This is a genomic window from Bradyrhizobium sp. 26S5 (genome assembly GCF_036923295.1).
Taxonomy (GTDB): Bacteria; Pseudomonadota; Alphaproteobacteria; order Rhizobiales; family Xanthobacteraceae; genus Bradyrhizobium; species Bradyrhizobium septentrionale.
Genome location: NZ_CP145948.1, coordinates 3947133 through 4404517 on the forward strand (window position 1 = coordinate 3947133; position 457385 = coordinate 4404517).

Consider the following 457385-nt stretch of genomic DNA (forward strand, 5'->3'; position numbering starts at 1 on the left):
CAGCTGTTTTCCGAATTTGCAAACGGCAAGATGCGAATGCGCCTGCCGGTCGCCTTGAACATCGCATTGGCCACCGCTGGTCCGATCGGCGGAACGCCGGGTTCGCCAACGCCGGTTGGCGGAGCCGACGAATTGACGATGTGAACTTCGACCGCTGGCATTTCGTTGATTCTCAATACGTCGTAGCCGTCGAAATTGCCTTGGACGACTTGGCCCTTGTCGAGCGTAATCTGTGATTTCAGGATCGCACCAAGCCCGAATCCGATGCCTCCCTCCATCTGTGCGCGAACCTGATCGGGGTTCACGGCTATGCCGCAATCGACGGCGCAGACGACGCGGTGGACCTTGGGCAGTCCCTTGTTGTCGACCGAAATCTCTGCCACTTGCGCGACATAGGAGTGGAACGACTCGGCGACGGCGACGCCGCGAAAGCGTCCCGCAGGGGGCGGCGTGTTCCAACCGGCTTTTTCGGCGGCAAGCTGCAGGACCGCCGCGTGCCGCGGCTTGTCCTTCAATATGGCCAGCCGAAACTCCACCGGATCCTTGCCGACTGCATGCGCGATCTCGTCGATGAAGGCCTCGAGCGCGTACGCTGTGTGCGTGGATCCCACCGCGCGCCACCACAGCACGGACACCGGGGAAGTTGTTGTTGTCAGGTCGACGCGCAGATTTGGAATGGCATAAGGCTGGTTGGCCATCCCCTCCACCGATAGCACGTCCACTCCGTTCTTGACGAGACCCGCCTCCATCACCGTGCCTTTGGAGATGGACTGGCCAACGAGTGTGTCGCGAAGAGCGATCAGATTGCCGTTCTCGTCGAGCCCCGCCCTCATTTTGTGGATGAAAGCTGGACGATAGCGACCGGCGCGCATGTCATCTTCGCGGGTCCACTGGACCTTGACGGGCGCCTTCCATCCGATCGCTTTCGCCGTCGCGACCGCCTCGACAATGATGTCGGAATCGACGGAAGCGCGTCGACCGAAACCGCCCCCGGTCTTCATCACGCGCAAAATCACCTTATCCGGTGCAATGCCGGCAACCTTGGCTGCAACCGCCTGATAAAGGTCGGGCATCTGATGGCCGCCCCATACTTCGAGCGTCCCATCAGGATTCATTCTTGCGGCAGCGTTGATCGGCTCCAACGGAGCATGCGCCAAGTATGGGAATTCATACTGCGATTCGATCACCTTCGTTGCTTTCATAAACGCCGCATCGACGTCGCCGACATTGGCTGCAACGACTTCGCCCCCTTTCTGGGCGGCAGCGCGATATTCTGCGGTGATCTCGCTAGAACCTCGCTTCTCGGCGTTGGTATCCTCCCACTCAACGGTGACGACCTCGCGGGCTTTCATGGCCTCCCACATTCCCGTCGCAACGACCGCCACGCCCCGCGGGATTTCGACAACGTCGACAACGCCCTTCATCGCCTTGGCTTTCGATCCCTCGAAGGATTTCAACGTCGCGCCAAAGAGCGGCGGATGGATCACCACCGCCGTGAGGATGCCAGGCTCGCGCAGGTCGATCGTGTACCGCTGCGTGCCGTTGGATTTTGGCCGGGAGTCGTATCGCGGTAGCGCCGCATTGCCGATGTATTTCCATTCGTTCGGCTGCTTCAAGGCGACGCTCGTCGGAACCGGACCACTCGCGGCACTCGCGGCCAGCGCACCATAGGTCGCCGACTTGCCGGACGCGTGGCTCACAACGCCGTTCTCCGCCTTGATCTCGGCGACCGGCACATTCCAGTGTTCCGCGGCAGCCGCGATCAGCATCGTGCGCGCGGTCGCGCCAGCCCGGCGATAACGCTCCCAGGACGAGGCGGTCCCGCTGGATCCGCCGGTCATCTGAATCTTCCCGCCAAAGGGAATGTTGCCGTACAGCGCTGTATTCCCGGCCCCGCCGACCACGGTCACTTTCGACCAGTCGGCATCGAGCTCTTCCTGAACCAGAGTGGCAATGCCGTGATAGATACCTTGGCCCATGTCCATTTGCGACGAGTGGATCGTCACAGTGTCGTCTGGCGCGATCTGCACATATCCGACAAATGGGTTCGCGCCCGGCTTGGCGGCATCCGGTACTGCATCAGACTTCGCCGAGAAACCGACGACGAGGCTCGAACCGAGCGCTGTCGCTCCGATGAGAAACGAACGACGAGATGGCTCCGAGTGGGGAGGGAGCGAAGCAAGAGATGAGTCGTGCATGTCAGGCCTCCAGCAGCTTGGCGGCTTCGTGGACGGCAGCTCTAATGCGATGATAGGTGCTGCAGCGGCAGAGATTGCCACTGAGCGCGTCATCGATGTCGGTGTCGGTCGGCTTCCGGTTTGCTGTCAGCAGGGCGATCGTAGCGACCACCTGACCCGACTGACAGTAACCGCACTGCGGGACGTCGAGTCTAGTCCAGGTCGTCTGAACGACCTCAGCCACCTTTCCGGAGACGCCCTCGATGGTGACGATGCTTCGGCCTTCAGCATCAGCGATCGTCGTCTGGCAGGCGCGCGCGGGTTGTCCGTCGATGAGAACGGTGCAGGCCCCGCAAAGAGCCTGGCCGCAACCGTATTTGGTGCCAACCAGACCGAGATCATCTCGCAAGACCCAGAGCAGCGGCTTGCCGGCGTCGACGTCAATATCTGTCGTCTGCCCGTTCAAGGTCATTCGCATGCTGGCTCCTCCCATTAAACTTGCCGCTGCTGTCGGGCACGCGCGCTGTCTTTAGGCGGAAGCTGCGACTCGGTGATCTTCTCGACCGCGTTCGACACCAACGGCCAAAAATCTCACCTCGAAGACATTCTCCCGGTGCCCGAGCCGGATCGGCCGCCTCTGATATGCGCGACGGCGGCGTGCGAGATGGCCGAGAGCGCGGCGGCATCCGCCGCTAGTAGTTGAAAGAAGTTGCAGCGCGAAAATTGCATGACGGACCCCGAAGCGTGACCGCACGATCGCGTATTTGCAATTGTAAAGAATAGAGCTGGAACGCCTGCCGACAGCACCAGCGGCTGCCTATTGCAATCCTCGGGGATTTCGGCACGCCCCGGTGGCAGCTGTTACGGAAAAGACTACATCGATTGCCGGAAAGCTTGCAAGGGGTGTGACGTCTCTGGTTGGCCCCTGAGGGCGCGCTCCATCATGGCGGAGTATCCGACCACGTCGGCCGCCGGGATGGCTGCTAATCGCCTCTCAAAAGGACCTTCCACGGAACGTCCCTCCACAAGTGGCATCAAAGCACAACCGGGAGCCTAACCGCTAGCGGGCGCAGTCTGCCAAGTAAAGGGTGAAGAAGTCGTTCTGAGCTGCAAGCCACTCCGCAGCGATGTCGCCTTTAGCCGATTCCGTTGAAACAGACCGGCAGCATTCCATCGTAATGGCTGTTCCGATGTGGCTGCGCTAGCGGCCCGCCATTAGTCGGCCGCCTTGATTGTCGTTGCGGTGGCGCCGAGTCTATTTCTGGCCCTTCGCGGACCTCGTGCAATGTTCGTTTCTGTGCCGCTGTCGGGGGACAAACGGACATCGCGGATTTCTGAGCCATGCCCTAGCTGGCTTCGCCCTCTTTGCGGGCCGCGGCAATGGCCTTCTCGACTTCGGCAGCAAGGCTCGCAAGATCCTCGGCAAGCTTGGCAAACAGTTCACGCTTCTGGATGTCCGTGGCCAGGTCGCGGATCAGGGCGCACTCCGCAGCGTCGGTGCGAAGTTTCTCGAGATGCGTCAGCATGTCCTGCATTTTTCTGTCCCGCTGCCGTTTTCGGCAAACGGTAGGCGGCACGGAACCCGGCGACAATAACGTGTGATAGTGCCGGGCATGGGGCCGCGCGCCGGCTGATGCGTCCGCGAGCGGCCTCGACGACAGGCAACTCGGCATAACCCGGCAATGTCCAGTGATAGAGCGATTTTGTTTTTTCGGAAATTCCTCTTGACGCGGCCCCCAACTCAGCAGTCTAATGCCGCCGTCTCACCCGATCGAGGGGCGCTTCGCGATCGTCACGAACGCGGTGTGAGATGCGGTGGACGCCGAGCGCGCAGTCGACGAATGCGTGTGAAGCGGACGGTGAAGTCGTGTGGTCCTGACGCCCTAGCGGCCGGTGTCCCCTTGTAAGACGCAATTGCGTGTTGCGAAGGCGGTGACAAACAAGCCCAGTCTGCCGGGGAGAGCACGTATAAGCCGTAGGTGGTGTGGACTCTAAGGATTCCCTTTTAGGAGCAAATCAGATTCAAGGCTGCTTTTGGGGAGGCCGCCTTGGGTGTGATGGACCGTTTGGTATTGAGCGACGCGGCGTGGGAGCGGATAGCGCCGCTGATCATAGGGCGCCCCGATCAGAAGGGCTCCACCGGGCGCGACAACCGGATGTTCGTGGAAGGTGTGCTGTGGATCGTGCGTACGGGGTCTCCCTGGCGCGATCTTCCGGAGGTGTTTGGGGACTGGAACAGCGTGTTCCGGCGCTTCAGTCGATGGAGCATCAAGGGTGTTTGGTGGCGGATCTTCGAGGCGATGTCCGATGATCCGGACTTCGAATATCTGATCGTCGATTCCACCATCGTTCGGGCGCATCAGCACGCCGCCGGCGCCAAAAAGGGGGGTCTGAAGATCAAGCGGAAGATCAAGCGATCGGCCGCTCGCGCGGCGGCCTGAGCACCAAGATACATATGGCCGTTCGAGGCTTGGGATGTCCGGTGCGGTTCAAGCTCACCGCAGGTCAGAAGGGCGATGCACCGCAAGCCGCCGCATTGATCGAAGGCTTATCCGCCGAGGTCATCATGGCCGATACGGCCTATGACGCCGATCACTTGCGCCAAGCCATCGCCGCCAAAGGCGCGCTCGCCGTGATCCCCAACAACCCGTCACGTGCGCTCAAATATCCACTCGACAAGCATTTCTATGCCCAGCGTCATCTCGTCGAATGCTGCTTCTCAAAGCTCAAGCAGTTCCGCCGCGTTGCAACCCGCTTCGAAAAGACCGCCCGAAATTACCTGGCCGTCGTCACTCTCGCAGCCATCGTCTTATGGATGCGATAAGTGTCCACACCACCTAGCCCATCGCGCAGGGAAAGCCGGATTGCTCCGGTTACACCTGTGGTCCTACCCCCGAGCTTTCCACCTTTCGCTCGGGGCCCATGGGTGCGATCGGCACCCGGCTTTCCCTGCGCCCTCTTCAAGAGAGAGGGCAAACGAGATGCAAGACTCGGACGATTCATGTCGCGAGAATACCGATGCGTGGGTCACGTCACAAACGCTGCGACAATTTCAGTGTCGTCCCGGGCAAGCGAAGCGCGACCCGGGACCCATAACCACGAATGGCAATTATGCGAGCGACGCTGGGGCCACAGCGTGTTCAACAACAGAACCCTGTGGTTATGGGTCCCGGCTTTCGCCGGGACGACAGTGAGTATGACGTGACGGCGGTGTCCCTCCCGCTACCCGATCCGCACCACCATCTTGCCCAGCGCCGCGCGGGTCTGCATCGTTGTGAACGCATCGCGAAAATCCTCGAACGCGAACACCTTGCCGACCACCGGCGTCAGTCGGCCGTCGTTCAGCCATGCCGACAATTGCGCCATCACGCGCGCCTGCGCCTCGGGCTCGCGGCGCGCGATCTGGGCGGCGTCGACGCCGATCAGAAGTCCGCCTTTCAGGAGCGGCAGATTGAACGGCAGCGCGGGGATGCTGCCTGCTGCAAAGCCGACCACGACATGGCGGCCGTTCCAGGCGATCGAGCGGAACGCCTGCAGCGAGACCTCGCCGCCGACCGGATCGAAGATCACGTCGGGGCCATGGCCGCCGGTCGCGTCCTTCAGCGCGTCGCGCCAATCGGGCCTCGTGTAGTCGACGACAGCATCGGTGCCGAAGCTTGCGGCGAAGTTGCGCTTCTCCTCGGTCGAGGCCGCGGCGACGACCCGCGCGCCGAGCAGCTTGCCGATCTGGATCGCGGCAATCCCGGTGCCGCCGGCGGCACCGAGCACGAGCAACTGCTCGCCGGATTGCAGCCGGCCGCGCTCGCCGAGTGCATAGAGCGCGGTGAGGTAGTTGGTGCGGAAGGCGGCTGCGGCCTCCATCGAGAGGCCGTCGGGCATGATCTCGACGGCGGCAGGCGGCACCACGATCTGCTCGGCCAGCGCGCCCGAGCGCGCCGCGCCCATCACCCGCATGCCCGGCGTGATGCCGGTGACGTCGCTCGCGACCTGATCGACCACGCCGGCGAATTCCGCGCCGGGCGTAAAGGGCAGGGGATCCTTGGTCTGGTAGCGGCCCTCGACTTTCAGCCCGTCGACAAAGCCGATGCTCGCGGCGTGGACCCGGACGCGGATTTGTCCGGGGCCAGGTTCGGGAGTGGCGATCTCTTTCAACCCGATCTGATCGATGGGCGCATATTGCTCGACGACGACCGCCTTCATCCTGTCCTGCTCGCTGGTTCGTTTCCTCTAGAGCCGTTTCCGTTCCGATGGAATCGGAACGGAGCTCTAGATTCTTGTTTTGACGCGTTTTCTTCACGCGAACCGGTAGCCACTTCGCTCGAAAACGCTCTGAGCCAACCTATCTCATGTCCGTTGTTCTACGGGGAGGCCTTTTCCGCATGCAGCGACAGCGTCGCATGCGGAAAGCCAGCATCTTCAACGACATCGCGAAAAGACCGGCGTTTACCCGTTGTTATCCCTACCAAATTCGGTAACGCGTCCTTAATGGCATTAACGCTAGGGTTTTTCCACGCGGCCCGCCTTGGGCTGCGCGCCGTCCAGGACAGGCGGGTTGCGTTCGCGTTGGAGTTTTTCATGGATATCATGACAGGCGCCGGGCTGTTGGCCGGCATCATCGTCATCGCGGTGATGATGTTCATGGGCGGCGACCTGCACATGTTCATCTCCGAACACGCCATGATCATCATCTTCGGCGGTTCGATCGCGGCGACGATGATCCGCTTTCCGCTCGGCGTGATGCTGCACGGCCTGCCGCTCGGCGCCAAATTTGCCTTCACCATGAGCCGGCTCTCGGCCCGCGACCTCGTCGACGAGCTCGCCCGCATCGCCGAGATCGCCCGCAAGCAGGGCCCGGTCGGCCTCGAGAAGGTCGAGACCGACGAGCCGTTCCTCGCCAAGGGCATCCGCTACGTCGCCGACGGCTACGACCTCGAATTCATCCGCGACAACATGGAACGCGACCGCGACAATTTCCTGATGCACCTCGACGAGGGCAGCAAGATCTATCGCGCGATCGGCGACTGCGCGCCCGCGTTCGGCATGATCGGCACGCTGATCGGCATGGTGCAGATGTTCGCCAACATGACCGACCCCTCCAAGCTCGGCCCGTTCATGGCGACCGCGCTGCTCGCGACGCTGTACGGCGCGCTGGTCGCCAATTTGTTCTGCCTGCCGATCGCCGACAAGCTGCACGGCAAGCTGCTCGACGAGGAGACCAACCGCACGCTGATCATCGACGGCATCCTGATGATCCGCGACTCCAAGAGCCCGGCACTGGTGCGCGAGATGCTGCTCGCCTATTTGCCGGAGAAGCATCGCAACGAGGAAGGCGAGCCGGTCCCGGCCTGACGGATCGGCGCTTTCGGGAAACGCAGCGATGGCCAAGAAAAAGCGCGGCGACGCTCACGGTGGAGGTCACGGCTGGTTCGTGACCTTCGCCGACCTGATGGGCCTGATGATGAGCTTCTTCGTGATGCTCGTCGCGTTCTCCACCATGGACAACAACAAGCTGAAGATCGTCGCCGGCTCGATGCGCGACGCCTTCGGCGTGCAGACCGACGTGCGCTATTCCGGCATCGTCGAGTCGACGGCCTGCCGACCCGGCCGAAGCTGAAGAATGTCGAACACATCTCGCCGGAGGAGTCCTCGGCCAATCCGACGCCGGACGAGAAGGAGCGCAGCCAGATCAACGGCGCGCGGCTGAAGATCGACCGCGAATTCGCGCTCGCCTCCGCCTCGCTGCGCCAGGCGCTGCAGGACATGCCGGAATTGACCGAGATCTCCAAGAACATCATGTTCGAGGAGACCAAGGAGGGGTTAAACCTCGAGATCGTCGACCAGGACGGCCGCTCGATGTTCGCCGACGGGTCCAGGGAGCCCTATGAGCGCACCCGCCGGCTGATCCAGAGGCTCGCAGCTCCCTTGAAGGCGACGCCGCTGCGGGTCGCGATCGTGGGGCATACAGCCGCAGGCTTCGTGCCGGCGCGCAGCGACTACGACGCCTTCGACCTGTCCGCGGACCGCGCCAATGCGGTGCGGCAGATCCTGGAGCGGGAAGGGCTGCCGCCGTCCCATATCTTCGCGGTTTCCGGCAAAGCTGACGGCCAGCCGCTGTTTCCCGACGATCCGACCTTGCCGGCCAACCGTCGCGTGACGATCACGTTGATGCGGGAAAATCCGCCGCTGCCGCCGGATCTGAAGCCGTAGCTCCGGGTTACATGCTACCGTCAAGCTCGTAATGTTGCGCGGTTGACACGCGGAGCGGAAGCGTCGATAGCCGCGCGGATCAAAATCAACCGATCGGGCGTTCCAATCTCGCCATGGCTGCCAGCGTCTCATCCACCGAAGCCCAGGAGGGTCAAGGCTCGGGCCAAGGCACAGGCCAAGGAACGGGCCAAGGTACCTCCGGCTTCTGGGCCCTGACACTGGGCAGCATCGGGGTGGTGTTCGGCGATATCGGAACGTCGCCGCTCTACGCATTCCGCGAGGCGGTCGGCGGCGCCGCGCATGGCCAGCCGGTCACCCGCATCATGGTGCTCGGGGTGCTCAGCCTGATCCTGTGGGCGCTGTTCACCGTCGTCACCGCCAAATACGTGCTGCTGCTGCTGCGCGCCGACAACAATGGCGAGGGCGGCACGCTGTCGCTGATGGCGCTCGGCCAGCGCGCGATCGGACGGCGCAGCTGGCCGCTGCTTGCGCTCGGCGTGGTCGGCGCCTCGATGTTCATCGGCGATTCCATGATCACGCCGGCGATCTCGGTGCTGTCGGCGGTCGAAGGTCTCAAGCTCGCCACGCCGCATCTCGAGCACTATGTGGTACCGCTGACGATCTTGATCCTCGTCGCACTGTTCTCGGTGCAGAGCTCCGGCACCGCCCGCGTCGCCTCCGCCTTCGGGCCGGTGATGGTGCTGTGGTTCGCTGTGCTGGCGGTGATGGGGCTGGTCCACATCACGGACGATCCGTCGGTGCTGGCGGCGATCAATCCGTATTACGCGCTCCAGTTCATGCTGACCCACGGCACCATCGGCCTCGTGACCTTGGGCGCGGTGTTCCTCGCGGTGACCGGCGGCGAGGCGCTGTATGCCGATCTCGGGCATTTCGGCCGCAAGCCGATCCAGTCAGGCTGGCTGTTCTTCGTGCTGCCCTCGCTGCTCCTCAACTATTTCGGGCAGGGTGCGCTGGTGCTGTCCGATCCCTCGGCGATCGAGAACTCGTTCTACCGCATGGTGCCCGACGTGCTGTTGCTGCCGCTGGTCGGGCTCGCCACGGCCGCGACCGTGATCGCGAGCCAGGCCGTCATCACCGGCGCCTATTCGCTGATCAGCCAGGCGGTGCAGCTCGGGCTGTTGCCGCGCTTCGAGGTTCGCTACACCTCGGAGACCCATGCCGGCCAGATCTATTTGCCGCGCGTCAACCGGCTGCTGCTGGTCGGCGTGCTGCTGCTGGTGTTGCTATTTCGCACCTCGAGCGGGCTCGCCTCGGCCTATGGCATCGCGGTCTCCACCACCATGGTGGCCGACGGCATCATGGGCTTCATCGTGATCTGGAAGCTGTGGAACTGGCGCGTGGCGTCGGCCGCGGCACTGATCCTGCCGTTCGTGATCGTCGACATGACCTTCTTCAGCGCCAATCTGCTGAAGCTGTTCGAGGGCGCCTGGGTGCCGCTGTTGTTCGGCGCCGTCATGGCGACGATGATCTGGACCTGGCGCCGCGGCGCCGCGATCTTGATCGCCAAGACCCGCCGCATCGAGGTGCCGCTGCGCGACCTGATCCACAGCTTGGAGAAGCGGCCGCCGCACATCGTCAAGGGCACCGCGGTGTTCCTGACCAGCGATCCCAGTTTCGTACCGACCGCGCTGTTGCACAATCTCAAGCACAACAAGGTGCTGCACGAGCACAACGTGATCCTGACCATCGAGACCGCACCGACGCCGCGCGTCGATCTGTCGGAGCGCGTCAACATGGAGAAGGTCAGCGACAAGTTCACCGCGGTGCGGCTGCGCTTCGGCTACATGGAATCGCCGAACGTGCCGAAGGCGCTGGCGGTCGCACGCAAGCTCGGCTGGCAATTCGACATCATGGCGACGTCGTTCTTCGTATCGCGCCGCTCGCTCAAGCCCTCGGCCCAGTCCGGTATGCCGCAATGGCAGGACCATCTGTTCATCGCGATGAGCCGCTCCGCCAACGATGCCACCGACTATTTCCAGATCCCGACCGGCCGGGTGGTTGAAGTGGGTACCCAGGTAACTATTTGATTCGGCAACGAATTCTACAGTTGAAAAGCCGTGATCTATGCGTGATATGCATGGCGGAGGCCTGAATCCGGGCTAACCTATGCATTCCTGCCGGGAGTATAGCCCTGCGACCCGGCATTGTGCGGTGCGGCAGAAGACAGAGGCGCAGCTTCCCATGTCATCCGAGAGTGCGATCACCGCGGCGGAAGCGCCGGCGGCAAATGGCCATGGCGAGGCGCATTCCACCGCCACCTTCAAGGCGCTGATGCTCGGCAGCATCGGTGTCGTCTACGGCGACATCGGCACCAGCCCGCTCTACGCGCTGCGCGAAGCCATTGTCGCGGCCAGCGGCGGTGAGGGCGGCGTGACGGCGCATGCGGTGCTCGGCGTGCTCTCGCTGATCCTGTGGGCGCTGGTCGTGGTCGTGACGCTGAAATACGTCGTGATCCTGCTCCGCGCCGACAACAATGGCGAGGGCGGGACGCTGGCGCTAATGGCGCTGGCGCAGCGCGCCGTGACCAAGGGCGCCGGCGCGATCGTACTGCTCGGCATCATCAGCGGCGCGCTGTTCTATGGCGACGCCGTCATCACGCCGGCGCTGACGGTGCTGTCGGCGATCGAAGGCATCAAGCTCGCGACCGCGACGTTCGATCCGTATGTCGTCCCGATCACCGTGGTCATCCTGCTGTTCCTGTTCTCGGTGCAGTCGCGGGGCACCGCGCGCGTCGCCGCTTTCTTCGGACCCGTGATGTGCGTGTGGTTCGCCGTGATCGCGATCGCAGCGCTGCCGCACATCGCGCGGCATCCCGAGGTGCTGTACGCACTCAATCCGCTCCTTGCGGTGTCGTTCATGCTGCATCACGGCGTGATCGGCTTCATCACGCTCGGTGCGGTCTTCCTCGCGGTGACCGGCGCGGAGGCGCTCTATGCCGATCTCGGTCATTTCGGCAAACGCCCGATCCAGGCCGCCTGGCTGTCCATCGTGCTGCCGTCACTGGCGCTGAACTATCTCGGGCAGGGCGCGCTGCTGATCGCCGATCCCAAGGCCGTCGAGAACCCGTTCTTCCTGATGTTCCCGGACTGGGCGCTGATCCCGATGGTCGCGCTTGCCACCGCGGCGAGCGTGATCGCCAGCCAGGCCGTCATCACCGGTGCCTATTCGCTGACCCGGCAGGCGATCCAGCTCGGCCTGATGCCGCGGTTCGAGATCCGCCACACTTCGGAAGCGCATTCCGGGCAGATCTACATGCCGCGCATCAACCGCTTCCTGTTCATTGCGGTGATCGTGCTGGTGCTGATGTTCCGTTCGTCGAGCGCGCTGGCATCGGCCTACGGCATCTCCGTGACCGGCACCATGGTGGTGACGGCGATGATGGGCTTTGTGGTGATCTGGCGGGTCTGGAAATGGTCACCGATCGCCGCCGCCGCGCTGGTTGCGCCGTTCCTGTTCCTCGACATCACCTTCCTTGCCGCCAACCTGCTCAAGGTGTTCGAGGGCGGCTGGGTGCCGCTCGCGCTTGGTGGGGCCATGATCCTGGTGATGTACACCTGGCGGCGCGGCAGCCGGCTGCTGTTCGAGAAATCGCGCAAGCTGGAATTCCCGCTCGACGATCTCGTCAAAATGCTGGAGAAGCGGCCGCCGCAGCGGGTCTCCGGCACCGCGGTGTTCCTGACCAGCGACCCTGTCAGCGCGCCGACCGCGCTGATGCACAGCCTCAAGCACTACAAGGTGCTGCACGAGAAGAACGTCATCCTGACCATCGAGACCGCGCCGACGCCGCGGATCGATCCGTCCGAGCGGGTGCGGATGGAGCAGCTGAGCGAGACCTTCTCCAAGGTGACGCTGAAGTTCGGCTTCATGGAACAGCCGAACGTGCCGAAGACGCTGGCGATCGCCCGCAAGCTCGGCTGGCAGTTCGACATCATGTCGACCTCGTTCTTCCTGTCCCGCCGTGCGCTGAAGCCGGCGGCGCATTCGGGCATGCCGAGCTGGCAGGATCATCTGTTCATTGCACTGAGCCGTTCGTCGAACGACGCCACCGACTATTTCCAGATCCCGACCGGGCGGGTGGTCGAGGTCGGCACACAAGTCACGATCTAGGGTCCACGATCCAGCGTTTCTGCGCAGCATCTAACCCGTTTCGGACGCTTGATTTTCTCCGCGCAAGAGGCGACTTTGCGGCCCGGACCGGCGAGCCGCGCGACGCTCGCCAACTGATGTCGGGAGGATATTTCCGTGGCGGACCACAAGGTGGAAGATTTGTTTCCGGACGAGGTGTCAAAGGGCATAGCGGAAGGCCGCTATCTCCTGGTCGACGTCCGCGAGCCCAATGAGGTTGCTGTCGAGGCCTATCCCGATGGCGTCGTGGTGGCGCTGTCGACCTTCGATCCGGCAGCGATTCCCGATCCGCAGGGCAAGCAGGTGGTGTTCGCCTGCCGCTCCGGCAAGCGCTCGGTGACGGCCTCGCTGGCCGCCCAGGCCGCGGGCTTGCCTTACGACAAGCATCTGGCGGGCGGCATCATCGGCTGGAAGGCGGCGGGACTGCCGACCAAGACGGGCGGCTGATCCCTGACATGACCTCCATGAACAAGGTCTTCGCAGACCTTCCCGTCACGATCTTCGAGGCGATGTCGCAGGCTGCGCGCGACAACAACGCCATCAATCTCGGCCAGGGCTTTCCCGACGATCCCGGACCGGAGGACATCCGCCGCGCCGCCGCGGATGCTTCCGTCAACGGCTACAACCAGTATCCGTCGATGATGGGCATCCCGGAGCTTCGTCAGGCGATCGCATCGCATTACGGTCATTGGCACGGGCTCAAGCTCGATCCGATGACCGAGGTGATGGTCACCTCCGGCGGCACCGAGGCGCTGACATCCTCGATCCTCGCGGTGGTCGAGCCGGGCGACGAAGTGGTCTGCTTCCAGCCGGTCTATGATTCCTATTTGCCGATCATCCGCCAGGCCGGCGGCATTCCGCGGCTGTTGCGGCTCGAGCCGCCGGAATGGCGGCTCAACGAGGAGATGCTGCGCAGCGTCTTCAACCACAAGACCAAGGCGGTGCTGTTCAACAATCCGCTCAACCCGGCCGCCGTGGTCTATCCGCGCGAGGACCTCGAGCTGCTGGCGCGGTTCTGCCAGGAGTTCGACGTGGTCGCGATCTGCGACGAGGTCTGGGAGCATGTCGTGTTCGACGGCCGCGAGCATATCCCGTTGATCACGATCCCGGGCATGCGCGACCGCACCATCAAGGTCGGCAGCGCCGGCAAGATCTTCTCGCTGACCGGATGGAAGATCGGCTTTGTCTGCGCCGCGCCGCCGCTGCTACGGGTTGCCGCCAAGGTGCACCAGTTCCTCACCTTCACGACAGCGCCCAACCTGCAAGCGGCTGTTGCGTATGGCCTCGGCAAGCCGGACGATTACTTCCTCGACATGCGCAAGGACATGGCGCGGAGTCGTGACCGCCTCACCAAGGGGTTGGAGAGCATCGGCTTTCCGGTGCTGAAGTCGCAGGGGACCTACTTCCTCACCGTCGATCTGTCGCCGCTTGGGCTCAACGAGACCGACGCCGAGTTCTGCTGGCGAATTGTGCAGGATTACAAGGTCGCGGCTATTCCAGTGTCGGCGTTTTACGAACAGGATGCGGTGACGTCGGTCGTGCGTTTCTGTTTCGCCAAGAAGGACTCGACGCTCGACACCGCGCTGGAGCGGTTGTCCGACGCGGTGCATCGTCGCAAGAGGTAGACCAGAATGCACAAGCAGAACCGTCGTCTCGTCAGCCTCGTCGGTACGGTCGCCGCGGTTCTGTTGTTCGCTGCCTCTGCAAGTGCGGAGGAGCGCACGGTCAACTTCTACAACTGGTCGAACTACATGGCGCCGGGAGTCCTTGAGGACTTCACCAAGGAAACCGGCATCAAGGTCGTCTACGATACGTTCGACGCCAATGAGACGCTGGAGACGCGGCTGCTCGCCGGCAAGTCGGGCTACGACGTCGTGGTGCCGACCGGGTATTTCCTGCAGCGCCAGATCACCGCAAAAGTGTTCCTGAAGCTCGAGAAGTCGAAGCTGCCGAACCTCGCCAATGCGTGGCCGGTGGTGACCGGTGAGCTCGCCACCTACGATCCCGGCAACAATTACGGTGCCAACTACATGTGGGGCACCACCGGCATCGGCTACAACGTCAAGATGGCGGAGAAGATTCTCGGGCCTAATGCGAAGATCGACAGCTGGGACATGGTGTTCAAGCCGGAGAACCTCGCCAAGTTCAAGGATTGCGGCATCCACATGCTGGATTCCGCCGACGATATCCTGCCGGCGGCGTTGAGCTATCTTGGCCTCGATCCGAACTCGACCAAGCAGGCCGACCTCGACAAGGCCGCCGATCTCGTCATCAAGATCCGGCCCTATGTTCGCAAATTCCATTCGTCCGAATATCTCAGCGCGCTGGCCTCGGGCGAGATCTGCTTCGTGGTTGGATGGTCGGGCGACATCATGCAGGCGCGCAGCCGGGCGGCGGAAGCCAACACCGGCGTCGAGATCGGCTACACGATCCCGAAGGAGGGCGCGCAGATGTTCTTCGACAATCTCGCGATCCCCGCCGATGCCAAGAATGTCACTGAGGCCTATGAGCTGATCAACTACCTCTACCGACCCGAGGTCGCGGCGAAGAACTCGAACTTCCTGTCCTACGCCAACGGCAATCTGGCGAGCCAGAAGCTGATCGATCCGAAGATCTTCAACGACAAGAACATCTATCCCGACGAGGCGATGCAGAAGAAGCTGTTCGTGATCACGGCGCGCGATCCGGCGACGCAGCGGATCATCAACCGGCTGTGGACCCGGGTGAAGACCGGACGCTAGGGCCGGGTGCGCGCGCCAAGGCAATCATGTGCTATGCGCCCGACGTACTGAGATATTTCAGACGTTCACAAGTTAAATCGAGCAGTTACAACAGCTGATTGGACACCAGTGTACGTGTGTGTCCGATAGCCATCGATGTTCGTTGCGATTCCCGCAGAAGCAAAGATGCCCAGTCAGCTGATTCATTTTGTCCGTGACGATCTCGAGTTTATTGCGGGCCGAGCGCTGGAGACTCCGATACGATCTTGCGCCGCGTTGGACGCGGCGACTGGGCGAACAATCTTCATCAAAGACGAGACCGTTCAGTATGGCGGTTCGTTCAAGTTTCGAGGAGCAATTCTCGGAACGAGAAACGCTGCGCGAGGAGTTGTCGCCGCAGGATCTGGAAATTTTCCGATTGCAGTTGGCCTGGCCGCTCAGGCTCTGGACAAGCCTGCTTGTTTGATCATGCCCGCGGACGTAGCGGCCTTCAAAAGGAGCAGGCTCGAGAAACCGGAGCTGAGATAAAAATCGTCGAGCGATCGGAGTTGGTCGATTGTGCGCGAATGGACGCCCGTCAACGCGGTTGGCGTAACCTGCACGCTTTCGAAGACGTCGAGATGATTGCCGGAAGCTATACCGTGGGTTCGGAGATCGCAGCTGCCATTCAAGCAAATGGCCCAGCGTCCGATGCAGTGATCGTTGCCTGTGGCGGTGGCGGGCTGGCCGCCGGTGTTGCCCTTGCTTTGCGTTCTTGGTCCATTCCGGCAGCAATCTATGTTGCCGAACCGGAGACCCACCAACGCTACGCGCGCGCCCGCGAGATTGGAATGCCGGTCCGGATTGATCCTCCCGGAGAGACGCTATGTGACGCCCTGCGCTCCCGCCAGATCGGAGCGCGGGCCTTCGAAATTCTGCAACGATCGAATGTTCAGGTGTGCGCCGTGAACGACGAATCTGTGCAACGCGCTGCCGGGCTGCTTCTTGGAACATGCGGTATCCGGGTCGAGCCCAGCGGCGCCTTGGCGATGGCGGCAGTCTTGGGAGGCGTCGTCGACAGCGAGTTATCGCGTGTATGGGTAGTCGCTTGCGGAGGGAACGTACCGTCGCCTGGACGCGAAGGTCTGTCACGCCAATAGCGGACCGCTACCGCCAGCGCCGGTGCAGCCAGAGCCACTGATCCGGATACTCGCGGACCCAGCCCTCGACGACGTCGGTGATCGCCTGCATCGTGCCCTGGATATCGATCTCGCCGGATGCGTCGAACACCGGCTTCACTTCCTCGGAGACTTCGCCGCGGAAACGGCCGTCGGGCAGGCGAATGATCCGCGTGCCGTGGATCGGGCAGTCGATCTGCCGGCGCAGGCGCGCCAGCAGCGGGTTCGCCGTGGTCTTGCGGCCGAAGAAAGTGACGGGGACGCCGTTGGTCAAATACTGGTCGACCAGCATCGCAACGTGCTGGCCGTCTTGCAGGGCCTTTGCCAGCTTGAGCGGCGCGTCCCGGCCGGCCGGGACCAGCGTGCCCAAATTGACGGCTCGGATCCGTTCGATGGCGCGGTCGGCGGCTTCGATGTTCGGTCGCCGGAACAAGACGACGGCTTCGAGCCCGTGCGCCGCGGCAGCGAGCGGAGACAGCTCCCAGTTGCCGAGATGCGCGGCAAAGAACAGCGCCGGTTTGCCGTCGTCCCGCAGCTGATCGAACAATTGCTTGCTGCGTCCGGAGAATTCGACCCGGCCGGGCTTGTCGGGATGCGCGGGGTCGTGGTCCCAGATGCGATCGAGATGCGCAAATTCGGCACCGATGCGGCCGAGATTGTGCCAGACCCCCGTGAGAATTGTCTCGATCTCTTCCGGTGACTTCTCGGGGAAGGCCGCCTTGAGGTTCTCGCGGCCGATGCGATCCTCGCGCAGCCGGCGGCCGATGAAATGCGCGGCCTGACCGAAGAAATTTGCGGTCTTGTCCGGATCGAAATAGCGGGTGGTTCGCAACAGGCCGGTCGTCAGCGCGCCGATCGCAACGCCGGCCACGGGCTTGGCGGCATCGCGGAGGCGCGCCCTGGTACGAAGGAGCAGGCGTTTCATCTGATGAGGCGAGGGCGCTAAGCCGGCTCGCGCGTCAGGATCAGCGAGGCGTTCTGCCCGCCAAACCCGAACGAGTTCGACATCACGGCGGTCACCTTGGCGTCGCGCGCCTTGTTGCCGACCACGTCGAACGGGATCGCGGGGTCGGGCACCTCGTAATTGATCGTCGGCGGAATCCGCTGATGCTCGAGCGTCAGCAGCGAGAAGATCGCCTCGACCGCGCCGGCGGCCGAGATGGTGTGGCCAACCATGGATTTGTTCGACGACACCGGAATGTTCGGCGTGTGCTCGCCGAACACGGCTGCGGTCGCCAGATATTCCATCTTGTCGTTTTCCGGCGTCGAGGTGCCGTGCGCATTGATGTGGTCGATCTGGTGCGGCTCCATGCCCGCATCAGCAAGCGTCTTGCGCACGCAGCCGATCGCCGGCTTGCCGTCGGGGGCCGAGCGGGTGCGGTGGAAGGAGTCGGTCAGCTCGCCGCAGCCGGCGACGACGCCCAGGATGCGCGCGCCGCGCGCCATCGCGGCCTCATAGCTCTCCAGCACCAGGGCGCCGGCGCCTTCGGCCATCACGAAGCCGTCGCGGTTCTTCGAGAACGGTTTTGAGGCGCCCTGGGGCGGATCGTTCTGGGTCGAGAGCGCCGAGAGCAGCGAGAAACGCACCATGGCTTCCGGATTCACCGAGCCGTCGGTCGCAATGCACAGCGTCGCATCGGCTTCGCCGCGGCGGATCGCCTCGACGCCGAGCTGGATCGCGGTCGCGCCGGACGCGCAAGCCGTCGAGAGCGAGATCGGCGAGCCCTTGGTGCCGAAGGTCTCGGCGAGGTTGAGCGCGACGGAGCCGAAGGTGAACCGGCGATGGAAATGCGCAAACTTGCCGCCGCTGCAGGTCGCCAGATAGTCGATGATTCCAAAGTCTTTGGTCGGGACGGAGCGCGCGACCTCGAGCCGCTGCGGCCACTCGGTCTCGATCGGCGCGACTGCCAGAAACAGCGGGCCGGGGAAGTCGCCCTTGCTGCCGATGCCGGATTGCTCCAGCGCTTCCTCGGTCGCAACCTCGGCCAGACGCTGCGACAGGCTGGTCGAGGAGAACGGGTCGACGGTGACGAAATCGACGGCGCCGGCCATCGTCGTCTTCAGGCTGTCGATCGGGAAGCGCGTCACGGTCCTGATGCCGGACTCGCCCGCGGTGAGACGCTTCCAATTGTCGGTCTTGCCGCCGCCGAGCGACGTCACGATTCCCATGCCGGTCACGACAACGATCGGTCGGCCGAATTTATCGCGTGGTGCTGTCATGGTTTCCCCGTCGGTACTTGCGCCGGACTTAAAGCGCGATGAGCCTCATCGCGCTTTAGCTATTTGTTTGAGCATGATCTCCGCGCAAACGCTACGCGTTTGTCGCGAGGGAAAACCGCTTCACACTTTTCCGGACCATGCCCTAACTGACGGCCTCGACCAGTGCCATGCCTTCGCCCTGCCAGTGGCCGACCCCCAACACGACAATCTGGGTTGGCGCTTCGGTCTTTTCAACCTCCAGCCCGGTCGGATCGTTGGCCGGATAGAGCGCGCCGCGCGAGATCGACAACGCTGCCAGCGCCAGCCCGAGCGGGAACTGCGCCTCCATGGTGTGCCCAAAGGTCGTTCCGGTGGCGCGCACGGCGAGACCGGGGTGCTGACCGAGGAATGCGCGCTCCTCAGTGGTCGCGGGCTCGGCGCCGGTCGCGCCCGTGATCAGCATGGCGTTGTCGTCGCTGACGCCGAGCTTCGGCCACATCGCTTGTAGCGATTTCGTCACGGCGCCGGGCTCCTTGCGCTTGGCAAGATCGGCGACCACCCTGGTCAGCCTGGCGTAGGGCTTGGCGCCGCGGGCCTCGGCGTGCTCGCGCGACTCCATCACCAGGAAAGCGCCGGCAGAGCCGATCGCGAAGCCCGGGTTGTTCCTGCGGGCCCATACCGCGCTATGCCGATCCTTGAGGGCGAAGTCGCCAAACGTGTAGAGCATCAAGAGGTCGCCGCGATCGCCATTATGCGCCGCGCCGACCAGCGCGATGTCGCTCTGTCCGGCGCCGATGCGCGCGACTGCGATCCGCGCAGCGTCGATGCTTGAGGCTTCCTCGCCCATGAAGGTGCGCGATGTCCCGCACACGCCGTGAACGATCGCGATGTTGCCGGCAAGCAGATTGGAGAGCTGCGCAAGGAACAGCGTCGGGCGCAGTTCGTTCATCAGCTTTTCGTTGAGGAGGGCAGGCGGCAGCTTGCCCTGCGCATCGGCGTTCATGATCGCCAGGTCGACATTGAGGTCACGCTCGCCGCCACCGGCTGCGATGATCATGTCCATCCGCGACAGGATTTCCTGATTGCCTTTGACGCCGGCGGAATCGAGCGCCAGCCCGGCGGCATAGGTGCCGATGCGCTGCCACATCTCCATCTGGCGCTGGTCGCCCTTCTTCGGGATCTGGGCGTCGAAGCTGACCGGGGCGATCGGATGGATCACGTAGGGCGCGAGACGCTTCTCGTCGGCATTGACGCGCCGTTCGCCAAGCGCCTGCCAATGCGCGTCCAGCCCTTCGCCGAGCGAGGAGAGCAGGCCGACGCCGGTGATCCAGACTTCCTTCTCAGCCATTGGTCATTGCCTGCATCGGAAAGCCGATCTTGTTGGCCATCGCATCCATGTGCACACGCAAGTCCGGGTGAGGGAAGGGGATGTGGCGGAAGGTCAGCTCGGCATTGCACTTGAGCTCTTTGCCGACGCGAACCTTCGCCGAGGTCACGGCGAAGCCTGAACCTTCGTGTTCGATCTTGGCTTCGATCCTCAGGACCGAGCCGGGGCTGACGAAGCCGCGCATCTTGGCTTCCTTGACCATGGCGAGGAAAGGCATGCGCTCGAACTTGGTCAGACCGAGGATCAGCCAGCCCGAGCTCTGGGCCATTGCCTCGGTCAGCAACACGCCGGGCATGATCGGGTACCCCGGGAAGTGCCCCGCGAACACCGAGTGGCTCTCGGGCGGCACATCCGCCTCGACGACAATGGTTCTTGCGTCGAGGTCGAGGTCGACGATCCGGTCGATCAGCTGAAAAATTTCGAGCTGCATGATGGGCGATTACGAGCCCGTGCCCGTGCCCGCATTCTTGGCCGCAACCAACTCGTCGATGCGGTCGGCGAGATTCTTCAGCACGAAGTACTGCTCCGTCGTTGCCTTGCCGTCGTTGACCTCCTGGGTCCACTTCTCGAGCGGCATCTTGATGCCAAAGGCCTTGTCGATGGCAAAGGCGATGTCGAGGAAGTCGAGGCTGTCGATTCCCAGATCGTCGATCGCGTGGCTCTCCGGCTTGATCGTGTCGCGCGGGATGTCGCAGGTCTCCGCGATAATGTTGGCGATCTGCTCGAATGTGGAGGACATCATTAAGCCTTTGATATATTGAAGGTAATTCCGGGACTCTCGGAGGAGGCGGGCGCGTTGCCCCGGAATGCCCTTATTGCTGCTGCCGGAGTCGTGTGCCCGTATATCGGAGCAGGGCCGTTAGTTCAATGGAGCTTGGCCGGCCTGGCAAGGGCGGTTTTTGGGCAGGGTTCCGGCCAGCCTAGTTGCGCGGCATCACCGTAATCTTCGCGCAATCGCGGCGGCCCATCAGCACGCAGTCCTGGGTCTTGCGCAAATCGGCGATGCTCATGGCCAGCCAGATACCGATTGCGGTGAGCGCCACGGTGAAGGCGAAGGCGGCGATATTGGCGAGCATGCGCTGGCGGAAATCGTCCGGCTCCTCGCGCGGCTTCTCATAGCGAGAGAGATCGTTGGCAACGGAAGCGGGACGGGGCGATCGGATCGGCTGCTCGCGCTTGCCGGGCGGCTGCGCCGAGGTGCGCGGCCGGAATTTGAGCACCACGTGCTCGTCATCCGAGGAAATTGGCCGCTGCGTCTTCACTGTTGTCAGTCCGGTCGCGTCGCCGCTTATCTCTAGCATGTTCGCCGCGCTTCACATCTAAAATCTTGGTGCGCGCAGAGGTGGTATTCATCCTTCGATCGTCTCGTGGAACCGACTGTAATCGATCCTGAGACGGCCGTCGTCGGTCGCGCGCAAAATTTCCGCATAGCGATGGCCGAAGCGGATGTCGGAATGTTCGTACGATTTTCGCGCATGCACAGTTTGCGCTGCAACGTCGTCATAGCCGGATACGATGAGGCCGAGCCCGGCATTGACGGCTTCCAGGTCCGCGGCGCCGAGGCCGTGGAGCGGGCTGTCCTGGTCGATGACATGAAACAGGGTCCAGCTCAGCGCCAGCGCCGGGCTTTCGCTGCGCACCAATGGCAGCTCGTAGAACCGGCGATAGGCCATGCCTTCCTTGCTGACGCCGCTCTTGAACAGCCACAGCCGCGCGGTGGCATTGGCGATGATGTTGTGCCGCTCATTGGCGAGACGGATCATCAGCGTCAGCTGTCCCTCATGGTTTGAGATCACGGGACTGTCGGCGAACAGCAGCCGCGCGCTCGGCCGCGAGAAGCGGGCGAAGATCAGCCCGGTCATCAGCGACATCGAGAAGATGCCGGTGAAGAGTTCGATGGTGGCGATGAAGTGCCCGTAATGCGTCTGCGGGTGCATGTCGCCGTAGCCGGCGGTCGAAAGCGTTTCGATGCTGAAATAGAGGTAGTCGATGTATTGGCCGTTGGGCACGTTAGCGATCGGATGATCGCCGAGCCAATAGAACAAGGCGAACACGGCGTTGAATACGACGAACACCAATGCTGCACCGCCGATAAAGGCGGGCCAGGATGCCGTCATGCAGCGATGACTTATGTCTGCCCAGAAACTGAGCTCCAACCCCTCGGTCACGACCTCGCGGTTGCCGAAGCGGACCGTGCGGGCCTTCACGCGATCGTTTGCTCTCAAAGCCATCCGCCGAACCGGCTCTTTCACCTGTCTGCGACATCATGACATAATGGAACCTATTCCGGAGTGCCGGTCAAACGGGAGCACACATCATGGCCCATACGCGCGAGCCCTACGTCAAACCGGTCCCGATCATGTCGCTGCGACCGACCCAGATGACGGTCGGCATGCATGAGGTAAAGGAGAAGCGGAAGCGCTGGCGCGAGCACAAGTCCGACAAGAAGCGTGCCGAGCTTCTGGGCAAGCACATGATCCCGGTCGTCCATGGTCCCGACGATCGCTATTACGTGGTCGATCACCATCACATGGCGCGGGCGCTGCACGAGGAGGGCGTCAAGGACATCCTGGTCACCGTGATCGGCGATCTCACGATGGTCGAGCGTGACGTGTTCTGGGGCGTGATGGACAACAAGCGCTGGGTCTACCCTTACGACTCCAGGGGCGAGCGCCGGCACTTCAGGGACATTCCGAAATCGATCAAGGATCTCAAGGACGATCCGTTCCGCAGCCTTGCCGGCGAGATGCGCCGGGCCGGCGGTTTCGCCAAGGACACGACGCCGTTCAGCGAATTCCTGTGGGCCGATTTCCTGCGCCGTCACATCCCGCGCAAGACGGTGGAGAACAATTTCGCCAAGGCGCTGGAGAAGGGGCTGGCGCTCGGCCGCAGCGGGGGAGCGGTCTATCTGCCCGGCTGGTGCGGCCCGGCGTCTGACGACTGACCGGGCGCGGCCTCCGGCTTGTGCTGGTCCTCCTTGCCGCCGAGCGCGTGGTGCAGCCAGCGCTCGGTGCGCTTGCCGAAGGTGAGCAGCAGGAATGCCAGCACGAGTGCGGTTGCAACGATCGGCCAATGTCCGGCGCCGCAGACGATCCCGATGCATGCGGCAAAGAATGCACATGCGGCGCTGGTCAGGCCGCGGACCTGAAAGCGGTCGCCCTGCCGCACGATGACGCCGGCGCCGAGAAACCCAATTCCCGTCAGCACGCCCTGGATCACGCGGCTCACCGCATCGGTGAACTGGCCGGGCGCGGCGGCTTGCAAGGCCAGCAGCACGACCGTGGCGGTCGAGAGGCTGACGAGACCCAGCGTCTTCAGGCCGATCGGCTTGCCGCGCAGGTCGCGGTCGAGCCCGATCGCGCTGCCGGCAAGGGTCGCCACGCCGAGGCGCAGGATGATCTCGCTCCAGTCCGTCACCGCGCCCTCTATTTCGGCTGCCGGCCGAGCATGTAGAATTCGGCGTTCGGCCGCATGCCGGTGACGTTCGCGAGCCGGTTCGACAGCGCGAAGAAGGCCGCAACCGCGGCGATGTCCCAGACGTCGTCGTCGCTGAAGCCGTGGGCGGCGAGCGCCGCGAAGTCGGTCTCCGCGACCTCCTCGGCCGTGCGGCTCACCTTCATGGCAAAGTCGAGCATCGCGCGCTGCCGCGGCGTGATGTCGGACTTGCGGTAGTTGACCGCGATCTGGTCGGCGATCTCAGGATTCTTGGCGCGGATGCGCAGGATCGCGCCGTGGGCGATCACGCAATACTGGCACTGGTTGGCGGCGCTGGTCGCCACCACGATCATCTCGCGCTCGGCCTTGGAGAGGCCGGAGTCCTTCTCCATCAGCGCGTCGTGATAAGCAAAGAACGCGCGAAACTCGTCGGGGCGATAGGCCAGGGTGAGGAATACGTTCGGCACGAAGCCGGACTTCTCCTGCACCGCCAGGATGCGGGTGCGGATATCCTCGGGGAGCTTGTCGAGAGCGGGCGTCGGGAAGCGCTTTGCGGTCGGCTGCGTCATGAGATGGTTCCGGCATGCCGCGGGAACGCGGCGTCAGGCGAAACCATAGTGGATGACGGGTCCGGCGCAAGGCGCATCGGCGCCTTGCGCGATCCCGCTAGCGCAGCGGCTTCTTCAGCAGCGAGAAGCGATCCGGATCGAGGCCCAGCGAAGGCTGCAGCATCGGCGCCTCGGCCGGCGCCATCGTGCGCGGCGGCGCAGGCGAGGTGAGGCTGGAGTTGAGGCCGGGGTCGTTCGGCGCGGTATCGCGATGCGAGGTGGCGCCGCGCCAGCGTTCCAGCACGGCGCTGACGAAATGCAAATCATGCCCGGCGGTGACCGACGGCACGGTTGCGATGGTGGCCTCGCCGCGCGGCAGCTGGTGCGGCGGCACCTCCTTGAAGCGCAGCCGGGTCGGCAACGCCACGCCTTCGCCGAACGCCAGCACTTCGCGGGTGCCGAGCGAGGGCACGAACGACAGCAGATTGGCGGCCGCGTCCGAGACCGCGGAGCGCAGCAGCGCCTGGTCGCGGTCGTTGGCAAGGCGCATCGTGAACAGCGTGTTGCACTGGGAGATGATGGTCGCGTCGAGCTCGGCCGGACGCTGCGTGATCAGGCCGAGATAGACGCCGTACTTGCGGCCTTCCTTGGCGATGCGCGACACCGCCTTGCGGGTCGGCCCGAACCCGATATTGCGGTCGGCGGAGGCGTAGCGGTGCGCTTCCTCGCAGACGAACAGCATCGGCGACACGCCGTCGCTCCACAGCCCGAAATCGAACGCCATGCGGCACAACACCGACACCACGGAATCGACGACCTCGGCGGGGAAGCCCGCGAGCTGCATGATGGTCATCGGCTTGCCGTTGGCGGGCAGGCGGAACAGATGGCTGATCACCTCGGCCATGGTGTCGCCGCCGACGTTGGCATTGTCGAACATGAAGGCGTAGCGCGGATCGTTGCGCACCGCGTCGATGCGCGAGATCAGCTTGTGATAGATGATGCGCGAGGAGCGGTTCTCCAGCTTGCCCATGCGCTCGTCGATCAGCGAGATCAGGTCGACCAGGCGATAGGGCACCGGCGTATCGACGGTGTAGCCGACCTGCTTGGGGTCGACGCGCTTCAGCCCGAGACCGACCCGGTCGGAGTTCTGGTACTGGGTGTAGAGGCCCTTCGCCATCGGAATCACTTCGGCGAGGATGTCGAGCTCTTCAGCCACGCCGGGGCGGCCGCCGAACAACACGTCGACGATCTCCTCGAAGTTGAACAGCCAGAACGGCAGCTTGAGGTTTCGCGGGTTCAGCACCTGGGCGCGCTCGCCGAAGCAGCGGCCGTATTCATTGTGCACGTCGAGCAGGAAGATGCGCAGGTTCGGCCGCGATTTCAGGATCTCGTTGAGCAGCAGCGAGACGCCGGTGGATTTGCCGACGCCGGTCGAGCCGAGCACCGCGAAGTGCTTCGAGAGCATTTCCTCGACGTCGACATAGGCGATGACCGAACGATCCTGCTGCAGCGTGCCGACATTGATCTGGTCCGAGCCGCTCGGCGCATAGACCGTGCGCAGCTCCTGGTTCGTGATCAGGTCGGTGCTGTCGCCGATGGTCGGATAGTGGGTGACGCCGCGCTGGAATTTCGGGCGGTCGCCGCCAAGGATTTCGCCGAGCAGGTCGACGGAAGCGGTCGCCATGTACTGGTCGGACGGCGGCAGGTGCTCGCACGACACTTCGGTGATCATGGCGACGATGACCGAGCTCGCGCAGCGGATGCTGACGAACCGGCCGACGGTCGCGCGCATTTCTGAAAGTTGCATCTGGCCGCCGGCCAAAAGCCCAACCCGGGCCTGCGAGCCGCGCACAGAGATCACACGTCCGAAGGATGTCACAGTTCTCGCCTGGCTCGTTCTCGAAATCTAAATGTCCGGACCAATATGCCAGCCCGGGGCTGGAAAAACCGTTAAGTCGCCGGGGGTTCGTATCGGCTAAATCTACACCTTCCCGGTGACGATTTGTTTCTGTCGTGTCGTGAGATCGCGCCCTGTTGCGCGCTCCGGCGGCGAAATCGTCGCTTTCCGGCACAGCCGCGATTGTTTCGCGGTTTTGCCGTTAACGCCGCATTCACCATCTCCGAGGAGTGAGCGGCGGCTCCGTAGGTTTACGGAGACTGCGGTGCGATTGGCCGCGCGCCGTGTCATGGTATCGTGTAACCGATTGCTAACTGCGACTTGTAACGTCCTTTCCATTTGTGCCGCGTAACGATGCCGCGCTCGGGGAGAGATCAGCGTGCGCATCGAACACCGCAATTCATCGTCAGGGAATGTCGACGACGGCTCGACCAAGGGGCTGGCGTTCTGTGCCGGCATGCTCGTGGGCAGCCTGCTCGGAAGCGCGACCGCGCAGTGGAGCGAGCGCGAAGGCCTGTTGATGGCGGCATTTGCGATCATGGCCGTGATCGTCTTCCTGTTGCTGAAGCGGCACCAGGTCTCGGACGACCGGCTCGCCGCGGAACGGCGCAATCTCACGACCGCCGTGAACAACATTCCGCAGGGGCTCGTGCTCTACGATGCGTCGGCGCGCATCATCATCTGCAACCGTCCCTATATCGAGATGTTCGGGCTCTCGCCCGATATCGCGAAGCCGGGCTGCACCATGCAGCGGCTGATCGCGCACCGTCAGGAGACCGGCTCGTTCGATGGCGACGTCGAGGATTTCTGCGATACCATCATCGGCAACGTGAAGCTTGGCCGGGCCACGCGTCAGCTCACGCGCGCGCCGGGCGGGCGCGCGATCGAGATCGTCAACAAGCCGCTGCCGGAAGGCGGTTGGGTGGCGACCATCGAGGATGTCACGGAGCGCACGCGCACCGAGAACAGGATCGCCTACATGGCGCATTATGATGCGCTGACCGATCTGCCGAACCGTGTGCTGTTCCGCGAGCGCCTGGAGCGGGCGCTGAAAGCGCTCCGGCCCGACGAGCAGCTCGCGGTCATGTACATCGACGTCGACGAGTTCAAGAGCGTCAACGACGCGCTCGGCCATCAGATCGGCGACGAACTGCTCAGGGCGATCGCCGATCGCCTGCGTTCCTGTCTCGCGGAGGGCGATGTCGCGGCGCGGCTCGGCGGCGACGAGTTTGCCGTCATCCAGACCGCCATCCGCGACCAGACCCAGACCATGCAGCTGCTGGCCGCCATCTATCAGGCGATCCGCCAGCCGGTCGACTGCAGCGGGCATCTGATCACCACCGATGCGAGCATCGGCATCGCGGTCGCGCCCGCCGATGGCCTCGACCTCGATCAATTGCTGCGCAACGCCGACCTCGCGCTCTATGGCGCGAAGAGCGACGGCCGCCGCACCTACCGGTTCTTCGAGACCGGCATGGATGCGCGCGCCAAGGCGCGGCGCAGTCTTGAGCTCGAGCTGCGCCAGGCGATCGCCGACGGCAACTTCGAGCTGCATTATCAGCCGCTGCTCCATCTCGAGGACAGCCGGGTCAGCTGCTGCGAGGCGCTGCTGCGCTGGCGTCATCCCGAACGCGGCATGATCTCGCCGGCGGATTTCATCCCGGTCGCCGAGGATACCGGTCTGATCAACGACATTGGCCACTGGGTGCTCAACACCGCGTGCCGGGAAGCGGTGAACTGGCCGGAACATATCCACGTCGCCGTCAACGTGTCTCCGATCCAGTTCAAGAGCCAGACGCTGGCGCTGAACGTCGCCGCCGCGCTGGCGGCGTCCGGGCTCGCGCCCTCGCGGCTCGAACTCGAAATCACCGAGGCCGTGCTGATCCGCGACGACGAGGCCGCGCTCGATATCCTGCATCAGCTGCGTGAGCTCGGCGTCCGCATCGCGCTCGACGATTTCGGCACCGGCTATTCGTCGCTGAGCTACCTGCAGCGCTTCCCCTTCGACAAGATCAAGATCGATCGTGCGTTCATCAAGGATCTCGCCGGGGCCGGCGCGTCGTCCACGATCGTCCAGGCCGTCGTGAACATTGCCGCCGCCAGCGACATGACCACGACCGCGGAGGGCGTCGAGACCGAGCAGCAGCGCAACATGCTGCGCATCCTCGGCTGCACCGAGATGCAGGGCTATCTGTTCAGCCGGCCGGTGCCGGCCGCTGACGTCCGCAAGCTGCTGTCGTCGCATCGCGAGAAGGCCGTTTCGGTCGCCTGACCGCCGGCCTCGATCGCTTTCACTGGTGTGATTCCGGCCGCGGACTGCCGCGCGGGCGCCGGCCATCGCGTCGATATGCACGCCGAATAATTTGTTGACGAGACCTAATCCTTTGTACACTAGTACAAATCGACGCGCCGCCGCCCGCCCGAGCGAAAAGACGTCGATCCGGCCGTCGCGGAAGGAGACCGCCCCATGCAGCCGGAACCGATCTTCGATCTCGCTCATCTCGGGCACATGGAGCTGCTGACGCCGAAGCCAGACGAGAGCCTGAAATTCTTCGTCGACGTGATGGGCATGACGGTCAGCGGCCGCAACGGCGAGTCGGTCTATCTGCGCGGCTGGGATGACTATGAGCGCTATTCGCTGAAGCTCACCGCGTCGAACAATTCGGGGATGGAGCACATGGCGCTGCGGGCCCGCAGTCCGCAGGCGTTGGAGCGCCGCGTCGCCGCGCTGAAAGGCTCGGGCTTCGATATCGGCTGGATCGATGGCGACATGGGGCAGGGACCGGCGTTCCGCTGCCGCGATCCCGACGGCCACGTCATCGAGATCTATTACGAGACCGAGTGGTACGAGGCGCCGGCCGAGCTGAAGCCCGCGTTGAAGAACCAGGCGCAGCGCTTTCCGGCGCGCGGCGTCAATGTCCGCCGGCTCGACCATCTCAATTGTCTTGCGGTCGATATCAAGGCCAACCGCCTGTTCTTCGAGAACTACCTGGGATGCCGCACCACCGAGCAGATCGTGCTCAACGACGGCACCGAAGCCGCGATGTGGATGACGATGTCGAACAAGAGCTACGACTTCGCCTACACGCGCGACCACTACGGCAAGCGCGGCCGGTTCCACCATGTCACCTACGCGCTCGACAGCCGCGAGGAGATCCTGCGCGCTGCCGACATCTTCCTCGAACACGGCGTGCATATCGAGACCGGGCCGCACAAGCACGCGATCCAGCAGACCTTCTTCCTCTATGTCTATGAACCCGGCGGCAACCGCGTCGAAGTCGCCAACGCCGGAGCGCGCCTGATCCTCGCGCCGGACTGGAAGCCGATCGTGTGGACCGAGGAGGAGCGCAAGAAGGGACAGGCGTGGGGGTTGAAGACGATCGAGTCGTTCCACACCCACGGCACACCACCGGTGAAAGATTAGAGCGCGCGTTCGCCCGGCCGCCGCGCAATCGGCACGCTTGGCACAGTGCATCTCATTGCGGAATGCAGCACTGCGCATTGCAGCCTTGCCTCGCCTCGGCCGTTTGGTGTTAGGCTGCACCTCGTAACGTCAGAGGAAAACGTCGATGAGCGAACACACGACGGACAAGCGCGCGCGAGAGGCGTCTCGCAGGCAATTCCTTCAGGCGGGTGCAGCACTGGCCGGTGGCTCCGCGATGGCGGGAGTTGCCGGTTCTACCGCGCTTGCCGAACAGGGGAATAATCTTCCGCCCAATGTGCCGGAATGGATGAAAGCGCCCGGCGAGGCGATGGGAAGCCAGCCCTATGGCACGCCGTCGGTTCACGAGAAGGGCGTCGTCAAGAACATCTCGAAGACGCTGCCGCAATATATCTCCGCCTCGGGCCGCACGCCGTTGCAGGAGCTCGACGGCATCATCACGCCGAACGGCCTGTTCTACGAACGCCACCATGGCGGCGTGCCGACGATCGATCCGGCCGAGCACCGGCTGATGCTGCACGGTATGGTCGACCGCCCGCTGCTGTTCACGATGGAGGACATCCGCCGCTTTCCGTCGCAGTCGCGCATCCACTTCATCGAATGCTCCGGCAATCCGGTCTACACCAAGCCCTACGGCAAGACGGCCTCTGACCTTGTCGGCCTCGTGAGCTGCGCGGAATGGACCGGCGTGCCGCTCAAGACGGTGCTCGACGAAGCGGGGCTGCAGGCCGGCGCCAAATGGATCGTGGCTGAAGGCGCCGACGCGGCCGCATTGACGCGCTCGATCCCGATCGAGAAATGCCTCGACGACGCCATGCTGGTCTACAGCCAGAACGGCGAGCGACTGCGCCCGCAGCAGGGCTATCCGTTGCGGCTGTTGCTGCCCGGCTTCGAAGGCAACATGAACGTGAAATGGTTGCGCCGGCTCAAGGTGGTCGCCGAGCCGGCTTATTCGCGTGAGGAGACCTCGAAATACACCGACCCGATGCCGGACGGCACGTCGCGCGAATTCACCTTCTATATGGAAGCCAAATCGATCATCACGCGGCCGTCCGGCGGCCAGAAGCTGACCACGCAAGGCTTTCACGAGATCACCGGGCTTGCCTGGAGCGGTCACGGCAAGATCAAAAGCGTGGAGGTCTCGCTCGACGAGGGCAAGAGTTGGCAGCAGGCCGAACTCCAGGAGCCGGTGCTGACGCGCGCGCTCACGCGCTTCCGGCTGCCCTGGCACTGGGACGGCAGCCCCGCGGTGATCCAAAGCCGCGCCATCGATGAGACCGGCTACGCGCAGCCGACGTTGGCCGAATTGGTTGCGGTGCGTGGTCTCAACTCCTTCTACCACAACAACGCGATCTGGCCCTGGCGCATCGCTGCAAATGGCGAGGTGAGCAATGGCCAGGCGTAATGTAAAGGTCGCCGCTTGGGTGAGCGCGATCGCGATGTTCGGCATCGCCGCGCATGCCGAGGAGCGCTACGGCATCGGCCGGGCGGCGACGCCGGCGGAGATCGCCGGCTGGAACATCGATATCGGCCGCGACGGCGCGGCGTTGCCGCCAGGCAGCGGCAGCGTCGAGCGCGGCCGCATCGTGTTCAGCGAGCAATGCGCGGCCTGCCATGGCGACAACGGGCAGGGCGGCGTCGGCGATCGCCTGGTCGGCGGGCAGGGCACGCTGGCGAGCCCCAAGCCGATCCGCACGGTCGGCAGCTATTGGCCCTATGCCTCGACCTTGTTCGACTACATCCGCCGCGCGATGCCGCAGAACGCGCCGCAGTCGCTGAGCAATGAGGACGTCTACGCGGTGTCCGCCTACATCCTCAGCCTCAACGGCGTCGTCCCCGCTAACGCCGTGCTCGACGCGAAATCGCTCGCCGCCGTCAAGATGCCGAACCGCGACGGGTTCGTCTCCGACCCGCGGCCTGACGTGCATAACCGCTGAAGCGCGGGGCGGACGTCCCTCGCGAACCGCGGTTGGCGTGCCGCGCAGACGGCTGCCTCGCGGCATCGTGACTTGCTGGTCCCTGTGCCCGGACGGTGGTCGTCACCACATCGATCGCGGGCACAGGGACGGCGCTGCCGTCCTTGCACAGTCTCTTGGACTATTTTCAATCGATGCATCGGAGAGATCGTATGGCCGGACTCAAGGCCGTTGCAGCCGCTGTGCTGCTGGTGGGAATGACGTTCACGCCGGTCTTGGCCCAGATGTCGGAGCCGGCACTTTTCGACGCGCAGAATCCTGGGCGTAGCGCGATCAACGGCGGCGCCCTGACGCCGTGGGGCGAGGCTCAGCTGGCGGCGCAACAGGGCGGCAACCCGGCCAACGCCTATGGAGCGATACCGGCGGCGCCGTCCGCCTCCTGCGCCCGCTACCGTTCGTTCGACCCTGCGTCCGGCACCTTCCTTGGCCGGGACGGCCGCCGCCATCCCTGCCAATAAGGCCCCGCACACGCTTGGCGTAGTTCTTGGCCGTCGTTCTTGGCGGTGGATAAGCGCGCCGGCTGTCGCCTGGCGCCCGAACGACTGCGGGTCGGGCGCGTTATAGTCTGCCGATCGTGTCGGGTCCGCCGGACCCGAGCGGCGGAGGCACCTGACGTGACCGACACCCTGGCCGGTTTCTGGGACCGAAAGTCGACCTCGGACCTGTTGCGCGAGGCGGCGCGCGCGGACGGCGACGCCGAGACGCCGATCTTCAAGCGCTCGCTCTCGGCGCTGCAGCTGGTCACGCTCGGCATCGGCGGCATCATCGGCGCCGGCATCTTCGTGCTGACGGGCCACGCGGCCGCCGCCAATGCCGGTCCCGCGGTCACGCTCTCCTTCATGCTTGGCGCCGTCGCCTGCGCGTTCGCCGGCCTGTGCTATGCGGAGATGTCGTCGACCGTGCCGATCTGCGGCAGCGCGTACACCTATGCTTACGCGACGCTCGGCGAACTGATCGCCTGGATCATCGGCTGGGACCTGATCCTCGAATACGCGGTCGGTGCGATCGCGGTCTCGGTCGGATGGTCCGGCTATTTCGTCAGCTTCATGCGCGATTTCGGCATCAACCTGCCGCAGCAATTCACCTCGGCGCCGCTCGCCTACGACGTCAACAGCGGTGCGTGGTCGGCGACCGGCGCGGTCATCAACATCCCGGCGATGGCGATCATCGCCTTCGTCACCGCGCTGCTGGTGGTCGGCATTCGCGAGTCCGCGCGCTTCACCGGCTTCGTCGTGGTGGTGAAGCTCGTCGTGATCGCGTTGTTTCTCGCGACCGCCGCATCCTCGGTGTCGCTGGCGAACTGGGTGACGGCGGGCAATCCGGACGGCGCGCTGATCCCGCCGAATGCCGGCCCTGGCGCATTCGGCTGGTCCGGTGTGATCCGCGGCGCGGCGGTGGTGTTCTTCGCCTATATCGGCTTCGACGCGGTCTCGACTGCGGCGCAGGAGGCGAAGACGCCGGAGCGCGACATGCCGATTGGCATTCTCGGCTCGCTTGTGATCTGCGCCGCGCTCTATGTCGCGGTCGGCTTCGTGCTGACCGGCATCGTGCCATACGACAAGCTCAGCGTGCCCGATCCGATCGCGGTCGGCATCGATGCGATCGGCATCGGCTGGCTCGGTCCGTTCATCAAGCTCGGCATCCTGTTCGGGCTGACATCGGTGATCCTGATCATGCTGCTGGCGCAGCCGCGGATCTTTCGTGCCATGGCGCATGACGGGTTGCTGCCGGGCTTTGCCGCCAAGATCCATCCGCGCTTCCGGACCCCCTATGTCTCGACCATCTTCTCCGGCACCGTCGCCGCTGTTCTCGGTGGGCTGCTGCCGATCGGGCTGGTCGGCGAACTCGTCTCGATCGGCACGCTGTTCGCATTCACCGTGGTTTCGATCGGCACGCTGGTGCTGCGGCTGCGCGATCCGGAATTGCCACGCCCATTCAGGGCGCCGGCGATCTGGCTGGTGGCCCCGGCTGCCGCTGGGACGTCGCTGTTCCTGATGTTCGGCCTGCCGCTCGACACCTGGATCAGGCTCGCAGTGTGGCTCGTGATCGGGCTGCTGATCTATGCCGCCTATGGTCGTCGCCATAGCCGGCTGCGGGCGAGGGGTGGGGTGTAGATTGGCCGCAGCGAGGATTCGCTTTGTTCGCGACTTTGCGAGCCCGTTTCCGCGAAGAGATAGTCGTCCCTGCGAAAGCACTTGCCCCGTCATCCTGAGGTGCGAGCCTCTTCGGCGAGCCTCGAAGGATCGACGGCCACCAGCCGGGCCGTGCATCCTTCGAGGCTCGCTCCGCTCGCACCTCAGGATGACGGGTAAGTCTCGCGCACTGTCAAAGAGCATTGAGGACGTGGATCCGCATTCTCGCGACACGATCTGCCCGAGCTTTGCATCGCTTCGCCGACTGCCCGAACTGGCCACGCGAGCGAGGCGCAAGTTGCGTCCGATCCGTGGCCGGTCGAGTTCGGCCGGGGCTCAGCCGATCGCGTGCAGCGCGCGGCGGATCGCTGCGAAGATCGCCTCGATCTGGTCCTCGGTGATGATCAGGGGCGGTGAGATCATCAATGTATCGGCGGCGGCGCGGATCAAGATGCCGTCGTCATCGTAGCATCGCCTAGCGCATTCGGTGCCGCGCGCGCCGGCCGCGCCGTCGCGCGGCTTCAGATCGATCGCAGCCAGCAGGCCGATGTTCCTGACATCGATGACGTGGGGCACATCCTGCAATGCGTGCGCCGCCGCCTCCCAGGCCGGCGCGATGCGCCTGGCGCGGTCGAACAGGCCGAGGTCCTGATAGACGTCGAGCGCGGCCAACCCTGCCGCGCAGGCAAGCGGATGCGCCGAGTAGGTGTAGCCGTGGAACAGCTCGACGGTATTTTCCGGTCCGTTCATCAAAGCGGAATAGACTTTGTCGCTGACGATGACGCCGCCCATCGGCACGGCGGCATTGGTCATGCCCTTGGCGCAGGTGATGAGGTCAGGCGTCACGCCGAGCGCGTTGGCCGCGAACGGCGCGCCGAGCCGCCCGAAGCCGGTGATCACCTCGTCGAAGATCAGCAGGATGCCGTGCTGGTCGCAGATCTTGCGTAGCCGCTCGAGATAGCCTGATGGAGGCGGGTAGACGCCGCCCGAACCGGTCACGGGTTCGACGATCACGGCCGCGACGGTCGAGGGATCGTGGATCAGCAAGAGCTTGTCCAGCTCATCGGCGAAATGCGCGCCCCATGCCGGTTGCCCGCGCGAGAATGCGGTGTGCTCGGGATCATGGGGGAGCGACAGATGGTCGACCTCGGGCAGCAGCGGGCCGAAATCGCGACGGTGACGGTAGAGGCCGCTCACCGACAATCCGCCCCAGCCCATGCCGTGATAGGCCTTGGCGCGCGAGATGAAGCGGATGCGGCTGGCTTCGCCGCGGGCGCGGTGATAGCCGCGGGCGATCTTGAGCGCGGTATCGACCGACTCTGAGCCCGAATTGGTGAAGAATACGTGGTCGAGGCCTTCAGGCGTGATCTCGGTGATGCGTCCGGCGAGCTCGAATGCGGCCGGGTGGCTCATCTGGAACGAGGACACGAAATCGAGCTTCGCGGCCTGCGCCTGGATCGCCTCGACGATCCGCTTCTGGCCGTGCCCGGCGTTGACGCACCAGAGCCCCGCCATGCCGTCGAGAATGCGCCGGCCGTCCTGCGTGATGTAGTGCATGCCCTCGGCGCCGGTGAACAGCCGCGGGTTGGATTTGAACTGGCGATTGGGCGTCATCGGCATCCAGAACGGCTCCATCGCCTCGCGGGTGAGGGGCGTGTTCGTTGCCGCGGCGTGCGGTGAATGCATGGAGGCCTCCTGTTACTTGCTGTTGTTGATGCGGCGGCCGTTGGCCGGATCGTCGGTGACGCGTTTGACCTTTGAGGCGCCTTCGAGATGGCTGCGCATCAGCGCGGCCGCGGCCTCGCGCTCGCCGGCCTCGAGCCGGTCGAGGATCGCAAGATGCTCGCGGCAGTTCACCAGCACGCGCTGATAGCCAAAGGTCCAGTCGTAGTTCGCGAAGCTGCGCAGCCGGTTCTGCTGCTGCACGGCGACCAGCAGGAAGCGGTTGCCGGACGCGGCCGCCAGTCCTTCGTGGAAGGCTGCGTTCATCTCGAAGAAGGCGATGCTCGCGGTCTCATTCCAGGTTTGCCTGGTCGCGTCCTGATGACGCCGGCGCATCTCGGCGGCCCAGCCTGGGTCGAGCTGAAAGCCCGGCTCCAGCAGGGCGGCCGGCTCGATCAGCATCCGGTAGCGATAGCTTTCGGCGCGCGCCTGCGCGTCGGCGATGATCGGCTGAAATCGCCAGCCATGCCCGGGCTTGCGCTGCACCGCCGCGACCTCTGCAAGCTTGGCCAGCACCCGCTGCACCACCGGACGCGACGCGCCGTAGCGCTGCATCAGGTCGCGCTCGGAGACGTCGACCGGAAGACGGCCGCTGCGCCGGTCGCGCGCGATCGCAACGAACAGCCGGTCGGTATCTGCTGGCGCGGGCTTGCCTGGTGTCTTCGGCGCTGGCGGTGCCGTGTCCGTCACGAAGTAGCCGCGGCTTGCACCGACCCGTACGAGGCGGCGGCCTGCCAATAATTTCAGCGCCGCGCGCACCGGCGTGCGTGAAACCTGCAGCCGCTCCGCCAGCGCCACCTCGGCAAGTCGCGTGCCGGGCGCGAGTTTTTCCGCCCGGATCAGCTCCAGGATGCCCGCGGACAGTTCGCGCTGCAGGCGGCTCGGGGCTGCCTTCGCAATAGGCGCAGATTTTTGTTTCATGTACTCACAAAATACATTAGCCTTTGTGGAAACGCAAAAGGAAGTTGGCGCAAACGATGGTCGAACCCTTTCCCCTGATCGAGATTTCCGGTCCGCCTCATGAGCGTGGCAAGCAGTACGGCCGCCAGGCGGCCGATCGCATCCGCAAGGGCACCTCGCACTACTTCTCCCAACTCAAGGAGCTTTCGCTCGACGCCGCCGGCGTGGCCGAGCTGGTGCGCGACTATCTTCCGGTGATCGAGGCGTTCGAGCCTGATTATATCGAGGAGATGCACGGCATCGCCGAGGGCGCCGGCGTTCCGTTCGAGGATATCGTGCTGCTCAATGCCCGCACCGAGATCCTCAAGCTCGCCGAGCCCTCGGTTCGGGCGCGGCTGAAGACGCCCGACGAGCCCGACGGCTGCACCGGCGTCGTCGTGCTGCCGCAGGCGAGCGCGTCGGGGCGGCTGATCCACGCCCAGAACTGGGACTGGAAGCGCGAATGCGCAGAGACCGCCGTCGTGCTGAAGGTGCGCCGCGACGATGGTCCTGATCTGATGACCTTCACCGAGGCCGGCGCGCTCGGCCGCTGCGGCTTCAACGCGGTTGGTATCGCCATCACCGCGAATTATCTGCAGTGCGACCGCGACTATCGTCAAATCGGCGCGCCGCTGGCGCTGATCCGGCGCAAGGTGCTGGAGAGCGAGCATGTCGCGCTGTCGATGCGCACGGTCTATTGCACCAAGAAATCCGCCGCCAACAACATGATTGTCAGTCACCGCGACGGTGTTGCGATCGACTTCGAATGTGCGCCGGACGAGACCTTCCAGGTGCATCCCGATCGCGGGCTGCTGGTGCATGCCAACCATTTCGTCAGCCCGGTCGCGCTCGGCAAGCTCAAGGACACCGGCATCGCCAGCACGCCGGACAGCCTCTATCGCGACATCCGGGTCCGCGATTTGTTGCAGCCGCATCTCGGCGCCATCAGCTTCGAGACCGTGAAGTCGGCGCTGTTCGACGATTTCGCCTATCCATGGTCGGTGTGCCGGCCGCCGCGCCGCAACCTCGGCAACAATCTCAGCGCCACGGTCGCGATGATCCTGATGGAGCCGGCCAGCGGGCTGATGGAGGTCGCGCCGCTGCCGGCGCTGAACCGGCAGTTCACCAGCTACCGGCTCGAGGTGGCGGCCAGCCCGCGCAATGAGGCGGAGCCATCAGCGATCGCGAGGGCGTCCTGATGAACCTGTGTCGGCCATCGCGTGCGATGATGGTCGGCCTGATGGCGCTCGCCGCGGTGGTCGCGGCGCAGCCGTCGCGCGCCGGCGCCGAGACCCTGTTGCGGGCGCGGCTCAACGCCGACATCCGCTCCACCGATCCCGGCACCAACCGCGACGCCAACACCGACGGCGTGATGGCGCATATCGTCGAGGGCCTGGTCGCGTTTCGCGACGATACCTCGATCGGTCCGATGCTGGCGGATAGCTGGACCACCTCGAACGACGGCAAGACCTACACGTTCCATCTGCGCCAGGGCGTCAAATTCCAAAACGGCGCGATCATGACGGCCGCCGACGTGGTGTGGTCGTTGAAACGCTGGCTCGATCCCGCCACGCAATGGCGCTGCCTGTCCGAGTTCAGCGCAACCGGCATCGCCCGGATCGAGGCCATCGAGACGCCTGATACGCAGACCGTCGCGATCAACCTCGACCGTCCGACGGCGCTGTTCCTGTCGACATTGGCGCGGCCCGATTGCGGGCAGACCGCCATCATCCATCGCGACTCGGTCGGGGCGGACGGCAAGTGGATCGCGCCTGTCGGCACCGGGCCGTTCAAGCTCGGCGAATGGAAGCGCGGCCAGTACGTCGATCTGGTGCGCTTCGACGGCTACGCCGCGCGCAGCGAGCCGCGCACCGGCTATACCGGCGCCAAGATCGCGGAAGTCGACCGGATCAGGTTCAACGTCGTTCCCGACGGCTCGGCGGCCAAGGCGGGCCTGTTGTCCGGCTCGCTCGATGCAATCGGCAATCTTGCGATCCCTGATGTCGAGGACCTCAAGGGGCGGCCGGACGTGCAGCTCAGCATCACGCCCGCGCTCGGTCTCACCGGCATCCTGTTCCAGACCCGCGATCCGCTGCTCAAGGACGTGCGGATCCGGCGGGCGATCGCGCTCAGTCTCGACACGCCGCAGATCATCGACGCGGTGATGGAGGGCATCGCGCGCGCCAACAATTCGGCGCTGCCGATCGGAAGCCCGTTCTACGGCGAGGTGGAGACCCACGGCTACACCCAGGACATCGCCGAGGCCAAGAAGCTGCTGGCGCAGGCCGGCTATCACGGCCAGCCGATCAGGATGATCGCCAACAAGCGCTACAGCTATGTGTTCGATTCCGCCGTGCTGGTGCAGGCGATGGCGCAGGCCGCCGGCATCAATATCGAGATCGAGGTGCTGGATTGGGCCGCGCAGCTCGACCGCTACAACCGCGGCGATTATCAGTCGATGGCCTTCGTCTACTCGCCGCGGCTCGACCCGTCGCTCTCTTTCGAGATGCTGATGGGTCCGAAGGCGACCCAGCCGCGCAAGGTCTGGGACAATCCGGAGGCGCAGCGGATGCTGCAGGAGTCGATGATGATCGACGACAAGGCGAAACGCCAGCTTCTGTTCGACGAGCTGCACCGCCGCTTCATCGACGATGTGCCGATGATCGTCCTGTTCAACGGCGCCGAGATCGCCGCCCTGCGCAACAACGTCAAGGGATTTTCCGGCTGGCTGTTCGGGCAACCGCGCTTCTGGGGCGTGAGCGTGCAGTAGGGGGGATCGCGGCGATGCTGGGCTACCTCGCACGACGGCTGGCCATGACGATCCCGACGCTGCTCCTGGAGGCGGTCGCGGTGTTCACGCTGGTGCGTCTGATCCCGGGTGATCCGGTTCAGGTGATGCTCGGCGACAACGCCGATCCGGCGCAGGCCGCGCAATTGCGCGCGCAGCTCGGCCTCGATCAGCCGGTGCCGCTGCAATTCCTGTACTGGCTCGGCAAGCTTGCGACCGGCGACCTCGGTCATTCCATCACCAACAATCTTCCGGTGCTGCCGCTGATCCTGGAGCGCTTCCAGGTCTCGGCCGTGATCGTGCTGGTGGCGGTCGGCCTTGCCGCCTGCATCGCGGTGGTGGCGGGCCTGATCGCGGCCTGGAAGCAGAACAGCGCACTTGATCTTGCGATCGTCGGCGGTGCCACGCTGTTGCTGTCGATCCCGAGCTTCTGGCTCGGCCTTCTGCTGCTTTTGCTGTTCGGTTTGAAGCTGAAATGGCTGCCGGTGATCGGCTACGTGCCGTTCTCGGAGAATGTCTGGCAGGCGACGATGTTCATGGTGCTGCCGATCGTGACGCTGACCGCCGTCGAGATCGGCGTGCTGACGCGGATGGCGCGTGCGGCCTCGATCGAGGTGCTGCGGCTCGAATATGTCACGCATGCGCGCGCCAAGGGCGTTCCGGAATGGCTGGTGCTCGGCCGCCATGTGCTGCCGAACGCCTTCGCGCCGACCTGGACGCTGATCGGGCTGGTGCTCGGCCATCTGCTCGGCGGCATCGCCGTGATCGAAACCGTGTTCACGCTGCCGGGGCTTGGTCGGCTGCTGGTCGATTCGATCTTCGCGCGCGACTATCCGGTGGTGCAGGGCTGCTTGCTGTTCACGGCGGTGATCTATGTCGTCGTCAATTTGATCGTCGATCTCTGTTATCCGCTGTTCGACCCAAGGGTGGCGGTGGCATGAAATGGGTGGCCGTGGCATGAAATGGCGCGTCAACACCATGATCGGCGGCATGCTGATCGCGCTGCTGCTTGGCACCGCCGTAACAGCCGCAATCTGGACGCCGTTCGATCCGCTGCGGATCAATTTGAAGGCGCGGCTGCAGGCGCCCTCCGCGCTGCACTGGTTCGGCACCGATGAATTCGGCCGCGACGTGCTGAGCCGGCTGATGACGGGAGCCGCCGCCAGCGTGGTGGTGGCGCTCGCCACCGTCCTGATCGCCGTCAGCATCGGCGTGCTGGTCGGCGGCGTCGCGGGCTATCTGCGCGGCTGGACCGACCGCGTCATCATGGCGGTCAACGACGCGCTGCTGGCGTTTCCCGGCATCCTGCTGGCGCTTGCGGTGATGATCGTGATCGGCGCCAACAAGTCCGGCCTCGTGCTGGCGCTGGGGCTTGCCTATATCCCCTCGGTCGCGCGCGTGGTCCGCGGCACCGTGCTGTCGATCCGCGAGAAGGAATACATCGAGGCCTCGCGCGTGATCGGCAACTCCGAACTCTATTCGATGCTCCGCCACGTCTTGCCCAATGCGATCGCGCCGGTGGCGGTGCTCGCGACCAGCATGTTCGGCTGGGTGCTGCTGGCCGAGAGCGCGTTGAGCTTCCTCGGTCTCGGCGTACCGCCGCCGGCGCCGACCTGGGGCAACATGCTGGCGGCGAGCCGTCCCTATATGGAAACCGCGGCCTGGCTCAGCGTTGCACCGGGGCTGTGCATCGCGCTGACGCTGCTCGGGATCAATCTGCTCGGCGATTCCCTGCGCGATCGCCTCGATCCCCGGATGGCGCACGGATGACCGCGCCGCTGCTCACCGTCGATCATCTGCGCATCGAAGCCGCCAGGACCGGCGCTGTCGTCGTCGATGATGTGTCGTTTGCGATCGAGCGCGGCGAATTCCTCGCCGTGGTCGGCGAGTCCGGCAGCGGCAAGACCGCGGCGGCGCGTGCCATTCTCGGCCTGCTGCCGCCGGGCCTGCGGCGGGTCGGCGGCGCGATCCGGCTCGATGGCGAGGATCTCGCTGATATCGCGCCACAGCGCATGCGCGCCCTGCGCGGCCGCTCGGTCGGCATGGTGTTCCAGGAGCCGATGGTGTCGCTCAATCCGGCGATCAGCGTCGGCGCGCAGATGGCCGAGGGCCTCGCCCTGCATGAGAAGCTCACGCGGGGCGAGATCAGGCAGCGCTGTCTTGACATGCTGGCGCGGGTGCAGATCCGCGATCCCGAGCGGACCTTCGATGCCTATCCGCATGAATTCTCCGGCGGGATGCGGCAGCGGATCATGCTGGCCTCGGTGATGCTGTTGAAGCCGAAGCTGCTGTTGGCCGACGAACCGACCACCGCGCTCGACACGCTGAGCCAGCGCGAGGTGCTCGACCTGATGGTCGAACTGGCGCGCGATCACGGCACCTCGGTGATGCTGATCACCCACAATCTCGGCCTGGTGTCGCGCTATGCGCAGCGCGCGGTCGTGCTGCGGCAGGGCAAGCTGGTGGAGACCGGCAGCGTCCGGCAGATCCTCTCTGCGCCGCGCGAGGCCTACACACGTCAACTGGTCGATGCGCTGCCGCGGCGGCGCGCCGCGACCGGGCGCCGCGCGGCCGGCGAGCCGCTGATCAGCGTGCGCGGCTTGAAGGTCTCGTTCGGCGGGCGGCAGCGCCTGTTCCGCAGGGATGCCGATGTTGCGGCGGTCAATGGTGTCGATCTCGAGATCGGCGCCGGCGAAACCGTCGCCGTGGTCGGCGGCAGCGGCTCGGGCAAGACCACGCTTGGCCGCGCCATGCTGCGGCTGATCCCGGCCGCAGGCGGCGAGATCCGCTTTCAGGGCAGGGACGTGATCGCGACGCGCGACCGCACGTTTCGCCTGGCCTCGCAGCTCGTGTTCCAGGATCCGTATTCGTCGCTCGACCCGCGCATGCGGGTCGGCGAGATTGTCGCCGAGCCGCTGCGGCATGTCCCGGCGCTTTCGTCCGCCGAGCGCGATCGGCGCGTCGCTGATATGCTCGACGAGGTCGGGCTAGGTCGGGCTTGCCGGCTTCGCGCAGCGCTGGCCGCATGAACTCTCAGGCGGTCAGCGCCAGCGCATCGCGATCGCACGCGCAATCGTGCGACATCCGTCCTTCGTGGTCGCCGACGAGCCCGTCTCCGCGCTCGACATGACGATCCAGGCCCAGGTGCTGAAGCTGTTCGAACGGCTGCAGGCGCAATACGGCTTTGCCTGTCTCTTCATCAGCCATGACCTCGCCGCAGTCGAGCAGGTCGCCGACCGCGTGGTGGTGATGCAGGGCGGCCGTATCGTCGAGCAGGGTTCGCGCGACGACGTGTTCGACCGTCCGCAGCATGCGTACACAAAGGCGCTGCTCGCCGCGACGCCGGTGTTGGATTTTTCCGGGCAAGCCGCGGCGCGCGCGTCGGGCTGATGGAACTCCAACGCTGACGCTGCGCGCGACGACCCCATAGTCCGCGGGCGCGCGGCCTGCTACACTTGCTCGCTCCGATAGAAGGAACACACGCCGCACCCAGACGGCGGCAATCGGGGGAACTCCCAATGCGGAATCCACGAACGGGCACGCGATGGATGATCGCGGCCATTGTCGCGATCGGCCTCACAGCTTCAGTCCCTGGCCGCGCCGCGTCGGTTGCGCCGGTCGCTGCCGAGAACGGCATGGTGGTCTCGGCGCAGCATCTCGCGACCCAGGTCGGCATCGAGGTGCTGAAGCGGGGCGGCAATGCGGTCGATGCCGCGGTCGCGGTCGGCTACGCGCTTGCGGTGGTCTATCCCGCCGCCGGCAATCTTGGCGGCGGCGGCTTCATGACCATCCAGTTCGCCGACGGCCGCAAGACCTTCCTGGATTTCCGCGAGACCGCGCCGAAGGGCGCCACCGCCAACATGTATCGCGACAAGGACGGCAAGGTCGTCAACGGCCTCTCCACCAAGGGGCATCTTGCCGTCGGCGTGCCGGGCTCGGTGTCAGGCATGGAATATGCGCGCGAGAAATACGGCACCATGAAGCGCGCGGACGTGATCGCGCCGGCGCTGCAACTCGCCGAGGACGGGTTTGTGCTCGACCGTGGCGACATCGATATGTTGAACTCCGCGGTCGACGATCTTCTCGAGGATCCGGCTTCGGCCGCGATCTTTCTCAACAACGGAAAGCCGTTCCAGGTCGGTGAGCGGCTGGCGCAGCACGAACTCGCCGAGACGCTGCGTGAGATCAGCAAGCGCGGCACCGACGGCTTCTACAAGGGCTGGGTCGGGGCCGCGATCGTGGCCGCGAGCCAGGCCGGCAAGGGCCTGCTCACGCAGGAGGATCTCGACAATTACAGGGTTCGTGAGCTCGCGCCGGTCGAATGCGACTATCGCGGTTACCACGTGGTCTCCGCGCCGCCGCCAAGCTCGGGTGGCGTGGTGATCTGCGAGATCCTGAACATTCTGGAAGGCTATCCGCTCAAGGAGCTAGGCTACCATTCCGCGCAGGCGGTGCACTACCAGATCGAGGCGATGCGTCACGCCTATGTCGATCGCAACAGCTATCTCGGCGACCCCGACTTCGTGAAGAATCCGCTCGCGCGTCTGCTCGACAAGGATTACGCGGCGAAGATCCGCGCCGTGATCGATTCGGCCAGGGCGGGCGTGTCCAAGGACATCAAGCCTGGCGTTCCGCCGCATGAGGGCAGCAACACCACGCATTATTCGATCGCCGACAAGGACGGCAACGCGGTGTCGGTCACCTATACGCTGAACGATTGGTTCGGCGCCAAGGTGACGGCGGCCAAGACCGGCGTGCTGCTGAACGACGAGATGGACGACTTCACGGCCAAGGTCGGCGTGCCGAACCTCTATGGCCTAGTGCAGGGGGAGGCCAATGCGATCGCCCCCGGCAAGCGTCCGCTATCATCGATGAGCCCGACCATCGTTTCCAAGGACGGCAAGCCGGTCATGGTGGTGGGCACGCCGGGTGGCAGCCGCATCATCACGGCCGTGCTGCTGACGATGATCAACGCCATCGACTATGACATGAACGCGCAGGAGGCCGTGGACATGCCGCGCTTCCACCAGCAATGGCTACCGGAGGCGACCAATGTCGAGGATTTTGCGCTGTCGCCGGACACGCGGAAAATCCTGGAAGGCATGGGCCACAAATTCGGCCCGCCGCAGCCGGCCAACCATCTCGCGGTCATCATCGTCGGCGCGCCGTCGCTCGGCGGCAAGCCGGTCGGCAACAACCGCTTCTATGGCGCGAACGATCCGCGCCGCAATTCGGGGCTCGCCGCCGGCTATTGATTGTCGCTGTGCGATTGCGTGGTGGCGGCCGGGCAGGGCCCCGGCGCTTGCGAGATGGATCTCGCGTCAGGCGACCGCCGTCGACCTGCCGTCGCCGTCCTGGCCGCCGATAAGCAGCAAGCGCCGGCGGATCGCGTCCTCGACCAGCGCCAGCGATTGCCGGGCTTCACGCGCCTCGGCCTCGGCGGCCTGAGCGCGGAATTCGGCGGCGTCGATCTGCTCCTGCTGGGACTCGATGCGCCGTCGGGCCTCCTCGAGCGCCCGGGAGGCGTCCCCCAGCTTGCGCTCTGTGGCAGCGATGATTTCGAGCTGCGCCTGTTCGGCGGCCTCGGCGCGCGCCTCGCCGGCGCGGGCCCGGTCCTCGATGCTGCGGAACAAATCCGCCGCCTGATAGACGAGGTCCAGGGCTTCCGTGCCCACAGCCGATGTGGGTGGTCTTGGAAATCCAAGAACGGTTGAATCGGTTGTAAAAGGCCGTCTAAGTCCGCGCAGTGCCATCGGAAATCAGCCCGCCGCGAGTAACGTGAATGGCAGCAGCTTGCGGTAGTTATAGTTAACAAATCTTTAATCCAGCCGACCCGGCGGTACTGTCCACCGATTTCTGATATCGCACCACCCTCAACGGCAGCGGGGTAGTGCAAGCGATGGGGCGGGCCCGCGTTTTTTTCGCAACGCGCGCTCTGCGCAAGCGCAGCGGTTGGAGAACGGCGGGCAATTCGGTGAGGTGCGCGCGAATCGCAGTGCCGTGTATCGGAGATCGATGCAGCACCGTGGCGCATCGCCCGGTCGGGACGTCCGCTGATTTGGCTTGAGCGCGCGAGCCGGGCTCTATGGCATAAGTTTGACGCCTGGCCTGGTTTAATTCTCCAGCGTCGAATTGCAGGTCGTTGGGGCGACCGATATACCGGGCAACCTATGTGGCACGCAGCGCGCTCAGAACGAGCGACGCACTCGCCACGGAAAATCTGGTCGATGAAATTTCTGTTGCGGTTCTTCGGGTTCCTGTTCACTGCAGGAACCATCCTGTTCCTGGCTGGTCTGGCCGCGGTCGCAGGGCTGTTCTGGCATTTTTCCAAGGACCTGCCCGACTATTCGCAGCTGCAGAACTACGAGCCGCCGGTGATGACCCGCGTGCACGCGGCCGATGGCTCGCTGCTCGGTGAGTTTGCCAAGGAGCGCCGGCTTTATCTGCCGATCCAGGCGGTGCCGAAGCTCGTGATCAACGCGTTCCTCGCCGCCGAGGACAAGAATTTCTATGAGCACGGCGGCATCGACTATACCGGCATGGCACGTGCCGGCGTCTCCTATGTCCAGAACTTCGGTTCCAACCGCCGTCCGCAGGGCGCCTCCACGATCACCCAGCAGGTCGCCAAGAACTTCCTTCTGACCAACGAGGTCTCGTTCAGCCGCAAGATCAAGGAAGCCCTGCTGGCGATGCGAATCGAGCGGGCCTATTCCAAGGACAAGATCCTCGAGCTGTATCTCAACGAGATCTATCTCGGGCTCGGCGCCTATGGCATCGCGGCGGCCTCGCTGGTCTATTTCGACAAGTCGGTGAACGAGCTCACGGTCGCCGAAGCGGCCTATCTGGCGGCGCTGCCGAAAATGCCGGCCAGCCTGCATCCGGTGCGCAACCGCGCGCGCGCCATCGAGCGGCGCAACTACGTGATCGACCGCCTGCAGGAGAACGGCTGGATCACCACCGCCGACGCCGACAAGGCGCGCAAGGACCCGCTCGTCGTCACCAGCCGTTCCAATGGCGCGCACACCTTCGCCGGCGAATATTTCTCGGAAGAGGTCCGCCGCGACATCTTCGAGCGCTACGGCGAGAAGAAGCTCTATGAGGGCGGCCTGTCGGTGCGCACCACGCTCGACCCCAAGGTCCAGGTGATGGCGCGCAAGGCCATGGTGGCGGGGCTCGTGAACTATGACGAGCAGCAGGGCTATCGCGGCGCGATTCAGAAGCTCGATCTGACCAGCGACTGGGGCGTGCCGCTCGCCGAAATCAAATCGCTCTCCGACATCTCGCCGTGGCGGATGGCCGTGGTGCTGGAGAGCAACGACCAGTCGGCGCGGATCGGCTTCCAGCCGGGCCGTGAGCTCGGCGGCGCCGTCAGCAAGCAGCGTGAGACCGGCATCGTCACGATGGACGGCGTGCGCTGGGCCAAGAGCAAGGGCAAGACGCCGACCTCGGTGGCGCAGGTGCTGCAGCCCGGCGACGTGATCTACGCCGACCCGCTGTTCAAGGACGGCCGCGCCGTCGAAGGCCAGTACCGGCTGCGCCAGATCCCCGAACTGTCGGGCGCGATGGTGGCGATGGACCCGCACACCGGGCGCGTGCTCGCGATGGTCGGCGGCTTCTCGTTCGACCAGAGCCAGTTCAACCGCGCGACCCAAGCCTATCGGCAGCCCGGCTCGACCTTCAAGCCGATCGTTTATTCGACGGCGCTCGACAATGGCTATACCGGGTCGACCGTGATGATCGACGCGCCGATCGAGATCGATCAGGGGCAGGGCAATGTCTGGCGGCCGGAGAACTTCTCCACCGGCAAGTATCAGGGCCAGGTGACGCTACGCAACGCGCTCCGGCTGTCGCTCAACACCGTGACGGTGCGGCTGGCGCAGGAGATCGGCATGCCTGTGATCGGCGAGTATGCCAAGCGCTTCGGTGTCTATGACGAGCTGCCGAACTATCTCGCCTATGCGCTCGGCGCCGGCGAGACCACGGTGATGCGGATGGCCACGGCCTATTCGATGATCGCCAATGGCGGCGTCCGCGTGAAGCCGACCCTGATCGACCGCATCCAGGACCGCTACGGCCACACCATCTTCAGGCACGACCAGCGTGAATGCCGCGGCTGCGACGCCCCGGAGGGCTGGAAGAACCAGGCGGAGCCGCAGCTCGTCGACCGCCGCGAGCGGGTGCTCGACGCGATGACCGCCTACCAGATCACCTCGCTGATGGAGGGCGTGATTCAGGCCGGTACCGGCACCGCGCTGAAGGAGGTCGGCAAGCCGATCGCCGGCAAGACCGGCACCTCCAACGAGGCCAAGGACCTCTGGTTCGTCGGCTTCTCGCCGGACCTCGTGGTCGGCCTCTATGTCGGCTACGACAAGCCGCGCTCGCTCGGCCGCAACGCGCAGGCCGGCCACACCGCGGCGCCGATCGCGCGCGACTTCATGAAGCTCGCGCTGGCCGACAAGCCCGCCACGCCGTTCAAGCAGCCGGTCGGCATCAGGCTGGTGCTGGTCGATTCCAAGACCGGCCTGCGCGCCTCGTCCGGTCAGAACAGGGGCGTGGTGCTCGAAGCCTTCAAGCCGGGCCAGGCGCCGCCGTTCTATGATCCGACGATGGTCGCCGGTACCGATGTGATCGACGGGACCCAGCAGCCGATCTCACCTGACGCGGGCCGTGCGGTGATGCAGTCCAGCCCGAGCGGGCTGTATTGAGGGCGATTTTCACGCCCATTCCCCGCCAACAATGCTTGCCAAGCGTGGGACCAAGCAGGTAGAAGGTCGCACTCGCGCGGGCGCTGATTTGGCAAGCGAAGGCGCTGCACCGAGATGTCCAGTCATCCAGCTAAGCTGTTGATACCACGGACAATTCTTGGGGAATGGTGTAACGGTAGCACAACAGACTCTGACTCTGTTTGTCTTGGTTCGAATCCAGGTTCCCCAGCCAATCTGCCTTGATGGCGCGAGCAACCCTCAAAATCCCGACACGACTGCGCGGCGCAGCCTGCTCCTGATGCAGGACCGGTCGTCACCCAGCGTGCCCTCACGGCATCGAGGGTGGATTAGCCCGGCGCAATCCACCATGGTCGCGCGCGGCTCCGGCCGCTGCAATGTTGCGACAGAGGTATAGGTGATGGACGAAATTCTTTATGCCCGCGAGCCGTCGATCGGCATCGACGAGTTCATCGAGGTGCTGCGCCAGTCGAGCCTCGGCGAGCGGCGTCCGCTGACGGATACCGAGCGGATGGAGCGCATGATCGCCAATGCCAATCTGATCGTGACTGCGCGGAAGGGGCACACGCTGATCGGCGTCTCGCGCGCGCTGACAGATTTCGCCTATTGCTGCTACCTGGCCGATCTTGCGGTCGATCGTCGGCACCAGGGGCACGGCATCGGCAAGCGGCTGATCGCGGAAACGCGACGCTACGCCGGACCTGAATCGATGTGCCTGCTGTTGTCGGCGCCTGACTCGATCGGGTTCTACAAGTCGATCGGCATGCCGCAACCGGACAACGCGTTTCTCTACAAGCGGGAGCGATAGAGCGGGCGGCTGCCTGCGCTGCCCTACTTGATCTTCTCGTACACCGTCGCGAAGTCTGCGAGCGGCATCGGGATGCTGATGGTTTCCTTGGCGAGATTCTGGAACGACACCTTGAGCTGCTTGCCCGATTTCAGCTGGCTCAGCACATCGGCCGCGATCGGCGCGTTGATGTAGCAGCCGCGCGCTTCGCAGGTCTGGATCGGCACGTCGACGGCCTTGCCGTCGTCGACCTGCAGCTTGGCGCCGACGGGCAGGTTCAGCCCGAGCGGAAGCTGGATCAGCGCGGCCGGCGTGCGGGTGTCGCCGGGAACGCGGATGTTGACCAGCACGATGAGCTGGCCGGTCTTGGTGAGCACCGCGGTCTGCTCCATCGCGCATTCGAGCGGGGCGTCGCGGCTTGCGCTGGTGCAGCGCGCGACCCAGCCGGTGTTATTGCCCGATGCGGCGTCGCCTTGCGGAGCTGCGGGAGCGGCTGCCTGAGCCGGCGTGGGGGCATTCTTGGCCTTGGGCGTCTGAGCGTGGCCGAGGCCGGCCATGCCGAACGCGGTCAACAGGACGACAAGCGACTTTGCGACAATCTGCACGGTACCGGCTCCGAAACGAACATCTTTCGGATGTGCCGGTATGAGGGCAAAGTCAAGTCACTCGGCGGCCTGCTTGACCGATCCGTCCTCGCCGTCGTCGGCGTCGTGATCGGCGCGCGGCGAGCGGCCCCAATTCGCGAACGCGTTGGAGAGCTTGTCGAGATAGAGATAGACGACGGGCGTCGTGAACAGCGTCAGCGCCTGGCTGACGATCAGTCCGCCGACCATGGCATAGCCGAGCGGCTGGCGGATTTCCGAGCCGGTGCCGGTACCGAGCATCAGCGGCACGCCGCCGAGCAATGCCGCCATCGTCGTCATCATGATCGGGCGGAAGCGGAGCAGGGCGGCCTGACGGATCGCCGCCTCCGGCTCCATATGCTGGTCGCGTTCGGCGGCGATCGCGAAGTCGACCATCATGATGCCGTTCTTCTTCACGATGCCGATCAGCAGGATGATGCCGATCAGTGCGATCAGCGAGAAGTCGAAACCGGCCGCCATCAGGATCGCCAGCGCGCCGACGCCAGCCGAAGGCAGCGTCGACAGAATGGTGATCGGGTGGATGTAGCTCTCGTAGAGAATGCCGAGGATCAGGTAGACCACCACGAGCGCGGCCAGGATCAGCAGCGGCACGGTCGACAGTGATTGCTGGAACGCCTGCGCGGTGCCCTGGAAGCTCGAGCTCAGGGTCGCTGGCGCGCCGAGGTCGACCATCGACTTCTGCACCGCCTCTGTCGCCTGGCCGAGTGCTGTACCCTGCGCCAGGTTGAAGGAGATCGTGATCGCCGGGAACTGGCCCTGATGGCTGATCGAGAGCGGTCGCACCGGCACGCTGGTCCATTTCGCAATGGTCGAGATAGGCACCTGCTCGCCGGTCAGCGGCGACTTGATGTAGATGTTGTTCAGCGTGTCGATCGCGCCCTGCAGCTCGGGCAGGACCTCGAGGATCACGTGGTAGCTGTTGAGCTGGGTGAAGTACTGCGTCACCTGGCGCTGGCCGAACGCGTCATAGAGCGTGTCGTCGATCAGCTGCGGCTGGATGCCATAGCGCGAGGCGGTGTCGCGGTTGATCTTCAGCTCGACCGTGGTGCCGTTGGTCTGCTGGTCGGTGGCGACGTCGCGCAGCTGCGGCAGCGTCTGCATCTTGCTGAGGATCTTCGGCGCCCACTGGTTCAGTTCGCTGAGGTCGGCATCCTGCAGCGTGAATTCGAACTGGGTGCGGGTCGGGCGGCCGCCGAGGCGGACGTCCTGCGCTGCCTGCATGAACAGCCGGGCACCCTCGATCTTCTCCAGCTTCGGACGCAGCCGGGCGATCACCTGCTGCGCGTTGGCGTCGCGATCCCTGAGCGGCTTGAGCGTGATGTACATCGCGCCGTTGTTGCCGGCGCGGCCGCTGCCGCCGATCGCCATCGCCACCGTCGCGACGGCCGGATCAGTCATCACGATCTTGCCGAGCTCCTCCTGCCTCCGCTTCATATCCGCGAAGGAGATGTCCTGGCTGGCTTCCGACGTTGCCGTGATCAGGCCGACGTCCTGCTGCGGGAAGAAGCCCTTCGGAATGACGACGAACAGGTAGACCGACAGCGCCAGCGTCCCGAAGAAGATCATCAGCGTCGTGAACTTCCAGCGCAGCGCGAGATCGAGCCCGGACTGATAGCCGCGCAGCATTGCGTCGAAGCCGCGCTCGCTGAGCTGATAGAAGCGGCCGTGCCGCTCCTCATTATGGGCGCGCAGGAAGCGCGAGGCCATCATCGGGGTCAGCGTCAGCGACACGAACATCGAGACGAAGATCGTCATCGCCAGCACGACCGCGAATTCGCGGAACAGGCGGCCGATGATGCCGCCCATCAACAGCAGCGGGATCAGCACCGCGACCAGCGAGATGCTGATCGAAACGATGGTGAAGCCGATTTCCTGCGAACCCTTGAAGGCGGCCGCCATCGGCTTTTCGCCCTCTTCGATGTAGCGGCTGATGTTCTCCAGCATCACGATGGCGTCGTCGACCACGAAGCCGACCGCGATCGTGAGCGCCATCAGCGACAGATTGTCGAGCGTGTAGCCGAACACCCACATCAGCGCGCAGGCGCCGAGCAGCGCCAATGGCACCGTGACGGTCGGGATCACGGTGGCCCAGAAACTGCGCAGGAAGACGAAGATCACCATCACGACCAGGAAGATGGTCAGGAGCAGGGTGAACTGGACGTCCTCCACCGCGGCGCGGATCGTGGTGGTGCGGTCGGAGATGACATCGATCTTGATCGCCGGCGGGATCGCGGCGACCAACCGGGGCAGCGTCGCCTTGATCTTGTCGACGGTGTCGATGACGTTGGCGCCGGGCTGCTTGAAGATGACGAGGAACACGCCGCGCTTGCCGTTGGCCCAGGCGGCCTGCTTGGCGTCCTCCGGGCCGGTGACCGCCCGGCCGATGTCGCGAATGCGCAGCGGCCCGCCATTGCGGTAGGCGATGATGACGTCGTTCCACGGATCGGCCGTGAGCAGCTGGTCGTTGGCATAGATGGTGTAGGCGCGGGTGGCGCCGTCGATATTGCCCTTCGGGCTGTCGACAGTGGCGATGTTGATCGCGGCGCGGACGTCTTCCAGCGACAGGCCCTTGGCGACCAGCTTGGCCGGATCGATCTGGACGCGAACCGACGGCTTCTGCTGACCGCCGATGATGACCTGCGCGACGCCGGAGATCTGGCTGATCTGCTGGGCAAGTTGCGCATCGACGGCATCGCTGACCGTGGTCAGCGGCAGCGTGTCTGACGTCGCCGACAGCAGCATGATCGGCGAGTCGGCCGGGTTGACCTTGCGATAGGTCGGCGGCGAGGGAAGGGTCTTCGGCAGCTGGCCGCTTGCCGCGTTGATGGCGGCCTGCACGTCGTTGGCGGCGCCGTCGATTGAGCGGTTGAGATCGAACTGGATGGTGACCGCCGCGGTGCCCAGATAGCTCGTCGAGGTCATCTGCGCGATGCCGGGGATCTGCGCGAACTGGCGTTCCAGCGGCTGAGCGACCGAAGTCGCCATCGTCTCCGGGCTTCCGCCCGGCAGCGTCGCGGTGATCTGGATGGTCGGAAAGTCGACCTGCGGCAGCGGCGCCACCGGCAGCAGCGGATAGGCGACGAGACCTATGAACAGGATGCCCGCCATCAGCAGCGAGGTGCCGATGGGGAAGCGGATGAATGGTGCGGAAATTCCGGCGCTCATTCCTGCGTGACCTTCGACTGGGATTGATCCGAGCTCGCCACCGCCGTCGTCACCAGGGTCCCCGGCGAGACCTTGTACTGGCCCGCGGTGATCACCTGCTGTCCCGGCGACAGGCCTTCCTCGATCACCGACTTGCCGTCGATCGACTGGCTGACCTTGATCTTGCGAAGCTCGGCCTTGTTCTCCTGATTGACTGAATACGCGTAGAGGCCTTCGGTGCCATGCTGCACCGCGTCATCCGGGACGACGGTGGCATCCTTCAAGGTCCTGACCAAGAGCCGGGTCGAGACCGACTGGCCTGGCCACAGCGCATGGTCCTTGTTGTCAAACACCGCCTTCAGCCGGACAGTCCCGCTTGACGTGTCGACCTGATTGTTGATCAGCGCCAGGGTTCCGGTGGACAGCACCCGCTTGCCGTCGGTGGTCAGGGCAATGGTCTTGGGCGGCGCCACGGCCAGCGCCGCCTTGATGTCGGGCAGCTGGTCTTCGGGTGCGGTGAAGATCACCGTGATCGGCTCGATTTGGGTGATCGTCACAATGCCGGTCTGGGCCGAGGCGTTGACGATGTTGCCGATATCGACCAGTCGCAGGCCGACGATGCCGTCGATCGGCGACTTCACGGTGGTGTAGTCGACCTGGGTCTGGGCGTTGAAGATGGCGGCCTCGTCGGCGGCGATCTGGGCCGTGAGCTGGGCCACGGTGGAACGCTGGGTGTCGAGCTGCTGGCGCGTCGCGAACTCGCCGAGCTTGGTGTAGCGCTGCAGGTCGAGATTGGCGTTGGCGATATTGGCCTCGTCCTGCGCCTTCTTGGCCTTGGCCTGGTCGAGCGTTGCCTGATAGGGCCGCGGATCGATCTCGACCAGCGTGTCGCCGGCCTTGACGAACTGGCCTTCCTTGAAGGCGATCCTGGTGATCTGGCCGTCGACCCGGGTGCGGACCTGGACGGTGTTGAAGGCCTGCACCGTGCCGAGACCGGTGAGATAGACCGGGAAGTCAGCCTTCTCGACCGGAGAGATCTTGACCGGAACGGCCGGGCGCTGGGCAGCCCGCTTCTGCGCAGCCGCGATCGCCTGCTGGTTGTCGGTGTATTTCTGCCAGCCGAAATAGCCGGCCGCGCCGACCGCCGCGATCACTAAAACCCAACCGATGGTGCGTGACTTTGACATGCGGACTCTTGGGCTCGACGTAACAATAAAGGGTGATCGAAACGCTTCACAGAGCTTGCGGATATAATATGCGTGCACTTAATGTGTAAACACACCAAGGCTTGAGAATCCTAAACATTTGGAAAGGTTTAGGTCAGAAACGAGCAGAAACATTCCGTCTGGGAAACGCACCGAGGACCCCTATGTCGCTCGATCTCAAACGCCAGTTCATTGCGCAACTCGTGGAGAGTTCCAGGCTGCTGCGCAATTATATCGATCATCGCGCCAAGGCGCGAGGCACCACGCGTGCACAATGGATTGTGCTGTTCCGCCTGCGCGAGCAGGAGGGACTGTCCCAGGTCGATCTCGCCGACGTGCTCGAACTGCAGCCGATCTCGCTGGTGCGGCTGCTTGATCGCCTTGTTGAGCACGGCCTGCTCGAACGCCGGCCTGACCCCAGGGATCGCCGCGCCAATCGCCTGTTCCTGACCAGGACCGGGCGCCGCCTCGTCGACGACCTCGACAGTCTGCGCGATGCGATCGCCGGCGACGTGCTGCGCGACGTGTCGGACAGGCATGTCGAAAGCGGCCTCAACACGCTTCGCGAGGTCAAGGATCGCATCAAGGCGCTCGGCGAGGAGGCCGAGCACATCGCCGCGAAATAGCGCGCATCTCGTCGCGCGCAGATCTGCTTTCTTGTCCGTTCACCTGCTGCAGCTTGCGCGACGTGGTTGAAACGCCGCGTGATGTCGTTCATACGCGAGCGACGATGCGAGCGGATGAGGGCAGCGATGGATGAGTTGAACGGGCGCATGATGGCATGCCAGATTCTGGTCACCGGATTGATCGCGCGCGTCGCCAACGAGCAGCGCGACCCGCTGCGCTTCCTCACCGACTTCCGCGACGAGATCAAAGCTGTCGTCAACGGCGTCAATATCACGGGCCTGGAGAACAGCGACAGCGTGCGGCAGGTCGCGCAGCGAACCATCGACGAGCTGTTTTCGCTGATGAAGCCACCGAGCGCCGAGTGATCGGGACGACGTACAGACCAGCGCCTTGCAGGGCGGTGGCCGCTGACGCTTGGGTGTCACTTTAGAACAGTTATTAGAACGCTTAAAAACTAGAGTTTAGAACGATTTCAAAGCGCAGATTAGAATCGCTTTGAATTGGGGCGATTCAAGCCGATTGTGGCGCTGATCGCATTGATAAAAAAACTCACGCTCGATAACCGATGAAGACAGTTCGTCGCAGCTTCATTTCGCGAACGAACTGGATTTATCTGGGGCACGCAAAAAATGAGCAATGTGAAGGCGCCGAGATCGTTGCGCTTCGATGCAGCGAACGGTTCGGCTGATGATACGGGCTATTCCGCCACGAAGGTTTCCGCGGTCGCTGGTCTGATCGCGGTGGCGTCGTTTTCGGGGGCGGAAGCGCAGCAAACCAACCTTCCGCCGGTGAATATCGATGCGCCGGTCGCGCGGCCCAAGCCCGTCACATCAAAGCCGACCTCGGACCAGGTGCGCGCCCGCAATGCGCTACGTCGTGCCGCGCGCCGCAACAACCAGCAGGCGCAGCAGGCACCGGTGCCGTTTCCCAACGCCGGCGGTCTTGCCGCCGACCGCGACCCCTACGCGGATCCGGCCGCGCCGTACAAGGGCGACCGCTTGCAAGCATCCGGCAAGTATCCCGAGCCGATCCTGAACACGCCGAGGTCAGTTACCGTGCTGACCAAGGACGTGCTCGAAGACAAGAATGCGACCTCGCTGAAATCGGCGATCCTGTCGACGGCCGGCGTCACGCTCGGCACGGGCGAGGGCGGCAACGCCTTCGGCGACCGCTTCTTCATCCGCGGCTTCGATGCGCGCAATGACATCTTCATCGACGGCGTCCGCGACGCCGGCGTCAGCGTCCGCGAGAACTTCTTCACCGAGCAGGTCGAGATCCTGCGCGGTCCGGGCTCGTCCTTTGCGGGACGCGGCACCACCGGCGGTGCGATCAACATCGTCACCAAGCAGGCGACGACGGAGAAGAGCTTCTACAACATGGACACGACGTTCGGCACCGACCGCACCAAGCGGGTGACGCTCGATGTCAACCAGGTGATCAGCCCGACGCTGGCGATCCGCGCCGGCGGCCTGTTCCAGGATGCCGGCGTTGCCGGCCGCGGCTATGTCACCGACAATCGCGATGGCGGCTTCGTCGCAGCGACCTGGAAACCGGTCGACGCGGTCAAGATCACCGGCAACTACATCCATACCGAACTCACCGGTATCCCGGATTTCGGCGTGCCGTACTACCGGCCGAGCACGGCGAGCACGGCCGGTGGCCCGTTCCCGGACTTCGGCGTCAACCGCAACAATTTCTACGGCTTCGTCAACCGCGACTTCTTCAGGACCGGGCAGGACATCGGCACGATCAATGCCGAGGTCCAGATCACGCCGGACCTCATGATCAGCAACAAGATCCGGGAATCGCGTTCGACCCAGAAATACATCGGCACGCTCCCTGAATCGCCGACGCTCGCCGCTGGCGCGCCGTTCACGGCGTATACGCTGAGCGCCAATCCGCAGAGCCGTTTCCAGGTCACCGACGTGTTCGCCAACCAGACCGAGGCGACCTACAAGTCGGTCGACGGGCTCGGCTTCAAGCACACGACGACGGCCGGCGTCGAATACGACAACGAGCGGTCTTCGATTGACAGCTTCACCGGCCTGAGCTCCGAAATCACCACCGGCACATCGTCGTTCACGGGGAGCGGTTCGCTCTCCGGCGTCAGCGTCTTCAACCCGCAATTCACAAATCAGCCGTTCGGGATACCGTCGCTCCTGGGAAGGCCGACCAAGATCGGTATCGACACCGTGAGCGGATACGTCATGGATTCCGCCAACTACAACGACTTCGTCATCCTCAATGGCGGCGTCCGTTACGACGACTACAAGATCAACACGTCCGCATTCGCGACCAACGGCACCCTCGGCCAGCAGTCGGCCGAGTTCGGGATGCCGAACTTCAACCTTGGCCTCACCTTGAAGCCGCTGCCGAACGGCAGCGTCTATGCAGCCTACGCGACCTCGTCCAACCCTGTCGGCGCCGAGTTCGACGGCACCAGCACCGCCTATGGCGGCATCAATCCCAACCTTCCCGGCGGCAACACCCAGATCTTCGGGCCGGAAAAGAACAAGGCCATCGAGGTCGGCACCAAGTGGGAGCTGTTTGATCGCCACTTGCTGGTGACGGCGGCGCTGTTCCAGACCGAGAAGGAAAACGCGCGCGAAGCGCAGAATGTCAACAACGCAACCGCGGCTTCAGCGCTTGGATGCACCTACCCAGCCGGAACGACCGGCAACATCTCCTGTATCACGGCGGGCGCCGCCTACCGTATCCGCGGTATCGATCTCGGCGTCGGCGGCAAGATCACCGACAAGTGGAGCGTGTTCGGCGGACTGGTGCTGATGCAGTCGGTCGTGACGAAGTCGCTGGCGCCGCCGGCCAACACGATCCTGTACTCCAGCAACGTTGGATTGCCGCTCGCCAACGTCGCGCCTCAGTCGTTCAGCATGCTGACGAAGTACCAACTCACCGACATGTGGGAGCTCGGCGGGCAGGCGGTGTACCGCTCGAAGGTGTATGGCGGCACGTTGCTCGCGGCGAACCAGGGCACGTCGATCCCGAGCTACTGGCGCTTCGACGCCTTCGCCGAGGCGAAGATCGACAAGAACTGGACCATGAAGCTGTTCGTCAACAACATCTTCGACAAGCGCTACTACGACGCGTTGTACCAGAGCGCAGCGCCGTTCGTGCTCGAAGCACCCGGACGCGCCGCGTATCTGGTTGTTTCTGCGCGTTACTGACGGAGGCTTCGCGGCGGACGATGCTGGTCTGTGTTCCCAACGTATTGAGCAAGGCTGATGTGGCGGACTTCCGCCGCATCATGGATGCCAGCGGATGGGAGGACGGCCGCTCGACCGCCGGTGCTGCTTCCGCGCTGGTCAAGCGCAACGAGCAGCTGCCGCCCGACAGCGAGGTCGCGCGGCAGCTTGGCAACCGGATCCTGAGCGCGCTGTCGGCAAGCCCGCGCTTCATCTCGGCGGCGATTCCGCTTAGAATCTTTCCACCCTTGTTCAACCGCTATGCCGCAAGCGACGGGCACCATTTCGGCCTGCATGTCGACAATGCGGTGCGCGGCGACAAGCTGACGGGCCTGCGGATCCGCACCGATCTCTCGGTCACGCTGTTTTTATCGGAGCCGGAGGACTACGATGGCGGCGAGCTTGTGATCGAGGATCTCTACGGATCCCATGAAATCAAGCTGCCGGCGGGCGATCTGGTAGTTTATCCTGCTTCCAGCTTGCATCTGGTCACGCCGGTCACCCGGGGCACCCGGGTTGCGTCTTTTTTCTGGCTGCAGAGCATGGTACGGGATGCACACGCGCGCAGCCTGATCTTTGATCTCGATACGGCGATCCAGGCTCTGGTGGAGCGGCTGGGGCGCGATGACCCTGAAACGGTCAAATTGACCGGCATCTATCACAACCTGATCCGTCACTGGGCTGAAGTGTAACTGATGATGACATTCAAGTTCCCCGCTGCATCCGCCGTGATCGCCTCGCTGGCGATGCTGATGCTGGCCGCGCCGTCTTCGGCGCAGCAGCAAACGGCGCCTGCCGCGAAACCAGCGCCCGTGACCCAGTCTCAATTGCCGACGGCCCAACAGGCGCCGGCGGCCCCATCCCCAGTCGCTGCGCCGGTGGCCCCGGCGGCACCGCAAGCCCAGGCCGCCCCGGTACCTGCCGCGGCGGCTCCGGCACCGACCGCGATCGATGCGTCGTCGGCCGCGCCCGCAGGCGGCGATGGCAAGTCGCTGAAGTCGACCGGCACCGGGCTGCGCGAATTGTCGCCGTGGAATATGTTCCTGAACGCCGACATCATCGTGAAGGCGGTGATGCTCGGCCTTGCCTTCGCGTCGCTCGTCACCTGGACGGTGTTCATCGCCAAGATGGTCGAGCTGACCGTGGCGCAGAGCAGGCTGCGTGGCGCGCTGGCCAAGATCGCTGAATCGCGCTCGCTGGCGGAAGCCCAATTCGCGCTCGGCGCCAAGGGCAGCGTGCTGTCGTCGTTTATCGCGGCCGCGATGCGCGAGGGACGTCTGTCGGCGGGGATCTCCAGCGACAGCGGCATCAAGGAGCGCGCCGCGTCGAGCTTTGCCGAGATCGTGCGCGCCGAAGCCCGCAAGATCCGCATCGGCATGGGCCTGCTCGCGACCATCGGCGCAACGTCGCCCTTCGTCGGCCTGTTCGGCACCGTCTGGGGCATCATGAACAGCTTCATCGGCATTTCGAAGTCGCAGACCACGAATCTTGCCGTGGTGGCGCCGGGCATCGCGGAGGCGCTGCTGGCAACCGCGATCGGCCTCGTCGCGGCGATCCCCGCCGTGATCATCTACAACCATTTCTCGCGCGTCACGAAGGTCTACCTCGAACTCGTCAACCGCGCCTCGGGTGCGGCCGGACGTCTGTTGTCGCGCGATCTCGATCGCACCCATGGCAGCGTTCCGCTCGGCACGCATGCGCGCGCCGCGGCGGCGGAGTAGGCGATGGCAGTCTCGATCTCCGAGAACGATGGCGACGACGATTTCGCGGAATCCCACGAGATCAACGTCACGCCGTTCATCGACGTGATGCTGGTGCTGCTGATTATCTTCATGGTGGCGGCGCCGCTCTCGACCGTCGACCTGCCGATCGATCTGCCGACCTCCAGCGCGACGCCGCAGAAGAAGCCGGACAAGCCGACCTATGTCAGCATCAAGCCGGACTTGACGTTGGCGATCGGGGAGAATTCGGTGAAGCGCGCCGACCTGGCCAATGCGCTGGATGCGGTGCCGGAGATGAGCCGGGACAAGTATGTGTTCCTGCGCGCCGACCGCGTCGTGCCCTACGGCGAATTGATGGGCGTGATGGAGTTGCTGCGCGCCGGCGGCTACACGCGGGTCAAGCTGGTCACGCTCGAGGGCGTTCCGGGAGCGCCCGCGGCACCGCAGGCCGAGCCGGCCAAACCCTGACGGCGAACAACGATGTCCATCAACCCCGATCTCGATCTGCGGGCGTCCAAGCGGCTCTGGGTGATCGCCGCGGTGACGGCGGTCGGGCTGCATCTGGGCGGCGCGGCGCTGGCGCTGACCAATTTGCGCGGCGACGACGGCGACGAGGGCCTTGGCGCTGCCGGCGCGGAATATGCCGTCGAGCTCGCCTCTCCGGATGTGCCTGAGGAAGCCGCACCGCCCGGAGCGCCGGCCGATGAGCAGCAGGCCGTGCAGGAGATGACCCAGCAGAAAGCGGAGGTCAAGGATACCGACCTGCCGCAGGCCCAGCCGATGGAGGCCGACGACCCCGATCGCATCGTCACCGAGGACAACAGCAAGAAGCAGAAGGAGGAGGAGGCCAAGGTCGCCAAGGTCGAGACCAACGCGCAGGAGGCTCAGCAGGCTTCGGAGGCGGCGGCGCCGACCAAGCTGGAAGACGCTTCGCGCCAGTCGGAGACCACCAAGGCCCCCAATCCCGGCATCGGCAAGGACAAGCTCGCGCTGACCGCCAAATGGGGCAAGAAGATCAGCGCCTATCTCGACCTGCACAAGAAATTCCCGGAGAACAAGATCAAGGATGCCAAGGTCAAGGTGGCCCTTGTGCTCAACCGCGTCGGCAAGGTGCTGTCGGTCGCTGTGATGGAATCGTCGGGTGACGCCGCCTATGACGACGCGGCGGTCTCGATGGTGCACCGTTCCGATCCGGTGCCGGCGCCCCCGGCCGACCTGACCGACGATCAGTTCTCCTTCAGCCTCGACGTCAAGTTCAACAAGCCGAAGAAGTAGGCGGAAAGACTCGCGATACGATCGCAAGTCTTCGTCATTCCGGGGCGCGACGAAGTCGCGAGCCCGGAATCCATTTCACCATTGAATACGCTGCCAAGTCGCGTAGGGCGGGTTAGCGAACAGCGTAACCCGCCATTCTTTTTCGACGAGCGGTGGATTACGCTCCCGCCTTCGCTCGTCGAGCTACGGCGGACGAGTCGCTAATCCCCCTACACAGCTGCAGCGCTCAGCTTTTCTTCACCAATGGGCAGACGCTCTTCTCGAGCGGCAAAAAGGCTTCATCGGCGGGGATGGTGGCGACCAGCTTGTAATAGTCCCACGGATACTTTGACTCCTGTGGCTTCTTCACCTCGAACAGATAAGCGGGGTGGATCTTGCGGCCGTCGATGCGGATCGAACCCTTGCCGAACAGCGGATCGTCGGTCGGCAATTCCTTCATCTTGGCGACCACGGCGCGGCCGTCATGCGGATTGCCGCCGAGCGCCTCCAGCGCCTTGAAATAATGGATCAGCGACGAATACACGCCGGCCTGCACCATGGTCGGCGGGTTCTTCTTGAAGCGCTCCATGAACCGCTTGGTGAAGGCGCGGGTTTGGTCGTTCAGGTCCCAGTAGAACGTCTCGGTGAAGTTCAGGCCCTGCGCGACGTTGAGGCCGAGCGCGTTGACGTCGGTCAGGAACATCAGCATGCCCGCCAGCTTCTGGCCGCCGGCGACGATGCCGAACTCGGCCGCCTGCTTGATCGCATTGGTGGTGTCGCCGCCGGCATTGGCCAGGCCGACGATCTTGGCCTTCGAGCTCTGCGCCTGCAGCAGGAAGGACGAGAAGTCGGCGTTGTTGAGCGGATGCTTGACGCTGCCGAGCACTTTGCCGCCATTCGCGGTGACGACCGCCGCGGTGTCGCGCTCGAGCGCCTGGCCGAACGCGTAGTCCGCGGTGAGGAAGAACCATGTGTCGCCGCCGGACTTCACCAGCGCCTTGCCGGTGCCGTTGGCCAGCATGTAGGTATCGTAGACCCAGTGCACCGTGTTCGGCGAGCATTGCGCGCCGGTGAGGTCGGAGGATGCCGAGCCCGAGTTCAGGTTGACGACGTTCTTCTCCTTGGCGAGGTTGGCAATCGCGAGCCCGACGCCCGAGCTTGCGAGGTCGACGAACACGTCGACCTTCTCGACGTCGATCCACTGCTTGCCGATGTTGACGCCGACGTCGGGCTTGTTCTGGTGATCGGCCGAGATCACATCGATCTTCCAGCCCTTGGCGAGCAGCCCGGAATCCTCGATCGCCATCTGCGCCGCAACCGTCGAGCCGGGTCCGCCGATATCCTGATAAAGACCGGACTGATCGCCGAGGCTGCCGACCCGGACAACCTTGTCCATCGTCTGCGCCGACACGCTGCCTGCGAGCACGAGGCTCGTGGTCATGACCAGGGCTGCAATGGAACGCTTCATCTTCCCTCCAGTATGATTTTGTTTTTTGAGTTCCACATTATGCCCGGCATCAGGCGTATCGCCTAGGGCACTGGCGCGATCGGTCGCACGCGTTATTCCACGCTGCGGCGATATGAGTGGCCGGTGACGCGACGGGATGCCGCGGCGTCCGCGCGTCGACATCAAAACAGGGAAGGGTTGAAGCGCGGACTGCGCTATTTGAAGTAGTAGCGGATCGCGACGTAGACCACGACAAGACAGGCGAAGATCAGCGCCACCGGCATCGGGCGCTTCGCGTTCGCGTCGGAGGCGTTCGCCTTCTTCGCAGGCAGGCGGCGGAACGTGGTGACGTTGCCGGTGTCGGCGACCGGTTCGCGCGAGCGCGCTGGGACCTCCGGTGCCTTGCCGGCGCCGCCCATCTCCGCATAGTAGGTGCGGTACATCTGCTGGATGGTTGCCTCGCCGGCATCGGCTTCGCTCATCTGGTCCACAAGCTTCTTGTAGATGGCGAGGAAATTCTGCGCCTCGGGCGGCAACGCGGAGGCGCCGTTCAGCTTGGCCATCATCTTCCAGGTCGCAAAGTCAGCCCGCGCGCGGGTGTCGGCGCGTCGTGCAATCAGCATATCGGCAGCTTTGATCACCATGGCCTCGAAGCGTTCCCGTTCCCGCGCATGACCCGGACAAATGGACGCCGGTTTTCCGATCAGGTCATGCCTAAAGCAAGGCTATGTGTTTCCGGTAATGAGGAGAAGGGCATTGATCACATAGCCGGTCAGAGTTCGCAGTATCGTTGAAATAACATCAAGATTTAGGCCGATCTGCCGGCCGACCACCGGCAGCAGGATCAACAGCCCGATCAGGATCAGCATGCCGTAGGGCTCGAGCCTGGAGAGCGGGATCGCCAGCGGCCGCGGCAACAGCCCGACCGCGACCCGGCCGCCGTCCAGCGGCGGAATCGGCATCATGTTGAAGATTGCGAGCACGATATTGATCAGGAAGGCGTTTTTCAGGTTGTCCGCGGTCCATTTTGCGGCATCGGCCGGCACCAAGGGCAGCGCGTGGAATGCCAGCGCTGCCGCGGTCGCCAGGATGATGTTGGTCACCGGGCCGGCCAGCGCCACCCACACCATGTCGAGCTTGGGATGGTTGAGCTTGCGGAAGTTCACCGGAACCGGCTTGGCGTAGCCGAACAGAAACGGCGAATGCGCGAACAGCAGCATGGCCGGCAGGATCAGCGTGCCGAACGGGTCGATGTGCTTCAGCGGGTTGAAGCTGACACGGCCGAGCTGCCAGGCGGTGTCGTCGCCGAGCCGGTGCGCGACGAAGCCGTGCGCGGCTTCGTGGAAGGTGATGGCGATGACCAGCGGCAGCACCCAGACGGAGACGTCGTAGAGGGAAATATTCAAATGCGTGCCGCCTCGGGTTTGCTTGTCGGGTTTGCTTGGACCGGACCGTTAGGCTAGCACGGATTCGCCAAAGACCTGGCTGGCGGGGCGTTTGCCGCAGGTCAGCGCGCGTCAGGTGCGACGGCGGGCCCGATTGCGTGCGCCTGTTGCGTCTGGGTGGTGGCGATCCAGATGCCGGCGAACACGGTGACGATGCCGGCGATCAGATTCCAACTCAGCGGCTCGCCGAGCAGGACTGCGCCGACCAGCGAGGCCGCGATCGGGTTGACGGTGACTGATATCGCGACCCGGGTCGGCGTCGTCCGCTCCAGCGCAAAGGCCCAGAGATAGAAGGTGAGCGCTGCGCCGAAGGCGCCGAGATAGATCGCGCCGAACCATTGCGGTGCGCCGAAATCGGTAACCGGCGCAAAGCTGCCACGCACAAGGGAGGCCGTTATGAGGACCGCGGCTCCGGCCGCCATGGCGAGCGTGGTGAAGGGGATCGGGCCGGAACGGCGGATGAAGGGTTTCGACCAGATGCTGTAGAGCGCCATGCACAGCGCGGCCGCGACCATCAACAGGTCGCCGCGCCAGGCGCCCACGGGCGCCGTGGCGAGGCCGGAGAGCAGCGCCAGCGAGACGCCCAGGATCGTGACCAGCACGCCTGTGGTCTTGCGCGCGGTCAGCGGCTCGGCACCGAGGGCAGCGCCGACCAGCATCGTCAGCAGCGGCAGCGTCGAGAGCGCGAGTGCGCCGCGCGCGGCGGTCGTGAAGATCAGCGAAGCGTTGAACAGGATCGGAAACGCCGCAAAGAACAACAGGCCGAGGCCAGCGACGCCGGGCCAGTCACGCCGCGGCGGCCAGCTTCGACGCTGCAACAGCGCCAGCGGCAGCAACGGCAAGACGCCGATGCCGAAGCGGAATGAGCCGATGGCCAGCGGATCGATGGCGCCGACCAGATACCGCGTCGCCCCGATCGAGGTGCCGCCCAGCGCACTCGACAGCACCGCCGCCAACACCCCAGAGATCTCGCCCATGCCGTTCGCCCCCGGTTTCGCTTGCGCAATCTAGGAAAGAGGCGATAATCAGGAAATGGAATAGATTTGATCAATCAAATCACGATTCGTTATGACTGTTCCTGTCTTGGACCCGGATCTGCTCCAAGCCTTCGTCGCGGTGGCCGACCATCGCTCCTTCACCCGCGCCGCCTCGGCGCTGAACCGGACCCAATCGGCCGTCAGCATGCAGGTGAAGCGGCTGGAAGAGCGGTTGCAGGCCGAGCTGTTCCACCGCAGCACGACCAATGTCGATCTGAGCGCCGCCGGCGAAGGGCTGCTTGGTTACGCCCGCCGCATTCTGAGCCTCAATGCGGAAGCAGTCGGCCGGGTGCGCGAGCGTGGCACGGATGGGCGGGTGCGCCTTGGCGTGATGGACGACTACGGCACGTTGATCGTGCCGCCGCTGCTCAAGGACTTCATCGCCAACTATCCGCTGATCCATATCGAGATGGAGACCGGACTGACCTCGTCGATGACGGACCGGCTCGGCGAAGCCTATGACCTCGTGATCGCGATGCACCCCGAGGGACGCGGCGAGGGCGAGCTGCTGCGCACCGAGCAGGCGGTGTGGGCCGCGAGCGCCGCGCATCGCGTCGAGCAGCTCGATCCGCTGCCGGTCGCGCTCTATCCGCAGGGATGCCTGTTCCGGAGCTGGGCGATGCAGGCGCTCGACGAGGCCAACCGGCCGTGGCGGCTCGCCTTTGTCAGCCACAGCCTGTCCGCCGTCGAGGCGATCGCGGCGCAGGGCCTTGCCGTGACCGTCGTCAAGTCGGGCACCTTTCCGCCAACCTTGCGGCGCCTGACCGCGCGTGACGGCATGCCGCGACTGCCGCGTGCGGAGATCCGCCTGCACCGCGCGCAAAATCTTTCGCGCGCCGCGGCATTGCTGGCCGATCATCTCGTCACGGCGCTGCGGCAGCCAGCCAGACGAGGCGCAGCTTAATACGTCGCCCGGCCGCCGGAGATGTCGAATACCGCGCCGGTCGAGAAGGCGCAGTCCTCCGACGCCAGCCACGCCACCATCGAAGCGAGCTCCTCGACCTGCACGAAGCGGGCCTTCGGAATCTTCGACAGCATGAAGTCGATATGCGCTTTCGTCATCTGGTCGAAGATCGCGGTCTTCGCCGCGGCCGGCGTCACCGCGTTGACCAGGATGTCGTGCTGGGCGAGCTCCTTGCCCAGCGATTTCGTCAGCGCGATCAGGCCGGCCTTCGACGACGAATAATGCGCGGCGTTCGGGTTGCCTTCCTTGCCGGCGATCGAGGCGATGTTGACGATGCGGCCGTACTTCTGGCCGATCATGGTCGGCACGATCGCCTTGCAGCAGATGAAGGGACCCTCGAGATTGATGCGCATCACCCTGCGCCAGTCGTCGAGATCGGTTTCCCACACAGGCTTGTTGGCCCCGGTGATGCCGGCGTTATTGACGAGGATGTCGATCTTGCCGAACGCCCGCAGCGTCTGATCGCGCGCGGCGTCGACCGCGGCGGGGTCGGTGACATCGGTCTTGATCGCGATGACGTTCTCGCCGATCGCCCGCGCGGTCTTCTCGGCCAGCGGCTGGTCGAAATCCCAGATCGCGACCTTGGCGCCGGACGCGACAAAGCGCTCGGTGATGGCGCGGCCGAAGCCTTGCGCGCCGCCGGTGACGACGGCACAGCGGCCGTTGAGATCGATCTTGTTCATGCAAAATGCCTTTGATCGCGTGGAGGTCAGAGCATGAAGCCGCCGTCGACGACCATGTCGACGCCGGTGGTGAATGCGGCCTCGTCGCTCGCAAGATAGACCGCCATGGCCGCGATCTCCTCTGCGGTGCCGAGCCGGCCCATCTTCTGGCGAGCGACGAATTTCTCGCGTCCATCCGGGCCGGCGGCGGCCGCGCGATCGAGCATCGAGGGCGTCTCCACGGTGCCCGGGCAGATCGCATTGCAGCGGATGCCCTGGGTGATGAAGTCGAGCGCGACCGCGCGCGTCAGCAGCGAAACCGCTGCTTTCGACGCGCTGTAGACATAGCGATTGGCCGGCGGCCGCAATGCCGCGCAAGACGAAATGTTGACGATGCTGCCGCCTCCGCCCGCCAGCATCGCAGGCAGGAACGCCTTGATGGTCCGGTGCATGGATTTGACGTTGAGGTCGAACGAGAAGTCGAAATCCTCGTCCGAGCACTCCAGAATCGTGCCGTGATGCACGAAGCCCGCCGCATTGAGCAGGATGTCGATCTTGCCAACGCGCTTGGCGAAGCTGTTGACCTCAGCGCTGCTGCGAACGTCGAGCCGGGCGGTCTCGGCGACGCCTTCCTTGCCCAGCGTGGCGATGCCGCTCTCATTGATGTCGGTGGCGATCACGGTTGCGCCTTCACGCGCGAATGCGATGGCGCATGCACGCCCGATGCCTGCCGCGGCAGCGGTGACAATTGCGCGCTTTCCCTTCAGTCGGTCTGACATGACTTTCTCTCCCGGTTTCCTCGGGTCATTCCGGGACGCGCGCAGCGCGGGCCCGGAAACCATACTCCCGATGGTGGTTATGGATTCCGGGCTCGGCCCTGCGGGCCGTCCCGGAATGACGGTGATGGTCTAGTGATTATCCCGCGCCACGCCGACCTTGCCGGCGATGTCGTGGTAACGGGTCGCGAGCTCGAGGCAGGCGCCGGTCGCGTGCTGGCCGACGGTCTGGCGGTAGAGCTCCTGCCACGGCGTCTGGTTGGCCGGGTGCGGGAAGCCGCCCTTTGCCTTCAGCTCGGCGCGGCGGGTGCGCAGCTCATCCTCCGAGATCAGGATGTTGGCGCTGCCCTTGTTGAGGTCGATGCGGACCTTGTCGCCGGTCTTCAGGACCGCGAGCCCGCCATCGGCGGCGGCTTCCGGCGAGGCGTTGAGGATCGACGGCGAGCCCGAGGTGCCCGACTGCCTTCCGTCGCCGATGCAGGGCAGGGACAGGATGCCGCGCTTGATCAGCGCCGCCGGCGGCTGCATGTTCACCACTTCGGCGCCGCCGGGATAGCCGATCGGGCCGGTGCCGCGGACGAACAGCACGCAGTGCTCGTCGATCTCGAGCGCCGGGTCCTCGATCCGGGCGTGATAGTCCTCCGGGCCCTCGAACACGATGGCGCGGCCCTCGAAGGCGTTGAGGTCTTTCGGGTTGGACAGATAGCGGTCTCGGAACTCCTTCGAGATCACGCTGGTCTTCATGATCGCGGAATCGAACAGATTGCCGCGCAGCACGAGGAAGCCGGCATCCTTCACCAGCGGCTTGTCGTAGCCCCAGATCACGTCGCCGTCCGGCTTCGGCGCTTCCTTGCAATTCTCGCCCATGGTGCGGCCGTTGACGGTGAGGGCGCCTTCATGGATGCGCTTGTGCTTGATGAGCTCGCGCACCACCGAGGGTACGCCGCCGGCGCGGTGATATTCCTCGCCGAGATAGAATCCGGCCGGCTGCATGTTCACCAAGAGGGGCACGTCATGGCCGTATTTCTGCCAGTCGTCGATCGAGAGCTCGACGCCGACATGGCGGGCCAGCGCGTTGATGTGGATCGGCGCATTGGTCGAGCCGCCGATCGCGGAGTTGACCACGATGCAGTTCTCGAACGCCTCGCGGGTCAGGAAGTCCGACGGTTTCAGATCCTCCCAGACCATGTCGACGATGCGCTTTCCGGTCTCGTAAGCGATCTGGCCGCGCTCGCGATAGGGCGCCGGGATCGCCGCGCAGCCCGGCAGCGAGAAGCCGAGCGCTTCCGCAAGCGAGTTCATCGTCGAAGCGGTGCCCATGGTGTTGCAGTGGCCGACCGAAGGCGCCGAGGAGGCGACGATCTCGATGAACTGCTCATAGTCGATCTCGCCGGCGGCGAGCCGCTCGCGCGCCTTCCACACCACGGTGCCGGAGCCGGTGCGCTGCCCCTCGTGCCAGCCGTTCAGCATCGGGCCGCCCGACAGCACGATCGCCGGCAGGTTGACGGTCGCCGCCGCCATCATGCAGGCCGGCGTGGTCTTGTCGCAGCCGGTGGTCAGCACCACGCCATCGAGCGGATAGCCGAACAGGATCTCGACCAGGCCGAGATAGGCGAGGTTGCGGTCGAGCGCCGCGGTCGGGCGCTTGCCGGTCTCCTGGATCGGATGGGTCGGAAATTCCATCGCGATGCCGCCGGCGGCACGGATGCCCTCGCGGACGCGGTGCGCAAGCTCCAGGTGGTGCCGGTTGCAGGGCGACAGATCGTTGCCGGTCTGGGCGATGCCGATGATCGGCTTGCCCGACTGCAATTCCTCGCGGGTCAGGCCGTAATTGAGGTAGCGCTCGAGATAGAGCGCGGTCATGCCCGGATTGTGCGGGTTGTCGAACCATTCCTGGGAGCGGAGCCGGCGGCCCTTGCCCTGCTTGGTCTCGCCTGCGGCGCTGTGCCCGTTGGTGGGGGGTTTTGTCATTGGTTTCTCCCGCAATGCAAACTCTTGATGGGCCCATTCAAGGGCTCTGGTTCAACGTTGTTCTACCTTGCGCAAATCGTGGCGCATTACAAACCTCGACGATCACGCACAGGTGTTTCACTGGATGGATTGGACCTTAGTTGAAGGGACTTGGTTGCGCTACCATTTTGTCATTTTTGCTTCCCTTGTGACAGGCTGTTGACGGGCGGATGTCAGGTGCGTCGCGCCGAGCTTTGCCGTTCCACGACACTGAAGCCGAGATCGACGACCGGCTCGGCGGGGCGGCGTCCTTCCAGCGTCTCGATCACCATCATGGCAGCGGTTCTGCCCATTTCGTAGCGATTGGTGCGCACGCTGCTCAGCGTCGGCTCGCTCGACGCCATGAATTCGAGGTCGTTGAAGCCGACGATGGCCATCTGCTCCGGCACCGCCACGTGACGGCGCTTGCATTCGAACAGCGCGCCCAGCGCAAGATCGTCATTGACGCAGAACACCGCGTCGACATCGGGCGCCTTGGCGAGCAGGTCGGCAAACAACGTGCCGCCGAGCGTGACCGAGGTCGGTATAGCCGTGGTGACGATGAGCTGTGGATCGAACAGCCCAGCCTCGGTCATCGCGGCGCGATAGCCGTCGAGCCGGCGCTGCACCCGTGGATCCATTCGCGCGCCGAGGAAGCCGATCCGCCGGTAGCCCTGGGCGAGAAGATGGGCAATCGCGCCTTTTGCCGCATCAAAATGCGAGAATCCGATCATCATGTCGATCGGGGCGGGGCCGACCTCCATGATCTGCACGATCGGGCAATCGACCGTTTCCATGATGCTGCGGGAATCGGCGGTCTGATTGATGCCGGTGATGATGAGGCCCGCCGGCCTCTGTGCCAGAAAAAGACGCAGCAGGCGCTCCTCCTGGAGGATGCTGTAGCGGGTGTTGGCGAGCTGGATGCTGTAGCGGCTGCCATCGAGCGCGTCATAGATGCCGCGCAGCACGTCGGAGAACACATTGTTGGTCAACGACGGGATCAGGACACCGATCACCTCGGTGCGCTGCGATGCGAGCGCGCGTGCCGCGAGATTGGGCACATAACCGAGTTCTTTTGCCGCACTCTCGACCCGGGCGCGCTTGCCGAGTGAAAGCGCTTCCGGATTCCTGAAGAAGCGCGACGCCGTAATCGGGCTCACTCCAGCGAGCTTTGCGACCTCAGTGAGCCGGATCTTGCCTGGCGTGATGCGCTTTCGGGCCATTTGCCGCTCATATCACGACGTTCGTCGCAGACAAACTGATATTGACAGCGCTACCAAGCGATTGCTAATCGAACGATTGCCAAAACCGGATAAACTGCTGACAATAAGTTCAGTCCAACAGAGCCGCGCACCCAGCGCGGCCGGAACAAAACAGAGCGGTGGCGGCACTCGTCGTACGTCGTCGGGAACTTGAGGGAGGGAAGTGGATGTCGTCGGTCCAGATTCGCGACGTGCGGAAATCGTTCGGCAATTTTGAAGTCCTGCACGGCGTGTCGATCCCGATCGAGGACGGCGAGTTCGTCGTTCTGGTCGGCCCTTCCGGCTGCGGCAAGTCGACCCTGCTGCGCATGCTGGCCGGGCTTGAGAACATCACCTCAGGCACGATCTCGATCGGCGACCGCGTCGTCAACAATGTCCAGCCCAAAGAGCGCGACATTGCGATGGTATTCCAGAACTATGCGCTCTATCCGCACATGACGGTCGCCGACAACATGGGCTTCTCGCTGAAGCTGCGCGGCGCCAAGCCCGAGGAAATCTCGAGCGGGGTCAAGCGCGCCGCCGAGATCCTCGCGCTGACGCCGCTGCTCGAGCGTTATCCCCGCCAGCTGTCAGGCGGCCAGCGGCAGCGCGTCGCCATGGGCCGCGCCATCGTGCGCGATCCGCAGGTGTTCCTGTTCGACGAACCGCTGTCGAACCTCGACGCCAAGCTGCGCGTCGCGATGCGCACCGAGATCAAGGAGCTGCATCAGCGGCTGAAGACCACGACGGTCTACGTCACCCACGACCAGATCGAGGCCATGACCATGGCCGACAAGATCGTGGTGATGCATGACGGCATCGTCGAGCAGATGGGCTCGCCGCTCGAGCTCTATGACAAGCCGGAGAACCAGTTCGTGGCCGGCTTCATCGGCTCGCCCGCGATGAATTTCCTGAAGGGCAAGGTCAAGGTGAACGGCGCCGCGTATTTCGAGGGACCGAACGGCGTCAAGCTGCCGCTGAAATCGGCGCCGGCCAATTCCGACGGCCAGCCCGCGGTCTACGGCGTGCGGCCGGAGCATTTCACCATCGCCGATGATGGCGCCGAGGCCGAGATCGTGGTGGTCGAGCCGACCGGCTCGGAGACCCAGGTGTTCGCCAAGCTCGGCGGCGAGCAGGTCGTCGCCGTGTTCCGCGAGCGCCATCAGTTCAATCCCGGCGACAAGGTTCGGCTCAAGCCGGACCCGGCGCTGGTTCATCTGTTCGACGATTCGACGGGGAAACGACTGAATAGCTGACGGATCGATTGATCTGAATGGCCGACCAACAGGCCAGATCAAAAACAAGAAAAACACAAATCATTTGGAGGAAGGACCATGCACGATTTGACTCGCCGCTCGCTACTTCAGGGCGGCACCGCGCTGGCCGCAACCGGCATGCTCACCGGGCCGGCGCTGTTTGACTTCGCCAAGGCCTGGGCGCAGAGCGCGCCCTGGAAGGCGGAGCCCGGCGCCAAGCTCACCGTGATGCGCTGGAAGCGCTTCGTGCCCGCGGAAGATGACGCGTTCAACGCCATGGTCGCGGCGTTCAAGGCGGCGACCGGCACCGAGATGAACGTGTTCAGCGAGTCCTTCGAGGACGTGCAGCCGAAGGCCTCGGTCGCCGCCAACACCGGCTCGGGCCTCGACCTCGCCTGGGGCCTGCACACGCTGCCGCAGCTGTTCCCGACCAAAGTGCTGAAGATGAACGACGTTGCCGACTATCTCGGCAAGAAATACGGCGGCTGGACCGACGCCGCCGCGAAAACCTGCAAGCAGGGCGATGACTGGCTCGGCATTCCCGTCGCGACCATCGGCGGTTACCTGACCTATCGCAAGTCGGCGGTGGAGAAGGCGGGCTTCAAGCAGGTGCCGTCCGACTTCCCGGCCTATCTCGAACTGTGCAAGGCACTGAAGGCGAACAACACGCCGGCCGGCTTCGCGCTTGGCCACGCCACCGGCGACGCCAATGCCTGGGTGCACAACATCCTCTGGGGCCACAATGGCTGGACCGTCGACAAGGACGACAAGGTCATCATCAACTCGCCGGAGACGATGAAGGCGCTGGAATATGCTAAGGCGTTGTCGGACACCTTCATTCCGGGCGTGGCGTCCTGGAACGACTCCTCCAACAACAAGGCGTTCCTGTCCGGCGAGCTGTATCTGACCTCGAACGGCATCTCGATCTATGTCGCGGCCAAGGACGATCCGAGCAAGAAGGAGCTCGCCGAGGACATCGACCACGCGCTGTGGCCGGTCGGGTCGCTCGGCAAGCCGACCGAGCTGCAGCTTGCGGTTCCGATCCTCGCCTTCAACTTCTGCAAATATCCGAACGCGGCGAAGGCCTTTATCGCCTTCATGCTGGAGAAGGAGAATTTCGAGAAGTGGCTGTCCGGCGCGCGGGGCTATCTCACCCACACGCTCAATGCCTACGACTCGGCTCCGGTGTGGACTGCCGATCCGAAGAATGCCGTGTTCGGCCAGGCCTCCAAGCGCGCGCTGCCGGCCTCCGGCATCGGCACGCCCGGCGAGAAGGCGGCGACGGCGATCGCCGACTTCATCGTGGTCGACATGTTCGCGAACTACTGCACCGGCGCCAAGGACGGCAAGACTGCGATGGCGGAAGCCGAGCGGCAGTTGAAGCGCATCTATCGCTGATGTGATGCCCGCGGGCGGCGGACAGCCGCCGCTCGCGCCATCACTGGAATGCCATCATTGGAAGTTTGCGTGGTCATGCTCAATCGTTTGAGCAATCGGGACATCGCCTATGGCTGACATTGCCCTCGCGCCGCGACGTGCGAAGACGGAAATCCGCGAAGCGACCACGTGGGATCAGCTTCGCCACAACAAGAACTGGCTCGGCTTCTGGTTCATGTTGCCGGCGCTGGCCTTCCTGATCTTCTTCCTAGCCTATCCGCTGGGGCTCGGCATCTGGCTGTCGTTTACCGACACGCGGATCGGCCGCGTCGGTCATTTCATCGGCACCGAGAACTATGAGTGGCTGTGGGACGATTCCATCTTCTGGCTGTCGGTGTTCAACACGCTGCTCTACACCTTCGTCGCCAGCGCCATTAAGTTCGCGGTCGGGCTCTATCTGGCGCTGCTGCTCAATGAGCGGATGCCGTTCAAGGCGCTGCTGCGCGCTGCCGTCTTGATTCCCTTCATCGTGCCGACCGTGCTGTCGGCGCTGGCGTTCTGGTGGATCTTCGATTCCCAGTTCTCGATCATCTCCTGGTCGCTGAAGCATCTCGGCGTGATCACGCAAAACATCAATTTCCTCGGCGACACCACCTGGGCCCGCATCTGCGTGATCTTTGCCAATATCTGGCGCGGCGTTCCGTTCGTCGCGATCACGCTGCTGGCCGGCCTGCAGACCGTGCAGCCCTCGCTCTACGAGGCCGCGACGCTCGACGGCGCGTCGCGCTGGCAGATGTTCCGTTTCATCACCTATCCCTTGCTGACGCCGATCATCGCGGTCGTGATGACGTTCTCGGTGCTGTTCACTTTCACCGATTTCCAGCTGATCTGGGCGATGACCCGCGGCGGCCCGGTCAACGCCACCCATCTGATGGCGACGCTGTCCTACCAGCGCGCGATCATCGCGGGACAATTGGGCGAGGGCGCTGCGATCTCGAGCGCGATGATCCCGTTCTTGCTCGCCGCGATCATGGTGTCCTGGTTCGGCCTGCAGCGTCGCAAGTGGCAGCAGGGAGAGAACAATGATTGACCTCTGCCGCCTTGCTTATTTCTTTGCGCGAACGGGGCAGGCCCCGCGCGCGCTGGGAGAGAACAATGACTGACCTGCCCACCAGATCCATCGATCTCAAGGCCGTGTTGTCGGGCTCGACACCAACGGCCGATCACAGCGAGGGCATGAGCTACCTGCAGTCGGTGCCGCGGCGGATCGTGACGCTCTACATCCCGCTCTCGATCATCGTCATCATCCTGCTGTTCCCGTTCTATTGGATGGGCCTGACCGCCATCAAGCCGGACGACCAGCTGCTCGACCTCGACAAGTACAATCCGTTCTGGACCTGGAATCCGACCTTCAAGCACATCCACAAGCTGCTGTTCGAGAGCTACTACCCGCACTGGCTCTGGAACACGATGTATGTGGCGATCGGCGCCACCGTGCTGTCGATCGTCGCGAGCGTGCTCGCGGCCTATGCGATCGTGCGGCTGCGCTACAAGGGCGCCAACCTCGTCGGTGGTCTGATCTTCCTGGCCTATCTGGTGCCGCCCTCGATCCTGTTCATTCCACTTGCCACCGTCGTGTTCCAGTACGGCCTGTTCGACTCGCCGATGGCGCTGATCCTCACCTATCCGACGATCCTGATCCCGTTCTCGACCTGGCTGTTGATGGGCTATTTCAAGACCATCCCGTTCGAGCTCGAGGAATGCGCGCTGATCGACGGTGCCAGCCGCTGGCAGATCCTGATCAAGATCGTGCTGCCGCTTGCGATCCCCGGCCTGATCTCGGCCTTCATCTTCTGCTTTACGCTGTGCTGGAACGAGTTCATCTACGCGCTGACGTTCCTGCAATCGACCCCGAACAAGACGGTGCCGGTCGCCATCGTCAACGAATTCGTTGACGGCGACATCTATCGCTGGGGTTCCCTGATGGCAGGGGCGCTATGCGGCTCGCTACCGCTGGTTATTCTTTACGCCTTCTTCGTTGAGCATTATGTCTCGGCGATGACGGGCGCCGTGAAGGAATGAGCGCGCAAGGCCCGCATCCGAATTCGAAGAACCAGCCAAGAAGACGAGACAAGAAAAGGAGAGCAGGGTCGTGCACATTCTGATTCTGGGCGCCGCCGGCATGGTCGGCCGCAAGCTGACCGAGCGACTGCTGCGCGAGGGCCGCCTCGGCAAGCAGGACATCACCAGGATGACGCTGCAGGACGTGGTCGCGCCGGCCAAGCCCGCGAATGCCGCGATCCCGGTCAATGTCGTCGCCTCCGATTTCGCCGACGCCGGCGCTGCGGCGCCGCTGATCGCCGAGCGGCCCGACGTGATCTTCCACCTCGCCGCGATCGTTTCGGGCGAGGCGGAGGCCGAGTTCGACAAGGGCTACCGGATCAATCTCGACGGCACCCGCTATCTGATCGACGCGATCCGCGCGGTCGGCGGCGGCTACAAGCCGCGGCTGGTGTTCACGTCCTCGATCGCGGTATTCGGCGCGCCGTTCCCTGAGAAGATCGGCGACGAGTTCTTCCACACGCCACTGACGAGCTACGGCACGCAGAAGTCGATCTGCGAGCTCCTGATCAACGACTACACCCGCAAGGGCCTGCTCGACGGCATCTCGATCCGTCTGCCGACGATCTGTGTGCGGCCGGGCAAGCCGAACAAGGCGGCGTCCGGCTTCTTCTCCAACATCATCCGCGAGCCGCTGGCGGGCGAGGAGGCGGTCCTGCCGGTCTCCGAGGATGTGCGGCACTGGCACGCCTCGCCGAAATCGGCGGTCGGCTTCCTGGTCCATGCCGGCACCATGGACCTGAATGCGATCGGGCCGCGGCGCAATCTCAGCATGCCCGGGATGTCCGTGGCCGTCGGCGAGCAGATCGCGTCGCTGGAGCGCGTCGCCGGCAAGAACGTCACCGCGCGCATCAAGCGGGTGCCCGATCCGACCATCATCGGCATCGTTTCCGGCTGGCCGCGCGATTTCGTCACCGACCGCGCACTGAAGCTCGGCTTCACCACCGCCGAGAAGACGTTCGACGATATCATCCGTATCCACATCGAGGACGAGCTCGGCGGCAAGTTCGCCGCCTGAGCGACGTCCGGGCGAGCGCGGCTCTCGAGATGACCAGGGTTGCCAGCATCGGCGAATGCATGATCGAGCTGCGTCAGGCCCCGGGCGGCCAGATCGGCGGTCTGTATTCGCGCTTCTACGGCGGTGACACGCTCAACACCGCCGTCTATCTGTCGCGGCTCGGCGTCCACATCGATTACATCACGGCGCTCGGCGATGACGCGCTGAGCGATGAGATGATCGCCGGCTGGGCGAGCGAAGGCATCGGCACCAAGCATGTCGCGCGATTGGCAGGCAAGCTGCCGGGGCTCTATCTCATCCAGACCGACGACAAGGGCGAGCGGCGCTTCTTCCACTGGCGCGACAGCGCCGCCGCGCGCGAGCTGATGGATCTTCCCGAAACGGACGACCTGCTGAACTCGCTCGCGACCTATGACGTCGTCTATCTCTCGGCGATCACGCTCTCGATCCTGCGCGAGGACGGGCGGGAGCGGCTGATCGCGGCGCTCAAGCGCGCGCGGCTGCTGGGGACGCGCTTTGCGTTCGACACCAACTTCCGCGCCCGTGGCTGGCCGGATCTGAACGTCGCGCGAAAAGTCTTCAGCAGCGCGTTCGAGACCGCCGATATCGTGCTCGCCTCGACGGAAGATCTGGCGCCGCTTTATCCCGGCGAGAGCAACACGGCGCTACTGGCGGGCATCTCGAGCCCGGAGGTCGTGCTGAAGCTCGCCGAACCTGCCTGCATTGTGCGCTCTGCCGGTGGCACGCGCGAGGTGAGGGCGGAGCCGCTGCCAAAGCCGGTGGTCGATACCACCGCGGCCGGCGACAGTTTTGCCGCGGCCTATCTCGCCGCGCGGCTCGGCGGCGCCGAGCCCGAGGAGGCGGCGCGCGCCGGCCATCGGCTGGCCGGCGTCGTGGTGTGCTATCCCGGTGCGATCATTCCACGCTACGCCATGCCGCCGAAGAAGGCGCCTCGTCCCCCACCATCCCGCAAGGCCTCGCAATGACAACGACATCAAAGCAGGACCGGATCGCCGAACTGATCCGCCAGGCCACCGTGATCCCGGTGCTGACCATCGAGCGGCTCGCAGACGCAGTGCCGCTCGCCAGGGCGTTGGTCGCCGGCGGCGTGCGGACGCTCGAGGTGACGCTGCGCACGCCGGTCGCGGTCGATGCGGCCAGGGCCATCATCGCCGAGGTGCCCGACGCGATCGTCGGGATCGGCACGATCCTCAATGGCGACGATCTGGCGCGCGCCGAAGCGCTCGGCGCCAAATTCGGCATCAGCCCCGGCGCGACGCCCGAGCTGCTGAAGGCGGCCGCTACCAGCCGGCTGCCTTTCGCGCCGGGGATCGCGACCGCGTCCGAGCTGATGCAGGCGCTGGCGCAAGGCTTCGACGTTGTCAAATTCTTCCCCGCCGAGCAGGCCGGCGGTATCAAGGCACTGCGGGCTCTGGCTGGTCCTTTTCCGCACGTCAGAGTGTGCCCGACCGGCGGTATTGGCGAGGCCAATGCGGCGACCTGGCTCGCCGAGCCCAATGTGCTGGCCGTCGGCGGCTCCTGGCTGTGCCCGGCCTCCGATATCCGCGCCGGCAATTGGGCAGGCATAACCGCCATGTGCGCGCAGGCGATGAAAACGCTGAAAGCGGCCTGAAGATACGCTACATAACTCCCTGAACAGGAACAGGGAGATACGGCCATGACAGCCAGCATCGTGGGTTGGGCGCATACGCCATTCGGAAAGTTCGACGCCGAGACCGTCGAGGGCCTCGTCGTCAAGGTCGCCAACGAGGCGCTCGCCGATGCCGGTATTGCTGCGTCCGACGTCGACGAGATCATGCTCGGCCATTTCAACGCCGGCTTCTCGCCGCAGGATTTCACGGCCTCGCTGGTGCTGCAGGCCAATCCGGCGCTGCGCTTCAAGCCGACCACGCGTGTCGAGAACGCCTGCGCCACGGGATCGGCCGCTGTGCATCAGGGCATCCGCGCCATCGAAGCGGGCGCTGCGAAGATCGTGCTGGTGGTCGGCGTCGAGCAGATGACGCGGACGCCGGGCCCCGAGATCGGCAAGAACCTCTTGAAGGCGTCGTATCTGCCCGAGGACGGCGACACGGTCGGCGGCTTCGCCGGCGTGTTCGGCAAGATCGCGCAGGCCTATTTCCAGAAGTATGGCGACCAGTCGGACGCGCTGGCGATGATCGCCGCCAAGAACCACAAGAACGGCGTCGCCAATCCCTATGCGCAGATGCGCAAGGATTTCGGCTTCGAGTTCTGCCGCGCCGAGAGCGACAAGAACCCGTTCGTCGCGGGGCCGTTGAAGCGCACCGACTGCTCGCTGGTCTCCGACGGCGCCGCCGCGCTGGTGCTGACCGATGCCGAGACCGCCAAGACCATGGGCAAGGCGGTGAACATCCGCGCCACCGCGCATGCGCAGGATTTCCTGCCGATGTCCAAGCGCGACATCCTGCAGTTCGAAGGCTGCACCGTCGCCTGGCAGCGCGCGCTGCAGAAGGCCGGCCTGCAGCTCGCCGATCTCTCCTTCGTCGAGACCCATGACTGCTTCACAGTCGCCGAGCTGATCGAATATGAAGCGATGGGCCTGACGCCGAAGGGGCAGGGCGCGCGCGCGATCATGGAGGGTTGGACCCAGAAGGACGGCAAGCTGCCGGTCAATCCGTCCGGCGGCCTCAAGGCCAAGGGCCATCCGATCGGCGCCACCGGCGTCTCCATGCATGTCATGAGCGCAATGCAGCTCACGGGGCAGGCGCCTGAGGGCATGCAGCTCAAGAACCCGCAGATCGGCGGCATCTTCAACATGGGCGGCGCCGCAGTCGCCAACTACGTCTCGATCCTCGAGCCGGCCAAGTAGCTTGAACGTTGCCGAATGGCTGGCGGCGACGGCGCGGGCGCGTCCCGACGCGCCGGCGCTGCTGACCGGCTTCGACCTCGACGCCGACTATGCAACCTTTGCCCGCCGCGCCGCCTCGATCGGGGCGACGCTGGCGCGCGATCACGGCATTGCCGCCGGCGACCGCGTCGCGCTGTTTGCGACGAACTGCACGCAATATCTCGAATGCCTCTACGGCATCTGGTGGATCGGCGCCGCCGCGATCCCGATCAACGCAAAACTGCATGGCCGCGAGGCGGCGTGGATCTGCGGCAATGGCGGCGCGAAGCTCGCCTTCGTGTCCGATGATACGGTCGGCGCCCTGAGCGAGGCGAAGGACGACTGTCCCGCCGGCATGACCATGCTGTCGGTCGACAACGCTGCCTACAAGGCGATGCGAAGCGGCGAGGGCGCGCCCGCGCCGCTACCGCGCGAAGTCAACGACCTCGCCTGGCTGTTCTACACCTCAGGCACGACAGGCCGTCCCAAGGGCGTGATGCTGAGCCACGGCAATCTGGTCGCGATGTCGCTGTGCTATCTCGCCGACGTCGATGCGGCGACGCCGCACGATGCCTCGCTCTACGCCGCGCCGATCTCGCATGGCGCCGGCCTCTACAATTTCCCGCATGTCCGCATGGGCGGCCGTCACGTCGTGCCGGAATCCGGCGGCTTCGATCCGGATGAGGTGCTCAACCTCGGCCGCCAGCTCGACAATGTCGTGATGTTCGCCGCGCCCACCATGGTGCGCCGCCTCGTCGATGCCGCGAAGACGCGCGGCGAGAATGGCGAGGGGCTGCGCACCATCATCTATGGCGGCGGGCCGATGTACACCGCCGACATCCTGGACGCGATGGCGACGATGGGCCAGCGCTTCGTGCAGATCTATGGCCAGGGCGAGTCGCCGATGACCATCACGGCGCTGTCGCGCGACTGGCACCATCAGAGCGATCATCCGCGCTATCTCGAACGGCTGGCCTCGGTTGGGTCAGCCCAAAGCGTCGTCACCGTGCGCATCACCGACAAGGACGGCAAGCCGCTGCCCGCGGGCGAGACCGGCGAGATCGAGGTCAAGGGCGCAACCGTGATGCTCGGCTACTGGAACAACCCGAAGGCCAATGCCGAGACGCTGAAGGACGGCTGGCTGCGCACCGGCGATGTCGGCCGGCTCGATGCCGACGGCTTCCTGACGCTGTCGGACCGCTCCAAGGACGTCATCATCTCCGGCGGCACCAACATCTATCCGCGCGAGGTCGAGGAAGCCCTGCTGACCCATCCCGACGTCCGCGAGGTCTCGGCCATCGGTGTGCCGGATGCTGAATGGGGCGAGATCGTCGTCGCCTGCGTTGTGCTGGAGGACGGCGCCGCGGCCGACGACGGCAAGCTCGACGCGCATTGCCTGGCCTCGATCGCCCGGTTCAAGCGGCCGAAGCGCTACGTCTATCTCGATGCCCTGCCGAAGAATAATTATGGCAAGGTGCTGAAGACCTCGCTGCGGGAGATGATGGCCAAAGGGATAGGCCAAGGGATAGGCTAAGGGATAGGCTAAGGGATAGGCTAAGGGATAGGCCGCCGGCTCCCGCCGCGCTAAGCTGTCTGCGCCTGTCACCGGGAGAACGGACCATGGGAATCGAGACGTCTCTGTCACTGTCGGAAGTGAACAATCGCATCGCAATCCTCCGGGACAACATCAGGCAGCTGATCGAGCAGGCCGCAGGCGCTGCGGGCGCCGAAGTCGAGGAGCGCATCGCCGACCGCCTCGAGCAGCAGAATGCGGAACTAGAAAAGCTCCTGAAAGCACGCGAGGCGATGACGGGGCAGTAACCGACGTTGGGGGCGGTGGACACGCTTCGGTTTTCCCGCCGTTCCGCCGCGTGGAAACCGTCCGGCCGCCGCCGCGCATACGCCCATACGCCTGGCGCCGGTTGATCTCGGCAAAGACCTCCCGTTACTAGCTCCGTAACCAGAACATCCGGGAGCGAACAGGACGATGGGACCATTGCAGGGTATCAAGGTCGTCGACATGACGACCGTGCTGATGGGACCCTATGCCACGCAGATGCTTGGCGACTACGGCGCCGACGTTATCAAGGTGGAATCGCCTGACGGCGACGTCACGCGGCAGATCGGTCCGACGCGGCACCCCGGCATGGGGCCGGTGTTCCTCAATACCAACCGCAGCAAGCGCTCGGTCTGTCTCGATCTGAAGAAGCCGGCGGGGCGTGAGGCCGTGCTGCGGCTGATCGCGAAAGCCGATGTGCTGGTCTACAATGTGCGCCCGCAGGCGATGACGCGGCTGCAGCTCGGCTACGACGTCGTCGCCAAGGTCAATCCGCGGCTGGTCTATGCCGGCGTGTTCGGCTTCGGCCAGGAAGGGCCGTATGCCGCAAAGCCTGCCTATGACGATCTGATCCAGGGCGCCACCGCATTGCCGGCGCTGATGGCGCAGACCTCGGACGGCGTGCCGCGCTACGTGCCGAACGCGCTGGTCGATCGCATCGTCGGCCTCACCGCGGTCGGTGCGATCTGCGCGAGCCTCGTGCATCGCGACCGCACCGGGCAGGGCCAGCGCGTCGACATTCCGATGTTCGAGACCATGGCCGGCTTCGTCATGGGCGACCACATGGGCGGCCTGACCTACGATCCGCCGCTCGACAAGGGCGGCTATGCCCGCCATCTGTCGCCGGACCGGCGGCCGTACAAGACGCTCGACGGCTATATCTGCGTGATCGTCTATAACGACAAGCAGTGGGAGAACTTCTTCAAGGCGACCGGCCGCGACGATCTGCGCAGCGATCCGAAGTTCGCGACCTTCGCCGGCCGCGCCAGCAACATCGATGTCGTCTACGCCGAGCTCGCGCGCATCCTGCTGACCAAAGCGACTGCCGAGTGGAACGAGATCCTCGAGAAGGCCGACGTGCCTGTGATGCCGATGCACGATCTCGAGAGCCTGCTGCAGGACCCGCATATGGTCGCGACCGGCGTCTTTCCCGTCATCGATCATCCGACCGAAGGCCGCATCCGCAGCATGACGCCGTCGGCGCGCTGGTCGGAGACCAAGGTTGAGCCGAGCCGGCTCGCACCGCGGCTTGGCGAGCACAGCGCGGAGATCTTGCGGGAGGCGGGTTACTCCATCGATGAGATCGCGGCGATGGTGCGCGACGGCGCCGCCAAAGCGGTGCAGGCATAGGAGCAAGACAGATGGATTTCGCACTCTCCGCCAACCAGGAATCGATCCGCGATGCCGTCGGAAAAATCTGTACGCGCTTTGATGAAGCCTATTGGCTGAAGAAGGACAAGGAGGGCGGCTATCCCTCTGACTTCCACCGCGCGCTGGCCGATGCCGGCTGGCTCGGCATCTGCATCCCCGAGGAATATGGCGGCTCAGGTCTCGGCATCACCGATGCAGCGATCATGATGCGCACGATCTCCGAATCCGGTGCCGGCATGTCCGGCGCTTCGGCCGTGCACATGAACGTGTTCGGGCTCAATCCTGTGGTGGTGTTCGGCACCAAGGAGCAGTGCCAGCGCATGCTGCCGCCGATCATCGACGGCCGCGACAAGTCCTGCTTCGCGGTGACCGAGCCGAACACCGGCCTCAACACCACGCAGCTCAAGACCCGCGCGGTGCGCCAGGGCGAGAAGTACATCGTCAACGGCCAGAAGGTGTGGATATCGACCGCGCAGGTCGCCAACAAGATCCTGCTGCTCGCGCGCACGACGCCGCTGGAGGAGGTGCGCAGTCCGACCCATGGCTTGAGCCTGTTCTACACCGATTTCGACCGCAAGCGTGTCACCGTGCACGAGATCGAGAAGATGGGCCGCAAACCCGTCGACTCCAACGAGCTGTTCTTCGAGAATTTCGAGATTCCGGTCGAGGATCGCATCGGCGAAGAGGGCCGCGGCTTCGAATACATCCTGCACGGCATGAATCCCGAGCGCATCCTGATCGCGGCCGAAGCCGTCGGGCTCGGCCAGATCGCGCTGAAGCGGGCGTCGGAGTACGCAAGGGCCGCATCGTGTTCAACCGCCCGATCGGTATGAACCAGGGGATCCAGCATCCGCTGGCGAAGTGCTGGATGGAGCTGGAGGCCGCCTGGCTGATGGTGCTGCGTGCCGGCTGGCAGTATGACCAGAACCTGCCGTGCGGCCCCGCCGCGAATTCGGCAAAATATCTCGCCGCGGAGGCCGGCTTCCACGCCTGCGAGCAGGCGGTGATGACCCATGGCGGTTTCGGCTATGCCAAGGAATATCACGTCGAGCGTTACTTGCGGGAATCGCTGATCCCGCGCATCGCGCCGATCAGCCCGCAGCTAATCCTCAGCTTCATCGGCGAGAAGGTGCTCGGCCTTCCGAAGTCGTATTGAGATGATGCGCTCGCGCAGACACATCGCGCTCTTCTCCCTCCCCCTGAAAGGGGGAGGGCAGGGTGGGGGTCGGTCAGCCACAGGCGACAGCGCATGGTGCGGAGACAGATCCCCACCCGGCTTGCTTGCGCAAGCCGACCTCCCCTTTGCAAGGGGAGGTTAAAAGATGAGCTTCGTCACCGGCGTCGGCCTCACGTCCTACGGCAAGCATGAGGGCTCATCCTCGCTCGATTTGATGAGCAAGGCGGCCGAGCTTGCGATATCAGATGCCGGGCTCAAGCGCGCCGAGATCGACGGCATCCTTTGCGGCTATTCCACCGTCTCGCCGCACATCATGCTGGCGACCGTGTTTGCCGAGCATTTCGGCATCCGGCCGTCCTACGCCCACGCCGTGCAGGTCGGCGGCGCCACCGGGCTTGCGATGACCATGCTGGCGCATCACCTCGTCGACGCCGGCGTTGCAAAACACGTGCTGGTGGTCGGCGGCGAGAACCGGCTGACCGGGCAGAGCCGCGACGCCTCGATCCAGGCGCTGGCCCAGGTCGGGCATCCCGACTACGAGGTGACGCTTGGGCCGACCATCCCGGCCTATTACGGCCTGGTCGCGACCCGCTACATGCATGAATACGGCCTCACGCAAGAAGACCTCGCCGAGTTCGCGGTGCTGATGCGCAAGCACGCGCTGACGCATCCCGGTGCGCAATTCCACGAGCCGATCAGCGTTGCCGACGTGATGGCCTCGAAGCCGGTGGCGATGCCGCTGAAACTGCTCGACTGCTGTCCGGTGTCCGACGGCGGTGCGGCCTGCGTGATCAGCCGCGAGCCGACCGGCGAACGGCGGGTCCGCGTCCGCGGCTGCGCCCAGGCGCACACCCATCAGCACGTCACCGCCGCGCCGGCGCTGAGCGAGCTTGGCGCGGAGATTTCGATCGCGAAGGCGAAGCAGGCGTCGGGCATCGCGATCTCCGATGTCCGTTATGCGGCGGTCTACGACAGCTTCACGATCACGCTCGCGATGCTGCTGGAGGACCTCGGCCTCGCCGGGCGCGGCGAGGCGGCGGCGCGGGTGCGCGCCGGCTATTTCAATCAGGATGGCGAGATGCCGCTCAACACCCATGGCGGGCTGCTCAGCTACGGCCATTGCGGCGTCGGCGGCGCGATGGCGCATCTGGTCGAAACCCAGCTGCAGATGACCGGCCGCGCCGAAAACCGTCAGGTGCGCGACGCCTCGGTCGCGCTGCTGCACGGCGACGGCGGCGTGCTGTCGTCGCATGTCAGCATGTTCCTGGAGCGCGTGCGATGAGCGGACTGATCGCGGACTGGACCAAGGGCGCGGAAGCCATCGTCTATCAGAGCTGCAGCGGCTGTGGCGCGCGGCAATACTTCCGCCGCAGCTTCTGCGCGGCGTGCGGCTCGTCTCATCTCGTCGAGCATCGCGCGAGCGGGGCAGGGACGGTGTATGCGACCTCGCTGGTCTGCCGCGCCGCGACGCCGGCGACGCGGGCGCATGTGCCCTATAACATCCTGCTTGTCGACGCCGACGAGGGCTTTCGCATGATGGCCCATGGCGACCACGACCTCGCCATCGGCGACAAGGTTTCCGCGCGCTTCACGCAATTCGCGGGACGGCTGGTTCCATATTTCGCGAAGACGAAATGAGGGGCTGAACGATCCGATCAGAACGCGAGACCAGGCTGAATTGGTTCGCTCGCGCCCCTCCAGTCGCGGATACTATGTTTGGGCATGATCTTTCGGAAAACCGCTACACACTTTTCCGGATCATGCCTCAGTGCCAATAAAAGACAAAGCTGGCGATGACGAGCATCGCCGTCACCGCCAGCATTTGCGCAAGCGCTTCCGAGGCCGCCCTCTTGGTGGCTTCCTTCATGCGTTTCCCCTAGACTTGGGCGTGACTCATCGTTGCGCCGAGAGAGCGCAAGACGGCCAGATTTTTGTACTCGGAACACCCCGCGTCGAGCATCCGCTTTTGATGAGTCCCCACTCAGCGAATATCGACTGTGACAAGGTTGTCTCGGAATGCGGCGGCAATTTGACTCGCGCGTGTTGCTCCTGCGACGGCCGCCTGTACAGAGCGTTTTCGAGCGAAGTGGGTGCCGGTTCGTGTGAAGAAAACGCGTCAAAACAAGGATCTAGAGCCCCGTTCCGATTTCATCGGAACGGAAAAGGCTCTAGTGTTTCGGAACCCGACAGAAACAACGGCAAGATCAAGGTTAGGAAATGGCCCGCATCGACTACTCCGATCCTGCGAAGGCAAACCCGCGCACCCGCGAGATCCTCGACAAGAACCGCAACGCCAACATCTTCCGCATGATGGCGCATTCGCCGAGCTACTTTGAACAATACTGCCGGCTCGGCGGTGCGATCCGCCACAAGGGCGAACTCGATCCGATCGTGCGCGAGCTTGCGATCACGCGCACCGGCATTCTCTGCGAGGCGCCCTACGAGATCGTTGCGCACAAACGCATCGGCAAGAATATCGGCGTCACCGACGAGCAGAACGCGGCGCTGGACAACTGGCAGTCCGCGACCTGCTTCAACGAGGTGCAGCGCGCGGCGCTCACCTTCACCGACGAGATCGTCAAGCTGAGGAAACCGACCGACGCGACCTTCAAGGCGATCGCGGCGATGCTGACGCCGGCCGCGCTGATCGAGCTGCAGCTCTCGGTCGGCTTCTACATCATGACGTCGAAATTTCTCGAAACGTTCGAGGTCGACATGCAGCCGGTGACGGAAGTGGTGAGCTAAGGCGTCGCGCGGAGAGGCCGGAGCGCATGCACCCTCCGACGTTATGGCCGGGCTTGACCCGGCCATCCACGTCTTTCTTCACGGTTAGCAGCAAGACGTGGATGCCCGGGTCAAGCCCGGGCATGACGGAGTTGTACAAGTCCTCGCGCTGCATGATTGGAATCTACCCCGACGTCAGCAGATCCACCTTCGCATTCGCCAGGATCAGCCGCTCGGCGAGAATCTGCGCGAGGTTGCGCATGATCCGCTCGCCGGCCCGCGGATGCTGCTCGCGGAAGCGCTCGAAATCCTTGATCGTCACTTCGTACGTGGTCGCCGACATGTCGGCGACCACGTCCGCGATCCGCTTCGGCTCCAGCAGTCCCATCTCGCCGAACGCCATGCCTGCGGTCAGCGTCGCCAGCCGGATGCCGTCGGGCAGGGTGACGTGGACCACGCCGCTGCGCAGGAAGAACAGCGAGGTCGCCTCGCTGCCCGCGGCGATGATCTGCTCATTCGGCTGGTAGGTCCTGACCGTGCAGAGCGGGATAAGATCGGCAATCTCCTGCTCACTTAGTCCGGCGAGCAGCGGCTGCTCGGCAAGCTCCGTCGTCTCGAGGAAGTCGATCGAGCCGCCATAGCGGTAGACGATTTGGTCCTCCGCCCACTCGATCGCGGTGTCGAGCAGATAGAAATCCCTGATATTGCCGAGCCGGTTGGTCCACTCGCTGATCGTGGTCCATTCGCGCGAAGTCCGCTTGATGCCTGAGAGGATCACGGTGACGCCGAGCTCGGCCAGTTCCTGGAAGGCTTCGGCGACCAGCCGGGCGCCGGCGCGGGTCGTCGCGGTGACGCGGCGCAGATCGAAGATCACGAACTCTGGCCGCGGCCCGCCACCGAGGCGGCGCGCGACATAGTCGACATTGGAGAGCGACAGCGTGCCGACCAGCTCGATCACGCGCACCTCCTGGAAGTGCTTCGCCAGGATCTCCTGCTCCTGCGGTCGGCGCACCCGCCGCGACGGGTTCTTACCAATATTGTAGTCAGCGATGATGCTGTGGCGGGCGTCGTCGCTGCGGTTCAGCATGTGTAGGTCGTAATGCGACGACAGCGCCTCGCACACCTTGATGCCGCGCACGCTGTTGCCGTGCTTGTCTAGCTTCGGCGAGTAGCTGCCGAGCCCGAGCCGGGCCGGCAGCGCCGCCAGAATGCCACCGCCGACGCCGCTCTTGGCGGGGATGCCGACCCGGTAGATCCATTCGCCGGCGTAGTCGTACATGCCCGACGACGTCATCACCGAGAGCGTGCGCGCGATCGCGTAGGGCGTCACCACTTGCTCTTCGGTCAGTGGATTGATGCCGCGGTTGGCAAGCGTCGCCGCCATCACGGCGGTGTCGCGCGCGGTGACCAGGATGGCGCATTGCCGGAAATAGACGTCGAGCACCGCAGGCACGTTGTCGGTGATCACGCTGTTGGTGCGCAAGAGATAGCCGATCGCCCGGTTGCGGTCGCCGGTGGCGCTCTCGGAGGCGTACACCGCCTCGTCGACGCCGAGCTCGCGGCCGGCGAAGCGGCCGAGCGCCTGGCGGATGAAGTCGAACGCGCCGTCGCCCTTGTCGGCGTGGAGCAGGCCGGAGCAGGCGATCGCGCCGGCATTGACCATCGCATTGAACGGGTGGTTGTCGGCATTGAGCCGGATCGAGTTGAAGGGGTCGCCCGACGGCTCGACGCCGATCACGCTCTCCACCCGCTCGGCGCCCAGCGTGTCCAGCGCCAGAGCGAACACAAACGGTTTTGACATCGACTGGATGGTGAAGGGCACCCTGGTATCGCCGACTTCGTAGACATGGCCGTCGAGCGTCGCGAGGCTGATGCCAAAATGGGCAGGGTCGGCCTTGCCGAGCTCGGGGATGTAGTCGGCCACCGCGCCGGCGGCCTCCGGAAGGAAGTTTGCGTAACACGTGTGCAGAAACCGCAGCAGCGGCGGCTGCGAGCTGGACCAGTTGACGGTGCTGGCGGTGACAGGCGGAGGCGATTGTTTCATCGCCTCCTGTTGTGCAACGCAATCAGGGCGCGCGCAACTGGTTCGCAACCAGCGGCTGGCGGCGCACCAGCAGCAGCGCGATCAGGGTGGTCGGGGCGAGGATCGCAAGCCCCAGCAGGGTGATCTGGAGCTGCGACAGGGGCATGATGCCGCCGCCGGGCGTCGCCACCACGAAGCCGCCGATCACCAGCAGCACCCGCAATGGCCATTCCACGATGCCGGCCCTGCGCAGGTCGCCGACATAGGCCTGGTAGCCCTGAATGCCTCCGCAGATGAAGACGATGCCGAAACAGGCAAGGCCGGTCAACCCGAGCGCCTCAAGATAGGGGTTGCTGCCCTGGAGCAGCAGGGCCGGGTTCAGCACGAAGAAGAACGGGATGAAATAGATGATGCTGCCGACCCACATCGATTCCCATCCGGTCTTCATCGCCGGCGCGCCGGCGATGCCGGCCGCCGCGAAGGAGGCGATCGCGACCGGCGGTGTGATCGAGGACAGCATGCCCCAGTAGAAGATGAACATGTGCACGGCCATCTTGTTCAGCCCGAGCTTCTCCAGCGCAGGCGCGACAAGAATGGCGAGGAAGATGTAGCAGGACGTCGTCGTCAGCCCGAGCCCGAGGATCAGGCTGGTGATCGCGCACATGATCAGCAGCAGGAAGGCATCTCCGGCGGCGATGCTGAGCAGATCGTTGGCGAGGCTCGAGATCACGCCGGTCAGCGAGAACGCGCCGATCAGGAGGCCGCAGCCGGCGAGGATCGCGATCAACTCGACGAAGGTCTTGCCGTTCAGCTCGAGGAATTGCAGCCAGCGGCCGCCGCCCCAATTCTTGCCGGGGAAGAACTCATTGAGCGCTACAAGCAGGCACATTCCCCACAGCACGGCGTTGAGCACGCCGAACCAGAGCATCAGCGCCGTCACCGCGACCGACAAGGCGAGGACCGCCGTGTTGCCGGCCTTCCACGGCGCCGGGCCCGACCATTGGTGCAGGATCACGAGCAGGGCGGAGGCATAGAACGGCGCGTGGCTCTCGCGCTTGAAGTAGAGCAGCATCACTACCAGCACGACGATGACGAACAGATAATACCAGCCCTCCATAAAGGCATCGCGGAACCGCGGCAGCTCGGCGCGCGGAATGCCTTCCAGTTTGTGGCGGGCGGCGTACGCATCGACCTGAGCGAACAGGCCGACATAGTAGAGCACCGACGGAATGGTCGCGGCGAGCGCGACGTCGGCGTAGCTCGTGTTCATGAACTGCGCCATCACGAACGCCGTGGCGCCGAGCACCGGAGGCGCCAGCACCGCGCCGGTCGAGGCGCAGGCCTCGATGGCACCGGCATAGGACGGCGTGAAACCGGTCTTCTTCATCGCAGGGATCGTCATGGTGCCTGCGGTAAGCACGTTGGACACGATGCTGCCGCCGACGGTGCCGAGCAGTCCCGAGGCGAACACGCAGACCTTGGCTGCGCCGCCGCGGAAGGTGCCGCACATCGCGAACGCGATATTGATGAAGAACTTTCCGGCGCCCGTCATCATCAACGCGGTGCCAAACACCAGGAAGCCGATCACCGTGTCGGCAAAGGCCTGGATCGGAATGCCGAGCAGGCTCTCGCCGGAGAGCATGTGATAGGCCGTGGTTTGCTGCAGCGTCGACTGCGTGCCGCGGAATGGGCCGAGCCAGCTGGCGTCGGCAAACAACGGATAGAGCGTGAACGGCAACACGCTCAGCAGCAGGCTCCAGCCACCGGTGCGGCGCAACGCCTCCATCAGCACGAACCACATGATCAGTCCGGCTACGATGACATTGGTCGGCGCGCCATCGAACTCCCATCCGGCCTGCGCCGCCTTGCGGATGTTGGCCATCAGCCAGATCGCCGAGCCGAATGTCAGCGCGAACAGCAGCAGGTCGTACCAAGGAATCCGGTTAAGCGGCGCTTTCTCGCTTCCCGGGAAGATCAGGAAGGTGAACGGCAGCATCAGCGCGATCAGGACGTAGAAATATTCGGTGTTGAGCTGGGTGTAATCGATGAAGAAGCGCAGCGAGAATTGCTGGTTGACGCACAGAAGGATGGTCGCAGCCGTGGCCACCAGCAGGGCCCAGCGCCAGGCGCCGCGCAAGGTGCGGATGCGCGTGACCTCGGACTCCTGCAGGTCGGCCGCCGCGGAGAGATGCGGATCGTCGAACTCGACCTTCTTCGCCGTCGCGGCCGCGCCGTCGGACATCGCGCTCCCTCTCGATGATCTTGTTTTCGCGGCAGCCAAACAGCTTTCAGTCGAAGCCATTAGGCATGTTGGCCTTCGCGAGCGCTGCGGCGCGCGCCTTCATCCAGCCGTCGAGGAAGGCTTTCTCATCGGAGGGCGGGCTGGACTTGCCGTAATCCGTCCAGGCCGCGCCGAGCACTTCCTGGCGCTTGTACAGCGCATTGTTATGCGCGTCCTGTTCGTCGCTCCAGTAGCCTGCTTCCTTGAGCGCCTTCACCGCGCCGGGATGCACCGGGACGACCCAGTTCTTGGTCTGGCGGTCGGCGCTGAGGCCGCCGGCACCGGGGGCCGAATCCTTGTAGGCATCGTAGTTGATGATCATCGCCTTGGTGATCGCATAGATCTGGTCGGCGGGTTGCGCGGCGTAGGCAACGAAGATCGGGTAAGGGTAGTTGCCAAGCTGAATCGGCTTGTCCGGTGAGATGCCGGCGCCGCAGGTTGCGGTTTGCGGGAAGAAGAACGAGCCGACCTTCTTCACCCGCGCCCAGCCTTCCTTGTCGCTGGCGGGCAGCGGCGGCCACATCAATCCGCGCGGCGAGGTCTCGGCCTCCTTAGCGGGGCCGGTGATCGTGGTGCCGAAGGCGGCGTCGGTGTCGTTGTTGATGAGGCCCTTCCACATCGCGCCATAGCTTGCAAACTCGACGATCTTGACGTCGTTCTGGGTGAGGCCGCCGAAGGCGAGCATCGCCAGCGAGTTCTGGTTCAGCGCCGGCGAGCCGACCACGAAGCCGACGCGCTTGCCGCGCAGATCCTTCATCTCCTTGACGCCGGCATCCGCCGCCACGCCAAGCGCGCCGCAATTGCAGTCGACCGACGACAGCATGAGCTGCAGCGGCTGCGGACCCCATTCCTTGGCGCCGAACTCGAACACGCCTTCCTGCGCGAAGTAGGTGCCCGATCCCATCGCCGAGGAGACCGCGCGCTTGGCGCGCAAGGGTGCGAGACGCGCGACGTCGTTGCCGGCCGGCAGCACGCGGACGTCGGTGCCGTATTTGTCCTTCATCATCTTGCCGACGCCGACCGCGATGTTGAAGCCGGCGGTGCCGGTGTCATAGGCGGTCACCGCCATGGTCGGCGGCAGCTTGATGTCCTCGGCCGAGGCGGGCAGGGCAGCGATGATGGATAAGCCGGCAAGCGCGGCAGGCGCGAGCGCCATCAGCCGATGGATCATAATCCCTCCCTTTGTTTCGTTGTGCGAAACTTTTTCCGGGCGGGATGATTGCATCGCGATCCGGCGATGGCAACGCTACGTCCGACGCAAGGCGGCGATTTCGGCCGCTGCATCACCGGACAGATTGTCGCGGCTGGCCGGAGGTTGCGAGATCTCAGGTCTCGACGATCGCGACCGCCTGGCCTTCGGCGATGACGTCGTCGATCTTGACCAGAATCGACTTGATTCTGCCTGCTGCCGTCGATGTGACCGGTATTTCCATCTTCATCGCCTCGACGAACGCAATCTCGTCGCCATCGCCGATGCTGGTGCCGGCCTCGACAGGAAGCGCGCAAACGCGCCCGGCAACTTCGGTCACGACCTTGATCTCTGGCATTCCACTCTCCGATACCGTCTTGCGGAAATTTCATCCGGCGAGCGGCTTTTTGTTGTGGCGGCAGATTGCCTGAGGTAGCTTCATCTGCAAGTGGAATTTTATTCCGTAGGACGGAATGGAGCCAAAACAAATGGGACGGCGCTCGGAACGACTTAGCAGGCAGGGAATGCTCGCCAGCGAGACAGGCGATGGCGATGTCATCCAGGTGGTGTCGCGCGCCTTCGATGTGTTGCGGTGCTTCGAGGGGCACGAAGCCCGGCTCGGCAATCTCGAAATCTCGAACCGCTGCGGCCTGCCGCGTTCGACGGTGTCGCGGTTGACGCACACGCTGACGCGGATGGGACAGCTCGTCTATCTGCCGCGCGACCAGAAGTATCGGATCGGTCCGAGTGCGGTCGCGATGAGCACCACGATGATGAAGGGGCTGCAGCTGCGCAATCTGATCCGGCTGCGCCTGCAGGATGTCGCCGATCAATTGCCGGGCACGGTGGGCTTCGTGATCCCCGACCGCTTTCAAATGGTCTATCTGGAGTTCGCCCGCGCGGCGAACGCGCTCGGCCTGCATGAGGCCACCGGCAGCCGCATCTCGATGGCGACCACCGCCGCCGGCCATGCCTACACGGCCGCGCTCGATCCTGTGATCGGCGACGCGCTGATATCAGAGATGGAAGGCGAGTTGCCTGAGAGCGCCAAGATGCTGACGCCGCGCATCGAGGCCAACCGCCGTCATTTGCAGGAGCACGGCTACGTCGTCGCCTGCGGCCTGTGGAGCCCGCATATCAACGGCGTCGCGGTGCCGCTGTGGTCGCCGCAATATCAGACCTATGTGGTCACCACGATCGGCCTGCTCTCGGCGATGTATGACGAAGAGCGGCTGCACCGCGAGGTCGCACCGCAAATGGTCGAACTCGCCGCCGCGCTCGGCAGCCTGCTCGAAGGCGCCGACGGCGATATCTTCAGCAATCGGATCGAACGCAAATCGCTATCGGTCGCCGCCCATAACAACAACAAAATGATCAAGACGGAGGCAATGAATGAACTGGAAGCCGGAACTCGACGACCTCGCCCGGCGCGAAGCGTTCGCGCGGGAGATGGGAGGCGTTGACAAGGTCAAGCGACAGCGCGACCAGGGCCGGCTCACCGTTCGTGAGCGCATCGACAAGCTCGTCGACCAGAGCAGCTTCCACGAGGTCGGTGCCATCTCCGGCATCGCCGAATATGACGAGAGCAACGAACTCAAGCATCTGACGCCGGCGAACTGCGTGTTCGGCCGCGCCAGGGTCGACGGCCGCACCGTGGTGGTGGTCGGCGACGATTTCACCGTGCGCGGCGGCTCGGCCGATGCATCGATCTCCGCCAAGCCGCTGATGGCGGAGGAGATGGCGCATGATTTCCGCCTGCCGATCGTTCGCGTGATTGAAGGTTCGGGCGGCGGCGGCTCGGTGAAGACGATCGAGACCAAGGGCGCCGCCAATCTGCCCGGCGGCGTCGGCGGCACGCGCTGGTACTGGTACACGACCGCCAATCTGGCGCGCGTGCCGGTGGTCGGCCTCGGCCTCGGTTCGGTCGCCGGCTTAGGTGCGGCGCGGCTGGCGGCGACGCATTACTCGGTCATGACCAAGAGCTCCGCGATGTTCGTCGCCGGTCCGCCGGTGGTGAAGCGCCTGGGTCAGGACCTCACCAAGCAGGAGCTCGGCGGCGCCGACATCCAGACCCGCGCCGGCGCGATCGATCAGGCGGTCGAGACCGAGGAGGAGGCGTTCGACTACGCGCGGCGCTTCCTGTCCTATCTGCCGTCGTCGGTCTACGATCTGCCGCCGACCATTCCCTGCACCGACGATCCGGAACGCGCCGAGGAGGCGCTGCTGAAGGCCGTGCCGCGCAACCGCAGGCAGGTCTACAAGATGCGGCCGATCATCGAGGCCGTCGTCGACAAGGGCTCGTTCTTCGAGGTCGCCGCCAATTTCGGCCGGCCTGTGATCACCGGACTGGCGCGGATCGAGGGCAGGGCGGTGCTGCTGCTCGGCAGCGATCCGTTCCACTATGGCGGCTCGTGGACCGCGGACGCCTGCCAGAAGGTGGTGCGGTGGGTCGACTTCGCCGAGACCTTCCATCTACCGGTGGTCTATCTGATGGACTGCCCGGGCTTCATGATCGGGCTCGAGGCGGAGAAGTCGGCGACCATCCGCCACGGCGTGCGGGCGATGGCCGCAGTCAACCAGAGCACGGTGCCGTGGTGCACCATCATCATCCGCAACGCTTTCGGTGTCGCCGGCGTGGTGCATCAGCCGGCCAACCGGTTCTCGATGCGCTATGCTTGGCCGTCGGCCTATTGGGGCTCGCTGCCGCTGGAGGGCGGCATCGAGGCGGCCTATCGCGCCGAGATCGACGCGGCCAGTGATCCCGCCGCCAAGCTGCGCGAGATCGAGGATCGCCTCAACAAGCTGCGCTCGCCGTTCCGCTCGGCCGAGAAGTTCTGGGTAGAGGAGGTGATCGATCCGCGCAAGACGCGCTCGCTGCTCTGCGAATTCGCGCGTCTGGCCGAACCGATCCGCACCCCGGGCCCGCCGGGCAACATGTCGACGCGGCCGTAAGCTTTTTCACGCCGTCATTCCGGGGCGATGCGAAGCATCGAACCCGGAATCCCGAGATTCCGGGTCTGGTCCTTCGGACCATCCCGGAATGACGACGCGTGCTACTCGCTCTCCCGATGCACGTCGTGGATCACGATGCCCATGCCGTTCTCCGGCATCTTGATCCATTCGCGATGCTTCAGCGAACGCTTGGTGTCCTCGTGTCCGCTCACCCAGTGCTCGCGCATCGAGGTGCCGGAGAATTCGTGGTCCTTGGCGTCGCCCTCATAGGCCTTCTGCTGATAGATCAGCTGCAGCAACGTGATTCCGGGCAGCCGGCTGTTCGCCTTCTTGAGCTGGCGCTCTTCATCCGAGAGCTGATCGTCGGGGATTTTCCCCAACGCGTTGTGCAGGGCGGTGCGCAGATTGTAGGTCTTGCGGTAGACGTCGGTGTTGTAGCGGGTGCGCGACGAATACATGATGTCCTTGTGGCGGGCCATCACGTCCTGGATGTCGCGCGGCAGCGCGCCGCGCGCCGAGAACAGGTCGACCTGGAACACCAGCGAGTTGGCGTTGTCTTCCTGGTCCAGCAGGTGCTGCAGCGGCGTGTTGGAGACGATGCCGCCGTCCCAGAAATGATCGGTGCCGACCTTCACCATCGGCAGCGCCGGCGGCAGCGCGCCGCTCGCCATGATGTGCTCAGGGATGATCTCGTCATGGGCATTGTCGAAATAGATGAAGTTGCCGGACAGCACATTCACCGCGCCGACCGCAAACCGCATTGTCTTGGAATTGATGCGGTCGAAATCGACCAGCTCGAGCAGTGATTCACGCAACGGCGTGGTGTCGTAATAGCTGGTGGCGGTGTGCGCGCCGGCCGGGCTGAACCACGGATTGGTCTGATGCGGGGTGAAGAAGCCGGGTTGCCCGAGCGTCGTCGTCAGCCATGAGCTGGTGAAATTGCGCGCCTTGCGGAAGATGTCGCCATCAGGCGTGTAATGCCAGATCTTGCGGCTGGTGATGCGATCCCAGAATGTGTGCAGCCGCTCCAGTCGCTTCTCCGGCGGATTGCCGGCGATGATCGCCGAGTTGATCGCGCCGATCGAGACGCCGCAGACCCAGTCGGGCTCGATGTTGGATTCATGCAGCGCCTGGTAGACGCCGGCCTGATAGGCGCCGAGCGCGCCGCCGCCCTGCAGCACCAGCGCCACGCGATCGCAGCCTTCGGGGCGCCAGCCGGGCGTCGCGTGCTCGATATCGTCAAAATGAGGGGTTCGCGCGTCCATCTCAGACACTCCAAAAAATTCGCGGCGAGAATTCAGGGCGCCGATGACGCCGTGATGACAAACGCCGCGTCGGCCCATGGCGCATCCGCCGTGCCTGCCTGCATGGTTAGCATTGGCCTCATCAGCGAAACGCGGGTCATGCGGCTGACGGAAATCCCTCATCTCGCTGTCAATCTCGGCCGTTAGCTTCCGCGCAAGCTTTTCAAACAGGGGGTTATTGCGATGCGCAGGGAAGATCTGCTCAAGCTTCCGTCCATGCCGGCCGCCGGTCCGAGCTATCCCGCCGGTCCCTACCGCTTCATCGATCGCGAATTCCTTGTCATCACCTATGAGACCGATCCGGAGCTGATCCGTGCCGGCCTGCCTGAGCCGCTGGAGCCGATCGAGCAGGCGATCGTGCATTACGAATGGATCAAGATGCCCGACAGCTCCGGCTTCGGCAGCTACACCGAGTCCGGCCTTGTGATCCCCGCGCGCCTGCATGGCGAAGAGGTCAACTTCGTCTGCCAGATGTATCTCGACGATGATCCGCCGATCGCGGCCGGCCGTGAGATCTGGGGCTTTCCGAAGAAGTACGCCCACCCGAAGCTCGAGATCGTCAAGGACACGCTGACCGGCACGCTGGAATATGCCGGCCAGCTCGTTGCGATGGGCACGATGGGCTACAAGCACGAGAGCATGGCGGGCAATGGCGACATCACCCGCGCCACGCTGTCGAAGACGCAGATCAATCTGAAGATGATCCCCGGCGTCGACGGCCATCTCGAAATCTGCCAACTGGTTGCGATCAACCTGACCGACATCGTCGTCAAGGGATCGTGGATCGGGCCGGGCCGGCTGCATCTGGTGCCGCATGTCAACGCGCCGGTCGCGGATTTCCCGGTCAAGCGCGTCGTCGGCGCGCACCATTTCCTCGCCGACCTGACGCTGCCGTTCGGCCGCGTGGTGCACGACTACAACAAGGAAGCCGCCGAGGCGGCGACGCCGACCGGCCTTGCGGCCGAGTAGGGCTGTCGCTGACATAAAACTGTAACGGGCGCGTCCTCCAATATGACGAAGGACGCGCCCGCCCGGTTTTGCGCGGCGGCGGGTTTTTGAGCATGTCATTTCGCGCGGTTGCCTTGAAGATTCTCTTGGAGAGCGGCCATGCTGGCTGATCCACCTCCTGCTCCTGTCGGCTCGCTGCTGACGCGTGAGGCCGTCCCCGGCCTGGTATGGGCGTTTCGCCTGCACCACGACGGCCGTGCCGAGGCGCTTCCAATCGACAAACCGATCGAGCCGAGCCATGACGGAAGGTTGTGGCTGCACTTCAACCTGAGCGATGTCCGTACCCGCGCGTGGCTCGCCAACATGCACATCCCGCAGCTCGCGCGCGACCTGCTGCTGTCGAACGACGAATTCCAGCAGATCCACACCATCGACAATTGCGTCTATGGCGTGTTCTCCGATCTGGTGCGCAGCATCGATGCTCCGACCGAGGAGACCGACTTCCTTCGGTTTGCGATGACCGAGCGTCTCCTGATCAGCGGACGCCACCAGGCGCTCTGCGCGGTCGACGCGACGCGCCGCGTGCTCGAAAGTGGCTATCGCGTCGAGAGCGTCGCGGCGCTGCTGGAAAAGATCATCCATGAGGTCGCCGACACCATGGACCGCATGGCCGACAAGATCGGCACCGAGATCGATGCGATCGAGGACCGGGTGGTCGCCGGCGAAACCAATTCCGAGATGCGCGGCACGCTCGGGCGGATGCGCCGGACCTGCGTGCGGCTGCATCGCCAGCTCGCCGGTTTGCGTGTGCTGTTTCACCGGCTCGAGCTGAAGAACATGGACAATCTCAGCCCGGCGCTGCGGTTGCAGGCCGGCAAGCTGGCACAGCGGCTCGACGGCCTCGACCACGACATCGTCGAACTGCGCGAGCGCAGCCGCCTTCTCGAGGAAGAGCTGCGCTTCAAGCTCGAGGAGGAGAGCAACAAGCATCTGCATGCGCTGTCCGTCGTCACCATGATGCTGCTGCCGCCGACGCTCGTCACCGGCATCTTCGGCATGAACACCAAGGGATTGCCGCTGACCGATGTCGACAGCGGATTTCTGTGGGCTGCTGGCTTGTTGGTCGGATCGGCGCTCTTGGCTTATCTGCTGATGCGACGGCTGCGCATCGTCAAATAGCGCGATCGCACCGCGGCATCTCCCATGAGCAGAGCTCTTTCCCGCGCAACACTGGTGGCCGCGGCCCTCGCGCTCTGCGCCCCGGCGCATGCGGACGACAAGCCGGTCGCCGATCGGATCGCGGATACGCGCGCCGCGCCGGAGGAGGCCGGCTACCAGTTCAGCATGACCTATATCGGCGAGGCGTTTACCAACACCTCGGGAGGTGTGAGCAACGGTGCGGCCTATACCGGCCGTCTCGATCTCGGCACCACGATCGACCTCGAGAAGGTGATGGGCTGGACCGGCGCGACCTTCCACGCCAACATGTTCCAGATCCATGGCGACGGGCTGTCGCGGGGCTATGTCGGCAACTTGTTTCTGGTGTCCGGCGTCGAGTCGCTGCCGGCGACGCGGCTCTACGAGTTCTGGATCGAGCAGAAGCTCCTGGACGGCAGGCTCGCGGTGCGCGTCGGCCAGCAGGGCTCCGACGTCGAGTTCATCGACAGCCAGTACGACGACATCTTCATCAATTCGGCGTTGGGCTGGCCCGGCATCACCGGCGTCAATCTTCCGACCGGCGGGCCATCGCCGGCGCTTGCCGTGCCCGGGATCCGCATCAAGGCAAGCCTGACCGACCGCCTCACGGCCTATCTGGGGCTGTTTGACGGTTCGGCCGCTCCACCGCAGGGAACCGAGGATCCGCAACTCCTCAATCCGCACGGGATCCTGTTCCGCGTCAACGATCCGCCCTGGTGGATCGGCCAGCTCAAATACAAGTTCGAGATCGGCGAGAGCAAGCTGCCGGCCACGATCACCGGCGGCGGCTGGTATCACATGATGTCGTTCGCCGATCAGCGCTTCGGGGCCGACGGGCTGTCGCTCGCCGATCCCAACAGCTCCGGCGACACCCGGTGGCTGCGACGGGACAACGGCATCTTCATGGTCTATGAGCAGTTGCTCGCGCGCGTTGAGCCGGACGCGGACAAGGGCGTCGCGTTCTTCATGCGAGTTTCGGTCAGCCCGTCGGACCGCAACCTCATCAGCACCTATGTCGACGGCGGCTTCCTGTTCACCGGCTTCAGCGACAAATATCCGGACGACCGGTTCGGCATTGCCGGGATTTACGGCAGGATTTCCGACGCCGCCCGCGCGCTCGATCGCGATACCCAGATCTTCACCGGCACGGCGTATCCGATCCGCGACTATGAGGCGATCCTCGAGATCACCTACCAGCACGTCGTGAATGCCAATTTCACGATGCAGCCGATGTTTCAATACATCGCCCATCCCGGCGGCGGCGCCGTCGACCCCAATGATCCGACGCAGACGCATCGGATCAAGGACAGCATCGTGTTCGGGATGCGCACCATCCTCTCGTACTGACCAGCGCAAGTCGCGCAGGCGAGGGCCTCAAGCCGCCGCCGGTTTCGGCTCGGCCGCTGGCTTCGGTTGCGGCCGTGCGATCGCCAGCGCGATCAGCGCGGCGAACACGCAGAGCGCGCCGGCAATGAAGAACGCCGGCAGATAGCTCTGATAGAGGGTGCGCGACAGGCCGGCGCCGAATGCGGCGGTGCCGGCGCCGAGCTGGTGGCCGGCGAAGATCCAGCCGAACACCAGATTGGCACGCTCGGCGCCGAAGCGCTGCGCCGTGAGGCGCACCGTCGGCGGCACGGTCGCGATCCAGTCGAGTCCGTAGAACATCGCAAACAGCGACAATCCGTAGAACGTGAAGTCGGAGAACGGCAGGAACAGCAGCGAGAGGCCGCGCAGACCGTAATACCAGAACAGCAGATAGCGGTTGTCGTAGCGGTCCGACAGCCAGCCCGAGACGATGGTGCCGAAGAAGTCGAAGATGCCCATTGCGGCGAGCAGGCTGGCGGCCTGCACCTGCGGGATGCCGTAATCGAGACACATCGGGATCAGGTGGACCTGGACCAGGCCGTTGGTCGATGCGCCGCAGACGAAGAAGGTCGCGAACAGGATCCAGAACACCGACGATTTCGAGGAATCGCGCAGCGTGCCGAGCGCGACCGCCATGATCGGCGTATTGGCCGGCGGCGGCGCGGGGAGGGGCGCGGTGCCGTCATCGCCGAACGGGCGCAGGCCGACGTCGCTTGGCCGGTCGCGCATCACCATCAGCACGGCAAAGGCGGCGACGCCGAGCATGACGCAGACCAGCCCGAGCGCGACGCGCCAGCCATAACGCTCGGTCAGCGTCGCGAGCAGCGGCAGGAAGGCGAGCTGCCCGGTCGCGACGCTCGCGGTGAGGATGCCGACCACCAGGCCGCGGCGTCCGACGAACCAGCGCGCCGCGATCGTCGCGCCGAGCACCAGCGCGGTCATGCCGGTGCCGATCCCGATCACGACGCCCCACAAGAGCACCAGCTGCCAGACCTGCGTCATGGCGAGGGAGGCGAGCAATCCCGAGACCACGATCAGCTGTGCCGCCAGCGTCACGTTGCGCAGGCCGTAGCGGTTCAGCAGCGCGGCGGCGAACGGCGCCATCAGTCCGAACAGGATGAAGCGGATCGACAGCGCCGAGGAGATCTCGGCGGTGGACCAGCCGAACTCCTTCTGCAGCGGCACGATGAAGACGCCGGGCGCGCCGACGGTGCCGGCCGAGATCAGTGCGGCGAGAAAGGTCACGGCGACCATCACCCAACCGTAGTGGATGTTGCGGCGGGCGAGGGTGGAAGCAAGCCAGTTCGAGATCATTGGGCCCCAATTGAAATGCGATGAGGGTTCTGTTCGTGATGCGCAATATGGCACGAGGAGCTATGTCTAAAATGACATAGTTCCCTCGTTTTCGGACTCGTGCCTCAGGTCAGTGCGCGACGCGCTCGACCGCGATCGCGGTGGCTTCGCCGCCGCCGATGCACAGCGCAGCGACGCCGCGTTTCAGATTCTGCGCTTCCAGCGCGTGCAGCAGCGTCACGATTAGCCGCGCGCCGGTGGCGCCGATCGGGTGGCCGAGGGCGCAGGCGCCACCATTGATGTTCAGCCTGTCCCTGGGAATTCCGAGATCGCGCTGCGCCGCCATCGCGACCACGGCGAAAGCTTCGTTGATCTCGAACAGATCGACATCGCCGACGCTCCAGCCGACCTTGTCGAGCAGCTTTCTGATCGCCGGGATCGGCGCGGTGGTGAACCACTGCGGCTCCTGGCTGTGGGTGGCGTGGCCCTTGATCTCGGCCAGCACCGGCAGCCCGTCGCGGTCGGCAAGCGAGCGCTTCGCCAGGATCAGCGCCGCGGCGCCGTCGGCGTTGGCGGAGGAGGCCGCCGGCGTGATGGTGCCGTTGGCACGGAATGCGGGCTTGAGGCCGGGGATCTTTGCGGGATCGACCTTCAGCGGATGCTCGTCATTGGCGATGATGCGCGGGCCGGATTTTTCCTGCAGCGTGATCGGCGCGATCTCGGCCTTGAAGGCGCCGCCCTCGACCGCCTTGCGGGCACGGCTCAGCGTCTCGATCGCGTAAGTGTCCTGGTCGGCGCGGGTGAACTGATAGGCCTCCGCGGTCGCCTCGCCGAAATCGCCCATCGAGCGGCCGGTCTCGTAGGCGTCCTCGAGCCCGTCCATCATCATGTGGTCGATGATGCGGTCATGGCCGGCGCGATAGCCGCCGCGCGCCTTTTGCAGCAGATACGGCGCGTTGCTCATGCTCTCCATGCCGCCGGACAGCACGATCTCGGCCGAGCCGGCCTTGATGATGTCGTGGCCGAGCATGGTCGCCTTCATGCCGGAGCCGCAGACCTTGTTGACGGTGGTGGCGCCGGTGGCATCGGGTAGTTTTGCGCCGCGCGCGGCCTGGCGGGCAGGGGCCTGGCCCTGGCCCGCGGGCAGCACGTTGCCCATGAACACCTCGTCGATCCGCTCGGGCGCGAGTTTTGCGCGTTCGAGCGCCGCGCCGATCACGTGCGAGCCGAGCTTGTGCGCCGCGAGCGGCGTCAGTTCGCCCATGAAGCGGCCAAGCGCGGTGCGGACGGCCGAGAGGATGACGACGGGATCGGCGCTGGATGCCATGGCAGGATTTCCTTCAATGCCGGGGATTTGATTGAATTATCTTCATCATATGATGCAATGCAAGAAATGCAACTGCGTGTCCGCCTGCCATGACAAAATGTCGTGTTCGCATGAGTTGGGGAGGGAGCGCGGGCTGCTGTTGCATCGATGTCCGCTGTCGTCCCTGCGAACCCCAACCCGGGATGTCATCACCCGCGCATGCGGGTGATCCAGTATTCCAGAGACAGCTTTGCTTGAGCCCAGGGGCCGCGGCGTACTGGATCGCCCGGTCGAGCCGGGCGATGACAGTGTGGGTGGGGACACAGCTTCGCGTTCTCGCGACATGATTTGTCCGAGCTTTGCTCTTCGTTTTGCCCTCTCACTTGGCAGAGGGCGCAGGGAAAGCCGGGTGCCGATCGCACCCATGGGCCCCGTGCAAAGGTAGAAAGCACGGGGGTAGGACCACAGGTGTAACCGGAAACACTCCGGCTTTCCCTGCGCGATGGGTTACGGCTTACTTCGTGCTCTCCCCGGCGAGACTGGGCTTGTTTGTCACCGCCTTCGCAAGACGCTTTCGCGCTTTGCTTGAGGACACCGGCCACTAGGGCGTCAGGACCACACGACTTCACCGTCCGCATCAATCACGCTTCGTCCGTCGTGATCTCCGCGTCCACCGCATCCCACACCGCGTTCGTGACGATCGCGAAGCGCCCCTCGATCGGGTGAGACGGGCGAACCATACATCAAATTATCGTTCCGATAAACCGAAATATTTTTGCTGCGGGGGCTTGCGCCGTCGGGCAACTCAGTGATCGAGATTTCGGCACGGAACCGTTGATTTTCGCCGAGCGGGAACACGTTGCCAAGAAACCACAGCCATCTAAGGGAATGGAAATTGGAGGCGTCATTTTCGTGGCGGCGCACGCGCTCGCGGCTTATTGGTTAGGGATCAAATCGGGCAGCGTGAATGATTTCCGGCCCGGCAGTTTGTTTCAGATGCGTGATTGATCAGAGCTGGAATTGGCATGAACCGATTCAAGAAGCCATGGAGCTTGTCGCGAAATGAATTTTGATAATCGATCCAAATCCAATTATTCGAACCACCCCCATTCGGCATCAGCGAACCCCGTCGGCGAAACGACTGAAAACCAGAACGCTGAGATGCGCTTTGGTTTCAAGGCGACGGACTTGATCGTGTACCCTGCGCACGGCGTCGGCCAAATTGTAGCGATTGAGGAGCAGACAGTGGCAGGGGCTTGCCTCGAGTTCTTTGTCGTCTATTTCGCGAAGAGCAAGATGACGCTGCGCGTTCCGACGAGGAAAGCGGCAAGCGCCGGAATGCGTAGACCGTCCGATCCCGCTGCCATCCAGCACATGCGACGAATCCTGGGTCAAGCGCCGCACAAAGCGCGGGGGAATTGGTCCCGACTTGCGCAGGAATACGAAAGCAAGATCAATTCGGGCAATATTGTCGCCATCGCGGAAGTCATGCGCGATCTCTATCGGCCCTCGGTCAATTCCGAACAGAGCTACAGCGAACGACAGCTTTACGCGGCGGCAGTCGATCGCCTGTCCGGAGAAGTCGCGCTTGTCAGCGGCATTACCGAAGCAGAAGCCGTCAGGGAGCTTGAAAGCCTGATGCTCGCTGAGGTCAGGCGGAGCGCATAGAGCGCTCTGCTCGGACATCGTCGGAACGTCCGCTTCCGCCTCCAGGCTGACGTTCCGGCGCCGCTGGCGCTCTAGGATGGCCGCTCGACGAAGGCGACGGCCTTGTTGCTATAGGTCCATATCGCGCCGTCGCGTTTGCTGATCCCGAGAAAGGCGGTCGGCGAACCGGCATATTTCATGTTCCGATTGCCGCCGTCGATGCCGTAGGCCCATGGGTCGAGGCACAGAAACTCGGTGATCTTGCCGTCGGCTCCCGAAGTGCGGTGGCCGACGATGCCGACATAATGGGCGCCGCCAAGGGAGGCCCGCACCGGCACCTTGTTTTCAAGATTCTTGATCGTCCAATCCACCGCTTTGCTGGGATCGCGGGCCGCGCTCACCTGGTCGCGCGCCGTCGGTTCGGCCATTTTCCAGCCCATGTAGCGGACGAACACGATCTTGATGATCGAACCGCACCAATATTGATTGTTCACCGCCTTGAGGAAGCCGCCATTGTTCTGGTTCCATGGCAGCTTGCTCTTCTTGTAGTTCTCCATCGACTCGTCCGCGGTCGCCGCCAGGGTGGGAAGGGTGTTCAGCGGTTCATCCACCAGCATTTCATAGACGCGATGGCGGCTGTCCAATTCGTCGCCGGGGTCTTGGTTGCTGTAGAACTTGCGATAGGCGGGCGTTTTGGCCGCCGTCGTGACGGTGTGGAAATAGTGCCAGATTAAATCGGTTGTCCACGAGGAGTCGCGGGTATGGGTGTCGGACATGGAAAGGTTCCAAATAGGGCATTCGGCTGCGGCGGCTTCGCGGCCGTTTCTCACTTGCGGTCAGACCAGCCGCGCTGAAAGGTTAGTCCCCGCTCGGTTGATGACGGTTCACTGAGGACTTCGCGACGCCCGATCTGGTCTTGGCAGGAACATTGATCAAGCAAACCGTCTTGGAAGCACCGGCCGCATGATCGAATAGCGTCTCTTTTTGGTGCACCGCTTGAGCCGGGATTTGGCCCTTGGCGGACCTGCGCGTGTCCCAGGCTGAGGTCGCGAATGACCCCAAAGCAGATTTCCGCGCCCGCCTACCGTGCGACCGAGCGAGCTGGTAGGCTTGCAAGAACTGGAGGGCCAGTTGCCGGAGGTCACCCAGCGGAGGTGTGCCCGCGCGTCCAGTGCATGGCGTTGATGACGGGAGTAACGAGATGATACTCAATCCTGACCATGTCACCATCGCAGTGGCCGACGCCGGCCCGGCGATCGCGTTCTTCGCGCTGCTTGGCTTCAGAAAGGCGCATGTCGCGACGATCGACGGTGGCGTGCCCGCTCAGTACATGGGTATGCCGGGCATGAAGGCGCAGCACATCACCCTCGCACTCGAGGGAGCGGATCCTCATTTCGAGATCCAGCTGCTCGCGTTCGACCCGCCGCCTGCGACCGATCCCGGTGCGCACCCGACGAATCTGCGACGACGGGGCTTCAACCACCTCGCGTTCCGCGTCGACGACATCGAGGCGGCCACCGCACACCTCGTGGCCAACGGCGTCACCATGCTGAGCGACGAGATGGATTACATCAGCCGAAAGCTGCGGCTGTTCGAGGGTCCCGAGGGCATCACGATCGAGTTGGTGCAGCGGGACGACTGAGACGCTTCCGATTAAGGGCCGTTACTCGGCGCGACGCCGAGCGGCCCGCGCCGGCGTTGACGCCCGGGCGTTTTGCCGCCATATACAACTCATGAACAAGCTTTTCTCAGCCGCTTTGACCACCACCGCGACCGCTGACGGCGGATCGCCTGCTGGTTGCGCGCGCTAGAGACAAGCGTCCTTCACCCAGAAAAGGCCCCGCCGGCGACGGACGGGGCCTTTTCTGTTTGGGTGGTCACCGTCCGCGCTGTTTCCCATCACAAGGAACAATAGCCATGGACGATCTCGACCACAGACATCTCGGCGTACAGCTCAAGCTCTGGCACCTTCAGGATGATGCGCCGGGCATGGTGTTCTGGCATCCGCGCGGCACCGCGCTCTACCGGGTGCTGGAGGACTATGTCAGGCGCAAGATGCGCCGCGCCTTCTATGCCGAGGTGCGGACGCCGCAGCTGCTGCCAAAGCTGCTCTGGGACCGCAGCGGCCACTGGGACAAGTTCGGCGCGCACATGTTCCGCGTCGATGACGGCGAAGCGGCGATGGCGCTGAAGCCGATGTCGTGTCCGTGCCATGTGCAAATCTTCAACAAGGGGCTGCGCTCGTGGCGCGAGCTTCCGATCCGTTATGCCGAGTTCGGCGCCTGCCATCGCAACGAGCCGTCCGGCTCGCTGCACGGCATCATGCGGACGCGCGCGTTCGAGCAGGACGACGCGCATGTGTTCTGCCGCGAGCAGGACGTCGAGAGCGAAGTCGCGTGCTTCATCGCTCTGCTTGATGAGGTCTATCGCGAGCTCGGCTTTCCCGACTACGAGGTGGCGCTGGGGACGCGGCCCGCGCTGCGCGCCGGCGACGATGCGAGCTGGGACTGGTCGGAGGCGAAGCTCGGCGACGCCGCGCGGCGCTGCGGCCTCGCGCCGCAGATCAATCCGGGCGAAGGCGCGTTCTACGGACCGAAGCTGGAATTCGCGTTGCGCGACCGTCTCGGACGATCCTGGCAGTGCGGCACGGTGCAACTCGACAGTGTGCTGCCGGAGCGGCTCGAGGCGTCCTATATCGCTCCCGACGGCAGCCGTGCGACGCCGCTGATGATCCATCACGCCATCTTCGGATCGCTCGGCCGCATGATCGCGATCCTGCTCGAGCATCACGGCGGTGCGCTGCCGTTCTGGCTGTCGCCGGACCAGGTTGCGGTGGCGCCGATCTCGCAAGAGCAGGCGGCGTATGGCGCGGACGTCAAGGCAGCGTTCGAGGATGCCGGGATCCGGGCTGTTGACTACGACGGCGCCGACACGCTGTCGCGACGCATCGTGGCGGCGCATGACATGGCGGTGCCTGTCATGGCGATCGTCGGCAGGCGCGAGATGAGGGAGGGCCGGGTGACCCTGCGCGAGCGCGACGGCGCGCAGGCCGACATGCCGCTGGCCGATGCGGTGTTCCGCCTGCAGGCTAGGGCGCGGCCGGGTGCCGTGATGGCCGAAGCGTTGTAGCCCGCGGATGCAGGTCCCAGGCGAGCAGGCGCCAGGATGAGGGGGTCTTCGCCCGTTGGCCCACTGCGGACCTGCCGATCGGCGGCGCTGCAGGACGCTTTCACCGCTTTTTCTTGGGCGCGGCTTCGCTGCTCGCGGCTGCCTCGCGCTCCAAACGCTCCGCCTTCAATCGCTCACGGTTCGCATGAAACGCGTTCTGGACGCGTTGGTGTTCCGATGTCGCGCTCTTGGTCCCAGCTGCCCGGAACGCCTTTTGGGCCTCGCGCTGAGCCTGGGTGGGTCTCCTCGACTCATGGGTGTAAGGCATTTCTTCCTCCTTACCGGGGCAGTGCTCCCGACTTGGGCTCTCAGGGGCGTCGCTTGCCGGAGGTAAGAAGTCTACTCCCGATTCGCCCTAAAGTTCCATTTTGCGGTGCAGCGGAACGCACACAGCGTTCGAAGACGCTGTCTTGTGTGCACCTCTGAGCATACGCGGAAGGCAGAAGGGGTGTGAGCCGGCAATCAATAGCGACCACCATCGCGCTTCTGTTGTGTGAGCCATTCCGACAGGGTCTTGGTTTTTGATCCTGGATCGGCCGACGCCCCTCGTCTGATGCTCCCGCCGGAACGCGTTGCCCGAAGCCCGGTTGATTGAGATTCCGTGACTGCCTCCGCGGAAGCGGTCGATCTCTCCGCAGCTTCCTTTTCGAGGCGCAGCTTCTTCAATCGCGCCATCTTGTCCCGCTCGGCCTCAGTTTCAGCTGTGTCCGACAACAGCGCCTTGTGGTGAGCGGTCTCTGCTGAACCCAGGACTCCGATAATCGTCGTCTCGCCAAGCGCCTTGCAGGCCTCGAGCCGATGCAATCCCTCGAGCAAAACGAGCCGGCCTTCGTCAGGCCGAACGAGAATGGGAATCTGTTGTCCTGATTCCAGAATACTCGCCGCGATTTCCTGAACGAGCTCAGGCCTCAGCGTTTTCCTCTTCTTGATGGGAACGTAAATCTGGTCGATTGGAAGACTTTCCGGGTCGGGCACAGTCATACTCCCTCCTCAGGGTCCGTCCACAATACGGTTTAGGGATGAAGCGCTATGCCGCCAAGGGATTTCTAAGGCATTTTTCATCCTGCGCTGCGGCGATCTGCACGAGTTCTTCTGCACTTGTCGCTGCCCTGGAGCGCGGTCCCGCATTCGATGCCACAAGGCCTGCGTGCCTCAGTCCGAACGCCACGCGCCGAGCAGGAATCGCCGCTTCGGTGTGGCGCCTGCCTGCTTGTGCAGATCGGGCAGATCGACGGCGTAACGCTTCATCAGGAGCCGGATTGCGACCCCAAGGATCACAAAGGGCGTCAGATAGATGGCGAAAACTTCGAAGGCTGTCATGTGGTCCTCCGCAGCTTTGAAGCGGACATGCTACCCCAAAAGCACGCACGACGGCACCTAAAACTGTACCGGTCACGCTGGGTCCGCGTTAACCGAATTCCCGAACGCCGATCAATTCAAGGTTGCGGCATGGAGGGTCCATTTACCGACCGGATGCTAGGCATCGCCGATTGTGCAATGGAAAGTCATATCGCAATGTCCGTCATCGCTGTCGAGCAGTCGCCCGCGCGCATTCCGCTCTCTGTCAAGATCGGCTTCAGCGCCTTCATGGCCGTCCTGGTGCCGGTGTACACATATTCCTACGGGCCGACGAATTTTCTGTATTTCTGCGACGTCTGCCTGATCCTCACTTTGATCGGGGTCTGGACCGAAAGCGCGCTCTTGATTTCGATGTGCGCCGTCGGGCTGCTGGTGCCGCAGACCGTCTGGGTGATCGACTACCTCGCGCATGTCGCCGGCTTTTCGCTGACCGGAATGACCGATTACATGTTCGACTCGAACCTCTCGCTGTTCCTGCGCTTCCTGTCGGGCTTCCACGGCTGGCTGCCGTTCCTGCTGCTGTTCCTGGTCTGGCGTCTCGGTTACGACCAGCGCGCGCTGATCGCCTGGAGCGTGCTGGCGTGGGCGCTGCTGCTGCTCTGCTACTTCGTGATGCCGCCACCACGGCCGGACCCGGGCATGTCCCCGGTCAACATCAACTACGTCTTCGGCACCAGCGACAGGGCGCCGCAAGGCTTCGTGCCGCCGCTGGTGTGGCTCGCCGGCCTGATGATCGGCCTTCCGCTGCTCGCCTTCATTCCCACCCACTTCATGCTGCGGCGCGCCGTGCCGCGGACGTGAAGGACGTCGGCTTCCGCAGATCGAAGACCCCGCCGCTGATGCCACCGCGGCATGGCGGCATGCGGCGGCGCCGGAGTACGATCCGCTGTATCGGCATCCGCGGATGCGTTAACATCCAGCGGCGCCGTCGTTGCAGAACGAGCCGGGGCGGCGGCGCGGTCTGGCCGGCACTAGTGCGCAGGCAATCGATTGTTGTGGAGTTCATTTGACCAAGCACTTTGACGAGATGGCCGTCGTGGTGGACTGGCTCGACTGCTGCAGGAGCCGCGATCTCGAGGCGCTGCTTGACTACTATGCCGATGATGCCCGGCTGGAATGCGCCTGCGAGGGGAGCTCGATCAGCGGCCGTTCCGCGCTGGCGGATTACTGGCGGCCGAAACTGTCCGCGGTGGCGTCGAGCGCGTTCGGGCTCGAGGAGATTTCGCCGCAAGGGAACGGGGTCGTGCTTGACTATCTGAGCTTCGAGGGCAGGCGGGTTCAGATCGTGTTCGGGTTCGATGCCGAGGGGCGGATAGCGCACATGCGCTGCGCCCCGTCATCGCGGTGATGCCTTCCTCATTGCACGACGGCATGGTCGAGCGGCAGCCGGCAACGCACGATGGTGAGACCTTGCTCGCGGACCAGCTCCAGCGTGCCGTCGAGCGCGCGCACGCGTTCCTGCATGCCGGTCAGGCCGCGGCCGAAGACCAGGTTCCGCGGCAGGCCGACGCCGTCGTCCGAAATCTCGATCCGGATCTGGGCCTCCTCGATCGCCGCCGCGACGCTCATCGTCCACGCCTCCGCATGGCGGAGGACATTGGTCACCCCTTCCTGGATGACGCGGTAGGCGGTTTGCGAGAGCAGGCCGTCGAGGTCATTCAGACGCTGATCGATCTGCGATTGCAGGCTGAGGCCGGGAGCCTGGGATTTGGCATTGCGCAGCAACGCCTGCACGCTGGCCATTAGTCCCAGCTCCGTGACGTAGAGCGGGCTCAGTCCCTCCAGCACGCGCCGGTTGGCCTGCTGCAGGGCCTCGGCCGCGCTGAGGATGCCATGCGCCGGCGAGCCGGGCTCGGGAGGGCCCTCGGCCTCGGCCAGCGCCGTGGCGTTGGCGCGGATGGCGAACAGCAGCGGGCCCATCTCGTCATGCAGTTCGCGGGCGAGCTCGCGGCGCTCGTCGTCCTGCACCGCAACGAGCTTGCGCAGCAGCTCGCGATTGTCCTGGCTGAACCGCCTCAGCGTCGCGGCGAGCTGGTTGGCTTCCGCGCAGCTGTTGCGGATCTCGGGCGGGCCGGCCAATGGAATGGCGGCATCGTATTCGCCGTTTCGCATCCGGGTCAGGCCGGCGCCGAGCTGGGCCAGCGGGCGCAGCGCGGTGCCGGTCGTGAAATAGGCGCTGAGTGCGGCGAGCAGCATCAGCGCCATACCGGACGCCACGATGGCCAGGAAGCCCACCCATTTCTCGGAGATTTCGGCGAAAAGGTTGGGGCTGAAAACGATATCGCCCACATGCGCAGGTCCGATTTTGACCGGATGCGTTGAGCCAAGTTGGGGGACCTGCAGCAGAGCCGTGAACCAGGCGGGAACGTTGCCGCGATCGGTGTCCGAGGCCGTGCGGTGCGGCCTCGACCCCGACGGCACGAACTCGATCGCAGAAAGCGTGCCGAGCCCGCCCGCGAACGCATTGAGGGTCTGCTGCGGGTTGTGCGCAGCCGCGAGTGCGGCATTCAGGGCATCGGCTACAAGCTGGGCGGAGCGCGCACCCTGGGCGTTCTCCTGCTCGAATTGCTCGGGTGAAAAGGTCTGCAGGGCGAAGCCGGCGAGCATCAGTGCGCCGATCATCATCGCCGCCATCGGCAGCAACAGCCGGGCGCGAAGGGAGAGGCGGGTCCAGAGTTTCGGCACGTCGGGCTCCGTTTTGGCGATTTCGCTTCCCATTCCCGCGCGAAGTTTCTATCAAGGCGGAGGGGTAGTCATGCACGAAACGGCCAAATCAGCCACCAGGGTATTGATCGTTGACGACCATCCGGTCGTGGTCTCGGGCTGCCGCTCCCTGTTTGCCTCCGACAAGACGGTCAAGATCGACGAGGCCGCCGATGCCAAGGCCGGCCATCGTGCCTTCATGCAGAAGCGGCCCGACGTCACCGTCATCGACATCAAGCTTCCCGATGTCTCCGGGTTCGAGCTGCTGCGCAGGATCCGCAAGGACGATCCGGACGCCCGCATCATCATGTTCAGCATGAATGACGACCCCGCATTCGTGGTGCGGGCCGTGGAGATGGGCGCGCAGGGCTACCTCTCGAAGAGCGACGATCCGCGCCTGTTCGTGAAGGCGGTGCGCAAGGTCGCGGCCGGCGAGCGGTTCATCTCGCCGCATCTCGCGGAGGCGATCGCCTTCGCCGGCGCCGCGATCAAGGCCAACCCCGCCTCACAGATGTCGGCGCGGGAACTGGAGATCCTGCGGCTGCTGGGCCGCGGCGACAAGATCGTCGATGTCGCCTCCGCGCTCGGCATCTCCTACAAGACCGTCGCCAACACCACCTCGCTGCTCAAGCAGAAGCTCGGCGCCAAGAACCACTCCGACCTGGTGCGGATCGCGGTCGAGCTGGAGCTGGGCTGAGCTTTGCGGAAGACGGCCATTCCTGCCTTTCGGGAAAAATATGCAGCCGGCTGGAACTGTTTGTCTCTGTCCCGGTTGATGCCGTGCGTTAAGACACAATCAACTTCCCAATAAGACTCCGGCGCGGCTCCCCGGCTGCGCCGGAGCTAATTTTTGTGTGCAGTGGTGGAGCAGGAACGAGATCAGGCGCGGCGGTCGCGCCGCGCGGGAGACCACAGGCCTGAAAGAGCGTTGGCACCTGAACCCGCGCTAGAGCGGGGCCCGGACCTGCGGCACGGCCGGCATTGCAGGGCTCCTTGCCGCCCGGGACTCGACGAACAGGCTGGATGTGACGATCAGCGCGATCGAGAACAACGCCACCACCGACATGCATGCGACCTGATCGCCAGCGCCCATTTCGCTCCTCCGCGTTTGCTTCGAACGGAGAACTTGGGGGAGATCGGTTCGTTCCTGTGATCGGGAAAAACCAGCAATACTCGCTTCGTCGTTGCCGGCGCTTCCGCCAACGCATGATCGGCTGCGGCTGATTCGGACCGGGTTTGACGCGAGGCATTGACGCCAGCGGTGCGAAGAGGGCCGCGCCCGGCATGGCCGCATGCGGCGGCCGCGATTGACAGGGGCGGCGTTGGCGCTACGCTTCCGGAACAGGGAGGTTTTCCCAAGCGACCGCGATCAAGACCAGACTCATCACGACCAGACTCAAGAGCCAACCAAGAACCAAGAACAAGGGCAGGAACGCCGTGAAACGCGTCATCGCGTCTTGAGCGGAGCCACGCGGACCTCCGCGCTCGCGCCATTTCGCATCCGCAGCTATCGCTTTCAATGGCCGTCCGATCTGCTCACCTCGTGGGCGTTCGAGGTCGAGACGCTGGTGCTCGGCTGGTACATCATGGTCGAGACCGGCTCGGTCTTGCTGCTGACCGTGCTCGCCTCGCTGCAATATGTCGGCACGCTGGTCGCGCCTGTCGTCGGCATGATCGGCGACCGCATGGGGCATCGCGATCTGCTTGCCGTGATGCGCTTTGCCTATACCGTACTCGCCGGCACCATCATGACGCTGGCGCTGACGGGGCACCTGGCGCCCTTGAACGTCATGATCATCGTCGCGATCATGGGCGTGATCCGCCCGTCGGATCTCGGCGTGCGCGGCGCGCTGCTCGCCGACATCATGCCGCCGGAACAGCTGGTCGGCGCCATCAGTCTGGCGCGCACCACGCAGGATTCGGCGCGGATCGCCGGCGCGCTGACCGGGGCCGGATTGTTCGCGGCGCTCGGCATCGGCTATGTCTATGTCGGGATCGCCGGCTTCTATTTCATCGCGGCGATCCTGATGCTGTGCATGGGCCGTCCGAAATCACACGGCGCAGCCGATCTCGCGGCCGACGATCTGCCGGGTTCAAAACTGCTGCGGGACCTCAAGGAGGGCATCGTCTATGCCTGGAGCGGCCCGGGCATGCGCGCCGCCCTGTGTGTTGCGTTCCTCGCCAATCTGACCGCGTTTCCGCTCACCAACGGCTTATTGCCCTATGTCGCGCGCGACATCTTCCATACCGACCAGACCGGGCTCGGCTATCTCTCGGCGAGTTTTGCGGTCGGCTCGCTGATCGGCTCGATCACGCTCAGCATGGCCGGCGGCGTGCGCATCGCGCGGCTCCTGATCGGCGCGACCTTGGCCTGGTACGTAATGCTCTTGGTGTTCGTCGAGCTCAGGACTATGCCGGTGGCGATGGCCTGCCTGGTGCTGGCCGGCATCGCGCAGAGCATGTCGATGATCTCCGCCGCGGTGATGCTGATGCGCAATGCCAGCGCACATCTGCGCGGCCGCGTAATGGGCGTGCGCATGATGGTGATCTACGGCCTGCCGCTCGGCCTGCTCGCGGCCGGCAGCCTGATCGACCTGATCGGCTACACCGCAACCGGCACGCTGCTCGCCGCCGCCGGCTTCATCGCCATGCTGGCGATCGCGCTGCACTGGCGCGCCGACCTGTGGCCGACGCACGCGCCGGCCAATGCAAGGTGAAAGCGAGCTTCCATAGCCCGGATGAGCGAAGCGATATCCGGGGAGCTCGATCCGCGGATGGTGCGCCTCGGATTTCGCTGCGCTACATCTGTGCTACGAACTTGGGCCTGGAGCTGAACGACAGATTGGGATGTGGTGTGGACGAGCAGCACAGAACGCAGCTGATCGGCGGTCATAACGACGAGTCTGCTCTCTTCACCCTGTTCGAAGAGGGGGACGACTGTCGGCTTCGGTGCGAATACCGAGATAAAACCGTTGAACGCACTGCAGCCGATTTCTTCCAAGCTCTTTGCGATGTTCGCTGTCTGTTAGCCGAGGATGGCCTCATTCCATTCTGCTATGGCGCAAGCCTGAACGTATATCCTTCGGGGATGGCGAGGGATATGGGCGCTGGTCTCAAGGCCTACAAGCTCGTGGTGGGACGACACGCGAAGATGAGCGATCTTGTTGAGATATTCGCCAGCGGCCCCGGCGTGATTCCGGCCTCCGTTGCCGCGCAGGAGCAGTTTTTCCGTGACTGGCTTGCGTCGCCGCGCTCGTAGCCCGGATGACCGAAGCGATATCCGGGACGGCTGGATCCCGCATGTCGCTGCGCTCATGCGGGCTACGAGCTTGCGCGTCCGCGCCGCTATCGCTTCCTGTCCAAAAACCCCTGCAGCAGCCGCTGCGGCTCGCCGGTCTGGAAGGATTTGCCGAATACGCCGACGCTCAGATTCACCGACTCGGTCAGCGGCAGCTCTTCCCACTGACGCAGCAAATCCTTCTGGATGCGCAGCGCTTCGGGGCCGCATTCCAGCAGCGCCTTGACGGTGTGCTCGATGGCGTCGTCGAGGCCACCGGGTTTTGCCACGGTGTCGACCAGGCCCCAGGCGAGCGCGGTCGGCGCGTCGATGTTCTCCGCGGTCATCATCAGCCAGCGCGCGCGGCCCCAGCCGATCAGGCGCGGCAACAGCGCGGCATGGATCACCGAGGGGATGCCGACCCGCACCTCGGGCATGCCGAACATCGCGTCATGTGCCGCGACCCTGACGTCGCAGGCCGCCGCGACCTCGAGGCCGCCGCCCAGGCACCAGCCGGGCAGGCGGGCAATCACCGGCGCCGGGAATTTGCGCACGGCCTCGCAGAGGTCGCGCAGGCGGCTGATGAACGCTTCCGCGGATTTTTGGTCGAGCTTCGCCATCTCCTTGATGTCGGCGCCGCCGATCATGCTGCGCTCGCTTTCGCCTACGAGAATCACCGCGCGGATGCCGCGGTCGGCGGCGAGGTGCTCAAAACCTTCGCGCACGCCGTTGGTCACGGCCGAGCTGACGATGTTCAGCTTGCCGGCGTTGCAGATCGTGAGGCGGACGACGCCTCTCGAGTCGCGGTCGATGCCGCAGTGGGGATTGAGCATGTCCATGGAACGGTCCCGGCGCAGGAATTGATCGCGCCATGTCCCGGACAAAGCGTGTCCCTGTCAAGGGACCGAACCGCGGTTGCGCCGCGCGGTTCGGATCGATAGAATTATACTTGTCATATAAGTGGAGCCGTCATGACCGCCGCCGAGACCACCGACCTTCATTCGCCCGATCTGCTGCGCACCCGCGTGGTGGAGTGGCAGGCGCCCGGGCCGGTCGCGAAGGCGGCGATGCCGATGTCGGGCATCGAGGCGATGCGCGCGATCCGCGACGGCCGGTTGCCGCCGCCGCCGATGGCCAAGCTGATCGGCTTTCGCATGGCCGTGGTCGAGCCCGAGCGGATCGTGATGGAACTCGAGCCGCATGAGAGCCTGGAGAACACGATCGGTCTGCTGCACGGCGCGACCGCCGCGGCGCTGCTCGACACCGCGATGGGTTGCGCGATCTCGACGGTGCTGCCGGCGGGGCAGACTTCGGTGACGCTCGACCTCAAGCTGACCTATCTGCGCCCGCTGTCGGTGCGCTCCGGCACCATTTCGGCGGAGGGCAGGGTAATCAAGCTCGGGCGGCAGACCAGCTACACCGAAGGTTTCGTCCGCGACGGCAAGGGTAATCTAGCGGTGCACGCGACCGCGACATTCTCCATGCTCGGCGGGGAACCCAAGACTCTGGGCAACAGTCGGGACCAGACACCGAATGAGACGAAATAAATGCAGCAACGCGGGCGCAAATCTGCTATTATATGATTAGAAACATTCCATGAGAGCGGCATGCGCTATTCGAAAGAGCACAAGCAGGAGACCCACGCGCGGATCGTGAAGAAGGCCGCGACGCGGCTGCGCGAGCGGGGTGCCCATGGCATCGGCGTCGCCGACCTGATGAAGGATGCCGGGCTGACCCATGGCGGCTTCTACGCGCATTTCGATTCGCGCGAGGCGCTGGTGATCGAGGCCTTCAGCTATGCGATGGACCGCGCCATCGAGCGCTGGCGCAAGGTCGCGGCGGACATACCGCCGGAGAAGCGGCTGTCGACCATCATCGACGGCTATCTGTCGGCGGTGCATCGCGACGATCCCGGCCAGGGCTGCGCGATCCCGGCGCTCGGCGCCGAGATCGCCCGCGAGAGCCCGAAGACCCGCAAAGCCTTTGCCCTCAAGCTCGACCAGATGATCGACATGATCGCCGACCAGATCCCCGACGTGCCGCGCAAGGCCGCGCGCAAGCAGGCGATGGCGGTTCTCGCGACCATGATGGGCACCATCGTGATGTCGCGGATCTCGGGCAACGGCGAAATGTCCGACGAGATATTGGCCGCCGGCCGCGAGGCGGTGATGGGACGGACTGCCGCGGCCAAGGCGCCGGCGAAGAAGAAGGTGAATTAGGCGGGGTCTCTCCCTGCCGTCGTCCCGGGCTTGACCCGGGACCCATAACCACGAATGCCGGCTGATAAATTCCGCTGGGGCCACGCTCCCGTCAACAACACAATCCTGTGGTTATGGGTCCCGGCGTTCGCCGGGACGACGGAGAGATACATTCCGCCAAACAGTGCGCGCTCAGCTTCTAGTGTCTCGTAGACGCAGTCGGCCACAGCGTGGATGCGGGCGAGGCCGCGGACTCACGATCAGTCCGGAAGCCCCGCTTCGCGAAGACCCTTGGCAAAAAGGGCTAGATCCTCCGCGCGGCGAAATGGTGCCAGATCGTCCAGATTGGAGATGCACAGATCGGGATTGCGCTCGCGTGCACGCGCGATGCTCTTCTGTGCCGGCTCAAGGCGTCCGGTGAGCGCATTGCAGGCCGCGCACATGCAGATTGTCAGCAGGAAATCCGGATTGTCGCGCAATGCCTTCTCGGCCCATGACAACGCCATATCATGGCGGCCGGAGAGAAAATGAGCATACGCCACGGCTGCGTTGATGCTGTACATGGACGGATCGAGCGGACTCAGGCGCATGGCGCGCGCAGTGTAATCAAGTACGAGGTCGGGCTCACCTCGAAAAATCCTCACCCACGCACCAAGATTCCAGGCTTGCGCCAGGTTCGGATTGATCGCCAGTCCGCGATCCACGAAAGCAATCGCATCATCGAACTCATGGGCGATGAAGGCGAGGACATATGCACCCATGCACATCGCTGCCGGGTCATCTACTCCCAGATGCACTGCTTTCCAGCCTAGCCGCGTAGCTTCGGCACTTTCCTGCTCACGATCGATCATCCAGCGACGCGCTTTGCGCTGGATGTAGCACCATCCGGCCATGCCATAGGCGCACGCCAGACCGGGGTCGAGCTCGATCGCCTTGCAAAAGAGCAGGAGTGCTTCGCTGTTCGCTTCTCTGGTCCAGCGACGAACGCTCGCCAACCCACGCAGGTAATAGTCGTATGCATCCAGGTTCTCGGTCGGCTTGCGCCTGGCTCGCCTGATTTCCTCGCGCTGCAGCATGGGCGCGATGGCACCCACGACGGTAGAGGTCACCTGGTCCTGCAAATCGAAGATATCCTCGAGCGCACCATCAAAACGGTCAGCCCAGAGATGCGCGCCGGTTTCAGCATCGATCAACTGACCGGCGATACGAATGCGATTTCCGGCCTTGCGCACGCTACCTTCGAGGACATAGCGCACCGCGAGCTCGCGGCCGACCTGCTTGATGTCCACGGGCCGGCCCTTGTAGGTGAAGCTCGAATTGCGCGCGATCACGAGCAGCCAACGAAACCGCGACAGTGCCATCGTGATATCTTCCACGACGCCATCGGCGAAATACTCCTGCTCCGGGTCGGCACTCAGGTTCTGGAAGGGCAGCACGGCGATCGAAGGTTTGTCGGGGAGCGCGACGGTTGGCTTCGGCCGCTCCAACTCGGCGCCGGCCGTTGCCGCGCTTGCAGGCCCCCGATCTTCCCGGACCGCACCGACGAACCGGAAACCTTTGCGTGGCAGTGTCTTGATCAGACGCTGCTGTTCGCCGGAATCACCGATGGCGCTGCGCGCGACATTGAGGCGGGTGGTCAGCGCTGCATCGGACACGCTGCGCCCGTTCCAGATGGCTTCGATGACGTCGTCCTTGCTGACGACGCGCTCCCTGTTGCGGATCAGAAAGTCGAGCAGGTCGAATACCTGTGGCGTGACGGAGACCACCTCCGCCCCGCGATGCAGCTCGCGCCGGTCAGTGTCGAGTGCGTACTCCTCGAAGAGATAGCGCAAGCCGCGAATCCCTTGGGTGTGCCTCCGATGATCGTCATGAGGCGCCTTGGCACCGCCTGGAGCGCCAAGAATAAGCCGCCGGTGAGGAAAATGTAAGCCGCCGGTGAAGCGCGCGCGCTCATGCCGCGGCACCTTGTGCGGGTGAAGAGAACGTATCCCGGAGGTGCTGCAATGAGCACGACCTACAGTCCAACGCGTTCAGCCCGGACCACCGCATCGACGCCGCGCGGCCCCGGCGCCTTCAGGGGTTTTTGGGATGCAATCCAGGAATGGCGCAAATGGGAGCGGCTGCGCGCCGATCTCGCCAGTTTGAGCGATCGGGAGCTCATCGATATCGGGATTTCCCGTGGCGAGATCGACCACGTCGCCGGGAACCGGGACACCGACCCGCGGGGCATCCGATCCGCCTGACGATGTCGATATCCGGCGGCGGTCGGAATTGGACACAACCATGCGTCTCCTGGCGCAGATGCCCGCCCTGAACGGTCGGTTACGCTTCCCGCCTATGCTCTGCCGCAGGCGGGCTATCCGGCGGCCTGTGCCCAGTTGATGAACGCCGTGATCAAGTCCGTCTTCGGGTGTCCTGCGCGGTGCACGATGTAGAATCCGTAACCCGGCAGCTTGATCCGGGAGACCGGCACCAGCGTGCCGTTTGCGAGTTCGGGACCAATCAGGACGGTGCTGCAGATCGCCACGCCCTGGCCGGCGATCGTGGCCTCGATCGCATGCAGTTCCTCGCGAAAGCTCAGACTTGGCAGCGCCGCGAAATCGGGCGCGGAGCGATGGCGTCGGCTGGCGACGCGTTGCCAGTGCTGCCAGCGCGGCGCATCAAGATCGGCCGGTGGCCATTCGGCTTCGATCAGGGGAAATCGCGCCAGTTCGGCTGGGCTCAACGGTCGCTTGAGGTTGCCGACCAGCCGGGGACTGGCGACGACATAGAATTCGTCGCGAAGCAGCTCGACGGAGGGGCCGCCCGGCGGCGCCTTGCGGGCGTAGCGAACGGCAATGTCGGCCTCTCCGCTATCGAGATCGAGCACCGTGTCAGTGCCGATGATGTCGAGCTTCAGGCGTGGATAGGCGTCCCGCCAGTCGGGCAATCGCGGCACTAGCCACCGTGCGGTGAATGCGTTGGTCGCGGTCAGGCGGAGTCGTCCGCTTGTGCCGCCGCTTCGTATCCCGCTCAGCGCCTCGGCGAAGGTTTCGAAGCCGTCGCGAACTACGGGGAACAGCTGTTGTCCGGCGCGCGTGAGCGCCAGCGGCCGCGGCCGGCGGCGGAACAGCGACTGGCCGCAGTGACGCTCCAGCAATTTCAGCTGGTGGCTGATTGCGGTTGGCGTGACGCCCAACTCGGCCGCAGCCAGCTTGAAACTGAGGTGGCGGGCGGCGGCCTCGAACGCGCGCAGTTCGGTCAGCGGCGGCAATTTGCGCATGCGGCATTGTAGATGAATTCAGTTCACCTGCACCTGAATTCTTCGGATTTGCCGTGGCAGTTCCTGCTTTCTAGACTGCCTGTCGCGCGTGATGGAGGTGTCCATGCTGATGACGGCTCACACCGGTGTGTCGGATTATCTGGCCGCCGTGCAACGGCTCGTGCCTCTCATCGACGAGCATCGAGGAAGCTTCGATACGGAGCGCAGGATCCCCGATGCAGTGTTCATCGCGCTGGCCGAGGCCGGACTATTCCGCCTCTATCTGCCGAAAATACTGGGCGGTCCCGAACTGTCACCGTTCGATTTCATGAACGTCGTCGAAGCCGCTTGCGCGCTTGACGGTTCGGTCGGCTGGTTAGTTGGCAACGGCGCTGGAATGAGCCGGACCGGTGGCTATCTGCCGGAAGCGGTGGTTCGCGACTGGTTCGCCGACCCTCACACGTTCATTGCCAGCGCGACCGGAGCCGTCGGCGTGGCGGAACGCGTGGCCGGAGGCTATCGCGTCAGCGGGCGGTGGCCGTTTGGCAGCGGCGCCCATCACGCCACCAGGTTCATGGGACTGGCCAGCGTCAAGTCCGCCGACGGTGAGAGCGAGCCGCCATTGTGCTGCTATTTCGCGAAGTGCGATGTCACCGTTCACGACAACTGGTTCGTTTCCGGTCTGCGCGCCACCGGCAGCTGCGATTTTGAAGTCCGCGACGTCTTTGTCTCCGCCGACCACTCGCATCCGTTGGTCGACTTCAAGCCGACGCAACCGGGATTGATCTACCGCTTGCCCGGCCTGTCGGCCTTTGCATCGACCATCTCGGCCGTTCCACTCGGGATCGCGCGGGGGGCGATCGACGCATTTATTGCGCTTGCCGGCCGCAAGACGCGCTTGGGCAGCACCATGTTGCTGCGCGAGAGCGAGCTCGTTCAGGCGATGGTGGGGCGCGCGGAAACGGCGCTGCACGCCGCGCGTGCCTTGCTGGTCGATGCCATGGCGGAGCTCATGACGGCGACCGATATCGGCGGGGATCGTCTCTTGCAGGCGCGCGCCGCGTTTCGAGCGGCCTGCAGCAATGCAACCGAATGCGCGCTGCAGATTGTCGATAGCATCGCGGCCAACGCCGGCACCGCGGCCATCTTCGAGTCCGGAAAGCTGGAGCGTGCGGTTCGCGACGCCCAGGCGGCGGCCAAGCATGTGGCGGTCAGTCCAAACAACTACACCATCGTCGGGCGGCTTGCGCTGGGGCTCGAACCCGGCACCACGCGCGTCTGACCATCAGGCGTCAGCGCGTCGGGAAGGCCCGCTGAACAGCGCGCGCTCGGTTTCCACCGTCTCGTAGATGTAATCCGCCACCGCGCGGATGCGGGCGAGGTCCTTGCTGTCGGCGTGCATCAACAGCCAGAAGGTGCGGGAGATCCGCACCTCGTCCGGCAGCACCGGCGCCAACTCGGGGTGGGCGGTCGCCATGAAGTGCGGCAGCACGGCGATGCCGAAGCCGGCGATGGTGGCATTGAGCTGCGCGATCAGATTGGCGCTGCGGAATTTTGCCGAGATTTTCGGCGAGACCTGCGGCAGATAGTCCAGCTCCGGCGTGAACAACAGCTCCTCAATGTAGCCGACGAAGCGGTGCTGCGGCAGGTCGGCGCGCACGGCGATCCTTGGCGCCTGCGCGAGATAGCCGGGTGCGGCATAAAGCCCGAGCGTGTAGTCCAAGAGCTTGCGGCCGACGATGCGGCCTTCCTTCGGCATGGTCAGGCTGATCGCGATGTCGGCCTCGCGCTTGGAGAGCGAGAACAGCCGCGCGGTGGCGACGAGCTGCAGATCGAGATCGGGATACCGCTCGGTGAACTTGACCAGCCGCGAGGCCAGGAAGTGGCTGCCGAACCCGTCCGGCGCGCCGATCCGCACCGTGCCGGTGAGGTGCGCGCGCGAGCCGCCGACCGCCTCCTGGTTGGCGACGATGGTGGATTCCATCGCCTCGGCGCTGTCGGCGACGCGCTGGCCGGCCTCGGTCAGCAGGTAGCCGGTCTTGCGGCGATCAAACAGTTTTGCGGAGAGGTGGCGCTCCAGCCGGTCGACACGGCGGATCACTGTGGCATGATCGACGCCGAGCTGCTTGGCGGCAGCCGAAACCGACCCGCCGCGCACGATCGCCAGCACGAAACGGAAGTCGTCCCAGTCGATCGCGTCGCCGCCTTGATCCTGCATTTCCGCACATCTATGGTGCAATTTATCGGACTTGAATCCTATAAAATGCAGGGTCATTAGGGTTTGTAAAGCGATCCCGCCGCCGGCAGCGGCGATTCAGGTCTCCAAGGGAGGATATTCATGCGCTCGATCGGACATTTCATCGGTGGCAAGGAGGTCAAGGGCACATCGGGCCGCACGGCCGACGTCTTCGAGCCGATGACCGGCGAGGTCCAGGCCAAGGTGGCGCTGGCCTCCAAGGCCGAAGTCCGCGCCGCGGTCGAGAACGCCCGCGCCGCCCAGCCGGAATGGGCCGCCACCAATCCGCAGCGCCGCGCCCGCGTCATGATGAAATTCGTCGAACTGGTGCAGCGCGACTACGACAAGCTCGCCGAGCTATTGGCGCGTGAGCACGGCAAGACCGTTCCCGATGCCAAGGGTGACATCCAGCGCGGCCTCGAAGTCGCCGAGTTCGCCTGCGGCATTCCGCATCTGATGAAGGGCGAGTACACCGAAGGCGCCGGCCCCGGCATCGACATCTATTCGATGCGGCAGCCGCTCGGCGTCGTCGCAGGCATCACGCCGTTCAATTTCCCGGCGATGATCCCGATGTGGAAGTTCGCGCCGGCGATCGCCTGCGGCAATGCCTTCATCCTGAAGCCGTCGGAGCGCGATCCGGGCGTGCCGATGAAGCTTGCCGAGCTGATGATGGAAGCGGGCCTGCCGGCCGGCATCCTCAACGTCGTCAACGGCGACAAGGAAGCGGTCGACGGCATCCTCGACGATCCCGATATCAAGGCGGTCGGCTTCGTCGGCTCGACCCCGATCGCGCAATACATCTACGAGCGCGCAGCGCAGACCGGCAAGCGTTGCCAGTGCTTCGGTGGCGCCAAGAACCACGCCATCATCATGCCTGACGCCGACATGGACCAGACCGTCGACGCGCTGATCGGCGCCGGCTACGGCTCGGCCGGCGAGCGCTGCATGGCGGTGTCGGTTGCCGTCCCGGTCGGCAAGACCACCGCCGACCGGCTGATGGAAAAGCTGATCCCGCGCGTCGAGTCGCTCAAGATCGGCACCTCGGTCGACCCGTCGGCCGATTACGGCCCGCTGGTGACTCGCGAGGCGGTCGAGAAGGTCAAGAACTACATCGACATCGGCATCAAGGAAGGCGCGACGCTTGCGGTCGACGGCCGCGGCTTCAAGATGCAGGGCTACGAGAAGGGCTTCTATCTCGGCGGTTCGCTGTTCGACAACGTCACCAAGGACATGCGGATCTACAAGGAAGAGATTTTTGGGCCGGTGCTCTCGGTGGTGCGTGCACACGACTACCAGGAGGCGCTGGCGCTGCCGTCCGAGCATGACTACGGCAACGGCGTTGCGATCTTCACCCGCGACGGCGACACCGCGCGCGACTTCGCCGCCAAGGTCAATGTCGGCATGGTCGGCGTCAACGTGCCGATCCCGGTGCCGATCGCCTACTACACCTTCGGCGGCTGGAAGAAGTCGGGCTTCGGCGATCTCAACCAGCACGGTCCGGATTCGGTGCGCTTCTACACCAAGACCAAGACGGTGACCTCGCGTTGGCCGTCCGGCGTCAAGGACGGCGCGGAGTTCTCGATCCCGACGATGAAGTAACGCGAGACTGGAGTGAGCTTTAGCAGCATCGGGAAATCACCTCTCCCTTTGGGAGAGGTCGGCGCGAAGCGCCGGGTGAGGGGGCACGGTCTCTCGTTGGAGCGACACCCCCTCACCCGATTTGCTGCGCAAATCGACCTCTCCCCGGTGGGGAGAGGTGACCTCAGCCTGCGGGGGCATTGAGATGCAGTTCGCTCTCAACGAGGACCAGATCGCGGTTCGCGACATGGCGCGGGCGTTTGCGGCGGAGAAGATCGCGCCGCACGCGCTCGAATGGGACGAGAAGAAGCATTTTCCTGTCGACGTGATGCGCGAGGCCGCAGGCCTCGGCATCGGCGGCATCTATATCAAGGACGATGTCGGCGGCTCGGCGATGACGCGCTTCGACGCGGCGCTGATCTTCGAGGCGCTGGCGACGGGATGTCCGACCACGTCGGCCTTCATCTCGATCCACAACATGGCCTCCTGGATGATCGATGCCTATGGCAACGACACCCAGCGTCACACATGGCTGCCAAAACTCTGCACCATGGAGCTGATCGCGAGCTACTGCCTGACCGAGCCGGGCGCCGGCTCCGACGCCGCCGCCTTGCGCACCCGCGCGGTGCGCGACGGCGATCATTACGTGCTCAACGGCCAGAAGCAGTTCATCTCCGGCGCCGGCAGTACCGACCTGCTGGTGGCGATGGTACGGACCGGCGGCGATGGTCCCGGCGGCGTCTCGACTGTTGTCGTCGACGGCAAGACGCCGGGCGTGTCGTTCGGCGCCAACGAGCGCAAGATGGGCTGGAACGCGCAGCCGACCCGCGCCGTGATCTTCGAGAACGCGCGCGTGCCGGTCGCAAACCGGCTCGGCGAGGAGGGCATCGGCTTCAAGATCGCGATGGCCGGCCTCGACGGCGGCCGTCTCAACATCGCGGCGTGCTCGCTCGGCGGCGCGCAGTCAGCACTCGACAAGGCGCTGGCCTACATGAGGGACCGCAAGGCGTTCGGCAAACGCCTCGACGAATTCCAGGCGCTGCAATTTAAGATCGCCGACATGGCGACTGAGCTCGAGGCCGCACGCACCTTCCTGTGGCGCGCCGCGGCCGCGCTCGACCGCAAGGACCCGGATGCCTCCATGCTCTGTGCAATGGCAAAACGGTTCGGCACCGATGTCGGCTTCGAGGTCGCCAACCAGGCACTGCAGCTGCATGGCGGCTACGGCTATCTCAGCGAATACGGCGTCGAGAAGATCGTGCGCGATCTGCGCGTGCACCAGATCCTCGAAGGCACCAATGAAATTATGCGGCTGATCGTGTCGCGCAAACTGATCGAGGGCGCGCGATGAATGATGCGGCAGCTGCCGAGGGCGATCTGATCACGCGCAAGGAGGGATCGGCCGGCATCATCCGCCTCAACCGGCCGAGGGCGATCAATGCCGTGACGCTGGAGATGTTCCACGACATCGACAGGGCGCTCGACCTGTTTGAAGCCGATCCTGATGTCGCGGTCATCGTGCTGGAAGGCGCCGGCGAGCGCGGCCTGTGCGCCGGCGGCGATATCCGGGCGCTGTGGGAAAGCTCCAAGGTCAAGGGTGACCTCGGCAAGATCCTGTGGCGCGACGAGTACATCCTCAACGCGCGGATCAAGACATTCCCTAAGCCCTATGTCGCGTTCATGGACGGCATCGTGATGGGCGGCGGCGTCGGCCTGTCGGCGCACAGCCGCCACCGCGTGGTGACAGAGCGAACCAAGCTCGCGATGCCCGAAGTCGGGCTCGGCTTCTTCCCCGATGTCGGCGGCACCTATCTGCTGTCGCGCTCGCCGGGCGAGATCGGCACCTATTTTGGGCTCACCGGCACCACCATGAATGGTCCGGACGCGATCTACGCGAAGTTCGCCGACGCCGTGGTGCCGAGCGCCAAGCTCCCTGCGTTGCGCGAGGCGCTGACCAAAGTTGCGCCAGGCACCAGCTCGGTCGAGATCGATCGCCTGATCGCAGGCTTCGCCACCGGCGAGACATCCGGCCCTGTTGCCGCGATGCAGGCCAGGATCGACAGCTGGTTCGCGCGCGGACGGATGGAAGACATCATTGTCGCGCTGAAGGCTGATGGCTCCGACCTGGCGCAGGCCACGTTGAAGACGCTGGCTGAGAAGTCGCCGCGCGGCATGGTGGTGACGCTGAAGCTGCTACGATTGGCGCGCGCGACCGAGACGCTGGAAGAGTGCCTGGTGCGCGAATATCGTGCCGCGCTCGCGGTGTTCGCCAGCGACGATTTCCGCGAGGGCGTGCGCGCCGCCGTGATCGACAAGGACCGCAATCCGAAGTGGTCGCCGGCGAATATCGAGGACGTGACGCCGGAGATGGTTGCACCGTATTTCGCCGAGATCGGCGCCGACGAATTGAAATTTCCTGACAGCAAATAGAAACGTCGCAAGCGGAGGACTTCCCATGGCAAACGTCGCATTCATCGGGCTCGGCAATATGGGCGGGCCGATGGCGGCCAATCTGGTCAAGGCCGGCCACAAGGTGACCGCGTTCGATCTGGTCGCAGCATCGCGCGATCAGGCGAGGCACGACGGTGCCGCGATCGCCGAGAGCGGCGTCGGTGCGGTGAAAGGGGCCGATGTCGTCATCACCATGCTGCCGGCCGGCAAGCATGTGCTCGGCGTCTGGAACGAGGTGCTTCCGGCGATGGCCAAGGGCGCGCTGATTATCGACTGCTCGACCATCGACGTCGAAAGCGCCAAGCAGGCGCATGCGCTGGCCGCCAAGCACGGCATGGCCTCGGTCGACGCGCCGGTCTCCGGCGGCACCGGCGGCGCCAAGGGCGCGACGCTGACCTTCATGTGCGGCGGTGAGGCGAAGGCGTTTGCGGCGGCCCAGCCGATGCTGGCCAACATGGGCAAGAAGATCGTGCATTGCGGCGCCGGCGGCGCCGGGCAGGCGGCCAAGATCTGCAACAACATGATCCTCGGCATTTCCATGATCGCGGTCGGCGAGGCCTTCGTGCTGGCCGAAAAGCTCGGCCTGTCGCACCAGGCGCTGTTCGACGTCGCCTCGACCTCGTCGGGGCAGTGCTGGTCGCTCACGACCTATTGCCCGGTTCCCGGCCCGGTGCCGACCTCGCCGGCCAACAACGACTACAAGCCGGGTTTCGCCTCCAACCTGATGGTCAAGGACCTGACGCTGGCCCAGGACGCCGCCAATGCCGCCGGCGCGGTGACGCCGCTCGGCAAGCATGCGCAGGAGCTCTACAAGACCTTCGACGCCTCGGGCCATGGCGGGGTCGACTTTTCCGGAATTATCCAGCACGTTCGCAGCCTCGCTGGGAAATAGTATTGGTTCCGTCATCCTTCGAGACGCCGCTTCGCGGCTCCTCCAGCGACAACGCGAAGCGTTGCGCGGGGATGACGCAAGAAAACGTGGTGAAGCCGGATGACCACATTTCAGGACGCACGCGCCTTTCTGCTCAAGCACCGCACCGACTACGACACGGCGGTGAGGGATTTTCGCTGGCCCGATCCGGTGCCGTTCAACTGGGCGCTGGATTGGTTCGACGCCGAGCTGGCGCACAACGCCGACAGCCGCGATCGGCCGGCGCTGTGGATCGTCGATGCCGCCAGCGGCAACGAGACCAAGCTGTCGTTCGCTGAACTTTCACGCCGCTCGAACCAGGTGGCGAATTTCCTGCGCGCGCAGGGGCTGCAGCGCGGCGATCATCTGTTGCTGCTGCTCGGCAATGTCGTGCCGCTGTGGGAGACCATGCTGGCGGCGATGAAACTCGGCGTCGTCGTGATCCCGGCGACCACGCTGTTGACTGCGGATGAACTGCGCGACCGGCTGGATCGCGGCCGGGCCAAGGCGGTGGTCGCGACGCTGGATCAGGTGGCGAAGTTCGCCGGCCTCGGCACCGACCAACTCGTCCGCATCGTGGTCGGCGCGACGCAGGCGCAGGACGGCTGGCTGCCGTTCGAGGACGCCGCGAAGTCGCCCGAAGCCTTCACGCCCGATGGCCCGACCAAGGCCGACGACCCGATGCTGCTCTATTTCACCTCGGGCACCACGGCAAAGCCAAAGCTGGTGCGGCACAGCCAGCGCAGCTATCCGGTCGGCCATCTCTCGACCATGTACTGGATCGGCCTGCAGCCCGGCGACGTCCATCTCAACATCTCGTCGCCCGGCTGGGCCAAGCACGCCTGGAGCTGCTTCTTCGCGCCGTGGAACGCCGGCGCGACGATCTTCATCGCCAACCAGCCGCGCTTCGAGGCGAGAGGACTGCTCGCGACCATCGCCCGCTGTGGCGTCACGACGCTTTGCGCGCCGCCGACGGTGTGGCGGATGTTCATCCAGGAGCAACTCGCGGACTTCAAGGTGAGCCTGCGGGAAGTCTGCGGCGCCGGCGAGCCGCTCAATCCCGAGATCATCGACCAGGTCAAATCGGCTTGGGGGCTGACCATCCGCGACGGCTACGGCCAGACCGAGACCACCGCGCTTGCCGGCAATTCGCCGGGGCAGAAGGTCAAGGTCGGCTCGATGGGCCGGCCGCTGCCGGGCTATCGCGTGCAGGTCACCGACAATGACGGCCATGCGTCCAAGGAAGGCGAGGTGACGCTGTTGCTCGGCGCCGACAGGCCGGCGGGCCTGATGCAGGGCTATCAAGCCGACGACGGCAAGCTCGCCGGTGCCGATGGCGAGATCTATCGCAGCGGCGACGTCGTGTTCACCGATGACGAGGGCTATCTGACCTTCGTCGGCCGCACCGACGACGTGTTCAAATCCTCCGACTACCGGATCTCGCCGTTCGAGCTGGAAAGCGTGCTGTTGGAGCACGATGCGGTGGCGGAAGCTGCCGTGGTGCCGAGCCCGGACCCGATCCGGCTGGCGATCCCCAAGGCCTATGTGCTGCTGGTCTCGGGTGTCGAGCGCACGCCGGAGACCGCGCTGTCCATCTTCCAGCACCTGCATGCAAGGCTGGCGCCGTTCAAGCGCATCCGCAAGATCGAGCTGGTGACCGAGCTGCCGAAGACGATCTCCGGAAAAATCCGCCGGGTGCAGTTGCGCCGGCTCGAACATGACGATAATCGCAGCGATGCGTTGCGCGGAGTCGAGTTCCGCGAGGAAGAATTTCCGGAGCTGCAGAAGGTGCGGACCTCCGGTTAGCAGAGGTTAGCCAATGAACGAAGTCTGGAAGAAGCCGCCGGTGTCGCTGGAGACCTACCAGGGCATGGTCGGCAAGGAGATCGGCGTGTCCTCGTGGCACCTGCTCGATCAGGGCCGCATCGACACCTATGCCGACGTGATCGAGGATCACCAGTTCATCCATGTCGATCCCGAGCGCGCGAAGAAGGAGACCGCGTTCGGCACCACGATCGCGCATGGTTTCCTCACGATGTCGCTGATGTCGATCATGTCCTACGAGGTGATGCCGGTGCTCGAGGGCACCGCGATGGGCGTCAATTACGGTTTCGACAAGCTGCGCTTCATCTCGCCGGTGCGCTCGGGCAAGCGCGTCCGCGGCCGTTTCGTGCTGGCGGAAGCCACGCTGCGCAAGCCGAAGGAACTGCTGTCGCGCACCAACGTCACGGTCGAGATCGAGGGCGAGGACAAGCCCGCGCTGGTCGCCGACTGGCTCGGCCTGATCTATTTCAGCTGAGGGCGCCACGCCCGTCATGGCCGGGCTTGTCCCGGCCATCCACGTCTTTCTTGATGCCGAAACCAAAGACGTGGATGCCCGGGATAAACCCGGGCATGACGAGTTTCATAGGCGGTGAGTTGCTCGCCAAGTCCACTTGGCGCATTGACGGCGATGGTTCTTGGTGTCCATCATCCCACCCTTTAGGCGGTGCGGTCCCGGAGTGGCAGCCATGGTGCAGAACATCGTCGCCGGACTTGTCGTAGTCGCTTTGATTGTGATTGGGGCGATCAGCTACGCCCAGGAGCATCATGAGTGCTGGAGCGGGCACCTGCTCAAAAGCCTGAAGCCCTGCGGGTCGATGACGCCTTCCGTATAGCGCGCCCGGTGGCCGCCTTGGACGGTCCTGGCCGGGCTTGACCCGGCCATCCATCGCTGCTCAAAAGCTGCCGATATCTTGCTCGGTGTACCCTCTCCCCTTGTGGGAGAGGGTGGCTCGCGAAGCGAGCCGGGTGAGGGGTCTCTCTCCGCGAGCTCATCCGTGGAGAGAGACCCCTCATCCGGCGCTGCGCGCCACCTTCTCCCACAAGGGGAGAAGGAAGAAAGGATAGGAAGTACTTGCATGGCAATCAGGTTTGACGGACGCGTCGCTATCGTCACCGGCGCGGGCAATGGTCTCGGACGGGCGCATGCGCTGGGGCTCGCCAGCCGCGGCGCCAAGGTCGTGGTCAATGATTTCGGCGGCGCGCGCGACGGCACGGGCGGCTCGCTGTCGCCGGCCGAGACCGTGGTCGAGGAAATCCGCAAGGCGGGCGGCACCGCGATGGCCGACGGCGCCGACGTCTCGAATTTCGAGCAGGTCACCGCCATGGTCGAGCGCGCTACCAAGGAGTGGGGCAGCGTCGATCTGCTCTGCGCCAATGCCGGCATCCTGCGCGACAAATCGTTCGCCAAGATGGAAGTCGCCGACTGGGACAAGGTGCTCGGCGTGCATCTCACCGGCACCTTCTACTGCTGCAAGGCGGTGTGGGCCGGCATGCGCGAGCGCAACTACGGCCGCATCGTGCTGACGACCTCGTCGTCCGGCCTGTTCGGCAATTTCGGCCAGGCCAATTACGGCGCGGCGAAGGCCGGCATGGTCGGCCTGATGAACGTGCTCGCCGAGGAGGGCCGCAAGAACAACATCAAGGTCAACACCATCTCGCCGACGGCGGCGACCCGCATGACCGAGGAACTGCTGCCGCCGCAGGCGCTGCAGCTGATGCGGCCGGAAGCGATCACGCCGGCGGTCGAATTCCTGCTCTCGGAGGATGCGCCGACCCGCACCATCATGGGCGCCGGCGCCGGCTCGTTCGCGGTGATCCAGGTGCTGGAGACCGAAGGCGTCAACCTGCCGCAGTCCGAATGGACACCCGACGGCGTCGCCGCGCACTTCAAGGACATCGCTGACATGTCGACCGCGAAGGCGCTGCAGGGCGCCTTCGAGCAGACGCAGAAGTATGTCGCCCAGGCCGCCGCGCGGGCGGGGATCAAGCTCTGAGCATGGTCGTCGCCGTCATCGGAGCCGGACCTGCCGGCCTGATGGCGGCGGAGGCGCTCGCGCAAGGTGGCGCTGAAGTCGCCGTCTACGACGCGATGCCGTCGGCGGGGCGCAAGTTCCTGATGGCGGGCCGCGGCGGGCTCAATCTCACCCATTCCGAACCGCTGCCGGATTTCCTTGCGCGCTATCGCGAGGCGATGCCGCGCCTGAAGGCCGCGGTCGAGGCGTTTTCGCCCGACGCGTTGCGCGCCTGGAGTGAGGCGTTGGGGCAGCCGACCTTCGTCGGCACGAGCGGCCGTGTATTCCCCAAGGCGTTCAAGGCATCGCCATTGCTGCGCGCCTGGCTGCGGCGGCTCGACGTTGCGGGCGTGCAGTTAGCGTTTCGGCATCGCTGGACCGGATGGGACGCGCAGGGCGGACTGTTGTTTGAGACGCCGGACGGCCGGCGTGCGATCAACGCTGACGCAGCCGTCCTCGCGCTCGGCGGTGCGAGCTGGCCGCGGCTCGGCTCGGATGGCGCTTGGGCGGACATCCTCGCCGCGAAAGGCGTTGCCGTGGCGCCGATGAAATCAGCCAATTCCGGCTTCACGGTCGCGTGGTCCGGCATCTTCCGCGATCGGTTCGAGGGGCAGCCGCTCAAGGGCGTCGCGCTGACGATCGGTCCGCATACCGTGCGCGGCGAGGCCATTGTCACCCGCGCCGGGATCGAAGGCGGCGCCATCTACGCATTGTCGGCGGAGTTGCGCGAGGCCGTGCTCGCCAAGGGAACGGCGACGCTCAGCGTGGCGCTGCGGCCTGAGGCGGCGCGCGACGAGCTGATCGCGCGGCTGTCGGCGCCGAAGGGCAAGCAATCCTTCTCCAACTTCCTGCGCAAGGCCGCACAGCTCTCGCCGGTCGGCATCGGGCTGTTGCAGGAGGCGGCGGTCGCCTCCGGCCGGTCGCTGGCCGCGCTGTCGCCGGCCGAACTGGCCGGGCTGATCAACGCGGTGCCGATCAGGATCACCGGCGTGGCGCCGATCGCGCGCGCGATCTCGAGCGCCGGCGGGATCAGGTTCGACGAGCTCGACGAGCACTTTATGCTACGGCGCCTGCCCGGTGTTTTCGCCGCCGGCGAGATGCTCGACTGGGAAGCGCCGACTGGTGGTTATCTGCTGCAGGCATCGTTCGCGACGGGGGCCGCCGCCGGAAAAGGCGTGTTGGTGTGGCTCGCGCAGAAATCGTAGGATGGGTAGAGCGAAGCGAAACCCATCAACTTTCTTCCGCGCGGAGACATGATGGGTTTCGCTGCGCTCTACCAATCCTACGAGATCGTCGTCATTCCGAGCCGGTCTTCGTCGCGAGGTCGGTGATCAGGCCGAGCACACCGAACGCCGCAGCCACCGCGCAGACCATCGCCCAGCCGCCATAACTCCACGCCGCGGAGGCCGCTGCCGCGCCGATGGCGCCGCCGATGAAGAACAGCGCCACGAACAGGCCGTTGATCCGGCCGCGCGCCTCCGGCCGCAGCAGGTTGACGGCGCGGCGGCCGAGCGTCTGGTCGGTGGTGATGCCGAGATCGAGCAGGATGGTGCCAAGACTGAGCACGACAAGCGCTGCGATCCGGGATTCGAGCATGCCGGCCCAGGCGCACAGCACGAGCGAACCGATAATGAGAAGATGCGACACGATCAGCAACGGCCGCGCAAAACCCCTGTCGCCCCAGCGCCCGGCGATCGGGGTTGCCGCGGCCCCGGCGACGCTGATCAGCGCGAACAGCGCGATGCCCTTGGCATCAAGGTTGAACGGCGCGTCCGGCAGCCGCAGCGCAACGGCGGCCCAGAATGCGGTGAACGAGGCCATCACCAGCGCCGCGGTCCAGGCGCGGACGCGCAGCACCGGCTCCTCGCGCAGCAGTGTTGGGAAGGAAGCCAGCAGCGCGCCGTAACCGACCTTCGCCGCCGGCTGCAGCGTCGGCAGGAAGCGCGCCAGCGCACCGGCGAGCACGGTCATCAGGATGGCGGAGGTGACGTAGTAGCCGCGCCAGCTCCAGGCATCCGCGATCAGGCTCGCCATCGGCCGCGACAGCAGGATGCCGATCATCAGCCCGCTCATGACGTCGCCGATCGCCTGTCCCCGGCGCTCCGGCGGGACCATCGAGGCGACCAGCGGCACCACCATCTGGATCGCAGCGCAGGACGCGCCGAGGATGAAGGTGGCCACGAGCAGGATTAGCGGCGTCGGCGCCAGCGCAGTGCCGACAGCGGCGACGATGGCGCAGGCGAGCGTGCGCAGGATCAGCCGCTTGTTCTCGACGAGATCCACCAGCGGCACCAGCAGCAATAGCCCAAGCGCGTAGCCGAGTAGGGTCAGCGTGGAGATCAGGCCGGCCTGCAGCGCGGTCATGCCGAGCGAGCGGCCGATCAGACCGACCAGGATCTGCGGCGCAAACAGATTGGTGACGACGGTGCCGGTGGTGATGGCGCCGATCCAGATCAGGGGACGGACCGAGATCGGGCGTGCGGTCGAGAGCTTGGTGGCTTCGGAAATGGTCATGGGACCTCGCGATGGAGTGGCGAGGCCCCCTTTAGGGGATCGGGCTAATATGCTACAATTCAAATAAGATGATGAAGAATATGCGAGATTGTTGTGAACACGCATGACCTTGTGGCGTTCGTCGCCGTGGTGGAGACCGGATCGATCGTCGCAGCATCGGCGCGGCTCAACCTGACCCAGCCCGGCGTGACGCGGCGGATCCAGAATCTCGAGGAGATGCTGGGCGCGCAGCTGCTGGACCGGCTGTCAAAACCGCTGAAGCCGACGGCGGCGGGGGTCGAAGCCTATGAGCGGGGCCGCCGCGTGCTGCGCATGCTCGAGGACCTCAAGTCGGGCGTCGCCAATGACGGCGTGGTGCGCGGCGAGTTCAGGCTCGGCCTGACGCCGTTTTTGTCGGAGGCGGGGCTGACCGGACCGCTCGATGCGGTGCGCGGCGAATTTCCGGCGCTCGCGGTGCGCGTCGTCTCGGGCTGGTCGCCCAATCACATGGAGCGGGTCAGCCGCAACGAGCTCGACGCCGCCGCGATCTGCCTGCCTGACGGCACCGCGCCGCCCGATGATCTCGTGGCCTCCGATCTCGGCGCGCAGCCGGTGGTCTTCGTCGTCGCGCGCGAGATGAAGACGCCGAAATTCGTCGACCTCGAATGGCTGTCGCGGGTCGGATGGGTGATCAACCAGGATGGCTGCGGCTTCCGTCAGACATTGAAGCGCCATTTCGATGCGGCGCATCTGCCGTTCACCATCGCGGTCGAGGCGCTCGACAGCGAGCTGCGCCTGTCGCTGGTGGCGCGCGGCCTCGGCATTGGCCTCGTCACGCCGGTGGCGCTGAAGCGCAGCGCGTTCAAGAGCCGGCTCAAGACCGTGAAGATCGCGGACTTCAATCCCGCGGTCCGCGCCTGGATCGTGCATCGCCCACCCGCCGGCCGGCTGGAGCGGCCGATCGAGGTGTTTCGCGCGGCGCTCGACCGCGAACTGCAGGCGCTGATCCGAGGGTAGCGAGATTTCTGCGCCGCGCGACCTGTAGCCCGCCGCCGCCCTTCGAGGCCTCCGCTTCGCTACGGCACCTCCAGCGACAACGGCTTCGCCGTTGCGCAGGGGTAACGGCTCAGAGAGAGCGTCATCCTGAGGTGCTCGCGAAGCGAGCCTCGAAGGATGCGCGGGCGCTCAGTCAGCGCAGCTTGCCTCTTGCCGCAACCGGCAGCGTGCCGATCATCTCGTCGCCGCGCACCATCACGACCTCGTCCATCATGTTGACGACGACGCAGACATGGTTCGGCACGATCCGCACGACGTCGCCCACGTTCGGGCGCGTGTTGCTGCGGGAGAGGTCGAGGAAGCCGTGCTCCTCGGCGAAGCGCGCGATCTTGGCCTCGGGATGTTCGAGGATCAGGCCGTGGCCTTCCAGCCCGCCGGTGTCCGAGGTCAGCGTCTTGGAGCCGGCATCGAGGATGCCGCGCTCGGGGCCGGCGCGGCTGACGACGGTCGAATAGATATGCAGCGCGCAGTCGTCCCAGGTGGCGACGCCGGCCGCGACCTGCATGCGGTCGTTGTAGATATAGGTGCCGAAGCGATGCTCGGTGCCGCCTTTCAGCTTGCCGAGATTGACCAGGTTCGGCGTGCCGCCGGTAGAGACGATTGTCGCGTCGAGGCCGTGGGCGCGGACGCCGGCCAGCGCCTCGTCGTAGAATTTCTGCGCATCCGCCCAGCCGGTCTCGGTCGGGTACAGCATGAAGCCCGCAAAGCTCAAGCCCTTTGAAGCGGCGATCTCGCGCGCCAGCGCGATCGCCTCGGCCGGCGTCTCGACGCCGGCGCGCTTGCGCCCGGTGTCGCACTCGACCACGACGGAGAGCGGGCGGCCGGAGGCGGCTGCCGCCTTCGGCAGGTCGCCGACCACGACCGAATTGTCCGCCGCAACGGTGACGTTGGCCTTGCCTTGCAGCGCGCCGAGCCGCGCCATCTTCTCGTCGCCGAGTAGATTGTAGCTGATCAGGATGTCGTCGATACCGGCCTCCGCCATGATCTCGGCCTCGCCGAGCTTCTGGCAGGTGATGCCCTTCGCGCCGGCCTTGATCTGCAGCTGCGCCAGCGTCGGGTTCTTGTGGGTCTTGATGTGCGGCCGGTTGGCGACGCCGGCCTGATCGCACGCGGCCTGGATGCGCGCGATGTTGCGCTCGACCCGGTCCATGTCGATCACGGCGCAGGGCGTGCCGTACTCCTTGGCGATCTTGGCGGCGAGGGGCGTGGTCATCGGGTCAACTCCAGTTCAGCGTTCTCGTCATTGCGAGGAGCCTGGTAGGATGGGTAGAGCGCAGCGAAACCCATCATGCTTCCGCGCGGAAGATAGGTGATGGGTATCGCTGCGCTCCACCCATCCTACGCGTCACGCCTGTTCGATCTCTTCGCGCAGCACTTCGAGTTCGAGCCAGCGGTCCTCGGCTGTGGCGAGCTCGTCCTGCGCCTTGGCGATCGCGGCCGATGCGGCGTCGAACTTCTTGCGATCCTTGCTGTAGAGGTCGGGATCGTCGAGCAGCTTCTGCTGTTTGGCGATTTCGGCGTGCAGCTTGTCGATCGTCTTCGGCAAGGTTTCCAGCGCGTGCTTCTCGTTGAAGCTCAGCCGGCGCCTGGGTGCCGCTTCGGGCGCCGCGGCGGTCACCGCAACCTTGGCTTCCTTTTTCTCCTCGACCGCGGCGTCTGCCTTCACGGTCTCGCGCCTCACGTCGGCGCCGCGCTGCGCCAGCATATCAGAATAGCCGCCGGCATATTCGATCCAGCGTCCCTGACCTTCGGGCACGATCACCGACGTCACCACGCGATCGAGGAAGTCGCGGTCATGGCTGATCAGGATCACCGTGCCGTCGTAGTCGCCGAGCATCTCCTCGAGCACGTCGAGGGTTTCGAGATCGAGGTCGTTGGTCGGCTCGTCCAGAATGAGCAGGTTCGACGGCTTGGCCAGTGCGCGGGCCAGCATCAGCCGGCCGCGCTCGCCGCCGGAGAGGGCTTCGAGCGGCGTGCCGCGCTGCTCCTGCGCGAACAGAAAGTCCTTCATGTAGCCGATGACGTGCTTCGACTTGTCGCCGACCATGACATGGTCGCCGCGGCCGCCGGTCAGGGCTTCGGCCAGCGTCAGCTTCGGATCGAGGCTTTCGCGATGCTGGTCGAGCGTCGCCATCTCGATATTGGCCCCCAGCCGCACCGAGCCGGAATCCGGCGGATCGTTGCCGATCAGAAGATGCACCAGCGTGGTCTTGCCGGCGCCGTTCGGGCCGACGATGCCGAGCCGGTCGCCGCGTTGGATCCGGGTCGAGAAGCCGTCGACGATCGTGCGTTCGCCATAGGCCTTGGTGATGTTCTTCGCCTCGATCACGAGACGGCCGGATTTGTCGGCCTCGGCTGCGGCGAGCGTGGCATTGCCGGTGGCACCGCGATAGTTGCGGCGCTGGTCGCGCAGCGCGAAGAGATTGCCGAGCCGCTTGACGTTGCGCTTGCGGCGGCCGGAGACGCCGTGGCGCAGCCAGTGCTCCTCGTTGACGATCTTGCGGTCGAGCTTGTGCTGATCGCGCTCTTCTTCCTCCAGCACCTCGTCGCGCCACGCCTCGAATGCGCCAAAGCCGCGATCGATCTGCCTGATCTGGCCGCGGTCGAGCCAGGCCGTTGAGCGCGACAGGTTGGTGAGGAAGCGGCGGTCGTGGCTGATCAGGACCAGCGCGCAGCGCCGGCTCTCCAACTCGCCCTCGAGCCATTCGATGGTCGGCAGGTCGAGATGGTTGGTCGGCTCGTCCAGCAGCAGGATGTCAGGCGAGGGCGCCAGCACCCGCGCCAGAGCCGCGCGGCGCGCCTCGCCGCCGGAGACATGCGCCGGGTCTTCATCGCCGGTGAGGCCGAGCTGCTCGAGCAGATAGCGCGCCTGGTAATGGTCGTCGCCGGGGCCAAGGCCTGCCTCGACATAGGACAACGTTGTCTTGTGGTCGCCGAAATCCGGCTCCTGCGGCAGATAGCGGATGGTGGCGCCAGGCTGCACGAAGCGGCTGCCGGAGTCAGGCTCGACCAGACCGGCCGCGATCCGCAGCAAGGTCGACTTGCCCGAGCCGTTGCGGCCGATCAGGCCAACGCGCTCGCCTGCGGAGACCGACAGCTCGACGCCGCTGAGCAGCGGCGTGCCGCCAAAAGTAAGGCTGATGTCCTTGAGCTGGATCAGGGGCGGGGCCATCGCGCTAACCCCCGTTCGCCGTTGCCTGCTCGGCGCGGCGGCGCTGAATGCGGCGGATGGTCTGGTCGAGCGTCGCGAGGAACGTCGAGCGGTCGCGCGGCGAGTAGGATTTCGGCCCGCCGGTGATTTCCCCGGACGAGCGCAGATCGGTCATCAAATTGCGCACCGCGAGTGTCATGCCGATCGACTGTTCGGTGAACGGCTTGCCGTTCGGCGCGATCACGTCGGCGCCGGCCTTGACGCAGCGGCTCGCCAGCGGAATGTCCGCGGTGATCACGACGTCGCCCTCATGCGCGCGTTCCGCGATCCAGTCGTCGGCGGCGTCCATGCCGGAACCGGCGGCGACGCGCTCGATCAGGGGATCCTGCGGCACGCGGATGAAATTGCCCGCGACCACGCTGACGGGCACGCCGAGCCGGATCGCGACGCGATAGATCTCGTCCTTCACCGGGCAGGCGTCGGCGTCGACATAGATGCGGGTGGGAGCAGGGGTTTCAGTCATCGATTCAATGGTTGGCAGGCGCGGCCTGCGTGTACTCCATGGTGCGGAAAATTGCGAGCAAAACGAGAGGCTTGCCACGCCTCCTTGTTCGACTACCATTGTCACCAGAAAAACAACGGAAATAAGGGAAAACCCCATGGACTCGCAGACCTACCGCGTCTCGGCCTACAACACCTCGAAACTGTCTGAGAACAAGATCCACGACGACACGGTGGCGCGGAAGTTCGGCTTTTCGGGCGGGCTGGTGCCGGGCGTCGATGTGATGGCCTACATGATGCACCTGCCGGTCGAGAAATGGGGCCGCGATTTCCTCGAACGCGGCCTGATCGAGGCGCGCTTCGTGAAGCCGGTCTATGACGGCGAGATCGCGGAATTGACCGGGCGAGAGACCGGCAATGGGCTCACGATCGAGCTCTTCAGCCGCGGCGAGCTCTGCGCCACCGGCACCGCGTCGCTGCCGGCATCAGTGCCGAAATTTGTGCTCGACAATTACAAGCAGGTCGCTGCGGTCGCCGAGCGCAAGCCGGTCAGCGCGTCGTCCTATCAAGAGGGCAATTGGCTCGGCAGCATCCCGCGCGACTGGTCCGGCGACGCCGCCAAGGAGTATCTTGCCGATATCAGGGAGACCGACCCGATCTATTTGCGCGAGGGTCTAGGCCATCCGGGCCTCTTGCCGCGGGTGATGAACAAGGTTCTGGTCGACAATGCGGTCCTCGGGCCCTGGATCCATGTCGGCACCCGCATGCAGCTGTTGTCGGCGGGAAAGATCGGCGACGAGCTGACGGCGCGCGCCAAGGTCACCGGCAATTACGACAAGAAGGGGCATCGCTTCGTCGAGCTCGATGCGCTGGTGCTCGGCAACGGCACGCCGCTCGCGCATTGCTGGCACATCGCGATCACCCAGCCGCGCGAGCAGGCCGCGGCTTAGAGAAGGAGCAAAACCCGTCCCGCACCAACAGGTGTCATACCCCGCGCATGCGGGGTATCCAGTACGCCGCGGCGTCTCGGCTCAACAACTGCTGTCTCTGGAATACTGGATCACCCGCTTTCGCGGGTGATGACAGTGGTGTGTGATGGTGAAGTCGTGCCTTACGCCGCCTTCGCCTTGGCATCCTGGATCGCGCGCCAGACGCGCTCGGGCGTCAGCGGCATGTTGATGTGCTTGATGTCGTACTCCGACAGCGCGTCGACCACGGCGTTGACGATGCAGACGAGGCTGCCGGCGCAACCGGCTTCGCCGCAGCCCTTGGTGCCTAGCGGGTTGGATTTGGCCGGCGAGGGGTGATCGCCGACCTGCATCGACGGCACGTCGCCGGCGCGCGGCAGCGCGTAGTCCATGAACGAGCCGGTGATCGGCTGGCCCGAGCCGTCGTAGCTGACTTCCTCCATCAGCGCCTGGCCGATGCCCTGCGCGACGCCGCCATGCAGCTGTCCCGCGACGATCATCGGATTGACCACGGTGCCGAAATCGTTGACCGCGGAGTAGCGCACGATCCTGACCACACCGGTATCGGGGTCGATCTCGACCTCGGCGACGTGGCAGCCGTTCGGAAAGGTCGATGCCGTCTCCTTGGTGGCGTGATCGACGTCGAGCGTCTCCGGCGTGCCCTCCGGCATCTTGGCTCCGCGCATCCGCTCGGCGAGCTCCATGATGCCGATCGAGCGGTCGGTGCCGGCGATGGTGAAGCGGCCCTGGCCGAACTCAATGTCGGCTTCAGATGCCTCCAGCATGTGCGCGGCGGCCTTCTTGCCCTTCTCGACGACGAGCGCCGAGGCCTCGACGATCGCCTGTCCGGTCGCGGTGATCGAGCGCGAGCCGCCGGTGCCGTTGCCGAAGCGGACCAGATCGCTGTCGCCCTGTTCGAGCGTGATCTTCTCGAAGGGAACGCCGAGCTGCTCGGACAGCACCTGCGCGAACGGCGTGGCGTGGCCCTGGCCGTAGTCGAGCGTGCCGGTGGTGAGCTTCACTGAACCATCAGGCTCGAAGGTGATCTTGCCGAGCTCGCCGCTCGGCGGCGCGGTCACCTCGAGATAGGAGCCGACGGCGATGCCGCGCAGTCTGCCGCTCTTCCTGCTCTCCTTCTTGCGCCTGGTAAAATTGTCGTAGTCGGAGATCTCCAGCGCCTTCTGGAACACGCCGGCGAAATCGCCGCTGTCATAGGTGACGCCGGAGGCGGCCGGGAACGGCAGCTGCGACGGCTTGATGAAATTGCGCTTGCGCAAGGTGAAGCGGTTGATGCCCATCTCGTCGGCGGCGGCATCGATCAGCCGCTCCATGTAGTAATTGGCCTCGGGCCGGCCGGCGCCGCGATAGGCGCCCATCAGCGTGGTGTTTGTCAAAACCGTCTTGATGTCGACGCCGAGCAGCGGCGTGCGATAGACGCTGGCGAGGTTCTTGCCGGTGTTGAGCGACAGCGGGCCCGGCGCGACGCCGGTGATGTAGGCGCCGAGATTGCCGTAGCCGGACAGCCGCACCGCGAGGAACTTGCCGTCGGCATCGAGCGCGAGCTCGGCATGGATCAGCTGCGCGCGGCCCTGGCTGTCGGAGAGGAAGCTGGTCGAGCGCTCGTCCAGCCACTTCACCGGGCGGCCGAGCTCGCGCGCTGCATGCGCGATGCAGGTGTATTCGGGATAGTTCATGTTCTTCATCCCGAACGAGCCGCCGACATTGGCAGTGAGAATACGAACCTTGTCGGCAGTCACGTTGAGGATCTTTGCAAACCCGGCCTTGTTGCCGGAGACGCCCTGGGTCGGCACCTGCAGCGTGAAGCGCTCGGTCTTCTTGTCGTAATGCGCGAGCGCGACGCGCGGCTCCATCGAGACCACGGCGACGCGGGTGTTGACGATGTCGAGCTTTGTGACATGGGCGGCGCTGGCGAAGGCGGCCTCGATCCTGGCGGTGTCGCCATAGTGGTAGTCGAGCGCGACATTGTTCGGGATGTTGTCATAGAGCTGCGGCGCGCCGGGCCTGGACGCTTCGGCCGCGTCGGTCACGGCCGGCAGCGGCTCGATGTCGACCTCGACGGCCTCGGCCGCGTCGCGCGCCTGTGCCGCGGTCTCCGCGACCACGAAGGCCACGGGATCGCCGACGAAGCGCACCTTGTCGGTGACCAGCGCAGGGCGGTTGGTCTGCTTGAGCGGCGAGCCGTCGCGGTTCTTCAGCGGCAGGCCGCAGGTGAAGGGGTTGTAGCCCGCGGCCGCCAGATCGGTCCCGGTCCACACCCCGAGCACGCCCGGCATCGCCTTGGCGGTCGCCGTATCGATCCCCTTGATGATTCCGTGGGCATGGGAGGAACGAACCATCCAGCAAATGGCTTGGCCGGGCAGGGAGAAATCATCGGTGTATTTGCCCTTGCCGCGCACCAGGGTGTCGTCCTCCTTTCGTCGAACCGGCTGTCCGACACCGTATTTTTGCAGTGCGATAGCGTTTTCGAGGGAGGCGGGCGACGTATGATCTTGCATCGGAAATGACCTGAAAAGCCCGGATTTAGGGGGATTTGGCGGGCGTTGAGGAGATAACGCACACCCCCCTTAACGACAACGCCCGATTAGGCATGGACCCAATGTGAACGGAGTTTGCGCAGGCCCTTGGCGCTGCTAAAGTTTCCGTGAACAGTAATTCTTCGGCGGGCCCCAAGGGCCCTGCGGAAAGACAGTATTTTGATGAATGACCATGTGCGGCTTTGTGACGGTCCTCGGGCCGGCGAAGCCCCGTCAGGCTTGGTTGCGGCAGGACCGGAGACCGGCGTCTACGCCGCGCTCGATCTTGGCACCAACAATTGCCGGCTCCTGATCGCCTGTCCCACCGGCGACGGGTTCCGCGTGGTCGATTCCTTTTCGCGGATCATCCGGCTCGGCGAGGGCATCGCCGCCACCGGCTCGCTCAGCGAGGCGGCGATCGAGCGTGCGATTGCCGCGCTCGCCATTTGCAGCGACAAGATCCGCTATCGCAAGGCCCGCCGGCTGCGGCTGATCGCCACCGAGGCCTGCCGCGCCGCCGGCAACGCCGAGAGTTTTCGCGCGCGCGTTGCGGCCGAGACCGGCATCAAGCTCGAGGTGATTGATCGCGAGACCGAGGCGACGCTCGCCGTGATCGGGTGCTCGCCGCTGCTCGACCCGAAGGGGCGCGGCGCCATCCTGTTCGACATCGGCGGCGGCTCGACCGAGCTGGTGCGGATCGAGCGCGATCCCGACGCGCCCAATACGCCGCCGCGCATCAAGGCGTGGATGTCGATCCCGCTCGGCGTCGTCACGCTGGCCGAGCATTTCGGCGGCAAGAACGTCACGCGGGATTTGTATGCCCAGATGATCGACGAGGTCGCGCGCCACGTCGCGCCGTTCGCGGCCGAGCACGGCAAGGACCTGCGCGACATGCACATGCTCGGCACCTCGGGCACCGTGACCACGCTCGCCGGCGTGTTCCTCAATTTGTCGCGCTACGACCGCCGCCGCATCGACGGCATCTGGATGAACGATGGCGACGTCACGGCGACGATCCAGAAGCTGCTCGGCATGAGCTATGAGGCGCGCGTCAGCAACAGCTGCATCAGCGTCGAGCGGGCCGATCTGGTGCTCGCCGGCTGCGCGATCCTCGACGCGATCCGCAACGCATTCCCGACGCCGCGGCTCCGTGTCGCCGATCGCGGCCTGCGCGAGGGCATGCTGGTCGAGATGATGCGCGAGGACGGCGCGCTGCGGGCGTGCTAGATGCCTTCCTTTGCCCCGCTTGCGGGGAGAGGCCGGATCGCATCGCAGATGCGATCCGGGTGAGGGGGACTCTCCACGGGCGCATCTCTCACCTTCATTGCCGAGGCAGCCCCTCACCCCAACCCTCTCCCCGCAAGAGCGGGGCGAGGGAGAAGAGAAAATGAAATGGCGAAAGACACCACCGGGCGGCTGCACGTCACGGTCAAGAGCGGCGGCAAGCGAAAGCTGTCGTCAAAACTCTGGCTCGAGCGCCAGCTCAACGATCCCTATGTCGCCAAGGCCAAGGCGATGGGCTACCGCTCGCGCGCGGCCTTCAAGCTGCTCGAGATCGACGACAAATATCGCCTGCTCAAGCCGGGCATGACGGTGGTCGACCTCGGCGCTGCGCCGGGCGGCTGGAGCCAGATCGCGGCCAAGCGCACCGGCGCGGCCGACGGCAAGGGCAAGGTGATTGCGATCGATCTCTTGGAGATGGGTGAGATCCCCGGCGTCACCTTCGCGCAGCTCGATTTCCTCGACCATGACGCGCCGGCGAAGCTGATCGCGATGATGGGCGGCCGCGCCGATTTCGTGATGTCCGACATGGCCGCCAATACCACGGGCCACCGCAAGACCGATCAGCTGCGCATCATCGGCCTGGTCGAGACCGCCGCGCATTTTGCCGGCGAAGTGCTCAATCCCGGCGGCACCTTCCTGGCAAAGGTGTTTCAGAGCGGCGCCGACGCCGAGCTGGTGGCGCAGCTGAAGCGCGATTTCGCCAGCGTCCGCCACGTCAAGCCGTCCGCCAGCCGGCAGGATTCGTCCGAGCGCTATGTGCTGGCGACGGGGTTTCGCGGGCAGCAGCAGCCGTCATTGTGAGGCACTGAGGCCGTTTCTTGCAGGACTGGAAAATCGGGTATCGCAGGCGCATATCTCTCACATGGCGACCATTGTTCAATGCAATTGCGGCGCCGAGTACAGACGCACTGAGGAGAAGTTCTTGGTGCCGCATACGGGTGACGCGATCTGCACGGTCTGCGGAGCTGCGCTGGAATCGTGGCTGGAAACGACCCACGTTCCCACATACGAACTTATTGAACGTCCGGATCGAAGACAGCCAGCCGGAACGACCGGCCCCCCCTAAGGGCCTGGCCGTGATCGGACGGCGGCCTGCAGCGTCCGTGCCTCGGGAACGGCTCGTTCGCTCGACTAGCCGAGCCGCTGATCCCGCGCGTTCTGCGTATCCTCGGTCGCGACCTTGACGGCTTCGGTGGCGGCGCGCTTCTCTGCGCCCTTGCGGCTGGAGATGTCGATCGCCTTGCGTCCGGCGATTTCGTTGCCGGCGTCAACCGGCATCTGCCAGAAGAACCAGGCCGACGCCGCCGAGATCAGCGACACCACGATGAAGGCCGGCGCGAACACGTCGGCGGACAGCTCGGTCGCATGGTGCAGCGCCAGCGTGGTTTCAACCGAGAACGCGCCGACTGCGACGCCCGCGGACACCGCGAGCTGCTGGTTGACGCTGACGAGGGTGGTGGCGCGGCTCATCTGCGGCGCCTCGACCTCGGCATAGGCCACGGTGTTGATCGCGGTGAATTGCAGCGAGCGGAAGAAGCCGCCGACCACCAAAATGGTGAAGATCAGCATCAGCGGCGTCGAGATCGTGAACAGGGCGCAGGCGGCCAGGAAAGCGGAGCTGACCACGGCGTTGACGGTCATCATGTTGCGGAAGCCGAAGGCGCGGATGATGCGCGCGGCCAGCGTCTTCATGCCCATGGCGCCGACCGCGGAGGCAAAGGTCACGAGGCCGGACTGGAACGGCGACAGGCCGAAGCCGACCTGCATCAGAAGCGGCAGCAGGAACGGCAGCGCGCCGATGCCGAGCCGGAACATGAAGCCGCCGATGATCGACGCGCGCATCGTCGGCAGCCGCAGCAGGCCGAAATCGAGCACCGGCGAACCGGTGCGCCGGGCGTGGATGACGTAGAGCGTCATCGACACCGTGCCGACCCCGACCAGTGCGGCGACGATCGGCCACGGCAGCAGATTGAGGCCGGCGACCGAAAGCCCGAAGGCGATGCCGGCAAGCCCGATGCCGGCCAGCACCAACCCCACGAGATCGAAGCGCTCGGGGTCTTCGCTCTTGATCGGGTCGATATATTTCAGCGCCAGGAAGATGCCGAGCAGTCCGATCGGAATGTTGATCAGGAAGATCCAGTGCCAGGAGAAATAGGTGGTGATGAAGCCGCCGAGCGGTGGCCCGATCACCGGCCCGATCAGCGCCGGCACCGTCACCCAGGCCATCGCGTTGACCAGCGCGCTCTTGTCGACCGAGCGCAGCAGCACCAGCCGTCCGACCGGGGTCATCATCGCCCCGCCGAGGCCCTGCAGGATGCGGGCGAACACGAAATCGGTCACCGAGGAGGACAGCGCGCAGCCGATCGAGCCCAGCATGAACACGGCGACCGCGCCGGCAAACACGATGCGGGCGCCGAAACGGTCCGCGGTCCAGCCGCTCGCCGGGATGAACACCGCGAGCGACAGCAGATAGGACGTGATCGCGAGCTTCAGCGTCAGCGGGCTGGTGCCGATATCGGCGGCGATCGCCGGCAGCGAGGTCGCGATAACCGTCGAATCCATGTTCTCCATGAACAGGGCGCTAGCGACGATCAGTGGAATGATACGCTGATTTTTCAAGGGCTTGGTCGATTCGTGGAACTTCCGGGGCCGTTAGACTTGGCACAGAATGGCAGCGATTTGCACCCTAATCCGGGGAATATCCGAGGAGCGTTTTAGATCGCAATCCACCAATGATCCCGTCGCGTAATCCCTCTGGCTCGATCCGGCCGCCGTGCCTTGCAGCAGCTTCCGCGCGTTGCCGATTTGGTCGGATCAAACGAGCGAATCGGCTGCACCCGCTTCAAGAGTGCTGCAACGTGGTCGCGGCTATCGGTCAGCTCCCATTAAATGCGCGCAGCAGAGAGGTCATCGCTTTTCCGAAGTCGTCCGGGATTGGTTCAGCTGCGCGCGACCGCCGGCAAGAAGGTCTTCCGATGCATGATCGATTTCCGCGTCATGCCGCACCTTTTCAAACTGGAACTTTCGATTACCGATGAGTGCCGGCTCGCGCTGAAACGCCTGTTCGATTTGTTTCTAAATATTTCCAAACATCGAGGCAGGCACAATCAGACGTTGTTGGGTGGCAAATCTCATGTAATCTGAATGAGTTCCCCCGATCGATCGGACCCCATGCCCGCCGCCACCGACCGTCTCCTCGCCGCCGTCGAAGCGATCTATGACACCGCGCCCAATCCATCGCTCTGGCCATCCGCTCTTGGCAAGATCGCCGACTGCTTCGATGACGCCGGGGCGATCCTCGAATGGCGAAGGGAGGATGCGACGTTCGGAGTGATCGTTTCCGAGGGCCTCACAGCGGCGGCCCGCGAGTTCGAGGCGCGGTGGGCCCAGCACAATTTCAAGGGCGAACGAGCGATACAGGCCGGCCTCTACTTCAGCGGCGAGCCCGTCACGGATCGGCACATTGGTCCGATCGACGATGCCTACCTCAATCATCCCTTCAACAAGGAATTCCTCGCGAAATACGGCTTGGGCTGGTTCGGCGCAGTGGGAGTGTCGCCGGATCCACGGATCGCTGTCGGGCTCAGCGTGCAGCGGGATTTCGCCAAGCCGCAATTCTCCGACGCTGAACTGGAGCTCATAGCGACGCTCGGGCGCCACACGGAGAAATCTCTACGTCTGTCGATCAGGCTGCTTGATACCGAACTTGCCAATCTCGGCCTTGGCGACGCGCTCGCCCGGATCGGCATCGGCGTGTTTGCGCTGGACTGGTCGGCGCGCGTGCTGTTCGCCAACCCGGTCGGGAAGAGTCTTGTTGGCGAGGTGTTCGATCTCGTGAACGATCATCTACGCGTTCGCATGGCGGCGAGCCGGGCTCCATTCGAGGCCGCGATGACGCAAACGCTTCGCGCCGGGCCGAACGACCTCCTGGCCGAGCCAAGACCCATTCTCATCGGACCGACCTCGACAGACCGACGTTTCGTCATCTACTTGCTCCCGATCACGGTCGGCGCACTTTCAGCCAATCATGTCCTGACCCATACTCGGGCGATCGTCCTCGCTATCGAGCAAAAATCCGCCGAGCCTCCCGACCCCGCGGTCGTGCGTGACATCCTGGGATTGACGCTTGGCGAAGCCAGGGTTGCTTCGCTGGTCGGTTCGGGTCTTCCGCCGCGAACGGCTGCGGAACGTCTCGGAATTGCCGAGGATACGGCCCGCAACGTGCTGAAGCGGGTGTTTGAGAAGCTGAACGTCTCGCGGCAAAGCGAACTTGTGGCGTTGCTCGGTCGGCTGGTCTTGCGATGATCTCGGATCATCGCGGCGCATCCTTTTGGCGTCGCCGGTCCAATCAATCGCACAGATTGTATCGCAAAAAATGAGCGCTTAGACCCATTTGGGTCATGTCCCTGCGGTGGAGCAGCGGAATATCCCCCTGCGATCGCGTGCAGTGGACTGAAGCCCTTTGGTTTCCCAATCATGTCTCGGTTTCTCAAGAAGCTTGCGGTCGTCCTGGTGACGGCTCCGCTGGTGTTGTCCTGCTCAGCGGTGGGTACAGCCGGATATCGGGAGCTGAATTTCTCGCACGAGACGCTCCTTTTTCATTTCACTCATTTCTCAATTCATACTGGAGAAGATCGTGTCCACCATTACGTACGTCGCTTTGACAGGCACTTCCGCTTCCGAAACCCTGACTGCGAACGTTAATTACGATCCGGTCGCCGACACCTACGATGTTGTAAGCGTTATTTACGGTGCCGGAGGCAACGACGTCCTGACGGCCCTTTCGATGCCGATCACGGTCAACGGCCAGGTGCTCGATTTTGGTTCGAGCCTGGATGGCAACGACGGAAACGATGTGCTGTACGGCGGGAATCGTAACGACACTCTCAGTGGCGAAGCAGGCTCGGACACGCTTTATGGCGGCGATGGCAACGACCAGCTTGCCGGCGGCGGCGGCAACGACGCGTTTTACGGCGGCAACGGCGACGATAATATGTCATTCGACGGCGCCGGCTTCGATACGTTTGATGGGGGCGCTGGCAATGATACGCTCAGCGTCGTGAATGCCGATCTCAGCAACAGCACGTTCACCAATGTAGAACATCTATACCTAGATAATCTCGATCCTTATGTCAGCGCTACGGCGGCGCAGCTCAACTCTTTTAGCTCGGTAGGCAGCTATACTGGTTTCCACCTAACGTTGACTTCGCCGGGAAGCATCGGTTCGAACTTCGACCCACTATACACCACCGGCGGTGGCTATAGCTCGATCACGGGATCATCTGGCGCGGATACGATCGACATGTCGGGAGCATCGGATCATGACCATCTTTACCTGTATTCCGGTGACAACCTTGGTGGAAACGTCCTCATCGGCGGTTCCGCCGATGACCAGATCTACGGGGGTAATGGCGGCAACACGCTCATAGGGAATGGCGGCAACGACTGGCTAACCGGCGGTGGCGGCAGCGATGGGCTTTATGGTGGCAGTGGCAACGACTCGTTGAACGGCGGACCAGGCAGCGACACGCTTGATGGTGGCGACGGAAATGACATTCTTAACGGCCAGGGCAGCCATGGGGCCTATTATGGCGGTGCCGGCGATGACACCATAGATCCCGGCAGCCTCGGCTTTGATACGATCGACGGCGGTTCGGGCAACGATTTCTTTTACCTCACCAGTCCGAATACAGACCTTAGTCACAGCACCATTACCGGCGTAGAAACTCTCCAACTCTACCTCATTTCTTTCAGTGCGACGGCTGCACAGATCAACTCATTCACCACGGTTGGCGGTGGGGACTATAACGCTTGGACGCTGACACTGACGACGCCAGGTTCGATCGGATCGAATTTTGACTATCTCGACGATTTTAACTCAACGATCATTGGCTCATCGGGGGCAGACACCATCGATGTGTCGCAGTCTTCAGTCGGATCCAGATGGACTTTATCCGCCGGCGACAATCTCGGTGGAAACGTCCTTAGTGGCGGGGCCGGCGGGGACGTGCTCAACGCAGGCAACGGCGGCGATACGCTCAATGGCAACGGCGGCAACGACACCCTGAACGGCGGTGGCGGCAACGACTACCTCAGTGGCGGCATCGGCAATGACAGTCTCTATGGCGGTGGTGGCAACGACACGATCGATGCAGGGACGGGGACCAACACGATTGACGGCGGCGCCGGCACCGACACCGCGAACTATACCGGTTTCGCGCGGTCGAGCTTTACCATTACCGATCTCGGCAGCGGGCACTATCATGTCGTGGGCAACGGGCACGACGACACGCTGTCAAACGTCGAGGTACTGAAGTTTTCCGATCAGACCGTCTCGATCGGCGCACCTGGCCCGATCAACGGTACGGTTGGTAACGATCAGCTTTATGGCACCGCCGGCAACGATACGTTCTACGGCGGCGCGGGCAACGATGTGCTCGTCGGTCTTGCCGGCGACGACCTCGGCTACGGCGGTGACGGCAACGACTACTTCTATGCCGGCGCAGGAAACGACACGCTGATCGGCGATGCCGGCCTCGACGTGCTGTTGGGCGAGGACGGCAACGACGCCCTCTATGGCGGCACCGGCTTCAACTATCTGTTTGGCGGCGCCGGCACCGATACGCTGCTTGGTTCGGGCGGTGTCGCCGGAGATGTCAACGTCATGTTCGGCGACGACGGCGCCGATTATCTCTACGGCGGCCTCGGCACCAACTATTTCTACGGCGGCGCCGGTGTCGACACCATGTATGGCGGCGCCGGCCTCAACATTTTCATTTCCTCCGGAGAGACCGACGGCAACCTGGTCTATGGTGGCTCCGGCCAGAATTACGTCTACGGCTCCAATGGCGGCGACACTGTCACCGGCGGCAGCGGCGTCGACGTATTCTTGATGGGCTCCGGCAACGACGTCATCGGCGGCGGGGGCGGGGTTGACTATGCCTGGGGCGGCGGCGGAGCCGACACGTTCGCCATTTCCGACACTATGCCGGAAGTGATGGTGATTCAGGATTTCAACAGCGGTGGAACGGATGATTTCGTGAACTTTGCCGGTACATCCCTGCATTCATTCGCGGACGTGCAGGCGGCGGAGTTCTATTCTCCTGGTATCAATACAACAATCGTCACCGACGCTTCCGGCAACGCCGCGTGGTTGATCGGCGTAGCACCAGGACAACTCGATGCGAGCATGTTCAAGTTTAGCTGACTCGCCGACCGAATGTTTGGATCGTGTCGAACGATATGATTCCTGGCGGGCGTTCCAGCAGGCCGTCGTTCGACATGCGAATGAATGCACGCTCAGACAATGTACGCGGGCAGAAGGCGCACCATGGCGACCCAGGGACACACCATGAAATTGAGAGATCTTCTGCTCGTTCTGGCATTTGTTTTTGCCGCAGCAGTTCCCGCAAGCGCAGCTCCTCCTGCCAGTTGCGCAAGCAAATTCGTCGGCAGTTGGGTCGTTAGGGTCAACGCGACAGGTCAAACTTACCCGGCTCAGTTTTTTGCAAACGGAAGGTCACACGCGACATGTCCGCTGTGTACGCCGGGTGGAAGCTGGACGTGTTCTGGCAACACGCTCACTTTCACCGTAGACAACGGAGTGTCGGGACAGGCTACGCTGAGTGAAGACGGCAGAACCATGTCCGGCGGGTGCTGCACGACGACGCGAGTCGGTGCCGCGCCGTCCCTCGTGGTGGAGAAAAAGCCTCCCAGCCAGCAGCTCTCGTCCGAGGTTGTGACAAGGGAAGCCAAATCCGGGCATCAGCCTTCGGACAAGATTACGGCACGGACACCGCAGCCGACGACAACGAATACACAATCCGCTTCATCTCATGGCAAGCCGACGGTCGCGGCGGTTCAAGGCGGGAATTCTCAGTCCTGCAGTGATATCACCGGACTGCCCGGCGCTCCGACGTCACAAGTTAAGTGTCAGACAGACCGCCGAAGGTTTGCTGTGGCTCCTGCTCAAGAAGCCGCTAAGCATCCAGCCGCAGCCCCGATGACGGAATCGCATTCGTCCGAAGATCCGGCGTCTCTGGCCGGTACCATCGTCGATGAATTGGGACGCATCAGATCGGGGCAATCCGATGATCCGGATAATCGGCCCGCACCGTCGACGCCGCCAGTTACGGCGGCCACTTCCGGTAATCTCACGTCCGGCAATCCAATGTCCGCGGGGCAGCGAGCTACCAGTTCCGGTACGGATACGTCGTCTTGCACAGCCTACTTCGAAAACATGCTCGAAAACTTCAAGCGGAATGCGGCCATCTGCCTGAAAGACTCTCGGCTCATTCGATCGCTCACCGATATGGAAGGTACGGACAAAAGTACGGTGGATGATGTTTACCTCACACGAGCATCCGCTCCGGAACTGTTTGCATACATCGATCCGCTCGATCCGCGCTGGAAGCACGCGGGCGAGTCGTTTGCTCCAAACTGCGAGTTACCGTTAGCCGATGTGGCGCAGAGCGAATCCTACATGGAGTGCGCGCGGGCGTATCTATGCGGTGCTGCCGCCGCTCGTTGCGGCCTCATGCGTGCGCGGGAGATCAAGACCAACTCCTGCCTGCCCCTATCGCACGAATGTCTCGCGCAACATCCCGTGCCGCAACGAATGTCCAGCGACCCGAAGCCACCACAATATGTTTCGCCCGATCCCGTAGCACCGTTGCCCAGTCCGCCCGCTTCTCAAAGTACGATCACCGGACCGTCCGGTTCGAAGTGAAATGCGACAGTGCCTGATACGCGAACTGATTGCGCATGAGGCGCGCGATCACGTCGATCCGATCAAGGTCTGATAATAATCCTAGTGGTTCAGTTGAAGGTTCAGTTGAAAAAGGCGGGGCGAGGGGGCCATTCATCCTGCCTCCGGCGGCGCTATTGCGGAACCGGCCAAACGCCCTAAATCCTGCCTGACGCTGGTATGCATCCGCCAGCGTTTGAGGTCTGCCGTGATCTACGTCCTTGCCGCTCTGCTGCCGCCGATCGGGCTGCTCCTGAACGGACAGCCGTTTTCGGCCATCTTCAACCTGGTCCTGATCGTGTTTTGCGCGGTTTTCGGGCTGTTTTTCCACGTGTTGCTGCTGGTGCCGTCGGCCCATGCGGTGATCGCGGTGCATATGAAGCGGGAGGACCGCCGCCACCGCGAGATGGTCGAGGCGATCCGCCGGCACGGGCCGCCGCCGGGTTACCGGGCCCCCTGAATTGGCGCCGTAAGCTGCCGGGCGCCTTAAAAAGCCTGTGCATGGCTGGCAAACGCTTTGATTCGTCATCCCGCCATGCTATCGACCCGCGTCAACCCCATCGATGGGCTCCGATTCGACGGTGGCGCACCAAGCGTCGCCGCAGACGGCGTTCATCCGTAAGACCATCGCGGCGGACGCCGCAGATAAGGAGTTGGCAATGGCCACGGGATTTCAGGCTATCCGCGAAGCCTACACGTTCGACGATGTGCTTCTGAAGCCCGGCCTGTCGGACATTCTTCCCTCGGAGGCCGACATTCGTTCGCGCGTCACCCGCGCGATCCAGCTCAACATCCCGATCATGGCGTCCGCAATGGACACCGTCACCGAGGCGCGGATGGCGATCGCAATGGCGCAGGCCGGCGGCCTCGGCGTCATCCATCGCAATTTCGACCCCGAAGGCCAGGCCGCCCAGGTGCGGCAGGTCAAGAAATTCGAATCCGGCATGGTGGTCAATCCGCTCACCATCGGTCCCGACGCCACGCTGTCGGATGCGCTCTCGCTGATGAAGGACCACGGCATCTCCGGCATCCCGGTCGTGACCGGTGCGGCCAAGAATTTGCCCGGCAAGCTGGTCGGCATCCTGACCAACCGCGACGTGCGCTTCGCAACCGATCCGCGGCAGAAGGTTTCGGAGCTGATGACGCACGAAAACCTCGTCACGGTGCGCGAGGGTGTCAGCCAGGACGAGGCCAAGCGGATGCTGCATCAGCACCGCATCGAGAAGCTCGTTGTCGTCGACGATCAATATCGCTGCGTCGGCTTGATCACCGTCAAGGACATGGAAAAGGCGGTCGCCCATCCGCTCGCCTGCAAGGACGCGCAGGGCCGGCTGCGTGTCGCCGCCGCCACCACGGTCGGCGAGACCGGTTATGAGCGCACCGAGCGGCTGATCGATGCCGGCGTCGACGTCGTCGTGGTCGACACCGCGCACGGCCACTCGCGGCATGTGCTCAACGCCGTCAACCGCATCAAGCGGCTCTCCAATGCGGTGCAGGTCGTCGCCGGCAACGTCGCCACCGAAGGCGGCGCGCAGGCGCTGATCGACGCGGGTGCCGACTGCATCAAGGTCGGCATCGGCCCGGGCTCGATCTGCACCACGCGCATCGTGGCCGGCGTCGGCGTGCCGCAGCTCACCGCGATCATGGACGCGGTGGCGGCGGCGAAGAAGGCCGACATTCCCGTGATCGCCGATGGCGGCATCAAATATTCCGGCGACCTCGCCAAGGCGCTCGCCGCCGGTGCCGACATCGCGATGGTCGGCTCGCTGCTCGCCGGCACCGACGAGACGCCCGGCGAAGTCTTCCTGTGGCAAGGCCGCTCCTACAAAGCCTATCGCGGCATGGGCTCGGTCGGCGCGATGGCGCGCGGCTCGGCCGACCGCTACTTCCAGCAGGACATCAAGGACACGCTGAAGCTCGTGCCTGAAGGCATCGAGGGCCAGGTGCCCTACAAGGGCCCGGTCGGCAATGTCATGCATCAGCTCGCCGGCGGCCTGCGCGCCGCGATGGGCTATGTCGGTGCCAAGAATATTGCCGACTTCCACGACAAGGCCGAGTTCGTCCGCATCACCGGTGCGGGCCTGCGCGAGAGCCACGTCCACGACGTCACGATCACCCGCGAAGCCCCGAACTATCCGGGCGGGGTGTAAGCGCCTCGTACGTCATTCCGGGATGGTCCGAAGGACCAGACCGCAGACACGCAATTGCGCAGCATGATGGCGCAAGCGCCACAAACGAGGCTGCCGTCAACTGAGGCGGCCTTACCATCCATTTCGTTCGGCTTGTTTTGCCATCTCACGCAGATGGCGAGCCAGCTCCAAGTAAATCTCTCGGGCGGCATGGTCGTGCACGCTTGCTGCCTTTGCCTCGGCTTCTTCGGCTTGGAGTCGGTACTCTTCCGCTTTCGGGTTTGGCATCCGGCATCAGGTCGGTGACTGCAATCCGGGTGAGGTCAACCAGTCTGTCATGTACGCCGCGGCTTCACGCTGCCGAGCCCTTCGGATCAGGGCTTCGCGCTCGACACCGTGCGGCATCTTCCCGGCCCGCGCGCGCAACTCTTCGGCTTCAATCGTCAGTCTCTCTTCGAGCGACAGGTCGTGCTTTACGCGGTGTCGGAGTTGTCCCATGCATTTTCCCTTTTCGGTTCCTGCCCGGAACGCAGAGTCTAATTGTCAGGCAGCCGTAAGGTTCCAATGCCCCTCAAATCTGCTCCACCACGAATGCCGATGCCGGGCGGGCGCATCGTCTCGAAATGACGGCCGTCATTTCAAACAGAATTTCAAACAAGTGCGGGCGAAAGAGCAAATCCATCTCCCTTGCGGGGAGCTGGATTGCGTGACTACGTGTCCGCCACGAACCAATCACCTCAAGAGGAAATCAGCATGTCCCAAGGAAAGCGCATCGTTCTTGCCTCGCGTCCGCATGGCGAGCCCACGCCGGCCAATTTCAGGCTCGAGGACTACACGCCGCCGGTGCCGGGCGCAGGCGAGGTGCTGCTGCGCACCATCTGGTTGTCGCTCGATCCCTATATGCGCGGCCGCATGGCCGACGGTCCGTCCTATGCCGCACCGGTGCCGGTCGGTGGCGTGATGGAGGGCGGCACGGTCAGCGAAGTCGTCGCCTCGAACAATCCCGCCTTTGCCAAGGGCGACATCGTGCTGTCGCGCGCGGGCTGGCAGACGCATGTGCTGTCCGACGGCAAGGGTCTCGCCAAGATCGATCCGAAGATCGCGCCGATCTCGACCGCCGTCGGTGTGCTCGGCATGCCCGGCATGACCGCCTATACCGGCCTGCTCGAGATCGGCAAGCCGCAGGCGGGCGAGACTGTGGTGGTTGCGGCCGCGTCCGGCGCGGTCGGCTCGGCGGTCGGCCAGATCGCCAGGATCAAGGGCGCGCGCGCGATCGGCATCGCGGGCGGCAAGGACAAATGCGCCTACGTCAAGAACGAGCTCGGCTTCGACGAGTGCCTCGACCACCGCGATCCCAACCTTGCGGCCAAGCTCAAGGAAGCCTGCCCGAAGGGCATCGACGTCTATTTCGAGAATGTCGGCGGCGCGGTGTTCGACGCAGTGTTTCCGCTCCTCAACGCGTTCGCGCGGATCCCGGTGTGCGGCCTGATCGCGCACTACAACGACACCGAGGCGCACGCACCGAAATGGGCCGGCGCGATGATGCGCAACATCCTGACCAAGCGGCTGACCTTCCGCGGCTTCATCGTCAGCGACTTCGCCGCCATGCACGGCGACTTCCTGCGCGACATGTCGCAATGGGTGCGCGAGGGCAAGGTCAAGTACAAGGAGTTCGTGACCGAGGGGCTGGACAGCGCGCCGGAGGCCTTCATGGGCCTGCTCAAGGGCGCCAATTTCGGCAAGCAGCTGGTCCGGGTCGGGCCGGACAAGGCGTGAAGCTTCCCAGGATTCGATTCACCTCTCCCCGACGGGGGAGGTCGATTTGCGCAGCAAATCGGCTGAGGGGCCGCAGCTCAACGAGGGACCGTCAACCCTCACCCGGCGCTTCGCCATAGCCGAAGCTTTGCTTCGGCGTTCCCTTCAAGAGCGGCCGCCGAAGGCGGCCTACGCCTCTCCCAAGGGAGAGGTGACGGCGGTTGCTTGTCCGGGTCGGGCTGGATAGGGCCTTCCACCTCCCATTCCGCGCAACAGAGTATCAAAAACGCCACTATGGCGGGCTTTTGGGGGCTTTTTGGCCCCCATTCGCTTGACTGGGAACCGGAGCAATTGAAAGAATATGGCTATATTTCAGAGTGTAGCCATGGTTTTTGAGCTTATTGTTTCCGGGGTCATTCTCCTCGCCGTCGGCTATTGGGCGACGATGTTCGTCATGGGCCGGCGCGACGACGTCTTGCATGGAAAGTTCGTGGAGCAGGAGGAGGACGCCGAGCCGCCGCGGCGCCAGATGCCGCCGCTGCCGCGCGCACGGCCCGTGGTGCAGGCCGCACCGCAGCCGAGCAAGGACTCGCTGCAGGCGCTGCTCACCGTCATCAAGCAGGACCTGCACGACGCGGCGCGGAGCTGACGCCTCTCAGGCCACCGGCTCTTTGCCGAGCAGCATGTCCAGGTCGACATCGACCTGGCCCTTGGCCCTGACGTGGCGGACCTCGAAACTGTCGGGCTGGAAACGGTACTCGACGAAACCAACTTCCTTGACGCCGATCCACTCCTGCTTGGCGTCGGGGACGGTGAAGCCGACCGAGGGCGCCCAGACATGTCTGACGTGCTCGAATGTGTAGTCGCGGCGCTGGTGCACATGGCCGCTGCCGACCAGGCGCCAATCGACCTTGCCGAACATCTCGATCAGGCGCCGCCGCGCCGGTTGCGGCACGTAGCGGAACGAGGTCGCCTCGCGCTCGGTATCGTAGGGCACGTCGAGATAGAGCGGTTTGTGCAGGAACAGCGCGACCGGCTTGCCGACGGCCTTGTCGAGTGCTGTGGCGAGCCAGTCGAACTGCTCGGCCTCGCTGTCGAGGCCGGTGTTCATGATCAGCGAGTTGAGGCCGATGAAGCACCAGCCGGCGGCGTCGAAATGCCAGCGGTCCTCGCCGACCACCGAGGTGAAGGCGTCGCAGGTCGCTTCGCTCGGCAGTTGCGCCGGCACCGCGCCGACCGCGGTCGGGTTGTCGCCGATGTCGTGATTGCCGGGCAGATAGAGGCAGTCGACCGGCAGCGCGGTGTGCAGCTGTTTGGCGAACACCAGATCGTCGCGGCTGTTCGGCCCGTCGAACGAGACGTCGCCGGAGTTGAGCATGAGGTCGGGACGCGTCGCGTCGATGTGCTCACTGACCCGATGAAAGTTGTCGATGAGCAGTTTGTGGCGGCGCGCGAGATGGGTGTCGGAGATCTGTGTCAGGCGAAATTGGGGCATGCATCGATCCTTTCGCACCGATCATAGGCCGGCGCGAAGTCGGAACGATGACGATTTCAATGACTTATTCGATGCTCTGTTTGATGTCTTGTTTGAAGACTTGTTCGATAATTGGGCGCGGGCCGGCCGCGCGAGCTAGGACGCGGACTCATTGGCGCGCAGCCATAGCCTGATCGATGCGAGTTGAACGAAGGCAAGGTAGTTGACGGCGGGCTTGTCATAGCGCGTCGCAACCCGCTTTGGTCGCGATGCGCCCGAAAGCGGACGCGTTATGCTCACTCTGAGTTTTGTCGTTCGTGACCTTGAGCGGACATTCATCCCCTGACGGGGCTATGTCTCCGCAACAGTCGGCCGTCAGCATGCCCGCGGGACAAGACCACGTCAAACCAACTTGATTTGCTTTGCAAACGCGCCGTTCCCGGGCGATTTGGCGTCGTCTCAACGAACGAGGGGGTGTTCATGGCCAATCCTTCACCGACGAATGCCGCTGATGACACCGATCCGGCGCGGGTGGCTCCGGATATCACGAACACAACACCGGAAAACCAGGCGCCGACCTTCCGCAACCAGGACCAGGTCTGGCCGCACCGCGTCATTCGGCGCGGCGACGCAGTGCGGCCACTGCCACCGCACGCCCGTTCGCTCGCGGACCTGACCTTCGAGGTGGGCCGGGTGCGCGTCGGCCTCAGCGACTATATGGCCCGCCGCCGCACGGCTGGGCTGCTGATCCTGAAGCGCGGCGAGATCGCGCTGGAGCGCTACGGCATGGGCAACGGCCCGGAGAGCCGGTGGGCCAGCATGTCGACCGCGAAGTCGATCACCGCGACGCTCGTCGGGGCTGCGCTCCACGATGGCGCGATCGGCAGCCTTGACGATCGCTGCGAGCAATACCTGCCGCGGCTGCGCGGCTCGGCCTACGAGGGCGTCACGATTCGTAATCTCCTGCGGATGTGCTCCGGTGTGGCCTGGCGCGAGGAAAACGATGCAGACGGACGCTCAGAGGACTATCGCCTCGGCAAGGCCATGGTGAGCCGGCGGCCAGGGTCCGTCCTGGACCTCCTGTGCAAACTGCCGCGTGCTCATCCGCAGGGCGTCGTCTTCAACTACTCGACCGGCGAGAGCTGCCTGATCGGCGCGCTGGTCGTGGCCGCTACGGGCCGGCCCTTGGCCGACTACTGCGCTGAGAAGATCTGGGGACCTGCCGGCATGGAGGCCGACGGATATTGGCAACTCGAGTCCGAGGGCGGGCTGGAGCTCGCCGGGTTTGGCGTCAGTGCGCGCCTGCGCGACTTCGGCCGCTTCGGCCAGCTAGTGCTGGAGGATGGCGAAGCGTTCAATGGCCGACGGGTGCTACCGCCCGGCTGGCGCGATCTCGCTGGACAGCCCGACAGCGCGCCCACTGGCTTCGGCCGGCTCATGCCCGGTTCACCGGCGGGATACGGCTATCACTGGTGGGCGGTGCCGCCCTTGCCGGGCGGCGTCAACAACGGTGCCTTTGCGGCGAATGGCGCCTTCGGCCAGTTCATCTTCGTCAATCCGACCGAGCAGGTGGTCATTGCACTTCAGAGCGCGTGGCGTCAGCCTCGCGACAGCGACGCCGCGGTCGAAAACATCGCGATGATCAGAGCCGCGGTACGCGCGCTCCAAACGGAGCCAGCGTCGTAGGCTGCACCCTAGATCGCCAGCTGCTTGATCGAGGGCGGGGGCGGGGCAGGCGGACCGAGGCGGCGTCCGAGCAATCCGGTGTCGGGCAGATTGGTCCCCGTGACTGATGGTGTTGCGGTGAGCCCGAAATAAGCGAGCGCATCGCGCCTGACATCGTAGACCGCAAGGCCGATCAGGGTCAGCACCAGCGCCGCGGCGAGCCCATGCCTGACCATGTCGCGCGTCGAGCGATAGCCGCTGCGGAAATAGATCGAGAGCAGGATTGCGACCAAGAGCGCCGCGGCGACGCCAGCGAGCCCCGACATCACCATGCCGAGCCCGCCATCGGCTGCGTCGTCGAACCAGCCGGTGGGGGGATCGATCGCCTGCAGCAGGGGTGTGGTGATATCGCCGAGAGTTTCGGTCGCCTGGGCCGCCTGGGCCGCGCCGTCGAAAATCCGGGAGATGATGCTCATCGCGTCATCCATGAGGGGCTGAAACCGTCGTAACTCCTGAGAGTTGGTCATCCAGGCTCGGATGATGGTTCAACGGGCTCCACAGCTGCTTGATTGCGCCGGGCGGGGTTGGCGGCTAAGAGGACGGCCGGGCGCTGAGGGAGATTCTGATGTCAGTTCAAATGGTTCTGTTACCGGTCTTCATCCAGATTGGGCTCACCTTCGCACTCCTGTTCGCGATGGCGACGACCCGCACCAGGGCGCTGACGAGCGGCGAGACCAGGATCAAGGACATCGCGCTGCGTGAGCCGAACTGGCCGGCCGGCGCCACCAGGTTCGGCAATTGCTTTGCCACCCAGTTCGAGCTTCCGGTGCTGTTCTATGTCCTGATCGCCATTGCGCTGCCGTTGCGCCGTGCCGATTTGTTCATCGTGCTGATGTCCTGGGTATTCGTGGTCACGCGCTTTGCCCATGCCGGGGTGTTCGTCACCTCCAACGACGTGCGGCCGCGCTCGCTCGCCTGGTTCGCCGGCGTGCTGGTGCTGGCGGCGATGTGGCTGTATTTCGCGCTCAAACTGCTGCTGCTGATCTGACGCGCCCAACCGAAAGAGACCAATGACCCCCGCTGCCCGGCTTTCCGCCGCGATCGAGTTGATCGCCACCATCGACGCACAGCGCATTCCCGCGGCGAAAGCGCTGAAGGAATGGGGCACCGCGCACCGCTATGCCGGCTCCGGCGATCGCGCCACGATCTCCGGCCTGATCTGGGACGTGCTGCGCCGGCAATCCTCCGCGGCCTGGCTGATGGAGGATGACAGCGCCCGCGCGCGGGTGATCGGCATGCTCAAGCTCGAACGCGGCATGGATGTCGCCACGATCGCTGCGCTGTGCGACGGCGGACGCTTTGCGCCTGACGCGCTGACCGCGACCGAGGAGGCCGCGCTGGCCTCGCGCTCGCTGAAGGATGCGCCGGCGCCGGTCGCGGGCGATTATCCGGAATGGCTCGATCCGTATCTTGCAAAGGTGTTCGGCGAGGACCGCGCCGCGGAAGCGACTGCGATGGCGAGCCGCGCGCCGCTCGACCTGCGCGTCAACACGCTCAAGGGCAAGCGCGAGAAGATGCTGCCGCGATTGCATCATTTGGGTGCGAAGGAGACGCCGTGGTCGCCGCTCGGCCTGCGCATCGAGCTCGGCGCCGACGCGCGCAATCCCGGCATCCATGCCGAGGAGGATTTCATCAAGGGCGCGATCGAGGTGCAGGACGAGGGCTCACAGCTCGCGGCGCTGCTGTCGGCCGCAAAGCCCGGCGAGCAGGTGATCGATCTCTGCGCCGGCGCCGGCGGCAAGACGCTGGCACTCGCCGCGATGATGCAAGGCAAGGGCCGGCTGATCGCGACCGACAGCGATAAGCGCCAGCTCGTGCCGATCCATGAGCGGCTGTCGCGCGCCGGCGTGCACAATTGCGACGTCCGCACGCCGCGCGGCGAGGAAGAGGTGCTGTCCGATATCAAGGCGTCCGCCGACCTCGTGCTGATCGACGCGCCGTGCACCGGCACCGGCACCTGGCGCCGCAATCCCGACGCCAAATGGCGCATGCGCCCGGGCGCGCTCGAGGTGCGGCTGAAGGACCAGGCCGAGGTGCTGGAGCGCGCCGCGCCGCTGGTGAAGGGCGGCGGCCGCATCGCCTACATCACCTGCTCGGTGTTATCAGAGGAGAACGGCGAGCAGGTCAAAGCGTTCATCGCGCGGCATCCGGAGTTCTCGGTGCAGCCGCCGGAGCAGACCGCATCCGTGCTGTGGGACAAGGCCGAGACTTTTGCAGAAGCCGCGCTGCAATCGGCGGAGGGCTGGCTGATGACGCCGCGCCGCACCGGCACGGACGGATTTTTCGTCAGCATCCTCAAACGCCAGGCGTCATCCTGAGGTGCACGCCGAGCGGTGCGCCAGCAACGCTCGGTGGGCCTCGAAGGATGAGGATGGAGCCGGGCCGTCGCCCTTCGAGACGCGCGCAAGAGCGCGCTCCTCAGGGTGACGATACCGAACACACGCCCGCCGGCATCGGCGTCTTGCTCACCACAACGACCCAGTACAGCAGCGCGCAGGCGCTGATCGCAGCGCCCAGCACGCAGACCCCGATCCAGCCGGCCGCTGCATAGGCCATCGTCGAGCCGATCGCGCCGAGGCCTGAGCCGATCGAATAGAACACCATGTAGGCGCCGATCAGACGGCTCGATGCGTCGGGGCGCGTCGCCACGATCAGGCTCTGATTGGTGACATGCACCGCCTGCACCGCGAAATCGATCATGATCACGCCGGCGAGCACCAGCCATAGCGAAGAGTGAAGGCAGGCGATCGGGATCCAGTCGGCGAGCATCAGCATCAGCGACAATCCGGTGGTGCGCTGCGCCCAGCCGCGATCGGCGAGGCGGCCCGAATTGCGCGCCGCCAGCGCGCCGGCGAGCCCGGCAATGCCGAGCATCCCGATCGTGGTGTGCGACAGCGACAGCGGGGGAGACGCGAGCGGCAACACGACCGAGCTCCAGAACGCGCTGAAGCTTGCGAAGATCAACAGCGCGAACACCGCGCGTTCGCGCAGCACCGGCTCCTGGACGACCAGGGCTGCGGTCGAGCGCAGCAGCTTGGCATAGGACGATCCGGCGAGCGGCCGCGGTTGCCGTCGCGGCAGCGCACGTGCGAGCAACGCCGCCATCACCAGCATCAGCACCGCCGAGGTCAGGTAGACCAGGCGCCATCCGCCGATGTCGGCCAGCGCGCCGGACGCGAAGCGGGCGAGCAGAATGCCGGAGACGACGCCGCTCTGGATGGTCCCGATGGTCTGGCCGCGTTCGGCCGGCGTTGCGAGCGTCGCGGCGTAGGCGACGATCACCTGGATGACGACGGCGAGCAGCCCGACCAGCGCCATGCCGACGAACAGCACGATGGCGTTCGGCGCCATGCCGACGACAATGAGGGCGACCGCGGACAGCATCACCTGTCCGACGATCAGCCGCCGGCGGTCCCAGAGGTCGCCGAGCGGCACGATCAGCATCAGACCGAGGGCGAGGCCGATCTGGGTCAGCGTCACGACGATGCCGATCGCGGCGGGGGTAATGCCGAGATCCTGCGCCATGGTGTCGAGCAGCGGCTGCGCGGAGTAGATGTTGGCGACGCTGAGCCCGCAGGCGACGGCAAACAGCAGCACGATGGCGGGCGAAAGCGGGCCTGTTGTCGCGTTGTCGGCGTCGTTCGCGGCTTCCTTGGCCGGTCGGGCCTCCGCCATGGTCCTGTTCGTCATGATGCCTCCGCTGCAGTTCGCAATCTGGTCTTATGATGAGACCAGTTGCGCCGGGCGCTGTCTAGTCCTATTTTAAGACCAGTTTCGGGAAAGTGATCGAGGAGAGGCTGAACGCGATGCAGCGGACCGGATTTGCGAAAGCGGACTGCCCGGTGGCCCGTGCGCTGGATGCGATTGGCGACTGGTGGTCGCTGTTGATCGTGCGCGATGCGTTCGACGGGTTGCGCCGGTTCGGCGACTTCCAGAAGAATCTCGGCATCGCAAAGGGCATGCTGACGGCGCGGCTGCGCAAGCTGGTTGAAACCGGCGTGCTCGAGCAGGTCGCGGCCTCCGACGGCAGCGCCTACCTGGAATATGTGCTGACCAAGCGGGGGCACGATCTGTTTCCGATCGTGGTCTCCTTGCGGCAATGGGGCGAGGCGCATCTCTACGCGCGCGGCGAGCCGCATTCGGTGCTGCTCGACCAGGCCGGCCAGGCGGTCGGGCAACTCGTGCTGCCGTCGAAGAGCGGGCGGCCGCTGAGCTGGGCGGATACAAAGGTGAGGAAGGTCGCGGCGCGCAGGCGGTGATGTGGTGCGCAACTGCCAACGTCGTCGATATCCCCGCACTCCGCCGTCATCCTGAGGTGCGCGCCGAGCGATGCGTCAGCAACGATCGGCGAGCCTCGAAGGATGGGGAGAGAGCCGGGCTGTCGCCCTTCGAGACGGTCGCTTCGCGACCTCCTCAGGGTGACGGGAGAGAGTAGGGTCGCCGCGCGCCGGCGCTCAGCGGCCTTCAATCCACGATGAACAGCGTCGCGCCGGTCGTTGTCGACGAGCGGTGCGCGGCGTCGCCGAAATCGGAGACCTGGTAGCTCATGCCCGGTTTCAGCGTGAACCGGCGGCCGTCGCGCAGCTCCGTGTCTAGCTCGCCCGTGACGACGTAGAGCACATGGCCGCGGTCGCACCAGTGATCGGCGAGGTAGCCGGGGGAATATTCCACCATCCGCACCCGCAGATCGCCGATATCGAGCGTGCGCCACAGCGCTTGCCCGGTCTCGCCGGGATGCACCGTAGGCTCGAGCTGGCTCCAGTCGGTGATGGTGAAGGGCAGGGTCGGGATTTTCATGCGGGTGGTCCTGATTTTCAGCTCGCCGGCTCTGCATCCCCAAACACCGGCGTCATCCCCGCGCAACGGCGAAGCCGTTGTCGCTGGAGGTGCGAGCGGAGCGAGCCTCGAAGGATGGGGATGGAGCCGGGCCGTCGCCCTTCGAGGCTCGCTTCGCGAGCACCTCAGGGTGACGGTAGACTCAGCGGCATCTTAATGCACCAGATGGTTCGCCGAACCCTGCCTGATCTTGCCGTCAGCATCGAGCCGCAGATATTCGCAGATCTTGTTGCCGCGTTCGTTCTGGTAGAACACGACCACGCTGTCGGGCGAGACATAGAGGTCGATCAGCTCGAAATGCAGCTCGGGCAGTTTTGCGAGCGCGGCGCTCCAATAGGCGCGCAAGCCCGCCTTGCCGCGCACCGTGCCTGACGCGCCGAAGCCGAGCGCCGGAATCCGGTCCGAGGTCATCTCGGTATCTTCCGCATACATCGCCAGCACGCGCTCGAGATCGCGCGCATTCCAGGCAGCGATCCAGTCGTGGCCGAGGGTTTTGAGGCGGGACGGGTCATGGAAATCTGGCATGGGTTTCCTCCAACATTCCTTTTGGCTGAAGTAGGTCAATAATATTGACCTATATCGATTTGTCCATGCCCAAAGAAGAATGTGGGCGCCCCGCGCAGCGCGGTTGCGGGGGCGGGCGGTGTCGCGTATCTGCTTGGCATGACAGCCCAGCACACAGCCCGCGAACCGTCGACGCCCACCGTGGCCTCGGCGCATGACAAGATTCTGATTGTCGATTTCGGCAGTCAGGTGACGCAACTGATCGCCCGCCGCGTCCGCGAGATGGGGGTCTATTCCGAGATCGTGCCGTTCCAGAAGGCGGAGGCCGCCTTCAAGGAGATGAAGCCGAAGGCGGTGATCCTCTCCGGCGGCCCCGAGTCCGTGCACGAGACCGGCTCGCCGCGCGCCCCGCAGCTGATCTTCGAATCAGGCGTTCCCGTGCTCGGCATCTGCTACGGCCAGATGACCCTGGCCGCCCAGCTCGGCGGCGAGGTCGAGGGCGGGCACCATCGCGAGTTCGGCCGCGCCGATGTCGAGGTCAAGACCGACAGCTCGCTGTTCGATGGCGTCTGGGCCCACGGCGAAAAGCATCAGGTGTGGATGAGCCATGGCGACCGCATCACCAAAATGCCGCCCGGCTTCTCGGTGGCCGGCGTCTCGCCGAACGCGCCGTTCGCGATCATCCAGGACGAGAAGCGGAAGTACTACGGGCTGATGTTCCATCCCGAGGTGGTGCACACGCCCGACGGCGCCAAGCTGTTGCGCAACTTCGTCCGCAAGGTCGCAGGGCTCACCGGCGACTGGACCATGCGCGCGTTCCGCGAGGAGGCGATCGAGAAGATCCGCGCCCAGGTGGGCTCGGGCAAGGTGATCTGCGGCCTGTCCGGCGGCGTCGATTCCGCCGTTGCCGCGGTGCTGATCCACGAGGCGATCGGCGACCAGCTGACCTGCGTGTTCGTCGATCACGGCCTGCTGCGGCTCGACGAGGCAAAAACCGTCGTCGACCTGTTCCGCAACCACTACAACATCCCGCTGGTCCATGTGGACGCGTCGAAAGAGTTTCTGGGCGAGCTCGTTGGCGTCACCGATCCGGAAGTAAAGCGCAAGACCATCGGGCGCCTGTTCATCGACGTGTTCGAGGCGGAGGCCAAGAAGATCGGTGGCGCCGAATTTCTGGCGCAGGGCACGCTCTATCCCGACGTGATCGAGAGCGTCTCCTTCACCGGCGGTCCCTCGGTGACCATCAAGTCGCACCACAATGTCGGCGGCCTTCCTGATCGCATGAACATGAAGCTGGTCGAGCCGTTGCGCGAGCTGTTCAAGGACGAGGTGCGCGTGCTCGGCCGCGAGCTCGGCCTGCCCGAAGTCTTCGTCGGCCGCCACCCGTTCCCGGGCCCCGGCCTCGCCATCCGCTGCCCCGGCGACATCACCCGGGAGAAGCTCGACATCCTGCGCAACGCGGATGCCGTCTATATCGACCAGATACGCAAGCACGGCCTCTATGACGCGATCTGGCAGGCCTTTGCGGTGCTGCTGCCGGTCAAGACCGTCGGCGTGATGGGCGACGGCCGCACCTACGAATACGTCGTCGGCCTCCGCGCCGTCACCTCGACCGACGGCATGACCGCGGACTTCTATCAGTTCGACATGAAGTTCCTGGCCGAGACCGCGACGCGCATCATCAACGAGGTGAAGGGCGTCAACCGGGTGGTGTACGACGTGACGAGCAAGCCGCCTGGGACGATTGAGTGGGAGTAGGGCGGCCGGCTGCCATCGCGTAGTTTAGCGTAGCTTGGTTGAGTCGTTCTCGCTCCCGCCGCATTGGGAATTCGAAGTAGCGAGCTTGGCTTATCCCAGCAGAGGTCCGACATCCAATGCGGCTTCACTGATTGAGTATTATAGCGCGTTCGATCGTACAGAAGGGGGCGGGCGCCTGAAGCCTGGCTAAGAGCACCGACAAGTTTTGGCGCAAAACCGTCACGGCCAACTAAAGCAGGCTTGTGGCGCATGTGGCTGGTCTGATTCCAAAGGCAGGAGGCCGGGAAGCAGTTGCGAGCAGAATTAGTTGTTCGGAATGGCACAGTCGAGATTCTTGGGTTTGACTCTCACTCCCTCCGCCACGCTACGGTACGGCTTCCCCTGGGTCCCATCGCTCGATTCCACCGCGAGCTCGCCGAAAGTTTACGCGTTATTGCGCGCTTCTTCGTTTGCGCGATACACAGGTCCCGGTCAAAAGCAGCGTTAGCGCACGACAGGGCCCAAGTAGGTTGGCCGGGTGATCAATTGCTGTCGTTTCGCCACGTGATCGATGCTTGAGGCAGGTCGGTTTGCTTCAACGCACTAACCTGATCACCTTCCGGATGGCGCGATCCGCGTTGTCCACACGAGGCCTGTGGACCGTCCCGACAATGTCACGTTCGAGAAGCGCGTAACAACGGGCTCCGCCGTCGCTTGGCCATCATTTCGTCAAGGATCGGTCAAACAATCTCAGATACGCCCATCGTAGGAGCGCATCCTTTGATTACGTTCCATTTCTGAAAGATCTTCGCGCTGCGGAGCAGGGCAGGCCCCTGCTTCGGGCAATAGGACGCGGGAGCTGAGTATGGCTGAACTGAGCATCAACAAAGTCAACGCGCACCGTGTGGATGCTGTTGGCCGAGTTCTTGGAATTCGCGTAAGCGGCACTGCTCCGGAAGGCGCGGCGACGCGAGGGGTGGAGGTAGAGTTGATCGCTGGCAACAATTTGCGGATGAAAGCTCGGACGAACGCCAGTTTCGTCGATGCGAGCGCGCTCGGCGTGCCGGCAGGCGATTGGCACGCAGAGCTTGATCTCGATGATCATCCACAGCTGCCGCCGCTACGCATCGGCCTACAAAAGCACCCGCTGGAGGCGAAAGCCTACATATACCGGTCCGAAAAGCAGCCGGACAGCCCTCAGGTGCTTACCAAAGTCGAGGTCAGTGCCACTCATCGCGTGGAAGCGCTGACTCTCGTTGAAACCTATGCGCTCGGCGTTCTGTTCGTACACGGTATCGGCAGTCAGAAACGCTCCGAAACCCTAGCAGCGTGGACCGCACCGCTGCTGCGCTGGATGAACAATTGGTTTTCTGAAACCAGCAAGCGACTCGCCACGCGTGCACGAGCCCAGGGATTTGAGGAATGGGAGGCGATGCTCGATAGACGCTCCGAGCTCGACATCCACGTGGAGCGCACCCCTATCTTTGAGTTAACACGCGACTTCGTGAACGCTGCTTATGCCAAGGCTTACAGCGATAAAACGATATGGCAAGCGATGCTCGATCGCATGAACACTTTACGAAACCGTACGCTCGAACAGGCTGAGATCAACGTCGCCGCGGCATACAAACGTCATCTTACAAATGACCTCGGAGGCCACATCATCGGCGGCTTGGCCAGTCTGACCGATGCGCGCTTGATTGATCGCGATGCGGCGCCGACCCTGCCGTCCACGATCGAGCTAGAGCTGCGTACCTTATCTATCGATGACACCGCAGGCCGATCGAAGTGGTTGATGGCGGAGTCGCACTGGGCTGAATCATTCCGTGCGCCGCCATTCGGCCGCTTTGCCGTCTGGTGTTTACGCGCTGCCCCGATCACGCTGGTGCACTATGTGTCACTGACCCACGCGCGCTTCGGCTGGCCGCACACCCTGTGCACACTGCCTTTATTCGGCAGTGTGGTATTGGCATCGATGCTGGGATCGGTGCTGCTCCTGACGCTCGGACTGGTGCCGATGCAAAAGTGGCGGAATGCCGTGATTGCCATGCAACTAAGACTGGCCGGCGTCGTCGGCGACAGTTATGTGCTGATTGAGGATCCAGTGCAGCGTCGCGCGTTGATAGATCGCGTAAGGCGCGACGCGGCATGGATGGCTCAACGTTGTCACCGCGTCGTGATCATCGCGCATTCGCAGGGTGCGGCGCTCGCCTATCGCGCTATACGAGAGCGCACGCCGGAAAAGCTGCACGCGCTCGTGACCCTTGGCAATGGTATTCAGACTCTGAAGCGCATCGAAGACGATGCCAAGCGACCAGCCATTCGTGACGCCGGCATGCTGATGCTAGCCGGAACGGCTCTGCTGTGGATCGGGGCCGGCCTTGTTTTAGTCGTGGCGCACCTTGGCGCCGCGATTGCAGCCGGTGGAGCTGTGCTGCTGACGCTCGGTGCAGCGCGCGGCTTGAAAAACCATCTTGGTTTGAGCACGTACGCGGCTGGCATCGCAGCAGACGAGGGTTGGCATGATTTCTATGCGGCTTTCGATCTTGTGCCATGGGGTCCGATTGCTCGTGGAGCGCAATACAACTACAAGGCGCATCCGGTGCATAACCGTGACTCGTTCATGACAGATCACACCAACTATTGGACCAACGCCGAACAGGTCGTAGGGCCAATTGCTCGGCTGCTCGTTTCCGCCGCGGGATCCAAGGCGATGGATTCTGCCGTTCCCGATGCCGATGCGCTACAGAAGCTGGTTTGTACTGCGCGAACGCGCCGGGTGCGGGCGCTACTCGTGGCGCGCTGGGTAACCCTCATCGGCGCAGTCGCCATCGTGCTGTGCCAGCGCGACGCCGTATACGAGACTTGGCGGTGGGTCTGGCCGAGCATGGCGGCCAAGGTCGGCTTCAGCGTACCAACGCTCGGTCACCCTGGCAGTAATGTCGTCTGGCGGTCTCTCGCGATGCTGTTGCCGCTCCTCATTTACTCGACGATGCTTGCTTCGGTATGGCATGGCTGGAACTACGTAGAGACGTTACGCATCCTGCGTTCACAGGCGGAGGACACAGCTGTCGGGTGGCGTCTTTCATTTATGTGCGCGGTCGGTTCAATAGGTATGTTGTGCATTGCATTGTGTGCGGTTTGATCTTTGCAGGTAACCGCGTCTGACGGCAGCATCACCAAACAGCTTCTAGGCTGTTCCAGTTGGCGCTCTTGGCGCAAGCTTGACATCAAAGGCCTGTCCGATTGACCGATGACGGTATCTGCTGCAAGTCGAGGAAAGCACAACAGCAGGCCGTTCCGAGCTTGAGGCCCGTCTAGTGCCCCGATTGATTCCGATAGGTGCTGAAGGCACCAATTCTCAAAGCCCTCGAAATTTTCCTGTGAATTCAAGATCAAAAATTTGCGGCGGGTATACCGTCGGCATTTGTCCGTCAGATTTGAAGATTTGTGCTTCCAAATCAACGACGAAACGTCGCTCGAAATGATAGAGTGGGAGTAGGACGGGCGGCTGCTATCGCGCAGTTTAGCGTATGTTTTGGCGCGGGTTGTCTCCATCCTTTCCTATCCGTCGAGGGACCAGATTTATGGACCTCCACTTAAGCAGGTTGAGTTTGGCGATTCATCTAGCTTCGATGGCGGGAGTACTGGAGCGCATTGCATCGTGCAGAAAGGTGGCGCAAGGCGAATCAGGCCGGTCCGACGAGGCCAAACGAACCAGCCCTTGTATGCCGCGGAGTGCGCGCAATCGTTCAAGCCGCGAGGTTGGAAGGATGGCGAAGTCGGGGAGCGAACCGGCTCTCTGCTGGAGCGGGTCTTTCCTAGAATTGCCACGGCGGCATTCAACTCGCCATGGGTCCGGTTCTTGACGGCGATGCGGGCCAGCCGGAGATCAAGCCAAAGCTGGGCTCCGTTCCATCGTCAACAAGCAGGTCAACCAACGCCTATCGAGCCGGCGCTGGATTCAGCGCGGCCCACGACGAGCGCTTTCTGACAGGCCTCTGCTGAGATAGCGCCTCCGCTTGTTCGCGCCTTTCCCGCACTAACAATTAGCCGGGCAAATCTGAAAGCCCGTCAAGTGCTCGGACCGTAAACAATGCGGTTTGTCGGAATGAAAGATCAATGTGTCAATTTGTCCACCCGAATGGGGGGCGCGTTGCGCAACGCCAGGACGTTGCGATCGGATGCGGTGCTGCCCGCGCGTCAAGCGCTTTCGGCGAGGTCTGGTTTGAAAAGAAGTATCCGTTGAACTCAAGGCCGTGGGGGCGGGCACGCCGTCGGCATTTATCCGATGCTGCAAAGATTTGTCTTGGAAATCAACGCGGAGACGTCTTCCGACCGATTATCCGGGGCGAAGCGGAGAGAGCCGTCCGACTGATAAGGTTTCATACAAAAGCTATCAATTGAGAACTCATGCGCAGGATTTAGGCGATGCGGATGGCTTCGACATAACGCTTCGCTCAAGGACGGCTTGGTGGTCGGCTCAGCGGGTGTCTGCAACCCCTTGTTGAACCGATGAACTCAATTTGCCCTTCATGGCCGTGGTATGGATTCACAATCTCTGGTAGTCTGAAATTGTTATTCTCAGTCTCGCCCAGGCATTGCGCGCCTGTCACCGTGTGAGTTCATATACTGTAAAGCATTTCCGAGAATGCACTGACGTGTGTGAGAGCATTAGCGATCAAGTTAATTGCGCTTGCCCTGCTCGCTCCGCAAGGGCTTTCAATCTGTAGGAGTTCTACCCATGCAGATGGAGAGGACCAGTCGGCAATCCCAAGCCACAGCTGACGCGTTCGCCCGTCTCAATTTGCTCGGCGAATCTCCCGTATTCAACGAAGTGCTACGGCTTATCGCGCGGATGGCATCTATCGATGCGACCGTGCTCATCCAGGGCGAAACCGGCACCGGGAAGGAGCTTGCCGCGCGGGCAATTCACTATTTGAGCGCTCGCGGTGATCGCCCCTTCGTCCCCGTCAATTGCGGTGGCGTACCGGACAGCCTGATTGAAAGCGAACTATTCGGCCACGAGCGCGGCGCATTCACGGACGCAAAGCAAGCGCACCGCGGTCTGATAGCGCAAGCGGAAGGTGGCACCTTGCTGCTTGATGAAGTCGAAGCGATGTCCCCGCGGGCGCAGGGCGTACTCCTTCGATTCCTGGAAGATCACCAATACCGTCCCGTCGGCGGACGTTCGTTGACACATGGCAACGTGCGAGTTGTGGCATCCAGCAACGTCGATCTTGAGGACTTGGTCAAAGCAAACCGGTTTCGCCGCGATCTGCTGTTTCGTTTCAGGATACTGTCGCTCACGATGCCCCCACTGCGCGAGCGCGGGCGCGATGTGCTCGTGCTGGCAAATCACTTTGTCGACCGCTTCACCGCTCAATACGGGATTGCTGCCAAGAAGTGGAGCTCCGGTGCGGTTGACTGGATGTTGAACTACGACTGGCCAGGCAACATTCGCGAGCTGCAGAACCTTATCCTGCACGATCTGCTGCTTGCCGATAGCGACGAGATGTCGCTTGCGATGAAAGACCTGCAGGCTGCAGCGCAGCCGGCCGCCGAAGTCGGACAGACGTTCAAGGTCGCGAAAGCAAAAGCGATCGCCGTGTTTGAAAGAAGCTATGTTGATCAGCTCCTGACAAGAACCCGCGGAAACGTCTCGCTGGCCGCGCGTCTTGCCGGCACCGATCGCAGTGCATTGAGCAAGCTCGTCAGGAAGCACGGGCTGCTAGGTGAGCAGTTCCGAACCTCGTCCGGTTGGATGCGTCCGTAGTGGCACGGACGGCCTAGGTTAATTTCTGCACACTGAGAAGAAAAGTCCTCACCCCCGGTGTTGGCAACAAAATGCGCGTCGCATCAAGCCTGTGCATGAACGCGTGACGGGATGCTCGTGCAGCCGTTGGAGACGGATTGTCCCAGTACCCCGCGACACCGGCACGAAAGTCCAACAGTTCCGATACTTTCAGGTTGGCACGCTACCTGCAGAAGTAATTTCAAATGGGCTCCGCCGGAGTTCCTGTTCGTGGCGATCTACAACAACCGCAGCATTGAAATTGCGACGATCATCAAACGCTATGTCGAAAAGCATCCGCATGCCGCAGACACGTCGGAAGGCATACAGACCTGGTGGATGCCGGCTGAGCGTAAGGGTGATTCACCGCAGGACGTTGCGGCAGCGCTGGACTACCTGGTGGAAACCGAGTGCTTGTTGCGGGTCAGGCTCGCCGACGGAACGGTGATCTACACACATGCGAGAAATGAAAGCTAAAGGCGCGGAAGGATCGTGGGTCATGGCGGTGGGCCAGGGAGGTGGTTCGTGACTTCCGCTGAAGTGCATCAGAACCAGCTTTCATTCTTTGGCCGGATTGCCGATGACTTGACACGGCGGGTGCTCGGTCCTGGTGACATCACCGTGTCCATCGAAGGAAGCGTCCGGCAGGCGATTAAGAAGGCTGACGGTTACTTCGCTTTCTCCGACCTGGTTCCGTCAGCCACCGAATACCGCGTGCGCGTCGCCGCGCCGCGATATCAACATCGGACAATCTCACGATCGCTGGCTGTTGGCTCGGGTGCTGTCGAGCTGTCTTTGGCCGGCGAGGACGAGCTCTATGTCTCGATAGAAGCAGTCGTCCCAGGCCAGATGCAGGTGACTTTCGGCGAGCGGGTGGTGACTCCATCCATCGATACCGGTGCTCCGGTGATAGGTGAGGGTGACTTCGTCGGCGCATTGGCCGAGCCGTTAGAGGGGTATCACGCAAAAGGCGCCGTGCTCAACAAGATCGACGGGCTTGCGCCGGGTCAGTTGCTCCGGATCGTACGGAGCCAAAATCTTCTCGTGCGGCCGGGGCCTTACTACGCGTTTCCAGCCGGCACGACCGTGGCCGCATTCAAGGTGGTTGAAGCTGGACCAGCCAAAGCGCCCGTTGGTGGTGCCGCGATTGAGATCGCTGAAGTCGAAGGCACGGTCGCGAGAGTGGTGGACGTACAGGGGTTGCGGCTCGCGGTGTTCGGCCCTGTTGGGAGTTCCCTGGCGACGATCGCGCTCGATGCCGACGACATGAGAACGGTGACGAACGATCAAGGTGACGCGGTACTCTATTTTTTGGGTGAAAAGCCTCCGGGAGCGATGAAGGTCGCAGTTTCGAGGGCCGGTTATCAGGACGCAACGCTCACGATCAATCTATTGGCGGGCGGCCGCACGTTTCAGAACATTCAAATGACCAGGCAATAGCCACAGAGGCAAAGGCAAAGATATGGCCGAGACGACACAGCGACAGCAGGCGGCGTCGCGAGTCCTCGTAACCAACCTGTATCGGAACCAACCCATCCTGTTCCACGCACTTCGGGGCAGTGTGAGGCTCGGCCCATTCGAAACGCGCGAGCTCGACGCCGACGTCCTTGCTTCGCCCGAGCTGGCGTTTTTTGTGCGCGCTGGCCTGGTTCGGGTGACTGAGGCCGATGATTCAAAACCGGAGGTGAGCGACGAGGACCGCGCCGCGACGCGGCAAGCGGAGGCTCCGGCACCGGCGCCGGACGAGCTGCGCAGCGGTGCGCCCGAGGGCCGGGGTGCGCGGCGAAGGTGAACACGAATTGCAAGGACTTCTGCGGTCTCGATGCGAGATGAGGGAGAATTGACGTGCCAAGCTATCGTGCCCCTGGTGTCTATGTGGAGGAAATCTCGTCCGGGAGCCGCCCGATCGCAGCGGCGGGGACATCCACCGCGGCCTTCGTCGGCGTTGCCACAAAGGGGCCGGTCGGCACAGCAACGCTGGTCCCCAACCTGACTGAATTCGAGAAAATATTCGGTGGGCCCTATCCAATCCACAGGGGTCATTATTTGTACTACGCTGTGCGCCATTTTTTCGAGCAGGGTGGCACTCGCTGTTACGTCGTGCGGGTCGCGCATTTTGACGATGCCGCAACGGCGGCCGCGTCCTGCGCGTTCGGTGGCAAGCTCCCCGACGCGACCGCCGTTCCGGACGCTCTGAAGGTCAGCGCCATCAGCCCCGGCGATTGGGGCCAGGAACTGGCCGTCCAGGTCACCCCCTCGAGCAAATTCTCGGTCCGTCTGGCTGACGACATTGTGGCCGGCAGCACCACGCAAATCAGACTTGAGCTCAACGACCAGGTGCAACCTGGCACATTGCTCTGGTTTGCCGGTGATCCCGTCATCATCGGCCGGGTCGACGCTGTCAAGGATCCGAACGCGGGCACCATAACGCTCGGCAAGTTGCGGACGACCGACAAGCTGTTCGACGGCGAACTGAAAACCGACATGTCGGTGTTCGCCCCGGATTTCAGTTACGAAGGTCTGACCAAGCTTGACAGCCCGATTGCATTCACTGCTGGCGTGCCCCACGACCCGCAAAACTCGGCAATCAAGCTCAGCTCGTTGAAGAAGGCAGATGGAGGCCCGCTCCAGCCGGGAGACACGCTCGGCTTTGCTGCTAACGCGGCCCGCATCGTGGTCGACCGCGTGAGCGTGGAGCAGGTGACAGTGGAGGGAAGTTCGAAGCCTGTCACCCTCGTGGAATTCACAGCCCAAACGCTGCCGGCGTTTACCAGAGGCACGCGCGTATATGCGCGCGACTTCACGATATCCGTGCGAAAGGGCGATCAAGTCGTCGAGGTCCACGAGAATCTGTCATTGGTCAACAGCAATCACACGGATCATGTCGACATCCGGCTTGGGCCCGACAGCGCCGGCTCGCTGTTCATCATTGCAAGGGACGGCAGCGACAACAAGGATCTGACCTTGGTGGATCCAGGATCCGCATCGTTGCAGGGCGGCAGTGATGGACTGGACGCTCTCAAGGACGCCGACTTCATTGCGGGCGTTCAGGCCCTCACTCCAGTAAGAGACGCGTCGATCCTCGCCGTGCCCAACGCCAGTGTCCCGGTGTTGACGGACGCCCTGGGCTACTGTGAACGACGCGGTGATCTGTTTCTCATCCTCGAGAAGCCGAACACCGAGCCGGACCTGGAGGCCTTTCGAAATCCATTGAACAGCAAGTACGGCGCGCTCTATCACCCCTGGATCGAAGTCGCCGACGTCATGACGGGCCGACCCGTCCTGGTACCGCCGTCGGGCGCGGTTGCAGGAATCTATGCGCTGACCGACAGCCGTCGTGGCGTACACAAGGCGCCGGCGGGCCTGGATACAGGTAAGGTGGTCGTCGCCACCGGTGTCGAGAGGGCCCTGACGAAGGCCGAATATGACAGCCTGTACCCGCAAAAGATCAACGGTATCCTCAAGCAGCGCGACGGCATCTTTGTCTGGGGATCGCGAACGTTATCGGCTGACGACGAATGGTTGCAGGTGAACGTCAGAAGACTTTTCATTTTCCTCGAGAAGTCGATCGAGAACGGCACGCAATGGGTCACGTTCGAGCCGAACGATCTCACCCTGCGCAAGAGCATCGAGCGGAATGTGAGTGCGTTTCTGCGTATTCAATGGCTTGAAGGCAAGCTCGTCGGCAAGAGCGAGAAGGAAGCGTTCTTCGTTCAGTGTGATGCCGAAACCAACCCGCCCGAGGTGGTGAGTGCTGGCCAGGTCGTGACCGTCATCGGTGTCGCACCATCCCGGCCCGCGGAGTTCGTGATCTTCCGTCTGAAGCAGACCATCGATCGCACCAGCTGAAGCGCATTTCAGGGGAAGCAGGTATGCCAGAATATCTTTCACCGGCGGTCTATGTCGAAGAGGTCTCCTCCGGCGTCAAGCCGCTCGAGGGCGTCGGGACATCCACGGCCGGGTTTGTCGGGCTCGCCACCCGCGGGCCGATTGGAGTTGCGACACCGGTCAATAATTTCAGTGAATTCCAGCGAAAATTCGGTGACTTTTCGGGTGAGGCGCTTCTGCCGCTTGCCGTGAAGGCCTTCTTCGATGAAGGCGGCCACACCTGCTACGTGGTGCGCGCGTGCGTCCACGACAGTGCCGGAAAGCAGCTGCCGAAGGCAGCAGCTATCACACTGACGGCAGCAGGTGGCGGTACGCCGCCCAACGTTCTGGCCATCGAGGCGAACTCACCCGGAGCATGGGGAAACGGTCTCGCCGTCGCGGTCAAACATATGGACGGAGGTCGTTTCCAGTTGGATGTGCTGCAGGGCGGGCAGGTCGCCGAGCCAGCAATGACCAGGCTGTCGATGGATAAATCCAGCAAGGATTACGTCGAGACGCGCGTCAATGGAGTGTCCCAGTTCATCCATGTCACCGACAAGGTACCGGACCAGAGGCCCGCCGACCCGCGGCCGGCGCCAACGGCCGGCTTCGTTCCCCTCACGCAGGGCAGCGACGGAACGGGGAGCGCGGGCGACAACGACTATATCGGAAGCGATGGCTTGCAGGCCTTTGACAGCGTTGACGATGTCAACATCATCGCGGTGCCGGAGACGGTGGGGCGCGCCGTCCATGTCGCCGGCCTGGCATATTGTGAAAGGCGCCAGGACTGCTTCTACATCGCCGATTGTCAGCGCGCGATCACCGTCCCCAACGATGTTCTGGATTTCAAGGCGGCGGAAGGAGCATTCTTTGATGGCAATGCAATCAGCTCCAAATACGGTGCGCTTTATGCGCCCTGGATCGAAGTGCTCGACCCTCGCGGCGGCAAGATCGCAATCCCGCCGTCCGGTGCCGTCGCCGGCCGATATGCGGCCGTCGATGCGACGCGCGGCGTTCACAAGGCGCCCGCCGGTGTCGTTGACGGAAAGCTCATTTCGGCTCTTGGCCTGACCTTCAACTTCCTCGCAGCTGATCAGGAAAGGCTCAATCCGAAGGGCATCAACCTGATCAGGTCGTTTCCGGGCGTCGGCGCGGCGATCTGGGGCGCACGCACCGTCAGTGGTGATCCCGAATGGCGTTACCTCAACGTTCGACGGTTGTTCATCTTCCTGCGGCAATCCATTCTTGAGGGAACGACCTGGGTCGTCTTTGAGCCGAACGACCGCACGCTCTGGAAAAGCATCGAACGCAACGTATCGGCGTTCCTGCATCTGCAGTGGCTGAGCGGTGCGCTGGTCGGTGCCACGGCCGCCGAGGCCTTCTACGTCAAATGCGACGACGAAACCAATCCGCCCGAGTCGATCAAGCTCGGTCGGGTCGTTACGGAAATTGGCGTTGCGCCGTCGACGCCCGCTGAGTTCGTCATCTTCCGCATCATGCAGCAGGACGGCGGGCGCGGCTCTGCCGTGTGATCTTCGATGGAAGGAGTGTTAAATGGCTCATCGTGAGAACGATCCCTTCGCTTCATACAATTTCCTGATCGAGAGCGGGGGACTGATCCAGGCCGGGTTTTCGGAGTGCACCGGTCTCAATTCGGAGTCGAACGTCATCGAATACCGGGAAGGCGCCGATGACACGACTGCACGCAAGCTGATCGGCTTGAGCAAGTTTGGCAATATCGCACTCAAACGCGGTGTTGGTGTTGGACGGCAGATCTTCGAATGGCGAAAGATGGTGACCGAGCCGTCGGATGCTCCGGACCGCGAACCGCGCCGGAATATCTCCATCATCCTGCTCGACGAGAGCCGTACCGAGCGGCTGCGCTTCAACCTGAAGAATGCCTGGCCCTCGAAGTGGACCGGACCCGATTTCAAGGCGTCCGCGAACGAGATCGCCATCGAGCAGCTGGAAATCTGTCATGAGGGGGTGACCATCGCATGACCCTGCAAACCGAATACGAATTCACGCTTCCCAAGGGTTACGTCGACAGTGAGGGAAACCTGCACCGCAGCGGGATCATGCGGCTGGCCAACGCGCGGGATGAGATATTGCCGCTGGAGGATCCCCGGGTACGGCGCAATGAGGCGTATCTTCTCGTCATCCTGCTATCGCGGGTGATAACGCGGCTTGGTGATGTTCGCGACATGAATCCCGGCGTCATCGAGCGGCTGTTCGCGAGCGATCTTGCGTACCTCCAGGAATTCTACAACCGCATCAACGGCAACGGATCGAGCAAGCATGCCATCGTGTGCCCGCGCTGCGACGAGAAGTTCGAGATGGAGCTCGCACCCGCGGGGGAATTCTAGGCTACCCTCTGGAGCAGATGTTTCGGGAGGTAGCTTTCGTTGCGTATCACTTTCATTGGTCGCGGGATGAAATCTACGAAATGGTTCATCACGAACGGCGGCGGTGGGTAGAGGAAATCAGCCGGCTCAATGAGGCGGCCGCAAATGAGGGCTAGTATGGATCAGTTGGTCCGTGGGGCTCCGGGTCTTTACGCGCGGGGACTTGCGCCCGAGCCGTCGACCCCGTCGAGCGCCGTCGCCGGGTTTGTCGGGATTTCGGAGCGCGGTCCGCTGCACCAACCGCAGCCGATCTTCAGTTGGGACGAATATGTTTCGATTTTTGGTCAGCCGCTCGATCATGCGTTTCTCTCCGATGCGGTCCACGGCTTCTTTGGTAACGGCGGCAAGAAATGCTTCGTCGTTCGCGTCGGCGACCTCGGCGCAGGCAACGGTGACCAGAACGGCGATCATCTAGCGGCCGCGAAACGCATGCTCAAGGTCAGGGATGACGGAAGCATGATAGAGGTCGCTGCGATCAACAATGGGCGATGGGGCAATGAAATACAGGTCAGCGCCGGCGCCGGATCGCAACCCAACTTCCTGCTGACGAGCCTGGTTGCGGAGTCAATCGGGAATAAGCTCGGCCTGGACAGCACGCTCGACTTGATCGAGGGAATGAAAATCAACCTCGTTCCGCCGGGAAATCCGTTCGGTGCCGTGCCGGCAGTGATTAAGGACGTTGATCACAACAGCAGGACCGTGCACCTGCGCGATCCGCTCGATCGGAACCTTCCGCGCGGCACGGCGGTGTCGGGCGGCGGATTCAGGTTAACCGTGACCTGCGATGCGCTGATCGAGATCTTCGACAATCTCTCGGTTTCGCCGACACATGCGCGCTATTTTGCGGATGTGATCAACGCGCCGGATTCAATGCCCTATGGGGACCGGCCGGCTCGGGGCCATTCGATCCTGATCCAGGTCGCGCCTGGGCTGCGTGGGACGGGCCGATCGGTTCCGCCAGAAGCAGTGGAGAAATCGGGGCGCCTTACCGGTGGCGGCGATGGGTCGCGCAGCAGCTCCGGTCATCTGCGTCCTCCCGGCGGCGATGGCGTGATCACGCTGACCGCTCGTGCCGAGTATGCCGATGTGCGGGGAAGCCGGGGAAACAATATTGGCGTACGAGCCGTGGCATTTGGGACACGCGCGGCGTTGGCGGTCGCCGCCCGCGATCAGCGCGTCGTCGTCGAAAACGCCGACGGGTTCGCAGTTGGCGATGATTTGATCCTTCGTACCCCCGACACCGCATTGTCCGAAACGGCGAAAATTGGCGGGCTGCTTCCGGATAACGGAATCATCCTTGCCTCACCATTGAGCAACGCGTTTCCGGTCGGAGCGATCGTATCGGTCGACAAGCGGTTTTCGCTGCTGGTATTTCGAGGCGACGACCCTGAGCCGATCGAAACTCATCGCAATCTCAGCGTTGCCGACGGCCCGCGCTTTTTTGTCGGTCAGCTCGAACAAGCATCCAGGCTCCTCCGCGGCGCCGCTTCGAAAGCCGCGGAGGAGGGGGGCAACGTTGCCGAGGTGTCGTTGTCTGGCGGGCGCGATCCGGGCGACATGGAGGTGGGCTGGTACACGGGGTATCAAGGGGAGGCGTATTTTGCGCCTGCTGGCGGGACGCCCGGCGAGCGCTATGGGCTCGCCACACTGGAGGCCATCGGCGAGATCGATCTGGTCGCTGTTCCAGACCTCGCGAGCCAGTCCGGGACCCCGCCGGCTTCCGGGTCGGCCGATGATGAACCATATGTCCTGGCGCTGCGTCACGTCCTCCATCACGCGGCGACATGCGGTGATCGCCTTGCGCTGCTCGACGCGCCCGCAGGTACGGACCCCGGGCGGGTCATATCCATCGCCCAGCGTCTTGCGGACAACGACACCGCCAGGTTCGGAGCTCTCTACTATCCCTGGCTCCGCCTTGGAGACCGTGGGCCTGGGAGAACGGTTCCGCCGTCGGGCTTCGTCGCCGGCGTCATCGCGCAGGCCGATCAGTTTGGCGGTGTCAACCGCGCGCCTGCCAACTATCCGTTGAATGACGTGGTCGATCTGGAAATCCTGCTGGATGGGACCGAACAGGATCCCCTCAATCGGGCCGGCGTCAATTGCATCCGCAGGTTCGAGCGGCCGGTGATGGAATTGTGGGGAGCGCGGACGCTGAGCAGCGATCCTGCGTCACGGTATGTCAATGTCCGGCGGCTGGTGATTGCCGTCAAGAAGCTGCTGGGCAACTCACTCCAGTGGTCGGTATTCGAGCCCAACGGCCCCGCGCTTTGGGCGCGCATCCGGACTGCGCTGCAAAGCCAGATGCAGACGCTGGTGCTTGGCGGCGCCACGGCCGCCGGAGGAAGCGGGTCGTTCTTCGTCCAGTGCGACGCAGAGACAAATCCTCGGGAAACAAGCGAGGCCGGCCAGGTGATCGCCAGGGTTGGCATCGCTCCGACCGAACCCGCTGAATTCATCTTCCTGAACGTCACGCGTGCGCAGGGAAGTGTCAGTGTGACCGAGGCAGGCTGACGAGGTGTGTGAATGCGCAGAGTAAATGATCCCGTTGGCAATTTCCGTTTCGTCCTCGAGCTGGGCTTTATCCAGGCTGCCGCATTCAGCGAGTGCACCGGCCTCCAGCTGGAAACCAAGGTATTCGAGTATCGAGAAGGCGGGCGCAACTCGCACATGCTGAAGTTTCCGGATGGCGGAAGCGTCGGCGTCATCGCGCTCAAGCGCGGCGTGACGTCGGGTCCCGGATCCGATCTTCTCTATCGCTGGCAGCGCGACGTAATGGCGGGGCAGTTCGACCTTGCCGACAACCCCAATCGGCGGCCCGCGGATCCGAACCAGGATATCGACAACAAGATCGCGGTCATCCTCCTCGATGAAGTCGGATTTCCCGTCAAGCGCTGGCAGTTGTTTCGGCCGTTCCCGGTCAAATGGACGGGGCCCGAACTCAAGGCGAATGGCAGTGACGTCGCGATCGAGGCGCTCGAGATCGCATGTGAAGGCATCGAACTGACCTGAAGAGTTGGCTTTGAAAAATGGCACTCGGTGAGACCAACATCATCGGAGACGTCACGCAGACGCTGAAAAGCCTGCTGACGGAGCTCGATGTCACGCTGGAATCCCCGGCGACGCTGCCCACCGGCGGCGAGTCGGATTTCAAGAAGCTCAACCTCTTCCTCTATCAGGTGCTGGAGAACCAGTTTGCCAAGAACCGGCAATGGTTGTCGCCGTCGCCGGGCGTGCAGGAGTACCCGCCGCTCGCGATAGACCTCTATTACATGCTGACGCCGTATGCGAGGGACACCATCAGTGCGCATCAAGTGCTCAATCATGCGATGGCTGTGCTGCACGACAATTCCATAGTGACCGGTCCGCGCCTGCTCGGCGCGCTTGCGCATACCATCGAGCAACTGGCGGTCGTGATGTGTCCGGTGACGCTCGAGGAACTGACACGCATCTGGAACGCTTTGCAGAGCCCCTATCGCTTGTCCGTCTGTTATCAGGTGCGGATCGCGCTGATCCAGTCCGAAATTCGGCAAACCGTCCCGCGAGTGAGTCAGAAAGTCGATGTTTTCGAGCAGACGTGAGATCTTCGATGCCGCGGCATCTTTGGATGGATTCACCGGGAACGGCGACTACCTCCGTGCCGAGATGGATTGGCTGCGCCGCTTGATCCGTTACGAGATTGAAGATGCCAACAAGCGGGTAGACGGGTCCGCCGCCGATGAATTCGGCGGGTTGTATGTATCCCTAGAGCAGGTCGACCGGCATCTGACGGAACAAGGCCGCGTTCAAAAGGCTGGCGGGCGTGAGCCGCGCCATGGCGCGACCGATTTGAGCGACGCGCGGACGTCGCTTGAACGGCAGATTTCGCTGGCCGAAGCAGACGGTCTTGAGTTGCGGCTGCCGCTGGCCGCGCGCACCTTCGGACTCAATCATGTGGAGCGGACCGCGTTGTTGTGCTGCCTTGCCGCAGAGCTCGACATTGGAATGTCGCGTCTGTTCGCCTATCTGCAGGACGATGCGACGAGGAAGCGTCCGACGTTCGGGTTGCTTGCCAGGCTGGCGACGCAGAGCGACGTCGACCCGATCGGCGTACGGGAGATATTTGCTCCGTCCTCTCCATTGTTCCGATGCAAGCTGATCGAGCCGCCTTCCGATACGCTCGATATTGCGTTCCCGGCGATTGAGGCGCGCCTCGTCCCCGGGTTGACCGATTTTCTCGTCGGAAGCGACCGGCTTCCTTCCGCGCTCGGCGATGTCGCGGAAGTGGTCGTCGCGGCCGATCAACTCGATGAGCGAGCCTACTACCGGCGCCATCGCGCAATCATAGAGGAATTGCTTCGCTACCGGCTGTCAAAAGGGAGTCTTCCGCTGTGCTGCATCAGCGGCCCGGAAGGAGCGGGCAAGGCGCGCCTCACCGTCACCTTTGCCGCAGCAATCAGAAAAAACGTGCTGCGTGTGAGCGCGTCGAGGCTGTTGGCGGGCAGCGCGGGAGTTGAAAGCCTGAGCAACTTGCTTGCGCGTGAAGCACGTCTGCGCAACTGCATTATTCTGCTCGAAGACATCGACGAGCTCAGCGACGACGCGGAGCGCGAGAGGGCAAAGGTCCAGAGCATTGAAATTGCGCTTCGTACACTCGCCGGCTGTGACGTGATAGCGACGGGCGCAGCACCTGTCGCCGATTTGCGGCATCGCCTGCGTCCCCGACCGCTGCCCTTCGAGTTGACCTATCCGGCTCCGGGCGAGGCGGCGGAGCTGTGGCAGAACTTGCTGACCCCGCATCCCGGTGCCAGGAGCGCTGTCGACGTCTCGGCACTCGGCGGCAAGTTTCGCTTCACGCCGGGGCAAATCGAACGTGCGATCGATGCTGCGGTCGCGGCCGCCCCGAAAGATAACGCCGGTCGTGCTGTTGTCAGTAGCGCGGCGCTTCACGGCCGGTGCCGTGACGAGGCAGAACGAAACCTGCACGCGTTCTGCCACAAGATTGTTCCGCGTCACGGCTGGACTGACATTGTCCTGCCGGGAGATACATTCGCGCAATTGAAGGAAGTATGCCATTGGGCCAGGCATAGGTCGCAGGTCTATGAGGAATGGGGATTCGGCTCGAGCGTAGGGCCGATTCAGGGGGTGGCGGTCCTGCTTTCAGGTGCCTCGGGCACCGGCAAGACGATGAGCGCCGAGATCATCGCCAATGACCTTGAGATCGATCTGTTTCGAATCGATCTGTCGCGCATCGTCAGTAAATATATCGGGGAGACGGAAAAAAACCTCAGCCGCATTTTTTCGCAGAGCGCGAGCAACAACTGCGTGCTGTTTTTCGACGAGGCGGACGCCCTGTTTGGCAAGCGAACCGAAGTCAAGGACGCGCACGATCGCTACGCCAACATCGAAATAAACTATCTGCTGACCGAGATAGAGCGTTACCAGGGGGTAATCGTTGTCGCCACGAACATGAAGGGAAATGTTGATCCGGCCTTTATCCGCCGGTTCAGCCATGTTGTCGAATATCCGATGCCCAATGCGCGGCTGCGCGAGGCGATCTGGAGAAAATCGTTCCCAAACAGGACGCCGCTAGCCGCCGACATTGACTTCGCATTCCTGGCGCAGAATTTCGAACTGTCGGGCGGCAACATAAAGAACATCGCCCTGAGCAGCGCGTTTCTCGCGTCGGCCGAGGGCGGCGGGATCACGATGGGACATGTGATTCTCGCCACCAAACGGGAATACCAGAAGATCGGCCGCGTCTGCTCAAAATCCGATTTCGGACATCATTATGCATTGGTGCGGGAGCGCGATGCGCCATGAAAGAGCTCGACAAGAAGCACGATGACGAGATGCTCGTGGTTCACAAGCCGCCGACGGCAAGGAATGCGGGAGTGCCTTCCGCCGGGCCGGAAGCGTTACCTCAAGACGTTGCCAGGCTCGCAGCCCGCCTGGCCGCGAGTTCGGCCGGCGAACGCGCGCGGCTGATTGGCCTGATTCAAAACCAGTTCGGAAACGCCTTTGTGACGCGCGTGCTGCATGCGGTGCGCGACGGTGCGGCGGCGCCTGTCGCAGGCAGGCCCGCAGGAGGGGGAGGGCGATGAGCGGCCTTCATTCGCGATGGCTGGCCAGAGAACGAAGATGGCGTTCGGTCCCTGGGAGGGGCGGGTCGGTCGCAGCCGGCCGGCTACGGATGTTAGCCGGCCCTCGGCGATTGCGGCAGTTCGCACGCAATGTGCTCGCGGGGAGGTTCCGCCGCCGCGAACGAACGCACGCCTCGCTTGACTTTCTTTTGCTCGGCAGGCGGGAGCGCGGCCCGCGCCAGGCCTTCCCATTGGTGCTGGCGGCAGTTCATCGCTCGATAGTACCTGCGGCCTTGCTGCCGCGCCTACACCGGGAGCGCCCTGAGGCGACGAGAGTGCCGAACTCGCGCGCGCCGGGGCTTGGTGCGGTTAGCGCACCGGTCGCCATTACGAGGCCGGGGCGGCACGTCGGGATTCGCGAAACGACCCGCGATCGGAGGTTTGTCGAGCGCGAACTGTGGCGCATAGTCCTGCTTGCGACGCGGCGTAGCGGGCGCCGGCGCGCTCGGGATGAACTTGCGCCGGTTAGCACGCCTTTGCAGCGCGCAGTTTCGCCGGCCTCGGGCGCGGCGACAATTTCGGGCCTTTCCCCCGGGGCCCAGGCATGGCCGCTCAAACGAACGCTGCTTTCATCAGGGATCGCGGCGTCGACCCCTTCGGCGTACGGGTCGGATCGGCCCGGGGCGGCAACACCAACAAAGGCGGCCCGCGGTGACAGCCGGAACATTCGAGTCACAGATCGCCGGCAGTGGAGGAGTGTGGTGACCGTAGCCGCGCCGTTGCGGGTGACATCGTCGGTGACGTCAGCCAATACGGTTTCTCATAATCCTTCCGCTGAGGCGGTTCCCGGCTCGCCAGGTTCGATCATCACAGCGCGGCAGCGGTCTGTCAGGGTTGAACGCGTGGCCGCCTTATCACGTGCGCCGCGGCCGGCCCGACTGGTCAAGCACGGAACCGGCACGGCCGTCCGGCAGACTCAAGGCATTCCCGGCCGTGTGTTGCCGATGTTGGCGCGGCAGGCCGCGGGATTGTCTGTTCGTGCAACTCCGATCCGGCCGGCATCGCAACGCAATATTCGACCCGACGATGTCATGATGGCTCGCTCGATCTCGAACAACGCGGTGCCGCCAGCGGGACTTCTTGCGCAAAGGCTCAGGAGAGAAGAGCACGCCCCGAAGCAATCCCGGCACATCGTCCTGGCCCCGTCGCGCCCGGCGCCCGGTCGGCAGTGGCGCGGCGACGCCGCTGTACCCGTCGCTTCGGCGCCGGCACGATCGCGATCGGCGCACGAGGCGGCTCTTGCCGATCTGGAGAAGTCGCTGGCGGCGAAACTGACGCGGACCATCGACAAGCGCGTTGCGACGACAGTTGAGAAAAGCCTGAGCATCGACGCCGGGTATTCGCAAGCGATAACCGAGCATGTCTACGCAACGCTGTATGACAAGATGGTGCTCGAACGAGAGCGGCTGGGTTGAGGAGACGACGTCATGGTCGAACGTCTGGAAAAGATGCGGGTCCGGAACCTGGATACCGGAGACAGTTTCTTCGTGCTGTTCAACCCGAGCGAATACTCCTTTGAAGATGCATCGCACTGGGTAGACCAGGACAAGATGGGCCAGAAGCCCGAGCTCCAGTACACGGGCGGCGACCGCAAGAAGCTCACGATAGAGCTCTTCCTCGATACGTTCGAGGCGCGCACGGACGTGCGGCAGCACACGCAGAAGATTGCTGGTCTGCTGGTATTCAACAAGGAAAAGCACCGGCCACCGAAGGTGGAGTTGAGCTGGGGTCCCACGGCGCCGGGTGGCGCGTACGCCGAGCTGCCGTTCGTCTGCGTGCTCGAGTCGTTGAAACAGCAATTCGTGATGTTTCTGGGCGACGGAACGCCCGTCAGAGCCAAGCTGTCGGTCGCGTTTCTGGAATTCACGTTGCCTGAGGAGGAGTTACAGAAGAACGAGCCTCACTCACCGGACTTGACCAAGATCTATGTCGTCAAGGTGAGGGATACAGTCAGCTCGATCGCAGGACTGTTCTACGATGACCCCACCAAGTGGAGGCATATTGCTTCCGCCAACGATATCGACACCCCGCGCGAACTGACGCCGGGCCTCGTACTGCGCATTCCAAAGATCGCTTGACGGATTGAGTGAAGCCCGCCGATGCCCGATCACAGCACAACACCCGAGACACGCATCCTGATCAACGATGCCGAAATTCCGCCCGAGCTTCGGGTGGACATCCTCGAGGTCATGGTTACGCAGCATGTCGAGGGCGGCGACCTGTTCGACATCACCGTTAACACGCAAAATGCCGAAAACCAGCGTCTGAAATGGGTTGATGCGGCGGAGTTTACGCCAGGCAACCGCATGGAAATCCAGGCGGGTTACCGCGGCAAGGTTGCGACCCTGATGCGCGGAGAAATCACCGCGCTGAAGGTCAATTACGCCAGCGACAAGCCGACGGTCGTCAAGGTGCAGGGCTTCGATCGCCTGCATCGGTTGCGTCGTGGCAAGAAGACGCGCGTGTTCAACGACGTCAAGGACAGCCAGGTCGCCGAGCGTATCGCCGGCGAGCTTGGTCTCGCGCCTCAGGTGCAGGACTCCGGCATCGTCCATCCATATCTGTTGCAAAACAACCTGAGCGACATCGATTTCCTGCTGATGCGGGCACGCCGCATCCGCTACGAATTGCTAATTTCAGGAGACAAGCTGGTCTTTCGCGAGGCCGCCAACAACCTCGGTGAGGCGATATCCCTCGAATATCCCATGGACCTGAAATGGTTTCAGCCGCGCTTGTCGACCGCTGACCTGGTTGGCGAGATCACAGTGCGCGGGTGGAACCCCGCGAGCAAGGAACCAATTCTCGGCGTCGGCAAGACCGGCGATGAGACGTCACTGATGGGAGGCCGGCAGGCGGGACCGGCGCTGGGCGACGCCGCTTTCGGCGCGTCCGCGTCCGCGGTGGCCGAGATTCCAGTCGTCTCACAGGCGGAGGCCGACCAGATCGCGAAGGCCTTCTTCAACGAGATGGCGCTTGGGCTGATCACCGGCGAGGGCGAGATCGTCGGCAATGCCAGCTTCATTCCGGGAACGACCGCTCGTCTTCAGGGGCTGGGGGACCGGTTCAACGGGATCTACTACATCCGCAGGGCCGAGCACCGCATTGCGCCGAAGACCGGTTACGTCACCAGATTTCAAGCTGTGAGAAGCGCATCATGAGCCTGCTCGAATTAATGTCGGAAGTCTCTCGAAGCGACGCAACAGCGGGCAGCGTGTTCGGCGCCGTGATCGGCGTCGTATCGAACCTTAATGATCCTGAGCAACTCGGACGTATCAAGGTCAGGTATCCGTGGCTCAAGAACGACAGCGAAAGCCCGTGGGCGCGAATTGTCTCATTCATGGCCGGACCGGATCGCGGGGCGGTATTCAGGCCTGAAGTTGGCGACGAGGTGCTGGTGCTGTTCGACCACGGCGATGCCCGCGTCCCCTATGTGATCGGCGGGCTATGGAACGGCAAGGACGAGATGCCGAAGGCGCGGGGACCCGACGGCAACAATGCAATCCGTCTGATCAAGTCGCGCAGCGGACATCAGGTCATTCTTGACGACAGCGCCGGGTCCGAAAAGATCACAATCACGGACAAGGCAGGTAACTCGATCGAGATGTCGAGCGCGGGCGTCGTCATTCACAGCAACTCCGTCTTCATCGGAAGCGCAAGCGCCGCGGAGGGCCTCACGCTCGGGAATGCCCTGATGCAGCTGTTCAACACGCACACACATCCGACCGGTGTCGGCCCGTCCGGGCCACCGGTGCAGCCAATGACGCTGGGCACTCATGTCAGCGCGAAGCACAAGGCGGAATGAAAAGATGCCGTTGAGCAAGGACACATTGGCGCAACAGCTGGAGCAGCTGTTCAACAGCAAGCCGGCAACCCCGGCGGACGCTGCCGCGGCGTGGGCGAACGCATACCTGTCCTATGCAGGTTCGGCGATCTCGCTGGCGGCATCATTGCCGGTTAACGCTCCGGCCAATTTTGGCATTCTGCTGGGAGCGTTCCAGGGCGGTTTCGCCTCGCTTGCGCCTGCAAACGCGGGAGCAATCATTGCGCAGGGTATTATCGGGTTCTGGCAATCGCTCGCCTGGGTTGGTGTAACGGCGACTGGTACGACAGCATTTCCGGGCAACGGCGCCTTGCCGGCGGCGCTGGTGGCGATTTTTTCCGATCTCGGCAAGAAGTCGGCGCGAGACAAGGCGAGCCAGCTTTCGGACGTGTTTCATGCAGGTGCCCGGAGCGTGATTGTCTCGGACATCCCGTTCGTTCAGCCCGCGCCTCCCATTCTTGGACCTATTCAATAGACAAGGGGCACTCATGGCACTCGGACACCTCGGACGTGGTTGGAATTTCCCGATCGAGCCGGATGCGGCAACGAGCGCGCTTGGCTACGCGGCCGACGAGCAGAAGATTCAGCAGGCGATCATGATCATCCTGGGCACGGCGCGCGGCGAACGCGTCATGCGTCCCGAGTTCGGCAGCCGTTTGCGCGAGCTTGTATTCGCGCCGCTCAACAGCTCGACAAAGAGCCTGGTGGCGAGCGCGATTGCGGACGCGCTGGTCCGATGGGAGCCGCGAGTTGACGTGTTGAGCGTTCGCACCGACGACAAAGCGAACAGTTCCGGCGCCCTGGTCGTCAATATCGAATATCGGATACGTGCGACCAACAGCGTGTTCAACATGGTTTACCCGTTCTATCTTCGCGAGGGCACCAATGCGGCCGCCTCAACTGTATGACAAAGCTGTTCGTGCGCCGGTCGACGAAGCCGTTGCGATGGCAGAGCGGTACTGCGTCGAGGAGGCCGGCAGAGAACAGGCTTGGACGGGCTACAAGAACCCGAGCGACCCGGGCCGGGCCCTGATGGAGCTCGGCGCGCGGCTTGTCGAGTTGCTCGCCGATCGAATCAACCGGGTGCCGGAAAAGAATCTGCTCGCCTTCCTCGATCTGGTCGGTGTGGAGAGGTCGCCGGGTATGCCGGCGGAGGCGCCAGTCACGTTCTTGCTTCCCGCCCGCGGCGATGTTGGTCAGCAGATCCCGGCGGGGACCCAGGTCGCGACCACGCAATCGGAGAACAGCCCGGCGCTGATCTTTGAAACGCGCAACTCGTTCATTGCGACACCTGCCCAGCTCGTACATGCCGTTAGCGTGGTGCCGCTCGAGAATCGTTTTGCGACAGTCCCGCTGCCAGGCATTCCGCCCACGCCCGAGGAGCTTGCGAGCCAGGCGAACTCGGTACCGGTCATGAGCACGCAAGGCTCGGTGTTTGCCGATGTGGAACGCGCGCTGTACATCGCAAGCTCTACATTGTTCGAGCGCAAGGAGCCGGTTGACGTCAGCCTGGAATTCACCATTGCGAACCGCATGCAAGCAGTGTTCAGCGCGGAGTTTCTGCTGTGGCAACGCTTTGATGTCGATCGAAAGCTCTGGCTTGACATCGAGAACGTAACCTACGCCGCAGGCGATGACGGCAAGGTCGTTGTCAAGTTCGCCAATTTCCCGGGTACAGCAAAGACGGAGATTGCGGGGCAGAAAGCGGCTTGGGTCGTTGCCCGCCTGAAATCGCGATCTGAAGCAATGCCGGTGCTGCCGCGCATCGGCGAGGTCAGGGGATTCATCAAGATGTCGGCGCGGCAGTCGTTCCAGGCGGATGCCGCGGCCATCAACGACACGATCGCCGATCTGTCGAAGCCGATCGTTCCGTTCGGAGAACGCCCCCGCTACGGTGATGCATTTCACATTGCGAGCGGGAAGGGCTTCGTGCGAGAGGTGGCGCGGGCAACCGTCCGATTTACCCTTCGCGTCTACACGCGCGCTGTGCTGGCGGAGATATTCCGCACCGCCGCGAACACGGCGATTACGACGCTGGTGGAATGGCAGTACCTGGCGGCTGGTAATCAGTGGAAGACCATCGACACGATCCAGCACATTCTCGAGGTGACCGACGGCCCCGACTTTCACCAAAAGGATGGGCAAAGGGGGGCGGCGACAGAGAGGGAGAAAAACGGAGCGCTTTTCGGGACGGTCCCCGATGGCAGCGCCAGCATCGAATTCTCCTTCTCTCCGGCCGCCGACATCGCGGTCGGGGAGGTCGGGGGCATCAGCGGTCGTTGGATCCGCGCGGTACTGAGAAGCCAGAATCCATACGGGCGCGATGGCTTCGCGGAGATGGTGCCTCAGTCGGCCGGCGCCAGCGTCTTGCGGGTCGTTGGTCCCACGTTCGTCCCCCCGGTCCTGGAAAGGATTGAAATCGAGTACGACTTCGCCGAGACGCCAGTCGCGATCGACCATCTGGCAGTGGCCGACAATTTTGATCTCCGGTTGTTGCCGTTGCCGCTTGCTTCCGCTTTCGCGCCGTTCGTCCCGCTCAGCGAGTATACGCTCAACGACGTCTCCGGCATTCTTGGAAGTGATCCGGCACTCTATCTGGGATTCGACCGCAAATTCGGTAACGCGTTTATCAGTCTTTTCGTTGCCCTGGAGGAGCCGACCGACACGACCCATTTGCTGCCGGAGACCGGCAATCCAAATGTCGTTTGGGAATCTGCGACAAGCGAGGCGGGGTGGAAGCCGCTCGATGTTCAGGACGGCACCGCCAATCTCACGTCGAGCGGGATCGTTGGCTTCCAGGCGCCGGTCGATTCCGCACCGCTGACGCTGTTCCCGCAACTTACCGGCCGGGCGGCCCTGTGCTGGTACCGCGTTCGTCTGCAGCGCGGCAGCTACGCCGCTGCGCCCAGGCTGAAGGCCGTGCTGATCAACAGCGTCATGGCCGACAATCACGAAACCATCGGCCGCGACTGGGTTCTGGCGTCAGGAACCGGTGAACCAGGCCTGCGCGCCACGATCCGCCGAAGTCCGGTTCTGGCGGGCGAGATCTGGGTGCGCGAGAGTGAGCAGCCCAGTGCGGCGGAGCTGCAGGACCTGCTCGAAGAGTTGAAGCGGCGTGCGAGCGATGAAGGCATCAGGGAGGTCCCCACGCTCGAGGAAGTTCTTGTCATGGCGCCAACCTCCGGGGAGGCCGGAGGCGACAATGAAGCGTGGGTCCGCTGGTTGCGCGTCCCAAACTTCCGCGTGTCCGGTTCGCGCAGCCGGCACTACACGCTGGAGGCGGCGACCGGCGAGGTCACTTTCGGCGATGGGACGAGTGGCCTCATCCCACCGATTGGCAAGGACAATATCGTGGTCCGCGGGCTTCGCAGTGGCGGTGGTGAGGTCGCCAATCGCATTGCCGCGCCGCTTGCCATCAAGGAACTCAAGTCGTCTGTGCCGTCCATCGACAAGGTCTTCAACTATCATGGCGCCGTGGGCGGTTCCGATCCCTGGACGCTGGAGCAGACGTTCGACCTCGGTCCGCAAGCCGTCAAGCACCGCGGCCGTGCGGTCACCTGCGAAGATTATGTCTGGATCACCCTGGGTGCGTTCAGCCAGGTCGCGCGCGCCAGGTGCGTGCCGATCAAGGCACCCGATTCGAACGGACGTCTGGTCCCGCAGGTGGGCGCCGTCTCGATCGTCATCGTCCCCAAGGGACGAGAGCGAACGCCGCAGCCGACCAGGGGATTGCTCCGTCGTATCGAAACGCACCTGCGCGCGCGGGCGCTTGGCGCGATCTCTCCCAATATCCATGCGCTGCCGCCTTCATATCGTCAGGTGTCGATCTCGGCGAAGGTCCATCCGAGCGCGCCCGAAGACGCGAGTCTGATCGAGCAGCGTGTCCTGCAAGCGCTCGATGCATTCTTTCATCCGCTCTCCGGAGGCGAACGGGGCGATGGGTGGCCGTTCGGTCGCAGCGTCTATCTTTCCGAGGTGTATGCCGCAATCGAACGCGCAGCCGGAATCGACCACGTTGTGGATGCGAAATTCGCGGATCAGCCCGGTCTTTTCTCCCTGCCGTTGGACGAGAATGAACTCATCGCCTCCGGCTCTCACCAGATCGAGATCGTTTGACATGGCATTGCCGGACATCAACCTGGACGATCGGAGCTTCGAGCAGCTGATCGGATTTATGCGCAAGCAGATCGATACCAATCAGTGGGTCGATCACAACGCCTCGGATCCGGGCATCATGCTGCTCGAACTGCTCTGCTGGGTCGCAGAAACCATCTCTTATCGTGCCAATCGTGTGCCGGCCGCGCATCTCGAGAAATTTGCGAAGCTGATCCTCGATCCACCCGAGCCGGTCACCGTGCCGCTGACACTGACCGCGAGTCTGAGCAGAGAGCAGAGCCAGGATCTGATCGTGAAAGCCGGTACTCGTTTTGCAACGGACTTCAAGTCGGATGACGAAGCGGATGGGAAGGGCAAACGGCAGCCAAGGCGTTACGTTTTCGAGACCCTCGCACCGGTGACCTTCCGCGGACCGGCCAACCTGAAATATCTGACGCCGCCGCCCAGGGAGCAATCGGTGTCGGTTACGGCGCGCGAACTCCTGATGGTCAATGCTCAGGTGCTGGGGACGAGCGATGGAGCAGCCAATCAGTTGTTTCCGTTGAAACCAGTACTCAGCAGCCTTGGTCTGCCTGCGGGATCCGTGACGCGCGTCCTGGTGGACTTCGCTCACACCTCCGGAACATACGATCCCAATCCGCAAGTCACGGTCGCGGGTGAGCCATGGGAAATCAGGCAATTCCTGTTGACTGATGAGTCGCGCGTCACTGACACCAACAAGGCCAGGCATTTCATGGTCGATGCCGAAGAGCAGCGCATCAGATTCGGCGACGGGGTCTTTGGAGCGCGGCCACCAGCTGGCCAGGAGATTCGATGCAGCTATCGGCTGCTTCAGGGGCCAGCAGCCCTGGTGGAAGCGAATGCCGTCGTCCGCCGGCTCGATCCCGTTGATGGATTGCGTGAGGACGAAGAAATCCGCGTTGCCAATGGCGATGCGGAAGGCGCCGGTTTCTTCTTCTCGTCGGAGGAGCGGATCCAGGCCGGCATCGAGGCATTTCGGCGGCCGCGACGGCTGATCACGGCGGCGGACTTCGAAACCGTGCTGCTGAATGATTTCAATGACTTTCAACGGCGCGCCAGGCGCTCGATCAAGGTGCATCGTGCGGCTGCGTTGATGAACTACAAGCCGCAGGCGATCAACCCGATCTCAAGGGATAGCGTTACGATCATCGTGCTTGCCGCGGCCGAGGAGATCCGTCTCGATCTCGACCGCGCATTGAGCAACATCGATCTCCCGATCGAGCAACGGCAGCAGCTGATCGCTTTGGGTCCTGAACTGGCCGACAGCATCGAACGCTTTCTCGATCGTCGGCGATTGATTACCACCCGAACATTCGTTCTGGCGCCCGAGCTGGCTCCCGTCTCCGTCAGCGCGCGCGTGACCGTGGCGCCTGATCGCAACGTTCCTGACATGGTGGAATCGATCAAGACCGGGATCGGCGCTTTCCTTGGCGTCACAGGCGGCGGGTTCGATCGAAATGGGTGGCCGCTCGGCGGCTATGTCTACCGTTCCAAGCTATTCCGGCTGATCGAGGACCTGGACGGTGTCGATTTCGTCAGCAGCCTGACCCTGGGCCCCGCCGACGTCAACGGCGACGTTCCGCTCGGTCCATTGTCGCTGCCGGCACTCACCGCATTGTCGGTCATCGTGACCAGAAAGGACTGAGAGCATGGCCAACGCCGGCAGTTCTTACCTGAGACACGTTCCGGAGATATTCCGTGCTCGGTCGACCTCCGGCGCGACGCCGTTTCTTGGCAGCTACCTCAAGATCTTTGAAGGACTGCTGAGCGGTCGCGACGACGCACCGCTATCGGTGCAAAAGACCGAGATCACGGGGCTGGAGCAAATCCTCGAGCGTTATGTGGACGCGCTCGACCCCGCCTTTGCGCCGGTCGAGTGCGTCACCGACACCGCCTCTGTTGACGGCCACGCGTCAGGCGCGCGGGCCGGGAACGCGTCAGTACGGCTGGACTCAGCGTTCCTGACGTATCTGGCCAGCTGGCTGGCTCTGACGCTGGACCAGAACTGGGATTTGGCTCAGCGAAGAACCTGGGTCAAGCGGATCGTGCCACTCTATCAGCGGCGCGGCACCCGGGCGGCACTCGAGGAATATCTGGCGATGTTCATTGGCCAGCGTTTCAAGCTCGTCGAGCCGCGCGGTTTTACGCTGGGCAAGGCACAGAAGAGCGCGACCACGCTGGGCGTCGATACCTTTGCCGGAGTTCCACCGCACTATTTCCGCGTCGGGATCAACTACGGGTATCCCAAGCCGATTGCCGACAAGGCCGGCATCCTTGCCGAGCCGTTCAAGGTCACGTTCTGGAAACAATTTCGCAGCGGCACGCGCGCGGTGCTCGATCTCGAGAAGCCGGCGCACACCTGCTACTGGCTCGAGGCGCGCGCTCCCGGAATCATTCTCGGGCGCAGGAAGTTGGCGGACGAGAGTAACTTCGACACGGGCCTTTGGCGCGCAACGCTCGGACGTGACACGCTGATCTGGCAAAAATCCAAACCGGTTTGACGCAAGAGGTCCATACGATGGGCGAGATCGAGATCAAACGAGTCAATTTCTTCGACGGACAATTCCTCAGGGATGTCGAGTTCAACGAGCTGAGCGACTACATGGTGCACATGCGCCGCCGGCTGCTCTATGTGCTCTTCAACAAGACCGGGGTGGTCAGGGCTGTCGGACCCGACCTGAAGGTCGAGGTGCCAGGTCAAGGGGTGAAGAAGATCGTCGTCCGTGCCGGGATGGCGCTCGGGCGACGAGATGATTTGGTGGAGGCGAAAGAGATCATCCTTCGCGAGGATCTGACAATCGATCTCACGGTCAAAAGCGAGCAGGTCCCCGATCCGCTGCAGGCAGGAGAAACCGGGATCGTCACTGTTCACTACGATGAGGAGAGAATCGCGGATCCTCCTTCGGAGAGTGATGAAAGCAAGCCAACGCGGATCAAGGAGAAGGCAGCGATCAGGGTGCATCGCCGCGAGTCGCCTCTGGTCGATCCCGACAGCAAGGAGCCGTATGTTCGGCTGGGTACGGTTGCACTTGACACCATGCAGGTCGCCGACGCCCGGCAATTTACATTCCTGCAGAAGTCGCTGCTCGCCGATACACCGTCGATAACCGTGGTGCCGAACAGTGTCAGGGCTGGCGATGACCTTGAGTTGACCGTGGGGGCGACCGACTTTGACCTGTCCAATCCCACGATGTCCGTGAGTCTGACGTCTCCACCCGGCGGCCCTGCTGCCTCAAACATCAGTGTCACGAAGGCTAACGTAGCCGCCAGCAGCATAACGCTTAAGTTCAAGATTCCCGTCACCGATCCGACGGGAACCTGGAGGTTGAGGGTTGCAGTCGGTGACAACGGTGCGGACGCGTTTCTGACAGTTCGCGCCGGGATGCAGCTGACAGGTTTTGAAGGTGTCGACCAACCAGCCGGCAACCCAATCTTCAAAATCAAAGGCGCCGGCTTCGAAGAGGTCATGTCGGTGCAGTTCAAGGACAATAGTGGGCAGTTTATGCCTGAGCTCCGGATTCCGACGGCAAACGTCGCCGTCGATCAAATCGTAATTTCGAAGAACGACATTCCGGCCGCCGCAATGAACGGCCAGGTCAAGGTCCACAGCGACAAGCAGGAGCAGACTCTTGACGTCATTCTGCCGCCAATCCTTACGCAAGTGCCGTTTAGCGGCCAACGGAATCATACCATCGACATTGTGGGAAGCAGGTTCGTTGTTGGCGACACGACGGTCACGTTCGCGGGCTCCGCTACGGCATCGCCAGTGGCAAGCCCTGCGCCGACTGACCAGAAGTTCACCGTGCGGGTTCCGAACACGGCAACAACCGGTAGAATTGTGGTCAAGACGCGCGGCGGAGCCGTGCAGTCAGACCACGATGTGACGGTGACGGATTAACAGCAGGGTTTCGGTGCCTCCCCGAAGCGGAGACGGTGCTCAAATCCCGATTGGTCGTAAGTGGTGAAGGGGAGGAGCAAGATGACGGCCTATCAACGATTGTTGCGGCTTCACGCTCTGATCGCCTGCCTTCTGTGCCTGTCGACCTCTGTTGCTCTGCCGCAGCCATCTGGAACGTTGTTCCAGCGGACCGCGACAGCCTCGGGTGCAGGCACACTGACAGTGGAGTTCGACGTTGTCGGGCCGGTCGAGGCCGGCACGCAAACCGAGCTGACGCTCGAAATCGGGCCGGAGGGGAACAATGGGCCCGCCAATCCTGTGCCCGCTCCGTCGCTTCCCGATACGGCCGCATTCACGGTCAGTACGGACAGGAGTGCCGGTTCGCAGCTGACATTTCCTCCCGCAGGTGGAACCAATCAGAATTTCGCAGGCAAGGCCGTCAGCCTGATCCGGCTCGATCCGAGCGACAGTCCAGCTCTCTATCGGCTGATCGTCGTGCACCCGATCGGAGTCCCAGGGGGAACACCGGAGAAGTGGAAGGTTGTCATCAGCGGCCTGCCGCAGGTGAAGACGCGTGCCATGGGTGCGATCAAGCAAGGCGTCTTCAGCGGCCAGATGCCGGTCGGGGCGTGCCAGACCTTGCCGGGGCAGTCGGGAACGGCGTTGCAGCAGCTCGTGACATTCCGGGGCGCCGCCAGTCCCGCGATCGGAATCGATATCGCCGGGCCGCGGGATCCGCTCACCCAGACGACCCTGCTGCTGGAATTCGGCCCGGAAGGCAATGCGCAGCTGAACCCGGTCCCTGATCCTGCGCTGCCGGACACGGCCAGGATGAGGATCGGCACGGGCGCCGCGAGTGTCAGCTTTCCGTTCGCCAACAGCGATGAGAATTTTGCAAACAAGGAGCTTCATCTCGTTCGGTTCGCTCCGGGACTCTATCTTCTGGTGATCAGGCACCTGGCCGGAATCCCGGACAGAACGACGGAGCATTGGAAAGTCGAACTCACCGGCATCCCCACGACGCTGCGTGCAATCGGTTCGGTCGAACAGGGCACGATCGCGAGCCTGGCGCCGGTCTTGCCCTGTCAGGACCCACCGCGGATCAGCGTTTCGCCATCATTGATCACGGGCGGCGAGACGCGCGACATCGTCGTATCAACGGGCTCGGAGGATTTCGACCTGTCGGGCGTCAGCGACGGCCAGCTGCGTTTCGATCCCCCGAACATTGTCACCAGGGCTGCCATCACCAATCGAAGCCCGAGATCGCTGACCGTGTCGGTGACCACGGCGGAGCTTGCGCAAACGCAGAGCGTGTCGTTGGTGGTCACTGCGAACAATGTCACCAGCCAGCCAACGACGTTCGACGTGGTGCCGAGGCCCGGCATCAGCGTCACGCCGTCATTCGTCATCGCCGATGGCCAGGCCACCCTCAACATCACGACCAGCTCGAACGTTTTCGACCTATCGAACGGCCGGGTCGAGATATCGCCTCCCAACATTGCAACCGGCATCACCGTGACCAGCGCAACTCCGAGTGCGCTGAGCGCGACCGTTACCCTGGCGGCGGTCGATCAACCGCAGAATCTGTCGTTGACCGTTGTCGCCAACAACGTCCGCAGCCGGCCGGCGACCTTTGTGGTCAGGCCAAGGCCGCGTATCAATCTTTCGCCGACAGCCGGCGTCGGTGCCGGGAGAACCAGGTTGACGGTTAGCACCACCGCGAGCGATTTCGACCTCTCGAACGTGCAGCCTGGTCAGATCGAACTCAGTCCTGGCATCGCCACGATTGCGAGTGTCAGCGGTCAAGGTCCAAGAACGCTGAATCTCGAACTCGACCTGACCGACGTCACGGCTCGACAAGACCTTGCGATCAGGGTCACCGCCGGTGGTGTGAGAAGCGAGCCCGCGACCTTTGTGATCACGCCGCGGCCGCATATCAGCCTTTCGGCTCCATCCGGTATCGGCCCGGGGCGGGTCAGGCTGACGGTCAGCACCACCGCGAGCGATTTCGACCTGTCCAACGTGCAGGCCGGTCAGATCGGCCTCAGTCCCGGCATCGCCACGGTCGTGAGCGTCAGCGGCCAGAGCGCAAGGACCCTCAATCTGGACCTCGATTTGGCGAGCGTCACCACGCGACAGAATCTTGAGATCAGGGTCACCGCCAACAACGTGACGAGTCACCCCGCGGTCTTTGTGGTCGTGCCGCGGCCAACCATCAGCGTCTCACCAACCTTCGTGCTTGATCAAACGACCGCCGCGACGGTCACCGTGAGCAGCGCCTCGACGGATTTCGATCTTTCGAGGGCCACGGTGGACATCAGTCCTTCCGGCGTCGCATCCAACATCGTGATCAGCGGCCAGAGCCAAAGGCAGCTAACCGTAACCTTTGCAGTGTCATCGGTCGCGGCGACGCAAGCGATGAGGCTCATCGCCACCGCAAACAATATCGCCAGCCAATCCGCAGCCTTTGAGATCCGGCAAAGGCCGGGCATTAGCATTTCGCCGGACAAGATGGACCAGCACACCAACGTACAGATGTCGATAAGATCAAGAGGGGGCCTCGACCTTTCCAATTTGACCTTGAACGATATCACCCTCAGCGGGCAGGGATTGGTCAACGCGCAACTCCTGCCGCTAAATTCAGGTGTCAGAGACGCGCGCACTTTTGAATTCGCTAGCGACCAAAACACAACAACCGGACCGTGGACCATAGTTGTAAGGGTTGGTGGCTCCAGTTTTTCAAATGGATTTTCTATACGACCCATGATCAATACGTGCCCGAATCCACAACAGATTTGTTGCAAGCCCGGGCCGACCAGTTGCGAATGTCGGTTTAACACCTGCTTGCAACAAGTTTGCGATCCCGGGCTGCACTGTTGTCGAATGTCTCCGAGCGGAACGTCTTGCCTGGATTGCAGGCGAGTGTGTCCGCCCCCACCACCATAGAAGTAGCAGAGCGCTTCACCCGTCAGAGCTGGTTGGCAGGAGGAGATTGGCAATGGTCGCTGGACTGCACAATTCGATACGCTGCATTGCTGTGCTGGTAGGCGTAAGCCTTTGCCTCTTGGGTGACGCGGCGACTGCACAGCCATCTGGAACGTTGTTGCAGCGGACCGCGACAGCCTCGGGGGCAGGCACGCTGACAGTGGAGTTCGACGTTGTCGGGTTGGTCGAGGCCGGCACGCAAACCGAGCTGACAATTGAGATCGGGCCGGAGGGGAATAATGGGCCGGTTGATCCTGTGCCCGCTTTGCCGCTCCCGGCTACGGCCGCGTTCACGATCAATACGAGCAGCAGTGCCAGTTCGCCGCTGACGTTTCCTCCCGCAGGTGGAACCAATCAGAATTTCGCGGGCAAGACCGTCAGCCTGATCCGGCTCGATCCGAACAACAGTCCGGCGCTCTATCGGCTGATCGTCATGCATCGGACTGAAATCCCCGAGGGAACGAGGGAAAAGTGGAAGGTGATCGTCAGCGGCCTGCCGCAGGCGAGGACCCGTGCGATGGGTGCGATCAAGCAAGGCGTCTTCAGCGGCATGATGCCGGTCGGGGCGTGCCAGACCTTGCTGGGTCAGTCGGGAACGGCGCTGCAGCAGCTCGTGACATTCCGAGGGGGCGCCAATCCCGCGATCGGAATCGATATCGCCGGGCCGCGGGACGCGCTCACCCAGACGACCCTGCTGCTGGAATTCGGCCCGGAGGGCAATGCGCAGCTGAACCCGGTTCCTGATCCTGCGCTGCCGGACACGGCCAGGATGAAGATCAGCACGAGCGGCGGGAGTGTCAGTTTCCCGTTCGCCAACAGCGATGAGAATTTTGCAAACAAGGAGCTTCATCTCGTTCGGTTCGCTCCGGGACTCTATCTTCTGCTGATCAGGCACCTGGCCGGAATCCCGGAGAGAACGACGGAGCAATGGAAAGTCGAACTCACCGGCATCCCCACGACGTCTCTGCGTGCAATCGGTTCGGTCGAACAGGGCACGATCGCGAGCTTGACGCCGGTCTTGCCCTGTCAGGATCCGCCGCGCATCAGCGTTTCGCCGTCATTGATCATGGGCGGCGAGACGCGCGACATCGTCGTATCGACGGCCTCGGAGGATTTCGACCTGTCGGGCGTCAGCGACGGCCAGCTGCGTTTCGATCCCCCGAACATTATCACCAGGGCGACCATCACCAACCGAAGCCCGAGATCGCTGACCGTGTCGGTGACCACGGCGGACTTTGCGCAAATGCAGGAGGTAAAACTCGCGGTCAGCGCGAACAATGTCACCAGCCAGCCCGCGACGTTCGACGTGGTGCCGAGGCCCGGCATCAGCGTCACGCCGTCATTCGTCATCGCCGATGGCCAGGCCACCCTCAACATCACGACCAGTTCGATCATTTTCGATCTATCGAACGGCCGGGTGGAGATATCGCCTCCCAACATTGCAACCGGTATATCCGTGACCAGCGCAAACCCGAGTGCGCTGAGCGCGACCGTTACTCTGGCGGCGGTCGATCAACCGCAGACTCTGTCGTTGACCGTTGTCGCCAACAACGTCCGCAGCCGGCCGGCGACCTTCGAGGTGAGGCCGAGGCCGCGCATCACCCTTTCGCCGACGTCCGGCCCCGGCACAGGGTCGGCGACCGTCGCGCCAGGGAGAGCGCGGACATTCAATGTCACGTCCTCGGAAGGTTTCGATCTGAGGGCTGCGGGCGAGCTAAAATTCACTCGCGCCGGCGCGTTGGATTCGGCCTTTTCGGGCTTTGCACTAGGCGATCGGACCGAGCGCAATGCCAGGCTCGTGTTCGACCTCGCGAGCGACGTCCCGGCCGGCGATCGGGAGCTAACGATCACGGCCAACGGCGCCATTGCGTCGGCCAGGTTTAAGGTGGTGACAATCGCAGTTGCTCAGGCCGCGGTGGCGCCGGGGCGATCACGCGTCTTGACCGTCAACTCGTCCGAGGGCTTCGATCTTAGAGCCGTTGTCGATCAGGATGTGAGGTTCACTCGCGCTGATACTGAGGATAGCGGAATATCCAACCTCGTCTTCAGCAATCGGACGGAGCGTAGCTTGACGCTTTCGTTCGACGTCGCGAGCGATGCTCCTATCGGAGATCGGGCTCTGTCGATCAGGGTGGGCGACGTCGAAGCGTTGACCAGGTTCAAGGTGGCGACAATTGGAGTTTCCCAGCCGGTTGTAGCGCCGGGGCGGCTACGTGAACTGACCATCATCGCGTCGGAGGGTTTCGATCTCCGGACCGCGAGCGCAGTCAAGTTTACGCGGGACGGAAGGCCGGATACGGACTTTTCCAGCGCTGCGTTCCGCAATCAGTCGGAACGTAGCCTGACGTTATCATTCGATGTGTCCGATGGCGCTTCGGCCGGCGACCGGGAGTTGACCGTCACAGCGAATAATGTCGACCTGGTGGCCAGATTCAGGCTGGTAACAATCAGCGCTGCTGCACCCGGCCTCGTCGCTGTGCCGAACTTCACCGACGCGGTCGTTCTGAGAATCGTTTCGTCGGAGGGGTTCGACCTATCGAACGTCGGGCAGGCAGCAGTCGATCCGGGTTCTGGGATTTCCGACGTCACCGTCAGAAATGCGATGGCCCGTGATCTCACTCTATCGCTTACCGTCGTATCCGACGCTCAGCCGGGAGACCGGGAACTGATCATCACGGCAAACCATGTTAGGGCTTCGGCCAAGTTCAAGCTCATACGATTGCAGCCCGATCCGGAAGAAATGGAGATCGACGACATCAAGGACGTGAAGATCACTGCGTCGGAGGGCTTCAGCTTCATGGGAGTGACCATCAATCAGGTGAGCGTCACCGGCGCTGGCGTTTTTCTGCAGCAGGTCAAGGATGCAACGGAACGCAACGTGGTCGTGCGGTTGAGCACCGTGCACAACGCTGTAGGGCCCGCCATCGTGACAATCAGGGCAAACGGCATCAGCGCGTCGACCCGCGTAGGCGTGAATGGGCCTCCCCCCCCAGTATGTCGAATCCCGGGTGAGACCTGCTGTGATGCCCAATGCACAGTCTGTGCGTCACCAAGTTTTCCGGAGGAATGTAGGCATCACAGATGACATCCGCTAAGCACTCGAAGTCGTGAGGGATGGTGATCATGGGTATTGCTCGTTGGCCGGGGTTTAGTCGCTCCGGTTGTCCTTTGCCTGTCAAGCTCGTGTGCCGGCGTTACGAGTTGCGGTCAACTAGCGCACGCATGTCCGCGATTCTGCGCGCCGAGGAGAGCGAACAATGACGACGTATCGACGCGTGTTGCAGCTGCACGCTCTTGTTGCCTGCCTTCTAAGTCTGTCGATTTCTGTTGCCCTCGCACAACCATCTGGAACGTTGTTGCAGCGGACCGTGACAGCCTCGGGTGCAGGCACGCTGACTGTGGAGTTCGACGTTGTCGGGTCGGTCGGGGCCGGCACGCAAACCGAGCTGACGCTCGAAATCGGGCCGGAGGGGAATAATGGGCCGGCCAATCCTGTGCCCGCTTTGCCGCTTCCAGCTACGGCCGTGTTCACGATCGGTACGAGCAGTGCCGGTTCGCCGCTGACATTTCCTCCCGCGGGTGGAACCAATCAGAATTTCGCAGGCAAGGCCGTCAGCCTGATCCGGCTCGATCCGAGCTACAGTCCGGCGCTCTATCGGCTGATCGTCGTGCACCCGACCGAAGTCCCCGACGGGACGAGGGAGAGGTGGAAAGTTGTCATCAGCGGCCTGCCGCAGGTGAAGACGCGTGCCATGGGTGCGATCAAGCAAGGCGTCTTCAGCGGCCAGATGCCGGTCGGGGCGTGCCAGACCTTGCCGGGGCAGTCGGGAACGGCGTTGCAGCAGCTCGTGACATTCCGGGGCGCCGCCAGTCCCGCGATCGGAATCGATATCGCCGGGCCGCGGGATCCGCTCACCCAGACGACCCTGCTGCTGGAATTCGGCCCGGAAGGCAATGCGCAGCTGAACCCGGTCCCTGATCCTGCGCTGCCGGACACGGCCAGGATGAGGATCGGCACGGGCGCCGCGAGTGTCAGCTTTCCGTTCGCCAACAGCGATGAGAATTTTGCAAACAAGGAGCTTCATCTCGTTCGGTTCGCTCCGGGACTCTATCTTCTGGTGATCAGGCACCTGGCCGGAATCCCGGACAGAACGACGGAGCATTGGAAAGTCGAACTCACCGGCATCCCCACGACGCTGCGTGCAATCGGTTCGGTCGAACAGGGCACGATCGCGAGCCTGGCGCCGGTCTTGCCCTGTCAGGACCCACCGCGGATCAGCGTTTCGCCATCATTGATCACGGGCGGCGAGACGCGCGACATCGTCGTATCAACGGGCTCGGAGGATTTCGACCTGTCGGGCGTCAGCGACGGCCAGCTGCGTTTCGATCCCCCGAACATTGTCACCAGGGCCGCCATCACCAATCGAAGCCCGAGATCGCTGACCGTGTCGGTGACCACGGCGGAGCTGGCGCAGACGCAGCCGGTCACGCTGGTGGTCAGCGCGAACAATGCTACCAGCCAGCCAACGACGTTCGACGTGGTGCCGAGGCCCGGCATCAGCGTCACGCCGTCATTCGTCATCGCCGATGGCCAGGCCACCCTTGATATCGCGACCAGCTCGAACGTTTTCGATCTGTCGAACGGCCGGGTCGAGATATCGCCTCCCGACATTGCAACCGGCATCACCGTGAACAGCGCAGGCCCGAGTGCGCTGAGCGTGACCGTTGCCCTGGCGGCGGTCGATCAGCCGCAGAACCTGTCATTGACCGTCACCGCCAACAACGTCCGCAGCCGGCCGGTGACCTTCCCGGTCAGGCCAAAGCCGCACATCAGCATCAAGCAACCATTCGTTCTCGACGGGCCCAGTCGCAGTCTCACGGTCACGACGAACTCCACCGATCTCGATTTTTCGCAACGAGCGACGGCCGACATAGCTCCCTCGAGCCTCGCCACAAATGTCAAGGTTACGATCAAGAGCTCGCAGGAGCTGGAGCTGGCCTTCGATCTGGCGGATCGGGACCAGGCGGAGTCGGCGACGCTGACCGTGTCCGCCAACAATGTCACCAGTTACCCGGTGACCTTCGAAGTCCGGCCACGTCCACGTATCGTTCTCGACCCAAACAGGCTGCGGGCCGGGACGTCGCCGCGAGTGACGATAAAATCAATCGGCGGCGTCGATCTGCGCAGTCTGACGCCCCAAAACCTGACTTTCAGCGGTAGCGGCGTTTCCGCGGTTCGCGTCACTCAGGCCACGAAGACGAGTGCTCTTTTGACTTTCAGTCTCGACTTGAATGCCCAAACAGGAGCGCAGACGCTCACCCTTACAACGAGTGATCAGAACGTGGCTGCAGGCTACTCAGTCATGCGGCCGCCTCCGATTGTTGCGGAGCAATGCGGGCCTGGACTGCATTGCTGCAGGCGAGGCTCGGGGGGGTGCGTTTGCCGCCGGTTTTGCGTTTTCCTGCCACCGATACCGAAGCCACCGATACCGGGACCAGGCCGATAGGCCCTGGGTAAAGCCGCGCAGCAAACTCGCAGGCTGCGATTTGCGCGCCGAGGGTGAAAGGACAAGCAATGTCGGCGACCGCGGTCCGTACCGACGCCAAGCTCGAGGCCAGGCAGCCTGATCCGCTGCTTCGTGCCGGCGCGGTACCGGTCAGGGCCGGGCTGCTACGGCGGTTGTCGCCCGATATGTCGCCCGCCGATGCGGTCGCGTTGCTAACCGAACAGGTGAACGGGGACAACGCATCCGCGTCACGCCGAGAGATCCTGAGTCAAATTCAGCAGACCTACGGCAACCGCTACGCCAGCATTGTGATCGCCGAACTTCGTGCGCGGGAAGCCGGCAAGACCGGCCGGTCAACGGCCGAGCCGCCGGCACACAAGGCGTCGCAAGGAGCCGGTGGGCCGACCAAGGTCCAGGCGGCCGTGAGCCGCATGATCGATTCCGGCGCCCATACGCCGGTGGTCGTGTCTCGCCAGCCGGCGGCCAGCAACCATCTCGCATCATCCGGAACGGCCGCGTTTGCCGCATGCGCGTCACTCCATGCGTCCCCGTCCTCGATAGCAGTGCCATCGGCAACATCGATCGCACGTGTGCCGGAGCACGGCCAGGTTGGCGGTGGCTCGGGCTCGTTGAAGATCTCGTCGCCCCACGATCCGGCCGAACGCGAGGCAACTGCCGTCGCGGCGCAGGTCATGCGTAGCGAGCTGCCGGCCGCTGCGCAAGTGGGCGGTTCCGCGTCCGTGGGACTTCAACGCGATGCCGAGTCCAAAGGCGAAGCCCGTGCGCCCGGAGAGACCGGGCTCGTGCTCGGGGCCGAGATCGCCCGTCAGACAAGCGGCGGTTCACCGCTGCCGTCGACGGTTCGCGGGTTTATGGAGCCGCGGTTTGGCGCCGGCTTCGGAAACCTGCGCATTCACACGGGATCGGCGGCCGCCGGGTTGAGCGCCCGGCTCGGGGCCAAAGCATTCACGGTCGGGCAGCACGTCTTCTTCGGCCACAACCAATATCAGCCGGACAGCACCGGGGGGCGTGAGCTCATTGCCCATGAGCTGACGCATACGATGCAGCAGGGGGCCGCAGTTCGCCGACAGGACGGGCTCCCGGCTATTCCAGGCCTCTCCGATGTGTTGCCGTCTGCGGACACGTTGGCGATGACCGCGATACGGACGGCTGCGCCGGCGCTCGAACCCGTCATTCGGGGCGGGGCCAGCGGATTCACCGAGTGGCTGAAGGATCGTGCCGCATCGGCGGTCGAGGGGATGTTCACGGCGGTGATGGCACCGGTGCGAACGATCACCGGCGCCGGCCAGCAACTCTCGGCCCGGTTTGCACCGATGCTTGAAGAAGTGCAGACCGCAGCTGCGCAGATCGCGCAGAACGATTGCACGCCGTTGCGGAGCGCTGCCGAAAAGCTCGAGAAGACTGCAGGACGCCTGATCACGCCGATCGTCGAGACGTTGCAGCCGGTCGTCGTAGCGATCAAAGGCTTCTTGAGTGGCGTTTGGGACAAGTTCGGCTCGCCGATCTGGGAATGGATCAAGCAGTACGCCGCCGATCAGTGGGAGATGATCAAGAACGTCGCGGGGCTGGTGCAGAGCGCCGCCAAGTGGCTGTGGGACAACACGAGCGCAATCCGGGCCGTTTACGCCGAGGCATGGAATTGGCTGAAGAACAAGCTTGGGATCGGCGAAGGGCCGGAGGGACAGGACGGCATCCTGCAATGGGTCGAGGGCAAGCTGGATGCGGCCTGGAGCGCGATCAAGGTCAAACTCGAACCGTTCAAGGCCGAGTTGACGGCGATCGGGCTCGCGGTTGGCGGGGTCGCGCTCGCGCTATCGCCGGCAGGACCGATCATGGCGGTCGGAGGCGCGATCGTGGGAATCGTGCAAGGGCTAAGATGGATCCATGCCAACTGGGGCAAGGGCAACATCATCGTCCAGGCGCGAACCTACATCGAGGCCACGCTGATCCCGCCGTTGTTGGGCGCGGCCCGGAATTTGGGCGGCGCCGTCACTGGTATGGCCAACTCCATCAGCGCCGCGCTCGGCAACCTCGCCGCAGGGCTGGTGCGTTCGGTCGGGGTCCTTGGCGGATCGCTGCTGGCCTTTGCGGTGTCGGCTGTGCAGTGGATCGCCGATCAGGCCAACGCGCTTGCGACCTGGGCGAGCGCGCAACTCGGGCAGATCGCCGTGTGGCTCAGCGAGGCGCTCAACGGCCTGCAGGCGTTCCTCACCGGTGTCATGGAATTCCTCCGCCGGGTCGGCGAGGTCGTCCTCGACATATGGGGACTTCCGGTTCTGCTGGCAGAAAAAATCTGGAACTGGGTACCGGCCTGCATTCGCGATCCGATCGTCGACTTCCTCGGCCCGATCATTCTGCGACAGATCGAGCTCTTCCAGGAATTGGCGAAGGACAGCGAAGCCTGGCAGAAGACCAAAGCCGAGGTCGGCAGGATCGTCAGGCTGGTCTTCCACGACCACGACTTGATGGGCGCGATCAGAGCGACATTTCATCTGATCCTGCGCGTATTCAACCTGCCGCCCGATCTTGTCGTCACGGTCGTTCAAAAGGCCGAAACCGCCTGGGACATCATTGTCAAGAAGCCGCTCGACTTCATCAAGAACACGGTGCGCGCGGTCGGCCTCGGGTTCAAGGGCATCTGGGATGACAAGATCGAAAATTTGAAGCTTGGCCTCCAGGGCTGGCTCCTTGGGCAGATCGAGGAGAAGAACATTGTCGTGCCGACCAACTGGAGTGAGCCTCGGCAACTCTTCGAGTTCGTGCTGAGCGTGCTCGGTCTTTCAGTCGACCACGTTTATGAGCTGCTCAAGACAAGATTCCCCGGACCCGCGATCGACAAGATACGGAGCACCATCAGAAAGGTGGCTGGCGTCATATCCTGGGTCAACGAGGCCATCGACACGACCAGGTCGCCACGCGAGAACGCGCTCGGCATGATCAATCAGGCCAAGGATTTCGGAAAGACCATCCTGACCGGCATCGCCGAATGGGTCGCCGGGAAGGTCGCAGAGGAAGTCGCGATCATGGCGGCCTCCGCCGCCGCCAGCGCGGGTCTCTCCGAAGTCGCCGACGTCGCGCGACGCATCTACAAGGCCATGGTAGCGGCGGCGCGCTATGCCCGGCCCATTCTCGACATGGTGGACCGTGCGTTGGACAATGTGACGGACCTTGCCGTCGGCGCCGTCGGAAAGGTTGGTGTCGTCTTCGAGAAGATCCTGCAGCGGGGAATGCCGGTGGTGATCGGATTCCTGGCCTATCAGGTCGGGCTTGGCGGTGTCGGTGCGGCCATCCGCGGGATCATCGATGCGCTACGCCACAAGGTGGATGCCGCCATTCTCTGGATGATCGACAAGATCAAGGGCGGGCTCGATTGGCTGGTCGGGGCGGCAAAGGCGGGCGTGGAAGCCGTCACTGAATGGTGGAGCAGGAGCGTCAGTTTCGCGGATCGTAAAGGCCACCCGCATAAAATATTCTACTCGGGTCATGGTGCAGGCGCCCGACTGAAGATTGCGAGTACGGAGGTTTTCACCGAGGAGTTTCTCGCTCGGATAGATCAGATATTTGCCGCAGATCCCGCAGCGCGGGAGTTCGGTGAGCCGAAGCGTCAATCGTGTCAAAATTCTCTTCGAAGGCTCGAGTACCTCAAATCCCAGCTGGAACTGGCGACGAGAACCAGGAGCCCCTCGCTGGAGTATCTTCAAAGAGAACACAAGGAAGAGATGGTACGGCTCTCAGCCTTCACGCGACTTCTCATGGATATTCTCCCGGAAAATGCCGCTACTCTGCCTGTGAAGGTTGGTGACCGCGTGACCATCCCATACAAGGAGACCGAGCGTATGGGCAGAATTCTTGCCACGAGTACGCAGCGCGTGCAGTACTCTGTCGACGCAGTTGCAGGGCAGCTTCAGATATCGTCGGACGAATTTCGAGAGAAGTGGAAGGCCGGCATCATTCGTGAGTACGTCGAGGAAGGTCTGCGCGAAAAATACCTCGGAGACACCCCGGGCAAAGCGGACAAAACCGGAAGGGATCTGATTGACATAAAATACAAGCCTGAAAAAAAGTATGAAATTCGCGATGGAGCTCCGTATGTCGAATGGCGGCCTGGTTCATGGCATCCATTATCCGACTGCGACATGAGCCATGAGCCGCTCGATGCGGTTGATTACTGGAATAACATTGGTCGGCATACTGGTGCGCGCTCTGAAGCCGTTCGAGCCTGGATGCTAGACTATAAGAACTATATTCTTGAACCCTCGGTGGAGAATCGGAGGCGTGGCGCACGAGCCAAGAGCAAATACCTGCCACCTACGAGATGAGTGCCATGATAGTAACTCTGGGAGTGCTCAGGGGTGACGACAATGACTAGTCGGTTGATGAAGGAGGTCGACCTGGGTTCCGTTTATTTTCCAACGGGCCGGGTATGTTGTTGTGATCCGTTTCTCAGCGCTGATGTCGCTCCTTTCAACTACACAATCGCTCCGGGACACTATCCGGTACGGATCACAAGAACTCATGTCGGTGATTGGGGTTGGCGCAATGCGGCGGCCAGTATGGTGATCGCCGACGTGCTGCCCGACAACTCCATTTGCGCGACGTACCTGCGGGATAACGAAAGTGTTTCTGGATTTCGAGTTGAATCAGGCTTGGCGTGCTTCATGGACGAGAGCACCCGCGAGTTTTTTTCTCGTATCGTGGCCGAGTTCCACAACAGGGACGCAAAAGCGAATTACTACGATGACGTGCTCGCAGCGGAGTTTGCAAGAAATGCCGACGCTGACGAACGAGATCAACTTGGAAGCTGGAACATTCACTTTCCGCTTGAAGGCGATCCAAGAAACATTGCGATGTTTGCAAGTGGCCTGGGAGACGGACAATATTCCGCTGAATGGATGTTGAAGAACGATGTCTTATGTAAACTCGTCGCCGACTTCAAGATACTGGAAAACGATGTTGCTGTCTGAGGGGCGGCGCAACGCTACTGCGTGAGTTGCTGCGATTGCCTAGCTTCGAAGGAACTGGAACTCCAGTCAGCGTGGTGGGGCGCAGGGCAATGCGTGGCATTGCCGTGATTTCGAGCGTCGTCCCATTCCTCGATCGCCGACAACGCGCGCTAGTACCTTCAGCCGGGGTTCGGCATCGCTGCGACTGCGGCGATAGCGTGGGGGGACGGCTACTGTTTAACAGCGCGAGACCTTTCCTGGACGGCGCCGGGGACGGAAGGTTTGTTCCTGATCCGTGATGGTATCGGAAGCTCTATTTCAGTGCGAGCCGTGTAAGCCTCGATAACGGGTGCGGCGTGCCATTCGGTCGATAGAATTCGATAGGTTGCGGAATTGCCAGCGCTTCGCGCGGAACAGTTTGCTCTGTGAACTCATGACCAAAAAATTGCGGCGGGTATACCGTCGGGGATTCGTCCGTCAGGCGTCAAATTTGTGTATGCAAATCAGCGACGAAACACCGTCAGGAGTGATGGAGTGGGAGTAGGCGATCAGCTGCAATCGCGCAGCGTGGGGTGGGGTCTTGTGAGGACTGTCCTCGGCAGTTTTCATTCCGCGGGTGACCCGAGCTGTGCGTCCACTCAACTTGATCGAGCTCCGCAATTCCATCTCGCATCCGCGGGCAGGGTATTGTAGCGCGTTGCAGCGTAGAGAAGGGCAGAAAGCTTTATTGCCTGAGGCAACGATTGAACCGGCACAGAGCTCGACGGGGTGGCTCTTTCGACGTTGACAATCGGGTTTGCGAGGTTTAAGCCGGACAACGTGCGAGGAGCGCACGAAAAATTCCAACGACGTAGCTGGGCATCTGGTCTTGGCGCGTCGTTTTTGCGTTTTTAGGAACAATCAATAGTCCCAAGCTGGTGCTCGGCTCAAAATTCGGAGCGGGACACCATGAGACGCGTTTTTTTAGGTATCTGTCTTTCTGCTGCAGCTGCGCTGCTGGCCGGTGAGCCGGCCCAGGCCCAGACCAGGATCGGCGCTATTTTCGACCTGACCGGCGGCCTGAACATCTATGGCATTCAGCAGAACAATGCGCTGAAACTGGCGGTCGAAACCATCAATGCAAAAGGCGGCGTGCTCGGAAAGCCGATCGAGGTTGTCGGCTACGACGCGCAGTCGGAGCTGAGCAAATACACCCAGTATGCGAACACCGCGGTGTTGCGGGATCGTGTGAGCGCGCTGTTTGCCGGTCTCACCAGCTCGTCGCGCGAGGCGATCCGGCCGATCGTCCGCAAGGCCAACATCCCTTACTTCTATGGATCACTCTATGAAGGCGGTGCCTGCGACAAGCAGACCTTCGTCACGGGACCGTCGGCCTCGCAGCAATTGTCGGTGCTCATCGACTGGGCGGTGAAGAAATACGGCAAGCGGATCTACGTCATGGCGCCCGACTACAATTTCGGGACGATCTCGGCGCACTGGGTCAGGGAGTATGCAAGGAAAGCCGGCGCGGAAGTTGTCGGCGAGGACTTCCTGGCGCTGACAGTTACCGACTACGCACCGACCGTCCAGAAGATCCAGTCTGCCAGGCCTGACTTCGTCGTCGCGCTGCCGGTCGGTGCCAACCAGACCGGCTTCCTCGAACAGTTCGCCGCTGCCGGCCTCAAGGACAGGATCGGCGTCGTCTCGACCAATTACGGCTCGGGCAACCAGCAGGTCGTGGTGTCGCCTGCCGCCGGCAAGGGCCTCATCGCGGACCAGGGCTACTTCCAGGTCGTCGACAACCCGGCGAATGCCGAGTTTCTGAAGCTGTGGAGGGCAAAATACGGCAGCGACACGCCGGTCATCTCGGAAGCTGTCGACATCTGGAACGCCGTGCATCTGTGGGCGGCAGCGGTCAACAAGGCCGGGGCGGCCGAGACGGCTCCGGTCATCGCTGCGCTCGAGAGCGGGCTGAGCTTCGAGGCACCGAACGGCACCGTGAAGCTCGAGCCGAAGTCGCACCATCTGCGCCAGAACATCTACATCGTCGAGGGCGACGACAGGCATGGCTTCAAGGTCGTTGAGACGTTCAGGGATGTCGCGCCGGCCTATGAGAACGAGAAGTGCGACCTGGTCGCAAACCCCACGCTCGCCCAGCATTTTGCACCGGAGAGCAAGTAGACGTCGAGGGGCGCGCACCATCAACGCGCGCGCCCCGTCGTTGGAGGAAGGGGTGATTATGGAACTGGATTACCTGGCAACCGTGTTGCTGTCGTCGTTGTCGAGCGCGTCGATCCTCTTGATTGCGACAATTGGCCTTGCGGTCGTATTCGGGTTGATGGGGGTTATCAATCTTGCGCATGGTGAGTTTCTGATGATCGGGGCCTATGCAGCCCTGACGGCCACGCGATACGGAATCCCGTTCATCTTCGCGATCCCGATTGCCGTTCTTGTCACCATGGCCATCGGTGCGGCTGTCGAAGTGCTGATCATCCGCCGTCTCTACGGCCGCCTGTTTGACACGATGCTGGCGACCTGGGGCCTCAGTATCGCGTTCTATCAGCTTGCGGTCATGATCTTCGGTACGGTTACGCCGGGCATCGGTATGCCGCAGTACAGCCTGAAGATCGGCAACTACAGTCTCGCTGGCTATCCGCTTCTGATGATCGGCGTCGCCGTGCTCGCAACGCTTTTCGTCTACGTCCTCATGACGCACACTGTGTACGGCATGAAGGCGCGCGCAGCGATCCAGATGCCGGAGATGGCACGCGCAATCGGCATTGAGTCGTATCGCGTCAATACGCTCACGTTTGCGATCGGATGCGGCCTCGCGGGTTTTGCAGGTGCCGTTCTGCTACCGATCGTGCCGGCGACCCCCTCCATGGGCTTTGCCTTTGTCATCAAGGCGTTTCTTGCCGTCGTGGTGGCTGGTCCGGTGACGCTAACCGGCAGCGCGCTGACAGCGATCGGGCTCGGCGGTGGTGCCTCCATGACGGCGAGCTTCCTGACTTCGGTGGCAGGCGACGCCTTCTTCTTTCTGATCACTGCGTTCCTCCTCTGGCTTTATCCGCTCGGGATAACGGCCAGGTGGCGCAGCAAGATGTGAGACGGGCCATGAATCTGTCCTTGAAAGAACCGCGTATATCGACCCTGGCGATACCAGCTCAGAATCAGGTCCGGACGGCACAGGAAGTGGGTTGCGATATGGGGCTGTCCGAAAAAATCTACCGGAACGCCGGCCTGATCTTTCCGCTTCTGGCGACGGGCGGGGCACTCACAGCCGCAGGCTTCATTGATCCCTATCTGGCATACGTTGCTACGTCCTGGGTGATCTTTGGTTTGCTCGGTCTCAGCCTTGATCTTGTCTGGGGGAGAGGCGGCCTGCTGTCTCTTGGACAAACCGCCTTCTACGGTCTCGGCGGCTATTTCGGCAGCATAATTGCCATCAACATGGCGCCACTGACGGGCAACACGCTTGTCTGGAGCCTTCCGGCTGGCGCCATCTTCGGTGCTGCCAGTGCGGCTGCACTCGGTTCGATTATCTTCCTTGCGCGCATGGGACCGTTGCAGGCGACGATCCTTTCCTACACTTTTACGCTGCTTTTGTGGTCGCTGACGCAATCTTTCAAGATCACAATCGGGCACGCGGTGGTCGGCGGCGATAATGGCCTGTCGAACATCCCGGGCGTGGTACCCGGATTCGGGCAAGGTGTGGAATCCGCCGGTCCCGTCGGCGTGTTCGTCACGGTCGTTATTGTGGCAGCCGCAATTTACTTCCTGTGCTGGTGGCTGATGCGCGGTACGTTCGGCCGCGTCATCGACTGCATTCGAATTGACCCGCAGAAGACGGAACTTCTCGGCTACGATATTCGCAAATATCAGGTCGCCAGTTTCTCCCTCGCAGGAGCAATTGCCGGGCTCGCAGGCGCGATGTTCGGGGCCTGGGCCAATTACCTCAACCCGTCGATTTTCTCGGTTCAGGAAGCGCTCCTCGTGCCGATCTACGTCCTGGTCGGCGGTCTGGGTACGCTGGCGGGGGCCTTTGTCGGTGCTTTCGCGATCGGTGGCCTGTCCTACTACCTGGGCGGCGGGGCCGTCGGCGGCCAGACGACGCTGATCCTCGGCATCGTCCTGATCCTGCTGGTTCTCTTTCTGAAGAACGGTCTGGTAGGCGCTGTAGGCGAGCTTTGGCGAAGAACGCTTCCGGACCCGAATGCGGCAGCCCGCGACGCCGGCGCCGTTTTAATTGATCCCGCTGTGCTGGAAGGCATTCTTGCTGAAGCCGAGGAACAGGCGGGGCCGGCAAAGCGTCTTGCGACCGTCGATCTCTACAAGCACTTCGGTGGCGTCATCCCGGTCAACAAGGTAGCGCGCACCTTCGAGCCCGGACGACCATATTCGCTGATCGGGCCGAATGGCGCGGGAAAGAGTTCGTATCTGAAGGTCTGCGTCGGCATCTACATGCCCGAGGCCGGATCAGTGACGGTCGGCGACGTGGATGCGACGAACGCGCCGATCTTCGAACGCGTTCGTCAGGGTGTCGGCGTGAAGAACCAGAAGCCACAGATATTCGGCGAACTGACTGTGGACGAGAACCTGTCAATTGCTGCCTTTGCCCGTACTCGCGACCGGCAGGCAGCGGCTGATGTGAGCCGCCGGATACTTGCCATGCTGGGTTTCGAACGGCAGGCAAAAGTCCAGGCTTCGGCGCTCTCACACGGACAGCAACAATGGCTGGACATCGGCATGGTGCTTTGTCTCGCACCCCGCGTCGTACTGCTCGACGAGCCGGCGGCCGGTATGACAAATGAAGAAACACGCGAGCTCTCGTCTCTCGTTCGGACCCTTGCACGGCACACGACTGTGATTGTCGTGGAGCACGATATGGAGTTCGTCAGGACTCTCGAAGGTCACGTCACGGTGCTTCACCAGGGGCAGGTCTTCGCAGAAGGCGACATAGCTGCACTGCGCACGGATGATCGCGTTCTCGACATCTATCTCGGGAGGCGCGAGCATGTTTAGGGTTGTCAACGCGACCGGCGGATACGGGAAGACTGTCATTATCCGTGACGTCTCGATCACGGTAGAGAAGGCCGAGATCGTTGCATTGCTGGGGCGCAACGGCGTCGGGAAGTCCACTCTGATGCGTTTCGCCATGGCCCTGATCCCGGCATTTTCGGGCCATGTCGAGATTGATGGCCATAGCGTGCCAGAATCGCCTGCCAGGCGCGCGAAGGCGGGCGTCGGCTATGTGCCGCAAGGCCGGTACGTCTTCCCCCGAATGACAGTTACGGAGAATATCGCAGTCGCGGCTGAAACCAATGGCCACAGCGGCCGCGTGGCGGTGGAAACTGCCCTTCGGGAATTTCCGATGCTCCGCCCGAAGGCGGATGATCTTGCCGGCGGCCTGTCTGGCGGGCAGCAACAGGTGCTGGCTCTTGCCCGCGCAATGGCGACCGGGCCGAAGATCCTGCTCCTCGACGAGCCTACCGAGGGGGTCCAGCCATCAATCATCGACGAGATGGCCGGTATCCTGAAGCGCATAAACCGCGAGCGCGGGGTTGCCATTCTGGTCGCAGAACAGGATCTCGATTTCTGCCTGTCGATCGCTACGCGTGCCTACGTCATGGAGAAAGGCAGTGTGCGGCTCAAGACTGATCGCGAGAGTTTGCGGACCGACAGGAAACTGCAGCAACAATTGCTCGGAGTGTGACCATGCGCGAAATGTCCGGATCCATGTCAACAGGATTGACCGAGGAGCAGCATGAGCAAGTCGCCGCGACCCTGAAGCGAATCCGCGAAGGCCTTGACTGCGCAGATCGCCTGATCGGGGCCGAACCAGCTCACTTCTTTATTCCCGGAACACAGGACGCGACGCAATCGTGATGCAGACCCTTACCCAACAGATCGAAGCGCTCGCGTCCGGCGTCAGTTCGCCTTCGAAACTCGCCGCCGGCGCCCTCGATCTGGCGGCGCGACATTCCGATCTTAATGCTTTCGTAGCCCTCGATCCTGACCTTGTCATGAGGCAGGCGAGGGCGGCCGACGAGCGGCGGCAAGGCGGCATGCCCGCGAGCCCGCTCGACGGGGTGCCGATCGCCATCAAGGATAACTACCTCACCAAGGACTATCCGACGACCGCCTGCTCCATGGCATTGCCGCTGGAGCGTCAGGGGCGGGACGCCACGATCGTTGCAAATCTTCGCAAGGCGGGAGCGGTGATCTTTGCGAAGACCAACATGCATGAGTGGGCATATGGCGCGACAAACTCGGCCTCCAGCTTCGGCGCGACCCGCAATCCCCGCAACCGTGATCACATTACGGGAGGCAGCAGCGGCGGCTCCGGCGCCGCAGTCGCGGCCGGTATCGTTGCAGCTGCACTCGGCAGCGACACTGGAGGTTCGATCCGTATTCCGTCCGGAGCCTGTGGAATCTACGGCTTCAAGCCGAGCTATGGCCGGGCCTCCCGCCATGGGGTTCTTCCACTTAGCTGGTCCCTCGACGCCCCGGGGCCGATCACGGCGGCACTTGACGATATCATCCACCTGATGCCGTTCATCTGCGGCGAGGACGCGAACGATCCCGCCACCTTGCGGTCTCCCGCTTTCGGACCTGTCGGACGCCTCGACAGGCCTCGGCTGATCAATCTGGCTGGCGAGGGGCTGGAGCGCTCCGATGATGTTGACCGAAGCTTCCTGTCGGCGCTTCGACACTCGGGAGCCGACGTTACCAATCGCGAGCTGGAGGGGGTTTCGTCGTACTTTGCAGCGTGGGAAGCGATCCTCCATTGCGAAGCATCTTCATATCACGCTGAGCTCCTTGCCCGAAATCCGTCAGGGTTCAGCGCCCTGACCAGGGCACATCTCGAGGCCGGAACCCGGATCTCCGGCGTCGAGCTGTTGAAAGCCCAGCGAATTCGTGGCCAACTCACCACGCAGCTGAACAGTCTTGGTGACTGGGATGCGCTCGTGCTTCCGACCTTGCCGGTCGTTGCTCCGAAGATCGGGGACGACTGGCAAAGCTTCGGCGGCCGGCGGGTTACGACGCAGGATAGCATGACCTGGTTCTGCTGGATTGGAAACTTGGCCGGGCTTCCCTGCATTTCGATCCCGTGCGGAAGTTCGTCCGAAGGACTGCCCGTCGGCATGATGTTGATGGGACGGTATGGTCAGGACGAACGTCTTCTGGCCGTTGCACGCTGGATGGATCGACGGATCAACATGGACGCATGACGATGGACGGAGAGACGGTCAAACTGGGCGTCCTGTTCTCGCAGAGCGGGCCGATGGCTGTGACAGAGAACGCGAATATTGAAGGCGTTCTCATTGCCTGCGATGAGATCAACGCAAGAGGGGGCATTAATGGCCGGCCTCTCGAGCCGGTAATTGCCAATCCGGCCGGCGATGACCGGCGATATGAGGAGTTGGCTACCGATCTCCTGCTGCGTCAGCGTGTCCGTGCAATTGTGGGGTGCTGCCTGTCGACCAGCCGAAAGAAGGTCTTGCCTGTCGTCGAGCGCTATAACGGCGTGTTGCTGTATCCATCTGTCTATGAGGGCTTCGAGTATTCCCCCAACGTGATTTACGGAGGGGCCGTTCCGAACCAGGTGATTGTCCCGCTGCTGGAGTATCTATTCGCCAGTTTTGGGAAGGATGTCGGCCTGATCGGATCCGATACACTGTACGCGCGTGAGATCAACCGCATCGTCAAGGAGTTTCTCACCGAGAGTGGCGGAAAGGTCGTCGGGGAGGTTTACCTTCCTTTCGCGACCACAAGGGAACGCTTTGAGCCGTTCCTTGAGCAACTCGTTGCGAAGGAACCGCAAGCGATCATTTCAACCGTCGTCGGCGAAGACACCGTCGTCCTGTACGAGGCCTTCAACAAGGTCCGGCAGGGACGCAACGTTCCGATCGCTTCGCTCACCACAACGGAATCAGAGCTGGGCAGCATGTCGCCCGAGGCGCGTGTGGGCCATCTTTCCGCATTGACCTATTTCGGCTCGCTGGACACGCCTCAGAACCCGGAGTTCGTCGCCGCCTACCAGAAGCGATATGGCCTCGACAAGGTGCCGGGTGTCTACACAGAGGCCGGCTATGCGCTCGTTCACATGTTTGCAGATGCAGTGAGGCAGGCCGGAGACTCCGATAGCGAATCCATCCTTCCGATCCTGTCCGGCGCCGTATTCAGGGGGCCTGCGGGGGACAAGGTGATCGATCTCGACAATAACCACTTCCTGATGCGTCCGATGATTGGCAGGGCTTCCGAGAACGGCAGCTTCGAGATTGTGTGGAAGAGTGCAGGGGCTGTTCGGCCAGATCCCTATCTGATTTCGTACGATCGTTCCCTGGTCGCGTGAGGCTTGAGGATGAGCGACCGCATTTCACTGAACGACCAGGACCTGCTTCGGCGGTTGCGCCGGATGCGGGTCCTCGTCATTCATCCTGACGATGAGGAACGCGCACTGTTTCTCGCGCACATAAAGCGCATCGGCTGCCAGGTCGAGGGCGTCTGGCCCCCGCCCGAGACATTGCCTTCCTATGTTGATGTCGTCCTGTTCCTTGTAAATCCGGGCCGCGACGGGAAGACCCCGGGCTGGATGACCATGTCTGATGCCGTCGCAAGAATAGGCATCATCGCGTACGAGACGCCGGAGATACTCAGCGAACTTCATAGCCTGAATGTCCACGGCGTAATCTCCAAGCCGATCCGCATCTTCGGCATCCTGGCGGCACTAACCACTGCGGTCAGTCTCGCCAGTCACGAAGCGCGCCTGAAGCAGCGTATCAAGTCTCTGGATGAGACCCTGAAGGCGAGACGGAAGATCGAGAAGGCTGTCGAGATACTGACCACCACGCGCAATATCCCGCACGAAGAAGCCTATCGCCGGCTGCGGGAGAAGGCGATGAACTCGAACACGACGATCGCACTGGTGGCAGAGGCGATCATCGCATCAAGCGACATCTAGACGCTGGTGGATCCTCGACTCCTGTTTTGGCTCCGGTTCGTCAGCGCTGCGCAGCCCGGCGCGCTACGCTTTTCCGTGGTGCGTCGAGGTCAACTGCCTTGCGGACAAAAGTCATGGATGCGTCAAGCTCCTTGCCGTCGCGTCCCTGCAGTGAAAGCCTCGGCACGCGTTTACCGCTCGCTTTCTCCGTAAGGATCGAATGGCGTTCCGCCTTGCCGAAGCAGTGGTCCTCGGCCCATTGCCGCAGGCTCACAGTTACCAGAAAGAGATCCCGGCCCTTTCTTGTCAGCACATACTCCTGGTAGCCGCCTTCGTCGGAGACCGGGGCCGTTTCCAGAACATCGATCGAGACCAGATGTTTGAGACGGGCAGTCAGGATCCCTTTCGAGATTCCAAGACTCTTCTGGAATTCAGTGAATCGCCGGACTCCGTCGAAAGCGTCCCGGATGATCAGCAGGGACCACCAGTCACCGATTTCGTCCAGAGCCCTGGCTACCGGACATTCCACGTCCCCGAGACTCGTTCTTTTCATGACCGCTCCGGACTCGAAATTGCGTCTGGTCCTAAAATAGGACTAGACAAGCGTTTGCGCAAGTGGTTCGATCATAGAACCAAATCCACCGGAGTAACGACATATGACATCTGCAACTGCCAGCGCCGCGACCGGGCGCAAGAGTGCCGCTCGTGTAGCGGTGGTCCAGTTTAACCCACAGGTCGGCCTGGAGAATCTGGAGGCGAATGAAGCTGCTGTTCGCAAGCGCCTTCAGCAGGCGGTCTCGGAAGGGGCCAATCTGATCGTGCTGCCTGAATTGGCGACGACGGGTTACTGCTTCGATTCGCGCGCGGAGGCTTTCGCGCATGCCGAGCCGGTGCCCGAGGGGCGGACCATTCGCGGCTGGGAAGCTTTTGCGAAACAGCATCAGGTCTATATCGTCGGCTGCCTGCCCGAACTGGAAGGACATCAGTTGTTCGATACAGCCGTTCTGGTTGGGCCGGACGGTTACGTCGGCAAGTATCGCAAGACTCACCTCTGGAACGAGGAAAAGCTGTTCTTCACGCCAGGCAACCTCGGCTATCCGGTATTTGAGACGAGAATCGGCCGGATCGGTCTTTTGGTATGCTGGGACATCTGGTTTCCGGAAGCGGCGCGTATCGTTAGCCAGCTGGGGGCCGACATTATCTGCATCCCGACCGGCTGGGTGTGGACGCCGCCGCCGCTCTACGACGCAAGTGGTACCTGCATGGCGGCTTATCTCACCATGACCGCGGCCCATGCAAACAACGTCTTCATCGCAACAGCCGACCGGATAGGTACCGAACGCGGCGCCGGCTTTATGGGGAATTCTCTTATCGCAGGCACCAATGGCTGGCCAATTGGCCGGATCGCGGGGCCCGAAGAGGACACGATCCTGTACGCCGATATCGACGTCGTCGAGGCCCGAACCGCGCCGATCTGGAACAAGCTGAACGACCTGGTGAGAGACCGCCGTACCGACCTCTACGATCAGTTGCTCGGCTTCCGCGGAGCGCCGGCGCTTCCCCGATAGCAATGTGATGCCCGCCGGGCGCGTGGGCCACACGGGTCGCGCGCCCGCGGCTGTCGATCCTGGCGTTTCGCCAGCACTGAAGAGGTGAACGATGCCCTACCTGCAAATCGACGTACCGGGACGTTACCCGGCCGAGCAAAAACAGCGCCTCGCAAGGCGCTTTGGCGAAATCTATGCCGATATCATGCAAGCAGACATCCGACGGATCTCTGTGGCTGTTCGCGAGCTATACGACGGCGGCGTCTGGCGTTGTACTCCAGGTGAGCCGTACGAGGCAGCCCTTCTGATGTGTGACATCCGGAAAGGGCGCCCACCCGAGCAACGGGAACGACTGGCGCGCGCGCTTGTCAATGCGTGCCTGGAAATACTGGAGCTGCGGACAGATCAGGTGAACGTTGAGTTCACGCAGCACTCCGGTGATGAAATGTATCACCCGCTGCTCGGCGGGCTCAGCCAGGACTGGTCCGCCAATGAAGCGCACTGAACAACTGAACGGACTGTCACCCGGTGCGTCTGAAATTCGGGCTCTGGCGGCTCGCCTGTCCGCAGGACAGGTCAGCAGCACCGCGCTGCTGGAAGAATGCCTTGACCGCGTCAAGGACCCGGCAGGTGAGGGGGCCAGAACATTCATCAGGGTCTGGGACCGGGAGGCGCACCTTGCCGCGGCAGCCTCTGATGGCCTGCAAAGAACCGGCGAGGCTCGTTCGCTGGTCGCGGGACTGCCCGTATCGGTGAAAGACCTGTTCGACGTGAAGGGCGAGATCACGCTCGCCGGCGCGCCGGCACGGGACGATGCGGCGCCGGCTGCTTGCGACGCTCCTGTCATCAGCCGGCTCAAATCCGCGGGCGCTGTCCTGATCGGGCGCACGAACATGACGCAGTTTGCCTATTCGGCGGTAGGTCTGAACCCGCACTTTGGCACGCCCGGGAATCCCTGGGATCGTTCCCGTACGCCCGGAGGATCCTCTTCAGGGGCTGCAGTTTCGGTCGCAGATCGTATGGCGGTTGCATCCATCGGATCCGATACTGTCGGATCTATCCGTGTCCCTGCTGCCTTCTGTGGAGTGGTCGGCTTCAAGCCCACCCAGCGTCGGGTACCCCGCGACGGTGCAATTCCGTTGTCGACCACCCTGGACACGGTTGGTCCGCTGGCACGATCGGTCGAGGACTGCGCGCTGGTCTTCGGTGTCATTGCCGGCGAAGAGGTCCGTCCGACGGACGGCCTCGATCTCACCAGTCTGCGGCTCGCAATTCCCAAGGGAAGGATGCTGGAGGGGCTCGATCCTGAGGTCGCAAGCGCCTTTACCCAAATATGCAACATGGCATCGCGTGCGGGCGCCAGAATTCTAGAGATCGACGTGCCACCACTGGACGTGTTCCAGACCCTGAATCCGAACGCAACCATCCAGGCAGTTGAGGCGATGGCCTGGCACCGCGATCTGATCTCCCGAAGGGGTGCCGAATACGATCCGAACGTGCGAGCGCGTATCGAGGCCGGAGACCGGATCGCAGCGACCGTATATGCCGATTGCCTGATGCGTCGAGAACCACTGTTAAACGAGCTCGATTATCTTACCGCGGGCTTCGATGCCCTGATCATGCCGACTGTCCCGATCATCGCTCCGTCAATCGCGACCTGCATGCTTGATGAGGGCAGCGTCCGCGCCCGCATCATCAGGAACACGTCCCCGTTCAACTACTTCGATCGCCCCTCGATAAGCATTCCGATACATGAGCCGGGAAGTGCCCCGGTCGGCTTGATGCTGGTTGGCCGACGCGACGAAGACTGGAAACTGCTGGCCATGGCTCGTGCTTTCGAGACTGGGAAAGCGAGGTGAAAACCGGGCGAATGCACGCCTCCAGGGTTTTCGGGCGTTCCATGTGCCCGCTCCGCGTGATGAGGACAGCATCGGCCCGGGAAGGCCTCCGGGCCGGCCGGCCACCGGCCCAAATCCAGAATCTTTAATGTCGGAAGGCTTTCGCTGAGGTCGGTCAATGCCCAAACCCGAGGAGCTCTGCACGGTAAGCCTGAAACCGGGCTCGCGGGGCTAAAAGGTTCCTGCCGCCTGAAGATAGCATTCTGAAAACTGTGCCTGAGCCGGGATGACGTTGCGGTGAAAGGGTGCACAATCGTCTTATAATGAGGTCAGCACTCAGGTTCGTGGCGGCTTTCCGCCCTTGTCGTCGAGTGCCCTGCCGGCCGTGCCGCCACCGGCCATTTCCTCGACGACCTCGACCACGTGCCGCCGCGTTGCCCGGTCTCTGATGGAGCGGAATGCTCGGAGCAGTCGAAATATCTCCGAGGCGTCTCGAGCGAGTTGCTCTTTCGTCAAAAACGAATCCCCGCAATGACCGCTGGTACGTGCCCTTGAATCGAAAAGGACCGTCCGAAGGGCGGTCCTTTTCGGCCGGCTGCAATAGGCCTGTAAAAACTCAACGGTAAAAAATGCTTCGCAAGTTATGGTAACACCGGCAGGGATTATATTGCGGCCGTCCTGTATAGCGCGACAATCAGGATGAGAGCGGCGCGTCAATCAAGATGAGACGAGGCGGCCGAGTCAGGAGATAATTGACGCTGGCCGCCTACTTGGCAAGCGTTGATTGACGCTGCGCGACAATCAAGCGGCGCTGCCAGCGTCAATCACAGTCTTGTCGAGTTCGTTGGGGGTCGTGTGAACAGGTGGCCGGCCTGGACCGCGCTTGCGATCGAGGGCAACTTTTCGACGGTAACTTTCGACGTTCATCTCGAGGATCGTGGCGTGGTGGACCAAACGATCGATGGCAGCCAACGTCATTGCCTGGTCCGGGAAGATACGCCCCCATTCGCCAAATGGCTGATTGGCCGTGATCAGCAGCGAGCGTCGTTCGTAGCGGGCGGCGATCAACTCGAACAGCACACTGGTTTCCGCCTGATCCTTGCTCACATATGTGATGTCGTCGAGGATCAGGAGGTCATAGCGATCGAGTTTGGCGATCGCGGACTCCAGCGCCAGCTCGCGCCGCGCGACCTGCAGCCGTTGCACCAGATCAGTGGTGCGCGCGAAGAGAACGCGCCAACCGTTCTCGACGAGAGCCAGGCCGATCGCCGTGCCGAGATGGGTCTTGCCGCCGCCCGGTGGACCGAACAAGAGCAAATTGGCGCCGGCCTTCAACCAGGCGTCGCCAGCGGCGAGCGCCATCGCCTGTGCCTTTGATAGCATCGGCACGCTTTCGAAGTCGAAGGTGGCGAGCGTCTTGCCGGCGGGCAAACGCGCTTCCACCATGTGTCGCTCGATCCGACGGCGGGTGCGATCGGCCGCCTCGTGCTCGGCAAGGGCGGCGAGGAAGCGGGCGGCAGGCCACCCTTCCTTGTCCGACTGTGCGGCGAGCTTCGGCCAGATCGCCTTGACGCCCGGCAGGCGGAGCTCATTGAGAAGCAGCTCGACACGGGCAGCATCGACGGAGGTAGCGATACCGGTCATGCTGCCTCTCCCAGGTTCGAGCGGCCCGACATGACGCTGACGGAGGCGAGTTCATCGTAGACGTCGAGCGGCGCCAGCTTGACGGCGACACGCGGGATCGAGGCCGCCTCGGGTCGGAAGCGGTCGCGCAGCGCGGCAAGATCGGGTAACTGTCCGGCGTCCAGATCCATCGCGATCACCTCGGCGAGTTCTGCTTCGCAGGCGCGCTCGTGAGCCAGCGCCAGAAGCTCGACCGTCACCTTGCAGGCGCGCCGGTCATCACCATGCTCCCGCAAGGTCTCGAACAGACGTTTGTAAGCTGCACGCGGGAAGAGTTGGTCGCGATAAACGAGATTGAGGAGCGCCATCGGCTTGCGCCGCAGGGCATGGATGACGTGCCGGTAATCCACAACATGACCGCCCTGGCTCTCGGACACAGGCCGACCGCGCCGCAGCGTCACGACCGGCGTGACGCCAAGGAAGCATTCGAGCCGGTCGTCGAAGATGCGCACACGCAGGCGATGGCCGATCAATCTTGAAGGCACGGTGTAGAATACGCGCCGCAGGATGAAGCCGCCTGACGACGTCACCGGGATCACTTTCTCCTCGAAGTCGGTCGTGCGGCCTTTTGGCAGCGGCGCCAAGGCCTCCTTCTCGAGCGCGATCGGCTTGGCGAGGTTGGCGTTGCGCCGGCCGACAATCTCGTCGACAAAAGCCCGGTACGCATCGAGACTGGCGAACTCGCGCGTCCCCCGCAGCAACAGCGCATCTTCCAGTGCCCGCTTGAGATGGCCGTGCGCGCTCTCGATCGAGCCGTTCTCATGTGCGATGCCCGCATTGTTGCGCGTTGGCGCCATGCCATAGTGGCCCATCAGCCCGGCGTAGCGCTGCGTCAGATCCCCCCGTGCGTCGGCGGCCAGATTGCGGAATGCTGCCGACAGGCTGTCGCTGCGATGCTCCCGCGGCACGCCGCCAAGCGCCCACAGCGCGTTCTGCAAGCCCTCCGCCAGGGCGACGAAGCTTTCGCCGCCGAGCACGACATGGACATGCTCGAAGCCGGAGAACGCCAACCGGAAGTGATAGAGCCGGTGATCGAGCGGCTCACCCGCGATGGTAATACCGAGCGCGCTCACGTCGGTGAAGTCGGACAGACCCAGGCGGCCGGGCTCGTGCTGCTGGCGGAAGATCACGTCCTGTTCGGGGCCGTTGAGCGCCCGCCAGGCGTTGATGCGCCGCTCCAGCGTGCGGCGGATGTTCGGGTTCAAGTCATGATGCCGTCGGCGCAGCTCGTCCAGCACGCCGATCACGCGGATGCCGGGCGCAGCCTTCAGGATCGGAACGATCTCGGCGTCCCAATACTGCCCGAGCGGATCGGACCGGCGCCGGCCCCTCGGCGTCTTCTTCTGCGATGGCGGGCGACAATCGCCCTCGATTCGATACGCGCTTGCCTTCGAGAACCCCGCCTTGGCCGCGGCGGCCTCGGGGGACAGTGTCAGTCGGTACGTCATGTACAGCCTCATCTGGTGGTCGGTGATGTGGAGGCCAGGCAAGGCATCGATTCCCTCTTGTCGAGACGAACCAACAGCTTGCACCAGCCGCACCCGGCCGCCAGACGGGTCCAAAAACGCGCGACGCCGATGGGGACGGTCCTCCGGTCGGGCTGCGCCCTCCCTTCGGTCCGTCCCCATCGGCGCAGTCTCACCTTGATTGTCGCTGGAGTCTCACCCTGATCGCCGCCGCGCAGTCCTGTCTCGCCCGAAATCCGGATCAATACGGTGTTCTGGCCGTCGACCCGCGAATATGCGACGGCCGTGACATGCGACGAATCGTTCGTGCTGCCCTGGCAACCACTGCGCCAACGCGCGGATTGGCGGGCTCCCGGCAGGTCATCGTCATTGAAGGACCTTCGGTAACACGACAACAACATCGATTTGCCGGCCGATGACCTGCGATGCGACGATGGCGATGTGCAGGGCGAAATTGTCCTCGACCTCTGCCGCGGTCGACTCGTCTCTTGCGTAGACGTACAGAAGATATCCGTCGACCTCCGCAAAGCGGATGCCGGCGAATACGCGGTCATACGTTTGCGCGCCCACGATGAGCGCCATTCTGGCCTGTATCGCGTAGTCCTGGATTTCGCTCAGGTCCATCTTGTTCAGCCGGGCTGGCAAGCTGTCTCTTGACGACAGATGTTTACTCCCCTTGTAACCGGCAAGGGCTATTCCAGAATGGGGCAAAAAAGATCGCACGCGCGACGGGACAGAATGATCCGTTTGGCGCTACCAACGAAAAGCTTCCTCGCTTGTAAGTCCGCCAGGTCATCGGGTAAGTCCGGGTAGCCTTGACCGTCTCATGGCTCAACAAGGCGCGCAGAGTGAAGGACCCGGAAGCCGTTGCCCCAATCGTGTCGGCCCTCCGGGCGGCGCACGGCGACGATGTTGCTCGCGCCTTTCTCGCTGATGGAGTGTCTCTCGCGGCGCTTGTCGATGCCGTATTCTCTCTTCCGATCAGAAATAGCGTCGCAGTTCGGGCCATAGCCCGAGCGCTCGAATCCGGAGATTTTGTTATCTCCCCTGACGTGGGGCCGCTTTGGCACGTCAAGTATGTGTACAGCCAGCCGGGCTCGATGACCGTCACAGACATGGTGGTGCTGACACCAGGGAGGACATTCGCGAGCACAGAGATCTCGTTGAGGCTGCGCGTCTGAATCCCGCAATGGCTCCGGTCTCAGGAACTCTATTGCAATTCCTGGATATGGCCGGTGCTGTCGACGAGGATGGATCGTTCCTTCCCATCCCGTGTCGCCTTGAACGTCCTGATCTTGCCGGATGGCACTGCGCGGATTTGCGAATAGCCGGCGGCTTCAAGCCTTGCCTTGATATCATCCAGGGTGAGTGCGGACGCCGCCGGGATTGCGGTGAACATCGTGAAAAGACCAAGGGCAGCGAGCTTCCGGGCTTTCATGTCAGTGGCCGAACCGTGGATGGTGACCTGTCATCATCCCGGCAGAATCAGTCCAATTTCTGTTCACTGTCCGGCGGGACGAATGAAGGGCGCTTGAGATGGCTCCGTAACCCGAGGGCAGTTCCCGGTTCCGTCAGGTGACCCGGGACGGATGTGCACAGCCGGCGCGATTTCGAAGGTCGGATCTGTCTACGGACGCTAGATCGGTAGATCCAGTTGAGGTTGCGCCCGGTCCGGGTCACGGAGAGCGGACAACGAGATGCCCAGCAAGCGCACGGGTTTCGGCAAGGGCATCTCGTGCCGTAACAGGTCGATAGCCAGACGCTCGAGGTGAGCCCGGCTGGATACCGGGGTCGACACCGATCTGCTGCGCGTGATGATCTCGAAATCAAAGAACTTGACCTTTAGCGTCACGGTGCGCCCCCGGCTGCCGCTGCTTTCGCAATGCTGCCACACCTTGTCGATGAGCGGCTGGAGCTCGACTGCGAGGGCCTCGAATGCTGTCAAATCGTTCGAGAATGTATTCTCTGCGCCGATCGACTTTCGGATCCGGTTCGCCCGAACCGGACGGTCGTCGACGCCGCGCGAGATCCAGTAGTAGTAGGCGCCCGATTTGCCGAAATTCGCATTCATGAACTCGAGCGTCTGATTGCGGATGTCGAGCCCGGTGAAGATACCGAGGCCGTTGAACCTGGCTGTCGTCGCCGGGCCGATGCCGTGAAATCGGCCGACGGGAAGATCCTCCACGAAGGCCGGCCCCATCCTGGGTGTGATGACGAACTGACCGTTGGGCTTGCGATGGTCGGACGCGAGCTTCGCGAGGAACTTGTTGTAGGAGATCCCGGCAGACGCCGTGAGGCCTGTTTCGGCGAGGATTTTCGCCCTGATCGCGGTGGCGATTTCGGTTGCGAGCGGGATGTTCTGAAGGTTTTCGGTGACGTCAAGATATGCCTCGTCCAGCGACAGCGGCTCGATGATCTCCGTGTGCTCGGCGAAAATGTCCCGGATCTGCCGGCTGACGGCCTTGTAGACCTCGAAGCGAGGCTTGACGAAAATCAGCTCCGGACATTGACGCCTTGCAGTGACCGATGGCATCGCCGAACGAACCCCGAACTTGCGGGCCTCATAGCTGGCTGCAGCCACGACGCCGCGTTCTGCGGACCCGCCCACAGCAAGCGGCTTGCCGCGCACGGCGGGATTGTCCCGTTGCTCCACCGACGCATAGAACGCGTCCATGTCGATATGGATGATCTTGCGCGGTCGGGCTTCGCCGTCGCCCCGCGCCGGGTCCGCCGAACTCATTGGCAGACAATACCCGAGGCTTCCGTGTGCGGGAATGGCGGGGAAAGCGGGGAAAAGTCGCGTTCCGAACTGGCTGGCCGGAAGCCGTAGGCCCCATGTTACCGGAGTTGCTACCGGAAGTCGGCCACATCGCGTCAGGTTGGGACCATTGGGTCCTTCGCCAGATGTGTCTGTCTTGTTTTCGTTGCGGGCATTTTCATGAAGAAGTTTGATGAGCGGACGGCCGCCAACCTCGACGTTGTTCTGGATGACGTCTGCCGTGATCTCCCGAATGGTGGTGGCGGCCACGCAACCAGGAAATTCATTGCGCGAAGGCTGCTGCGAGCGGCCCGGCAAGGGAAAAAGACGCTCGGAGCTCTCGAGCGCGTTGCCCTAAAAGCACGGCACATATTGCGGGAACGTCGTCCGGCATGAACAGGCCGGGCCGCCTCTGCTTTCTTCCCGTCAAACCCGATTCGAACGTCCGCCCGTTCGCACACAAGTGGGATATCTTATGTACGATATTTACCTGAACAGGAGCAACGAGCTCCTGGTTGTCGCTCGCGGCGGCTCAATCCCTTCCGCAATCGCCGGAAGGTGGCGCAAGCAGAAGCGTGTCGTGCGGTCTGTAAGCCACAGCATTCGGGACGACGTTCGGCAGCATGGCTATCACCATCGCAACCTCGCGAAGCGATTGGTCACCTCGGTAAGGGCAGGGCTGCAGTAGGGACTGGACTGCGCCCTCGCAAAATGCCCGGCGTGGATGTTCACAGGATTGTCGCTGATCCATCCGCAGCTTTCGCGGCTGATCGATCACGCTAGCGACCGGGAGAAAGACCAACAGGCAGCGTCCGAAGCAATACTGGCGAGCAACGCGTGCTCATTGTCGTGCTCTACCTGAGGAGCAGGAGCCAATCGAGTGAACTTCGCACTGAGGGGCCTCATCGGACAAGGCACCCTGGGAGGTCGTCGCGATAGATAACCAGTCAGCGCCGGGCATCTTGCTCCGACTTCACTGAATTGCAGACATAGCAACGAAAGACATGGACCGCTTCGTACTTGCCAACGGAGGGGAGCTCGGCCAGCAGGGCCATGTGACGACCGCACACGTCACATTTGCATGCGAGCGGTTCCACCTCCAGCCTGGACATCGTTGGCATAGCGAACGTCCCCATGCGCTACTCGCCGAGGTCTCGATCATGCGCCTTCAAGCACGCTCGTTGTATCCGTTCGAATACGGGCTCCGTGTCTCCACCGATATGCTGCGCGAGCTTGATAGACCGTATGGGCATTCACATGCCCCAAATGGGCCAGGCCTCCGACGCAGTCAGCGCGGTAGAATGTTGGGCGCCGGCATCGCATACTGCGCGGCATGCCGATCAGGACGCCTCATTTTCAGCCCGAGAAGACGAAGGACGGTCGCTGGTTTGTAGCGGTCAAGACCGGCAACGGACCGGATTCTCACATCGGAGATTTCGATACGGAAGCCGATGCTGAGCGCTGGATCGCCACCAAGGCGAAGTACTGGCCTGGTCGGGAGAGCTGAGGTGGCCGCCTGCCATCGTTTCCAGGTCCGGGCGAACGGGGCGACGCTGTCTCAAATGGGGCAGATGAAATCCTGCAGCGCGAAACAGGGCAGTCTCATTTACGTTTCTGACCGGCCCGCTGTCGCGTCTCTTTGAGGCGGGGGCAACTGGAAGTGACCGGCAGGGGGCGTCCGCTTTTCCAGGATGCCGCAGGCCGCAAAATCTGTCCAGGTCAGAGCCGATCGCCGTCGTGTCTTTGAGACGCGGGCCCGAGGTAGATGTCCTGGCCGCGCAACTCCGCCACAGTCCTTTGGAACAGCCACCGATGGACAGACGTTGTAGCCGGGCAGGAAGTCTATCGGTGCGCGGTTGTTGTGCGAGCAAGGACGTACATGATTGACCAATCTTCAACGGCGCAAACCGCTACGCCAGAACAGCGAATAGATCAGGCTTCGGAGGCCATCCGTCGCATGGCTGACGACAACGTGCTCGAACCTCTGCAACAGCAGGATCGGTGGCTGCATCATTTGCGCGAAGCGACGAGGGCGGCTCCGCTTCAATCAGTTGCAGCCGCATTTCTGCTGGGCGTCTTCCTGGCTCGTCGCTAGTCGCGATTTTGGTTTGCCCAATCGCAGGAAGGATAGAAGAAAACCGGCGAGCCAGCGCAATCAGGCGTTGCCATTGTGCTGGGCCTGCCGGATCTTTATTGCGAGCCACGATGGGCATGCGAATGCGGCAATCGGGATGTGAGATGTTCAGATTCTCGCCGAAAAGCGGTCGAACGCAGTCAGCGCCTGAATCCGGATTTCGAGATCGCGTTGATAGATCGATTTCTGCAGGTACTCGATTTCGGTGACCTGATCGCTCTCGTCGACGTCGATATACCACGACCGCGGCCGGCCGTCGGCGCCGTCGCTCCAGCGATAACCGCGCCGCTTGAGCGCGTCCTTGAGCTCGAATGGCGACTGCTCGGCCCAGATCCGGATCGTCTTGCGGCGGGCACGCTCGAGCAATACCGAGAGCACGGTGCGATCGAGCCCGGGCAGGGTGATTGCGAGGATCTCGAGCAGCGCCAGGCAGTCGTCGACGGCCCGGTGCGCCTCGTGAAACAGACCGGCTTTCATCAGAAGATAGGACAAGCGCGATCCCTCGAAGCCGTGGCCGCGCCATTCGACCTCGCTGACCGAGCAGGCCCAGGCCTTGTGTATGAACAGAGCCGCGTAACGCTCCATGAATTTGCGGTCGAAGCCCGCATTATGGGCAATGACCACGACGGCATCGGCAGCGAATTCGTTGATAAGCGCCTCATCGAGGCTGCGGCCTTCGACCATCTCGTCGGTGATGCCCGTCAGTGCCGTGATCTCGGGGGGAATTGCGATCGATGGCTGGTTGAAGCAGCTGAAGGTGTCGATGACCCGGCCAATCCGCCCATCCACAAGATAGGTGAACTTCACCATCCCGAGCTCGATGATTTCGTCGCTGGCGGGATCGAGGCCAGTGGTCTCGACATCGAGCAGGACCGCGGTCCTGGTCGATTGTCCCTCACTTGGCGTAAAGTCGGAACGCGGAACAAGTCGGCGCTGCACCCGATAGTCGGGCGACTGTTCCAGAATGCCGGCGATCTCGGCGAGGGGCGGTTGAGCGGTCATATCGAGCGGCTGATGATCGTCTGGTTGAAAGCCAGCCAGTCTACCTGATCGAACCGGTCCGGGCACCGCGGTGCCTGTGGACAGGTCTATTGCACACGGGCAGCTCCGGGACAGGCCGGCGTCTTCCCTCGGGTGCCGGTCGAAAATCCATGTTGAAAGCCTTGCGCGCCGCAGGACGCAGGCTGGCTCTCGCGAGCTGTGCCGCTTCGCATCAGCGCGTGCCGGCTTCCAGCCCTCGCGACCGGGACGCTGCGATCACATTATTCGGAAAATACGAAATAAGACTCGACGAAACACCCAACTCACTTTTATCATGCTGCGCAAAGAGAAATGTGAGGCGGTTGTGATGACAAACCATGAGGCCCGGTCTTCGGATCTCGTTGAAATCGCTCGCAGAAGCGGGGAGTCTCGCAAGCACTATGGCGTCGCGCTTGGCGCGTTGCTCTATCTGAGTTCCATCAGCGCTGCGCGACCTCGTTCGATCTGGTGGAGCGGGATGATTACAGCCTTGATTGGCGCGATGGCCTTGTGGCTCAGGAGCGGCGGCAGTGGCAGCTAGCATCCGAATTGTTCTTCGCCCGGCACACCAGCGCCCTGGCACCGAAGGAGGCTGGCTGCCAAAACGAGACCACAGGGGTGCCGTCTGTCGCGGTTGCTGTCAGGCAGGGCTCAGGCTCTTGCCGGGGCAGGGAGACTCACCGTAACCCGGTCCGACTGCATCTTGGCTGGGGGGATTTACCGATGAATCGGTCGAATGGGCTGCCGGACAATGGCTATGCGCTGATTGTCGATGGCCAGGTGAAGACGGAGTTCAAGACGAGGGAGGGCGCTGAGGCTGGCGCCAGGGATTTGAAGCGGCGCTTTCCAGTCTTGCAGATCCGGCTGTATGACGCCGAAGCCAAACGGGCTGTGGAGCTCGCCTGACAGGCTGATTGTCTTCGAAGACGATTTCATAAAGCCGGCGGCTTGCGGTTGCAGAGCGCACGGATGGAGCAGCGCTGCACCCTGTTCCTGTTCTCAACGCGAGCTTGTCCAGCCGCCGCCTGGTGGCGTCAATCCGGCCAGGATCCACGGAATCCAGATTGCATCTTGAACTGCGATTCATCGGTGGATGCTCGCGGCGGGCTCGCATGTGGAAATTGAATGGACATCCAAATAAATTCGATGATCTAGTGTGCGCGGTGAGCCCGGAAGAGGAGATCGTTGCTTGCAGAAGGCGGAAAAGCGGGCGCGGGGACGCCTGGTGGGATCGTCCGGTCAGGAAGCAAAGCGACAGGAGTTCGTGATCGCGGTCATGAAGGCGATCGCGGAGCGTGGCTACAAGGACGTGACCGTGGCGACCATCTGCGAGGCGGCCGGCTTTTCGCGCGGTCTGATCGGGCACTATTTTCCAGGCAAGGACGCGTTGTTGCTCCACGCGGTAGGAGAGGTGGCAAAGGATTTTGAACAGGCGACAAGAGCTGCGGCGGAGGCCGCCGGCCGGGATCCCCTGGATCGCTTGCATGCTATCGTCAGCGCGAGTTTTCGCGCGCCGGTGTTCACGCCAGAAAGGGTCCTGGTCTGGGTCGCCCTGGCCAGCACGTCGCGCTGGTCTCCAGATCTTGCCGGGATTTATCATAAGCTGAACCGGCCTTATCGCCGTGGCCTGGCCAATCTTATGCAGCGCGCCGCGAATGCGCGGGGCGCAAAAATCAATCCCGACCGTCTTGCGATCACACTCACCCAGCTTACCGAAGGTCTGTGGTCTGGTTGGGCTGCAGACCCGAAAACGATATCCGCTGCGGAGGCGGAAGCAGCGTGTCACGACCTTCTCGACGCCTTCATTCCGTCAGGAAAAGCGGCAAGCTGGGGAGGTTGTAGCTAGCTGCGCTTCTTCGTTCCCCGCAGGTCGATCGCGCCGGTGAGGGTCCGGGGATCCAGGCCGGGTGCGAAGATCTGCGCCTTGTTGATCTTCTGCGTAGCGGTGACGGGCATTTGATCGAGGAACAGAATCCATCCAGGAGCCTTGTAGAAAGCGAGCTGCTCCCGGCAATAGTCGGCAATGTCATGCGCAAGCCTGTCGTCGCCCGTACGGTCCGCCACCGGGACGACGCAGGCAAAAATCTCTTCTCCGGCCTTTTCGTCAGGGACAGCCAGAATCGCAATCCGATCAACCGCGGGATGCCGGCAAAGTACGGTCTCTACTTCGGTGGCTGCAATATTTTCGCCGGAGCGCCGGATCATGTTTTTGCGTCGATCGACGAAATAGATGATCCCGTCCTTGTCCTGACGAACAATGTCACCCGAATGCCACCAGCCTCCGCTCCAGCCGGCCTCGGTCGCGGCCTCGTCGTCGAGATAGCCCGCAAAGAAACCCTTGCGGGGATGATCGCCAGCCAGCCGGACAACGAGCTCGCCTTCCGCTCCTGCGGTAACGACGCCGTTGTGCTCGTCGACGACCCTTGCCTCGAGTGGACCAACTGCACGACCGATCGCCCGAACGCCGATCGGGCGCGGATCCTGATCGTTGGCCGTCCAGCGGCCAACCTCAGTCATGCCCCAGACCTCGAGGTGAGGAATGCCAAAGCGTTCCTCGAATTCGCGGTGAATGGCGGGCTCCATTCCTGCGCCGAAGCCAAATCGGACGCCATGCGCACGTTCGTCTGGCGATCTCTCCAGGGCCACCAACGCCTGTGGGACAGCTCCGATATAGTGCACGATGGTCGCCCGGCTGCTTGACACCTCGTTCCACCAGCGCTTCGCCGAAAAATACTCGGGGCGGATCACGCATCCCTGTGACAGGAGCATCGGCATCAGGGCGACCACGCCGGCATGGACATGGAAGACCGGCATCGGATTGAACAGGCGATCCTGGCCTGGTTCGATCGAAAAGCGGCCGCCGCTCCTTGCAAGGGTAAGGAACCATTCGCCGGCGGAGAGCCAATAGTCGTTGGTGGTCAGGCAACCTTTCGGACGGCCAGTCGTGCCGGATGTATAGAAAATTCCGGCCTCTGTATTCAGATCAAGCGGGCCTGTGGCAGCCGGGCGAGCCCGCGAGGGTAGCCGTTCCGGCAAGTTGCCGACGGCGAGGACGATGAACTGGCCCGACAGTTCGGCCGCAACCGCAGTCAGCCGCTCGACGTGACGGGCAAGGGCAACCGCGAGGACCACGCCGCTATGCTGCATCTGGTAGCGCAGTTCGGCGTGGCGGTGGTCGGGGTTAATCGGGACTACGCTTGCTCCCACGGCATTGAGCGCAAGCAAGTGCAGAAAATAGTCGGGTCTGTTTTCGACAAGCAGGGCGACGCGATGCCCAGGCCCGTATCCGGAGTGCCTGTATCACTCGGAGAGGCGCTCCACCCGCTGCATGACCTCTTGATAGGTCCACTCAATTCCATCGGGGGCGTAGGAGGTGCCGGCCGGCACGCAGATGAAGGCGTTGTCCGGCGCTGCGGCAGCACTCGCGCGAAATGCTTCGAAGATCGTTTCGACCACCTGTCGTCCTTCTCCCTGGCCATTGCAGGCGGGGTCGGTCAGCCGCTTGAGCCCGACCAGGCCGCGTCTGGCCGCGGTCCATCGATGGAGAGCGCCCGAGCGCCTTGCTCCGCTTCTTTCGATTTCAGGACGATCCTAAGGCGGCGTCGCGAGAAGGCAACAATAATTTTGTTGAACGTCCGACAAATTATGTCATCATGGCAATGCAGGCCCGATAATCAAACAACGGTGGGGAGGTGAGCATGCTCTGGAGATGGACCGGGATAGGGGTTATCGCGATGCTGTTCGCGGGGCTGACGGCCGCGGTGGCCAGCGAAGATACACCTGTCAAGATCGGCGTCCTTGGCGACCAGTCGTCGGTTTATTCCGCTGCCGGCGGGCGGGGTAGTGTCGAGGCGGCAAAGCTCGCCGCTGAGGATGCCGGGCTGGTGCTCGCCAAGCCGGTCGAGATCGTCTCGGCGGATTTCCAGCTGAAGGTCGATATCGGCGTTGCGATCGCGAGGAAGTGGTACGACGAGGAGAACGTCGACACGATCATCGACGTTCCGTTCTCTGGCCTTGCCCTGGCTATCGCCGACATGACCAGAAGCAAAAAGAAGCTGGCGCTTTTCAATGCGGCGGCGAGTTCGGAGCTGACCGGTGCGAAATGCTCGCCTTATGTGGCGCAGTGGACCTATGACACCTATTCGCTGGGGCACGGGCCGACCAGCGGGCTCGTCAGCCGCGGAGAAAACTCATGGTTCTTCCTGACCAACGACACCGTTTTCGGCGCGAGCCTTGAAGGCGACGCGTCCGCGGCGGTCAAGGCCGCTGGCGGTACGGTTGTCGGCTCGGTGCGAACGCCGACAGGCGCGACGGACTTCTCGTCGTTCCTGCTGCAGGCGCAGGCCTCCAGGGCAAAAGTGATCGGCGTCGTCGAGGCAGGCGCCGATCTCGCAACCGTTCTCAAGCAGGGCGAGGAGTTCGGCCTGAAATCACAGGGACAGCGCCTCGCGGCGCTGATGGCCACAATCGACGCTATTCACGGCGTCGGTCTGAAGGATTCCCAGGGCATCATCGTTGCCGAGGCGTTTTACTGGGACCAGAACGACGAGACGCGCGCATTCGCCAGGCGATTCTACGAGCGAATGAAGGCCATGCCAACGCAAGTGCAGGCCGGCGCCTACAGCGTCGTCAATCACTACCTGAAGGCGGTCAAGGCCGTTGGCTCCAAGGATCCCGACAAGGTGATGGCGAAGATGCGGGAGATGCCGATCAACGATTTCATGTCCCACAATGCCAGGCTGCGCGCCGATGGCCGCGTGCTCCGGGATCTCTACCTCTTCGAGGTGAAGTCGCCGAAGGAATCCAGAGGGGCGTGGGATTACTACAAGCAGATTGCCGTGATCCCGGCCGATAAAGCGGTACGGCCGCTCGATCAGGGCGGTTGCCCGCTGGCCAGTCAATGATCCCGGGGCGAGCGCATGACCGCGACGCATGACACCGCTGAACTTGATTTGTTTCGTGTGACCGTTCGCCGCTTCCTCGCGGAGGAGGTCGTACCGAACGCGGATGCGTGGCGTGCGAGAGGGTACATCGATCGCGATCTGTGGCGCAGGGCAGGTGCGCTCGGCCTGCTTTGCGCCAGTTCGCCGGAAGAATATGGCGGCGGCGGTGGCGACTTCCGGCACGAGGCCGTCATTATCGAGGAACTGGCGCGAATCGCGTTTCCCGATTTCAGCATCCCCCTGCAGAATGTTATTCTGGCGCCGTATTTCACTCAGTACGGCACCGCAGAGCAGAAGCGCCGCTGGTTGCCGCGCATGGCGAGCGGCGATCTGGTCGCGGCCCTCGCAATGAGCGAGCCGGGCGCTGGATCCGATGTCAGGGCGATCAGGACCCATGCGCGCCGGGACGGCAACGAGTATGTCGTCAACGGGCAGAAGACCTTTATCACGCACGGCCACACGGCAGATCTGATCTGTCTCGCAGTCAAGACCGACACGGCCGAGAGCAATGGTGTTCGCGGCTTCAGTCTTCTGGTCATCGAAACCGGCACGACGGCAGGTTTCCGGCGTGGACGCCGACTCGACAAGGTCGGCCTCAAGGCGCAGGACACGGCCGAACTGTTCTTCGATGACGCGCGCGTGCCTGTCGACAATCTGCTCGGGGTAGTCGAGGGGCGCGGCTTCTATCAGCTGATGGAACAACTCGCCAGGGAGCGCATCAATATCGCGATACAGGCGCTTGCCTTGAGCGAAGCCGCGCTGGCCGAAACCATCGCCTACGTGAAAGAGCGGGAGGTGTTCGGCAAGCGGCTGATCGATTTCCAGAACACGCGGATGGTGCTCGCTGAAGCCAGGACCGCCGCGTCCGTCACGCGCACCTTCGTAGAGACCTGCATCGACCGGCTGATCGCCGGAACGCTCGATGGAGAGACCGCGGCGATGGCGAAATGGTGGGCGACCGAGAAGCAGTGCGAGATCATCGACAGCTGCATGCAGCTGCACGGTGGCTACGGCTACATGCTCGAGTATCCGATCGCAAGGATGTGGACCGACGGCCGCATCCAAAAGATCTGGGGTGGCTCCAACGAGGTCATGAAAGAGTTGATTGCGCGGTCGCTGTAACCGGAACGACGCCACGGCAGCGGTAAAGCGATCACGTAAGCACCGAGTGAATACACTATCCTGATTGGAGTTGACCATGAACCATTACGCCAGATACGAATGCCTCACGGTGGAGGTCGTCGACAAGGTGGCGACCGTGACCTTGAGTCGCCCGCAGGCGCGCAACGCCATCAATCAGAGACTTATCCGCGAGCTGCGGACGATCTGGGATGACCTTGCCGACGATCACGCCGTCAATGCAGTGGTACTGACCGGTGCCGGGGATTTCTTCAGCGTCGGTGGAGACGTCAAGGCAATGTCCGAGCGGCCCGGCGGCGATGTGCTTGAAGAGGGCGAGGTCCATGATCCGATGATCAGCCGCCGCGGCGTGACCCGCCAGCTGGAGCTGGACAAGCCGATCATCGCCGCCATTAACGGCGATGCCATCGGCCTTGCGGCGACACACGCGCTGCTCTGCGACGTCACCGTCATGGCGGAGGACGCGCGGATCGGCGATACCCACGTCTCGCGCGTCGGCCTGGTCGCTGGTGACGGCGGCACAGTGATCTGGCCGCTGCTGGTCGGCATCAACAAGGCCAAGGAATTTCTGATCCGCGGGACGCTGCTGAAGGGCGCGGAAGCGGAGCGGATCGGGCTGGTCAATCACGTCGTTCCGCGTGGGGAAGTGCTCGCGAAGGCTCGTGCGATCGCGGTCGAGCTCGCCAACGGCCCAACCTGGGCGATCCGCTGGACCAAGCTGTCGATCAACCAGATCGTGAAGGACCGGGTGAACATGCTGCTCGAGGCTTCAATGGCGCTTGAGCAGGTGACGTTCGAGACTGCCGACCACAAGGAGGCGACGATGTCGTTCAAGGAAAAGCGCAAGCCCAGGTTCGGCCAGACCTGAGCAAAGCCGCAACGCGAACACCTGGAGTGCAGATGCACAATCGCATTACTGAAATGTTCGGTATCGAGGTTCCGATCTTTGGCTTTACGCACAAGCCGGAGGTTGCGATCGAGGTGACCAACGCCGGCGGTATGGGTGCGCTGGCGGCCAGCTACTATCAGCCGGACGAGCTCGAACGCATCCTCACCGACATGGACGAGAAGACGGCCGGGCGCCCTTATTGCATCGATGTCCTGTTCGCCAACAAGGTCGGGCAGGTTACTCCAATGTCCGAGCGCCTCCAGGCGCTGCCGAAGGCACATATAGATTTTGTCGAGAAAGTCCTGCAAGACGCCGGGATTCCTCCTCTGCCGCCAGAGGTCGAAGCGGAAATGATGCGGGAGAAGGCTCCTGGCCATGGGCACACCGAAGAGGGCGTCCTTGAGGTTCTGGAGATCGTCGTTCGCCATCCGCAGGCGAAGTTCGTGCTGAGCGCCATGGGGGCGCCCCTGCTTACGTCGTGGACAGGCTGCACAGCCGCGGTATCAAGGTCGGTGCGATGGCCGGTAGCGCCGAGCATGCGCTCAAGCATGTGCAGGCGGGCGTCGATCTGATCGTGGCGCAGGGAAGCGAGGCGGGAGGACACACCGGCACGATCTCCTCGATGGTGCTTTGGCCGGAGGTCGTCGAAGCAGTTGCGCCGATCCCGGTGCTCGCTGCGGGAGGCGTCGGCAGCGGCCGTCATCTCGCGGCCGCCTTGGCTTTGGGAGCCGAGGGCGTGTGGTGCGGCACGATCTGGCTTGGCTCTTCGGAGAGTGAGCTATCCCCGGATATGCGCAAGCGGTTCATCGCGGCGCGCTCGCAGGACGCCATCCAGCGCAAATACGATACCGGAAAGCCGCTGCGTGGCTTGCGAAGCAGGTGGACAGATGCATGGGACGCGCCCGACGCGCCAGAGCCGCTGCCGCTTGCAGCTCAAAAGCTGCTCGTGGCACCCGCGCTCAAGCGGCTCGAACTGGCCAACGCGGTCGACTACATGGGCTACATGTCAGGTCAGATTGTCGGGAGCATCAAGGCTGAACGACACGTCCGCGAAATCATGAAAAGCATGACAACCGAGTGCCTGGCCGTACTGAGGACCTTGGGTTCGAAGGCCTAGTCTTGGATGGGTACGTAGGGAGGAGCTGGCGGCGCGGAACCCGGTTTGAGAGGTTGGCAGCTAATGGTGCGAGGTTTAGCTGCCACTATTGGCTTCCTCGAACTTTTGGCGGGAGCTGGCTTCAGCATCACATCTTCCTTGTCATGCGCCCCAATTTTCGTGATCAGATGGTTCGCCGCATCGTCTAAGGCCGCCGTCGGGCTGGCCGGCTTCCGGAATAGCGGGTCGACTGGCTTTCAGGGTCTTGCAAGCGGGCTGGAAAAGAAACGCGGCTCGTGGTCAAATGCAGTGAAAGCGTGCTGACGTCGCGGTTCATGCCGTCTCTCAGGTCGGTTCTCGCGCGTGAGGGGCACGTTTGCTCGTAAAGGCGGCTGGGCTCAAGCGCCATTTCCCGCGCGCGCTAGCCATATCGCAACGGACTCTGGGGCAGGGATGCTTGATTATACGAGGCGACTCCTGGTTGTCACAGTGCTATTGTTGTTGGCCACGCTCCTTGCACATAGCCCGATGGCCCGCGCGCAAACTCTCGCAGCGGTCAAGGAACGCGGCACACTCAATTGTGGCGTTGGGCAGGGACTGCTGGGTTTTTCCAGCCAGGATGATCAAAAGAACTGGACAGGATTTGACGTCGATATTTGCAGGGCGATAGCCGCTGCGATCTTCGGCGATCCCGGCAAGGTGACGTTCATATCGCTCGACGCCGCCAGCCGCTTTGCGGCGCTCCAATCTGGTGGAGTTGACGTGCTGTCGCGCAACTCGACCTGGACAATGTCGCGGGAGACATCACTCGGGCTAATGTTCGCTGGTGTCGCTTACTATGACGGCCAGGGCTTCTTGCTGCGCCGGGAGGCTGGAATCGATACAGCCTTGCAACTCGGCGACAAAACGGTCTGCACGCAAACGGGTACGACGACCGAACTCAATCTGGCGGACTACTTTCGTGCCAACAATATGCCGTTAAACGTCCTTGCGCTCGGCACTGCCGACGAGACCCGGACAGCTTACGAACAGCGCAAATGTGATGTGCTGACGAGTGACGTCTCGCAGCTCTACGCGGAGCGTCTAAAACTTGCTGCCCCTGATAGCCATATCATCCTGCCGGAAGTGATCTCAAAGGAACCGCTCGGGCCGGTCGTGCGCCAGGGCGATGATCAGTGGTTTAATCTGGTTAAGTGGACGCTTTATGCGCTTATCAATGCCGAGGAATTGGGCCTTAAGTCGACGACGGTCGAGGACGCGCCGAAATCATCATCAAGTCCGGATGCTCGGCGCCTGATAGGCATTGAAGGAGAATTCGGTCGGCAATTGGGGCTCGAGCAAAATTGGGCGGCGCGAGCCGTCCACGCGGTGGGCAACTACGGCGAAATATTCGAGAGGAATGTTGGAACGCAGAGCCGCCTCAGCATTCCGCGCGGATTGAATGCGCTTTGGACGCGGGGTGGAATTCTTTACGCTCCTCCGGTCAGATAGTCCCCAGGTGACTCATGGACATCGATTATTATTCGCTGTTGGCAAGAGCTGTCGCCGGCAAAGATGAAACAGCGCGCGACAACGTCTACCGCGATGCTTTTAGTCTCATCCAGAGGTCGCCGAATTTTTCACCCGAAGCCGCGGCGTCGCACGTGGCGGCACTTGAGACCGCGATCCGGAGGATTGAGGATGAGTTGGTTGCCGAAGGCTCGAAGCATTCGGCCGACGTCAATGCAGTATTGTTGCCGAAGGCAAATCCGCGACCCCTGATCGTCATCGCCTGCATGGCGGTTGCTTTCGTAGCGCTATCAGGCCTGCTCTATGGATACCTGGCTAACAAAGGTCCGGTTGGCGCCGGCATGATGGCGTCATCGTCAAAAACATCGCAGGCTCGGGAAGAAGCCGTTATGGGCGACCTGAAGACCGGCGTCGATGGCGGCTCCTCTGGAGAGGGATTGCCTTTCGCGCTGCAGCGCCAGGTAGTGTTCTATCGTACGACTGCGCCTCCTGGCTCGATCGTTATCGATCGGGAAACGCGATTTCTCTATCTGATTGACTCGAACAATTCGGCGCGCCGATACGGCATCGGCATTGCCCAGGAATGCCTGAACGGTGGCAGCTTCTCCCGTATAACCGGGAAACTTGAATGGCCCGACTGGAAAGCTGCCGGCGTTGACAGGCAGGATGGTCTGCTTGCGTCGGCCGGTCGCCCTGGGAGCCTGTTGGGTGCGAGGGCGTTGCTGCTGGACAAGCCAGGCTTGCTCATCCATGGGACGAACTCACCGAAAACCATCGGTCATCTCGTCGCGTCAGGCTGTATCCGGCTGGTAAACGACGACGTTGAGGACTTGTATCGGCGCGTCTCATTGGAAACGCGTGTCGTATTCGTAGGTTGATATCAAAAGGTGAAAAAGCAGCCCGGATCAACCGAGCTCGCCCCGAGTCCCGTTTGCGCCACAATACCGCACCGATCGGCGAGGGCTGCAATGGCCGGATGAGCAAGTGAGATGTGCGGACGGTGTGGAGATCGCAGAGGCCGTGACATCGAAGTACTTCTGGACACCGATGCCAGGAGATCGGAGCTTCACCGGTGGCTTGTTTTGGGAGGTGCATCGGCGGACAAGATCGCATATGAACGCGACCTCGATTTGTCCTAACAGGACAGTTCAGTGACGACACGCGATCATCAAGCCATGATCGCGGAGCAACGACGGATCAAGGGTGAAACATTCCAAAAGGGCGCGTGCAGCCGGCCGCGTCGCGAAGACGCGCGAGGGGACGCCACGTACAGCGGTCTCCTCTCCGTCGCCTCTCGGTATGCTGGCTCTCGCGCTTCTTGCACAATTGAGAAAGGCCGGGCGCGCCGGTGTCGTCTTCCTCGCCGAAAACGAGAGCAAGGCAGAGCGGCTCGGTAGCGTTATTTACTCGCTCGATCGGTCGTGCGATGTTTTGGTCTTCCCACGCGTGAATACGCTGCCGTTTGACCAGTTGGAACCGTCCCGTGAGATCGCCGGAAGGCGAAGCGCGGTGTTGCGTCGTCTTGCAAGCGCAAACAAGCCCGTTCTGTTGGTGTCGACGGCGAGGCGGTGATGGAGCGCCTGCCGATGCCATTGGTCTGGTCGCGGCTTGGCATCAGCCTGAAAGTTGGAGCGAGCTATACCGAGCGGGATCTGAAAACTGGCCTCGAGGGTCTCGGATACGCAGTCGATGAAGAGGCGGACTATCCCGGCGGCGCACTGTTCCATGGCGGCACGTTCGAGGTGTTTCCGGCCGGCGCGCTGGGCCCGTTTAGAATAGAACATGTGTTTCGGCATGGAATAAGGACCCCGTTTCGGGGTGATCGGCATCCAATCGGGACCCCGGGATAAGGGTCCACAGTGGCTTCCATCGAGTCATGGAAGCCGAGGTTGGGATGCTGGTGGTGGAGACGATTGGTAAGATCCGTCGCGCCTACTTTGTTGATGGTCGTCCGATCAAGGCGATCTGCCGAGAACTTGGCGTATCGCGGAAGGTGGTTCGCAAGGTCATTCGTTCTCAAGCGACGGAGTTCCGGTACGAGCGCGAGACGCAGCCGCTCCCGAAGATGGGTGCCTGGAGTGCCGAGCTTGATCGGTTGCTGGCAGGGAATGAGAGCAAGGCGGCGCGGGAACGGCTGACGCTGATCCGGCTATTCGAGGAACTCCGCGGCCTGGGTTATGCCGGCGGCTATGATGCGGTTCGTCGATACGCCCGACGGTGGACCAAGGAACGCGGCACCTCGACAGCGTCGGCTTATGTGCCGCTGAGCTTTGCACCAGGCGAAGCCTACCAGTTCGACTGGAGCCACGAGGTGGTCCTGCTGAGCGGCACCACGGTGATGGTGAAGGCTGCTCATGTTCGGCTCTGTCACAGTCGCATGCTGTTCGTGCGGGCCTATCCGCGGGAGACGCAGGAGATGGTGTTCGACGCCCACGACCGGGCATTCGCCCTGTTCAAAGGCACCTGCACCCGCGGCATCTACGACAACATGAAGACCGCGGTGGAGACGATCTTTGTCGGTAAAGGCCGTCTCTACAATCGCCGCTTCCTGCAGATGTGCAGCCACTATCTGGTCGATCCGGTCGCCTGTACGCCAGCGTCGGGCTGGGAGAAGGGGCAGGTCGAGAACCAGGTCGGGCTGGTCCGGGAGCGCTTCTTCACGCCGCGGCTGCGGTTCAAAAACCTCGACGAGTTAAACGCCTGGCTGCTCGACAAGTGCATCGCCTACGCCAAGGCTCATCGCCATCCGGAGCTGGTCGATCAGACGATCTGGGACGTGTTCGAAGCCGAACGCCCCAAACTCGTTCCCTATGCCGGCCGCTTCGACGGCTTCCATGCGGTGACAGCATCGGTCTCGAAGACCTGCCTGGTGCGCTTCGACAACAACAAGTACTCGGTCGCAGCCAGTGCAGTCGGACGACCGGTCGAGGTTCAAGCCTATGCCGATCGCATCGTGATCCGTCAGGATGGACGTATCGTTGCCGAGCACCCGCGATCCTTTGGCCGCGGCGATACCGTCTACGACCCCTGGCATTATGTGCCGGTGCTCGCCCGCAAACCCGGCGCCTTGCGCAACGGTGCTCCCTTCAAAGACTGGGTGCTGCCGGCCGCGATCGAGCGGATCCGGCGCAAGCTGGCCAGCACCGACGATGGCAATCGGCAGATGGTCGACATCCTCACCGCGGTGCTGACTGACGGTCTGTCCGCGGTGGAAGCGGCTTGTGCCGAAGCGCTCAGTCACAGCGTCCATTCCGCCGATGTCGTTCTCAATATCCTGGCCCGTCAACGTGAACCCGCCCCACCGGCCAACATCATGACGCCGGCCGCACTGACGCTCCGTCATGCACCGATCGCCGATTGTGCCCGCTACGACAACCTCCGGAGGACCATCTGATGGAACGAACCCAAATCTTCGACCTCATGGGCGAACTTAAGCTCTACGGCATGAAGGCTGCCTTCGACGAGATCATGGCAACTGCCGTCAAGCGCCAGCACGAGCCTCAACGCATTGTCGGCGACCTGCTCAACGCCGAGATCAACGAGAAGCAAGCCAGGTCGATCAAATACCAGCTCACCATTGCCAAGCTGCCGCTCGCCAAGGACATCGCCGACTTCCAGTTCGACGGCACGCCGATCAATCAGACTCTCGTCAATGATCTCGCTGGCGGCGGCTTCATCGCCCAACAACGCAACGTCGTGCTGGTTGGCGGCACCGGTACAGGCAAAACCCACTTGGCCATTGCCATCGCCAGAAGTTGCATCCGCGATGGCGCCAGAGGACGCTTCTACAACGTAGTCGACCTCGTCAACCGGCTCGAGACCGAGACCCGCAACGGTCGGCAGGGACGGCTCGCCGAGCATCTGACCCGCATGGACTTCATCGTTCTCGACGAGCTGGGCTATCTGCCGTTCGCGCAATCCGGCGGTCAGCTCCTGTTCCATCTCATCAGCCGGCTCTACGAGCGCACCTCCATCATTGTCACCACCAATCTTGCGTTCGGCGAATGGCCCAGTGTGTTCGGTGATGCCAAAATGACCACCGCGCTACTCGACCGATTGACCCATCACTGCGACATCGTCGAGACCGGCAACGACAGCTGGCGATTCAAAAGCCGCGACGATGTTCAAACAACCCGCGCTCGCGCCGTCTCCGCAACCCCGACCAGCTCCGACGACCCGAGCGCTACCAGCAGAGCACGCCGATCAAAGGGGTCCCTTTTGGATGCCGATAGGGGGTCCCAGTCGAACGCCGATTGACATAGAACATTCCAACGGCACGATCCGCAAGATTGCCGCTGTCGACCCGGTCGAGCATAGCGTCATGTACGAGACGAACGAGTTCCTGATCGACCCCATGTCGGAGCGGCTTGCGTTCTCCGACAAGCGTGGACGACGAGCGACATTTCTCGACTATTGCAAGAAAGCCAGATGGGTGTCGGATGCGGGCGTCCCAGCGCATGCCGATAGCTGGCTGAGCACGATTGCGGAGGCGGCGAGCCGCAAGGAGGCCGAGCGCGAATACCTCGGGCGAAGCGAGTGGAAAGGACTGGCGAAACGCATCAGTGTTCTGCCGGCAAGGGCGTCCTTCAGGGCCACGCCGGATTTTTCGAAGTCACCATCGCCGAGGAAGGCTCTCCGCGCATTTATCGACGAGACGCAACGCACAGGCTCGCGACTGCTGTTCGTCGCCGCGCTGGAGGACGATCTGCGCGCGATGGAGCGGATCGGCGGGATCAAGGCGAAGCGTTTTACGGATTGGGACGAGGCCGTGGATGGACGCGGCGGCGAAGGGGCATTTCTGGCCGACTTCGATGCAGGTTTTGTCGGAGCAGGCCGAAAGCCACTTGTCGTTGTGACGGCAGCCGATGTGCTCGGTAGCAGGGCGCATCATCCGCAACCCATGCCGAGGGCATGGGATGCGGCGTTCGATCACCCTGACGTGCCGGAGCAGGGGGCGGTCGTTGTTCATCTGCAGCGAGGACTTGCCTTGCTCGACGGCTTGAAGACTGTGCAAACAGGAGGCGGGACTTCGCGGGACATGGTCAAGCTCGTCTTTGCGGCAGACGATGCGGTCCTGGTTCCTCCGGCAGACCTGGCCTTGATCTGGCCCTACGCCGCGGAACTCGGCAAGCTGACTCTCGACAGGGCGGATGGGAGCACGTGGTGGGCCCGGCGGACCCAGGCGGAGAACGAAGTCCAGCTCGCCGCCAAAGAGCTCGCCAAACACATCAGGTATCGGCGACGCCGGCGTGCCTCCAAAATCGTGCCCCCGGGGGCGGCCTACGAGAAGTTTGTCGCGCGCTTTCCGTATTTTACGACTGTTGACCAGGCGAAGGCCATTCGCGACGTCCTGGATGACCTTGCCTCCGGTCATCCCATGGACCGCGTCATCTGCGGCGACGTCGGATTTGGCAAAACCGAGGTGGCGCTCCGGGCAGCCGCAGCCGTGGCGCTGTCGGGCAAGCAGGTGGCGGTCGTGGTGCCGACCGCGGTACTGGCCCGGCAGCACATCGCGACCTTTCGCAAGCGCTTCGGGCCGTTTGGCATTGCTGTGGAAGGCTTGTCGCGGGCGACATCGGCATCCGAGGCGCGAGATACCAAAGAGCTGCTCAAGCGCGGAAAGCTGAAAGTCGTAATCGGCACGCAAGCGCTGGCTGCGAAGGATGTGAGGTTCGCCGATCTTGGACTCGTGATCATCGACGAGGAGCAGCATTTCGGGGCGGAAGAGAAGGCGAGCCTCTCGGAGCTGTCAAAAGGCGCTCATACGCTTCTGATGAGCGCCACGCCGATCCCGAGGACGCTCGCCGCGGGTCTCGCGGGCTTCAGGGATCTCAGCGTGATTGCGACGCCGCCCGCGCATCGGCTGCCGGTTGTGACCAGGATCGCGCCGCTTTCGGATACGGCGATTGCCGCCGCGTTACTGCGCGAGCGCAGCCGGCACGGCCAGAGCTTCCTGATCTGTCCGCGCATTCAGGATCTCGACCCGATCCTGGCACGGGTGCAGGCGGTGGCCCCGGATCTGCGTATTGCCTGCCTCCACGGCAAGTTACCGGCTGGCGAGATCGATGACCGGATGATGAGCTTCGTCGAAGGCGAGGTCGACGTTCTCCTGGCAACCAATATCGTGGAAAGTGGTCTCGATATTCCGCGCGCGAATACCATCGTGGTCTGCTGGCCCGAACGGTTTGGTCTTGGGCAGCTTCACCAGCTCCGGGGACGCGTGGGACGAAGCGGAACGCGTGCGTTCGCCTATCTGTTGACCGAGAGCGGTTCGGAACATTCTGCCAAGCGCCTGGCCGTTCTCGAGGAGTTCTCGAGGCCAGGCGCGGGCTTTGCCATCAGCGAGCGCGACCTCGACCTCAGAGGCGCCGGCGATCTGTTTTCGGAGCGGCAATCGGGCCATGTCCAGGTGCTTGGACCGGTGCTCTATAGTCACCTTCTGAAGTTGGCCTCCGAGAAGGCTGACGACGGCGCCGCCGATCTCTGGGTGCCCGACCTGAACCTGCCGCTGGAGGACAATTTGCCCAGGGGTTACGTGCAATCGGACGCGATGCGCCTCGAGATCTATGGTCGCCTCGCCAGGTGTCGCGGCGAAGATGACCTCGATGATCTCGAGGACGAGACCACCCGCCGTTTCGGCAAGCTGCCGCCGTCAGCCCATGCGTTGTTTGCCGTGGCAAAGCTGAGGGTGGAGTGCAAGCGAAGGGGCATCATCAGGCTTGATGTCGGGCCCGAGGCGATCGCAGCGAGCTTCCTGCCCGGGCGGCTGCGGAAATCCAGGGCGCGCTCGCTGCAACGCGATGGAGACCGCGTCGTCTGCGACTGCAAGACCCGTGAGGACCCGTTTGATCGGATCGAGGGGTTCCTCGATCGTCTGGACGAGTAAGCCGGATGTTCGCTCTCACATTCCTCGGGACGTCGGCAAGCGTTCCTTCCGCGGACCGCAACCACCAGGCCTTCTGCTGGAGGTGGGCGGCCAGCGCGTCCTGATCGATTGCGGGGAGGGCACCCAGCGGCAACTGCTTCGCAGCGGCGTTGGTTTTCGCCGGCTTGATCCTTCGAAGCCATCCCCTCGCGTTCAGCCAGCAGAAGAGCACAATGAAATGGACGCAATTCTAAAGCATTATACCTTTGTCCCACGGCGAAAACTCTTCTTCCCCGTAGCCCAGCCGTTCGCTGGCAGTCTTCGTCCCGGAGGCGGTCGCCAGGATCAAATCGAATATCCTCGCGCCGGCCTCTTCGATCGTCTCCGTTCCGTCCAGTATGGTGCCGCAGTTAACGTCCATGTCGTCGGGCATGCGCTGGTAAAGCGGCGTGTTGCTCGCCAGCTTCAGCGAAGGAGTCGGCTTGCACCCGAAGGCTGATCCGCGCCCGGTCGTGAAGCACAGGACATTTGCTCCTCCCGCGACCTGCGCTGTCGCGCCGACGGGGTCGAAGGCCGGCGCGTCCATGAAAACCAAACCCTTTTCCGTCACGCGCTCGGCATAGTCGTAGACCTCGACGAGATTGGTGGTGCCGCCCTTGGCCATTGCTCCAAGTGATTTTTCAATGATGTTCGTGAGGCCACCGGCCTTGTTACCGGGGGACGGGTTATTGTTGATCTCCATTCCGTGACTGGCAGCAAATTCTTCCCACCACTTCACGCGCGCAATAAGTTTTTCTCCGACGTCTCGCCGAACGGCACGCCGCGTCAGGATATGCTCGGCCCCATAGCACTCAGTCGTTTCAGACAGGATTGCAGTTCCACCCTGAGCGACGATCAGGTCAACAGCAGCTCCCAGCGCGGCGTTTGCGCTGATTCCGGAGTACCCGTCTGATCCACCGCACTGAAGCGCAACTTTCAATTCACTTGCCGGTACCGGCGTCCGTTGAATGTCGTTCGCCCGCTCCAGGCTTGCCTCAATACGTTCAATACCCGCTCGCACCGTGGCTGCGGTACCGCCAGACTGCTGAATAACAAGCGCGTCGCCCGCACTCCCTCCCAACACACCATCGAGATTGCTGACCTCACAGCCCAGTCCGATCATGAGCACTTTCGCGAAATTGGGGTGGGCAGCGTAGCCGGCGATACATCGTCGAAGCGCTTCGATGCCATCGATCCTTGCATCAAGTCCGCATCCGCCCTTGTGCGTCAGCGCCACGACGCCGTCGATGTTTGGATAGTCGGCAAGGCGGCCCTTGAAATGGTCTGCGATCATGCGAGCAGCGGTCGCTGAACAGTTCACGCTGGTCAATACGCCGATATAGTTGCGCGTCGCCGCGCGGCCATCTGCACGGACATAGCCATCGAAGGTACGTTGCACGGACGCGAGAGGCGTTGGTCGAACATCTTCGCCGAAAGTATTGCTGTCTTGCGAACAGTCACTCATGCCGAGATTGTGGACGTGAACGTGCGCGCCTTGCGCGATTGGGGCCGACGCTACACCGATCACTGAACTGTACCGGCGAACAGCTGTGCCCGCATGGATCCGGAACCGCGCAATCTTGTGACCGGCCGGAATCGGATCGATCACAACGACCCCGTCCGACACGGTCTCGCCAGGGGAGATGGCTCGAAGCGCGATTAATACATCGTCAGAGGCATTCAGAAGGATCGTTGATGGCCTCTCATCTCGCGACCGTCTGTCGGTTTCTCGCGCCAGTGAAGCAGGGTTCTGTGTTGCGGTTGAATTGACATGATCTCTCATGCGCGTAACTCCTGTATTGCCGGGCTGCCAGGCGTACGCCTGATCGGCGCAGCTTCGGGGTGCTGTTTGGAGGGAAGCGGACGCGCTCAAACGGTCGCCAGCAGGAAGAACGTTTGGTCCCTTCGTCCCATTTGGTGCGCCACGCTATCAGGTCGCTCCGTCCGTCTCTGTCAATTTGGCGACAATCGGTTCGGTTGTTTTGTGATATCGATTGCGGCGAGGGGCCCGAATTCGCGTCGCCGCGTTCTCCTGATACGGTGTGGCCAGGACGGGCATTGGAGCCATGTTTGCTCCAGGCGTTCGAGCCGTCGAAGTCAGGAGTGTCGTCGAGCTGCCGAGTTTGCGTGACTGGCCAGAAGCAGGGAGCACCGGGAGCATGATTGCGCCAAGTTCATTACCTGACATTCCGCTCCCCTCCGGTATCCGTTCGCGTTACGTGGAGAACGTCAACGGTCTACGCATGCACGTCCTGGAAGCTGGCTTCGGGTCGCCTGACAGGCCTTGCGTGTTGTTGTTGCACGGCTTTCCAGAACTGGCGTTCTGCTGGCGCAACGTGATGATTCCGCTGGCCGAGGCCGGTTATCATGTGATTGCACCTGACCAGCGGGGCTACGGGCGTACGAGCGGGTGGGATCCGGACTACGGCGGCGATCTTGCTTCTTTTCGGCTAACGAACCTGGTTCGCGATGTGCTCGGCGTTGTTGCTGCGTTTGGCTACGATGCCGTCGATTCCGTCATCGGACACGATTTTGGCTCCGCAGTAGCCGCCTGGAGTGCGCTAATACGACCAGATGTATTCCGGTCCGTGGTCTTGATGAGTGCGCCATTTGCCGGGGCGCCTCCGCTTCCGTTCAATTCGGCAAATCGGCCTGTTGCCTCTCCACCGGAAGACGACGTTCATCGTGAACTCGCGGCCTTGCCACGGCCGCGCAAGCACTATCAGTGGTACTACACGACGCGGGAGGCAGACGAGCACATGCGTCGCGCTCCGCAGGGAGTGCATGCGTTCTTGCGGGCTTACTACCACTACAAGAGCGCTGATTGGAAAGGCGAGGCCCCGTACTCGCTAAAGTCGTGGTCAGCAGCTGAGCTCGCAAACATGCCGACCTATTACATAATGGAGCTGGATAAGGATATGGCAGCTACCGTGGCGGAGCATATGCCGTCGGCAAGTGCAATTTCCGCCAACCGATGGTTGCCTGATGGTGATCTGGCCTTCTGCAGTGCAGAATTTGCTCGCACCGGCTTTCAGGGCGGACTGCAGTGGTATCGCTGTGCTCTTTCAAGCAGGTTCAATTCCGAACTGCAGATCTGGTCTGGCCGCCGCATTGATATCCCGTCTCTCTTCATCGCTGGCAAACAAGACTGGGGTGTCTATCAAAATCCCGGGGCCTATGAATTGATGCAGTCCGGGGCCTGTACAAGGATGGCTGCCTGCCACTTGATCGATGGGGCCGGACACTGGGTGCAGCAGGAACAGCCGCTCGATGTTGGTCGGTTGTTGCAGGCATTCCTGTACGACATGTTTGGGAACCAGCGACGGCGCCAATAGCGCATCACCCTGAGCTTTGGACGCTCTGCGGCAGAACGGGTTGGGTGGAACCTGCGGTCAAGTTGACGAATGCGCGATTCCGCGAGCTTTCGCAAAGCTGGCCGCCAATTCCGCCCGGTTTGCGCAGCCGAATTTGTCGAGCACTCTACTGATATGAGTTCGTACGGTGCCAAAGCTAATGCCCAACACGCGAGCGATGTCACGGTCTGTACAGCCCCGCGATACCAATTCGGTGACCTCACGTTCTCGCGTAGTCAGGCCGTCGCTCTGAGTCCTCCCCCGCAACAAGGCGGAACGGATGAACGGTTCAAGGACGTCCAGCAGCACCTTCTCCCGCTCGTCGAAGTTTGTCTTTCCGCGCCGCCGCCAGATGCGGAAATCGCCCAGGTCGCGGTTCCGTTGATCGAACATGTAAATATTAATGCCCCATTCGAGCGCATCGCGCTGCAGGAAGTCGTTATAGAACTCGGTCTTCGCTAGCTCGCGCCTGTCTATCACTTCATCGACTATCGTGGCTTGCCGCGCTGCTCGCAAACGCGCGGTTATAGGATCATGGAATTGGTACCAGTCATCGTAGAGCGACCGGATTTCCGGTGCGGCGCCCACGTAGATTGATTCACAAAATCGTTGGTCTTTCTCTTGCCAGGTACAAGAGCAGCCGCCGTCAGCACGAAGAAGCCTGACGAGGTCTCCGAGTGCAGCTCGCCGAACGTCATCCTGCACACTCAGCCGTTGCAGGCGGTGGACGATGTCAGCAAAGAGCTTTAGCTCGCTCGACGTGATGTCCCGGACATGCGGCGTCATACCCCAATCCTTTCCGGTACGAATGTTATGCAAAGTGCGCGCCAAATACAGCTCTGCGGCTGACACCCAATTCCGCGGCTGACGGTAACCCCGCCTGTGGGTGCAGGATCACGCAGCCGAACCACCATCGGCAATAATGCCGATGCCGCCCCGCATTCCAAGTCGCTACAAGCTCAACAGCAAACGGGAAAGGTGGGGACGAACCGCTCGAAGGTAGCACGAGCCAATTGGCAGTCAATCGAAGTACCTGCTTCGATCTGGGTGTAGCTGTTTTGGCCCCTGCCGAGAGATGATCTCGCGCCCCAATAGATGCGGCGTCGTGGCCCCCAGAAAGCTCCTGGTGAGCTCTTTGGGGTGGGAGGCCTATTGCGCGCGACAGATCCCAGGTCGGAGACGGAGAACCAGATGCACTACTTAACACTTTCAGAGTTGTCCGTGTTGCTCAGGACGAAAGCCATTTCTCCGGTCGAACTCGTCAAGCACATGCTCAACCGGATTGATGCGCTTGAACCGCAGCTGGAATCCTACGTAACAATAACCGCCCGGCGTGCGCTGGAGCAAGCCAGACACGCAGAGAGCGAGATCGGATCCGGGCGGTGGCGTGGCCCACTGCACGGTGTTCCACTGGCTTACAAGGATATCTTCTATACGGACTTTGCCCTGACGACCGCGGGCACAGCGCTACACAAGAACTTTCAACCGGCTTACAGCGCAACTGCGGTGCGACGGCTGGAGGCAGCGGGGGCCGTTTCGCTTGGCAAGCTGAAAACGACGGAGCAAGCCTGGACCGAGCACCATCCTGCAGTCGCGGCGCCCAAGAATCCCTGGGGTGCGGAGCTATATGCGGGCGCATCCTCAAGCGGATCCGGGGTTGCCACGGCTGCCGGCTTGACTTTCGGCGCGCTCGGCTCTGACACCGGCGGTTCGATCCGCTTTCCGAGCGCGGTCAATGGCGTGACGGGGCTTAAGCCGACGTGGGGGCGTGTTAGCCGCCACGGCGTCTTCGAATTGGCTGCTTCTCTTGATCACGTTGGTCCAATGACGCGGTCAGCTGTCGATTGTGCTATCATGCTTGGAGCCATTGCCGGCGCCGATCCTGCCGATCCGACTGCTGTGCATGATCCAGTAGAAGATTACCAGGCCGCGGCGTTGCAAAGCGTTGCGGGAATGCGGATTGGACTACCACGTGCCTATGCGACCGAAGGCGTCGACCCCGGCGTCGTGGCGGTGTGGCAAGCAGCGGCCAAGGTCTTCGAAGACCTTGGCGCGATCGTCGAAGAGATTTTATTCCCCGAATGGCGCAACGCGGCATCGAGTTGGCCCATTCTATGTTCATCCGAGACAGCGTTAACGCATGCGGCAACATATCCGTCGAAATCCGGAAGTTACGGACCGGCGCTATCGGCGCTCATCGAATTGGGACGCAGCAGCACAGCGATGGATCTCGCGGCCGCGCACCATGCGCGTTTGGAGTTCTCGAACCGTCTTCGCACCCACTTCAATAACGTCGACATCATTCTCGCGCCCGTGACCATCTGGCCGACGCCGACTGCCGCCGCCACCGCCGATATTCTTCTTACGTCTCCCCTGGAGGATGTGCTCCGCTTTACTTGTGTCTTCGACAGCACCGGAAACCCAACGCTGACTCTGCCCGGCGGTTTCGACGACCGGGGCGCGCCAATGGCAGTTCAACTCATCGGTGCGCACTTTGATGAGGCCGCAGTTCTGCGAGCCGGTGCCGCCTTCCAGCGAGCAACCGACTGGCATTCAAGGCACTCGCGACACTTTCCGTAGGCGTTTGGCATGTACCCAGAGACACGGCGTGGTCGCGCTCAGTCAGCGGGTATTTTTACATTGTGCCAAGCGCCGTTGTCTGCGCCGGAAAGTCCTTGGAGGGAGTTGGATCGCGACAAATGGCTAGTGCACTCGTTGCAGTGTTCGAAATCGTGAGCTTTGGCGCGATCATCGTGCTGGTCGTGCTCGGGCTCGGCATCATCGCCAGCATGATGGGCATCTTCAACTTCGCGCAGGGCGAATTCGTCCTGCTCGGAGCTTACGTGACCTATCTGGCGTATGCCCACGGCGCGCCGGTCTGGGCCGGCATGATTGCCGCGCCCTTCGTGGTCGGCGCGCTCGGCTTCGTGCTGGAGGCGCTGATCATAAGGCGCTTCTATGCCGCGCCGATCGTGGCGATGCTCGGCACCTATGCGCTCGGGCTGATCATACGCGAGAGTGTGCGCGGCCTGATCGGCGGCTTCTATCTCACCGTGCCGGAACCGATCGGCGGCTCGATCGACCTCGGCTCGGTCCACATCTCGGCCTGGCGTTTCACCATCATCGTGATCACGCTCCTGGTGATGGGCGCCTGCTATCTCCTCCTGGCCCGCACCTCGTTCGGGCTTCGGGTCCGCGCCACGCTGGAAAACCCGGCGCTGGCGCGCGCCTCGGGCATCTCGACGCCCTTGATCTACGGCGCGACCTTTGCGTTCGGCGCGGCGCTCGCCGGGCTTGCCGGCGCGCTGATCGTGCCGGTGTTCAGCCTGTTTGCTGATCTTGGCATCCGATTCCTGATCCAGGGTTTCGTCGCCGTCATGGTCGGCGGGGTCGGCTCCTTCATCGGTCCGGTCGCCGGCGCAGGTGTCATCGGCACGCTGAGTGCGGCGCTGCCATGGGTGATGTCGCCGGTTGTCGCCGACGTCCTCGTCTTCGTACTCGCCATCGCCTTCATCAAATTCCGGCCGCAAGGCCTCATTGCTGGGAAAGGGGTCTAATCACATGTCGATTGAACGGATGAACCTGACGCGCCGCCGCTTCATGAGCAATTTTGCTTTCGCCACCGGCGCTCTCGCGACCGGGGTCGGCAGCTGGGTGGTGCGGGCCGACTGGGCCAACGCCGCGGAGGGGCCGATCAGGGTTGGCATAGCGACCGATCTTACGGGGCCGATCGCGTTCGCTGGGGTGGCCGATGCCAATGTCGCGAAGATGGTAATCAAGGAGATTAACGACGAGGGAGGCCTCCTCGGGCGTCCAATTGAGCTCTATATCGAGGACACCGCCTCGAACGAATCGGTCGCGGTCGGCAATGTCCGCAAGCTGATCCAGCGCGACAAGGTCGATATGGTGCTGGCCGGCATCACCTCGTCGATGCGCAACGCGATCAAGGATCCGATCGTAGCACGCGGCAAGACGCTCTATATCTATCCGGAACTTTACGAGGGGAAGGAGTGCACGCCCTATCTGTTCTGCACCGGACCCACCCCAGCCCAGCAATGCGACGATCTGATCCCGTGGCTGATCAAGAACGGAGGCAAGAAGTTCGCGCTGCCGGGATCCAACTATGTCTATCCGCATACGATCAATGTCTATGCCCGCAAGTTGATCGAAGCACATGGCGGCGAAGTCGTGTTCGACGAATATTTCCCGCTCGATCAAGTGGACTTCAGTGCGACTGTCAATCGTATCATCTCCAACAAGGTCGACGTGGTGTTCAACACCGTGATCCCGCCCGGCGTCGGCCCATTATTCAAGCAACTCAGCGAAGCCGGGTTTTTGAAGGCCGGGGGACGCCTTGCCTGCGTGTGGGCTGATGAGAATCTCTTGAATGTGAGTCAGCCCAGCGAAATCGAAGGCATGGCGAGCTGTCTCGACTACTTCAGGGCTGTCACGGCGGATGATCCGGTGAGCGCAAAGATCCAGGCGGCTTACGATAAGAATTTTCCCGGGAAGATCCTGTTCGCCGCTGGAAGTGCTGCGACTGGCACTTATCGTGGCCTCAAGCTATGGGCAGCAGCGGTCAAGGAAGCTGGCAAGGTCGACCGCGACTCGGTTGCGGCGGCGCTCGACCACGCCAGGATCGCCGAAGGGCCCGGCGGCCCCGCCGAAATGGTGCCGGGCAAGCGTCACTGCAAGATGAAAATGTATATCGCGGTGGCAAAAGGAGGAAATTACGAAATCGTGGGGCGCAGCAACGGTCTCGTCGACCCGAAAGAGTGCTGAGCGAATGACGGGCGGAGTAAAACGGGCCGTCGCCGTCGCACGCATCAGCGAGGATGTCGTGACGGGTGAGGGTACACCGGCAGCACATGCGCCGGCGGGACGGGAATCGGCAGGATGGAAAGTCCTGCCGATCGTGGAAGGGCTGGTGCTCTTGATCGCACTGGTCCTGCCATGGGTCCTGCAGGACTATCTGACGGTGTTCGCCACCCGCGTGGTGATCCTCGCGCTGTTCGCGCTGTCGTTCGACCTGGTGTGGGGCTATGCCGGCATCATGAGCTTCGGTCAGGCGCTGTTCTTCGGCGCCGCCGGCTACGGCGTGGCGCTGCTGGCGCGCGACCTCAACGTCACCTCGATCCTGCTGATCCTGCCGGCCGGCGCGCTGATCGGGCTGACCGCGTCGCTGCTGCTCGGCGGCTTCCTGTTGCTCGGGCGTTATCCCTCGAGCGTGATCTTCGTCTCGCTCGGCACGCTCACCGGCTCCTATGCCGCCGACCGGCTGGCGCGCGGCTGGTACTATCTCGGCGGCCAGAACGGCATCCCGTCGATCCCGCCGCTGACGCTTGGCGGCTACGAGTTCGAGGAAGGGCCGATCTACTATTACATGGTGCTCGGCATCCTCGTTGTCGTCTATTTGCTCTGTCGTTTTCTGGTCCGCTCGCAGTTTGGCCTCGCGCTCGCCGGCCTGCGCGAGAACGAGCAGCGCATCGCCTTCTTCGGCTACAAGGCGCAGCATCTGAAGGCGATCATCTTCGCGGTCGGCGGCACCATCGCCGGTCTCGCCGGCAGCCTCTATGCCTTCCACGAGGGCTTCGTCTGGCCCAACATGCTGGGCGTCGTGTTCTCGACCCAGGTCGTGCTTTACGTCCTGTTCGGCGGCTCCGGCACGCTGATCGGCGCCGTGATCGGGGCCGTGATCATCGAGGGCGTCTCGTTCTGGCTGTCGGACAATTACCGCGACGTCTGGCCGATCATCCTCGGCGTGCTGCTGCTGCTCGTCATCATGTTCCGTCCGCTCGGGCTGATTTCCTTCGTGCTCGGCGAGCGCGAGCGGGTCGGCCGGTTCGGCAAAGCGCCAAAGGAGCCCGGCAATGCCGCTTCTTGAGGCGTCCGGCGTCAGCAAGGTGTACGGCAAGCTGACCGCGCTCGACGGTGCGGCGCTGACCGTCGGCGAGAACGAGTTTCACGGCCTGATCGGCCCGAACGGCTCCGGCAAGAGCACGCTGATGAAATGCGTCGCCGGTGCCGAGGTGCCGACCGCGGGCAAGGTCTCCTTCGTCAATACCGACATCACCGCGTTCACGCCGACCGAACGCGCCCGCGCCGGCATGAGCCTGAAATTCCAGATCACCTCGGTCCTGCCGACGCTGACGCTGTACGACAACATCCTGCTGGCGCTGCAGGCGCAGTCCTCGCTGTTCGATCTGGTGCTGTCGCGCACCCGCAAGAAATTGCACGATCAGGTGATGACGATGCTGACCCAGTTCCGGCTCGCCGATCGCGCGTTTGACGCTGCTGCTGCGCTGTCGCACGGCCAGCAGCAATGGCTGGAGATCGCGATGGCGCTCGCCGGCAAGCCGCGGCTGCTGCTGCTGGATGAGCCGACCGGCGGCATGAGCCTCGAGGAGCGCCGCGTCACCGGCGAGCTGTTGCAGCCGATCAAGCAGCATTGCTCGCTCGTCATCGTCGAACACGACCTCGATTTCATCCGCGACATCTGCGACCGCCTCACCGTGCTCGACCAGGGCAAGGTGCTGGCGTGCGGCACCGTCGCGGAAATCCAGGCCAACAAGAGCGTCCAGGAGATTTATCTTCGCCGTGCCTGACCAATCCTTCCTCGATATCAGGCATCTCGATGCCGGTTATGGCCGCAGCCAGGTCCTGTTCGATGTCAACATCGGCATTCCCTGGCGCGGCGGCGTCGCCGTGCTCGGCCGCAACGGCGCCGGCAAGACCACGCTGATGAAGACCATCGTCGGCGAGCTCACGAGCTCGCAGGGCGAACTGTTCTTCGACGGCCGCGACATCACCCGCCGCCGCACCGAGGAGCGGGTGCGCTCCGGCATCGGCTATGTGCCGCAGGAGCATTCGGTGTTCGCCCGCCTGTCGGTGCGCGACAACCTCGCGGTCGGCTCGCTGACCAATTCGGATGCCAGCGCGGTCGATCGCGTGCTCGCGATCTTCCCGAAGCTCGGCCAGCGGCTCGACCAGCCGGCCGGCACGCTGTCCGGCGGCGAGCGCAAGATGCTGGCGATCGGCCGCGCCATGCTCGGCAATCCGAAACTGCTGCTGCTCGACGAGCCGACCGAAGGCGTCTGGATCGGCGTCATCGAGGAGATCACCGAGCGGCTGATCGAGCTTGCCAAGAGCATCTCGGTCGTGATCGTCGAACAGCATCTCGACCTCGCGCTGCGCGTCGCCGACTATGCCTATGTGCTGGACCGCGGCCGCGTCGCGTTGCAGGGCGAGGCGGGCAAAGTGCGCAACGATCCGGAACTGCTGCGGTATCTGGCGCCATGACGGAAACTGGGCGCCAGACGCGGTATGCCATGAGCAGTGAATGGAAGGCTACACTCAGATGATTTCAGCCATCCGCTTCAGCTTATCGATATTCTTTAGTTCAATGCGTCGGTAATTCAAACAAACGAGGCCCTTGCTCTCCAGTTGTTTCAGGACCTTGTTGACCGTTTGACGGGACGTTCCGGTTAAAAGTGCGAGTGCTGCTTGCGTTATTGAAACATAAAGTCCGCCATCTGGTGTGACATGCGCAACCTCAAGCAAGCGTAAGGCGACCCGGTTCGGTGGATCTGCAAGAACAGCATTCGCCATGTGGGCGCTCAGCAACCGCAGGCGACTCGACAGCAACCTGAGCAACGCGTCGTCGAAGACACGATGTTTCTGCCGAAGCTTGGAAAAAGCTGTGGAACTTAAAACCTGAAGGCGAACGTCATCAAGCGCCTCAGCGGTTTGCGGCATGCGTTCGCCATCGATCAGGCTACTCGCACCCAAACACTCTCCTGGACCAAGCAGCGCGTAGACCATCTCGAGACCGTCGACCCGCATCGTGGATATCCGGACGGTCCCACGCAGAACCCGGTACATCTCCTTACGTTCATCGCCATACTGGAAAATGATCTGGCCAGCCGGAATACTTCGAATCGCGGACTGATCTCGAAAACTGCGTCTCACGGCTTCAGGTAGCCATCGTAGCAGGTCACTGCGCGCGCCGGGCACGGCGACCCATTCGCACCGATCTTTCGGTCTCACACTATTGTTCGCTCGCTTCATGCGCGATGCCCAGCTTAGTGCTGCACTTCTGGTTAGCGCCGCCCTGCGCGGCTGCAACAATCTGTCGTGCCATTGCTTGGTTATGCGTATGGTGTGCGGCGAGCTTGGCGAACATGTGCCACGCCTTGGAGTGTCTTAACGGCGCCATCCCTTGCTTCGCTTCAGCTACGGTTTGATCGAGCTTCTTGTGGCCGAGCGACGGCAACAGCTTATCGGTAATGTCAACGAACATGTTATTTCAGAAATCTACATGGCTGAATAGCGTTCAAGATAGGCGCGAGCGACGAACCGTCCGAACAAGCCTGAGAAGGCGACTTTGACTTCACGCGCTTGTCCGAGCGGCTCCTTGAAGATGAATGGCGTTCCAGTGCCGGTTGGTGCGAGTAATGCATCGAGGATCGACCAGGCACCGTAGGCCGCGCCCGGTGGCTGCAGAACTTCCCGAATTCCTGCGTCCTCAATCTCTGAAACTTCCAGATCGACGGTGGCGCCGGTGACGGGGCTGGCGCTGGCAGGGTCAAAGTTGTGAAGGAAGGCTCTCGTCACAACGCCAGTGCTCGCTTGAGATCGTCATGTTCGAACGCACTGGCCATGCGGTTGATCTCGGCTGAACGGGCGCCGACCGCCTTGGCTGTATCGCGCCAGGTTGCGGTCACGGTCGCGACCTCTTTGACGATCCCACGAGCCTGCGCCAGCGTTAGCCCGAAGTACTGTGACGCGGCCTCAAGCAGGTCGAGCGAGCAGGTGCCTTCATCGAGATCGATGTTCGTGGTCAGCACTCGCGCTTTGAGATCAGTTGGAACGGGGTTGAGGTCGTATGCCGGCGAGAGAGACCAGCCCGCTTTTCCGAGCCACAGGAAGCCGTGATTTCGGAGATGGTCGTCGACATTGGAGATCAGAACGTTGAATACCACGCGCCGGTAGAGTGCATGGGCGTCCGTCTTTCCCTGAGCGCCGTGTTGAGCAAGGGCATCGACGATCTCCGGATAGCTGCCGCGCTCCCCGTCTTTCGTTCCCATCATCGCCATCGCCGACAGGAATGGTACGCGGATCACGCCGTCGCGATCGAAGCGTCGCGACAACATGACCGCCTTGCCGGCGACGTCGATCAACTCGTGCCGGGGTGTGGCGATACCTGCCTGGCTGGCCAGCCGTAACGCGATCTCTTCCCAGGTCTCCATGCTGTAGTCGTCGTTCTCTTTCGGGAATTTCGCGATAGAGAGGTGACCATGTTGGTCGATGACGGACGCCTTCGGACGCGCGCCGCCGAGGGAAGAGCCGGGGGCAAAGATGAGTTGCAGGTCGTCATCGGTTTCCTCATCCCGGAGAACGCGCTCGGTGATCTGGAGCAGTCGGCCAAGTTCGATCAGGGCAGGAACGCCGGCGCGGATCGGTGCCTGGAAAACTTCGTCGCCAGCCCAGCGGAAGCGGAGCGCGCCAAGCCGGGTCTCGTCGGCGACGCCGAGCAAATAATCGCTCTCCAGTAGAGTGCGAACGGCACGACCTTCGCGTTCGGCGAGACGGCGCTCGGCGCGCTGCATGAGGCGGCGACCCCAGGTATCTGGCGCCGAGTCACCGATGGAGCCGAAGGTCGCGAGCCCGGCGGGCGGAGCGAAGGAGCCGCGCGTCAATGCAAGTGCTGGCTCCAGTGAGAAGCGGTCTGTATCCTCAAGCCATGCACCATCGTATTCAAAGAGGATAGTCTCCGTGCCTCGGACGCGATTGCACCTCGCCAGTCCGAGCGGGCGTGTGCGGCCTTTTAGATCGATATGAACCTCGAAGTCAGCCATCGTTGGATGATCCGGTTGATCGCTTGAGGTGGGCATGCTTGGGGAGTTCAGCACTGGCGAGAGCCTGGCCGACGCTGTCGTTGCTGATGTCTGCGACCCGGCTCAAGCCGTCGAGCAGGCCGAGTGCCTGCAGGACGCCAGCGTAAATGCCGATGCTGACGTTAGTGTCTCCGGCCTCAACCCTTTGCAATGTCGACCGGGACGTGAAGGCGCGCTCAGCCACGACCGCCATCGGCAGCCGTCGGCGCCGACGGGCATCGTGGATGTCCGCGCCGAGCTTGCGCAAGGCGCGCCGCACGGCAGCAGGAGGGGTGTGTGGGGTAGGCATTTTGACACCTTCGCACTACAGATTGACCGAATATGTAGCACGAAGTTTACAATTTTTCTAGACCTCAAAGGTATGCCGTGGAGGTTTAATTTTACCGTCGCCACGTAAGGGGGCCCGGGAGACCCGGGATATCGGCAACCGCGGCGACGGTGGCTTTCAATTCGGTGCGCCAATATCACGAGTAGAGAGGACTGCTACGGCAAGCGTTGATCTACAGTCGCAATTATCGAAGCTCGTTTGAACGATAGCAGACAAGGCGTCCAGGTCGCGTAGTCTGTTCGCGAACAATTCCTGATTCACGGCAGACGGACTGGAGATGTTTTCGCACTGACGCCAAACTAATCTGATTTGTCTTGGCGGATCGGTATGGATTCTCTTACGGAAGATGTTGTTGATCGATGTGTTAGAGAAGAGGCACGTCGCGCTGCAGAGATTAATCCCGCGTTGATGGCCGCCCGCGATCTCAGTTTGTGGGGTGGCGTTTGCGGCCAATCATTGGCTCGTGATATCAGCGCGTGCCAAATGTTAGCGACGGTACTTTGCTAAAGCTGCGAAGCGCCGTGCATTTCGAGCGCGAACGAGTTTTTTCGCCTGATCGATCTCGATAGTTCTCGAACTACACAGAAAAATTTTCAGGCGATTTTTCTTTTAAAATCAACACCGTAACTTTTTGACGACTCGCGTGTCGGCCTCTCGCTCAGCGCGAAGGAAAAACCACAGCCAGATCAACTCTCTAACTTGGTGTTTAGAACAATCGAGTGGGAGTAGGGGGCAACCGGCGGCGACAGCGTAGTTTGGGCGGTGATCTTCGCTGCCGTGCTACCGCTCTGTCGATCCCTTCGTCACTGGCTCGGAGGCTCTTCTATGTGCGCGTTCTCGGGTAGCTCGCAGAACCGATCTGCGCGCAATCCGCGGAGTATGTAAAGTGCCTTCAACGCGTGGGAGGGCTATAGCGTCGAATGGTGTGCAAATCGGCGGGTCTGGTTTGCGCCCATCATCGCTGTTCCTGGGCGAAGTGAGCCGCTCCCAAACCGACAGACATAACTTCAGAATGTTGATTTCGAGGGCCGGACGAAGATGTTCGTCTCGCTATTCCAGATACGGCGCCAGCACATCTTCGATCCATTTCATGTCAATCGGCGTTCGACTGGGACCCCCTATCGGCATCCAAAAGGGACCCCTTTGATCGGCGTGCTCTGCTGGTAGCGCTCGGGTCGTCGGAGCTGGTCGGGGTTGCGGAGACGGCGCGAGCGCGGGTTGTTTGAACATCGTCGCGGCTTTTGAATCGCCAGCTGTCGTTGCCGGTCTCGACGATGTCGCAGTGATGGGTCAATCGGTCGAGTAGCGCGGTGGTCATTTTGGCATCACCGAACACACTGGGCCATTCGCCGAACGCAAGATTGGTGGTGACAATGATGGAGGTGCGCTCGTAGAGCCGGCTGATGAGATGGAACAGGAGCTGACCGCCGGATTGCGCGAACGGCAGATAGCCCAGCTCGTCGAGAACGATGAAGTCCATGCGGGTCAGATGCTCGGCGAGCCGTCCCTGCCGACCGTTGCGGGTCTCGGTCTCGAGCCGGTTGACGAGGTCGACTACGTTGTAGAAGCGTCCTCTGGCGCCATCGCGGATGCAACTTCTGGCGATGGCAATGGCCAAGTGGGTTTTGCCTGTACCGGTGCCGCCAACCAGCACGACGTTGCGTTGTTGGGCGATGAAGCCGCCGCCAGCGAGATCATTGACGAGAGTCTGATTGATCGGCGTGCCGTCGAACTGGAAGTCGGCGATGTCCTTGGCGAGCGGCAGCTTGGCAATGGTGAGCTGGTATTTGATCGACCTGGCTTGCTTCTCGTTGATCTCGGCGTTGAGCAGGTCGCCGACAATGCGTTGAGGCTCGTGCTGGCGCTTGACGGCAGTTGCCATGATCTCGTCGAAGGCAGCCTTCATGCCGTAGAGCTTAAGTTCGCCCATGAGGTCGAAGATTTGGGTTCGTTCCATCAGATGGTCCTCCGGAGGTTGTCGTAGCGGGCACAATCGGCGATCGGTGCATGACGGAGCGTCAGTGCGGCCGGCGTCATGATGTTGGCCGGTGGGGCGGGTTCACGTTGACGGGCCAGGATATTGAGAACGACATCGGCGGAATGGACGCTGTGACTGAGCGCTTCGGCACAAGCCGCTTCCACCGCGGACAGACCGTCAGTCAGCACCGCGGTGAGGATGTCGACCATCTGCCGATTGCCATCGTCGGTGCTGGCCAGCTTGCGCCGGATCCGCTCGATCGCGGCCGGCAGCACCCAGTCTTTGAAGGGAGCACCGTTGCGCAAGGCGCCGGGTTTGCGGGCGAGCACCGGCACATAATGCCAGGGGTCGTAGACGGTATCGCCGCGGCCAAAGGATCGCGGGTGCTCGGCAACGATACGTCCATCCTGACGGATCACGATGCGATCGGCATAGGCTTGAACCTCGACCGGTCGTCCGACTGCACTGGCTGCGACCGAGTACTTGTTGTTGTCGAAGCGCACCAGGCAGGTCTTCGAGACCGATGCTGTCACCGCATGGAAGCCGTCGAAGCGGCCGGCATAGGGAACGAGTTTGGGGCGTTCGGCTTCGAACACGTCCCAGATCGTCTGATCGACCAGCTCCGGATGGCGATGAGCCTTGGCGTAGGCGATGCACTTGTCGAGCAGCCAGGCGTTTAACTCGTCGAGGTTTTTGAACCGCAGCCGCGGCGTGAAGAAGCGCTCCCGGACCAGCCCGACCTGGTTCTCGACCTGCCCCTTCTCCCAGCCCGACGCTGGCGTACAGGCGACCGGATCGACCAGATAGTGGCTGCACATCTGCAGGAAGCGGCGATTGTAGAGACGGCCTTTACCGACAAAGATCGTCTCCACCGCGGTCTTCATGTTGTCGTAGATGCCGCGGGTGCAGGTGCCTTTGAACAGGGCGAATGCCCGGTCGTGGGCGTCGAACACCATCTCCTGCGTCTCCCGCGGATAGGCCCGCACGAACAGCATGCGACTGTGACAGAGCCGAACATGAGCAGCCTTCACCATCACCGTGGTGCCGCTCAGCAGGACCACCTCGTGGCTCCAGTCGAACTGGTAGGCTTCGCCTGGTGCAAAGCTCAGCGGCACATAAGCCGACGCTGTCGAGGTGCCGCGTTCCTTGGTCCACCGTCGGGCGTATCGACGAACCGCATCATAGCCGCCGGCATAACCCAGGCCGCGGAGTTCCTCGAATAGCCGGATCAGCGTCAGCCGTTCCCGCGCCGCCTTGCTCTCATTCCCTGCCAGCAACCGATCAAGCTCGGCACTCCAGGCACCCATCTTCGGGAGCGGCTGCGTCTCGCGCTCGTACCGGAACTCCGTCGCTTGAGAACGAATGACCTTGCGAACCACCTTCCGCGATACGCCAAGTTCTCGGCAGATCGCCTTGATCGGACGACCATCAACAAAGTAGGCGCGACGGATCTTACCAATCGTCTCCACCACCAGCATCCCAACCTCGGCTTCCATGACTCGATGGAAGCCACTGTGGACCCTTATCCCGGGGTCCCGATTGGATGCCGATCACCCCGAAACGGGGTCCTTATTCCATGCCGAAACACAGCCGGCGACAGAAAGTGTGTCTGGCCATAGAATGCGCGGATCATGGGCGATGGTTTTCCATTCGCCGTCGGTCTGACGCTGTCGGATGCTGTTACGTTCGTAGTCTCCGGCATAGATGCGGCCCTTGTCGTCCGCTTCGAGGCCGTCTGACGCGCCTTTCTCGCCGAGGTCGATGACGGCCTTCGCCACGTCGGCCTCGGAGACCGATCGGTCGAGCAACAGGGCGGTCGGGACTGAGAACAGATGCCGGCTCGACAGCGAGCAATAGTAGAGCGTCGCGCCATCCGCGGAGAGGGCAATGCCATCGGATGCCACGGCGAAGGGGACAGGCGGCTTTCCCGTTTCGCGAATTGCAAGGGTCTCGCCCTCGACCACGGGAACGAACGCGGGGTCGGCCGACGTTGAAGCGTGGCCGTTCAGCTTACGCCAGCTTTCACCGCTGTCGAGGTCGACGACGATGATTGCGCCCGGGCCCGAAACCGAGGAGTCGGTGATGTACGCCAGGCCAGCTTTGCCCTTCCGCAGATCGAAGCGCACATCGTTGATGTAGGTGGTGTTCAGCACGGAGGTCGGCGCCAGCACAATGGTCTTGACCACTTTGTCCGTCGCGAGATCGACGGCGACGAGCTTCGCGCCGTCAGGCACGGGCGTGCTGAAGGAGGGCGCCGCGGTGTCGAGGATCCAGAGCCGGTTCACCGGGTCGACGACGACGCTCTGCACGCTGCCAAGCGTCTCGCTCGGACGCTTTGGATCGAACTTATTTATCGTCGCGTCGGGATATGGAACGATCTTTCGGTCGCGGATTTCCGCGACTGTAAAGGGGACCTCACCGCCCCATCGTGGGAAGTTGATGAAGATCCGACCGTTGTCGGCGACGGTCACTCCGGTGGGCATGTCGTCACGAAATTCGAAAACCGGCTCGATGTCGCCGATCGGACGATCTGTTGGCACGCGAGTTGACGTATTCATGATCTCTCCATGGGTTTGGGCGCATACGGCGACAGGCAACGCAAGAAGGAGAGCGAAGCATGCTGCGGTTGGGCGGGGAAGACGGCTCATCATCGGCTCCGGAATGGGTGGGCCGCCTGTCAATCGGTTTGGGCTGAGAGAGCAGCGAGCACGGCATCGCGGCCGGCTTCAGCCACCGCTACGTCCTGCTCGGTGGTGCCGGAGCCGACGCCGATGGCGCCGAGGACGTGGCCATTGAAGATGATAGGGAAGCCGCCGCCGAGATTGACGATACCGCCTTGGCTCGCGAAGCCGAGATTAGCACCAAACTCGAACGGTATGCCACCTGTCGGCATCGCCAGAGAAGCTGCCGTGGCAGCCTTGGCGACAGCGGGCTCGCGGGCAAGCACTGCGGCACCCTCGACCCTTGCGAAGGCCAGGAGGTTGCCGCCAGCATCGACAACAGCGATGCATTCCGGCGCTGCGATTTTCTTCGACCTTGCGACTGCGGCCTCGATGGCGATTGCCGCGCCGGCATAAGTCAGTTGTCGTGTATCCTGGAGAAGCTTGGAATGGGTCATGTGTCGGTTCCTGAGTGGGGCGGGCGAGAAACTACTTTCGTCGAGAGAGACGTGTCATCCTCCACGTTTACGTGGCTGGGAATCCAAGCCGGCGTTGCGGCGCAGCGCATCGTCGAGCGCGCTCATGCGCGTGTTGCCGATAGTTAGGCGCGACAATTCAGCGAGCGCAGGCGCGCCGATCCGAACCTCGGCATCGTGACGCACGATCAGGGTAGCCTTGTCGGTTCCGCCGAGCAGCCCCTTTGGCTCCTCGAGCGCGCGAATCTTGTGACGATGATGCAACGCCTGCGGATGCCAAAGCGGAATGACGACCCAGCGGCGTTCAGCCACCGCATCCTCGAACCGGCCGAAGCAGTCTTGCTCCGTCCCAGCCTCGAAGTGATAGCCCGCGGCCGCCAAGCCATATTGCTCAATGATGGCCTTCGAGAAGCGGCTTATGCCGGCCCCCGGATTGATACCCTGGATCAACTTTTCCATTCGGGCCGAAACCTCTGGCCTTAGGAGGTCCGCAACCCCGGCGACGTCGGCCGGGACGTATTCCGGCACGCCCCAGATGCAGTAGGGTTCATACAGGACGGTGACCTTTCGCACCGCCTGCTCGAATGGTCTGAGGTAGCCGCCGTGACTTGTCGGAAGCCACGCCGAAACAAGCATATCGATCTTGCCGCGGCGCATCCGCTGGAACATCTCCCCATGCGGTGCTGCCGAGCGCTCGACGTGATGGCCGTGAGACGTCAAGATCGCCTCGACTTCCCGCGCACTGGCGTCGTGGAAAGATAGGTCGATGTGACCGACTCGGACTACGCTGCCTGTACTGTCCGTCATTTCACGTCCTTGCTGCTCTTGTTGCCCGTGCGTGGCGATGGAGAGGGGACGGGTCATCTTCCCGCTGCGACGGAAGGTGCGCCATCGAGCCAGTCCTGGCGTTGCGGCGCGAAGAAATCGATATCGATTGTGTCCTCGGTACAAACGAACTCGTGCGGCGTATTCGGCGGTATGACCAGAACAGTGCCAGCCGTCATCACGAACTTTCTGCCCTGGGAGTAAACCTCGCAGCGCCCTTCGGTGATCCACGTGATCTGCTCGCTGGCATGATGATGCAGCGGAAATACTCCACCTTTCTTCACCGTCCATTTGACGAAGGTCGACTGCGTGCCGTTCAAATACTGGCGCTGGACGAGCGGCGAAATCTGTTCGATTGGTTGTGCGTCCAGTTGGTAGAGCGTCGGCACGATGGCGGTATGGCCGCTCACGGTCGGCAAGGTGCCACGACCACGGGCGTCCGTGACGACCGGAGGTCCCGACAAGGCAGGGGCAGGCATGTCCTGGGCAGATGCGGCCGCGCGTGCGGCTAGGGCCAGGATGGCGGTAACGAAGACAGCCGTTTTGGAGTTTTTCATTTCGATGAGGCTTCTTTGATATGAGATTTGCATTTCGGGTGATCGTGGCTGGTTGCCTCAGAAGCCGGAAAGCACCGTCTTTCCGATCGCGCGACCGCTCTCGACCAGCGCGTGCACGCGCTTCAGATTCGCTACGTTGATGGCGCCCTCATCGTCCGTCATCGTGGAGCGGAGCACACCATCGTCGACGAGAGCGGCGACTTCATTCAGAAGGCGGTGCTGCGCAATCATGTCCGGGGTCTGGTAGAGCGATCTGGTGAACATCAATTCCCAATGCACTGATATGCACTTGCGCTTGAGACCGACGATGTCCAGCGCGTCGGGATCGTCGATCAGCGCCAGGTGACCCTGCGGTGCCATCACTGCCTCGATAGCCTGGAGATGCTTTCCGGTTGCAGTCAGACCGGCGACATACTCGACCTGCGCAACCCCAAAGCCCAGCAACTGTTCGGGGAAAGGCTGGTGGTGGTCGATCACGTGATGTGCACCCATTTTCCTGCACCACGCGATCGTCTCCGGTCGAGATGCCGTTGCGATAACGGTAAGTCCGGTGAGGCGCCGCGCAATCTGGGTCAGGATCGATCCGACGCCGCCGGCACCGTTGATGATCAGCAGCGTGCCGGATTGCGTCTTGACGCCATAGGGAACGCCCAGGCGGTCGAACAGCAACTCCCATGCGGTGATCGAGGTGAGCGGCAACGCGGCTGCCTCGGCGAAGCTCAGTGTCTTGGGTTTATTGCCGACGAGGCGCTCGTCGACCAGATGCAATTCGGCATTCGTGCCGAACCGATCGATGGCGCCTGCATAGAACACTTCGTCGCCTGGCCGGAACATCGTCACGTCGGAGCCAATAGCCTCGACGACGCCCGCCGCGTCGTAACCCAGGATGCAGGCCTCGCCCTTGGGGGGCGGGCTGCTGGCACGACGCTTGACGTCGGCCGGGTTGACCGAGATCGCCTTTACTGCCACGCGCAGGTCGCGTGGCTTCGGTGCTGGGATAGGCAGCTCGAGCTCGATGAGAGCGTTCGTTGCCGTGATTGGCTGCGGAACAAGATAGCCGATTGCTTTCATGCTGACCTCCTGGGATGGACTTCGCGGGGTGAGAAGTCAGATGAGCGGCGGGACGGCCGGGTCGATCTCCACTTCGATCAGGTGCGGAGTTTCGCTCGCCATGCCACAGCGCAGGGCGCTTGCCAGCAACGCCGGATCGGATACCCGCTCGGCGATGACGCCATAGCCGGCAGCGAGCGAGACGAAATTAAGACCTGGCAGATCGAGACCGGGAACACCGGGAGTCTCGAGCAGATGCGCGAACGACTTCAGAATATTGTAGGCGCCGTTGCGAGGGATAACGAACAGGATCGGCAACCTGTGCTGTGCAGCCGTCCAGAGGGCCTGGATGACATAGTTGGCGGCTCCGTCGCCGACGATACAGACGATCTTGCGGTCGCCGCCCTTGTCGCGCTCGGCAAGCGCGACCCCGACAGCGGCGGGCAGACCGTAACCAAGAACTCCGCTCGACATCGAGAAGAACGAGCGCGACCGGCTCGTCGGCAGGCGCTGACGCAGCATCTTCAGGGTCGAAAGCGATTCCTGGACAAGAACACTGTCCTGCGGTCGAGCCTCGTTGATCGAATGATAGAGGAAGTCGGCCGTGATCTTCGTCGCGCTCTCCGGTTGCGGCAGCTTGCTCCGTGCCGGTGGTGGCGCCCGATCCGGCGGTGCGACATAATCCGCCAACACCGCGCAGGCCCGTCCAGGATCGGCAAGGACGCTCTCTCCCACCGGTGCACGGCCAGCCTCGGCCGGGTCATCGGTAATGTGAAAGAGGCGAGATCCCGCGGGGATGTAGTCGCCGGGAACGTGGGGATAGTAGCGAAAGACCGGCGCGCCGATCACGACGATCACATCATGGCCTGTCAGTTGTTTCCCGAGTGGGCCGATCGCGCTGGTCAGCATGCCCTGATAAAGTCGATGGGTCTCGGGAAAGCCGGGCCGGCCTTCGGCCGGCGCCGCCCACACCTCGCAACGCAGCTTCTCGGCAAGCCGCACTGCGTCATCCCAACCGCCGCTCTGGTCGACGGCGCCGCCGATCACGAGCGCGGGCGACCTGGCGGAGGAAAGCGCTTCGATGACCGAGGCGAGGTTTTGTGGATCCGCCCCCAGGCGACGGCTGAGCGTCCGGATTTGCGGTGGGTGCGGACAGGGCTTGTCGACATCGTCCATCGGGATCGACAGGAAGACCGGCCCGGCTGGTGGCTGCACCGCCATGGCGTAGGCACGCATCAGAGCTGCTGGCACGTCTTCCGCACGGGCAGGCTCATAAGCCCACTTGACGAACGGCTTCGGGATTTCGAGCGGCTGCACGTTGGTGAGATATGGCTCGATCAGCAACATCTCGCGGGTCTGTTGACCGGCAGTGATGATCAGTGGCGCGCGGTTGTACCAGGCGCTCTCGATATTGCCCAACGCATTCCCCATGCCCGCCGCGGTGTGCAGGTTGACCAGCACGGCCTCACCCGTCGCCTGGGCATAGGCATCCGCCATCGCAACGGCGGGCGCTTCCTGCAGCGCGAGCACGTAGCGAAAATCGGAAGGAAAGTTCTTCAGCAGAGTTTCTTCGGTGGATCCGGGGTTGCCGAAGATCGTGGTGAGCTTCAGCTTGCGGGCGACATCGAAGAATGCTTCTTGGACCGTCTTCATCGTGGGATCTCCTGGTTGATGCGCTGTGATTAGCCGCCCTGGTTGACGCCGGGTGGTGGCGCCCCGACGGGAGAGACGTTGATGAGCCGCCGGTTGACGAATTCTCCGAAACCCAGCTCCGACAGTTCACGGCCGTATCCGGATCTCTTGACGCCGCCGAAGGGAAGTTCCGGTGCGGTCCACGTCGGATGATTGACAAAAACCATGCCGCTTTCGATCCGGGCCGCTAGCCGTCGGCCGCGCGTCAGGTCCGCCGTGAAGACGGAGCCGCCGAGGCCATACGGCGTCGCATTGGCCAGCGCGATCGCCTCTTCCTCGCTGTCGACAACGTAGAAGCTCATCACCGGCCCGAACAATTCCTGCCGGAAGATCGGATTGTCCCTGCTGATGCTGGTCAGGATCGTCGCCTCGACATAGAAGCCGGGCCGCTTTACCCGGCCGCCTCCGAGAACGACCTCAGCGCCGCCGTTCCTGGCGGCTTCGATTTGCTCGAGCAGCCGGTGCATGGCCTGCTCCGAGCAGACGGGGCCGAGCGTCGTGTCAGGATCGAACGGATCGCCGGTCTTGAGTGCGCCCATGCGCGCCTTGAGTCCCTCGAGGAATGCGGCGCCCCGATTCTTCCCGACCACGATGATCCGCTTGGCGGCGACGCAGCTCTGCCCGGTGTTGTTCATGCGGCCCCAGAGCGCATTATCGAGCGTCGGCTCGAAAGGAGCGTCCTCGAGCACGATGAGCGGATCGCTACCGCCGAGTTCCATGACGGATTTCTTGAGGTTACGGCCGGCGCGCTCCGCGACGATCGCGCCGGCACGTTCGCTGCCGGTGAGGGTGACGCCGCGGATGCGCGGATCGTCGATGAGCCGTGCGACCTGCTCGAAATTGGCGAAGAGGTTGGTGTAGAGCCCCTTGGGCGCTCCGGCGTCTTCAAACAGCTGCGCGAATGCCAGCGCCGATTGCGGGACATTGCTCGCATGTTTGATCATCACGACGTTGCCGACCATCAGCTGTGGACCGGCGACCCGAGCGAGCTGATAGTAGGGAAAGTTCCAGGGCTCGACGCCGAAGATGATGCCAAGTGGCCGCGCTTCGACGATGGAGCCGGGTGCCTCTGGCAGCGGCTGCGGCTTCAGGTATGCCTCCGCGCGCGCCGCATAGTAATCGATGATGGCTGCGGAGAGAGCGACCTCGCCACGGGCCTCAGCAATCAACTTTCCCATTTCGAGGGTGAGGTATCGCGCATATTCTTCGGCGTTCTCGCGCAGCTTGGCCGCGACGGCGTTGAGAACTTTTGCTCTGTGCTTGACAGGTTGCTGGCGCCAGGTCTCGAAGGCAGCCTGAGCTTCGGCCACGGTCGCATCAAGGTCCGCATCCGAGATTTCCGTGAAGCGCTTGATGACTTCGCCGGTGGATGGATTGATTGTCTGGTAGGCCATTTATCGTTCTCCGTGCGCCGGAAGGGTGGTGGATCGGAAGATCTCGCTCGATCTGCGGGAGACGCCATCAAACCTTGACGGCGTATTTCGCGACGGCCTTTTCGTTCCAGCTGATGCCGATGCCGGGCCGGTCCGGGGCATGAACGCGGCCTTCACGTGGCTGGAGCGGTTCCTCGAGAATCGGGTTCGCCCAATCGACCCACTCGAGCCAATGCGCCGTCGGCGTCACGCGCAGCAGGTGGGCAGAAATCTCGGGATACAGATGATTGGAGAGCTGGACGCCCGTCGCTGCTGCGATGCTCGCTGCGCGCAGCCAGCCGGTGACGCCGCCGATGCGCATCAGGTCGGCCATGGCATAATGGACCGCGCCGGCATTCAGATTAGCGAAGAAGTCGCGAGGACCGTAGAAGTTCTCGCCCATCTGCAATGGCGTGCGCACTTTGGCGGCAAGCTGGGCATATCCGCGGGTGTTGTCGTACGCGATCGGTTCCTCGAACCAGTAGAGGCCGGTCTCATCAAGCTCGTGACAACGTCGAATGGCGTCGCCGAGGCCGAGGGCCTGATTGAAGTCGACCATCAGATCGATGTCTCTGCCGACACCCTCGCGGACTGCGTTGATCGCGGCGACGTCGTCTTTCAGGTGCTCGTTGCCGAGCCGCAGCTTCATGGCGGAGAAGCCACCCTCTCGTTGAAGCTCGCGCGCCTCGGCAGCCAGCGTACTCACTTCATGCCGCCATAGGCCGTTGCTGTCGTAGCTGCGAACGGGACCGGGAGTGCCGCCGAGAAACCTGACCAACGGCTGGTTGGCCGCTTTCGCCAGCGTGTCCCAGATCGCCATGTCCACCGCAGAGGCCGCGATCATCGACATGCCGGCCAAACCGACGACGTTCAGGGCCTTGGCTGCGGACTCGAATGCATCGAACGGCGCCACCGGCGTGCCCTTCAGCATGTCGTGCAGATTTCTCAGGGCGGCAACAACGACCGGTATGGCCGCCGCGCGGTACGGCGCCACATAACTGTGCCCAATGATGCCGCCGGTGGTTTCGAGATCGACGAGCACCAGTGGCCACAACTCGAACCGCCCGATGCCGGCAATCACCGGACGCCGCAATGGCACGAGTACAGCCCGCGTCCGGATATCCTTGATCAACAGTGCAGATGTCATCACGCAAACTCCTGACAGATGTCTATCGGAGAGCCTGTTCCGCCCGAAACGAGCGTCCAAGCTCTTCGCCTGCAATGTCGCAGAGTGCAGCGTCGACTGCTCGCTAAGCTACGCAAAGGGACGCTAAGCGCTGTCAGTCTGGCGCGATCTTCGTGTTGGCAGGGGGAGCGGCTTGGTGCGTTCTCCGATGCCGGAGCCGCGCGGTGCTTAGCCGAATGGCCGGTGTCGATGCGCGGCTTTGCAATGATTTGCACCGATCAGCGCGACCGTGGGACTTCCACCTGCGATAAGGAGAGGGAGGAAGCTTGGTGGCGCGGAATCTACCGATGGGGCGGACAATGTCTGGTTGGAGCCTTCCCTCGCGCGTCGACAGGTTTCTTCGCGCGGCTCAGGTCACCGACGTTGATCGAATGGTCTCGGCGATGGAGAGCGATTGCATTCTCGTGGACGCGGGACGCGAACTTCGAGGCGACGAGAGAGCTGCTTGGCTGCGTGACTTTCTAGGGCGTGGAGCTGTCCAGATTCGCCCCGTCAGTTGCCGGCGGGAGAAGGGGGGTGTCGTCTTGACTGTGCTGGTTAGACGCGGCGAACTCGGAGAAAGCATCGCCTTCGATTGGATCTTTCACTTGGAGGATGAACGGATCCGACGGGCGTTGATCGAACTCCATCAACTTTCGGCGCTTCCGCTCCCAGTGGATACATTCGTGCGTGCGACGAATTCCGGAAACCTGGAGCTGCTGCTGGACACATTCGTCGATGACGCGCTGGTGAATGACCAGCTTTGCGATCACTGGGGAAAGGAAGCAATTCGCGAATGGGTGATTCGTGACGTTGTCGGCGAACAGCTTGCCATCCACGTGGTCAGTAACGTTGACCACTACGGACATTGCATTCTGACGGCGCATGTCGACGGAAATTTTGACAGGCGCGGCCTTCCAGAACCTCTTGTTCTGGTATTCTACTTCTCAATGCACCGCGACAAGATCGCCCAGTTGATCATCTTGCGCAATCTGTCGGGTACCTAGCGGCTCAACCTTCAATTGGTTACTGAAGGTTGACGCCTACAGCGAAAATGAATCGTCGCTTGGCTCTGACAGCGGCGGCCGTGCACCGTCCGCTTGCGAAAGCGTGAGTTTCTGTTCAGCACGAAGTTCGCTGGGCGAGTAGCCGAAGACCTGCTTGAAAGCATGGCTGCAGGAGGTGCGGGAGGCGTAGCCATTCCGATAGGCGACGGTGGCAAAGGGCAAGCTCGTGGCCAGCAATTCTCGCCGCACCTTGTGCATCCGCCAGCGCGTGACGTAGTCGAGAGGTGAGAGTCCCACTCGGCGGCGAAATCGCTCGGCGAAGGATGAACGCGACATTCCCGCCGCCTTTGCCAGCGATGCCACTGTCCAATCAGCCGCGGGATCGGCGTGAAATTTCTGTATGGCGCGACCGAGCTGCCGGTCGGTGAGTGCCGCAAGCCAGTTGGTTGCTTCGGGATTGTCCGCGAGATGAGTGCGGATCGTCTGCACGAGGAGCACATCCGCCAGACGGCTCGTGATCAGGCGCCTACCCGGAGCATCGGCTTCGCTTTCAGACCTCAGCAGTTCGATGATTGAACCGGTCGGCTTCGCTGCGGCAGCCTCGGCGGCGAGACGAATAACCGGCGGCAGCGCTTCCCTGAGCCAGGCGGCGCCTTCCTTGTCGAGAGTGAGACGTCCGGCGACGACAACGTCATTCATCGATCCGGTTCCGACGCGCATAACGCCGCCCGAACCGCCGCTATAGTCCGAGCAGTAAATCTCTCGACCGCCTTCGACGTTGAAGGCGCGGCCAGCGCGTGCGCCGGTCAGCAAAAAGCAGTCGCCGGCTGTCAGGCGAACTGGCGCCGTTTCTCCGTCCAGCCATATGTTGTGGCTGCCCGTGATCACGACGCCGAACGTGAAGCGTTCGTCCGCATCGAAGCGCGTTTCAAAGGGAACGCTGCTTTCAAAGCGCACAAGCTCGGTGCCGACGACCGTGAACGCGCTGAGGGTGTCTGCCAGCGGGTCAGTCAGCATCGAATCGATGCGCAAATGATCAAGTGGGTGTTGGGCCATGGTCATGAAAATCTTTGTCAGCAGCAGCGCCACAAATGTGGGGACTTGCAGGAATAAGGCAAGCGCATAGTTATGATTGCATCTATTGGATAATCAAATGGGCGGCCAATGCGCTATCCCGACCTGGAAATTGAACTTCTCCGTGCCTTCGTGGCTGTGGCCGAATCCGGCGGTTTCACGGCAGCCTCTGGTGTCGTCGGCCGATCGCAATCCGCGGTAAGTCAGAAGGTCGGCAGGCTTGAGGACCTTGTTGGGTGCAAGCTCTTCGAACGGACGAGCCGCTCCCTGAGCCTGACACGGGACGGAGAGCGGTTGCTGGTCACCGCGCGGCAGATGCTCGAACTGAACGATCTCACCGTCCGCAGCATGCGCGAACCGGCAACTGTCGGCTCACTTCGCCTCGGTATCTCCGAGGATTTCATTCCGCGCCAGTTGGCGGCGTTGCTTGCACGGTTTCGGCGTCTCTATCCTGAAGTGCAGCTTGAACTCATGACGGGGCTGAGCTGCGATCTCCTCGATGTGTACGATGCTGGTGGCCTCGATGTGGTGATCGCGAAGAAGGATGGTACAGCCCAGCGAGGACGCGTGATCTGGCGAGAGCCGCTCGTTTGGCTCGCTGCGGCTGATTATCAGCCGGACTTTAGTAAGCCGACGGAGTTGGTCCTGCTGAAGCCGCCCTGCACCTATCGAGAGTTAATGGCGCGCACCCTGGATTCGGTTCGACAGCCATGGATAGCATCCTGCACGGCGCGTAGCTTGATGGGGGTGCAGGCGGCCGCCGCCGGCGGCCTGGGCATCACAATACTTGGGCGGTCATTCGTTCGGGATGGCCTGCAAGTTGTGCCGACGCCGGACTCCTGGCCGGCATTGCCGATGACTGAAATCGTGCTGCTTGGGGAGGAGACGGCGGAAGCCGACCTGGTGCGTCCGCTGGTCTCCTTCCTTACCGAGACTCTCGCCGGAATGGGTGCGCTAGCGCTTGTGGCTTAGCTTCACTTTGCCTGAGCATCCAGCCCGTACCGGTACAGACGGATAGGCCACGCGATCCGGGAGGTGCCGCTGTTGAAGAGCGACACACGGTCGATCTGCGGTACGGGCAGCCAGATGAAGCCGTCCGCGAGAGCAGGTGCGTCGCACCAGTGCAGGCGTGAATCCCGGATGATGGTTGTGATCGTGCCGTCTGGCGAGCGCTTCTTCAGCGCATCGCTTGCCAATTCGGTGAAATAGAGCGTTCCGTCCGATGCCATCGCCGTTCCGCCGACTGGCGGAAGATCCGCCCAAGCTTCCACCTTACGCGCGAGTTCGGTTGCGGGAACACCGGGATCGTCGAGCAGCCGTGTCTCGACCGAGACCAGGGCCCATGCAGACTGCCAAAATAGAGATAGCGTCCATCGGGGCTGACCTCGAGCGGGTCGCTGTTGACCCGCAGTGGGAAGCCGTCCGGCGCGCGGACGATCTCGCCGTCGATCACGATCGGTCGGTCGGTAGGCGCCGTGACCGAGGGGGCGCCGTCGAGCACCCGACGTGTTTCTCCGTTGCGTAAGTCGAGCACGATCAGCCCGGCGCGCCCGGCATCCGTGAAATAGGCATGGTCGCCATGGAAGCGGATGTCGTCGATATAGCTGCCGGGAAGAGCGGCTGGAGGTCCGAAGGGATAAATCCGCTCGACGCGATTAGTGGCGAGATCGATACGCACCGCCTTGGCAGCACCGGGCAATGGATCGCCGCCAAAGCTGGGTGAGCCCGTGTCGATGATCCACAGGCCACCGTGGTTGTCGCGATGGATCGCATTCACGTTGACGAAGGTGTTGGTCACGTCGGCGCCGGGCTGCCACGCGTTCCATGACGCGTCGGGATAAGAGATCAAGCCGTCCTTGCCATCAATCAGTGCGACGGCGGGGCCGTTGGCGCCGGCCCAGCGCGGTCCGGCGACAAAGACGCGATCGCCATCAACCGCAACCGCGTTCCAGATCATACGCCTAGTCTCGGCGGCAACTATGAGTCCGTCAGGTCGTTGCATGTCATCGGAGGTCTGCGCCTGCATTCCTGTCGCGAGTGAAGTTCCCGCCAATGCAGCGGCGGTGGATGCCTGAAGCATGCGCCTGCGGTTCATAGGTCCCATCCCTTCCTTAGGTCTGGGTGGTATCGATCACGATCTTGCGGCAGTTCATGCCCGAGGCGCTGTAGCGCTTGCCGTCGGGAGCAGCGTCAAGCGTAGCGTCTGGTTGACGAAGCTCGACACTAAATGGCTCGATAGAACTCGAGGCAAGTTAAGGGACGCAATTTAGCGCGAATCGAAGCTAAAATGTGTATATTCGATAACCCGTTCTGAGGCCGGAGTGGCCCCGAGGGAAGCTCAGTCGAAGGCGGTGTGTGGGCGACGTGTGCACCGGGAGCTCAAGAAAAATCTCACCACAGCCAGCGTGAGCAGGCTTGTGGCGCATGTGTCGGAGAGGGGAGGAGGCCGGTGCGTGCTAACGAGTACTCTTAGTTGCTCGAAGCGGATGGTCGAAAATCGCGAGTTCGACTCCCACTCTCTCCGCCTCACTGCTTGTCTACTAGATTAGTTCACCACGCAAGTCGTAGGACGGACTGCGCATAGCACGCAAAGCCCAAGCATCTTGAGCAGGCTTCACGATTTGAATGTTGGGCTCATTGGGCAGGGTGCAAGACGGTCTTCTTTATGTCTTGGTACGAACCTTGCGATGATTTGGCTCCAATCGGACATCAATTGCTGGAGCTAGCGCAAACTTGGCCATGATGGACTGGACCGACTGACGTGTCGCGGTGAGAAAGTGTCAGTCTACAACGCGGGGCGTTTCAAACCGATCCGCATGCGAGGCCCAGATCTCCGATCTTGCTGTCCCAGCCGCGACATCGTCACGAATGCGTTGAACCGGCTGATCGATAAGTCCTCGGTCGCAAACTGACTCAAGGAGCACGGCCCCACACACCTCGATAGCCGGCGCCTCATGGGCAAGGCTGAAGGTCGTTGGGCCCCTTGGGCGGTGTAGGGAACGATCGGGCGACGAAACCAGCGTTTTCCTCATCGCTGACGGTATATGAAGCTACGCTGTGTCAGTACGAGCGGTGGCGATGTCCGCTAAGAGTGCGGAGCTATTCAGTCGATTGACTCCAATAGATAGCGGAATCGCCAGTATTCCGAGCGGCACAAATTATTCTGTGAATTCAAGACCGAAAAAATACGGCGGGTATACCGTCGGGATTTGTCCGTCAGACTTGAAGATTTGTGCTTGTAGATCAACGACGAAATGTCGTCCTAAATGATTGAGTGGGAGTGAGGTGCGTCGGCGGTTGAACAGCGGCCGTGCCGCTTCCTCTGCTGCTGCCTTCTCCCGAGACAATCGAGCTCTGGCAGTGCCATCAGCCCGACTGTCCCGGCATTTCGTTATACGTCGCGGTGGCGCATCGCGCCGGTTGAACAGCTGAGGCCAGCTCGACCGATCGATGCGCGCGGCGAGATCAATACGGACCCGGCTCGCAAGGGACGTTGTCGCCGGTCCAGGGTGCAGTGGCAAATGCACCGACGCGCGGCGCCGGAATGCAGGCGCGGCCGTCAACATAGACGGGCTCGTTGCGCGCGGCGACACCGGCCTCCGCGACATGCCGGGAAACGGCGTGGGTCTCACGCGCCATCGCCGGTGACGCGATCATGGCAACCGCGATGAAAGCAGCCGACAACAGTTTGACGTTGGTCATTGAGTTTCTCCGTTTTGGTTTTATGGGCCAAGGAGTCTGGCCTCGTCAGATAGATGTGCACGGAGAGGGCGCATTTGAACGCAATCCTTGCTCACGCCGGCTCAACGCTGCGTGAGTCACGCGATCGGTCGCCGCTGTATTTGAGAGACGGAGTTCCGTGCGCGGCTCAAAGCGGCAACCATCATTGGTTTGCTGGCCATCGTCCGCATCCTGGATGAACGAAACGTAATCCATCACGTCTTCGCGCGAAGCGCGTGAAGGCGGGCTACGCGATCGCTCACCCGCCGCCGCGAGCTATGTGAGCCTGAACATGCTCGCGTCCAGTTGCCCCGGCGCCCATCCGACCAGCCAGGCCGCGCTGCCGGCGGCATCGGTGATGATCGTGGTGTTGGTGCCAGGCACATAGAACTCCGCGGCCTGCACGTCGGCAAACGAATGCAGCGATGTGCCGGCGAAGTTCACGACGTCATTGACGCCACCTGCGTTGAAGTCCTGGATCACCATAGACCCCAACGTCGTGTCGTTGATCATGAATGTGTCCGAGCCGCCGCCGCCCCAGGCATAGTCGATCCCGCCGCCGCCGCTGATGACGTCTGCGCCGCTCCCCATCAGGAACACGTCGACGCCGCTGCCGCCGGTGACGGTGTCGCCGCCATTGGAGCCGTAGACATAGTTCTGGCCCGAACCGCCGTAGATATAGTTGCCGTCGGTCTCGCCTGAGGAGATGAAGATGTTGAGACCGGAGCCGCCGAACATGGTGTCGACGCCGGCGCCGCCGTAGAAGTAATTCGTCCCCAGGCCGCCGTAGAGGTCATCGCCACCGTTGCCACCATACATGACGTTGACGTCGGAGCCTGCCGTGCCGCCCGATCCGACCAGAATGTCGTTGCCGTCACCGCCAAACAGATAGTTGAAACCGGCGCCGCCGTAGATGCTGTCGTTACCGGCTTCGCCGAGGAGCACGTCCAGGCCATTGCCGCCGAACAGCACGTCATTGCCGGCGCCCGCATAGATGTAATCGTTGCCGTCGCCGCCATAGTTGACGTCGTCGCCGGCGAGGCTGACCAGAACGTCGTTGCCGGCAAGGCCGCTCAGCGTATCGTTGCCGCTGCCGCCATACATCAAATCGTTACCGGCGGTCCCGGTGCTGTTAATCGGCAGGTCGCTGACGTTCACCGTCATATCCGCAAACTGCAGATGTTCGACGTTGGTCAGCGTCACGACATTGGTGCCCGACACCAGGATCTGGCCGCCCGATTTGCTGATCGTGTAGCTGCTTCGATTGCCGGAGAACACCGCGGTGTCATCTCCAGCGCCGCCGTCGATAGTGTCGTTACCATTGCCACCGGTAATAGTGTCATTGCCGTCGCCGGCGCTGATCGAATCCGCACCGGCGCTGCCGTTGATGATGTCGGCCTGGCTCGATCCAATCACGGGAGTGGCGACAAAACTGACGTTGATCGTGATGCTGTCGACCCCCGCGGTCCATGACTGGAAGGACACGCCCGACAGATCGACCTGGCTGCTGTTGATGACGATCTTGTCGATACCGGCGCTGCCGACGATAGTCGGAACCGCCGTGACCTGCGTATTGCCCATAAAGGTGATGGTGGAGTTGCCGCTCAGGAACACCAGGCGTTCGACATTGGTGAGGCGGCCATCGCCATAGGTGATGTTGGCGGATTCGAGTTCGATCGTGTCGTTGCCGGCGCCGCCGTCGAGGTCTCCGCCAGCGCTGGAGGCGTTATAGATGAAGGTGTCGTCGCCGGCGCCGCCCTGAACGTTACCCGCGCCATTCAGGGTAATGGTGTCGTTTTGATTGGTTCCGACCAGTGAACCAAAATTGCCGTTGCCGGTGATGATGTTGATCGTATCGACGCCGGGGGTCCACGACGTGAAGGTCAGATGCGAGAAATCGCTGGAGGCATTCTTGAAAGTGACGGAGTCGGCCTGCGCACTGCCGATGAAGGTATTGATCTGGAGGTAACCGGCCTGCACCCCTTGCCCGGAGTCGAAGGTGGCGCTCGAGACGCCGCTGTCGAACTTGACGGTGCTGATTCCGGAAAACCCGCCGGTGCTGAAGTCGACGCTCCCGGCATTCTCGAGATCGATGATGCCCGCGCCGTTATCGCCGATCTGCTCGCCCGCCGCAAAGTCACCCGCCGCGAGGATGAAGACGTCGTTGCCGCCGCCGCCGTTCAGAAAATCCGCACCGCCGCCGCCGGTGATGGTGTCGTCGCCCGCGTGGCCCCAGATATGATCGACCCCGGACGAGCCGACGATGCTGTCGTTACCTGCGAGGATGCCGGTGAAGAAATGTCCGGCCTGGTATCCGAGCGTGATGTTGGTGATGCTTTCGAGTACCGTGGTGCCGTCCGCCGCAACATGATCGACGGAGGTCAGCGTCGTCCATGTCGGGTCGTTCGAAACGGTCAGGCCGGTTCCGTTCAGATACGTAAGCGTGCCGTCGCCGTTGTTGAAAATCAGCCGGGTCGAGGTGGAGTGCACCGAGTCGATGCTGCCGAGGCCGTCGAATGCCCAGGACGCGTTCGCAGTCCCGGAAAAGGCTGTCCAGGTCGCCATAATCTGCCCCCGCAGTATGTCAAAGTTCGAAAAAGCCGAGATTCTTCAGGAATATAGTTCGGTGTGTCAAATTGTCGCGATTAAGTCCAGTGGTAACATTCGAATATCCAAAGCGTGGTGAATGACGCGCGGGTTGGGGTGCTCGGCGTCGCGAATGATGCGCGGCTCGTGGAGGGATCGACGGGGACAGGGCAGGGTGTACCTTGCCGCAGAGACGGCGTTGCCAGTCCGCCGTCTCGCGTACACGTCCGGTTTCTCTGACCTCCCGTGCAGTAGTCCCACTCGTTGGCGCGGCTGTCGTGCGCACCCGAGTGCGGTGTTTGCCGTGAGCGGGCTAAATTCCTTTGGTCGAGACGATGGAGGGGAACGGCAGCCGTTCGGATGGCCGCAGATTCGTATCGTCGCCCTGCAGTCCCGATCTGAGGAACTGGTCGGCGTGTGATACGAAGAGTTCCGGGTACTGGTAGAACGATCCGTGATTTGCATCCGGGTAGAGGATCAGTTGCGCGTTCGCTAGTTTCTGCTGCAGGACATAAGAGTTCACCGTGGGGATGATGACATCGTTGCTGCCCTGCACGATCAGGGTTGGCTGACGGATATCCCTCAGATAGTCGAAGACGCTCTCGGCCGGCGCGATATATTTGCCGATCGCTTCGCGCTGCGCCGCCGCGGCTTCTTCGCTCACCTCGGGGTCGCGATCCAGACGGAGAAGCTTGCGTTTCAGAAAGGCAAGGCCAGCGGCCCGGCTCGAAGCGGACGGCGAAAAGTGAACCGCAAGCCAGAGGTGCTCGGGTGGATCGTAGGTGCCGCCGAAGATCTCTGCGGATTTGCTCGTTGACATATCGGCGCCGCGCGGCCCGGTGCCGACAAGAATGAGCCGGCGAACGAGATCGGAAGCCTGCACGGCGATTTCCTGAGCGACCATGCCGCCGATGGAAAAACCGAGCACGTCGACCTTGGCAAGTCCGAGAGCCTTGATGAAGGCGATGGCGTTTGCCCCCATCTCCTGAAAGCTCGTCGGGACCTGCCCCGAACTGCTGGAAACACCCGCGTTATTGAAAAGAATGACCTCGCGGTTCCTGGCCAGGCCGTCGGTGACGGCTGGATCCCAGTAATCCATGGTCCCGCGGAAATGCTGGTTGAAGACCAGCGGCACGCTGCCTGTCTTGCCAAAACGGCGATAGGCGAAACGGATGCCGTCGGCCTCAACGAATTGTGTTGGCACGGTCTGGTGGGTGTGAGTTATGTCTTGGCGCGGATGAATCATTTCTGGACGGGTGTGGATCACCATGATCTGAGCCTCGATTGTTGCCCGATCTCAGGGGCGTTCTTCGATCGCGTCGACGCGATCGGGGTAGAAGGCCAGGTGGTCCTTGATGGATACCACCGCCGGGTAGGGCGCCTCATACGTCCAGACGGCATTGGTCGAACGCTCGCCGCCGAGCGGAATGCTGAAATAGGCGCAATCGCCTTTATAGGGACAGTAGGTGGAGTGATCCGTCCGCTGAAGGAGCGCCATATCGACGTCCTTGCGCGGAACATAGTGGACGGCCGGATAGGCGGCCTCACGGAGCGTCAATGCGTCCCGCGTGCGGGCAATGATGCGGCCCGCCATCGAGATCACAACCTGATGGGGATTGCGCTCGATCGTGATTGGATGATCCGGCCCCGGAACCTTGATCGGCCCGGCGGGCGCATCTTTGATCTGTTGCATGATTTATCCTTTGGATCGTTCAGCGCGACGCGACCCTTCGCGCCCGGACCGGAGTTAGTGGCTCTTGCCACCATCGACATTGAGGACATGGCCGGTGATGTATGACGCTTCGTCCGACGCGATGAAGACGATCGCGTTGGCAAGCTCCTCCGAGAGGCCAAGGCGAGCCATCGGAACGGTCGTCACCAGAGCCGCCTTGTTGTCCGGCGTGCCGGTGAAGCGGGTCAGCATGCCGGTGTCCGTCGGGCCGGGCGCCACCGCGTTCACGCGGATTCCGGATTTCGCGAGCTCGAGCGCCACCGACTTGGTGATGCCTTCGACGGCGTGCTTGCTGCCGACGTAGATCGAGGCCCCCGCCGCGCCCTCGTGCCCATAGGTCGAGGAGATGTTGATGATAGTACCGCTGCGTTGTCCCTGCATGACGCGCGCTTCGTGCTTCATGCTCAGGATCACGCCGAGGACATTGGTGTCGAACGTCGCGGCATAGCTTTCCGCGGTCTGGTCCGTGATCGGGCCGGGTCGGCCTTCGGTGCCGGCGTTGTTGACCGCAACATCCAGCCGGCCGAACCGCGCGACGGTCTTGTCGACGAGGGAGCGGACGTCATCTTCCTTGCGAACATCGGCGTTGATGAACTCGGCCTCCGCACCGAGGTCACGCAGCTCGCTCGCCAACGCCTTGCCGGCCTCGTCGCGCCGGCCGGCAACGACGACTTTGGCGCCCTTCCTGGCGAAAGCGATGGCTGCGGCACGCCCGATGCCGGTAAGTCCACCTGTGATCAAGACGACGGGGTTGCTCATGGATCCAATCCTTCATTGCGTTGCGTTGGACCGAAGATGGGCTCCCCCGCAGGCTTGAAAAATGGGCTGTAGTTCCAAACATATCGGACTTGGTTGTCCGCAATGGAGCTTCGGTGGATGGACAGTCTGGGATCGCTACATGCCTTCGTTCAGGCCGCGGAAGCCCGAAGCTTCACGGTTGCGGGACGGCAACTCGGCGTGTCGTCGTCGGCGATCGGCAAGGCGGTGGCGCGGATGGAGGAACGACTCGGCGTGCGTCTCTTTCATCGCAGCACGCGCAGCATCACGCTGACCGTGGAGGGCGCCCTGTTTCTCGAACGCTGCCGGCGCATCTTCTCTGAAATCGAAGCGGCCGAGCTCGAACTATCGCAGACGAAGGACGTGCCGCGCGGCACACTGCGTGTCGGCCTGCCATTGGCCGGCATTCTGCTGATGCCAACTCTCGTTGCGTTCATGCGGGCCTATCCAGAGATCCTGCTGGATCTCGATTTCAGCGATCGGGTGGTCGATGTGATCGAGGAGGGCTTCGACGCGGTGGTACGCTTCGCCGATTCCGGTGACTCGCGTCTGATGTCCCGGGCTTTGGGCATCTATCGCCGGCGACTGGTGGCGGCCCCGGCCTACCTGGCGGCGAGGGGTGTTCCTCTGACCCCGGACGACCTCAAGGCTCATGCCTGTCTGCACCACAAGTTTCCGACCAGCGGAAAGTTCGAGCGCTGGCCGCTGCGGCCCGAGCATGCCGGCGTCGAGAGGGAGCTGCCCAGAACGGCCGTGGCAAGTACGCTCGAGCCAATCATCTTCATGGCCGAACAGGGCATGGGTATCGCCTACCTGCCGGACTTCGCCATCAGCAGGCAACTTCGTGAGGGCCTCCTCGTCACGGTGCTCGACGACTACACTGACCGCTCGGGGCCGCTGCGGGTCCTATGGCCGTCGAACCGGCATCTCGCTCCCAAGCTCCGCGTGTTTGTCGACTTTCTCGCCGCGAACCTCATCCCCGCCGTCGAAGGCGAAGCAAGGGCAGCTGTATAAGTTGCGGGGTAACAAACGTCGGGATGAGTGTCGCGAGATCTGAGGGTCCGCGCAACGCGCTCCGTTACGCGATTGATTTGCGTCGGATGGCGCAAATCAAATCCCGCTCCCTGGCCTGCGACAAATCACCCCGACGGGCAACTCAGCAAAACCTGTCAATCCCGCGATAAGAAAATATTCCGCTTGGCGTTTGACCCAACTCAGATGTTCAATCTGTGCGTCCCACCCGATCGAGGGGCGTTTCGCGATCGTCACGAGCGCGGTGTGGGATGCGGTGGACGCGGATTGCGCAACTGACGAGTGCGCATGAGGCGGACGGTGAAGTCGTGTGGTCCTGACGCCCTAGCGGCAGGTGTCTCGTCGCAACACGCGAAGGCGCGATGCGGGGGCGGTGACAAACAAGCCCAGTCTCGCCGGGGAGAGCACGAAGTAAGCCGCACAACCATCGCGCAGGGAAGGCCGGGATGTTTCCGGTTACACCTGTGGTCCTACCCCCGTGCTTTCTACCTTTTGCACGGGGCCCATGGGTGCGATCGGCACCCGGTCTTCCCTGCGCCCTCTGCAAGAGAGAGGGCGGAACGAAGAGCAAAGCTCGGGCAATTCATGTCGCGAGAATGCGAAAGTACGTCCCCATCCTCAGCTGTCATCGCCCGGCTCGCCGCCTTCGCTAAAGCTTCGGCGTGCCAGGGATTCGTGGCCTCGTCGAAGCCTTGGCGGAGACGGGACCGGGCGATCCAGCACGCCGCGGCCTCTCGGCTCAAGCACGGGCGTCTCTGGAATACTGGATCACCCGCATGCGCGGGTGATGACACCGCGTGGTGCGACAACTTGAATCGAGAACCATCCTCATCGTCGTCCTGGCGGAAGCCAGGACCCATTACGCCAAATGGCAATTGTTATGCGACGCTGGGGCCATGATCTCGTTCATGATCAAATTCGGTGGTTATGGGTCCTGGCTCCCGTGCGCAATTGCGCACTAGGCCAGGACGACGGTGGTGCTGTAGAGGCGGTGCTGCGACAAACGCCATCCTGCAAATTATTTTCATCAGTCTGTTGCCGTGATGTCGGCTGGCGTCTTCGCCAATCGTCCTGTGCACAAACCAGGAGACTGCAAATGACCGATCTCGTCACATGCCTTTGGTTCGACCAGGGCCGGGCGCGCGAAGCGGCGGAGTTTTACGCCGCGACTTTCCCCGACAGCCATGTCGATGCGGGCCACCCATCGCCGATACCGGGTATCGGGCAGGGCGACGAGCTGACCGTGGAGTTTACGTTGCTTGGCCGCCGCTTCGTCGGGCTGAACGGCGGCTCCAACTACACGCCGAACGAGGCGGTGAGCTTCATGGTGCTGACCGACAGCCAGGACGAGACCGATCGCTACTGGAATGCGATCACCACAGGTGGCGGCAAGGAATTGCCGTGCGGCTGGTGCCGGGATCGCTGGGGCTTTGCCTGGCAGATCACGCCGCGACGGTTGCTCGCGCTCGTCAACGGAGCGGACCGCGCCGCAGGAAAGCGCGCGATGGAGGCGATGATGACGATGACCAAGATCGACATCGCCGCGATCGAGCGGGCGGCGGTGTGAATGCGTAGAGGCGTAGGGTGGACTGGCGAAGCGTAATCCACCATGCTGTTGGGTTTTGGTCCATATGGCGGGTTACGCGAAGCCTGTCATCGGGCCGCGCTTCGCGCGGACCCGTTGGCTAACCCGCCCTACGATTCCCGACTAACCGCGCGACAGCTTCTCGAACCGCTTGATCAGCCGCTCCCGTTTCAGGCGGGACAGCCGCCTGATCCAGAACACGCCGTCGAGCTGATCGATCTCGTGCTGGTGGCACACTGCGCGCAGGCCGTCCGACTCCTCGGTGTGCATGTTGCCGTCGGTGTCCTGATAGCGGATCCGGAGGCGCGCGTGCCGTTCGACCTCGTCATTGACGCCGGGCATCGAGACGCTGCCCTCCTTGTGCAGGATCATCTCGCCCGACGCCCAGATGATCTCCGGATTGACATAGGTGCGCGGGCCCTCGCTGGCGTCGAGCTCGAGCACCACGACCCGCAGCGCCACGCCGATATGCGGCGCGGTGATGCCGATGCCGGGCGCGGCGTGCATGGTCTCGAGCAGGTCGGCTGCCAGCTCGCGCAGCGCGTCGTCGAACAGGCTCACCGGCAGCGCGGTGAGCGCAAGCCGCGGATCGGGATAGCGGACGATGGGGCGGATGGTCATGCCAGCGTCTTAGGCCAGCGCGCGGCGCCGGACAACACGCGCTTGCAAAGGCGCTGCTCAGAGACGCTTTTCGAAGAACAGGTCGGGGTAGGGGTCGTCGTTGAAGCGCGGGATCTCGGTCCAGCCGCTCCGGCGATAGAGCTGACCGGCTTCCGCCAGTGCGCTGTTGGTGTCGAGCCGCAGCACCGCGACGCCAAGCTCGCGCGCGGCGCGCTCGGCCGCGTCCATCAGGCGGCGGCCGAGGCCGAGCCCGCGCGCGGCCGGCGCGACCCAGAGCCGCTTGATCTCCGCGAATTCGCCGCTGCTGCCCTTCAGTCCGACGCAGCCGAGCGGCAGGCCGTCCGACATCGCCACGATGAAGCTGCCGCGCGGACGCACCATGTCCTTGGCATCAGGATCGCGCGACAGCTTGACGTCAAACCCCTGTTTGAAGCGTCGCCCGAGCTCGGCGTAATATTCGCCGAGGCAGTAGCGTGCTTCCTCGCTGCGCGGGTCCATCTCTTGCAGAGCGGTGCCGTCGCGCCCCAGTGCCGAGGCGATCATGTCCATCGCCGCCAGCAGCGCCTCGCGTTGCGTGTGGTGGGCGAGGAAGTCCTTTGCCTGCCGGTTGGAGATCGCCTCATAGGCGTTGAACTCGCGCTTGCCCGCCGGCGTCAGCTTGGCGATGCGGCGGCGCGCGTCGTCGCCATGCGCCGTGGTCTCGATCAGCCCCTCGTCCTCGAGGCTGCGCAACAGACGGCTCATCAGGCCGGAATCGAGCCCGAGATAATCCCTGATCTCGCCCACGTCCGTGCGTCCATGCCCGATCGCGTTGAGCACGCGCGCGGCGCCGAGCGGCCGGCCGCGCCCGAGAAACGAGGTGTCGAGCGCGCCGACGGCGGATGTGACGGCACGGTTGAAGCGGCGGACGCGGGAAACAGGGTCGAGCATATATCTGACTTTAGTCAGATATCGTCTCTGCGTCAATCGCCCGCTATTCCGCTGCGTCCCTTCATGCCGCGTCCGCGGTCACGCGGCGGCTATTCTGGCCTTGACGGCTTGCGGATCGATAAAGCCGCCGAAGCCGACCGCGATCCGGTTCCAGCCGTTGACGATGTTGATCAGCAAGGTCACCCTGACCTGCTCTTCCGCCGTGAAATGCGCCTTCAGCGTCTCGTAGGCGGCGACATGGGTGTGCTGCTCGCAGAGCCGCGTCAGCGCCTCGGTCCAGCCGAGCGCGGCGCGCTCGCGGTCGGTGTAGCAGGGCGCCTCGCGCCAGGCCGACAACAGATAAATGCGCTGCTCGGTCTCGCCCTCGTCGCGGGCGAACGTCGCATGCAAATTGATGCAATTGGCGCAGCCATTGATCTGGGAGGCGCGGATCTTGATGAGCTCGGCGAGCCGCGGCTCGAGGCTGGCCGCGATCGCGACGGAGGCCTCGAACCAGATCTTCATGATTTTTGGGGCGGCGGCGAGGGGATCAAGTCTGACAGTCATGCTGGGGTCCTCGGTGTTGTCCGACATCAAGACGAACGGGGGACGGCCAACGTGACATGATGGCGAGATTTTTCTGGAATCTAGTTCCGCGACAGCACCAGCACATTGCCGGCCAGGATCGCGGCAGCGCCGGCGAGCACCGGCCAGCCCAGCGCAAGGTGCTCGAACAGCGCGGACAGCACGAGGGCAACCAGCGGCACCAGCGCGAGTGTGTAGGCGGCGCGGCCGGGACCGAGCCGGCGCACCAGCTCGAAATACAGCATGAAAGTGATGCAGGACGCGGCGATCGCGAGATAGAGGAAGCTTGTGAGATAAGAAAGGGAAATGTCGGCCGCAAACGGCGTGCCGGTCGCTGTGGCCCAAAGCGCGCTCGCGGCCGCGCCGACGAATGCGCCCCAGGCGAGCACGGAGACGACGGGAAGTCCGGCGCGCTGGTTGCGCGCACCGACGGTGGTCCCGGCGCCGGTCGCGACCGCCGCGGTGAGCGCCCAGGCGAAACCTGCAAGCGGCGCGGCGCCATGCGTGGCGGCGCCGGGCAGGAAGATGATGGCGAGGCCGAGGATGCCGCACAGCGCTCCCCACACGAAGCCGGAGGAGATCGGGACGCCGAGCGCAGCGCGCGCGATCACGGCGGCGAACAGCGACGATGTCGACAGCACCAGCGCCGCAAGCCCGCTCGGCATCCGCGCGGTCGCTTCATAGAAGGCGATGAAGGCAATGGCGAAGAACAGCAGGCCCTGCAGCGCGACGGCCGGACGATCTTTTCGCGGGATCGCCAGCGGCACGCCGCGCAGCCGGCCGTAGCCGAGCAGGATGAGGCCCGCCAGCACCATGCGCAGTGCGACCGACCACGGCGCCGGCGTCACGCCGGCCTGCATCGCGGTTGCCAGCGCGCCGCCGCCCCACAGCAGTGCGGTGAGCGCGAACAGTGCGGCGGTCATGGCGCGCCGGCGTTGTCAAGTAGCGTGTGCCAGCCGCCGGCGTCGATCCGTGCGCTTTCTCCCTCAAGCCTGGTGAGGGCGGAATCCAGCGTCGTTCGCTCGCCCTCAGAGAGGCGCGCCAGCAGCCGCGCCTCGATCGCGCTGCCGAGCGCGGCGATCCGGTTGAAGGCGGCCCGGCCGCTGGGGGTGATGCTGACCGCGGCGAAGCGGCGATCGGTCTTGCCGGGGCGGCGCAGCGCGAAGCCGAGCTCGACCAGCTGGCCGATGCCGCGGCTAACCGCGAACGGATCGAGCGCGCAGGCGCGGCCGATCTCGGAGGCATTGGCGGCATTCCGTTCGGCGATGACGGCGAGGATGCGCCAGCCGGCCTGGCTCAGTCCGAATGTCTCGCCGTAAAAACTCTCGAGCGGGCGGACGACCTGCGCGGCGACCAGGAACAGGCGGTAAGGCAGCCAGGCGCTGAGCTTGAGGCCATCATCGGAAGCTGGGGCGGTCTGTTTCATGGGTGGAGAGGCTCGCACAGGTAATTGCAGAGTGCAAGCATATCGCAAAGATAAGGTCAGGCATCGAGGGGCATGCGGGAAAATCCCGACACACTTGTCACTCCCACCCGTCGCTGCCGCCGCGCCAGATTGGGGCATGGCCAATGACGAACGGCCGCGGACGTGGAACTGCGCCGAGGCCCCCGAGTTCGTCCAAATCGGAGATGGAGATCATGATGAGCAAATCAGCGGAAAACGATCGCGGCGGACTGGCGGCGATGCAGACGCCGCCGGTGGTGTCGCAGGAGGCGTGGGAGGCGGCGCGCCTGCAGATGCTGGTGAAGGAGAAGGCGCAGGTGCGGGCGCGCGACGCACTCGCCGCCGAGCGGCGGCGGATGCCTTGGATGGCGGTCGAGAAGCCGTATGTCTTCGAGGGACCGAACGGCAAGGTCAGCCTGCTCGATCTGTTCGAGGGCCGCCGGCAGCTGATCGTCTACCGCGCCTTCTTCGAGCCCGGCGTGTTCGGTTGGCCCGATCACGGCTGTCGCGGTTGCTCGCTCGGCGCCGATCAGGTCAGCCATCTCTCCCATCTGAACCAGCGCGACACCACGCTCGCCTACGCCTCGCGCGCGCCGCAGGCCGATATCGCGCGGCTGAAGGCGCGGATGGAGTGGGAGATGCCGTGGTACACCATCACCGACAGTTTCGATGCCGACTTCGGCGTCGCCGAGTGGCACGGCCACAACGTCTTCATTCACGACGGCGCGCGGATCTTCCGCACCTATCTCGTCAACAGCCGCGGTGACGAATCGATGGGGACGGTCTGGAGCTATCTCGACATCACGCCGTTCGGCCGCCAGGAGCTCTGGGAGGATTCGCCGAAGGGCTATCCGCAGGGCCCGACCTACAAATGGTGGAACTGGCACGACAATTACGATGCCGAGGCGACGCCGAATGCAAAATGGGCGGCAGTCACCGATGCCGGCGAGGCCGCGTTCCGTGAGATCGCGGAGCAGGAGCGCAAGGCCACTTGACGGGGTGGGGCAGGGAGGGCGCGCAGCGTCCTCCCTAGCGGCAGTTGTTCCTTGCGGCCGACAGCGTCTTCAGCGCCGACAACGTCTGCCGGAGCCCGCGGTCAAGGCGTTTGTCGCGGCGGATGACGACGGCGAGCCGGCGGTACAGCTTTGGCGACAGCGACCGCACGACGAGGTCGCGCTGTCCGGTCCTGGCGGGGACGGCCATGCCGGGCAGCACCGCGCAGCCAAGCCCGGCGCGCACCATCTCCTTGATCGCCTCGACGCTGCCGAGTGACATCAGCGGTTTCAACGACACGCCGCCGCGCGCCAGCCACTCGTCCGCGGTGCGTCGCGTGTTGCCGCCGGGCTCGAACAGCAGGACCGGCCTGGTCGCCAGCACCTCGGGCGTGATCCGCGCCGGCAGTTGCATGTCGCGGGGCGCGATCAGCACGAACTCGTCGTTCATGACAGGGGTGATCTCAAAACTTCGCCCCGACACCGGCAGCGTGACCAGTGCGATGTCGATCGTGTTGTCCTCGACGGCTCTGGCGATCTCCGCCGTGTTGCCCGTGGTGACCGTGATCTCGAGCGAGGGCAGTGCGGCGCGCAGCTCCTTCAGGATCGGCGGCAGCAGGAAGATGCAGGCGGTCGCGCCCGTGCCGAGCCGCACCCGGCCTGCCGTTCCCGTCGTCTGCTGCGCGACGGCGTCGACCGCCGACGTCACGGCCGCGTTGATCTGCTGCGCATGCGACAGCAAGGCGACGCCGGCGGCGGTCGGTCGGGCCCGCCGTCCGACGCGCTCGATCAGGGTTGCATTCAGGCTGCGCTCGAGCTGGCGCACCTGCAGGCTCACCGCGGGCTGCGTCAGCTGCAGCCGTTCGGCCGCCGCGGAGAAGCTGCCGCAATCGATCACCACGGCGAAGCTCTCGAGATAGTCGAGGTTGAGGCTCTTCATCAAAGTATCTCTTATGCGTCGCATAAGCTGTCGAAGCTTCACTTATATAACGCCAGGACGCATGCTCGAGCAACATTGACGGCCTGGGTGAGAGACGGAATGGCGGTAGGCAGCAACGGCGTCGTGGTCCGCGACGCTGCGGACGGAGACATGGCTGACGTGCAGGGCATCTACGCCCATCACGTGCTCAACGGACTGGCGACCTTCGAGGAAGTGCCGCCGACGGTGGACGAGGTGCGCAGCCGCCGGAACGCCGTGCTGGCGGCTGGGCTGCCGTATCTCGTGGCTGTCGTTGACGGCCGGGTGGCCGGCTATTCCTATGCGACATCGTATCGGCCGCGGCCCGCCTATCGCCATACGATCGAGGATTCGGTCTATGTATCGGAAGGCCTGCGCGGGCGCCGCATCGGCGCTGCTTTGCTCGAAACACTGATCGCGCGCGCAGAAGCAGGACCCTGGCGGCAGATGCTGGCGGTGATCGGCAACAGCGGCAACGCCGGATCGATCGCGCTGCACCGTCGCTTGGGCTTTCAGCCGGTGGGCACCCTGACCTCGGTCGGCTTCAAGCTCGGCCAATGGGTCGACACCGTGCTGATGCAGCGGCCACTTGGGCCGGGCGCTGCCACGCTTCCCTCGGAGCGGGAGACGGCCCGGTGATCGAACGCCGGGTCGTGGCTGCCCTCGGGCTTGCCCAACTGATATCGTGGGGGGCAACGTACTACCTGATCGGCGGCTTCGGCGAGCAGATCGTTTCAGATCTCGGCTGGAGCCGCGACATCGTCTACGGCGGATTTGCCGCTGCGCTGTTGGTGATGGGCGTGACGTCACCGCTCGCGGGCCGTTGGGTGGACGGCCGCGGCGGCCGCGAGGTCATGGTCGCGGGCGCCGTGATCAACGCGCTCGGCTGCGCCGGTCTCGCGGCCTCGCATCAGATCAGCAGCTATTTCGTATCCTGGATCATCCTTGGCCTCGGCATGCGGCTGACGCTATACGATGCCGCGTTCGCGGCGCTGGCCCGGATCGGCGGACCAGAGGCGCGCCGCGCGATGTCCGGCATCACCCTGCTCGGTGGCCTGGCGGCAACGGTATTCTGGCCGCTCGGCCATACGCTCTCGGAATACTTCGGCTGGCGCATCGCGGTGTTGGCCTATGCGGGCTTTGCGCTGTCGACGATCCCGCTGCATCTGCTGATCCCGAACCAGCGGTTTGCCGGCGTGCCGGGCTCCAGTTCGGTGGTGCCCAAGCAGCCGCGCGCGGTCGGCCGGCGGCAGCTTGCGGCGGCAGGCGGGCTCTACGCCGTGATCATGACCGGCGCGAATTTCCTGAATGCCGGGATGTCCGCGCACATGATCGCGGTGCTCTCCGGCCTCGGGCTCACCGTCACCATGGCGGTGTGGATCGCAACGTTCCGGGGAATTGGGCAATCCGCCGCGCGTCTCTGCGAAGTGCTGTTCGGCGGACGGATCGATCCGCTCGCGCTCAACCTGGCCGCCTGCCTGATCATGCCGCTCTCCTTCATCGCCGGCCTGTTCAGCGGGTCGTCGAAGGAGATGGGGATCGCCTTCGCGCTGCTGTACGGCGCCTGCAACGGCATTCTGACGATTACGAGGGGAACGCTGCCGCTGATCCTGTTCGATCATCGCAGCTATGGCACGTTGGTCGGCCGGCTGATTGTTCCGAGCTTCATCCTGCCGGCGGCGGCGCCGCTGGCCTATGCGATCGTGATCGACCGGCTCGGCGATGCGAGTGCGCTCTATCTGTCCACCGGCCTTGCCGCGATGACGTTGCTTGCGGCCGCCCTGCTGAAGGTGATGTTCCCCAGAACGCCCTGAGCTCGAGGACTCCCTGTTGTCAGCACCGCACGATATCCTGCTTCGAAACCAGATAAGGGGAACAAGAACATGGTGTCGTCGGCCAAGACCCGTCTCACTGCGCTGGCCCTTGCCGTTGTGCTGACCTGCGCCGGAGCCGGTCGCGCGCTGGCCCAATCGCAGGGCGAGCGGACGGTTGCGCTGCTCAAGAAGCTGATCTCCTTCGACACGTCGAACGGGCCGGGCGACACGCGGGCGCTCGCCGAATATCTGAAATCCCAATTCACGCCGCTCGGCGCCGAGGTCGATATCTTCGTCGCCCCGAACGGCAAGGCGGCGCATTTCGTCGCGCGTCTGCGTGGCGATGGTTCGCGGAAGCCGGTGCTGCTGGCGGCGCATGCCGACGTCGTTCCGGTCGAGCGCGAGAAATGGACCGTGGAGCCGTTCGCCGGCGTCGAGAAGGATGGTTTCATCTACGGGCGCGGCGCGATGGACTTCAAGGGCGGGCTGGCCGTCTTCGCCCGCGCGGTGATGCGGCTAGCGGAGGAGAAGACGCCGCTTTCGCGCGACGTGATCTTCCTGGCCGAGGCCGACGAAGAGCAGGGGCAGTACAGCACGGTGTGGCTGGCGAAGAACCATTGGGACAAGATCGACGCGGAATTCGCGCTCAACGAAGGCGGCTACGTCCTGCAAGCGCGCGACGGCACGGTGCGCCAGATCAACGTCACGACCGCAGAGAAAAGTTCGGTGACATTCGCGTTGAAGGCGACCGGCCCCTCGGGCCATTCCTCGCGGCCGTTCCCGGCGGGTGCGATGGCCAACGATCGCCTGATCGCGGCGCTGGCCAAGCTTGCGGTGCATGATCCCTTGGTCAAGCTGGTGCCGGCGACCCAGGCCTATTTCAAGGCGCTGCTTCCGATCAGTTCGGAGCAGACGGCCGCCGATATCAGGCAGCTCCTGGCCGCGAAGGATCAGGGCGAGCTCGACGCGGCCGGCAAGAAGCTGGTTGCCGACAATCCCAAGGACAGCCTGCTGCTGCACGCACTGCTGCGCGACACCATGGTGATCACGATGATCGACGCCGGCATCAAGCCCAACGTCATCCCCGGCGACGCCAAGGCGGTGGTCAACACGCGGCTGCTGCCGGGCACCACGACGGATCAGATGGTCGAGGAAATCAAACGCGTGATCCGCGATCCCGGCATCGAGGTCAGCATCGTCACGGCGCTCACGCAGCAGGATGCGCGGGACGCCTATCTGATGCGGAGCAGGATCCCGGCGTCGCCGGTCGATACCGAGCTTTACGCTGCGCTGGAGCGCAACGCCAAGCTGACCTGGAAGGACGCCGTCCTGGTGCCGACGATGTTCGAGGCGGGGACTGACGCCACCGCTTGGCGCGAGCGCGGCGTGCCGGTCTACGGCATCTATCCCTATCCGCTCGACGACGACATCCTGGGCCGGATGCATGGCAACGACGAAAGGATCGGCGTCGAGGCCGTCAAGCAGGGTTCGGAGTGGATTTACAACACGCTTCGCGACGTCGCGAAGAAATAGGGGGCGGCCAGGCAGGTCGTTTCCCGGCAAGGCGTACCTGCGGCGTCTCAGCTCGCCGCCGGCTCGCGCGGCAGCCACAGCGAGAGCCAGCCGCCGACGGCCAGCAGTACCACGTTGCAGCCGAGCGCGATCGTGAAAGCGTGCGCGTAATCGTCGGTCTGCGGATGCGGCCCAAGCAGGCCGTAGAAGACGCCGCCGATCACCGCGACGCCGAGCGCGGCGCCGATCTGGAAGGTCGAGATCATCATGCCCGATGCCAGCCCGGCATGGCGCGGGTCGATGCTGCCGATCACGGCCTTGATGACCGAGGGCATCACGGTGCCGAAGCCGAGCCCGCCGCAGATCAGGCCGAAGGCGAGGCTTTGTGGCAGCGCGCCGCCGATCGACAGCATGACGATACCAAAGCCGATCACCTGCAACGCAAAGCCCAACGTCAGCGTGCGGGCGCCGAGCCACTGCATCACCAGCGGTGACACGAGCGAGCTCACGAAGAAGCCGGTGGCGAAGGGCAGGGTGGCGAGGCCGGCCGCCAGCGGAGACCGATGCAGGCCGCTTTGCAGGTAGACCGCAAAGGTCAGGTAGAACGACGACAGCATGTAGAAGGCGAGCGCCATCACCAGGCCGATGACGAAATCGCTGCTGCGCAGCAGATGCAGCGCGACCAGCGGGTCGCCGCCGCGGGCTTCGAGCCGCGCCTCGAAGCGGACGAAGGCGGCGAGCACTAATGGCGAGGCCAGCAGCATCGCGATGATCCACGCCGGCCAGCCGAGTTCACGTCCCTCGATCAGCGGATAGACCAACAGGCCGAGCGTCAGCGACAGCAGGATGACGCCGCCGATGTCGAGCCGCTGGGCGTGCTCCGCGCGGGAGTCGGTGAGGTACAGCACGCCGCCGACAAACGCCACGAGGCCGATCGGCAGGTTGATGAGGAAGATCGCCTGCCAGGCCAGTCCGAACGGATGGGCCGATACCAGAACGCCGCCCAGCACCTGGCCGCAGATGTTGGCAAGGCCGAAGGTCGCGCCGTAGAAGCCGAGCGCACGGCCCTGTTCAGCCGCCGGAAACAGCACGCGGATCGAGGCAAGCACCTGCGGCGCCATCACCGTCGCGGTGAGGCCCTGCAGGATCCGCCCCGCGACCAGCACCGTGGGCGACCATGCAATGCCGCACAGCACCGACGCGATCGTGAAGCCGGCGACACCGGTCAGGAACATGCGGCGACGTCCGAAGAGATCGCCGAGCCGGCCGCCGGTGATTAGGAACACCGCATAAGTCGCAGCATAGGCCGAGATGACGAACTGGACCTCGCTTGCGCTGGCACCGAGATTGTCGCGAATGGCCGGCAGCGCGAGATTGACGACATTGAAATCGAGGATCGGCAGGAAGGCGCCGGTCAGCAGCACGGGCAGGGCCAGCCACCGCCTTGGGTCGGCTGTCGCCGGCCGTGGGTCGTGCAGTTGCAACGTCTCGGTGGTCTCGCTTGTCACCTGCCATTCCTCCTCGGCAATCGGCAACGGCTCGCGTGGGGTGCGCGAGGCCGATTTAATAATGGAGAAGATGGCCTGTTCGTTTGCGATCAGGTATTATCTAGATATGGCAAATGAGTTTGCAAAAATGCACAGTGCAGGAATGCACAGCGCGCTGGACTGGAACGATCTCCGGCTCGTCCTCGCCATTGCGCGGGAGGGCAGTCTTTCGGGAGCCGCGCGCCGGCTAAGCGTCGCGCATTCGACGGTGTTTCGCCGTCTCGGCACGATCGAGAAAACGATCGGAACGCGGCTGTTCGAACGCTTCCGCGACGGCTATGCGCCGACGCCTGCGGGAGAGACCGCCGCGGCATCGGCGGCCCGTCTCGAGGACGAGGTGCTCGCGCTAGAGCGCAAGCTGGCGGGACAGGACCTCAGGCCGTCGGGTCCGGTCCGGATCACGACAACCGATACGCTCGGCGCGGTCTTGATGCGGCATCTGCCGGCGATGCGGGCCGCGCATCCGGAGATTCAGCCCGAGATCGCCATCTCGAATGCGATGGCGAACCTGACGCGCCGCGAGGCCGAGATTGCGATTCGGCCGACGCCCGCGCCATCCGAGCTGCTGGTCGGGCGGCGCGTTGCCGATATTGCGCATGCGGTCTACGGATCGCGGGCTTATCTCGCCCGGCGCGACGACAAGGATCTGTCTGCACACGACTGGATCGGGCTCGACGACGTGCTGGCGGGAACCGTGATCGCCGGCTGGATGCGCGACAAGTTACGTTCAACGCGGATCGCCTGCCGGGTCGATGCGCTTCCCGCGCTGCGCGACGCGGCCATCGCCGGAATGGGGCTCGCCTTGCTGCCCTGCTATGTCGGCGATCTCGCGCCCGCACTGCGCCGCGTAACCCCGAAGACGCTTGCCGAGCCGCGATCGGCGCTGTGGCTGTTGACGCATGACGATCTCAAGCGCACCGCGCGCATCCGCGCCACGCTCGATTTTCTGGCCAAGGCGCTCGCGTCGGAGCGCGCGCTGTTCGAGGGCAAGCGCGCCGACAGCGCGCGACGCTAGTCGGCATATGGTTCAGGACCCAGGCGCTTCCGTGACGGCACGGATTTCCTCGGCTGCGCGACCTGCAGGCAGCCGATGATGCTCGCGAAAGGCGCTGACGAGCGTCTTCAGCACGCCGCGGGATTTTGCATCCGATAACGCTGACAGCAGCACGATCTCGGATGGCGGAAGGGCAGGCAGGCCGAACCGGCGGCTGACTTCGATCGTTCCTGCCGGTGCCAGCCGGCACGAGAACACCGAGGTGGCGAGGCCGGCGGCAACCGCGTCGGCGACGGCAAAGGATCCGCAGCCGAGAAAGGTCTCCGTCCACGGAATGCCCGCCGCCGCTAGCGCCCGCGTCGCGATGTTGAGCACGCCGCAGCTTGGCGAGGAGGCGGCCAGCCGCAGCGGCGCGCCGGTGCGATGGACAAAGTCCGGCGTGGCGAACCAGCCGTAGTGATCCGTCGCCAGCATCTCGCCGTCGCGGCGGTCGTCCTCGCGGCGTCGATCTGGCCGCGGTCGAAGGCGTCCAGCAGGTCGCGGGAATCGTCGAGCCGGACCTCGATGGTGAGCGCCGGATCGTGCGCATGCAGCCGCGCCAGCAAGGTCGGGACTTCAGCGCCTCCGACATGGGTGGCGATGCCGAGCGAGAAGCGGCGGCGGCGCGCGGGTGACAGTCCCGCGACGGCGCGATCATGTGCGGCGAGCAGTTCGCGCGCCGGCACGAGGAATTCGGCGCCCTGCGCCGACAGGCGTACCAGCCGCGGTGTCCGCTCGATCAGCCTGTGGCCGACTTGGCTCTCCAGCCGCTTCAGCTTCACGCTGATCGCACCCTGCGTCGTGCCGAGTGCTTCGGCGGCGCGCGTAAAACTCCTGAGCTCGGCGATGGTCACGAAGGTCTTCACAGCATCGACGTCAAGCGTGGTCATGTCAGTCATCCGGAATTGTTGTCTCTGAAATATCTAGTCATCCAATTCACCAATGCTCAAGCCGTGACTAGCTTTGCGCTCTGAAGCGCCGCGGCCACCCGATTCCTGCCGCTGCTGCCTCAATACATCGTGAGTCAATCGACCGACGCTGCTGCCAGCACCCTGGCAACAGCGTGCGGTATGCCGTTGGCTCGCCACAACAAAAGGCCTGATCATGTCCTCTGAACTGAGCCGCCGCGGCGCTGTCGTGCTATCAGCCGTATGCCTTGCCTGCCTGATGTTTGGATTGGAGATCTCCAGCATCCCCGCGATCCTGCCGACGCTTGAACAGGTGCTGCATGCCGACTTCAAGGCGCTGCAATGGATCATGAACGCCTACACGATCGCGGTCACCACGGTGCTGATGGCGATCGGGACGGTGGCCGACCGCTATGGGCGCAAGCGCATCTTCCTGGTCGCGATCGCGGCGTTCGGCATCACCTCGCTGATCTGCGGCGTCGCGCAGAGCGTAGAAATGCTGATCGTCGCCAGGTTTCTGCAGGGCCTCAGCGGCGGGGCGCTGTTGATCTGTCAGATCGCCGTGCTGTCGCATGAATTCCAGGGCGGCCGGGTGCGTGCGGTCGCCTGGGGCTGGTGGGGCGTCATCTTCGGCATCGGTCTCGGTTTCGGGCCGATCATCGGCGGCGCCGTTGCCGCGGTGTTGAGCTGGGAGTGGGTGTTCCTTGTCCACGTGCTGTTGGCGGCTGTGGCGTTCGTGCTCACGATCGGCGGCGTTCATGAATCGAAGGACCCGAAGGCAAGCAGCCTCGACATCGCCGGCATCGTGACGATGTCGCTCGCCGTGTTCTGCCTGGCGTTCTACATCACGCAGGGGCCCGATCTCGGCTTCCTGGGTACGAAGGGGCTTGCGATCCTCGGCGTCTCCGCCATGAGCTTCGTCGCGTTCCTCGTCGCCGAAAAAGTCAGCCGGCGGCCGATGTTCGACTTTTCTGTGTTCCGTATTCGAGCCTTCTCCGGTTCGATCATCGGCTCGGCGGCGATGAACCTCAGCTACTGGCCGTTCATGATCTATCTGCCGATCTGGTTTCACGCCGGCCTCGGCTATGACAGTGTGTCCGCCGGTCTTGCGCTGCTCGCCTATACGCTGCCGACATTGGTGATGCCGCCCTTCGCCGAGCGCCTGTCGCTGCGCTATCAGCCGGGCCTGATCATCCCAGTGGGGCTGTTCATCATCGGCACCGGATTCATGCTGATGAGGTTCGGCAGCGCCGCTGCGCAGCCCGACTGGCTGACGATGCTGCCGGGCTGCCTGATCGCCGGAATTGGTCTCGGCATCACCAACACGCCGGTCACCAACACCACGACCGGCTCGGTGTCGAGCGACCGTGCCGGCATGGCCTCCGGGATCGACATGAGCGCGCGGATGGTCTCGCTCGCGGTCAACATCGCGCTGATGGGTTTTATCCTGGCGTGCGGTGTGCTGGCGCATCTGAAGGCGGTGCTGCCGGCACTGGACGGCGCGCAACTGCGCGTCATCGCCGAGCGGATCGCGGCCGGCGATGTTGCAGCGTCGCCCGAGCTGACCGGCCCGGTCGTGCATCAGGCGCTCGCCAGCGGCTTTGGCTGGTTGATGCTTTATGGCGGCGTCGGCGTGTGGATCATGGCCGCGACCAGTCTGGTGATCTTCAACGCGCGGCCGGTGCGGCAGGCCGAGGTTCAATGCACGAAGTGAAGGAGATATCGCCGCGCCCGCCCCGGGATAGGGGCGGGCAGGTGGCAGGCTTCACTTCACGAGAGAGAGCAGCGGCTTGTCCTTCTCGACAATATAGGTCGCAAGCTCGCTGGCGGTAACATTGCCGACGTTCTTCGCCGCATGGATCGTGCCTGCGGGGATGAACAGCACGTCGCCGGCCTTCAGCGTCGCCGGCGGCTTGCCGTCGACGTCGTATTCAAGCGTGCCGGCGAGCACATCGATGATCTCTTCGCGGGGATGGGAGTGCCGGCCGAACGCCTTGCCGGGCGCGATGTCGACACGCACCTGGACGGCTTCACGTCCGGGCACGCTGAGATCATGGCGCTGCAGGTCGGTTCGCGTGATGCCGGCCGGCTGCTGAGCCTGGGCCGTGGGAATCGTCAGGAAACTTCCGGCGATCAGGGCCGCTCTTGCGAACAGGCGCGTCGCCTTCATCAGTCTGCTGGTCATTTTGAACTCCTGTGCTTTGTCGTCCGACCGCGAGCCGGCAAGCGGCCGGCCCGCGCCGGAGGTCGTCATGCGCGCGTCTCAGACAAGGGTTGTCGTGACGTCGATATTGCCGTGGACCGCCTTGGAGTAGGGGCAGATGCCGTGCGCGGCTTCGATCAGCTGCTGCGCAACCTCGCGCTCGACGCCGGGAACGTGGACGTTGAGGCGCGCGCTCAGGAAGAAGGCGCTACCGGCCTGGTTCAGATCGATCTCGGCGTCGACCTCAGGCTCGCTCGCGAGCTTGACCTTGCGTTGTCCCGCGGCGAGCTGGATCGCGCCGATGTAGCAGGCCGACCAGGCGGCCGCGAACAGGTTTTCGGCGGCAGGGTGCGGCTGCGGCAGCTTGACGTCGAGGAAGCCGTCGCGCGAGCGGGCGGCGCCGTTCGCTCCGGCGGTGACGTGCGTCTTTCCGGTGACGAGAAGCTTGGCATTGGCGGTCATGGCGAGCTCCTTTTGGATGTATATAGATCGTATCCGATCTAATCGGATGCGTGTTGAAATAGACTTGGCGCCTGAGCGTGTCAAGCACTTCCGATTTAATCGGATACGATTTATATTGACCCGGACATCACGAACTCCGGAGACGCCCGTGACCCGCCCCTCCAAGGCCGACACCAAAGCCCGAAAACTCTCGAATTTTCTGTGCTTTGCGGTCTATTCGGCCAATCTGGCCTTCGGCCGCGCCTACAAGCCGCTGCTGGACGCGGTCGGCCTGACCTACACGCAATACATTGCCATGGTGGCGCTGGCGGAGGCCGACGATCTGACCGTCAGCGCGCTCGGCGAGAAGCTGTTTCTGGAATCCAACACGCTGACGCCGATCCTGAAGAAGCTGGAGCAGAGCGGCTATATCAGCCGCGTCCGCGATCCCGCCGATGAGCGGCAGGTGCGGGTCAACCTGACGCCGGCGGGAAGGCGCCTGCTCGACAAGGACATCAACTTCTCGCTGATCGAGGCGACCGGGCTCGGCGACGAATTTCCCGTCGTACAGAAGAGCGTTGTCAGGCTTCGCGACAATCTGCTGCACAACACGCGCGGCGATCCGAAGAAGGGCTGATCCCGCGGCGGCAAATTGTAACGCGCTGTATCCGCACCGGGGCCTTCCGCATTTTCGCCACGGCACGACCGGCAACTCCGGCCCGCGTTGCAATGATGCGGAGGAGGGATCAGTTTGCGCGGAAGATCGTCATCGATCTGCGGGATGATTGCCACGATGAGCCTGCTCTGCGCGGTCATCTCCTTCGCATCGGCTCAACCGGCTCCGTCAGATCAGGAGCATCGTCGCGAGGTGGGCGGAGATCGTTCGCCGGCGAGCGCAGCCGAGATCTGGGACGCCAATCGCGATGGCGTTTATACCTGCGACGAGTGGAAGGCCTATCTCGGACGGCTGTTCGATCGTGCCGACCGCAATCACGACGGCAATCTCACGCCTGCCGAATTCGAAGGCGTTCGCCGGCCCGGCAGCGCGCTCGCCGACGCCGATTTCGGCTATTTCGACGAGAATCAGGACGGCAAGATCACGCGCAGCGAGTTCGTCGGCAAGCCGAATGAATTCATCCTGCAGAACGACAAGAACGGCGATTGCCGCGTCACCCAGGACGAGCTCAAGAATACCGGAACGGACCAGAAGCGACCTCCGGGCAGAGGCAAGAAATCCTGACGCCCGGCCTATCCAACGGCCTCCTCGTGAAGCGGCCGGCGCGACGAATTCGACCCGCTGCGACCCGGCTCCTGGCGCGGCGTTCCCGGCAGCTCAATGCGGACGAGCAGGCCGTGCGGCGCATTGTTGTGCAGCGAAAGCCCGCCGCCATGCCCGCGGACCACGGCGTCGGCGATCGAAAGGCCAAGTCCGAAGCCGCTTTTCTCATCCATGGTGCGCGCCTCGTCGCCGCGGACGAAGGGTTTCAGCATTTCGGCGCGGCGGTGTTCGGGAATCCCCGGACCGTCGTCCGCGACGTCGATGGTGGCCCGGTCGCTGGACGTGGTCAGCCGGATCTCCACCTCGCTTCCGAAGCGCAGGGCATTTTCGACCAGGTTGGTCACGGCACGGCTGATCTCGCCGGAGCGGATCATCAGCGAAGCTCTGTTCGGGCCCTGGTAGCGCACGACATGGCCGCAATCGGAGAATTGCTCGCAGATCGTCTGCAACAGGGCGGCCATGTTGACGAGGGTCGGCTTCGCCGCGCTGCCGCCGCTCAGGAATGACAGCACGGATTCCAGCATCGCCTGCATCTGGTCGAGGTCGTGAAGGGTTTCCGCGCGGTGGGCGTCGTTCTCGATGTATTCCGATCTGAGCCGCAGCCGGGTGATCGGTGTGCGCAAATCGTGGCTGATCGCGGCGAGCATGCGCGTGCGGTCGTTCATCAGGCTCGTGATGCGTTCGCGCATCTGATTGAGCGCGACCGCCGCCGCGCGGATTTCCTCCGGGCCCGTCTCGGGAAGCGGTGCAGCCGCCTGGCTGATGCTGAAATTCTCGGCGGCGCGGGCGAACGCGGACAATGGAGCGCTGAGCGCGCGCCCGGCCCACACGCCGAGCAGCGTGACGCTGACGAACAGGAACAGGAACGTACTCAGCCAGAATGCGCCGAAGAAGGGCGGCATTTTGGTCGGGCCGATCGTTGCCTCGAACAGGGCGCCGTCCGGCAACCGAACCGCCGCCGGTGCGGTCTTCGCGGAAAACTCATCGACATCGTCGACGGCTGGCGCATTGGCATCGTCAGACAAGCCCGGCCCAGCGTCGCGCAATGTGAAGTGCAGCCGGGGAAAGGCCCGATCGGCCGCCTGTAACAGCGTTGCGCGATTGGCCGCAGGGGTCACAGCCAGAAGCTTGGCAATCAACTGGAACTGATGGATCGGCCGGTCCGCAAACGATCGCGGCTTCTGGCTGGTGAAATACAGTCCGATCAGCGCGTGGATCAACACCAGCGAAAGCAGGATCAGCGCGGCGATCTGGCCGCTGATCCGCCGGAAACTGAAAAGCGCGGCAATCCTGCGGGTCCAGTTCATGCGTCTTCCACATGCGGCGTGAAGATGTATCCGCCGGTCCGCACTGTCCGGATCACGGATGATCCTTCGTTCGTATCGAGCTTGCGACGCAGCCGGCTGACCAGCACATCGATGCTGCGCCCGAACGGACTGGCCGGCCGGCTGCGCGTCATGGTCAGCAGGCCATCCCGCGTCAGGATACGGCCGGGCCGCTCGCAAAAGGCCTGCAGCAGATCGAATTCCGCGCTCGTCAGCGGCACCTGGGCGCCCTCGGGATCGCGCAGCTCGCGCACACGCAGGTCGATGGTCCAGTCCTGGAAGCGCAGCCGGGTCGAGCTCTGGCCGGAGCGCCCGGCAAGATCGGCCTGGGCCTGACGGCGCAGCACGGCGTTGATCCGCGCCAGCAGCTCGCGCGGATTGAATGGCTTGGCGAGGTAATCGTCCGCTCCCATCTCGAGCCCGAGGATCCGGTCGAGGTCCTCGCCTTTCGCCGTGAGCATGATGATCGGGATCGTCGAATCGCCGCGCAGGCGGCGGCACAGCGTCAGCCCATCCTCTCCCGGTAGCATCAGGTCGAGCACGACGAGATCGAGCGAATGCCCGGCAAGGTAGCGATCCATCTCCCGGCCGTTCGAGGCGGTGGCTACCAGGCAGGATTGGTCGCGCAGGTAGCGGGCAATCAAGTCCCTGGTTTGCTGATCGTCCTCGACGACCAGGATCTTTGGCGTATGTGCAAGCATGGTCCGTGTCTGGGCCCTGGTCATGATGTCATCCGGCGCGCGTTCTGGTGCGCGTTCAGCCACCAATCGACCAGCATACGCGTCGCTTGTGGGCGGCATTGTGCCTTTTCGTCAGTATAGTGTTTCTGGAGTGTAACCGGCGCGCGCCCGCCGGAAACAAACCGGGCAAGGGCTGCGTCGCGTCGCGCTTACAGTCCCAAACCACTGGAAATAAACCCGCAACCTAGCAGCCACACCGCAGCCATCACCGTCCCTTCACAACGGGTGACTTGTTCGCGAGGTGTGGAATGAAGACGTGGCGGAGCCTTGTCGTGGCGGTCGTGCTCTCGGGTTTGTCGATCCCGGGAACGCCGGGGACATGGCTGTTGGTGGCTCCAGCGGCGGCGCAATCGGTCGATGCGATCACCGTCGAAGGCAACCGGAGAATCGAGGCGGAAACCGTCCGCTCCTATTTCAGGCCGGGGCCCGGCGGCCAGCTCGATCAGGCCGCGATCGACGACGGGTTCAAGGAGCTGCTCGCGACCGGGCTGTTCCAGGACGTCAAGATCAATCGCGCCGGTGGCCGGATTGTCGTTTCGGTGATCGAGAATCCGGTGATCGACCGCGTCGCGTTCGAGGGCAACAAGAAGATCAAGGATGAGCAGCTCTCGGCCGAGGTGCAGTCGAAGTCGCGAGGCACGCTGTCGCGGCCGATGGTGCAGTCGGATGCGCTGCGGATCGCCGAAATCTACCGGCGCTCCGGCCGCTACGACGTGCACGTCACGCCTGAGATCATCGACCGGCCGAACAACCGCGTCGATCTCGTCTTCACCGTCGAGGAGGGGCAGAAGACCGGCGTCAAGACCATCGAGTTCATGGGCAACAACAGCTTCTCGGCGGCGCGCCTGAAGGACATCATCAAGACCCATGAGTCGAACCTCCTGAGCTTTCTCGGCAACGGCGACATCTACGACCCCGATCGCGTCGAGGCCGATCGCGACCTGATCCGCCGCTTCTACCTCAAGCATGGCTATGCCGACGTGCAGGTCGTGGCCGCGCTCGCCGAATACGACCCGGGACGCAAGGGCTTTCAGGTCACCTTCAAGATCGACGAAGGGCAGCAGTACCGCGTCGCGACGGTGAGCTTCCGCTCGACCATCGCGGGATTCGATCCAAATACCCTGCGCTCGCTCTCGCGTGTCAGCGAAGGTTCGCTCTACAACGTCGAAGCCATCGAGAAATCGGTCGAGGACATGCAGATCGAAGCCTCGCGCCGCGGCTATGCCTTCGCCGTGGTCCGTCCGGACGGCAGCCGGAATTTCGAGGCCCACACGGTGGGGATCATGTTCCGCGTGGAGGAGGGGCCGCGGACCTATATCGAGCGCATCGACATTCGCGGCAACGGCCGCACGCGCGACTACGTGATCCGGCGCGAGTTCGATCTCTCCGAGGGCGATGCGTATAACCGCGCGCTGGTCGATCGTGCCGAGCGGCGGCTGAAGAATCTCGACTACTTCAAGACGGTCAAGATCACCACGGAGCCCGGCTCATCGAGCGACCGCGTCGTTCTGGTCGTCAATCTGGAGGAGAAGTCGACCGGCGACTTCTCCGTCTCGGGGGGCTATTCCACGACCGACGGCGCGCTGGCCGAGGTCAGCATCTCAGAACGCAATCTGCTCGGCCGTGGCCTGTTTGCGAAGGCAACGGTCAGCTACGGCCAGTACTCGCGCGGCCTGTCGCTGTCCTTTGTCGAGCCGTATCTGCTCGACTATCGCGTCGCGCTCGGGCTCGATGCCTATTACAAGGAGCAGTTGCCGACAGATTACACGACCTATGGCGTGAAGACGATCGGGTTCTCACCGCGGTTGGGTCTGGCACTGCGCGAGGACCTGACGCTCCAGCTTCGGTATTCGCTCTACCAGCAGGAAATCTCGCTCGATAGCGCCTACGCGAACTGCAACAACAACGCGTCCAACCCGTCGCTCGCGTTCAATCCCACGCCCGCCTACATCCAGAGTGTGCTCGGCGGCGTCGATCCGACCAACTCGGTCTCGTCAGGGCTCTATGGATATGGTTGCTACGGCGACGGCGAATCCACCTTGCCCGTGCGCAAGGAACTGGCTGCCGGTGCGACCTGGACCTCGCAGCTCGGCTACACGCTCAGCTACAACACCCTCGACAACAACAAGAACCCGACCGACGGCCTGCTGATCGACTTCAAGCAGGATTTTGCCGGCGTTGGCGGCGACGTGACGTATCTAAAGAGCGCGGTCGACGCCAAATACTATACGCCGCTGGTGTCCGACCTTATCGGGCTGATCCACCTGCAGGGCGGCCTGCTCACCAAGATCGGAGACAACGATCTGCGCATGCTGGATCATTTCCAGATGGGGCCGAATCTCGTGCGCGGCTTCGCCACCAACGGCATCGGTCCGCGTGACATCACCTATGCGAGTCTCGGGGGGGGCGGGGATGCGCTCGGCGGAACCAAATATTGGGGTGCTTCGATGGAGCTGCAGATGCCATTCTGGTTCCTGCCCTCGGAGGTCGGGCTCAAGGGCGCGGTCTATGCGGATGCCGGCTCGCTCTGGGGTTACCAAGGACCGACGTCGTGGGCCGCGACCGGCGAGGTTAATACGGCTGCTTGCAAATGCGGCCTCCAATACGACGACGAGAATGTCGTGAGAACCTCGGTGGGCGTCGGACTAATCTGGGCGTCGCCGTTTGGGCCGCTGCGTTTCGACTACGCGGTGCCGATCACCAAGGGCAAGTACGACATCGTGCAGGAGTTCAGGTTCGGCGGCGGGACGTCGTTCTGAGCTAGTGGCGCCGACCTGACGCGACGCCTGCCATGCGGCGCTGCGGCTTGCGGCGCCTGCCGAAGCGGGGCAGGCTGCGTCGGTTCAGTTCCGATCCGAGGCAAGATCCATGTCACGCGTGTCCATCAAGACCAAGAACGACCTGCCGGCCGAGCTCAAGCCGCTGTGGGACAAGATGACGACCTATGGCGCGTTCGAGAACCAGGCCGGCGTCATGGCGCAGCGCCCGGCGATCTTCAAGCACACGTGGTCGCTGCTGGTCGATCTTGCCGACGAGGCGGTACTGTCGAAACGGCATCTCGAACTCGCGCTGGTGACGGTGTCGCTGTTGAACAAGTGCGAATATTGCGTGTCGCATCATGCGCCGAAGCTCGCGATCCAGGGCGTCTCGGAGGCGGGCGCCGAACGGCTGCTCGACTATCAGGATCATCCCGAGCTCGACGCGCTCGACAAGCTCGTGGTCGAATATGCGATCGCCGTCACCAACAACTGGAACAAGACCCGCGACGAGATCTTCGCGCGGCTGCGCGCGCATTTCTCGGAAGCCCAGATCGTCGAACTGACCTGGCGGATCGCGCTGTGCGGGGCCTTCAACCGCTTCAACGATATTTTGCAGCTCGATGGCGAGCAGGGCATTCAGCAGCGCGAGGCTGCGGAGTGATGGCCTGATCAGGCAACAGGTGTGATGCAGCCGCCGAGCGTCGCCAGGACGAAGTCGACGCGCTCAGATGATGAAACCTTCGGCAGGCTGATCACGTCGTAGTCGAGCGTCGGAAGCGTCTCTATCAGGTGCTGATTCTCTGCCGTCGCCACCTCGAACCCGTGCCGGCGCTTCGCTTCTGGAAGGCATGCTATGACTATGTGGCAGTCTGCAGATACTCTTCCGTCGAAAGCGCAAATATATGAGTACTGGAGGCATCGATTTTCGCGGTTGTACTTGCATGTAGAACCGAGGAAGCCTCGCTGTTGGGCTTGCGGATTTCACTATGGCACAAGGTACGACATCAAGCGGCCTGACGTGGGTTGGGACGAAATACTGCGATGTTGGAATCGCATTCCTCTTCAACGCTGTCACATAATCCCAAGATCGCTTAACGGAAGCGACAATGTGTCAAATTTGTTCTTGGTGTGCCGCGAGTGCCACGACCAGATGCCAAACACGAGCATTCCTGAGGTGTTCTTCAGGTGGGTTCGCTCACAAAACTGGGAGTCTCGTGAGGATGCCAAGATTCGAGATGCGATGAGGGCTTTCGGCGTGGACACAGTCAGCTTTCAAGATCTCGATCAGGTGATCGGCTCGTCTGAGTTCAAATCCTGGATCTCGGGCAAGTTCGGGTTGCATCGTCCACAATCGAACTACGCGCCGATTTCTTCGCGGCTCACGCCGGCGACGTTTGTAGGGTTGGCTGTCCTTTATCATCGCGAATTGGCCGATACCTCTCGGAGGTCGCGAGGCAATTCCGCAACCAAGCAATACCTGCGGGATTGCCCCGGCGGTTGCGCTCTTAACCAATCCTTTCGAGCCGCGCAGCTAGGCTCGGCTGACGTTGCGCTTGTCGGCGGTGCGAATCGAGGACACATGGCATCACGCACGATCACGTGCATCGCGCTCGCGTTGCTGCTCGGCTCCACGGCGCTGCGACCTTCGCGCGCAGCGGACGCCGGCGGACCGATCCGCGTCGGCGCGGTGCTGCCGTTTTCCGGTGGCGTCGAGCTTTATGGCCAGCAGGCGAAGCTCGGGCTCGATCTCGCGGCGCGCGACATCAACGCGGCGGGCGGGATTCTCGGCCGGCCGGTCGAGATCATCTATGCCGACGACAAGACGCGGCCGGAGGCCGCCGCTGACGCGATGCGCTCGCTGGTCGAGAAGGACGGCGCGCTGGCCGTGGTCGGTCCGATCACCTCGCGCAATTTGAATGCGCTGGTGCCGCTGGCCGAGAGTTCGAAGACGCCGCTGCTCTACGCCACCAATTACGAGGGCGGCAAATGCAGCCGGTATCTGTTCTCGTTCGGCGCGGTGCCGAACCAGGAGCTCGGCCAGCTGCTGCCCTACATGACCCAGACCTTCGGCAACACATACTTCCTGCTCGGCGCCGACCGGGTCTGGCCGCACCAGATGTTCGACATCGCGCAGCCCTTGATCGAGAAGCTCGGCGGCAAGGTGGTCGGGACCAAATACACGCTGGGGACCGAGACCGACTTTTCGCCGTTGATCAAGGAGGTCGCGGCGAGCAGGGCCAAGGTGCTGCTGTTCGCGCTGAAGGGCGACGGCATGGATTTCATCCGGCAGGCCGACGAGGCCGGGTTGCTGAAGGAGATCACGGTCGCTTTCCTTGGATTGTCGGAGGTCGATCTCGGCATCTTCCGCGGCAAGGGACAGAACATGGTGACCGTGGTGCCGGCGGTTGCGGCGAGCGACGACCCCTCGGTCAAGGCTTTCGTCGCCAAGGCGCGCGCTGCGGCCAGTGCCGGTGTCGCAGTGTCGAATTACGTGATGACGCACTACAACACCCTGATCGCGCTCAAGGTGGCGGCCGAGAAGGCCGGCAAGCTCGACAAGGAGGCCATCATCGACGCGATGGCGGGCCTCACCATTGCGTCGCCGACCGGCCCGGTGACGCTCGGTCCGGATCACCACGCGGCGATGAACATGTTCATCGCCAGGACGCAAGGGAGCGAGCTGGTGCAGGTCCGCGCGCTCGGCGAGATCGCGCCGCAGCCCGGATGCAGTTTGGCTGGTCGCTAGGCGCCGAGGGGGAAGGGGCGCGGTTGCGGCCATTGGAGGCTGCCTCGCTCGCAAAAAAGTGAGCCGGAGCGGATCGCCGGCTGTCGGTTCCTCGCCGTCCCGCTCGTCTTCCATCCAGAACGAGCTGAATGGGAGTTCCGGAATGAGCAATTCGACCTATCGCTGGGTGATCGTCGCGGCCGGCGGCCTGCTCGGCTGCGTCGCGATCGGCGGCATGTTTTCGCTGCCGGTGTTCCTCCAGCCCATGGCGCGGGAGACCGGCTGGTCGGTGACCGGCATCTCCAGCGCGATGACGATCGGCTTCCTCGCGATGGCCTTCACCAGCATGATCTGGGGCACGCTGTCCGACCGGTTCGGGCCGCTCCCGGTGGTGCTGACCGGATCGGTCGTGCTGGCGTCGAGCCTTGCGCTGGCAAGCCAGGCCACGTCGTTGCTGGCGTTTCAGTTCGTGTTCGGCGTGCTGGTCGGCGGGGCCACCGCCGCGATCTTCGCCCCGATGATGGCCTGCGTCACCGGCTGGTTCGACACCCATCGCAGTCTCGCCGTCTCGCTGGTGTCGGCGGGCATGGGCATGGCGCCGATGACGATGTCGCCGCTTGCGGCCTGGCTGATCTCCCACCACGACTGGCGATCCGCGATGCTGATCGTAGCAGGCGTGGTCGGCGCGATCATGATCCCGGTCGCGTTCCTGGTGCGTCGTCCGCCGGCGTTGCAAGGCGACCACGCTGAGGCGGTCACCGAGAACGGCGAGCCGCCGATGTCGCTGGCTCAGGCGCTGCGCTCGCCGCAATTCATCATCCTGACCGCGACCAGTTTCTTCTGCTGCGCCACCCATTCGGGCCCGATCATCCACACCGTCAGCTACGCAATCACCTGCGGCGTCCCGATGATCGCAGCGGTGACGATCTACAGTGTCGAAGGACTGGCCGGCATGGGCGGCCGTATCGCCTTCGGCCTGCTCGGCGATCGCTTCGGCGCCAAGCGCTTGCTGGTGTTCGGCCTGCTCGCCCAGGCGTTCGGCGCGCTCGGTTACGCTTTCGTCCGCGAGCTTGCCGCATTCTATGCAGTGGCGGCGGTGTTCGGATTCATCTATGCCGGCACCATGCCGCTTTATGCCGTGCTGGTCCGCGAGAATTTTCCGCTGCGGATGATGGGCACGGTGATTGGCGGCACGTCGATGGCCGGTAGCCTCGGCATGGCAACCGGTCCCTTGCTCGGCGGCCTGATCTACGATGCCTTTGCGAGCTACACGTGGCTCTATGTCGGTTCCTGGGCCATGGGCATCGGCGCGTTCCTGATCATGATGACGTTCCGGCCGATGCCGGCGGCGCGGCCCAATGCGGTGCCGGCGCCGGCGTGAAGTTTGCCATGCGTCATGCAGCGCGCCGCCCGGACCGACGTATTGTTCTTGCCGAGCGGCAGGCGAAACGGCAACGTTGTGGCATCATTGGATCGGTCGGGCGCTCACCCGCCCGAACGCCATTGCAGTGACCGTCATCACTGCGCCAACGAAGTCCGCGAGAGCCCACCATGTACCATGATCTCGAATGGTCCCCGGCCGAGAAGAAGATCGCGCGCAAGGCCTACGATTCAGCGCTAGAGTGCGCACTCGCCAAGGTGATGGCCGAATTCAAGAGCAGGGCCGGCGCAGCAGCGACGCCGTCGGAGATGTGGGAAGTTGGCGACTATCTGCACCGGCAAAGGAGGGAGATCGACGAGATGTTCGATTACCGGTACTCGCAGCTGCCACTTGTCTTCGCGCGGCTCATTCGAGAAGAGCATCTCGACGAGGCGCTGCTCGCGGGTTTGTCGGACGAAAAGCGTCGGATCATCCGCTCTATTCTTTCCCTGGCCGCGAAGTGATCACGGATATCCCTGAATAGGCCATCGTCATCCGGCGCGCGCTCCTCGCTTCGGCCGCCGGATGGCGCGCACCTTGTTGTTGGTGGAGCCGCTGCCGCAGAAGAACCGGTCTTGCCCGTCGGATTCGAGCCCGGAGACGAACACGCCCTGCGGCATCTCCAGCCGTTCGATCACTTCGCCGGTCTGCGGATCGATCCGCCGCACGTCGCTCTGGTCCTCCTCCCATGTGCCGTGCCAGAGCTCGCCGTCGACCCAGGAGACACCGGTGACGAACCGGTTGCTTTCGATGGTGCGGAGAATCTTGCCGGTCTCCGGATCGATCTGGTGGATGGTGCGGTCGCGATACTGGCCGACCCACAGCGAGCCTTCCGCCCAGGCCATGCCGGAGTCGCGGCCGCCGCCGGGCGCGGGGATGGTGGACACCACGCGTCCGCTGTCCGGCTTGATCTTCAGAATGCGGTCCTCGGCGATCTGATAGAGGTGCTTGCCGTCGAAGGCGGTGCCGGCATGGGCCGCGATGTCGAGGATGCGGGTGGTCTTGCCGCTGTCGGGATCGAACGCGATCAGCCGGCCGCCGGCGGCGAACCAGACCTGCTCGCCGTCGAAGCTGACGCCGCCCACGCTCTCGACGCCTTCGAAGGCATATTCCCGGATGATCTCGGCTTCGAACTTCTTCATGCGGCGCTCCTGGTTCTTGTTTTGACGCGTTTTCTTGACGCGAACCGGTACCCACTTCGCTCGAAAACGCTCTAATTGCGCCCTGATGCTAGCCGTTCGGCAGCGGGGCAGGGAGTAACAACGTCGTCGTGAATCCCGGCACCGGCGGCGTCATCCAGCGCCGGGCGCGGGCGCGGCCAACCGACTGCACCTTGCCTGTGGCGGCCAGCGCGTCGAGCGCGCGCTGCACGGTGCGCTGGCTCGCCCCCAGCGCCACCGACAGCGCCGAGCTCGACCAGGCCTCGCCGTCGGCGAGGAAGGCGAGCACTTCCGCATGCTCCTCCTCGACCGGCAGCGCCAGCACGGCGACGTCGCGCCGGTTGTGCGGTTCCAGCACGAAGCCGTCGGGCGTCGCACTGAGATCGGCGAGCGGCTGCAATGCCCGGCGCAGACGTCCGATCTCGACCCGCAGCCGCGCGCGGTGCGATTCATCGGCGTGCTTGCCGCGGAACGCCCGCGCGATCAGCGTGCCGCGCGACACGTCCTGCGGCCAGGCTTCGCCAAGTGCACGGGCGAGCGCGAACAGCACTGGCCGCCGCGTCAGCGACACCGTGGTGCTGATATCGCGCACGACATAGCGGCAGGCATCGACGACAAGCGCCTTCGACGCCAGCAAGGCCTCGACCTCCGCGAGCAGCAGCGGCCGCTCGCTGCCGCGTGCGATCAGACGCGCCGCCGGCGTCGCGAGCAGCTGCGCGGTGCCTTCGACCTCCGCCGCGAGTTCGGCGATGCCGGCGCGTCGCGCCGCATCCCTGGCCCTCGCCAGCGCCTCGCGTGCGGGCTTGGTGCGCAGCCGCCGCATCGCGATCCCGGCCACGACCAGTTCATGGCCGACCCGCAGCGCCGGCGGGAAGGGCGCTGGGTCGAGGTCGTCGAGCATGCGCTCGGCCGCATCGAGGCTTCCGATCAGCAGCAGGCGGCGGATTTCGAGATAGCCGGCATGCGCGGCGTTGAGCGCATCGCCATGCGCTGCCAGCGTCGCGCGCGCCGCGGCGAGCGCCTTCTTGGGAAAGGAGAGATCGCGCGACACCAGCGCGATCTCGGCCTCGGCCACCACGCAGCGCGCCCGTGCGATGGCTTCCCGCGGACCGAATGCCCGGCCAGCGCGCCGCAACAGCTCCTTGGCGCGGGCGAAATCGCCGAGCCGGGCCATCGCAATGCCGCGCAGAGCCAGCGCCGGCGCATCGTCGCGCAGGGCCACCCGTTTCAGTGCGCCGAGGGGATCACCCGCCGCGAGCGCGCGCGCCGCAGCGGTAATCAGCGAGTCCATCCGAATCCCGACACACTTGTCACTCTCGCCCTCCGAGGCCCGGTCCTAACCTAGCACATGACGACATGGATCAGCTCCAGAGAGATCGAATGATGACCGGTATCGAAACACGAGACGATTGGTCGAGGGGCCGGCTTGGCGGGCGCGGTCCGATGGTGGCGCGCTGGCTCTCGCTGGCGGCGGCGCCGACCTTCGCGCTGATGGCGCTGGTTGCGGCGATGGCGCCGGCCGACATGATCTGCGGCGGCATGCAGGGGCCGCTTTCACTGCAGGGGATGGTCCCGATGTATGCGCTGATGAGCGCCTTCCATCTGGCGCCGTGGCTGCGGCTGTTCCGATGACCGGCTCATCCCTCGGGCAAGGTGAAGACCGCACATGGCCGTGCGATGCCGCGCAGCTCGTGGGTGCCGAGTGCGATCAGCGGCATCTCGGTCTCGGCGGCGAGTGCGCCCGAGACCAGCACGGTCTGCTCGAGCGGCTTGCACAGTCCTTCCAGCCTGCTGACCAGATTGACGGCGGCGCCGATCGCCGTGAAGTCGAGGCGGTCGGCCGCGCCGATATTGCCCCAGTGCACCTCGCCGAGATGCAGCGCCGCGCCGAATGGCAGCGGCGGCAGGCCGCGGCCGCGCCGCTCGGCATCGAGATGCGCCATGCCGACGCGCGCCGCCGATACCGCGCGCAGCGCCGCCTCGCATGCGCCGCGCGCGCTGGTCGTGACCGGAAAGATCGCGAGCAGGCCATCGCCGATGAATTTCAGCACCTCGCCGCCGAAGGCATGGATCGCGCCGGCGATGCGGTCGAACCAGGCGTCGAGCGCCGCGATCACCTCGGCAGGCGGATGGTTTTCGGACAGCGCGGTGAAGCCGCGCAGATCGGCAAACAGCAGGGCCGCCCGGATGGTCTCGCCGGTGTTGCGCCGCAAGGGAGACGCCAGCACGCGCGCCGCGCTGCGCCGGCCGAGATAGGCTTCCAGCGCCGCGGTGAGTGTCGCGCGCGCCGCGAGCGCGGCAAGCGGTGCGGCCGTGAAGCGCGCCGCCTCGCGCAATTGATCCGCCTCCGCGGGCGTGAAGGGACGTGTTCCGATCCAGCTGAGGGTCGGGCCATCCGGTCGCGTTCCGATCGTGTCCTCGTGGATCGGGCCGGGTGCGAGGCCGCCGAGCCAGCGCCGGCCGGCGTCGCCGGATCCCACCAACTCGGGCATTGCAAAGGGTTGTTCCGGCGCGAAGCCGAGCGCCTCGATGACCTCGCCATTGCCGGCGCGCCACAGCCAGGTGCGCCGTTCGATCAGGGGATGCGGAACTTCGAACGTCAGCGCGCCTCCGGCAAGCGGCAGGCCATCCGTGATAAGGTGGCTACCGAGGTCCGCCAGCAACCGGTTGGCGCCCGCGGTCTCGGCGGCGGCGTCGACCAGCCAGCTCAGTGTCGAGGACAATCGCATCACCCATCATGGAGTTGATGCGCCGCCCTTGTCACGAATTATCCCGAAACCTGACCGCCCATGGAGGATCAACCGATGACCGAAGCCTTCATCGTTCAACGCGAGATGCAGATCGCAGCTCCGCCCGCAACCGTGTTCGCCTTTCTGACCGATCCGCAGAAGATCGTCAGCTGGATGGGGCTCGAGGCCGAAACCGAGCTGCATCCCGGCGGGCTCTATCTGCTCAAGGGCGTCGCCGGCGATCTGTCGCGGGCGGCGCGCGGCGCGTTTCGCGAGGTCGTGCCGGTGCATCGTCTGGCCTACAGTTTCGGCTGGGAGGGCGGCGCCGAAGTGCCGCCGGGATCGAGCCTGATCGAGATCGACCTGATGGAACAGGACAACGGCACGCTGTTGCGCATGACCCATAGCGGCCTGCCCAACGCGGCGCAGTGCGCGAGCCATGAAAAGGGTTGGACACACTACCTTGCCAGGCTGGCGCTCGCGGCCGCCGGCCGAGCTCCAGGCCCGGACTCCGGTCCGGCGCGGGGCAGTTAGGCCTTCTGCGGGAGTCCGTCGACCACTATCTGTCGGGGCCGACACAAAGGAAGGTGTGGAAGCAGGGCAGGCGATGGTCGATGCCGTTTGGCCGACATATTGCGTCTGCTAATAGTGGATTGGTCCGGGGCCGCCGCTCTCGTGCAAACCGCAATCCTTGATGCCTGACGTTATGCCTGACGTTCCGAATCTTTCCGAGCGACTGAGACAGAAGGACTTGCTCGGCTTCTTCAGCCGATCGGCCGTCGACAAGGCCGTTGTTTACCGTGCCCAGGGCCGCGTCTCGGGGGTGAAGGTCAGTGAGGATCTCACTCGCGTGCAAGCGCAGGTGAGGGGAACCGAACGCACGCCTTACCGGGTCGATATCGTGTTGGAGTTTGACGGCGATCGGCTGGTCGACGTCGACGGCGATTGCAGCTGTCCAATGGCTCTGAACTGCAAGCATGTTGCCGCGACGCTCTTTGAAGCCTTGCAGCGGCCGACGCGTTCGGCCGGTACGGCAATGCTGGCGTCGCGACGCGCCCCGGGGAATGGGCAGCTGCGGCCTGACGCGGTGCTGCCCTACCAAATCACCGAATGGATCGAGACGGTCGGCCGGTCGGTGCGGGACGCGGACTATCCGCCCGATGTCACGCAGCGATTGCTCTACTACCTGCAGCCTGCGTTGGCGGCGGGCTGCATTCCCTGCCTTGATGTGTCGCTGGTATCCGTGAAAATCCTGAAGACCGGCGAGTTCGGCAGCAAGGTGTCGCAGCCATCTTTGGGCGAGTTTTCGGTCGATCGTGCTCCGAAATATTATCTCGGCTCTGACATTGACGTCCTCGTCAGGCTGTCCAGCGAGTTTCGGTCCGGCTACACGCTGGGCCGACGCGCGTATTCGGCTGATGTCCTGAAACGGATCGTCGCGACGGGGCGGCCGTTCTGGCACGATCACAGCGGTGCGCCGCTGCAATGGGGCGAGGCGCGCGATGGTCGCATCGCGTGGCGTCAGGTCAGCAGGGACGGGATCGGTCCGCTGCTGACCGTCGAGAGCGCAACGGCACTGAACGCAGAGCCGCCGGTCTATGTCGACGATGCCGCCGGATTGATCGGGCCGATCAGGTTGAATCTTCCAGAACGGCTGAGCAGCCGGCTTCTGCTCGCTCCTGCCATCCCGCATGCCCATGTCGCGCAAGTCGCGCAACGCCTTGGCCAGAAGTTGCCGAACCTGGATCCCGGCTGGTTGCCCGCGCCTCCGGCCGCCGCCACCAAGATCAATATGGATCCAATGCCGGTGCTTCGTCTGATGTCGGGGCGCAAGGCGGCGCACGCCTATTATTATGGCGATCGGACGCCCGACCGCATACCGGTGGCCCGCCTCAGCTTCCGCTACGGCCCGGTCGAAATCGAACGGTCGGAAAGCGCCCATCGGGTGGAGCTGTTCCAGGACGGAACGCTCTACGTCGTCACGCGACGCAAGGCCAAAGAGAAGGAAATGACCGCACGGCTGGCCAGTCTCGGCCTGGTCGAAGCGAGATCGGCTTTCCCGATGCTCGATGCCGTGCATGCGTATGATCTGACCTTCGCGCAGTCGACGACGGACTGGCTCGACTTCCTCAATGCTGATGCGGCCGGTCTGCAGACGGCCGGTTTCGAAATTCGTATCGACGACGATTTCCCGTACCGGCTCGCGACGTCATCCGGGATGTTCGATGCCGAGTTCGAAAGCAGCGGCATCGACTGGTTCGAGCTCGCGCTCGGAATCGAGATCGACGGGGAACGCCGCGATCTTGCCACGCTGCTGGCCGCGCTGATATCGCAACCCGGATTTGCGCCTGAGACGGTCAAGCAGATTGCGGACGATGGCGGTAGCATCTACCTGCCGCTGGCTGACGGCCGCTATCTGGCGATGGCGGCCGATCGCTTCCTTCCGCTCGTACTGGCGCTCCATAGCCTGGCGTTGCGCGAAGCCTTCGTTGATGCGTCAGGGAATATCCGGCTCTCGCGCGCCCAGATCGTGCCACTGCTCGGTCTCGAAGCCGATCATTTCGTCTTCAGGGGAGCGGAGAATCTTCGTCGTATGGCAGGATTGCTCGGTGCCCGCGGATTGCCGGCTCCCGTCCTGCCACCCGATTTCAACGCGGTTTTGAGACCTTACCAGACGCAGGGGCTTGCCTGGCTCGAACTGCTCACGGAGAGCGGTCTGGGCGGCGTACTGGCCGATGACATGGGATTGGGCAAGACCGTTCAGATCCTGGCGTTGCTTGCGCTGGAGAAGGCGCGCGGTCATTTGACCGATCCTGCGATCGTCGTCGCTCCCACGAGTCTGATGACCAACTGGTTCAACGAGGCGCGCAAGTTCACGCCCGGCTTGAGAATTCTCGTCCTGCATGGTCCAGCCCGCAGGCAAAATTTCGAGGCGATCGCCGATCACGACCTCATCGTCACCACCTATCCGCTGATCGCGCGCGACCACGAGGTACTGCTTGCGCGCGAGTGGCACCTCGCAGTGCTGGACGAGGCCCAGATCATCAAGAACTCCAACGCGACGATAACGCGACGGCTGCAGGGCATCCGCGCGCGGCATCGCTTCTGCCTGACCGGCACGCCGATGGAAAATCATCTCGGCGAACTCTGGTCGATCATGAGCTTTGCCAATCCAGGATATCTCGGCGATCGGGCGACGTTCGTGCGCGACTGGCGGACGCCGATCGAGAAGCGCGCCGACCTCGGACGCGCCCGGGTGCTGACGCACCGCATCAAGCCATTCTTGCTGCGGCGGACCAAGCAGGAGGTGGCCGCCGAGTTGCCGCCGAAAAGCGAGTTCACAGAGAGTGTCGTCCTCGAAGGCAGCCAGCGGGAGCTCTACGACGCCATCCGTTTGTCGATGTCGGAGAAGGTCCGCAAGGCGATCCGGGAACGTGGCCTGGGCAAGAGCCATATCGTCGTGCTCGAAGCCCTACTCAGGATGCGACAGGCCTGCTGCGATCCCGCACTGTTGAATCTCGACGACGGCGTCAAGCGCCCGTCTGCAAAACTCGATCGGCTGATGGAGATGGTCGAGGAACTCCTAAGCGAGAAGCGCAAGATCATCGTGTTCTCGCAGTTTACCTCCATGCTGGCACTGATCCGCAAGCGCTGCGACGCGCTCGCGATCCGGTACAGCGTGCTGACCGGTGAAACAAAGGACCGCAGGAGCGCGATCGAGGGGTTTCAGAACGGTGCGAGCGACCTCTTCCTGATCAGCTTAAAGGCCGGTGGTGTCGGGCTCAACCTGACGGCCGCAGACACCGTGATCATCTTCGATCCCTGGTGGAATCCCGCGGTCGAGGAGCAAGCCATCGATCGCGCCCATCGCATCGGGCAGGACAAGGCTGTTTTTGTCTATCGGCTGGTGGCCGCCGGTACGATCGAGGAGAAAATGGACGAACTCAAGGCCCGCAAGCGCGCGCTGGCCGACAGCATTTTCGATTCCGAAGGACGCATTGGCTCCGCACTCACGGAAGAGGACGTGCAGGCGCTTTTCTCCGATTGAACACATTTCCTCTGGCCCGGGTGAAGGAAGCCGAACGAGCCTTGCCTCATGTCGGCCATTTCGAGCCGAGGATGATCGAGCAGAAATTCATCCTTGTGTAATTCATGTCCTTCAGCGCCAGCACGTCGGCCTTGACGTTGCCGAAGGTGGTGAGCGGCTTCTTGATCGTGCCGGCAGCGAAATGGTCGATGATGTTTTCCTTGAAATTCGCCTCGCGGGGATGGTGCGCGCAGACATGGTCGCGATGCTCGTGCGCGAAATCGTCATAGGCGATGCCGAGCACGTCCATCTCGACGCCGGCGGTGACCAGTGCAATGGTCGGGCGCATGTGCTCGGGAACGCCAGGCGTGGTGTGCAGCGCGATCGACGTCCAGACGTCCTCGATGTCGCGTTCCGGCACGCCGTAACTCTTGAGGAAGTCGCGCGCGGCGTTGGCGCCGTCGACCTCGAAGCGCAGATCCGGGCTTGCGTGCGCCGCGGTCAGGCCCATGTCGTGGAACATGGCGCCGATATAGAGCAGCTCGGAATCGAATTTCAGCTTGCGGCGGTTGCCGGTCAGCGCGCCCCAGAAGAACACCCGGCGGCTGTGATTGTAGAGCAGGTCGTCCTCGGTATCGCGCACCAGCTGGGTGGCGGCGCGAGCCATGGCGCTGTCGGGTACACGGATGCCGGCGATGATCTCGGTCATTTCAAGACGCTCCTCGATGTGGCAAGACGATGCCGTGGCGTGCGAACACGCGGGCGCCAGCGCTCGTCGCTGCGGTGGGTTCGGATCGCCCGGTGGTGTGTCCGTGGGGTGTATGTCGCCCGTTTGGCCTGATCTCGCAACGATCGCGCGCCGCCGGATCGGGCCAACGAGACGTCGTTTTGCGCCAGCTGAGCAAGGAGAAGGTATGGCGGTTCAGAAGATCGCGATCGCAATTCATGAAGGGGTGCAGGCGCTCGATGTCGCTGGTCCCGTCGATGTGTTCGCGGAGACGAACGGCTTTGTACCCGCTGGCCATGGCTACGAGACCGTGCTGGTCGGCGCCAGCCGCGAACCGCTGCGCGCATCGAACGGCATGAAGATATCGGCCGACCTCAGCTTCGACGAGGCAAACGAGAAATTCGACATCCTGCTCGTCGCGGGCGGGCCGGCATTGCCCGACGCCGAGCCGGATCCCGAACTGACGCGGTGGCTGCGCACGGCGCCCGAGCGCGCCGAATTGTACGGTTCGATCTGCACCGGCGCGTTCGCGCTCGGCCATGCCGGGCTGCTCGACGGCCACAAGGTGACGACGCATTGGCAGAACGCGCAGCGGTTGGCGGCGCGCTTTCCCGCGGCCGAAGTGATCTTCGACCGGATCTACATCCGCGACGGCAAGCTGATGACCTCGGCCGGCGTGACCGCGGGGATCGATCTCGGGCTGGCGCTCGTGGCCGAACGTCATGGGCCGCAGGTTGCGGTCGCGGTGGCAAAGCGGCTGGTCGTGGTGGCGCAGCGCCAGGGCGGGCAGTCGCAGTTCAGTCCCTATCTCACCGCGCCGGTCGACGAGGATTCGCCGATCGCGCGGGCGCATGCGCATGTCATGCAGCGCGTCGGCGAGCGCCACACGCTGCAGTCACTGGCCGAGGCCGTCGGCATGAGCGTGCGCAATTTCGGCCGCAGCTTCGCGCAGGAGACCGGCATCACGCCGCACGAATTCGTCGAGCGGGCGCGGGTCGACGCCGCGCGCCGGTTGCTCGAGGGCTCGGACCGGCCGCTGAAGGCGGTTGCGTTCGACTGCGGCTTCGGCTCGGCCGATCGGATGCGGGTCGTGTTCTCCCAGCGGCTCGGCGTGTCCCCGGCGCAGTACCGCGCGAGTTTTCGCAAATTGTGACGCCGTTCATGAAGCGGACGTCTGATCGGGGGTAGGATCGACGTCGTCGACGCCGTTTCCCGCCGCATATCCTTCCCCACGAGGCCGCCATGGACGCGCTCACGCTCTTCATCATCCGTCATGCCGAAAAGCCTGGTGATGGCTGGCCGGGGCCCGGCTTCACCGCGGACGGCGTGTCCGATACCGAGTCGCTCGTGCTCCGCGGCTGGGAGCGCGCGGGCGCATGGACGGCATTGTTCGGCACCGATCTCACCGGCGGTGACTATGCCAAGCCTGACGCGATCTACGCCGCGACGCCCGGCACCGCGCCCAACCAACCGCCAAGCAGCCGTCCGGCCGAGACGATCTCGGCGCTCGCAGCACGCCGCTCGCTGGCGCCGAACGAAGGCTTTGGCAAGGGTGATGAGCCGGCGCTGATGCAGGCGGTGCTGGCGCTGAAGGGCGTCGTGCTGCTGTGCTGGGAGCACAAGGCGATCATCTCGGACATCCTTCCGCTGATCCCGGTCAGCAAGGGCACGCCGCCCACCAAATGGGAGGGCAGCCGCTTCGACGTCGTGCTGCGCTTCGACCGCGCCAAGGGCGACGACAAGTTCGCCTTCAAGGAGCTGTTTCCAAAATTGCTGTCGGGCGATTCCGACAAGCCGTTGGGTGGTTGAGCGGCGCTGCGGCCGGAGCCTTTGCCGTTCCGATTGAATCGGAACGGGGCTCTAGATTCTTGTTTTGACGCGTATTCTTCACGCGAACCGGTATCCACTTCGCTCGAAAACGCTTTTGCCGGTCACTCGAGCCCGAGCGCCTTGCGCGATTTCCGCGTCAGCTTCGCGGCGATCAGGGCATGCGCCTGCGCGAGATAGGCCTTGAGCTCGGCGTCGGGCAGGGCGTCGTTGGCCGCCAGCTGCACCCATGTGGCACGCGCCAGATACGGCGCCGGCCGCGCCAGGCCCTGCTCGATCAGCAGCTGATAGGCCATGTTCGAGGTCTTGAACATGAAGCCGCCGGTGCTCTCGATGTAGCCGCCGGCCAGCGCGAACATCTTGCCGCCGACCTTGAACACCGACGTGCCCTCCCATTGCACCACCTTGGTGGCGGCGGGCAGGCGCAGGCAATGGGTTTCGAAGGTTTTGGGGCGCATGAGTCGCAGAAGTTGGGAAACCTTCCGAAGCCATAGGCCAGCTGCGCGAACGTCGACAAGCCCAGTCGTTCCCAGCGAGCGTGGCCGCCGCGGCGTCGGGCCGCCGGGCTCCTCACGAAAACGTGGGTTGTAGTCCGTTCATCTCAAGATATATCGTAAGATATGTTTTCAGTAAGGAAAAGGCAATGAGAAGACAGATGTTTCGTGACCGGGACGATGATGGCTTCAGGTTTGGGTTCTTCGCGATGGGGCGGCATGGCCGAGGCGGCCACCGCTTTGGCCGCGGCGGTCCTGGCTTCTTCGGGCGGGGCGGAGGTGGCGACTTTCCGGGCTCGCGGCGGCTGTCGTCGCAGGATCTGCAGCTCGTGATCCTGGCGCTGCTCGGCGAGCAGCCCGCGCACGGCTATGAGCTGATCAAGACCATCGAGGAGAAGTCGGACGGCTTCTACAGCCCGAGCCCGGGCGTGATCTATCCGGCGCTGACATTCCTCGAGGAGATCGGCCATGCCAGCGTCACGCAGGACGCGGCACGCAAGCTCTACAGCATCACCGAGCAGGGCAAGGCGCATCTCGCAGAGAACCGCGCCACCGCGGATACCATTCTCGAGGCGCTGTCGCGGATCGGCCGCCGCATGGAGGAGGTGCGTGAGGCCTTCGCCGGCGTCAGCGATCTCGATGGCGAAGCGTCCGACGAAATGCACCGCGCCCGTCACGCGCTGAAAAGCGCGCTGCGCCAGAAGCGCGGCAGCGATGCCGCCGAGGCGCGGCGCATCGCGAAAATCCTGGAGCGCGCTGCCGCCGAAATCCTGCAGCAATGACACAGTCGCAGCGAGGGAGACCTTTCATGTACAACGCTGAACCGCACAGCGCGATTACTGACGCCCGCGTTGCTGCCGTCATCGAACGCCTGCAGGCCACGCGCCGTGCGCCCGTGAGGGGCAATCCGATGCAGAGCGGCAGCCGCGATCCGCACGACTATGCCGAGCAGGGATTCTCGATTCACCCCGAGCAGGGCGAATTGATCTATCTCTTGTGCCGCGGCCTGCGCGCCAAACGCGTCGCCGAGTTCGCGACCTCGGTCGGAATGTCGACGCTGTATTTCGCCGCTGCGATGCGCGACAATGGCGGTGGCACCGTGATCGGCTCGGAGATCGTGCCGGCCAAGGTCGCAACCGCGCAGCGCAATCTCGCCGAGGCCGGCCTGGCCGACTACGCCGAGATCCGCGAGGGCGATGCGCGCAAGACGCTGCGCGATCTCGGCGGTCCCGTCGACTTCATCCTGATCGACGGCTGGCCGGGTGACAAGGGACCGACGCTGGCGCGCCAGGTGATCGAGATCGTCGCCCCGCAGCTTCGGGTCGGCGGCTATGTGATGAACGACAATGCCGAGGCGGATTTTCTGGAGTTCGTGCGCGATCCCAACAATGGCTTCGTGTCGATCACGCTGCCGCTCAAGGGCGGCACCGAGCTTTGCCTCAAGGTGGCATAGCCCGGCCGACGGCACCACTTGATCGACGGCTGGCGTGATTGTGAGCCGCAACCACATCACGCATGCTGGATTTTGCCGGCGCTTCTTGCTCTGTTCGAGGAAAATCAGGAGCGAAGCGCCGCATGTCCGAAGTCCCGCCACTTCATCCGCTCGATGGCCCGATCTGGAGCGCGCTGACCACAAGGCAGCGCGACCTGGCCGAAGGCGGCACCGATGCCAAGCGCTTTCCGCTGGCGATCGCACCCTTCGCCGACATGGTCGACATGTCGCCCGAGAGCTTTGCGGCGCTCGGCGCGCTGTTGTCGGGACCTGAGATCGCGGTGCTGTTCACGCCCGATCCGGTCACCGTGCCGGCGGCGTTCAAGGTGCTGCTGGCCGAGACCGGCGAGCAGATGATCGGCATACCCGCAGACTTTGCGCTGTCCGGCGTCGAGATCGTCACGCTCGGCGCCGCCGACGTTCCTGCGATGATGGCGTTGACGGAGCTGACAAAGCCCGGCCCGTTCAGTGCGCGGACGCATGAGCTCGGCACCTTTCTCGGCATTCGCGTGAACGGCGAGCTGGTCGCGATGACCGGGGAACGCATGAAGCCGGGGAACTTTACCGAGATGACCGCGGTCTGCGTGCATCCGGACTATCGCGGCCGCGGCTACGCGCAGGCGCTGCTGGCGGCGGTCGCCCGCCAGATCGTGGCACGCGGCGAAATTCCCTTCCTGCACGTCTTCACCAGCAATGTCTCGGCGATCGCGCTCTACCGGCGCCAGGGCATGGAAATTCGCCGCCGTCTGCACATCACGGTGTTGCAGAAGCAGGGGCAGGGCTGAAGTGTTGTCTCTGCTCAATTCGGCGCTCGCTCATGCCAGCCGGTTGTTGACGAGATGCACCGAGCGCTTGTCGCAGCTGGGATCGATCGCGACGGCATTCGCCGCGATCCGGCCGCGTGCGGCGACATTGTTGCTGATCTCGACGTTTCTGGCGCGGCCGACATAGATCGCGCTGTCGGGCCTGATCCGGAAGAACTCGCCAGCCCCGAACGCATTGCCGCGCACAAATGTCTGGCCGATCAGATTGTCGGCGATCTTGAGGCCGTCGGCATTGCTGACGAAGATCGCGTAGATGCAGGAATCGTCGATATGATTGCCTTCGATGATGACGCGCCGGTTCTCGAAATTGTCCTGAAATCCCTTCGCGCTCTCCGGCGGCACCATGCCGACATGGATGGTGCCGAGGGTGCCGCTGCCGCTGGTCAGCTCGTTGGCGCCGTTGACGCAATGGCTGAAGCGGTTGCCTCTGAACACGAGATTGTCGGCAAATCCCGACTCCGACCAGAAGCCGATATCGCTGCCCGCTTGCAGCGCGACCCCGGTCGAGAACGTGAACTGGCAGTTTTCGACGATGGCGTTCGGCGCCTTCATCAGCACGCGGCCGCAGGCGTGGAAGCTGCACCTCAGCACCGTGGCGCCCGACCCGGTATGCGTCAGCGAGGTGACGGCATCGCCGACCTTGAGCGGCAGGTCCTGCTGCAGGGTGACGTCATAGATCAGGTCCGGCTCGGTGGTCGGGCTCCTGTTGTTCCAGAGCTGGGCGATCTTCGCCTTCAGCTCCGGCGCATGGCGTTTGGTCAATTGCTCGACCTTGCCGCGCCCCAGTGAACGAAACGTCGAGTGATCGCAGCTCTCGATGTCGTCGCCGGCCACAAGGCCGATGTCCCATTTCGGGCTAAGCAGAAACCGCCGCGGCGCGGTCTTTGCCACGACGTAGTGGTAGAAGCCGTGAACATTGACCGCATCGTCGGAGGTGTTGGCGAAACTGCAATCCTCGATGGTCGGCCCCCGCGCGACCGCCGTGAAGTGCGAACCGTCGGAGTTGGTCGAGATCAGCCGGTCGGTCGTCGCGCCCTTCGGCCGGGGTCCCGGAACGACCGAGACTTTTTGCAGCATCATCGAGCCTTCGCCGCCATTCTCGATGATGCCCATGCCCGGCGAGGCCAGGAGCTTGAGGTCGATCAGGCTGGTTGCGACGCTGGAGTCCACCGCAACGGCGTGCGCGCCGCCGTTGGAGATCGCGACCACGTCACCGACGGCGATCGGCAGCTGGCTCGGGAAGCGGTCATTCGCGCTCCACTGCAACCGCACCTTGATCAAGCCGTCACCGATGCGCTCGACGTGGCTCGGTGAGAGGAAGTCGCGGGCGCCAGTCTTCAGCGCCCGGTTGTGCCGGTCCATCACCTTGAAGAAGCCGCCGGCCATGGCGGCGAGCAGGGCGGCATCATCGGGATAGCCCGGATCGATCCTCACCGTGATCTCGAGCGCGGCCTTGTCGAAGGCCGCGATCGTGCCCTGCGTGAACGGCAGCGGATCGTAGTCAATGCTGAGGTCACGGATCGTGAGGTGGCTGCAACCCGAGATCGCGAAGGTCCCGCTGCGTGTCGTGTTGATCAGCTGCGCGCCATTGCCGTTAAGCTCGAAGCCGTGCAACTGCCGGAACGCGAGCGGCCGCTTGATCCGGTAGCTGGCACTCTTCTCCAGGTTGAGGACGATGTGAACCGATCCAGCCTTGCTGGCGTCAGCCGCTGCCTTGGCGACCGCAGCCAGCGCCTTGGCGAAGGCCGCGTCGGCGTCGCCGCTGGAGGTGGCCGTGAAGGTGGCCATGTCGAAGGTTGCAGACCCAGGGAGCGGCGCCGGTTCGGCGCCGCTTTCGGCGCCGAGCAGCGGGGTCGCCACGACGAACGAGGCAAGCGTCAGCTCTCGCCGGCGGCTGATCGGCATCATGCACGACTCCTTGCGCGACCGCGATCGGTCGCGCGCACTATCCGGCCGCGGAGATGAATTGGAGCCGAACGACGCGGAGGTGGCGCAGGGGCTCTCGACGTTGTGATGAATATCGCCGCCGCGTTCCCGTTGGCTGCACCGGTCGGGCGCCGGGTTCCCCGACCTCGTGAGCCGTTGAGGGAAATCCCTCATTCGCGATCGCGGGGCTCGTGCTTACCTTTGCCGGACCGCAACACGATGAGAGAGGATATCTCGATGTCCGAGCAATCCCAGGATAAGCGTCCCGTACCCGATCCGGCGGAGAACAACGCCTTTTTTCCGTCGCCTTACTCGCTTCGGCAATTCACCTCGGCCAAGTCGGATCTCTCCGGCGCGGACTATCCCAATGCCTACAAGGGTGGCCGCTGGAAGATTCTGATGATCGCCGCGGATGAGCGCTATCTGCTGTTGCAGAATGGCAGGATGTTCTCGACCGGCAACCATCCGGTCGAGACCTTGTTGCCGATGTATCACCTCGACAAGGCCGGTTTCGAATTCGACATCGCGACCGTGTCGGGCAACCCGGTCAAGATGGAGCTCTGGGCGTTTCCGAAGGAGGACGACGCGATCAAGAGCATCTACCAGAAATATCTCGGCCGGCTGAAGCAGCCGCTCAAACTCTCCGACGTGATCGAAAACAAGCTCGGCAAGGAGTCCGACTACATCGCGGTCTTCATTCCCGGCGGCCATGGTGCGCTGATCGGGCTGCCCGAAAGCCTCGATGTGAAGGCCGCCCTGAAATGGGCGCTCGACCACGACAAGCATATTATCTCGCTTTGCCATGGCCCGGCGGCGCTGCTGGCGTCCGCGGTCGGCGAAGCCAAGGGCGACTATCCCTTCAAGGGCTACAAGATCTGCGCATTTCCCGACGCCATCGACCGCACCACGCCTGACATCGGTTACATGCCGGGCGGGCTGACCTGGGCCTTCGGCGAACAGCTGCAAGCGCTCGGCGTCGAGATTCTAAACAAGGACATCACCGGCAAGACTTATCAGGATCGCAAGCTGATTACCGGTGACAGCCCGTTCGCTGCCAACAATGTCGGCAAGGCGGCGGCAAAGGCCTTGCTCGATACGCTCGGCGGGCGCTGAGCCGGGCGCGGTCGTCGGCCAAGCCAGTGCGGCGAGGGAGCCTCGCCGCGCCGCCTGCGACCGGCAGACGGTGGTTGCGCGGCTCGGGTAGCGCGGCTTGCGGGTCGGCTTCGGCTGAGGGAAAGTCCTCAATCGGCCGGGCCGCGCCCGGCGAGACTTTCCGGGACACGATGGCATCGACATGGACCGCTACATCGAAGCCGTGGTTGCGATCGAGGGCAGCGAGAGCTTGTCCGCGATCCAGGCGGTTGTGCGGTCGGCGTGCGTGCCGCTCGGTTACGACCGGTTCGTGATGTTCTCGGCATCCCCGGCGCGGGAGGACCTGGTCGACAGGATTTACTGGGTCGAGGGCGACTGGTTCGGCAAGGGCGTGACGGTCGATGCCGAGACCTATGTCCGGCACTGTCCGGTGACGCGCAATTTCCTCAATGTGGACGAGCCGTTTTTCTGGACCAAGGTGCTGTCCGCTCGTGGCGAGAAATACCGCGTGGTGCGCGCGCCGCGCGGACCGGGTTTCCATGGGCTGCAGGTCCCGGTGTTCGGGCGTACCGGCCTCGAAGGCGCGATGAGCTTCGCCGGCATACGTATCGACGCGTCGGCACGGACGCGGGTGGCGCTGACGATGGTCGGCGCCGCGGCCTTCCGCGCCGCTCGCCGGCTGATGGAAGCACGCGAGCCGGACGGTGCGTCGAGCCTGTCGCCGCGCGAGCGCGAGGTGTTGCGCTGGATCGCTGCGGGACGGCGGCAGGCCGACATCGCGGCGTCGCTTGGGTTGTCGGAGCGGACGGTCGAGAACCATTTGCGGCGGGCACGGCTTCGTCTCGGCGTTGCGACAACAGCGCAGGCCATCCGGCTCGCGATCCGCAGCGGCGAGATCGAGGATTGACGCGAGCACGAGCTGGCCGCCGCTTCTCAGCGCTTCTTCGCCGTCTTCGTTTTGATTTTTGGCTTGCTGCTGCGCGCCGCGATCCGCGTCAACGCCTCTGCAAACGCGCGCGCGGCGGGGCCGAGCGGCTCGTCGAGCCGGTGGGCGAGATAGGCCTCCATCGCGAGCGCCGCGTTGCGGCCGAGCGCGCCGGTTTCGACCCGCACCAGGCGGCGTTCCCTAATGTCGCGCGCCACCTGCCAGAGCGGCAGCCGGCCCCAGCCGAGCCCGGCCAGGATCATGGCGTGCTTGGTGTCCTGATTGCTGACCCTGCAGATCTGCGGCGAGAGCACGCCGAAGCTGCGGCCCTCCGACAGCGGCGTCGGATCCGACAGCACGATCTGCAAATGATCGGCGAGGTCGGCGACGCTCTTGCGGCCGCGGCGCGCGAGCGGATGGCTCGCCGCGACGACGGCGACCATCTGCACGGCGCAGATCGCATCGAGCGCGAGGCGGGGATCGCGAAAATCTTCCCCGACTGTGACGGCGAGCGCGCTGCGCCGTTCGGTCAGGGCGGCGATCGGCCCGCCCATCGGTTCGACCGCGAGCCGGACGCCGACCGATGGATAGGCCGCCCGCATTTCCGTCAGCGCCGCGCCGACGGCGGCGATCGGAAACAGCGTATCGACGACGAGCGAAAGTTCCGATTCCACCCCGTCGCCAAGGCCGCGCGCCCGCGCCCGCATCGCGTCGACGCGGAGCAGGAGGTCGCGCGCATTGCCCAAAAGCGCCTTGCCCTCGGCCGTCAGTGCCGGGCGGTGGCTGGAGCGATCGAACAGCATGAGGCCGAGTTCGGCCTCGAGGTTGGCGATGGCGTGGCTGACCGCGGATTGCACCCGCGTCAGCTTGGTCGCGGCGGCGCGAAAGCTGCCGTTCTCGGCGATGGCGACGAAGGTGCGGATCTGGTCGAGCGTGAGGTTATCGAGCATGATCTATAAAATCGATCAACTGGATGCAAAACATATCACTCCTGTCGATGATCCGGAAACGCTATCTCTGGTGAATTGAGCGGGGGGCAGGGTGGACGCATGACGATCGGGACGGCCGTGGTGCAGCAAAGCGAGGCGAAGCGATGGGCGGCGGTCGCCGTCGTGATCGGCTGCGGCATCGGCGCCGCCCTGCAGGTCGGCAAGGTGGCGATTGCCGCGTCGATGCTGCAACAAAACCTCGGCATCGACCTCGCCGCGGTCGGCACCGTCGCCGGCATCTTTGCGGTGCTGGGGCTGGTCGGCAGTGTCCCGGCCGGCGTCGTGATTGCCGCGGTTGGCGCGCGCAGGGTGTTGTTGTGCGGCCTCGCGGCCATTGCGCTCGGCGCCGCTTCGGGTGCGCTCGCGCCGTCGCTTGCGGTGCTGCTGGCATCCCGTCTGCTCGAAGGGCTTGGCTTCCTCCTGGTGATGGTCGCAGCCCCGGCACTGCTCGATCGCGTCGTCGATGTCGGCGCGCGCGACGTCACCATGGCGGTGTGGAGTTGCGTGATGCCGTTCGGGATCGCGCTGGCGCTGGTCGCTGGCCCGATCTTCGATGGCTGGCGCGCGATCTGGTGGGCCAGCTCCGCCTTTGTCGCCCTGCTGTTCGTGCTCGCCGGCGTCATCGTGCCGGAAGTGGCATCGCGGACCGGCCCGGCGCGAACCGGCCTGATGCAGGAAGCCGCGGCGCTGGCGCGGCGACGTACGCCTGCGCTCCTGATGGTGCTGTTGGCGCTCTACAGCCTGATGTTCTTTGCGCTGTTCAGCTTCCTGCCGATCCTGTTGACCGAGCGGCTCGGTGTGTCCAGCCAGAGCGCCGGCGGGCTTAGCGCGCTCGCGGCGGCCGGCAACGTCGTCGGGAATCTCGCCGCCGGCAATCTGCTCGCGCGCGGCGTTGGCCGCATCGTGCTCATCGCGGTGGCGGCCTTTGTGATGGGCGCCTCGGCGCTCGGAATCTTCCTGCCAGTGCTCGGCGGGTGGGGGGCATTCTTTCTGTGCCTGCTGTTCTCCGCGACCGGCGGCCTGATCCCGGCGACGTTGCTTGCAACCGCACCCGCGGCGGCGCGTTCGGCGACGATGGTCCCCGTCATGATGGGACTGTTGATGACAGGCAGCAATTTCGGCCAGGTGACCGGGCCGATCACGGTCGGCGCTGTGGTCTCGACCTGGGGCTGGGGCGCGGCCTGTATCATGGTGGTTGCAGCGGCGATCCTCGCCGGGCTCGCGGCCTGGATGCTGGCGCGCGGCGATCACAAGCGCGTGGGTGAGGCGAGGGACCCGGCTTGACGCCGCTGGCGCAGAGGTCGAAGGAGTGACGGTCTCTCACGCCAACGACAACAGGAAAGCTTCATGACACGCGTGCGCTGTATCACCGAAATGGGCATGGGCGTCGACGTTCACGGCCGCGACGCCACCAAGGCCGCCAAGCGCGCGGTCTCGGACGCGATCCGTCATTCCAGCCTCGGCTTCTTCCGCATGCTCGGCAAGACCGCGAACGACATGTTCGTCGACGTCACGATCGCCGTGCCGAATCCCGAAGACGTCGATATCGAAGCGGTCGCCAAGGAACTGCCCTATGGCACCAAGACGGTGAAGGCAATCGCGGGCGGGCTCGAAATCCCGTCTGATCTCGGCAACGACCCGATCCTGATCGCGAATGCCGCCGTCATCGTCAGCTTCGACGACGGGAAATGATGGAACGGGCAGGCCACTGGTATGAGTGCGCTACTCGCCGCCCCGAAAATAGTCCGGCTTGCCGGTGGTCCAGGTCTCGCCCCAATGCTGGCCGCCGCCATCGACGGTCAGCGTCTCGCCAGTGATGAACTTGCCGGAGGGGGCGGCGAGATAGGCGGCGGCTTCCGCGATGTCCCAGGGCGTGCCCGGACGCATCATCGGGTTGGAGCGCGGATAGGCGGCGCGCGCGGCTTCGCTGTAGACGTTCCAGCCCTCGGTCTCGATCGCGCCGGGCGCGATGCAGTTGATGCGGATGTCAAGCGGCGCCCATTCGACTGCGAGCGCGCGCGACAGCCCGATCACACCGGCGCGCGCCGCGATGGTGTGCGCGATGCCGTAGAGGCCATGCGTCGTGACCACGACGATATTGACGATGCTGCCGGGATGCTTGCGGTCGCGCCAGAGCTGCGCCGCAGCCTGCATCATATACCAGGTGCCGTTGAGATTGGTGTTGATGACCGCATTCCAGCCCTTGATCGAGAAATCGATCGCAGCTTGCGGGAACTGGCCGCCGGCGCTGTTGACGAGATGATCGATGCGGCCATGCGCGGTCCACAGCGTGTCGAACATCGCACTGACTGCATCGGGATCCCTGATGTCGGCGACATGCGCGGAGGCCTTCAGGCCGCGATGGCCGAGCTGATCGACCAGTGCATCGAGTTTGTCGGCGTTGCGGCCGACCACCACGACGTGAGCGCCGAGCCGGGCGAACAGCCATGCGATGGCGCGGCCGATGCCGCCGGCGCCGCCGGACACGACGACCACCTGACCGGCGAGCGCATCTGCCGCGAACACGGTCGGTTGATCAGCGAGTTCGTCATCGGAGAGGCCGAGCCTTGCGACCGTTCTTGCGTCTGTCTGTTGATCGTTCATGGCCGGTTGCAGACCTTGCGGCTTTCACTGAGCTCCGTACATTAGCCACCCAACAACAACCCTGCAAAGAATGTCGACATGACCGACCTGTCAGCCTTTCCCATCACAAAACGCTGGCCCGCCCAGCATCCGGATCGCCTCCAGCTCTACTCGCTTCCGACGCCGAACGGCGTGAAGGTCTCGATCATGCTCGAGGAGATCGGGCTGCCCTATGAGGTCCATCTCGTCGACTTCGGCAAGGACGACCAGAAGACCCCGGAGTTCCTGTCGCTCAATCCGAACGGCAAGATCCCGGCGATCCTCGATCCCAACGGTCCAGGCGGCAAGCCGCTGCCATTGTTCGAGTCCGGCGCCATCCTGCAATATCTCGCCGAGAAGACCGGCAAGCTGCTGCCGGCTGATGCGGCGCGCCGCTACCAGGCCATCCAGTGGGTGCATTTCCAGATGGGCGGCATCGGACCGATGTTCGGCCAGGTCGGATTCTTCCACAAATTCGCCGGCAAGGATTATGAGGACAAGCGGCCGCTGCAGCGCTACGTCGACGAATCCAAGCGCCTGCTCGGCGTGATGGAGACGCATCTCGCCGGGCGGCAATGGTTCGTGGACGATGAATACACCATCGCCGATATCTCGATGATCGGCTGGGTACGCAATCTGATCGGCTTCTACGGCGCGCGCGAGCTCGTCGCATTCGACCAGTTCAAGCACGTCGCCGGCTGGCTGGAGCGCGGTCTCGCGCGGCCGGCCGTGGAACGCGGGTTGAATATTCCGAAGCGGCCTTAGGCCGCTCGCTTCAGCAGCTCATAGACGACCGGATTGTCGGCACAGGCGCCAAAGCCGCATTCGAGCAGGGTGGAGAGCACGTTCAGCGCCGTCAGCACGACCACGAGCCACACGGCACCTTGCGCGAACTTGCCGGGCGAGGCGCCCGGCGCCGCGCGGTGGTTGAACTGGCCGTCGAACAGCAGCATGGCGGCGAGCAGGACGATTGCCGCAATGAAGGCGATCAACGCCCACGTATAATAATGATAGCCGAGCAGCGCCGAACCGTAGCCGGCGTCGCCGGGGAGGATGTGCAGCAGCACCTGCCGGGACGAGACCGTGGCGCCGAGCACGGCCGTCAGCAGGAACATGGCATAATGGCTCGGCCGTGGTCCGAAGCGGATGTTGAGGATCGGCCCGATCGCCAGCAGGGCGAAAAGGATGCGCTGCAGCAAACACAGCGGGCAGGGTAGCTCGTGCAGCACGAGCTGCGCGGCAAAGGCTGCTGCCAGCAGCAGCGCAAGGCCGTAAAGCGCGAGCGCGTTCAAGGTGACGGCCTGCGTATCGTTCATGGCTGGCCTCAGAACGACAACGTGAGACGGTCGGAGGCGTGGTGCAGCAAGGTCGCAACGCAGGCGACCAGGATCACCGCGAACAATCCAATCGCGACAGGACGCGGACCACGCCAGGCCACCAGCATGGCGATGGTGATGGCGAGAAACAGCACGGTGAATTCCATCCTCAGCCTCCGGATGCGAGCTTGGCCGTAGTCTATGACAGATTCGTGTGCGCTCGCGGCGGGCCTGAATGGGCATTGTCGCTTGCGCAGTGCTCGGCCAAGATGGCATCACCAGCTGAATTCATCCTAACCCGGGGCACCTCATGACCACAGACGCGATCAGGCCCGCCGCCCAACGCCATCATCAGCCCTGGTACAAGATCCTCTACGTCCAGGTGCTGATCGCGATCGCGGCAGGCGTCCTGATCGGGTACTTCTATCCAAATCTCGGCAAGGAGCTGAAGCCGCTCGGCGACGGCTTCATTGCGCTGATCAAGATGATGATCGCGCCGGTAATCTTCTGCACCGTGGTGCACGGCATCTCCTCGATGGGCGACCTCAAGCGCGTCGGCCGGGTCGGGTTGAAGGCGCTGATCTATTTTGAGGCGGTGTCGACGGTCGCGCTCGCGGTCGGCCTGCTGATCGGCGAAGTGCTGCAGCCCGGTCGCGGCTTCAACATTGACCCCTCCACGATCGATCCGAAATCGGTCTCCACCTATGTGACGCAAGCGAAGGAGCAGGGCATCGTTTCCCACCTGATGGCGATCATCCCTGACAGCTTCTTCGGCGCGCTGGCGCGCGGCGACCTGTTGCAGGTGCTGCTGATCTCGATCCTGTCAGGATTTGCCATTGCGCTGATGGGTAAGCCCGGCGAGCCGATCGCCGAGGCGATCGACAAGGCATCCAAGATGTTCTTCGGCATCGTCCGCATGATCGTCCGGCTTGCGCCGCTCGGCGCCTTCGGCGCCATGGCTTTCACGGTCGGCGCCTATGGCCTCGGCTCGCTGGTGAATCTGGCGGCGCTGATCGGCACCTTCTACCTCACCAGCGTGCTGTTCGTGCTGATCGTGCTCGGCGCGATCGCCCGCCTGGCCGGATTCTCGATCATCCGCTTCATCGCCTATATCAAGGACGAATTGCTGATCGTGCTCGGCACGTCGTCGTCAGAGACCGTGCTGCCGCAGATGATCCAGAAGATGGAGCATCTCGGCGCCTCGCGCTCGGTGGTCGGCCTCGTGGTGCCGACCGGCTACAGCTTCAATCTCGACGGCACCAACATCTACATGACGCTGGCGACGCTGTTCCTGGCGCAGGCCACCAACACGCATCTGACGATCTGGCAGGAGCTCGGCATTCTCGGCATCGCCATGATCACCTCGAAGGGTGCCTCCGGCGTCACCGGCGCCGGCTTCATCACGCTCGCCGCGACGCTGTCGATTGTTCCCGACATCCCGATCCAGTCGATCGCGATCCTGGTCGGCATCGACAAGTTCATGAGCGAGTGCCGCGCGCTGACCAATCTGATCGGCAACGGCGTCGCCTGCATCGTGATCAGCCTTTCCGAAGGCGAGCTCGACAAGGACGCTCTGCACGAGACGATGGCGCATCCGCTCGAGCTCGGCGAGGCGCTCGAGCCGGGCGGGGCGGGCTAGAGCAATATGAAGTTATGGGGCCGTCGCAGGGGGCGCTGCCAAAATATCGAAAACAACCCCATGCAAAGTAGCCGGCGGCGGCCGGCGTTCGACCAGGCAACTTGACACGTCGGGCAATTCAGGGATATATTTCTAATATGCAGAAATTGCCAAAATGTCCCCTCGCGCCAAGGCTGTCGCATATGGCATTTGCGGGCTTCTGCAACTGAGGTTTCCACATCGCAGGCGGGAGAGGGAACGCGCGTTATTCGCGGCCGCAGCCTGGGCCGTGAACCCATAAAGTGGGCAGGGCCTGCGCTGTAGGAATATGCGCCAAGCCTTGAGCACATTATGCGCCATCGATAGTCCGTTGCGCGGCTGGCTTACCTCTGCGAGTTAGTACATCTAGCCGAATCCAGGAACGCTTAACTATGCTCACCGTCTATGGCGAAGGTCGTGGCTTCCGTGTTGTTTGGCTGCTCGAGGAATTAGGATTGGCTTATCGGCTGCGCCCGGTCGATCTGCTGGCAGCCGAGAAGGATCGCGATTTTCTCGCGATCAACCCCGCCGGCTTTATTCCCGCACTGCAGGACGGCGAGACGATCATGGTCGAATCGATCGCGATTCTTGAGTACCTGCTCGCCCGCCACGGCTCAGGCTCGCTTGCCGTCGCCCCGGACGATCCCGCCTTCGCTTCCTATCTGCAATTTCTCCACTTAGGCGAGGCCGGGCTCGCCGGGCCGATGAACGCCGTCATTGTCGGTCGCCAACTGGCGCCCGAAGCCGAGCGAGATGCCCGGGTAACCCGCTGGGCACTCGAGACCTTCGAGAGCCGGCTGGGGTTGGTTATCCGCCGCCTCGCGGATTGCCCCTATCTCGCCGGTGACCGATTCACTGCTGCCGATATCTCGGTGAGCTACGCCCTCCTGCTCGGCCTGCGAACCGGCAACTACGTCCCAGGTTCTACCGAGCGGGACTATCTCGCCCGCACGACGGCACGCCCTGCCTACGCCCGAGCGATGCAAAGCTGCCAGGCCACCAAGGCTTGGGCGGCAAGATCACCGGGATTGTAGTGCTCGCTTCATCGGAGCGGCCAAGCGACGGGAGTAGTACTGCGTAAGCCGTGTACTCATTGAGCGGCCGGCGCCTGACGTCCGCTTAACCGCAACAGCGGCGGAAAAGCGGACATCTCCCGAGATCGCCGAAGGGCCAGAAGCGGAAGCAATCCAGACAATACAGCCGGAGCCGATCATGCCCCGGCGTCAGCCCGGGCGGAGACTCGGGCATTAACTTCGGGGGCTAGGCTGAGGCGTCGGCAAAGCTTCTCTGCTTCTGCGTAGCTTTTCATCGCCACTACGGACGTCCGTGATCGATTTTGGATGGAAACGATATGGCCCCGCGTCGACGCGGGAGGGAACTTTCGGTTTCGCTCCGAGTCATATTTGTGACGAGATGCGGCCTGGCGCGGAGGAGGGATCATGTCGAAGTCCCGCATTGGAATGGCTGCGGCCGGCGTTGCCATGGTCGCTCTGGGCGCGCTGCCGAGCGCGGCCGAGGCGGGCTTCCGCCTGCGCGTTGGTGGCCCCGTCGGTGTCGCGCGCTTCGCGATGGCCAGCATGCTGTCGGTCGCAGGTCTCCGCCACGCACGCATGGCAGCACGCCACAGCCGCGTCCGAACCGCCGCCTTAAGACCGCAAGATCTCCGCTCCGCCGCCGAGTCGATCCACCCGAGTGCGCGTGCGCAGCTCACTGCCGTGGCGGCGCTGGCCGGCTGGCAGGGCGGCCGAGCTGCGCAAGGCTGGTGGCAGCACGCCGACGGTTCATACGGCTGGGTCGGTCCGCTGTTCTGGCCATTCGCCTATAGCGATCTTTATGACTACGCGCTTCTCAGTGACGGTAGCGGCTTCTGGGCCTATGGCTACGGCGATCTCTACGCCGCGATCTTCTCGCCTTACGCTGCCAGCGATCTCTCAGCGTTCGCGGCCGAGCGCCCTGCCGGGAGGCGGCATCGCAAAGCGCCCTCCGTGCAGGAGCTCTGCGGCGCTGACACCGCCAAGATGACCGGCCTTCCCTTCGAGCGGATCGGCCGGGTGGTTGCGGCGAACGAGGCACAGCGCACAGCCTTCGACGAGCTCGCGAGCGCCTGGACTTCCGCCGGCGACACCATCCGCGCCTCCTGTCCAACACAGGCCGCAACCACCGCGCTGGAGCGGTTCGCGGCCATGCAGAGCCGCGTCAACGCGATGCTGAGCGCGGTTGCGGCCGTTCAGCCACCGTTCCAAAAATTCTACGATCTCCTGAGCGATGAGCAGAAGGCGCGGCTCAACGCGCCCCAACGCGACCGCCGCGCCAACGCCGCGGCCGCGAAGCTGACGGAGATGCAGGACGCCGCCTGCCAGGCGAGCCGCGAACTGCAGGACGAGCAACAGGCCGAAAAGCAATACCGCGAGCTGGTCGCCCAGCAATGGCCCCTCGACGACATCGCCGCCAGCCTGAAACTGAACGATAGCCAACTCGCCGCTCTCGAAGTGGTGCAGGACACCACAATGGGTACTATGGAAGCCTTAAGCGCATGCCCGCCAAAGGACGCGCTCACCCCGCCGGCCCGCCTTAAGGCCGCAAAGGCGCGGTTGGAAGCGATGCGAGAGGCGATCAGAAGCGTGAACGACGCGGTCGACGATTTCCATGCGAACCTGAGTGACGAGCAGAAGACGCAGTTCGAGGGGCTCGGGCCGAAGATGCGGGGGGTATGATTTTTCCATCCCCAAACGAGACTTTTTCACGAAAAGGGCCAACAGCAGACAGTTGCCTTCGGCGCGATCCGTCAGTTGCCGAAGGACTCTTAACGCTCACGCTCCCAATTGAGGGTGCCAACAACTCGCTTACCGGGAAAAACTGCGCTGGCCTGTTCGGCTGTTCGAATCGAGAGCTTGTCTCCTTCCAGCTTGAAGAACCGGACTTGGGACGTACCGGTCAAAAGCTCGTTCCACGATAGATCGACGTCGGTCGTAAGCTTGTCCCCGTCGATGGTAAATTTTCCGGTGTAGACCATCAGCGATTTGAGGAGCGCGGCCGAGTCCGCATCATTCGTTGCCGGCTTGCGATCTGGCCTAGCGATCATGAACGCCGAGAACCCGTCCGGCGTAAAGACCGCCCTACCTTTGGGTTTGGGACCGAAAGGCTCTGTAGCGTCTCCGCCGATAATCTGAATCGTCCATGAAGTTAGTTTCCAACTACCGGCAAGTCGTCCCGCGATATCCTCCGCAAGGGCAAATCCAGATTGAAAACAGAAGCATACAGCGACAAGGACACCGAGACGCACCATCTTCGTCCTCCTCCACCACTAACCAGTGCATCAAGTAATGAGCAGACTGCCCTGAGCGACGAAACGCGCGAGAGCAAGGCTTAGGGAAGTCCGCTTCGGGTCAAACTCGACAAAACTCAAAGTGAGCATAGTGCGTCCGCTTTCGGGCACATCGCAACCGCTCCCGTCGGCGCGGGCTCATTGAGCCTGACTGCCGAGCCATGATTCAAATCTTTGACCGAAGCGGGCCGAATCATGCGCTACGAACTCTACGACGAGGGATGCACCGCCATCAGGCCGATGCTGCCAAACAAGCCGCCCGGCGCACCACTGGTGAATGATCGTCGCGTCCTCCGAGCAGCATCAATCCGGGACGCCGGCCGCCTTGAGGGTTTCACGATAAGTCGCGGACATCGCTTCCACCGGGAACGGAATCCGTGACAGGAAGCCGGAGACCGTGAACTCCGGGTCGACCTTCAGCAAATCGCGCGCGATCTGCGTCGCGCGCTCGCGCTCGCCGGTCTTGACCAGCGCCACGATCAAGACGCGCAGCGCGACCGCGAAGCGGCGGTTCTGCGCCAGCGCCCTGTCGGCCCACATCACCGCTTCGGCAAAATTCTGGTCGAGCACCGCGCAGATCGCGAGCGCCGCGGAGGCGAACCAGCCGCGCGGGTCGCGCGGGTTGAGCCGTTGTGCGCGCTCGATCATGATGCGGCCGGCCTTCTGGTTGCCGCGCATCGCCTCGATCCAGCCGCCGAGCACGAGCGCCATCGCCGAGTTCGGGTTAATCGCAAGCGAACGCTCGAACAGTTCACGCGCGGGCTCGATCTCGTCGGCCATGTTCCAGATCGCGAACGCTGCCATCCACAACACCTGCGGATCGCCGGGCGCAAGCTCGACCGCGCGCCAGGCCTGCGCGACCGCGCGTTCCCGGTAGACATCGTTCGGGTTCAGCCAGCCCTGGAAATGGCGCAGCGCGTGACAATAGGCCGACGCCGCCAGCGCCGGCGCGTAAGAAGGATCGAGCGCCAGCGCCTGGTCGAGGCAATCGAGCGCGGCGGTCATGCTCTCCGGCGTGAACTCGTAGCGCAGGCTGTAGGCGCGCAGCAGCAGGTCGTAGGCGTCGAGCTTGTGCGGCGGCGCCGCGCGCAGCCGCTCGGCCTCCGCGACAAGCAAGGTCGGCTCGATCGCGCCGACCACGTTCTCGGTGATGCGGTCCTGCAGGTCGAACACGTCGGTCGCCGCGCCGTCGAACCGGTCGGCCCACAGATGCGCGCCGGAGACGGCGTCGATCAACTGCCCGGTGATGCGCAGCCGATCGCCGCCGCGGCGAACGCTGCCCTCGAGCACATAGCCGACACCGAGGTCGCGTCCGACCTGGCGGATATCGACCGCCTTGCCCTTGTAGGTGAAGGCGGAGTTGCGCGCGATCACGGTGAGGCGGCTGCAGCGCGCGAGCGCGGTGGTGATGTCCTCGGCGATGCCGTCGGCGAAATAGTCCTGCTCGGGATCGCCGCTCATATTGGTGAACGGCAGCACCGCGATCGACGGACCCTCGCTCGGCCGCGGCGGGGTGACGTTGTCCGAGATCGGATGATCTGATGCGATGTCCTCCCTGACATCGCCGACAAAGCGGAGGCCTTTGCGGGGCAGGGTGCGGATCAGCCGCTGCTCCTCGCCATTGTCGCCGATCGCGGTTCGCGCTGCGTTGACCCGGCTGCTCAGCGTTGCTTCCGAGACGATCCGGCCGTGCCAGACCGCGGCCAGCACCTCGTCGCGGCTGACCACGCGGTCGCGGGCGCGGATCAGGAACTCGAGGAGGTCGAAGACCTGCGGCTCGACCGCCACCAGGGCATTGCCACGGCGCAGCTCTCGGCGCTCAGGGTCGAGGGTCAAGTCGTTGAAATGGTAAGCCAAATTCGATAGTCCGGCGGCCGGCAGCTGAATCGGTGGCGGAACCTAGCACAGCCGGCCCGGAGCCAAAATCACGACGCTCTGAAGGACAAATCCACGTCCTCTGAAAGCAGACGCGGTCGGTCTCTGCAATATTCAAACCCGACACCAGACGCAGGAGATCGCCATGTCCCAATCCATCAATCAGCAACGCCGCCGCTTCCTGGGATTCGCCGGCGGGATCCTCGCCGCGTCCAGGTTCGGCTTGATCGGATCGGCCCAGGCCCAGTCCAAGCCGGCGCTGCCTGAGGTCAAGGTCGGCGCTCATACATCGATCGGTCCGGTCAAGCAGATCAATGCCGGCGTGCTCGACACCGGCTATGTCGAGATGGGGCCGGCGTCCGGTCCCGCGGTGATCCTGCTGCACGGCTGGCCCTACGACATCCACAGCTATGCCGACGTTGCGCCGGCGCTGGCCGAGGCCGGCTACCGGGTGATCGTGCCGCATCTGCGCGGCTACGGCACGACGCGCTTCCTCTCCACCGACACGATGCGCAGCGGCCAGCCGGTCGCGGTCGCCGCCGACATCATTGCGCTGATGGATGCGCTGAAGATCGAGAAGGCTGTGCTCGGCGGCTATGATTGGGGCGCGCGCACCGCCAACATTATGGCGGTGCTCTGGCCGGAGCGCTGCAAGGCGATGGTGTCGGTGAGCGGCTACCTGATCGGCAGCCAGCAGGCCGGCAAGATGCCGCTGCCGCCGAAGGCCGAACTGCAATGGTGGTACCAGTTCTATTTCGCGACAGAGCGCGGCCGCGAGGGCTATGCCAGGAACCGGCACGATTTTGCCAAGCTGATCTGGCAGCTCGCCTCGCCGCAGTGGAAGTTCGACGACGCCACCTATGACCGCAGCGCTGTTGCCTTCGAGAACCCCGACCATGTCGATATCGTGATCCACAATTACCGCTGGCGGCTTGGGCTCGCCGAGGGCGAGGCGAAGTACGACGCGTTCGAGAAGACGCTCGCCCAGGCGCCTGTGATTGCGATCCCGACCATCACGATGGAGGGCGATGCCAACGGCGCGCCGCATCCGGAGCCCGCGGCCTATGCCAAGAAGTTCTCCGGGCGTTATGAGCATCGGACCTTGACCGGCGGCATCGGCCACAATCTGCCGCAGGAGGCGCCGCAGGCCTTCGTCCAGGCCATCATCGACGTCAGCAAGGTCTGAGCCGAGAGCGGACCAAAGATCATGAAACAGGTTGTGAAATGGGCAGCTGCCGCGATCGCGGCAGCCAGCATCAGCGCCGCATTGCCGTTTGCCGTCGGGCGTGCCGACGATGCTGCACTGGCATCGCCGATCTTCGGCGTGACAATTCCCCAAGGCTATCGCGACTGGAAGCTGATCGCGGTCGGTGAGGAGACCGGGCTTGACGAGCTGCGCGGCGTGCTCGGCAACGCCACCGCGGTGAAGGCCTATCAGGACGGCGCCGCACGATTCCCTGACGGCACCGTGCTGGTGAAGCTCGCCTGGAAGCGAAAGCCGGTTGCAGGTCTCAATGGTGCCTTCATCACGGGGCCCGCGACCACCGTCCAGGTGATGGTCAAGGACTCCGTCAAATATGCCGCGACCGGCGGCTGGGGCTTTGGTCGCTTCATCGACGGCAGGCCGGTCGATGCCGCCCAGCACGAGACCTGCTTCGCATGCCACGAGGCCCACGCCAGCGATCACGATTTCGTCTTCACGCGCTACGCCCACTAGGCGAGCAATATCGGTGTGGAGACCGTCGCGGTCCGATCTGGCGCTGTGGTTGCGGCGGGGCTAGTTTCCCCGCTGCAAATCGCATCCGGGGAACGGCTTTGACCATCACCATCTACGGCATCAAGAACTGCGACACGATGAAGAAGGCGCGCGCCTGGCTCGACGATCATGGCGTCGCCTATGACTTCCACGACTACAAGACCACGGGGATCGCCAAGGACAAGCTCAAGCACTGGAGCGACGAGGTCGGCTGGGAGACGTTGCTCAACCGCGCCGGCACGACCTTCAAGAAGCTGCCCGATGCCGACAAGGAGGGATTGAACGAGCGCAAGGCGCTGGCGCTGATGGCCGAGCAGCCGTCGATGATCAAGCGTCCGGTGCTCGATCTCGGGCCCAGGCGCGTCGTCGGCTTCAAGCCGGATATCTACGCCGAGGAAATGCCAGTCAAGGCGCGCAAGAAGGGCTGAGGCATTCCTGCGAAGTGGAGACCGGTTCGCGTCAGGAAAGCGCTTCGGCTGCGGATAACTGAAGGGTCAGCAAACGAAGTCAGAACCGGACCCAACAGGTCGCAAAGGCTGACTAATAGCGACTAGATCACAACAGCAAAACTCCCAGTCGTCTTGCATTCCGAGCACTGGAAGGTGCGGACTTCCTGACCGGGTTGAGCAGGCTCGATGCAAGCCAACCGCATAGGCTTGCCACACTTGGAACACGGAAGAATCCCGATCTCCGCGCGGCTGTATAGTGGATTTGGTTGGATAGATGAGATCATGCTTCCCCTGTATTGGGCGGGAGCATTATCGATCTCTCTGTCGCCGATAACTGCCTATTCGGACGCCGATGGATTCAGTCTAGCCCAATACGTCAATGCGGGCCTGGTCAATATTGCTCACATCGGAAAAGTTAGACGAAGGCGCACGAAATCAAATCCAACTCGCAAATGAAATAAATCCATTATCGCAGGAACCTCTTATCGCCCGACTCTATTTGCCCCCTGTCTCTAACCAGGAGGTAGACACCATGACGAAAGTTCTTTTGGCGACGGTTGCTGTTATCGCATTCACTGCACCTTCATTCGCGCAGCAGGACAAAACCACCGGTCAGGCGCCACCATCAGGCGCTTCCTCGTTCTACGTGGCTCAAGATACCGCGACGATGAAGTGTCAAGTTGTCAATACCCAGCCTGCCGCTGGAGGCACGATGAAGGTCATCGGTACGGCACACCCGACACAGGCATCAGCACAAACAGCCTTGGTGGCTGATAAGACTTGCAAGGAATGAAGTGACGGCGCGAGTACAGGGGCGGGTCTATTGGTTCCACAAAACTACTGACCCGCCCCGCTACCTATGTTGCCCGATGGATGCATTTTTCGAACCCGCGCGCGCAGTTGCGAGGTTCGGTTTATACCGATGAGCCGACATCATCAGACCGCTCCCGGAGGTCTGAAGAGGGCCAAAAGCGGATGTCGCCCAGCGTTTTCCTTATTGTGGCTCCCTCAGATGCCGTTCGCCATTTCGGCGCATTTATGGGTACGCCCTAGATCAGCTCGACTGAATCTTGGCTCGCCGGATGATCCACCGGCACGAACTTGCGGTCGATCACCGCGCGCACGGTCACGATCGGGATCGACTTCGGCGTCACGCCCATCAGGTTCTGCAGCCGAAATCCGCCCTCGATGCTGATCGCCTTGTACGCGCCGATGATGTGCTCGACGGTATCGCCGCGTCCGAACGGCAGCAGCAGCCGTTCATAGGAGACGTCCTTGCCGTCGGCGTCCGTCACCTCCGCAACCGTATAGGTCGGACGCTTGCGCGTCAGGCAGGCACGATAGGACAGGATCACGCCGGCATAGCGCTCCGGGCCGATCGCATCATCCAGATAGCGGTTGGCGCGCAGCCGCGGATCGACATGCTCGTTGCCGTAGGCGGTGGTCAGCCTTGCGCCTTGTTGGGTGATCAGGAAGCGGGCGTCCTCGCCGCTGCCGACCACGTCAAAGCCCATCATGTCGGCGCGCTCGTCAGCGGTGCCTTCGGTGTGGAAGTCGCTCAGCTTAGGGAGCGCGTCCGGCTTGCGCACCGCGCGCAGCCAGGCGTTCAGCAGCACCCGCTGCGTGATCGATTTGACCACCGATGGATCGGCACTCTTGAATGGCATCGGCTAACCGAATTCAAGCACATCCCCGAGCGGGATGCGGCCGGGGGCACGGTGGTACAGGTCGCGGTCGATGATCGCGCACAGCTTGAAGCTCGGCAGCACGAAATTGCCGCGCATCAGATTGCGGATTTCGAAATGGCCGTTGTCGCTGATCGTCTTCAGCGACGCGACCAGATGCGTGACAGTGCCGCCGTCCGAGAACGGCAGCAGCAGCCGTTCATAGGCCACGACGTGACCGTAGATGTCGTCGATGTCGGTGATGGTGTAGGCGGGGAGGCGGCGGGCGATGCATTCGTGGTAGACCGGCATCACGACCGGCGCGAGCCGCGGTCCGAGATAGTCGTCGAGCAGGCGGCCCTTGCCGCTGTGTCCGTAGGCGGTGGCCATCCGCGTGCCGTCGCTCTCGATCACAAGCTGCGGCGGTTGCGCCGCGGCGTCGACGCTGAGGAACACGGTGTCCGGCAGATCTTCCTCGATCCGCTCCGGCTGAAATTCATCCCTGCGCGGGATCGTCTGGCTGCGGGCATAAAGTCGCAGCCACGTGTTCAGGAAATCACGTTGCCGGATCGACTTGACGACCGAAGAATTGGCGCTCTCGAAATGCAAGGCTCTAGCCATTCTCAATGCAATGGCCGGAGCTTCGGCGACAGGCGGAAATATTCTATGAAAGTGACGGTCCGGAGGAAAACACCGTTAACGGCCGCTTTCCCGAGGCGCAAAGCGCGCCCAAATGCCATTCGACTAAGGATCAACCGGAACTGGTCGCGCCGATACCGCACCGCACAGCTTTCGACCTTGCGTAACCGCCGCAGATGACGGCATATTCCGGCCCGGAGGCGACGGGCTCCGGACGGTTTCCAAGACGGTCGGACAACCTGTCGAACACGAAAAAGGCTGGCCACGCGGGCGACGGGCTTCGCGGCGATGGTGTATGGGGGATTCTATTTGGCCGATGAGTTCATTCTCGAAACCAGCGGATTGACCAAGGAATTCGCGGGTTTCTTCGCCGTTCGCGACGTCGCATTGAAGGTGCGTCGCGGCAGTATTCACGCGTTGATCGGGCCGAACGGCGCCGGCAAGACGACCTGTTTCAATCTGCTGACCAAATTCCTGAAGCCGACGGGAGGGCAGATTCGCTACAAGGGCCAGGACATCACCGCGATGCCGCCGGCCGACGTGGCGCGGCTCGGGCTGGTCCGCTCGTTCCAGATCTCGGCGGTGTTTCCGCATCTGACCGCGCTCGAGAACGTTCGCGTGGCGCTGCAGCGCCAGCATGGGTCGTCGTTCGATTTCTGGCGCTCGAAAACCGTGCTCGACCGCTTCAATCCGCGCGCCCACGAGCTCTTGAACGACGTGGGCTTAAGCGAATTCGCCAACACGCCGGCGGTCGAGATGCCGTACGGCCGCAAACGCGCCCTTGAGATTGCAACGACGCTCGCGCTCGACCCCGAGATGATGCTGCTCGACGAGCCGATGGCCGGCATGGGTCACGAGGACATCGACAAGATCGCAGCGCTGATCAAGCGGATTTCCGCCAAGTACACCATCCTGATGGTCGAACATAACCTCTCGGTGGTGGCCAACCTCTCCGACATCATCACCGTGCTGACGCGCGGGCAGGTGCTGGCGGAGGGCAACTACGCCGACCTCTCCAAGGACGAGCGCGTGAAGGAAGCCTATCTGGGAGCGGGTCATGGCTGAGGCGAAACTGGCGGAGAAGCCCGTGGCTGCGGCCGGCGCCGAGGTACTGACGGTCAAGGATCTGCAGGCCTGGTACGGCGAATCCCACATCCTGCACGGCGTCAATTTCAACGTGAAGGCCGGCGAGGTGGTGACGCTGCTCGGCCGCAACGGCGCCGGCAAGACCACCACGCTGAAGTCGGTGATGGGGGTGATCGGCAAGCGTTCGGGGTCGATCCGCTTCGACAACAAGGAGATCATCCGCGCCACCTCCGACCGCATCGCGCGGCTCGGCATCGCATTCTGTCCCGAGGAGCGCGGCATCTTCGCCAGCCTCGATGTGAAGGAGAACCTGCTGCTGCCGCCGGTGGTGCGCCCGGGCGGTCTGCCGCTCGACCAGATCTTCACGCTGTTTCCGAACCTGAAGGAGCGTCTCACCAGCCAGGGCACCAAGCTCTCGGGCGGCGAGCAGCAGATGCTGGCGATCGCGCGCATCCTGCGCACCGGCGCGCGCTTCCTGATGCTCGACGAGCCGACCGAAGGGTTGGCACCGGTCATCATTCAGCAGATCGGTCACACCATTGCGCGCCTGAAATCGCAGGGATTCACCATCCTGCTGGTCGAACAGAATTTCCGTTTCGCCTCGACCGTTGCCGACCGCTACTACATCGTCGAGCACGGCAAGGTGATCGACGGCTTCGCGAATTCGGAGCTGTCGGCCAACATGGACAAGCTGCATACCTATCTCGGCGTTTGAAATCGCCAGAGCCAGAAAATTTAAAGACCGAGGAAATCCGACATGAAGAATACCATTTCAGCGCTCCTGCTCGGTACCGCGATGGTGCTGTCAGCTGCAAGCGTCGCCTCCGCTGACGACAAGACGGTCAAGATCGGCGTGCTGTCGGATCAGTCCGGCCTCTATGCCGACCTTGCCGGCCCCGGCTCGACGCTGGCGGCGCAGATGGCGATCGAGGATTCCGGCCTCAAGGCCAAGGGCTGGACCATCGACCTGATCTCCGGCGATCACCAGAACAAGCCCGATATCGGTACCACCATCGCCCGCCAGTGGTTCGACGTCGACAAGGTCGACACGGTCGTCGACGTGCCAAATTCCGGCGTCGCGCTCGCGGTCAACAACGTCGTGAAGGAGAAGAACGGCGTCTACATCAATTCGGGCGCCGCGACCTCCGACCTCACCAACGCGCAGTGCTCGCCGAACACAGTGCACTGGACCTACGACACCTACATGCTGGCGCACGCCACCGGCCAGGCGCTGGTGAAGGCGGGCGGGGACACCTGGTTCTTCCTGACCGCGGACTATGCATTCGGCGCCGCGCTCGAGCGCGACACCACCGCTGTCGTGACCGCCAATGGCGGCAAGGTGGTCGGCGGCGTCAAGCATCCGCTCAACACCGCTGATTTCTCCTCCTTCCTGCTGCAGGCGCAGGCCTCGAAGGCCAAGATCATCGGTCTTGCCAATGCCGGCGGCGACACCACCAACTCGATCAAGCAGGCCGCCGAGTTCGGCATCGTCAAGGGCGGCCAGAAGCTCGCCGCGCTGCTCTTGTTCCTCACCGACGTCAAGGCGATCGGGCTCGAGACTGCGCAGGGCCTCAACTTCACCGAGACGTTCTACTGGGACCTCAACGACAACACCCGCGCCTTCTCCAAGCGCTTCTCGGCGCGGATGAAGAGCGGCGCGCCCCCGACCATGGTGCAGGCCGGCGTCTATGCGGGCCTCATGCATTACTTCAAGGCGCTGGAAGCGCTCGGCGGCAATCCGCATGACGGCGCCAAGGTGGTCGCGAAGATGAAGACCATCCCGACCGACGATCCGCTGTTCGGCAAGGGCGAGGTCGAGGCCAACGGCCGTGTCACCCACGACGCCTATCTGTTCGAAGTGAAGAAGCCCTCGGAGTCCAAGGGTCCGTGGGACTTCTACAAGCTGGTCGGCACCGTGCCGGGCAACCAGGCTTTCACGCCGCTCGACAAGAGCACCTGCGCGCTTCTGAAGAAGTGACGGTCATGCCCGCCGGCCATGAGCGTGGCCGGCGGGCTTCATCTATCTAGCGAAAGCTCATTCGATGCAGGCTCTCTACGCACAGCTTCTGGTGGGACTGATCAACGGCTCGTTCTACGCGCTGCTCAGTCTGGGGCTCGCCGTCATCTTCGGCATGCTCAACATCATCAATTTCGCGCACGGCGCGCTCTACATGATGGGCGCCTTCGTGGCGTATTTCCTGCTCAACCTGGGCGGCATCAACTACTGGTGGGCGCTGATCATCGCGCCGGTCATTGTCGGCATCTTCGGCATGATCCTCGAGCGCACCATGCTGCAATGGCTGGCCGGCCTCGACCATCTCTACGGACTGCTCCTGACCTTCGGCATCGCGCTGATCGTGCAGGGCGTGTTCCAGAACTATTTCGGCTCCTCCGGTCTGCCGTATTCGATCCCGGATCAGCTCAAGGGCGGCGTCAATCTCGGCTTCATGTTCCTGCCGATCTATCGCGGCTGGGTCGTCATCTTCTCGCTGGTGGTGTGCCTTGCCACCTGGTTCCTGATCGAGAAGACGCAGCTCGGCGCCTATCTGCGCGCCGCCACTGAGAACCCGACGCTGGTGCGCGCCTTCGGCATCAACGTGCCGCGCATGATCACGCTGACCTACGGGCTCGGCGTCGGCCTCGCCGCGCTCGCCGGCGTGTTGTCGGCGCCGATCAACCAGGTCCGCCCGCTGATGGGGGCCGATCTCATCATCGTGGTGTTCGCGGTGGTCGTGATCGGCGGCATGGGCTCGATCATGGGCTCGATCATCACCGGCTTCGCGCTCGGCGTGATCGAGGGACTGACCAAGTATTTTTATCCCGAAGCCTCCAACACCGTGGTGTTTGTCCTGATGGTGGTGGTGTTGCTGGTGAAGCCAACGGGACTGACGGGACGGGCGGCCTGATATGTCAGCATTGACCGACGATACACTTCCGGTGACGCCGCGCGCGATGCGTGACGAGATGATCGTATTCGCCGTGATGGCGGCGCTGCTGGCCGTGGTGCCGTTCACCGGGATCTATCCCTTCTTCGTGATGCAGGCGCTGTGCTTTGCGCTGCTCGCCTGCGCCTTCAACCTGCTGATCGGCTATGGCGGCCTGCTGTCGTTCGGCCACGCGATGTTCCTCGGCACTGCCGGCTACGTTACCGCGCATGCGCTGAAGGTGTGGGGGCTGCCGCCCGAGCTCGGCATCGTGGTCGGCACCGCCGCCGCGGCGTTGCTCGGCCTCGTCACCGGCTTCATCTCGATCCGCCGCCAGGGCATCTACTTCTCGATGATCACGCTGGCGCTGTCGCAGCTGCTCTACTTCATCTATCTGCAGGCGCCGTTCACGCACGGCGAAGACGGCATCCAGGGCATCCCGCAGGGACGACTGTTCGGGATCTTCGACCTCTCGAAGCCGATGGTGCTTTACTACGTCGTGCTGGTCGGCTTCCTCGCCGGCTTCCTGCTGATCTACCGGACCATCAACTCGCCGTTCGGCGAGGTCTTGAAGGCGATCCGCGAGAACGAACCGCGCGCGATCTCGCTCGGCTACAAGACCGACCAGTACAAGATGCTCGCCTACATCCTGTCGGGCACGCTGGCGGGCTTCGCCGGCTCGCTGAAGGTGTTCGTGGCGCAGAACGCCTCGCTCACCGACGTGCACTGGTCGATGTCCGGTGAAATCGTGCTGATGACGCTGGTCGGCGGTCTCGGCACCATCTTCGGACCGGTGGTCGGCGCATTCGTGATCATCGCCATGCAGCAATATCTCGCCGGCTTCGGCCAGTGGGTGACGGTGATCCAGGGCGTGATCTTCGTCGCCTGCGTGCTGCTGTTCCGGCGCGGCCTGGTCGGCGAGCTGGCCCATATGCTCAGGCGGTCGCTGTAGGGCAGGGCGCGGCCCGCGATTTTCCGCTGACATAGCGGTGGACGACCGCCCGTTCGGGCGGTCGATCGGTGCTTTCCCCGCCAGATGCTCTATGACAGTTCTGTGACAGTCGCTAAAAGGGCTGTCCCGGAACGATGGAACTGAGACATGCTGCGCTGGTTTCGCGCCTTCCTGCCCAAGGAAGAGCGGTTTTTCGACCTGTTCGCCCGCCACGCCCAGACCTCCGTGCAGTGCTCATTGGCGCTGCAGGACATGCTGAAGGGCGGCGAGGAGACCCCGGTCTTCTGTCAGCGCGTCAATCAGTTCGAGAACGACGCCGATAGTGTCACCCGTGAGGTGCTGACCGCGGTTCGCCGCACCTTCATCACCCCGTTCGACCGCGGCGACATCAAGAACCTGATCACGGCGATGGACGACGCGGTCGACCAGATGCAGGCGACTGCAAAGGCGGTCATGCTGTTCGAGGTGCGCGAGTTCGAGCCGCCGATGCGCGAGATCGGCACCCTGATCGTCGAATGCGCCAATCTGGTCGTCCGCGCGCTGCCCTTGTTACAGGCGATCGGTCAGAACGTCTCGATGCTGACCCAGATCACCGAGGAACTGACCAAGCTAGAGGGCCGGGTCGACGATCTCCATGATATCGGGCTGAAGGAATTGTTCCTGAAGCACCGCAACGCCAACACGATGGACTTCATCGTCGGCGCGGAGATCTACGATCACCTCGAGAAGGTGGCCGACCGCTTCGACGACGTCGCCAACGAGATCAATTCGATCGTGATCGAGCAAGTATGAGCATGATCCGGAAAAGTGTGATGCGGTTTTCCGGCGCGACAAACGCGGAACGCGTTTGCGCGGAGATCATGCTCAAAAAAGCACAATAGAGCGGGGCCATCACGTGGACGCCACGCTGGGTCTTCCGGTTCTCACCATCCTGATCGCGGTCGCGCTGCTGTTCGACTTCCTGAACGGCCTGCACGATGCCGCGAACTCGATCGCAACCATCGTCTCGACCCGCGTGCTGCGGCCGCAATATGCGGTGTTCTGGGCGGCCTTCTTCAATTTCGTCGCCTTCGCAGTCTTCGGCCTGCACGTCGCCAACACCATCGGCACCGGGATCATCGACCCGTCGGTGGTGGACGCGACCGTGATCTTCGCCGCGCTGGTCGGCGCGATCGTCTGGAACGTGATCACTTGGGCGCTCGGCATCCCCTCGTCGAGCTCGCACGCGCTGATCGGCGGGCTGGTCGGCGCCGGCATGGCGAAGGCGGGCATTTCGGCTGCGGTGTGGAGCGGGCTCACCAAGACCTTGCTCGCGATCGTGCTGTCGCCGCTGGTCGGCTTCCTGCTGGCGCTGGTGCTGGTGGCCGTCGTGTCCTGGCTCTCGGTGCGCTCGACGCCGTTCGCGGTCGATCGCGCCTTTCGCATCCTGCAATTCGCCTCGGCCTCGCTCTATTCGCTCGGCCATGGCGGCAACGACGCGCAGAAGACCATGGGCATCATCGCCGTGCTGCTCTACTCGCAGGGCCATCTCGGCGACACCTTCGAAATTCCGTTCTGGGTCGTGCTGTCCTGCCAGAGCGCGATGGCGCTGGGCACCTTGATGGGCGGCTGGCGGATCGTGCGCACCATGGGGCTGCGGATCACCAAGCTGACGCCGATGCAGGGCTTTTGCGCTGAGACCGGCGGCGCCGCGACGCTGTTCATCGCGACCTATCTCGGGGTTCCCGTATCGACCACCCATACCATCACCGGCGCCATTGTCGGCGTCGGTGCGGCACGGCGGCTCTCCGCCGTGCGCTGGAATGTGGCGAGCTCGATCGTCTATGCCTGGGTGATCACAATCCCGGCGTCGGCTGCGGTCGCCGCCGCGACCTATTGGGCGGTGCAGATTCTGAAGTAGCGTTTTCGAGCGAAGTGGAAGCCGGTTCGCGTTAAGAAAACGCGTCCAGAAGAGATTCATCCGACGAGCTTCAGCCCGACGATGCCGGAAACGATCAGGGCGATGCTGGCGAGCCGCATCGCGGTCGCGGGTTCGCCGAGCAGGATGATGCCGAGCGCCGCGGTGCCGACCGCGCCGATCCCGGTCCAGACCGCATAGGCGGTTCCAATCGGCAGCGTCTTCAGCGCAATGCCAAGCAGGATCACGCTGCCGGCCATCGCCGCGAGCGTCAGCACCGAGGGCACCAGCCGCGAGAAACCCTCGGTATATTTCAGCCCGATCGCCCATCCGATCTCGAGCAGGCCAGCCGTGAACAGAATGGCCCAAGCCATCACGAACCCTCCAGAAAAGGCAGGGTCGTCCCCGCTGACGGTATGGTGAGGAGAAGGTCGTCCTTCTCGTACCTATATGGGGAAGGTGCGCCCGTCCGCATCGCGACAAAACGCCCTTGATTGCGCCCGTTTTCCCTGCCAAACGCTGCCTCGCCATGTCCGATACCGCTGCAACAACCGAATCGCCGTCCCGCTCGCCACTGTCAGAGGAAGTGGCGCGACGGCGCACCTTTGCGATCATTTCCCACCCGGACGCCGGCAAGACCACGCTGACGGAAAAGCTGCTGCTGTTCGGCGGCGCCATCAACCTCGCGGGCCAGGTCAAGGCCAAGGGCGAGCGCCGCAACACCCGTTCGGACTGGATGAAGATCGAGCGCGAGCGCGGCATCTCGGTCGTCACCTCGGTGATGACCTTCGAGTTCAACGACCTCGTGTTCAACCTCTTGGACACGCCGGGCCACGAGGACTTTTCGGAAGACACTTACCGGACGCTGACCGCGGTCGACTCCGCGGTCATGGTGATCGACGCCGCCAAGGGCATCGAGGCGCGGACGCGAAAGCTGTTCGAGGTGTGCCGCCTGCGCGACATCCCGATCATCACCTTCATCAACAAGATGGACCGCGAGAGCCGCGACACGTTCGACCTGCTCGACGAGATCGAGAAGACGCTGGCGCTCGACACCACGCCGATGACCTGGCCGGTCGGCCGCGGCCGCGACTTCCTCGGCACCTATGACGTCGTCAATGGCGGCGTGCGGCTGCTCGAGGGCGGCGGCGCCAAGACCGGCGCCACCGAGCAGATCGACATCGCCGATCTCGGCAAGCGCAACCCCAATCTCGACGTCTCCGAGGTCAGGGACGAGCTTGCGCTGGCCTCGGAAGCCTGCAAGCCGTTCGAGCTCGCGGCGTTCCGCGAGGGCCATCTGACGCCGGTCTATTTCGGCAGCGCGCTGCGCAATTTCGGCGTCGGCGACTTGCTCGAAGGCCTCGGCAAGTTCGCACCGGCGCCGCGCGCGCAGGATTCGGATCTGCGCAAGGTCGAGGCAGCCGAGCCGCGCATGAGCGCCTTCGTGTTCAAGATCCAGGCCAACATGGATCCGAACCACCGCGACCGCATCGCCTTCGCCCGGCTGTGCTCGGGCAAGCTGAGCCGCGGCATGAAGGCCAAGCTGGTGCGCACCGGCAAGAACATGAGCCTGTCGAGCCCGCAATTCTTCTTTGCCCAGGACCGCTCGGTGGCGGACGAGGCCTTTGCCGGCGACGTCGTCGGCATTCCCAACCACGGCACCTTGCGGATCGGCGATACCCTGACCGAGGGCGAGGATCTGACCTTCGTCGGCGTGCCGAGCTTTGCGCCGGAAATCGTCCGCCGTGTTCGCCTGACGGATGCGATGAAGGCGAAGAAGCTGAAGGAAGCCCTGCAGCAGATGTCGGAGGAGGGCGTCGTGCAGGTGTTCCGCCCGCGCGATGGCGCACCGGCGCTGGTCGGCGTGGTCGGCCCACTGCAGCTCGACGTGCTGAAGGCGCGGCTGGATGCGGAATATTCTCTGCCGGTCGAGTTCGAGATCTCTGAATTCTCGCTGGCGCGCTGGATTTCCTCCGACGACCGCAAGAAGCTCGATGCCTTCGTCGCCGCCAACAATTCCGGCATTGCCGACGACGTCGACGGCGATCCCGTGTTCATGGCCAAGAACGAGTTCTATCTCGGCTACACCCGCGAGCGCGCCGAGGGCATCACCTTCTCCAACGTCAAGGACGTGAAGAAGAAGGCGTAAGGCCCATTCCTCGGTGTCGTCCCCCGGCTTGACCGGGGGACCCAGTACGCCGCGGCCTCTCGATTGATCACAACCGTCTCTGGAATACTGGATCGCCCGGTCGAGCCGGGCGATGACAGTTGGGTTATGACGCGAAAAGCGCGAGGACGTGAAGAAGCGGGCGTAGTGTCGCCAAGCCTGCCGCTGTCGTCCCCCGGCTTGCCGCCTTCGCTAAAGCTTCGGCGTGCCTGGGATTCGTGGCCTCGTCGAAGCCTTGGCGTAGACGGGACCGGGGGACCCAGTACGCCGCGGCTTCTCAATGACACACCGCCGCCTCTGGAATACTGGATCGCCCGGTCAAGCCGGGCGATGACAACGAGTTTGCTGCTACCCGGAGCGGCGCTACCGAGCAAGCGCTCGGTTCGCGCCGTGTAGGCTATCGGCCAACGTTTCGACCAGGATGGCCTTCAGCCGCTCGGCGGCGGGCGACAATTCCCGGCCGGCATCATGCAACGCCAATCGGATCGTTGGGGCAGGCGGGAGGCCGGAGGATTCGTGCAGCACCGTCAGGGAGCGAGGCAAACCGACGACCGTGCGCAGGGTAATGCCAAGGCCCGCATCGACGGCGGCCCATAGCCCGTGCAGGCTGGTGCTTGTGAACGATGTGTGCCAGGCGATGCCGGCCTTGTCCAAGGCATCGATGCTCGCCTGACGGAAGAAGCAGGGAGGGCTGTACACCACCAGCGATATCGGCTCGCTCGTCTTGATCACAGACTCTTTCGATACGGGGCCAATCCACGTCATCGGCAGCTCGGCCAATTGATGCGCATCGGCACGTGGACCGCCGCCAAATGCGATCGCAAGATCAAGCTGTCCCTTATCCAGCCGCTCGAGCAGCAGCGCGTTGCGCTCGACGACGACCTCGATCAAGACAGCAGGATGGGCGCGCTTGAAGTGCCCCAACACTTTCGGCAACCACGTCTCGGCGAGGTCGCTCGGCAAGCCAAACCGGACGGTCCCCGCGATCGCGATTCCCCGCACCGCGGCGATCGCCTCGTCGTTGAGATCGAGGATGCGACGGGCATAGCGCAGGATCACGTCGCCGGCTTCGGTGGGGACCAACCCTCGTCCTTCCTTGCGGAACAAGGCCTCGCCAACCTGCTCCTCCAGTTTCCGGACTTGCTGGCTGACCGCTGACTGAGACCGGCCGACCTGGTCGGCAGCGCGGTTGAAGCCACCCAGGTCCTGGGCAGCCACCAAAGTCCGAAGGATGTCCATGTCGAGGTTGCGCATAGTTCAGTTAAGCGAAATTGTTGGATAAGAAATATTGGTTTTTCTTATCATATGTCCCGAGCTATTTCCAGTGGCAACGCCACAACTGGAAATCGCGCCATGGATGACCTTTCTCAGCTGACCGCAACGGACGCCACTCGCCGCATTCAAAGTGGCAGGTTGAAGCCGGCCGACCTTCTCGAAGCGTGCCTCGCGCGTATCGCCGATCGCGACCCGGCGGTCCGGGCGCTGGCCTTCCATGATCCGGATCAGGCGCGAAGTGCCCACGCAAATCCAGGGCCGCTCCATGGCATCCCGATCGGGGTAAAGGATGTCATCGATACGCACGACATGCCCACAGAGCATGGTTCTCCGATCTGGAAGGCGTGGCGTCCGAAAGCCGATGCGGCCGCCGTCACTTGGGTACGCGCCGCCGGGGCCGTGGTGATCGGCAAGACGGTCACCGCGGAGTTCGCCATCCGCACGCCTGGTCCAACGGTTCACCCGCTGACGCTCGGGCACACCCCAGGTGGATCGAGCAGCGGCTCGGTGGCGGGTGTTGCGGACTACTTCTTCCCGCTTGCGTATGGGACGCAGGCGATGGGCAGTCTGATCAAGCCGGCCGCCTATTGTGGCGTGGTGGGTTACAAGCCGAGCTTCGGAGTGATCAATCGCGGCGGTGTGAAGCTGGTCGCCGAGACCGTTGACACGGTTGGCGTTGTCGCCAGATGCGTCGCTGATTGCGCGCTCTTGGTCGGGACCGTCAGCGGCCTGCCGCTCGGCGATCCTGATCGGAAGCCTGAACGCGCGCCTCGCATCGGAATATGCAGATCGCCCAGCTGGGACAAGGCGCTGCCCGAGACCCGCAAGCTTCTTGCTGACGTAGCGACGGCGTTATCGCGCGCGGGTGCCGCGGTCGTCGATCGCGAGCTGCCGTCAGCTTTCGATGTATTTCACACTGCATTCCCCAAGGTGCTCAATCGCGAGGCCGCTCAAGGGCTCGGCTGGGAGCTGGCGCATGCACGAGACCAGATCAGTTCGCCTCTCCGGCAGCAACTCGACGCAGGATTGGCCATTTCCCACGCCGACTATCTCGAAGCGGCGGAGACACTTTCGCAGCTGCGCCGCCGGTTTCCGGCGACGATCGAGGATCTTGATATTCTGGTCACGCCCGCCGCTACCGGCCAGGCTCCCGAGGGCCTCGCTTCGACCGGGGACTCGTCCTTTAATTCGCTTTGGACTGCCTTGCATGGCCCGGCCATCACCGTTCCAGCCGGAACCGGCCCCGAGGGGCTGCCGCTTGGAATTCAGGTCGTTGCCCGACCCGGTGCCGATCGAGAAGCGCTCGCCTGGGCGCAATGGGTCGCTGCCGCTCTGGCCTGATGAACACTGCGCAGCCGCTGACCCTAGCCATCGAAAGATTTTCCAATAGGACTAGCCATGAACAGAATCCTGTACACGATGATCCGCGTCGGTGACCTCGAACGAAGCATTTCGTTCTACAAGCAGCTCGGCATGACGGAGCTCCGGCGCCGCGATGTTCCGGAAGGGCGATATACGCTTGCGTTTCTCGGCTACGGCGAGGCGGCCGGTTCGGGACTCGAGCTGACATACAATTACGGCATCGAGACTTATGAACACGGCAACGCGTTCGGCCAATTGGTCATCGAGGTCCCGGACATCTACGACCTCTGCGGCAGCCTTCGCGCGGCCGGAGTCAAGATCAGACGGGATCCCGGCCCGGTCAAATTTGGCACGTCGATCATCGCCTTCGTCGAAGATCCGGATGGCTACAAGGTCGAGCTCATTCAACACGCGCGAGCCGCGTCAGCCTAGCATCGCAGCATGAAACACGCGCGGGGACGTGAACGCGGCAAGGCTTGAACCTGCCCGCCGCGTTTCACATCTTGGTTGGACCGCCTTCCAGGGCTCGTCCATGCTCCGACGCATCGCCATCTACCTCGTTCTTGCCGTGCTGGCCATCAGCCTTGTGGGCGTGGCCGGCGCGCAGGAAAGGCAACAGACGAACCCGGTGCCGTTCGCGCACACGCCCTGCAGCGTGCTCGACGGCGGGCCCTGCACGCCGTCTTATTGCAGCGTGTTCAACCATGGGCCGTGCCTTCCAGAGATGGATTATCCGTACGGCGAAAATCTTCAGCTCACGATCCTGACCGTGCCGCCCGAGGGGCAAGCCCAGAAGTACCACAAACCGGACCATGATCTCGATACCATCGGCGATCTCTTCGCGGCGCTGCGTTCCTGCTGGGCGCCGCCGCCACCCGACGATGCGCGCGAGGGCATGCAGATGTCGGTGCGCTTCAGCTTCAAGCGGACGGGCGAGATGATCGGCGCGCCGCGCCTGACATTCGCGACGCGAGGCGTCCCGGCGGACACCCGCACGACCTACCTCAATGCGATCAACGCCTCGCTCGGCGCCTGTCTGCCGCTGAAATTCACCGGCGGGCTCGGCGGCGCGCTGGCCGGCCGCCCGATCATGATCCGCTATGTCGACAACCGCGAGTTCGCCAAGCCGGCCGGCAACCCCTGATCCGCCGCCCGGCGTGATGCATTGCCTACCGCCCGGCGAGGATGTTACGCGAGGACATCAATCGATCAGGGAGGAACATCGTGGGACTGCTCGTCATGATCCTGGGTCTCGTGCTGTTCCTCGGCATCCATGTGCTGACCAGCCTGCGCGACCTGCGTGCCGGCCTGATCAAAACGATGGGCGAGGGCGTCTACAAGATCGCTTATTCGCTCGCCGCCGCGGCAGGGCTGTTCCTGATCGTCTGGGGCTTCGGCCATTATCGCGCGACCGGATGGATCGACGTCTGGACGCCGCCGACCGCTTTCAAGCACATCGCGGTGGCGCTGATGCTGCCCGCCGTCATCCTGGTCGTCGCCTCCTATATCCGCGGCCGCATCTATACCACGCTGAAGCACCCAATGCTGGCGGGCGTGAAGCTGTGGGCGTTTGCGCATCTGCTCGCCAATGGCGACCTCGGCTCGATCATCCTGTTCGGCTCGATTCTCGGCTGGGCGGTCTATGACCGCATCTCGCTGAAGCGCCGCACGGATGCCGGCGCGCCGCCGATCCCGGTGGGCGGCCCAACCAACGACCTGATCGCGATCGCGGTCGGTGTCATCGCTTATCTGGCGCTTGCGTTTGCGTTCCACCCGGTCGTGATCGGCGTGCCTGTCATGGGAGCCTGAGAATGTCTGTTCAATCCGCCATCAAGCGCAAGACCGCGCCAGATCTGCGCGCCCGCAAGAACGGCGAGCCGATCGTGATGCTGACGTCCTACCACGCGCACACCGCAGCATTGGTCGACCGTCATTGCGACGCGATCCTGGTCGGCGATTCCCTCGGCAACGTCATGCACGGCTTCGAGACCACGGTGCCGGTCACGCTCGACATGATGATCCTGCAGGGCCGCGCCGTGATGCGCGGCTCGCAGGCGGCCCTCGTCGTGGTCGACATGCCGTTCGGCTCGTACGAAGGCTCCAAGGAGCAGGCGTTTCAATCGGCGGTGCGGATCATGAAGGAAACGCTGTGCGGCGCGGTCAAGCTCGAGGGCGGCGCGCGGATGGCGGAAACCGTTGCGTTCCTTTCCGAGCGCGGCATTCCCGTGATGGGCCATATCGGCCTGACGCCGCAGTCGATCAACACGCTTGGCTCGTTCCGCGCCCAGGGCCGCGAGGAGACCAACTGGGCGCCGATCGAAAACGACGCTCACGCGATCGCGCAAGCCGGCGCGTTCTCGATCGTGGTCGAGGCGGTCGCCGAGCCCTTGGCGCGCAAGATCACGCAATCGATCGCGGTGCCGACGATTGGCATCGGCGCCAGTGCTGCCTGTGATGGCCAGGTGCTGGTGCTGGAGGACATGCTCGGCCTGTCGCCGCGCGCGCCGAAATTCGTGCGCCGCTACGGCAATCTCGGACCGATGATCGAGGAAGCGATCGCGGGCTATGCGCGCGACGTCAAGAGCCGCGCCTTCCCCGGGCCGGAGCACGTCTACGGCATGAAGAAGAGCTGACGAGAGCGCGCATGGACTGGTCGCAACACGCACTGCCGCCGATGCGGCTCGAGCCGCGCTTCGGTGACCGCGTCGTGCCGGCGTTCCCGGAACGGCCGGGCAGCCTGTGGGCGATGGTCACTGAGGCCGTCGCGCAGAACGGCGACGGCGAGGCGCTGGTCTGCGGCGATCAACGCCTGAGTTGGCGCGAGGTGGCCGAGCAATCGGCGAAGGTTGCGGCGGGCTTTGCCGCGCTTGGTCTTGCGCCCGGCGACCGCGTCGCGATCCTGCTCGGCAACCGCATCGAGTTCGTGCTGACGACGTTCGCCGCCGCCCATGCCGGGCTGGTCACGGTGCTGCTCTCGACCCGCCAGCAGAAGCCCGAGATCGCCTATGTGCTGAACGATTGCGGCGCGACGCTTCTGGTCCATGAGGCATCGCTTGCCGATCGCATCCCGGACGCTGCCGATATTCCAGGCCTCAAGCATCGCATCTCGGTCAGCGACGACGGCTCGTCGCAATTTGCAGGTCTGCGCGACAATGCGCCGGCCAAGGCGCCAGCGGAGGTGAGCGAAGAGGACACCGCGATGATCCTCTACACCTCGGGCACCACCGGCCGGCCGAAGGGCGCGATGCTCGCCCATTGCAACATCATCCATTCCTCACAGGTGTTCGCGTCCTGCCTGAAGTTGACCAGGGACGATCGCTCGATCGCCGCGGTGCCGCTCGCGCATGTCACCGGCGCGGTCGCCAACGTCACCACCATGGCGCGCTGCGCCGGTGCGCTGATCATCATGCCGGAGTTCAAGGCGGCGGAGTATCTCAAGGTCGCCGCCCGCGAGCGGGTCACCTACACGGTGATGGTGCCGGCGATGTACAATCTCTGCCTGATGCAGCCGGATTTCGACAGCTACGACCTGTCGAGCTGGCGGATCGGCGGCTTCGGCGGCGCGCCGATGCCGGTTGCCACCATCGAGAAGCTCGACGCAAAAATTCCCGGGCTGAAGCTCGCCAATTGCTACGGTGCGACCGAGACCACGTCGCCCTCGACCTTGATGCCGGGCGAACTGACCGCGACCCATATCGACAGCGTCGGCCTGCCGTGTCCCGGCGCCGAGATCATCGTGATGGGGCCTGACGGCCGCGAGGTGCCGCGCGGCGAAATCGGCGAGCTCTGGATCCGCAGCGCCTCGGTCATCAAGGGCTACTGGAACAATCCGAAGGCGACCGCGGAGAGTTTCACCGCCGGCTTCTGGCATTCCGGCGATCTCGGCTCGGTCGACGCGGCTAACTTCGTCCGCGTGTTCGACCGCCAGAAGGACATGATCAACCGCGGCGGCCTGAAGATCTATTCCGCCGAGGTCGAGTCGGTGCTTTCAGGCCATCCCGCCGTGGTCGAGAGCGCGATCATCGCAAAGCCCTGCCCGGTGCTCGGCGAGCGCGTCCACGCCGTGATCGTGACCCGTACCGACGTCAACGTGGAGAGCCTGCGCGCCTGGTGTGCCGAGCGTCTGTCGGACTACAAGGTGCCGGAGACGATGGCACTCACCGCCGAGCCGCTGCCCCGCAATGCCAATGGCAAGGTCATCAAGCGCCAGCTGCGCGAGGGCCTGGCGGGGGCGTGAGCCCGGGGCCGGACAAACTTCCCCGGTTAACGCTTTGATCCGCCTCGCTTTGCCTTGCCTCCGCCACACCGTTAGGGTAACGCCGCCGCGATGTGGGGATCGGGTGCGGGCATGGCCCCACCGAGATTCGCGGTCCCGAGGGGATGGGATAGCCTTAAGTGTCTGAATTATTTGACGAAGTCGACGAGGAAGTCCGTCGCGATCAGCTCAAGAAGCTGTGGGACAAGTACTCGATCTTTATCATCGCGCTGGCGATCCTGGTGGTCGCCGGCGTCGGTGGCTGGCGTGGCTACCAATATCTCGAGGCCAAGAAGGCGGCCGAGGCCGGTGCGGCGTTCGACCGCGCGGCCGAGCTGTCCGAGCAGAACAAGCACGCCGAGGCAGAGGCTGCGTTCGCCGACCTCATCATCAAGGCGCCGTCCGGCTACCGCAATCTGGCGCGGCTGCGCATGGCCGCCGAGGTCGCGACCCGCGACCAGCCGGCCGCAGCCAAGATCTATGACGAGATCGCGGCCGATCGCAGCGTCGGCGGTCCCGAGCAGGATCTGGCGCGGATCCGCGCCGCGCAGATCCTGATGGAAACCACGACCTATCCGAACATGCTGCAGCGGCTCGAGGCGACGGCCACGGCGAAGGATTCGACCTTCCGCCACTCCGCGCGCGAGCTGCTGGCGCTGTCGGCCTTGCGCGCCAACGATGCCACCGCCGCGCGGCAATGGCTCGAGCAGATAGCCAATGACGGCGAGACGCCGCCGAGCCTGCGTTCGCGCGCCGAAGCGCTGCAGGCCTTGTTGCCGCCGGTCGCCAAGAGCTGAGGAGGCATGATCCGCAAAAGTGGGAACCGGTTTTCCCTCGCGACAAACGCGAAGCGTTTGCGCGGAGATCATGCCCAGACGAACCCGAGTTTGAGTGAGAGATCGACCATGCGCCGCTCGCAACGCCTGATCGCAGCCGTAATCGTCGCCGCGCTTTGCAGCGTGCTGGCCGGTTGCGGCGGTGGCGGTATGGCCAATTTCGATCCGAGCGACCTGCTCGACTTCCTCGATACCAAGAAGAAGCTGCAAGGCGACCGCAAGCCGGTATTCCCGGAAGGCGTGCCCGGTCTCGAGCAGGGCGTGCCGAAGGAATTGTACAAGGGCTCGCAGCAGGAACAGCTCGACCAGCAGAACGCCGCGGCAGCAGCGGCCCAGGCGGCTCCGCCGCCCGAGCCGTCGAAGGGCGCCAAGAAGAACGCCAAGGGCCGGGCGGCGCCGGCCGCAGCCCCCGCGGCGGATCAGGCGGCGGCTCCCGACGCCGCGCCGGAGGAGGGTGCGCCCGCCGCGCTGCCGCCGGAGCCGAAGCCGAAGAAGATCGTCCGCCGCCGCACCACCGCGCCGCCGGCCGACGACCAGCAGGCGCAGCCTGCGGCGCCGGCCCAGACCCAGACCTCGCAACAATCCGGCGGCGGCTTCCCTGCGCCGGTGCCGAGCGGCGGCTTTACACGCTAACCGTTAGGCTGAGTTCCACCTCGCCCCGCTTACGACGAAGGGGGAAGGTGCCCGATCATTTGCTTCGACCGACCAACATTCCTGCTGTAGTTCTTGCCAGCACCTTGACCCGCGCGTCGCAGACCGCGCCTGGATGATCCATGTCCTTCACCATCGCCATTATCGGCCGGCCCAATGTCGGAAAGTCGACGCTGTTCAACCGGCTGGTCGGCCAAAAGCTCGCGCTGGTCGACGACGAACCCGGCGTGACGCGTGACCGCCGCGAGGGCCAGGCCCGGCTCTATGATCTCGACTTCACCATCATCGATACCGCGGGCCTCGACGAAGGCGCCAAGGGCTCGCTGACGGCGCGGATGCAGGAGCAGACCGAGACCGCAATCGAGCTTGCCGACGCCCTGATGTTCGTGATCGACGCCCGCGTCGGCCTGACGCCGACCGACCGCGCCTTCGCCGATTTCGCCCGGAAAGCCAACAAGCCGGTGGTGCTGGTCGCCAACAAGGCGGAAGGCAAGCACGGCGAGATCGGCGCGATGGAATCCTACGCGCTCGGCCTCGGCGATCCCGTCCAGATCTCGGCCGAGCATGGCGAGGGCATGGGCGATCTCCACGATGCGCTCAGTGCGTTGATGCCGGAGTCTGCCGAGGAGGAGGAAGAGGAGATCGAGGGTGTCGAGGATTGGTCGGACGAGGAGATCGCGCAGCGCCCGATCCGGGTTGCGATCGTCGGCCGGCCCAATGCCGGCAAGTCGACGCTGATCAACCATCTGCTCGGCGAGGAGCGGCTGCTGACCAGCCCCGAGGCCGGCACCACGCGCGATTCGATCGCGGTCGAGATCACCTGGCAGGGCCGCCAGTTCCGCGTGTTTGATACCGCAGGCCTGCGCCGCCGCTCGCGGATCGAGGAGAAGCTGGAGAAGCTCTCGGTCGCCGACGCGCTGCGCGCGGTGCGCTTCGCCGAAGTCGTCGTGATGATGATGGACGCGCAGAACAGGTTCGAGGAGCAGGATCTGCGGATCGCCGACCTGATCGAGCGCGAAGGCCGCGCCATCGTGCTCGCGGTCAACAAATGGGACCTCGTCGAGCGCAAGCCCAACCAGATATCGCAACTGCGCACCGATGCTGACCACTGGCTGCCCCAGGTCAAGGGCGTGCCTGTTGTCGCCGTCTCCGGCCTGATGGGCGAGGGCATCGACCGCCTGATGATTGCGATCCAGGAGGCCTATGCGGTCTGGAACCGGCGCTTGCCGACGGCCGCGCTCAATCGCTGGTTCGAGCAGGCGATCCAGGCCGCTCCGCCGCCGGCGGTCTCGGGCCGCCGGTTGAAGCTGAACTACATCACGCAAGTGAAGGCGCGCCCGCCGAGCTTCGTGCTGTTCTGCTCGCGCGCCGACGCGATCCCGAGATCCTACCTGCGTTACCTCACCAACTCGCTGCGCGAGACCTTCGATCTGCCGGGCACGCCGATCAGGATCACGTTGCGCGAAAAGGCCAACCCGTTCGCCCACAAGCGCAAACGCCCGTCATGAGCGGAGAGGTGGCGAACGGCAGAACGGACGCGCCGCAGGCGCGCGGTGCCGCCGTCATCTTCATCTTCGTCACCATCCTGCTCGACACGCTCGCGCTCGGCGTGGTCATCCCGATCCTGCCGAAACTGATCGAGAGTTTCGTCAACAACGACACCGCGAACGCCGCGCGCATCTTCGGGCTGTTCGGTACGATCTGGGCGTTGATGCAGTTTTTCTGCTCGCCGATCCTGGGTGCGCTGTCCGATCGCTTCGGTCGCCGGCCCGTGGTGCTGTTGTCGAACTTCGGGCTTGCCGCCGACTATGTGGTGATGGCGCTCGCGCCGAAGCTGGGCTGGCTGTTCATCGGCCGGATGGTCTCGGGCATCACCTCGGCGAGCATCTCGACCGCATTCGCCTACATCACCGACGTCACCGCGCCGGAGCAGCGCGCCGCCGTGTTCGGCAAGATCGGCGTCGCCTTCGGCGCGGGATTCATCCTCGGGCCGGCGCTGGGCGGTTTGCTCGGCCAATTCGATCCGCGGCTGCCGTTCTGGGTCGCAGCCGGCCTGAGCTTCGCCAACGGCCTCTATGGCCTGCTGATCCTGCCGGAGTCGCTGCCTGCCGGGCGGCGCTCGCCGTTCCGCTGGCGGAGCGCCAATCCTGTCGGCGCATTGCATCTGTTGCGCTCGAACCGGGTGCTCGCCGGGCTGTCGCTGGTGAATTTCTTCGCCCAGCTTGCCCATGTCGTGCTGCCGTCGGTGTTCGTGCTCTACGCGACCTATCGTTATGGCTGGAGCACCGGCACCGTCGGCGCGACGCTGGCGCTGGTCGGCGTCTGCGCCATGATCGTGCAGGGTGCGGCGATCGGCCCGATCGTCAAGCGCTTCGGCGAGCGCAAGACGCTGTTCCTCGGCCTCGGCTTCGGCGCGGCCGGTTTCTTGATCTTCGGTGCGGCGCCGACCGGCCATTGGTTCTGGGTCGGCATTCCCGTGATGGCGCTGTGGGGCGTCGCGGGCGCCGCGACCCAGGCGCTGACCACGCAGCTCGTTGCGACAGATCAGCAGGGCCAGCTGCAGGGCGCGACGTCAAGCGTGCAGAGCGTCTCGCAGCTGATCGGCCCGTTCCTGTTCACGCTGACATTTGCGCATTTCATCGGCGCCAACGCGCCAGTGAAGATGCCCGGCGCGCCATTCTATCTGGCGGGCGCGCTGCTGCTGCTCGCGCTCGCGATTGCATGGCGTTCGACGGCGAAGGCGCCTGCGCAGGGTGGGTGAGTTAGTTCGGCCGAAGGCCTCACCCGGCCGACGCGCGCGCAGTCTCGGCGTGGTCAGGTCGCGTGCTCGATCTTCCGGGTCAGCGCGGCCGCTTCGGCGTCGGCCTGGCGCATCGGATTGAAGCTTGCGTCGGCCTTGGTGAGCGCCGCATAGAAAGTCCCCTGCTGCGAGCGAAGCCAGCCCATCAGCAGTCGCGGCGACGGCGTCAGGTTCTTGTCGAGGAACGACGCCGCATCGATCGGCGCGCCGGCATAGTCGAAGATCGACTGCCGCCGTTCCGAGCGATAGACCATCTGTACGACACTGGCGAAGAACTCCTCCATATTGCGATAGCTGCCGCTGACCGGCGCCTGAAAGGAAAGTCCCTTCGCCAGCCGCGCGGCATGCACCAGCTCATGCAGCAGTGCATCGTCGGCGCCCATCGGCTGATCGTCGAAGCGCTGCGCCGTATAGAACATATAGACGCCTGTCCCCGCTCCGGTGGCCGGATAGGTGAAGTCGAGACGACTCCACTGCGTGCCCTTCAGCATGCCGTCGAGCTGCGGCTGCAGCGCCGCGGGTGGAACCGCGGGATTGGCCCGCCAGGCGGCGATCATCTCCGGCGTCGGCATGATCACAGTCGCCTCGGTCGCGGCCGCCGTCTCGGATTTCCACTGCCCCGAGGGCAGGAAATCGAACGGAAAGATCGTCACCTTGTGCGACGGCTTGCGGCCGATTTCCGCAAGCACGGCGCGGCCAGTGGCGCGCTTGGGGATGAGATCCAGCTGCGCCTTCACGGTGCGCTCATGATGGCCCTTCATGTCCTGGTAACGGGATTCCAGCGCCATGACGTCGCGATAGATGCCCTGCTCGTTGGGCATGCGCAGCGGGCCCGGCTGGTACAGCGCCAGCCAGTCCAGCCGATGCGGATAGCCGATGACGATGTCAGGCGCCGCCGCATACGGCGTTTCCTCGATCGGCCTCGTGATTGCGAATTTGGGTCGATTGGCCATCTGTCCAGCTCCCGTGTCGAGCTCCCGTGTCGAGCTCGGGCTTGGCCGCCCCTTCTCCTCGGTCGCCCCCCGGGAGGAGCGGGTTCACGCCGTTAGGCAAAATAGCTGTCGGCCACATCACGACACAAAATGCCGAAAGCTTGCGGAACGATGTGTGCGTCGCGCGCTCCATGCTGGAGCCGTTGGATGCAATGTGATCCATCACACTGAGAGGATCTGAGGCAATTTCCGGCCAGGCACGAGTGAGGGCACACATCAATCCGTCGCGGGCACCGAATGGTGCTCGTGCGTGATGCGCCAGCCGTCGCCGACCTTGCGCAATCCGATCGTCAGCCTGAACTGGAAGGTGGCATCGGGCGGGCCGCAGCGCATCACCGCAGCCGCGAAGGCGACATCCTCGCCGGCCGTGATCGCGATCTCCTCGATATCGAAGGCGTTGCCAGGGCGATTATATCTGAAGAACAGATCCCAGGTCTTGCGGTATTCATCCAGTCCACGTGACAGCAGCGGCGGCGGCACGTCGAACATCACGATGTCCTGATCGTGATGGGCGAGCACGCCGGGATAGTCGTGCCTGCGGACGGCGTCCGCCCAGGATTCGATGAGTGCCCTGATTTGGGTTGTCTGGCTTTGTGACATCGCTCGCATGCTCCAAGTGCTGGCTGATCGATGCTTCGAGGACGAATGCGCGGGCGGCTATCCGACAGGCCGATGCGCCCGATCTGCCGAATCTGGCGGATTACGCCATTTTGCCTGTTTACAAACCATCCGGTTGGTTTGTATAGTGGTATTGGATCTAGACGCGCGCCTCGCCCGGGGCGGCGCCGGCAGGAGAAGCAGGGTGAACGACGAGGCCGTTGAAGCTCGAGGGGAACAGGCACGGCACGATCGTCGCCGCCAGTTATGCCGATGCGCAATCGATCGCCCGCCGGCGGGGTCGGGGAGAGAAGGTCATCGGCCGGATGGCTCACGGTTTCCTTCACGGCCTGCGTCGCTGCTTGCTGCAGACGATTCGCGGCACCGTACGCGCGTGCGCGTGAGCGATCAGATAGCGCAATGATCGATTCGTTCGCATGATGCGCCACCCCGATGCCGACGCCGGCATTTCGGGTACGTCGTTCGCGCTGCCTGGCAGAATCGGATGCAGCGCTTGAGATTGACCGAGGCCGCTGAGATACTGTGCGCTCAAGCGACTCCTTCCTGAGTAAGCAAACCCATGGATAATCCTTCTCGCTCGGAACGCTCCCGCAACGCCGCACTCGAGGCCGCGATCACCATCGTGACGCGCGATGGTCCGGGACGCCTGACGCTGGACGCGATCGCGCGCGAGAGCGGGCTCAGCAAGGGCGGCGTGATGCATCAGTTCCGCACCAAGGAAGCGGTGCTGCGTGCCTTGCTCGAGCAGCAGATGGCGCATTTCGAGGAGTTCTCGAACCGCTACATCGAAAAAGCGCGCGAGACCACGGACCAGCCCGAACTCGCGGCGCAGATCGCCACGCTGCGGGAGGCGATCTCAACGCCGCGGGCCGGCGCCTTCGCGCTGCTGGCGGCGATGAACGAGAATCCCGAATTGATGGCGATGCCGCGCGATGTCGACGTCAAGAAGATCGCGCTGATGAAGGCCGAGGCGCGTGACCCCGATCTCGCGCTGCTGCGCTGGGCGGCGGCGAGGGGGCTGCTGCTGAGTTCGTTGTTCGGCCTGTCATCGTTGAGCGATGCCGAGCGCGATCGCCTGTTCGCGCGATTGCTCGATGACAGCAAGTGGGCTCCGATCGAGCAGGGCGCGACGGCGGCTGCAAAGCCGGCCAGGACGGTCGCGGCGCGCGCGGCATCGCAGGCTCCGGCCGCAAAGCCGGCCGCAGCCCGCAAGCGCAGCTGAATCTCGCTGATAGCCCGGCGCTTCGAGCGCCGCATTTTTCTGATGCGTTTCCTGCGATTGCAACTTTACAAACCAACTGGTCGGTTTTATAGTTCGTCGCACTGAGGCAAGATCTGGCGGCGCCGGGACGGCGAGCCAGATCGGCAGTGGCGGCCGCAGCCGCACTTTCAGCCCCGGACGCGGCTGCGGCCGAGCTGCTTTTTTCAGCAGGTCGGATGAGGAGACTGGAATGGAGAGCTCGATCGCCGCGCGCGGTCTGGGAGCGATGGCGCTTTGCGTCATCGCAGCAGGATGTGCCGCCGTCACGCCGGTGGCTTATTCGGAGGTGGCCTCGTCGGCCTACATGACGCCTGACACGTCGGATTCTTCCGGCCGTGTGCCGTATCGCTATGCGCCGCCGGTCGACTGGCGGAGCTACAACAAGGTGATGCTCGATCCGGTCGTGGTCTATCGCGGCGCGGATCATCAGTTCGGCGACATGTCCGACAAGGACAAGGAAACGCTCGCCGCCTACATGCAGACCCGCTTCGCCGACAAGCTGCGCGGCCGCTTCACGCTGGTGAACACGCGCGGGCCGAACACGTTTCGGCTGCGGCTGACGCTGACCGGCGCTGTTGCCAACACGCCGGTGCTCGGCACGCTGTCGCGGTTCGATCTGGCCGGCGCTGTCTACAACGGCGTCCAGGCGGCGCGCGACGGCGAGGGCACGATGACGGGCTCGGTGATTTATGCCGTCGAGATGTTCGACAGCTCGACCTCGCGGCTGCTCGGCGCCTACGTCAGCAAGCAATATCCCAACGCCTACGACATCAAGGCCAGCGTCGGCGATCTCGCCGCCGCCACCGCCGGCATCGACAAGGGCGTCGATGCCTTCATGACGCAACTCAAGTGAGGCGCGCGTCGCGCGTCCCTAAAACCATTCCGGCAATGAAAGGTCCTCTGCCATGAACTTTCTGGTTCGCATGTTTCTGCGCAGCCTCGTCGCCGCCTTGCTGATGAGCTCGACCGGCCGCGCCGGGACGATTGCTCCGGTCGATCCCGGCGGCACCTGGTTGACCGAGGACGGGCGCGCCCGCATCCGTCTCGAGCGCTGCGGTGTTGCACGTGACCGCATCTGCGGCTTCATCGTGTGGATGAAGGATCCGCTGGATCCACGCGGCCAGCCGTTCCGCGACAGCTTCAATCCCGATCCCGACAAGCGAACGCGCGCGCTGCTCGGCCATCAACTGATCCTGGGATTGAAGCTGACGCCAGAGGGCCGGTTCGACGGCGACATCTACAATGCCGAGGACGGCAAGTCCTATTCGGTCTCGCTGTGGCGCGACGCGTCCGACCGGCTGAAGCTGAAGGGTTGCCTGCTCAAGTTGCTGTGCCAGACCCAAACCTGGACCCAGACGCTCGACGTGCAGGCTGGACAGCTCGTCGGCCTGACCGGCGATCCCGGCGGCCCACGCGCCGACAGGGAATGGGCGTCGTTGCCGCCACCGGCGAGGAAGGCAGCCGCGAAGTGATGGGGGTGGAGCGAGTCATTCCGGGGCGCGCAAAGCGCGAACCCGGAATCTCGAGATTCCCCGGGGCGCAATTGCGCCCTTGAGGTCTGGTGCTTGCGCACCATCCCGGAATGACCGCTACGCGGTCACTTCTTCACCAGCGGACACTCGCTGGCCTCGAGTGGCTTGGCGGCGTCATCCGGCGAGATGGTGGCGATCAGCTTGTAATAGTCCCAGGGATATTTGGACTCTTCCGGCTTCTTCACCTCGAACAGGTAGGCCGGAATGATGCGGCGGCCGTCGATCCGCAGCGGGCCGTTGCCGAACAGCGGATCGTCGGTCGGGATCTCCTTCATCTTGGCGACGACCTTGGCGCCGTCATGCGGATTGCCGCCCATCGCGTCCAGCGCCTTCAGGTAATGCAGGACGCCGGCATAGACGCCGGCGACCGTCATCGACGGCATCGCGTTCTTCGGCGAGACCTTCTGGAAGCGCTTCGACCAGGCGCGGGTCTGGTCGTTCATGTCCCAGTAGAACGACTCGGTGAAGGTGAGGCCCTGGGCGATCTTCAAGCCGAGCGCGTGCACGTCGTTGACGAACAGCAACAACGCCGCAAGCTTCTGCCCACCCGCGGTGATGCCGAATTCGGAGGCCTGCTTGATCGAGTTGGTGGTGTCGCCGCCGGCATTGGCGAGGCCGATGACCTTGGCCTTGGAGGCCTGCGCCTGCAGCAGGAAGGAGGAGAAGTCCGCGGTGTTCAGCGGGTGCTTGACGCCGCCGAGCACCTTGCCGCCGCTGGCGGTGACGACCGCCGTGGTGTCGCGCTCCAGCGCATGGCCGAACGCATAATCGGCGGTGAGGAAGAACCAGGTGTCGCCGCCCGCCTTGGTCAGCGCCTTGCCGGTGCCGTGGGCGAGCATGTAGGTATCGAACGTGTAGGAGATCGTGTTGGCGTTGCAGGCCTTGCCGGTGAGATCGGCGGTCGCCGCGCCCGAATTGAGCACGATCGAGTTCTTCTCCTTGGCGAGGTTGCTCACCGCCAGCGCGACGCCGGAGTTCGGCGTGTCGGTGATGATGTCGACCTTCTCGTTGTCGATCCATTGGCGGGCGATGTTGACGCCGACGTCGGGCTTGTTCTGATGGTCGCCGCTGACCACGTCGATCTTCCAGCCCTTGGCACGCAGGCCGGAATCGTCCACCGCCATGTTGGCCGCGGCCACCGAGTTCGGGCCACCGATGTCGGCATAGAGGCCCGACATGTCGTTCAGCACGCCGATCTTGACGTTCTTGTCCTGAGCAAAGGCAGGTGTTGCAAGGCCGAGTGCAGCGCAAGCGAGAAGCACGGCGTGGCGCCGCACGAGCGTCGTCGTCATGAGTATTCCCTCCATTGTCATTTTCCGGACGGCCCTCTTGTGGAGCCTTGTGCCGGTCGTTCGAGTTTCCGCTTACCCTTTCTCGGCAGAGGCGGCAATCCGCATAAAGCCTGATGAACTGCGTCGAAGCGTCATCCAGCTGCAATCCTCACTTCAGCGCGTCCGAGGTCAGCTTGAACTTCTGGATTCGCTTGCCCTCGACCTCGCCGGTGTAGACGTTGCCCTTCTGATCGACCGCCATGGCGTGCAGCAGCGCGAACTGGCCGGCATTGCGGCCGCTATGGCCGAACGTGCCGACCACAGTGCCGTCGTCGCGCTTGAGCACGCGGATCTCGTTATTGGCGCCGTCGGCATTCAACAGATAGGTCTGCTTCGGATCGGGCCACAGCGCGAGGTCGAACACCGCGCCGTCGCCGCGGGTGTTCTTCTCGTAGAACCATTCCCTGACGAAGGTGCCGTTCTTCTGGAACACCTGGATGCGGTCCTGGCTACGATCGCAGACATAGACCAGCCCGTCATTGGCGATCTTGATGCAATGCACGGGATTGCCGAACTGCTCCTGCACCGCGGCGCTTGGATCGTAGGGCGGCTGCTTGTCGTCGGTGGGGAGCTTGCCATAGCCGCCCCAGTGCCGCTTGTAGGCCAGCGTGGTGGCATCGAACACGATGACGCGGCGGTTGCCGTAGCCGTCGGCGATGTAGAGCTCGTTGGCATCCTTGTCGATCGCCATCTCGGCGGGCCGGCCGAGCTGAGTGGTGTCGTTGCTGTTGGTGCGGGCTCCGATCTTGCCGATCTGGCCGAGATATTTGCCGTCGAGCGTGAACTTCAGGATCGCGCTGTCGTCGTCGGCATTGCCGCCGATCCAGACGAAGCCGCGCTCGTCGACCTCGATGCCGTGCTCGCGGCCGACCCATTGATAGCCGTCGCCGGGGCCGCCCCAGGCGCGCAGCAGATTGCCGTCGACATCGAACTCCAGCACCGGCGGCGCCGCCACGCAGCATTTCGCGCGCGGCGGCGTGAGGCTCAAAGCCTTCTCGCCATCGGTCAGCGACCGCGGGCGGTGAATCACCCAGATATGCCCCTGCCAGTCGACCGTGATGCCGCCGATCTGACCGATGATCCAGTTATTGGGAAGCTGTTTTGGCCAGGACGCATCGACCGCGAAGGTCGGGACATCGCCGGCCCTGGCGGGGACGGGCAGAGCGAGGAGGGATGAAGATGCGATACAGGCAGAGAGAATGAACCCGGACAGTTTTAAGCGCGCGCGATTGAGCTTCGGCGTCATGATTGTCTCCCGAGATTTTCTTGGCGGTCGTCCCGCTTGGGAGCGCAGTCAATCGTGGGGCGGGGGAGGAGTCAATTGCATCGCAAAGGCAGGCCCACGCGTCAGAAGAGGTGTCATCGCCCGGCTTGCCGCCTCCGCGAAAGCTTCGGCGTGCCAGGGATTCGTAGCCTCGTCGAAGCCTTGGCGTAGACGGGACCGGGCGATCCAGTACGCCGCGGCTTCTCGATTCAAACGCAATCGCCTCTGGAATACTGGATCCCCGCATTCGCGGGGATGACAATGGAAGGCGCGGCTCACCTGTTACTCCTTACGCCGGTGGCTGAAAGCTCCGCAGCGTGCGCGCCTTGTAGTCGTAGAGCTTGCCGGTCTCGGTCCACGCAGGCGAACACATCGGCACGATGTATTCGGCAGCCATGTCGGGCGTATCCAAGGTCATCGGGTCTTCGCCGGGAAACACCTGCGCGCGCATCCGCGTGCGGATCGGACCGGGGCTGAACAAATTGACGCGCAACGCCGTATTCGCGGTCTCATTGGCCCAGGAGCGCACCAGTGCGTCCAGCGCCGCCTTCGAGGCCGCGTAGGGGCCGAGATAGGCATTGGCCTTGTGGGCTACGCCCGAGGTTACGAACACCGCGCGGCCGGCGTCGGACTGGCGCAGCAGCGGGTCCATGCAGCGGATCAGCTGGAAGTTGGCGGTGACGTTGATCGCGAACACGTCGTTCCACGGCTTCAGCTCGATATGGCCGAGCGGCGAGGAGGGACCCGCGGTGCCGGCATTGCCGACCAGGATGTCGAGCCTGCCGTGCCGCTCATGCAACGCGAGCCCGAGCCGCGCGATGCCGTCGTAATCGGTGAGCGAGAGCGGCACCAGCGTGGCGCTGCCGCCGTCCTTCTGGATCGCGTCGTCGAGCTCTTCCAGCCCTCCTTGCGTGCGCGCCACCGCCACGACATGGGCACCGGCCTTGGCCAACGCGAGGGATGCCGCATAGCCGATGCCGCGCGAGGCGCCGGTCACGAGGGCGATACGGGAGGCGAGGGGTTTTGTCATGAGCGTAACTCTATCGTCGTCGTCCCTGCGAAAGCAGGGACCCATACGCCGCGGCGGTCGTGTTGTGCAAAGGTGTTCGTAACCGATGCCGCCCGAAAAAACGAGGGCCGGTGGCGATGGGTCCCTGCTTTCGCAGGGACGACACCGTGGTCGGCGTCAGCTCGCCTCCGCCAGCAGCGAGAGCTGGCGCGGCGGGGCCTCGGTTTCGCTCTGGTCGGTGAGGTGGGTCGGATAGGCGCCGGTGAAGCAATGGTCGGCGAATCTCGGATTGGCCGGATCGCGCCCCTCATAGCCCATCGCGCGGTACATGCCGTCGATTGACAGGAAGGCGAGCGAGTCGGCGCCGATGATGTCGCGCATCTCCTCGAGCGAATGGGTGGCGGCGAGCAGGCCGCCGCGGTCCGGCAGGTCGATGCCGTAATAGTCGGGATAGAGGATCGGCGGCGAGGCGAGGCGGAAATGCACCTCGCGGGCGCCGGCGTCGCGCATCATGCGCACGATCTTCTTCGAGGTGGTGCCGCGCACCAGACTGTCGTCGATCAGGATGATGCGCTTGCCCTCGATCGCGGCGCGGTTGGCCGAATGCTTCATGCGCACGCCGAGCTCGCGCACGCTCTGGGTCGGCTGGATGAAGGTGCGGCCGACATAGTGATTGCGGATGATGCCGAGCTCGAACGGCACGCCGGAATACTGGCTGTAGCCGACCGCGGCGGGCACGCCGGAATCCGGCACCGGCACCACGACGTCGACCTCGGGATGGCTCTCGCGCGCAAGCTGCGCGCCGAACGCCTTGCGCACGTCGTAGACCGAGCGGCCGCCGACGATGGAATCCGGCCGCGCGAAATAGATGTATTCGAAGATGCAGGGCCGCGCCGGCTTCGGCGGGAACGGCTTGTGGCTGTGCGCGCCGGTCTCGTCGAACACGATGATCTCGCCGGGCTCGATGTCGCGGACATATTTCGCGCCGATCATGTCGAGCGCGCAGGTCTCCGAGGTCAGGATCGGATGGCCGTCGAGATCGCCGAGCACCAGCGGGCGAATGCCGAGCGGGTCGCGGGCGCCGACCAGCTTCTTGTTGGTCAGCGCGACCAGCGCATAGGCGCCCTCGATGGTGCGCAGCGCCTCGATGAAACGGTCGATGAAGCGGGTGCGCTTCGACTGCGCGACCAGATGCAGGATCACCTCGGTGTCGGTGGTCGACTGCATCATCGCGCCGCCCTTGACCAGCTCGCGGCGCAGGGTCAGGCCGTTGGTGAGGTTGCCGTTGTGGCCGACCGCAAAGCCGCCGGCGCTGAGCTCGGCGAACAGCGGCTGCACGTTGCGCAGGATGGTGCCGCCTGTGGTGGAGTAGCGGACATGGCCGACCGCGGCGTTGCCGGGCAGGCGCTCGATCACCTCGCGGCGGGAGAAGGCATCGCCGACCAGGCCGAGGCGGCGTTCACTGTGGAAGCGGCCGCCGTCGAAGGTGACGATGCCGGCGGCCTCCTGGCCGCGGTGCTGCAGGGCGTGCAGGCCGAGCGCGGTGATCGCGGCGGCTTCGGGATGGCCGAAGATGCCGAACACGCCGCATTCCTCGCGGAGCGTGTCGCCATCGAGATCTGGGTGGTATCTGAGAGGGTCCTGCAGTTCGATCGGGCCGAGGTCGAGATCCATCTGGTCGGCTTGATCCGAAGGGGTCTGCATCTCGTTCATCGCCTCTCGTAAGGGCCCAAATAGTTTATCGGCCCGCGGGTTTCTCGATCAGCTTTTTCAAGCTGTCACGCGCAGGTTTGCTATAGCCATCACCCGACGCCGGCGTCGCCTGATCGTTGGTATCGGCCGCAGAATCGTCGTCTGGCTTATTCTTCTTGAACTTCTTTAAGATGGTGTTCTCGGGGTCGTCAGGCAAGAGCGTCATCAGCCAATCCCCGGTTCCCTGCAGCACCACGCGGGACTTTGCCCCGGTGACCCAGTCGGGCCGCTGCTTGTCCGGAACCAGCCAGGTGAAGAACATGAACGCCACGACCACGATCAGGAGGCCGCGGGCGAGCCCGAATAGGAAGCCGAGGGTGCGGTCGAGCGCGCCGATCCGGGAATCCAGGATCATGTCCGAGATCCGCACCGTGATCACCGAGACCACGATCAGCGTGCCGATGAAGGTGCCGGCCACCACCACCACGGCCGCGACCGTGTCGTTATTGAAGTAAGTTTTGGCGGTCGGCAGCAGCTTCGAAAAAGCATACAGCGTGACCAGGGCGGCGGCGCCCCAGGCCGCGATCGACAGGATCTCGCGCATAAAGCCGCGCACCATCGCCAGCAGGCCCGAGATCAGCATCACGCCGAGCAGGACAAGATCGAGTATCGTTACGGGCATCGGCTGGTCAGGTCCGCTGGTACGTTTCGGTACGCTGTTAAGGGCTTACGCTGTTAATGGCTCTCGCGAATCGGCAAAGTCGGTGCCGTCCTAAATGAGGCGCATCGGGGGCGTCCGGCAAGTCCGCAACACCACCTGTCCCGCGCGGCGGATGTATAGCGGCGAGGGGCTGAGACGTCACGCCCGCTTTAGCCGTTGTCGCGACGGAATCGGGCCGGTGTGGCATTTTTCCCAGCCGATTCAGCGCGCCCAGAACCGTCTTGGTCGCCCGAAGACGGATTCCGGCCGCCTCTGGGCGTTCCGCGTGCGGCAATTTCGGCGACCAGCGTGGTCAGATTGCCGACGCTGTTCAGCGCCAGGCCGGCATCGCCGCCGCTCTCACCGCGGACCGATTCGGGCAGGATGGCGCGGCCGAAGCCGAGCTTGAGCGCCTCCTTCAGCCGGGCCGGGGTCTGTGCCACCGGGCGGATCGCGCCCGACAGCGAAATCTCGCCGAAATAGACCGCATCCGTCGGCAGCGGCGCGTTCACCAGCGAGGACACCAGCGCGGCCGCCGCGGCGAGGTCCGCGGCCGGCTCCTGGATGCGCAGGCCGCCGGCGACATTGAGATAGACGTCATGTCCGGACAATTTGACCCCGCAATGCGCTTCCAGCACCGCGAGCACCATCGACAGCCGGCTCGGGTCCCAGCCGACCACGGCGCGGCGCGGGGTGCCGAGCGAGGTCGGTGCCACCAGCGCCTGCAGCTCGACCAGCACCGGGCGGGTGCCCTCGATGCCGGCGAAAACAGCCGTGCCGGGGCTGCCGAGTTCGCGTTCGGAGAGGAACAATTCCGAGGGGTTGGTGACCTCGCGCAGGCCAAGCCCGGTCATCTCGAACACGCCGATCTCGTCGGTCGCGCCAAAGCGGTTCTTCGCCGAGCGCAGAATACGGAACTGCTGCGAGCCTTCGCCCTCGAACGACAGCACCGCATCGACCATGTGCTCGACCACGCGGGGGCCGGCAATCTGGCCGTCCTTGGTCACATGCCCGACCAGGATGATCGTTGCCCCGGTTTTCTTGGCGAACCTAATCAGGGCCTGCGCCGAGGCGCGGACCTGGGTCACGGTGCCCGGCGCGGATTCGACGGTGTCGGTCCACATGGTCTGGATCGAATCGATCACGATCAGCCGCGGCACTGCGCCTTCCGAGAGCGTCGAGACGATGTCCTCGACCGAAGTTTCGGACGCCAGCTGCACCGGCGCGTCGGCGAGCCCGAGCCGCTCGGCCCGCAGCCGCACCTGGGCGACCGCCTCTTCGCCGGAGATATAGACCGCGCGATGGCCGGCGCGCGCCATCATGCTGGTGGCCTGGGTCAGCAGCGTGGATTTTCCGATGCCGGGATCGCCGCCCACCAAGAGCACCGAGCCGCGGACAAAGCCGCCGCCGGTGACGCGGTCGAGCTCGGCCATGCCCGACGACAGCCGCGGCGCGTCCTGGGTCTTGCCGGAGAGCGATTCCAGCGCGAACGTCCGTCCCTTGCGCTTGGAGCGGATCGAGACCGGCACCGAGCCCGTGGTGTCTTCCTCGGCCAGCGTGTTCCACTCGCCGCAGGAATCACACTTGCCCTGCCAGCGATTATACGCCGCGCCGCAGTTCTGGCAGACGAAGGAGAGGGTGGATTTGGCCATGAAGGGACTCGATTCCGCATCCTCTCAATAGCACGGATCACAAGGGGGCAATGCCCAAGGCATCGCCGTGCCCAAGCGTGTTTGGTCCGAGACCTGTTGGGATGGTCTATGTCGAACGCTGCTTGACGACCCGAACAGCGATTGCGGCGGCTGGCCATAGCTGCAGCCTGTAATGATCATCCCCATCCAGGCCGTTTGCCGACAGCGTGTCGAGTGCCCCATACGAGACGCGCACCCGATAGCTCCCCGGCGAGACCTCGATGCGTTTCGCGTCAGGGAAGTAATCGGTGCAACCGGCGATCACGATGCGCCCGGACGCGACATCCAGGCTGGCTTCGACGACGTGATCCCATTCAGAGGAATCGTCGTCCGGCTCGCCTTCGAGAATCTGCACAGCGACCGGAACGTCCATGTTTCGCACGGTGCCGATCCCGACCGTCCCGGGCGCTACCGCGAGCAATCGGTCGGTCGCTTCCTCTGTCCACGCCTCGGAAAGGTTGCCATCCGCAGGTTCATCCTGGATGTAGAATTGGAAATAGTCCGCAAACAGCGAGAGTTCGAAAGATTTCATGTTCAGCTTCGCCTGGATTAGTGCACCGCCGCCGACCACAGCAGCGACACGCCCGCCGCCAGCATGATGCCGTCCATGATCAGGCGGAACGCGTCCGGCTTCAGATGTAGCACGAAGCGTTTTGCGATGAAGGCGCCCGCCATCAGCGAGGCGCCGGCGATCAGGCCCTTGAATGCGATGTCAGGCGTCAGCGCGCCAAAGCGCTCGAACGTCACCGACTTGCTGACATAGAGCCCGAGCGAGCTTGCCGCTTCGGTGGCGAGGAACGCGCCCTTGCTGAGGCCGTAAAACAAAAACAGCGGCACGCTGAGCGGGCCGGTCGAGACCACGACGCCGGTGAGATAGCCGATCACGGCGCCGCCGATGGCGAGATGCCAGAGATTGGCCTTCAGCTCGTGCCGCGCCAGCCAGTGCCGTACCGGCACCATCGCGATCAGGAACACGCCGATCGCGATATCGACCGCATGCGAGGGCAACGCGAGCAGCGTCCGCGCGCCGAGCGCTGCGGCCGGAATGCCCGTGATCGAATAGGCCGCGCAGGCCCGCCAGTCGACCTCGCGCCACCAGGCGAGAATCCGCGACAGATTGGCCATCACGGCGGCGACCGCCATGATCGGCACCGCCTGCTTCGGCCCGTACTGATAGACCAGCACCGGCATCAGCATGATCGACGAGCCGGTGCCGACGATGCCGGAAATGGTGCCGGCGACCAGGCCGACGATGAGGACGAAGAGAAAACCCACCTGCGCACTCCGGGACGTGGTCCCGAGCTACGCTTGATGCGTGTCTCGAGAGCCGCGCTTCACTGTGACCCAATGGTTCGAAGCAGCGCAAGGCGCGTCTGAACCACAGACGAGCATCGTGAGGCGCGTCAGTACTTCGCGACGACCGGGCCGCCGAACCGGTAGTTGACCCGCACCGTCACCATGTCGACGTCCTGGCGGATGCGTTCGTCATGGTTGAGCGCGGCGATGAAAGCCGGATCGTAGGTCATGCGAACATTGTTGGTGCCCATGAACAGATGGTCGTATTCGACCGCCAGCGACCAGTTGCGCGCGATGCCATATTCGGCGCCGGCGCCGATCGCGCCGCCCCAGCGCGTCTCGTCGCCGCGATCGGCGATGAATCCGACCGGCACGCCGGGTCCAAATCCTGGCGTGATGAAGCTCTCGTAGCGATCGCGCACCACGGCCGCGCCGCCCTTTGCGTACAGCAGGAACGAACCCCAGGAATAGCCGACCTGTCCAGTGAACAGGCCGATGGCATCGATCCTCGAGCGGTTGGCGAAGCCCGCGAACAGCGGGGCGACGGACGGGTTCGAGCCGGAGAGGTCGGCCCAATTGCCCTGCGCTTCCACGCCGAACACCCAGGCCGCCTGCTGCCAGCGATAACCGATCTGGCCGCCGGCGGTCGCGCCAGAGGCCGTGTGGCAACCCTCGGGGCCGGCAAAATTCAGCACGCCGAGCGTCGGGTTGGTGATAGTGAACGGCACCACGTCCCAGCATTTCCGGCTCCAGCCGCCGCCGCCGTTGGCGCCGACATAGAAGCCGCTCCAGTCATAGGCGGTGGCGACGATCGGGACCGCCTTGGTGTAGGGGCGGGCGGCGAGGTCGGCTGCGGACGCGCTGGCAATGCCAAGCATGAGCATCGACGCGGCGGCGAAATAGGACTTCATGTGCAGACCCAATGCATGAATCAAATCGGTGTGATTGTAGTCGATTTGCACCACCCCAGGCTGTACCCGGTCCGCCACATCCGCTGCGCATTCGCCCACATCGGGTGGCCTCGGCGGCCGTGCAAAAACTGCCCGTCGGGCAAATGCGAAGCTGCGTCCCCATCCACAACTGTCATCGCCCGGCTTGACCGGGCGATCCAGTACGCCGCGGCCCATCCGCTCAACTACGACTGTCTCTGGAATACTGGATCGCCCGGTCAAGCCGGGCGATGACACCGAACGAGCTGTTTGACAGGTTGAATCGAGAACATCCTGATCGTCGTCCTGGCCTTCGCCAGGACGACGTCAACAATGAGCATCCATCACTTCAACACCACCCACGCCGGCGCATGATCGCTGGCGCCTTCCTCGCCGCGGATGTCGCGGTCGACGCCGGCTTTCGCAAGTCGCGGCGCCACTTGGGGGCTGAGCAGCAGATGATCGAGCCGGAGGCCGGCATCGCGCGGCCAGCGGTTGCGCTTGTAGTCCCAGAAGGTGAACATCTGATCATCCGGATGCAGCGTGCGGATCGCGTCGCACCAGCCCTGATCGACCAGCGCCTTGAACGCGGCGCGGCTCTTTGGCTGGATCAGCGCGTCCTTGTCCCAGGAGCGGGTCGGATAGATGTCGAGAGGCGTCGGCGCGACGTTGTAGTCGCCGGCGAGCACCACGGGGACGTCCTGCTTGAGCAGCTTGGCGGCGTGGGCGCGCAGCCGCCTGAACCAGGCGAGCTTGTAATCGAATTTCGGTCCGGGCTGCGGATTGCCGTTCGGCAAATAGAGGCTGGTGACGACGATGCCGCGCACTGCGGCCTCGATGTAGCGTGCCTCACGGTCGTCGCGGTCGCCAGGCAGGGCGGTGCGGATCAGGACCGGCTCCGCCTTGCGCGCCAGGATGGCGACGCCGTTCCAGGTCTTCTGTCCCTGCCACACCGCCCCGTAGCCGGCCTTCTCGATCGCCGCAGCAGGAAACTCTGCGTCGCTTGTCTTGAGCTCCTGCAGGCTGACGACGTCAGGTCTGGCCGACTTCAGCCAGCGCAACAGGTTCGGTAGCCGGCGATTGATGTTGTTGATGTTGAAGGTCGCGATCTTCATGCGTGCAGCCGATCGCGCCGATCGATCGCGTCAAGCGGATGGCGGGGTCGGTTCGGCGGGCAGCGGTGGCGGCGCGGCCGGTGCTGCTGTCGGCAAGGCCGGAGGCCCCACGGGCGTGGCGGGTGCAGCGGCCTCGCTCTTCTCGGCGGCAGCTGGCTCGCTCTTCTCGGCTGTGGCGTCGCTTCGCGCGGCGACGGCGTCGCCGCCCTTGTAGATGCGCACGAAGCGGCGGCCGAGGCTGGTCAGCACCTCATAGCCGATGGTGCCGAAATGATGCGCGACCTCGTCGACCGTGATGCCTTCGCCGATCAGCGTCACCATGTGGCCGCGCCGCACGGCATTCTTGTCGAGGTCGGTGACGTCGACCGCGATCAGGTCCATCGAGACGCGGCCGGCGATCGGGCAGCGCTTGCCGGCGACCACGACCTCGGCGCCGCGGGTGCCGTCATTGGCGCTGGCGGCGCGGAAATAGCCGTCGGCATAGCCGGCGGAGACGATCGCAAGCCGGGTCGGCCGGCGCGCGGTCCAGGTGCCGCCATAGCCGACGGTCTCGCCGCGATCGATGTTGCGGATCTGTACGATGCGTGCCTTGAGGTCGACCACAGGCTGCATCGGGTTGTCGGCCTCGGGCGTCGGATTGACGCCATAGAGCGCGCAGCCCGGCCGCACCATCTCGAACTGGAACGGGGCGCCGAGGAACACGCCGGAGGAGTTGGCGAGCGACGCCGGCACGCCGGTGAACAGGCTCGCGATTTCGCGGAAGCTCGCAAGCTGCCTGGCGTTGGCAGGACTGTTGAGCAGTTCGGCGGAGGCGAGGTGGCTCATCACCAGCGTGATGCCGTGATCGCCGGCATTGATCCGCGGGATGATGCCCTGGGCCTCGCTGACGGTGAGCCCGAGCCGGTTCATGCCGGTGTCGATATGGATGGCGGCGCCGCCGGACCAGCCGGAGCGGCGGCAGAACACGTCCCATTCGGCGAGCTCGTTGAGATCGCCGATCACCGGCTTGCAGTCGATCCTGGCGTAGGCGTCGCCGGTGTTCTGGAAGAAGCCGCCCAGCGAATACACCGTGGCCTCGGGAACGGCCGCGCGCACCACGGCGGCCTCCTCGACGGTGGCGACGAAGAAGGTCTTGCAGCCGGCCTTGGCCAGCGCCCGCGAGACCTGCTCGGCGCCGCAGCCATAGGCGTTGGCCTTGACCACGGCGGCGCATTCGGCCGGGACTGCGGTCTTCTCGAGCTTGCGCCAGTTGGCGATGATGGCGTCGAGGTCGACGGTGAGGATACCGCTGGCGGTCGGATGGGCCGCCAGCAAACTGGCTTCGGGCGTCAGCTGCGATTTCGCGTCGGTCACGATGTTCATGCCGCATTTCTACGCGTCGCGCTTGCGGCGTTCAACCGCGTCAGAGCATCAATAGTGGCGATCCGGAACCTGACCGTCGGGTGCGAGGTCGCCGAAGCGCGTCACGCTGGCCTCGAAGTGCAGATCGACCGTGCCGGTCGGGCCGTGGCGTTGCTTGCCGATGATGACTTCGGCCTTGCCGTGGGCAAGGTCCATGTCCATCTGCCACTTCTCGTATTCCGGGGTACCCGCGCGCGGCTCCTTGTTGGCGAGGTAATATTCCTCGCGATACACGAAGATCACGACGTCGGCGTCTTGCTCGATCGAGCCGGATTCACGCAGGTCAGAGAGCTGCGGCCGCTTGTCTTCGCGGTTTTCGACCTGACGCGACAGCTGCGACAGCGCGATGATCGGGACGTTCAACTCCTTGGCCAGCGCCTTCAAATTGGTGGTGATCTCGGTGATTTCCTGCACGCGGTTGTCGTTGCCCTTCTTGCCCGAGCCCTGCAACAGCTGGATGTAGTCGATCACGATCAGGTCGAGACCCTTCTGACGCTTGAGCCGCCGCGCCCGCGCGGTGAGCTGCGAGATCGAGAGGCCGCCGGTTTCGTCGACGTAGAACGGCAGCGATTGCAACTCGATCGAGCAGTCGCGGATCTTCTCGAAATCGAGCTCGGAGATGCCGCCGCGGCGGATCGAGCTCGAGGGGATGCCGGAGCGCTCGGCGAGAATACGGGTGGCCAGCTGCTCGCCGCTCATTTCGCAGGAGAAGAAGCCGACCGCGCCGCCGTTGATCGCCTTGGTGGTACCGTCTGCCTGCACCTCGCCCTCATAGGCCCTGGCGACATTGTAGGCGATGTTGGTGGCGAGCGAGGTTTTGCCCATGCCGGGACGGCCGGCAAGGATGATGAGGTCGGAGGATTGCAAGCCGCCCATCTTGGCGTCGAGGTCGCGCAGGCCGGTCGAGATGCCGGACAATTTGCCGTCGCGCTGAAACGCCTTCGCCGCCATGTCGACGGCGACGGTGAGTGCCTGCGCGAAGCGCTGGAAGCCGCCATCGTAGCGGCCGGTTTCGGCGAGGCTGTAGAGCTGCCGTTCGGCATCCTCGATCTGCGCGCGCGGCGCGAAGTCGACCGGCGCGTCGAACGCGACGTTGACGATGTCTTCGCCGATCCGGATCAGGTCGCGGCGCAGGCTGAGATCATAGACGGTACGTCCGTAATCCTGCGCGTTGATGATGGTGGTCGCTTCGGCGGCGAGCCGCGCCAGGTATTGGCTGATCGTCATGCCGCCGATGTCGGTATCGGCCGGCAGGAACGTCTTCAGGGTCACGGGGGTCGCGACCTTGCCCATCCGGATCAGGGAACTGGCGGTCTCGTAGATCGTCTGGTGCAGCGGCTCGAAGAAATGCTTCGGCTCCAGGAAGTCGGAGACGCGGTAGAACGCGTCATTGTTGACCAGGATCGCGCCCAGAAGACTCTGTTCCGCTTCGATGTTGTGCGGCGCACTCCGATAGGTCGGGGACGCAGCGTCGGGCGCGAGCTTGTGGACGTTCGAATCAATCAAGGCCATGGACAAGCTTATTCTTCTGATTTCGTCGTTACTGCGATTTTCGGATGTGGGGCGGCGATCAAGCGCCAGCCCGGCACGAAGCGAAAGGACGGATGTGCCTTATGCACGATTCACACAACGCGATGTGTGAATCCGCCACGGCCGGATGCATTCCGCTTGACGGGGTTTTGCTCGAAACCGGGCGGAGCTCGGCCGATCTGTGATGTCGTTGGTAAAAATTCGACGCGGCCTGAACCTTTTGCCGGGCTGCCGCGCCCAATCGGAAGCGAAGTCGCTGCTGGCCCCGGTTCCTCAGACCAGAATGAGGAAAGCCAGTGCGATCAAGGCGGCCGCCACGCCGGTTGCGATCAGGGCGTAGTCGGTCACGAGGTCGCGCTGCGGGTCCAACATCGTCTGGTGCGTTTCTCGGGTCATTCCGGACCTCTACGACAGACCGGGACGGACCTCTGTGAAGCAGATCACACCTGGCGCACTTTCTTTGCGTCAGGTTCGCGGGAACGACCCGGCGGATTCCGGGTTGTATTCGCTCAGGGAAGATACGGGGACCATGGCTCACGAGTTTCAGACAGCGCGAATTCAGCCCGGTCGGGCAGGTGGCATGGACCGCCGCTGGCTGGCGGCGCTTGTCGAGGCCATGGAGCAGGCGGCGCGTCCGGAAGTTCGGGGTGTTCCCTGCGATGCCCGGCTGATCTCGGCGGCCGCGGCCCATCTGGCGCGTCCGGCCCCGACCTTCGCCCATTGCGGGTCCGCCTTCAGCCTGCGCAACTAGCAGCTGGCATTATTTCAGACTTACTCGCCGGCGAGTTGCAGCCGGGGCTTGGCGGCGCCGGCTTCCTCGAGCCGCAGCCGGGCTTCCTCGCGCCCGATATAGTCGCGGGTCATCGGGACCACGCCCTGGCGCTTGGTGAGCTGCAGCTGGAAGTTCATCATGTTCTGCACCCGGAACGACATCTCCGAGGCCGCCAGATAGAATTCCCACATCCGGGCAAAGCGCTCGTCGTAGAGCCGCACAGCTTCCTCGCGCCGCGCCATGAAGCGCTCGCGCCACGCCTTCAGCGTCTCGGCGTAGTGCAGGCGCAGGATCTCCATGTCGCAGATCAGCAAGCCGGCCTTTTCGATCGCCGGCATGACCTCGGAGAGCGCGGGAATGTAGCCGCCGGGGAAGATGTATTTGCGGATCCAGGGGCTCGTGACATCGGGCCCGGTCGAGCGGCCGATCGAATGCAGCATCATGACGCCGTCGTCGCTCAGGAGCTCGGCGCAGCGCTTGAAGAAGGTTTCATAGAAGGCGACGCCGACATGCTCGAACATGCCGACCGAGACGATGCGGTCGAACGGGCCGGGGATGTCGCGGTAGTCCTCAAGCAGGAAACGCGCCGAATGCGACAGGTTTCGCTCCGCCGCCCGGGCGTTGGAGATCTGCAGCTGCTCGGTCGACAGCGTGACGCCGGTGACGTCGGCGCCGCTCATCTCGGCGAGATAGAGCCCAAGCCCACCCCAGCCGGAACCGATGTCGAGGATGCGGTGGCCGGGCCTGATCAGGAGTTTTGCGGCGAGGTGGCGCTTCTTGGCGAGCTGGGCATCGTCCAGCGTCGCGTCCGCCGTCTCGAAATAGGCGCAGCTGTACTGCTTGTCCGCGTCAAGGAACAGGGAATAGAGGCGGCCGTCGAGATCGTAATGGCTGGCAACATTGCTCCTGGAGCGGCCGCGCACATTGATCTGCTGGGCGCGCCGTCCAAGGAAACGAACCCAGGCCTGCAGCCTGGCAAAGTTCGGCAACATGGCCGCCTGGCCCATCAGGACAGACAGCACCTCGGCGATGGTGCCTTGTTCCATCACGAACGTGCCGTCCATGAAGGCTTCGCCGAGATAGAGCTCGGGATCGACCAGGACGCGGACTTCAGCCCCTGGGGTCATGAAGCGCGCGGCAACGGGTTCGCCGGTGCCGTCACCGCAGGTGAATTGGGCGCCGCTCGCGGTCGTGAACGTGATCGAGCCGCGGCGGATGAAGCGCCCCAAGAAGAATCGCAACAATCGGTCCATCGAAACACCAACGGAACGGCAAGCTGCACACCGACACCACCGGAGCTGATCACTCCAATGTGTCCCCATCCTCAACATAGGCAGGGAATTAAAAGCCGCTATTGCGTTGTGGTCAAAGCCGATATTCCAAAATGTGACAATTGCGTGGATGCGTCATGCGCGCGCTTCCATTCGCGTGATAATCGGCTAAAAGGTCACCGCCGCGGCCGATCCATGAGGCGCAGGCGGCGATTTTTCCGGAATCTGGAGACTTAAGGAATGTTGAGCCGAGCCCTCAGTCTGGCGACGGTGACGCTTCTGATTGGCTGCCTGTCAGCCGTATCGGCGCAAGCGCAAAACCTCGAGGCCGGCAAAAGCCCCTCCCAGATCTTCGCAAACACCTGCACAGCCTGCCACAAGAGCCCGCGCGGCCTGCTGAAGACCGTGCCGGCCGGTTCACTGCCGGGTTTCCTGCGCCAGCACTACACGACGTCCAGCGACATGGCCGGAGTGCTTTCATCCTTTCTGATTTCGAACGGCGCCAACGACCCGCGCTACCAGGCCAAGGATCAGCCCAAGGGGGCCAAAGGCAGCAGGGAAGGCCGGCAGGAGGCGAACCAGTCGCCGGAGCAGCAGCCGCCCGAGCGTCCGTCGCGCCGCCAGCATCAGGGTGCTGCGCCGCAGGAAGGCGCCAAGGAAGCGTCGAAGCCCGACGCGGACGGTCTGACGCCGGCTCCAGGTGAAGGACGCCATCGCGGCAGGCGCATGGCGCGTCCGAGCGAGGCGCCCGACGGCGTCAAGCCGGACGACGGCCAGACCCCGCAGGCCGCGGGCGAAGGCAAGCCGTCGCGCCAGAAGCACGGCCGTCGCGGTAAGCCGGTCGACGAGCCGAAGTCCGACGAGGCGCCCAAGGGAGAGGCGAAGGGCGCGGCGACGGGCGACGAGCCCAAGGCCCAGACCGCCGTCAAGCACGAGGACAAGGGTGAGACCGAGAAGCCGGCGAAGCCCGCCAGCGAGCCTGACACAGCCAAGGTCGATGCGCCCAAGAGCAGCGGCGAGCCGGCCGCGGCGCGGCCCGATCCGGTTCCGCAGGTGACGCCGGTAGCACCCGCCGCTTCGTCATCACCCGAGCCCGCCGCAGCCGCGTCTCCCGCTCCGGTGCCCGCCGCGCCGCCGGTGACCGCGACGGCGCCGCCGCCACCACCGCCCCCGACGACGCCGGGCTCCGGTCCACCGGAAGCTCCGACCTCGAGGTAATTGCCAACGCCGGGCCGCGAGGTCCGGCGTTATCGTTTGACAGCCATTAGAGCAAAACTCTAGAGTAATGATCTAGTCAGGGGGAAGACAGGTTGACCACGGCGCGCGAAGATCTGCTGGCGGCGGGACTGGCGGTGTTCGACCGCGACGGTTTCGAGGGCGCGACGGTGGCCGAGATTCGGTCCCGGGCGCGCGCCTCTAACGGCAGCTTCTTCCATTTCTTCGCCTCGAAGAAGGAGCTCGCCGGAACCCTGTTCCTGGAGATCCTGCAGGCCTATCACGCCGCGATCATCACCTCGATCGACGCCACATGCGGCGCCGCCGAGGGCGTTGCGCGGCTGATCCACGCCCATCTCGATTGGGTCGTGACCTTCAGGCGCGAGGCGCGCTTCCTGTTCGAGATTTCGCGCAGCGAGTGGGGCGAGGAGGTGCGCGGCGCACAGCGCACCGAGAATTCGCGGCTCACTGACGGCATCGAGCGCTGGCGCGCGCCGCTGCTCGCGCGCGGCGAGTTGCTGCCGATGAGCGCTGTGCTGTTCTTCAGTCAGATCATCGGGCCGGCGCAGATCTTCTGCCGCGCCTATCTGTCGGGCCGCCATCAGAGCGATCCGCGCGAACAGGTCGAGACGCTGATCGCCTGCGCGATCCGCGCGGTGGTGGCGCGGGGGGCGTCGGAGCGAGCAGGAGAAACGTCATGAGCGAGACCGATCCGGACTTTGCGCCGATCGCAACGCGGATTCGCGACAATGTCGGCCGTCAGGGATTCATGGGGCTGGTTGGTGCTGAAGTGGCCGAGCTGTCGCGCGGCGCGTGCACGCTCGCGGTCGACCGGCGGCCGGAGCTATTGCAGCAGCACGGCCTGTTTCATGGCGGGGTGACGGCGTTCCTGGTCGACAACGCCACCACGATCGCGGCGGCGACGTCACGCGGCCAGCCGGCGCTGACGGCGGAGTACAAGCTCAACCTGCTGTCGCCGGCGTCGGGCGATCGGCTGATCTGCCGGGCGCGGGTGATCAAGCCGGGACGTCAGGTCGCCGTCGTTGCAGCCGACGTGTTCTGCATCATCGACGGCAAGGAGAAGCACACCGCGACAGCACTGGCGTCAATTGCGATGCTTGACGACAAGGCGGCCGCACGAATCCAAAGCCCGGCCTGATGGGGCCGGGCTTCAGTCGGTGGAGTGATGAAGAGAAGCTTACTTCTCTTCGGCAGCCGGGGCCGGCTCGGCTTCGTCGTGCTGGGCTTCCGGATCGAAGAACTCGCCAGCGGCGGCGATCGCCTCGGCGGCAGCGTCCTGGTCTTCCTGGCGGGTCGAGATGTCCTCGCCGCGCTTGATCCGATCGGCCTCTTCGGCGGAGCGGGCGACCGTCACGGTGACGCTGGTCTCGACCTCGGGGTGAACCGCGATCGTCACTTTCTGCTGGCCGATCGTCTTGATCGGCGAGTCGAGCCAGACCTGCGGACGGGCAACCGTGACGCCGTCGGCGGCCAGCGCAACGACGATGTCGCGCACCGTGACCGAGCCGAACAGCTGGCCGGATTCGGAGGCCTGGCGGATGATGACGATGTCGCGGCCGTCGATCTTCTCGGCGACCACGGCGGCTTCGCCCTTGGCCTTGATGTTGTTGGCCTCGAGCTCGGCCTTCATGCCGTCATACTTGGCGCGGTTCGCGTCGGTGGCGCGCAGCGCCTTGCCGCGCTTCAGCAAGAAGTTGCGGGCGAACCCGTCCTTGACGCGCACGACTTCGCCCATCTGGCCAAGCTTGGCGACGCGTTCGAGCAGAATGACTTCCATTTTCGTTCTCCTTTGAGATGCAAAGTATCGGGTTGAAGTGGTTGGATCGAATGTCACGCCACCGGCAAAGGCGGCGGTCTTGTTTGCAGATAGCGCTGGCGCAGTCCGAACACGGCGTCGGCGATGCCGAGTGCGGCCATCACGAGGATCAGTCCGCTGAAAACGAACATGACGGCATAGACGCAAACGAGCCACAGGGTGCGGTTGCTGGCCGACAGGGTCAGGACATGCAGGACGGCAAAGCCGACGAGCGCGTAGGCGAACAGCAACGCGGTCGCGACCGCCTTTGCCAGCATTGCGAACGTGCCGCCGACAAAGCAGAACGCGACGGCGGCGGCCAGGATCGCGAGCGTGACCGGCGGCAGCGCGGTGCTTCGCAGGTCCGGCCATGGCCGATGCAGGCGTCCGGATGTCAGTGCGACTTTCGCCGCCAGCCACAGGTTCAGCGTGAACATCATCGTCACGCTCACCGGCAGCGCCAGCGGGGCAAGGAACACGAACAGCCTCGCGAGCTGATCGATTTGCTCGGCCGTCATATTGCCGTCGGTCTGGCGCATCATCTCGCGCAGGCCCTGCCGGATGGTCTCGGCGATGGCGTCGACGTCTGCACCGAACGACAGCAGGATGCCCGCCGTCGTGAGGACCGCTATGGCCACGATCCAGATCAGGATGCGACCGACCGGATACCATTCGAGATTGGCGGCGCTGCCCGCGGCCGCTGTGGTCGCGCCCGGGCGTCCGAGCATGGCGAGATGGCCGAGCCACCAGGCCGGCAATGCGACCCCGATTGCGAAGCCGACGCCGTGGGACAGTCCGAGGAGGGTTATCAGCGCGGCGGTCGCGATGATGCCGCTGAACACAGCGGCAAGCGGACCCCAGCCGAGCGCCACCACCATGAGCGGCAGCGGAGCAAAATAGGCGAGCAGCAACGAGACCGCCGCGCCCGAAACGATCGAGGCGAACATCAGCGCCGACGCGGCGCCGGCTGCAAGTGCAACGATGAGTATCGCGATCATCAGCTGTCCCGCTCCTTTCGAGCGGTTAGAGGCACTCTGTCGAGAACCCCAACCATCGGCGACCGGACGACCCGGAAGCCTTATGAGAATAAGCGGCCGGCGGCGCGTGCCGCCGGCCGGAAACGTTTACCTGATAACGTAGGGCAGCAAGCCGAGGAAACGCGCGCGCTTGATGGCGCGGGCGAGCTCACGCTGCTTCTTGGCGGACACCGCCGTGATGCGGCTCGGCACGATCTTGCCGCGCTCGGAGACGTAACGCATCAACAGCTTGGAATCCTTGTAGTCGATCTTCGGCGCGTTCGCGCCCGTGAACGGGCAGGACTTGCGGCGACGGAAAAACGGACGGCGGGCACCAGCATCAGCCATGATTCATTACTCCTCGGTCGCAGCTTCTTCTTCGCGCGGACGGCGCGGGCCACGGTCGCCACGGAAACCACCCTCGCGGTCGCCACGGAAGCCGCCTTCGCGGTCGCCGCGGAAGCCACCGCCGCGGTCATCGCGCTCGCGGTCACGGTCGGCCTTGCGCATCATCGCGGACGGGCCTTCCTCGTGCTCTTCGACGCGCACGGTGAGATAGCGGATGACGTCTTCGTTGATCCGCTCCTGACGCTCGATCTCGGTGACGACAGCCGACGGTGCGTCGATGTTCATCAGCACGAAATGCGCCTTGCGGTTCTTGTTCATGCGGTAGGTGAGGGAGCGCACGCCCCAGCTCTCGGTCTTGGTGACCTTGCCGCCGCCCTGTTCGACGATGCCCGTCATCTGGGCCGTCAGTTCATCCACCTGCTGGGTGCTCGCATCCTGACGCGCGAGAAAAACATGCTCATAAAGAGGCATGGTTGTCCTTTCCTGTGTTGGCGCGGGTTTCCGGCGACAAGCCCTTCGAGACCTTCGGAAAGGACTCGAGCTGCTCAGAAGGCGGGAGCACGGGACGACGGGCCGACTGGCCCTGCCACATCAAAATCAACGGGTGAATTTGCTGAGACCGTCCGTTCAGCTCCCGGCCGGAGCCCACGAATGGGGCGCTTTATACGGATTTTGGCCGCGAAGGCAAGGGTTGTCGTCCCTGGGATTTCGCGACGAGGCCGGGCCTCTCCGGCGCTCCATAGCCCACTTTCGCGGATCCTTGTTGATTTCTTTGTTTGTATATCATACAAATATCTCCGGGAGGACGATCAATGGGTTCGGAGACCGCCAGCGGCATGTCCGCGTCCGATCCGAAGCACGCCGTCCGCGCGACACGGTCGGCGGGGCGCAAGATGCGCTCGCTGCTGCTCGATGCCGCCAGCCGCCTGTTCAAGGAGCGCGGGGTCTCGGGCACGTCGATCTCCGATATCGCCGCAGCCGCCGACGCCTTTCCGAGCCAGATCACTTACTACTTCCGCACCAAGGAGGCGCTGTTCGTCGAAGCCGCCAGCCGCGACATGCTTTATCTGGCGCGCGCGACCGAGCAGGCTGCGCTGCAGGCACAGACGCCGCGGGAGTACACGCACGCTTTGGCCGAGACCGTGACGGCAACCGACACGGTCGCCTTCTTCGCCGAGGCTTTGACGCTCACGCGGCGTCGCCAGGATCTCGCGCCGCTGGTCGAGCGCACCATCGAACGTCTGCACAGCGAAGGGGCGCGCGCCTATGCGGGCCAGGTCGAGCGGCACGGCTGGCGCTCGCTGCGCGCCCCCGAGGAGAGCTCGCGGCGCTTCTGGGCGATTGCGATCGGCGTGATCGTCGAAGGCTTTGCCATGGGCCGCGGCTCCGAGGAGATGTGCCGCGAATTGCTGCGCGCGCTCGGCGAGCAGGCGACCGCAACATCGACGTCGGCCAATGATGGATCGCGCCTGCGCCTGGTCGGCGATCGCGACAATTCACCCTCCACGGACGGGGAGACCAGCTCATGACCGCGCTTCGCATGCGTGCCCGCGATTTTCTCACCGAAGACGAACTGGTGGCGGTCCGTGAGCGCACCACGTGGAAGGGCGTCGCGCTGATCGCGCATGCCTGGGCCTTGATCCTGGGGGCGATCGCGATGGTCGCATGGTGGCCCAATCCGCTGACCTATCTGCTTGCGGTCGCGATCATCGGCTCGCGGCAGCTAGGGCTTGCGATCCTGATGCATGACGGCGCGCATGGCTGTCTCTCGGCGGACGAGAAGACCAATCTCATGCTGAGCCAATGGTTCTGCGCCTATCCGATCTTCGCCGAAACCCGCGGCTATCGCCGCTATCATTTGCAGCATCATGCGCGGACACAGCAGGAGGACGATCCGGATCTCGTGCTGTCGGCGCCGTTTCCGATCACGCGGATGAGCTATCGCCGGAAATTCTTCCGCGATATCACCGGGCAGACCGGCTACCAGCAGCGCAAGGCGCAACTGCTCAATGCACTCGGGCCGAAGGACTGGCCGTTGTCGCAGCGTGCCGCGAACTTCTGGGACAAGCTCGGGCCGCAATGCGTCACCAACGCGCTGCTGTTCGCAGGCCTTGCCGCCGCCGGCGTGTGGTGGGCCTATCCGCTGTTGTGGCTGGTGCCGCTCTTCACCTGGATGATGGTGATCACGCGGATCCGCAACATCGCCGAACATGCCGTCGTGCCCGACAGCACCGATCCCCTGCGCAACACCCGCACCACGCGCGCCAATGTCCTCGAGCGGCTGTTCATCGCGCCATACTACGTGAACTATCACCTCGAGCATCATCTGCTGTTCTACGTGCCCTGTTACAACCTGCCGCGCGTCCACCGCATCCTGAGCGGAAGCCGCTATGCCGGCCGGATGGAGGTGCAGCCGGGCTACGCCGCCGTGCTGCGGCTTGCGACGGCCAGGCCCGCCCACGAGGATCGTCCGGGGCAACTGGTCAACAGCGCGCGCCGGGCGCAGGCCGGCGCCAAGGTTAACGCCGACCAGAATGCCGGTGGGTTCTAGCCGGAAGCCCGTCCGGCATCCCCAGGGTTCCGTGCGCGCGGCTTGACATCGCGCCCCCCATCAGTGTCTTACGGCCCGGTCCAGGGCTGGGGTGCACGGCAGGGCCCGGACCCGCTGTGGCGCGTTTCGCGCGACGCGGATACCGTTTCCCCTGCGGCGGGCGCAAGGCGCCTGCGCGGGGATCACGCTCAACAAGGTGGGGATCGCCGATGACGGCAGCATTTACGTTTCCCGGGCAGGGCTCGCAGGCGGTTGGCATGGGCAAGGCCCTGGCCGACGCCTTTCCGGTCGCCAAAGCGGTGTTCGACGAGGTCGATTCCGCCCTGGGCGAGAAGCTGACCGCGATCATCTGGGATGGTCCGGGCGAGACTTTGCAACTGACGGAAAATGCCCAGCCGGCCCTGATGGCGGTCTCGATCGCCACCCTGCGCGTGCTCGAGAGCGAAGCCGGCTTCTCGGTCGGCCGCAACGCGGCCTTTGTCGCCGGGCACTCGCTCGGCGAGTATTCGGCGCTGGCCGCCGCCGGCAGCCTGACCGTCAGCGACACCGCGCGGCTGCTGCGCACCCGTGGGCTCGCGATGCAGAAGGCGGTGCCGGTCGGCGCCGGCGCGATGGCCGCGCTGCTCGGCCTCGACTACGAGGCGGCTGTGGCGGTCGCCAATGAGGCGGCGCAGGGCCAGGTCTGCCAGGCCGCCAACGACAATGGCGGCGGCCAGGTGGTGGTCTCCGGCGACAAGGCAGCGGTCGACCGCGCCGTCGAGATCGCCAAGACCAAGGGGGCAAAGCGCGCCATGCTGCTGCCGGTGTCGGCGCCGTTCCACTGCAAGCTGATGCAGCCGGCGGCCGATGCGATGGCCGAGGCGCTGTCCGGCGTCACCATCAAGGCGCCTGCCGCGCCGCTGGTCTCCAACGTGCTGGCCTCGGCGATCACCGATCCCGACGAGATCCGCCGCCGCCTGGTCGAACAGGTCACGGGGACGGTTCGCTGGCGCGAGTCGGTCGCCTATATGGCAGGGCAGGGCGTGACGCGCTTCTTCGAGATCGGCGCCGGCAAGGTGCTGAGCGGCCTCGTCAAGCGCATCGCCGATGGCGCGGTCGGCGTGTCCGTCGGCGGCCCGAACGATATTGCTGCGGCCAAGGACGCGCTCGCAGCTTCGGCTTGAAGCAGCCGGAAGGAGAATTCGATGTTTGATCTGACTGGCAAGACGGCGCTCGTCACGGGCGCAACCGGCGGCATCGGCGGCGCGATCGCCCAGGCGCTGCACGCGCAGGGCGCGACGGTCGCGATTTCGGGGACGCGGCGCGAGGTGCTGGACGGCTTTGCGGCCAAGCTCGGCGAGCGCGTTCACGTGCTGCCGTGCAATCTCTCCAGCAAGGATGATGTCGAGGACTTGGTGCCGGCAGCGGAAGCTGCGATGGGCCAGGTCGACATCCTGATCGCGAACGCCGGCATCACCCGCGACAATCTGTTCGTGCAGTTGCGCGACGAGGATTGGGACGACGTGATTGCGGTCAACCTGACCGCGACATTCCGCCTCGCGCGCGCGGCGACCAAATTGATGATGCGCAAGCGCTTCGGCCGCATCATCGCGATCACCTCGATCGTCGGCGTCACCGGCAATCCGGGGCAGGGCAACTACACCGCCTCGAAGGCCGGCATCATCGGCCTGATCAAGACGCTCGGTGCCGAATACGCCAAGCGCGGCGTGACCGCCAACTGCATCGCGCCGGGCTTCATCAAGACGCCGATGACCGATGCGCTCAACGACAAGCAGCGCGAAACCATCCTGGCGAAGGTTCCTGCGGCGCGGCTTGGAACGCCCGAGGACATCGCTGCGGCGGCGGTCTATCTGGCCTCGAACGAGGCTGCCTACGTCACCGGACAGACCATTCACGTCAACGGCGGGATGGCTATGATTTGAGCTGCTTACTGGCTCTCGCAATGCGGCGAAAAGCCGTTTTCGGGAGCCGGTTCAGGCGTGTAGTCAAGGCTTGGGAAGTATGATAGCTGAACCCCCCATGGATGGGCAAAGAACGCCATTGCAGGATTTTGAAACCCTGTATATTGGCGTGGCGACGCCTGCCGTTCGCCGGGGCTTTAGTCGGCTACGACCGGGCCGAATCAAGACTATGCGCGACTGAGTAATCGAGACGACCACGATGGCTCGTATCGTCTTGGGGTCGGGTCCAATGGAACAACGAGGTTGAACGATGAGTGAGATTGGCGAGCGGGTTAAGAAGATTGTGGTCGAGCACCTTGGTGTCGAACCCGAGAAGGTGGTCGATGGCGCGAGCTTCATCGATGACCTCGGCGCCGACAGCCTCGACACGGTCGAGCTCGTGATGGCCTTCGAAGAAGAATTCGGTTGCGAGATTCCCGACGACGCGGCGGAGACGATTCTCACCGTCGGCGACGCGACCAAGTTTCTTGAGAAGAACGCGAAGAGCTGACGCCGATCGCGGAGTTGATGGGGCCGGACGGACCGCGGTTGAGCGGTCCCCCGGTTTCTTACTATTAGCCGCCCATTGCTGGCCGGAGGCGTGGAAATGAGACGGGTTGTCGTCACGGGGCTGGGCATGCTTACACCGCTCGGCTGCGGCGTTGACGCAACCTGGACGCGCATCTTGGCCGGCGAGAGCGGCGGCAAGAAGATCGACACGTTCGAAGTGTCCGACCTGCCGAGCCAGGTCGCCTGCTACATTCCGCGCGGCGACGGCTCCAACGGCACCTTCAATCCCGATCAGTGGATGGAGCCGAAGGACCAGCGCAAGGTCGATGACTTCATCCTCTACGCGATGTGCGCCGCCAGGCAGGCGCTTGACGATGCCAACTGGCATCCGAAGTCCGATGAGGACCAGTTCGCCACCGGCACGATGATCGGCTCCGGCATCGGCGGCCTCACGGGCATCGCCGAAACTGCGGTGCTGCTGAAGGAGCGTGGACCGCGCAGGGTCTCTCCCTTCTTCATTCCGGGCCGCCTGATCAATCTGGCGTCCGGCTACGTCTCGATCGAGCACGGCCTGAAGGGGCCCAATCATGCGGTCGTCACGGCGTGCTCGACCGGTGCGCATGCGGTCGGCGACGCGGCGCGGCTGATCGCGCTCGGCGATGCCGACGTGATGCTCGCGGGCGGCGCCGAATCGCCGATCTCCCGCATCGGCATCGCCGGCTTCTGCGCGGCGCGCGCGCTGTCCACCGGCTTCAACGATACCCCGCAAAAGGCATCGCGGCCGTACGACAAGGATCGCGACGGCTTTGTGATGGGCGAGGGCGCCGGCGTCCTCGTGCTCGAGGAATACGAGCATGCCAGGCAGCGCGGCGCGAAGATCTACGCCGAGGTCACCGGCTACGGCCTGTCGGGCGATGCCTTTCACATCACCTCGCCGCCGCCGGACGGCAATGGCGGCTTCCGCAGCATGAGCATGGCGCTGAAGCGCGCCGGCCTCGCGGCATCCGATCTCGACTACATCAATGCGCATGGCACCTCGACGCAGGTCGGCGACGAGATCGAGCTCGGCGCGGTCGAGCGCCTGCTCGGCAATGCGGCCTCGAAGGTTTCGATGTCGTCGACCAAGTCCGCGACCGGACATCTGCTGGGAGCGGCCGGCGCGATCGAGGCGATCTTCGCGGTGCTTGCGATTCGCGACAATGTGGTGCCGCCGACCATCAATCTCGACAACCCGTCGGTGCAAACGGCGATCGATCTTGTGCCACATACGTCGCGCAAGCGTGACGTGAATGTGGCGCTCTCCAATTCCTTCGGTTTCGGCGGCACCAACGCCTCCGTGATCGTGCAGCGCGTGACCAATTAGTAGGTCTTTAGAATTAGTCCACCGTTTTGCCGTATTCCGCGGTGACTCCTAATAGCGGGCGTATGCTATTGGCAGGGCAGGGGTTTGTCCGGCCACGATTCAACCGGCAGGATATTGGTTTGCATCGATGAGTGAGAGGCCGCCCATTTCACCGAGGAGTCCACGTGCCGCGCTGGAGCCCGAACAGGTTCCGCCGCCGCCCAAGCGCTCGGATCGTGCCCGCAATCCCTTCGTCATCGTCGGCAATGCCATCTTCACCATCCTGATCATCCTGATGATCGGCGCCGGAGCGACGTATTACTACGGCAGGCAAACGCTGGAATCGCCGGGGCCGCTGCAGGAAGACAAGATCGTCAACATCCCCGCGCGCGCCGGCAAGCGTGACATCGCCGACGTGCTCTCGCGCGAGGGCGTGATCAACGTCAACCCGTGGATCTTCATCGGCAGCGTGTTTGCACTGAAGGCGAGCTCCGATCTCAAGCCCGGCGAATACTCGTTCCAGAAGAACGCCAGCCTGCGCGACGTCATTGCCACCATCGTCGACGGCAAGGTGGTGCAGCACGCCATCACGATTCCCGAAGGCCTCACTTCGGAGCAGATCGTGACGCGGCTCACCGACAACGACATCTTCACCGGCTCGGTGCGCGAGATTCCGCGCGAGGGCACGTTGCTGCCGGAGACCTACAAATTCCCGCGCGGCACCACGCGCGATCAGGTGATCCAGCGCCTGCAGCAGGCGCAGAAGCGCGTGCTTGCCGAAATATGGGAACGCCGCAACACCGACACGCCGCTGAAATCGCCGGACCAGCTGGTGACGCTGGCCTCGATCGTCGAGAAGGAAACCGGCCGCTCCGACGAGCGCAGCCGCGTCGCCGCCGTGTTCGTCAATCGCATGCGCCAGAAGATGAAGCTGCAGTCCGATCCGACCATCATCTACGGATTGGTGGGCGGCAAGGGCACGCTGGGGCGCCCGATCAAGCGCAGCGAGATCACGCAGCCGTCGCCCTACAACACCTATGTGATCGACGGCCTGCCGCCCGGACCGATCGCCAATCCCGGCCGTGCCTCGCTGGAGGCAACCGCCAATCCGGCGCGCACCCGCGACCTGTTCTTCGTCGCCGACGGAACTGGCGGCCACGCCTTTACCGAGACCTACGACCAACACGCGAAGAACGTCGCCAAGCTGCGCGCCTCGGAGAAGCAGATCCAGAACGACACCGTCGAGCCCGCGGATGATCCGGCGCCGGCTGCCGCGGCGCCGGGCGCAGCCGACAACAATCCCACGGCGGCCACGCCGCCGAAGCCCACCAATCAGAAGAAGCCGCCGCGCAGCGGTCGCCAGGGCGCAGCCCAGCAGACCAATTCGCCGCCCGTCGTGCAGCGCTAAGGCGCGATGCAATCGGGCTGTATCGTCATCGCGCTTTAGCTTCTTGTTTGGGCATGATCTTTCCGGAAAACCGCTGCACGCTTTTCCGGATCATGCCCTAGCTCTGCATTTTCCGGGGGTGGACGTAATTCCACTTTCACGGAATCCGTTTTAAGGTCGCACCGGCTCCCCCCGAGTCTCGTTAGGCTCCGGGTGAGTGCCATATCCTTCTGTTGGAGAGTTTCACGCGATGGCGCTGTCGAGCATGACTGGCTTTGCCCGAAGCCATGGCGGAAGCGGTCCCTACACGTTCGAATGGGAGCTGAAATCGGTCAACGCCAAGGGCTTTGACCTGCGGTTGCGGCTGCCGCCGGGCTGGGACGAACTGGAAGCCCTCGCCAAGAAGCGCGCCGGCGAGCTGCTGTCGCGCGGCACGGTCTACGCCAATCTTACCGTCAAGCGCACCGATGCAGCGCAGACCATCCGCATCAACGAGGACGTGCTGGCCGCCGTCGTGAAGGTCGCAGGTGAGCTCGCGCAGCGGATCGACGCGGTGGCGCCGAGCATCGATGGGCTGCTCGGCATCAAGGGCGTCATCGAGGTGGTCGAGCCTGACAGCAACGAGGACGAGGACAAGGCGGCACGCGAGGCGGCGGCGAAGGCCTTCGAACAGGCGCTTAGCAGCCTCGTCGAGATGCGCCGCCGCGAAGGCGATGCGCTGGGCGCGATCCTGATGCAGCGGATGGACGAGATCGAGCGGCTCGCCAGGCGCGCGGAGGCGGCGCCCGGCCGCAAGCCCGACGCGATCAAGGCGCGGCTTGCCGAACAGATCGCAGCGCTGCTGGAGACCTCCGATCGCTTCGATGCCGACCGGCTGAGCCAGGAGGCGATCCTGATCGCCACCAAGGCCGATATCCGCGAGGAGCTCGACCGCATCGCCTCGCATATCGCCCAGGCGCGCGAGATGATCGGCAAGGGCGGCCCGGTGGGACGGCGGCTCGACTTCCTCGCCCAGGAGTTCAATCGCGAGGTCAACACCGTCTGCTCGAAATCGAACGACGTCGAATTGACCAATACCGGACTTGAGATGAAGAACGTGGTCGAGCAGTTCCGCGAACAGGTCCAGAATCTGGAGTGAATGATGACGGCGCAGGGTTTTGACGGCGTTGAGCGGCGCGGACTGATGTTCGTCCTGTCGTCGCCCTCGGGCGCCGGCAAGACGACGCTGTCGCGCATGCTGATCGAACGCATGCCGGATCTGAAAATGTCGGTGTCGGCGACCACGCGCGCGAAACGGCCGGGCGAGGTCGAGGGCCGCGACTACTTCTTCGTCGACAAGGCGAAGTTCGAGACGATGGCCAAGCAGGGCGAGCTCTTGGAATGGGCCACCGTGTTCGATAATCGCTACGGCACGCCACGCGCGCCGGTCGAGGCGGCGCTCGCGGCCGGCCAGGACGTGCTGTTCGACATCGATTGGCAGGGCACCCAGCAGTTGCGCGAGAAGGCGCGCGCCGACGTGGTCAGCGTCTTCATCCTGCCGCCGTCAGCCGCCGATCTCGAGAAGCGGCTGCATACCCGTGCGCAGGACTCGGAGGAGGTCATCCGCGGGCGGATGAACCGCGCCACCCATGAGCTGAGCCACTGGGCGGAGTACGATTACATCGTCGTCAACCAGAACGTCGACCACGCGTTCGCCGAGGTGCAATCGATCCTGAAGGCCGAGCGTCTCAAGCGCGAGCGCCGCACCGGCCTCACCGAATTCGTGCGCGGCCTGCAGCGTCAGCTCGAGAAGTAGCTGACCGCGATCGTGATGCGATCGCGGGGATCGCATCACGTCTCATACCCTGTTCAAGCGCGCTCTAGTTCGCCGCGCTGCGCGCCAGCCGCTGCAGCATGGCTGCGATCTGCTGGTTGTCCTGCTCCCTTTGATCCAGATCGCGCGCGGTCTCGCGGCGCGCAACCGGCGTCTCGGTACGACGCGCAGCAGGCGTCTCGGCGCGGCGCGGCACCGGTGTCTCGGAGCGGCGCGGCGCCGCCTCGGACAGGCGCAGCGGGCGGTCCCGGCCGACCACGGACATCGGTGGTGCCGGCTCGGTGTGGAGTGAATCCCAGGGTGCGCGCCACTCTTCCTTGATCTCGTAAGGCGGCGTCCGCGTGCGCGTCAGACCGAACACCAACGCGCTGACGAGGCCGGCCAGCGCCAGGGCGCCGACCATCACGATCAGCAGCATCTGGGTCGAGGACGACGATTTCTCCGCGGGCGCCTCGGCCGCGGCAGAGGCGGCAGGAGCTGTCGCGGCCGCCTGTTGCGGCGCTGTATCCGCCTGCGCGACCACGGTCGGCTGGTCTGCGGTGTGCCGGGTTCCGTTGGTTCCGGCCATGCTCGACGCGTCCAGCCATCTCGTATTCACGGCCGACGGCTGGGCAGTCGGGTCGGGCGGCGCAGCAGACGCCGCCGGATCGGTTGCCGCCGTGCTGCCGGCCTGGCCTGCAGGGCCCGCGACAGGCGCGGCAGCAGCCTGCGGCGAGGGCCACTCGGCATGCGCATCGGAGACCGATTTGCGCATTGCCGGCTGTGGCGCCGGCTTGCTCGGTGGCGGCGCCGCGTCGGCCGTCGCCGTGTCGGGCGCGGCGGCCGGCTGCTGCTGCGTGGTCGCGGTCTTGGCAGCCTTGTTCTTGGCCTCACCGAGATACCAGCACTTCTTCTTCGTGCGGTCGAGATGGTAGAACCAGTGGCTTCCCGCAGGCGCGGTTGCCTTGGGAGCGGACAGACAGGTGTCCGCCGTATTCGCCGTATTGGTGCTCGCCGTATTGGCGGCCGTCTGGGCCATGGCGCTGAAGCTGGCGCCGGCCAGGATGCTGGCGGCAAGCGCCGCAGCGAATTTCGCTGAACGATTTGACATACGCGTCCCCGGTATTCTTTTTTACGCAAACGCTGGTGACGCCAATCTCGGTAAAGAGTTGGGTCGCAATGCGCCGCAAATCCGGAGCGGGTAGGGCTTAATTGCGGCTTGCGGCGCCCCGCAATTGCGGCGCGCCGGTGGTCAGAAATCGTGCTGGTTCGGTCAGGGAACGGCCTACCGCTTTGACGCGGTCCAGTGGCCCTTGCATCCGTCAGATCGCACGAACGAGCCGGAACCGCTGCGGCCCGAGAAACGGCCCGAGCTGGTCCAGCTCAAGCCTCCGGCGGATCCGCTTCCCGTCGTGGACCCATTGGGGCTGACACGTCCGGAACTCAGCTCTCCCGAAATGCTGCCGCCTGAGATCACCAGCCGTTCGGTACTGGAGCCGCAAGGCGACCCCTCGGCGACAACCACCCACGAACCATCGAAATTGCCGCCACCGCCGCCCTCGCTGCCGGCTTTGCGCGTTGCGCGGCGCGGCGCCTCCGAGCTTCGTGCAGGCTTCGACGGCGCCACAGCGCGCGGCGCCTGGCGGGTCCCGGACAGCGACTTCTCGTCATTGCCGATGCTGCCGCCGCTGCTGCCGGCTTGCGCCAGCGCGGCCGCCGAACCGGTGAGGCAGAGCAGGGCAGAGAACAGGGTCATTCGAACGTTCGGCTGAAACATCGCTTGCATGGTCGGGCGTGTCCAAATTCTTGATCTGCAAATTCAGGGTCCGGGGCAGCGCTATTGTTTGGTGGCGGACCAGGTCCCGCCGCAGCCGTCGGAGCGGCGGAACGTTCCCGAACCACTGCGGCCGGACAGGCGACCCGACCCGATCGAGGTCAAACCGTTGGCCTGGAAAACGGAGCGCGCCGCGCCGCTGGGGCTGACGAATCCGGTGAGCCCTTCGCCGATGATCCTGCCGCTCGTGATCACGACCGCGCCGGAGCCGGTGCCGCCGCAACCGACTGACGTGACGACCCAGGCGCCGTCGACGCTACCGCCGCCGCCGCTCTTGCGCGCGGCGCGGCGCGGCTCGTCCGCTTCCGGCTTGCTGCGCCGGGCCGGTCGATCGGTCTCGACTGAGCGCGGCGCAGCGCGCGAGCCGGACAGCGACTTCTCGTCATTGCCGATGCTGCCGCCCGAACTGCCGGACTGCGCAAGCGCGGCCGTTGAGCCGAGGGCGGAAAGCAGCAACGCGGAGAACAGGAGCGACCGAGGTATCGAGTGAAACATGCTTGTCATTCAAACTGGTCCAAAATGATCGTCAGCAAATTCAGTGTCCGGCGCCGTCGGCGCAGACGGCATCGATAATGCGACAGGATTTCCCGGCCTTGCCACACTCGTCAAGTGCGGCGGTCCTGGCGCGATCGAGCGTGTCGCGCTGGATCAATGACCAGGACTTGCTCGAGATTGCGAACGCGCCGCAGCGCGAGCCGTAGAATGAAAGCTCGAGGGTGCATTTGGCGCCGCCGCATTTGGCGCGCGCATCGTCGACCGCGGCGCGCCGTGACGCATGCTTCCAGGAGATGCCCCATTTGTCGATGTCGGGGCCGTAGACGATCGATCCCCAGGGCTGCAGATCCTCCATCTTGCGCAGCCGTGTCAGCACGCCCTCGGTCGCTTCGCCGGTCGGCGTCATCGCGACCTTCTCCTGGAATTTGCTGATCGCCGCGCGCATGCCGTTCTTGCCGTCGATCGGCTCGGGATCGAAATTGTGCTCATAGAGCCGGTCGCTCAATTCACGCAGCAGAGCCGGATCCCTGATCTGAATGCGGTCGGGATCGGGCCGCAGCGTGCCCGGCGATTGCGGTTCGGGCTGCGGCGCGACCGCAACCTTCTGCTCGGCCGCGGCCGCCGGCGGCACGAAATAGAAGGTCCCGTCGATCGGCGACGACGAGACCCAGGGCTGCTGCGATCCGCCGGTCGCGCGCTTCACGGCAAGGCCGACCTGGTTGAAGGTCTGGAAGATGTCGAGCCCGGCGAGCTTGATCGTGGAGGCCAGTGCCCTGGTGTGGGGGCTGTGGCCGTCGGTGCCGTCCTGCGCAACGTTGCCGGGCTGCGTGGCGTAGGAAATCAGCGTGCCCTCGGGCGCGCGCATTTGCGCCAGGCCGCCGTCGGCGGCGCGCAGGCCGCGTCCGCCGAACGGATTGTTCCGGCAGGCATCGAGGATCACCATGTTGAGCCGCGTGCCGGAGCCCTGCATCTGCCTCAGCACCAGGTTGACGTCGAGCATCTGGAAATCGACGTCAGCCTCGCGCGTGGCGTTGGCGTTGACCGGCACCAGGTAGTTCGCGCCGGACACCTGAACGCCATGACCGGCGTAATAGAACAGCGCGACGTCGGCGCCCTGCACCTGCCGGCCGAAGCTCTGGACGGCGATGTCCATGCCTGGCTTGTCGAGATCGAGCTGGGCGCGGCCGCCGATCAGGGTGAAGCCGAGGCTTGCCAGCGTCTCGGACATCAGCGTGGCATCGCTGCGGGGATTATCGAGCCGGGTGACGTTTTGGTAGGCGGAATTGCCGATCACCAGCGCGACGCGCTTCTCGGTGGCCGCCTGCGCCACGCCGATCAATGCCTGCCACAGCAGCGCCAGCAGCGCTGCTGCTGCCAGGATCCTGCCTTGCACAGCCCCGTGCATCCCCGTGATCCTCTCAGCCTCGCTGGCAGACTACCAGCGGGCGCGGGAGGACAAAAGCAGCAGTCCGGCCGGCCGGGCGCGACCAATTGCGCTCAGTGACATCGCACAGGGAGTACCCCGCCGGGGGCTTGCGCGGCGGCGGGGCGTCTTCGTTAAGCGCGCATGGTCTTTTCGGAAAACCGCTTCACACTTTTCCGGATCATGCGTTAATTCTTCAGGACGATGCGTCCCACGACCTTGCCGGCGCGCAGTTCGTCGATCCATTTCTGGACGTCGGCCATCGGCTCTTCCTTCATCGGCGTCGGCTTGATCTTGCCGGCACGCGCAAGCGCCATCAGCTCCTGGCCTTCGGCCAGCGTGCCCACCATGAAGCCTTCGATGGTCATGCGCTTGTAGACCCACTGCACCATCGGCAGCGTGAACTGGCCGCCCATCAGGCCCGAGACCACGATCTTGCCGCCGCGCGCCACCGTGGAGACCGCAAACGCCATCGACTTCTCGTTGCCGGCAAAGTCGACGACACCGTCGAAGCCGCCGTCGCTTTCCTTCAGCATGCGCTTGACGACATCGGGCTCCGCCGGGTCGTACGCCGCTGCGGCACCATTCTTCAGCGCGGTCTCGCGCGCCGCGGGACTGAGATCGGCGACCGTGATCTTTTGCTTGAACATCGCCTGCGCGAACGACAGGCCCATCATGCCGACGCCGCCAAGCCCGATCAGCAGCAAATTGCGCTGGCGCGGGCGATCGACCAGGCGCTTCAGCGCGCCGTAGGCGGTGACGCCTGAGCACATCAGCGTGGCGGCCTGGTTGACCGGCAGCGGATCGTAATCGAGCAGGTATTTTGCGTCGGGCACCAGCACGTGGGTGGCGAAGCCGCCGTCGATCGAGACGCCGAGGAAGCGCTGCTTGACGCAGAGGTTCTCGTCGCCGGCGAGGCAGTCGCGGCACTGGCCGCAGCCGATCCAGGGGAAGACCGCCTTCTTCGATCCGACCAGATCCTTCGGCGCATCGGGGCCGACCTCGTCGACGACGCCGGCGATCTCATGACCGAGCGTGAAAGGCAGGGTCATGCCGCGGGTGGTGTCGAGCTTCTTGCCGCCGCCGAGATCGGCGTAACCGTCCTGGATGTGGAGATCGGAATGGCACAGGCCGCAGCGCTCGATGCGCACCAGCACCTCGCGCCCTTGCGGCTTCGGTGTGTCGACGATGGTTTCGCACAGCGGTGCATCGAATTTGACGAGGGATTGGCGAACCATACGCGCCATTACGTTTTCTCCTGATGTTCTATTTTGTGGACCGTATATCGGCCAATTCCCGAGCCATGGCAACAAAGCCCGCGACCGGAATGGTTTCGGCGCGCCGCGTCGCATCGACCTGGGCTGCGGCGGCAAGCCGCGCCGGATCGGCCGACAGCGATTTCAGACTCTGTCGTAGCATCTTGCGGCGCTGGCCGAAGGCGGCGGCCGCCACCTGCTCGAGCATGCGGCGGTCGCACGGTTCGGGCGCGGCGCGCGGTATCAATCGTACCACCGAGGAGGTGACCTTCGGTTGCGGCACGAACGCTGCGGGCGAAATGTCGAACAGGATCTTGGTTTCGGCGCGCCAATTTGCGAGCACCGCGAGCCGGCCATACGCCTCCTCATCCTCATGGGCGACGATGCGCTCGGCGACCTCGCGCTGGAACATCAGCACCATGGTGTCGTACCAGGGCGGCCACGGCTCGATCGACAGCCAGTCGACCAGGAGCTGGGTTGCGATGTTGTAGGGCAGGTTGGCTATGATCTTGGCCTTGCCGCCATCAAGCAGGGGACGTGGATCGAAATCTTGCGCATCGCCATGCACGATCTCGATGCGGCCGGGATAGCGCTTGACGATGTAGTCGAGCGCAACAAGCGCGCGCTCGTCGCGCTCGATCGCGATCACGCGCTTGGCGCCGAGTGCAAGCAGTGCGCGTGTCAATCCGCCGGGACCGGGCCCGACCTCGATCACGGTGCAGTCTTCCAGCGGACCCGCGGCGCGGGCAATCCGCGCGGTGAGATTGAGATCGAGCAGGAAATTCTGGCCGAGAGATTTGCGCGCCGACAGCGAATGCTCGCGAATGACGTCGCGCAGCGGTGGCAGATCGTCGATCGCGCTCACGTCGTGCGCGCGGCCGCCATGCGCGCGGCGAGCCGGAGCGCAGCGATCAGGCTCGAGGGATTGGCCTTGCCGGTGCCGGCGATATCGAACGCGGTGCCGTGGTCGGGCGACGTCCGGATGAAGGGCAGTCCCAGCGTGACGTTGACGGCGTCCTCGAACGCGACGGTCTTGATCGGGATCAGCGCCTGGTCGTGATACATGCAGATCGCGCAGTCATAGGTTTTTCGCGCGGCGGCGTGGAACATGGTGTCGGCCGGCAGCGGGCCGCGGACGGCGATGCCGTCGCGGCGCAGGATCTCGACGGCGGGCGCGACGATCTCGACGTCCTCCATGCCGAGCGTGCCGTCTTCGCCGGCATGCGGATTGAGGCCGGCGATGGCAAGCCGCGGTGCCGCGAGGCCGAACCGCGCCTTCATGTCCGCGACCACGATCCGCGCCGTCGACACGATCAGATCGGTCGACAATTGCGCCAGCGCCTCGCGGACCGAAACGTGGATCGTCACCGGGACGACGGCGAGTGCCGTCGACCACAGCATCATCACCGGCTGCGGTGCGCGCCCGCTGCGGGCGGCAAGCTCGGCGAGGAATTCGGTATGGCCGGGATGACGGAAGCCGGCGCGGTACAGCACGTTCTTGGCGATCGGATTGGTGACGACGGCGCCGGCCTTGCCGGACGCGACATCGGCGACGGCCTGACGGATCGAGGCCAGCGCGGCGGCGGCGCTGCTGTCGTCCGGCTTGCCCGGTCGCGCCGTCGCCGCCTTGCCGGTCGCAACGACGGGCAGGGCGCGGGCAAACGCCGCGGACGCCTCCTCGGCGCTGACCTCGGCAAACTCGACGGCAAGCCCGAGCGTCCTGGCGCGTTCGGCAAGGGAGGCGCGGTCGCCGAGCAGGTAGAACGGCGGCAGATCGAGTTCGCGGCGGCGCAGCCACGCTGCGAGCGTGATGTCGGGGCCGATGCCTGCGGGCTCGCCGGATGTCAGTGCGAGAGGTTGAGCCATGCGTCAACGATAGTCGATCATCGCCCGCCTGGGTATTCGATCATCGCGGCTTTTCGGACTTCCTGCAGATAGGCCTTCGACTTCGCCTCGTACTTCTGCACGTACATCTTGTCCCGCACCTCACGCTTCTTCGGCGTGTCCACGGTGGTTGCCTTCCTGCCGCAGAGCGCGACCATTTCGATGCCCTGCTTGGTGACTTCAGGAGGGGTGAGGTGGCCGACCGGGGTCTTGTCCAGAATGTCGCGCAGCGCCTGCGGCAGGTCGGCCGAGGTCTTCACGACGATTTCGCGGATCGCGGCGTTGCGCATCGACTTGAAGGAGGTGTTGGCCTCCTCGCAAGAGGTCACGCGCTCGCGCAGGCTCTCCGCTTCCTTGCGGCGGCCCTCGAACTCCGACTGCGGCGCGCCGCGGGGGATGATCAGGACGACCGGCTGCATCCTGTATTCGAACGCTTCGGCGTCGGTGGCTTCTCCGGTCTCCTTGACCGCGTTGGCCACGTCCTTTTCGCCGACCTGCAGGCTTTCCTTGAAGCGGCCGCGGACCAGGCTGGTCCAGACCATGTCGGCCCTGATGCGCTGTTTCAGCGTATCCGGGCGGATGCCCTTGCTCTCCAGCACCTTGGTGAGCTGATCGTTCGAAAGCCGCATCCGCTGCGCCATTCCGCCGTACGACTGTTCGATATCGTTGGCGGAGGGATCGACGCCAAATTTCTTGGCTTCCTTGATCTTCAGCTTCTCATCGATCAGATCGTCGAGGACGGCCTTTCGATCGGGGGCCTTGCCGCCGGTGAGGGCGTTCAGCTTGGCGCGCATCTCGATGTCGTAATTGGTGATGGGTTCGCCATTGACCATCACGGCGATGGTCTGGGCGTGCAATCGCGCAGCGCCTCCCAGCAGGAGGGCAAGCGCCAGCACGGAACTCAACAACAGGGAATGGCGGCGCGTCGGCGGGCTAGCAGTCGTCATTATTGTCATGTCAGCCGTTTAAACCAATTCAAGCTGGAGCCACAGGCCCCCGGGCAATTCAAGCCCCTTGCCAAGCCCTTCGCCAGTACCCTCGCTCGCTACTGCACGCCAGCCGAACTGCTGGTCGTGGAGGTTTGCGCGATCGTCCGCAGGCCGATCTGGAACATGAACGCGTGGCTGAGGACGGGCGGCGTCGAGCCCGCCTGATAGGTATAGGAAGTGACATAGTTGGCCGCCAGCACGAAGCAGTCGTCCACATAGCCCGCGCCGAACGCATACTGGTTGATTTTGTTCGCTTCAAGGTCCCAGCGGGCCGCGCCCTGAACCACCCAGTTCGACGCCACCTTGACTGATCCACTGGTGAGAATGCCTTCGCGGCGCGTCAGGTAGCCGAGTTCCGGCTGCGCTGCATAATCGCCGTACGTGACGGCGACTGACCAGCGGTCGAAATTCGCGCTTGCCGTGGCCTCGAACCGGTTGATGTTCCAGGTTGCCTCGTCCATCCGCGAGCGCACGCTGAACGTATAGGTGCGGTTCGGCGAATAGGCGACGCTTGCGACATAATCCGAGCGCGGGTTCTGCAAGCCGGAGTCGACGCCGGTGTTGGTCATATCGGTGACCGCGAACGAATTCAGCCCGAACATCTGGTAGGACTGCCCGAACATCGTCTTGACGCTGCCGCCGCGATCGAACTGCGTGGTGGCCTGCACGCCGACATTGGCGCGGCTGCCGCCCTCGACGCGGTCGTAGCCGGAGAACTTGTCGACCGCGAACAGGTTGCTGGTGTCGAACACCAGGCTCTGTGCATCCTCGTTCGGCAGCTTGCCGGCATCAGGCTCGTTGGGCCGGATGATGACCTGCGCAATCGGCTCGACGGTGGTCGTGCCCCACGGCTGCACATTGATGAACGGGTAGCGGTATTCGAAGCCGACGGTCGGCATCACGCGGACCGTCTGGGTGTCGCCGACCGGCAGGAAGTTGGAAACGCCCGGCTGGTTCGAGACGTCGGCGTTGATGGCGTCGGCGCGGATGCTGGCGAACGGCGTCCAGATCTGGCCGAGCGGGTCGGTGTAGGACTTGCGCCACTGCGCCTCGGCCGTCAGCCTGGTGTAGGTGCCCGGCATGCCGCGCAGCAGGCACTGCGACGGCGTCCGGGCCAGCGGATCGGCGGACGTCAAACTGCACAGGCCAGCGGTGTTGGCGATCGTCGTGATCGGATCGAACACCGCGGTTTCGCGGGTCAGGTTGACGAAGTTCATCTTGTAGCTGACTTCGCCACCCAGGACCGGGCTGTTGATCACGTTGTTGTAGTCGATGACAGGGGCGACCACGGGCACCTGGTTCTGGTTGCCCGAGTAGCTGAGGTAGTAGATCGCGCGCGCGTCAAAGTAGCTGCGGTTGCCGACACCGGTCAGATAGAGCTGCGAGATCGCCTCGGTGGGCAGCGACAGGAACGATCCGAACGGGTCCTTGTACTGGGCGAGCCGGTAGTCGGACATGAAGAAGTAGTCGGACAGCACCACGCCGTCCCAGCCCCAGACCCATTTGTCGTTCAGCGCGAACTGGCCCTTGGTGTCGACGCCCCAGCGGAATTGGCGATCGCCGGGCTGGCCGGTAAAGGCGCCTTGATCGAGCTGGTCGATGCCATATAGCCGGACCTGATAGGAGCCGCTCGACAGACGCTGGCGGAATTCGCTCTGGAACAGCACGCCCTGCCGCGACGTGATGCGCGGATTGAAGGTGGCGTCCATGTCAGGCGCGATCGCCCAATAATAGGGGATTTCGACGCCGTAGCCGAAGGCCGTGTACGAGGTGAAGCCCGGCATCAGGAAGCCGCTCTTGCGCTTCACGGTCGGATCGGGCGTCGAGAAAAAGGGCAGATACGCCATCGGAACGCCGAAGAACTCGATCTGGGCGTTCTCGAAATAGAGCATCTTCTCGGTCTGGTCATGGATGATGCGCGCGCCCTTGACCTGCCAGAGCGGCGGCTTCTTCGGGTCATCCTTACAGGGCGCGCAGGCGGTATAAACGCCGTTGTCGAACACCGTGTAATTGCCGCTGGACCGATCGGCGCGGGTCGCCGCCATCCGGGTCTGGTCTTCAGTATCGACGCGCAGCGAATCGACGAAACCGTCGCGGTAGTCGTCGCTGAGATCCATGATGTTGGCGTAGGTGATCTTGCCTTCCGCATCGGTCATGCGGATGTTGCCTTCGGCATGAAGACGCTTGGTCTTCTGGTCGTAGATGACCTTGTCGGCCTCCACGCTGGTGCCGTTGTAGAACATCTGCACGTTGCCGACGGCCGAGATGCGGCTGTTGTTGTAGTCGTAATCGACCTCGGTCGCCTGAACGAGCATCTGCCCGTCGTTCTTGGCCGGCGGGCGGGTCGGCTTCGGCGGACGCGGGTTGTAGGTGAAGGACTGCGCGTGCGCCGGCGTCGCCACGACGATGTCGAGCGCGCCGACCACGATGAACGCGGCGAGGAGGGCGGAGATCGAGGCGCCAAACGCGGCCACGCGGCTCCGTTGACGGCGCAGGGCACTGCGCCGCCCGAATGCAGGCGACATCAACTGGCGGGCGGCGACGGTAGCCACTACCCGTCCTCCTGGTACAGCAAGGCTAAGAAGCCGGTGAGGCTACCCACAACGACAGGCAACCACGCCGCAGCGATGGGATGCATCAACTCAGCCTTGCTCAAATCTTCAGTTACTTTCGACAGAACGTAGAGCAGAAAGCCTGCGCCCACGCCACTCAAAACCATCTTCTGCACGCCGCCCATCCGGAAGAAACGAAGGCTCACAGAAGCCGCCAACATCACCATCGCAGCCAGCAAAAATGGCTGCGCGATGAGCTTTTGATACTGCAAGCGATAGCCCGCCGTCGCGAACCCTGAACTCTCCGACGAACGGATGTAGGTCGGCAGTTGCCAAAAGGACACAGTTTCGGGGGTCGAGAAACTGTTGCGCACCTGTGCCGGAGTAAGAGTGGTGGTCAGGTAGAAGGTGTCCTGGTCCTGCGGAGGCTTGTCGAGGGTGTATCTGCGTACGCCCTTGAACACCCAGCGCCCCTCTTCGAGCGCCGCTTCGCGAGCTTCGATTCGCTCCTTGAACTGCAGCGCAGTGTCGAATCGAAACACGGTGAGGCCGGTCAGCCGGACGCCCTGCTGCTCACTGCGGGCGGCATTGATGATCGCCTGACCCTCGTCGTTGATCTGGTTCAGCCAGAAGCCGGCCGCATCCTGGATGCCGCCGCCCGGCGCCGAGCCGAACAGCTCGGCTTCCATCCGCTTGGAGAGCTCGCGCAGATTGGCCGATACCGGATTGTAGGCCGTGGTCGCGAAGACGCCGAGCACGATCGCACTGACCAGCGCCGGCGAGATGAACTGCCAGGCCGAGACGCCGGCGGCGCGCGCCACCACGAGCTCGAGCCGCCGCGACAAAGCGAGATAGCAGGTCATCGCGCCGATCAGCACGCAGAACGGCATCAGCTTCTCGAGCAGTTGCGGCACGCGAAACAGCGAGGTCTCCGCGACCGTGATCGCGGAGGCCCCGACGAGGCCCGACGTCTTGCGGACCATCTCGATATAATCGACCAGCACGAGCAGCACGAAGATGCCCGCGAACACGCCCACCGCCGCGACGACGAAGCGGCCGGCGAAGTAACGCCCGAGCGTGTTTGTCACTATGCTCATGCGGTTGCCGGCCTCCGGAAGAGGCGCGCAATGCGCTCGTTGTTCCTGTTGATCGCTTCCATCAGCGCCGCTGGCGGCTCGACGACTACACCGCCGACGATCATCCAGATGCCGATGCCGATGCCGCCGAACAGCATCAGATACTGCACGAGCGCCGCCAGCGGCGTCTTCACCGCCACGACCGAGCAGGCGAATCCGACCATGCGCAGCCCGAACACCGCGAACACCGAGCCGCCGATCGAGAAATTGCGGCTTTGGCGCGTGGTGCGCGGCGCGCCGAGGAAGGCAAAGGTGAGGGCAGCGAATGCGAACGGATAGATCGGCGCCATGAAGCGATCATGCAGCTCGGCGAAGAACTGGCCCGACAGCTGTTGATAGGTCTGATCGTTCTCGTCGGGCCACATCAGTTCCCAGAGGTAACGTTCGCGAATCCCGAGCGTGACGTCGCGGCCCTGCGAGAATTTCGACATGTCGAAGGCGTAGCGCTGAAACACCACCAGCGTCGGATCGCGCTTGCCGACTTCGAATCGCTCGAGATTGCCGTCCTCCAGCACGAGATACGAGCCGCTCTCGTTCTTCAGCACGGTGCCGTGGTCGGCAACGATGGTGACGCGCTGCTGCGGATCGCGGCGGTCGTCGACGAAGACGCCGCCGAGCACGCCGCCGGGCAGGCGCTCGCGGATCCGAATCGTCAGATTCTGGTCGAGTTGGGCGAAGCGGCCGGGCTGCAGGATGTTGGTCAGCACGTCGGCGGTGATCTCGGCATCCCACTGCTTGATTCGGCGCATGCCGTCGGGGGCGAGATAGGCGCCGATGAAGGCGACCAGCGCCGCGACAACGCAGGTGGCAAAGAAGAACGGCCGGAACAGCCGGAATGGCGAGAAGCCCGCCGCGTTCATCACGATGATTTCGGAATCGGTCGCGAGCTTGTTCAGCGTGTGGGAGATCGCGATCATCAGCGCGATCGGGGCGATGATCAGGACCAGGGCCGGGATCACGAGACCGGTGATGCCGAGGAAGGTCAGGATGGTCTGACCCTGGCTCGTCATCAGGTCGATGCCGCGCAACGCCTGCGTAATCCAGATCACGCCGGTGAGGCTGACCAGGACAAGCGCAAACGACGCCAGCGTCGTTTTGAAAATGTACTTGTCGATCGACCCCATCGCTACCGCACGACCCCCACGACCCCCTTCGCACGCCAAAACGCACGGCTTTCGACCAATCCCGTCAACCCGGGTTCCCCTTTGGTCGAGCCGCGGATCCGTCCGGCTCACACTCTGACTACCATCCCTTTGATCCATCAACAAAATGGCCGCGCCAAGGCACGCTTAATTTATGGCTAATTATTCGCTTTTGTGACCTTCCGGCCACGCCGGCGCTTGGCAGCAGCGCGGCCGACAGGCCATAGTGTGTCACAAGCCCGGTCCGGGGCATTCCGGACCGCTATCGCAATGCTCACCCCGCGTGCCCGAAGGACCGTCTCAGGTCCGAGCAACACCCTGAGTTCTGGAGGATTTTCCTATGTCCGACGCCGTCAAGGTCGGCTTTGTCCCATTCTCCGCGTCTGCTCGCGGCATTCTGGTGGTCTTTTGCGACGAGCAGTTGAAGCTGGGAGCCGCCACCCGGAAGGCGCTGGGAGCTGCCGCCGAGACGGTGAAGCGGGCCGCGGCCGCCAACCAGTTCAAGGGCAAGAGCGGGGCAACGCTCGACATCCTGGCGCCAGAGGGAATCAAGATCGAGCGGCTGATCGTGATCGGCACCGGCAAGCCGGCCGACCTCAAGGAGAAGGATTTTCTCAAATTCGGCGGTGTGGCGACCGGCAAGCTCAACGCCGGCAGCGCTGCGATGACCGTCTTCGCCGAACTGCCCGATGCCGCGATGGCGGCTGGCCAGGCGGCGGCGATCGCCACCGGCATCCGCCTGCGCGCCTACAAGTTCGACCGCTACAAGACCAGGAGGAAGGACGAGGACGGCGCCGTGCGGGCCGATGTCTCGATCGCGGTCGACGATGTTGCTGCCGCCAGGAAGGCCTTCGCGCCTGAAGCCTCCATTGTCGACGGCGTGAACCTGGCGCGTGAGCTCGTCAACGAGCCGCCGAACGTACTGTACCCCGAAGAGTTCGCGCGTCGAGCAAGCCAGCTTCGCAAGCTCGGCGTCAGTGTCGAGGTCCTCGACGTCAAGGCGATGACCAAGCTCGGCATGGGCGCGCTGCTCGGCGTTGGGCAGGGCTCGGCGCGGCCAAGTCGTACCGTGATCATGCGCTGGAACGGCGGCAAGAAGAGCGAGGCGCCGGTCGCGTTCGTCGGCAAGGGCGTCTGCTTCGACACCGGCGGCATCTCAATCAAGTCGGCCGGCGGCATGGAGGATATGAAGGGTGACATGGGCGGCGCAGCCTGCGTGGTCGGGCTGATGCACGCGCTCGCGGCGCGCAAGGCCCGCGTCAATGCGGTCGGCGCCATCGGCCTCGTCGAGAACATGCCCGACGGCAACGCGCAGCGTCCCGGCGACATCGTCACCTCGATGTCGGGCCAGACCATCGAAATCATCAACACCGACGCCGAGGGCCGCCTCGTGCTCGCCGACGTGCTCTGGTACGTCGCCAGGAAGTTCAAGCCGAAATTCATGGTCGATCTCGCAACGCTGACCGGCGCGATCATGGTCGCGCTCGGCACCGACCACGCCGGCATGTTCTCCAACAATGACGAACTCGCCGAGCGGCTGGCCAAGGTCGGTATCGAGACCGGCGAGAAGGTGTGGCGCATGCCGCTCGGTCCCGAATACGACAAGCAGATCGACTCGCAATTCGCCGACATGAAGAACACCGGCGGACGCAATGGCGGCTCGATCACGGCCGCGCAATTCCTGCAGCGTTTCGTCGACGGCACGCCCTGGGCCCATCTCGACATCGCCGGCACCGCGATGGGGGCGCCGAAGACCGAGACCAATCAGAGCTGGGGGTCGGGTTATGGCGTCCGGCTGCTCGAGCGGCTGGTCTCCGAGTATTATGAGGCCAAGAAATAAAGTGTCAGCCGCCGCATGACCGAGGTTCTGTTCTACCATCTGCAGAACATGACGCTGGAAAGCGTGCTGCCGCCGCTGCTCGAGAAGTCGCTCGAGCGCGGCTGGCGCGTGGTCGTGCAATCGACCTCGCAGGAGCGCGCCGAGACGCTCGACGCGCATCTGTGGACCTACAGCGACGATTCATTTCTGCCGCACGCGACCTCGCGCGTCGCCGACGCGCAGGACCAGCCGATCATCCTGTCGATCGAGGAGGGCAACCCGAACCGGGCCAATGTCCGTTTCCTGGTCGACAATGCGGCGCTCCCGGCCGACTGCGACAGCTACGAGCGGGTGGTGCTCGTGTTCAACGGTGATGACCCCGACGCGCTGGCTTCGGCCAGGGAAAGCTGGACCGCTTGCAAAGCTCGCGGCTTCGAGGTCACCTATTGGCAGACCGATGAGCGGGGGCGCTGGCAACGCCGCCAATAGCGATAACAACCAATTAATGATAATTCGAGGTTTCCTTCGGGGTTTCCTGGGGCGGGTCACGGTCATGCCGCAAAGTGATGTTCGGACAAGCCCTTAGGTAAAGGGGTCAGGAGCCTTGTCGATCGTGCGAGACGGAACATTCAGTCGGAAGTCGCTGCTGGCCTTGCTGGTGCTTGCGCCGGGTCTTGCCGGCTGCTCGAGCGCATCCGACATTTTTTCGCGCGACGCGGACTGGTTTTCGCGTCCCGGACGGGTGTTCATCCGCAACATCTCGATCGAATCGCCGCCGCTGACGCCCGACAAGCCGGTGACCAACGACGATCTCGTCACTGCTGACGGAGGCTGTCCGGGCATGGCGCCGCCGGCCGGTGCCGCCGGTGCGAACGCGTTGGCCGACGGGGCTGCTGCGGCACCGCCGCCGCAGCCGTCGGGCGGCAGCGTCGCGCTGGGTCACACCGAATGCGACGTCGTGCGTGGCATCGGTGCCCCCGACAATGTGAACTTGTCGAGCGGGCCGGGCGGCGAGCGCGTCGCCGTCGTGACCTGGTCGCGCGGCGCGCGCGCCGGTATCTATACGTTCAACTCAGGGCGTCTGACGTCGGTCGAGCGTGGCCCGGATCCCGCGCCGGAGCCGAAGGCAGTCAAGCCGAAGAAGAAAAAGACCGCGCACGGCTAGCGCGGTTCGCCGGATCGGCAGGCGCTGTGGTCCGGCCGAAACGGCCCTGATGTTTCATCAAAATCTAGCTCGCGGCCTCGTCAAGTTCGGCGCTGGCTTCCAGCCACTCTTCCTCGGCGCGTTGCAAAGCGCTTTCCGCGCCGGCGCGCGCCTTGGTCAGCTGTGCGGCCTGTTTGGGATCGCGCGTGAAAATATCGGGCAGCGCCAGCGCGGTATCGATCTTGGCAATGATGCCGTTGATGCGCTCGATCTCGGCCTCGGCCTGCGCGATCCGTTGCCTCGGCGAAGAGCGCTTGTCATTGCGGTTGCGTTCGGGCCTCGCCGGCTCCTTGACGCGCTCACGTGATGCCGGCCGGCCGTCATTGGCCGACAGGATCATGCGGCGGTATTCGTCGAGATCGCCGTCATAGGTGGTCACGGTCTGGTTGGCCACGACCCACAATCGGTCGGCGCAGGCCTCGATCAGATAGCGATCGTGAGAGACCATCATGACGGCGCCGGGGAAGTCGTTGATCGCTTCCGCCAGCGCGGCGCGGCTGTCGATATCGAGATGGTTGGTCGGCTCGTCCAGGATGATCATGTTCGGGCCGTAAAACGTCGCAAGCCCAAGCAGCAGCCGCGCCTTCTCGCCGCCCGACAGGCTCCTCACCAGCGTGTCGCCGGCCTTGCCTGAGAAACCGATCGCGCCGACGCGGCCGCGCACCTTGCTCTCCGGCGCTTCGGGCATCAGCTTGCGGATGTGATCATAGGGCGAGCCGTCGAGATTGAGCTCGTCGACCTGATGCTGGGCGAAATAGCCGACCGACAGCTTGTCCGCTTTTGTGATCCTCCCCGAGAACGGCGCGAGCTTGCCCGCCAGCAGTTTGACCAGCGTCGACTTGCCGTTGCCGTTGGAGCCGAGCAGCGCGATGCGGTCATCGGTGTCGACGCGCAGCGTCACGCGGTTGAGCACCGGCTTGCCGGGCTCGTAGCCGACCGAGACGTCATCGACCGCAATGATCGGCGGCGACAGCAGCTTCTCCGGCGCCGGAAACGAGATCTCGCGAACATCCTGGGTCACCAGCGCGGTGATCGGCTTCATCCGCTCCAGCATCTTGACGCGCGACTGCGCCTGCCGCGCCTTGGAGGCCTTGGCCTTGAAGCGGTCGACGAAATCCTGCAGGCGCTTGCGCTCGTCGGCCTGCCGCTTGGCGTGCTTGGCGTCGAGCAATTCGCGCGAGGCGCGCTGCTCCTCGAACGAGGAATAGGTGCCCTTGTAGAGCGTCAGCTTGCCGCGATCGAGGTGCAGGATCTGATCGACCGAGGTGTCCAGCAGATCGCGGTCGTGGCTGATCACGATCACGGTGCGCGGATAGGTGGCGAGGTGGTTCTCCAGCCACAACGTGCCTTCGAGATCGAGATAGTTGGTCGGTTCGTCCAGCAGCAGCAGATCGGGCGCGGAGAACAGCGTCGCCGCCAGCGCCACGCGCATGCGCCAGCCGCCGGAAAATTCCGCGCATGGCCGTGCCTGGTCGGCGGTCGAGAAGCCGAGGCCGGAGAGGATCGCCGCGGCGCGGGCGGGAGCCGAATGGGCGTCGATGTCGACCAGCCGGGTCTGGATATCGGCAATCCGATGCGGATCGTGCGCAGTCTCCGCCTCGCGCAGCAGTGCGTCGCGTTCGAGATCGGCCTTCAGCACGACATTGATCAGGCTTTCGGGGCCGTCGGGCGCCTCTTGCGCGAGGCTGCCGATCCGCCAGCGCGGCGGCAGCGCGATGCCGCCGCTCTCGACCGGAAGGTCACCGCGGATGGCATGAAACAGCGTCGACTTGCCGACGCCGTTGCGGCCGACAAATCCGACCCGCGCGCCGGGCACAATTTGCACAGAACTGTGATCAATCAACAGCCGTCCGGCGATCCGGACCGAGATGTCAGTGATGGAGAGCATGCAGCGTTGTCACCGGACGCGCTGCCAAACGCAACCCATCTGTTCGTAAAATCTCTTCGTAAAGTCTCTTGGGGGAGCTGTTGGAAAAGCGCAACTGGGCTGCTGGACAGCCCCCAACATCTAATGCTGATCGTTTTCCCGTCGACGCATCTCGTCGAGCAATCGCTGCAGGCGGGACGAAAGCGCCGGCTCCGGCCGGATATTCTGCTGAAGCCGTTCGCCCACGGCATCGCAGATGTAACGGCAGGTCTTGTGATCGATCTGATCGGGATCGTTGTCGATCTGGGTCATTGTCATGGCACGTCTTTCGGCGAGTTCCACCTCGCGTGTTCGAGTAAATCCTTGTCATGACAAGTCGCGACCCCGAATTTGGTTTCCCGCCCCCTTGCTCTCGCCTGGAAGTAGTGCGGCCCGTCACAGGGCGGCGGGTTCCCGTAGACGTGAAAAAAGCCCCGGCGCAGGGCCGGGGCGAGGCAAGTCAGGGAGCATAGGGGAAGTCGGTCAGATCAGTAGCAGCGGTTGACCAGGCGCCAGCGCGGTCCCCAAGGCGTCGGCACCACGCGGCGGACATAGCAGCCGCCACCGTAGCCATAACCACCGTAGTAGGCGGGACCTCCGACGATGACGCGCGGTCCGCCCCACCAGCCGTGGTGCCATCCACCGTGCCCGCCGCCATGCCAACCACCCCAGGCGGAAGCGGAGGTCGGGGCGAGCGCCGCGGCACCGAGCGAAACCGCGGCGACTGCGGCAAGCGAAATTTTGCGTAACATGATCGTCTCCTCGAGGTATGGGCGCGTGATGCGCCCGCGGTGACATCGTTTCCCGAGACGTCCTGTGAGGCTTGCGGGTGGGCCGGCAAGGCGTCCGATCGATGGAGAGCCTAGGCGGGGTGAGCTGAACGACAGCGGCACGACGCTGACAGAATGGGTTCACCTAGGTGAAATCGCGGTAAGTCGGCCGAACCTGCGTCCGCCCGGGGACCGCGCAGATGACGGTTTTCGTTGCGAAAATGCGTCAAAACTAAAGGCTAACGCGTCACAGGGTCGCTTGCCGTCACCCCATCGCGCCGATATAAGCCCCGGCAACTCCCAGCCACCGTTTACAAGGACGAAATCATGGCGATTGAACGCACCTTTTCGATCATCAAGCCCGACGCCACCGAGCGCAACCTGACCGGCGCGGTCAATGCAGTGATCGAAAAGGCGGGCCTGCGGGTCGTGGCGCAGAAGCGCATCCGCATGACCCGCGGCCAGGCCGAGACCTTCTACGCCGTTCACAAGGCGCGCCCGTTCTTCGGCGAGCTGGTCGACTTCATGACCTCGGGCCCGGTGGTGGTTCAGGTGCTGGAAGGCGAGGGCGCGATCCCCAGATATCGCGACGTGATGGGCGCGACCGATCCGTCGAAGGCCGCCGAGGGCACCATCCGCAAGCTCTATGCGAAGTCGATCGGCGAGAATTCGGTGCACGGTTCGGATGCGCCGGAGACCGCGGTGATCGAGATCGCGCAATTCTTTGCCGGCAACGAGATCGTCGGCTAACGCCGTCCAACTGAAGGGGCACGGTCCTCTGACGGGACCGTGTCGAACTAAACCGGGGAGCGGCGGACGACCGCCGCCAGGGGCGGCCGCAAGGCCGAATAGGACTCGCTGTGGACTGGCTGTGGCAGATCTTTGATCCCGCGTACATCGGCGCGTTCTTCACCCAGTTCAAGAACGAGATGGCGACGCCGACCTTCTGGGTCGCCGTCGGCAAGATCATCTGGATCAACGTTCTGCTGTCGGGCGACAACGCGCTCGTGATCGCGCTCGCCTGCCGCGGGCTCGCGCCGCGCCAGCGGCTGTGGGGCATGATTCTCGGCGCCGCCGCGGCGGTGCTGCTGCGCGTCATCTTCACCGGCATCGTCGCCAGCCTGATGGAGCTTCCCTATCTGAAGCTGGTCGGCGGACTGGCGCTGATCGTGATCGCCGCCAAGCTCCTGGTGCCGGAGCAGGAGGACGAGGACAGCGTGCATGCGGCCTCGCATCTGTGGGCCGCGGTTCAGATCGTTGTCGTCGCCGACATCGTGATGAGCCTCGACAATGTGATCGCGGTGGCCGCCGCCGCCAACGGCAGCGTTCCGCTGCTGGTGCTCGGACTTGCGATCAGCGTTCCCCTGATCGTGGCCGGCGCGGCGCTGATCATGGCGCTGCTCAACAAGCTGCCGGTCCTGGTCTGGGCCGGTGCCGCGCTGCTCGGCTGGATCGCGGGCGACGTCATCGCGACCGATCCGGCGGTACATCCGAAGCTGGATGCGCTGTTCGCCGGATCGCTCGGCGCCAAGCTCGATTCCTGGCTGGCCGCAGTCGGGATGTCGCCGCAATTCGGCCATGGCGGCAACGGCGGCGAGATCACGCTCGCGGTGCTCGGCATCGTCGTGGTGCTGGTCGCGGGATCGCTCTGGCGCCGCCACGCTGTCCGGAAGGCCAAGCACGCCGCCAAGGCGGCGTGACGGGCAGAGGCCGTAGAGCGATCGCTTGGTCCGGTCCTCGACGTGAGGGATATAATCCACGCGGAAGAACTCTAGCGGCGGATGGGTCAGACCCTTGGCGTTGCCATTGGTGATCCCTGATTCGTAACGACACATCGCTGATATCGGATCTGCCCTTAATTCCGCCCGAACTGCATGCGATGCTTCTGGACAGTCCGTTCCTGCGGCTCGCGGCGACGCCCGCGGCATCAAAAGATGACCCGACATCTGGGCCGCCAATCATAACGTCATCCACACCTGCGATGAGTGGAAGAGTTACCTTGCACGGCTGTTTACCCTGACCGATCGCAACCGCGACGGGCATCTCGATCCATCCGAATTCACACTAATCGGCTGGGCTGCAGGGCGAAATGAAAGCTGAAAGCACTGATCAGAAGGCACCGAATGCCGGGCGCCGCTGCTGATGTGGATTTCAGCAGATGGGCCGCCGCGGTGTTTATTTTCAGCACTGTGCCAACCAGGAGACAGTTAGTGCTGCAATCCGATATAGCGGCGAGGCGACGCTTTCAGCTCATCCTGGTCAAGCCGTCTCACTACGATGATGACGGATACGTGATCCGATGGTGGCGCGCCATGACGCCGTCGAATTCGCTGGCGGCCGTGTATGGCATTGCGGCGGATTGCGCCGAACGCCGGGTGCTCGGGCCCGATGTCGATTTTGATATTGAAGCCATCGACGAGACCAATACGCGCATCGACATCCCGGCGCTCCTGAGCCGCTTCAGGAGTCACGGCGATTTCGGATGTGTGGCCCTGATCGGCGTTCAATCGAACCAATATCCGCGCGCCCTCGACATCGCCCGTTCGTTCCGGGCAGCCGGGATTGCCGTCGCCATCGGTGGTTTTCATGTCTCGGGTTGCCTGTCGATGCTGGATGGCCGCGCCGTGGAACTCGACGCTTGCCGGGAGATGGGCGTCGCCATATTCGCGGGTGAAGCCGAAGGGCGTCTTGAATCCGTCATTGCCGACGTAGCTGCTGGACGCCTCGCGCCGCTCTACAACTACATGAAAGAGTTGCCGGGCATGGACGGCGTGCCGGTGCCGTTCCTCCCGAAGCGATATATCGAACGGACGCTTGGCTCCAGCGCCAGTTTCGATGCCGGCCGCGGCTGCCCCTACCAGTGCTCGTTCTGTACCATTATCAACGTGCAGGGCCGCAAATCGCGCTACCGATCGGCCGACGATGTGGAGCACATCGTGCGCCTCAACTGGGCCCAAGGCATTCGAAAATTCTTCATCACCGACGATAACTTTGCGCGCAACAAAGAGTGGGAATCGACCTTCGATCGCCTCATCCAGCTCCGCGAAATGGACGGCATCCCGCTCGGCCTGATGATCCAGGTCGACACGCTATGCCACAAGATCCCCAACTTCATGGAAAAGGCAAAACGCGCCGGAGTAACAAAGGTCTTCATTGGACTTGAAAACATCAACCCCGACAATCTTGCGCTAGCGAAGAAGCGGCAGAACAAGATCACCGAGTATCGAAAGATGCTGCTGGCCTGGAAGGAGCAGGGCATCTTGACCATCGCGGGCTATATCCTGGGCTTTCCAGCCGACACGCCGGAGACAATCAAACGCGACATCGCCATCATCCAGGAAGAACTGCCGATCGACCTTCTCGAGTTCTTTTGTCTGACGCCGCTGCCCGGCTCCGAAGATCACCAGACGCTCTGGAAAAACGGCACAGCCATGGAAGCGGACCTCAACAGCTACGATGTCGAACACGTCTGTACGGCCCATCCCAAGATGAGCAAGCAAGAGTGGCAGGACATCTATCACGAGGCCTGGCAGCTCTATTATACGCCCAAGCACATGAAGGTTCTGCTGCGACGCGCCGCGGCCACCGGCGTTCCGATCGGCAATCTCGCAAAGTACCTACTCACTTTTTCGACGACGGATCGCCTCGAAAAGGTACATCCCCTTCAGGGTGGGATTTTCCGCCTCAAGCATCCGTCCGAGCGGCGACCCGGCTTGCCGCGCGAGAACTCCTGGCTGTTCTGGCTGCGCTTTGGCTGGGAGACGCTCGTGAAGCACAGCGTCCTCACCGTGGCGATCGGGCGGTTGTTGATTTGGAAAACGGTCATCGCCTGCACCCCGGGGGCCAGCAACTATCTTGACCGCGCGCTCACGCCGGTCAGCGACGACGGTGATGAGACGCTCGACCTTCTCACCAAGACGGCGGGCGCCCGCGCTGCGGTCGCTCATTTCAAGAGAATCGCCGGACTGACGGGCACCCAAGTCGCTTGATGCAAGGCCCAGAGTTAGCGCCGAACAATCGATCCGGCGCGCCCGACCAGCCGCGCCAATTGCTTGAAGCGGCTGCCGACACGGTCGGCGACCAGATCTACCATCCGGTGCTCGAACACCAGCATCAGCTTGCGACCCTGGGTGCGGAAATGGGTTGCCGGCAGCACGCCGGTGCGCGCCGCCGTGATCAGATGCGCGACGCGGAACGCGGCGCCGAGCACGCGCGCGCGCTCGTCCATCGCCGGCGTCACCAGCGCGCGGATCTGCGACGGCGGTTCGTTTTCCTCGCTGAGGCCGGCGTAGCGATAGAACACCGAGAGCGCGACGAAGGCGCGTCCCTGATGGGTGATCGAGCCGAAATTGCCGTTCATGATCAGGCTGAGGGTTTCCTCGCCACGATGATCGGGATGCACCCGCCAGCCGATGTCGGAGAGCAGGCAGGCGACGTGACGCAGCCTGCGGTCTTCCTCGGTCTCGCGCAGCCTGACGACGCGCACCAGCCGGTCGGTCCACGCCGTCAGCTCCTGGGCGTGGCGGGCCGAGCGCGACAACAGTTCGTTGAGGTTCTGCGCGGCGCAGACCAGCCCGTCCTTGGCGCGCTCGGCCTGCGGCAGCATCTCGTAGAGTAGGCCCTCGCGCACGCCGAAGGTCGAGAACACGATGGTCTTCGGCTGGGCGACGCGGATGATGTATTCCAGCACCAGCGCGGCATAGCTCAGCAGCGGCCGCCGCGCATCGGCGACCGACTCGATGTTGGCCAGCATGTTGGTGGCCGCCAGCCGCCGCAGCCGCTGCGCGAAGTCGAGCGCGTCGGCCGCCGGGATCGAGTAGCCGTGCATCACCTTGAGCGGATAGCCGCTCTGGATGATGTGAATGCGCGCCAGCGCGCGCCAGGTGCCGCCGACCGCGTAGAAGGTGCGGCCGCGCCCGGTCTTGAGCTGGGCGACGCCGAGCAACTCGTTCTTGACGATGCGTTCGGCGCGCTTGATCGATTTGTCCGAGAGGTCCTGCAGCGCGAGGCTGCCGAGCGGCAGCGTCACGCCGCTGCGCACGCGGTTGCCCTTGACGTCGATCAGCTCGAGCGAGCCGCCGCCGAGATCGCCGACGATGCCGTTCGGATTGTGCACGCCCGACACGACGCCGAGCGCGGACAGTTTCGCTTCACGCGGTCCGGACAGAATCTCGATCTTGGCGCCGCAGATGCGCTCGGCCTTGGCGATGAAGTCCGGACCGTTCTTGGCGTCGCGGCAGGCCGCGGTCGCGATCGCATAGACGCGGCCGACCTGCTGGATCCTGCACAGCGCGCGAAAGCGGCGCAGCGCGGTGAGCGCCTTGTTGACCGCATCGGTCGCGAGCAGGCCGGTGCTCTGCACCTCGCGTCCGAGCCCGCACAGCGCCTTCTCGTTGAAGATCGTGACGAGGCTGCGCGCCATCGCCTCGTAGACCACGAGACGAACCGAGTTCGAGCCGATATCGATCACAGCGACGCTGGAAGCGCGCTTCCGCGGCCGCTTCACAGGAAAGCCCCCTTAAGACGATGGCTGCTGACGCTCGTTGCGACGCGTGAGCCGGCGCGGTGAAGATTCCTTGAGAGACTTACCACGGCCGGACAGACTCGGATTTGTCATGAAGTAGTCATGCAGGTTGAACGGCTCTTCGCCTTTCGCGGCCTTCATACGCGTTGACGACCCGTCCGGCAACAATTGCCAGCTCTGCTCGGTGTCCTTCAGGTTCGCGACCATGATCTGTTCGAGAACCTGCTGATGCACCGTGGGATTTTGCAGCGGACAGAGAACCTCGACGCGGCGGTCGAGGTTCCGCGGCATCATGTCGGCGGACGAGATATACACAGCAGCTTTTGTGCTCGGCAGGCCCTGACCCATGCCGAAGCAATAGATCCGGCCGTGTTCCAGGAACCGGCCGATCACCGATTTGACGCGAATATTCTCCGACAATCCCGGCAGCCCCGGCCGCAGGCAGCAGATGCCGCGCACCACGAGCTCGATCGAGACGCCGGCCTGCGAGGCCTCGTACAGGGCGTCGATGATGTCGGGATCGACCAGCGCGTTCATTTTCATCCAGATCGCGCCGGGCCGGCCATGTTTGACGTGGGCGATCTCGCCGTGGATGTGCTCGATGATCCGCTTGCGCAATGTCAGCGGCGACACCGCCATCTTCTCGATGTCGCTCGGCTCGGCATAACCGGTGATGTAGTTGAACACCCGCGCGACGTCGCGGCCGATGATCGGGTCCGACGTAAAGTAGGAGACGTCGGTGTAGATGCGCGCGGTGACCGGATGATAGTTGCCGGTGCCGGTGTGCACATAGGTCGTGAGATTTCCGCCCTCGCGGCGCACCACCATCGACAGCTTGGCGTGCGTCTTCAGTTCGATGAACCCGTAGACGACCTGCACGCCGGCGCGTTCGAGGTCGCGCGCCCAGCGGATATTGGCCTCCTCGTCGAAGCGCGCCTTCAACTCGATCAGCGCGGTCACCGACTTGCCGGCCTCGGCGGCATCCGCCAGCGCGCGCACGACCGGCGAGTTGTTCGAGGTGCGGTAGAGTGTCTGCTTGATCGCGACGACGTCGGGGTCACGCGCAGCCTGCTGCAGGAACTGCACGACGACGTCGAAGGACTCGTAGGGATGATGGACCACGAGGTCCTTCTGCCGGATAGCGGCGAAGATATCGCCGCCATGGTCGCGCACCCGCTCGGGATGGCGCGGCACATAGGGCGGGAATTCGAGGTCCGGGCGATCGAGGCGGGTCAGCTGCGACAGCTCGTTCATCGCCAGCACGCCGTCGACCAGGATCACTTCATCATCCGCCGCCGACAGAGCGTGCTGCACGAAGCTGCGGAGCTCTTCCGGCATCTTGGCTTCGATCTCGAGCCGGATCACCGATCCGCGCCGGCGGCGCTTCAGCGCCGTCTCGAACAGGCGAACGAGGTCCTCGGCTTCTTCCTCGATTTCGAGTTCGGAGTCCCTGATGATGCGAAACGCGCCCTGGCCCTTGACGGTGTAGCCGGGGAACAGGCGGCCGATGAACAGACCAGTGGCCTGCTCGAGTGTGATCAGCCGCGCCGGACCGCCGTCCTTCGTGGAGGGAAGGCGGATGAAGCGGTCGATCTTGCCGGGCATGCGGATCAGCGCGTTCATCGCCTTGCCGTCGGATATCCGCGACAATTGCAGCGCCACCGTGAAGCCGAGGTTCGGGATGAACGGGAAGGGATGCGCCGGGTCGATCGCCAGCGGCGTCAGCAGCGGGAAGATGTTGTGGAGGAAGTGATCTTCGATCCAGGTGCGTTCGGATTTGGTGACGTCGCGCCCGTCGACCAGCTGGATGCCGACCTTGGACAGGATCGTCCGCAGATCGCTCCAGATCGCCTGCTGGTCGGAGGCGAGCTGTGAGACGGTCTTGTTGATCATCACGAGCTGCTCGGCCGGCAGCAGGCCGTCCGGGCTGCGCTCGGCAATGCCTTCGCGGACCTGCGCCTTGATGCCGGCGACGCGGACCATGAAGAACTCGTCAAGGTTATTCGCCGAAATCGACAGGAAGCGGACCCGCTCCAGCACAGGATGGCCGGTATTGACCGATTCCTCGAGCACCCGGCGGTTGAAGTGCAGCCAGGAGAGCTCCCGGTTGATGAATCGCTCGGGGCTGGATGCAATCGCCGGGACGGCGGGTAGCTCCGCCTCTTTTTCTTTGATTTCAGTAGCTTGTGCCGAGTCCATCAAGTGCTGGTCCAATTCGGGGCAGGGAGCCGGAGCGGTGTAGCCGAGGGCCGCACAGACCATGTGATATTGCGATGACGTTTCGATGACATTGATGTTCCGCCGGCCTGCGCCGTCAAGCCGCGGGACCCGTCAGGCATCGCGCAACAGTTCCGCCGCCAGCGCCCGCGTCACCGGACGGCCGAGCCGCAGTGCCTCGGTGTCCAGGAGCTCGACCGCCTGCCGGACGGCGGTATAGGAGCGCTCGATCCGGTTGCAGAGGTAGCTGACCAGCGGCTCGTCCACGTTCATCTGGCGGTCGGCGCAGAATTTTACGATCAGGCCGCGGAACAGCTGGTCGTCGGGCGGCAGCAGCGTCACCGTCGGCACCGCGCGGAGCCGGGAGCGCAGGTCGCGCAATTCGATCTCGAACGCTGACGGCGGAATGCGCGCCGTGATCAGCACGAAGGCATCGTCCTGGCGCGCGAGATTCATCAGATGGAACATCGCGCGCTCGTCGAAATCCGACGGCCTCAGGTCCTCGACCACCAGCGCTCCGGTCGCAAGCGCGGTCGGCACCGCCTCGGCGGTCAGCGCATGCGCGGCGGTCGAGCGCGCGCCGGCGCTCTCGGTCCAGATCGCGGCGAGGTGGCTTTTACCGGAGCCGTCCGGTCCCACCAGCAGCATGATTCGGTTCGGCCAGTCGGGCCAGCCATCGATCAGCGCCAGCGCAGCCTCATTGGCGGGCCCCTCGAGGAAATCGTCGCGGGTCAGTTTCTCCTCGTGCGGCAGGGCCAAGGCCAATTGACGAGGTTGAACGCTACCGGCCACGCAAGTCTCCAAACCGCTTCATTTTAGCATGAAAACCGGCTTCCACTTTTCCGGATCATGCCTACCGAGCTTCGATCGTGCTCATGTGCCGCACCCACTCCACGAGATAGAGGGACACCGAACCCAAAGTAAAGATCGTGACCAAACCCATCAGGATCAGGTCGTAGGGGTGCGGCTGGAAGCCGAAGCCGAGCGAGGCCAGCACCAGCGCTGCGAATGCGACCTGCGCCACCGTGTTGAGCTTCGACACCATCAGCGGCTTCATCTCGACCGGCTTGTCGAACAACCATGACACAATCACGGCGGAGACGATCATGATGTCGCGCGACACCACCAGAATCACGATCCAGCGCGGTACCGCGCCCCAGATTCCGAGCGCGACATAGATCGACACCAGCAGCGCCTTGTCGGCGAGCGGGTCGAGCAGGGCGCCGAGCTCGCTCGTCATGTTGAAGCGCTTGGCGAGGAAACCGTCGACTGCGTCCGAGACGCCGGCGATCACGAAGATCGCGAACGCGATCTCCATCTGGCTGGACACGATGGCCCAGACGATCACCGGCACCAGGATGATGCGGCCGAGGGTGATGATATTCGGAATGCTCAACTTGAGTCGCTTCCCGGCTAGAAGCCTGATTTTACTCGATATCCGGCTCTTTTGCGCAGTGGCCGGATGTTATCTACATAGTATCGCAGCAGCATTGCCGCGAGCCATTGCGCGGGGGCGGAATTCCTCGTAACCAGCCCCTTATCATCTGGAATTGGGCATGACCGAGCGCAAAAACGGGCTCACTTACGCGGATTCGGGTGTCGATATCGACGCCGGCAATCGTCTGGTCGATCTGATCAAGCCGATGGTGCGGGCCACCGCGCGGCCGGGTGCGGACGCCGAGATCGGCGGATTCGGCGGGTTGTTCGACCTCAAGGCCGCCGGCTTCAAGGATCCGGTCCTGGTGGCCGCCACCGACGGCGTCGGCACCAAGCTGAAGATCGCGATCGAGACCAGCATCCATGGCGGCATCGGCATCGATTTGGTCGCGATGTCGGTCAACGACCTCGTCGTGCAGGGCGCGGAACCGCTGTTCTTTCTCGATTATTTCGCCTGTGGCAAGCTCCATCCGGAGGCCACCGCGCAGATCGTCGCTGGCATTGCCGAGGGCTGCCGCGAATCCGGCTGCGCGCTGATCGGCGGCGAGACCGCCGAGATGCCCGGCCTCTACAAGGACGGCGATTACGACCTCGGCGGCTTTGCGGTCGGCGCGGCCGAGCGCGGCACCCTGTTGCCGACGGCCGATATCGCGGCGGGCGACGCCGTGATCGGCCTTGCCTCCTCGGGCGTGCACTCCAACGGCTACTCGCTGGTGCGCAAGATCGTCGAGCAATCCGGCGTTGCCTATGACGCGCCGGCGCCGTTCGCGCCGGTCATGACGCTCGGCGCGGCGCTGCTGACGCCGACCAAGCTCTATGTGAAGTCCTGCCTGCGCGCGATCCGCGAGACCGGCGCGGTGAAGGGGCTCGCCCACATCACCGGCGGCGGCTTCACCGACAACATTCCGCGCGTATTGCCGAAGCACCTCGGCGTCGGCATCGATCTGGCGCGGCTGCCGGTGCTGCCGGTGTTCAAATGGCTGGCCGAGCAGGGCGGCATCGCCGAGCTCGAGCTGCTGCGCACCTTCAACTGCGGCATCGGCATGATCGCGATCGTCAGGCCGAACGCGGTCGATGCGGTGACCGAGGCCTTCACCGCCGGCGGCGAGACCGTGACGCTGCTCGGTGAGGTGATCGAAGCCAAAGGTGAGCATCGCGTGGTCTATAACGGTCATCTCGATCTCTCGCGATGAAGCGCCGCACAGCCATTCTCATTTCCGGCCGCGGCTCCAACATGGCCGCGCTGATCGAGGCTGCCAAAGCTGCGGATTTTCCGGCCGAGATCGTCGCCGTGATCTCCAACCGCGCCAACGCAGGCGGGCTCGAGAAGGCGGCCGCGAGCGGCATTCCGACCATCGTCATCGAGAGCAAGCCGTTCGGCAAAGACCGCGCCGGCTTCGAGGCGGTGCTGCAGAAAGCGCTCGACGACAGGCAGGTCGAGCTGATCTGCCTTGGCGGCTTCATGCGGCTGTTCACCGCCGAATTCGCCCGGCACTGGTACGGCCGGATGCTCAACATCCATCCTTCGCTGCTGCCGTGTTTCCCCGGCCTCGATCCGCACGGCCAGGCCTTGCGCGCAGGGGTCAAGCTGTCGGGAGCGACGGTACATTTCGTGATCCCGGAGACCGATGCCGGTCCGATCGTGATGCAGGGCGCGGTCACGGTGGCTGACGACGACACGCCCGAGACGCTCGCCGCACGCGTGATCGGAATCGAGCATCGCATCTATCCGGAAGCGCTGCGGCTCCTGGCGTCCGGCCGGCTGAAGCTCGAAGGCGAGCTCTGCAAGACGCAGGGCAGCGCGGCGACCGACAGCACGCTGATCGCGCCGCAGAGCTAGGGCACGCTCGCGCCGAGGGTAGTCCCCCGGGGTGATGCGACCGGGGGAGGCATCAGGATGAAATCCGCCGACAGCGACGTTCAGTGAACCTTGAGGTTCTCTGCCGACGCCTTGCCGCGGTTCTCCACCAGCTCGTACTCGACCGTCTGGTTCTCGTTGAGTGTGCTCAACCCGGCGCGCTCGACCGCCGAGATGTGGACGAACACATCCTTGTCGCCGACGGCCGGCTTGATGAACCCGTATCCTTTGGTCGGGTTGAACCATTTGACGGTACCCTTCGGCATCGTCTCTCTCCCAGTTTAGACATAAAAAAGACGCGGCCACGTTTTCCACGTGCCACGCCACAAGCGGGCTTTCCGCTGTCTGTTCAATTCGGGGGTCTTCAGATCCAAAGTCTTCAAGTCCGAAGTTTCGCCTCTCGAAGCCTTGGATATCAACGTCGCGAAACGCACAGTCGAACGGCCGCAATCCGATTGTGAAGCGATTGCAACACGAAAATTGCGCCTTAGCAAGCCAGCTCGCCGCGGTAGTTTCGCGTGACGCAACCGGAGCCTGTGGCCGGCGGAGGCCGCCATGGCGCATTCGGCCACTGGCCGACGGTGCGGGGCGCTGCCGCTTCGCGCGCAGCAGAGGGCTCCGACCCGACGTGCGCTAGCTCCGATCCACCCGCACCACGCGGCCCTTGTCGATCGCGAGCGCGAGCTGGCCGTGCTTGAGCTTGAGCGCGGCCTCGCCGAACAATTCGCGCCGCCAGCCGTGCAGGGCGCCGACCTCGGCCTGATCGTCGGCCGCGATCTGCTCGAGATCGTCGACGGTGGCGATCACCTTGCTGGCGACGCCGTGGCGCTCCGAGGTCATGCGCAGCAGCACCTTCAGCAGCTCGACGGTCGCGGCACCATTGGAGTTGTTGCGGGGCTTTTCCAGCTTGGGAAGCGACGCCTGGTCGCGCGCCAGCCCGCGCTGCACGGCAGCAATGATGTCGGCGCCCCATTTCGAGCGCTCAAAACCCTTCGGCAGCGAACGCAGATTGCCGAGCTTGTCGAGCGAGGTCGGCGCATGGGTGGCGATATCGCCGACCGCATCGTCCTTGAGCACGCGCGAGCGCGGCACGTCGCGGCTCTGCGCCTCCTGCTCGCGCCAGGCCGCGACCTCGATCAGCACCGCGAGTTCGCGCGGCTTGCGGACGCGGGTCTTGAGCCGCTCCCAGGCACGCTCGGGATGGAAATCGTAGGTCTTCGGCGAGGTCAGGACCTCCATCTCCTCGCTGACCCACTCGCTGCGGTCGCGCTTCCTGAGATCGGCGTCGAGTGCTGCGAAGACTTCGCGCAAATGGGTGACGTCGGAGACCGCGTAGTGCAACTGCTCGTCGCTCAGCGGGCGGCGCGACCAGTCGGTGAAGCGATGGGTCTTGTCGGGGCGGTGGCCGGTGACGCGATCGACGAGCTGGTCATAGGCGATGCTGTCGCCATAGCCGAGCACCATGGCGGCGACCTGGGTGTCGAAGATCGGATGCGGGATGGTGCCGGAGAGGTGCCAGACGATTTCGATGTCCTGCCGGGCGGCATGAAACACCTTCAGCACGGCCTCGTTCGACATCAGATCGAAGAACGGCTTGAGGTCGACGCCGGGCGCCAGCGCGTCGACCACGACGGCTTCGTCCGCGCTCGCCATCTGCACGACGCAGAGCAGCGGATAGTAGGTCGTCTCCCGCAGGAACTCGGTGTCGACGGTGATGACCTTGTGTTGAGCGAGCCGGTCGCAGGCGGCGGCGAGGTCGGGGGTCGTGCTAATCAGATCCATGAACAGTCCATGACGGCTTGACCCCACGCGTTCTGCCGAAAGGGCAGCTATGTCAAGGGTCTTGCTGGGATTTTGGCCCTGCACGAGGTGAGGGGCAGGGCAATTTTGAATTGATTGGGCGCGATTCGAGGGCGTTTTCGGCCGGGTCGGGCCGCGAATTCGTCCGTCATCCTGGCGAAAGCCAGGACCGATAACCACCGAAATTCGTTGGCCGGGGGATCGCGGCCCCCGACTTCGTGCGGCAATTGGCACTTGGGGTAATGGGTCTTGGCTCCCGTGCGCAATTGCGCACTAGGCCAGGACGACGATGAGGATGGTTCTCGATTCAAGGCGTCACACCACGCGCTGTCATCACCCGCGCATGCGGGTGATCCAGTATTCCAGAGACGCCAGTGCTTGAGCCGAGAGGCCGCGGCGTACTGGATCGTCCGGTCAAGCCGGGCGATGACAGTGTGGGTGGGGACGCAGCTCCGCATTCTCGCGACATGATTTGTCCGAGCTTTGCTTCTCGTTCCGCCCTCTCCTTGAACAGAGGGCGCAGGGAAAGCCGGGTGCCGATCGCACCCATGGGCCCCGAGCAAAGGTAGAAAGCTCGGGGGTAGGACCACAGGTGTAACCGGAAACAACCCGGCTTTCCCTGCGCGATGGGTTACGGCTTACTTCGTGCTCTCCCCGGCGAGACTTGGCTTGTTTGTCACCGCCTTCGCAAGAACGCTTGCGCGTTCTGCGAGGGGACACCGGCCACTAGGGCGTCAGGACCACACGACTTCACCGTCCGCCTTGCGTGTTCTCGTCAGTGCCACGCTCGGCGTCCACCGCATCTCACCGCAACACCCGTGACGATGCGCAGCGCCCCTCGATCGGGTGAGACGGGCGAACCATACACCGAGTTGAATTTCTGATAAAGCGAAATATTTTTGCTGCGGGGGCTTGCGCCGTCGGGCAACTCAGTGATTGGCGATTTGGCCGGCCTCGACCGACGCGGTGATGCGGTCCCGATCGACCCGGGCCTCCCGCGCGCGAATGCGCGACGGCCATCCGTGCCGCGAGGCCAGCAGCGTGAGCTTGTCCCTGACGAGACCATGCGCGGGAGCTTCGAGGAAGCGCCAGACAAACCACGCCAGCACGACGACGGCTGTGAGAACGAGCGCGGTCGAAAGCGCATCCGGCGTTGGCGTCATCGCAAGCAGGATCACGTAACCGAGCTGCAGATGCAGCAGATAGAGCGGATAGGTGATGCCGCCCACGGCGCTGACGAGGCCAGCCGGCAGCGGCACGGACTTGATGCGGGTGGCGGCGAACACGATGCCGAGCGAGACGATGCAGATGGCCGTAACGACCATGGGGTCGAAGCTGCCATGGGTGTGGACGCCGAGCCGTTCCAGCTTGTGCACGGCCTGGAACGTCGCCGTTCCCATCGCCAGCGTCAGCAGGCTGTAGAGCCTGGTGTCGCGCCGTCCCCGGTAATGTTCATAGATCAGGAGCCCGACGGCGAAGAAGCCGCTGTCGTCGGCCATGAAGAGTTTCTCGAACATGGGAATGTCGAGGGTCAGTTCGTTGACGAAGGTGATGGCGATCCATGCCACGATGATCGTGTCGATCCGCCGCGGGAAGATGCCCCAGGCCAGGAACAGCGCGACCCAGACGTAGAACACGACCTCGATCACCAGCGACCAGTAGGCGTCGTCCATATAGGGCTGACCGAACATCGGTGCCGCAATGAACAGGTTTGCCAGCCATTGCCCCCACGTTACGTGGAACCATGCATGGCCCACGAGCAGCGTCGCGAGGAAGGTCAGCGTCATGCAGATGACGAAGGTTGGATAGATGCGGCTGAAGCGGGCGATCGCGAAGCCGACCGGCGTGCGGCCTTCGGCAGAGTAGGCAATGACGAAGCCGCTGATCGCGAAGAACACGGGGACGCCGAGGAAACCATATTGCGCGACCGGCGCGAGATACGGCATCGCGACCTGCTGAACGCCGTGCGATGCTGGACCCCAGAAGCCGTAATGATACAGGATCACGGCCCCGACCGCGGCGAGCCGCAGCAGGTCCAGTATCGGAACCCTGGTCGGGCCCGGTTGCTCATTAACTTCCGGCATCAGCCGCTCCGGGGAACAGGCCCGGCATTCTGGCGGCGAGGCATGAAGGCGTCCTTAATCCGGCCGGGATAGGGCCAGCCCGGCTGTTCACAATTGCAGGAGCCCGGTCGCGACGCCGGCTGCCGCGCAGAGGGCGACCACGAGCAGCGGCGGGGCGCGCCATGCCGTGAGCAACACGAAGCCCGCCAGTGCGATGCCGAAATCGAGCGGACGGTGCACGCTGCTGGTCCAGACCGGATCGTAGAGTGCCGCACCGAGGATGCCGACCACGGCGGCGTTGACGCCGCGCATCATCGCCTGCGCCGAGGGCCGCTTGCGGAAACCATCCCAGAACGGCAGCGCCGCGAGCAGGACGAGAATTCCCGGCAGGAAGATGCCGATGAGGCCAACGATCGCGCCCGGCACGCCGCCGATCACGGTGCCGAGATAGGCCGCGAAGGTGAACAGAGGGCCCGGCACCGCCTGCGCGGCGCCGTAGCCGGTCAGGAACGCATCGTCGCCGATCCAGCCCGGCGTCACCACGGCTTCGCGAAGAAGCGGCAGCACGACATGGCCGCCACCGAACACCAGTGCGCCGGAGCGGTAGAAGGCCTCGAACAGGCCGAGGCCGGGCCATGTCCGGGCCAGCAGCGGCAGTCCGACGAGCAGCGCGAGGAACAGGATCAGCGCGCCTACGCCAACGCGGCGCGACACCGGCATTGCGATGTGGGTGACGCCGTCGGCCGGTTGTGCCCGGCAGAGCCAGAGCCCGGCGACCGCGCCGAGAATGATGGCGCCGATCTGCGCGATCGACGAAGCGCTCGCGAGGATCACCAGTGCCGCCACTGTCGCAATCGAGGCGCGCTCGCGGTCGGGACAGAGCGACCGCGCCATGCCCCAGACGGCTTGCGCCACGATCGCGACCGCGACGAGCTTGAGGCCATGCACCAGGCCTGCGCCGGCCGGGCCGCTCAATCCGCCGGCGCCGAAGGCAAACAGCACCAGCGCAATCGCTGACGGCAGCGTGAAGCCGGTCCAGGCCGCCAGCGCGCCGAGGTAGCCGGCGCGCATCAGGCCGAGCGAAAAGCCGACCTGGCTGCTCGCAGGGCCCGGCAGGAACTGGCAGAGCGCGACCAGATCCGCATAGGCCTGCTCGTCAAGCCAGCGCCTGCGGGTGACGAACTCGTCGCGGAAATAGCCGATATGGGCGATCGGGCCGCCGAAGCAGGTGACGCCGAGCTTGAGGAAAATGAGCAGCACCTCGAGCGGCGAATGGCCGGCGCGCGCAGTTGAGGGCGGTGTGCTGGATTGCTGCATATCGGTGTCGTTCAAGCGTCGTCAATTCCCGGACTTGCATCACATGTCAGTGGACTCATCAGCGAAGGATATCGCCCTTTGGTGACGCCTGAGCGCGATATTTCTTGCGACGCCGCTCAGCCGATCCAGCCGAGCAACTTGAACCAGACGAGATAGAGCGGTGCGAGCACGACGAACGAGATCAAGCCGACGAGGAGGCACATCTTCACCGTCGCGCCGGCCGGCACCCGCGCCATGCCGGCGGCGACGACGATCGGGGCCGCCTGATACGGCAACAGCGGCGTCGCATAGGCGAACACCTGCGACATCAGCACGGTCGGAAGGCTCAAGCCGGTGTGTGCGGCGAGCGAGGAGGCCAGCGGCGTGAACACCGCAGGCACGCCGTTGGCGGTGACCACGAAGTTGAGCAGGCTGGCGAGCCCGATCATCGATGCGAAATCCGCCGCCGGCCGCGCCGGATCGAGCGGCAGATGCGGAATGATGAGATCGCCGATCGCAGTGCCGAGCCCGGACCAGGCGACCACAGCGGCAAGCCCGAGGATGCCGCCGAGATAGATGCAGGTGCGGACATTGACGCCGGCGGCGAATTCCTCGCCGTTGAGGAAACCCACGCGCGGCAGCAGGCAGAGGCATGCCGAGACCAGCCCGACCCATGCCGGGCGAATGCCGTGCAGGCTATCCGTCATCCAGAATGCGAGCGTGGCAAGCAGGATGATCGAGAGCCGCCATTCCGCCGCGCTCATGGGTGTCGTCTCGGTGCCGCCCTCGATCGGCTTGGGCGATGCCGGAAACAGCCACACCAGACAGCCGATCAGCACGATGCCCTTGAGGATGCCGATCACGGGCGCGTGCAGCACGAGATACGACATGTAGTCGAAACGCACGCCATAGGCCCGCTCGGCGGCGCCGGTCATGATCAGGTTCGGCACATTCGCCGGCAGGATCGACGCCGAGAGCTGATAGGTGCCAAAACCCACCGCGAGCGCGAGCGCGTAACGGCCCGGCGATCCCTCCGATAGCCCGGCGCGTTCGGCCAGCGCCAGGATGATCGGCATCAACAGTGCGATGCGGCCCATGTTCGAGGGCATCACGAAGGCCAGCGCATAGGTCAGCACAATGACGCCGGCGACCATCCGGAGCCAGGAGCCGGTGAGATGTCCGGCAAGGGCGCGCGCGATCCGGTCGGCGAGCCCGACCTTGCGGATCGCGCTGCCGATCACGAAGCCGCCGAGCACCAGCCAGAACGCTTCCGACTGGAAGCCGGAGAACAGCACGTCCGGCGGCGCAGCGCGAAACACCGCGACCGCGGCGAAGAACAGCAGCGCGGTGAGGAATTCCGGCAGCAGGCTGGTGGCCCACAACAGGATGGCGATCGCGGCAAACCAGCCGGGATGGATCAGCGAGGAGGCGGTCTCGGTCATGGCAGGGAATCAAATGGCGCGACGGCGGGACGGTGCGACCATAGCACCGCGGAAGGCGGCTGTGCGGCCGCGGTCAGGCAAGGCTGAGGTGTCGGGACGGTGGGACGAGCGGCGCGCGGCGTGGAGTCAATGTGGAGGCCGATGCGGCTTTACGCGGAACGCCGATGGCAGACGGCTTCGATACGGTTGCCGTCCGGGTCGCGTAGAAACGCTCCGTAATAGTGTGGATGATATTCGGGCCGAAGACCCGGCGCGCCGTCGTCCGATCCGCCTGCCGCAAGCCCGGCACGCCAAAAGGTGTCAACCTGCTCCCTGAGTTGCGCCTTGAAGCACCAATGCCGCCCGTATGCTGCTTCGGGCACAGGTCCTGGGCGGATCAGCAAATAGGTCAGGTCTGGATGATCTGCGTCACAGCGCTCGCCGTAGCTGATCCACGCCTCACCACTGCTCATCTTGGTGACGGCGAGCGCCGCCATCACGGCGTCGTAAAAGGGCTCGGCAACGCGGATGTTGGATACGGTGATGGAGACGTGGTCCAACATGAACGATCTCCTCCATTGACGGGACGGCCCGAGCGGGACGCCGGTCTATCACACACCGATCCGCGCCAGCTGCTCACTCGTAGCGCATGTTCTTCGACGGCCGGCGCGCCGCCGGCATCGCCAGCACGACGAGGCACAGCGCAATCATCGCCAATCCCATAAATTCAAATGCAAATGCGTCCACGGGCCGTCCTCCCCCATTAGAAACAGTTAGACTTGTTGGGGGAGCGTTGACGCGCTGTTAAGCCTTATGGTTACCACGGCCGGCCTCCTTGCATGGTGGAGGGTGAGTTAACGCTCACGTGGTGCCGCGGGAACAAGGCGATCGCGCTACGCCACGAGTTTCGGCAGCGCGGCTGCGAGTGCGTCCACGGCAAGCCGGACTTTGCGCGGCAGTCGCGGCGTCGGCAGCCAGAGCGCGTGGCAGTCGTAGGGAAGTTCTCCTTCGGTGCCGAGAACGCGGACCAGCGCGCCGCTGTCGAGGCGTTCGCGCACCAGCCAGGAGGCAGCCACGCCAGCCCCATGCCGCGCGCCGCAGCGTCGGCGATCGCTTCGAGATCGTCGAGCCTGAGCCGGCCGGCCGGCCAGACTTCTCGCGGCGGCTGACCGTCGCGCGGGAACAGCCACGGGCGAACGCCCCCGGAGCGGCGATAGACGATCGCCTGGTGCTGGTCGAGTTCGTCGAGCGCGCGGGGTTTGCCGTGGGCCTTCAAATACGCGCGCGAGCCGCACACCACCATGCGCTGGCGCGCGATGCGCCGCGCGATTACGCCGGATTGCTCGTTGAGCTCGCCGGTCCTGATCGCAAGGTCGTAGCCGCCCTCCATCAGATCGGCGACCGGATCGCCGAACGCGAGATCGAGCTCCAGCGCAGGATATTTCTGCGCCAGCTTGAGCAACGTGGGGACGACGCAAATGCGGCCGAGCAGGGCCGGCATCGTCACCCGCAGCCGTCCGCGTGGTTCGGACAGTTGATCGGAAGCGAGCGCATCGGCCGCGTCCGCTTCGGCAAGCACCGTGCGGCAGCGCTCGTAATAGACGTGTCCGAACTCGGTCAGGCTCTGGCGTCGCGTGGTGCGGTGGATCAGGCGGACGCCGAGCCGCGCTTCGAGGAAGCGGACATGCTTGCCGACCATCGGACCGGACATCTCAAGCGCCTCGGCGGCGGCGGCGAAGGAGCCGAGATCGACCGCCTTGAGAAAGACGGCCATGCTGGTCAAGCGGTCCATCATTCGAAACCCCCAGTTTTGACTGCTTAGTCTGCGGGATGATTTATCTACTGAATTTGCCTTGGCATAGCTTCATTCAAGCAAACTGTTTTGCAATTCAACTGTTTTGGAGTGTTGCCAATGGCTCGCGTCGTTCGTTTCCATCAACATGGTGGTCCCGAGGTGCTGCGGATCGAGGATGTGGCGATCGCGCCACCTGCGCGCGGCGAGATCCAGATCCGGATCAAGGCGCTCGGACTGAACCGCGCCGAGGCCTTGATGCGTACGGGGACCTATATCGAGACGCCGACGCTGCCATCCGGCCTCGGCCTCGAAGCTGCCGGCATCGTCGAGGCGATCGGCGAGGGCGCCGGCGGTTTCGCGCCCGGGGATGCCGTCAGCATCGTGCCGCCGATCTCGATGGCGCGCTGGCCGGCTTATGGCGAACTCGCGACGTTCCCGGCCGAACTGGTCGTCAAGCATCCGCCGGCGCTGGGGTTCGAGACGGCGGCCGCAGTGTGGATGCAGTACCTCACGGCATATGGCGCCTTGATCGATGTTGCGCGGCTCGCCCGTGCGGAGTTCGTCGTGATCACGGCAGCCTCGAGCAGCGTCGGGCTAGCGGCGATCCAGATCGCCAATCGTATTGGTGCGATACCGATCGCGGTGACGCGGACCTCCATCAAGAAGCAGGCGCTGCTTGAGGCGGGCGCTGCCCACGTCATTGCGTCGGCGGAGGAGGATTTACAGTTGCGGCTCGAGGGCATCGCGGGGCCGATCGGTGTTCGTGTGGTGCTCGACGCAGTCGGTGGCCCCGCCTTCATGCCGCTGACATCAGCGATGGCGCACGGCGGCATCCTCATCGAGTATGGCGGGCTCAGTCCGGAGCCGACGCCGTTTCCGCTGTTCACCGTGCTGAGCAAGAGCCTAATCCTGCGCGGCTACCGCGTGCACGAGATCGTCCGCGATCCGGCGCGGCTGGCCGCGGCAAAGGCGTTCACCCTCGATGGGCTTGCCGACGGCGCGCTGAAACCGATCATCGCCAGGACGTTTCCGTTCGAGGAGATCGTCGAGGCGCATCGGTACCTGGAGTCGAACGTGCAGTTCGGCAAGATCGTCGTGACGGTGTGAGGGCGCCTCACGTCCCGCAGAACGTCTGCGTCACGCGCTGCTCGGGGAGCGGCGGATCGGCGTAGGCCGCGAACTGTGGTTGGTCCTCGAACGGCTTCGCCAGCACCGTCAGCAGCTCCTCGAACGGCGCGTAGTCGTCGTTGGTGACGGCGGCCGCGATCACCGCCTCGATGCGATGGTTGCGCGGGATGAAGGCCGGGTTGACGGCGCGCATCGCGGCCTTGCGTTCGGCCGGCGTCTGCTGTTCCAGCGCGAGGCGGGCGCGCCAGCGGGGGGCCCATTCGTCGAACGCTGCGGGATCGGTGAACTGCGCGCGGACGTCGGCGGCGTCGTCGCTTGCCGCCTCGCCGAGATGGCGGAAGGTCAGCGTGAAGTCGGCACCGTTCTTTGCCATCGCGTCGAGCAGGTCCTGGATCAGCGCCTCGTCGCCGTCGCGCGCGGTGAACAGGCCGACCTTGGCACGCAGCCCGGCCTGATAGGCCGCGGTGAATTTTTCCGGGAAGTCGCCGAGGATCACTTGCGCCTGTTCAATTGCCTTCTCCTGTTCGTCGGCGAGCAGCGGCAACAGGCACTCGGCGAGCCGGGTCAGATTCCACAACGCGATGCGCGGCTGGTTGGCGTAGGCGTAGCGGCCCATCTCGTCGATCGAGGAAAACACCTGCGCCGGGTTGTAGGCGTCGAGGAAGGCGCAGGGGCCGTAGTCGATGGTCTCGCCTGAGATCGAGGTATTGTCGGTGTTCATCACGCCGTGGATGAAGCCGACCAGCAGCCAGCGCGCGACCAGCGCGGCCTGTCGCGCGACGACGCCCGCGAGCAGCGCGTGATAGGGCTGGGCGGCGTCCTTCAGCTCGGGATAGTGCCTGATGATGACGTGGTCGGCCAGCGCACGGACGCCGTCGGTGTCGCCGCGGGCGGCGAAGAACTGGAAGGTGCCGACGCGGATGTGGCTCGAGGCGATGCGGGTCAGGACGGCGCCCGGCAGCGCGGTCTCGCGCATCACGGGCTCACCGGTCACGACGGCGGCGAGCGAACGGGTGGTCGGAATGCCCAATGCAAACATCGCCTCGCTGACGATGTATTCGCGCAGCACCGGGCCGAGCGCGGCGCGGCCGTCGCCGCGGCGGGAGAACGGGGTCGGGCCACTGCCCTTGAGCTGGATGTCGCGGCGGACGCCGTCCCGGTCGATGACCTCGCCGAGCAGGATGGCGCGGCCGTCGCCGAGCTGGGGAACAAAGTGGCCGAACTGGTGGCCGGCATAGGCCATCGCGATCGGGTCGGCGCCGTCAGGCAGGCGCTTGCCGGCGAGGATTTCGGCGCCCTCCGGGGTCGACAGCAGGTCCGGATCCAGCCCGAGCTGGAGCGCGAGCGGCCGGTTCAGTCTGATCAGCCGGGGGGCGGCCACCGGGGTCGGCGCGACGCGGGCGAAAAAGTTCGCCGGCAGCGCCGAATAGGTGTTCTGGAACGGGAAATGGATGGTCATGTCGGGAAGATAGGCCTGCGGGCCGAATAGGCAAACGATTGGCGGCTCCGACGCGGAAAATCTGCCGTTTGCCCCGAAAACCGGCCGTTCCATTGGTTGCCGCACCCGGCCACGTCGGGTAAACCCTCCGCAACTTCGGATAGGGCATTTTGGCCCTGTCGCGATTCGACCCTCCGACATCAGTTTTGGAACGAATATGCATCGCTACCGGTCACACACATGCGGCGCGCTCCGAGAGAGCGATATCGACCAGACGGCCAGGCTGTCAGGCTGGGTCCATCGTGTCCGGGACCATGGCGGCGTGCTGTTCGTCGATTTGCGCGACCATTACGGCATCACCCAATGCGTGGCCGATCCGGACTCGCCGGCGTTCGCCGAGGTCGAGAAGTTCCGCTCGGAGTGGGTGGTGCGGATCGACGGCAAGGTGCGCCACCGTCCCGCCGGCACCGACAATCCCGAACTGCCGACCGGCATGATCGAGGTCTACATCAAGGAGATCGAGGTGCTTGGCCCGGCGGCCGAGCTGCCGCTGCCGGTGTTCGGCGAGCAGGAATATCCTGAGGACATCAGGCTGAAGTACCGCTTCCTCGACCTGCGTCGCGAGAAGCTGCACCAGAACATCATGACCCGCGGCGCGGTGGTCGATTCCATGCGCAAGCGGATGAAGGAGCAGGGCTTCTTCGAATTCCAGACCCCGATCCTGACGGCGTCCTCGCCGGAGGGCGCGCGCGACTTCCTGGTGCCGTCGCGGATCCATCCCGGCAAGTTCTACGCGCTGCCGCAGGCGCCGCAGCAGTACAAGCAGCTGTTGATGATGTCGGGCTTCGACCGCTACTTCCAGATCGCGCCGTGTTTCCGGGACGAGGACCCGCGCGCCGACCGTCTGCCGGGCGAGTTCTATCAGCTCGACGTCGAGATGAGCTTCGTCGAGCAGGACGACGTGTTCGCGGCGATGGAGCCTGTCATCACAGGCGTGTTCGAGGACTTTGCCAAGGGCAAGCCGGTGACGAAGAACTGGCCGCGGATTCCGTTTGCCGAGGCCGTGCGCAAATACGGTTCCGACAAGCCCGACCTGCGCAACAAGATCGTGATGCAGGAAGTCTCCGAGCACTTCCGCGGCTCCGGCTTCAAGGTGTTCGCGCGGATGCTGGAAGACCCGAAGAACCAGGTCTGGGCGATCCCGGGCACCGGCGGGGGCTCGCGCGCGTTCTGCGACCGCATGAACTCGTGGGCGCAGGGCGAGGGCCAGCCCGGCCTCGGCTACATCATGTGGCGCGAGGGCGGCGAGGGCGCGGGTCCGCTTGCCAACAACATCGGCCCGGAACGCACCACTGCGATCCGCGACCAGCTCGGCCTCAAGGAGGGCGACGCGGCGTTCTTCGTCGCCGGCGATCCGGAGAAGTTCTGGAAATTCGCCGGCCTTGCCCGAACGAAACTCGGCGAGGAGCTGAACCAGATCGACAAGGACCGGTTCGAACTCGCCTGGATCGTCGACTTCCCGATGTACGAGTATGACGAGGAGAACAAGAAGGTCGACTTCTCGCATAACCCGTTCTCGATGCCGCAGGGCGGCCTCGACGCGCTGAAGTCGCAGGACCCGCTGACCATCAAGGCTTTCCAGTACGACATCGCCTGCAACGGCTACGAGATCGCCTCCGGCGGCATCCGCAACCACAAGCCGGAAGCGATGGTGAAGGCGTTCGAGATCGCCGGCTATGGCGAGCAGGAGGTCATCGACCGCTTCGGCGGCATGTACCGTGCGTTCCAGTATGGCGCGCCGCCGCATGGCGGCATGGCGGCCGGTCTCGATCGCATCGTGATGCTGCTCTGCGGCACCAACAATCTGCGCGAGATCTCGCTGTTCCCGATGAACCAGCAGGCCATGGATCTGCTGATGGGCGCGCCGTCGGAAGCGACGCCAAAGCAGCTCAAGGAGCTGCACATCCGCACCAACCTGCCGGCCAAGAGCTAGCCTTCGAAGTCACCTCGCCCCGCTCTTGCGGGGAGAGGTCGGCGCGAAGCGCCGGGTGAGGGGCATCTCTCCGCGCACACTCATCTCTCGGATTCGCGGAGGCAGCCCCTCACCCTGACCCTCTCCCCGTAAGAACGGGGAGCGAGGGAGATCACAACCCCGTCGAGGCCTCGATCCGGAATTGCGCCAGCGCCGATTGCGGATCGATCTTGAGCAGTTGCATCAGCTGAAGCGCCGGCGCTTTGGCGCGCGGCGTCAGCTTGACGACCAGCGTCTGCCCCGGCGTCTCGATGAACCGGCTGATGGCGGTGATGAGGGCAGTGGCGTCGGGATTGCTGCCGCCGATTGCATCGCCCTGCGCCTTGATGGTTTCGAGGATGGCGCTGCGTGCAGCGTCGCGGCCCACATTCTGGCTGCGCGCGTACTGCGCGACCGCGAGATCGATGACGCCGAGGTCATGGACGGTGAGCTCGATCGCGCTGGCCTCGATCTGCGCTGCCGCGCCCATGGTCTCGGCTGCGTTGGCCGAAAATGCCTCGCGCGGCACGTTGCCGAGCGAGACCTTCGCCGACGCCTTCACAAGCCCCGCCATGTCGAACTTGACCGGCTCGAGCGCGAACGAGCGCGACGCCTCGGTCCAGGCAGCGCCGAGATCGGCGTCGACGACCATCCGGTCGATCCCGGCCGCGATCAGCGGCTGCTGCCGCGGGTCGGAGGCATCCACCGGTGCGGCCAACTTCGCGACCAGGCGCAGTCTGCTCGGGATCGATCCGACGAACTGACCCCAGTCGAGGCTGAACACATCGATGTTGACCGGCTTGCCGGTGGATTTGTACGGCGTCGCGACGCCCTTGAGCTCGATGCCCTCGAGCAGCGGAAACAGCGCCAGCGCCTGTTCCGCCGACGGCTTCTCGGCGGAGAACTGCGCCGACAGCCGCATGAAGTTGGCGACGTCGAGCGACTTCAGCGCGAAGCGTCCGACCTTGATGGGACCCTGTGGTCCACGTCCATCGAGCCCCTCGACGGCAAGCTCGCCGATCTTGCCGTGTTCGAAATTGAAGCGCACCGAGGACAGCTTGAGCGGGCCCTGCGGCGTCTCAACCGAGAGCCCACGTATCTCGGCATTTCCGATGCCGGCACCCGAATAAAGTCCGGCGACCTTCTCAAGCAATTCGCGCGCCTGGGCCGGAGACGGCGGCGCGCTGCCCGGCGGCGGGATCATCGCCAGCAGCGCCGGCAGTTGCATCCGCGACGGGTTGATCCTGACGTCGTCGACCGTGACGCCCTCGATCCGCATGTTCAGGCCGGGCGTGGCGGCGACGGCATCAGGCGTCACGGTGATCACATAGGGACCGACCGAAACGTGGCCCTGAACCCGATAGTCCCGGTCGTCATTGGCCTTGGCCGGATCGAACATCGCTGCCATCGCACCGACGTCGATATCGGTCGCGGCGATATTGGCGAGGTCGCCGGTCATCTTGACCGGCTTGCCTGCCGCCTGCGAATTGATCCTGAACGCAACCTTGTCGGTCTTGCTGGACGCGATCTTTCCGTCCTTCATGTTTTCGATGGCAAGGCCCGAATAGTCGAATGTGCCGCCGGCGCCGTCGCCGGCATGTGCTGCGGCGCTGAAGGTCAGCGCTCCGGTCAAGCTGGGCGCGGTCACCGACGACGCATTGATGCTCGCGAGCTGGGCGAACGCGAACCGGTACAACTCGACGATGGACGACGAGGCCGGAAGCTGGGGTAGGCCGGCGGGAGCGGAATAGTCCTTCACCGTGATCCGCGGCGCCTTGTAGGTCAGGGAGGCGATCGTCGGGCTCGGCCCCGCCACGCCAATCGCGACATCGCTGAACTCGAGCTTGTCGGCGGAGACCCGTGCCGCCTCCGTTTGACCGAGGCCTGTCATCGTGAGGCTGGCAATCTTGACGCTGACCGGGGACTGCGCTCCCGTCTCGGTGGCGATGTCTGCAATCGTCAAGGTGCGGCTCTTGACGTCGAAGGCGATCTTGCCGTGGCTCGCCTTGGCGCCGGTGGCGCGGACCTGCTCGAAGGCGGCCTCGACCTCGCGCGTGACCCGGCGCTGGGCATACAGGTCGAAGCCGAAGAAGCCGCCGACCGCAATGACAATGACAGCGATCAGGCCGAGCAGAATTTTCTTCATTCGGTCAACTCCGGATCATCAAGGGAAAAAAATTGCCAATCCGCGGCCAGAAGGTGCAGCATCACTGAACGGGCCCGCCCGGGCCTGTTGACGGGGATATTATCGGATGTTGCATCCAAGCGGCTGGACATGCTTCACATCCGGCTCGGTTTGCCGGACAACTGACTTTCGCCTGGATTAGCACAGAAACAAGAAATTTGGGCCGGAAACGCGGGGAGCACGCATGTCGTCATCGTCTGAAGAACTCCATAACGCGGCGCTCGCCTATCACCGGCTGCCGCGGCCGGGCAAGCTCGAGATCCAGGCGATCAAGCCGCTTGCCAACCAGCGCGACCTGGCGCTGGCCTATTCGCCGGGCGTCGCCGCCGCCTGCACCGAGATCGCCAAGAACCCCGCCGAGGCGGCGACCCTGACCGCCCGCGCCAATCTGGTGGCCGTGGTCTCGAACGGCACGGCCGTGCTCGGTCTCGGCAATATCGGTCCGCTTGCCTCCAAGCCCGTCATGGAAGGCAAGGCGGTGCTGTTCAAGAAATTCGCCGGCATCGACGTGTTCGATATCGAGATCAAGGCCGACACGATCGAGCGCGTGGTCGAGACCGTCGCCGCGCTGGAGCCGACTTTCGGCGGCATCAATCTCGAAGACATCCGCGGACCGGAGTGCTTCGAGATCGAGGCGCAGCTCAAGGAGCGGATGAATATCCCGGTGTTCCACGACGACCAGCATGGCACCGCCATCATCGTCGCAGCCGCGATCGTCAACGCACTGCTGCTGAACGGCAAGAAGCTGCCCGACGTCAAGATCGTCTGCTCGGGGGCCGGCGCGGCGGCGATCGCGACGCTCAACCTGCTGGTCTCGATGGGGGCGCAGCGCAAGAACATCTGGGTCTGCGACATCGACGGCGTGGTCTATGAAGGCCGCAACACCACGATGGATCGCTGGAAGGCGGTCTATGTCCAGAAGACCGACGCGCGCGTGCTGGCGGACGTGATTCCGGGCGCAGACATCTTCATCGGGCTGTCGGCGCCGGGCGTGCTGAAGCCGGAGATGGTCAAGCAGATGGGGGATGGGCCGCTGGTGATGGCGCTTGCCAATCCGGTACCTGAAATCATGCCGGAAGAGGCGCGGGCGGCGCGACCGGATGCGATGATCTGCACGGGACGGTCGGACTATCCGAACCAGGTCAACAACGTGCTCTGCTTCCCCTTCATCTTCCGCGGCGCGCTCGACGTCGGCGCCACCGCGATCAACGAGGCGATGAAGCACGCCGCGGTGGATGCGATCGCGCAGCTCGCGCGCGATCCGCCGTCGGATGCGGTGGCCCATGGCTTCGAGACCGGCGAGACGCAGGGGTTCGGCCCGGGCTCGCTGATCCCGAGCCCGTTCGACCCGCGCCTGATCCTGCGCATTGCGCCGGCCGTGGCCAAGGCCGCGATCGAGTCCGGCGTCGCGACACGGCCGATCACCAATTTCGACGAATACGCGGCCAATCTCGAGCGCTTCTCGTTCCGCTCCGGCCTCACCATGAAGCCCGTGTTTGCCAAGGCGAAGACCCAGCCGGTGCGCGTGATCTACGCCGAAGGCGAGGATGAGCGCGTGCTGCGCGCGACCCAGGTGGTGCTCGAGGAGAAGCTGGCGCGGCCGATCCTGGTCGGCCGTCCATCGGTGGTCGAGACGAGGATCAAGCGCTTCGGCCTGTCGATCAAGGCCGGCCGCGATTTCGACCTGGTCAATCCCGAGGACGATCCGCGCTACCGTTCCTACGTGCAGTCCTATATCGACGTCGCCGGCCGGCGCGGGGTGACGCCCGAGGGCGCGCGGACCGTGGTTCGCACCAACAACACGGTCATCGCCGCGCTCGCGGTGTCGCGCGGCGAGGCCGATGCGATGCTGTGCGGTGTCGAGGGCCGCTACATGAGCCATCTGCGCCATGTCCGCGAGATCATCGGCTTCCTGCCGGGGGTCAGCGACTATGCCGCGCTGGCGCTGATGATCACCTCCACCGGCGCGCATTTCCTCGCCGACACCCAGGTGCGGCCGAACCCGAGTGCGGAGGAGCTCGCCGAAGTGGCGTCGCTCGCGGCGATCCACGTCCAGCGCTTCGCCTTCAAGCCGAGGGTCGCCTTCGTGTCACATTCCGACTTCGGCAGCTATGATACGGACTCCTCGCGCAAGATGCGGCGGGCCACCCAGCTCCTTAAGGACAAGCATCCGGAGATCGAGGCCGACGGCGAAATGCAGGGCGACACAGCGCTGTCGGCGGTGGCGCGCAAGCTCGTGCTGCCGCAATCGCGGCTGGAAGGCGAGGCCAACATCCTGATCATGCCGAACCTCGACGCCGCCAACATCGCCTACCAGATGATCAAATCGCTCGCCAACGCGCTGCCGGTGGGGCCGATCCTGATCGGTCCGGCGCGCCCGGCGCACATCCTCACCCCCGGTGTGACGGCGCGCGGCATTCTCAACATGACGGCGGTTGCCGCCGTCGAAGCCCAGGAGCGCGCCGGCCGCGCGCAGCCGACGCTCTTTGGGTAAAAGATCGTCGTTTGAGCATGATCTGTTCAGAAAACCGCTACGCACTTTGCGCTAACGCGGCCCTTCGGGTCCGGATCATGCTCGCGACCGATTCGATTTGATCGAAGCAGGTGGAGCGACCATAATCTCTCCGCCTGCTTCGTCCGATTCTGCCATCCAGTGAGGCCGACCCATGCCAGCGTTGATCACCTTCGGGCGCGTTCTGTTCGCCGTGCTGTTCCTGTATTCGGGGGCGACCAAGCTGTTCGGCATCCAGGCGACGGCGGATTTGTTCACGGCCAAGGTGACCATTCCCGCCGTGATCGCGCCCTATACGCAGCAGATCGAAACCTTCGCCGGCATGCCGTTCATGCAGCTCCTGGCGATCACGATCGGCGCCTTCGAGATCATCGCCGGCCTGATGATCGCTGTGAACGTGCTGGCGCGGTTCTTCGCGATCCTTTTGATCATCTTCGTCTGCTTTACGACCTTCTACTTCCACGATTTCTGGAATCAGGCGGCGCCTGACAACGGCAAGACCCTGATGGAGGCGCTGAAGAACCTGTCGCTGATCGGCGCATTGTTCATCATCGCCGGCTACGGCCGCGGCCCGCGCCGCGATGAGCCGGCGTATGGGGACGTGTAGGACGATACGCAGCTGCGTAGGGCGGGTTGGCGTAGCGTAACCCGCCGACCTGTGCATCGGGAACGAAAGACGGCGGGTTACGCTGACGCTAACCCGCCCTACGATCTTCGATCGATCTCAACCCACCCGCCGCCACGGCGTCACGCTGACATCCTGCGCGGCATCGATCAGTTGCGGCGCGTCGGCGCGAAGCCCGTGCGCAGCAAGCACCTGCTGCGGGGTGCGGGCAGGGACGCCCGGAAAGCACGGCTCGCCCTCGGGGATGCGCACCCTTGGCGCGACCGACAGCCAGAACGTGTCGTAGCGGTCCATGAACATGCCAAACACGCCGGGGCCGCCGATGATGGCAACCATGCCCGATGTCACGCCGGCCTCGCGGCTCGCCGCCTCGAACGGGCAGCCGGCCGGATTCCACAACAGCGCCTTCGGATTGTCCGGATCGGGCGCGGTGGCCGCGACCTTGCCGGTCAGGATCAGGCGGCGCCGCTTCGGCGCGTTCGGCTGCTCTTCCTGGGAGTGACGGCCATGCACGACGAGGTCGGCGCGGTCGAGAGCCGCGGTGAAGAACCGCTTGTCCCCCTCGATCTTGAGATCGTCGGGCATCACATTGTGCGCGTTGGCCAGCCGGCCATCGGCGGAGACGATGACGAAACCCTCGATACGCAACCCAGACACCAGAGCCATTTCCGTTCCGATCGAATCCGAACGGGGCTCTGGGTTGTTGTTTTGACGCGTTTTCTTCACGCGAACCGGTACCCACTTCGCTCGAAAACGCTCCAGACTGTCGCGCGCGCTATTGCTGGTCGACCGTGGTGACGACGCTGTTCACCGGCCGCGAGCTCACGGTCGGCAGCTTGACGTCCTTGGCGAGCTCCTGCTCGTATTGCGGCAGCACCGTCACCGGGAATTTGGCGCGCATCGCCACCACCTTGTAACCGCCGGCCTTGAGCTGCTGCAGCAGCGCGGGCAGCGCCTCCGCGGTGTGTTTCTGGAAGTCGTGCATCAGGATGATGCCCTTGCCGAGCTTGTTCAGCTTCTTCATCACGGTGTCGATCACCTGCTGCGGCTTGCTCGACTTGAAGTCGAAGGAGTCGAGGTCGCAGGAGAAGATCGCGATGTTGCGGTTGCCGAGATAGGTCACCATTTCCGGCGGATGCTGCAGCGCCGGGAAGCGGAAGAACGGCGAGGGTGAAACCTCGAGCGCCCATTTGACCGCGGCATAGCCGCGCTCGATCTCGTCCTTCTTCTGATCCTCGGTCAGCTTCTTGTTGTTCAGATTGGCGTGCGACCAGGTGTGCGCGCCGACCGTGTGGCCGGCGGCATACACCTGACGCAGGATTTCAGGGTGATAGGTGGCGTGCTTGCCGATCGGGAAGAAGATGCCCGTGGTGCATTCATCCGCGAGCGCCTTCAACACCGCGGGCGTGTTGGCCGGCCACGGACCGTCGTCGAAGGTCAGCACCACTTCATGGTCGCGCAGGAAGTCGAGCTGCTTGAAATGCTCGAAGCCGAAGCCGGGCCCGCCGGTGGTGTCGATCTCGACGGTGCGGCCGACGCCGAGCGCGTTCGGATTGTTGCAGGCAGCGCGCGCCGGCTGCGGCGGTTGCTTCGGCGGCACTGGTGCGGCGTTTGCGGTGGCGGGCGCAGGTGCCGCGGCGGCGGGCGCTGGCGCTGCGGCCGCTGGTGCTGCCGCCGGCGCTGTGGCGGCGCCCTTGGCCGGCGCTGCCGCAGCGCCCTTGGCGGGCGGCGTCTGCGACCAAGCTGCGCTCGACGCGAGCAACGATACGGTCCCTGCGAAAATCAGACCTGCCGCAATGCGCATGGCGTGTTCCCTGCTGATCGCGCTTCCGTGCCGGCGTTGCCGCACCCGGACCGCTTCACCCCCAACCGATCGTACCCTAGTCGCAGTCGCGACGCCAAGGCAATGAAGGTGGGCGGGCGCGTGCCCAAAATCCTCGTCGGATCAGTTAATTCCGGGGATTATCTTGAGATTATCTTGGCTTCTCAGGCGGCCGCCAATGTCCGTGCGATTGCGGTCTTGATGCGGGTGTCGTCGGGCGTGACCGACTCAGGGAAGACGTCGGCGATGTAGCCGTCGCGGCCGATCAGGTATTTGTGGAAATTCCAGCGCGGCACGTCCTTCGGCCGCGCCTCGGCCGCCCAGCGGTAGAAAGGATGCGCGCTCGCGCCCCGGACCACAGCCTTCGCTGCGATCGGGAAGGTGACGCCGTATTGATGCTGCGCGGTCTCGGCGATCTCGGTCGGGCCGCCGGGCTCCTGGCCGCCGAAATCATTCGAGGGCACGCCGATGATGACGAAGCCGCGCTCGCGGAATTCGGTCCACAATTGCTGCAGGCCGGCATATTGCGGCGTGAAGCCACAGAGCGAGGCCGTGTTCACGATCATCAGGGGATGGCCGGCATAGTCGGCAAGGCTGATATCGCCGCCCGAGAGTGCGGGGAATGAGAAGGCGTAGGCCGTGATCCGGCTCATCGCGGGCTGCTCCGCATGCAGCGCACGCGATCCTGCGGCCGCGGCCAAGGCCGTCACGATCAGTGTTCGGCGGTTGATCATGATGATGTCCCCGGATCGGATGTGCCTGACATGATAATCCAGAGCGCAGGCCCAAGCCTTCAACAAGGCGTTACGGAAGGGAACATCTTAGCCGTCATGCCCGGCCTTGTGCCGGGCATCCACGTCTTCGCTCCAACGGGCGAGAAAGACGTGGATGGCCGGGACATAGGCGAGCGGAAGCGACGCCGTCCTTCGGACGGCTACGCCCGGCCACGACGGAAAGTGATTTTCGCTCTCGGGAAGAGGGTTGGAGAGGTACAGCCCGAAAGCTTAGCGTAGCGGCAGGATGAAGTCGGTGCCTTCGCCGGTCTCGCCCTGGTTGACGCCGAGGTCGGAGACGATGATCGAGCCGCCGGTGCCGAGCGCTTCGCTGATCCGCGCCATCACGTCTGATGGAATCGAGATGCGGTCGAGTGCCTCGGCGGGGGTATTCGTCGCTGGCTGCGGCTTGGCCTCGACCGGCGGTGCGGCCGCCACCTTGCGGCGATGCGAGACATGCTCCTCGGCGTCGACACGGGCGGCATTGCGGGTCGGCAGCGTGACCACCGACCAGCGCAGCAGGTTGGTATCGGTCTTGTCGGCTTCCGCGGTGAAGACATGCGTGCCAAGCGGCCGGTCGCTCGCGGCGATCGTCACCGGCACGTCGAACAGCGGCGCAAAGTTCTGCCGCACATAGAGCTTGGAATCCTTGCGGCTGATGAACACCGCGATCTGGCCGGCGCGCTTCGACACGTCGATCCTGGCGACGCCCGGCAGCCGTGCCGTATCCTTGGCAGCGTCCTTCTTGGCATCGGGCGCGTCGGCCGCGGTTGCCGGCTCGGCGGGCTTGTCAGCGGTCTTGGCCGCATCCGCCGCCTTGGCAGCGTCCTTGCTCGCCGCGTCCTTGCTCGCGTCCCTGCCGGCATCAGCCTTAGGCGCATCGGCCTTCGCATCGGTCTTGGAAGCCTCGGCAATGCCGGGCTTGGCGGCGTCCGTTTTCGGCTCGTCAGCTTTGCCTTCGGCCTTCACCGGGGCTTTCGCGGAGACCTCGGTCTTCGGCGTGTCGGTGCTGCCGGTGGTTTCGCCGACCGTCTTGTCGTCGGTAGCGGAATTGGTCTCGGGCGGCTGGTCGGTCGCGGTCTCAGCTTGGACCGTCTCGGGCTTGTCGGCTGCAAGCTTGTCGGCGATCGCGTCCCGTGTCGCCGAGGAGGAGGCGTCGGACATCGTCACCGACGCGCTCGCCGCCGGCATCGCACTGCTGGCGTCGGCGGTATGGGTGTTGTCGCGCAGCGAAGCGGGCAGGGCGGCGTGGCCGACGCTGGTGCGCAAATCGAGACCGGACTGCTTGTCGGCGCCCTTGTCGGTCTTGACGCCGAGCGGCGCATCCATCTTCAGGATCTCGTCGGCAACCGGCTGCTGCGGCGTAACCTTCTGCGTCACCAGCAACGGATGCGAGAAGTTCTCCGGCGTGATCGTGCCCAGCGTGACGAACACGCGGGCGCCCATTCGCGTCCAGCCGTACATCTTGACCGCAAACGACATCGGCATGCGGATGCAGCCATGCGAGGCCGGATAGCCGGGCAGCACACCGGCGTGCATGGCGATGCCCGACCAGGTGATGCGCTGCATGTACGGCATCGGTGCGCCGCTATAGATGTTGGACTGGTGATACTTCTGCTTCTGGATGACGCTGAAGACACCCATCGGGGTCGAGTGCCCCTTCATGCCCGTCGACACCGGGCTCTCGGCATAAAGGCCGTTGGCGTCGTAGACGCTGACGCGCTGCTGGTCGATCGAGACCGAGATGATCAGGGGACCCTGCGGCTTGGCGCCGGCCTCCTTCTCGAGCGCCGGATTTTTCTTGGTCAGATTGCGCTTCGGCTTCGGCCGGGCCGGCCGCGGCTGGTAATCACCGTAATAGCCGGAATCACTGTTCCAGTAGAACAGCGCAGCATCGGCCTGTGAGGAGGCGGCGACGGTGCCGGCTGCAGTCAAAACTGCAAACCGCCAGAACCGCCTATTGGCAGAATCAAAAATCGAAATCCGCCGTCCCGTTCCGTGCATATTCCGAATCCCAGTCCAAACTATTCCTTGGTTGTCGCAGACGTGGAACGCGTTCACCAGCGTATGCGATTAACCCTTCCGTGAGGCGCGTATTTTTCGCCAAAAGCGTAGCAAAAAAGCCTCACAAGAGGTTAAACGCCCAGCCTGATCACCGAGCCGTCAGCGCCTTCCTGTGCGGCGTTTGCGCACTACATAGGCGGGACCCACCCCGCGGAGACCTCAATGACATCGAGAAGTGTGAGCTTGTGTGACGTGCGACTGTTGTCTCGATCGGGGTGCGCAATGTTGCTGATGGTGCTGGGTTTGGGGTTGGCCCGTCCGGCGGCCGCGGCAGATGAGCCGGACCTGATCTTTCGCCGCTCTACGGTGTTCAAATTGATGAGCCCCAACGACAAGCTCGCGACCTACGGCGTCGACGACCCCGAGGTCGAAGGTGTTGCCTGTCACTTCACGGTGCCGGAGAAGGGCGGCTTCAAGGGCTGGCTTGGACTTGCCGAGGAAGTCTCCGATATCTCGCTGGCCTGCCGGCAGATCGGGCCGATCCGCTTCAAGAACAAACTCGGCCAGGGCGACGACATGTTCAGCAAGCGCCGGTCGCTGTTCTTCAAGAAGATGCAGATCGTGCGCGGCTGCGACGCCAAGCGTAACGTGCTGGTCTACATGGTCTATTCGGACAGGTTGATCGAGGGCTCGCCGAAGAACTCGACCTCGTCGGTGCCGATCATGCCGTGGGGCCCGACCGATGCCGCCATCCAGAAGTGCGGCGAGTTTATTCAATAGGCTTTGTTCGGTAGCCTTCATTCGATTGCCCCGGCATGGGTTTGGCCTGTTCGGCTGAAGCGGTGGGTAAACTAGCGGTTGGTTTGCCCGAACTGCTTCGCGCCGAGGCTGAGGCCCGGCTTGACCTTCGAGTCGCGGCAGCCGACGAGGCGGACCAGCTTCTGCTGCGCGCACTCATTGTCGCCCATCACATGGGTGCCCTGTTGCGACATTGCGGCCGTCATCTGCTTCTGCGGGCCGGATTTGGTGGCCGCGGATTCATTGCCAACGCCCATGTTGCCATTGCCCACGACTGACATCCTTCGTTGGATAGGGAATCACCACAACGTGCCACCGCGGAGATGGTTGCACGGTGCCGATATGAGTCGGCTGGACCGTCGCCCGGTTCACCGCCGACCTGCTGTGCTGCTTCCTGTCTCAGCAGAGGAAAGTTAAGAAAGCGCGGTAGCCCGCTCAATTTGCACGCAGAATCGGCCATCGCCCCGGCTGCGGCCAAAACAGGTGCCAAGGACGGGCGCCAAGGCGGGCACCACGGCAGGCCTCGACGCGCGAAATCTTGAACACGCGCTCCGCCGCCGCTCCATCACTGAAAATATTGATGTTTTCCGGCCAATGTTTCGTCGATCGCCAGCCGACGAAACAATTCTCCGGTTGATGAAACCATTTTCGACTTGTTCCGCAGAACTCCGGAAACGGCAGTTCGTTATCAAACCGTCAACACAACGGCGCGGACGCCGGCCGGAATAACGGAGACTGTCACATGCGGACCATCAGCCTGATCCTCGCCGTCGTCTTCGTGATGGCCGGTTCGTCGATGGCTGGTTCCCCGGACAGCGGTTTGCCCGGCATCGGCACCTTCTCCTATAACGGCTCGTCGGTGGTCACTGTGGCCCCGATGGTGATGGCGCAGGCCAACTGAACGCGACGCGAAAAACAGAACAGCCGATAAAGGCCACTCATGTTGCACCGTATCTGTTCCGCCGCGATGTTCGCATTGCTCGTCCTGGCGGGTTCCGCGCAGGCCCAATCCCAGCTTCCACTCGAATCGATGCAGATCCGGTCGCTGTACCGGGTAACTGAGCCGCGCGACGAATTCGTTCGCCAGTGCGCGCCGCACATGCTTGGCCGCTGGGCGCATCCCGAAGCCGTCTGCGGCTGCCTGCACGACCACGCCGCAGCAACGGTGGATGATCCCGACCTCCGTCAGGCATTGCTGCGCGGGATCAGCGAGACCGGCGTGCCGACCATCGAGACCGATTGGGTGCCGCCGTCGAAGCAGGCCGAGATCGGCCCGACCTTCACCAAGATCGCCAAGCCGACGCTGCAATGCATGTTCGAGCCGATCTCGAACTGAGCGGCGCGTTGCCAAATAATGAAGAAGCAGGCGCCTCGCGGAAGCGGGGCGTTTATTTTTTGGCGAGGCGCGGCACGCAGCTGCGGGTCCGCACCACGCCGTTCTGGCTCAGCTTGGCGCCGATCACCTGCTTGATCTGCCCGGCCGGGCACGAGCCGTCATCGACCAGGACGCGCTGACCGACCCGGAGGTCGACGATGTCGCCCTCGCGCATCAAGGCCTGCTGCGCGGAGGCGGGGGCGCTCAGGGCGACACATGCGACGGCGCCGATCAGCGCGACGAATCCGATGCGCGGCATCGCGGCCTCCCTCACTTGTTCTGGATCTTGACCCCGTCGGGGCCGACATTGATCTGCAGGCCTTCGGGCTGCTTCTTCGCCTGATAGAGATTGTAGCCGAGCATGCCCACAATCAGGACCAACCCGCCGATCACGAGATACAGGACGTTGCGATTGGCAGGCATCCGGTATCTCCGTACGCTGGCACTGACTGAACGCGCGCGACCTTAGTCAGGTCGCTGCGATTCTCATAGCGCGCCGCGGTTTGGCGGATGACTTGATCGATCCCTTGACTGGTCCTTTGCGCGTCGCGCGCAGCGCAATCAGCGTTGCCTTCGCCAATTGTTCCGCCGACGCGATGAGTTGCGGAACCGGATGACCGGAAAATCCCAGCACGAAGCCGGGCAATGGACGCGCGCGATGATAGGTCTCGGCGAGCAGCCAGCCGCCGACGCCGGCGGCGGCTTTTGCCTCCGCGGCAATGAGTGGATCGGTCGCGGGATCGAGCCTGGCCACGAGATGCAGGCCCTGCGAGGGCACGGGAACCGTGAGCGCGCCCTCGGATGCGCTCTCGAGCGTCGATGCCAGCACGTCGCGCGCCTCGCGATAGAGTTTGCGCGACTTGCGCAAATTGGCGGCGAAGGCGCCGGAGTTCAGCATGTCGGCAACCGCGCCTTCCATCAACGTGGCGGGAAAGCGGTCGAGCGCGGCGCGCGCCGCCGTCACCGGGCCGATCAAGGCTTCGGGCAGGGCGCAGTAACCGATCCGCAAGCCCGGAAACAGCGTCTTGGCAAACGTGCCCATGTAGATCACGCGGCGCAGATGATCGATGCCGGCGAGCGACAACAGTGGCGCGCCGTCATAGCGGAACTCGCTGTCGTAATCATCCTCGAACACGAAGGCGCCGGCATCGCGAGCCCAGTCGAGCAGCTCGAGCCGGCGCGGCATCGACATCTGCACGCCGAGCGGAAACTGGTGCGACGGCGTGACATAGGCGGCGCGTGCCTGCGGCGCCGATGCGCGGCCCTTGTCGACGCGCATGCCTGAGGCATCCACGGGCACCGACACCGAACGATAGCCGCAATGCTCGATCGCGCGCCGCGCCGCCGGATAGCCGGGATCCTCGCACCAGACCTGATCGCTGGGCTTGAGGATCGCGCCGAGCACGATGCGCAGCGCATGCAGCGTGCCCGACGCCAGCATGATCTGGTCGGGATCGCAGCGCAGTCCGCGCGCCGACAGCAGATGATCTGATATGGCGGCGCGCAATTCGCTGCTACCGCGGGGATCGCCATAGTGCAGATGCTCGGAGCCGAAGGCGCGCAGTCTGCGGCCGGCAAAGGCGCGGAAACGCTGCAGCGCGCGTTCGTCGATATGGGTGCAGCCGAGCGACAGCGCGTTGTGCTGCGGCGACTCGATCTCGATCTTCGCGCGTCGCGGTGCGGTGGCCTGCGCCGGGATGCGCGCGGCGACGAAGGTGCCGGAGCCCGTGGTTGCCACCGCAAATCCGTCGGCGATCAGCCGCTCATAGGCCGTGGTGACGGCGTTGCGTCGGAAGCCGGTCTGTTTTGCCAGCGTGCGCGAGGGCGGCAGCGGCTCGCCCGGCTTGACCAGGCCGCCGACGATGGCGTGGCACAGCGCCTGATAGAGCCGCTGCTGCGAGGCCGCGCCCTGCGCGACGTGGGGACCGGCGAGGTCGAGCGGCAGCTCGGCCTTGCCAGGCGAAGGCTTGCGGGAATTGGTCGGAATTTTTCGCATGGAATTGGCACTATCGCAGACCAAATGGGTCGCTACAACTCTCGACATATTCCAATTTCGAAAGGCACCGCCGTGACCGAAGGCGCATCCACTCCGTCCTACCCCATGTCGTCCCGCAACCGGGTGAAGCGCCGCCATGATCGCGGCTTCTACGACCACGCAACCGTGCACAAGATCCTGGACGCCTCGATGCTGTGCCACGTCTCCTACGTGATCGACGGCCAGCCCTATTGCACGCCGACCTTCTTCTGGCGCGAAGGCACAAAGCTCTATTGGCACGGCTCGAGCGCGAGCCGGATGCTGGAGAACCAGTCGGAAGGGCAGAGGGTGTGCCTGACGGTCGCCCATCTCGACAGCCTGGTGCTGGCGCGCTGCGGCTTCAATCACTCGGCCGACTATCGCGCGGTGATGGCGTTCGGCTCAGCCTATCTCGTCACCGACCCGCAAGAGAAGGAGCGCGCCATCGTTGCGATGGTCGACCGCTTCTTTCCGGAGCGCACCGCAAGCCTGCGCGCCAGCAGCAAGCAGGAGATCAAGGCGACCTCGTTCATCGCGATGGAGATCGACGAAGCCTCGGCCAAGGTTCGCGCCAAGGGCGTTGCCGATGACGACGAGGATTACGAGTTGCCGATCTATGCCGAGCGTATCCCGGTGCGCACCGTGCTCGGCGCGCCGGAGCCGTGTTCGCGGCTGCTCGACGGCGTGACGCGGCCTGCGACACTCGATGGCTATTCGGAAGGCCGTCTGCTCGAAGATGCATTGCGGGATGCCTATTTTGCGCAATACAAGGCGGAGTGAAATCGGGTTACGGTGCGGCTCCCGCCTGTCTGATTTCCCCGATGGAGCTGCCGCATGACTGCCGAGACGCAACAACGAATCCTTGCTGCCGTTGACGAGGGATTCGATGCGCAGCTTGCGACGACGCAGGCCTTCGTCGCGATCCCCTCGACCCGCGGCGCCGAGGGGCCGTGCCAGGACATGATCGGCGATCTCTTGCGCGAGCGCGGCTACGAGGTCGACGACTGGCACATCAATCTCGACGAGCTCAGGGATTTGCGCGGCTTCGGCCCGATCGAGCATGATTTCTCGAAGGCGCGCACGGTGGTCGGCACTTATCGCCCGGCAACCAATGCCGGTAAATCGCTGATCCTGCAGGGCCACTGCGACGTGGTGCCGACCGGCCCGCTCGAGATGTGGGAGACGCCGCCGTTCTCGCCCGTGATCAAGGACGGCAAGATGTACGGCCGCGGTGCCTGCGACATGAAGTCCGGCACGATCGGCGCGCTCTATGCGCTGGATGCGATCAGGAAGGCTGGCCTGAAGCCGACGGCGCGGATCCACTTCCAGTCCGTGATCGAGGAGGAGAGCACCGGCGTCGGCGCGCTCTCGACCTTGCAGCGCGGCTATCGCGCCGATGCCTGCTTCATCCCCGAGCCGACCAACGGCAAGATGATCCGCTCGCAGGTCGGCGTGATCTGGTTCCGCCTGAAGGTGCGCGGCTTCCCGGTGCATGTGTTCGAGGCCGGCGCCGGCTCGAACGCGATCATGGCGGCGTATCATCTGGTGCATGCGCTGGAGAAGCTCGAGATCGCCTGGAACGAGCGCGCCAAGGCCGACCGCCACTTCAAGGACGTCAATCATCCGATCAACTTCAATCCCGGCATCATCAAGGGGGGCGACTGGGCCTCCAGCGTGCCGGCCTGGTGCGACGTCGACTGCCGCATCGCGGTGCTGCCGGGCTGGTCGATCGCCGAATGCCAGAAGGAGATTCTGGCCTGCGTGTCGGCCGCGGCGCGCGACCATCGCTTCCTTTCCAACAATCCGCCGCAGGTGGAGTGGTCGGGCTTCCTGTCGGAAGGCTATGAGCTGGTGAATTCCGAAGCGCCGGAAGCCGCCTTCGCGAGGGCACATCAGACGGTCTATGGCGGCGCGGTGGAAGATCGCGCCTTCACCGCGCTGACCGACACGCGCTTCTACGGCCTGAACTACAACATCCCGAGCCTCTGCTTCGGCGCCAATGGCGCGGCGATGCATGGCTTCAACGAATATGTCGAGCTGGACTCGCTGCGGAAGTCGACCAAGGCGACCGCATTGTTCATCGCGGAATGGTGCGGCGTGGAGAAGGCGTAGCCGCGGTTTCCGCCCCTCAACAAATTTAGTGTCGTCCCGGCGAAAGCCGGGACCCATACTCCGCGGCGAATGTTGTGATCGGGACTCGTCATTGCAGCGCTGTACATCAATCAAGATTGGTGGTTATGGGTCCCGGCTCCGTGCGCAATCGCGCGCTCGGCCGGGACGACGTCGGAAGGTTCAGCTCTCCGCCCACAACGCCCTGACGATCGCATCGAGCCCCTCCGTCAGCGCGGCGGGGCCGGGCTGCAGGATGACCGGCGACTTGATCTCGACGATGCGGTCGTTGCGCACAGCGGGAATGTCGGTCCAGCCGTCGCGTTTGCGGATGCGGTCGGGCACGACCTTTTTGCCGCACCAGGATGCCAGGATCACGTCGGGCATCGCCTCGCGCACCGTATCAGGCGAGATGATGCG

The 457385-nt window shown here is 63.8% G+C and carries 413 protein-coding genes, 1 tRNA gene and 10 pseudogenes (2 of these 424 cut by a window edge); 246 read left to right on the plus strand and 178 right to left on the minus strand.

Annotated elements, in window-relative coordinates:
• From V5279_RS18070 to V5279_RS18080, 3 genes are all read right to left on the minus strand, one after another.
• A protein-coding gene (locus V5279_RS18070) for a xanthine dehydrogenase family protein molybdopterin-binding subunit (protein WP_338699579.1) crosses the window boundary here: on the minus strand, positions 1-2198 show its 5' portion. The gene continues 1 nt to the left of window position 1, outside the view; the window shows 2198 of its 2199 coding nt (coding positions 1-2198); the start codon lies at positions 2196-2198; only part of the stop codon is in view: it crosses the left edge, with 2 bases visible at positions 1-2.
• A 1-nt stretch (position 2199) separates the two neighbouring features.
• Positions 2200-2649, minus strand: a complete 450-nt coding sequence (locus V5279_RS18075; protein ID WP_338701262.1) for a (2Fe-2S)-binding protein — start codon at positions 2647-2649, stop codon at positions 2200-2202.
• An 874-nt stretch (positions 2650-3523) separates the two neighbouring features.
• The gene (locus V5279_RS18080; RefSeq protein ID WP_338699581.1) at positions 3524-3712 is read right to left on the minus strand and encodes a hypothetical protein; all 189 of its coding nucleotides are present in this window, start codon (positions 3710-3712) and stop codon (positions 3524-3526) included.
• Positions 3713-4234: 522 nt separating this feature from the next.
• Between V5279_RS18080 and V5279_RS18085 the strand changes: the two are divergent.
• Positions 4235-5001: pseudogene (locus V5279_RS18085) on the plus strand (IS5 family transposase).
• 398 nt (positions 5002-5399) lie between these two features.
• On the opposite strand, the gene V5279_RS18090 reads toward V5279_RS18085, so the two are convergent.
• Positions 5400-6377, minus strand: a complete 978-nt coding sequence (locus V5279_RS18090; protein ID WP_338699582.1) for an NADPH:quinone oxidoreductase family protein — start codon at positions 6375-6377, stop codon at positions 5400-5402.
• Between the two features lie 375 nt (positions 6378-6752).
• Between V5279_RS18090 and V5279_RS18095 the strand changes: the two genes are divergently transcribed.
• From V5279_RS18095 to V5279_RS18135, 8 genes and pseudogenes are all read left to right on the plus strand, one after another.
• A complete protein-coding gene (locus V5279_RS18095) occupies positions 6753-7526 on the plus strand; it encodes a motility protein A (RefSeq protein WP_029078588.1) in 774 nt (257 codons plus the stop codon).
• 28 nt (positions 7527-7554) lie between these two features.
• Positions 7555-8384: pseudogene (locus V5279_RS18100) on the plus strand (flagellar motor protein MotB).
• 113 nt (positions 8385-8497) lie between these two features.
• Positions 8498-10432 (plus strand): potassium transporter Kup, encoded by a 1935-nt coding sequence (locus V5279_RS18105; protein ID WP_338699587.1) that lies wholly within the window; start codon positions 8498-8500, stop codon positions 10430-10432.
• 154 nt (positions 10433-10586) lie between these two features.
• On the plus strand, positions 10587-12512 hold the full coding sequence (locus V5279_RS18110) for a potassium transporter Kup (protein WP_166296788.1): 1926 nt from the start codon (positions 10587-10589) through the stop codon (positions 12510-12512).
• Positions 12513-12647: 135 nt separating this feature from the next.
• A complete protein-coding gene (locus tag V5279_RS18115; protein ID WP_166204233.1) occupies positions 12648-12977 on the plus strand; it encodes a rhodanese-like domain-containing protein in 330 nt (109 codons plus the stop codon).
• Between the two features lie 8 nt (positions 12978-12985).
• Positions 12986-14155 (plus strand): aminotransferase, encoded by a 1170-nt coding sequence (locus V5279_RS18120; RefSeq protein ID WP_029078593.1) that lies wholly within the window; start codon positions 12986-12988, stop codon positions 14153-14155.
• Positions 14156-14161: 6 nt separating this feature from the next.
• Complete coding sequence (locus tag V5279_RS18125) at positions 14162-15271, plus strand: polyamine ABC transporter substrate-binding protein (protein WP_338699593.1); 1110 nt, start codon at positions 14162-14164, stop codon at positions 15269-15271.
• Between the two features lie 165 nt (positions 15272-15436).
• A pseudogene (locus V5279_RS18135) lies at positions 15437-16389 on the plus strand (pyridoxal-phosphate dependent enzyme).
• 7 nt (positions 16390-16396) lie between these two features.
• Here V5279_RS18135 and V5279_RS18140 read toward each other — a convergent pair.
• From V5279_RS18140 to V5279_RS18170, 7 genes are all read right to left on the minus strand, one after another.
• Positions 16397-17332, minus strand: coding sequence for a lipid A biosynthesis lauroyl acyltransferase (locus V5279_RS18140; protein ID WP_338699600.1), 936 nt, complete (start codon positions 17330-17332; stop codon positions 16397-16399).
• Between the two features lie 17 nt (positions 17333-17349).
• Positions 17350-18627, minus strand: a complete 1278-nt coding sequence (locus V5279_RS18145) for a beta-ketoacyl-ACP synthase (protein ID WP_166296780.1) — start codon at positions 18625-18627, stop codon at positions 17350-17352.
• 142 nt (positions 18628-18769) lie between these two features.
• A complete protein-coding gene (locus V5279_RS18150; RefSeq protein ID WP_166296778.1) occupies positions 18770-19954 on the minus strand; it encodes a beta-ketoacyl-ACP synthase in 1185 nt (394 codons plus the stop codon).
• Positions 19947-20423 carry a 3-hydroxyacyl-ACP dehydratase FabZ family protein gene (locus tag V5279_RS18155; RefSeq protein ID WP_166296776.1) on the minus strand — a complete coding sequence of 159 codons (477 nt, stop codon included), beginning with the start codon at positions 20421-20423 and terminating at the stop codon, positions 19947-19949. The genes V5279_RS18150 and V5279_RS18155 overlap by 8 nt, the downstream gene beginning before the upstream one ends.
• A gap of 9 nt (positions 20424-20432) precedes the next feature.
• Positions 20433-20732, minus strand: coding sequence for an acyl carrier protein (locus V5279_RS18160; protein ID WP_024582229.1), 300 nt, complete (start codon positions 20730-20732; stop codon positions 20433-20435).
• 181 nt (positions 20733-20913) lie between these two features.
• The gene (locus tag V5279_RS18165; protein ID WP_166306905.1) at positions 20914-21255 is read right to left on the minus strand and encodes a hypothetical protein; all 342 of its coding nucleotides are present in this window, start codon (positions 21253-21255) and stop codon (positions 20914-20916) included.
• An 87-nt stretch (positions 21256-21342) separates the two neighbouring features.
• Entirely contained in the window at positions 21343-22224 is an 882-nt protein-coding gene (locus tag V5279_RS18170; RefSeq protein WP_338699601.1) for an ion channel, read from the minus strand.
• 86 nt (positions 22225-22310) lie between these two features.
• Between V5279_RS18170 and V5279_RS18175 the strand changes: the two genes are divergently transcribed.
• Positions 22311-22937, plus strand: coding sequence for a ParB-like protein (locus tag V5279_RS18175; RefSeq protein ID WP_338699602.1), 627 nt, complete (start codon positions 22311-22313; stop codon positions 22935-22937).
• Here the strand turns inward: V5279_RS18175 and V5279_RS18180 are convergent.
• From V5279_RS18180 to V5279_RS18190, 3 genes are all read right to left on the minus strand, one after another.
• A complete protein-coding gene (locus tag V5279_RS18180) occupies positions 22898-23410 on the minus strand; it encodes an MgtC/SapB family protein (protein ID WP_029078602.1) in 513 nt (170 codons plus the stop codon). The two genes, V5279_RS18175 and V5279_RS18180, sit on opposite strands and share 40 nt — an antisense overlap.
• Positions 23411-23418: 8 nt before the next feature.
• A complete protein-coding gene (locus tag V5279_RS18185; protein WP_338699603.1) occupies positions 23419-23997 on the minus strand; it encodes a peroxidase-related enzyme in 579 nt (192 codons plus the stop codon).
• Positions 23998-24094: 97 nt separating this feature from the next.
• On the minus strand, positions 24095-25855 hold the full coding sequence (locus V5279_RS18190; RefSeq protein ID WP_338699605.1) for an ATP-binding protein: 1761 nt from the start codon (positions 25853-25855) through the stop codon (positions 24095-24097).
• 397 nt (positions 25856-26252) lie between these two features.
• On the opposite strand from V5279_RS18190, the gene V5279_RS18195 reads away from it, so the two are divergent.
• The 6 genes from V5279_RS18195 to V5279_RS18220 all read left to right on the plus strand — a co-directional run bounded on the left by V5279_RS18195 (position 26253) and on the right by V5279_RS18220 (position 33405).
• Positions 26253-28145, plus strand: a complete 1893-nt coding sequence (locus V5279_RS18195; RefSeq protein ID WP_414645731.1) for a putative bifunctional diguanylate cyclase/phosphodiesterase — start codon at positions 26253-26255, stop codon at positions 28143-28145.
• Between the two features lie 195 nt (positions 28146-28340).
• A complete protein-coding gene (locus V5279_RS18200) occupies positions 28341-29297 on the plus strand; it encodes a catechol 2,3-dioxygenase (RefSeq protein ID WP_338699607.1) in 957 nt (318 codons plus the stop codon).
• Positions 29298-29442: 145 nt separating this feature from the next.
• Entirely contained in the window at positions 29443-30720 is a 1278-nt protein-coding gene (gene soxC / locus V5279_RS18205) for a sulfite dehydrogenase (RefSeq protein WP_338699609.1), read from the plus strand.
• A gap of 34 nt (positions 30721-30754) precedes the next feature.
• Positions 30755-31252 carry a cytochrome c gene (locus V5279_RS18210; protein ID WP_338701273.1) on the plus strand — a complete coding sequence of 166 codons (498 nt, stop codon included), beginning with the start codon at positions 30755-30757 and terminating at the stop codon, positions 31250-31252.
• Between the two features lie 191 nt (positions 31253-31443).
• On the plus strand, positions 31444-31749 hold the full coding sequence (locus V5279_RS18215; protein ID WP_338699611.1) for a BA14K family protein: 306 nt from the start codon (positions 31444-31446) through the stop codon (positions 31747-31749).
• 168 nt (positions 31750-31917) lie between these two features.
• The gene (locus V5279_RS18220) at positions 31918-33405 is read left to right on the plus strand and encodes an amino acid permease (RefSeq protein ID WP_414645952.1); all 1488 of its coding nucleotides are present in this window, start codon (positions 31918-31920) and stop codon (positions 33403-33405) included.
• A 354-nt stretch (positions 33406-33759) separates the two neighbouring features.
• On the opposite strand, the gene V5279_RS18225 is transcribed toward V5279_RS18220, so the two are convergent.
• Together V5279_RS18225 and V5279_RS18230 are read right to left on the minus strand one after the other, a co-directional pair.
• Positions 33760-35109, minus strand: coding sequence for an aminotransferase class III-fold pyridoxal phosphate-dependent enzyme (locus V5279_RS18225; protein WP_338699615.1), 1350 nt, complete (start codon positions 35107-35109; stop codon positions 33760-33762).
• 12 nt (positions 35110-35121) lie between these two features.
• Entirely contained in the window at positions 35122-36066 is a 945-nt protein-coding gene (locus V5279_RS18230) for a GntR family transcriptional regulator (protein WP_166296757.1), read from the minus strand.
• Between the two features lie 56 nt (positions 36067-36122).
• Between V5279_RS18230 and V5279_RS18235 the strand changes: the two genes are divergently transcribed.
• The 6 genes and pseudogenes from V5279_RS18235 to ggt all read left to right on the plus strand — a co-directional run bounded on the left by V5279_RS18235 (position 36123) and on the right by ggt (position 44127).
• Positions 36123-37283, plus strand: a complete 1161-nt coding sequence (locus tag V5279_RS18235) for a C45 family autoproteolytic acyltransferase/hydolase (protein WP_166296754.1) — start codon at positions 36123-36125, stop codon at positions 37281-37283.
• Entirely contained in the window at positions 37283-38854 is a 1572-nt protein-coding gene (locus V5279_RS18240; RefSeq protein ID WP_338699621.1) for an ABC transporter substrate-binding protein, read from the plus strand. The genes V5279_RS18235 and V5279_RS18240 overlap by 1 nt, the downstream gene beginning before the upstream one ends.
• 14 nt (positions 38855-38868) lie before the next feature.
• Positions 38869-39813: an ABC transporter permease gene (locus V5279_RS18245; RefSeq protein WP_338699623.1), complete on the plus strand. Its 945-nt coding sequence runs from the start codon at positions 38869-38871 to the stop codon at positions 39811-39813.
• Positions 39814-39829: 16 nt separating this feature from the next.
• A complete protein-coding gene (locus tag V5279_RS18250) occupies positions 39830-40642 on the plus strand; it encodes an ABC transporter permease (protein ID WP_338699625.1) in 813 nt (270 codons plus the stop codon).
• Positions 40639-42262 (plus strand): annotated as a pseudogene (locus tag V5279_RS18255) (ABC transporter ATP-binding protein). Before V5279_RS18250 ends, V5279_RS18255 begins: the two are co-directional and overlap by 4 nt.
• A 128-nt stretch (positions 42263-42390) precedes the next feature.
• Positions 42391-44127, plus strand: coding sequence for a gamma-glutamyltransferase (gene ggt / locus V5279_RS18260; RefSeq protein ID WP_338699627.1), 1737 nt, complete (start codon positions 42391-42393; stop codon positions 44125-44127).
• A 66-nt stretch (positions 44128-44193) separates the two neighbouring features.
• Here ggt and V5279_RS18265 read toward each other — a convergent pair whose 3' ends face one another.
• Entirely contained in the window at positions 44194-44547 is a 354-nt protein-coding gene (locus tag V5279_RS18265) for a hypothetical protein (RefSeq protein WP_166296742.1), read from the minus strand.
• A gap of 552 nt (positions 44548-45099) precedes the next feature.
• Between V5279_RS18265 and V5279_RS18270 the strand changes: the two genes are divergently transcribed.
• The 3 genes from V5279_RS18270 (at position 45100) to V5279_RS18280 (ending at position 48403) form a co-directional block, all read left to right on the plus strand.
• Complete coding sequence (locus V5279_RS18270; protein ID WP_338699631.1) at positions 45100-47577, plus strand: penicillin-binding protein 1A; 2478 nt, start codon at positions 45100-45102, stop codon at positions 47575-47577.
• A 158-nt stretch (positions 47578-47735) separates the two neighbouring features.
• Positions 47736-47809: transfer RNA gene (locus V5279_RS18275), tRNA-Gln, on the plus strand.
• Positions 47810-47995: 186 nt separating this feature from the next.
• Positions 47996-48403: a GNAT family N-acetyltransferase gene (locus V5279_RS18280; protein WP_338699633.1), complete on the plus strand. Its 408-nt coding sequence runs from the start codon at positions 47996-47998 to the stop codon at positions 48401-48403.
• Positions 48404-48426: 23 nt separating this feature from the next.
• Here the strand turns inward: V5279_RS18280 and V5279_RS18285 are convergent, their stop codons facing one another.
• The 3 genes from V5279_RS18285 to V5279_RS18295 all read right to left on the minus strand — a co-directional run bounded on the left by V5279_RS18285 (position 48427) and on the right by V5279_RS18295 (position 53357).
• Complete coding sequence (locus V5279_RS18285) at positions 48427-48939, minus strand: invasion associated locus B family protein (protein WP_338701275.1); 513 nt, start codon at positions 48937-48939, stop codon at positions 48427-48429.
• 105 nt (positions 48940-49044) lie between these two features.
• On the minus strand, positions 49045-52191 hold the full coding sequence (locus V5279_RS18290; protein ID WP_338699635.1) for a multidrug efflux RND transporter permease subunit: 3147 nt from the start codon (positions 52189-52191) through the stop codon (positions 49045-49047).
• Positions 52188-53357, minus strand: a complete 1170-nt coding sequence (locus V5279_RS18295; RefSeq protein WP_338699637.1) for an efflux RND transporter periplasmic adaptor subunit — start codon at positions 53355-53357, stop codon at positions 52188-52190. Before V5279_RS18295 ends, V5279_RS18290 begins: the two co-directional genes overlap by 4 nt.
• Before the next feature lie 182 nt (positions 53358-53539).
• On the opposite strand from V5279_RS18295, the gene V5279_RS18300 reads away from it, so the two are divergent.
• From V5279_RS18300 to V5279_RS18330, 7 genes are all read left to right on the plus strand, one after another.
• On the plus strand, positions 53540-54001 hold the full coding sequence (locus tag V5279_RS18300) for a MarR family winged helix-turn-helix transcriptional regulator (protein WP_338699639.1): 462 nt from the start codon (positions 53540-53542) through the stop codon (positions 53999-54001).
• A 126-nt stretch (positions 54002-54127) separates the two neighbouring features.
• Positions 54128-54367 (plus strand): hypothetical protein, encoded by a 240-nt coding sequence (locus V5279_RS18305; protein WP_166204262.1) that lies wholly within the window; start codon positions 54128-54130, stop codon positions 54365-54367.
• Positions 54368-54631: 264 nt separating this feature from the next.
• Positions 54632-57187: a TonB-dependent receptor gene (locus V5279_RS18310; protein WP_338699644.1), complete on the plus strand. Its 2556-nt coding sequence runs from the start codon at positions 54632-54634 to the stop codon at positions 57185-57187.
• A gap of 20 nt (positions 57188-57207) precedes the next feature.
• Positions 57208-57897: a Fe2+-dependent dioxygenase gene (locus V5279_RS18315; protein ID WP_338699646.1), complete on the plus strand. Its 690-nt coding sequence runs from the start codon at positions 57208-57210 to the stop codon at positions 57895-57897.
• Between the two features lie 3 nt (positions 57898-57900).
• A complete protein-coding gene (exbB, locus tag V5279_RS18320) occupies positions 57901-58926 on the plus strand; it encodes a tonB-system energizer ExbB (protein WP_338699648.1) in 1026 nt (341 codons plus the stop codon).
• A 3-nt stretch (positions 58927-58929) separates the two neighbouring features.
• Positions 58930-59394, plus strand: coding sequence for a TonB system transport protein ExbD (gene exbD / locus V5279_RS18325; protein WP_338699650.1), 465 nt, complete (start codon positions 58930-58932; stop codon positions 59392-59394).
• A gap of 12 nt (positions 59395-59406) precedes the next feature.
• Positions 59407-60201, plus strand: coding sequence for a TonB family protein (locus tag V5279_RS18330; RefSeq protein ID WP_338699652.1), 795 nt, complete (start codon positions 59407-59409; stop codon positions 60199-60201).
• A gap of 226 nt (positions 60202-60427) precedes the next feature.
• Here the strand turns inward: V5279_RS18330 and V5279_RS18335 are convergent, their stop codons facing one another.
• The 4 genes from V5279_RS18335 to V5279_RS18350 form a co-directional block, all read right to left on the minus strand.
• On the minus strand, positions 60428-61648 hold the full coding sequence (locus V5279_RS18335; RefSeq protein ID WP_338699654.1) for an ABC transporter substrate-binding protein: 1221 nt from the start codon (positions 61646-61648) through the stop codon (positions 60428-60430).
• Positions 61649-61842: 194 nt separating this feature from the next.
• The gene (locus V5279_RS18340; RefSeq protein WP_338699656.1) at positions 61843-62271 is read right to left on the minus strand and encodes a hypothetical protein; all 429 of its coding nucleotides are present in this window, start codon (positions 62269-62271) and stop codon (positions 61843-61845) included.
• An 81-nt stretch (positions 62272-62352) separates the two neighbouring features.
• Positions 62353-63033: a site-2 protease family protein gene (locus V5279_RS18345; RefSeq protein WP_338699658.1), complete on the minus strand. Its 681-nt coding sequence runs from the start codon at positions 63031-63033 to the stop codon at positions 62353-62355.
• A gap of 101 nt (positions 63034-63134) precedes the next feature.
• A complete protein-coding gene (locus V5279_RS18350) occupies positions 63135-64049 on the minus strand; it encodes a DMT family transporter (protein WP_338699660.1) in 915 nt (304 codons plus the stop codon).
• Positions 64050-64140: 91 nt separating this feature from the next.
• Here V5279_RS18350 and V5279_RS18355 point away from each other — a divergent pair, with 91 nt between their 5' ends.
• A complete protein-coding gene (locus V5279_RS18355) occupies positions 64141-65013 on the plus strand; it encodes a LysR substrate-binding domain-containing protein (RefSeq protein ID WP_338699662.1) in 873 nt (290 codons plus the stop codon).
• Here V5279_RS18355 and V5279_RS18360 read toward each other — a convergent pair.
• From V5279_RS18360 to V5279_RS18375, 4 genes are all read right to left on the minus strand, one after another.
• The gene (locus tag V5279_RS18360; protein WP_338699664.1) at positions 65010-65756 is read right to left on the minus strand and encodes an SDR family NAD(P)-dependent oxidoreductase; all 747 of its coding nucleotides are present in this window, start codon (positions 65754-65756) and stop codon (positions 65010-65012) included. The genes V5279_RS18355 and V5279_RS18360 overlap by 4 nt on opposite strands.
• Positions 65757-65782: 26 nt before the next feature.
• A complete protein-coding gene (locus V5279_RS18365; protein ID WP_338699666.1) occupies positions 65783-66514 on the minus strand; it encodes an SDR family oxidoreductase in 732 nt (243 codons plus the stop codon).
• Between the two features lie 129 nt (positions 66515-66643).
• A complete protein-coding gene (locus V5279_RS18370) occupies positions 66644-68482 on the minus strand; it encodes an IlvD/Edd family dehydratase (RefSeq protein WP_338699668.1) in 1839 nt (612 codons plus the stop codon).
• Between the two features lie 212 nt (positions 68483-68694).
• Positions 68695-69723: a LacI family DNA-binding transcriptional regulator gene (locus V5279_RS18375; protein WP_338699670.1), complete on the minus strand. Its 1029-nt coding sequence runs from the start codon at positions 69721-69723 to the stop codon at positions 68695-68697.
• 206 nt (positions 69724-69929) lie between these two features.
• Here V5279_RS18375 and V5279_RS18380 point away from each other — a divergent pair, with 206 nt between their 5' ends.
• From V5279_RS18380 to V5279_RS18450, 15 genes and pseudogenes are all read left to right on the plus strand, one after another.
• The gene (locus tag V5279_RS18380) at positions 69930-70997 is read left to right on the plus strand and encodes an ABC transporter ATP-binding protein (protein WP_166296685.1); all 1068 of its coding nucleotides are present in this window, start codon (positions 69930-69932) and stop codon (positions 70995-70997) included.
• A 78-nt stretch (positions 70998-71075) separates the two neighbouring features.
• Positions 71076-72395 (plus strand): ABC transporter substrate-binding protein, encoded by a 1320-nt coding sequence (locus V5279_RS18385; protein ID WP_338699676.1) that lies wholly within the window; start codon positions 71076-71078, stop codon positions 72393-72395.
• 109 nt (positions 72396-72504) lie between these two features.
• Positions 72505-73464: a sugar ABC transporter permease gene (locus V5279_RS18390; protein WP_338699678.1), complete on the plus strand. Its 960-nt coding sequence runs from the start codon at positions 72505-72507 to the stop codon at positions 73462-73464.
• Between the two features lie 65 nt (positions 73465-73529).
• Positions 73530-74456 (plus strand): carbohydrate ABC transporter permease, encoded by a 927-nt coding sequence (locus tag V5279_RS18395; RefSeq protein ID WP_338699680.1) that lies wholly within the window; start codon positions 73530-73532, stop codon positions 74454-74456.
• A gap of 70 nt (positions 74457-74526) precedes the next feature.
• Complete coding sequence (gene denD / locus V5279_RS18400; protein ID WP_338699682.1) at positions 74527-75513, plus strand: D-erythronate dehydrogenase; 987 nt, start codon at positions 74527-74529, stop codon at positions 75511-75513.
• Between the two features lie 29 nt (positions 75514-75542).
• Positions 75543-76499, plus strand: a complete 957-nt coding sequence (locus V5279_RS18405; RefSeq protein WP_166296670.1) for a sugar kinase — start codon at positions 75543-75545, stop codon at positions 76497-76499.
• Positions 76496-77146 (plus strand): bifunctional 4-hydroxy-2-oxoglutarate aldolase/2-dehydro-3-deoxy-phosphogluconate aldolase, encoded by a 651-nt coding sequence (eda, locus tag V5279_RS18410; RefSeq protein WP_338699685.1) that lies wholly within the window; start codon positions 76496-76498, stop codon positions 77144-77146. The genes V5279_RS18405 and eda overlap by 4 nt, the downstream gene beginning before the upstream one ends.
• Before the next feature lie 45 nt (positions 77147-77191).
• Entirely contained in the window at positions 77192-78361 is a 1170-nt protein-coding gene (locus V5279_RS18415; RefSeq protein WP_338699687.1) for an acetyl-CoA acetyltransferase, read from the plus strand.
• A 1-nt stretch (position 78362) separates the two neighbouring features.
• The gene (locus tag V5279_RS18420; protein WP_338699689.1) at positions 78363-79913 is read left to right on the plus strand and encodes a class I adenylate-forming enzyme family protein; all 1551 of its coding nucleotides are present in this window, start codon (positions 78363-78365) and stop codon (positions 79911-79913) included.
• An 86-nt stretch (positions 79914-79999) separates the two neighbouring features.
• Positions 80000-80200 (plus strand): hypothetical protein, encoded by a 201-nt coding sequence (locus tag V5279_RS18425; RefSeq protein ID WP_029078642.1) that lies wholly within the window; start codon positions 80000-80002, stop codon positions 80198-80200.
• A 166-nt stretch (positions 80201-80366) separates the two neighbouring features.
• Entirely contained in the window at positions 80367-81566 is a 1200-nt protein-coding gene (locus tag V5279_RS18430) for a CoA transferase (RefSeq protein WP_338699692.1), read from the plus strand.
• Positions 81567-81577: 11 nt separating this feature from the next.
• Positions 81578-82743 (plus strand): annotated as a pseudogene (locus tag V5279_RS18435) (acyl-CoA dehydrogenase family protein).
• A 166-nt stretch (positions 82744-82909) separates the two neighbouring features.
• Positions 82910-84046, plus strand: a complete 1137-nt coding sequence (locus V5279_RS18440; protein WP_338699694.1) for a thiolase family protein — start codon at positions 82910-82912, stop codon at positions 84044-84046.
• On the plus strand, positions 84043-84402 hold the full coding sequence (locus tag V5279_RS18445) for a Zn-ribbon domain-containing OB-fold protein (protein ID WP_338699696.1): 360 nt from the start codon (positions 84043-84045) through the stop codon (positions 84400-84402). Before V5279_RS18440 ends, V5279_RS18445 begins: the two co-directional genes overlap by 4 nt.
• Positions 84403-84981: 579 nt before the next feature.
• Entirely contained in the window at positions 84982-85509 is a 528-nt protein-coding gene (locus V5279_RS18450; RefSeq protein ID WP_338699698.1) for a carboxymuconolactone decarboxylase family protein, read from the plus strand.
• A 163-nt stretch (positions 85510-85672) separates the two neighbouring features.
• Here the strand turns inward: V5279_RS18450 and glsA are convergent, their stop codons facing one another.
• The 4 genes from glsA to V5279_RS18470 form a co-directional block, all read right to left on the minus strand.
• Positions 85673-87532: a glutaminase A gene (gene glsA, locus V5279_RS18455; RefSeq protein WP_338699700.1), complete on the minus strand. Its 1860-nt coding sequence runs from the start codon at positions 87530-87532 to the stop codon at positions 85673-85675.
• Between the two features lie 22 nt (positions 87533-87554).
• Entirely contained in the window at positions 87555-89753 is a 2199-nt protein-coding gene (locus tag V5279_RS18460) for a TRAP transporter permease (RefSeq protein ID WP_338699702.1), read from the minus strand.
• A 46-nt stretch (positions 89754-89799) separates the two neighbouring features.
• Positions 89800-90963: a TAXI family TRAP transporter solute-binding subunit gene (locus V5279_RS18465; protein ID WP_338699704.1), complete on the minus strand. Its 1164-nt coding sequence runs from the start codon at positions 90961-90963 to the stop codon at positions 89800-89802.
• Between the two features lie 154 nt (positions 90964-91117).
• Positions 91118-91339: an acetyl-CoA carboxylase biotin carboxyl carrier protein subunit gene (locus V5279_RS18470; protein WP_338699706.1), complete on the minus strand. Its 222-nt coding sequence runs from the start codon at positions 91337-91339 to the stop codon at positions 91118-91120.
• Positions 91340-91469: 130 nt separating this feature from the next.
• Between V5279_RS18470 and V5279_RS18475 the strand changes: the two genes are divergently transcribed.
• Both V5279_RS18475 and V5279_RS18480 read left to right on the plus strand, forming a co-directional pair.
• Positions 91470-92444, plus strand: a complete 975-nt coding sequence (locus tag V5279_RS18475; protein WP_338699708.1) for an IclR family transcriptional regulator — start codon at positions 91470-91472, stop codon at positions 92442-92444.
• Positions 92374-93933: an acyl-CoA carboxylase subunit beta gene (locus V5279_RS18480; RefSeq protein WP_338699710.1), complete on the plus strand. Its 1560-nt coding sequence runs from the start codon at positions 92374-92376 to the stop codon at positions 93931-93933. The genes V5279_RS18475 and V5279_RS18480 overlap by 71 nt, the downstream gene beginning before the upstream one ends.
• 101 nt (positions 93934-94034) lie before the next feature.
• On the opposite strand, the gene V5279_RS18485 is transcribed toward V5279_RS18480, so the two are convergent.
• The gene (locus V5279_RS18485; protein WP_338699712.1) at positions 94035-95198 is read right to left on the minus strand and encodes a patatin-like phospholipase family protein; all 1164 of its coding nucleotides are present in this window, start codon (positions 95196-95198) and stop codon (positions 94035-94037) included.
• Positions 95199-95420: 222 nt separating this feature from the next.
• Here V5279_RS18485 and V5279_RS18490 point away from each other — a divergent pair, with 222 nt between their 5' ends.
• From V5279_RS18490 to V5279_RS18500, 3 genes are all read left to right on the plus strand, one after another.
• Positions 95421-96206 carry an acetoacetate decarboxylase gene (locus tag V5279_RS18490; protein ID WP_029078656.1) on the plus strand — a complete coding sequence of 262 codons (786 nt, stop codon included), beginning with the start codon at positions 95421-95423 and terminating at the stop codon, positions 96204-96206.
• Between the two features lie 138 nt (positions 96207-96344).
• Complete coding sequence (locus tag V5279_RS18495; RefSeq protein ID WP_338699716.1) at positions 96345-97364, plus strand: transporter; 1020 nt, start codon at positions 96345-96347, stop codon at positions 97362-97364.
• A gap of 24 nt (positions 97365-97388) precedes the next feature.
• The gene (locus tag V5279_RS18500) at positions 97389-98729 is read left to right on the plus strand and encodes a carbohydrate porin (protein ID WP_338699718.1); all 1341 of its coding nucleotides are present in this window, start codon (positions 97389-97391) and stop codon (positions 98727-98729) included.
• A 27-nt stretch (positions 98730-98756) separates the two neighbouring features.
• Here V5279_RS18500 and V5279_RS18505 read toward each other — a convergent pair whose 3' ends face one another.
• Together V5279_RS18505 and V5279_RS18510 are read right to left on the minus strand one after the other, a co-directional pair.
• Entirely contained in the window at positions 98757-100061 is a 1305-nt protein-coding gene (locus V5279_RS18505) for an MFS transporter (protein WP_338699720.1), read from the minus strand.
• A gap of 109 nt (positions 100062-100170) precedes the next feature.
• Entirely contained in the window at positions 100171-101367 is a 1197-nt protein-coding gene (locus V5279_RS18510) for an acetyl-CoA C-acyltransferase (protein ID WP_338699722.1), read from the minus strand.
• 813 nt (positions 101368-102180) lie between these two features.
• On the opposite strand from V5279_RS18510, the gene V5279_RS18515 reads away from it, so the two are divergent.
• Both V5279_RS18515 and V5279_RS18520 read left to right on the plus strand, forming a co-directional pair.
• A complete protein-coding gene (locus tag V5279_RS18515; protein WP_338699724.1) occupies positions 102181-102354 on the plus strand; it encodes a hypothetical protein in 174 nt (57 codons plus the stop codon).
• A 54-nt stretch (positions 102355-102408) separates the two neighbouring features.
• On the plus strand, positions 102409-103014 hold the full coding sequence (locus tag V5279_RS18520) for a CarD family transcriptional regulator (RefSeq protein WP_338699726.1): 606 nt from the start codon (positions 102409-102411) through the stop codon (positions 103012-103014).
• Positions 103015-103085: 71 nt separating this feature from the next.
• Here the strand turns inward: V5279_RS18520 and V5279_RS18525 are convergent, their stop codons facing one another.
• Positions 103086-103769 (minus strand): hypothetical protein, encoded by a 684-nt coding sequence (locus V5279_RS18525; RefSeq protein ID WP_338699728.1) that lies wholly within the window; start codon positions 103767-103769, stop codon positions 103086-103088.
• Positions 103770-104194: 425 nt separating this feature from the next.
• Here V5279_RS18525 and V5279_RS18530 point away from each other — a divergent pair, with 425 nt between their 5' ends.
• Both V5279_RS18530 and thrS read left to right on the plus strand, forming a co-directional pair.
• Positions 104195-104635 carry a VOC family protein gene (locus V5279_RS18530; RefSeq protein WP_029078663.1) on the plus strand — a complete coding sequence of 147 codons (441 nt, stop codon included), beginning with the start codon at positions 104195-104197 and terminating at the stop codon, positions 104633-104635.
• Positions 104636-104910: 275 nt separating this feature from the next.
• Positions 104911-106122, plus strand: coding sequence for a threonine--tRNA ligase (gene thrS / locus V5279_RS18535; RefSeq protein ID WP_338699733.1), 1212 nt, complete (start codon positions 104911-104913; stop codon positions 106120-106122).
• Between the two features lie 100 nt (positions 106123-106222).
• Here the strand turns inward: thrS and V5279_RS18540 are convergent, their stop codons facing one another.
• From V5279_RS18540 to V5279_RS18550, 3 genes are all read right to left on the minus strand, one after another.
• A complete protein-coding gene (locus V5279_RS18540) occupies positions 106223-106429 on the minus strand; it encodes a hypothetical protein (RefSeq protein ID WP_224741579.1) in 207 nt (68 codons plus the stop codon).
• A gap of 194 nt (positions 106430-106623) precedes the next feature.
• Positions 106624-107136: a ParB N-terminal domain-containing protein gene (locus V5279_RS18545; protein WP_338701277.1), complete on the minus strand. Its 513-nt coding sequence runs from the start codon at positions 107134-107136 to the stop codon at positions 106624-106626.
• Positions 107137-107313: 177 nt separating this feature from the next.
• Positions 107314-107481 carry a hypothetical protein gene (locus V5279_RS18550; RefSeq protein ID WP_166296607.1) on the minus strand — a complete coding sequence of 56 codons (168 nt, stop codon included), beginning with the start codon at positions 107479-107481 and terminating at the stop codon, positions 107314-107316.
• A 195-nt stretch (positions 107482-107676) separates the two neighbouring features.
• On the opposite strand from V5279_RS18550, the gene V5279_RS18555 reads away from it, so the two are divergent.
• Together V5279_RS18555 and V5279_RS18560 are read left to right on the plus strand one after the other, a co-directional pair.
• Positions 107677-108321 carry a hypothetical protein gene (locus tag V5279_RS18555; RefSeq protein ID WP_338699737.1) on the plus strand — a complete coding sequence of 215 codons (645 nt, stop codon included), beginning with the start codon at positions 107677-107679 and terminating at the stop codon, positions 108319-108321.
• 205 nt (positions 108322-108526) lie between these two features.
• On the plus strand, positions 108527-108868 hold the full coding sequence (locus tag V5279_RS18560) for a nuclear transport factor 2 family protein (RefSeq protein WP_338699739.1): 342 nt from the start codon (positions 108527-108529) through the stop codon (positions 108866-108868).
• 8 nt (positions 108869-108876) lie between these two features.
• Here V5279_RS18560 and V5279_RS18565 read toward each other — a convergent pair whose 3' ends face one another.
• Positions 108877-110238, minus strand: coding sequence for a histidine kinase (locus V5279_RS18565; RefSeq protein ID WP_338699741.1), 1362 nt, complete (start codon positions 110236-110238; stop codon positions 108877-108879).
• 37 nt (positions 110239-110275) lie between these two features.
• Between V5279_RS18565 and V5279_RS18570 the strand changes: the two genes are divergently transcribed.
• Positions 110276-110920, plus strand: a complete 645-nt coding sequence (locus V5279_RS18570) for a response regulator transcription factor (protein WP_338699743.1) — start codon at positions 110276-110278, stop codon at positions 110918-110920.
• 249 nt (positions 110921-111169) lie between these two features.
• Here V5279_RS18570 and V5279_RS18575 read toward each other — a convergent pair whose 3' ends face one another.
• Positions 111170-111316, minus strand: a complete 147-nt coding sequence (locus tag V5279_RS18575) for a hypothetical protein (RefSeq protein WP_166296598.1) — start codon at positions 111314-111316, stop codon at positions 111170-111172.
• Positions 111317-111680: 364 nt separating this feature from the next.
• Here V5279_RS18575 and V5279_RS18580 point away from each other — a divergent pair, with 364 nt between their 5' ends.
• A complete protein-coding gene (locus tag V5279_RS18580) occupies positions 111681-112940 on the plus strand; it encodes an MFS transporter (RefSeq protein WP_338699745.1) in 1260 nt (419 codons plus the stop codon).
• A gap of 137 nt (positions 112941-113077) precedes the next feature.
• Entirely contained in the window at positions 113078-113482 is a 405-nt protein-coding gene (locus V5279_RS18585; RefSeq protein ID WP_338699747.1) for a hypothetical protein, read from the plus strand.
• An 86-nt stretch (positions 113483-113568) separates the two neighbouring features.
• On the opposite strand, the gene V5279_RS18590 is transcribed toward V5279_RS18585, so the two are convergent.
• The gene (locus V5279_RS18590) at positions 113569-114339 is read right to left on the minus strand and encodes an enoyl-CoA hydratase (RefSeq protein ID WP_338699749.1); all 771 of its coding nucleotides are present in this window, start codon (positions 114337-114339) and stop codon (positions 113569-113571) included.
• A 132-nt stretch (positions 114340-114471) separates the two neighbouring features.
• Between V5279_RS18590 and V5279_RS18595 the strand changes: the two genes are divergently transcribed.
• Together V5279_RS18595 and V5279_RS18600 are read left to right on the plus strand one after the other, a co-directional pair.
• Positions 114472-115047, plus strand: a complete 576-nt coding sequence (locus tag V5279_RS18595) for a PaaI family thioesterase (protein ID WP_338699751.1) — start codon at positions 114472-114474, stop codon at positions 115045-115047.
• A gap of 60 nt (positions 115048-115107) precedes the next feature.
• Positions 115108-115719, plus strand: coding sequence for a TetR/AcrR family transcriptional regulator (locus tag V5279_RS18600; protein ID WP_338699753.1), 612 nt, complete (start codon positions 115108-115110; stop codon positions 115717-115719).
• A gap of 239 nt (positions 115720-115958) precedes the next feature.
• Here V5279_RS18600 and V5279_RS18605 read toward each other — a convergent pair whose 3' ends face one another.
• A complete protein-coding gene (locus tag V5279_RS18605; protein ID WP_338699754.1) occupies positions 115959-117530 on the minus strand; it encodes a winged helix-turn-helix domain-containing tetratricopeptide repeat protein in 1572 nt (523 codons plus the stop codon).
• Between the two features lie 171 nt (positions 117531-117701).
• On the opposite strand from V5279_RS18605, the gene V5279_RS18610 reads away from it, so the two are divergent.
• Positions 117702-117941 carry a DUF1127 domain-containing protein gene (locus V5279_RS18610; protein WP_166296581.1) on the plus strand — a complete coding sequence of 80 codons (240 nt, stop codon included), beginning with the start codon at positions 117702-117704 and terminating at the stop codon, positions 117939-117941.
• Between the two features lie 113 nt (positions 117942-118054).
• Here V5279_RS18610 and V5279_RS18615 read toward each other — a convergent pair whose 3' ends face one another.
• The gene (locus V5279_RS18615; RefSeq protein ID WP_338699757.1) at positions 118055-118960 is read right to left on the minus strand and encodes a LysR substrate-binding domain-containing protein; all 906 of its coding nucleotides are present in this window, start codon (positions 118958-118960) and stop codon (positions 118055-118057) included.
• Positions 118961-119063: 103 nt separating this feature from the next.
• On the opposite strand from V5279_RS18615, the gene V5279_RS18620 reads away from it, so the two are divergent.
• Positions 119064-120221, plus strand: a complete 1158-nt coding sequence (locus V5279_RS18620) for an acyl-CoA dehydrogenase family protein (protein WP_338701279.1) — start codon at positions 119064-119066, stop codon at positions 120219-120221.
• Between the two features lie 3 nt (positions 120222-120224).
• On the opposite strand, the gene V5279_RS18625 is transcribed toward V5279_RS18620, so the two are convergent.
• A complete protein-coding gene (locus tag V5279_RS18625; RefSeq protein ID WP_338699759.1) occupies positions 120225-121157 on the minus strand; it encodes a LysR family transcriptional regulator in 933 nt (310 codons plus the stop codon).
• 120 nt (positions 121158-121277) lie between these two features.
• On the opposite strand from V5279_RS18625, the gene V5279_RS18630 reads away from it, so the two are divergent.
• From V5279_RS18630 to V5279_RS18670, 9 genes are all read left to right on the plus strand, one after another.
• Positions 121278-122774, plus strand: coding sequence for a CoA-acylating methylmalonate-semialdehyde dehydrogenase (locus V5279_RS18630; RefSeq protein ID WP_338699761.1), 1497 nt, complete (start codon positions 121278-121280; stop codon positions 122772-122774).
• Between the two features lie 184 nt (positions 122775-122958).
• On the plus strand, positions 122959-124104 hold the full coding sequence (locus tag V5279_RS18635) for an isobutyryl-CoA dehydrogenase (RefSeq protein ID WP_338699763.1): 1146 nt from the start codon (positions 122959-122961) through the stop codon (positions 124102-124104).
• A complete protein-coding gene (locus V5279_RS18640) occupies positions 124101-125183 on the plus strand; it encodes an enoyl-CoA hydratase/isomerase family protein (protein ID WP_338699765.1) in 1083 nt (360 codons plus the stop codon). Before V5279_RS18635 ends, V5279_RS18640 begins: the two co-directional genes overlap by 4 nt.
• Positions 125184-125208: 25 nt before the next feature.
• Positions 125209-126096 (plus strand): 3-hydroxyisobutyrate dehydrogenase, encoded by an 888-nt coding sequence (gene mmsB, locus V5279_RS18645; RefSeq protein WP_338699767.1) that lies wholly within the window; start codon positions 125209-125211, stop codon positions 126094-126096.
• 99 nt (positions 126097-126195) lie between these two features.
• Positions 126196-127920, plus strand: coding sequence for an AMP-binding protein (locus tag V5279_RS18650; protein ID WP_338699769.1), 1725 nt, complete (start codon positions 126196-126198; stop codon positions 127918-127920).
• Between the two features lie 13 nt (positions 127921-127933).
• Positions 127934-128413: a MaoC family dehydratase gene (locus tag V5279_RS18655; RefSeq protein WP_106323062.1), complete on the plus strand. Its 480-nt coding sequence runs from the start codon at positions 127934-127936 to the stop codon at positions 128411-128413.
• Between the two features lie 211 nt (positions 128414-128624).
• Positions 128625-128771 carry a hypothetical protein gene (locus tag V5279_RS18660; RefSeq protein ID WP_165123242.1) on the plus strand — a complete coding sequence of 49 codons (147 nt, stop codon included), beginning with the start codon at positions 128625-128627 and terminating at the stop codon, positions 128769-128771.
• A gap of 243 nt (positions 128772-129014) precedes the next feature.
• Complete coding sequence (locus V5279_RS18665; RefSeq protein WP_338699776.1) at positions 129015-129932, plus strand: SDR family NAD(P)-dependent oxidoreductase; 918 nt, start codon at positions 129015-129017, stop codon at positions 129930-129932.
• A 2-nt stretch (positions 129933-129934) separates the two neighbouring features.
• Complete coding sequence (locus V5279_RS18670) at positions 129935-131155, plus strand: TIGR03862 family flavoprotein (RefSeq protein ID WP_338699778.1); 1221 nt, start codon at positions 129935-129937, stop codon at positions 131153-131155.
• 91 nt (positions 131156-131246) lie between these two features.
• On the opposite strand, the gene V5279_RS18675 is transcribed toward V5279_RS18670, so the two are convergent.
• A complete protein-coding gene (locus V5279_RS18675; RefSeq protein ID WP_338699780.1) occupies positions 131247-132464 on the minus strand; it encodes an MFS transporter in 1218 nt (405 codons plus the stop codon).
• 93 nt (positions 132465-132557) lie between these two features.
• Here V5279_RS18675 and V5279_RS18680 point away from each other — a divergent pair, with 93 nt between their 5' ends.
• Complete coding sequence (locus tag V5279_RS18680; RefSeq protein WP_338699783.1) at positions 132558-133460, plus strand: LysR family transcriptional regulator; 903 nt, start codon at positions 132558-132560, stop codon at positions 133458-133460.
• A gap of 172 nt (positions 133461-133632) precedes the next feature.
• Here the strand turns inward: V5279_RS18680 and V5279_RS18685 are convergent, their stop codons facing one another.
• The 3 genes from V5279_RS18685 to V5279_RS18695 form a co-directional block, all read right to left on the minus strand.
• Positions 133633-134712 carry a D-TA family PLP-dependent enzyme gene (locus tag V5279_RS18685; protein ID WP_338699785.1) on the minus strand — a complete coding sequence of 360 codons (1080 nt, stop codon included), beginning with the start codon at positions 134710-134712 and terminating at the stop codon, positions 133633-133635.
• A 132-nt stretch (positions 134713-134844) separates the two neighbouring features.
• Positions 134845-136671: an ABC-F family ATP-binding cassette domain-containing protein gene (locus V5279_RS18690; protein WP_338699787.1), complete on the minus strand. Its 1827-nt coding sequence runs from the start codon at positions 136669-136671 to the stop codon at positions 134845-134847.
• A gap of 4 nt (positions 136672-136675) precedes the next feature.
• Positions 136676-137173, minus strand: a complete 498-nt coding sequence (locus tag V5279_RS18695) for a YaiI/YqxD family protein (RefSeq protein ID WP_338699789.1) — start codon at positions 137171-137173, stop codon at positions 136676-136678.
• Between the two features lie 136 nt (positions 137174-137309).
• On the opposite strand from V5279_RS18695, the gene V5279_RS18700 reads away from it, so the two are divergent.
• Positions 137310-138101, plus strand: a complete 792-nt coding sequence (locus V5279_RS18700) for a hypothetical protein (RefSeq protein ID WP_338699791.1) — start codon at positions 137310-137312, stop codon at positions 138099-138101.
• A 161-nt stretch (positions 138102-138262) separates the two neighbouring features.
• Here V5279_RS18700 and V5279_RS18705 read toward each other — a convergent pair whose 3' ends face one another.
• The gene (locus tag V5279_RS18705; protein WP_338699794.1) at positions 138263-140635 is read right to left on the minus strand and encodes a xanthine dehydrogenase family protein molybdopterin-binding subunit; all 2373 of its coding nucleotides are present in this window, start codon (positions 140633-140635) and stop codon (positions 138263-138265) included.
• A 201-nt stretch (positions 140636-140836) separates the two neighbouring features.
• Here V5279_RS18705 and V5279_RS18710 point away from each other — a divergent pair, with 201 nt between their 5' ends.
• Together V5279_RS18710 and V5279_RS18715 are read left to right on the plus strand one after the other, a co-directional pair.
• Positions 140837-141880, plus strand: a complete 1044-nt coding sequence (locus V5279_RS18710; RefSeq protein ID WP_338699796.1) for a Ppx/GppA phosphatase family protein — start codon at positions 140837-140839, stop codon at positions 141878-141880.
• A gap of 165 nt (positions 141881-142045) precedes the next feature.
• The gene (locus V5279_RS18715) at positions 142046-142738 is read left to right on the plus strand and encodes an RlmE family RNA methyltransferase (protein ID WP_338699798.1); all 693 of its coding nucleotides are present in this window, start codon (positions 142046-142048) and stop codon (positions 142736-142738) included.
• A 330-nt stretch (positions 142739-143068) separates the two neighbouring features.
• Here the strand turns inward: V5279_RS18715 and V5279_RS18720 are convergent, their stop codons facing one another.
• Positions 143069-144508: an MFS transporter gene (locus V5279_RS18720; RefSeq protein WP_156928400.1), complete on the minus strand. Its 1440-nt coding sequence runs from the start codon at positions 144506-144508 to the stop codon at positions 143069-143071.
• A 600-nt stretch (positions 144509-145108) separates the two neighbouring features.
• Here V5279_RS18720 and V5279_RS18725 point away from each other — a divergent pair.
• The 5 genes from V5279_RS18725 (at position 145109) to guaB (ending at position 152833) form a co-directional block, all read left to right on the plus strand.
• Positions 145109-146242: a helix-turn-helix transcriptional regulator gene (locus tag V5279_RS18725; RefSeq protein WP_338699802.1), complete on the plus strand. Its 1134-nt coding sequence runs from the start codon at positions 145109-145111 to the stop codon at positions 146240-146242.
• A 331-nt stretch (positions 146243-146573) separates the two neighbouring features.
• Entirely contained in the window at positions 146574-149144 is a 2571-nt protein-coding gene (locus tag V5279_RS18730) for a calcium-binding protein (RefSeq protein ID WP_338699804.1), read from the plus strand.
• Between the two features lie 795 nt (positions 149145-149939).
• Entirely contained in the window at positions 149940-150665 is a 726-nt protein-coding gene (locus tag V5279_RS18735) for a hypothetical protein (protein WP_338699807.1), read from the plus strand.
• A 226-nt stretch (positions 150666-150891) separates the two neighbouring features.
• Positions 150892-151143 (plus strand): hypothetical protein, encoded by a 252-nt coding sequence (locus tag V5279_RS18740; RefSeq protein WP_018271177.1) that lies wholly within the window; start codon positions 150892-150894, stop codon positions 151141-151143.
• 199 nt (positions 151144-151342) lie between these two features.
• The gene (guaB, locus tag V5279_RS18745) at positions 151343-152833 is read left to right on the plus strand and encodes an IMP dehydrogenase (protein WP_166306884.1); all 1491 of its coding nucleotides are present in this window, start codon (positions 151343-151345) and stop codon (positions 152831-152833) included.
• Positions 152834-153106: 273 nt separating this feature from the next.
• Here guaB and V5279_RS18750 read toward each other — a convergent pair whose 3' ends face one another.
• The gene (locus V5279_RS18750) at positions 153107-153310 is read right to left on the minus strand and encodes a hypothetical protein (protein ID WP_176422115.1); all 204 of its coding nucleotides are present in this window, start codon (positions 153308-153310) and stop codon (positions 153107-153109) included.
• Positions 153311-153565: 255 nt separating this feature from the next.
• Here V5279_RS18750 and V5279_RS18755 point away from each other — a divergent pair, with 255 nt between their 5' ends.
• Together V5279_RS18755 and V5279_RS18760 are read left to right on the plus strand one after the other, a co-directional pair.
• Positions 153566-154588, plus strand: coding sequence for an NADP-dependent oxidoreductase (locus V5279_RS18755; RefSeq protein WP_338699817.1), 1023 nt, complete (start codon positions 153566-153568; stop codon positions 154586-154588).
• 364 nt (positions 154589-154952) lie between these two features.
• On the plus strand, positions 154953-155216 hold the full coding sequence (locus tag V5279_RS18760; RefSeq protein WP_166296512.1) for a hypothetical protein: 264 nt from the start codon (positions 154953-154955) through the stop codon (positions 155214-155216).
• A gap of 6 nt (positions 155217-155222) precedes the next feature.
• Here the strand turns inward: V5279_RS18760 and V5279_RS18765 are convergent, their stop codons facing one another.
• Positions 155223-156062, minus strand: a complete 840-nt coding sequence (locus V5279_RS18765; protein WP_338699820.1) for a metallophosphoesterase — start codon at positions 156060-156062, stop codon at positions 155223-155225.
• Between the two features lie 135 nt (positions 156063-156197).
• Positions 156198-156302 (minus strand): annotated as a pseudogene (locus V5279_RS18770) (IS5/IS1182 family transposase); the annotation flags it as partial.
• Between the two features lie 219 nt (positions 156303-156521).
• Here V5279_RS18770 and V5279_RS18775 point away from each other — a divergent pair.
• Positions 156522-157727, plus strand: a complete 1206-nt coding sequence (locus V5279_RS18775; RefSeq protein ID WP_338699822.1) for a serine hydrolase — start codon at positions 156522-156524, stop codon at positions 157725-157727.
• Positions 157728-157735: 8 nt separating this feature from the next.
• On the opposite strand, the gene V5279_RS18780 is transcribed toward V5279_RS18775, so the two are convergent.
• Positions 157736-158182 carry a hypothetical protein gene (locus V5279_RS18780; RefSeq protein ID WP_338699824.1) on the minus strand — a complete coding sequence of 149 codons (447 nt, stop codon included), beginning with the start codon at positions 158180-158182 and terminating at the stop codon, positions 157736-157738.
• A gap of 149 nt (positions 158183-158331) precedes the next feature.
• Between V5279_RS18780 and V5279_RS18785 the strand changes: the two genes are divergently transcribed.
• Positions 158332-158754, plus strand: coding sequence for an MAPEG family protein (locus V5279_RS18785; RefSeq protein WP_338699826.1), 423 nt, complete (start codon positions 158332-158334; stop codon positions 158752-158754).
• A gap of 22 nt (positions 158755-158776) precedes the next feature.
• Complete coding sequence (locus tag V5279_RS18790; protein WP_338699828.1) at positions 158777-160084, plus strand: RsmB/NOP family class I SAM-dependent RNA methyltransferase; 1308 nt, start codon at positions 158777-158779, stop codon at positions 160082-160084.
• A 100-nt stretch (positions 160085-160184) separates the two neighbouring features.
• On the opposite strand, the gene V5279_RS18795 is transcribed toward V5279_RS18790, so the two are convergent.
• A complete protein-coding gene (locus tag V5279_RS18795; RefSeq protein ID WP_338699830.1) occupies positions 160185-161456 on the minus strand; it encodes an MFS transporter in 1272 nt (423 codons plus the stop codon).
• Between the two features lie 116 nt (positions 161457-161572).
• Here V5279_RS18795 and V5279_RS18800 point away from each other — a divergent pair, with 116 nt between their 5' ends.
• Positions 161573-162025 carry a helix-turn-helix domain-containing protein gene (locus V5279_RS18800; protein ID WP_338699832.1) on the plus strand — a complete coding sequence of 151 codons (453 nt, stop codon included), beginning with the start codon at positions 161573-161575 and terminating at the stop codon, positions 162023-162025.
• Positions 162026-162230: 205 nt separating this feature from the next.
• Here the strand turns inward: V5279_RS18800 and V5279_RS18805 are convergent, their stop codons facing one another.
• Both V5279_RS18805 and V5279_RS18810 read right to left on the minus strand, forming a co-directional pair.
• A complete protein-coding gene (locus V5279_RS18805) occupies positions 162231-162563 on the minus strand; it encodes a DHCW motif cupin fold protein (protein ID WP_166296492.1) in 333 nt (110 codons plus the stop codon).
• A 192-nt stretch (positions 162564-162755) separates the two neighbouring features.
• Positions 162756-163127, minus strand: a complete 372-nt coding sequence (locus V5279_RS18810) for a nuclear transport factor 2 family protein (protein WP_338699836.1) — start codon at positions 163125-163127, stop codon at positions 162756-162758.
• Positions 163128-163265: 138 nt separating this feature from the next.
• Here V5279_RS18810 and guaA point away from each other — a divergent pair, with 138 nt between their 5' ends.
• The 39 genes from guaA to V5279_RS19000 all read left to right on the plus strand — a co-directional run bounded on the left by guaA (position 163266) and on the right by V5279_RS19000 (position 217283).
• Entirely contained in the window at positions 163266-164864 is a 1599-nt protein-coding gene (gene guaA, locus V5279_RS18815; protein ID WP_166296488.1) for a glutamine-hydrolyzing GMP synthase, read from the plus strand.
• An 844-nt stretch (positions 164865-165708) separates the two neighbouring features.
• A complete protein-coding gene (locus tag V5279_RS18820; protein WP_338699840.1) occupies positions 165709-167988 on the plus strand; it encodes a hypothetical protein in 2280 nt (759 codons plus the stop codon).
• 1599 nt (positions 167989-169587) lie between these two features.
• Positions 169588-170619: a sigma-54 dependent transcriptional regulator gene (locus V5279_RS18825; RefSeq protein ID WP_338699842.1), complete on the plus strand. Its 1032-nt coding sequence runs from the start codon at positions 169588-169590 to the stop codon at positions 170617-170619.
• Positions 170620-170868: 249 nt separating this feature from the next.
• Complete coding sequence (locus V5279_RS18830) at positions 170869-171114, plus strand: hypothetical protein (RefSeq protein WP_338699844.1); 246 nt, start codon at positions 170869-170871, stop codon at positions 171112-171114.
• Positions 171115-171162: 48 nt separating this feature from the next.
• Entirely contained in the window at positions 171163-172077 is a 915-nt protein-coding gene (locus V5279_RS18835; protein WP_338699846.1) for a hypothetical protein, read from the plus strand.
• 22 nt (positions 172078-172099) lie between these two features.
• Positions 172100-172429 carry a hypothetical protein gene (locus V5279_RS18840; protein WP_338699848.1) on the plus strand — a complete coding sequence of 110 codons (330 nt, stop codon included), beginning with the start codon at positions 172100-172102 and terminating at the stop codon, positions 172427-172429.
• Between the two features lie 53 nt (positions 172430-172482).
• A complete protein-coding gene (locus V5279_RS18845; RefSeq protein WP_338699850.1) occupies positions 172483-174486 on the plus strand; it encodes a phage tail sheath subtilisin-like domain-containing protein in 2004 nt (667 codons plus the stop codon).
• 227 nt (positions 174487-174713) lie between these two features.
• Positions 174714-176036 (plus strand): phage tail sheath family protein, encoded by a 1323-nt coding sequence (locus V5279_RS18850; protein WP_338699852.1) that lies wholly within the window; start codon positions 174714-174716, stop codon positions 176034-176036.
• Between the two features lie 22 nt (positions 176037-176058).
• Positions 176059-176505 carry a phage tail protein gene (locus tag V5279_RS18855; protein WP_338699854.1) on the plus strand — a complete coding sequence of 149 codons (447 nt, stop codon included), beginning with the start codon at positions 176059-176061 and terminating at the stop codon, positions 176503-176505.
• Positions 176502-176870, plus strand: coding sequence for a hypothetical protein (locus tag V5279_RS18860; protein ID WP_338699856.1), 369 nt, complete (start codon positions 176502-176504; stop codon positions 176868-176870). The genes V5279_RS18855 and V5279_RS18860 overlap by 4 nt, the downstream gene beginning before the upstream one ends.
• Positions 176871-176887: 17 nt before the next feature.
• Positions 176888-177025 (plus strand): DUF6760 family protein, encoded by a 138-nt coding sequence (locus V5279_RS47085; RefSeq protein ID WP_414645935.1) that lies wholly within the window; start codon positions 176888-176890, stop codon positions 177023-177025.
• Between the two features lies 1 nt (position 177026).
• Positions 177027-179420, plus strand: coding sequence for a phage tail sheath family protein (locus tag V5279_RS18865; RefSeq protein WP_338699858.1), 2394 nt, complete (start codon positions 177027-177029; stop codon positions 179418-179420).
• A 12-nt stretch (positions 179421-179432) separates the two neighbouring features.
• Positions 179433-179918, plus strand: coding sequence for a phage tail protein (locus V5279_RS18870; RefSeq protein WP_338699860.1), 486 nt, complete (start codon positions 179433-179435; stop codon positions 179916-179918).
• A 17-nt stretch (positions 179919-179935) separates the two neighbouring features.
• Positions 179936-180487: a DUF4255 domain-containing protein gene (locus V5279_RS18875; RefSeq protein ID WP_338699863.1), complete on the plus strand. Its 552-nt coding sequence runs from the start codon at positions 179936-179938 to the stop codon at positions 180485-180487.
• Positions 180468-182708: an AAA family ATPase gene (locus V5279_RS18880; RefSeq protein WP_338699865.1), complete on the plus strand. Its 2241-nt coding sequence runs from the start codon at positions 180468-180470 to the stop codon at positions 182706-182708. The genes V5279_RS18875 and V5279_RS18880 overlap by 20 nt, the downstream gene beginning before the upstream one ends.
• Positions 182705-182989 (plus strand): hypothetical protein, encoded by a 285-nt coding sequence (locus V5279_RS18885; protein ID WP_338699867.1) that lies wholly within the window; start codon positions 182705-182707, stop codon positions 182987-182989. Before V5279_RS18880 ends, V5279_RS18885 begins: the two co-directional genes overlap by 4 nt.
• Positions 182990-183729: 740 nt before the next feature.
• Positions 183730-184443, plus strand: coding sequence for a hypothetical protein (locus tag V5279_RS18890; RefSeq protein ID WP_338699869.1), 714 nt, complete (start codon positions 183730-183732; stop codon positions 184441-184443).
• Positions 184444-184455: 12 nt separating this feature from the next.
• Positions 184456-185106 carry a LysM peptidoglycan-binding domain-containing protein gene (locus tag V5279_RS18895; RefSeq protein ID WP_338699871.1) on the plus strand — a complete coding sequence of 217 codons (651 nt, stop codon included), beginning with the start codon at positions 184456-184458 and terminating at the stop codon, positions 185104-185106.
• 93 nt (positions 185107-185199) lie between these two features.
• Complete coding sequence (locus V5279_RS18900; protein WP_338699873.1) at positions 185200-186186, plus strand: hypothetical protein; 987 nt, start codon at positions 185200-185202, stop codon at positions 186184-186186.
• Entirely contained in the window at positions 186183-186830 is a 648-nt protein-coding gene (locus V5279_RS18905) for a phage baseplate assembly protein V (protein ID WP_338699875.1), read from the plus strand. Before V5279_RS18900 ends, V5279_RS18905 begins: the two co-directional genes overlap by 4 nt.
• Before the next feature lie 4 nt (positions 186831-186834).
• Positions 186835-187323, plus strand: a complete 489-nt coding sequence (locus tag V5279_RS18910) for a hypothetical protein (RefSeq protein WP_338699877.1) — start codon at positions 186835-186837, stop codon at positions 187321-187323.
• A gap of 13 nt (positions 187324-187336) precedes the next feature.
• Positions 187337-187756, plus strand: a complete 420-nt coding sequence (locus tag V5279_RS18915) for a GPW/gp25 family protein (RefSeq protein WP_338699879.1) — start codon at positions 187337-187339, stop codon at positions 187754-187756.
• Complete coding sequence (locus V5279_RS18920; RefSeq protein ID WP_338699881.1) at positions 187734-190964, plus strand: putative baseplate assembly protein; 3231 nt, start codon at positions 187734-187736, stop codon at positions 190962-190964. The genes V5279_RS18915 and V5279_RS18920 overlap by 23 nt, the downstream gene beginning before the upstream one ends.
• Position 190965: 1 nt before the next feature.
• On the plus strand, positions 190966-192630 hold the full coding sequence (locus V5279_RS18925) for a hypothetical protein (protein WP_338699883.1): 1665 nt from the start codon (positions 190966-190968) through the stop codon (positions 192628-192630).
• Between the two features lie 4 nt (positions 192631-192634).
• The gene (locus V5279_RS18930) at positions 192635-193486 is read left to right on the plus strand and encodes a phage tail protein (protein WP_338699885.1); all 852 of its coding nucleotides are present in this window, start codon (positions 192635-192637) and stop codon (positions 193484-193486) included.
• A 17-nt stretch (positions 193487-193503) separates the two neighbouring features.
• Positions 193504-194883 (plus strand): hypothetical protein, encoded by a 1380-nt coding sequence (locus tag V5279_RS18935; protein WP_338699887.1) that lies wholly within the window; start codon positions 193504-193506, stop codon positions 194881-194883.
• An 81-nt stretch (positions 194884-194964) separates the two neighbouring features.
• A complete protein-coding gene (locus tag V5279_RS18940; protein WP_338699889.1) occupies positions 194965-197829 on the plus strand; it encodes a hypothetical protein in 2865 nt (954 codons plus the stop codon).
• Positions 197830-197881: 52 nt separating this feature from the next.
• Positions 197882-200953, plus strand: coding sequence for a hypothetical protein (locus V5279_RS18945; RefSeq protein ID WP_338699891.1), 3072 nt, complete (start codon positions 197882-197884; stop codon positions 200951-200953).
• Between the two features lie 172 nt (positions 200954-201125).
• On the plus strand, positions 201126-203375 hold the full coding sequence (locus tag V5279_RS18950) for a hypothetical protein (RefSeq protein ID WP_338699893.1): 2250 nt from the start codon (positions 201126-201128) through the stop codon (positions 203373-203375).
• A gap of 68 nt (positions 203376-203443) precedes the next feature.
• Positions 203444-207715, plus strand: a complete 4272-nt coding sequence (locus V5279_RS18955; RefSeq protein ID WP_338699895.1) for an eCIS core domain-containing protein — start codon at positions 203444-203446, stop codon at positions 207713-207715.
• A gap of 57 nt (positions 207716-207772) precedes the next feature.
• On the plus strand, positions 207773-208360 hold the full coding sequence (locus V5279_RS18960) for a DUF4241 domain-containing protein (protein ID WP_338699897.1): 588 nt from the start codon (positions 207773-207775) through the stop codon (positions 208358-208360).
• A gap of 927 nt (positions 208361-209287) precedes the next feature.
• A complete protein-coding gene (locus tag V5279_RS18965; protein WP_338699899.1) occupies positions 209288-210499 on the plus strand; it encodes an ABC transporter substrate-binding protein in 1212 nt (403 codons plus the stop codon).
• A 58-nt stretch (positions 210500-210557) separates the two neighbouring features.
• Positions 210558-211424, plus strand: coding sequence for an ABC transporter permease subunit (locus V5279_RS18970; RefSeq protein WP_338699901.1), 867 nt, complete (start codon positions 210558-210560; stop codon positions 211422-211424).
• Positions 211425-211432: 8 nt separating this feature from the next.
• Entirely contained in the window at positions 211433-213340 is a 1908-nt protein-coding gene (locus tag V5279_RS18975) for an ABC transporter permease subunit (RefSeq protein ID WP_338699903.1), read from the plus strand.
• Positions 213333-214031: an ABC transporter ATP-binding protein gene (locus tag V5279_RS18980; RefSeq protein WP_338699905.1), complete on the plus strand. Its 699-nt coding sequence runs from the start codon at positions 213333-213335 to the stop codon at positions 214029-214031. Before V5279_RS18975 ends, V5279_RS18980 begins: the two co-directional genes overlap by 8 nt.
• Before the next feature lie 2 nt (positions 214032-214033).
• A complete protein-coding gene (locus V5279_RS18985) occupies positions 214034-214204 on the plus strand; it encodes a hypothetical protein (protein WP_338699907.1) in 171 nt (56 codons plus the stop codon).
• Positions 214204-215550, plus strand: coding sequence for an amidase (locus tag V5279_RS18990; protein WP_338701280.1), 1347 nt, complete (start codon positions 214204-214206; stop codon positions 215548-215550). Before V5279_RS18985 ends, V5279_RS18990 begins: the two co-directional genes overlap by 1 nt.
• A 2-nt stretch (positions 215551-215552) precedes the next feature.
• A complete protein-coding gene (locus V5279_RS18995) occupies positions 215553-216674 on the plus strand; it encodes a transporter substrate-binding domain-containing protein (RefSeq protein WP_338699909.1) in 1122 nt (373 codons plus the stop codon).
• Positions 216675-216683: 9 nt separating this feature from the next.
• On the plus strand, positions 216684-217283 hold the full coding sequence (locus tag V5279_RS19000; protein ID WP_338699911.1) for an ANTAR domain-containing response regulator: 600 nt from the start codon (positions 216684-216686) through the stop codon (positions 217281-217283).
• A 40-nt stretch (positions 217284-217323) separates the two neighbouring features.
• Here V5279_RS19000 and V5279_RS19005 read toward each other — a convergent pair whose 3' ends face one another.
• The gene (locus V5279_RS19005) at positions 217324-217815 is read right to left on the minus strand and encodes a helix-turn-helix domain-containing protein (RefSeq protein WP_338699913.1); all 492 of its coding nucleotides are present in this window, start codon (positions 217813-217815) and stop codon (positions 217324-217326) included.
• Positions 217816-217918: 103 nt separating this feature from the next.
• On the opposite strand from V5279_RS19005, the gene V5279_RS19010 reads away from it, so the two are divergent.
• The 3 genes from V5279_RS19010 to V5279_RS19020 all read left to right on the plus strand — a co-directional run bounded on the left by V5279_RS19010 (position 217919) and on the right by V5279_RS19020 (position 220668).
• Positions 217919-218830, plus strand: a complete 912-nt coding sequence (locus V5279_RS19010; RefSeq protein ID WP_338699915.1) for a nitrilase family protein — start codon at positions 217919-217921, stop codon at positions 218828-218830.
• A gap of 91 nt (positions 218831-218921) precedes the next feature.
• On the plus strand, positions 218922-219314 hold the full coding sequence (locus tag V5279_RS19015) for a tautomerase family protein (protein WP_338699917.1): 393 nt from the start codon (positions 218922-218924) through the stop codon (positions 219312-219314).
• The gene (locus V5279_RS19020; protein WP_338699919.1) at positions 219301-220668 is read left to right on the plus strand and encodes an amidase; all 1368 of its coding nucleotides are present in this window, start codon (positions 219301-219303) and stop codon (positions 220666-220668) included. The genes V5279_RS19015 and V5279_RS19020 overlap by 14 nt, the downstream gene beginning before the upstream one ends.
• Positions 220669-221448: 780 nt before the next feature.
• Here V5279_RS19020 and istB (V5279_RS19025) read toward each other — a convergent pair.
• The 3 genes from istB (V5279_RS19025) to V5279_RS19035 all read right to left on the minus strand — a co-directional run bounded on the left by istB (V5279_RS19025) (position 221449) and on the right by V5279_RS19035 (position 224420).
• Positions 221449-222291: an IS21-like element helper ATPase IstB gene (gene istB, locus V5279_RS19025; protein WP_176535476.1), complete on the minus strand. Its 843-nt coding sequence runs from the start codon at positions 222289-222291 to the stop codon at positions 221449-221451.
• Entirely contained in the window at positions 222288-223820 is a 1533-nt protein-coding gene (gene istA, locus V5279_RS19030) for an IS21 family transposase (protein ID WP_422389058.1), read from the minus strand. Before istA (V5279_RS19030) ends, istB (V5279_RS19025) begins: the two co-directional genes overlap by 4 nt.
• Before the next feature lie 342 nt (positions 223821-224162).
• Positions 224163-224420 carry a hypothetical protein gene (locus V5279_RS19035; RefSeq protein WP_338699921.1) on the minus strand — a complete coding sequence of 86 codons (258 nt, stop codon included), beginning with the start codon at positions 224418-224420 and terminating at the stop codon, positions 224163-224165.
• Positions 224421-224644: 224 nt separating this feature from the next.
• Between V5279_RS19035 and V5279_RS19040 the strand changes: the two genes are divergently transcribed.
• Positions 224645-224977: a hypothetical protein gene (locus tag V5279_RS19040; protein ID WP_338699923.1), complete on the plus strand. Its 333-nt coding sequence runs from the start codon at positions 224645-224647 to the stop codon at positions 224975-224977.
• A gap of 29 nt (positions 224978-225006) precedes the next feature.
• Here the strand turns inward: V5279_RS19040 and V5279_RS19045 are convergent, their stop codons facing one another.
• Positions 225007-225195, minus strand: a complete 189-nt coding sequence (locus V5279_RS19045) for a hypothetical protein (RefSeq protein WP_338699925.1) — start codon at positions 225193-225195, stop codon at positions 225007-225009.
• A gap of 237 nt (positions 225196-225432) precedes the next feature.
• Complete coding sequence (gene dinB / locus V5279_RS19050; protein WP_338701282.1) at positions 225433-226536, minus strand: DNA polymerase IV; 1104 nt, start codon at positions 226534-226536, stop codon at positions 225433-225435.
• A gap of 1351 nt (positions 226537-227887) precedes the next feature.
• Between dinB and V5279_RS19055 the strand changes: the two genes are divergently transcribed.
• Together V5279_RS19055 and V5279_RS19060 are read left to right on the plus strand one after the other, a co-directional pair.
• A complete protein-coding gene (locus V5279_RS19055) occupies positions 227888-228061 on the plus strand; it encodes a hypothetical protein (protein WP_338699927.1) in 174 nt (57 codons plus the stop codon).
• Between the two features lie 450 nt (positions 228062-228511).
• A complete protein-coding gene (locus tag V5279_RS19060) occupies positions 228512-228649 on the plus strand; it encodes a hypothetical protein (RefSeq protein ID WP_338699929.1) in 138 nt (45 codons plus the stop codon).
• Between the two features lie 147 nt (positions 228650-228796).
• Here V5279_RS19060 and V5279_RS19065 read toward each other — a convergent pair whose 3' ends face one another.
• Positions 228797-229690 (minus strand): 3'-5' exonuclease, encoded by an 894-nt coding sequence (locus V5279_RS19065; RefSeq protein WP_338699931.1) that lies wholly within the window; start codon positions 229688-229690, stop codon positions 228797-228799.
• Positions 229691-230431: 741 nt separating this feature from the next.
• On the opposite strand from V5279_RS19065, the gene V5279_RS19070 reads away from it, so the two are divergent.
• Both V5279_RS19070 and V5279_RS19075 read left to right on the plus strand, forming a co-directional pair.
• Positions 230432-230614, plus strand: a complete 183-nt coding sequence (locus V5279_RS19070) for a hypothetical protein (protein ID WP_338699933.1) — start codon at positions 230432-230434, stop codon at positions 230612-230614.
• 283 nt (positions 230615-230897) lie between these two features.
• Entirely contained in the window at positions 230898-231554 is a 657-nt protein-coding gene (locus V5279_RS19075; protein WP_338699935.1) for a TetR family transcriptional regulator C-terminal domain-containing protein, read from the plus strand.
• Here V5279_RS19075 and V5279_RS19080 read toward each other — a convergent pair.
• Both V5279_RS19080 and V5279_RS19085 read right to left on the minus strand, forming a co-directional pair.
• Complete coding sequence (locus V5279_RS19080) at positions 231551-232969, minus strand: AMP-binding protein (RefSeq protein ID WP_338701284.1); 1419 nt, start codon at positions 232967-232969, stop codon at positions 231551-231553. The two genes, V5279_RS19075 and V5279_RS19080, sit on opposite strands and share 4 nt — an antisense overlap.
• Positions 232970-233008: 39 nt before the next feature.
• Positions 233009-233164 carry a hypothetical protein gene (locus tag V5279_RS19085; protein ID WP_338699937.1) on the minus strand — a complete coding sequence of 52 codons (156 nt, stop codon included), beginning with the start codon at positions 233162-233164 and terminating at the stop codon, positions 233009-233011.
• Between the two features lie 242 nt (positions 233165-233406).
• Here V5279_RS19085 and V5279_RS19090 point away from each other — a divergent pair, with 242 nt between their 5' ends.
• From V5279_RS19090 to V5279_RS19145, 12 genes and pseudogenes are all read left to right on the plus strand, one after another.
• A complete protein-coding gene (locus V5279_RS19090) occupies positions 233407-234612 on the plus strand; it encodes an ABC transporter substrate-binding protein (RefSeq protein WP_338699939.1) in 1206 nt (401 codons plus the stop codon).
• Between the two features lie 15 nt (positions 234613-234627).
• Positions 234628-235773 (plus strand): acyl-CoA dehydrogenase family protein, encoded by a 1146-nt coding sequence (locus V5279_RS19095; RefSeq protein WP_338699940.1) that lies wholly within the window; start codon positions 234628-234630, stop codon positions 235771-235773.
• 76 nt (positions 235774-235849) lie between these two features.
• On the plus strand, positions 235850-236659 hold the full coding sequence (locus V5279_RS19100; RefSeq protein WP_338699942.1) for an enoyl-CoA hydratase/isomerase family protein: 810 nt from the start codon (positions 235850-235852) through the stop codon (positions 236657-236659).
• Between the two features lie 32 nt (positions 236660-236691).
• The gene (locus V5279_RS19105) at positions 236692-237252 is read left to right on the plus strand and encodes a hypothetical protein (protein WP_338699945.1); all 561 of its coding nucleotides are present in this window, start codon (positions 236692-236694) and stop codon (positions 237250-237252) included.
• Entirely contained in the window at positions 237198-237797 is a 600-nt protein-coding gene (locus V5279_RS19110; protein ID WP_338699947.1) for an NAD(P)H-dependent flavin oxidoreductase, read from the plus strand. Before V5279_RS19105 ends, V5279_RS19110 begins: the two co-directional genes overlap by 55 nt.
• Before the next feature lie 507 nt (positions 237798-238304).
• The gene (locus tag V5279_RS19115) at positions 238305-239267 is read left to right on the plus strand and encodes an amino acid ABC transporter substrate-binding protein (protein WP_338699949.1); all 963 of its coding nucleotides are present in this window, start codon (positions 238305-238307) and stop codon (positions 239265-239267) included.
• A 14-nt stretch (positions 239268-239281) separates the two neighbouring features.
• A complete protein-coding gene (locus V5279_RS19120) occupies positions 239282-240163 on the plus strand; it encodes a L,D-transpeptidase (protein WP_338699951.1) in 882 nt (293 codons plus the stop codon).
• Between the two features lie 421 nt (positions 240164-240584).
• A pseudogene (locus tag V5279_RS19125) lies at positions 240585-241069 on the plus strand (transcription-repair coupling factor); the annotation flags it as partial.
• 110 nt (positions 241070-241179) lie between these two features.
• Positions 241180-242679 carry an IS21 family transposase gene (gene istA / locus V5279_RS19130; protein ID WP_166309211.1) on the plus strand — a complete coding sequence of 500 codons (1500 nt, stop codon included), beginning with the start codon at positions 241180-241182 and terminating at the stop codon, positions 242677-242679.
• Entirely contained in the window at positions 242679-243542 is an 864-nt protein-coding gene (gene istB, locus V5279_RS19135; RefSeq protein WP_166107168.1) for an IS21-like element helper ATPase IstB, read from the plus strand. Before istA (V5279_RS19130) ends, istB (V5279_RS19135) begins: the two co-directional genes overlap by 1 nt.
• Positions 243508-246171, plus strand: a complete 2664-nt coding sequence (locus V5279_RS19140; protein ID WP_338701286.1) for a DEAD/DEAH box helicase — start codon at positions 243508-243510, stop codon at positions 246169-246171. The genes istB (V5279_RS19135) and V5279_RS19140 overlap by 35 nt, the downstream gene beginning before the upstream one ends.
• Before the next feature lie 5 nt (positions 246172-246176).
• Positions 246177-246340, plus strand: a pseudogene (locus V5279_RS19145) (ribonuclease Z); the annotation flags it as partial.
• A 60-nt stretch (positions 246341-246400) separates the two neighbouring features.
• On the opposite strand, the gene V5279_RS19150 reads toward V5279_RS19145, so the two are convergent.
• Entirely contained in the window at positions 246401-247972 is a 1572-nt protein-coding gene (locus V5279_RS19150) for an altronate dehydratase family protein (RefSeq protein WP_338699953.1), read from the minus strand.
• Between the two features lie 376 nt (positions 247973-248348).
• On the opposite strand from V5279_RS19150, the gene V5279_RS19155 reads away from it, so the two are divergent.
• Positions 248349-249524, plus strand: coding sequence for an alpha/beta hydrolase (locus V5279_RS19155; protein WP_338699955.1), 1176 nt, complete (start codon positions 248349-248351; stop codon positions 249522-249524).
• Positions 249525-249581: 57 nt separating this feature from the next.
• On the opposite strand, the gene V5279_RS19160 is transcribed toward V5279_RS19155, so the two are convergent.
• Positions 249582-250328 carry a helix-turn-helix transcriptional regulator gene (locus tag V5279_RS19160; protein ID WP_338699957.1) on the minus strand — a complete coding sequence of 249 codons (747 nt, stop codon included), beginning with the start codon at positions 250326-250328 and terminating at the stop codon, positions 249582-249584.
• A gap of 405 nt (positions 250329-250733) precedes the next feature.
• On the opposite strand from V5279_RS19160, the gene V5279_RS19165 reads away from it, so the two are divergent.
• From V5279_RS19165 to V5279_RS19190, 6 genes are all read left to right on the plus strand, one after another.
• A complete protein-coding gene (locus V5279_RS19165) occupies positions 250734-252122 on the plus strand; it encodes an amidase (RefSeq protein ID WP_338699959.1) in 1389 nt (462 codons plus the stop codon).
• 119 nt (positions 252123-252241) lie between these two features.
• On the plus strand, positions 252242-253099 hold the full coding sequence (locus tag V5279_RS19170) for a branched-chain amino acid ABC transporter permease (protein ID WP_338699961.1): 858 nt from the start codon (positions 252242-252244) through the stop codon (positions 253097-253099).
• 4 nt (positions 253100-253103) lie between these two features.
• Positions 253104-254324 carry a substrate-binding protein gene (locus V5279_RS19175; RefSeq protein ID WP_338699964.1) on the plus strand — a complete coding sequence of 407 codons (1221 nt, stop codon included), beginning with the start codon at positions 253104-253106 and terminating at the stop codon, positions 254322-254324.
• A gap of 4 nt (positions 254325-254328) precedes the next feature.
• On the plus strand, positions 254329-255426 hold the full coding sequence (locus V5279_RS19180; protein WP_338699966.1) for a branched-chain amino acid ABC transporter permease: 1098 nt from the start codon (positions 254329-254331) through the stop codon (positions 255424-255426).
• Positions 255413-256147, plus strand: a complete 735-nt coding sequence (locus tag V5279_RS19185; RefSeq protein WP_338699968.1) for an ABC transporter ATP-binding protein — start codon at positions 255413-255415, stop codon at positions 256145-256147. Before V5279_RS19180 ends, V5279_RS19185 begins: the two co-directional genes overlap by 14 nt.
• Positions 256140-256841 carry an ABC transporter ATP-binding protein gene (locus V5279_RS19190; RefSeq protein ID WP_338699970.1) on the plus strand — a complete coding sequence of 234 codons (702 nt, stop codon included), beginning with the start codon at positions 256140-256142 and terminating at the stop codon, positions 256839-256841. Before V5279_RS19185 ends, V5279_RS19190 begins: the two co-directional genes overlap by 8 nt.
• Before the next feature lie 54 nt (positions 256842-256895).
• Here V5279_RS19190 and V5279_RS19195 read toward each other — a convergent pair whose 3' ends face one another.
• The 15 genes from V5279_RS19195 to V5279_RS19265 all read right to left on the minus strand — a co-directional run bounded on the left by V5279_RS19195 (position 256896) and on the right by V5279_RS19265 (position 271563).
• Entirely contained in the window at positions 256896-257609 is a 714-nt protein-coding gene (locus V5279_RS19195; protein ID WP_338699972.1) for a Crp/Fnr family transcriptional regulator, read from the minus strand.
• A complete protein-coding gene (locus V5279_RS19200; RefSeq protein ID WP_338699974.1) occupies positions 257590-257841 on the minus strand; it encodes a hypothetical protein in 252 nt (83 codons plus the stop codon). The genes V5279_RS19195 and V5279_RS19200 overlap by 20 nt, the downstream gene beginning before the upstream one ends.
• Before the next feature lie 14 nt (positions 257842-257855).
• Positions 257856-258155, minus strand: coding sequence for a hypothetical protein (locus V5279_RS19205; protein ID WP_338699976.1), 300 nt, complete (start codon positions 258153-258155; stop codon positions 257856-257858).
• Positions 258152-259399 (minus strand): HipA domain-containing protein, encoded by a 1248-nt coding sequence (locus V5279_RS19210; RefSeq protein WP_338699978.1) that lies wholly within the window; start codon positions 259397-259399, stop codon positions 258152-258154. Before V5279_RS19210 ends, V5279_RS19205 begins: the two co-directional genes overlap by 4 nt.
• The gene (locus tag V5279_RS19215; protein ID WP_338699980.1) at positions 259392-259727 is read right to left on the minus strand and encodes a helix-turn-helix transcriptional regulator; all 336 of its coding nucleotides are present in this window, start codon (positions 259725-259727) and stop codon (positions 259392-259394) included. Before V5279_RS19215 ends, V5279_RS19210 begins: the two co-directional genes overlap by 8 nt.
• Positions 259728-260859: 1132 nt before the next feature.
• Positions 260860-261723, minus strand: a complete 864-nt coding sequence (istB, locus tag V5279_RS19220) for an IS21-like element helper ATPase IstB (protein WP_166107168.1) — start codon at positions 261721-261723, stop codon at positions 260860-260862.
• Positions 261723-263222: an IS21 family transposase gene (istA, locus tag V5279_RS19225; RefSeq protein WP_166309211.1), complete on the minus strand. Its 1500-nt coding sequence runs from the start codon at positions 263220-263222 to the stop codon at positions 261723-261725. Before istA (V5279_RS19225) ends, istB (V5279_RS19220) begins: the two co-directional genes overlap by 1 nt.
• 72 nt (positions 263223-263294) lie before the next feature.
• Positions 263295-264302, minus strand: a complete 1008-nt coding sequence (locus V5279_RS19230; protein WP_338699982.1) for an L-dopachrome tautomerase-related protein — start codon at positions 264300-264302, stop codon at positions 263295-263297.
• 119 nt (positions 264303-264421) lie between these two features.
• Complete coding sequence (locus V5279_RS19235) at positions 264422-264862, minus strand: GlcG/HbpS family heme-binding protein (protein ID WP_085402266.1); 441 nt, start codon at positions 264860-264862, stop codon at positions 264422-264424.
• 54 nt (positions 264863-264916) lie between these two features.
• Positions 264917-265744: a glycine betaine ABC transporter substrate-binding protein gene (locus V5279_RS19240; protein WP_201266200.1), complete on the minus strand. Its 828-nt coding sequence runs from the start codon at positions 265742-265744 to the stop codon at positions 264917-264919.
• On the minus strand, positions 265741-266295 hold the full coding sequence (locus V5279_RS19245; RefSeq protein ID WP_338699991.1) for a cupin domain-containing protein: 555 nt from the start codon (positions 266293-266295) through the stop codon (positions 265741-265743). Before V5279_RS19245 ends, V5279_RS19240 begins: the two co-directional genes overlap by 4 nt.
• 24 nt (positions 266296-266319) lie before the next feature.
• Positions 266320-267333 carry a zinc-binding alcohol dehydrogenase family protein gene (locus V5279_RS19250; RefSeq protein WP_165123312.1) on the minus strand — a complete coding sequence of 338 codons (1014 nt, stop codon included), beginning with the start codon at positions 267331-267333 and terminating at the stop codon, positions 266320-266322.
• A gap of 36 nt (positions 267334-267369) precedes the next feature.
• Positions 267370-268965 carry a benzoylformate decarboxylase gene (gene mdlC, locus V5279_RS19255; RefSeq protein ID WP_085402268.1) on the minus strand — a complete coding sequence of 532 codons (1596 nt, stop codon included), beginning with the start codon at positions 268963-268965 and terminating at the stop codon, positions 267370-267372.
• A 29-nt stretch (positions 268966-268994) separates the two neighbouring features.
• Positions 268995-270398 carry an NAD-dependent succinate-semialdehyde dehydrogenase gene (locus V5279_RS19260; RefSeq protein WP_338699997.1) on the minus strand — a complete coding sequence of 468 codons (1404 nt, stop codon included), beginning with the start codon at positions 270396-270398 and terminating at the stop codon, positions 268995-268997.
• 67 nt (positions 270399-270465) lie between these two features.
• Complete coding sequence (locus V5279_RS19265; protein WP_338699999.1) at positions 270466-271563, minus strand: enolase C-terminal domain-like protein; 1098 nt, start codon at positions 271561-271563, stop codon at positions 270466-270468.
• 338 nt (positions 271564-271901) lie between these two features.
• Between V5279_RS19265 and V5279_RS19270 the strand changes: the two genes are divergently transcribed.
• Positions 271902-272588, plus strand: a complete 687-nt coding sequence (locus V5279_RS19270) for a nuclear transport factor 2 family protein (protein ID WP_144030788.1) — start codon at positions 271902-271904, stop codon at positions 272586-272588.
• Between the two features lie 36 nt (positions 272589-272624).
• Here V5279_RS19270 and V5279_RS19275 read toward each other — a convergent pair whose 3' ends face one another.
• Positions 272625-273677, minus strand: a complete 1053-nt coding sequence (locus V5279_RS19275) for an AraC family transcriptional regulator (protein ID WP_085402271.1) — start codon at positions 273675-273677, stop codon at positions 272625-272627.
• Between the two features lie 75 nt (positions 273678-273752).
• Between V5279_RS19275 and V5279_RS19280 the strand changes: the two genes are divergently transcribed.
• Positions 273753-274634 carry a LysR substrate-binding domain-containing protein gene (locus V5279_RS19280; protein ID WP_085402272.1) on the plus strand — a complete coding sequence of 294 codons (882 nt, stop codon included), beginning with the start codon at positions 273753-273755 and terminating at the stop codon, positions 274632-274634.
• A gap of 2 nt (positions 274635-274636) precedes the next feature.
• Here V5279_RS19280 and V5279_RS19285 read toward each other — a convergent pair whose 3' ends face one another.
• The 7 genes from V5279_RS19285 to V5279_RS19315 form a co-directional block, all read right to left on the minus strand.
• Positions 274637-274891, minus strand: a complete 255-nt coding sequence (locus V5279_RS19285) for a hypothetical protein (RefSeq protein WP_338700010.1) — start codon at positions 274889-274891, stop codon at positions 274637-274639.
• Positions 274840-275757, minus strand: a complete 918-nt coding sequence (locus tag V5279_RS19290) for an L-dopachrome tautomerase-related protein (RefSeq protein WP_338700012.1) — start codon at positions 275755-275757, stop codon at positions 274840-274842. Before V5279_RS19290 ends, V5279_RS19285 begins: the two co-directional genes overlap by 52 nt.
• Positions 275758-277127: 1370 nt before the next feature.
• A complete protein-coding gene (locus V5279_RS19295) occupies positions 277128-277364 on the minus strand; it encodes a hypothetical protein (protein WP_166296486.1) in 237 nt (78 codons plus the stop codon).
• A 294-nt stretch (positions 277365-277658) separates the two neighbouring features.
• A complete protein-coding gene (locus V5279_RS19300) occupies positions 277659-279947 on the minus strand; it encodes a calcium-binding protein (RefSeq protein ID WP_338700015.1) in 2289 nt (762 codons plus the stop codon).
• Between the two features lie 334 nt (positions 279948-280281).
• Positions 280282-281238, minus strand: a complete 957-nt coding sequence (locus tag V5279_RS19305; RefSeq protein WP_338700017.1) for an alpha/beta hydrolase — start codon at positions 281236-281238, stop codon at positions 280282-280284.
• A gap of 27 nt (positions 281239-281265) precedes the next feature.
• Entirely contained in the window at positions 281266-281661 is a 396-nt protein-coding gene (locus V5279_RS19310; protein ID WP_338700019.1) for a DUF427 domain-containing protein, read from the minus strand.
• A 54-nt stretch (positions 281662-281715) separates the two neighbouring features.
• Entirely contained in the window at positions 281716-282459 is a 744-nt protein-coding gene (locus tag V5279_RS19315; protein ID WP_338700021.1) for a glucose 1-dehydrogenase, read from the minus strand.
• Between the two features lie 117 nt (positions 282460-282576).
• Between V5279_RS19315 and V5279_RS19320 the strand changes: the two genes are divergently transcribed.
• The gene (locus tag V5279_RS19320) at positions 282577-283491 is read left to right on the plus strand and encodes a LysR family transcriptional regulator (RefSeq protein WP_338700023.1); all 915 of its coding nucleotides are present in this window, start codon (positions 282577-282579) and stop codon (positions 283489-283491) included.
• Between the two features lie 1114 nt (positions 283492-284605).
• Positions 284606-285076: a VOC family protein gene (locus tag V5279_RS19325; RefSeq protein ID WP_338700025.1), complete on the plus strand. Its 471-nt coding sequence runs from the start codon at positions 284606-284608 to the stop codon at positions 285074-285076.
• A 141-nt stretch (positions 285077-285217) separates the two neighbouring features.
• On the opposite strand, the gene V5279_RS19330 is transcribed toward V5279_RS19325, so the two are convergent.
• From V5279_RS19330 to V5279_RS19350, 5 genes are all read right to left on the minus strand, one after another.
• Entirely contained in the window at positions 285218-285715 is a 498-nt protein-coding gene (locus tag V5279_RS19330) for a peptide deformylase (protein ID WP_338700027.1), read from the minus strand.
• 57 nt (positions 285716-285772) lie between these two features.
• A complete protein-coding gene (locus V5279_RS19335) occupies positions 285773-286645 on the minus strand; it encodes a bifunctional helix-turn-helix transcriptional regulator/GNAT family N-acetyltransferase (RefSeq protein ID WP_338700029.1) in 873 nt (290 codons plus the stop codon).
• A 78-nt stretch (positions 286646-286723) separates the two neighbouring features.
• Positions 286724-287191, minus strand: a complete 468-nt coding sequence (locus V5279_RS19340; RefSeq protein ID WP_338700031.1) for a carboxymuconolactone decarboxylase family protein — start codon at positions 287189-287191, stop codon at positions 286724-286726.
• An 80-nt stretch (positions 287192-287271) separates the two neighbouring features.
• Positions 287272-288132 carry a DMT family transporter gene (locus V5279_RS19345; protein WP_338700032.1) on the minus strand — a complete coding sequence of 287 codons (861 nt, stop codon included), beginning with the start codon at positions 288130-288132 and terminating at the stop codon, positions 287272-287274.
• A complete protein-coding gene (locus V5279_RS19350; RefSeq protein WP_338700033.1) occupies positions 288129-288635 on the minus strand; it encodes a MarR family winged helix-turn-helix transcriptional regulator in 507 nt (168 codons plus the stop codon). Before V5279_RS19350 ends, V5279_RS19345 begins: the two co-directional genes overlap by 4 nt.
• A gap of 215 nt (positions 288636-288850) precedes the next feature.
• Here V5279_RS19350 and V5279_RS19355 point away from each other — a divergent pair, with 215 nt between their 5' ends.
• Positions 288851-289648 (plus strand): DUF899 domain-containing protein, encoded by a 798-nt coding sequence (locus V5279_RS19355; protein WP_338701288.1) that lies wholly within the window; start codon positions 288851-288853, stop codon positions 289646-289648.
• 34 nt (positions 289649-289682) lie between these two features.
• Here the strand turns inward: V5279_RS19355 and V5279_RS19360 are convergent, their stop codons facing one another.
• Positions 289683-290585: a LysR family transcriptional regulator gene (locus V5279_RS19360; RefSeq protein WP_338700034.1), complete on the minus strand. Its 903-nt coding sequence runs from the start codon at positions 290583-290585 to the stop codon at positions 289683-289685.
• A gap of 99 nt (positions 290586-290684) precedes the next feature.
• Here V5279_RS19360 and V5279_RS19365 point away from each other — a divergent pair, with 99 nt between their 5' ends.
• The 3 genes from V5279_RS19365 to V5279_RS19375 all read left to right on the plus strand — a co-directional run bounded on the left by V5279_RS19365 (position 290685) and on the right by V5279_RS19375 (position 293950).
• Positions 290685-291242 carry an N-acetyltransferase family protein gene (locus V5279_RS19365; protein WP_338700035.1) on the plus strand — a complete coding sequence of 186 codons (558 nt, stop codon included), beginning with the start codon at positions 290685-290687 and terminating at the stop codon, positions 291240-291242.
• Positions 291239-292417, plus strand: coding sequence for an MFS transporter (locus V5279_RS19370; RefSeq protein WP_338700037.1), 1179 nt, complete (start codon positions 291239-291241; stop codon positions 292415-292417). The genes V5279_RS19365 and V5279_RS19370 overlap by 4 nt, the downstream gene beginning before the upstream one ends.
• Before the next feature lie 69 nt (positions 292418-292486).
• Complete coding sequence (locus tag V5279_RS19375; RefSeq protein WP_338700039.1) at positions 292487-293950, plus strand: M20/M25/M40 family metallo-hydrolase; 1464 nt, start codon at positions 292487-292489, stop codon at positions 293948-293950.
• Between the two features lie 47 nt (positions 293951-293997).
• Here the strand turns inward: V5279_RS19375 and V5279_RS19380 are convergent, their stop codons facing one another.
• Positions 293998-295437, minus strand: a complete 1440-nt coding sequence (locus tag V5279_RS19380) for an MFS transporter (RefSeq protein ID WP_338700041.1) — start codon at positions 295435-295437, stop codon at positions 293998-294000.
• Here V5279_RS19380 and V5279_RS19385 point away from each other — a divergent pair.
• Positions 295421-296491, plus strand: coding sequence for a LysR family transcriptional regulator (locus tag V5279_RS19385; protein ID WP_338700043.1), 1071 nt, complete (start codon positions 295421-295423; stop codon positions 296489-296491). The genes V5279_RS19380 and V5279_RS19385 overlap by 17 nt on opposite strands.
• A gap of 12 nt (positions 296492-296503) precedes the next feature.
• Here the strand turns inward: V5279_RS19385 and V5279_RS19390 are convergent.
• Positions 296504-297399: pseudogene (locus V5279_RS19390) on the minus strand (LysR family transcriptional regulator).
• A 214-nt stretch (positions 297400-297613) separates the two neighbouring features.
• Here V5279_RS19390 and V5279_RS19395 point away from each other — a divergent pair.
• Positions 297614-299131 carry an MFS transporter gene (locus V5279_RS19395; RefSeq protein WP_338700045.1) on the plus strand — a complete coding sequence of 506 codons (1518 nt, stop codon included), beginning with the start codon at positions 297614-297616 and terminating at the stop codon, positions 299129-299131.
• A 51-nt stretch (positions 299132-299182) separates the two neighbouring features.
• On the opposite strand, the gene V5279_RS19400 is transcribed toward V5279_RS19395, so the two are convergent.
• Entirely contained in the window at positions 299183-299587 is a 405-nt protein-coding gene (locus V5279_RS19400) for a cupin domain-containing protein (RefSeq protein ID WP_338701291.1), read from the minus strand.
• A 93-nt stretch (positions 299588-299680) separates the two neighbouring features.
• Positions 299681-300082 carry an Ohr family peroxiredoxin gene (locus tag V5279_RS19405; protein WP_338700047.1) on the minus strand — a complete coding sequence of 134 codons (402 nt, stop codon included), beginning with the start codon at positions 300080-300082 and terminating at the stop codon, positions 299681-299683.
• Between the two features lie 148 nt (positions 300083-300230).
• Between V5279_RS19405 and V5279_RS19410 the strand changes: the two genes are divergently transcribed.
• Both V5279_RS19410 and V5279_RS19415 read left to right on the plus strand, forming a co-directional pair.
• Entirely contained in the window at positions 300231-300698 is a 468-nt protein-coding gene (locus V5279_RS19410; protein WP_224741582.1) for a MarR family winged helix-turn-helix transcriptional regulator, read from the plus strand.
• Between the two features lie 144 nt (positions 300699-300842).
• Entirely contained in the window at positions 300843-301301 is a 459-nt protein-coding gene (locus tag V5279_RS19415) for an EF-hand domain-containing protein (protein WP_338700051.1), read from the plus strand.
• Between the two features lie 8 nt (positions 301302-301309).
• On the opposite strand, the gene V5279_RS19420 is transcribed toward V5279_RS19415, so the two are convergent.
• Together V5279_RS19420 and V5279_RS19425 are read right to left on the minus strand one after the other, a co-directional pair.
• Positions 301310-302647 (minus strand): ATP-binding protein, encoded by a 1338-nt coding sequence (locus V5279_RS19420; protein ID WP_338700054.1) that lies wholly within the window; start codon positions 302645-302647, stop codon positions 301310-301312.
• The gene (locus tag V5279_RS19425; protein WP_338700056.1) at positions 302644-303390 is read right to left on the minus strand and encodes a response regulator; all 747 of its coding nucleotides are present in this window, start codon (positions 303388-303390) and stop codon (positions 302644-302646) included. The genes V5279_RS19420 and V5279_RS19425 overlap by 4 nt, the downstream gene beginning before the upstream one ends.
• Before the next feature lie 263 nt (positions 303391-303653).
• On the opposite strand from V5279_RS19425, the gene bamA reads away from it, so the two are divergent.
• Together bamA and V5279_RS19435 are read left to right on the plus strand one after the other, a co-directional pair.
• A complete protein-coding gene (gene bamA, locus V5279_RS19430) occupies positions 303654-306164 on the plus strand; it encodes an outer membrane protein assembly factor BamA (protein WP_338700058.1) in 2511 nt (836 codons plus the stop codon).
• Between the two features lie 109 nt (positions 306165-306273).
• Positions 306274-306825, plus strand: a complete 552-nt coding sequence (locus tag V5279_RS19435) for a carboxymuconolactone decarboxylase family protein (RefSeq protein ID WP_166296428.1) — start codon at positions 306274-306276, stop codon at positions 306823-306825.
• A gap of 8 nt (positions 306826-306833) precedes the next feature.
• Here V5279_RS19435 and V5279_RS19440 read toward each other — a convergent pair whose 3' ends face one another.
• Entirely contained in the window at positions 306834-306977 is a 144-nt protein-coding gene (locus V5279_RS19440) for a hypothetical protein (protein ID WP_166296425.1), read from the minus strand.
• Between the two features lie 46 nt (positions 306978-307023).
• On the opposite strand from V5279_RS19440, the pseudogene V5279_RS47090 reads away from it, so the two are divergent.
• From V5279_RS47090 to V5279_RS19455, 4 genes and pseudogenes are all read left to right on the plus strand, one after another.
• Positions 307024-307272: pseudogene (locus tag V5279_RS47090) on the plus strand (hypothetical protein); the annotation flags it as partial.
• A 471-nt stretch (positions 307273-307743) separates the two neighbouring features.
• Positions 307744-308910 (plus strand): ABC transporter substrate-binding protein, encoded by a 1167-nt coding sequence (locus V5279_RS19445; RefSeq protein WP_224742014.1) that lies wholly within the window; start codon positions 307744-307746, stop codon positions 308908-308910.
• Positions 308911-309052: 142 nt separating this feature from the next.
• Positions 309053-310270 carry an MFS transporter gene (locus V5279_RS19450; RefSeq protein WP_166296419.1) on the plus strand — a complete coding sequence of 406 codons (1218 nt, stop codon included), beginning with the start codon at positions 309053-309055 and terminating at the stop codon, positions 310268-310270.
• Between the two features lie 170 nt (positions 310271-310440).
• Positions 310441-310773 carry a hypothetical protein gene (locus V5279_RS19455; protein WP_338700065.1) on the plus strand — a complete coding sequence of 111 codons (333 nt, stop codon included), beginning with the start codon at positions 310441-310443 and terminating at the stop codon, positions 310771-310773.
• Positions 310774-310800: 27 nt separating this feature from the next.
• Here V5279_RS19455 and V5279_RS19460 read toward each other — a convergent pair whose 3' ends face one another.
• The gene (locus tag V5279_RS19460) at positions 310801-311451 is read right to left on the minus strand and encodes a glutaminyl-peptide cyclotransferase (protein WP_338700067.1); all 651 of its coding nucleotides are present in this window, start codon (positions 311449-311451) and stop codon (positions 310801-310803) included.
• Positions 311452-311539: 88 nt separating this feature from the next.
• The gene (locus V5279_RS19465) at positions 311540-312760 is read right to left on the minus strand and encodes a helix-turn-helix domain-containing protein (protein ID WP_338700069.1); all 1221 of its coding nucleotides are present in this window, start codon (positions 312758-312760) and stop codon (positions 311540-311542) included.
• A gap of 92 nt (positions 312761-312852) precedes the next feature.
• Between V5279_RS19465 and V5279_RS19470 the strand changes: the two genes are divergently transcribed.
• A complete protein-coding gene (locus tag V5279_RS19470; RefSeq protein WP_414645732.1) occupies positions 312853-313101 on the plus strand; it encodes a hypothetical protein in 249 nt (82 codons plus the stop codon).
• 5 nt (positions 313102-313106) lie between these two features.
• Here V5279_RS19470 and V5279_RS19475 read toward each other — a convergent pair whose 3' ends face one another.
• Positions 313107-314198, minus strand: a complete 1092-nt coding sequence (locus V5279_RS19475; RefSeq protein WP_338700071.1) for an adenylate/guanylate cyclase domain-containing protein — start codon at positions 314196-314198, stop codon at positions 313107-313109.
• 75 nt (positions 314199-314273) lie between these two features.
• Between V5279_RS19475 and V5279_RS19480 the strand changes: the two genes are divergently transcribed.
• Together V5279_RS19480 and V5279_RS19485 are read left to right on the plus strand one after the other, a co-directional pair.
• Entirely contained in the window at positions 314274-314732 is a 459-nt protein-coding gene (locus V5279_RS19480; protein WP_338700073.1) for an SRPBCC family protein, read from the plus strand.
• A 172-nt stretch (positions 314733-314904) separates the two neighbouring features.
• Positions 314905-318246, plus strand: a complete 3342-nt coding sequence (locus tag V5279_RS19485) for a DEAD/DEAH box helicase (protein WP_338700075.1) — start codon at positions 314905-314907, stop codon at positions 318244-318246.
• A gap of 46 nt (positions 318247-318292) precedes the next feature.
• Here V5279_RS19485 and V5279_RS19490 read toward each other — a convergent pair whose 3' ends face one another.
• On the minus strand, positions 318293-318934 hold the full coding sequence (locus V5279_RS19490) for an HD domain-containing protein (RefSeq protein WP_338700077.1): 642 nt from the start codon (positions 318932-318934) through the stop codon (positions 318293-318295).
• A 205-nt stretch (positions 318935-319139) separates the two neighbouring features.
• Here V5279_RS19490 and V5279_RS19495 point away from each other — a divergent pair, with 205 nt between their 5' ends.
• Both V5279_RS19495 and V5279_RS19500 read left to right on the plus strand, forming a co-directional pair.
• The gene (locus tag V5279_RS19495) at positions 319140-320105 is read left to right on the plus strand and encodes a GlxA family transcriptional regulator (protein WP_338700079.1); all 966 of its coding nucleotides are present in this window, start codon (positions 319140-319142) and stop codon (positions 320103-320105) included.
• Between the two features lie 89 nt (positions 320106-320194).
• A complete protein-coding gene (locus tag V5279_RS19500) occupies positions 320195-320761 on the plus strand; it encodes a histidine phosphatase family protein (RefSeq protein WP_338700081.1) in 567 nt (188 codons plus the stop codon).
• 122 nt (positions 320762-320883) lie between these two features.
• Here V5279_RS19500 and V5279_RS19505 read toward each other — a convergent pair whose 3' ends face one another.
• Positions 320884-321237, minus strand: a complete 354-nt coding sequence (locus tag V5279_RS19505; RefSeq protein WP_338700083.1) for an MmcQ/YjbR family DNA-binding protein — start codon at positions 321235-321237, stop codon at positions 320884-320886.
• 185 nt (positions 321238-321422) lie between these two features.
• On the opposite strand from V5279_RS19505, the gene V5279_RS19510 reads away from it, so the two are divergent.
• The 3 genes from V5279_RS19510 (at position 321423) to V5279_RS19520 (ending at position 323550) form a co-directional block, all read left to right on the plus strand.
• Positions 321423-322055, plus strand: a complete 633-nt coding sequence (locus V5279_RS19510) for a PadR family transcriptional regulator (RefSeq protein ID WP_338700085.1) — start codon at positions 321423-321425, stop codon at positions 322053-322055.
• A 26-nt stretch (positions 322056-322081) separates the two neighbouring features.
• Complete coding sequence (locus V5279_RS19515) at positions 322082-322726, plus strand: O-methyltransferase (RefSeq protein ID WP_338700087.1); 645 nt, start codon at positions 322082-322084, stop codon at positions 322724-322726.
• Between the two features lie 122 nt (positions 322727-322848).
• Positions 322849-323550 (plus strand): GNAT family N-acetyltransferase, encoded by a 702-nt coding sequence (locus V5279_RS19520; protein WP_338700089.1) that lies wholly within the window; start codon positions 322849-322851, stop codon positions 323548-323550.
• Positions 323551-323580: 30 nt separating this feature from the next.
• Here the strand turns inward: V5279_RS19520 and V5279_RS19525 are convergent, their stop codons facing one another.
• A complete protein-coding gene (locus V5279_RS19525; protein WP_338700090.1) occupies positions 323581-325497 on the minus strand; it encodes a right-handed parallel beta-helix repeat-containing protein in 1917 nt (638 codons plus the stop codon).
• Positions 325498-325602: 105 nt separating this feature from the next.
• Here V5279_RS19525 and hchA point away from each other — a divergent pair, with 105 nt between their 5' ends.
• Together hchA and V5279_RS19535 are read left to right on the plus strand one after the other, a co-directional pair.
• Positions 325603-326628: a glyoxalase III HchA gene (hchA, locus tag V5279_RS19530; RefSeq protein ID WP_338700092.1), complete on the plus strand. Its 1026-nt coding sequence runs from the start codon at positions 325603-325605 to the stop codon at positions 326626-326628.
• A gap of 181 nt (positions 326629-326809) precedes the next feature.
• Complete coding sequence (locus V5279_RS19535; protein WP_338700094.1) at positions 326810-327514, plus strand: PA1136 family autoinducer-binding transcriptional regulator; 705 nt, start codon at positions 326810-326812, stop codon at positions 327512-327514.
• Positions 327515-327540: 26 nt separating this feature from the next.
• Here V5279_RS19535 and V5279_RS19540 read toward each other — a convergent pair whose 3' ends face one another.
• Positions 327541-328482 (minus strand): LysR family transcriptional regulator, encoded by a 942-nt coding sequence (locus V5279_RS19540; RefSeq protein ID WP_338700095.1) that lies wholly within the window; start codon positions 328480-328482, stop codon positions 327541-327543.
• A 99-nt stretch (positions 328483-328581) separates the two neighbouring features.
• Between V5279_RS19540 and V5279_RS19545 the strand changes: the two genes are divergently transcribed.
• Both V5279_RS19545 and V5279_RS19550 read left to right on the plus strand, forming a co-directional pair.
• Positions 328582-329805: an MFS transporter gene (locus tag V5279_RS19545; RefSeq protein ID WP_338700096.1), complete on the plus strand. Its 1224-nt coding sequence runs from the start codon at positions 328582-328584 to the stop codon at positions 329803-329805.
• Between the two features lie 63 nt (positions 329806-329868).
• A complete protein-coding gene (locus V5279_RS19550; protein WP_076831854.1) occupies positions 329869-330213 on the plus strand; it encodes a Lin0512 family protein in 345 nt (114 codons plus the stop codon).
• A 30-nt stretch (positions 330214-330243) separates the two neighbouring features.
• Here V5279_RS19550 and V5279_RS19555 read toward each other — a convergent pair whose 3' ends face one another.
• On the minus strand, positions 330244-331125 hold the full coding sequence (locus V5279_RS19555; RefSeq protein WP_338700097.1) for an SDR family oxidoreductase: 882 nt from the start codon (positions 331123-331125) through the stop codon (positions 330244-330246).
• Positions 331126-331203: 78 nt separating this feature from the next.
• On the opposite strand from V5279_RS19555, the gene V5279_RS19560 reads away from it, so the two are divergent.
• Positions 331204-331908, plus strand: coding sequence for a glutathione S-transferase family protein (locus V5279_RS19560; RefSeq protein ID WP_338700100.1), 705 nt, complete (start codon positions 331204-331206; stop codon positions 331906-331908).
• Here V5279_RS19560 and V5279_RS19565 read toward each other — a convergent pair.
• Together V5279_RS19565 and V5279_RS19570 are read right to left on the minus strand one after the other, a co-directional pair.
• Positions 331905-332459, minus strand: a complete 555-nt coding sequence (locus V5279_RS19565) for a disulfide bond formation protein B (RefSeq protein ID WP_338700102.1) — start codon at positions 332457-332459, stop codon at positions 331905-331907. The genes V5279_RS19560 and V5279_RS19565 overlap by 4 nt on opposite strands.
• An 8-nt stretch (positions 332460-332467) precedes the next feature.
• Positions 332468-332626: a DUF5993 family protein gene (locus tag V5279_RS19570; protein ID WP_338700104.1), complete on the minus strand. Its 159-nt coding sequence runs from the start codon at positions 332624-332626 to the stop codon at positions 332468-332470.
• Between the two features lie 143 nt (positions 332627-332769).
• Here V5279_RS19570 and V5279_RS19575 point away from each other — a divergent pair, with 143 nt between their 5' ends.
• From V5279_RS19575 to V5279_RS19585, 3 genes are all read left to right on the plus strand, one after another.
• Positions 332770-334098: a dicarboxylate/amino acid:cation symporter gene (locus tag V5279_RS19575; RefSeq protein WP_338700106.1), complete on the plus strand. Its 1329-nt coding sequence runs from the start codon at positions 332770-332772 to the stop codon at positions 334096-334098.
• Positions 334099-334508: 410 nt separating this feature from the next.
• Entirely contained in the window at positions 334509-335150 is a 642-nt protein-coding gene (locus tag V5279_RS19580) for a glutathione S-transferase family protein (protein ID WP_166204478.1), read from the plus strand.
• A 426-nt stretch (positions 335151-335576) separates the two neighbouring features.
• Positions 335577-336830 (plus strand): Spy/CpxP family protein refolding chaperone, encoded by a 1254-nt coding sequence (locus V5279_RS19585; RefSeq protein WP_338700110.1) that lies wholly within the window; start codon positions 335577-335579, stop codon positions 336828-336830.
• Positions 336831-336919: 89 nt separating this feature from the next.
• Here the strand turns inward: V5279_RS19585 and V5279_RS19590 are convergent, their stop codons facing one another.
• Together V5279_RS19590 and V5279_RS19595 are read right to left on the minus strand one after the other, a co-directional pair.
• Positions 336920-337402 carry a lipocalin-like domain-containing protein gene (locus V5279_RS19590; RefSeq protein ID WP_338700112.1) on the minus strand — a complete coding sequence of 161 codons (483 nt, stop codon included), beginning with the start codon at positions 337400-337402 and terminating at the stop codon, positions 336920-336922.
• Between the two features lie 342 nt (positions 337403-337744).
• Positions 337745-339298, minus strand: a complete 1554-nt coding sequence (locus tag V5279_RS19595; RefSeq protein ID WP_338700114.1) for a winged helix-turn-helix domain-containing protein — start codon at positions 339296-339298, stop codon at positions 337745-337747.
• A gap of 163 nt (positions 339299-339461) precedes the next feature.
• Between V5279_RS19595 and V5279_RS19600 the strand changes: the two genes are divergently transcribed.
• The 4 genes from V5279_RS19600 (at position 339462) to V5279_RS19615 (ending at position 342314) form a co-directional block, all read left to right on the plus strand.
• Positions 339462-340502: an alpha/beta hydrolase gene (locus V5279_RS19600; protein WP_338700116.1), complete on the plus strand. Its 1041-nt coding sequence runs from the start codon at positions 339462-339464 to the stop codon at positions 340500-340502.
• Between the two features lie 21 nt (positions 340503-340523).
• Positions 340524-341033: a cytochrome P460 family protein gene (locus V5279_RS19605; RefSeq protein WP_166296355.1), complete on the plus strand. Its 510-nt coding sequence runs from the start codon at positions 340524-340526 to the stop codon at positions 341031-341033.
• 98 nt (positions 341034-341131) lie between these two features.
• Complete coding sequence (locus V5279_RS19610) at positions 341132-341500, plus strand: ArsC family reductase (RefSeq protein WP_338700119.1); 369 nt, start codon at positions 341132-341134, stop codon at positions 341498-341500.
• A 553-nt stretch (positions 341501-342053) separates the two neighbouring features.
• On the plus strand, positions 342054-342314 hold the full coding sequence (locus tag V5279_RS19615) for a hypothetical protein (protein WP_166296349.1): 261 nt from the start codon (positions 342054-342056) through the stop codon (positions 342312-342314).
• Between the two features lie 256 nt (positions 342315-342570).
• Here the strand turns inward: V5279_RS19615 and V5279_RS19620 are convergent, their stop codons facing one another.
• Positions 342571-343188 carry a hypothetical protein gene (locus tag V5279_RS19620; RefSeq protein ID WP_338700123.1) on the minus strand — a complete coding sequence of 206 codons (618 nt, stop codon included), beginning with the start codon at positions 343186-343188 and terminating at the stop codon, positions 342571-342573.
• Positions 343189-343191: 3 nt separating this feature from the next.
• The gene (locus V5279_RS19625) at positions 343192-343806 is read right to left on the minus strand and encodes a PAS domain-containing protein (protein ID WP_338700125.1); all 615 of its coding nucleotides are present in this window, start codon (positions 343804-343806) and stop codon (positions 343192-343194) included.
• 327 nt (positions 343807-344133) lie between these two features.
• Here V5279_RS19625 and V5279_RS19630 point away from each other — a divergent pair, with 327 nt between their 5' ends.
• The 7 genes from V5279_RS19630 to V5279_RS19660 all read left to right on the plus strand — a co-directional run bounded on the left by V5279_RS19630 (position 344134) and on the right by V5279_RS19660 (position 350686).
• On the plus strand, positions 344134-344889 hold the full coding sequence (locus V5279_RS19630; protein WP_024581422.1) for an ABC transporter ATP-binding protein: 756 nt from the start codon (positions 344134-344136) through the stop codon (positions 344887-344889).
• Positions 344882-345625, plus strand: coding sequence for an ABC transporter ATP-binding protein (locus V5279_RS19635; RefSeq protein ID WP_166296337.1), 744 nt, complete (start codon positions 344882-344884; stop codon positions 345623-345625). The genes V5279_RS19630 and V5279_RS19635 overlap by 8 nt, the downstream gene beginning before the upstream one ends.
• A 42-nt stretch (positions 345626-345667) precedes the next feature.
• Positions 345668-346888, plus strand: a complete 1221-nt coding sequence (locus V5279_RS19640) for an ABC transporter substrate-binding protein (protein WP_166296334.1) — start codon at positions 345668-345670, stop codon at positions 346886-346888.
• 64 nt (positions 346889-346952) lie between these two features.
• Positions 346953-347816, plus strand: a complete 864-nt coding sequence (locus V5279_RS19645; protein WP_029083566.1) for a branched-chain amino acid ABC transporter permease — start codon at positions 346953-346955, stop codon at positions 347814-347816.
• Position 347817: 1 nt separating this feature from the next.
• Entirely contained in the window at positions 347818-348786 is a 969-nt protein-coding gene (locus tag V5279_RS19650; protein WP_166296331.1) for a branched-chain amino acid ABC transporter permease, read from the plus strand.
• Between the two features lie 147 nt (positions 348787-348933).
• Entirely contained in the window at positions 348934-349578 is a 645-nt protein-coding gene (locus tag V5279_RS19655; RefSeq protein ID WP_338700132.1) for a DUF47 domain-containing protein, read from the plus strand.
• A 103-nt stretch (positions 349579-349681) separates the two neighbouring features.
• The gene (locus V5279_RS19660; protein ID WP_166296325.1) at positions 349682-350686 is read left to right on the plus strand and encodes an inorganic phosphate transporter; all 1005 of its coding nucleotides are present in this window, start codon (positions 349682-349684) and stop codon (positions 350684-350686) included.
• Positions 350687-350742: 56 nt separating this feature from the next.
• Here V5279_RS19660 and sugE read toward each other — a convergent pair whose 3' ends face one another.
• Positions 350743-351057: a quaternary ammonium compound efflux SMR transporter SugE gene (gene sugE, locus V5279_RS19665; RefSeq protein ID WP_029083562.1), complete on the minus strand. Its 315-nt coding sequence runs from the start codon at positions 351055-351057 to the stop codon at positions 350743-350745.
• 155 nt (positions 351058-351212) lie between these two features.
• On the opposite strand from sugE, the gene V5279_RS19670 reads away from it, so the two are divergent.
• Positions 351213-352832: a peptide chain release factor 3 gene (locus tag V5279_RS19670; protein ID WP_338700140.1), complete on the plus strand. Its 1620-nt coding sequence runs from the start codon at positions 351213-351215 to the stop codon at positions 352830-352832.
• Between the two features lie 381 nt (positions 352833-353213).
• Here the strand turns inward: V5279_RS19670 and V5279_RS19675 are convergent, their stop codons facing one another.
• Entirely contained in the window at positions 353214-354104 is an 891-nt protein-coding gene (locus tag V5279_RS19675; RefSeq protein ID WP_210297479.1) for a LysR substrate-binding domain-containing protein, read from the minus strand.
• A gap of 99 nt (positions 354105-354203) precedes the next feature.
• Here V5279_RS19675 and V5279_RS19680 point away from each other — a divergent pair, with 99 nt between their 5' ends.
• From V5279_RS19680 to V5279_RS19725, 10 genes are all read left to right on the plus strand, one after another.
• A complete protein-coding gene (locus V5279_RS19680; RefSeq protein ID WP_338700143.1) occupies positions 354204-355466 on the plus strand; it encodes an amidase in 1263 nt (420 codons plus the stop codon).
• Positions 355467-355523: 57 nt separating this feature from the next.
• Positions 355524-355919 carry a lactoylglutathione lyase gene (gloA, locus tag V5279_RS19685; RefSeq protein WP_166296313.1) on the plus strand — a complete coding sequence of 132 codons (396 nt, stop codon included), beginning with the start codon at positions 355524-355526 and terminating at the stop codon, positions 355917-355919.
• A 100-nt stretch (positions 355920-356019) separates the two neighbouring features.
• Complete coding sequence (locus tag V5279_RS19690; protein WP_338701294.1) at positions 356020-356631, plus strand: hypothetical protein; 612 nt, start codon at positions 356020-356022, stop codon at positions 356629-356631.
• A gap of 80 nt (positions 356632-356711) precedes the next feature.
• The gene (locus V5279_RS19695; protein WP_338700145.1) at positions 356712-357296 is read left to right on the plus strand and encodes an NnrU family protein; all 585 of its coding nucleotides are present in this window, start codon (positions 356712-356714) and stop codon (positions 357294-357296) included.
• Positions 357297-357298: 2 nt separating this feature from the next.
• Complete coding sequence (gene panB / locus V5279_RS19700) at positions 357299-358120, plus strand: 3-methyl-2-oxobutanoate hydroxymethyltransferase (protein ID WP_166296306.1); 822 nt, start codon at positions 357299-357301, stop codon at positions 358118-358120.
• An 11-nt stretch (positions 358121-358131) separates the two neighbouring features.
• Positions 358132-359724 (plus strand): class I adenylate-forming enzyme family protein, encoded by a 1593-nt coding sequence (locus V5279_RS19705; protein ID WP_338700149.1) that lies wholly within the window; start codon positions 358132-358134, stop codon positions 359722-359724.
• Positions 359725-359882: 158 nt separating this feature from the next.
• Entirely contained in the window at positions 359883-360539 is a 657-nt protein-coding gene (locus V5279_RS19710) for a tetratricopeptide repeat protein (RefSeq protein WP_029083556.1), read from the plus strand.
• 108 nt (positions 360540-360647) lie between these two features.
• A complete protein-coding gene (locus tag V5279_RS19715; RefSeq protein WP_338700151.1) occupies positions 360648-361211 on the plus strand; it encodes a hypothetical protein in 564 nt (187 codons plus the stop codon).
• Between the two features lie 140 nt (positions 361212-361351).
• The gene (der, locus tag V5279_RS19720) at positions 361352-362737 is read left to right on the plus strand and encodes a ribosome biogenesis GTPase Der (protein WP_338700153.1); all 1386 of its coding nucleotides are present in this window, start codon (positions 361352-361354) and stop codon (positions 362735-362737) included.
• Positions 362734-363990, plus strand: coding sequence for a TCR/Tet family MFS transporter (locus V5279_RS19725; RefSeq protein ID WP_414645936.1), 1257 nt, complete (start codon positions 362734-362736; stop codon positions 363988-363990). Before der ends, V5279_RS19725 begins: the two co-directional genes overlap by 4 nt.
• A gap of 53 nt (positions 363991-364043) precedes the next feature.
• Here V5279_RS19725 and V5279_RS19730 read toward each other — a convergent pair whose 3' ends face one another.
• Together V5279_RS19730 and V5279_RS19735 are read right to left on the minus strand one after the other, a co-directional pair.
• Positions 364044-364982 carry a hypothetical protein gene (locus tag V5279_RS19730; RefSeq protein ID WP_029083552.1) on the minus strand — a complete coding sequence of 313 codons (939 nt, stop codon included), beginning with the start codon at positions 364980-364982 and terminating at the stop codon, positions 364044-364046.
• A 255-nt stretch (positions 364983-365237) separates the two neighbouring features.
• Positions 365238-365621, minus strand: a complete 384-nt coding sequence (locus V5279_RS19735) for a YybH family protein (RefSeq protein WP_338700158.1) — start codon at positions 365619-365621, stop codon at positions 365238-365240.
• 218 nt (positions 365622-365839) lie between these two features.
• Here V5279_RS19735 and V5279_RS19740 point away from each other — a divergent pair, with 218 nt between their 5' ends.
• The 4 genes from V5279_RS19740 to V5279_RS19755 all read left to right on the plus strand — a co-directional run bounded on the left by V5279_RS19740 (position 365840) and on the right by V5279_RS19755 (position 368372).
• Positions 365840-366022 carry a hypothetical protein gene (locus V5279_RS19740; RefSeq protein WP_338700160.1) on the plus strand — a complete coding sequence of 61 codons (183 nt, stop codon included), beginning with the start codon at positions 365840-365842 and terminating at the stop codon, positions 366020-366022.
• A 176-nt stretch (positions 366023-366198) separates the two neighbouring features.
• A complete protein-coding gene (locus V5279_RS19745; protein WP_338700161.1) occupies positions 366199-366861 on the plus strand; it encodes a TetR/AcrR family transcriptional regulator in 663 nt (220 codons plus the stop codon).
• Between the two features lie 229 nt (positions 366862-367090).
• A complete protein-coding gene (locus tag V5279_RS19750; protein ID WP_338700163.1) occupies positions 367091-367753 on the plus strand; it encodes a DUF3313 domain-containing protein in 663 nt (220 codons plus the stop codon).
• 52 nt (positions 367754-367805) lie between these two features.
• The gene (locus V5279_RS19755; protein ID WP_338700165.1) at positions 367806-368372 is read left to right on the plus strand and encodes a DUF2147 domain-containing protein; all 567 of its coding nucleotides are present in this window, start codon (positions 367806-367808) and stop codon (positions 368370-368372) included.
• A 125-nt stretch (positions 368373-368497) separates the two neighbouring features.
• On the opposite strand, the gene V5279_RS19760 is transcribed toward V5279_RS19755, so the two are convergent.
• From V5279_RS19760 to V5279_RS19820, 13 genes are all read right to left on the minus strand, one after another.
• Positions 368498-369724 carry an ABC transporter substrate-binding protein gene (locus V5279_RS19760; RefSeq protein WP_338700167.1) on the minus strand — a complete coding sequence of 409 codons (1227 nt, stop codon included), beginning with the start codon at positions 369722-369724 and terminating at the stop codon, positions 368498-368500.
• A gap of 148 nt (positions 369725-369872) precedes the next feature.
• Positions 369873-371009 (minus strand): hypothetical protein, encoded by a 1137-nt coding sequence (locus tag V5279_RS19765; protein WP_338700169.1) that lies wholly within the window; start codon positions 371007-371009, stop codon positions 369873-369875.
• Between the two features lie 307 nt (positions 371010-371316).
• Positions 371317-372057, minus strand: a complete 741-nt coding sequence (locus V5279_RS19770; RefSeq protein ID WP_338700171.1) for an SDR family NAD(P)-dependent oxidoreductase — start codon at positions 372055-372057, stop codon at positions 371317-371319.
• Between the two features lie 156 nt (positions 372058-372213).
• On the minus strand, positions 372214-373710 hold the full coding sequence (purF, locus tag V5279_RS19775; protein ID WP_414645953.1) for an amidophosphoribosyltransferase: 1497 nt from the start codon (positions 373708-373710) through the stop codon (positions 372214-372216).
• Between the two features lie 64 nt (positions 373711-373774).
• Positions 373775-374410, minus strand: a complete 636-nt coding sequence (locus V5279_RS19780) for a CvpA family protein (protein WP_029083542.1) — start codon at positions 374408-374410, stop codon at positions 373775-373777.
• 188 nt (positions 374411-374598) lie between these two features.
• Positions 374599-376080 carry a DNA repair protein RadA gene (gene radA / locus V5279_RS19785; RefSeq protein ID WP_166296274.1) on the minus strand — a complete coding sequence of 494 codons (1482 nt, stop codon included), beginning with the start codon at positions 376078-376080 and terminating at the stop codon, positions 374599-374601.
• Positions 376081-376186: 106 nt separating this feature from the next.
• On the minus strand, positions 376187-376651 hold the full coding sequence (locus V5279_RS19790; protein ID WP_338700174.1) for a hypothetical protein: 465 nt from the start codon (positions 376649-376651) through the stop codon (positions 376187-376189).
• A 17-nt stretch (positions 376652-376668) separates the two neighbouring features.
• Positions 376669-377394 carry a sulfite exporter TauE/SafE family protein gene (locus V5279_RS19795; protein WP_338700176.1) on the minus strand — a complete coding sequence of 242 codons (726 nt, stop codon included), beginning with the start codon at positions 377392-377394 and terminating at the stop codon, positions 376669-376671.
• Between the two features lie 128 nt (positions 377395-377522).
• Positions 377523-378326, minus strand: a complete 804-nt coding sequence (locus V5279_RS19800) for an outer membrane protein (RefSeq protein WP_338700177.1) — start codon at positions 378324-378326, stop codon at positions 377523-377525.
• A 362-nt stretch (positions 378327-378688) separates the two neighbouring features.
• Positions 378689-379459 (minus strand): exodeoxyribonuclease III, encoded by a 771-nt coding sequence (gene xth / locus V5279_RS19805; RefSeq protein ID WP_338700178.1) that lies wholly within the window; start codon positions 379457-379459, stop codon positions 378689-378691.
• 30 nt (positions 379460-379489) lie between these two features.
• On the minus strand, positions 379490-380821 hold the full coding sequence (gene alr, locus V5279_RS19810) for an alanine racemase (protein ID WP_338700180.1): 1332 nt from the start codon (positions 380819-380821) through the stop codon (positions 379490-379492).
• Positions 380822-380869: 48 nt separating this feature from the next.
• Positions 380870-382372 carry a replicative DNA helicase gene (locus tag V5279_RS19815; RefSeq protein WP_029083536.1) on the minus strand — a complete coding sequence of 501 codons (1503 nt, stop codon included), beginning with the start codon at positions 382370-382372 and terminating at the stop codon, positions 380870-380872.
• Positions 382373-382663: 291 nt separating this feature from the next.
• Positions 382664-382786, minus strand: coding sequence for a hypothetical protein (locus V5279_RS19820; protein ID WP_256372062.1), 123 nt, complete (start codon positions 382784-382786; stop codon positions 382664-382666).
• A gap of 133 nt (positions 382787-382919) precedes the next feature.
• Between V5279_RS19820 and V5279_RS19825 the strand changes: the two genes are divergently transcribed.
• Positions 382920-383141: a hypothetical protein gene (locus V5279_RS19825; RefSeq protein WP_338700185.1), complete on the plus strand. Its 222-nt coding sequence runs from the start codon at positions 382920-382922 to the stop codon at positions 383139-383141.
• A gap of 20 nt (positions 383142-383161) precedes the next feature.
• Here the strand turns inward: V5279_RS19825 and V5279_RS19830 are convergent, their stop codons facing one another.
• Positions 383162-384415 carry a cyclopropane-fatty-acyl-phospholipid synthase family protein gene (locus V5279_RS19830; protein ID WP_338700187.1) on the minus strand — a complete coding sequence of 418 codons (1254 nt, stop codon included), beginning with the start codon at positions 384413-384415 and terminating at the stop codon, positions 383162-383164.
• A 258-nt stretch (positions 384416-384673) separates the two neighbouring features.
• On the opposite strand from V5279_RS19830, the gene V5279_RS19835 reads away from it, so the two are divergent.
• The 3 genes from V5279_RS19835 (at position 384674) to V5279_RS19845 (ending at position 386807) form a co-directional block, all read left to right on the plus strand.
• A complete protein-coding gene (locus V5279_RS19835; RefSeq protein ID WP_338700189.1) occupies positions 384674-385651 on the plus strand; it encodes a hypothetical protein in 978 nt (325 codons plus the stop codon).
• 92 nt (positions 385652-385743) lie between these two features.
• Positions 385744-386349 carry a TetR/AcrR family transcriptional regulator gene (locus V5279_RS19840; RefSeq protein ID WP_338700191.1) on the plus strand — a complete coding sequence of 202 codons (606 nt, stop codon included), beginning with the start codon at positions 385744-385746 and terminating at the stop codon, positions 386347-386349.
• The gene (locus tag V5279_RS19845) at positions 386346-386807 is read left to right on the plus strand and encodes a PaaI family thioesterase (RefSeq protein WP_338700193.1); all 462 of its coding nucleotides are present in this window, start codon (positions 386346-386348) and stop codon (positions 386805-386807) included. The genes V5279_RS19840 and V5279_RS19845 overlap by 4 nt, the downstream gene beginning before the upstream one ends.
• A gap of 39 nt (positions 386808-386846) precedes the next feature.
• Here the strand turns inward: V5279_RS19845 and rplI are convergent, their stop codons facing one another.
• The 4 genes from rplI to rpsF all read right to left on the minus strand — a co-directional run bounded on the left by rplI (position 386847) and on the right by rpsF (position 389299).
• A complete protein-coding gene (rplI, locus tag V5279_RS19850; protein ID WP_166296244.1) occupies positions 386847-387446 on the minus strand; it encodes a 50S ribosomal protein L9 in 600 nt (199 codons plus the stop codon).
• A gap of 53 nt (positions 387447-387499) precedes the next feature.
• Complete coding sequence (locus V5279_RS19855) at positions 387500-388462, minus strand: DUF2232 domain-containing protein (RefSeq protein WP_338700196.1); 963 nt, start codon at positions 388460-388462, stop codon at positions 387500-387502.
• Positions 388463-388588: 126 nt separating this feature from the next.
• Positions 388589-388828, minus strand: coding sequence for a 30S ribosomal protein S18 (gene rpsR / locus V5279_RS19860; RefSeq protein ID WP_016844287.1), 240 nt, complete (start codon positions 388826-388828; stop codon positions 388589-388591).
• A gap of 6 nt (positions 388829-388834) precedes the next feature.
• The gene (rpsF, locus tag V5279_RS19865) at positions 388835-389299 is read right to left on the minus strand and encodes a 30S ribosomal protein S6 (protein ID WP_029083529.1); all 465 of its coding nucleotides are present in this window, start codon (positions 389297-389299) and stop codon (positions 388835-388837) included.
• Between the two features lie 341 nt (positions 389300-389640).
• Between rpsF and V5279_RS19870 the strand changes: the two genes are divergently transcribed.
• The 9 genes from V5279_RS19870 (at position 389641) to gmk (ending at position 398353) form a co-directional block, all read left to right on the plus strand.
• Positions 389641-390357, plus strand: coding sequence for a TetR/AcrR family transcriptional regulator C-terminal domain-containing protein (locus tag V5279_RS19870; protein ID WP_338700217.1), 717 nt, complete (start codon positions 389641-389643; stop codon positions 390355-390357).
• Entirely contained in the window at positions 390354-391379 is a 1026-nt protein-coding gene (locus V5279_RS19875; RefSeq protein ID WP_338700219.1) for a fatty acid desaturase family protein, read from the plus strand. The genes V5279_RS19870 and V5279_RS19875 overlap by 4 nt, the downstream gene beginning before the upstream one ends.
• A 209-nt stretch (positions 391380-391588) precedes the next feature.
• Positions 391589-392542, plus strand: coding sequence for an ACP S-malonyltransferase (fabD, locus tag V5279_RS19880; RefSeq protein WP_212317736.1), 954 nt, complete (start codon positions 391589-391591; stop codon positions 392540-392542).
• 21 nt (positions 392543-392563) lie between these two features.
• The gene (fabG, locus tag V5279_RS19885; protein ID WP_338700225.1) at positions 392564-393301 is read left to right on the plus strand and encodes a 3-oxoacyl-[acyl-carrier-protein] reductase; all 738 of its coding nucleotides are present in this window, start codon (positions 392564-392566) and stop codon (positions 393299-393301) included.
• A gap of 289 nt (positions 393302-393590) precedes the next feature.
• Positions 393591-393830 (plus strand): acyl carrier protein, encoded by a 240-nt coding sequence (locus tag V5279_RS19890; protein ID WP_011441358.1) that lies wholly within the window; start codon positions 393591-393593, stop codon positions 393828-393830.
• A gap of 96 nt (positions 393831-393926) precedes the next feature.
• Positions 393927-395192, plus strand: a complete 1266-nt coding sequence (fabF, locus tag V5279_RS19895) for a beta-ketoacyl-ACP synthase II (protein ID WP_338700232.1) — start codon at positions 393927-393929, stop codon at positions 395190-395192.
• A 127-nt stretch (positions 395193-395319) separates the two neighbouring features.
• A complete protein-coding gene (gene mltG, locus V5279_RS19900; RefSeq protein ID WP_166296220.1) occupies positions 395320-396579 on the plus strand; it encodes an endolytic transglycosylase MltG in 1260 nt (419 codons plus the stop codon).
• Between the two features lie 229 nt (positions 396580-396808).
• A complete protein-coding gene (locus V5279_RS19905) occupies positions 396809-397696 on the plus strand; it encodes a YicC/YloC family endoribonuclease (RefSeq protein WP_166296217.1) in 888 nt (295 codons plus the stop codon).
• Between the two features lie 3 nt (positions 397697-397699).
• Entirely contained in the window at positions 397700-398353 is a 654-nt protein-coding gene (gene gmk / locus V5279_RS19910) for a guanylate kinase (RefSeq protein WP_338701299.1), read from the plus strand.
• Between the two features lie 64 nt (positions 398354-398417).
• Here the strand turns inward: gmk and V5279_RS19915 are convergent, their stop codons facing one another.
• The 11 genes from V5279_RS19915 to lptF form a co-directional block, all read right to left on the minus strand.
• Positions 398418-399461: a hypothetical protein gene (locus tag V5279_RS19915; RefSeq protein WP_338700236.1), complete on the minus strand. Its 1044-nt coding sequence runs from the start codon at positions 399459-399461 to the stop codon at positions 398418-398420.
• 174 nt (positions 399462-399635) lie between these two features.
• Entirely contained in the window at positions 399636-400106 is a 471-nt protein-coding gene (locus V5279_RS19920; RefSeq protein WP_338700238.1) for a hypothetical protein, read from the minus strand.
• Between the two features lie 81 nt (positions 400107-400187).
• Complete coding sequence (locus V5279_RS19925) at positions 400188-400679, minus strand: hypothetical protein (RefSeq protein ID WP_338701301.1); 492 nt, start codon at positions 400677-400679, stop codon at positions 400188-400190.
• 40 nt (positions 400680-400719) lie between these two features.
• Positions 400720-402084 (minus strand): caspase family protein, encoded by a 1365-nt coding sequence (locus V5279_RS19930; protein WP_338700240.1) that lies wholly within the window; start codon positions 402082-402084, stop codon positions 400720-400722.
• A 206-nt stretch (positions 402085-402290) separates the two neighbouring features.
• Positions 402291-403349 (minus strand): alcohol dehydrogenase, encoded by a 1059-nt coding sequence (locus tag V5279_RS19935; RefSeq protein WP_338700242.1) that lies wholly within the window; start codon positions 403347-403349, stop codon positions 402291-402293.
• Between the two features lie 19 nt (positions 403350-403368).
• Positions 403369-404223, minus strand: coding sequence for a 16S rRNA (adenine(1518)-N(6)/adenine(1519)-N(6))-dimethyltransferase RsmA (gene rsmA, locus V5279_RS19940; RefSeq protein ID WP_338700244.1), 855 nt, complete (start codon positions 404221-404223; stop codon positions 403369-403371).
• The gene (gene pdxA / locus V5279_RS19945; RefSeq protein WP_338700246.1) at positions 404220-405224 is read right to left on the minus strand and encodes a 4-hydroxythreonine-4-phosphate dehydrogenase PdxA; all 1005 of its coding nucleotides are present in this window, start codon (positions 405222-405224) and stop codon (positions 404220-404222) included. Before pdxA ends, rsmA begins: the two co-directional genes overlap by 4 nt.
• A 17-nt stretch (positions 405225-405241) precedes the next feature.
• Positions 405242-406189 carry a SurA N-terminal domain-containing protein gene (locus V5279_RS19950; protein ID WP_166296194.1) on the minus strand — a complete coding sequence of 316 codons (948 nt, stop codon included), beginning with the start codon at positions 406187-406189 and terminating at the stop codon, positions 405242-405244.
• Positions 406190-406287: 98 nt separating this feature from the next.
• Positions 406288-408756: an LPS-assembly protein LptD gene (locus tag V5279_RS19955; RefSeq protein WP_338701303.1), complete on the minus strand. Its 2469-nt coding sequence runs from the start codon at positions 408754-408756 to the stop codon at positions 406288-406290.
• 26 nt (positions 408757-408782) lie between these two features.
• Positions 408783-409880 (minus strand): LPS export ABC transporter permease LptG, encoded by a 1098-nt coding sequence (gene lptG / locus V5279_RS19960; protein ID WP_029082294.1) that lies wholly within the window; start codon positions 409878-409880, stop codon positions 408783-408785.
• A complete protein-coding gene (gene lptF, locus V5279_RS19965) occupies positions 409877-411043 on the minus strand; it encodes an LPS export ABC transporter permease LptF (RefSeq protein ID WP_166296191.1) in 1167 nt (388 codons plus the stop codon). Before lptF ends, lptG begins: the two co-directional genes overlap by 4 nt.
• 358 nt (positions 411044-411401) lie before the next feature.
• Between lptF and V5279_RS19970 the strand changes: the two genes are divergently transcribed.
• From V5279_RS19970 to V5279_RS19980, 3 genes are all read left to right on the plus strand, one after another.
• The gene (locus V5279_RS19970) at positions 411402-412901 is read left to right on the plus strand and encodes a leucyl aminopeptidase (RefSeq protein ID WP_338700252.1); all 1500 of its coding nucleotides are present in this window, start codon (positions 411402-411404) and stop codon (positions 412899-412901) included.
• Between the two features lie 15 nt (positions 412902-412916).
• On the plus strand, positions 412917-413369 hold the full coding sequence (locus V5279_RS19975; RefSeq protein WP_166204542.1) for a DNA polymerase III subunit chi: 453 nt from the start codon (positions 412917-412919) through the stop codon (positions 413367-413369).
• A gap of 115 nt (positions 413370-413484) precedes the next feature.
• Entirely contained in the window at positions 413485-414045 is a 561-nt protein-coding gene (locus V5279_RS19980) for a hypothetical protein (RefSeq protein ID WP_338700256.1), read from the plus strand.
• A gap of 64 nt (positions 414046-414109) precedes the next feature.
• Here V5279_RS19980 and V5279_RS19985 read toward each other — a convergent pair whose 3' ends face one another.
• From V5279_RS19985 to V5279_RS19995, 3 genes are all read right to left on the minus strand, one after another.
• Positions 414110-415972, minus strand: coding sequence for an ABC-F family ATP-binding cassette domain-containing protein (locus V5279_RS19985; RefSeq protein WP_338700258.1), 1863 nt, complete (start codon positions 415970-415972; stop codon positions 414110-414112).
• A 120-nt stretch (positions 415973-416092) separates the two neighbouring features.
• The gene (locus V5279_RS19990) at positions 416093-416263 is read right to left on the minus strand and encodes a hypothetical protein (RefSeq protein ID WP_338700260.1); all 171 of its coding nucleotides are present in this window, start codon (positions 416261-416263) and stop codon (positions 416093-416095) included.
• A 215-nt stretch (positions 416264-416478) separates the two neighbouring features.
• A complete protein-coding gene (locus V5279_RS19995; RefSeq protein WP_166296182.1) occupies positions 416479-416742 on the minus strand; it encodes a sulfur globule protein precursor in 264 nt (87 codons plus the stop codon).
• Between the two features lie 345 nt (positions 416743-417087).
• Here V5279_RS19995 and ndk point away from each other — a divergent pair, with 345 nt between their 5' ends.
• From ndk to V5279_RS20010, 3 genes are all read left to right on the plus strand, one after another.
• On the plus strand, positions 417088-417510 hold the full coding sequence (ndk, locus tag V5279_RS20000) for a nucleoside-diphosphate kinase (RefSeq protein WP_166296180.1): 423 nt from the start codon (positions 417088-417090) through the stop codon (positions 417508-417510).
• Positions 417511-417620: 110 nt separating this feature from the next.
• Complete coding sequence (locus V5279_RS20005) at positions 417621-418460, plus strand: TerC family protein (RefSeq protein WP_166296177.1); 840 nt, start codon at positions 417621-417623, stop codon at positions 418458-418460.
• Between the two features lie 423 nt (positions 418461-418883).
• Positions 418884-420749, plus strand: coding sequence for a radical SAM protein (locus tag V5279_RS20010; protein ID WP_338700266.1), 1866 nt, complete (start codon positions 418884-418886; stop codon positions 420747-420749).
• Positions 420750-420763: 14 nt separating this feature from the next.
• On the opposite strand, the gene ppx is transcribed toward V5279_RS20010, so the two are convergent.
• The 4 genes from ppx to V5279_RS20030 form a co-directional block, all read right to left on the minus strand.
• Positions 420764-422266 carry an exopolyphosphatase gene (ppx, locus tag V5279_RS20015; protein WP_338700268.1) on the minus strand — a complete coding sequence of 501 codons (1503 nt, stop codon included), beginning with the start codon at positions 422264-422266 and terminating at the stop codon, positions 420764-420766.
• Between the two features lie 12 nt (positions 422267-422278).
• Entirely contained in the window at positions 422279-424483 is a 2205-nt protein-coding gene (locus V5279_RS20020) for an RNA degradosome polyphosphate kinase (RefSeq protein ID WP_338700270.1), read from the minus strand.
• Positions 424484-424615: 132 nt separating this feature from the next.
• Positions 424616-425293: a DnaA ATPase domain-containing protein gene (locus V5279_RS20025; protein WP_338700272.1), complete on the minus strand. Its 678-nt coding sequence runs from the start codon at positions 425291-425293 to the stop codon at positions 424616-424618.
• A 61-nt stretch (positions 425294-425354) separates the two neighbouring features.
• Positions 425355-425897, minus strand: a complete 543-nt coding sequence (locus tag V5279_RS20030) for a CDP-alcohol phosphatidyltransferase family protein (protein WP_028332358.1) — start codon at positions 425895-425897, stop codon at positions 425355-425357.
• A gap of 160 nt (positions 425898-426057) precedes the next feature.
• Here V5279_RS20030 and purM point away from each other — a divergent pair, with 160 nt between their 5' ends.
• The gene (gene purM, locus V5279_RS20035; RefSeq protein ID WP_338700276.1) at positions 426058-427131 is read left to right on the plus strand and encodes a phosphoribosylformylglycinamidine cyclo-ligase; all 1074 of its coding nucleotides are present in this window, start codon (positions 426058-426060) and stop codon (positions 427129-427131) included.
• Positions 427128-427778 carry a phosphoribosylglycinamide formyltransferase gene (purN, locus tag V5279_RS20040; RefSeq protein WP_338700278.1) on the plus strand — a complete coding sequence of 217 codons (651 nt, stop codon included), beginning with the start codon at positions 427128-427130 and terminating at the stop codon, positions 427776-427778. Before purM ends, purN begins: the two co-directional genes overlap by 4 nt.
• Before the next feature lie 80 nt (positions 427779-427858).
• Here purN and V5279_RS20045 read toward each other — a convergent pair whose 3' ends face one another.
• From V5279_RS20045 to V5279_RS20075, 7 genes are all read right to left on the minus strand, one after another.
• Positions 427859-428062 carry a cold-shock protein gene (locus V5279_RS20045; protein WP_021079877.1) on the minus strand — a complete coding sequence of 68 codons (204 nt, stop codon included), beginning with the start codon at positions 428060-428062 and terminating at the stop codon, positions 427859-427861.
• A 367-nt stretch (positions 428063-428429) separates the two neighbouring features.
• Complete coding sequence (rnd, locus tag V5279_RS20050) at positions 428430-429578, minus strand: ribonuclease D (protein WP_338700283.1); 1149 nt, start codon at positions 429576-429578, stop codon at positions 428430-428432.
• 947 nt (positions 429579-430525) lie between these two features.
• Positions 430526-431680 carry an acyltransferase gene (locus V5279_RS20055; protein WP_338700285.1) on the minus strand — a complete coding sequence of 385 codons (1155 nt, stop codon included), beginning with the start codon at positions 431678-431680 and terminating at the stop codon, positions 430526-430528.
• An 87-nt stretch (positions 431681-431767) separates the two neighbouring features.
• Positions 431768-432976: a chromate efflux transporter gene (gene chrA / locus V5279_RS20060; RefSeq protein ID WP_338701305.1), complete on the minus strand. Its 1209-nt coding sequence runs from the start codon at positions 432974-432976 to the stop codon at positions 431768-431770.
• A gap of 116 nt (positions 432977-433092) precedes the next feature.
• The gene (locus tag V5279_RS20065; protein ID WP_338700287.1) at positions 433093-434397 is read right to left on the minus strand and encodes an SLC13 family permease; all 1305 of its coding nucleotides are present in this window, start codon (positions 434395-434397) and stop codon (positions 433093-433095) included.
• 149 nt (positions 434398-434546) lie between these two features.
• Complete coding sequence (locus V5279_RS20070) at positions 434547-434939, minus strand: VOC family protein (RefSeq protein WP_029082276.1); 393 nt, start codon at positions 434937-434939, stop codon at positions 434547-434549.
• 254 nt (positions 434940-435193) lie between these two features.
• Entirely contained in the window at positions 435194-436171 is a 978-nt protein-coding gene (locus tag V5279_RS20075) for a LysR family transcriptional regulator (protein WP_338700290.1), read from the minus strand.
• A gap of 117 nt (positions 436172-436288) precedes the next feature.
• Between V5279_RS20075 and V5279_RS20080 the strand changes: the two genes are divergently transcribed.
• Positions 436289-437278 (plus strand): zinc-dependent alcohol dehydrogenase family protein, encoded by a 990-nt coding sequence (locus V5279_RS20080; protein ID WP_338700292.1) that lies wholly within the window; start codon positions 436289-436291, stop codon positions 437276-437278.
• A 7-nt stretch (positions 437279-437285) separates the two neighbouring features.
• Here V5279_RS20080 and V5279_RS20085 read toward each other — a convergent pair whose 3' ends face one another.
• A complete protein-coding gene (locus V5279_RS20085) occupies positions 437286-438758 on the minus strand; it encodes a protein adenylyltransferase SelO (protein ID WP_338700294.1) in 1473 nt (490 codons plus the stop codon).
• Positions 438759-438954: 196 nt separating this feature from the next.
• Here V5279_RS20085 and aspS point away from each other — a divergent pair, with 196 nt between their 5' ends.
• Complete coding sequence (aspS, locus tag V5279_RS20090; protein WP_338700296.1) at positions 438955-440730, plus strand: aspartate--tRNA ligase; 1776 nt, start codon at positions 438955-438957, stop codon at positions 440728-440730.
• Between the two features lie 151 nt (positions 440731-440881).
• Here aspS and V5279_RS20095 read toward each other — a convergent pair whose 3' ends face one another.
• Both V5279_RS20095 and V5279_RS20100 read right to left on the minus strand, forming a co-directional pair.
• Positions 440882-442894 (minus strand): hypothetical protein, encoded by a 2013-nt coding sequence (locus V5279_RS20095; protein WP_338700298.1) that lies wholly within the window; start codon positions 442892-442894, stop codon positions 440882-440884.
• A complete protein-coding gene (locus V5279_RS20100) occupies positions 442891-443025 on the minus strand; it encodes a hypothetical protein (protein WP_275948997.1) in 135 nt (44 codons plus the stop codon). Before V5279_RS20100 ends, V5279_RS20095 begins: the two co-directional genes overlap by 4 nt.
• Before the next feature lie 92 nt (positions 443026-443117).
• On the opposite strand from V5279_RS20100, the gene V5279_RS20105 reads away from it, so the two are divergent.
• Positions 443118-445427: an NADP-dependent malic enzyme gene (locus V5279_RS20105; RefSeq protein WP_166204562.1), complete on the plus strand. Its 2310-nt coding sequence runs from the start codon at positions 443118-443120 to the stop codon at positions 445425-445427.
• A 172-nt stretch (positions 445428-445599) separates the two neighbouring features.
• Entirely contained in the window at positions 445600-446052 is a 453-nt protein-coding gene (locus V5279_RS20110; protein ID WP_338700304.1) for a DoxX family protein, read from the plus strand.
• A gap of 117 nt (positions 446053-446169) precedes the next feature.
• Here V5279_RS20110 and V5279_RS20115 read toward each other — a convergent pair whose 3' ends face one another.
• The 4 genes from V5279_RS20115 to V5279_RS20130 all read right to left on the minus strand — a co-directional run bounded on the left by V5279_RS20115 (position 446170) and on the right by V5279_RS20130 (position 450669).
• Positions 446170-446736 (minus strand): dihydrofolate reductase, encoded by a 567-nt coding sequence (locus V5279_RS20115; RefSeq protein WP_338700305.1) that lies wholly within the window; start codon positions 446734-446736, stop codon positions 446170-446172.
• Positions 446737-446845: 109 nt separating this feature from the next.
• Entirely contained in the window at positions 446846-447874 is a 1029-nt protein-coding gene (locus V5279_RS20120; RefSeq protein ID WP_029082267.1) for a polysaccharide deacetylase family protein, read from the minus strand.
• Between the two features lie 182 nt (positions 447875-448056).
• The gene (locus V5279_RS20125; RefSeq protein ID WP_338700307.1) at positions 448057-448626 is read right to left on the minus strand and encodes a glutathione peroxidase; all 570 of its coding nucleotides are present in this window, start codon (positions 448624-448626) and stop codon (positions 448057-448059) included.
• 270 nt (positions 448627-448896) lie between these two features.
• Entirely contained in the window at positions 448897-450669 is a 1773-nt protein-coding gene (locus V5279_RS20130; protein WP_414645937.1) for a L,D-transpeptidase, read from the minus strand.
• A 282-nt stretch (positions 450670-450951) separates the two neighbouring features.
• On the opposite strand from V5279_RS20130, the gene V5279_RS20135 reads away from it, so the two are divergent.
• The gene (locus V5279_RS20135) at positions 450952-451449 is read left to right on the plus strand and encodes a CreA family protein (RefSeq protein WP_338700311.1); all 498 of its coding nucleotides are present in this window, start codon (positions 450952-450954) and stop codon (positions 451447-451449) included.
• 71 nt (positions 451450-451520) lie between these two features.
• On the opposite strand, the gene V5279_RS20140 is transcribed toward V5279_RS20135, so the two are convergent.
• On the minus strand, positions 451521-451748 hold the full coding sequence (locus tag V5279_RS20140; protein WP_029082263.1) for a hypothetical protein: 228 nt from the start codon (positions 451746-451748) through the stop codon (positions 451521-451523).
• A 461-nt stretch (positions 451749-452209) separates the two neighbouring features.
• On the opposite strand from V5279_RS20140, the gene V5279_RS20145 reads away from it, so the two are divergent.
• Together V5279_RS20145 and V5279_RS20150 are read left to right on the plus strand one after the other, a co-directional pair.
• Entirely contained in the window at positions 452210-452368 is a 159-nt protein-coding gene (locus tag V5279_RS20145) for a hypothetical protein (RefSeq protein ID WP_338700314.1), read from the plus strand.
• Positions 452369-452407: 39 nt separating this feature from the next.
• Complete coding sequence (locus tag V5279_RS20150) at positions 452408-452803, plus strand: hypothetical protein (protein WP_338700316.1); 396 nt, start codon at positions 452408-452410, stop codon at positions 452801-452803.
• Positions 452804-452855: 52 nt separating this feature from the next.
• Here V5279_RS20150 and V5279_RS20155 read toward each other — a convergent pair whose 3' ends face one another.
• The 3 genes from V5279_RS20155 to V5279_RS20165 are packed head-to-tail and all read right to left on the minus strand — an operon-like array spanning position 452856 to position 454838.
• Positions 452856-453101, minus strand: a complete 246-nt coding sequence (locus V5279_RS20155; RefSeq protein WP_166294745.1) for a DUF6719 family protein — start codon at positions 453099-453101, stop codon at positions 452856-452858.
• Between the two features lie 11 nt (positions 453102-453112).
• Positions 453113-453265, minus strand: coding sequence for a hypothetical protein (locus tag V5279_RS20160; protein WP_166294747.1), 153 nt, complete (start codon positions 453263-453265; stop codon positions 453113-453115).
• 46 nt (positions 453266-453311) lie between these two features.
• The gene (locus V5279_RS20165; RefSeq protein WP_338700319.1) at positions 453312-454838 is read right to left on the minus strand and encodes a PLP-dependent aminotransferase family protein; all 1527 of its coding nucleotides are present in this window, start codon (positions 454836-454838) and stop codon (positions 453312-453314) included.
• 105 nt (positions 454839-454943) lie between these two features.
• Between V5279_RS20165 and V5279_RS20170 the strand changes: the two genes are divergently transcribed.
• Together V5279_RS20170 and V5279_RS20175 are read left to right on the plus strand one after the other, a co-directional pair.
• Positions 454944-455636: a pyridoxamine 5'-phosphate oxidase family protein gene (locus tag V5279_RS20170; protein WP_414645954.1), complete on the plus strand. Its 693-nt coding sequence runs from the start codon at positions 454944-454946 to the stop codon at positions 455634-455636.
• Positions 455637-455690: 54 nt separating this feature from the next.
• Positions 455691-456968, plus strand: a complete 1278-nt coding sequence (locus tag V5279_RS20175) for an ArgE/DapE family deacylase (protein ID WP_166294753.1) — start codon at positions 455691-455693, stop codon at positions 456966-456968.
• 180 nt (positions 456969-457148) lie between these two features.
• On the opposite strand, the gene V5279_RS20180 is transcribed toward V5279_RS20175, so the two are convergent.
• Positions 457149-457385: the 3' portion of a cobalamin-binding protein gene (locus tag V5279_RS20180; RefSeq protein WP_338700323.1), read on the minus strand. Its footprint extends 549 nt past the window's final position; only the last 237 of its 786 coding nucleotides appear in the window; its start codon lies off the right edge, out of view; it ends in the stop codon at positions 457149-457151.

Bases quoted from the DNA above. Each gene is read 5' to 3' on its own strand.
- V5279_RS18075 (WP_338701262.1), bottom strand. From the start codon at position 2,649: ATGACCTTGAACGGGCAGACGACAGATATTGACGTCGACGCCGGCAAG.
- V5279_RS18080 (WP_338699581.1), bottom strand. From the start codon at position 3,712: ATGCAGGACATGCTGACGCATCTCGAGAAACTTCGCACCGACGCTGCG.
- V5279_RS18090 (WP_338699582.1), bottom strand. From the start codon at position 6,377: ATGAAGGCGGTCGTCGTCGAGCAATATGCGCCCATCGATCAGATCGGG.
- V5279_RS18095 (WP_029078588.1), top strand. From the start codon at position 6,753: ATGGATATCATGACAGGCGCCGGGCTGTTGGCCGGCATCATCGTCATC.
- V5279_RS18105 (WP_338699587.1), top strand. From the start codon at position 8,498: ATGGCTGCCAGCGTCTCATCCACCGAAGCCCAGGAGGGTCAAGGCTCG.
- V5279_RS18110 (WP_166296788.1), top strand. From the start codon at position 10,587: ATGTCATCCGAGAGTGCGATCACCGCGGCGGAAGCGCCGGCGGCAAAT.
- V5279_RS18120 (WP_029078593.1), top strand. From the start codon at position 12,986: ATGACCTCCATGAACAAGGTCTTCGCAGACCTTCCCGTCACGATCTTC.
- V5279_RS18125 (WP_338699593.1), top strand. From the start codon at position 14,162: ATGCACAAGCAGAACCGTCGTCTCGTCAGCCTCGTCGGTACGGTCGCC.
- V5279_RS18140 (WP_338699600.1), bottom strand. From the start codon at position 17,332: ATGAAACGCCTGCTCCTTCGTACCAGGGCGCGCCTCCGCGATGCCGCC.
- V5279_RS18145 (WP_166296780.1), bottom strand. From the start codon at position 18,627: ATGACAGCACCACGCGATAAATTCGGCCGACCGATCGTTGTCGTGACC.
- V5279_RS18150 (WP_166296778.1), bottom strand. From the start codon at position 19,954: ATGGCTGAGAAGGAAGTCTGGATCACCGGCGTCGGCCTGCTCTCCTCG.
- V5279_RS18155 (WP_166296776.1), bottom strand. From the start codon at position 20,423: ATGCAGCTCGAAATTTTTCAGCTGATCGACCGGATCGTCGACCTCGAC.
- V5279_RS18160 (WP_024582229.1), bottom strand. From the start codon at position 20,732: ATGTCCTCCACATTCGAGCAGATCGCCAACATTATCGCGGAGACCTGC.
- V5279_RS18170 (WP_338699601.1), bottom strand. From the start codon at position 22,224: ATGGCTTTGAGAGCAAACGATCGCGTGAAGGCCCGCACGGTCCGCTTC.
- V5279_RS18175 (WP_338699602.1), top strand. From the start codon at position 22,311: ATGGCCCATACGCGCGAGCCCTACGTCAAACCGGTCCCGATCATGTCG.
- V5279_RS18185 (WP_338699603.1), bottom strand. From the start codon at position 23,997: ATGACGCAGCCGACCGCAAAGCGCTTCCCGACGCCCGCTCTCGACAAG.
- V5279_RS18200 (WP_338699607.1), top strand. From the start codon at position 28,341: ATGCAGCCGGAACCGATCTTCGATCTCGCTCATCTCGGGCACATGGAG.
- soxC (WP_338699609.1), top strand. From the start codon at position 29,443: ATGAGCGAACACACGACGGACAAGCGCGCGCGAGAGGCGTCTCGCAGG.
- V5279_RS18210 (WP_338701273.1), top strand. From the start codon at position 30,755: ATGTTCGGCATCGCCGCGCATGCCGAGGAGCGCTACGGCATCGGCCGG.
- V5279_RS18215 (WP_338699611.1), top strand. From the start codon at position 31,444: ATGGCCGGACTCAAGGCCGTTGCAGCCGCTGTGCTGCTGGTGGGAATG.
- V5279_RS18225 (WP_338699615.1), bottom strand. From the start codon at position 35,109: ATGCATTCACCGCACGCCGCGGCAACGAACACGCCCCTCACCCGCGAG.
- V5279_RS18230 (WP_166296757.1), bottom strand. From the start codon at position 36,066: ATGAAACAAAAATCTGCGCCTATTGCGAAGGCAGCCCCGAGCCGCCTG.
- V5279_RS18235 (WP_166296754.1), top strand. From the start codon at position 36,123: ATGGTCGAACCCTTTCCCCTGATCGAGATTTCCGGTCCGCCTCATGAG.
- V5279_RS18240 (WP_338699621.1), top strand. From the start codon at position 37,283: ATGAACCTGTGTCGGCCATCGCGTGCGATGATGGTCGGCCTGATGGCG.
- V5279_RS18245 (WP_338699623.1), top strand. From the start codon at position 38,869: ATGCTGGGCTACCTCGCACGACGGCTGGCCATGACGATCCCGACGCTG.
- V5279_RS18250 (WP_338699625.1), top strand. From the start codon at position 39,830: ATGAAATGGCGCGTCAACACCATGATCGGCGGCATGCTGATCGCGCTG.
- ggt (WP_338699627.1), top strand. From the start codon at position 42,391: ATGCGGAATCCACGAACGGGCACGCGATGGATGATCGCGGCCATTGTC.
- V5279_RS18270 (WP_338699631.1), top strand. From the start codon at position 45,100: ATGAAATTTCTGTTGCGGTTCTTCGGGTTCCTGTTCACTGCAGGAACC.
- V5279_RS18280 (WP_338699633.1), top strand. From the start codon at position 47,996: ATGGACGAAATTCTTTATGCCCGCGAGCCGTCGATCGGCATCGACGAG.
- V5279_RS18285 (WP_338701275.1), bottom strand. From the start codon at position 48,939: ATGGCCGGCCTCGGCCACGCTCAGACGCCCAAGGCCAAGAATGCCCCC.
- V5279_RS18290 (WP_338699635.1), bottom strand. From the start codon at position 52,191: ATGAGCGCCGGAATTTCCGCACCATTCATCCGCTTCCCCATCGGCACC.
- V5279_RS18295 (WP_338699637.1), bottom strand. From the start codon at position 53,357: ATGTCAAAGTCACGCACCATCGGTTGGGTTTTAGTGATCGCGGCGGTC.
- V5279_RS18300 (WP_338699639.1), top strand. From the start codon at position 53,540: ATGTCGCTCGATCTCAAACGCCAGTTCATTGCGCAACTCGTGGAGAGT.
- V5279_RS18305 (WP_166204262.1), top strand. From the start codon at position 54,128: ATGGATGAGTTGAACGGGCGCATGATGGCATGCCAGATTCTGGTCACC.
- V5279_RS18310 (WP_338699644.1), top strand. From the start codon at position 54,632: ATGAGCAATGTGAAGGCGCCGAGATCGTTGCGCTTCGATGCAGCGAAC.
- V5279_RS18315 (WP_338699646.1), top strand. From the start codon at position 57,208: ATGCTGGTCTGTGTTCCCAACGTATTGAGCAAGGCTGATGTGGCGGAC.
- exbB (WP_338699648.1), top strand. From the start codon at position 57,901: ATGATGACATTCAAGTTCCCCGCTGCATCCGCCGTGATCGCCTCGCTG.
- exbD (WP_338699650.1), top strand. From the start codon at position 58,930: ATGGCAGTCTCGATCTCCGAGAACGATGGCGACGACGATTTCGCGGAA.
- V5279_RS18330 (WP_338699652.1), top strand. From the start codon at position 59,407: ATGTCCATCAACCCCGATCTCGATCTGCGGGCGTCCAAGCGGCTCTGG.
- V5279_RS18335 (WP_338699654.1), bottom strand. From the start codon at position 61,648: ATGAAGCGTTCCATTGCAGCCCTGGTCATGACCACGAGCCTCGTGCTC.
- V5279_RS18340 (WP_338699656.1), bottom strand. From the start codon at position 62,271: ATGGTGATCAAAGCTGCCGATATGCTGATTGCACGACGCGCCGACACC.
- V5279_RS18350 (WP_338699660.1), bottom strand. From the start codon at position 64,049: ATGGGCGAGATCTCTGGGGTGTTGGCGGCGGTGCTGTCGAGTGCGCTG.
- V5279_RS18355 (WP_338699662.1), top strand. From the start codon at position 64,141: ATGACTGTTCCTGTCTTGGACCCGGATCTGCTCCAAGCCTTCGTCGCG.
- V5279_RS18360 (WP_338699664.1), bottom strand. From the start codon at position 65,756: ATGAACAAGATCGATCTCAACGGCCGCTGTGCCGTCGTCACCGGCGGC.
- V5279_RS18365 (WP_338699666.1), bottom strand. From the start codon at position 66,514: ATGTCAGACCGACTGAAGGGAAAGCGCGCAATTGTCACCGCTGCCGCG.
- V5279_RS18370 (WP_338699668.1), bottom strand. From the start codon at position 68,482: ATGACAAAACCCCCCACCAACGGGCACAGCGCCGCAGGCGAGACCAAG.
- V5279_RS18375 (WP_338699670.1), bottom strand. From the start codon at position 69,723: ATGGCCCGAAAGCGCATCACGCCAGGCAAGATCCGGCTCACTGAGGTC.
- V5279_RS18380 (WP_166296685.1), top strand. From the start codon at position 69,930: ATGTCGTCGGTCCAGATTCGCGACGTGCGGAAATCGTTCGGCAATTTT.
- V5279_RS18385 (WP_338699676.1), top strand. From the start codon at position 71,076: ATGCACGATTTGACTCGCCGCTCGCTACTTCAGGGCGGCACCGCGCTG.
- V5279_RS18390 (WP_338699678.1), top strand. From the start codon at position 72,505: ATGGCTGACATTGCCCTCGCGCCGCGACGTGCGAAGACGGAAATCCGC.
- V5279_RS18395 (WP_338699680.1), top strand. From the start codon at position 73,530: ATGACTGACCTGCCCACCAGATCCATCGATCTCAAGGCCGTGTTGTCG.
- V5279_RS18405 (WP_166296670.1), top strand. From the start codon at position 75,543: ATGACCAGGGTTGCCAGCATCGGCGAATGCATGATCGAGCTGCGTCAG.
- eda (WP_338699685.1), top strand. From the start codon at position 76,496: ATGACAACGACATCAAAGCAGGACCGGATCGCCGAACTGATCCGCCAG.
- V5279_RS18415 (WP_338699687.1), top strand. From the start codon at position 77,192: ATGACAGCCAGCATCGTGGGTTGGGCGCATACGCCATTCGGAAAGTTC.
- V5279_RS18425 (WP_029078642.1), top strand. From the start codon at position 80,000: ATGGGAATCGAGACGTCTCTGTCACTGTCGGAAGTGAACAATCGCATC.
- V5279_RS18430 (WP_338699692.1), top strand. From the start codon at position 80,367: ATGGGACCATTGCAGGGTATCAAGGTCGTCGACATGACGACCGTGCTG.
- V5279_RS18440 (WP_338699694.1), top strand. From the start codon at position 82,910: ATGAGCTTCGTCACCGGCGTCGGCCTCACGTCCTACGGCAAGCATGAG.
- V5279_RS18445 (WP_338699696.1), top strand. From the start codon at position 84,043: ATGAGCGGACTGATCGCGGACTGGACCAAGGGCGCGGAAGCCATCGTC.
- V5279_RS18450 (WP_338699698.1), top strand. From the start codon at position 84,982: ATGGCCCGCATCGACTACTCCGATCCTGCGAAGGCAAACCCGCGCACC.
- glsA (WP_338699700.1), bottom strand. From the start codon at position 87,532: ATGAAACAATCGCCTCCGCCTGTCACCGCCAGCACCGTCAACTGGTCC.
- V5279_RS18460 (WP_338699702.1), bottom strand. From the start codon at position 89,753: ATGTCCGACGGCGCGGCCGCGACGGCGAAGAAGGTCGAGTTCGACGAT.
- V5279_RS18465 (WP_338699704.1), bottom strand. From the start codon at position 90,963: ATGATCCATCGGCTGATGGCGCTCGCGCCTGCCGCGCTTGCCGGCTTA.
- V5279_RS18470 (WP_338699706.1), bottom strand. From the start codon at position 91,339: ATGCCAGAGATCAAGGTCGTGACCGAAGTTGCCGGGCGCGTTTGCGCG.
- V5279_RS18475 (WP_338699708.1), top strand. From the start codon at position 91,470: ATGGGACGGCGCTCGGAACGACTTAGCAGGCAGGGAATGCTCGCCAGC.
- V5279_RS18480 (WP_338699710.1), top strand. From the start codon at position 92,374: ATGAACTGGAAGCCGGAACTCGACGACCTCGCCCGGCGCGAAGCGTTC.
- V5279_RS18485 (WP_338699712.1), bottom strand. From the start codon at position 95,198: ATGGACGCGCGAACCCCTCATTTTGACGATATCGAGCACGCGACGCCC.
- V5279_RS18490 (WP_029078656.1), top strand. From the start codon at position 95,421: ATGCGCAGGGAAGATCTGCTCAAGCTTCCGTCCATGCCGGCCGCCGGT.
- V5279_RS18495 (WP_338699716.1), top strand. From the start codon at position 96,345: ATGCTGGCTGATCCACCTCCTGCTCCTGTCGGCTCGCTGCTGACGCGT.
- V5279_RS18500 (WP_338699718.1), top strand. From the start codon at position 97,389: ATGAGCAGAGCTCTTTCCCGCGCAACACTGGTGGCCGCGGCCCTCGCG.
- V5279_RS18505 (WP_338699720.1), bottom strand. From the start codon at position 100,061: ATGATCTCGAACTGGCTTGCTTCCACCCTCGCCCGCCGCAACATCCAC.
- V5279_RS18510 (WP_338699722.1), bottom strand. From the start codon at position 101,367: ATGGCATCCAGCGCCGATCCCGTCGTCATCCTCTCGGCCGTCCGCACC.
- V5279_RS18520 (WP_338699726.1), top strand. From the start codon at position 102,409: ATGAATTTTGATAATCGATCCAAATCCAATTATTCGAACCACCCCCAT.
- V5279_RS18525 (WP_338699728.1), bottom strand. From the start codon at position 103,769: ATGTCCGACACCCATACCCGCGACTCCTCGTGGACAACCGATTTAATC.
- V5279_RS18530 (WP_029078663.1), top strand. From the start codon at position 104,195: ATGATACTCAATCCTGACCATGTCACCATCGCAGTGGCCGACGCCGGC.
- thrS (WP_338699733.1), top strand. From the start codon at position 104,911: ATGGACGATCTCGACCACAGACATCTCGGCGTACAGCTCAAGCTCTGG.
- V5279_RS18540 (WP_224741579.1), bottom strand. From the start codon at position 106,429: ATGCCTTACACCCATGAGTCGAGGAGACCCACCCAGGCTCAGCGCGAG.
- V5279_RS18550 (WP_166296607.1), bottom strand. From the start codon at position 107,481: ATGACAGCCTTCGAAGTTTTCGCCATCTATCTGACGCCCTTTGTGATC.
- V5279_RS18555 (WP_338699737.1), top strand. From the start codon at position 107,677: ATGTCCGTCATCGCTGTCGAGCAGTCGCCCGCGCGCATTCCGCTCTCT.
- V5279_RS18565 (WP_338699741.1), bottom strand. From the start codon at position 110,238: ATGGGAAGCGAAATCGCCAAAACGGAGCCCGACGTGCCGAAACTCTGG.
- V5279_RS18570 (WP_338699743.1), top strand. From the start codon at position 110,276: ATGCACGAAACGGCCAAATCAGCCACCAGGGTATTGATCGTTGACGAC.
- V5279_RS18575 (WP_166296598.1), bottom strand. From the start codon at position 111,316: ATGGGCGCTGGCGATCAGGTCGCATGCATGTCGGTGGTGGCGTTGTTC.
- V5279_RS18590 (WP_338699749.1), bottom strand. From the start codon at position 114,339: ATGGACATGCTCAATCCCCACTGCGGCATCGACCGCGACTCGAGAGGC.
- V5279_RS18595 (WP_338699751.1), top strand. From the start codon at position 114,472: ATGACCGCCGCCGAGACCACCGACCTTCATTCGCCCGATCTGCTGCGC.
- V5279_RS18600 (WP_338699753.1), top strand. From the start codon at position 115,108: ATGCGCTATTCGAAAGAGCACAAGCAGGAGACCCACGCGCGGATCGTG.
- V5279_RS18610 (WP_166296581.1), top strand. From the start codon at position 117,702: ATGAGCACGACCTACAGTCCAACGCGTTCAGCCCGGACCACCGCATCG.
- V5279_RS18615 (WP_338699757.1), bottom strand. From the start codon at position 118,960: ATGCGCAAATTGCCGCCGCTGACCGAACTGCGCGCGTTCGAGGCCGCC.
- V5279_RS18620 (WP_338701279.1), top strand. From the start codon at position 119,064: ATGCTGATGACGGCTCACACCGGTGTGTCGGATTATCTGGCCGCCGTG.
- V5279_RS18625 (WP_338699759.1), bottom strand. From the start codon at position 121,157: ATGCAGGATCAAGGCGGCGACGCGATCGACTGGGACGACTTCCGTTTC.
- V5279_RS18630 (WP_338699761.1), top strand. From the start codon at position 121,278: ATGCGCTCGATCGGACATTTCATCGGTGGCAAGGAGGTCAAGGGCACA.
- V5279_RS18635 (WP_338699763.1), top strand. From the start codon at position 122,959: ATGCAGTTCGCTCTCAACGAGGACCAGATCGCGGTTCGCGACATGGCG.
- V5279_RS18640 (WP_338699765.1), top strand. From the start codon at position 124,101: ATGAATGATGCGGCAGCTGCCGAGGGCGATCTGATCACGCGCAAGGAG.
- mmsB (WP_338699767.1), top strand. From the start codon at position 125,209: ATGGCAAACGTCGCATTCATCGGGCTCGGCAATATGGGCGGGCCGATG.
- V5279_RS18650 (WP_338699769.1), top strand. From the start codon at position 126,196: ATGACCACATTTCAGGACGCACGCGCCTTTCTGCTCAAGCACCGCACC.
- V5279_RS18655 (WP_106323062.1), top strand. From the start codon at position 127,934: ATGAACGAAGTCTGGAAGAAGCCGCCGGTGTCGCTGGAGACCTACCAG.
- V5279_RS18660 (WP_165123242.1), top strand. From the start codon at position 128,625: ATGGTGCAGAACATCGTCGCCGGACTTGTCGTAGTCGCTTTGATTGTG.
- V5279_RS18665 (WP_338699776.1), top strand. From the start codon at position 129,015: ATGGCAATCAGGTTTGACGGACGCGTCGCTATCGTCACCGGCGCGGGC.
- V5279_RS18670 (WP_338699778.1), top strand. From the start codon at position 129,935: ATGGTCGTCGCCGTCATCGGAGCCGGACCTGCCGGCCTGATGGCGGCG.
- V5279_RS18675 (WP_338699780.1), bottom strand. From the start codon at position 132,464: ATGACCATTTCCGAAGCCACCAAGCTCTCGACCGCACGCCCGATCTCG.
- V5279_RS18685 (WP_338699785.1), bottom strand. From the start codon at position 134,712: ATGACCACGCCCCTCGCCGCCAAGATCGCCAAGGAGTACGGCACGCCC.
- V5279_RS18690 (WP_338699787.1), bottom strand. From the start codon at position 136,671: ATGGCCCCGCCCCTGATCCAGCTCAAGGACATCAGCCTTACTTTTGGC.
- V5279_RS18695 (WP_338699789.1), bottom strand. From the start codon at position 137,173: ATGACTGAAACCCCTGCTCCCACCCGCATCTATGTCGACGCCGACGCC.
- V5279_RS18700 (WP_338699791.1), top strand. From the start codon at position 137,310: ATGGACTCGCAGACCTACCGCGTCTCGGCCTACAACACCTCGAAACTG.
- V5279_RS18705 (WP_338699794.1), bottom strand. From the start codon at position 140,635: ATGCAAGATCATACGTCGCCCGCCTCCCTCGAAAACGCTATCGCACTG.
- V5279_RS18710 (WP_338699796.1), top strand. From the start codon at position 140,837: ATGAATGACCATGTGCGGCTTTGTGACGGTCCTCGGGCCGGCGAAGCC.
- V5279_RS18715 (WP_338699798.1), top strand. From the start codon at position 142,046: ATGGCGAAAGACACCACCGGGCGGCTGCACGTCACGGTCAAGAGCGGC.
- V5279_RS18720 (WP_156928400.1), bottom strand. From the start codon at position 144,508: ATGGAGAACATGGATTCGACGGTTATCGCGACCTCGCTGCCGGCGATC.
- V5279_RS18725 (WP_338699802.1), top strand. From the start codon at position 145,109: ATGCCCGCCGCCACCGACCGTCTCCTCGCCGCCGTCGAAGCGATCTAT.
- V5279_RS18735 (WP_338699807.1), top strand. From the start codon at position 149,940: ATGACGGAATCGCATTCGTCCGAAGATCCGGCGTCTCTGGCCGGTACC.
- guaB (WP_166306884.1), top strand. From the start codon at position 151,343: ATGGCCACGGGATTTCAGGCTATCCGCGAAGCCTACACGTTCGACGAT.
- V5279_RS18750 (WP_176422115.1), bottom strand. From the start codon at position 153,310: ATGGGACAACTCCGACACCGCGTAAAGCACGACCTGTCGCTCGAAGAG.
- V5279_RS18755 (WP_338699817.1), top strand. From the start codon at position 153,566: ATGTCCCAAGGAAAGCGCATCGTTCTTGCCTCGCGTCCGCATGGCGAG.
- V5279_RS18760 (WP_166296512.1), top strand. From the start codon at position 154,953: ATGGTTTTTGAGCTTATTGTTTCCGGGGTCATTCTCCTCGCCGTCGGC.
- V5279_RS18765 (WP_338699820.1), bottom strand. From the start codon at position 156,062: ATGCCCCAATTTCGCCTGACACAGATCTCCGACACCCATCTCGCGCGC.
- V5279_RS18775 (WP_338699822.1), top strand. From the start codon at position 156,522: ATGGCCAATCCTTCACCGACGAATGCCGCTGATGACACCGATCCGGCG.
- V5279_RS18780 (WP_338699824.1), bottom strand. From the start codon at position 158,182: ATGAGCATCATCTCCCGGATTTTCGACGGCGCGGCCCAGGCGGCCCAG.
- V5279_RS18785 (WP_338699826.1), top strand. From the start codon at position 158,332: ATGTCAGTTCAAATGGTTCTGTTACCGGTCTTCATCCAGATTGGGCTC.
- V5279_RS18790 (WP_338699828.1), top strand. From the start codon at position 158,777: ATGACCCCCGCTGCCCGGCTTTCCGCCGCGATCGAGTTGATCGCCACC.
- V5279_RS18795 (WP_338699830.1), bottom strand. From the start codon at position 161,456: ATGACGAACAGGACCATGGCGGAGGCCCGACCGGCCAAGGAAGCCGCG.
- V5279_RS18800 (WP_338699832.1), top strand. From the start codon at position 161,573: ATGCAGCGGACCGGATTTGCGAAAGCGGACTGCCCGGTGGCCCGTGCG.
- V5279_RS18805 (WP_166296492.1), bottom strand. From the start codon at position 162,563: ATGAAAATCCCGACCCTGCCCTTCACCATCACCGACTGGAGCCAGCTC.
- V5279_RS18810 (WP_338699836.1), bottom strand. From the start codon at position 163,127: ATGCCAGATTTCCATGACCCGTCCCGCCTCAAAACCCTCGGCCACGAC.
- guaA (WP_166296488.1), top strand. From the start codon at position 163,266: ATGACAGCCCAGCACACAGCCCGCGAACCGTCGACGCCCACCGTGGCC.
- V5279_RS18820 (WP_338699840.1), top strand. From the start codon at position 165,709: ATGGCTGAACTGAGCATCAACAAAGTCAACGCGCACCGTGTGGATGCT.
- V5279_RS18825 (WP_338699842.1), top strand. From the start codon at position 169,588: ATGCAGATGGAGAGGACCAGTCGGCAATCCCAAGCCACAGCTGACGCG.
- V5279_RS18840 (WP_338699848.1), top strand. From the start codon at position 172,100: ATGGCCGAGACGACACAGCGACAGCAGGCGGCGTCGCGAGTCCTCGTA.
- V5279_RS18855 (WP_338699854.1), top strand. From the start codon at position 176,059: ATGGCTCATCGTGAGAACGATCCCTTCGCTTCATACAATTTCCTGATC.
- V5279_RS18860 (WP_338699856.1), top strand. From the start codon at position 176,502: ATGACCCTGCAAACCGAATACGAATTCACGCTTCCCAAGGGTTACGTC.
- V5279_RS47085 (WP_414645935.1), top strand. From the start codon at position 176,888: ATGTTTCGGGAGGTAGCTTTCGTTGCGTATCACTTTCATTGGTCGCGG.
- V5279_RS18865 (WP_338699858.1), top strand. From the start codon at position 177,027: ATGGATCAGTTGGTCCGTGGGGCTCCGGGTCTTTACGCGCGGGGACTT.
- V5279_RS18870 (WP_338699860.1), top strand. From the start codon at position 179,433: ATGCGCAGAGTAAATGATCCCGTTGGCAATTTCCGTTTCGTCCTCGAG.
- V5279_RS18875 (WP_338699863.1), top strand. From the start codon at position 179,936: ATGGCACTCGGTGAGACCAACATCATCGGAGACGTCACGCAGACGCTG.
- V5279_RS18880 (WP_338699865.1), top strand. From the start codon at position 180,468: ATGTTTTCGAGCAGACGTGAGATCTTCGATGCCGCGGCATCTTTGGAT.
- V5279_RS18885 (WP_338699867.1), top strand. From the start codon at position 182,705: ATGAAAGAGCTCGACAAGAAGCACGATGACGAGATGCTCGTGGTTCAC.
- V5279_RS18895 (WP_338699871.1), top strand. From the start codon at position 184,456: ATGGTCGAACGTCTGGAAAAGATGCGGGTCCGGAACCTGGATACCGGA.
- V5279_RS18905 (WP_338699875.1), top strand. From the start codon at position 186,183: ATGAGCCTGCTCGAATTAATGTCGGAAGTCTCTCGAAGCGACGCAACA.
- V5279_RS18910 (WP_338699877.1), top strand. From the start codon at position 186,835: ATGCCGTTGAGCAAGGACACATTGGCGCAACAGCTGGAGCAGCTGTTC.
- V5279_RS18915 (WP_338699879.1), top strand. From the start codon at position 187,337: ATGGCACTCGGACACCTCGGACGTGGTTGGAATTTCCCGATCGAGCCG.
- V5279_RS18920 (WP_338699881.1), top strand. From the start codon at position 187,734: ATGCGGCCGCCTCAACTGTATGACAAAGCTGTTCGTGCGCCGGTCGAC.
- V5279_RS18925 (WP_338699883.1), top strand. From the start codon at position 190,966: ATGGCATTGCCGGACATCAACCTGGACGATCGGAGCTTCGAGCAGCTG.
- V5279_RS18930 (WP_338699885.1), top strand. From the start codon at position 192,635: ATGGCCAACGCCGGCAGTTCTTACCTGAGACACGTTCCGGAGATATTC.
- V5279_RS18935 (WP_338699887.1), top strand. From the start codon at position 193,504: ATGGGCGAGATCGAGATCAAACGAGTCAATTTCTTCGACGGACAATTC.
- V5279_RS18940 (WP_338699889.1), top strand. From the start codon at position 194,965: ATGACGGCCTATCAACGATTGTTGCGGCTTCACGCTCTGATCGCCTGC.
- V5279_RS18945 (WP_338699891.1), top strand. From the start codon at position 197,882: ATGGTCGCTGGACTGCACAATTCGATACGCTGCATTGCTGTGCTGGTA.
- V5279_RS18950 (WP_338699893.1), top strand. From the start codon at position 201,126: ATGACGACGTATCGACGCGTGTTGCAGCTGCACGCTCTTGTTGCCTGC.
- V5279_RS18955 (WP_338699895.1), top strand. From the start codon at position 203,444: ATGTCGGCGACCGCGGTCCGTACCGACGCCAAGCTCGAGGCCAGGCAG.
- V5279_RS18960 (WP_338699897.1), top strand. From the start codon at position 207,773: ATGAAGGAGGTCGACCTGGGTTCCGTTTATTTTCCAACGGGCCGGGTA.
- V5279_RS18965 (WP_338699899.1), top strand. From the start codon at position 209,288: ATGAGACGCGTTTTTTTAGGTATCTGTCTTTCTGCTGCAGCTGCGCTG.
- V5279_RS18970 (WP_338699901.1), top strand. From the start codon at position 210,558: ATGGAACTGGATTACCTGGCAACCGTGTTGCTGTCGTCGTTGTCGAGC.
- V5279_RS18975 (WP_338699903.1), top strand. From the start codon at position 211,433: ATGAATCTGTCCTTGAAAGAACCGCGTATATCGACCCTGGCGATACCA.
- V5279_RS18980 (WP_338699905.1), top strand. From the start codon at position 213,333: ATGTTTAGGGTTGTCAACGCGACCGGCGGATACGGGAAGACTGTCATT.
- V5279_RS18985 (WP_338699907.1), top strand. From the start codon at position 214,034: ATGCGCGAAATGTCCGGATCCATGTCAACAGGATTGACCGAGGAGCAG.
- V5279_RS18990 (WP_338701280.1), top strand. From the start codon at position 214,204: ATGCAGACCCTTACCCAACAGATCGAAGCGCTCGCGTCCGGCGTCAGT.
- V5279_RS18995 (WP_338699909.1), top strand. From the start codon at position 215,553: ATGGACGGAGAGACGGTCAAACTGGGCGTCCTGTTCTCGCAGAGCGGG.
- V5279_RS19000 (WP_338699911.1), top strand. From the start codon at position 216,684: ATGAGCGACCGCATTTCACTGAACGACCAGGACCTGCTTCGGCGGTTG.
- V5279_RS19005 (WP_338699913.1), bottom strand. From the start codon at position 217,815: ATGAAAAGAACGAGTCTCGGGGACGTGGAATGTCCGGTAGCCAGGGCT.
- V5279_RS19010 (WP_338699915.1), top strand. From the start codon at position 217,919: ATGACATCTGCAACTGCCAGCGCCGCGACCGGGCGCAAGAGTGCCGCT.
- V5279_RS19015 (WP_338699917.1), top strand. From the start codon at position 218,922: ATGCCCTACCTGCAAATCGACGTACCGGGACGTTACCCGGCCGAGCAA.
- V5279_RS19020 (WP_338699919.1), top strand. From the start codon at position 219,301: ATGAAGCGCACTGAACAACTGAACGGACTGTCACCCGGTGCGTCTGAA.
- istB (WP_176535476.1), bottom strand. From the start codon at position 222,291: ATGACCGGTATCGCTACCTCCGTCGATGCTGCCCGTGTCGAGCTGCTT.
- V5279_RS19035 (WP_338699921.1), bottom strand. From the start codon at position 224,420: ATGGACCTGAGCGAAATCCAGGACTACGCGATACAGGCCAGAATGGCG.
- V5279_RS19045 (WP_338699925.1), bottom strand. From the start codon at position 225,195: ATGTTCACCGCAATCCCGGCGGCGTCCGCACTCACCCTGGATGATATC.
- dinB (WP_338701282.1), bottom strand. From the start codon at position 226,536: ATGAGTTCGGCGGACCCGGCGCGGGGCGACGGCGAAGCCCGACCGCGC.
- V5279_RS19055 (WP_338699927.1), top strand. From the start codon at position 227,888: ATGCCGATCAGGACGCCTCATTTTCAGCCCGAGAAGACGAAGGACGGT.
- V5279_RS19060 (WP_338699929.1), top strand. From the start codon at position 228,512: ATGGCTGACGACAACGTGCTCGAACCTCTGCAACAGCAGGATCGGTGG.
- V5279_RS19065 (WP_338699931.1), bottom strand. From the start codon at position 229,690: ATGACCGCTCAACCGCCCCTCGCCGAGATCGCCGGCATTCTGGAACAG.
- V5279_RS19070 (WP_338699933.1), top strand. From the start codon at position 230,432: ATGAATCGGTCGAATGGGCTGCCGGACAATGGCTATGCGCTGATTGTC.
- V5279_RS19090 (WP_338699939.1), top strand. From the start codon at position 233,407: ATGCTCTGGAGATGGACCGGGATAGGGGTTATCGCGATGCTGTTCGCG.
- V5279_RS19095 (WP_338699940.1), top strand. From the start codon at position 234,628: ATGACCGCGACGCATGACACCGCTGAACTTGATTTGTTTCGTGTGACC.
- V5279_RS19100 (WP_338699942.1), top strand. From the start codon at position 235,850: ATGAACCATTACGCCAGATACGAATGCCTCACGGTGGAGGTCGTCGAC.
- V5279_RS19105 (WP_338699945.1), top strand. From the start codon at position 236,692: ATGCACAATCGCATTACTGAAATGTTCGGTATCGAGGTTCCGATCTTT.
- V5279_RS19110 (WP_338699947.1), top strand. From the start codon at position 237,198: ATGGCCGGTAGCGCCGAGCATGCGCTCAAGCATGTGCAGGCGGGCGTC.
- V5279_RS19115 (WP_338699949.1), top strand. From the start codon at position 238,305: ATGGCCCGCGCGCAAACTCTCGCAGCGGTCAAGGAACGCGGCACACTC.
- V5279_RS19120 (WP_338699951.1), top strand. From the start codon at position 239,282: ATGGACATCGATTATTATTCGCTGTTGGCAAGAGCTGTCGCCGGCAAA.
- istA (WP_166309211.1), top strand. From the start codon at position 241,180: ATGCTGGTGGTGGAGACGATTGGTAAGATCCGTCGCGCCTACTTTGTT.
- istB (WP_166107168.1), top strand. From the start codon at position 242,679: ATGGAACGAACCCAAATCTTCGACCTCATGGGCGAACTTAAGCTCTAC.
- V5279_RS19140 (WP_338701286.1), top strand. From the start codon at position 243,508: ATGCCGATAGGGGGTCCCAGTCGAACGCCGATTGACATAGAACATTCC.
- V5279_RS19150 (WP_338699953.1), bottom strand. From the start codon at position 247,972: ATGAGAGATCATGTCAATTCAACCGCAACACAGAACCCTGCTTCACTG.
- V5279_RS19155 (WP_338699955.1), top strand. From the start codon at position 248,349: ATGATTGCGCCAAGTTCATTACCTGACATTCCGCTCCCCTCCGGTATC.
- V5279_RS19160 (WP_338699957.1), bottom strand. From the start codon at position 250,328: ATGACGCCGCATGTCCGGGACATCACGTCGAGCGAGCTAAAGCTCTTT.
- V5279_RS19165 (WP_338699959.1), top strand. From the start codon at position 250,734: ATGCACTACTTAACACTTTCAGAGTTGTCCGTGTTGCTCAGGACGAAA.
- V5279_RS19170 (WP_338699961.1), top strand. From the start codon at position 252,242: ATGGCTAGTGCACTCGTTGCAGTGTTCGAAATCGTGAGCTTTGGCGCG.
- V5279_RS19175 (WP_338699964.1), top strand. From the start codon at position 253,104: ATGTCGATTGAACGGATGAACCTGACGCGCCGCCGCTTCATGAGCAAT.
- V5279_RS19180 (WP_338699966.1), top strand. From the start codon at position 254,329: ATGACGGGCGGAGTAAAACGGGCCGTCGCCGTCGCACGCATCAGCGAG.
- V5279_RS19185 (WP_338699968.1), top strand. From the start codon at position 255,413: ATGCCGCTTCTTGAGGCGTCCGGCGTCAGCAAGGTGTACGGCAAGCTG.
- V5279_RS19195 (WP_338699972.1), bottom strand. From the start codon at position 257,609: ATGAAGCGAGCGAACAATAGTGTGAGACCGAAAGATCGGTGCGAATGG.
- V5279_RS19200 (WP_338699974.1), bottom strand. From the start codon at position 257,841: ATGTTCGTTGACATTACCGATAAGCTGTTGCCGTCGCTCGGCCACAAG.
- V5279_RS19210 (WP_338699978.1), bottom strand. From the start codon at position 259,399: ATGGCTGACTTCGAGGTTCATATCGATCTAAAAGGCCGCACACGCCCG.
- V5279_RS19215 (WP_338699980.1), bottom strand. From the start codon at position 259,727: ATGCCTACCCCACACACCCCTCCTGCTGCCGTGCGGCGCGCCTTGCGC.
- istB (WP_166107168.1), bottom strand. From the start codon at position 261,723: ATGGAACGAACCCAAATCTTCGACCTCATGGGCGAACTTAAGCTCTAC.
- istA (WP_166309211.1), bottom strand. From the start codon at position 263,222: ATGCTGGTGGTGGAGACGATTGGTAAGATCCGTCGCGCCTACTTTGTT.
- V5279_RS19230 (WP_338699982.1), bottom strand. From the start codon at position 264,302: ATGAATACGTCAACTCGCGTGCCAACAGATCGTCCGATCGGCGACATC.
- V5279_RS19235 (WP_085402266.1), bottom strand. From the start codon at position 264,862: ATGACCCATTCCAAGCTTCTCCAGGATACACGACAACTGACTTATGCC.
- V5279_RS19240 (WP_201266200.1), bottom strand. From the start codon at position 265,744: ATGACCCGTCCCCTCTCCATCGCCACGCACGGGCAACAAGAGCAGCAA.
- V5279_RS19245 (WP_338699991.1), bottom strand. From the start codon at position 266,295: ATGCAAATCTCATATCAAAGAAGCCTCATCGAAATGAAAAACTCCAAA.
- V5279_RS19250 (WP_165123312.1), bottom strand. From the start codon at position 267,333: ATGAAAGCAATCGGCTATCTTGTTCCGCAGCCAATCACGGCAACGAAC.
- mdlC (WP_085402268.1), bottom strand. From the start codon at position 268,965: ATGAAGACGGTCCAAGAAGCATTCTTCGATGTCGCCCGCAAGCTGAAG.
- V5279_RS19260 (WP_338699997.1), bottom strand. From the start codon at position 270,398: ATGGCCTACCAGACAATCAATCCATCCACCGGCGAAGTCATCAAGCGC.
- V5279_RS19265 (WP_338699999.1), bottom strand. From the start codon at position 271,563: ATGACATCTGCACTGTTGATCAAGGATATCCGGACGCGGGCTGTACTC.
- V5279_RS19270 (WP_144030788.1), top strand. From the start codon at position 271,902: ATGTCTGGTTGGAGCCTTCCCTCGCGCGTCGACAGGTTTCTTCGCGCG.
- V5279_RS19280 (WP_085402272.1), top strand. From the start codon at position 273,753: ATGCGCTATCCCGACCTGGAAATTGAACTTCTCCGTGCCTTCGTGGCT.
- V5279_RS19285 (WP_338700010.1), bottom strand. From the start codon at position 274,891: ATGGCATCGGACGGAACGCTCTATTTCACCGAATTGGCAAGCGATGCG.
- V5279_RS19290 (WP_338700012.1), bottom strand. From the start codon at position 275,757: ATGAACCGCAGGCGCATGCTTCAGGCATCCACCGCCGCTGCATTGGCG.
- V5279_RS19295 (WP_166296486.1), bottom strand. From the start codon at position 277,364: ATGACCAACGTCAAACTGTTGTCGGCTGCTTTCATCGCGGTTGCCATG.
- V5279_RS19300 (WP_338700015.1), bottom strand. From the start codon at position 279,947: ATGGCGACCTGGACAGCCTTTTCCGGGACTGCGAACGCGTCCTGGGCA.
- V5279_RS19305 (WP_338700017.1), bottom strand. From the start codon at position 281,238: ATGGTGATCCACACCCGTCCAGAAATGATTCATCCGCGCCAAGACATA.
- V5279_RS19310 (WP_338700019.1), bottom strand. From the start codon at position 281,661: ATGCAACAGATCAAAGATGCGCCCGCCGGGCCGATCAAGGTTCCGGGG.
- V5279_RS19315 (WP_338700021.1), bottom strand. From the start codon at position 282,459: ATGAGCAACCCCGTCGTCTTGATCACAGGTGGACTTACCGGCATCGGG.
- V5279_RS19320 (WP_338700023.1), top strand. From the start codon at position 282,577: ATGGACAGTCTGGGATCGCTACATGCCTTCGTTCAGGCCGCGGAAGCC.
- V5279_RS19325 (WP_338700025.1), top strand. From the start codon at position 284,606: ATGACCGATCTCGTCACATGCCTTTGGTTCGACCAGGGCCGGGCGCGC.
- V5279_RS19330 (WP_338700027.1), bottom strand. From the start codon at position 285,715: ATGACCATCCGCCCCATCGTCCGCTATCCCGATCCGCGGCTTGCGCTC.
- V5279_RS19335 (WP_338700029.1), bottom strand. From the start codon at position 286,645: ATGCTCGACCCTGTTTCCCGCGTCCGCCGCTTCAACCGTGCCGTCACA.
- V5279_RS19340 (WP_338700031.1), bottom strand. From the start codon at position 287,191: ATGACTGTCAGACTTGATCCCCTCGCCGCCGCCCCAAAAATCATGAAG.
- V5279_RS19345 (WP_338700032.1), bottom strand. From the start codon at position 288,132: ATGACCGCCGCACTGTTCGCGCTCACCGCACTGCTGTGGGGCGGCGGC.
- V5279_RS19350 (WP_338700033.1), bottom strand. From the start codon at position 288,635: ATGAAACAGACCGCCCCAGCTTCCGATGATGGCCTCAAGCTCAGCGCC.
- V5279_RS19355 (WP_338701288.1), top strand. From the start codon at position 288,851: ATGAGCAAATCAGCGGAAAACGATCGCGGCGGACTGGCGGCGATGCAG.
- V5279_RS19360 (WP_338700034.1), bottom strand. From the start codon at position 290,585: ATGAAGAGCCTCAACCTCGACTATCTCGAGAGCTTCGCCGTGGTGATC.
- V5279_RS19365 (WP_338700035.1), top strand. From the start codon at position 290,685: ATGGCGGTAGGCAGCAACGGCGTCGTGGTCCGCGACGCTGCGGACGGA.
- V5279_RS19375 (WP_338700039.1), top strand. From the start codon at position 292,487: ATGGTGTCGTCGGCCAAGACCCGTCTCACTGCGCTGGCCCTTGCCGTT.
- V5279_RS19395 (WP_338700045.1), top strand. From the start codon at position 297,614: ATGTCCTCTGAACTGAGCCGCCGCGGCGCTGTCGTGCTATCAGCCGTA.
- V5279_RS19400 (WP_338701291.1), bottom strand. From the start codon at position 299,587: ATGAAGGCGACGCGCCTGTTCGCAAGAGCGGCCCTGATCGCCGGAAGT.
- V5279_RS19405 (WP_338700047.1), bottom strand. From the start codon at position 300,082: ATGACCGCCAATGCCAAGCTTCTCGTCACCGGAAAGACGCACGTCACC.
- V5279_RS19415 (WP_338700051.1), top strand. From the start codon at position 300,843: ATGATTGCCACGATGAGCCTGCTCTGCGCGGTCATCTCCTTCGCATCG.
- V5279_RS19420 (WP_338700054.1), bottom strand. From the start codon at position 302,647: ATGAACTGGACCCGCAGGATTGCCGCGCTTTTCAGTTTCCGGCGGATC.
- V5279_RS19425 (WP_338700056.1), bottom strand. From the start codon at position 303,390: ATGACCAGGGCCCAGACACGGACCATGCTTGCACATACGCCAAAGATC.
- bamA (WP_338700058.1), top strand. From the start codon at position 303,654: ATGAAGACGTGGCGGAGCCTTGTCGTGGCGGTCGTGCTCTCGGGTTTG.
- V5279_RS19435 (WP_166296428.1), top strand. From the start codon at position 306,274: ATGTCACGCGTGTCCATCAAGACCAAGAACGACCTGCCGGCCGAGCTC.
- V5279_RS19445 (WP_224742014.1), top strand. From the start codon at position 307,744: ATGGCATCACGCACGATCACGTGCATCGCGCTCGCGTTGCTGCTCGGC.
- V5279_RS19450 (WP_166296419.1), top strand. From the start codon at position 309,053: ATGAGCAATTCGACCTATCGCTGGGTGATCGTCGCGGCCGGCGGCCTG.
- V5279_RS19455 (WP_338700065.1), top strand. From the start codon at position 310,441: ATGTACCATGATCTCGAATGGTCCCCGGCCGAGAAGAAGATCGCGCGC.
- V5279_RS19460 (WP_338700067.1), bottom strand. From the start codon at position 311,451: ATGAAGAAGTTCGAAGCCGAGATCATCCGGGAATATGCCTTCGAAGGC.
- V5279_RS19465 (WP_338700069.1), bottom strand. From the start codon at position 312,760: ATGGACTCGCTGATTACCGCTGCGGCGCGCGCGCTCGCGGCGGGTGAT.
- V5279_RS19470 (WP_414645732.1), top strand. From the start codon at position 312,853: ATGACCGGTATCGAAACACGAGACGATTGGTCGAGGGGCCGGCTTGGC.
- V5279_RS19475 (WP_338700071.1), bottom strand. From the start codon at position 314,198: ATGCGATTGTCCTCGACACTGAGCTGGCTGGTCGACGCCGCCGCCGAG.
- V5279_RS19480 (WP_338700073.1), top strand. From the start codon at position 314,274: ATGACCGAAGCCTTCATCGTTCAACGCGAGATGCAGATCGCAGCTCCG.
- V5279_RS19485 (WP_338700075.1), top strand. From the start codon at position 314,905: ATGCCTGACGTTCCGAATCTTTCCGAGCGACTGAGACAGAAGGACTTG.
- V5279_RS19490 (WP_338700077.1), bottom strand. From the start codon at position 318,934: ATGACCGAGATCATCGCCGGCATCCGTGTACCCGACAGCGCCATGGCT.
- V5279_RS19495 (WP_338700079.1), top strand. From the start codon at position 319,140: ATGGCGGTTCAGAAGATCGCGATCGCAATTCATGAAGGGGTGCAGGCG.
- V5279_RS19500 (WP_338700081.1), top strand. From the start codon at position 320,195: ATGGACGCGCTCACGCTCTTCATCATCCGTCATGCCGAAAAGCCTGGT.
- V5279_RS19505 (WP_338700083.1), bottom strand. From the start codon at position 321,237: ATGCGCCCCAAAACCTTCGAAACCCATTGCCTGCGCCTGCCCGCCGCC.
- V5279_RS19510 (WP_338700085.1), top strand. From the start codon at position 321,423: ATGAGAAGACAGATGTTTCGTGACCGGGACGATGATGGCTTCAGGTTT.
- V5279_RS19515 (WP_338700087.1), top strand. From the start codon at position 322,082: ATGTACAACGCTGAACCGCACAGCGCGATTACTGACGCCCGCGTTGCT.
- V5279_RS19520 (WP_338700089.1), top strand. From the start codon at position 322,849: ATGTCCGAAGTCCCGCCACTTCATCCGCTCGATGGCCCGATCTGGAGC.
- V5279_RS19525 (WP_338700090.1), bottom strand. From the start codon at position 325,497: ATGATGCCGATCAGCCGCCGGCGAGAGCTGACGCTTGCCTCGTTCGTC.
- hchA (WP_338700092.1), top strand. From the start codon at position 325,603: ATGAATATCGCCGCCGCGTTCCCGTTGGCTGCACCGGTCGGGCGCCGG.
- V5279_RS19535 (WP_338700094.1), top strand. From the start codon at position 326,810: ATGGACCGCTACATCGAAGCCGTGGTTGCGATCGAGGGCAGCGAGAGC.
- V5279_RS19540 (WP_338700095.1), bottom strand. From the start codon at position 328,482: ATGCTCGATAACCTCACGCTCGACCAGATCCGCACCTTCGTCGCCATC.
- V5279_RS19545 (WP_338700096.1), top strand. From the start codon at position 328,582: ATGACGATCGGGACGGCCGTGGTGCAGCAAAGCGAGGCGAAGCGATGG.
- V5279_RS19550 (WP_076831854.1), top strand. From the start codon at position 329,869: ATGACACGCGTGCGCTGTATCACCGAAATGGGCATGGGCGTCGACGTT.
- V5279_RS19555 (WP_338700097.1), bottom strand. From the start codon at position 331,125: ATGAACGATCAACAGACAGACGCAAGAACGGTCGCAAGGCTCGGCCTC.
- V5279_RS19560 (WP_338700100.1), top strand. From the start codon at position 331,204: ATGACCGACCTGTCAGCCTTTCCCATCACAAAACGCTGGCCCGCCCAG.
- V5279_RS19565 (WP_338700102.1), bottom strand. From the start codon at position 332,459: ATGAACGATACGCAGGCCGTCACCTTGAACGCGCTCGCGCTTTACGGC.
- V5279_RS19570 (WP_338700104.1), bottom strand. From the start codon at position 332,626: ATGGAATTCACCGTGCTGTTTCTCGCCATCACCATCGCCATGCTGGTG.
- V5279_RS19575 (WP_338700106.1), top strand. From the start codon at position 332,770: ATGACCACAGACGCGATCAGGCCCGCCGCCCAACGCCATCATCAGCCC.
- V5279_RS19580 (WP_166204478.1), top strand. From the start codon at position 334,509: ATGCTCACCGTCTATGGCGAAGGTCGTGGCTTCCGTGTTGTTTGGCTG.
- V5279_RS19585 (WP_338700110.1), top strand. From the start codon at position 335,577: ATGGCTGCGGCCGGCGTTGCCATGGTCGCTCTGGGCGCGCTGCCGAGC.
- V5279_RS19590 (WP_338700112.1), bottom strand. From the start codon at position 337,402: ATGGTGCGTCTCGGTGTCCTTGTCGCTGTATGCTTCTGTTTTCAATCT.
- V5279_RS19600 (WP_338700116.1), top strand. From the start codon at position 339,462: ATGTCCCAATCCATCAATCAGCAACGCCGCCGCTTCCTGGGATTCGCC.
- V5279_RS19605 (WP_166296355.1), top strand. From the start codon at position 340,524: ATGAAACAGGTTGTGAAATGGGCAGCTGCCGCGATCGCGGCAGCCAGC.
- V5279_RS19615 (WP_166296349.1), top strand. From the start codon at position 342,054: ATGACGAAAGTTCTTTTGGCGACGGTTGCTGTTATCGCATTCACTGCA.
- V5279_RS19620 (WP_338700123.1), bottom strand. From the start codon at position 343,188: ATGCCATTCAAGAGTGCCGATCCATCGGTGGTCAAATCGATCACGCAG.
- V5279_RS19625 (WP_338700125.1), bottom strand. From the start codon at position 343,806: ATGGCTAGAGCCTTGCATTTCGAGAGCGCCAATTCTTCGGTCGTCAAG.
- V5279_RS19635 (WP_166296337.1), top strand. From the start codon at position 344,882: ATGGCTGAGGCGAAACTGGCGGAGAAGCCCGTGGCTGCGGCCGGCGCC.
- V5279_RS19640 (WP_166296334.1), top strand. From the start codon at position 345,668: ATGAAGAATACCATTTCAGCGCTCCTGCTCGGTACCGCGATGGTGCTG.
- V5279_RS19645 (WP_029083566.1), top strand. From the start codon at position 346,953: ATGCAGGCTCTCTACGCACAGCTTCTGGTGGGACTGATCAACGGCTCG.
- V5279_RS19650 (WP_166296331.1), top strand. From the start codon at position 347,818: ATGTCAGCATTGACCGACGATACACTTCCGGTGACGCCGCGCGCGATG.
- V5279_RS19655 (WP_338700132.1), top strand. From the start codon at position 348,934: ATGCTGCGCTGGTTTCGCGCCTTCCTGCCCAAGGAAGAGCGGTTTTTC.
- sugE (WP_029083562.1), bottom strand. From the start codon at position 351,057: ATGGCTTGGGCCATTCTGTTCACGGCTGGCCTGCTCGAGATCGGATGG.
- V5279_RS19670 (WP_338700140.1), top strand. From the start codon at position 351,213: ATGTCCGATACCGCTGCAACAACCGAATCGCCGTCCCGCTCGCCACTG.
- V5279_RS19675 (WP_210297479.1), bottom strand. From the start codon at position 354,104: ATGCGCAACCTCGACATGGACATCCTTCGGACTTTGGTGGCTGCCCAG.
- V5279_RS19680 (WP_338700143.1), top strand. From the start codon at position 354,204: ATGGATGACCTTTCTCAGCTGACCGCAACGGACGCCACTCGCCGCATT.
- gloA (WP_166296313.1), top strand. From the start codon at position 355,524: ATGAACAGAATCCTGTACACGATGATCCGCGTCGGTGACCTCGAACGA.
- V5279_RS19690 (WP_338701294.1), top strand. From the start codon at position 356,020: ATGCTCCGACGCATCGCCATCTACCTCGTTCTTGCCGTGCTGGCCATC.
- panB (WP_166296306.1), top strand. From the start codon at position 357,299: ATGTCTGTTCAATCCGCCATCAAGCGCAAGACCGCGCCAGATCTGCGC.
- V5279_RS19705 (WP_338700149.1), top strand. From the start codon at position 358,132: ATGGACTGGTCGCAACACGCACTGCCGCCGATGCGGCTCGAGCCGCGC.
- V5279_RS19715 (WP_338700151.1), top strand. From the start codon at position 360,648: ATGCGCCGCTCGCAACGCCTGATCGCAGCCGTAATCGTCGCCGCGCTT.
- der (WP_338700153.1), top strand. From the start codon at position 361,352: ATGTCCTTCACCATCGCCATTATCGGCCGGCCCAATGTCGGAAAGTCG.
- V5279_RS19725 (WP_414645936.1), top strand. From the start codon at position 362,734: ATGAGCGGAGAGGTGGCGAACGGCAGAACGGACGCGCCGCAGGCGCGC.
- V5279_RS19730 (WP_029083552.1), bottom strand. From the start codon at position 364,982: ATGGCCAATCGACCCAAATTCGCAATCACGAGGCCGATCGAGGAAACG.
- V5279_RS19735 (WP_338700158.1), bottom strand. From the start codon at position 365,621: ATGTCACAAAGCCAGACAACCCAAATCAGGGCACTCATCGAATCCTGG.
- V5279_RS19745 (WP_338700161.1), top strand. From the start codon at position 366,199: ATGGATAATCCTTCTCGCTCGGAACGCTCCCGCAACGCCGCACTCGAG.
- V5279_RS19750 (WP_338700163.1), top strand. From the start codon at position 367,091: ATGGAGAGCTCGATCGCCGCGCGCGGTCTGGGAGCGATGGCGCTTTGC.
- V5279_RS19755 (WP_338700165.1), top strand. From the start codon at position 367,806: ATGAACTTTCTGGTTCGCATGTTTCTGCGCAGCCTCGTCGCCGCCTTG.
- V5279_RS19760 (WP_338700167.1), bottom strand. From the start codon at position 369,724: ATGACGACGACGCTCGTGCGGCGCCACGCCGTGCTTCTCGCTTGCGCT.
- V5279_RS19765 (WP_338700169.1), bottom strand. From the start codon at position 371,009: ATGACGCCGAAGCTCAATCGCGCGCGCTTAAAACTGTCCGGGTTCATT.
- V5279_RS19770 (WP_338700171.1), bottom strand. From the start codon at position 372,057: ATGACAAAACCCCTCGCCTCCCGTATCGCCCTCGTGACCGGCGCCTCG.
- purF (WP_414645953.1), bottom strand. From the start codon at position 373,710: ATGGATCTCGACCTCGGCCCGATCGAACTGCAGGACCCTCTCAGATAC.
- V5279_RS19780 (WP_029083542.1), bottom strand. From the start codon at position 374,410: ATGCCCGTAACGATACTCGATCTTGTCCTGCTCGGCGTGATGCTGATC.
- radA (WP_166296274.1), bottom strand. From the start codon at position 376,080: ATGGCCAAATCCACCCTCTCCTTCGTCTGCCAGAACTGCGGCGCGGCG.
- V5279_RS19790 (WP_338700174.1), bottom strand. From the start codon at position 376,651: ATGAAATCTTTCGAACTCTCGCTGTTTGCGGACTATTTCCAATTCTAC.
- V5279_RS19800 (WP_338700177.1), bottom strand. From the start codon at position 378,326: ATGAAGTCCTATTTCGCCGCCGCGTCGATGCTCATGCTTGGCATTGCC.
- xth (WP_338700178.1), bottom strand. From the start codon at position 379,459: ATGAAGATCGCGACCTTCAACATCAACAACATCAATCGCCGGCTACCG.
- alr (WP_338700180.1), bottom strand. From the start codon at position 380,821: ATGAACATCGTGACCGACGCGAAATCGCAGCTGACGCCCGAAGCCAGT.
- V5279_RS19815 (WP_029083536.1), bottom strand. From the start codon at position 382,372: ATGGCCTTGATTGATTCGAACGTCCACAAGCTCGCGCCCGACGCTGCG.
- V5279_RS19820 (WP_256372062.1), bottom strand. From the start codon at position 382,786: ATGACCCGAGAAACGCACCAGACGATGTTGGACCCGCAGCGCGACCTC.
- V5279_RS19825 (WP_338700185.1), top strand. From the start codon at position 382,920: ATGGCTCACGAGTTTCAGACAGCGCGAATTCAGCCCGGTCGGGCAGGT.
- V5279_RS19830 (WP_338700187.1), bottom strand. From the start codon at position 384,415: ATGGACCGATTGTTGCGATTCTTCTTGGGGCGCTTCATCCGCCGCGGC.
- V5279_RS19835 (WP_338700189.1), top strand. From the start codon at position 384,674: ATGTTGAGCCGAGCCCTCAGTCTGGCGACGGTGACGCTTCTGATTGGC.
- V5279_RS19845 (WP_338700193.1), top strand. From the start codon at position 386,346: ATGAGCGAGACCGATCCGGACTTTGCGCCGATCGCAACGCGGATTCGC.
- rplI (WP_166296244.1), bottom strand. From the start codon at position 387,446: ATGGAAGTCATTCTGCTCGAACGCGTCGCCAAGCTTGGCCAGATGGGC.
- V5279_RS19855 (WP_338700196.1), bottom strand. From the start codon at position 388,462: ATGATCGCGATACTCATCGTTGCACTTGCAGCCGGCGCCGCGTCGGCG.
- rpsR (WP_016844287.1), bottom strand. From the start codon at position 388,828: ATGGCTGATGCTGGTGCCCGCCGTCCGTTTTTCCGTCGCCGCAAGTCC.
- rpsF (WP_029083529.1), bottom strand. From the start codon at position 389,299: ATGCCTCTTTATGAGCATGTTTTTCTCGCGCGTCAGGATGCGAGCACC.
- V5279_RS19870 (WP_338700217.1), top strand. From the start codon at position 389,641: ATGGGTTCGGAGACCGCCAGCGGCATGTCCGCGTCCGATCCGAAGCAC.
- V5279_RS19875 (WP_338700219.1), top strand. From the start codon at position 390,354: ATGACCGCGCTTCGCATGCGTGCCCGCGATTTTCTCACCGAAGACGAA.
- fabD (WP_212317736.1), top strand. From the start codon at position 391,589: ATGACGGCAGCATTTACGTTTCCCGGGCAGGGCTCGCAGGCGGTTGGC.
- fabG (WP_338700225.1), top strand. From the start codon at position 392,564: ATGTTTGATCTGACTGGCAAGACGGCGCTCGTCACGGGCGCAACCGGC.
- V5279_RS19890 (WP_011441358.1), top strand. From the start codon at position 393,591: ATGAGTGAGATTGGCGAGCGGGTTAAGAAGATTGTGGTCGAGCACCTT.
- fabF (WP_338700232.1), top strand. From the start codon at position 393,927: ATGAGACGGGTTGTCGTCACGGGGCTGGGCATGCTTACACCGCTCGGC.
- mltG (WP_166296220.1), top strand. From the start codon at position 395,320: ATGAGTGAGAGGCCGCCCATTTCACCGAGGAGTCCACGTGCCGCGCTG.
- V5279_RS19905 (WP_166296217.1), top strand. From the start codon at position 396,809: ATGGCGCTGTCGAGCATGACTGGCTTTGCCCGAAGCCATGGCGGAAGC.
- gmk (WP_338701299.1), top strand. From the start codon at position 397,700: ATGACGGCGCAGGGTTTTGACGGCGTTGAGCGGCGCGGACTGATGTTC.
- V5279_RS19915 (WP_338700236.1), bottom strand. From the start codon at position 399,461: ATGTCAAATCGTTCAGCGAAATTCGCTGCGGCGCTTGCCGCCAGCATC.
- V5279_RS19920 (WP_338700238.1), bottom strand. From the start codon at position 400,106: ATGACCCTGTTCTCTGCCCTGCTCTGCCTCACCGGTTCGGCGGCCGCG.
- V5279_RS19925 (WP_338701301.1), bottom strand. From the start codon at position 400,679: ATGTTTCACTCGATACCTCGGTCGCTCCTGTTCTCCGCGTTGCTGCTT.
- V5279_RS19930 (WP_338700240.1), bottom strand. From the start codon at position 402,084: ATGCACGGGGCTGTGCAAGGCAGGATCCTGGCAGCAGCAGCGCTGCTG.
- V5279_RS19935 (WP_338700242.1), bottom strand. From the start codon at position 403,349: ATGGCGCGTATGGTTCGCCAATCCCTCGTCAAATTCGATGCACCGCTG.
- pdxA (WP_338700246.1), bottom strand. From the start codon at position 405,224: ATGGCTCAACCTCTCGCACTGACATCCGGCGAGCCCGCAGGCATCGGC.
- V5279_RS19950 (WP_166296194.1), bottom strand. From the start codon at position 406,189: ATGACGACTGCTAGCCCGCCGACGCGCCGCCATTCCCTGTTGTTGAGT.
- V5279_RS19955 (WP_338701303.1), bottom strand. From the start codon at position 408,756: ATGTCGCCTGCATTCGGGCGGCGCAGTGCCCTGCGCCGTCAACGGAGC.
- lptG (WP_029082294.1), bottom strand. From the start codon at position 409,880: ATGAGCATAGTGACAAACACGCTCGGGCGTTACTTCGCCGGCCGCTTC.
- lptF (WP_166296191.1), bottom strand. From the start codon at position 411,043: ATGGGGTCGATCGACAAGTACATTTTCAAAACGACGCTGGCGTCGTTT.
- V5279_RS19970 (WP_338700252.1), top strand. From the start codon at position 411,402: ATGTCCGACGCCGTCAAGGTCGGCTTTGTCCCATTCTCCGCGTCTGCT.
- V5279_RS19975 (WP_166204542.1), top strand. From the start codon at position 412,917: ATGACCGAGGTTCTGTTCTACCATCTGCAGAACATGACGCTGGAAAGC.
- V5279_RS19985 (WP_338700258.1), bottom strand. From the start codon at position 415,972: ATGCTCTCCATCACTGACATCTCGGTCCGGATCGCCGGACGGCTGTTG.
- V5279_RS19990 (WP_338700260.1), bottom strand. From the start codon at position 416,263: ATGACCCAGATCGACAACGATCCCGATCAGATCGATCACAAGACCTGC.
- V5279_RS19995 (WP_166296182.1), bottom strand. From the start codon at position 416,742: ATGTTACGCAAAATTTCGCTTGCCGCAGTCGCCGCGGTTTCGCTCGGT.
- ndk (WP_166296180.1), top strand. From the start codon at position 417,088: ATGGCGATTGAACGCACCTTTTCGATCATCAAGCCCGACGCCACCGAG.
- V5279_RS20010 (WP_338700266.1), top strand. From the start codon at position 418,884: ATGCCGGGCGCCGCTGCTGATGTGGATTTCAGCAGATGGGCCGCCGCG.
- V5279_RS20020 (WP_338700270.1), bottom strand. From the start codon at position 424,483: ATGGACTCGGCACAAGCTACTGAAATCAAAGAAAAAGAGGCGGAGCTA.
- purM (WP_338700276.1), top strand. From the start codon at position 426,058: ATGACCGAGCGCAAAAACGGGCTCACTTACGCGGATTCGGGTGTCGAT.
- purN (WP_338700278.1), top strand. From the start codon at position 427,128: ATGAAGCGCCGCACAGCCATTCTCATTTCCGGCCGCGGCTCCAACATG.
- V5279_RS20045 (WP_021079877.1), bottom strand. From the start codon at position 428,062: ATGCCGAAGGGTACCGTCAAATGGTTCAACCCGACCAAAGGATACGGG.
- rnd (WP_338700283.1), bottom strand. From the start codon at position 429,578: ATGGATCTGATTAGCACGACCCCCGACCTCGCCGCCGCCTGCGACCGG.
- V5279_RS20055 (WP_338700285.1), bottom strand. From the start codon at position 431,680: ATGCCGGAAGTTAATGAGCAACCGGGCCCGACCAGGGTTCCGATACTG.
- chrA (WP_338701305.1), bottom strand. From the start codon at position 432,976: ATGCAGCAATCCAGCACACCGCCCTCAACTGCGCGCGCCGGCCATTCG.
- V5279_RS20065 (WP_338700287.1), bottom strand. From the start codon at position 434,397: ATGACCGAGACCGCCTCCTCGCTGATCCATCCCGGCTGGTTTGCCGCG.
- V5279_RS20070 (WP_029082276.1), bottom strand. From the start codon at position 434,939: ATGTTGGACCACGTCTCCATCACCGTATCCAACATCCGCGTTGCCGAG.
- V5279_RS20075 (WP_338700290.1), bottom strand. From the start codon at position 436,171: ATGATGGACCGCTTGACCAGCATGGCCGTCTTTCTCAAGGCGGTCGAT.
- V5279_RS20080 (WP_338700292.1), top strand. From the start codon at position 436,289: ATGGCTCGCGTCGTTCGTTTCCATCAACATGGTGGTCCCGAGGTGCTG.
- V5279_RS20085 (WP_338700294.1), bottom strand. From the start codon at position 438,758: ATGACCATCCATTTCCCGTTCCAGAACACCTATTCGGCGCTGCCGGCG.
- aspS (WP_338700296.1), top strand. From the start codon at position 438,955: ATGCATCGCTACCGGTCACACACATGCGGCGCGCTCCGAGAGAGCGAT.
- V5279_RS20095 (WP_338700298.1), bottom strand. From the start codon at position 442,894: ATGAAGAAAATTCTGCTCGGCCTGATCGCTGTCATTGTCATTGCGGTC.
- V5279_RS20100 (WP_275948997.1), bottom strand. From the start codon at position 443,025: ATGTCCAGCCGCTTGGATGCAACATCCGATAATATCCCCGTCAACAGG.
- V5279_RS20105 (WP_166204562.1), top strand. From the start codon at position 443,118: ATGTCGTCATCGTCTGAAGAACTCCATAACGCGGCGCTCGCCTATCAC.
- V5279_RS20110 (WP_338700304.1), top strand. From the start codon at position 445,600: ATGCCAGCGTTGATCACCTTCGGGCGCGTTCTGTTCGCCGTGCTGTTC.
- V5279_RS20115 (WP_338700305.1), bottom strand. From the start codon at position 446,736: ATGGCTCTGGTGTCTGGGTTGCGTATCGAGGGTTTCGTCATCGTCTCC.
- V5279_RS20120 (WP_029082267.1), bottom strand. From the start codon at position 447,874: ATGCGCATTGCGGCAGGTCTGATTTTCGCAGGGACCGTATCGTTGCTC.
- V5279_RS20125 (WP_338700307.1), bottom strand. From the start codon at position 448,626: ATGATCAACCGCCGAACACTGATCGTGACGGCCTTGGCCGCGGCCGCA.
- V5279_RS20130 (WP_414645937.1), bottom strand. From the start codon at position 450,669: ATGCACGGAACGGGACGGCGGATTTCGATTTTTGATTCTGCCAATAGG.
- V5279_RS20135 (WP_338700311.1), top strand. From the start codon at position 450,952: ATGTTGCTGATGGTGCTGGGTTTGGGGTTGGCCCGTCCGGCGGCCGCG.
- V5279_RS20140 (WP_029082263.1), bottom strand. From the start codon at position 451,748: ATGTCAGTCGTGGGCAATGGCAACATGGGCGTTGGCAATGAATCCGCG.
- V5279_RS20145 (WP_338700314.1), top strand. From the start codon at position 452,210: ATGCGGACCATCAGCCTGATCCTCGCCGTCGTCTTCGTGATGGCCGGT.
- V5279_RS20150 (WP_338700316.1), top strand. From the start codon at position 452,408: ATGTTGCACCGTATCTGTTCCGCCGCGATGTTCGCATTGCTCGTCCTG.
- V5279_RS20155 (WP_166294745.1), bottom strand. From the start codon at position 453,101: ATGCCGCGCATCGGATTCGTCGCGCTGATCGGCGCCGTCGCATGTGTC.
- V5279_RS20160 (WP_166294747.1), bottom strand. From the start codon at position 453,265: ATGCCTGCCAATCGCAACGTCCTGTATCTCGTGATCGGCGGGTTGGTC.
- V5279_RS20165 (WP_338700319.1), bottom strand. From the start codon at position 454,838: ATGCGAAAAATTCCGACCAATTCCCGCAAGCCTTCGCCTGGCAAGGCC.
- V5279_RS20170 (WP_414645954.1), top strand. From the start codon at position 454,944: ATGTCGTCCCGCAACCGGGTGAAGCGCCGCCATGATCGCGGCTTCTAC.
- V5279_RS20175 (WP_166294753.1), top strand. From the start codon at position 455,691: ATGACTGCCGAGACGCAACAACGAATCCTTGCTGCCGTTGACGAGGGA.